The sequence below is a fragment of the Actibacterium pelagium genome (assembly GCF_002285415.1).
Taxonomy (GTDB): domain Bacteria; phylum Pseudomonadota; class Alphaproteobacteria; order Rhodobacterales; family Rhodobacteraceae; genus Actibacterium_B; species Actibacterium_B pelagium.
Window position 1 is genome coordinate 1295625 of the sequence record NZ_NSBU01000007.1, and the last position, 327762, is coordinate 1623386.

Below are 327762 nucleotides of genomic sequence, written 5' to 3' on the forward strand. Positions count from 1 at the left end.
CCACGTCAGTCATCACGATCTGGCCGCTGTCACCGACGACATAGTTGGTGCCATTGCCAAGCGTCAGACCATCGTTCCCGCCCCCAAGAACAACGGCGTGGTTGCCGTTGCCAGAGCTGACCGTGTCATTGCCATCGTCGGCATGGGTCCGGCTGGTCATTGTGACCGCCAGATCCGCCGTTGTCGCGTCTCGATTGATGGAACCACTGTCGCCAAGGATCAGGTTGTCGCCCTGACCCGCCATGATGCTGTCGCCACCTTCGCCGCCAATCAGGATCGACAGACCGTCTGCCGCCGTGATTGTGTCAGAGTTGCTGGTGGCTAGGCTTTCAGCCGTGACCATATCGATCAGCAGGCCCGAATAGTCGTCATTCGGAGTGATCGTGATCTTGCCGTCATCGCCCAGCACATAATTGTCGCCATTGGCCAGCGTCGCGGTGTCACCGCCGCCACCCAGAACCATGACATTGTCACCACCCGTGGTGGTTACGCTGTCACCGCCATCACTGGCGTTGGAGGTGCTCTCTACCGCCTGCGCAATGGTCGCGATCAGGTTCAGGGCGTTCTGGTCTGCCGCCTGCTCTTCTTCCGTGGCACCAGTGGCCAGCGGCGTGTAGCTGCGCAATGTGGCCAGAGCGATCGGGTTCAGCGTGATCACCCCGCCATCGCCGATGAACACCAGCCCACCGGCCTGGGTCGAGACCGTATCGCCGCCCATGCCGCCGATCACGATGTCTTTCAGGTCCGGCGTTGCCGGAGACCCGTATTCGGCAGGACGGTCCACACCAGTGGTGATCTGATCATCGCCATCGGTCGCGCTGGAAAGGCCAGTTACCGTGCCCGCAGTGATATCCAGCGTACCAAGGTCGCCAAGGATCAGGTCGGCACCAAGACCGGAATCGATCACATCGTTGCCTTCGCCACCGATGATCAGGTCATTGCCGCGCCCGGTCACGACCGAGTCCGCGCCCCCGGCGGCTGCCGCGATCGAAATCACTTGCGTTGCCGCCTCTAGCACTCGGGTCCCGCGGATCTCGCCGAAATCGCCCAGGATGATGTTGTCACCATAAAGGTCGACCATCGTCTCGCTTTGTCCGGCCAAGGCCGCGCCCGCGATCAGGATGTCGTTGCCGAAACCACCTTCCAGATCATCGGTGCCTGCGTTGGCGCTGGTCATCAGCGTGGTGATGACCCCTTCGGCAATCAGGTTCGACGACAGGGTGATCCGACCGAAGTCGCCCATCAGAACGTCATTGCCATCGCCGCCGCGCATCGTGTCCGATCCGCCGCCGCCCAGCAAGACATCCGCCCCGGTGCCACCAAGGATCGAGTCATTACCATCCGCAAGATCCTGCGTCTCGATGGTGATGCCCTCGCGCAAAGGTGCATCCACGTCGAAGGTTGTGATGTCGATGACAGCCCCAGACGTGGCGTATTTCATCAGGAAGGTGCCACCGGTGATAAAGTCACCGCCGATACCGCCGGCGATCGTATCGTTGCCCAGACGACCCTCGGTAATCTCGTTGCCGATCTGGCCATAGATGGCGTCATTGCCCGTACCACCAATAATGATGTCAGAGCCGTCCTTGATCGCCAGAGCGTCAATCGCGGCGTCGCCAGAATTCAGACCATCAATACCTGCGGCTTTACCCCAGCCCCAGACCTCGGTGTTGGTACCTTCGACCTGGATCAGATCGCGGCCAGCGCCACCTTCGATAAAGACGTTGCTGCCACCTGCGGTGATCTTGTCATTGCCCGCGCCCGACAGGATGTTGACGGTGCCTGTGCCATTCAACGCAACGGTGATCGTATCGGAACCTTTGCCGGTAAGGACCGTATGGTTCCCACCACCCAACGTAATAGTTTCATTGACACTTTCAGCCGTCAACTGCGAGATCTCGGTGTATTTCGCCAACAGGCCCGCAAGGTTATAGGTGACGCCACCGGCCTCATAATTCGCCGCTGCGGACGCGTTGACCGTCCCGTTGGCGTTGATGCCGATCAGGTTCAAAATGGCGCTGATTGACACATTCGTGCTCGCGAATTGCGTCATGAACTGGTCGCGCATCTTGTAATCGGTATCACCGATGTAGATCACGTTGCCGCCGTCGATATTGACGGTGTCCTGCCCATCTTCGCCAAAGATAATGTAGGTGCCGGTCGCCCCGGCAGCCGCGGTAATCGTATCGTTGCCACCGCCAGCAAAGACCACGTGTACACCAGCGCGCGGCAGGGTGATCACGTCGCGCCCGTTACCGGTATAGGTGATCGTCGGCAGCGTGGTCGAAGTCGAGGTGACCGCCGCCAGGTTGATGTTGTTGTTGCCCTCGCCCGCCTGCACGACCAGCGCGCCTGCGGTGTCATCAATGGTTCCCGTCTGGGTTTGGCCATTCACCGAATAGCTGACCGCGATGGGCGAATTCGGACCCGAAATCGTGACGCTGTCGTTTCCGTCTTCAGACATCGTCGTCATGTTCGCACCAGCGCGCGCGCCGATGTTCAGATAAGAAGTGTCACCAGCGTTCTCGACCTCGGTCGCAATACGGGCCGGAATGGCATTGCCGCCAAAGTCGATGCTGTCCGAAATATCGAACACTGTAGTCGACCATTTAAGATCGGGCAGCGGCCACGGTAGGTTAATCCCCGCCCAGAAGCGAAGATAGAACCCGTAACTGGCCGTACCGGCAAAGATATAGCCCAATGCATCCAGTGGATCGTCGCCCGCAGCCTCATAAGCCGTTTCGAGCACAGCGATCAGTTCCGGAATGCGTAGCTTGCCGTCCCCATTGGGGTCGTTGAAGGTCAGCTGCACGCCCGCATAGCCGCTGGCATCGATCCCGGCAATCCCGGCATTCAGCGACATTGAGGCCCCGATATAGACATCGACAAGCGATCCCGGAGCCGCGTCGATAAAGACGCCGTCCAGCAGACGTTCGGCATCCAGCGTATTGGCAAAGTTCACCAGCCCGCTGAGGTCGTAGCCCACTTCAAACTTCGACTTCAGCCGCGCCTCGATCGTGGCAGAGAAGGCCGACTTGATAATGCTGCTGACCCAGCCCGGAGCGCCGAAGCTGGACAGAATTTCATCGGCGATATCGATGACGCCGGTATCAAGGTTGAACAGGGTGAACCGGGCGCGGACAAGATCGACCTCGTCATAGTTGCCGGTCAGGATATTGATGGCCGAGAACGGATCCTGCAGCAGCGGAATCGTCAGCGAGAATCCTTTGTTGATATTGCCGAAGGTCCCAAATTCGGTGCCGGCGCTTTGCGCCGTGGTGGCGCCGCTGCGCTGGATATCGCGCTTGTCGACATTCTTCATCGTTGTTTGGCCGGACTGCATCTCATCGGCTTGTTCCGTGAAGACAAAGTCACCAAACAGAACCCAACCGCCGGTCTCGTGCAGGGTAACGACAAAATCCAGAACATCGTCGATTACATCAGCAACCGATTTGGCGATGCCAATAATCGGGAAGACGTTGCCCAACAGGTCCAGAATGATGCCAACGGGCGGATCAGTCAGGAAGTCAAAGAAGTCCGACAGCGGGTTGATGAACTGCATGATCGGATCAAGGATTGGCTTGATCAGAGCTTCATACAGGACATTGGCGTCCAGACGGACATTGCGGAACGCCAGTTCGGTGATGTTCAGCCCGTCAGTGACCGAATACAGACCGTTGAAAACAAGTTCGGTGTTGACCGATGGGATAACATCTTTGCCTGCAACCTGAACCGGTTCGCCGGTGCTTGGATCCAGAATGTTGCCTTCCAGACCAATCTGAATGTCGACTTCGGCGATGAAATCAAAGGCAATCAAGTTCCCGGTGTCCAACTGCGCGGTGTAGACAACCGTTTCAAAGGACAGAACGTTGTCATCCGCATCCAGCGGGGTCACACCAGAGAAATCGCGATAAGCCCCATCTTCCCCAACGGCGGCATTGCTGCCCTGATCGTCGGGGTTCAGAATTTCCAGCCCGGTTTCCCCGTAAAGGTCACCCTCAAGCGTCGCCGTCAGCAAAGCGGTGCCGGTCTGACCAGCAGCGCTGGCGCGGCTGACAACTTGCGTGGAATCGCTTGGGTTCAGCGTGATCGCCTCTGCCGTGATGCCCAGCACATCGAAGACCGACATAGAGCCCTCGAACGTACCAGCGTCCACTGTGAACTTGATCTGGGTTTCTGCGACATCGGTGTCGTTCAGCAAGAAGAAACCGTTGCGGTCATAGCCAAAGCCGATGTTCACCAGATAATCCAGCTGCATCAGGATCTGGCTGCCCTCTTCGACCTCAAGGCTGAAACCGGGGATGCCGAAGTCGAAATCGATGTCCATCATCTCTTGGAAGATGATGCCGTCGAAGTTCAGGACACCGTAGATATAGGACTCTTCTGTCGAGCCATCGGTGTTCAGGTAGGCCTGCAGATAGACCACGTCAGACGTGCCCAGCACTTCGTTCAGCTTTTCGTTCACGAAGCCGGTAATCAGATCGACCGTGGTCGGCAGCGTGCCGTCTTCCAGCGGTGTTTCGGCATAGGCCAGCGCGGGTTCCAGAACCTTGTAGCGGAATTCGTCAAAGAAGGTGACGCCAGCCCCGATCGCGTCACCGACGATGGGCAGGTCGATACCGCCAAGGAAACGATCAAAGGTTTCCTGCATCTGGCGCAGCATCGCGTCCAGACCGTTCAGCACCAGCCGCGGATCGTTCAGCAGCGAAAGAACGTTCATGTTCGACAGGAATTCGTCGAGCGACGGGATCGTCAGCTCGAAGTTATCCATATCGATGCCATTGCCCAGATAAAGCGAGATAAGATCGCCTTCGAAGGTCGCGCCAATGTCGCTTAGATCAAGATCCTGCCAGTTCGCACCGTCAACAACAGACAGCAGGTTCGACTGCCAGATTAGCTTGTTCACCGCCGGGTCGAACAGACCCAAAGAGTCGCTAAGCGGCAATTCGATATCCAGACCCATTTTGACGTCGAAGCCAAACAGGTCGGCCCACTCTAGCGCTGGATCATCCGAAATTTCGAACAGGTGCGTCAGGTCGTACTGATCGTCATTGGCGTCGCCATCAATGTCGTTGATCAGGAAGGCCAGATAGGCGGGGTCGATTATCCCGTCGTTATCTTCGTCGATCGGATTGCCGTCGGCATCCAGACCCGCATTCAGCATCGCGCGGCCATTCTGGACATCCAGCGTCAGCGGGCCTAGGCCAAGCTGCAGGTTCAAACCATCCTCAACCCCGGCCACGAAAGACGCGCGGATGCCGCTCTTGGCGGTGTCCAGATAGACCCGCGGCGCACCTGCGACGACGCTTTCAAACAGCTCCTCGGAAATCAGATCGCCTTCGACCGTGGCGTCATCGGCATCAAAGCCCATCAGGCTTCCGATGTTCGAACCACCCAGCTCTGCCAGACGGAACTCAATCGCTTTTGAGACATCCTCACCCGAGACAGAGAAGCTGATCGGGTCATAGCCGTTGGCCTCGGCAAAGTTGGTGGCCTGCAGCTTCAGCGTACCGGCATCGTCAACCAGAACCACAAGCTGTGACAGGGCGATGTCCAGAAGCGGCGCAGCAATCTCGGTCAGCGCACCACGCGGGATAGCGGCGTCCTGCAACGCGGTGGTTACCGCTGCCTCAAAGCCAACTTGATCGCGCGACGCCTCGGCCGGAACAGATATCCCGACGGCTTCGCCATTGATGGTCAGGGTGAAATTGTGCTCGGCCGCGAAATCAATCCCCGCCTCAAGCGAGATCGACTGGGTGCCGCCGTCATCAGCACTATCAACCGCGTCGCCACCAAACAGGGCGTTGACACCGGTGTTGTCAATCAGATGGCTGTTGCTGTCGCTAAGCGTCAACAGGCCAGTCACCTCGTCATAGGTGAAGGAAACCGTCGACGGATCGCTCGCGCCCACTTTGAAGGTCGAGGACACAGCCGTGTTGATCGCTGTCACAAGCTCGTCCAGCGAGGTGTAGGCAGACAGGTCAAGCTCGACCTGTTTCTGGGTGCCGCTTTCCACGTCTTTCCAGATGATCCGAATGTCATTCCCACCACCGGGGCGGAAGTTGACCGAGGACACGGTCGCAAGCTCTGCCAAGGCAATATCAGCCGCTGCGATCACCGTAGGCTCGACCAGTGTCGGGGTCAGGTCGATCCCGAAAGAGAAGTCCAGCGACAGCAGGGGATCGAATGTCAGCTCCCCGTCGCCGCTGACATCGACGAGGCCGGAAACCACGTCGGCCAGATCCTCACCCAGATAATCGACCAACTGGTCGCCAAGGATCTGGGCCAGATCGATGTTGAAAGGAACGGACTCTTGATAATCTTCAAGGAAGGCGAAAGACAGGTCGAACAGGATGGTCGTATTTTCCGCGTCCCATGTAAGCGTGACATTGCCTTCGCCAAAGACCTCTTCCAGATAGCCCTGCATCACGTCCAGACCCTGTTGCGGGTTATTCCGCAGCTCTTGCAGGGCCTCAAGGAAGTCAGCCGCGAAATTCAGTTGATCCAGGATCGAGAAGTTCAGAAGCGGGATGTCCTGAGCAAGGAAAGGCAGCCTGTCGGACAGCGTTTCGCCAACGACCACCAGCATGTTGGCAATCGCGCTTAGCGTATCAAGGATGTCGCCGTTTTCGAGGTTGGTCAGACCATCCAATGCCGCTTGGGCCGAGGCGCTTTCGGCGATCAGCTTGACGTCAAACGTGCCTTGAATATCGGCAAGGTCAACAATCGTGACCCCAACCGCATCAATGATGCCTTCATTGATGCCCGGAATACCGGCGACGGTCACTTTCACGTCGCCCAGACGCGCCATAAGCTGCGCCAGCTCGTCACTGCCAGTATAGTCAAAGGCATCCACGATCTGCGCATTGGCGGCCGCGGTTACAGGGTCGCCGCTGGTATCCAGCCCCTGCCCGTCACCATCAACAACGATCCCACCCTGAAGCTCGTACCGGCCCAGCAAGGACCCAAGTCCAGGTGCTGGTGTGCGAACCACATTGCCGCCGCCATCCAGCGTAAACTTGTCGGCAACCGCATCATGCAGATTTCGGAAGGTCAGTTGATCGTTGAACCCGTCGGTCAGGTTGCTGCCGATCAGCGTGGCTTCCAACTGCGCGTTCACCACGACAAAGTTGGACGAGGCATCATCGGCCCCGATGGCCACCGAAACCAACCCGACATCTGCAGAACCGGTGATGTTGTCGGCGGTGCCCGTGACCTCGGCCCGCAATTCCAGATCCGTCAGGAAGACATTGTCCAGAAGCGCATCCGCCAGATCACCCGAGAAAGAGGATTTCTCTTCCAAGGCACTGCCAGAGCCGCCACCGATCAGGTCAGAGCCAAAGCCCACAAGATCGATCCCAATCGCGGAATCAAACGACGCCAGCAGGGTCGCTTCAAGTTCTGCAGACAGTTGCACGTCACCCAAGGCACCAAGGCCCAGATCAGAGGCCTGGAAATACAGCCCATCGCCGGAATCGACACTTAGCGAGGCGCTGATCTCGGGGAAGTGGAAGATCAATTCCCCGTCTTCGGTCAGTTCCAGTTCTGCCCCGGTGAAAGTGGTCGCCAGTTCGGCATTCACCCAACCGATCAGCCCTTCGACATCCAGCGCCCGCAAGAGCTGTGACGGATCGACAGAAATCGCGACGGTGCGCGCCTCGTCCGCGTCAAGCGCAAACGAGAACCCGCCGCCCGAGGCGGAAACCGTGACGCCAATGTCCACGTTATCCAGCGCCGTATTGAAATCGGTGATCAAGCTGGCCAGATCGGCCCACCCCGCCGCGTTGGTCACATCCACGAACTGGTCGCGACCATCTACCGTCACCTGAAAGCGCAGGGCTTTCACGCCGCTTAATTCGGTCATGTCGACCGCGCCAAGCGTGGCGGTCGAGGTTTCGATGACATAGCGCAGGACGTCCTCGACCGTATCGTCACCAAAGCTGTCGAGAACCGTGTTCAAAGCGCCGATGTCAAAGCCAAGGTTGGCCAGGCTGAAGTCGTCATCCTGCGAGGCATCCGTTCGCCGCGCCGAGGTCACTGCGAAGGTGTTGTAGGTCGGATCACCACCTCCGGTTCCCGGCTTCTGAGTGCTGACGATCCGCAACCCGTGCGCATTGGTCAGCGAGACCGTGAACCCATAGGTGCTAAGCGCCGCTTGCAGCAGCGCCGCCAAGCTGGTCATCCGGTCCTCGACGCTGAGGCTGTCGTCCACTGCATCCGTCCCGGTCAGGTCAATGGTGACCACCTTCGGGGTCGCCGTTCCATCCAGAACGCTGAGCGTCAGTTGGTTATAGCCTTCCAGCGCTGTGAATTGCCCCGCATTCAGCGCCTCGCCGTCCTGCGTGTCAGTCAGTTTTGTCAACGCCACATTGCCTGCGGCTTCAGTGTAGCCAAGGCTGGTTTTGTCGATGGTGAAAGTCTCTGCAAGACCAGTAAAGAAGGACGACAGATCGGTCAGAAGATCGCTGAAACCCAGATCGGTCAGCGGAATATCCACGTCAAAGGCGCTGTTCTGCAGGGTGCCTGCAATGGTGCTGCCGATATCCTGCAGGAACTGGATCACTTGATCGGTGCCCATGGCCGCCAGCGTGCCAAGCGCCTCTTCCAGCGCGGCCTCAAGGGCCGGGTCCAACGTGCCGTCGGTCAAATCAATGCTGAAACCGAAGGCTGCGTTGTTCAGAAACTCTTGAATCCGGCCCTCGGGGCCAGTGCTGTCCAGCACTGAGGACAAGGTGATCGCGCCGGTAAAGGCCTGATCAACAACACCGAATGCGACCTCTCCGTCAAAGTCCAGCGCTGCCAGCTGATAGGTCGTGTCGGCGACGATATCGGTGTAAGAACCCGCGCCAACTTCTTGAATTCGCGCATCAATACCGAGACTAAACGCATCACCGTAGAAGTCGATCGGGTCAGACAGAGCCGTGAAGTCAAACTCAAACCCAAGATCCATCAGCGGATCGACTTCCGCAAACAGGCCAATCTGGGCGGTCTCGAACCCGGCCACCCCGAGTTCCAGCAAGCCAAGGCTGATCGAGGGGGGCGTCGCAAAAGAAAACACGCCGCCAACTTCCATCAGCGGGGCAAAGTTGAATTCGTGGATGTTCAGACCGATGGTCTCGATCACACCGCCGGTTTCTTCGACGAGTCCCAGCAACTCGAACTCGATGGCAGAACTGTCGCTGCCAGTGGCCAAAGCGTCGAAAGGCAGCGTAATGCCCGGTACGGCGGCACGGATCATGTCACCGAAATCGGCCACGGCTTGCGGCAGGTTCACGCTGACATCAACGCCACCTGAAAGGGTGTCTTCGGTAAAGGAAACAACGGTTTCGCCGCCCAGCTGAATATCGTTCAACTGCACCGACAGTGCGCCCGATGGCAGACCAAGCGCGGTGGTGAAGGCTTCGTCAAACCACGTTTCAACCAGATCAAGGTCTGACACCGAACCATAATCAAGACCGGCAGTATTCACCAAATCGGTCAACGACGTGGCGACATCGCCGTTGGTGAAATTGTCGATATTATAGACGGCTAAAACCTGCGTCGCCGTGAACGGACCACTATAGGTTTCGGTACCAGTATAGGCCGCTTCCAACTGGCCATTCACGTCATCGGCGACCGCCTGTGCAAATGTTGTGGTCAGAAGACCTTCGATGGTCGTAAAGGTCGCGTCGCGCATATCGGTCAGGGCGTCGCGAATACGCTCTACCGCTTCGGTCACCGCGTTCAGGTCGGACGAACTGACGGCCCCCGCAGTATCCACCACGGCTTCGACCACATCAAAGGCGGTATTTGCGTCGGTTTCCAGCTGGTCAAGGAAGCTGGTAATCGCACCGAATTCTTCGTCAAACTGCTGTTCGAACGCCTGCGCGATTCCGGTCAGGGCCGAGGACAGGACCGTGGTCGAAGACAGGTCCCATTCAAGGTTGGCGTCCAGAAGGATCCGTGGCTCCAGCGGCAGGGCCCGCTCGATACGTCGGTTGTCCCGGGTCGGCTTTGCCATGGCCAAAGGCAGCGAGTTGTCAGCTGACAAAACCTTATACTGTCCCATGTTTTAGTTCCCCCAGACTCGTAACATTACCGTTCGCAGGCCCCGAAAACAGGCGGGACCCTTGTCGCCACAAACGGGCACAGATATCTGCGCCCCTACAAATCAGAACACCGCGTTCAAGCTAAGCGAGAAAGTCTGCGTCTCGTCGCCATCACGTGTGTTCATGGGTTCCGCGACCGAGGCCCGAAGGCGCCCGAACCCGGCATCCCAATTCAAAGAAATCCCCGCGCTGCTGCGCAAGTGATAGTCGTTGCTGCTGACCGATGCGGTTGCACCGGGCAAATCCCAGACCGACCCAAAATCGGTGAAGACACCGATACTTAGGTCACGGCGCGGAAGCGGTGTCAGCACTTCCAAAGTGCCGAATACATAACGCGTGCCGCCCAAAGCCTCGCCCGTGTCCACGTCGCGCGGACCAAGGCCGCCGTAGGAAAATCCGCGCGGGCTGGTGCCGCCAAGGAACGCACGGTCAATGACCGACACATGCTCCCCATCGCGACCTTCGATCACACCGGTTTCGGCCATCACGTTCAGCACAGATTTTCCGAACAGCGGAAGCATATTGTTGGTCCCCACAGCCACCTGCGAGAACTTGCGTGCGCCGCCCAGACCGGACAGGCGAACACTGGCATAAGCAGAATTTCCAGGAGCAAGGATGTCATCCGTGTCACGCGTTGACCATCTCAACGAGGCGCCAATGCCCGCCGCGTGGGATTTACCTTCGTCGATGGTGATGAAATCCGACACGTCATCGCCGAACCCGTCCAGCTCGGTTTCGGTCCAAAACAACTCTGTGCTGTAAGATAGGCTGTCTGTCAGGTCCACTGACAGGCCAAGCGCTGCTCCCCAAGAGGTCTCGTCATACGATTGGAAATCCCAATCCGATCCAGATCCTTTGACGGACAGCTTCACCTGAGCATTGTTGCCCAACGACGTGGTATCCAGCCCCCAGACCTTAGAGGCGCGCAGGTTGGCGCCAAAGCCTTCTTCCCCGGCACGATAGGTCAAGCCAACGTCGATGCCCTTGGACAGGATGTCTTCGACATCCAACGACACGAACGCAGTCGCCCCGTATTTGGTCGAATAGCTTAGCCCAGTGGACAGCTCGCCAACGGCCTGAGCTTGTCCCAGCCCCGGAGCGGTCATCAGAAGAATAGCGGCGAGTGCGCGCGTCTTAGTCACGTTACATAGTCCCTTGCATCGGCATCAGGCATTTGCTGCCCGGCAGCACGTCTGGCGCGTCAAGTTTGAAGAACACGCTGACCGTGTTCGACGCCAGATCGGCAAGCTGCGCCACGTAGTCCAGTTGGACCGGCTGAGGCGCGCCGTCGTTGATGAAAATTTCGAAAGTCTCGCGCTGCAAAAGCGCCGAAAGCTGCGCCGAGGGGACGAAGGTCTCGACCCGCAGCGGCTGGTTCACATAGATGGTGGCGACGGGGCGACCTGCGGTCCCCTCGCCCGGATCAACCAGATCTTCCCCCACAACGCCCGCGACTTGCGCACGTATGGTCGAGAGCTCGATCAGGGTTCGGGCGCGTTCGACCTCGACCGCGGCCAGATCAAGACGCTCGCGTTCCTGCTGAATGTTGTCCTTGGTGATCGAAAGTTCCAGAAGCGCATCTTCGTGGTCGGCTACGGACACCGCCTTGCGCTTAACCCCTTCAGCCAGACGCGCCTCGCGCTTCTTGGCCCCTTGGAAACGGGTTTCGGCGGCGGCCAACCCTCCCTGAGATGATGCCGTAAGCTCTGCGATCCGCAGTTCAGCCCGGGCCAGAGCGCTGTTCAATTCGACCAGCGGGTCTCCCGGGGCAACACGTGCCCCCGGTTCGACGAACACTTTGTCCACCACGCCATCAAGGATCGAATTCACCTCGACCACGCGCAGGGGTTTGATGGTGCAGTTCATCATTGGTCTGGCTTTGTTACCCTGACGGGCATTGAAGTCCTCGATGGATGTAACAGACTGGGCTGCCGCGATATGCGGCAGCACCAAAGCCAGTACTCCGGTCGAGAAAGCCTTCATCAGAAGGCCGCCTTGGCCAGATCTTCACCCATCAGATATTGCAGGCGAGCCCAGGCACGCAGGTATTCCGCCTGGTAATAAGACACACGCTCACGCGCTAGGTTCAGGCGCAATTGGCGGGCCGCTACGGCCAGATCGACCGACTCACCCGCTTCAACCCGTTGACGTTCCGAGCTTAGCGCACGACCTGCCTGCGATGCCGCTGAGCGCGCGCTGCTGACGGCTTTGCTAAGCTGCCCCATGCGTGCGTGGGTGGCGCGGATTTCGGTTTCCAGCTGACGTCGGCTGGCGTGGTATTCCAGCACCTCGGCCCGCGCATCTACGGTGGCCGGCAGACGGGCATAACCGTTGCCCCGCGCGTTGAAGATTGGAATTGTCAGGCGAAGGCCGACAGTCGTGTCTTCGGTTTCGGACCCGCCACCAAAACGGCTGGCCTCGCGGGTTTCAGCCTCAAGCGTGGCATAGGCGTTCAGGACAGGCGCGAAGTCTTCCGAAAGCGCCCTCTTCCGGTTGATTTCTGCCCCAACAGCACGCAGCGCGGATGCCATAACGGCCGGGTTGTTGGTCAGGCCAGCCTCGACCGCGTCATCTGCGGACACTCGGCGCTCCGCCCCGAAAATAGAGCTGGGCAGTTGAACATCACTGATATCGCGCACAACAGCGCCGGTCAGGAAGGACAGATCGCCGATGGCGTTAGCGTAACGGGCGGATTCGTTGGCCTCTTCGGCGGCAAGGTTCGCGCGTTCGCTGCGAAGCGAGCTTTCTTCCACCACATTGCCAAGACCGATTTCTTCCAGCGCGTTACGGCTGTTGATTTGACGACCAATCAGGTTTTGGCGCTGCCGCAGAGATGCCGACTGTCGTTTGGCCTGAACGGCGACGACATAAGCGTCGAAGACCTCATAGGACACGTCGCGAACGGTGCCGATATAGTCAACCTCGGCAAGGCTGCGGGCGTTCTTGGCGTATTGAATGCCAAAGATGCGACCCAAATCCAGAATCGGTTGCTGGAGCATCAGCGTTGTGGTGGTGACCGGGTATTGCGCTTCGCCCAACTCAAAGACTTCGTTGTCGGTCGAGATCACGGCCTGATCGACCTCGCTTTGATCGTAAACAAAGCTTACCTGAGGAAGATAGCCGAAGATCGCGTTCAGACGCAGCGCATCGGCTTTGTTGATCGATTGAGCGGCGGCACCGATGCGGGTGTTACGCTCCAGCGCCGAGGCCAGAAGCTGGGGCAACTGTGCGCGGTCAGCGACTTCCACCTGCGAGCCATAAGGGCCAGCCAGCGCGCCTGTCGCATTCTCTTTGCCCAGCAACTTGGCCAAGCGTTCATCCGACTTGGCTTTGTGATCGGAATCGATCCCGTTTTCAAGAAGGCCTGCCAGACGCTCATCTGTTGCTTTGGTCGTCGCGCCCTCGCCACATCCGATCAGACCGCCAGCCATCGCCAGCGCAGCAACGTGCTTCGCGTATTTAAAAGACATCTGCTCTCCCCATCGCGCCGATTTTAAATAATCGGGCAGTTACTCGTCACAACAGCACTTTGGCTTCCCATCCAAAGCTTTGATTTTTCCACCAGAAGTAGAAGATTGGTAGCCGCTCATGCAATCTGCGATTTCACCTAGATCTTCGGTTTGTGTCACCTATCGGACAATTGCCAACGATCTTCAGGAAAAACCTCACACTGAGACTACGCCACCCTCCTTAACGCCTTGCTAGTTACGACCTTTGTAAGGGTGATTATGTCCTAAATGTGGCAAGCCAAATCCTATCTTGCGCAACATTGAACAACGGCTCTCGAAAGTCGGCTGACGGACATTCAAAGTCGACAAAAAAATCGAACGAGATGATCAAGGCGGTTAATCTTTAGGCACCTAAAAGCGAGAGAAGGCGGCGCGTTCAGGACATCCCTATGGATTCTTCGTTGCGTGAATCGCCATTTGATCCACCACTATCAGACGCGGCACCGCATAACCTTTTGGCTATTAAAATGCGAAATTCAGAACGACAGCAGTGCTATCGGTAGCATTGTCGCCCTCAACAGATCATTCAACTCGTGAAAATCAGGGTCGACATTAAGGAGGGAAAATCGCCGCATCCCTGCTTAAGAGCACCAACCCCGCTGGACCTTTGTTGCGCAATGGTTCATATGAGGGGGAACAAGGACCGGAGGGTTTTATGGGTATTGTCAACACGTTCATGCATCTTGTCACTTGGTGGAACGGCCAAACTCTTGGCACACGTATTTTCACCTCGCGCAATGGCGTAAAAGTCGGCGAAGACGAGCAGGGCAATATCTATTACCAGTCCAAGGACGGCAAACGTCGTTGGGTGATCTATAACGGTCTGGTCGAAGCGTCGCGCGTGTCGCCTGACTGGCATGGTTGGCTGCACCACACATTTGACGAACATCCCGGTGAAGAGCCCCTGTGGCACAAGTCGTGGGAAAAGCCGCACCAAGAGAATCTGACCGGAACGGCCGAGGCCTATGCCCCGGCAGGCTCGTTGCGCCAGGCACAGCCTGCAGAACGCCGCGACTATGAGGCCTGGCAGCCGGAGTAACCGCCTGATGGGTGAAAATACGACAGAAGTTATGGTTGGCGGCGCCGTTCTGGCGGCCGCCATTGGTTTTTTGGTCTATGCCAGTGACGCCACCGGCACCGGCCAGTCTACTGCAGGCCAATATGACCTGACGGCCAGCTTCCGCTCGGCCCAAGGGGTAAACGTGGGTACGGATGTACGCCTTGCGGGCGTGAAGGTTGGTACTGTGACTTCTCTGGATCTGAACCCCACCACGTTCCGTGCGGATGCGACCTTCTCGGTCAACAACGACATTGAACTGCCTGACGACAGCGCCGCCTTGGTAGCGGCCGAAGGTTTGCTGGGCGGGTATTACGTGGAACTGGTTCCCGGCGGCTCTCCGTTCAATCTGGAACCGGGGGCCGAGATCGAAGACACGCAGGGCTCTGTCAGCCTGATATCGCTGCTGCTGAAATTCGTCTCGGGTGAGGGCGAATGATCCGTTTGGCCGTTCTGGCCAGCTTGTTGGCCACCTCTGCCCTTGCGCAGACGCTGGAAACCGTTCCGGGCAATGCCTCGGGTGCGACCTTGGAATCTACGCCCCAAGGTGTGATCAGCCTACAGTCGCTGGTCGACGGTGAAGCCACGATCGAAGATCTGACCGGCAGCGGCGCAAGCTTGGGAACCGTAACCGGCAGCGGTGCGACCCTAGAGACCGTCACCGAGGAAAATGGGATTACGCTGGAAAACGCCCCGCCCAACGCCGCGACTGCGCCGGGTGCGGTATTGCGTATGGCGGACCGGGTTGACGGCACGCTGATCGACCTGACCATGGAAAACAACAGCACCCGCGTCGCGGGTGCCCTGACCATCGGTCTGGGTGAGTGTCGCTATCCCATCGCCAACCCGGCCAGCGACGCCTTCGCCTATGTCACTGTGGCCGAGGCCGAGGATCAGCTGTTCTCAGGCTGGATGATCGCCTCTAGCCCGGCGCTGTCAGCGATGGACCACCGTCGCTATGACGTCTGGGTGCTGCGCTGTATCAACGTCGAGGCCGCGGGCAACGACGGCTGAGTGAAATCGGCCGGGACATTAAGGGCCTTGGTCAAACGCTCTCGATAGTCCTTTCGGGAAATCTCTACCCCACCAAGCGACGCCAGATGGTCCGTCAGGAACTGGGTGTCGCACAGGACAAACCCAGCTTCACGCAGGTGATCGACCAGATAGGCCAGCGCAATCTTAGAGCCATTGGTTCGGCGCGAGAACATGCTCTCTCCGAAAAAGGCGCCCGCTAGGGCCACGCCATAGGTGCCGCCGATCAGGGTGTCATCATCCCAGACCTCTAGCGAATGGGCAAAGCCAATACGGTGCAGTTCGGCATATAGGTCAAAGATCGTATCGTTGATCCAGGTTTCTTCCCGATCCGCGCAGGCGCGCACCACGCCCGCAAAGTCGCGGTTCAGAGTGACCTGATAGTCTTCTTTCAGGATCGCTTTGCGCAAGGAACGCGAGATATGAAACCCATCAAGAGGCAGCACACCGCGTTTGTCGGGGTCGACCCAGAAGACCTCTGGATCGTCCCGTGATTCTGCCATGGGGAAGACCCCGCCCGCATAGGCCTGCAGCAGCAGTTCAGGGGTCAGCTTGGTCATTTAGGCCGACAGGTTGGTTTCCAACCACTTTTCCAGCCAGTGGATGTCGTAGTCGCCGGTCAGCACGGCCTCTTCCTGCAGAAGCGCATGGAAAAGTGGAACCGTGGTGTCGACACCATCGACGATCAACTCGGCCAAAGCACGGCTGAGACGCGCCAGCGCCTCTGGCCGGTCGCGACCGTGAACGATCAGCTTGGCGATCAGGCTGTCGTAGTATGGCGGGATTGAATAGCCATCATAAAGGGCCGAATCCATCCGGACACCCAGACCACCGGGTGCATGGTACTGCGTGATCTTACCGGGGCACGGCGAGAAATTCGGCAGTTTTTCCGCGTTGATCCGAACCTCGATCGCGTGACCGTTGATTTCCAGATCGTCTTGGCTAAAGGACATATCCATGCCAGCCGCCACGCGGATTTGTTCACGCACCAGATCGACACCAAAGATACCTTCGGTAACCGGGTGTTCCACCTGCAGACGGGTGTTCATTTCGATGAAATAGAACTCTCCATCCTCATACAGGAATTCGATCGTGCCAGCGCCGATATAGTTGATCTGCGCAACCGCATCGGCACAGACTTTACCAATCCGCGCGCGGGTTTCGGCGTCAATCGCAGGGCCCGGGGCCTCTTCGAAAACCTTCTGGTGACGACGCTGCAACGAGCAGTCGCGTTCGCCCAGATGCACGGCTTTGCCTTTACCGTCGCCAAAGACCTGAATCTCGATGTGGCGCGGCTTGCCGAGGTATTTCTCGATATAGACTTCGGGGTTGCCGAACGCGGCCTTGCCTTCTGCGCGTGCAGTGCGGAATGCCTCTTCCAGTTCACCCGCGGACTTGGCCAGCTTCATCCCGCGGCCACCGCCACCTGCGGTCGCCTTGATGATGACAGGGTACCCGATTTCTTCGGCCACTTTCTGCGCGGTCTCATAGTCGGGAACGCCGCCATCAGAGCCGGGAACGCAAGGTACGCCCAGCTTTTTCATGGTGTCTTTGGCGGTTATCTTATCGCCCATGATGCGGATGTGATCCGCGGTTGGGCCGATAAAGGTGATGTCGTGGTCCTGTACGATCTGCACGAAATTCGCGTTCTCAGACAGGAAGCCATAACCGGGGTGAATGGCCTCTGCCCCGGTGATCTCACAGGCCGAGATAATGGCCGGGATCGACAAGTAGCTTTCCGAGCCGGGGTTCGGACCGATACAGACGCTTTCATCCGCCATGCGTACGTGCATCGCGTCGGCATCGGCGGTCGAATGTACCGCGACCGACTTGATGCCCATCTCGCGGCAGGCACGGATCACACGAAGGGCGATCTCTCCACGGTTGGCGATCAGGATTTTATCGAACATGGGCTCAGCCTTATTCGATGATCATCAGGGGGGCGCCGAATTCGACAGGGCTGCCGTCTTCGATCAGGATCCGCTTTACGGTGCCGGCTTTGGGCGCCGGGATCTGGTTCATGGTTTTCATCGCTTCGATGATCATGACCGTCTGGCCCTCGGCGACCGTTGCGCCAACAGTCACGAACGACGGTGCTCCCGGCTCTGGCTGCAGATAGGCGGTGCCTACCATCGGCGAGGTCAACGCGCCCGGGTGCTGGGCAGGATCATCTTCTGCCGGTGCGGCAGCAGGGGCAGCGGCAGGCGCGGCAGGTGCTGCCGCAACAGGGGCCGGAGCGGCGGCAACCGGAGCTGCAACAGCAACAGGTGCGGCTTGCACGGTGCGCGCTACACGAACGTCAAGGACTTGGTCCTCGCCATAGCTGCGGGTAACCTCGATCTCGGTCAGATCATTGGCGCTGAGCATTTCTGCCAAAGCCTGAATGAAGGCGACATCTGCATCTTTGGTCTGATCGGTCATGCGTTCCTCGACTGCTTTTGTTTTTGTCCATTCTTCTGGCATCTCAACCAGCGGTGCCGCGCTTATAATCCAGCAATTCTACTGTGAAAAGCGACGACCGCATATGTTTCGCTATGCTTCAATGGATTTATGGCATCAGTTGGGAATTGTAAGAGCGGAAATTGACGCCGAACAAAGTCCGCGCAATTTTCCTTATAAACTTGAAGAAATCGCGCAAGGGAATTGCGCGATGCCTTGTCATGTTCCGTGGGGATTCGGTCAGTCTTGGATCACACGAGCTGTCAGCTCGATCTCGATTTTCATGGCCGGGTCGATCAAACCCGCCTGAATCATCGTCGCCGCTGGGGGCGTTTCCTTGAAAAGCTTGCCCAAAACCGGCCAGCAGGCCTCGAAATCCTTGGCGTCGGGCAGGATGTAACGCACACGCAGGGTCTGGTCGAAACTGGACCCTGCTTTTTCCAAGGCAGCGCCGATCACCGCCATCGCGTTGCGGCACTGGTCGGCAACCTTCTTTGGCATCTCGCCGGTTTCAGGGTCCGCCCCGGTGGTGCCGGAAACATAAACGATCCCGTCCGCAACGACTGCACGGCAATAGCCGATCCTGGGCTCATAGGGAGAGCCCGAAGATATCCGCATAATGGGGGTCATCAGCTTGCGCTTACGCCTTCGGCTTGGGCGTCGGCATGGATCATCAGCGGCGCGGCACCAGCGGTCACGGCCTCTTCATTCACGACGACCTCTTCAACGCTATCCAGACCTGGCAGGTCGAACATGGTGTCCAGCAGGATGTCTTCCATGATGGAACGCAAACCACGCGCACCGGTCTTCCGCTCGATCGCGCGTTTGGCGATGGCGGCCAGTGCATCGTCGGTGAAGGTCAGCTTGGCATCTTCCAGTTCGAACAGACGCTGGTACTGTTTGACCAACGCGTTCTTTGGCTTGGTCAGGATGGTCACCAGCGCGTCTTCATCCAGATCGGTCAGTGTCGCGATCACAGGCAGACGACCGACGAATTCCGGGATCAGACCGAATTTCAGCAGATCTTCTGGTTCCAGCTCGGTGAAAAGCTCGCCCACGCCACGGTCGTCATTCTCTTTCACATCGGCCCCAAAGCCAATGGCAGAGCCCTTACCACGTTGTGCGATGATCTTGTCCAAGCCCGCAAAGGCACCGCCACAGATGAACAGGATGTTCGTGGTGTCGACCTGCAGGAATTCTTGTTGCGGATGCTTGCGGCCACCTTGCGGCGGAACACTGGCAACCGTGCCTTCCATAATCTTCAGCAGCGCTTGCTGCACACCCTCACCCGAAACGTCGCGGGTGATCGAGGGGTTGTCGGACTTGCGCGTAATCTTGTCGACCTCGTCGATATAGACGATACCGCGCTGCGCACGCTCGACGTTGTATTCGGACGCCTGAAGCAGTTTCAGGATGATGTTCTCGACATCCTCACCCACGTAACCGGCCTCGGTCAGTGTGGTGGCGTCGGCCATGGTGAAGGGCACATCCAGAATGCGCGCCAGTGTCTGCGCCAGAAGCGTCTTACCGCATCCGGTGGGACCGATCAGCATGATGTTCGACTTCGCCAGCTCGATGTCGCCGGACTTCTGCGCGTGGTTCAGACGTTTGTAGTGGTTGTGCACCGCTACCGACAGAACCCGTTTCGCATGAGCCTGCCCGATGACGTAATCATCCAGAACGTCGCAGATTTCCTGTGGCGTCGGCACCCCGTCAGAGGTCTTCAGGCCAGAGCCCTTGGTCTCTTCCCGGATAATGTCCATGCAAAGCTCGACACATTCATCGCAGATGAAGACGGTCGGGCCGGCGATCAGCTTGCGAACCTCGTGCTGGCTTTTGCCACAGAACGAGCAGTAAAGCGTGTTCTTCGAGTCGCTGCTGGAATTCGTCGCCATGCGTTTCCCCTAAGGTTTGGGCCCGGACTTTCCGGACCCGTCGGAGTTTCAGTGTCTCTAAGGCTACAGCCTAAGTCAGACGATTTTCGGGCACAATCGCAAAATCGTGCTAGCCGATGAGCGTTGCAGAGTGGTTACTCTGCCTCTTCACCGGATTTCGAGCGGTTTTCAACGATTTCATCGATCAAACCCCAGTCTTTCGCCTGTTCGGGATCCATGAAGTTGTCGCGCTCCAACGCGTCCACCACGGCCTCGAACTTCTGACCGGTGTGTTTAACGTAGATCTGGTTCAGACGATCTTTCAGCTTCTGGGTTTCCTGCGCGTGGATCATGATGTCGGTTGCCTGACCCTGATAGCCACCCGAAGGCTGATGCACCATAATGCGTGAGTTCGGCAGCGAGAAGCGCATGCCCGGCGAACCCGCCGCCAGCAGCAGCGAACCCATCGACGCCGCCTGACCCACAACAAGGGTCGACACCTTCGGCTTGATGTATTGCATCGTGTCGTAGATCGACAGGCCCGAGGTCACCACGCCACCCGGCGAGTTGATGTACATCGAAATCTCTTTGGTCGGGTTCTCGGCCTCAAGGTGCAGCAGCTGCGCCACGATCAGCGAGGACATCCCATCATGCACCGGACCGGTGACGAAGATGATGCGCTCTTTCAGCAGGCGCGAGAAAATATCATAGGCCCGTTCACCGCGAGAGGTCTGTTCAACCACCATGGGAACAAGGTTCATGTAGGTTTCGATGGGATCGTGCATATGTACCTGCCTGCGTTATGGGGCCTAGCCTGCCCGCGTAAATCTTTGAAGAGTCTTAGTAGCGCGTCCTGACCCCTGCAAGGGGCAGACGGTTTTTTCATTTCCATCCGTCCAAGCGCCCGCAACATTCCACACGGAAGTTTTATGACACGTGGCTTCCCCTTCAAGGGGTTGGCTTGGCATAAGATGGTTAAAAGTTCGACAGGAGTTACAAAAATGATCAAACAGCTTGTCTGCGCGGCCGCCTGCGCATTGGCCTTACCCGCCATGGCAGAGCCCGACCCCAAGGATTGGGATGCCGTGTTGGCAGAGGCCAAGGGCCAGACCGTCTATTGGCACGCATGGGGCGGATCAACCGCGACGAACGACTTCATCGCATGGGCGGGCAAGCGGATCAGCGAAGATCACGGCGTAACGCTGGAACATGTGAAACTGGTTGATACGGCAGATGCTGTCGGTCAGGTCGTGTTCGAGAAAAGCGCCGGCAAAGACGCAGGCGGCGCGGTTGACCTCATCTGGATCAATGGCGCGAACTTCGCATCCATGAAGGAAAACGACCTGCTGTTTGGTCCCTTCGCCGAAGACCTGCCAAACTGGGAACTGGTGGATTACGAGAACAAATCCGCCGTTCGCAACGACTTCACCATCCCGACCGACGGTATGGAAAGCCCGTGGGCCATGGCTCAGGTCGTCTTTTATTACGACACGGCGCGCCTGCCAGAGCCGCCAAAGTCAATGGGTGCTCTCGCCGAATGGGCCGCAAACAACCCCGGCCGATACACCTATCCGCAGCCACCCGACTTTCTGGGCACAACCTTTCTGAAGCAAGCACTGCATGGGCTGCTGGACGACCCTTCAATCCTGCAAAAGCCCGCGTCAGATACCACCTATGACACCGTCGCCGCGCCTTTGTGGGCGTATCTGGACGGCCTGACCCCATCTCTCTGGCGTCAAGGCCGCGCCTATCCCACCAGCGGTCCGCAGCAGATTCAGCTGATGGCAGACGGAGAGATCGACCTTGCGATCTCTTTCAGCCCGGGTGAGGCCTCGACCGCGATAGCCAACGACCAGCTGCCCGATACCGTCCGCACTTTTGTGATGGATGGCGGCACGATCGGCAACGCCAGCTTCGTAGCGATCCCCTATAACGCCAACGCCAAAGCAGGCGCGATGGTTTTGGCCAACTTCCTGCTGTCAGCAGAGGCGCAGGCCAACGCACAAGACCCGAATGTACTTGGCTATGGCACAGTTCTGTCGATGGACAAGATCGGCGAAGAGGGTCGCGCCAAGTTCGACGCGCTTGATCTGGGCATCGCAACAATAACCCCGGCCGAGCTGGGTGCCGCTCTGCCCGAACCCCATCCAAGCTGGATGACCCGTATCGCTGAAGATTGGGTCAGCCGTTATGGGGTCACCCAATAACCCTTCTTAGGTACGCACCTTGGCTGGCCCTAGCCGTCTTGCTGGGGCCGGTATTTGCGGGGCTGGCGGGAACGCTGGCCCCGGCTTTTGGTCATATGCCCGCTATTGGGCGCGAGGATTGGGATCTGTCCGCATTCCGCGCCTTGTTCACATGGCCCGGACTGCCCGAGGCCGCGCGCCTTAGCCTATTCACGGGCCTCATCGCCACAGTGCTGTCGCTGGCAATCACTACGCTGATTTTGGCAAGCTGGCATGGCACTCGTATCGCCCACTGGGTCGAAGCTGCGCTTTCGCCGCTTCTGGCCGTACCCCATGCCGCTGCTGCCTTTGGGTTGGCCTTCCTGATCGCACCGTCTGGTTGGATTTCCCGGGCCCTGTCCCCTTGGCTGACCGGTTGGGAAAGGCCACCGGACCTGTTGATCACCAATGACCCCAATGGCCTTGCCCTGATCGCCGGGCTGGTCGCCAAAGAGGTCCCGTTCCTGTTGCTGATGTCTCTTGCCGCCCTGCCCCAAATCCACCCGCGGCGCTGCATGATCGTGGCGCAAACTTTGGGGTATGGGCGCGTCACGGGTTGGATGAAAACCATCTTCCCCCAGCTCTACAAACGCATCCGGCTTCCGGTTTACGCGGTGCTGGCGTATTCCATGTCGGTGGTCGATATGGCGATGATCCTTGGCCCGAACACACCGCCGACCCTGTCGGTGCAGATCGTGCGCTGGTCTTCGGCGCCCGATCTTGCCCAACTGTTGACTGCCTCTGCCGGGGCGCTTTTGCAGGCCGCTCTGGTCGTCGCCGCACTCGCCCTGTGGCGTCTGGCAGAGCACCTTGCCCGCGCACCTGCCCGACGCTGGATTGGCACCGGCGTCAGATCCAAACATGACCTTTCCCTGCGCGTATTTGCCCTGATACTGGCTGCTGCCATCGCCATCGCCCTGTTCGGGGGCTTGTTAGGCCAACTTATCTGGTCGCTTTCGGGTTTTTGGAGCTTTCCAGAGGTCTTACCAGACCAGCTTTCCCTAAAAACCTGGTCGAAACAGGCGCCGGGCATGGCCAACCCTGCACTGACAGCTGTGATAATCGCGGGAACAGCAACGGCCATGGCTGTTTTGCTAACCATTGCCTGTCTAGAGGCAGAAACGCGCCTTGGGCTGTACCCGGGTCGCAAAGCGATGTTGCTTTTGTACCTTCCGCTTCTGATCCCGCAGGTCTCTTTCCTGCCCGGACTGCGCGTTCTGTTGGTTCAGGTCGGGATTGGCGTTCATCTGTGGCCCGTTGTACTGGCGCATCTGGTTTTTGTGCTGCCCTATGTCTTCCTGTCACTCAGCGATCCATATCGCGCTTGGGACACCCGATACACCCGCGCAGCTGCGACGCTTGGTGCTTCTCCATCCCGGATCTTCTGGCAGGTACGGTTGCCCATGTTGCTGGCTCCGATCCTGACCGCAGCAGCCATTGGGTTTGCCGTATCGGTTGCTCAATACCTGCCGACCCTGCTGGTAGGTGGCGGCCGTATCACAACGCTGACGACCGAGGCGCTGGCCCTGTCTTCTGGCGGCAACAGACGCATCATCGGGGCCTATGCTTTGGCGCAAACCGCGCTTGTGGTCGTCGGATTTGCCCTTGCCATTCTGGTGCCGCGCTTGGTTTGGTCAAACCGTCGAGGCATGAAGGGATTGGCATGACAGGTCTGGAACTGGACAACCTGCAAATTTGGCACAACGACACGCTGGTTGTTGGGCTGACCGCCTCTGTTGCACCCGGCGAGGCACTGACCGTCATGGGCCCTTCTGGGGTCGGAAAATCAACAATTCTTGCTGCGATTACAGGAACTTTGCCGCCAAACTTCACCCAAGTCGGCACGATCCGCTTGGATGGAAAAACGCTTAACGGCCTACCTCCGCAAGACCGCCACACCGGCATCCTTATGCAAGAGGAACTGCTGTTCCCCCACATGTCCGTTGCGGCCAACCTTGCTTTCGGCCTGCCCGCGGCAATCAAGGGAAAAGCGGCCCGTATGGAACGGATCTGCGCCGCCCTGTCCGAGATTGACCTTGACGGGTTTGAGCATCGAGACCCCGCAACCTTGTCTGGCGGGCAAAAAGCCCGTGTCGCCCTGATGCGGGTTTTACTGTCAGAACCGAGGGTGCTTTTGCTGGATGAACCCTTCTCGCGACTCGACGCGGCGTTGCGTGATCAAATGCGAAGTCTGGTGTTTGACCGGGCCCACGCGCTTGGTCTGCCTGTGCTGCTGGTCACCCATGATCAGGCCGACGCGGATGCAGCTGGCGGCGAGGTTGTCACCCTAGCTTAAATGTTACGCTGCTCTGTCCGGGCGCGACGCAGAACTTCGACCATCATCGCCGCGAACAACCCGATGTTCAGCAGGCCATTCAATGCTGTCATGCCACCAAGGATGCGCCACTCGGTCGGGAGGATGATGTCGCCAAACCCTAGTGTCGTAAAGGACACGATCGTGAAATAGACCGCGGGCTCCAACTGATCGAAAACCCCCAACCCCAAGAAACCGAACGCCCAGATCCAGATGGACATGAAAGTGACCGCCAAAACGATCAGCGCGGTTTTCAGAAGGAGCATGGTCATCTTAAACGCATGCGGCGGGCGGCGGACCCAAGGCATCAGGGTGTCGCTGAACTTTTCCGTCAGCCAGAAACCGGCAGAGGCAAGCACCAGCGTGGTCAGCAACAGCACGGTTCCACAGAATAGCTGAAAGATCATGTCCGCCCTCAAATCCCAATGGACCCGACTTTGCCGCAAAGCTGCAATAGCCGCAACACTCAGCCCATGAGACGGTAGAACAGTTTGCGGGGCAAGAAGCGTCCCAGAGTGAACACCCAGGCGAATGGCCGAGGGAACGCCGTTGAAAACCGGCCCGACCGCATGGCGCGGATCACATGGTCCGCAGCTTCCTCGGGCGTCATGATCTGTGGCATGTCAAAACTGTTCTTCTCGGTAAGACGTGTCTTTATGAAGCCCGGGTTGATCACCTGAACCTTAACTCCGGTCTTGCGAAGATCCGCGTAAAGCGTTTCTCCAAGATGCATCAGCGCAGCCTTGCTTGCGCCATACCCGATTGCGCCGGGCAGACCGCGATACCCGGCCAACGACCCGATCAGAACGATGTGCCCTATATCCCTTTCGACGAAATCAGGAAGCGCCTGCCCCACGACCTCGGCCCCACCCGAGAAATTTGTGGCGATCATCTGGCGGACGGGCTCTGATTTCCATTCCTGAGCGGTCATGGGATCATATGAACCCGCGCAATAGATAACGCCGTCCAGCGGTGGGCATTCAGCGTAGGCATGTGAGACATCAGCAGGGTCAGTCACGTCGAAGGGCAAGGCCACGGCGTCGGGTAACTCGTCCACCAGCGCCTTCAGCTTGTCCGCACTGCGCGCCGACAGAATGACGCGCGCGCCGTCTTTGGACAGCGCGACAGCCAAAGCGCGGCCCAAGCCCTCGCTTGCGCCGACGAGCCAAAAGGTCTTGCCAGCGAACATAGATCAGGCAGCCTCGGGGCGGATGGTCGCCACAAGTTCCGCGACCTTAAGGCCGTACTTGCGCATCTCGGACCGGTTCATGATCACGCCGTTGTCGGTCAGGTACATCCAGTCTGTGACGTTAAGGACATGCCCCCCTGCATCCTCGGCCAGCTTGATGCGATACTTCATTTGAACCGCGCTACCGGACTGTTTGCCTGTGCCTGTACCGATGATGTCTTCGGCCTTGGCACGGATTTCGCCGTCATTGCCAATTTCCAATTCCCAAGCCCGGTTCTGCGTATCGCCACTGGAATAGGTAAACTCTTCGGTCAGACGTCCCCGGTTGCCTTCCCACGTGCCGTGCATCTTGGCCACGAACCGCGACACGACCTTACCGGTCGGCCCATAAATCACGCCTTCTGACAGCAATGGGCCGTTCAGGTGCGTGCGCACGTCAAAGGCGGGAAGCGTCTCGGCATAATCCGAAGGACGCTGCGAGCTAAAGCTAAGGTACCGTCGCCAGCCCAGATAGGCCAAAGCCAGCAAGAAGATCAGAACAAGTGTCGTCATTTTGTCGTCGCCAAAGGCGTCTCCGGCAAGCGCACCACCATCCAGATGGCGCAGAGTTTCAGTATACAGGGCACTACAGCATAGGCCCAGGTCAGAGTGGTCAGCGCTTGCGCGCTATTGGTTTGGCCCGGTTCGAACCCGGCGAAGTCCAGCAGTGGGAGCGTAATCCCTGCTGCCATCGCCAAAGCCAATTTGGCCACGAAAGCCCAAATCCCGAAGGCCACACCAGTAGATACGTTGCCTCGTTCCAATTGGACTGAAAAAAGTGCAGGCAATATGACCATATCCGCACCAAGTGCGGCCCCAGAGGCCGCTGAGATGACGGCAAAGGCCATTGCAGAGCCCGGTGCCAGCGATGCCGCACCAATGAAGGACACGATGGCCAAGACCATCGCGGGCAATAATACGCGTTTTGCCCCGAACCGTTGGCTAAGGCGCGACCAGATCGGGGCAGAGAGGCCCGCGCAGAGAAAAAAGAGCAGCAGAAAGTGCCCCGCATAGTCCGGCAACTGCAACTTGTCTTCGACAAAAAACAGAAACAGGGTCGACGTGATTGCGACAGGCAAAGCATTCACCAATGCCAGTATCAGCACCGGCGTCGCATCCGCGTCGCGCAGGTCGGACAACTTGAATCGAGCCTCATTTGTCTTGACCTGAGGTGGCCAAAGACCCCTGTTCGCAACAAGCATTACGACACCGAGCCCGGCCAAGGTGAGGCCAAGGATTGCATAGCCATCCATCCCCGCGCCGCTGCCAACTTGTGGCAGGCTGACCGCCACCAAGATGCCAACAAGGGTGCCCGTCTCGCGAAAGCCTGCAAGACGGTAGTGACGGTCAGGACCACCACCAGAGGCAAGCTCTACCCCCCGGCCATAGAACAGGATCGTCGCAAAACTGTAGGCGGTGAACACAAGGACCAGAACAGCCAAAAGCCACGCCCCTGTTGGAGTGTCCGGACGCAGGGTGAAAAGAAGAAGGAACCCCAGTGACAGCCCCAAGACCGCGACTGCAGCCAGTAAAGGCCGATTGGCCCCAAACCGGTCAGCAAGACGGCCCAGCAAAGGGTCCTGCACCGTATCAATCAAACGAATGACAACCAGAACAATCGCGAGCGTCGACAGGCTTAGCCCCAGAACGTCGGTCGCATAAAGCGGCAGATGCACATACAGGGGGATCCCTCCACCCGCGAGGAAGGCCGCAAACAAGCTGACCCGGAAATAGCTCATACCACACTCCGGGCCACGACTTTTGCGTCAGGCATGGCGCAGTTCAACCTGCACCACGTTGGTTTGCCCGACCTCGAACGAGGCGGCGCAGATGGCCAGATAGAACTCCCAGTTTCTAAGGAAGCTGTCGCCATATCCAAGCTTTGCGATCTTGTCGCGTTTGGCTTGCAGACGCTCTCCCCACATGCGGCAGGTTTGAGCATAATCGCGGCCGAAGGCGAAGTTGTCCGTCACCTTAAGTCCCGCCCGTCGCGCTTGGTCTGAAATCACGGCATCCGACAGAAGCATTCCACCCGGGAAGGTATATTGGCGGATATAATCTGATCCCCGCCGATAGATGTCGAAATAAGCGTCCGGCACAGTGATCGCCTGTACCACGGCACGCCCCCCTTCGGCCAGCCGGTCGCGCAGTGTGCCGAAGTAATTCGGCCAATAGCGCTCGCCGACCGCCTCGATCATCTCGATCGAGACGATGTTGTCGAACTTGCCCTTCACATCGCGGTAATCCTGCAGTTGGATTTCTGCGCGCCCGTCCAGTCGGGCGTCGGCATAGCCTTTCTGGCTTGGGGAAATCGTCACCCCGGTTACATGGCGGCCCTCATCTGCGGCACGCTCGGCAAACCCGCCCCAGCCACAGCCGATTTCCAAGACCCGCTCACCCTCTTCCAAACGGCCCAGAATACGGTCGTACTTGCGATACTGGCCAAGCTGCAAATCGGTCTCTCCCTGATCGAAAAGGGCCGAGGAATAGGTCATCGAGGGGTCCAGCCACAGCTGGTAGAATTCGTTGCCCACATCGTAATGCGCCTGGATATTTTTCGCGGACCCGCGCTTGGAATTCGCCCGCAGGATGACGTCGATCATGCGGTGCTTAAACAGCGACCACCATGTGCCGTACACATAGGCCTGCAGGTGATCCATGTTGCGCAACGCCACGGTGGTCAGCGTCTCGATCGAAGGCGTATCCCACAGCCCGGCGACATAGGCCTCTCCCATCCCGATATCGCCGCGGGCGGCAATCGCCGTGACAGCGCCCCAGTCGTTGATCTTCATCTCGGCCTGCGGTTCACCCGCGCCGAAGTCATGAATTGTCCCTTCGGGCGTGATCAAGCGCAGACTGCCGATCTTGATGCCTTCGCAGGTCTCTAGGAATTCGTGTTTGATACGGTTGCTGACAAAGCCCATCAGCTGACCTCCTTCGTCGGTGGCAGGGGTCGGGTGCGATAGGGCGCACCTTTGAGTTTCAGGACAATCGCCTGCCAGTAAATCAATGCGATAACGCGCAGTGGCCCAAAGGGTCGGCGTATCGCGGCACCAAGTATAGCACGGTTTGTCAGATCACGCCGGGGCCCGTGCAGGGTCGCGATCACGCCCTCATCCCCGTTCTCGTGCAGGATACGGATCGCAATGTGATCCGGCGTGACCGAGAAGTTGAACGCGTATGTTCCGGCGATCTGCTGAAACGGCGAAACATGAAACAGCTTTTCCGACCGCATCTGCCGGCTTGGCGTGATCGGACCCCAGTTCTCGGTCCGGCACAAATAGCTGTGACGATCCCCAAAAGTGTTATTCACCTCGGCAATTACGGCGACCAGATCATTGCCTTCAAACAGCATCCAGAAGCTGACCGGGTTGAACAAATAGCCAAGAAATCGGGGCTGTGTCAGCAGGCGCAGACGAGTGCTCGCTTGGCGAACATATCCGTGCTCTGCCAACACAGACCACGCCCATGCCGCCCCCTGCCCGCCTGAACGCGGGCCTCCGTGGTTGCGGTCATGGACCGAGGTCAGGTTCATCCTATTGCGTGAGAACAGTCTGGGACCTTGTTTTTCTTCCGGGTCGATCAACACGTAATCGACCCCATACCGAAAGGCGTTCTTCACCGCGCCGCGACGGGCGTGGGTGGTCGTGCCTTTCAGGTGTTGCGGCCAACTCATGCGCAAACCTTGTCAAGCTGGCGGGTGACGCGCACGGCGCTGGCGAACCCGTCTTCGTGGAACCCGTGACGCAAGTAGGCGCCCGCAAACCACGTGTTCCGGTTGCCCTGCATCTCGGCCAGCGTCTTTTGCGCTTTCAGCGCGGCCCGGTCGAAGACCGGATGGCGGAAGGTTTTCTGGTCGTAGATCAGTTCGTCCTGCACCGGGGCGCAGGGGTTCAGTGACACAAATAGCGGATCGCTTTCGGGGATCTGCTGCAACCGGTTCATCCAATAGGTCACGCCAATGGCGGTCTCTTCTTTTGAAGTCTCAGCCTTGTAGACCCAAGAGGCCCAACAGGCCCGCCTGCGCGGCATCTGGGTGACGTCGCGATGCAGGATCATATCATTGTCCTGATAGCGGATTGCCGACAAAGCAGCGGTTTCTTCCAGCGACGCATCGGTCAGCAGGCGCAGACTGTCGTCCGAGTGGCAGGCCATGATGACCTGATCGAATACTTCGGGTTCAGACCCCTCGCAGCGGACCGACGTTTCCACCCCGTTGCGCGTGACAGAGCACACATCCGCACCAGTCCGAACATCCACTTTCATGGTCCGCAGCCAATTTTCCAGACGGCTGACGTATTCGATGCTGCCACCCTCGACTGTCCACCATTGGTGCTGCCCGCGAGCACTTAGCAGCGCGTGGTTGCGGAAAAAGCTGACCAGTGATTTCGCCGGGAACGCGGCGATTTCTTTTGGTGGAGTTGACCAGATCGCCCCGCAAATCGGCATGAGGTAATAGCGCTGGAACCAGTCTCCCAGGTCCAGTTCTTTGACCAACTCGCCAATCGTCACGCTGTCGCATTGCGCGGCGGCCTCGGCCCTTGCGTTGAAGCGGAAGATGTCGCGCACCATGCGAGCGAACCCGGGGCGCATCAGGTTGCGGCGCTGACCGTATAGCGAGACAAGATCAAGCAGGCCGTACTCGACGGAACCGTTATCAATCGTGGCTCCGAAGCTCATATCACTTTTGATGACCGGAACCTCGAGGTCCTGAAACATCCGCGTCAGATGCGGATAATTGACGTAGTTGAATACGATAAACCCGGTGTCCACTGGCTGGTCACCGTTAAGCCCCGCCATGACGGTTCTGGCATGTCCTCCAAGCCGCTTAGCACTCTCGAACAGGGTCACATTGTGATGAGGCGCCAGACGATAGGCGGCCGCCATCCCGGATATACCTCCACCAACAACTGCGATGCGTTGCGGGCGAAGTGGGCGGGCATCAAACGACATGTAGTCTCCTTGTATTTGGAGAGGATACGCGAATTTTTTACAGTTGGATCAATCTCTGTCGAATTTATTTTTGATCCAATTCTAGACCGGCTGCGTAGAGACGATATGCTGGATAGAAATGCAGAAACGATGATCGAAAACTCCGCGGCCTCTGCTGCGGTCGCTTCGCCCATCGTGTCACGCAAATCGACCGGAGGCTCTGTGGACACCATCGAGCTAAGTGAACAGACGCAATGGATGCTGGCGATCCGTGACCAGAGGGACAAGCGTGCCTTCGCGAAACTGTTCGACTTTTACGGCCCGCGTCTGAAGGCCATGGCTATTCGAGGCGGGGCGAGATCGGATCAAGCAGAAGACATCGTGCAAGAGGTCATGTTGTCGATCTGGAACAAGGCGGATCAGTTCGATCCGCACCGCGCACAGGTGTCCGCTTGGGTCTATCGGATCGCGCGGAACCGGCAGGTGGATGTGTTCCGCAAGGAAAGCCGCCCCCTGCCCGAAGCGTTGAAGTGTGAGGAACCGCCGGAAGAAGATGCAGGGCAAATTCTGGCGCTAGAACAAGAAGTTAACCAGTTGAAGAGCGCTTTGGAACGGCTCAAGCCCGACCAAAGGGAAATGATAGAAAAGGCCTACCTGGGTGAGCTAAGTCACAGCGAAATCAGCCGCGAAAGTGGCGTTGCCCTAGGGACCATAAAATCGCGTATCCGTCTGGGGCTGGATCGGCTGCGCCATGAGATGCAAGAGCTACGGTAAGGAATGGAAAACATTAAACACCATATCGACGACCAGTTGTTGGCAGCCTATTCGTCGGGCGCGTTGCCCGCGCCCTATGGCCTTGTCGTATCCGCACATGTGTCGATGTGCGACGAGTGCAGGGCCCGCCTGGGGGCCCATGACACTGCCGGGGGCGCTGTGATGGATGATCTTCCACCAATCGAAGTCTCGGGCGACCTGAAGGCTAAGCTGTTGGAAATGCTGGATGAACCAGCCCAAGACGTTCCGACTTATGAACGTTCGGGCATCTTCCCCGGACCAGTGATGGAGGCGCTGAAAGGCAAGCCGCCGAAGTGGAAACACCTTGGGTTTGGCACCCGCCAGTGCATCCTTTCGCATGGGAAAGAGGGATCGGTCCGTCTACTGTATATCCCACCCGGTCAGGCTGTTCCGGATCATAGCCACAACGGTCTGGAGCTGACTTTGGTCCTTCAGGGCAGCTTTAGCGACGAGGGCGGTCAGTTTGGTGTGGGTGACGTGGAAATCGCGGATGAAAGCGACGAGCACACCCCGATCGCCGGTCCCGAATGCGCCTGTATCTGCCTTGCAGCGACCGACGCGCCACTGCGCTTCAGCAGCTTCGTGCCGCGCATGTTACAGCCGATTTTCCGGATATGACCTGCATATGACTTACATATGAGTTGCATATGACTGTTTTGCAGTAATCAAAGGGGGCCGCGCGGCCCCTTTTTCCTTGCCTTTTGGTTGGCGGTTTCCGAACCCTTCGTGTAAATTAAACGCGTTCCAGGAGATATCTAGAACTTGTTTGATACTCCTACGGAGGCATTTCACTTCGAAGGAACTAAGAACTATTAATTTTTGGAGATTTGTTTGAACTCTTCTGTCGAAAAAACCTACCAGCTTGCCAAGTCCCAAGAAGCGAAAGGTGAAATCGAAAGAGCAATAATTCTATACAAGAGGGCTTTGCGTACCGCACCAAACGACAAACGGGTGAAGAAAGCTCTTAACAGGTTGGATCGGCTTCGACGCGAAAAGGCAGCACTTCATCCTCCGCAATCTTCGATTGATCAATTGTTAAAGCTGTTAAGAGCCGGTCAGTTTGAGGCCGTGTTGAAGCACGCGGTAAAACTTTTGTCGATTTACCCCAAATCGTTTTTTGTCTGGAACATACGTGGAGCCGCAGAAAACGCGCTTGGGAACCTGTCGCAAGCAGAGAAATCATTTGGGAAAGCTTGCTCAATTAATCCGAACTATGCGGAAGGGCTGAGCAATTTTGCCTCTGTTCTTCACCTTCAGGAAAGAACGGAAGACGCGATCAAAGCTTGCTCCAAGGCCGTTGCACTAAAGCCAGATTTATTTGAAGCGCAGAACCGTCTTGGTGCACTTTATCTGAAAATTGGGGAACTGGAGAAAGCAGCGCACCACCTCTCGCAAGCTGTCAATCTCAAGCCAGAAAGTGCAATTGCTCAAAATGATCTGGGTGCAGCATTGAGATCTCTGAAGAAGTACTCTGAAGCAGAAAACTGTTTCTCGGAAGCTATCAGAATAGATGAAAACGACCCGATCCCCCACATTAACCTTGGTAAAGTTCAGTTCAGGCAAGGCGAAACAGAGAAATCTATTGCCAGTTTTGAAAGGGCGCGTGATCTGAACCCAAGAATTGCTACGGTTCACAGATCTCTAGGTGCCTCGCTTTTCGAGTTAGGTCGAATTGACGAAGCAGTTGATTGCTTTAGGCAAGCGCTTGAATGCAATCCTCGATCCATTTCATCCCTGATAAATCTTGCAAGCATGCCAACAGGAAGTCTGGGAAAAGATATCCTGAATTTGCTTTCGGAAGTGGCCCATTCAAACAAAGAAAGACTTTCAGACACAGATGAAAAATTCCTTTTGGCACACATGTTGCGGCACAAGGGCAAAGCCGTTGAAAGCTTTGAAGCACTAAAGCTGGCCAATGCGAGCAAACTCGATAGAAACGAACTTGAGAGTTGGCGGCAGGAATGCCGGGCTATTTCGGAGGTGGTCGCAAATTGGCTACCGTCGGAATTCAACGAACCACTTCCCAACCGTGTCAAGTTTCTGTTTGTATTGGGTCCCTCACGTTCCGGAAAGTCCACGCTCGAGGCACTCCTCGGCCTATCCAAAGAGGTCTCGCTTGGATTTGAGGCCTGGAAGGATTCTGAGGCAAAGAAGTATCTAAAACAATTAGCCTCTAACGAGCTTGAGGTGATGGGGACAACAGCCGAAGCCAATATCGAAGAGGTTTTATTCACAAACCGACAAGCCTTGGAGGCGGAAAAGAAAAGCCTCCGAATATGCACCAACCCGATGATCATTGAAGTTGCGCATCTCCTTTTTGGCGCTTTTGACAACGCGTATTTTCTATTTGTACGGCGAGATGAAACCGAGAACGCATCTGAAGTCTTTGCAACAGACTACAAATCAAAACGCCTTCCATTTTCCTACGATGCTGAAGCGTCGATGGAGTATGTTCAGTGGTACAATTCTTTGACGACTGACCTTTGCGGAAAGATGGGTTCAAGAGCCCGAATGATACGATTTGAGGAACGCATAGCAGATCCGGGCAAACTAGAAGATGAGTTTGCGGATTGGCTGGGTGTCAAATTTGAAGCATCCGGTGGTTTCGCCTCAGGCTTGGAAAAGAGAAGAGCTGGCGATTACATTCAGCAATTCAGAGAATTACTCAGCGCTGATCGTGCTTTATGAGAATGGCCTAAGGGGTCAAACCTTGCAAACGTGAGCGGGGATAAACGCGATCGAACCCATACCTATTGAATTCAATTGAAACGGTGCATGTCCAACCCCGGATGCGCACCCATTAGGCATCTACGCTTTTTGAAACTGCATCTCTCGGTTCAGTCTGCCTTAAAGGTATCAGCGCGCCCATTGGGCGCGCTGACTATCGTTACATTTTCCGTTGCTCGGATCGAAGTGCCAGCCAGAGGCAATAGCACATGATCAGCACAACGATGGTGAACGGTATGCCGGTCGAAACTGCGGCGCCCTGCAATGCGGCCAGACCGCCCCCAAGCAGCAATGCGATCGCAACCAGACCTTCCAAGGTGCACCAGAACACGCGCTGGATAACGGGTGCATCCATCTTGCCACCGGCCGTGATCGTGTCGATCACAAGACTGCCACTGTCAGACGAGGTCACGAAGAAGACGATGATCAAGACCAGCGAGATTGGCGCCACGATGCCATAGAAAGGCAGTTCCTTGAGGAACCCGAACAAGGCACCTTCCGGGGCATAGCTGTCGATGACGGTCGCCCGAACACCTTCCGCGCCACCTGCATTCAGCAGATCAATCGCAGCACCACCGAAGGTGGACATCCAAAGTGCGCAAACTGCGGTTGGGGCCAGCAAGCAGCACACGACGAACTCGCGCACCGTGCGGCCCTTTGAGATGCGCGCGATGAACATGCCGACGAACGGGGACCATGCGATCCACCAAGCCCAATAGAAGGTCGTCCAGCCATGGAAGAAGCTTGTGTCCTCTCGACCGAACGGGTTCGAAAGGGCTGGCAACATGACGATATAGTCGACCATTACGTTGAAATAACGCGAGATCGCGGTGCCGATCCCGGTGACCAGCATAACGAAGACGAACAATGCAACGGCCATTATCATGTTGATCTCTGACAGGCGTTTCACCCCAGCATCCATGCCAAGAAGGACAGAGCCAAGGGCGATGATGGTGATGCCGATGATCAGAAGGACGACAACCGTTGGTGTCGGCTCGATGCCAAAGACTTCGCTAAGACCCGCCGCAACTTGCTGCGCGCCTAGTCCAAGCGATGTGGTCAGGCCGAACAACGTGGCAAAGACGGCCAGCGTGTCGATCAGATGGCCCCACCATCCCCAAATGCGCTCTCCCAACAGGGGAAAGAATGCCGAACGCAGGGTCAAAGGCAGGTTCAGATTGTAACAGAAGATCGCCAGTGACAGGCCGACGGCCGCGTAGACGGCCCAAGCCTCGAGCCCCCAGTGGTGAATGGTGCCAACGACACCAACATATTCGTTCCCCGGCGTGTTGATATCCAAGTTCAACGGACGGGCGCCGCCGCCTTCTGAAAAGTTGTAGTAGACGGGCTCTAGAACGCCGAAGAACAACAGTCCGATACCAATGCCGGCTGCAAACATCATCGCGATCCAACCTGCATAGCTGTAATCGGGTTTGGCATCCTTGCCGCCAATGCGCACTTTCCCGACTGGCAAAACGATCAGGGCCAAGCAGAAGAGCGTGATGACGTTGACCGAGAGCACTAGGAACCAGTCAAAGGTGCTGGTCAGCCATGGCCGAAGCCAGCCAAACAAAGCCGCTGCTCCTTCTTGGTTTGCCAAAGCAATCAAAACGAAGGCACAAATTAAAATCGCTGAAATTAGAAAAACAGGGTTGTGGATATCCAGCCCCAAGGGCCGCACATTGTCTTGTCCCAGCTCATATTCTGTCTCGAAATCCCAGACTCTGGGGTCAGGATCGAGCATCTTTTTTTTAGATTCCGACATATTCCCTCCCTACGTTACCGACGTGGTTTCGTACTTCGAGGATGCCTGAATCCGGCGAAAAATCAAATTTCGCCCGTTTTTCAGGCACTTCCAGAGGCACGGGAAAGCGCCCATCTCTGCATCGCAGCAGACGAGGGATGTCGTCTTAACCGATGGTCTTTCAAGCCTGAGGTTCGTCGCAAATCAGAATGTGATCGGCCTTAAGAAAGAAAATCAAATATCTGTATTACAAGGAAACTTCGACTTTGATTCATCATTTCCGCCCGAACCAAGTCTGTCTAAAAGTCCTTGAGCGCAGAGAAAAGGCTACGGGTTTCGATGCGGTACGTCACTGGGTGACCCGGGGCCTTAGCGGGTATTCGCTGCGATTGCAGCCTGGGTGGTGAGCTCCAGCCTGCGTGCCTTTCTAAGAGCACTTAAATCGCCAATCTCAATCGCTCCGTTGTTGGGCAAATGTGGTGGTCAGGCCCCGCCCCACTCTTGCAGTCGGGCGACGTAGCGGGCCAGCGTGTCGATCTCAAGGTTGATCCGGTCCCCGACCTGCGCGCGACCCCATGTGGTCTCGGCCTTGGTGTGGGGGATGATGTTGACGCCGAAATCGCAGCCGTCGACCTCATTCACGGTCAGGGACGTTCCGTTCAGCGCGACCGATCCCTTGGGGGCGATAAAGCGGGCCAATGCCTCGGGGGCGCGGAAGGTGAAACGAGTGCTGTCGCCTTCGTCGGTCATCGCAACGATCTCGGCCACGCCATCAACATGGCCTGACACGATGTGACCACCCAGTTCGTCGCCGACCTTCAAGGCGCGCTCTAGGTTCAACGGGGTGCCGACACCCCAATCGCCGATATTGGTTTTGGAAACACTTTCAGCCGAGATATCGACTTGGAACCAGTGGCCCTGATCGTCAGTGCCCAGATCGGTGACAGTCAGGCAGCAGCCATTGCAGGCAATCGAGGCCCCAAGATCGATCCCGGAAGGGTCATAGGCCGTGCCGATCCGCGCAGTCAGGTCGCCGCGTTGTTCAAGGCTGCGGACAGCGCCGACATCGGTGATGATTCCGGTAAACATGGGCTAGCTCCTCTTTGTGCTCAGAGGTAGCTGTTGCATGACCGAAGGGCAAGCGCAGCACCAGCCTTTGAATGGACACAAAACTCTGCTAATGGCTTTTCAGCGTATCTGTTAATCATTTATTCGCCCTGTTTCTGGCACCTATATTCCATGAGCTCGATCGAAAAACGCTTTCTCTTTCTGCAAGGCCCGCACGGGCCCTTTTTCTGTCAGCTGGCCCGAAACTTGCGAAAGGCCGGTCACAAGACTTGGCGCGTGGCGTTCAACAGTGGGGATCAACTTTTCTGGGCGCAGCGGAGAAACCTGATCCGCTTTACCGATACCGCCGAGAACTGGCCCAAGACCTGTCAGGACTTGCTGGATAAGCATCAGATCACCGATATTGTTCTCTACGGGGAAGCACGGGCGCATCACGCCGAGGCCGCTCGGATCGCCAAGGAACGCGGTCTGCGTGTGCATTTCTTTGAAGAAGGTTACATGCGGCCCTATTGGGTCACCTATGAGCGCGGCGGGACAAACGGTAATTCGCGTTTGATGGAAATCCCGGTGTCCGAAATGGCGCGTCAGCTTGGAAAGTGCGATCTGCGCCCACCACCCGCGCCTGCCCATTGGGGTGAGATGCGACAGCACGTGTTTTACGGGGCGCTCTACCATTATTTCGTGCTGGGATTGAATTGGCGCTTTCGCAAGTTTCTGCCGCACCGAGGCATCTCGGTCGGGGCAGAGTTCCGCCACTATATTCGCAGACTGTTTTTGATGCCTGCCCAAGCGGTGCATCGGGCAATCATGACCCGCAAAGCATTGCGCGGCGGGTTCCCCTACCATCTTGTGCTGCTGCAACTGGAACATGACGCAAGTTTCCGCGCGCATAGCCCGTTCAAATCCGGTGCCGAGTTCATGGAAATCTGCGTGCGCGGTTTTGCCAAAGGGGCGCCACCGCACCACCGACTGGTCTTTAAGGCGCATCCATTGGAAGACGGGCGCGCGCGACAGCGGGTCAAGCTGCGCAAATTAGCCAAGAAATACGGCGTCGCTGATCGGGTGTTTTACATTCGTGGTGGCAAGCTGGCATACCTGCTTCGCACTGCGACATCCGCGATCACCGTGAATTCTACTGCCGCGCAGCAGGTCCTATGGCGTGGTCTGCCACTGAAAAGCTTTGGCAAAGCGGTGTATACCAAGCCGGAGTTTGTATCGCCGCAGGGGATAGAGGCATTCTTTCGCAACCCCATGGTGCCGGACCTGGATGCCTATCACACCTATCGTCGGTTCCTGATGGAGACGTCGCAAATCACCGGCGGCTACTACTCTCGTGCGGGGCGCGAAGCCCTGTTACGCCGGGCAACAGATCTGGTCCTGCAGGACAGCGACACCTATTCCAGACTGGCCCGGCCGGACGCGGCCCCGCAGCAACACTTGGCTGCGGTGCAATGATACAACCAGTGATAGCTGTAGCGCGGAGAGCGACAGTTCGCTAAGAAACTCAAAACACTAATAGTACGACCGACAGGAGCGCACGCATGCCGCTGACCCCACGAACCCTTGCCAACAAGGCCCTTCTGGGCTGTGCCGTGCTAATTCTAGCCGGCTGTGCATTGCCGCGCTCTGGCCCGAACAAGGCCGAGATTGCCGCCGGTTCCGTCGAGAAACAGGGCGATATCTTCATCGTCGATGTTGATCCGAACGTTGTCAGCGCGACATATCGCGAGGTTGAATCTGGCTTCCCTGCCAGCTTTATCAACGCGCGCAAGGTTGGTCCGGATGTGATCTTCCCGGGCGACACGATCACGCTCAACATCTATGAAAACGTCGATGACGGTTTGCTCAGCTCAACCGGGGCGTCTGCGAGCACGCTTAGCCTGCAGGTCGATGGCTCGGGCTTTATCTTCATTCCCTATGCGGGCCGTATCCTTGCTGCGGGCAATTCGCCCGAACAACTGCGCCGCATCGTGACCGAAAAACTGTCGGCCCAGACCCCGGATCCTCAGATCATCGTCACCCGCGCGGCAGGCGAAGGTGGCACCGTGACCATCTCGGGCAATGCAGGTGCGCAAGGGATTTTCCCGATCGGCACCTCGTCGCGCACCCTGTCGGGTATGCTGGCGTCTTCTGGCGGGATCAGCGAAGACCCGAAAGCCGCGCGCATCACCGTGGTTCGCAACGGCAAGCGCGGGGCAATCTGGTATCAAGACATGTTCACCAACCCGAAGCTGGACATCGCGCTGCGCTCTGGTGACCAGATCTTTATCGAAGCCGATCCGCGCACCTTTACCTCGGCCGGGGCCACCGGCAACGGCGTGGTCGCCTTCCCCGAGGCAGAGCTGTCAGCGATGGAGGCCCTGCTGCTGGTCGGCGGTTTGCAGTCGTCGTCGTCCGACCCGACGGGCATCTTTGTGTTCCGCGACGAACCGGCTGCCATTGCCAACCGCGTTCTGGGCCGCAGTGACCTGACCGGTACGGCCCGCATGGCCTATATTCTGAACATGACCGAACCCATGGGCGTCTTCGAGGCGCGTGACTTCCAAATTCGCGACGGCGACACGGTCTACGTGACCGAGGCCCCGTTCGTTCAATGGTCGAAGTCGATCGCCGCAATCACCGGCACCCTTGGCGTGGCGAACACCTTCACCACGGCCACCGGCGGTTAACGTGACCAACGACGGGCGCCAAACGCTCTATGTCTATAACGGTGGTTTTCTGACCCAAAAACGCACCCGCCGGATCCTTGATCTGGCGGGTTTTGACATTCGGGTCGGCAAGCCCGGTGACGGCGACATGATCGGGGTCTGGGGGCAATCGCCGACCTCTGGCCGGGGCGAGGCTGTTGCCCGCGCCACCGAAGCCCCGGTTCTGCGGGTCGAGGACGCTTTTCTGCGCTCTGTCTTGCCGGGGCGGTTTGGCGAACCAGCGCTTGGGCTGATCCTGGACCACAAGGGGGTGCATTTCGATGCCTCTACCCCGTCCGAGATCGAACATCTTCTGGCTACCCACCCGCTAGATGACACCGGCCTTCTGGACCGTGCGCGGGCCGGGATCGACCGGATGAAAGAGCTACATCTTTCAAAATACACCGCCTTCGACCCCGCCCAGCCCGCGCCAGAGCCGGGCTATGTCGTGGTGATCGACCAGACAGAGGGGGATGCCTCGGTCCGAGCCAGCGGCGGCGATCGGGCCCGGTTCCTAGAGATGCTGGCCACTGCCCGGATCGAGAACCCCGGTTGTCGGATCTATATAAAGGCGCACCCAGAGACAGCGGCAGGCCAGCGGCCGGGCCATTTTAAAGAGGGCGACCTACAGTGGATGGCCGAATGGGCGCCCGAAGGCCTGTCGCCTTGGCACCTGTTCGAGGGGGCAGTGGCGGTTTACACCCTGTCGTCCCAACTGGGGTTCGAGGCGATTTTGGCGGGCCATAAGCCCCGTGTTTTCGGGCGGCCTTTTTATGCTGGCTGGGGGCTGACGCAGGATGAGCAGGACTTGCCGCAGCGCGGGCGCAACCTGACCCGTGCCCAACTTTTTGCCGTGGCGATGATCCTTGCGCCGACGTGGTACTGCCCCTATCGCGACCGACTGGCGAGTTTCGAGGAAACGCTGGAAACTCTTGGCGCGCTGACGCGTGCGTGGCGCGAAGATCATCAGGGCTGGCGCGCCGAGGGCATGCGCCTTTGGAAGCGCCGACACCTGCAACACTTCTTTGGTCGACAAACCGCGGTGCGCTTTTCTGGCGCCGTCAAAGACGCGCGGCAGATGGTCTGGGCCAGCAAGGCCGCGCCTGACAGCGCTGCCGTGCGTGTCGAGGATGGGTTCCTGCGGTCCAAGGGGCTTGGCGCCTCGCTCGTGCCGCCGCTGTCGCTGGTGGCCGATGATCTGGGCATCTACTATGACCCGACCCGCGAAAGCCGGTTGGAGCAGTTGATCAACGCCTCTGACAGCCTGTCAGAGGCACAGCACTGGCGGGCGGAACGGCTGATTGGCAAGCTGACTGCGGCGGGGCTGACAAAGTACAATCTGGACGGGGACGACCTGCCGGAATTGCCCGAGGGACGGCGCTTACTTGTGGTCGGGCAAGTCGAGGATGACGCCTCTATCCAGTTTGGCTGCCCGGCAGAGGCGACCAATCAAGCGCTGTTGGACCGATGCCGCGCGGAAAACCCTGATGCAGTTTTGATCTATAAACCTCACCCCGATGTCGAGGCGGGCTTGCGGAAAGGCGCGATCACCGGCGGGGCAGATGTCACCTTGTCGAACGTCGATGCGGGTGCCGCGATCGAGGCGGTGGATGAGGTTTGGACCCTGACATCGGCCTTGGGGTTCGAAGCTTTGCTGCGTGGCAAACCGGTCACCTGCCTTGGCCTGCCATTCTATGCCGGGTGGGGCCTGACCCGCGATTTGGCAGCCCCCCCTGCCCGACGGACCGCCCGGGTGGACCTGCCCGCCTTGGCCCACGCCGCGCTGATTTCCTATCCCCGCTATCTGGACCCGGTCACGCGCCTGCCCTGCCCGGTTGAGGTCGCTGTGGAAAGGCTTGCGTCTGGCGAGATGCCCGGACCCTCGGCCAGATTGCGGATACTGTCGAAACTGCAGGGGCTGTTCAGTAGTTACGCCCACCTGTGGCGCTAGCCTAGCTGCGCACCCAGTGATGCATCACATCGGCCCCGATTTGGCGTAGCTCGTGCAAACGGAACCGCGTAGCCTCTGGCAGTTCGTCCAGCCCCATGGCGCCGATTGACGGCGTGCCTTCTGCCCCGATCGCCAAACCCGCTGTAAAGCCCACCAGATGGTCGACCAGCCCCGCTTGCAGAAGCGATGCAGCCATGGTCCCGCCGCCCTCGCTGAAAACACGGGTGATGCCGCGTTCGGCCAAGGATTGCAGAACCAAGCCCGGGTTCAGCTGCCCCCCGGGGATCACGGGGACTTCGATCAGCTCTGCACCCGCTTCGGTCCATGCTTCAACGTTTTGCGGTTTCGGATTGGGACCGTGGCACAGCCACACCGGCACGTCGCGCGCGGTGGCGAAAAGCTTGCTTTGCGTTGGCAGGGTCAAACGGCTGGAGCAGACCACGCGCACGGGCTGTGGAACATCGCCCAGCCCCCGTACGGTCAAGGACGGGTCGTCGGCCCGAGCTGTGCCGCCGCCCACCAGTACCGCGTCATGTCGGGCACGCATCGCATGCACGTGGTGGCGCGCCTCTGGTCCGGTGATCCACTGGCTTTCTCCGGTGGCGGTCGCGATCCGACCATCAAAAGAGCTTGCCAGTTTCAGTGTCACCATCGGACGCCCTTCGGTCCGGTTCAGCAAAAAGCCCTGATGGTCGTGTGCGGCTTGTGCTTCGCATAACCCGGTTTCGACAGCGATCCCTGCGGCCTGTAGTCGTCTCAGCCCTTCGCCGGCGACGCGCTTGTCCGGGTCGCCAAGCGCGACCACCACCCGGGACACGCCCGCTGCGATCAAAGCGTCGCAACAGGGTCCGGTTTTGCCGGTGTGTGCGCAAGGTTCCAGCGTCACGTAGGCCGTCGCCCCTTGTGCGCTATCGCCTGCCTGCGCCAGCGCCACGACCTCGGCATGGGGCCGTCCGCCGTCTTGCGTCCAACCACGTCCGACGATCCTGCCATCCCGCACCAGCACGCAGCCTACGGCCGGATTCGGCCAGACACGGCCCATCCCCCGTCGCCCAAGCGACAGGGCCAGCGCCATGTAGCGGTGATCGCTGTCAGTAAAGGTCACTTGTCCTTGGTGGGTTCGGGCGGACGCAATTCGTGCACGAACTCTTCAAAGTCGTCAGCCGCCTGGAAGTTCTTGTAAACACTGGCAAATCGGACGTACGCTACGGTGTCGATCCGGGCTAAAGTCTCCATCACGATCTCGCCGATTGTCTTCGACGGGATATCCGTGTCGCCCATGCTTTCCAACCGGCGCACTATACCCGAGATCATCTGATCGACGCGTTCGGGGTCAAGCGGGCGTTTTTGCAGTGCGATGCGGATCGAACGTTCCAGCTTGTCACGGTCGAAATCTTCGCGTTTGCCGTTGGATTTCACGACCACAAGGTCGCGCAACTGCACCCTTTCATAGGTGGTAAACCGACCGCCGCAGGCCGGGCACAGGCGGCGCCTGCGGATGGCCACGTGGTCTTCGGCAGGGCGAGAATCTTTTACCTGAGTATCGACATTTCCGCAAAACGGGCAGCGCATGTCCCCTCCATTGAGATGCAACGGCAGTTATCCACAGCCACTATAGGGGAGCCTCTGCAGGTTGGGTAGAGGGGATTTCGCCCCACAAGATGAAGTGGTCGCTTTTAGGGTGGCGACTGCCGGATTTTTCCCCCTAATTTCACCACTTTTTAAGATTAGATTGATTGTATTAGACCCGGGCCGCGCTGGCCCTCTTTCCCCAATGGTCTAAGATGCGCCCGAACCCCGTTCGCGGCGCATCTTTTTTATCCCGCCATGAACTGGGCCGCGACACGTCGCATATGCGGGGCGTCGCGGTGTTCAAAAAGGTAAATCCCTTGCCACGTGCCCAGAACCGGGCGACCGGCCTGCACGGGGATCGACAGGCTGACCGGCATCATTGCCGCCTTGATATGCGCAGGCATATCGTCGGGCCCTTCATAGGTATGGGTCAGGTAGGACATCGACGGGTCCGTCGTCGGCGGCACCAGCCTCGCGAAGAAATTGCGCAAGTCGGTTTTGACCTCGGGGTCAGCGTTTTCCTGAATCAACAGGCTGCAAGAGGTGTGACGCACAAAGAGTGTCAGCAAGCCATCACCCTGCCCCGCGCACCAGTCCCGCACGTCGGGCGTGAATTCATACAGGCCTTGGCCACGGGTGCTGATGAAAAACTCCGTCAGCATCGATCAGCGCAAAAGCCATTCGAACAATGGAAACCGGGGCTTCAATTGACGACACATGAAGCTGGCGGCCCCGATTGTCATGCTTTCACCGGGTCTGGAGACGGTGGTGCTGAAGTCATTCGGGGGCCGTGTCGGTTCCGGCAGATCGGCTGTAGGTCGAACGGTAAAAACCACGCTTTTTACGCCCGGCCGTCGCACGCTTGGCGACAGCGGTTTCACAACATAGATGCGTTCTGCCACGGGCTGCCTTAAGGCGCGATCTGCATACTCCCCCGCCGCGCACCACAGGTTCGGGGCTGCATCGCCGGGGCGGGTCAGGACCTCGAACTGGCCCGGGGCGGTGGCTTCGCCCAGCACACGGTTGTCACGCTCTGTGATGTAGTTGGGCGCGTGCGGGGGCAATTCGGCCGGCCCGGGCGCCTGACAAGCGGCCAGCAACAGGGGCAGGAACAGGAAACGTCGGAACTGCATGAAACAAGTCTGGCCTGTGTTCACACCCTTAGGAAGGGCTTCAGGTAAACGGCTTGGAATCAAGCAACCGTTCGCCCATCTGGTCGATCAACATCTTTGCCTTGGTCACAGCGGCATCGGATGCGGTTTCGGCGTTCTGGAACGTGTCAGCGCGGATCAGCATGTGCGATCTGACCTCTCCGTCGATCTCTTTCTCGATCCGGGCGGTCAGGCGAAATGAACCGTCTTCCTTCACAGGTTCAGCATAGATTTTGAATCCTTCGTAAAGCTCAGGTTCCGAGGCCGAAGAAGAGCCATTCCCGCCGAAGAGTTTTTTGAAGAAGGACATGAAGGGGCCTTTCGTTGGTGTCGGCTTATTTGAACTGCCTACGGCCAAAGACACAACCCCGCCGACGAAAATGAAAACGGCGCCCGAAGGCGCCGCTTGATCACTGATCCAAGAAGCTTCGCAGCTTCCGGCTGCGGCTTGGGTGCTTCAGCTTGCGCAGCGCCTTTGCCTCGATCTGACGGATCCGTTCGCGGGTCACGCTGAACTGCTGGCCGACCTCTTCCAGGGTATGGTCGGTGTTCATGCCGATGCCAAAGCGCATCCGCAGGACACGTTCTTCGCGCGGCGTCAGCGAGGCCAGCACGCGGGTGGTGGTCTCTTTCAGGTTTTCCTGAATGGCCGAGTCCAGCGGCAGAACGGCGTTCTTGTCTTCGATGAAATCGCCCAGTTGGCTGTCTTCTTCGTCGCCAATCGGAGTTTCCAGAGAGATCGGTTCCTTGGCGATCTTCATCACCTTGCGAACCTTCTCCAAAGGCATCTGCAGCTTGGCGGCCAGTTCTTCCGGGGTCGCCTCGCGGCCGATCTCGTGCAGCATCTGGCGGCCGGTACGGACCAGCTTGTTGATGGTCTCGATCATATGGACCGGGATACGGATGGTGCGCGCCTGGTCCGCGATCGAGCGGGTGATCGCCTGACGGATCCACCATGTCGCATAGGTCGAGAACTTGTAGCCACGGCGGTATTCGAACTTGTCCACGGCCTTCATCAGGCCGATGTTGCCTTCCTGAATCAGGTCAAGGAACTGCAGGCCGCGGTTGGTGTATTTCTTGGCGATCGAGATCACCAGACGCAGGTTCGCCTCGACCATTTCTTTCTTGGCTTGGCGGGCTTCTTTCTCGCCCTTTTGAACCTGCTGAACGATGCGGCGGAATTCGCTGATATCAACACCGACGTACTGGCCAACCTGCGCCATCTCGGCGCGCAGCTCTTCGACCTTCGCTCCAGAGCGTTCGATCAGCGCCTGCCAGCCACGGCCGGGCTTTTCGCTGATCTGGTCCATCCAGGACGGATCCAGTTCGTGGCCACGGTATTCTTCGATGAACTCACGGCGGTTGATGCGGGCTTGGTCAGCCAGCTTCACCATGCCGCTGTCGATCGACATGATCTTGCGGTTGATGCCGTACAACTGGTCGATCAGCGCTTCGATGCGGTTGTTGTGCAGGTGCAGTTCGTTCACCAGATCAACGATGGTCTGGCGCAGCTTCTGGTAGGCGGCCTCTTCCTTGTCCGAGAAACTGTCGTCCTCGTTCAGGGTTGCCGCCATCCGCAAGTCCTGCATTTCGGCCAACGTCTCATAGTCGTGCGCGATGACTTCCAGCGTCTCAAGCACCTGCGGCTTCAGCGCTGCTTCCATCGCGGCCAGCGACATGTTCGCCTGCTCGTCTTCATCATCGTCGTCGTCGGTCTTCAGCGGATTGCCGTCAGCGTCGAGCTCTTGCTTCTCTTCCTTCTTGGCGGGTGCCACGTCGACATTGGCGACAACGGGTTCTTCTTCCTCGTCATCTTCCAGCGTGTTGCCGAAGGTCGCATCAAGGTCGATCACGTCGCGCAGCAAAATATCTTCGTTCAGAAGTTCGTCGCGCCAGATGGTGATCGCCTGGAAGGTCAGCGGGCTTTCGCAGAGGCCCGCGATCATGGTGTTACGGCCGGCTTCGATGCGCTTCGCAATCGCGATTTCGCCCTCGCGGGACAACAGCTCGACGGAACCCATCTCGCGCAGGTACATCCGGACCGGGTCGTCGGTGCGATCCAGCTTCTCGGTTTCTTGCGTCGCGACGGTGACTTCGCGCGAAGTCGACGCTTCCACCACGGCGGTGGATTGCTGCTGCTCTTCCTCGGCTTCTTCGTCTTCGATGATATTGATGCCCATTTCGGACAGCATCGACATCACGTCTTCGATTTGCTCGGAAGAGACCTGATCGGGGGGCAGAACCTGATTCAGCTGATCGTAAGTGATGAAGCCACGTTCCTTGGCTTCAGCGATCATCTTTTTGACAGCGGCCTGGCTCATGTCCATCGAGACATCGTCAGCCTGTACATCGGTTTTGCGGTCGTCAGTGTCTTTAGCGGCCATTCTTTGCTCCTAGAAGGGGGCGCGTGATTCGCTTTGCAGCTTGATTCGTAGAGATAGCGCGAATCAACGGCGGGCACACCCAATTAGCGGCGATTTCTTTCCTGAATTCTGAATCAAACGTCACGGCTGACCCTTCGAGTTGTCGTTTGAAACCAATGATTCATACAGTTTTTTGAAAGCTTCGCGTTCATCCCGGTTCATTTTGGCCCCGTTGGGACCGAATTCATATTCATTCTTATCTTCCGAATCACCTTGGGTCGCAGCGTTGACTGCCTTAGCGGCCTCGCCCAACCGCCAGGTCAGGCCCTCGTCCACAAGGCCGGTCATATCGCGCATTGCGTCCTGCAATTCCTGAGCTGCCCCACGGGTTGCCGAAAGCTTCGCCAGTTCTTCGCTGAGGCACATCTCAGCCTTCTCGGTGTCTTGGCGGTCGGTCAATGCGGGACAAATCTGGACATGGCGAAGTGAGAACAGGTTTTCAAGAGGCGCCGGGCCGGTTCTGTCCTCGACCGCGCGACGCAGATCGTCTGGGTCCGTCAGATCGGCGTGCGACAGAAGGGCAAGCTGCAATGCGCGGTGGTCATCACTGCGGAATTCGACGCGTTCCAACTGGCTTTCGTACCGATCCAACAGGATCGGGTGGGTCAGCACAGTGGCAAGGATCACCGCCTCGCGCAGGAACTGGTCGAAATCAGCAGAGGCCACCAGCGCGCTTTGTTTGGTGCCCGGCAGCACTTGCGGTTCGGCCTGACGCGGCTTCCAACCGCCCTGCCCCTTCGGTTGGCGTTGCGGGCGGAACAGGTCCCACCGCATCTGCTTGAGATCATCGCCATAATGATGACGGATCGACGGGTCCTGAATCTTGGAAATCGCATCCCGCAGGGATTTGTCCAGCGCGGCCTTGCGTTCCGGGCTGTCAAAGACCTTGCCTTCGGTCTCGCGCTGCCACAGCAGGTTGACCATCGGTTGTGCGGCGTCCAGCAGCGCCTGCATTGCGTCTGGGCCGTCCTGTTTGATCACATCGTCCGGGTCTTTTCCCCCGGGCATCAAGGCAAAACGCAGGGACTTGCCAGCCTCTAGCAATGGCATAGCCAGATCTATCAGGCGCATGGCAGCGCGCAGTCCGGCGGTGTCGCCGTCCAGTGCAATGATCGGTTCAGGATGGATCCGCCAAAGCAGACGAAGCTGATCCTCGGTGATTGCGGTGCCAAGCGGGGCGACAGTGGCGCCAAACCCCGCCTCGGAAAGCGCGATCACATCCATATAGCCTTCGGCCACCACAAGCGGTTGGCCCTTGCCTGCGGCCTCGCGCGCGGGGCCGTGGTTGTACAGGCTGCGGCCCTTGTCGAAGAGGTCCGTCTCGGGCGAGTTCAGGTATTTCGCATTGTCGCTTGGGTCCATGGCGCGACCGCCAAAGGCAATCGCCCTGCCCCGAGCGTCACGGATGGGAAAAATGATCCGGTTACGGAACGTGTCGTACGGCTTGCCACCCTTGGTCGAGGGTTTGGCCAGCCCGGCCCCAAGGATCAGGTCTTCAGCCACGTCCTTACCACGCAGGTGGTCCCACATGGCCTGCCACGCGTTTGGAGCAAAGCCAATTTCCCATCGATCCTGCTGTTCGGGCGACAGCCCGCGCCGTGTCAGGTAATCGCGCGCCTCGGCCGCAGCACCAGTTTTCAGTTGCAGGCGGAAGAACTGCACCGCCTGCTCCATCACATCGGCCAGTAGTGTGCGGTGGTCGGCCTTTTCCTGCGCGCGGGGATCACGGGCGGGCATTTGCATTCCAGCCTCGCCTGCAAGAATCTCGATCGCCTCCATGAAGCCCACGTTTTCCGTCTCGCGGACAAAAGAAATCGCGTCTCCCTTCGCGTGACACCCGAAGCAGTAGTAATACCCCTTGCGGTCATCGACGTGAAAACTGGCCGTCTTTTCCTGATGAAACGGGCACGGTGCCCACATGTCACCCTTGGCTTGGTTGGACTTGCGGTTGTCCCATATAACCTTACGCCCCACGACCTGTGACAGGCTGAGGCGCGTACGCAGTTCATCCAGAAATCCGGGGGGCAGAGACATGACGGAGATTTAACAAAGGCCGGGTGAAAAAGTCGAGAGCCAACGCGTCAAAGAAAAAGCCCGGGCAGTCGGCCCGGGCTGTTTGGTTTCGTTACATGACCATGCGGATGTAACGCAGATCGAAGAGGTCGTCTGGGCTTTTCCCGCAGAACCCAAAGGTGCCGTTCGAGGTAATATCAATATCCCCATTCACATAGAGGTTGATACCCCCACCACCGTCCGGATTCGCGGCAATGTTATCGACGTCACCCAGAACAACCATGTTCACACCGTGTGTCTCAAACCCTGAGGCGAAATGAACACTACCGGCCGAGGCTACGACAGTCTCCATTTCCTTGCCGGCCGCTGCATCGCAATACCCTGTGTCGCCAAAGCGAGACCCCGAAGGACCTTCAATCGCGCGGCCAGAATCTGTTACACCCGAAGTGCTCGTCGTCACAACGGCCCCGTGTGCGAAGGAAGATCCGTTGCCAAAGATAACGTCACAGTTGGTAACAATCACAAGGTCTGTAATTACCGCATCAGTCGCGAAGGTGATCGCCGATGAGTTCCCACCGTTTTCATGAGAACAGGTTATTTTATTAATTTTGTTCTTCACCAAAGAGCCTTCGGCAATCGAAACTACGTTGCTGAATTCACTTTCACTACTTACGTTGTGGGTCACCACCACTGAAGTTTCTGTGTCGAATATCAAAGTGTCAGGTATGAGCGGCGAAGACGTACTAGGGCTATCATACAAAGCTTTCATAGCCTCCCCGGAAGCTTTGAAATAGTCGAGCATTTCTGATTCATAATCGTAAGTGCCGTGCGAAAATTTGAGGCCCGGATTCTTTTCATACAGTTTTTCGTACTCTGCCTTCACCGCGTCAAAATATTCGTCGAGGGTATCAAAACTGTTTGGATCTAACTTCTGAGCGCCGGCGCTTGTTGGGCCAGTTAGATCAGAATAATTCGGCATCGTGACGTAAGCATGCGTTACGTCATTATCGGTCGAAACTTTGACACCCAGTTCACCGTGCAAGCAAAACTCATCACTAAAAGTGTTCCCCGACTGCATATCGATTTCACCCATCGCGAAGAAACCTTGGTTGCCGTTCGGGCACAAACCCCCGCCGAAGGCCCAAACAGACTGTGTGTTCATCTGCAGCGTGTCTTGGCCAACCAGCCGAAGAAGGAATGTTGCCAGAGCGTTACCACGATTATCCAGCCGCCGAGTGACCACTCTGACAGCATCTGCCCCGGCTCCTACGGAAAAGGTCCGGGACCCACTATTCCAAGATCCGACTTCGACATCCGTGGAGGCAAGCACTTCTTTAAAAACAGATTTCGGCATATTCAGTTCTGCGACCTGAATCGCTTGCTTCGTGACTTCACCGGTGTTGCCATTCTTGAAAAGCTCAACAATGCCAGCATGACCAGCCGCGTCTGCGGTTCCTTGCAACTGTACTTCTGACTGAACCGCGTTGTTCACGTCGATCGCAAGGCCCGCAGCAAGCAAAATGGCGATGGTCAGAAACACGGCCAAAACGGTCATGGACCCACCTTCGTCGTGAAAGAACGTGTTTACTCTCGATTTTGCTTCGGTCATCAGTCTGGGCTTTCCATGGGCAAGATCAGTCATTTGAGCACCGTTTTTTTTTAAAGTTTCTGGTTTACGACCACGACTTGGATATTGAAATTCATAAGCGCGTCGAAGAGCCCGGTAATATCGGTATCCGAGGCTGGATAAACGACCTCGGTGTACACCCGGTTGTTTCCATCGACTTTTGAGCTCGACTTAGCCTTAGGCGAAAGGCCGGATAGTCGAGCTTGGATCCAAGCATCCAAGTCTTTCAGTTCAGTTGTTGAACCATCAAACGCGCCGCGCACATACATCCGGCTTCCGTCCTGCACGATCCGACGAACCTGCGTATTGTTCATGAACATGATAGCCGCATCCAGAATGAAGACGACCAGGGTCATGAAGAACATGATCCAAATAAGGCCATCAACGCTCGCCGTTCCGTCCTGCTCTTTCCAGAACTTGGAAAGTCGGTTTTTGCTTGACGATAAATACGATTTAAAAGGGGTCATTAACTCGTTCCTTGACTATCATCAGCTGCATTATCGGGGTGTTCGATTACCTGAATTCCGCTTGTCTGGACGGACACACCGTCTACGAAGAAAGTCCACATCCCAAGACCCAGTTCACGACCGATCAGGGTCATGGTTACCTGGCTAATTCTCAGGTCTGTCTCTGCATGTGGAATTTTTTCGCATTTGACCGTGGCGGACGGGGACAATAGCCGAACACGATCTCCAAGCTCGGCCTCCAATTTGCTGCAGCTTGTATACTCACCAACGATGTATTTGCGGTTTTCCTGATGAAGCGCCCTGATCGCCCAGCCGTGTTTCGTAAAGTAGACACAGATGTCCAAGATCGACACGAATACGGTGAAGAAGAACAGCACCCAGAGAATAGACTCTACGGTGACCGCGCCATCTTCCGAACGCAAAAAGGATTTTATTGAAGCGGAAATCATCAACTAAACCACGAATACAACTTTATTAATGGAGTCAGACTACCATCCGGACACAGCTCTCTCAACAAAAGCGCCAATTTTCGGCACATGAAGAGCCAGATTTCGCCACATTGTGAACGCAATTCGCCCAATCGGCCCATTTTGTTTCGCTAAAAACAGGCAAATTTCTATTTTAGGCGATGCGATACGATTCGTTCCGTGCCATAGAATCGGTTCCCAACCACAGTTTTCAGTAGTGTTCGGAAATAATTAAAGCCGCGTTTAGCGGGCCTCGAGTCGACCAATCCGCACAAAAAAGGCCAGATCCCGAAAGATCTGGCCTCAGAAACACCCAGCGCCAAGCGCTTGGCGATTTGGTTGTGATTAACCAACCATGCGGAAGAAGGGTTCGATATCGACTTCGGGAGCGCCCTCCCCGCAGAAACCGAAGTCACTTTGCGACGTCACATCGATATTGCCCTTGGCCATGACATTGATACCGCCCAGCCCATTGGCGTTTGCCGCAATTTTGTGGATCGTTCCGAGACTCATCAAGTTTAGCCCATAAGCTTCGAAATCCGACGCGAAAGTTATATCGCCCATGCTCATCATAAAGGTTTCTCGCCCATCACTATTGCCGCCATTGGTGCCACAATAGCCAGTGCTGCCGATCGAGGTGCCGTTCGGCGCCGATATCGAAGTGTTCTTGGTTGTGCTCGTGGTGATCAGGCTGCCATTTTCAAAACTGGACCCTTCCAGAAACTTCACGTCGCAATTGGTCAGCAACACAAGGTCGCTGACCTTGGTATTCTTGTCGAGTTGGATCGTGTTGCTGCCTTTGGTGCAGGTCACGATATTGATGGCGTTTTTGACCAATCTTACCTTGGTGGTATCGGGATCCAAACTTTCCTCGGTAGTAACAACTGGAATCAGGAGTTCACCATTTTTACCCTTACCATTTGCGACCGAAAAGTCGATCACCCCGTTAGTTCCCTTAGCTGTGTTGATTTTTAAGCTGTCGGGGATCAGATCTGAAGTCGCGGTTGGGTTTGCAGCGAAAGCGGTGATCTTGGCTTCCATTGTGTTGAAATAAGCCGTCAAAGAGTCGTGGTAGCTCTGCTCGAAATGAGCTTTATCCAAATCGGTGTTGTAGTCATAAACCTCCAGGTAATCTCCAGGCTTCTTTTCAGTGTCGTCACCCGGCCCCTGCAGATTCAGATACTCCGCCATAGACACGTGGGCGTCCGTGAAGATGTTCTTGGTCGAAACCTTTACGCCCTGCTCGCCGTGAATACAGAACCCGTCCTCGTAGCTGTTCGCGGACTGCATATCGACGGCCCCCAACGAGAAGAAGCCCTCGCCCCGTGATTTGCCGGGGGAGCGTGGTGGGCAGAAACCACCATCCATCGACCAGACGGAAGTCGCTTGAAGCTCTAGGGTGTCATACCCAACCAGCCCCAGAAGGAAGGTCGCCATCGCGTTGGACCGGGCGTCCGCGCGCTGCGTGGTTACGCGGACAGATTTGTTGGTTGTGCCGCCGGTATTGAACGTGCGGGTGCCAAAATCCCAAGTGCCATATTCGACATCCGTCGAAATCAGGACATCACCGTAAAGCGATTTTGGCATGTTCAGCTGAGCAACTTCGATTGCCTTCTTCGTGGCCTCGGTCTGGCCAGTCTTATACAGGTGGTAAAGCGCTGCGTGGCCTGCGGCGTCGGCTGCGCCCTGCAGCTGCACCTCGGACTGGACGGCGTTATTCACGTCAATAGCAACGCCGGCGGTCAACAAGGTGCCCATGCAAAGGAAAATGGACCAGACGGTCATCGCCCCGTCTTCGTCACGGGTGAATTTTTTGAAACGGTTCGTTTTAGAAATATGCTGAGTCATTTAGAGTACCGCCTTTTGATTGACGACAAGAACTTCAATGTTGAAGTTAGAAAGAACGTTTACGAGCCCTGTCAGATCGGTGTCAGACGCGGGATAGGTCACAACCGTCGAAAGTTGGTTGCTTGCGTTTAGTGAAGAGGTCGCGTTCACGTTCGGCGACAAATCACTGAGGTTGTTTTCAACCCAAAGATCCAGTGCGGCAATCGGATCGGCTTCCCCATCGAACCCTCCCCGAACATACAGCCGGCTGCCGTCCTGAGTGACACGCCGGACCTCGACGTTGTTCATGAACATGATGCTGGCGTCCAGAATGAACACAAGCAGCGTGGTAAAGAACATAACCCAGATCAGGCCATCGACGCTGGCAGTCCCATCTTCTTCCCGCCAGAACTTTTTCAGCGTTCTTCGCGCGGAGGCATCAGGCAATCGCACGATTACGCCTCCTCGGTTACGTCGCTTACGATGGTAGTGCTGCCGTCCGAAGTGGTCGTTGCGCTGTCGTCGGTGACCGTCTCGGTCGTAGTGGTCTCATCCGTTTCGACCACGGGCGGTTTTACAGTGGTGGCCGCGGTCGGCACCTCAATCGTCTGGAAGCCGGTGCTCGAGATATTGATGTCTTTCAGGAAGTAGGTAACGATCCCAAGCCCCATCTCGCTGCTGGCAAGGGTGACGGTTACCGTGCTGAAGGTGCTGCCGCGTTCCGGGTAGGTATCACAGGCAGATGCGCCAGAAGGCGAAATTGCCTGAATGCGCTGGTTCAGCGCTGTTTCCAGTGCATTACAGTCCGAATACGCACCGACGATGAATTCACGGTTTTCCTGATGCATCGCGCGAACGGCCCAGCCGTGATTCAGGAAGTAGACGCAGATATCCAGAATGGAGAGTACGAAGAAGAACATGAAGCCCAGCCACATCACGCTTTCGACGGTCACGGCTCCGCTCTCGTCTTTCCAAAATGACATAAAACGCTGTTGCATCGCACTTCTCTCCGAATAGGGGGTGGTTCCCCGCCGAGGGAGACTCCCCCTTTGGCCTTCCGAATTACCGTCAGAAAGCCGCAGAAAAGGGGCGGAAGTGGGGCAAAGGCGCGGAAATTAAGAGTGCATTAGTATAGTCGGCACCATTGTTTCCAGATCGTGATCAAAGACCCTTCGCGCGGTAGCTGCGTGCAACACGCTCAATTCCTACGATATAAGCGGCGGTTCTCAGGTCTTCGACGTCATCCCGTGAATTCCAAACCTCGCTCATGGTCTGGTAGGCAATGCGCATGGTGTCATCAAGGCCCGAGCGCACCAGTTCCAGCTCGTCCGCGCCGCGCAGATACTTTTCCTTGAAGTCAGGCTTGATCGACCACGCGTCGCCCAAATGGCGGTCCAAACGTTCTAGCTCGTCTACGATCAGTTGGTGCCGGGCCTCTTCCTGTCGGCGCTGCATCCGGCCAAAGCGGATGTGCGACAGGTTTTTCACCCATTCGAAATAGGACACGGTTACACCGCCCGCATTGGCATAAAGATCGGGGATGATCACGACGCCCTTCTTTCGAAGTATATCGTCGGCTCCGGCCGTAATTGGGCCGTTCGCGGCCTCGATAATCAACGGGGCCTTGATACGGTCGGCATTCTGCAGGTTGATGACACCTTCCAGAGCCGCTGGCAGAAGGATGTCACAATCTTCTTCCAGCACTTTGACGCCGTCTTCGACATAAGTTGCGCCCGGGTACCCCGAGACCCCACCGTGTTTGGTAATCCAGGCGCGGACAGCCTCGACATCAAGGCCGTTGGTATCCACCAAGGCGCCGTCGCGCTCGATGACGCCTACGACCACACTGCCATCTTCTTCCTGAAGGAACTTGGCCGCGTGATAGCCCACGTTCCCCAACCCCTGCACGATGACGCGCTTACCCTCCAGCTTGCCGGTCATCCCGGTCTGAGCGACATCTTGCGGATGACGAAAGAACTCTCGCAAGGCGAATTGGACGCCACGGCCCGTGGCCTCGACCCGACCCGCGATCCCGCCCGCATGGGGCGGCTTGCCCGTGACACAGGCATTCGCATTGATATCGGTGGTGTTCATGCGTCGGTATTGGTCGGCAATCCAGGCCATCTCGCGCTCTCCAGTCCCCATGTCCGGGGCTGGAACGTTTTGGGATGGGTGTATCAGGTCGCGCTTGGCAAGCTCATATGCAAAACGGCGAGTTATCTGCTCTAGCTCATGCTCCTCATATTCCCACGGGTTGATGCAAAGCCCACCCTTGGAGCCGCCAAACGGTGCTTCGACCAAGGCGCATTTATAGGTCATCAGCGCGGCAAGCGCCTCTACCTCGTCCTGATTCACGGACCCGGCATAACGAATACCGCCTTTTACCGGCTCCATGTGTTCCGAGTGCACCGACCGATAACCCGTGAAGGTGTGCATATGGCCCCGCAGTCGAACGCCGAAACGGACTGTGTAAGTGGCATTGCAAACACGTATTTTCTCTTCAAGGCCGGGTGGCAGGTCCATCAGGGCAACCGCCCGATTGAACATCAGATCCACGGACTCGCGGAATGTTGGCTCTGCTATAGGGGCCATGAAAAATTCCTCCCTGAAATATAACGGCGCCCATTTTTTGGGCGACTCGTTGATTTCAGGTTAGACCAACATGGGATTTTGAGAAGGAAAACCTGCGTCAGTGGCCTTGCAGGCGTAGGGTTAGAATTTCTGCCATGGCCTTGCACTGCGCCGCCGAAGTGACGCCGCCCACCCCCAATCGATCACCGCTTCGCCACCAAAGGCCCGGCGCCCAAGCGCGCGTGCCGTTCGAAGACAAGCGGATGACAAACCCGTTTGATGGTTTGAACGCCAAATGTCCCCGATCCAGACCGGTGATGTCTTCAATAGGCGCCAATAGGCGACCATCCTGATCAAAGATGCCTTCGTCGCGCAACTCAAGCCAACCCAGTGTCGCCCGCCGCATCCAATCACTCATGTAAAGTGTAGCCAGACCCAGCGCCGTCAGCAGCAAACGCTCCCAAATCGCGATATCAGCGGTCGCAGCCGAATAGATCATGAGGCCTCCAAGCGACACCAGAACGATCATGGCAATGATCCGGCGTGTATTCGAGGCTTGGATTTTTGGCGGTGTGCGGGTCATGTCGGTTCCTTTTAAGTGAACTCTATTTAGGACCATGGCCTCAAAAGATCAAAACGGTTTAACGATGTGCGATTGCGCACCAATTCAGTCCGAAAGGGCGCAAAAACTTCCGTTGTCGCGCGGGAAAACCCGACTACATTGGAGCCAAGAAAAGGAGATCCCCATGTCGATCAGACCTGTCACCTCTACCACGCAAGCCGTCCCCACCATGGAGGGAGCCGGCGTCAAACTGCACCGCGCCTTCGGGTTTCGCGATCCGTCCGAGTTGGACCCGTTCCTGTTGTTTGATGATTTCCGCAATGAGCGGCCCGAAGATTTCCTTCGCGGATTCCCGTGGCACCCGCATCGCGGGATTGAGACGATCACCTATGTTCTAAGCGGTTCGGTAGACCATGGCGACAGCCTTGGCAATACCGGAACACTTGGAGCGGGTGATGTGCAGTGGATGACCGCAGGATCGGGGATCATGCATCAGGAAATGCCGCTTGGAAACGCCAAGGGCCAGATGCACGGATTTCAGCTGTGGGCCAACTTGCCCTCGCATCTGAAGATGACCGACCCGCGCTATCAAGACGTAAAATCTGCCGACATCCCCGAGATCATCGACGATGACGGAACCCGTGTGAAGATCATCATCGGGGAATTCTGGGGCAAGACCGGTCCTGTCGATGGGATCGCTGCGGACCCTCAGTATCTGGATATCTTCGTTCCTGCAGGTGTGAAGAAGACCTTCAAGGTCGACACATACCGTCAGACCTTTGCCTATATCTTCGAGGGCAGCGCCGCTTTTGCAGATGCCTCGGATCCGACGGGTGTACTGCTAGAGAAAGAGGTCATGGGTGAAGAACTGAACATTCGCGACATGTCCGGCAACCGTACCCTTGTGAAATTCGGCACCGGTGACGAGATCACGGTTCAAGCAGGTGAGGAAGGTGTGCGTTTCCTTCTGGTCTCTGGTGCGCCGATCCAAGAACCAGTGGCCTGGCACGGTCCCATCGTGATGAACACGCAACAAGAAATCCTTCAGGCGATGCAGGACCTGCGTAACGGGACCTTCATCAAGCCCGCACATTAATTACAGACGGCCCGCCCAGTGCGGGCCGTTTTGCGATCTCTTGCGCTTTTAGGTTACCGCGGTGGGTGACCCAACTGAGTCCAGTTCATATTCTGTCAGGAAGTGTGTCGGCGCTTGAGCGCAAGCCCTATCAGCTTGCCCCTGCCCCCACGGCACTGCGCACCATTTCCCAGTGGATGCGTTCGACCTCTTCCAACGGCAGACGGCCGCCTTCGCGGTACCAGTTGGCCACGCCGGTTAGCAGGGCCAAGACTGCCATCGTGGCAAGACGCACGTCAGTGATGCGAAACAGGCCACCCTCTTGCCCCTCTTGTAATATGGCTTCCAGCGCGCCTTCATACCGGCGGCGAAGACCTTCGACGGCCTCAAAGTTTTCTGGCGTCAGGTTCCGAAGCTCCATCTGTGCGATGAACATCGTGTCCGGGCGCGTCACGTGAAAGCGAACGTGGAACCGGCTGAATGCTTCCAGCTGGCCAATCGGGTCATCTGGTTTGGGCTCTGCCTGCCACGCTTCGAACAACTCGTTCAGGTGGCGATTCATGATGTCCAGCAGCAGGCCCTGCTTATCAGGCGTATAATTATAAAGCGCGCCCACCTGCACGCCCACCTGCGCCGCGATCTGGCGCATGGACACTGCCGCATAACCGTGTCTCGCGAACAGTTCGACCGCCGCTGCCTGAACCCGAGGGCCCGTGATTTCGGAATGAGAGCCTGCTTTGCGTGCCATAGGCCTTGCATATCTGAACAAGTGTTCATGTGAAAGCCCGCTCTCTTGCAGGCTGCGCCCTGCCCTGACTATGGTGGCGCAGTTGCAACCGATTCCGGACCTGACCTCACCATGACGCGTGCCCTCCTTGCCGTTGCCCTGCTTTGCGCTGCGGGCTGCACTCAGATCCCCGAGGTCGAACAGGCTGTTGGCGCTGGCGCTATAGATCAGCCTTACCCAAAACTCGCCCCTCAGTCCGAGATCAATGCCGCGCTGGCTGGCGGTCGACTGAACGAGCAATCGGTCGAAAGTTTCGAGGCCGAGGTCGAGGCCCTGAAGCGCCGTGGTCAATGGTTGCGCAATCAAGAGATTCAATAAACGTCTCTACACGCGAAGGCGCGTTGCAGACCGGCGCTCAACGGGGTAACAAAACCGCCAAATAGTCCTTAGTGGTTGGAGACCCCTATGTCCGCTCCCCTGCGCCTTGGCATTGCCGGGCTTGGCACCGTTGGTGTCGGCGTCGTGAAAATCATTCAGCAGCACGCAGAGCTGCTGGAAATGCGCAGCGGACGCGAAATCACGATCACAGCGGTCTCGGCCCGCAGCAAAGACAAAGATCGCGGTGTCGATCTGTCGGGCTACGACTGGGAAGATGATGCTGTGGCGCTAGCCAAGCGTGACGACGTAGATGTCTTCGTCGAATTGATGGGCGGCAGCGAAGGCACCGCCAAGGACGCGACAGAGGCCGCTCTGGCTGCTGGCAAAGACGTTGTCACCGCCAACAAGGCGCTGCTGGCCCTGCATGGTCAGGCCCTTGCCGAAGCGGCAGAGGCCAAGGGCCATGTCATTCGGTTCGAAGCTGCCGTGGCCGGTGGGATCCCCGTTGTCAAAGCGCTGACCGAGGGCCTCGCAGGCAACACCATCACCCGCGTCATGGGTGTGATGAACGGCACCTGCAACTATATCCTGACCCGCATGGAAAGCGCGGGCCTGCCCTATGACGAGGTCTTCGCTGAAGCCGACGCGCTTGGCTATCTGGAAGCCGACCCCAATCTGGATGTCGGTGGCATCGACGCGGGCCACAAACTGGCTCTGCTGTCGTCGATCGCCTATGGCACCCAAGTCAACTTCGACGGGGTAGAGCTTGAAGGTATCGGATCGATCACCATAGAGGATATTCACCAAGCCGCTGACATGGGCTTCCGCATCAAGCTGTTGGGCGTGGCCCAGATGTCTGGTCGCGGGCTTGAACAGCGGATGACACCTTGTCTGGTTCCCGCCAGCAGCCCACTGGGTCAGCTGGAAGGCGGCACAAACATGGTGCTTTTGGAAGGCGACAGCGTTGGTCAGATTGTTCTGCGCGGTGCCGGCGCGGGTGAAGGCCCGACCGCAAGTGCCGTGATGTCTGATATCATGGACATAGCACGCGGGATCCGCGTGTCGACCTTCAGCCTGCCGGCCAAAGCGCTGAAACAGGTGCAAGCCGCCCGCGGTACGGCTGCGGCCCCCTATTACCTTCGGTTCGAACTGGAAGACAAACCGGGCGCGCTGGCCAAAGTGGCCGCTGTGCTGGGCGACGCTGGCATTTCGATCGACCGGATGCGCCAATACCAGCACGAAGACGCCTCTGCGCCTGTTCTGATCGTTACGCACAAAACCACCCGCGACGCGTTGGATCATGCCCGCAAAGGCTTTGCCGATACCGGTGTCGTGGTTGGCGATCCTGTGGCCATTCGTATCGAAGAAGTTTGACCGGCTTGTGTCACACCCAGTTAACCAGCTAGGTGTAGGCGTCAGGCGGACTTAAACAATAGGACACACACATGACCAACAAAGTCGACTTCAACGACCGAATGCTGTCGCTTGGACTGGCGCGCGTTTCTGAAGCCGCCGCTATGGCCTCGGCTAATCTTGTTGGACGTGGTGATGAAAAGGCCGCTGACCAGGCAGCTGTTAACGCAATGCGTGACCAGTTGAACCTGCTGGAAATCGAAGGCGTCGTTGTAATCGGCGAAGGCGAACGTGACGAAGCGCCGATGCTTTATATCGGCGAAGAGGTTGGCACCGGCACCGGTCCCGCCGTGGACATCGCGCTGGACCCGCTGGAAGGCACGACGCTGACAGCCAAGGACATGCCCAACGCCCTGACCGTGATCGCGATGGCCCCACGCGGCACCCTTCTGCATGCGCCTGACGTCTATATGGACAAGCTGGCGATTGGACCGGGCTATCCCAAGGACGTGGTCTCGCTGGACATGAGCCCCAAAGAACGCGTTGAGGCGCTGGCAAAGGCGCAAGGCTGCGACCCGGATGATATCACCGTCTGCATTCTGGAGCGTCCGCGCCACGAAGAGATGCTGGAACAAGTCCGTTCGACCGGTGCGGCTGTCCGCCTGATCACAGACGGCGACGTCGCTGGTGTGATCCACTGCGCCGAAGCAGACATCACCGGTATCGACATGTACATGGGCCAAGGCGGCGCACCCGAGGGTGTTCTGGCGGCTTCGGCACTGAAATGCATGGGTGGTCAGATGTGGGGGCGTCTTGTCTTCCGCAATGATGACGAGCGTGGCCGCGCTGCAAAGGCAGGCATCACCGATCTGGACCGCATCTATTCGCGCGATGATCTTGTGACTGCGGACGTGATTTTTGCCGCCACTGGTGTGACGGATGGATCGGTTGTTTCAGGCATCAAACGCGAACCCACCCACCTGACAACCGAGACCATCTTGATGCGCTCGAAAACCGGGTCGGTGCGGCGCATGATTTACCGCAACCCGGTGAAGTAACCCGGCATGGCAGGTGCCCTGTTGTTGATCGACTTTCAGACCGGTTTCGAAGATCCGGTCTGGGGCGTGCGTAACAACCCAACCGCCGAGGAAAACGCGGCGCGCCTGCTTGCGAATTGGCGCGAGGCGAACCTGCCTGTTGTCCATGTGCGTCACCTTAGTACGACGCCGGGCAGCCCCCTGAACCCAGTTTCCGGCAGCATAGATTTCCTGCCCGCTTTGGCTCCTGACGCGCCTGAAGCGGTGTTCGAAAAATCTGTGAACTCCGCCTTCATCGGCACAGAGCTAGAGCAGCACCTTCGCGACAAAGGGATAACGCAGTTGACCATCTGCGGCCTGACAACGCCACATTGTGTGTCGACCTCTTGTCGGATGGCCGCGAACCTTGGGTTCAAGGTCACCTTGGCCCATGACGCCTGTGCGGCGTTTACGGGAAACGCGGATACGTCCTGGGACAATGGTGCCCCCATGACGGCAGAGGACATTCATCGCAGTGCGGTGTCTCACCTGCACGGCGAATTCGTTCAGGCCCGCGCTGTGCACCAAATTCTGGCGGACCTGCAATGAGCTTTCTAGGCGTCGAATCCTCTGCCACTGGCCGCCGATGGGTCGGCCCCGATGTAGAAACCAACCGTCAGGCCGAAGCGTTGGCCCAAAGCGCTGACATTCCGCCCGCAGTCGCCCAGATTCTGGCGCGACGCGGGGTGACTGCACCCGATGTTCCGGGCTTCCTTGCCCCTGCCCTGCGCGACCTTCTGCCCGATCCGCTGACCCTGCGCGATATGGGCAAGGCGGCCGAACGTTTTGTCGAAGCGCTGCAGGCGCGGGAGAAGATCGCTGTCTTCGCCGATTATGACGTGGACGGAGGCTCTTCTGCCGCGCAGTTGCTGGTCTGGCTTCGTCAGATGGGCCATAACGCGACACTCTATATCCCTGACCGGATCGACGAGGGCTATGGTCCCAATGTGCCTGCCATGCAGGCCCTTGCCGCCGACCACGACCTGATCATCTGCGTCGATTGCGGAACGTTATCGCACGAACCGATTGCTGCGGCGGCCGACGCAGATGTGATCGTTCTGGACCACCACTTGGGTGGCGAAACCCTGCCCCCGGCGCTGGCGGTCGTGAACCCGAACCGGCAGGACGAGACCGGAGACCTTGCTCATCTTTGCGCGGCAGCGGTCGTCTTTCTGATGTTGGTCGAGGTGAACCGTCAGTTGCGCGCCAAAGGAATTAAAGGTCCCGACCTGATGGCGCTTTTGGATCTGGTCGCATTGGCCACTGTTGCCGATGTCGCGCCGCTGATTGGCGTGAATCGGGCACTTGTCCGCCAAGGGCTGAAGGTCATGGCCGGACGGCAACGCGCAGGGCTTGTCGCGCTTGCGGATGTCGCGCGGCTCGACACGGCCCCGACCCCCTACACGCTTGGGTTCGTTTTTGGCCCGCGGGTCAACGCCGGCGGTCGCATTGGCGCGGCGGATCTTGGTGCCCGGTTGCTGTCTACCGATGACCCGTCCGAGGCCGCGGCCTTGGCAGAACGGCTGGACGGTTTGAACAAGGAACGCCGCGAAATTGAAAATGCTGTCCGCGCAGCCGCAATGGATCAGGCCGAAGCCCGCGGGCTGGACGCACCACTGGTCTGGGCCGCTGGTGAAGGGTGGCACCCCGGTGTCGTTGGCATCGTCGCCGCGCGTCTGAAAGAGGCCACCAACCGCCCCGCCGTGGTTATCGGGCTGGACGGGGACGAGGGCAAAGGCTCTGGCCGCTCGATAGCGGGGGTGGACCTAGGCGCCTCGATTCAGAAGGTTGCCGCAGAAGAGCTACTAATCAAAGGCGGCGGCCACAAGATGGCCGCAGGTTTGACCGTGGCCCGCGGCAAACTGGACGCCGCCATGGACCGTTTGTCAGAGCTTCTTGCCAAACAAGGCGCGGGCGAAGCTGGCCCTGCCGACCTGCGGCTTGACGGGTTGCTTATGCCCGGAGCCGCCACGATCGAGTTAATCCAGCAGCTGGAATCCGCCGGACCTTTTGGTGCAGGCGCCCCTGCCCCGCGATTTGCCTTTCCAGACTGCGCGATCTCTTTTGCGAAGCGCGTCGGAGAAACCCACCTAAAGCTGACAATCAGCGACGGGCTTCAGGCCCGTATGGATGCAATTTGCTTCGGCGCCTTCGATACAGCGCTTGGCCAAATGCTGCTGCAACATGGGGGCGCGCGCTTTCATGTTGCGGGTAAACTAGAGGTAAATTCATGGGGTGGTCGCCAGCGTGTGCAGCTGCGTTTGGACGACGCTGCGCCTGCATGAATTTTTTCGTGAAAAAATCTCAAAAAGCTCTTGCGCCCCCCCGCGGCTTTACATAAATACCCCCTCACAGCACAGGCTGCTCCGTTCGTCTATCGGTTAGGACGCCAGGTTTTCAACCTGGAAAGAGGGGTTCGATTCCCCTACGGAGTACCACCTTCCCCCACTTAAAATATGGCTTAAGAACCCTTCAGTAGGCCAAGTGCGCTTGATGCTCGCCTAGTCGACTGCGTAAATTCAATCCGAGGGTTCAAGCCAAATTGCGACATTCCGAATAGGCCGGATTCTCAGCTTACCGAAGCCACTCGCGCGCCCGCCCATTTACCGTTGGCCATCAGATCGGCGACGACATCCTGCAAAACCTCTGTCACCGCTGATTGCGCGCGGGTGACCGGGCGATTGGTGGGTTGGATCAGATGCGCCCTACGCCAAAGGCCCGGATCGGCGATCTGGCTGGTGCGAATAGTCCCGGAAAGGGTTTCAGCCTGAACCGCATAGGTCGGTAGGATCGACGGACCGAACCCCTCGGCCACAAGGCTTTTGATATTGGCATAAGAGTCGATCTCGATCGCAACTTCGGGCGCGAACCCAAGTCTGCGCATTTGATCCTCGATCAACTCGCGCAAGCCATGCCCCCGGCTTGGCAGAACCATCGCCACACCCTTTAACGCTTTCAGGGCAACCTTGGCAGGGTTGTCGGCCTCTTGCCCCCACAGGACCACCAACTCCTCTTCCAGCAAGACATCCGACCGGAACCCTTTCTCATCCAGTGCGTGGTACAGGATCGACAGGTCGATCCGATCCTCGACCATCCAACCTGCGATGAACCCGCTCATCGCCTCGGCGATATTGATGGTAATGTTCGGGTACCTTTCCCGAACCGCATGGATCAGCGGCAAAGAAACCAGAGAGCTGACCGTTCCCGGCAAACCGACCCGCACCACCCCTGAGGGATCCGATTCCAACGTGCGAATGTCATCCTCTGTTCTGGCCATCTCGTCCAGAATTCGCCTGGCGCGTTCGACCAACAACCGCCCCGCTTCGGTCGGAACCACGCCGGTCCGGTTGCGCAGCATCAATTGCGTTCCAAGGTTTTCTTCCAGCGTGCGCAGGTGCATCGACAACGCCGGTTGTGCCACGTTAAGCACCTGCGATGCCCGCGTGATCGAACCTTGTTCGGCGATCTCCAAGAAATAGCGCAGCTGTCTGGTATCGAGTGTCATGGCATATAATCCCTGTATGGGAACTATCAGAAACATATATTTGTCAAATGGCAAGCCACACCACTAGGATTGGTGGAATTCGCAAACCGAAAGCCTGCCCTATGAACTTTCTGACCGATGACTATCGGGATATCCGCGACGGCGTGAAAGCGCTGTGCGCACAGTTTCCTGCCGAATATCACCGCAAGGTGGATGAAGAAAAAGCCTACCCCGATGCTTTCGTCGATGCGCTGACCCAAGAGGGCTGGATGGCCGCGCTGATCCCCGAAGAATACGGCGGATCTGGTCTTGGTCTGATCGAAGCCAGTGTCATCATGGAAGAGATCAACCGGGCGGGCGGTAACTCTGGCGCGTGCCACGGGCAGATGTACAACATGAACACGCTGGTGCGGCATGGCTCGGAAGAGCAGCGGCAGAAATTCCTGCCCAAAATCGCGGCCGGCGAACTGCGCATTCAGTCGATGGGCGTGACAGAGCCCACCACTGGCACCGATACAACCAAGATCAAGACCACCGCTGTCAAGAAAGACGGGCGCTATGTAATCAACGGTCAAAAGGTCTGGATCAGCCGGGTCCAACACTCGGATTACATGATCCTTTTGGCGCGGACCACGCCGCTGGCAGAGGTAAAGAAGAAATCCGAAGGGCTGTCGATCTTCCTTGTCGATATCAAAGAGGCCATGAAATCGGGCATGACGGTGCAACCGATCCCGAACATGGTCAACCACGAAACCAACGAGCTGTTCTTCGACAACCTTGAAATCCCGGAAGAGAACCTGATCGGGGAAGAGGGCAAGGGCTTCACATACATCCTGACCGGCCTGAATGCCGAACGCGCGCTGATCGCTGCGGAATGTATCGGCGACGGTTATTGGTTCACCGACAAGGTCACCGCCTATGTCAGCGAACGTCAGGTCTTTGGCCGCCCCATCGGCATGAACCAAGGCGTGCAATTCCCAATCGCCGAGGCCTTTATCGAGGTCGAGGCCGCCAACCTGATGCGCTATAAGGCCTGCGCCCTATACGACGCGGGCCAGCCCTGCGGGGCCGAGGCGAATATGGCAAAATATCTTGCTGCGAAAGCAAGCTGGGAAGCCGCCAACGCCTGTATTCAGTTCCACGGCGGGTTTGGGTTTGCCAATGAATACGACGTGGAACGCAAGTTCCGAGAAACGCGCCTGTATCAGGTCGCGCCGATTTCGACCAACCTGATCCTGTCCTTTGTCGCCGAGCATGTGCTTGGCATGCCGAGGTCGTTCTGATGCGCCCGCTCGAAGGACTGGAAGTCGTCGCCATTGAACAAGCCGTGGCAGGGCCAATTGCCTCGTGCCGGTTGGCGGATGCCGGGGCGCATGTCACCAAGGTCGAACGACCCGAAGGCGACTTTGCCAGAGGCTATGACGACGTGGCCAAGGGGCAGGCCAGCTATTTCGTCTGGCTGAACCGGGGTAAAGAAACCGTGACGCTGGACCTGACATCAGACGCAGGCAAGGCGGCGCTGGCTGATCTGATCGCCAAGGCGGACGTACTGATCCAGAACCTGAAACCCGGCTCGCTGGCGCGGCTAGGGTTTGATCTTGACCGATTGCACGCCGAGAACCCGCGCCTGATTTCCTGCTCTATTTCGGGTTATGGCGAGGGCGGGCCTTTGGCGAACCGCAAGGCTTATGACCTATTGATACAGGCCGAAAGCGGGCTGTGTTCAGTCACGGGCGGCCCCACCGAACCTGCGCGCGTGGGCACTTCGGTCGTGGATATCGCCACCGGCTCGACCGCTTACGAGGCGATCTTGGAGGCAATCATCGGACGCGGTGTGTCGGGCAAGGGCGCGCGAATTTCTGTTTCGATGTTCGACGTAATGGCCGAGTGGCTGACCGTACCGCTTTTGAACCACGAAGGCGGCAAAAGCCCCAAACGTGTGGGTCTCGCCCACCCGTCCATCGCCCCATACGGTGTGTTCCAGCCGAAATCTGGCGCGCCGATCCTGATCTCGATCCAATCGGACCGCGAATGGCGCATGCTGGCCAAGCACTTTCTCGAAGATGAAAGCCTTGCTACCGAGCCACGATTTGCCACCAACGTGGCGCGGGTACAGAACCGGGCTGAGACCGACGCCCTTGTCGGCGCCGCCTTTGCCAAACATGCCTCGGAAGAGGCTGTCGCGCGTCTTGATGCCGCCAATATCGCGTTGGCCCAGGTCAACGATATGGCGGGCCTGTCTGCCCACCCGCACCTGCGCCGCATCACCGTTGACAGCCCCAATGGCTCGGTCAGCTTCCCTGCCCCCGGCGCGCAATTCGAGGGCCAGCCGCGTAGCTATGGCCCTGTCCCAGCCCTTAAACCACTGGAACCCTAATCCATGGATATTGATATCGAGCACCTGCGCTCTTGGATCGGCAACACCGAGTCCGACAGCGAAATCCTAAGCCAAACCACCGTGCGCCAGTTCGCGGCAACCTTTGACCGCGACTGGCCCAGCGCTCCGGGGGACGAGGCCCCACTTCTGATCCATTTGTGCCTTGCCCAACCCATCGCCCCCATGTCGGCGCTTGGCCGCGATGGTCACCCCGCGCTTGGAGGATTTCTTCCACCTGTGCCCCTACCCAGACGGATGTGGGCGGGGGGAGCGTTTGAGTTTCACGGCCCGATCCGGGTTGGTGAGACCGTGACGCGCAACTCTACCATCAAGGACGTGACGCTGAAGCAGGGGCGCACCGGCGCATTGTGTTTCGTCACCGTAGAGCACCAAGTGGCCAGCAACGGACGCGCCGTTCTGACGGAACGACAGGACATCGTCTATCGTGACATGACCCCGGCACCCAAACCCAAGGCGGAACCAGTGGCCGCCGCCGAAGGGGGCCATCGCAAGGTAATCGACCCGACGCCAACGCTTCTGTTCCGCTACTCTGCGCTGACCTTCAACGGGCACCGTATCCACTATGACAAGGCCTTCTGCACCGGAACCGAAGGCTATCCCGGCCTCGTGGTGCATGGTCCGATGCAGGCGACAATGCTTTGCCAACTGGCGGCTGATATCGGGGGCAAATCCCCAGCCAAATTTAGCTTCCGCAGCCTGTCTCCGCTTTTCGATAATACCGAAATGACACTGAATGCCCGCGAGGACGGCGACGCGCTGATCCTTTGGACTGCGCGTCCCGGTGGCCCCATCGCGATGGAAGCCCGCGCAGAGTGGTAGCGTCCACCGAGCCAAACACGTTTGAACAATCATCGACGAGGGCCAGAAAAGGTCCTCGTCGCTAATTAGACCTGCATAGGCAGGGAGCCACTAGATTGGTTTCGGTCAGGCCATCGACTTCACCCCACTGAAACACCTCGAATTGCAGCTTTCTGTCGTGTTAACCTGTTCGCACTCGCTACGGAGGTCGAACATGTCAAACTTCGCTTTCTGGCTCATCCAAGTTCCGGGCTGGTTGCTTTTTGCCTATCTGGCGGCGGCACAATGTACGGCGGCAGTGAACTACTCATTGGGCGTGCGGATGGGAACGCAAGAGCCAGCCGATCAGATCACCGAAGTCGGCGTTGCGTTCTTCAAAGGCTATGCTGGCGCTGATCTCGTTTTCTATACACCGTTGCTTGGCATCGGACTTGCCGGGCACTTGTTTGCATCATCTTGGGCTGGGGTCGCTCTGGGCGCCGCGCTTGGGGTGACCGTCTACTGGCCGATAGCCTGTTTATGGACGGTCAAGGTCGCGCGGGGTGCCGAAGGCTGGGATCTGCCCAAGGAAGGGCAATATTGGATCGTGCTGCCGCTAATTGCAGGCTGGGGTGCTCTTGGCCTTATCCTTCTTTTGATTGGACAGTGAAAGATGACCAGCGAAACGATGAAGGCTGTCATCTGCGAGCGCTACGGCTCTCCGGACGTTCTTGAAATTCGGACCGTCCCGCGCCCCGTTCCGGCGAAAGGAGAAGTTCGCGTGAAGGTTTGCGCCTCTACGGTGAACCGCACCGACACTGCGACACTTCGGGCCCATCCGTTTTTCGCGCGCGCGATGACCGGCTTGATACGACCGAAGATGCAGATTTTGGGAATGGATTTCGCCGGTGAGATTGACATGCTGGGTGACGGTGTGACCACCTTCGCCATAGGGGATCGGGTGTTCGGAATGTCGCCCGACATGTTCGGGGCCCATGCCGAATACCTGTGTTTGCCAGCAAATGGCGCAATCGCGAAGATTCCAGAAAACTTACCATTCCATCAGGCCGTGGTCGGGGAAGGCGCGTGGTACGCCAACGGAACCACGCAGGTCCTTTCCGAGGGCCAGCGTTGCCTGATTTACGGCGCATCCGGGGCAATTGGTACGGCGGCAGTACAACTTGCCAAGGCGCAAGGCGCCTACGTGGTCACCGTTGTCGGCACTCGGCACATGGATTTGGCGGCAGCGCTCGGTGCCGATCGTGTGGTGAACTATGAAACTCAGGATTTCACTGCATTGGGAGAAACCTTTGACCTTGTTTTCGATGCGGTTGGTAAAACGTCGTTCTTCGAATGCCGCCCCTTGTTGGCTAAGGATGGAATATTCTCAGCCACGGACTTGGGCCCCGGCTGGTCCAACATAATTCTTGGTTCATTCTATGGAGCAACCGGAAGCAAGCGTGTCCGCGTGCCTTTCCCTGAAGGCGCACCCGGGTTCATTCAAAAGCTTGCCAATCTGATGTCCCAAGGCAAGTTCCAAGGCGTCTTCGATCGGCGGTATCCGATGGACAAGATCACCGACGCCTTCCGCTATGTCGAAAAGGGACAGAAGACCGGCATCGTCGTGGTGGACGTTTGTTGAGAGACACCCAGGGGCACCATAATATCTAACGGTCGCCTTCGGAACCGTTGGATAGGGGTCGCGATTGCCCCCGCAGTTCAGACCTGTCGCGCCTTACGGCTTGATTACAATTTTACCCTTAACTTCGCCCAACCCAGTCCGACGCAGCGCATCCGGGACCGAAGACAGCGGCAGGACTGCCTCGAGATGCGGCGCTATCTTACCGTCAACCGCCGCTTGCGCAACGCGCTGTGTCAGGTCCCGACCGCTTGGTACCAAGAGCATGCCGATTGATTTCTTGGCGGGACGAAAAAGCCTCCCTCCGAGCACCAATGACAGCAGCACACTGACCGGTCCACCCAACGCCCGGTAGACACCTCCCGGCGCTAGGCAACCTGCTATCCGAAACGGGCCGCGTGTCGCGACCATGTCCAGAATTCGGGTCCACTTACGGCCCGATCTTGCGAAATCCTGCACCCGGTAGTCGATGATCTCGTCTGCACCCAGCTCTTTCAACCAAGCAATCTTGCCCGCGTTGTCTACCACAGTGACATGGGCGCCTGCGGCCTTGGCCAGTTGCAGCGCCATCGTGCCTGATCCCCCGCCCGCACCGTTGATCAAAAGCGTGTCGTCGGGCGACAGCCCTTCGGTGCCGGTCAAAGCAATTCCACCGGCCTGAGGCAAACACGCAGCGATATCATCTGACAGGCCTTCGGGTACTTTGATCATCTCGGCCTCGGCAACACAGGCGAATTCGGCAAATCCGCCCCGCACCATCACAAGATCACCCATGACCCTGTCGCCGATCTGAAAGTCAGACGCCCCCGCGCCAAGCTTGTCGACGATCCCGACGATGTCAGATCCGAGAATGGGGTTCTTGGGGCGGAAAAATCCGCCGACAAGCCGCGCATATAGAGGGGCGCCAACAAGGTATTCCCAGTCAGACAGGTTGACCCCACAGGCCAGGACCTTCACGCGGATCTGGGATGCATCTGGTTCAGGTATCGGTACGTCTGCAAGACGCAGGTTTTCCGGTCCTCCGTAACTGTCTTGAACAATTGCCTTCATTGAAACGCCTCACTTCGTACGGGCGACTGTGGCGGGACCTAGTCTGCAGAGTCCTATTCGGTTCAGGTTACTATACTTCGTTTGAAGCTACGCGACTTACTGAACTTTCCCGCCCAAAACTCCTAGAAAGCTACAATATCTGTCTTCAGCATAAATTGATCTCGGTCAGCGCGAGGCTTGATAATCTTTGCTACGAACCTGTCATTGAAGTCATCCATTTAAAGGATTGAACTATGGCACAGGAAGAAATTTACGAGAAAGCCAGACAGCGAGCCGAAGCAAAATACGGCTTCTTCGTTCATGCAGTGGTCTATGTCGCCGTGATGTTGCTGCTACTGATCATCAACTTGCTCACATCGTCTGGATACCTCTGGTTCATTTGGCCTTTGCTGGGTTGGGGCCTTGCACTCACAATACACGGGGCACGCGTGTTCCTGTTGGGTGACAGAAACGCAATCGTCGACGCATTGACGGAACGAGAGTTGCGGCACACCAAAACTGACCAGCAGCAATAGTGAAAGAGGCCGCTGGAATGCCAAATCGTGATTTCGACATCGTGCTCTGGGGCGCGACCGGGGCAACCGGCCGCCGCGCGGCGCACCATCTTGCAAGGCGGTGCGGGGAAAGCGGGCTTCGTCTAGCCATTGGCGGTCGAAACCGTCAGAAATTGGAAGACGTTCGAACGAACCTTCCCGGTGCGGATGGCAAGATCGGTATCCTTGTCGGTGACAGCCTTGATCCCGCGTCCATGCAGGACGTCGCCGCTAAGGCTCGTGTTGTGGTATCCACGGTCGGCCCGTTTGCCCTTTATGGAAGTAATCTTGTCGAAGCCTGTGCGCAGAATGGCACCCATTACTGCGACTTGACGGCAGAGCCGCAATGGATGCGGGCGATGATAGATGCCCACGACAAGCGTGCCCGGGAGACCGGGGCTCGGATCGTCCACTCTTGCGGACATGACTCAATCCCTTCGGATTTGGGCGTTCAGTTCCTTCAAGAGGCTGCGGCTGAGCGTTACGGAGTGCCCTGCAACCGCATAGCCACCCGCGTGACGCGGATGAAAGGTGGCTTTAGCGGAGGCACCGCCGCAAGCTTTCTGAACGCGATGCGGCTTCGCGACACGGATCCTGATTTCTCTGCACTCTCGCTTGATCCCTATGCGCTTTGCCCCGAAGACGAGCGAGATGGTCCAGATGGCCCAGACCGGATGATGCCGATCCAGATCACATGGGATGCAGACCTTAAGGCCTGGACCAAACCCTATTTCATGGGGCCGATGAACTCCAAAGTCGTTCGGCGGACCAATGCGATCATGGCGTACCCTTATGGCCGGGACTTCCGATACGAGGAAACAGGCCTGACCCGTGGCGGTATCGGTGGCTGGTTTTCGGCGATGGGTAGCACCCTGTTTGGTCGGTTGTTCCTGATCGCAATGGCCAACCCTGCGACCCGCGGTTTTCTTAAGCGCAAAGTCCTGCCAAAATCCGGCGAAGGACCCAGCAAAGAAGTTCGCGAATCCGGATCATATGAAATCGTTCTTGTTGGAGAAGTGCCCGATGGGAACATCTTGAAGGCGCGCATTACCGGGAAAGGCGACCCCGGAGTACGCTCGACCACGATGATGCTGACCGAAGCGGCCCTGTGCCTTGCCGAAGACGCCGATAAGATCGCGGTAGCAGGTGGTTTCTGGACCCCGGCTTCTGCGATGGGAGCCCTACTGCGTGACCGGATCACCACCCATGCTGGGATGAGTTTTGAGCTGATCGACAGCCAGTAAGGACGACATCTAGGCGCGAAACTTGAAGCTTATCCTTGGAATTGGCGGAACACTTTAGGGTCGATGCTGGCAGCGGCTAACATACCACCCCAAAGCGCCCCCGGGACACCGGGGCTCGCAACATCCTGACCGGCTAGATAAAGCCCCGGAACCGGCGTCTTGGCCCTTAGCGCATCGCACATCATACGCTCTGGTGTGACATCCAACCCGTAAAAGGCCCCTTCGCGATGCCCTGTGAAACTGACGGTCGATAACGGTGTCGCCAAGTCCTTGTACACCACAAGCTTTGCAAGGTCAGGGAAGTGTCGTTCGAACTCGGCCATCAAGGTTTTCTCTGCCCGGCGCTTGAAGTCAGCATAGTCATCACCTCGTGTCCCCGCAGGCTGATCTGCCCAACCGGCAACCGTCGACCAGTCCGCCCAGACAAGCAATTGCGCCGTGTGTTTCTGGCGTGGGCCGGGGTCATACGATGGGTCCTTCAGCGACCCGAACGACACCGTCATGTGTGGGGGCCTGCCATCGGGCACATCTGTCCAGATGACGTCGACGTCTCCGGTCGGATAAATCCAGTGGTTCGCTTTGGTCGCTCCGGCAGCCTCGACATCGCCTTCAAGACCAAGGAACATCGTAAAGTGGGCAATGCTTGACGGTAAGGCACGGATTTCTGAGGCCCAGTCTTCGTGGCCGATGTCGTCGTTCAGCAAATTGTCGAGCGTCTCCCGCGCACCGATGTCAGAAACAACGACCTTTGAACGGATCTCCTCGCCATCGCTGGTTCGAACACCTACGACCCGCCCCTCTTCAAGAAGCAAGCCGCTCACACGGACACCGCCTCGTGTTTCTCCGCCGTTTTTGGTGACCGTGGGTAGGATGTGTTTGGCGAAGGCCCCACTTCCCCCCACAGGGTACCAAGACCCACTGTAAAGATAGTACCCGGCGATCAGGGCGTGCATCGCGAAGCTGGCCTTGCTTGGGCGCCCGCCGTGGTCGCCCCACTGGGACGCCAAGACCGCTGCAAGCTCTGGGTCGTCGGTGATCTCGTCAATCACCTCGCGTGTCGTCCTTGCCATCCACTTAGAGATCGCCCTGCGGTTCCACCAGTCCATCACATCGCCGGCAATCTCTGGCATCGCACGGGTGGGGAACATCTTCATTGCGGCGTCCCGCCCCTCACGCATTGCGTGGGTCCAAGCTTCAATCGCTTTGGCCTGATCCGGGAAGCGATCCTTCAGGTCCATCTCTTGTGCTTCATAGGGTCGTGAAAGCGACAAAGGTTTCGAGGATCCAATATGCACCGTGTCATAAATGGACCCCAAGGAAACGAACTCCATCGGCGTATCGCACAACCAATCCACCAATGCGCGCTCGCGGTCGCCCGGCGCCATGTGCCCCAAGTAGTGAAGGCCGACATCCCAGGTAAATCCATCCCGAAAGAAACTGTGTGTAAGCCCGCCTAAGGTTTGGTGCTGTTCAAGAAGTAAAACCTTGTGCCCGACCTGGCTAAGCGCCGCAGCGGCTGCCATGCCACCAATACCTGATCCAACGACAATGGCATCCCAGTGATTGGTTTCTGTATTGGTCATTCTACAAAGCCCCCTAGACCTGATGGTTTGCCCGTCCACAATTCAGCGCTTGGACAGATGTAATCAATTCATCCAATTCGAAATCCGACTGTGCCGTCGCAATCAAAACGTAGCCGGAGAGAAACCTCTTCTCGGCTTTTTCGGTAGCACGCTAGGACATGAGTGTAATTGATGTGCCTCAACGCATTCCTGAATTCTGCAGGAAGGCCGCCGCCATTGAAGAGTCGCGGCAAGCAATCGGCACCGATAAGATTGCCGTGGGCGAGGTGGCGCCCACTGGGCTGTTTTACAGGCTTTGGTCAGTTAACGATCGCAAAGCCGCTTCATACGCGCAGGGTTAGGATGTTCGTCAGCGACCCAAGCGATACGCGCCCATACACAGGCCAACAGCGTGTCGATGGTTTGCTGCATGAACCCATGCGCAAGGATCGAAGCGTCTGGCGCCTCTTGCAATTGCTGGCGCGAGGCCTTCCACTCCGTCAAAGCGTTCTCGATCCGCGTACCTGGGTGGCTGGCAAGTTCTGCTTCCACAAACGCGGCAAACGCATCCCCCGGATGACCCGGCGCCAAACGTGTTGCCAGTACTCTTTCATGAATACCATTCGCGCCTTCGTAGATCGCCGTAATACGGCAGTCGCGATAGGTCTGCTCCAGCCGGTATTCCTTTAGGTACCCGTAGCCGCCAAGAACCTGCATCCCCAGCTCTGCACCGCGCATTCCGGCTTCGGTGCAAAAAACCTTGGCCACCGGCGTCAGGAAGTCCACCAGTTCGCTGTTTCCCCCCTGCTCCATCAGAACGAACGCAAGGTGAGAGATCGCGCGACCTCCGACCGCCAGCCGATCAATCTCGGTCAGCATACGGCGCACGTCGGCGTGTCCGTCCAAGGTGATTGGTGCGCCGTCCGGTCCGCGTCCCTGCGTGCGCTCGGCGGCATAGGCGCTGGCGATGTCGCAGGCGCGGGCCGCATGGGCCACACCTTGCAACGCTACATCGGCGCGCGCGTGGTTCATCATGGTGAACATGGCGGCGAGGCCTTTGCCTTCCTCGCCGATCAACTCGGCCTCGGCACCGTCAAATGCCATCTGGCAGGTCGGCGAGGCGTGAAGGCCCATTTTCTCTTCGATCCGAGTAATGGTCACCGAATTGCGGCTGCCATCAGTCCGGGTGCAAGGGCACAGAAACAAGGACAAGCCTTTGATCCCGTCGTCCGAGGTGCGGGCCAGAACCAAATGCAGGATCCGCTCGCTCAAATCCTGGTCACCGCCCGAGATGAAAATCTTCTCGCCAGTGATAGACCAGCCCTTTTTCGAGGGTTCCGCCTTACAGCGCACGCGGCTTAGATCAGACCCCGCTCCGGGTTCTGTCAGACACATGGTGGCCAGCGTTTCACCCGAGGTCAAAGGCGGGATGTAACGTGCTTTCTGGTCGTCTGTTCCGAAGCGCAAGATGGTTCGCACCGCCCCCGGCACCAGCCCGGTCACCATCTGCAGGCTATGGTTGGCCCCTGAAAAGACCTCGGACGTGATCGCATGAATCAGCCCACCCATTCCCTGCCCACCGTACTCTTCGGGCACGGTAAGCGACGGCCACCCCTGTTCAGCATAGGCGCGATACACTTCGGCGAACCCATCCGGCATCGACACGCGTCCGTTTTCCAGCCGGCACCCCTGCAAGTCACCCGGCTCGTCCAACGGGGCGATTTCCCCTTCCGCAAAGGCAGCGAAATGGCCGCCGATCTCTGCCGCAAACTCGGCATCCCAAGTGGCAAGCCCATTGGCGCCAGCCACATGGTTCAAGGAAAAGAGGATGTCCTCTATCGGAGCCTGAAACGGTTTCATGATCAGTCCACTTTGTAGAAGGCGACCTCAACGGCCGAGGCGCGGCGAATACCGGCGCTGACAAAAATGGTGTGGTTCACCCAGTCATAGCGCGGGTCGCCGGTTTCCAGGCGCGCAGCCGTTCGCATGTAATATTGCGACGGGTCGACGTCTTCGCCTTTGGCAAGTCGCGCGATGACGTCTGGCGGCCCGTGTCGCGTACCGGCGTTGACGATCTCGATCACTGCGCCGTCCTCGGTTTCAACCGCATAGCGCGTGTCCAGATGCGCAGCACCATCGGCATGAATCGTCTGCCAGTCGGCGCCAAGGTCCAGAACCTCGCCGACAAGATCAGGCCCCAAAGCCCGACCACCGATAATCGGGATAATCCGACGCAGACCCGCCCTGCCCTTTCCCAGTTCGATCGGCGCCGAAAGCTCGATCGACAAGGTGAAGGAATGCGTTAGTGATGGAACTGGAACCTGCATCTTATGCGAACCCCAGCAGACGGGCAGCATTACCCTTGATGATGTCTTCACGCAGCTCGTCCTTGATGTCGATCTTCTCGAAATCCGACAGCCAGCGTTCGGGGGAGATCATCGGCCAGTCCGACCCGAACAGGACCTTCTTTTTCAGGATCGAGTTGCAGTACCGGACAAGGATCGGCGGGAAGTACTTCGGCGACCAACCCGACAGGTCGATATAAACGTTGGGCTTGTGCTGAGCGACTGCCAAGGCCTCTTCCTGCCACGGGAACGACGGGTGGGCGAGGACGATGTTCATCTCGGGGAAGTCCACGGCAACATCATCCATATACATCGGGTTAGAGTACTTCAGGCGCATCCCATTGCCACCCGGCATGCCCGACCCGACGCCTGTCTGACCTGTGTGGAACAAGGCGATACAACCATGTTCGGCAAGCACCTCGTAGAACGGGTAAGCCATCCGGTCATTGGCAAAGAAACCCTGCATTGTCGGGTGAAACTTGAACCCTTTAATACCGTAATCTTCGATCAGTCTGCGCGCTTCGCGGACCGCCATCTTGCCCTTCCATGGGTCGATCGAAGCAAACGGGATCAGGATGTCATCATTGCGTTTGACCTGCTCGATCACTTCGTCGTTCGAGAAACGGCGATAGCCGGTCTCGCGCTCGGCATCGACGGGGAAGATCACAGCGGCAACATTCTGTTCCCGGAAGTGCGCAGCGGTCTGGTCAATCGTCGGCTGGACCACCTTGGCGCCGAAGTATTTCGCCATATGGGCCTGCAGGTCGTCATAGCCATCGTCACTATGACAGCCGCAGGGCTCTTCAGCGTGGGTATGGATGTCGATCGCACGGACCTTTGAGATATCTACCATGTCTTGGTTTCCTTTTAGATCGTCACAACTGCAGGGTCGGCGTCGTCATACAACCGATCCAACAGGTCTTTGCGGCGCGTCAGCACCTTGCGGAAGTTCAGGTTGCCCTTGGCGGTGATTTCGCCCTCGGGCAGAGAGGCGGGCTCGCTCAGCACAATGGCGCGAGAGATCTTTGTCGAACTGCCCGAGATTTCACGGGCACGTTCGGCGAGACGGCGGTGAATTTCGCCATGCAACAGCTTGCAGCGGAACGCACCGTTGTCGTCGGTCAGCTCGAAACCTTCGCGCTCCAGTTCCCCCTTATCCGGGAAAACCATGACGCCAATCTGGTTGCGGTCGGCCCCGGTAATGACAAGGTCCGAGGCAAGCGGCGCAAGACATGCCAACATGTCCAGACGCAACTGCGCCGCGCGAACCCAGGTTCCGGTGAGCAGCTTGAAGTCCTCAGAGATACGTCCGTCGAACTTCAATCCCTTGCTCACGTCATCAGGGTCGACAAACACCATCGCATCGCCGGTGATGAAATAGCCCTCTTCGTCAAAGGCTTCCTTGGTCTTTTCCGGCTCTTCGAAGTAGCCCGGAGTGATATTCGGACCTTTCACCCGAACCTCGCAGCGCATTTCGTCATCCGGGATCAGCTTGGCGGTGACCCCGTTCAGCGGCACGCCCACGACACCGGATCGGTCAATCGGTTCCTGCTGCATCATCGTAGCGGGGGCGGTCTCGGTCAGGCCCCAAGACGAGGTCATCAGGGGGACCTCGCCTTTCACATCCATCGCCATCTGCTGGAAACCCTGCCAGACATCCTGCGGCAGCGATGCGCCCGCGTAGAAAATCAGATCAAGATCCGCGAAGAACCGCTGTCGCAGCTCTGCGTCTGACTTCAGCGCGCCCAAGAGCATGCCAAAACCAACGGGAACGTTGAAACACAGCGTGCCGGTGATCATCGACAAGTTTTCCACTGTCCGATCAAACAGGCCTTTCACGGGCTTGCCATCGTCAATGTAGAAGCTTCCACCGTTGGCGAGCATCATGTTGAAATTATGCGACCCCCCGAAAACGTGGTTCCACGGCAGCCAGTCGACAAGCCGAGGCGGACGGGTTCGCAGGAACGGCATGGCGTCAGCCAATTGTGTCTGGTTCACGCACATCATGCGTTGCGTGGTCAGAACACCTTTGGGCGCCGATGTAGAGCCACTGGTCATCAGGATCTTTGCGACCGTGTCAGGGGTGACTTGCGCATGGTCAGTGTCCAGGTCAACGCTGGCATCCCCTTTCAACAGATCGTCAAACGGAGTGACACATTGGTTTTGGCCGGGACGGCTTGCGACGACTTCGATCCCGCTCAAGGCGTCAAGCGCCAAGGCCTCAGCATATTGGTTGGCATCCACAACATAGGCCATCTTTGGGCGTACCAGCTCTATCGCATGCTGCAACCGTCCATGCGCGCCGTGGATCAATGAATACTGCTCGGCCACGGGGACGGTCGGAACCCCGACATATTGCGCGGCCAGCGACAGAAGCCCGTGGTCGACGCCGTTGCCTGACATGATGATAATCGGTGTGTCCGGGCCCATTCCCCTTCCAAGAAGTGACGACGCAATGGCCCGCACCTTCTGCAACGTGGCCTGATAGGATTCTTCGCGCCACCCGGCCCCACTGCGTTCAGCAATGAAAACCCGTTCAGGGGCCTCTTCCGCCCAACGATGCAACCACTCTCCGGTGTTCTTTGCAACCGGCCCAAGGGCATGGTTCGACCGCAGCAGGATGGTCCCATCCGCGCGGTCCTCTCGCGAGACGGAATGCGGGCAAAACTCAGAGGTCTGTTTCATGATCTATCCCTCACCAAAGCTTCGCTCGACGATTTTCATCGCCGCGATCACGATTGCGCGCGTGTCTTGATCCAGCCCGGTCAAAAGACGCTCTTCATGGGCTGTCACGGCTGCGACGGCCCTGTCGTATAGCTGCCGACCGGCCAACGTCGCCTTGAGAGCGTAGGCCCGCCGGTCGGTCGGCACGCGGTCACGAACGATCAGCTCGCGCCGTTCCAACTCGTCGATGATCACGACAAGATTGGGTCGTTCGATGTCCATCGCCTCGGCAAGCTGTGATTGGCGCAGGCCGGGGTTGTCCACGATCAGGACCAGCGCGGTGTAGGTCAGCATGCGCAGGTCGAAGGGCTTCAGCGTTTGCGTCAGATCCGACTGGATCACATTGAAGGCACGCTTCATGTGGTAGCCTAGGAAATTGCGCAGCGTCGCATCGCTGACATGGGCAACGTCAGAGGGTGACGATCTTTTGGGTGCCGGCTTTTTCATTGGATCACCGGAACACTGGGGCACGTTTTTCAAGGAAAGCTTTCAAGCCCTCCTCGGCATCGGGCGTGGTTTGTGACAGGGCGGCTGCAAGCGACTCTGTAAACAAGCCATCGGCCTGCGACATGTCATTGATCCGGGCAATCGACTGCACCATCAGATAGTTCGACATTGGCGCATTACGCGAAATCTTACCTGCCAGTTTCTGGGCAAGATCTTGTGCCTCTCCTTCGCCTACCGAGTAATGCGTCAGGCCAAGCGAAAGCCCTTCGTCGGCGGAATATTTACGGCCAGTCAGCATCATCTCTGTCATCCGGTCCGCACCAAGAAGTCGGCCCACGCGCGCTGTGGCACCGCCGCCGACAAAAATTCCACGACGCCCTTCGGGAAGCTGGAAGATGGTCGAAGGCTCTGCAATCCGCACATGGGTCGACGCCGCAAGCTCTAGTCCGCCGCCAATGACCGCGCCGAACATGGCTGAGACGGTGATCAATCCACCGAACTGGATTTGCTCCATCACCCGGTGCCAATGGCGCGAGTGATACAGGTTTTCCTCGGCCGAGCGGTGGACGTGCTCTGATAGATCAAGGCCCGAGCAAAAATGCCCCTCGATCCCGGTCAGAATGACAACCCGGACGTCCTTTGGCGGATTGAAATAAAACGTCTCCAGCGCTTCCAGAAGCTCTTCGCACATGGCGTTGCGCTTACCCGGGCGGTTCATGGTCAGGGTGGCGATGCTGCCAGCGACTTGAATGTCGAGAATGGAGTCGGTCATTTGTCAGCTCCTTATTAGCGTGGGGGCAGGCGCACTGCGCCGTCCAGCCGGATGGTTGTACCGTTCAGGAATGGGTTCGCGACGATTTGCTCGGCCAGCAGGGCGTATTCCTGCGGCTCGCCCAATCTGGCAGGGAACGGGATATTGGCCGTGATCTTGGCGGCTACCTCTTCGGGCAGACCTTCCATCATCGGGGTGTGGAACAAGCCGGGTGCGATCGCCATGACGCGGATACCAAGCTGTGCAAACTCTCGGGCTGCGGGCAAGCACATAGAGGCGATAGCACCTTTTGAGGCCGCATAAGCCGCCTGCCCCAGCTGGCCATCCTGCCATGCAACAGACGCTGTGTTGATGATCACACCGCGCTCGCCATCGGTCTGGGGCTCCAACTCGGCCATGCGCTTGGCCGCATGGCTCATGACGTTGTACGTGCCGTACAGGTTAACCTTCAGGGTCTTGTCGAAAACATCGAAAGACAGTTTGCCTTCTCGGCCCACGATGCGCGCGGCCATGCCGACACCTGCGCAACTGATGGCGATGCGCGGGGCACTGCCAAACTGGCTTTCAGCCTCGTCAAAGGCCGCGCTTACGGCGGCTTCGTCGCTGACGTCCGCCTGAACCGCCACGGCACCAATGTCTGAGGCGACCGCCTTTGCGCGGTCAATATCGAAGTCCAGAATGGCCACCTTGGCACCAGCCGAGGCAAGGTGCCGGGCGGTCGCGGCGCCAAGGCCACTGCCGCCACCGGTCACAAGGGCTGTGTTTCCAGCTATCTGCATGTCGCGCCTTTCATTCTGTTTTGCTCAATCATTGTTATACTTCATATCTATTTAGCCGTGCGCCGCCGAAGTATGTCTCGGCGACAGTTCCTATCCGGGGATCAGGAACAGTGTGATTGCGGGGAACAGGACCAGGATGACCACGCGGACGAGGTCAGATGTGACGAACCACATCACGGCCTTGTAGGTTTGAACCATGGGGGTCGACCGGTCCATCGCGTTGATGATGAACAGGTTCATCCCGACAGGTGGGGTAATAAGGCCGACCTCGACCACGATCAGTACAAGGATACCAAACCAGATCGCCACATGTTCGGGCGACATGCCAAAGTCCAGCGCACTGATCACCGGGAAGAAGATCGGAATGGTCAGCAGGATCATTGACAGGCTGTCCATCAGGCACCCGAAGATCAGGTAGAACACAAGGATCAACGTCAGGACCGTCCACGGGCTGAGGCCCTGGCCGACAACCCAACCGGACAATTCCTGTGGGACCTGCGTCAACGCAAGGAAGCCGTTGTACATCCCGGCACCAAGCACGATGAAAAAGATCATGGCGGTGCTGGTCGCGGTAGCGATGATGCTTTCAACGAACACCTTCCAGTTCAGGTTGCCAGAGACCAAGGCGATCAGCCCGGTGCCTGCGGCACCTACGGCCGCACCTTCGGTCGGCGTGAACCAACCCAGATAGATACCGCCCACCACAAGGCCAAAGACCAGCAGCACCGGCCACACGTCCAGCAGCGCGCGCACGCGTTCCGGGTAAGGCACAGGTTCGCGCGTTCCGGCCGCGTCGGGGTACATGCGGACATAGATAGAGATCGTGATGACATAGCCAATCGCGGCAAGAATGCCTGGCACAAAGGCTGCAAGGAACAGCTTGGCGATGTTCTGCTCTGTCAGGATGGCATAGATCACAAGGATCACCGACGGCGGGATCAGGATGCCAAGAGTGCCCCCCGCGGCCAAGGTTGCCGTCGAGAACCCGCCAGAATAACCGTAGCGGCGTAGTTCAGGCAGTGCGACGCGGCTCATTGTTGCGGCGGTCGCCAGCGAAGATCCGCAAATCGCACCGAAGCCGGCGCAAGCCCCAACAGAGGCCATGGCGACACCACCCTTGCGGTGCCCCAGCCAGCTTTCAGCGGCTTTGAAGAGGGCTGACGACATGCCCGAAAGCGTCGCGAACTGGCCCATCAGCAGGAACATCGGAATGATGGTCAGCGAATAGCTGGAAAACGTCGTGTAAGTCTCTGTCTTCAGCTTGGCCATGAACATGTTGGTTCCGCCCATGGCGAAATACAAGCCTCCGATCCCGCAAAGCAGCATGGCAAGGCCAATCGGCGCGCGCAGAAAGATCATCAGCAAAAGAATGGGAAAGGACGCATAGCCCATTTCTAGCATCGTCAATGGACTGCCTCCCCGTGGTTCGGCAGGACACGCCGACCGGTAAACATTTCAACAACGCGCCCATAGGCGCAGTAGACACCAACCAGCGAGGCAACGACGGCGGCGACAAAGCTGGCGCCAAAGGCCCACCAGACAGGAAACTGCAGAAGGAAGGTCGTTTCGCCATAGGACATCTTGCTTTGCATGCCCTCGTACAGGCGCCAAGTGATCAACAGGATCGCAGCGGACAGGACGACCTCCCAGAAAGCTGCGATGACCTTGTTCGTCTTGGACGGCAAAGCGTTGGTAAAGACATCAACTGTGGCGTGGCTTCCGAACAGTTGGCAGATGGGAAGAAATGCGAAGATCGCAAAGGCGACACCAGCCTCGACTAATTCAAAGTCACCCGTAATCGGGCCAACCCCGGTGGCGATCAGCGCCTCGGCAAGACCGTCGGGCAGCAAGCCCGAATGACCCAGAGTGTTCAGACCGCGGCCCAGGACACTGAAACCAGTCAGCATCACCAGCCCCGTCAGCACCAGCCCCCCGGCAATCGCCATGAAGCGCGCAATGCGTTCCACAACCTTCAACATTCTAATTCTCCCCAATGAGTGCTTCCCCGGGGATGCAGCACCCCCGGGGAAACGTCGTACTTAGTTGGCCGAGTGCTTCTCGATCAACTCAAGAGCGCGAGCACGCAGGCCGGAGCCATCTTTGCCTGCATCGTCCATCTCTTTGATCCAAGTGTCGGTGGTCGACTGCGCTGCGGCTTTCCACTCTGCTACTTGGTCGGGCGAAAGCGTGATGATGTTGTTGCCACGTTCCATTGCCTGCTTCATCGACGGTTCGTCGTCGGCCTGCATCTGCTTGCCGGCGAAGGCAGAGAATTCAACACCAGAGTTTGCGTCGATAACGGCTTTCAGATCTTCGGGCAGCGCATCCCAGCGATCCTTGTTCATCGCGAAGATGAAGGTCGTGGTGTAGAGCGCGTCATCACCGAAGGAGGTGTGGTTGTCGACCAGTTCATTCACTTTCAACGCGCCGGTAACTTCCCACGGGATAACGGTTGCGTCGATCACGCCTTTAGAAAGGGCCTCAGGCACTGCCGGAACCGGCATGCCAACCGGGGTCGCACCAAGCGAGCTGAACATCCCGTTGGTCACACGGGTCGGCGCACGCAGTTTAACACCATTCAGGTCGCTAACGCTTTCGATCGGCTTTTTCGAGTGGATCAGACCAGGGCCGTGTACCCACAGAGCAAGCACTTTGAACTGCTTGAAGTCGTCGTCCATCATGGTTTCTTCGGCCAGTTCCCAGTAGGCGCGGGATACGGCTTCGGCGTTTGTCATGGTGAACGGCAATTCGAACACCTCGGCGCGCGAGAAGCGGCCCGGAGTATAGCCCGAAACGGTCCAAACGATGTCTGCTACGCCATCAATTACCTGATCGATCAGCTGCGGCGGGGTGCCGCCAAGCTGCATCGCCGGGAAACGCTGAATTTCGATCCGACCATCGGATTCGGCTTCGATCTTGTCCGCCCAGACATCCAGGATGTTCTTCGGTACGTTGGCCTGCGCCGGCAGGAATTGGTGCATACGCAGGGTGACGTCGGCGGCCAGAGCACTGGTGGTTGCTGCGCCGAACGACAGTGCGGAAACTGCGGCCGCCCCTGCTAGTTTGAGTAGATTTCTGCGAGTATTGATCATTCGTTCCTCCCTGATTGATCTTTTTTCATAGGCGCACGAAGCGCTTTTCTGATCCCCTCAATAATTATGAATCATAACTATTAGGTTCCAAGTTTGTTTCCTGTGCTTTCGATATTTCCCAAATCATTTCCGTGAATTGGTGCCAGATCGCGCAAGATTCCCCCCGCCGACCGACCTTGCGCCAACAATTTTCGAAAGTAAATTGAGTTTTGATCTGTTTTAGTTTCCTTTTTGAAAAACTAAGAACTTATTCACAGAAATCGCGAATGCGACCTTATTCCGAAGCGGCAGGCAACAAAATCTGGTCAAAGAATTCGCTAAGCTCTTGGTAGGCATCTAACGGCAAAACGTTGGCGATGTACTGATCCGGCCGCACAATGATCATGCAGCCCTTCTCTCGATCAATTCCACGCATATCAAAAATGTCCCCCACCCCTTTGTGGTCGACACAAAAGACCTTTTCATAGTCTTGCAGGCCAAGCTTGCCTTTCAGCGGCTTCAGCAAGGAGGGCATCTCCTCATAAGCAAGGTCTTCGAAGGTTTGCTGAAATACGGCTCGCAGGTCGAGCACAGCGTCGATATCCGCGCTCGGCGGCGTGTATTTCACAACAGGTGAAGCCGCGTCATTCTCAAGCCAATCCGACAGTTTGTGAATCGCCGATCCCGGCTTGGAACTGTCGCCGCTTCCGGCAAAGGCATAGATCCTCCAGCGGCCGTCGGCCTCTGCGGCATGCCCCAGTTGCATCTGCATCGCATCCGACAAACGCACGACCGGGGCGGAATGGAAACGTCGTCCGATCTCTTGCCCGGTCGCCAGCGCTTGATGAACAGGTGCCGCGACGAGCGCCGACTCTTCATATTTCACTGCGAGACCACCGGTGAATTCAAGATTCTCTTTGAATTGCCGGACGAAACGCGGTTCATCCCCTTTATCAAGCTCGGACTCTCCCGGAGGTGCCGACATGATGCGCGCCCACTGGTGGTCGGTTTCGACCAGCCGTTTCGCCTCGGCCAGACGTTCTGCCGAATAGCTGCGCAGAAGATTTGCATCAGCACGCCCCTGAAGAACATGCGCAAGCTTCCAACCAAGGTTGAACGTGTCCTGCATCGAGACATTCATCCCCTGCCCCGCTTTAGGGCTGTGCGTATGGCACGCGTCTCCAGCCGTGAAGACACGAGGGTTCCGGTCCTCTCCGGCTGGCACATCGTCGAACCTGTTGGTCATACGATGACCGATTTCGTAGATCGACCACCACACGACTTCTTTCACATCAATCGTGTATGGATTCATGATCCGGTTCGCCGCGGCGATCATGTCATCCTTAGTGAAGTTACGACTAGAGACCCGCTCGTCCGCGTTCAGCTTGTCCAATTCCACATACATGCGGAACAGGTAGCCCCCTTCGCGCGGCAGGATCAGAACGTTTCCCTCTTTGGCCGAGGCAATCAGACATTTCTGCCGCACATCCGGAAAGTCGGTATTGGCAAGGATATCCATCACCCCCCAAGCTTGGTGGGCAGCGTCCCCTTCCAATTTGCCACCGATCGCCTCTCGCACGTTGGAACGCGCGCCGTCGCATCCCACCACATAGTTGGCCCGAACCGTAAAGGTTTCCCCCCAGTTCACCCCGGTGTCCTCTAGGGTCACGGTGACCGGGTATTCTTCGGCGGTCGGATCTATGGTTACGTCACGCACTGACAAGTTATAGTCGGGCTCCAACCGAGACGGAGAGTTTTTCATCACATCCAAAAACAACTGATGCAGGCGCGCCTGGTTGATCAGGATGTGAGGCATTTCAGAGGAGTCGTCAGAGACATCCTGAACCCGACCAATACGTTTGATATGGGCCGGATTTTTCGGATCAGGCATCCAGAAACTGGTCTGGTTCACCCAATAAGTTTCCCGTTTGACTTTGTCCGCAAACCCAAAGGCCTGAAACATCTCCATGGTGCGGGTGTTGATGCCGTCCGCCTTGCCCTTTTCGATATTCGCCGGGCTTCTTTCGACAATCATCGTTTCGATCTCGGGGAACTGCGATAACTGCGCGGCCAGACACAGGCCGGCAGGACCCGACCCGGCAATCAGAACATCGACTTTTTCTGGCAAAGGCGCATGAGCACTGCGATCACGCCGACACGGTGCCGCGTTTTTGATATCGGGATCGCCCCCGCGAAAACCGTCTACGTAAAATTGCATAGCCACTCCTCCCCTTTGCGCCAGACATTGAATAAGTCCGCGCCAAAATTAGTAGCTATACTTACTATATTTCGTCAACAATAAAATAAGTATACAAACTAAATGAAAATATGTTATTGTTATTCAGTGTGTTAGAGGTCTTACATCAGCGCAGGAGAATAAAGTTGAAAGCACAGGTAATGGCCGGTCACTTGATTCGACGGCTAAATCAGATCTCGACCCACACCTTTGCCCAGCACATGCAAAAGTCCGGCTTCGAACTGACCCCGGTCCAGTTCGCCGCACTGGACGCAATCGCGGCGTCCCCCGGAATTGATCAGGCCGGCGTGGCCAACAAAATCGCCTATGACCGTGCCACCATTGGCGGCGTAATCGATAGGCTTGAACAAAAAGGCTATGTTACCCGCAGCATCAGCAAGCAGGACCGCCGCGCACGAGAGGTACGCCTTAGCGAAAAAGGCAGTTCGGTCCTTGAAGAAATACTACCCATCGTGACCGCCCTTCAGAACGATATCCTGTCAAAGCTGGATGAAGATGAGCGTTCAGAGTTCTTAAGGCTGGCAAAAAAGGCAGTTTATTAGCGCCCCCCCAGCCTTACGGCCCTCTCATCTCCCGTGCCTCACTGGTCATAGACCAAGCGAAAGCCCTGATGAGAGGTCGAGCTATCTGGCGAAATGCCGGTGCGGGCTGCTATCCTGTATCTGTAGCAGTAACTGGCATGACACAGGAACGAACCGCCTTTCGCCAGCTTGTACCCCTCTTTCCCAGCATGCGCTTGCTTCACGCTCTTCTTTAGAGATTTCACCTTGAAAGGCTGCGCTGTGTACTGCCAGACATTGCCGACCATGTGATAAAGGCCATACCCATTGGGCTCGAACGACTTTGCGGGCGCCGCGCCAAAGAACCCGTCCAGTTCAAGGTTCGTTCGCGGGAAGTCACCCTGCCAGATGTTGCAGGGGAAATAGTCATGGTCATTGGGCTCTTGATCGCCCCAGGGGAAACGGACATCGCCAAGACCGCCTCGGGCCGCGTGTTCCCATTCTGCCTCTGTCGGCAGTCGCCCCCCGGCCCATTTCGCGAAGGCCTGAGCATCGTTCCATGTGACCTGCACAACCGGATGATCACGCAGACAGGCCTCTTCCGTTCCGGGGCCCATTGGCGCGCGCCAATTCGCCCCCTCAACCATGCGCCACCAAGGAGCCGCTGCAACAGCCTTCGAGGGTGGCGCGTCTTCAGGCAACAACATCTGAAAGACAAAAGAGTTCCCGAACTTTTCCGCCTCGGTCACATATCCCGACGCCTCTACGAAGGTCGCAAATCGAGCGTTCGTTACGGTGGTTTCATCCATCAAGAACGGCTTGATACGGGTCTTGCGCAAGGGGCCCTCGGCATCGACAGGAAGTTCTTGCCGATTTGTTCCTATCAGCCCCTGACAACCCGGAATTTTTAACCGGACCGGTGGGTTGGCTTCTTTGTCGGTCGAACTGGTCGACTTAGACAGCTCTGCGGCCCCTACGCGGGCGGGCACACAACAGCTGGATGTCTTGGCCTTATCCATTCGTAATGGTGTATTTGCGAATACTGGTAAGAGCAACCCGCGCCCTCGGACAGCTTTTGCGCCCGCAACTTTATCTAGAAACTGAAAGAAGCGGCGCGGCTTGATATAAGGAACCGCCCTTGCCACCGGGTGCTATGCGATGATCAACTTCGCGTTGTGAAAACCACCTTGAAAGCGGCCGTCGGCACCGCGCTGTCGCGAAGCAAGTCCTCATAGGGCCAACCCAGAAGATTACTGAACATGGCTTCGACCGCGTCATTGATCATCTCGAAGTACCGTGGATAAAACACGATACCAGCCGGGTCGCAGTGTTTGAACAGAACCTTCTGGTGCAGGGTAAAGTGCATCTTTGGTTAGAACGCTTTGTAGGTTTGCGTCGTGTATGTTCGCTCAATCCCGTCGATGTTGAGGACCTTGTCATTGATGAACTTGCCGATGTCTTCTCCATCCGGAACATAAAGCTTCATCAGCAGATCATATTCGCCGCTGACGGAATACAATTCGGAATGGATCTCGCGAAGCGCGATCTCATCAGCAACTTTGTAGGCTGTTCCCGGTCGGCACCGGATTTGCACGAATAGACAGGTCATTTCTTACTTCCCTTTAGTCAGGTGACACGCGATTTGATTTGATATTTCGGGTCGCGCCAAAGATCGTTGTTCACCACATCCTCAATGATCTTGGCGGCGCTGACAACGTCGTCAGCATCGATATAAAGCGGCGTGAACCCAAAGCGCATGATGTCGGGCGCGCGGAAGTCTCCGATCACGCCCCGGTCGATCAAAGCCTGCATCGCCGCATAGCCATGTTCGAAAGCAAAAGACACCTGCGAGCCGCGCGAGGCCGCGTCGCGAGGCGAGGCCAATTGCAGCTGCGGGCAGCGGGTTTCGACCTCGGCGATGAACAGATCACATAAGGCAATCGAGGCCGCGCGGATATCCCGCATCGAGACGCCTTCCCACGCCGTCAGAGCCTGCTCCAATATTGACAGTTGCACGATTGGTGGGGTTCCGACCCGCATTCGTTCGGTCGACATGGCCGGACGGTACCCCAACTCCATCGCGAAGGGCGCGTCATGGCCCATCCAGCCCGCCAGTGCAGGTTCCACGGTTTCAACAATATCCGGACGCACATAGATGAAGGCTGGCGCACCGGGGCCGCCATTTAGGTACTTGTAGGTGCAGCCAACCGCGAATTCTGCGTTTGATCCGGCCATATCGACCGGAACCGCCCCCGCGCTGTGCGCAAGATCCCAGATCATCACTGCCCCCATGGTATGCGCTTTGTCTGTGATGGCCTGCATGTCGTGCATCCGGCCGGAGCGATAGTCGACCTGCGTCAGCATCACGACGGCGACTTCTTCGGTTATGGCCTGCGTGACGTCTTCCGATGCAGGCGTGCGCAGTTCATACCCTTTGTCGATGGTCCCCATCAGACCCTGCGCCATATACAGGTCAGTCGGGAAATTTCCGCTGTCCGACAAGATCACCTTGCGGTCCGGGCGCATTTTCAAAGCTGCTGCCAGAGCCTGATAGACCTTGATGGACAAGGTGTCGCCCGTCGCCACCGACCCCTCTGGTGCACCAATTAATTGGCCGATCTTATCCCCGACCCGCTTGGGCAAGGAAATCCAGTCCGCGGTATTCCAGGCGCGGATCAGCTCTGATCCCCATTCCTGTTCAATCACTTCAGCAGCCCGAGCGGCCGCCCCTTTGGGCAACGGTCCCAGAGAGTTGCCATCCAGATAGATGACACCCTCGGGCATCTCGAACAGTTCCTTGCGCGGCAATACGGCTGTCATTCTCAAAGCTCTCCGCGCAAGTGCCAAAGTTCGGGGAAGAGCTCAACGCTTAGCATCCGGCGCAGGTATTGAACCCCAGAGGTGCCGCCCGTGCCACGCTTGAACCCGATCACACGTTCCACGGTGGTTACGTGATTGAAACGCCAGCGGCGGAAGTAATCCTCTAGATCGACCAGCTTTTCGCCCAGCTCATAAAGCGTCCAGTAATCGTCGATGTTTTCATAAACGATCTTCCAGCGGTCCTGAATTTCCGGCACGGCCTCGTGCGGGGCATCCAGTTTCGGTTCAGGCAGGTTCTGTTCGTGGCCGTCAACCGTACGGAACAGAAGACGGACCACCTCGTCATAAAAACTTGGACGCGCCAACTCGTCAGACAGGGCCTGATGGACCTCGGGCAGATGCTCGTGCGGCTTCAGCATGTTGGGGTTCCGGTTGCCCAGAACGTATTCGATCATTCGATATTGATAGGACTGAAACCCAGAAGACAGGCCAAGCGCCTCGCGGAACCGGGTATAATCCGCTGGCGTCATCGTGCGCAGCACGTCCCACGCACTGTTCAATTGTTCGAAAATCCGGCTGACCCGCGCCAGCATTTTAAACATGGTCGCGGTATCGCCCTCCTGCAGGGCGACCCGCGCGGCCCCCATTTCATGAAGGGCCAGCTTCATCCAAAGTTCGCTGGTCTGGTGCTGGATGACGAAAAGCATCTCGTCATGCGCGTCACTCTGCGGCTTTTGATGGGACAGAATATCTTCAAGATGCAGGTAGTCGCCATAAGACATTGCGTCCGTGAAGCGCATCTTCGCACCTTCGGTTCCAGGATTATAGGCTTCAGAGGTCATGACTGGCCCCATTTTCGAAATGAGTTTCATTGCGTCGCATGTTTGCTCACTCCTCCAAAGATGTTGTTAGATGATCCAAGCGCCGGATCATGCCCTCGATGTCATCGGCGTTCAGACCGCTTAAAAGCTCGTCTACCCAAGCTTCGTGCACGGCCGCGTGTTCCGCGAAAACTGTTTGGCCTTCGGGGGTCAACCGGATGAGGTTGGCGCGCCGGTCGTCGGGAACCGCAACGCGCAGGGCCAGCCCCTCTTCCACCAGCTTGTCGACCACCACCGTCACGTTGCCGTTCGAAACCCGAAGCTTCTTTGATATCTCGCTCATCTTCAGACCTTCGTCAGAGCGCGACAGGGCGGACATCACGTCAAAGCGTGGCAGAGTCCAGTTGCACTCTGCCCGCAAACGGCGACGCAGCTCGTCTTCGATCAGGCTGCTGGCCTTGAGCAACCGCAGCCAAAGCCGAAGCCGCTCTTTCGAAAGCGGGGGCTCCTGCGGGCCTGTCTGTGCGGTCATGTCTCGCCTCCGGACGTTTTGAAGCGGGTCAGCTTCGACTAATTGTTAAAGCGTAAGTGAGTCGCTAATTTACTTCAAGCTTGAAATATTAAAGCTTCAATCTTACAAGTTGAGATGTTTCTGATTCCTTAGTGGAGACCCCTGAATGAACCCGAGCGAAGCCCCCGAAATGCACCCGGCCACACCGGAATCCGCACGCGCGAAGCCCGCGCAATTCGTCTGGGAAGACCCGTTTCTGCTGGAGTCACTGCTGACAGAAGAAGAACGGATGATCCGCGATACGGCGCATGCCTATTGTCAGGACAAGCTGAAGCCGCGCGCAATCGAAGGGAACCGCCACGAGATCTTCCACCGTGAAATCATGACGGAAATGGGAGAGCTGGGACTTCTGGGCACGACAATCCCCGAGCAGTATGGTTGCGTCGGTGCGAACTATGTCTCTTACGGCCTCGTTGCGCGCGAAGTAGAGCGGGTCGACAGCGGGTACCGCTCGGCCATGTCCGTGCAAAGCTCTCTGGTGATGCACCCGATCTTTGCTTACGGCACCGAGGAACAGCGTCAAAAGTACCTGCCTAAGCTGGCAACGGGTGAATGGGTTGGGAGTTTCGGCCTGACCGAACCCGATCACGGCTCTGACCCCGGTTCGATGATCACCCGGGCTAAGAAAGTCGACGGTGGCTATCTGGTGTCAGGCGCGAAGAACTGGATCACGAACAGCCCGATCGCCGATGTTTTTGTCGTCTGGGCCAAGTCCGACGCGCATGATGGCAAGATCAAAGGCTTCGTCCTTGAAAAAGGCATGAAAGGCCTGAATGCCCCCAAGATCGAGGGCAAGTTCAGCCTGCGCGCCTCTGTAACTGGCATGATTCAGATGGACGAGGTCTTTGTCCCCGACGAAAATCTGCTGCCGAACGCCCAGGGCCTTGCCGGGCCGTTTGGTTGCCTGAATCGCGCGCGCTATGGGATCAGTTGGGGCGCGATGGGCGCCGCCGAAGCATGTTGGCACGCGGCCCGGAACTATACGATGGACCGCAAGCAATTCGGCAAACCGCTGGCGGCCATGCAGTTGGTCCAGAAGAAACTGGCCGACATGCAGACCGAGATTTCTCTTGGCCTGCTAGGCGCCCTGCGTCTGGGCCGTATGATGGACGAGCACAACAACTCGGCAGAATTGATCAGCCTTATGAAACGCAACAACTGTGGCAAGGCGCTCACCATCGCCCGAGAAGCCCGTGACATGCATGGCGGCAACGGAGTGTCCGACGAATACGGTGTCATCCAGCACGTGATGAACCTTGAAGCCGTCAACACCTATGAAGGCACCCACGACGTTCACGCCCTGATCCTTGGCCGTGGCCAAACCGGCCTGCAGGCGTTCCAGTGATCGACGGCGCGGGCATCGACTGGGAAGACGCGTTTCTAAACGCGCCGTATATTCCGGACGGCATGACCTTCCCCGAGCTTTGGCGCACCCGCGCCGAAGCGTTCCGCCAACAGGCCAAATGCGAGCTTGATGTCCCATACGGCGATCACCCGCGCGAACGGCTGGACCTGTTTTTTCCCGAAGGTCCATCAAAAGGGCTGGCCGTTATTGTTCATGGCGGCTTTTGGTTGAAGTTCGACAAATCCAGCTGGTCGGATTTGGCAGAAGGCGCGCTTGCCCACGGCTGGACCGTGGCGATGCCCAGCTATGTTCTGGCGCCCGAGGCAACGCTGCCAGAAATCACCGAACAGGTGGCCCAAGCAATCTCGGTCGCGGCCAGCCGCGTCGAGGGCCCCATCCGCTTGTCAGGCCATTCAGCTGGCGGGCATCTTGTCACCAGAATGGTCTGCAACGACACGCCTTTAACCACCAAAACCGCAGGCCGTATCGAACGCGTTGTTTCCATCAGTGGCCTGCACGATCTGCGCCCCTTGCTGCTGCATTCCATGAACGAAAACCTTCGCTTGGATGCCAACAGCGCGGCCGCTGAAAGCGCCGCCTTGTGTACCGCCCTGCCCGATGTGAAAGTCACAGCCTGGGTCGGCGCTTGCGAACGCCCAGAGTTCCTGCGCCAATCTGCCCTGCTGGTCGCAGCTTGGGGACGGCAGGGTGTTCCCATTGATCTGGTCACCGACCCCAAGCGGCACCATTTCGACGTAATCGAGGGTCTGAAATCCGCCGACCATCCACTAACGACCGCCTTTGCAGGTGACTGACTTGATTGTAAGACTGCCCAAAGCAGGCGGCATCGTAATGTCTGGCACGTGACATCAATGCTGAAGCAGCGAGAATACCGCTTTAGAAGCCTTTGTTAACGAACATAAACTTCTGCTGGCAACAGGGCGATTTCCCGGCTTGCCGCGCAATCGAATTTAACGCAGGCTCTGCAAGATCAGCCACCGGAGGCGCGTTATGCAAAGCACCCTGTCCTACGCCATAATCATGCTTGCAGCAGGTATCGGAGTTCCGATCCTGGCCGCTCTGAACGCGGCCCTTGGGCAAAGACTGGGCTCTCCGGTTGCGGCGGCGGTCGTCTTGTTCTCGGTCGCGCTGACGATTGCTGCGGTGATTTTGATGATCTCCGGGCCATCGAAACTTGCCGGTGTCGTGTCAGCCCCGAAACACCTTTTCTTGGCGGGAGGGCTGATCGCGTTTTATGTCCTCACAATCACATGGATTGCTCCAAAGTTCGGGGTCGGCAACGCGGTGTTTTTCGTCTTGCTAGGGCAATTGATCAGCGCTGCAATCATCGACCACTTTGGCCTGATGGGCGCCCTGCCCCAGCCGATTTCCGTGATCAGGGCAGCGGGTATCGCTGTGATGGGGCTGGGCGTGTTCATCACCCAGCTTGCATAGGACTTTAGGCCGCGCTGACGGGGCTAAGCGTCACGTCGCCAATGGCAAGCGGGGCACTGCCGGTCGAAAGGACTTCGTCGAACAGAATGTCCACGACAGTTCCATCGTCGTAAGTGACCTTCAGGACCCAATCAGTACCGCTGTTGTCCAAGGCAAGGCTCGGCGCTGGCTCTGTCTCGTCATACTCGACTGTCAGGCTGTCATTGGAACCGCTAAAGTCCCCGATGGCCGCGGTCCCGGCTTCGGTGAATACCGACAGAACGAACTCGTCCTGACCACCATCGCCATAGCCGGTATCGTCTGCGCGAAGGCGCAGAACGTCGTTCTCGAGGCCACCATAGAGGGTGTCAAAGCCCTTGCCGCCAGCCAGAGTGTCCTTGCCGTCTTCACCATCGATAAAGTCGTTACCCTCGTTACCAACGATGTCATCATCGCCTGCACCGCCGAAGATCGTATCATCCTCGAACTCGCCTCGGATAAAGTCGTTACCGTCGCCGCCAAAGATTAGGTCCTGATGGCCACCGCCATAGATGGTATCTTCACCCGCGCCACCGAAGATCGTGTCATCTTGAACACCTCCTTCGATATAATCGTTGCCCGGGTCTGTATCCAAGCCACCCAGTTCGGCAGACGCGGTCCGAAGCGGGTTGATATCCGCTGTACCAGCCGAGTTGATTGCATCGCGTAAATCAGTCGTAATGTCGGTGTTAATGTCTGGGGAGTCGCCACCGACGATCCAATCCTCGTCGTCTCCGCCATAAAGCGAGTCGTCGCCCTCACCACCATACAGTTGGTCCGCATCGTCGTTGCCGCGGATCTCGTCGTTTTCCGCACCCCCACGCAGGATGTCGAACCCTTCAAGACCCTGAATGGTGTCAGCGCCGTCACCGCCCAAAATCGAGTCAATGCCAGTGCCGCCAAACAGCTGGTCATCCCCGCCTAGACCGTTAAGGATGTCGTTTCCGCCCTGCCCATAGATGCCATCAGCACCTTCAGTCCCGTCGAGCGAGTCATTCCCATCAGTGCCAGAAATTTCGTTGAGGTTATTTCCTCCGCTGCTCCCGCCGCCACCTGCAGCAAGTCCAACCACACCCAAAAGCATCAGCAGAAGAAGATCCATTACCCAAACACCTACACTAAAATTGTTCCTGTTCCGAGGCGACGTTAAATAATGCGTGGGCGGAGTAAAGCCTTTTTAACCAACATGCTCGCGCAAAACGCGAAAAATTGCCCTGATACTATCTTTTCACCAGATTGCCGTCGCGCAACTCAATTACCCGATCCATCCGCTCCGCCAATTCAAGGTTATGCGTCGCGACCAATGCGGACAGGCCCGTCTCACGGACAAGGGTCATCAGGGCGCTGAAGACCACGTCAGAAGTACCCGGATCAAGGTTGCCGGTTGGCTCATCCGCCAACAACAACCCCGGCTGGTTGGCCAGTGCGCGGCAAAAGGCTGTGCGCTGCTGCTCCCCACCGGACATGGCGGCAGGACGGTGATCGGCGCGGTCCTTCAGGCCAACTGTGTCCAAAAGCTGCCGCGCCCGCGCGCTGGCCTCTGCTGCTGAGATGCCATTGGCCAGTTGCGGCAGCACGATGTTTTCTTCTGCCGTGAATTCCGGCAACAGGTGGTGGAACTGGTAGATGAAACCGATCTGACGCCGCCGGATTGCTGTACGGCGGCGATCCGATAGGGCCCCCGTATCGGCCCCGTCGACCAGAACACGGCCCTTGTCCGCTCCGTCCAAGAGCCCGGCGATATGCAGCAGTGTCGACTTGCCGGCACCGGAGGGTGCGACCAGCGCCACGACCTCTCCGCGCTCGATTGTGAGCGAGGCGCCACGAAGTACATGCACCGCACCCGGTGTACCCGGTTTGTAAGTCTTGTGGACGTTTTCAAGTTGAAGAACGGGATTATTCATAACGCAACGCCTCTACCGGGTTCATCCGCGCGGCACGGCGCGCAGGGAAGATGGTCACGACGAATGACAGACCCAGTGACAGTACCACTGCCGATATCACATCCTTCGCCTGAAGAAGCGCCGGAAGCCGGTACACACCCCGGATCGAGGCATCCCATGCATCCCCGCCCGAGGCCCCATTCACAAAGGCAAAAATCGGGTCGAAATAAATGGCGAACAAGCAACCAAGGATCACCCCGAACAGCGTGCCCAACATGCCCACCATGGCCCCGCACAGAAAGAATACGCGCAGGACGGATCCCTCGCTCAGGCCCATGGTCCTCAGAATGCCGATGTCGCGCCCCTTGTTCTTTACCAGCATCACAAGGCCGGAAATGATGTTCATCGCCGCGATCAACACAAGGATAGCCATTAGGACAAACATCACCGTGTCTTCGATATCCAACGCCTTCAGGAATGCGCCAGAGGCATCGCGCCAGGTCCACAGCAAGGTCTCGCCGCCCGCAGCCCGCAGGATTGGCAAGGCAAGGTCATCGATCCCTTCAGGAACCTCGACCATGACCTCAAGTTCATCCGCCACTCCTTCGCGGTTGAAATAACTCTGCGCTTCCGTGAAAGGCATGTAGACGCGCGTCTTGTCGATATCATAGCGACCTGCAGTGAAGACATAGACGACCTCATAGGCGACCACCCGTGGGCTGGTGCCAAATGGCGTCTTCACCCCGTTCGGAGAGATCAGCTTGATCTTATCACCGGCCGTTACGCCCAGTTCTCGGGCCACGCCTGACCCGATCGCAATACCACTTTCAAAGCGCTCTATATCCCCTTGAAAATTCTCAGGGTTTGCAATGCGGGGGATCGTTTTCAGGTCATCAAACCTGATGCCGTAAATCTCTACCCCTGCGTTGCGGTCCAGCAGATTGGCCAGTACCTGCCCTTTGATCAGAGGGGCGACACGGGTGACGCCTTCTACATTGCGGACCCGATCGGCCATCGTGTCAAAATCCTGCAAGGCCCGGCTAAACGCCCCGCTTTCATTCACGTAGGTCGCGGAATAGACCGTCACATGGGCATTAGAGCCCAGAATGGTGTCCACGAATTCGGCACGAAAGCCCGCCCGTACCGCCATGGTGATGATCAACGCGGCCACCGCCAAAGTGATCCCTATCAAAGAGATCCAAGTCATGACGCTGACGCCGCCTTCGGCCCGCCGGGCCCGCAAGTAGCGCCACGCAATCATCCATTCAAATCGAGCAAAAGGGGCAGTTCGATTGGCCACGTCAGGCTCCGTTCATTCCGTCGCGGCGACACTGCTTGTTATCCGGGGAAGGGTCAAGCCAAAGCCCATCGTTGCACATGTCAGGCGGCAAACTGCCTTGTGTCTCCAAGTGGGTGACAATCAGCCCTTTCCCGCGCCCCGCCATCCGGGTAATCACACCTCATGGGACAGTTTCTAATCCTCCAGCTTCGCCCCGAGACAGATGCCTCGGATGATGAATACCTCGCGATCCGCAAGAAAACCGGATTGTCGGAAAGCGACTGCCACCGGATCCGTCTGGATTGTGAAGACCTGCCAGAAGGCTTGGACCCACGAGATTTTGCCGGCGTGATCGTTGGCGGCGGCCCCGGCTGCGTCAGCGATCCGGTGGAAAAGAAAACACCCGTTGAGGCCAAGATTGAGACGGCCGTGCTGTCGCTGATGCCCGCGATCACCGAAGCTGATCACCCGTTCATGGGATGCTGTTACGGCATCGGCATCCTTGGCGCACATTTGCAGGGTGATGTCTCCAAGCGCCAATACGGAGAGCCCGTCGGGCCAACCCATTGCGCACTGACCGAGGACGGCCGTGAAGACCCTCTGTTGCAGGGTCTGCCTGAAGAATTCGAGGCCTTCGTCGGCCACAAGGAAGCACTGCAGGCATTGCCGGATGGTTGCACACATCTTGTCCGCTCTGCACCGTGCCCCTTCCAGATGGTTCGTTACCAACAGAACGTCTATGCCACCCAGTTCCACCCCGAAGCGGATTCCCACGATTTTGAGCGCCGGATCAATATCTACAAGAACCACGGGTATTTCCCGCCCGAAGAGGCCGGGAAACTGATCGACATCTGCCACGCCGCGGACGTGCGATATCCGGAACAAGTTCTACGTCGGTTTGTAGAGCGCTACGGCTGACGGTCAGTCGTCATCCTCGGGCAGTTCGGGGGGCGAGTTGAAGGCGACAATGCGACCATCAGGCCGGATGACCTCTACTTTCGCAATGGGTGCGAAAAGTTCTTCGCCGCCAAGCGCCTTGACCCCTTCCACCAGAATGTAACGAACCGGGTTGTTCCCGGGCAGCAGCGTGACCTGATAGTCGTAGGTCTGCGGGCATCCTTGCAGTTGCCCCTTCCAGCCGGTTTCGGTCTGAAGCGCCTCTGCTTTCGCACCCGTACAGATATACCCGTTGCCAAAGTCAATCTTAACCACATCACGGGTCAGGCTCGCGCTTTGCGGGACTGTGGATGGGACCGAACAGGCGGTCAGAGTGGCCAAGCCAGCCACGGCAATAAACGGGCGCAGCATCAAAGAACCTTTCTCAAATCTCCTCCCAGATCATAGGGGCCAGATCAGAGGGATCAAGGCAGAGGCCAGAAGCCCAACGGTCAGGTTCAGCGGAATACCAATGCGCATAAAGTCGGTGAACTTATACCCGCCCGGACCGTAAACCAGCATGTTGGTCTGATAGCCAATGGGCGTTGCGAAACTGGCTGAAGCCGCGACCATTACGGCGATGACCAAGGGGCGCGCGTCGATCCCCATGGCACTGGCCAGACCAATGGCAATCGGGGTCACAACAACGGCGACCGCATTGTTGGACACCAGCTCTGTCAGAATGGATGTCAGCAGGTAGATAGCCCACACAATCAGGAAGGGCGGCAGGCCTTGAAGATGCGGCGCGATGGCCTCGACGATCAGACGCACTGCGCCCGAAGACTCTAGCGCGGCCCCGACGGCCAGCATCGAGAAGATCAACGCCAGCAATCGCCCATCGATAAAGGAAAATGCCTCTTCCGCGTCGATACACCGGGTCAAAAGCACCAAGGCCACCGCAACCACGGATAACAGGAAGATCGGTGCCACGCCCAAGGCTGCCAGAAGGACGATCGAGACAAGAGCAATCACAGCCAGCGGCGCGTGACGGCGTCGATATGCGCGCTCTCTTGGATGAGTGATATCCACCATGTCCATATCCGCTGCGAGGCGCTGAATGTCCTCTGGCGAGCCTTCCAGCAGCAGCGTATCCCCGACCCGAACGACAAGGTCATCCAACTGCCGTCCGATATTCTGGTTCCGACGGTGCACGGCCAGTGGATAGACACCATAACGACGGCGCAGACGTAGGTTGCCAAGGCTGCGCCCGATCATCTTACAGCCCGGAGAGATCAGAACTTCAACAGTCGAGGTCTCGACAGAGCGAAGCTTGTCGACCATCCGCAGCTCTTTGTTCTGTTGCAGGCCAAGGATTTCCGACATGCCAGAACGCAGGACCACGCGGTCACCCGCTTCCAGCGTTACCCCGCTGAGGTCGCGCCTCAACGAGGCATCCCCGCGCAGAACGTCAATCAGCCGCACACCGCCGCGCCGAAACTCGTCGATCTGGGAGGGGTCACGACCAATAAGTGAGCTGCCCTCGGGGATCGCGACCTCGGTAAAGAACTTCATCTTGGACCGGCCACCGCCCAGCAATGAGGCCATAGAGGACCGTTCTGGCAACAGGTACGGACCGATGAACCGCAGATAGATCATTCCCCAGATCACAAGGATCACCGCCAATGGCGTGACCTCAAAGATAGAGAACGCTTCCAACCCATTGGCACGGGCCACACCATCAACCAAAAGGTTGGTCGAGGTCCCGATCAGGGTCATCGTGCCCCCAAGGATCGCCGCGTAACTAAGTGGGATCAAAAGCTTTGAAGCCGGCATGTCCATGGTGCGGGCCAGCTGGACAAAAACCGGGATCATCACGACGACCACCGGTGTGTTCGAGACAACGGCAGAGGCCAGAATCACGAACAACATCAACCCACCGACCGCAAGGACCGGATTGGTCTTGGCGTTGCGTTCTGCCATCTTGGTGAACGCGTCCAATGCGCCGGTGCGCACCAAGGCCCCCATCACGATGAACATCGCCGCGATCGTCCACGGCGCGGGGTTCGACAATACGTCAAGCGCTGAGGAATAAGGCAAAACGCCCGTCATCAACAGCACAGCTGCGCCGCCAAGCGCCACGACTTCGGTCGGATATACCTCGCGGACAAACAGCAGGAACATCGCCCCGACTACGCAAAGAGCCAGTACAGCTTCAGCTGTGGAAGAAAGTGCCAGATCGATCATTCAAATCGCCCAATTCCGCGTCATTTTCTGCATCATGTGCAATGGCGTCGGCGACAGCAAGATAGGAATCTCGCAGTGCTGATCTGGCCTTCAATATCCCCTGAACCGGTTGGTCAGGCCTGCAACCAGAAATAGCGGCCGATGCCGTATACATAGAGAACCGAAAACAGCATGTTGATGTACTTCAACTGCGGCTCTGTCCGTAGCCAACCGCTGTACATCCAGATCAGGCAGAACGGCAGGCTGAACAACATCGCCGCCAGTTGCCACCCCTGAACAACACAAACCGTACTGCACACCCCCAAACCAAGGGCGAACCACTTCAACGGTTGCTCATACACAGCAAGCGCTTCTAACTTCATGATTTTGGAACTCTCAGGTAATCAGCGCCGTGGACCCGGCGATCTGATGCTTCCTGACTACACAAAACCCGCTTTTCGAACAAGCTTGCGTACCGGGGGGCACGGCGGGCTGTCTTTGCTGAATGTTTCCTGCCGAACCCAATTAGCTTCAGGGTGTCGAGGTCTGAAGCCGACCACCTTCACGGATCATCTCGACCCGCGTGGCTTTACCGGTGCGGTCGTCTGTCTCGACATAAAGGCCCGATAGGGTTGCCTCGCCCCGTGCAGGGGTAAAGCGATCCTTGGCCATGCCAGTGATGAACCGACGCAAAGGCTCTGCCTTTTCCATGCCGATAACAGAGTTATAGTCACCGCACATCCCGGCATCGGACTGGAACGCTGTCCCACCAGGCAGAATTTGGGCGTCACCGGTCGGGACATGGGTATGCGTTCCGACAACGACGCTTGCCTTGCCGTCGCACCAATGGCCCATCGCCATCTTCTCGGATGTTGCCTCGCAATGAACATCCACAAGGATTGCCTGAGGCAGGCCTCCCAAAGGATGGGCCTTCAGAACCTGTTCGACGGCCGAAAACGGGTCGTCAAAGGGCCTTTTCATAAAGACCTGACCCAGCACCTGAGTGACAAGGATCTTCCGTCCACCGGGCGCATTGAACAGACGATACCCCTTGCCCGGCGCCGCTTTGGAGAAATTCAACGGTCGGATGATCCGGGGTTCTTTTTCGATGTAGGACAGCATTTCCTTCTGGTCGAAGGCATGGTCGCCAAGGGTGATGCAATCGGCCCCGGCCTCTAGCAAGGTCTTTGCATGAGCGGCGCTCAGCCCATGGCCAGAAGTGGCGTTTTCACCATTCACAACAACGAAATCGAGGCCCCAATCCGCCCGAAGGCGGGGCAGACGCTCTGTCACGGCGGCCCGTCCGGCCCGCCCCATGACATCCCCTAGAAACAATATCTTCATGCCCCAAGCCCTAGGCCCTATCCCGCCAAAGGGCAAGACCTGCCAATTCGTGCTATACTGAGGCCATCCCATATAGCGACAGAAAGGAGGCACCATGAAACCGGTCGTACTTCTGGTTGGTAAATTGCCCTATGTTCTGGGCGGTGTTGCGAGGGACCTTAGCCACCTGCCCGTCGAGTGGCTTGGCGCCCATAATATGGACGAAGTGATCCAGCAGCTGGACAGTGAACCACGCATTTCCACCGTGATCATCGGCGGCAGTCTGGACGACCGCCTGCGCGGCGATCTGGTCTGCGTGATCCTGCGCAAACGTCCGGACCTTCGCATTCACGTCAAAGACCGTGCATCTGGCCCGGGCGCGATGCTGGGCTTCGTCCGTCAGATTGTAGAAAGCGAAACCCTTCCCCGCATCGAAGCGGCTTAGTCGAACCGTCGAACACCGTCTTCGGTGACGATCATGTCCAGCGCAATATCGGTCTTTTCGCGGGGAAGTTTAGCGCATTCCTGCGCGGCATAGGCAAAGCCGATGGCCACGGGCGTGCCCGTTTGCCCCAGTGCTTCGAGTGAGCGGTCATAGAACCCGCCCCCGTATCCCAAACGGCCGCCCTTAGCGTCAAAGGCGACCAACGGAACAACCAGAACCTCGGGCTGTAAAAACGCGCCCTCGGCAGGCACCAAGGCCCCGAACGGGCCGTCCAGCATGGGGCAACCTGGGGTCCATTCCCGAAATAACAGTGGCAGACCGTCGCCCTGAATGACCGGCACAACCACCGGGCCATGGGCGCTGAGCTCCTCCATCGCGGGCAAGGGATCAACCTCGGTCCGGATGGGCATATAGCCTGCGATAATCTTACCCTTGTAGGGCTCCAACGCGGTCAGAAGATGCGCAGAGGCCTGTGCAGATCGGGCCGGATCATGGGCCTCTTTCCGGCGGGCATAAGCAGCTTTGCGCGCCTCGGCCTTTTTCTTTGCGATCCGGCTCACAGCAGGACGGCCCCGGCCAGCGCGAGGAAGGCAAAGAAGCCCACCACATCCGTCACGGTTGTCACAAAGGCGCCAGAGGCCAGCGCGGGATCAATTCCGAACCGCTCCAGCGCCACGGGAATCAAAATCCCCGCCAAACCGGCGACAACCAGATTGACCACCATCGCGACGCCAATCACCACGCCCAGCATCGGTGTGCCGAACCACAGGACACCGATGACGCCCATGACCACGGCAAAGATCACCCCGTTTGTCAGGCCGACGAGCGCCTCACGTCGGACAACCCGCCAGACGTTGGATGGCGACAAGTCCTTGGTCGCAATCGCACGTACCGCAACCGTCAGGCTTTGCGTCCCCGCATTGCCGCCCATCGAGGCGACAATCGGCATCAGAACCGCCAGCGCCACGAACTGGGCAATTGTTTCTTCGAACTGCGCGATTACCAACGAGGCCAGGATCGCTGTCACAAGGTTTACCGCCAGCCACGGGAAACGCTGCTTGGTGGTCTCGATCACCCGGTCGCTAAGGCTGCTTTCCCCAACACCCGCCAGACGCAGGATGTCTTCTTCGTGCTCTTCGTCCAGAACCCCCATCGCGTCATCGATGGTGATCATCCCGATCAGACGCCCCCCATCATCGACAACCGGGGCCGAAATCAGGTGGTACTGGTTGAACGCATAGGCCACGTCTTCCTCGTCCTGCAGGACGGGAATTGTACGGAAACTGTCTTCGAACAAATCGCTTAGAGGTGTCGAGCGTTTTGCAGACAAGAGCTTGCCCAAGGTAACATAGCCCAGCGGGGCCATTTTGGGGTCAACCACAAAGACATGGTAGAACTGCTCTGGCAGGTCTTCTTCGGTCTCGCGCAGGTAATCAATCGCATCACCCACAAGCCAGTGCTCGGGCGCGGCGACGACTTCGCGCTGCATCAAGCGGCCAGCCGAGAATTCGGGATAGGTCAGCGCCTGTTCGACCGCGACCCTGTCCGCGTCTTCCAAGGCATCAAGAATCGCTTCCTGCTGTTCGTCTTCAAGATCTTCGACAAGGTCGACGACGTCATCGGTCTCAAGTTCCCGGACCGCCTCGTCCAGAACTTCCTTGGGCAGGAACTCGATAACTTCTTCGCGCAGGACCTCGTCCAATTCCGACAGGACATCACCGTCGATCTTGTTTCCGGCCAAAAACAGGATCTCGCGCCGATGGGCGCTGTCGACCTGTTCCAGAAAGTCAGCAATGTCGGCAGAGTGCAGCGGCTCCAGCAGCTCGCCTAGCCGCTCCTTGTCACCCGCGGCAACGGCGATACGGACCGCAGTGAACAACGTACTGTCCAGCGCGTAGTCGTCTTCTTCCAAAACGACGGTCTCTAGCTCATCTTCTGCCATGGGGACCCTCTTGACTTGAGTGCCCTAGTCAAACCGGGTTTCGCGCCGGGGTGCAAGATGCGCAATTTACCTTACGCTCGTCGGCGCCTATCTTATCCACCGAAATCAGACCGGAGATCCCATGTCCCAGCCCACCCTTTTATTGGGTCAAACCCTTGGCTTTCATTCCAACCCGTTCCATTCGGAACCGACCGAAGCCGCCAATTACAATCGGACCGGGGCTATTCTGGTGGTTGATGGGATGATTCAGGACCTTGGGGATGCCAAAGCGCTGAAGGCCAAGTACCCACAGGCGCAGGTGGTGGACTATGGCAATGCATTAATCTCTGCCGGCTTCATCGATTCTCATGTGCATTTCCCGCAAACGGCCATGATCGCAAGCTGGGCGCACAGGTTGGTGGATTGGCTGAACATTCACACCTTCCCCGAAGAGATGCGGTTCAGCGACCCCGATTACGCCCGCCAGATCGCCAAGCGCTATTTCGACCTGACATTGGCGCAGGGTACAACAACGGTTTGCTCTTACGCCACGATCCACCCCGAAAGTGTGGAGGCCTTCTTTACCGAGGCACAATCCCGCGGCCTGCGGGCCCTGACCGGTAAGACCTGCATGGACCGAAACGCCCCCGAAGGTCTGCAAGATACCCCGCAATCGGCCTATGATGACAGCAAGGCCCTGCTTCAGCGCTGGCATGGCGTTGACCGACTGTCTTACGTCATCACCCCGCGGTTCTCGCCCACCTCAACCCCAGAACAACTGGAAGCAGTCGGTGCGCTTTGGTCTGAAAACCCGCTCTGCCTGATGCAGACCCACCTCAGTGAACAAACGGACGAGATCGAATGGGTCCGCTCGCTTTTCCCAGAGGCGCGGGACTATCTGGACACCTACGAACGTTACGGACTGCTTGGTGATCGCGCCGTCTATGGCCACGCCATCCACCTGGAGGGCCGCGAACGCGCGCGTCTGAAAGAGGTCGGTGCCGGGCTGGTCCATTGCCCGACGTCGAACACCTTTATCGGCTCTGGCCTGTTTGACATGAACAGCCTGATGGCTGAAGGCCAGCGGATTGGGCTTGCCACCGATACGGGTGGCGGCTCGTCCTTCTCGATGCTGCGCACCATGGCCGCCGCTTACGAGATTTCCCAGCTACGCCAGCGCACCCTGCACCCAGCAGAGCTGTACTGGCTGGCCACCCAAGGGTCTGCGAATGTCCTGCATATCGGCGACAAGGTCGGCAACTTGGCCGTTGGAATGGAGGCTGATCTGGTGGTCCTAGATCTAGCCTCGACCCCTGCGATCGCGCAACGGCATGCTGAAGCGGATGACTTCTGGGAAGCGCTATTCCCGACGATCATGATGGGCGATGACCGGGCCATCAAAACCGTATGGATTGGCGGTAGAGAAGCGCCTTAAGCCCGTCGCCCCGCAAAAAATTCCTTTAGCAACGCTTCGCTTTCCGGCGCGCCAATCCCGTCATAGACCTCGGGTACATGATGGCATTGTGCGTGGCTGAAAATGCGGGGGCCCTGAGCGACACCGCCAGATTTCGGGTCCGCCGCCCCATAATAGACGCGCGCAATCCGGGCATTCGCGATGGCCGCGGCACACATCGGGCATGGTTCCAGCGTCACATAAAGATCGAACCCCGGCAGGCGCTCTGATCCGGCCGCTGCGCAGCCCGCGCGCAGAACCTGCACCTCGGCATGTGCAGTCGGATCGCTCAACTCTCGGGTCCGGTTGCCGTCGCGGGCAACCACGCGCCCCTCGGCGTCGACCAGCACCGCCCCAACAGGGACTTCGCCGCGCTTGGCAGCAGCGCGGGCCTCATCCATTGCAAGGTCCATATAAGAGGTAAACGGGCTCATCCCCTTTGCATGCCCCCTGCCCGCCTATTCCGCAAGAGGCTTTCCCTTGCGCCGCCAAAGGCGTATGGGGATCGGCATGACAGATAAGACACCTCCCGGCGACCGGATCGCCAAAGTACTGGCACGCGCAGGCGTGGCCTCTCGTCGTGAAGCCGAGCGGATGATCGAGGCTGGCCGGGTGACGGTGAATGGCAAGATCATCGACAGTCCCGCGCTGAACGTGACATCAGCGCATGTGATCACCGTGGATGGCAAGCCCTTGGCCGAGCCAGAACCGCCGCGCATCTGGATGTATCACAAGCCCACCGGGCTGGTGACGACCAACCGCGACGAAAAAGGGCGCGAGACGGTGTTTGATCATCTGCCCAAAGAGTTGCCGCGCGTCATGACGGTCGGACGGCTTGACCTGAATTCGGAAGGGTTGCTGCTGCTGACCAATGACGGTGAGGTGAAGCGTAAACTAGAGCTGCCGGCGACCGGTTGGCTGCGTCGTTATCGGGTGCGCGTGAACGGCAAACCGACAGACGACATGCTGGTGCCACTGCGCGAAGGCATTACGCTGGACCGCGAGACGTTCCAGCCCATGGAAGTGTCCATCGACCGCCAACAAGGTGCGAATGCATGGCTGACCGTGTCCCTTCGCGAAGGCAAGAACCGCGAGATTCGCCGCGCGATGGAGGCTGTAGGTCTGACCGTGAACCGGCTGATCCGGGTCAGCTACGGGCCCTTCCAGCTTGGCCAGCTCAAGTCTGGCGAGGTCGAGGAAATTAGAGGCCGCGTGGTCCGCGACCAGCTTGGTTTGGACAAGGAATTCAAGCCCGCAACCACACCTAGACCCAAGGTCAACCGACGCAGAAAGCCGCCGGGGGGAAAACCTCGTCGTCAGTAACCTTGTCGCGCCCTTGGCAATGTGCATTCTTGCCAAAGACTTGAAACAACTAAGGGCTGAAGGGCGATGGCAGACCTTTTCACAATCGAAAACCTTGGCAACTTGCTGATGCTGTGCTTCCTGCAAGCAGTGCTGGGCTTTGATAACCTTCTATATATCAGCATCGAAAGCCAGCGGGCCCCCGTTGCACAGCAAAAAGCCGTGCGATTCTGGGGCATCATCATGGCCGTGACGCTGCGCGTCGTTTTGCTGTTCGTGATGATCAACCTGATCGAATCTCTTAGCGATCCGTTCTTCACCTTCGCCTGGAGTGGCGTTCTGGAAGGTGCCGTGAACTTCGCGACAATCATCTTCATCGTTGGTGGCGTCTTCATCATCTATACCGCTGTGAAAGAAATCTCGCACATGCTGTCAGTTGACCATCTCGACCACGATATCGAAGGGAAGTCCGGCAAGTCCGGCCTTCAGGTGGTAATGTTGATCGTCATGATGAACCTGATCTTCAGCTTCGACTCGATCCTGTCGGCATTGGCAATCACGGATGTCTTCCCGATCCTTGCGGCAGCGATCCTGATTTCAGGCGCTGCGATGCTGGTTCTGGCCGATGGCGTTACCGCGTTTCTTGAAAAGAACCGGATGTACGAGGTTCTGGGCCTTTTCATCCTGCTGATCGTTGGCGTGGTCCTGCTTGGAGAGGCCGGCGTAGCCGCCGCCCATGCGATGCATGATGACACGTTAGGCCTAAAAATCTTCGGCTACCCCTTGATACCGATGTCGAAGACCACCTTCTATTTTGCAGTTATCGTGTTGTTCGCGGTGGAAATTCTGCAATCGGGCTATGCCAAAAAGCTGGACGCCGAGCGCCGCGCAGAGCAATCTCATCACGGCTGACCGCCTGAGACGTCACGCAAACGTCGCACCCACCGTTAGGAACGGGTGCGACCATCAAGGGAGAAGATCATGTCGGATACAGGATTGCAGAAGGTCGCCTTCTTCATTCTGCTTGCGCTGATCCTCTATGTGTCGGCCTCGGCAGGAGGGGCGTAATGGCTCAGCGATACGGTGGAAAATTCAGCCCCGACGGCAGCCCGGACAACGCGCCGACCCCGTCGTCGCCGTTTAAAGGCAAGCGCCGCTCGCGCATTGGCGGTCGGGTGAACATGTTGTTCTTCGCGCCAATCCCGCTGGTGTTTCAGGCCTTCGGGTCGGAACCGGTGGTCATGGCAACCTATTTGGCCGCCTTCGGCACGTTGATGCTGGCAGCTTGGCTGACCCGCGAAGGGCTTCTGGCGCAAGAATCCTATGACAGTCGCAAGGTCGCCAAACGCCCGGCCATCCCGCGCAAGCTGTTCGGCTCTATTCTGACCGGCGCTGGTCTGGCGATTGCGGGCTTTGCCGGGCATGGGCCGATCGAAGCGATGATCTTTGCCGCACTGGGGGCGATCCTGCACGGGCTCGCCTTTGGGTTGGACCCGATGAAGGACAAAGGTGCCGAAGGCATCGACAGCTTTCAACAGGACCGTGTTGCGCGCGCCGTGGACGAGGCGGAAAAGCATCTGTCCACAATGTTCAGCGCGATCCAGAAGACTGCAGACCGTGGCCTTGTGCGCCGTGTCGAAGAATTTCAGGCCACCGCCCGTGACCTGTTTCGCACCGTCGAAGAAGACCCGCGCGACCTGACCGCAGCCCGTAAATATATGGGCGTCTACCTAATGGGAGCGAAAGACGCGACCGTCAAATTCGCCGATCTCTATTCCCGAAATCGCGACGCCAACGCGCGTCGCGACTACGAAGACCTACTGACCGATCTCGAGCAGAATTTCGCTGCCAGAACTCAGGCTCTCTTGCTGGATGATCGCTCAGACCTGACAGTAGAAATTGAAGTTTTGCGCGAGCGACTGCAGCGCGAAGGGGTCCGGCTGGAAACCGCCCCATCTAGTGAGGAGTAATACCCATGTCTGATACCGTCCGCCAAAAAGCAGAGGCCGCCTTGGCCGAAGTGGAAGAGGTGACCGCCTCGATCCTGCCCGAAATCAAACCCGCCAATGCGCTTGTTCCGCTGGCAGAGGCAGAGCCCGCAGTCGCAGACGACATCCGGAAGCGGATGGATGAAATCGACATGACCGATACCGGGTCGATTATCGCCTTCGGCTCTACCGCTCAGGCAGAGCTGCAGACCATCAGCCAGGACATGCTGGCAGGCGTCCGCAACAAGGACGTGGGTCCGGCAGGCGGCAGCCTGCGCGAGATGGTCACCACCATTCGCGGTTTTTCGGTTTCGGAACTGGACGTACGCCGCGAACGCAGCTGGTGGGAAAAGCTTCTGGGCCGCACCGCACCTTTCGCCAACTGGGTGGCCAAATTTGAAACCGTTCAGGGCCAGATCGACAAGATCACTGACGAGCTTCTGAACCATGAGCACCTGCTTCTGAAGGACATCAAGTCCCTGGACTTGCTGTATGAAAAGACGCTCGATTTCTATGACGAGCTGGCTCTGTACATCACCGCCGGTCAGGAAAAGCTGAATGAGCTGGATGAGACCGTCATCCCCGCGAAAGAAGCCGATGTCGAAGCTGCGGAAGAGAACGATAAGGTTCTGGTCGCCCAAGAGCTGCGCGACCTGCGCGCTGCGCGCGACGACCTTGAACGCCGCGTTCACGACCTGAAACTGACCCGTCAGGTCACCATGCAGTCCCTGCCCTCGATCCGTCTGGTTCAGGAAAACGACAAGTCGCTGGTGACCAAAATCAACTCGACGTTGGTGAACACTGTTCCGCTGTGGGAGACACAGTTGGCACAGGCCGTCACCATCCAGCGTTCGAAAGAAGCGGCAGTGTCTGTTAAGGAAGCCACGGATCTGACCAATGAGCTGCTGACCGCCAACGCGGAAAACCTCAAGGAAGCCAACAAGGTTGTCCGCGAGGAAATGGAGCGCGGCGTCTTCGACATCGAAGCGGTCAAGTCGGCCAACGCAACCTTGATCGCTACGATCGAGGAAAGCCTGCAGATCGCCGACGAAGGCAAGGCCAAGCGCGCCGCTGCCGAAGAAGAGCTGAAGAAGATGGAAGTCGAACTGCGCGAGACCCTCGCAGCAGCCAAGGCACGCGGCGACAAGGCCGGCGTCACCATCGGCGGCTCTGTTTAAGGAGGCCGCTATCCCGCGCCTACTGAAACACCTAACCCTGCCAGCCCTTCTTTTGGGGCTGGCAGGGTGCGAAATGCCCAGCCCCGGCCCAACCGAGCCGGAGCCAGCTACGCCTGAACCTTCGGCAGCCAGTGTGTCGATGCAGCGCTACTACGCGCGGGTCGAGGACTCGTTGGTCTCTCGTGGGCTTTTGCGGACGGACGACGGGCAAGTTGATGCCAAGTACACAAGCCGAGAGCTGGTGGATAACTTCGTCCAGATCGCCCTTTACGATGAATATGTGACCTCGGGCAGCACCATCATTGCACGCCCCACCAAAAGCCGTTTGCGCCGTTGGGAAAGCCCAATCCGTCTTGGTGTGACCTTCGGTGCGCACGTCACTGAGGCACAGCAAAGCCAAGACATGGAGATGATCCGTGATGTGTCCCGTCAATTGGAGCGGGCCAGCCAGCATCCTGTGAGCCTGACCTCGGCGGATCGGGCAAATTATCATCTGCTTGTACTGAACGAAGATGATCGCCGCGGCATCGAACCGACGCTGCGCAAACTGATCCCCGGTATCGACGACAATATGATCCGGTTTCTAACCGGCCTGTCGCGCTCTACCTATTGCCTTGTCCTTGCGTTTTCGACCGGCGACAACCCCGTCTACAACCAAGCTTTGGCCTTGGTGCGGTCCGAACATCCCGACCTGCTACGCCAATCCTGCTATCACGAAGAGCTGGCCCAAGGTATGGGTCTGGCCAACGACAGCCCGCGCGCGCGTCCCTCTGTCTTTAACGACGACGAGGAATTCGCGCTTCTGACATCACATGACGAGCTTTTGCTACGAATTCTCTATGACCCCCGCCTGCGCCCCGGTATGACACCCGAACAGGCGCGCCCGGTGGTGGTCGAGATCGTGGAAGAGCTGACCGGGGGCAGCGTCTAGCCCCGCATAACCGGAGACTTACTATGGGTATTTTCGACTTTCTGTCCGGCGAGTTCATCGACGTCATCCACTGGGTGGATGACACGCGCGACACGATGGTGTGGCGCTTCGAACGTGAAGGCCACGAGATCAAGTACGGCGCTAAGCTGACGGTCCGCGAAGGCCAATCGGCAGTGTTCGTGCACGAAGGCCAGTTGGCGGATGTGTTCACCCCCGGCCTTTACATGCTGGAAACCAACAACATGCCGGTGATGACCACGCTGCAGCACTGGCATCACGGGTTCAAATCGCCGTTCAAATCAGAGATCTACTTCGTCAACACCACGCGGTTTAACGACCTGAAGTGGGGCACGAAAAACCCGATCATGCTGCGCGACCCGGAATTCGGACCGACCCGCCTGCGTGCTTTCGGCACCTACTCGATCAAGGTCACAGACCCGGCCAAGTTCCTGATCGAGATCGTTGGCACCGATGGCGAATTCACGATGGATGAGATCAGCTTCCAGATCCGCAACATCATCGTGCAGGAATTCAGCCGTGTGATTGCTGGCTCGGGAATTCCGGTTTTGGACATGGCCGCCAACACGGCCGATCTGGGCAAGCTGATCGCGACGGAAGTGTCAAAGACCCTAGCGGAATACGGCCTGACCCTGCCGGAGTTCTACATCGAGAACATCTCGCTGCCGCCAGCAGTGGAACAAGCCTTGGACAAGCGCACCTCTATGGGGCTGGCTGGCGACCTTGGCAAATTCACCCAATACTCTGCGGCTGAGGCAATGACAGAGGCAGCCCGCAACCCCGCCGGTGGTGGTGGCATGGGCGCTGGTCTTGGCATGGGTATGGGCATGGCGATGGCCAACCAGATGGCCGCAGGCCCTTGGGGCGCGGTCCCGGTTCAGCAAACCGCTCCGGTGGCACCCCCGCCGCCGCCCGTCGAGCATGTTTGGCACATTGCCGAAAACGGGAAGACCAAAGGCCCCTTCTCGAAAGCCGACATGGGCAAGATGGCTGCCGAAGGTGGCCTGACGCGGGAAACTTTTGTCTGGACCCCCGGTCAAGATGGCTGGATGAAGGCCGAAGACGTGACCGAGCTGGCTCAGCTGTTCACCATCCTGCCCCCACCCCCTCCGCCCGGCGTTTAAATTTGACTTAGGTTCCACCCATGGCTCAGGCCGAACACCGTTTTCCCTGCGATCAATGCGGAGCTGACCTCCGCTTTGATCCGCAGGAAGAACAACTGATCTGCGACCACTGCGGCAATGCCCGAGATGTGGCTGACGCTGGCCCTTGGGGCGGCGTCATTGCCGAGCTTGATTTCGATCGGGCTGTCTCTGACCAACTACCCGCGCAGGAGATGAAAGAGTCTCGCACCATCACCTGCCCCAACTGCGGTGCGCATGTTGAATTCGACGCCGATGTGCATTCCCACGAATGCCCGTTCTGTGCGACGCCGGTTGTCACGGACACGGGCGTCGAGAGGCAGATCAAACCCAAAGGTGTTCTGCCATTCGCGCTGGACGAGACAGCCGCCAGACGTGCGATGAATGATTGGCTGGGGCGCTTGTGGTTTGCCCCAAACGGCCTTCAGGAATATGCCCGGAACGGTCGTCGGATGCAGGGCATCTATGTCCCCTACTGGACGTTTGACGCGGATACGAAATCGCGCTATCGCGGCGAGCGCGGGATCGTTTATTACGAAACCAAACGTGTCATCCGCGACGGAAAAACCCAGACAATTCAGGTGCCAAAGGTTCGCTGGACGCCAGCCTCGGGCCGGGTGGCGCGGTTCTTTGATGACATCCTGATCTTGGCCTCTCGCAGCCTGCCAAAGCGGTACACCGACAACCTGCAGCCATGGGATCTTGAAGCAATGGAGCCCTATCAACCGGAATACCTCGCCGGGTTCCGCGCCGAGGGTTACACCGTTGATCTGCAGGACGGGTTTACCGAGGCGCGCGCGATCATGGATCGCCGTATTGAACGGGACGTCCGCTTTGACATTGGTGGGGATCGGCAACGTATCCACAACATTCAGACACAGATCAGCGACGTAACCTTCAAGCACGTCCTGCTTCCTGTCTGGTTGGCTGCCTATAAATACCGGGGCAAGACCTATCGCTTTGTGGTCAATGGCCGCTCTGGCCGCGTACAGGGCGAGCGTCCTTGGTCGGCCTGGAAGATCGCAATCGCGGTGGTGCTTGGTCTGATCGTGGCTGGCGCGGTTGGATATATCGTGGCGCAGAATCAATAAGGGGTCCGGGCGCCCCCGGACCCCTCATTTGTGTCAGCCTCTCTGGATCGGCACCTCGGTACCGCCGTCCCCAGATTTCTTGGCCTTCTTGCCAATCGAAAGGGTCAGAACACCACCTTTCAATCTGGCAGCCACGTTTTCTGGGTCGGCCTCTGGTGGAAGCCGAAAACTGCGCGAGAAAGACCCGAACTGGCGTTCGCTGAAATACCAGCTATCGCCCTTTTCTTCCCTCTCAGACCGCTTTTCACCTTTCACCGTCACCACACCATCATCCACCGAAACCTTGATGTCTTCCTCCTCGACACCCGGCAATTCGATCGCGATGTTGTATCCGTCCTCACCTACCGACGCTTCGGAAGCAGGGGCGAACCATTCGGCCACACGGGATCCTACCTGACGGAAAGGATCGTACAGCGAAGGCCAGAACCCGCTGGCATGCGACTTTTCAACCATCTCAAAACCTCCATTCCGTGGGATTGTCCCACACCGGGTAATTACCGCGCGAGGGGGCTGAGTCGCTTTGACCCAAGTCAATCTAGGCTGTAGGTCGATCTAGAGAATATGAGGAGACAAGAATGCGGGCACTTCTACAGCGCGTGACCGAAGCAAACGTCAAAGTCGACGGGAAGGTTATCGGTCAAATCGGCCCCGGCCTTCTGATCCTTGTCTGCGCCATGCAGGGCGACGATGAAGAGAGCTGTCAGAAGATGGCAGCCAAGATTTCGAAGCTACGGATTTTCAAGGACGACGAGGGGAAGATGAACCGCTCGTTGCTGGATACGGAAGGGGCGGCGCTTGTGGTCAGCCAGTTCACCCTTGCAGGCGATACCTCACGTGGAAACCGTCCGGGGTTCTCGACCGCCGCGCGACCAGATGAAGGTAATCGGCTTTACGAACACTTCAGCGACTGCCTGCGCGAAACAGGCGTTCACGTGGAGAACGGGAAGTTCGGCGCCGATATGGCCGTGTCGCTGGTCAATGACGGCCCTGTAACTCTTTGGGTCGATCTGTAAACCGCCAAAAGAAAACCCGGACGCCATGGTCCGGGTTCTCAGAATATCTGGTCTGAAATCTTATGCGGCTGTCGCTTGGTTTGCCTCGACCAGCCAGTTCATCACAGTCTCGGGCGAGGACACACCATAGGGGTCTTCGCCGTGGTTGTCAGACAGGCCAGGCTCTTCGAACCAAGCCTCGATCACACCATCGTTGACGATGGCAGCATAGCGCCAGGAACGCAGCCCAAAGCCCAAGTTATCCTTACGCACCAGCATACCCATGCGGCGGGTAAATTCACCCGAGCCGTCGGGGATGACTTTGACATTCTCAAGCTTCTGGTCGGTCGCCCATTTGTTCATGACGAAGCTGTCGTTAACCGACATGCAGAAGATCTCGTCGATGCCTTGCGCGGCGAAATCGGCAAATCCGTTTTCAAAACCCGGCAATTGGTAGGTGGAACAGGTCGGGGTGAAAGCACCCGGCAACGAGAACAGCACAACGCGCTTACCTTTGAAATAGTCCTCGGTGGACATGTCCTGCCAGCGGAAGGGGTTCGAACCTTCGATGCTTTCGTCACGGACACGGGTGTGGAAAACGACGTTGGGAAGCTTGGTTCCAGCTTTCATTGGGTGCTCCTGAAATTTGATTTGGGAGCGCGGAGTTAGTGTGATTCTAAGTCACCCTCAATGCTATTTTGCTGCGACGCAGCGAAATCTTTATGTGCCGCTTAGATGCTGCGGAAACAGACCATCTCAGACTTACAATCGAAGGAAATGGTGCTGCTGGAGAGAATTGAACTCTCGACCTCTCCCTTACCAAGGGAGTGCTCTACCTCTGAGCTACAGCAGCAGCGTGGGGCGCTGATTAGACCCTAAAGCGGAATGGTGCAAGCGCAAATTCGCGGTTTTTTGCGCGAAGATGCCGAAAGCCTTTTTTCCAAGGGCCACGGCATCTGGACCGGGCTCGCTTGCTGGGTTAGATGAGGGCATGGACAAGAAAACCGCCCCCACAAAACTGTCGAAGAAGGACGCAGAGCGCGAGACCCGCCTCAAAGCGGCCCTCAAAGCGAATATGGCCAAGCGCAAGGCGCAGGCCCGGGCGCGCGCGGATAAAGAGACATAAGGCGAGCAGATGGATTCGATTCTGGTGAAAGGCGGCGCAGAGCTGCACGGTGAAATCCCGATTGCAGGTGCCAAGAACGCCTGCCTGACGCTGATGCCGGCAACCCTGTTAAGTGACGAGCCGCTTACACTGACCAACGCGCCACGCCTGTCGGACATTCGTACGATGACCGAATTGCTGGCCTCTTTGGGTGCCGAGGTGACCTCACTGCAAGACGGTCAGGTGCTGGCCATGTCCAGCCACGATCTGAACAACCACGTCGCTGACTATGACATCGTGCGCAAGATGCGGGCCTCGATTCTTGTGCTGGGCCCAATGCTGGCGCGTCACGGTCACGCAGTGGTCTCGCTGCCAGGCGGCTGCGCGATTGGCGCCCGTCCGGTGGATCTGCACCTCAGGGCGCTGGAAGCCATGGGTGCGGAGCTGGAACTGAAAGAAGGCTACGTTCACGCCACTGCCAAAGGCGGTCTGAAGGGCGGCACGTTTGAATTCCCATTTGTGTCTGTCGGGGCGACAGAAAACGCGCTGATGGCGGCCACTCTGGCCAAAGGCACAACCGTTCTGAAGAACGCTGCGCGCGAGCCAGAGATCGTTGATCTTGCGCACTGCCTGCAAAAGATGGGTGCGCAGATCGAGGGCGAAGGCACTTCGACTATCACCATTCAGGGTGTCGACCGCCTGCATGGCGCGACCCACCCCGTCGTGACCGACCGGATTGAGCTAGGCACCTACATGCTTGCCCCGGCAATCGCTGGTGGCGAGGTCGAATGCCTTGGCGGCCGCATGGATCTTGTTGCTGCCTTTGCCGAAAAGCTGGACGAGGCCGGGGTTTCGGTCGAGGAAACCAAACGCGGGTTGAAAGTAAGCCGCAAAAACGGCCGTGTGGATGCTGTGAACGTCGCGACAGAGCCCTTCCCCGGTTTCCCCACCGACCTTCAAGCCCAATTCATGGCACTGATGTGCACCGCCAGCGGCACCAGCATTCTGGAAGAGAAAATTTTTGAAAACCGCTTCATGCACGCCCCCGAACTGATGCGCATGGGCGCTCAGATCGACGTGCATGGGGGCCACGCCACTGTCACCGGCGTCGAACGCCTGAAAGGCGCGCCGGTCATGGCGACCGACCTGCGGGCTTCGGTGTCGTTGATCCTTGCCGGTCTGGCTGCAGAAGGTGAAACCGTGGTCAGCCGCGTCTATCACCTTGATCGCGGTTACGAGCGGGTCGAAGAAAAGCTGGGCGCTTGTGGTGCCTCGATCGAAAGGATCAAGGGCGAATGATGGAAGACGCAAAGTTCGAAGATGGCGGCGAACACCCGCTGTATCTTGGGGCAGAAAGCTCCGAAGATCTGCAGGTTCTTGCTTCTCTGACTCAAGACGCCGTTTTCCCGGTTACCGAAATGACCTACCGTGCGTCCGAGCGCCGCTTTGCCATACTTCTGAACCGCTTCCGTTGGGAAGACGTAGGTGCCGCCAAGGCACGTGGTCGCGATTTTGAGCGGGTACAATCGGTTCTGGACTTCGGGGACGTGCTGAAAGTGTCGTCTCAGGGCGTTGACCGTTCTGACAGTGACATGATCCTGTCCCTGCTTTCGATCGATTTTGAGGCCGGCGAAGACGGCGCAGGCCGCGTCATCCTGACCTTGGCAGGTGACGGCGCAATTGCGTTGGACGTGGAATGCATCAACGTCACCCTGCGGGATGTGACGCGCCCCTATATCGCCCCGTCGCGCAAGGCCCCCAGCCACGACTGAGGGCCTTGGTTTCTATTCCTGAATAGACTCCAGGTAATACGCGATCGAAAGAACCCGACCTCGGATGATCGTTTCGGCCCCATAGGGCCCTGCCATCCCGGCCAGCTCACTTTTGAAAACGTCGCCCCAGATTGGCATTTCGCCCCCTGCCATGGGCGGCCTGTCGCCGTGGCCTCGCACACCGGTCCGTCCATCGACGATGTGGATCACGTCGAGCATTGGGAACTCGTCGTTGTTTCTTGACTTGATGGTCGTCAGATCAGGCAAGGGGACATTCAGGTATTGGGCGAGATAGCCGTCCCCTTTACCTGCTTCTCCGTGACAAACCGCGCAATTCTCTTGGAATGCGGCTTTTCCAGCTTCATCTGCCAGCGCAGGCCCGCTGAGGGCAGCAAACATGCATGGCAGGACGTAGTGAAACAACTTGTGTTTCATTTTCTCCTCCTCAGTTGCTTGTTCGCGCATTTGGGCTTTTGCCAGCTTCAGGATTCCATTGATCAAAATTCCGAAGCAATGATCTTGATCAACTTCCCCAAACTTAACCCCCTATTCTTCAACGCAAGGGTTCAATCCGGCGAAGAAACCGACTAGAGGGAATGAAACTATTCTAAGAGTCATCCATGCCGGTTTTCTTAAATACCCAAGATGCGGGATTTGAAGAGGCGTTCCTCTTGCTTCTCTCTGCGAAACGCGAAGACAGCCCAGATGTCGATGAGACCGTTGCTGGGATCATCGCGGACGTGCGCGCACGGGGAGATGAGGCTGTTCTGGAACTGACCGCGAAGTTTGACCGGCTGGAATTGACCGCCGACCAGATGGCCTTCACGCCCGAAGAAGTTGACCGGTACTGCGCGCAGGTTTCTGACGAAGAGCGCAGCGCGCTGGAATTGGCCGCCGACCGCATCCGCGCCTACCACGAACGCCAGCTGCCCAAGGACGACAGCTGGACAGACGATGCTGGCGCGACACTTGGCTGGCGCTGGACGCCGGTGTCGGCTGCGGGGCTTTATGTGCCGGGCGGACTGGCCTCTTACCCGTCTTCTGTCTTGATGAACGCGATACCGGCCAAGGTGGCCGGCGTGGGCCGGTTAGCGATCACGGTGCCGACACCCGATGGCGTGGTGAACCCCTTGGTGCTGCTGGCCGCAAAGCTGGCAGGCGTAGACGAGATCTATCGCATTGGTGGGGCACAAGCTGTGGCCGCTTTGGCCTATGGTACAAAAACAATCGCGCCAGTGGACAAGATCACCGGACCGGGGAATGCCTTTGTGGCTGCAGCAAAGCGCAGGGTTTTCGGCAAGGTCGGCATCGACATGATCGCAGGCCCGTCCGAGATTCTTGTGATCGCGGACAAGGACAACAACCCCGATTGGATCGCGTTGGACCTGCTAAGCCAGGCAGAACATGACGAGAGTGCGCAGTCGATCCTGATCACTGATGACGCCGCCTTTGGCCAGTCGGTCGCAGAGGCCGTGGAAAAACGCCTTGAGACACTGGACCGCCGCGCCATCGCGGGTGCCAGCTGGCGCGACTTTGGTGCAATCATCACCGTGGACTCGCTGGATCAGGCCGCAACCCTGTCTGATCGCATCGCACCAGAGCACCTAGAGCTTTGCGTGGCTGACCCCGACGCCCTTTCTGATAAAATCACACATGCTGGTGCGATCTTCCTTGGGCAATATACGCCCGAAGCCATTGGTGACTATGTCGGCGGCCCGAACCACGTTCTGCCCACCGCGCGCTCTGCCCGGTTCTCGTCGGGCCTTAGCGTGATGGACTTTGTGAAGCGGACGACGCTTGCCCGAATGACACCCGCTGCGTTGCGCGCGATCGGCCCTGCGGCAGAATGCCTTGCTGACTCTGAAAGTCTTCAGGCGCACGGTTTGTCCGTCACTGCCCGCCTTAAATCATTGAACGAGAGAGACGCATGAGCACCTCTGTCCTGACCAAGGTTGCCATCGACGACAGCAACCTGCCCGCCCCGACACCCGAAGTCGAACAGGAACGCCGCGTTGCGATCTTCGATCTTCTGGAAGACAACAGCTTTGACCTGCCCGAACGGGATGGCGTGAAGGTTGACGGCCCTTTTCACCTGCTACTGGCTGTTCGTCAAAAGCGTCTTGTCTTTGAAATTTCGCTGGAAAGCGGCGATCTGGTCCGCGAATTCCAGTTGGGACTAGGCCCCTTCCGGCAGGTCGTGAAAGACTATTTTCAGATTTTCCAAAGCTATGTCGAAGCGGTCAAGAAATTGCCCCCCGCCCAGATCGAGGCGATCGATATGGCCCGCCGTGGCATCCACAACGAAGGCGCACGCCTTTTGCAGGAACGCCTAGAGGGCAAGGCCGAGATTGACATCGACACCGCCCGCCGATTGTTCACCCTGATCTGCGTCCTGCACTTCGGAGGCTGATAGTGGCGACAGGTCTTCCCTCTTCGGTTTTGTTTTGCTGCGACCACAATGCCATTCGGTCGCCGATGGCCGAAGGCATCATGAAGAAACTGTATGGCACAGAGTGCTATATCCAGTCTGCTGGCGTGACGAACGACCTTGAAATCGACGGGTTTGCCATCGCCGTTTGCAAGGAAATCGACGTCGAACTGTCCCGCCACCGCTCGCGTTCGTTCGAGGAAATGCAGGACTGGGGCGACGACCTATCGGGTTATGATCTGGTGGTGGCCCTGTCTCCCGCCAGTCAGCGCGCCGCGCTAGAGCTGACACGCTATTTCCATCTCGAAGTCGAATATTGGCCGATCATGGACCCCACCGGCTTTGGTGAAACACGCGAGGCCAAGCTGCAGGCGTACCGAAACACGCGCGACCAGATCAAGGAAAAGCTGATCGCCCGCTTCGGCCCGCCCGCATAGTCGTCCAAAACGCCGCGATATGCGCCATTTTGGCCGCGCATGGGCAGCATTTACCTGAATTAGACCTTGAAAAACCCTGTTTCGGGGCGCATTTAGGGGCAGCCCGCAAAGGGGCGAATGAAACGTATCACAGGAGTGACCATGGCCAAGGAAGAAATGCTCGAATTCCCCGGCGTCGTAAAGGAACTCCTGCCGAATGCGACTTTCCGGGTCGAGCTTGAGAACGGCCATGAGATCATCGCACACACGGCAGGCAAGATGCGCAAGAACCGCATCCGCGTTCTGGCAGGCGACAAAGTGCAGGTCGAAATGACCCCCTACGATCTGACCAAGGGTCGGATCAACTATCGCTTTAAATAAGCGCTGCTGACATGAAACTGATCCTCGGGTCAGGCAGTCCGCGCCGCAAGGAATTGTTGGCGCAAATTGGCGTTATGGCCGACGAGATCCGTCCACCCGAGATCGATGAAACCCCGCATAAGGGCGAACTGCCTCGCCCTTATTGCGCGCGCATGGCCATCGAAAAGGTTCAGGCCGTTCCGGCGGCGCCTGACGAACTGGTTCTATGCGCCGATACCACGGTCGCCTTGGGCCGCCGCATTCTTGGCAAACCCGAAAACGAAAAAGAGGCCGCAGCGTTCCTGATGGCCCTTTCCGGCCGCCGCCACCGTGTCATCACCGCGGTCGCCCTCAAGTTGGGGGATCGACTGTGGGAGCGTGACGTGGTCACCGCGGTGAAAATGAAGTCACTGTCAGACGACGAGCTGAATACATACCTGCAGACCGAAGACTGGCGCGGCAAGGCCGGCGCCTATGGAATTCAAGGGGCGGCAGGGGCTTTCATACCTTGGATCAGCGGCTCTTTTACCGGGGTTGTCGGTCTACCCGTGGCGGAAACCGCAAACCTGCTGCGCGCTGCCGGATACCCGCTTGGAAAGGATGCCTCATGAAGGGTCGTATCGTCATTCTGGACCAGTTGGGCGGCCATCCCGCTGCCGCCTTGATGGAAGACGGCGTTTTGCAAGACCTTCTGGTCGACAGCAATGAGGTCGCCCCGGGCGCGATTTTCCGCGCCACCGTTGATCGTCAGATCAAAGGCCAAGGCGGCGTGTTCCTGAAACTGCCCGACGGGCGCGCGTTCTTGCGCCAATCCAAAGGTCTGGCCCCAGGTCAAACGCTGCTGGTACAGGTGACTGGCTACGCAGAACCGGGCAAGGCAACACCTGTTACCACACGCCTTCTGTTCAAAAGCCGCTACGCGATCATTACCCCCGGCGCGCCCGGTCAAAACATCTCGCGGTCAATCCGCGACGACGACCTGCGTGATGAACTGACCGTCATTGCCCACGAACAAATGGAAGGCGCAGATGAAAATCTGGGCCTCATCCTGCGCTCTGCCTGCGCGAATGCCCCAGCAGATGAGATCGCCGAAGACATCGCAAATATGCGTGGTCTGGCCGAGGATATCCTACCAGAGACCGCCGGCGCCCCTGAGTGCCTTCTGGACGCGCCAGACGCCCATATGGCCGCCTGGCGCGACTGGTCTGACGGCAAGGTGGACGAAATCATCGACACCGAAGGCAGCTTTGAAGATCTAGGCGTGCTGGACGCGGCCAATGAACTGTATTGGGGCACTCCTCTGGCCGGTGGCGGCAGCCTGTTCGTCGAACCGACCCGGGCGCTTGTCGCGGCAGACGTGAACACAGGGACCGACACATCGCCGGCAGCCGGGCTAAAGGCAAACATGGCCGCCGCGCGTGATTTGCCACGCATCCTGCGCGCTCGGGGACTTGGTGGACAGATCGTCGTCGACTTCGCGCCGATGCCCAAGAAAGATCGTCGCCAGTTGGAGCAAACGCTCAAAGCGGCTTTCCGCGCCGATCCCGTCGACACGATTCTCTCGGGCTGGACCAACCTTGGAAACTTCGAGCTGCAACGCAAACGCGAACGCCGCCCCCTGCCCCAAGGACTGTTTGAATGAGCTGTCCTATCTGCAACGAAAAGACCGTCCAGAAGTACCGCCCGTTCTGTTCGAAACGCTGCGCAGACATTGATCTGGGCCGCTGGATCAAGGGCGACTACGCGATCCCGGCAGACGATCCCGAGAGCTTGGAAGAGGCTGCTTCAAAGCTCCAATCAAATCCTCCGATAAGACACTGAATTTTTCTCAAAATGTCTCTGGACACTGCCCAGCGCTAAGTCTAGAACACCGCAACCCAAGCGCAACGCGCTTTCCCGTGCCCGGGTAGCTCAGGGGTAGAGCAGTGGATTGAAAATCCTCGTGTCGGTGGTTCGATTCCGCCCCCGGGCACCATTCCTTACTAAAATAGAGACGACGAATTCACGCTTAGTAGCTTAAGCAGAATTCTGAATTCACAACTGTTCAATTTAGGCAAAATCCCTGTATTTCCGCTTGTTCAAAGCGATCAAACGGATGCCTGCAATTGGTTGGAGAAGCTTCGGCTCATACAGAACAAATAGCGTCAGCAGCGACACCAGTAGGCCGCTGCTGAGATTCGTTTTGCCAGTGCTAACTAGGCCTCAAGTTCAGTTTTTTTGACCAAAGGGCGATCATTGTTATTGGTCTTTGACTTGGTGTGAATGATCACGAAAACCACCAAAACGGCGCCCGCAATATTTGCCATCAGATTGACCGGCCAGAATGCCAATGCTCCGCCCACAACTAGGGCAATCACATCAAGAACGCCAAGTGGTCCTTCACTGTACATTTTGATCAGCGCATTGGTGGCATAGATGCCGAACAATCCAAAGAACCCAACCTGCGCCACTTCTAGGAAATCACCCGAGATCAACGGGGTATAGGCGAACATTAACGGAACGATGTACAAGCCCTTGGCGATCTTCCAGCTTTCAAAGCCGGTTGCCATGGGGCGGGATCCGGCAATGCCTGCGGCTGTGAAGGACGCAAGGCAGACCGGTGGGGTCACGTTGCTGTCTTGGCTGAGCCAGAAGATGATCAGATGTGCGATCAGCAGGTAGGTCGTGGCGACCGTTGGGTCGACCAGCACGGGCCGGATGGTCACGGCAATTTCGAAAGGGATAGCCTTGATCAAGTCCCAAGCCTCTGGCCGCGTCATACCTTCGGCAATTTTTGCCACGTTCGGGTGATCCACCAAGAAAAAGAGCGCGGATTTTGCCGGGTCCGCAATGCCGGCAACCAATTGGTCGACAATCAAAGTGTCCGACATGATCCCGGCCAGCGCAGGCGCGGTCAGAATGGCCAGAATAATGTAAGCCGCCGTCACTGGCAGGCCCATGCCCAGCACCAGTGACACCAGCCCGATCAGCACAATTGCCAAGACCATCGAACCCTGCGACCACTGCGCAATCATCAAAGAGAACCCGTTACCCACACCGCTGGTGACGATGGCGTTGTTCATGATACCGATGGTGACCAGCAGAACAGCGGTCATGATCGAAGACCGGATACCCGTGCTAAACGCCTCTGCAATTCTAATCGGGCCCATCGAGACGGGTTTGAACATCCCTTCGGGCATGATTTTGGTCAGAAGGGTCGTGGCCCAAGAGGTCAAGACCAACGCGACAATCGCCCAACACGCCGCAAATGCAGGGGTTACACCGGACAAGAGCATCCAGATCATCACAGTCAGCGGGATCACGAAGACCAGACCGCCCGACAGCAGCTTGCCCTTGTCGACGGTCATGTCGATTTCGGAGCCGGCATCGTATTTGACGGCTTCGATCCGAACGATGAAGGCGACCGAGAGGAAATAAAGGATCGCAGGTACGATCGAGACGGTGACGATCGTGGCGTAGGGGATTGAGGTGTAGCTTGCCATGACAAAGGCCCCTGCCCCCATGATCGGCGGCATCAACTGCCCTCCGGTCGAGGCGGCGGCCTCCACCCCCGCGGCGAACTGCGGGCGGAAGCCGTTGGCCTTCATCAACGGGATGGTGATGACACCGGTCGAGGCCGTGTTGGCGATGGCAGAGCCAGAGATCGTGCCAGTCAGGGCCGAGGACAGGATTGCAACAAATGCCGCACCGCCCTTGATACGCCCTGCAACGACCTTGGCCAGTTCGATGACAAAATTGCTGGCTCCGGATACGACCAAGAACCCGCCGAAGATCATGAACAAGGTGATGTTGGTGGACGAAATGCTGGCCAGAATGCCGAACAGACCTTCGTCATTGTAAAGCGTGCGGAACATCACGTCGTTCAGCGGCAGACTGGCTGCCCTGAAGACACCCGGCAAATAGCCACCAAGGAAAAGGATATAAGACAGCGCCAAAACCACCAGAATGGGGATGACCCAGCCAGATACCCGACGCGAAAGATCAATACAGGCAAAGACAAGGATAAAACCTGCAGCCCAGTCAACAATGGTCAGCTGCCAACCCTGCCCGGTTACGGCCAACGAGCGGTCATAGACCGAGTTCTCGGCACCAGCGACCCAAAGCGCGGCGGCCGCAACGATAATTCCGTAGGAAAGATCGAAAATCCAAGCGCCCTTGCTTTCCGCGCGAGCGCCGAAGGGGCTGTACATGACCGAGGCCAGAAAGGCGAAACCTGCGAAATGGATCGCGTTCTGCCAGCGGCCGGGCTCGATCAGGGCAACGTTCGTTACGACGTGCCAGATGCCAAACGCCACGGTCAGGGCAATCAATAGGAACGATCTTGTATTCTTGTTGTTTATGTTCAGCACGTCGTCGCGGCTGTACTCTTCAGAAGCGTCCATCTTCATCCCCCTCCCATAGTCTAGGGGCGGCGCTATTTCGCGCCGCCCCTTTATTTTTGATTAGTTCTTCAGGTGATCAGGGATCGTCAGGCCAACTTCTTCATAGTAGCGCTGCGCACCGGGGTGCAGCGGTACCGGCAGGCCTGCCATGGATTTCTCGATCGCCATAGCTTTGGTGGCCGGGTGGATCGCCTGCAGGAACGGCAGGTTTTCGTACATGGTTTTGGTCAGCAGGTAGACGTGCTCTTCGTCAACGCTGTCATTCACAGCCAGGAAGTTCGGCTGCGCAATGGTGTTGATGTCTTTGTCCTGACCCGGGTAGGTGCCAGCAGCGATGGTGTAAGGCACCCAAAGGTTCCGGCCGCCGTCCATGGCTGCCAGTTGGTCAGCGGTTACGTCCAGTACGGTAAACTTGCCTTGGTTGGCTGCCATCAGCTTGGTGATCGCACCGGTGGGCGGGCCAGAGGGGATGCCAGCTGCCATCGCCTGACCGTTTGCCAAAGCGTCTGCGGTCGGGCCATAGCCTGCGTAAACAAGTTCAAAGTCCGCGTCGATGTCGATGCCAAGGCCAGACAGCAGAACACGGTTCGAGCCAATGGTGCCAGAGTTCTGGCTACCCATACCGGCCGACATGCCTTTCAGCGCGACAAGGTCTTCAACGGTGCCAGAGGCGGCCTTTTCGGTCGGAACGACAAACTGCTCAACGTTCTGCCATAGCATGGAGACCGAACGGATGTTCGGCTGAGGCTCGGTTACCGGGCCAGTGCCGGTCGCGGCGTAAGAACCGAACAGACCCTGCAGAATTGCGAAATCCGCGGTGCCCGCACCCAGTGCCTGAACGTTCGCGCCCGAACCTGCTGAGTTAACAGCGGTCAGAGAGAAGCCTTGCTTTGGCAGCAGTTTGACCTTCGACAAAGTCGAGATCGCCGTGCCAACCGGGTGATAGGTGCCACCGGTCGAAGCTGTGTTCAGGACATAGTCCTTGTTTTCGGCGTGCGCCAGGTTCGCGGTCACAGCAAGTGCCGCGCCCATTGTGAGCGCTTTGAAAAGTTTCATTGGTTTCCTCCCATGTGAATCGCCAATTGGTGATGCGAAGAGGATAAAAATGTCGGCTACTTGCGGATAGGAAAAAAAGCGCAGTGCCTGAAAAAACGCCCTGCGGAAACCCGCAGGGCGTGAAAATAGCCTATTCCGCGGCTAAAAGGCCCGACTTATCAATGCCAAGTTTCACGATCTTCTCGTTCAAAGTACGGCGACCGATTCCCAATTGGGCTGCTGCATCGTCCATCCGGCCTTCCTGCGCCATGATCGCCTGACTGATAATCTGCCTTTCAAAGGCCGCCACAGCCTCGCGAAGGGTCTGCGGAACACTGGGCCCATCATCTTCACCCTGAATGGCACGCTGGACCGAACTGCCACCACGTTTCGAGGCCAGCACAAAACGCTCGGCCACGCTTTGCAGCTCGCGTACGTTGCCCGGCCAGTCATGGGACAGCAACGCCTTATAGTCGCTGTTCGACAGTTCGGGCACGGGCACGTCATAGACCGACGACAGACGTTGCAAGTAGTGGCGGAAGACGAGCAAGGTGTCTTCACCCCGATCAACAAGGCTTGGCAGGTCAATCACCAGCGTATTCAGCCGGAAAACAAGGTCCTGCCGCATCCGCCCTTCAGCCACGGCAGCTTGCGGGTCTTCGGAAGCCGCGCTTATTATTCGCACATCGACCTCAACCGGGGTGTCTGCCCCTAAAGGTTCGCACAGTTTGGTTTCGATCACGCGCAGGAACTTTGACTGGGTCTCAACCGGCATCGAGGTCAATTCGTCCAGAAACAAGGTCCCGCCGTTTGCCCGCTGCATAAACCCACTTGGGCGGTCGGTAGAACCGAAGACGGTTTCCTCGAACCGATCGGGTGGGATCACAGCGCAATTGACAGCCACAAAGGGTGCCCCCGGCCCTTTTCCCAGATCATGCAAAGCGCGGGCAACCAGTTCTTTACCGGTACCGGTGCCACCGGTCACCAGAACGTTTGCGGGGCTTTCGGCGAAGTCATGAATCTTTTGTCGGATGGCCACGATACCCGGGCTGTCACCGATCAAAATCTGCTCCAGATCCGTCAGCGACGAGAGGCGTTTTTCCAGCCTGCTGGTGCTGTCCATCAGCCGCTTCAGTCGGGTCGCGTTGCCCACAAGGGTCAGCAACCTACGGGGATCAAAGGGCTTTTCCAGAAAGTTATAGGCCCCGTTCTGAATGGCCTCGACTGCCATGGGAATGTCGCCGTGGGCTGAAAACAAAACGATGGGAACCGACGACAACTCTGCCGCTTTACGTTGGAATTCCAACCCGTCCATGCCCGGCATTTGAACGTCGGACAGCACGACATCCACTGTACCTTCGCGCAGCAATTTCAGCGCCTCGTTGCCCTCGCCCGCACAAGTAACCCCGTAGCCCGCCTTGCCAAGCAGGTGCGACAGAGACACTCGCATCTCGCGGTCATCGTCAACGACCAGCACGTCCCCTTTGTTCATGAAAGACCCTTTCTTGCTGCGGGCAGTGAAATCGTAAAGCGCGCGCCGCCACCTGCGCAGTCTTGGGCGGAAAGGGTTCCGCCATGGGCGCGGATGATCTCGGCCGTAATTGCCAGCCCCAGCCCCATGCCGACACCCGAGGACTTGGTGCTGAAGAACGGCTCTTGCAGCTGTTCCAAAGTCATTCCGTTCAGTCCGGAACCACTGTCCGTGACATGAATCAGAACGTTGTCACCTTGTTTGTCACAGTTCAAAACAATCGAATTCGCACCGGTCCCAGACGAGGCATGCATGGCATTGCGCAACAGGTTCACCATCGCCTGTTCCAGTTGGAACTGGTCTGCTTCAACCACGCAAGGTGTTTCTGATGGCGTCCAACTGACTGTCATGTGGGCCGCATCCAGATCATGCTGAAGCAGCGCAAGCGTGCCTTTGAAGACCGTTTTCATGTCGATCGGGCGTTTCTCATCCCGATTTCCTTGCGAGAAAAAGCGCAGTTGCTTGGTGATGGCTTCCATGCGTTCGATCAGGCGCTTGAAGTTGTACAGCGTTTCCGGCGAGGTGATTTCATTGCCGATTTCAGCCGCCAGCAGATGGTTTTTCAGCGCCGATATCGGCTGGCCCAACTCATGCGTGACCGACGCCGCCAATTGCCCAAGTGCCGCCAATTTCGAGGTGCGCTCAAGTTCGTCCTTGGCCTCCAACAGGCGTTGGTTGGCTGCGGCCAGTTCTTCCCCGCGCCGTTGTGACACCAGAAATGCCGCAGCGATCCGTTGAGACCGCAGGAAAGCCGCAAAACCGATCAGCACCGCAATCAAAGAGCCCAAAAGCACTGTCGCACCAAGGGTTTGCCGCTGGATCATGGCTTCGGGTGTCAGATAATGGACCGTCCAGTCCAAGAACTCTGTCTGACCGGCAGTTCGAAGGAACGACTGCCCATCCAGATTGATACGACTGTCGCCGGACGCCTCCCAAGTCAGGCTCTCCAACGGTTCCGTTCCGAATTGGCGGCTGTTCACGATTTCTGTTTTACGGCTGTCATCCAGTGGGGAAATAGTTCGAAACAGCCAATCGGGGTTTGATGACAGCAACACGACACCGTCCGAATTCGTGGCAAGAACGTACTCTCCGCGCTCTTCCCAGGAAAACTGCAACTCACTGATGTCCAGCTTGATGGCAACCACCCCGACCAAACCACCAGATACTGATCGCAGTGGTTCAGCAACAAAATACCCGGGCCGACCCGTAGTTGCCCCAATCGCAAAGTAGTCGCTGCGTTCACCTGCAACGGCCCTCTGGAAATACGGGCGGAACCCATAGTTGTTGCCAAGGAAACTGTCGGGACTGTCAAAGTTCGAGGCCGCGAAAACCTGCCCGTCCAACGTCATGACATAGATCGCCTCCAGCCGGGAGGCGTCGGCGAATTTCTTCAGTGTTTCGTTTAGGCCGCGCTCTTCTCCGCGGGCGACCTGCTCGGCCAGTAAGGGGTTCTGAGACAAAACAAAGGGTAAGTGCTGATGCTGCTTGATCGCCTCGTTCAGCGATCGCAAGTACAGGCTGTGCTGGCTTTGGGCCACCGAGACCGCCTGATTTTCAAACAGGCGCAGAGCACCGAAATAGGTCGCGACCGTTGTCAGAATAACGGTGACCAAAAGCACCACGACAATGCCCGGCCGGATACGATCCGGGACGTCGATCTCGGGTGTCTGCAAGTCTTTGGTGATGGCCGGGTCAAGCTTCATGTTCCAAGCCTCTCAAAGAAAAGCCTGCACTGCAATCGTCTCGGCCATAACACAGAAGCGTGCCCTGCGGATTTCCGCAGAATAAATGATCGACTTCCTAACAAATCGGCACGGCCTGCTTCTGCTGCTCAAAAAGGCTTCAGCTCGATTCCGGCGGCCTTCAACCGCGCACGAACGACTTTCGCCATCTGCACCGCCTCGGGCGTGTCCCCGTGCAGGCAAATCGTGTCAATCCGCGTGGGAATATGTTTGCCGCTTTCGGTGATGATGGCACCGGCTTCGACCATCCTCAGAATGCGTTCCGCAGCGAGGTCCGGATCATGAAGCACGGCCCCGGGCTTTTTGCGATCCACCAGCGTCGCGTCATCCTCATAGGCGCGATCGGCGAAAATCTCTCCGGCCCAGTTGCATCCAAGCTCTTGTACAACTCGGGCCTGCGCAGTCTCTGCAAGGACCATGATGACAATGTCGGGGTCGACGGACAGCGCCGCCGTGTAACATGCCCGGGCGATCTCGGCATCTTCCGACGCCATATTGGACAGCGCACCGTGTAGCTTCAGGTGCCGGACCTGACCGCCAACCGATCGGGCCACTGCCTGTGCGGCCCCCAGTTGATAGGTCACAAGATTGGTCAGTTCCTCTGCGGTCAGATTGATGCGGCGACGCCCAAAACCCTGCAGGTCGGCAAAGCCCGGATGCGCGCCGATACCAACGCCCTTTTCAACCGCCATTCGCATCGTCCGCGCCATGACATTGGCGTCGCCCGCGTGCCAGCCACAGGCAATATTGGCAGATGTGACCACGTCCAGCAGCGCTGCGTCGTCGCCCATTGGCCAAGGGCCAAAGCCCTCACCCATATCGCTGTTCAGATCTACCTTGGTTGCCATTCTATCCCCCTTCGGGTTCATCCCCCGCAATCATCCCGTCAATCAGGTCATAGCGCAGCAAGTCGCGCATGTCTCGCGGGTCGCGCACCAAGGGCTGAACCTCTTTTCGATACTTGGCCAACCAACCGGTCTCTGGGTCTTGGTTGACCTCAACCCATTGAAACCGCAGCTCGGCGCCAGCCGGGGCTTGCGCCAACTTCGGCAGATCCGAAGGTACGACCGTCCCGATCCGGGGGTACCCGCCGACGGTCTGGCATTCAGCCATTAGCACGACTGGCAGGCCATCGCCGGTAATCTGTATATCGCCCGACAGGATAAAATCCGAAACCAACCCCTGCGCAGCGTCGGGAATGGGCAGCGCGCGTCCCTCTAAGCGAACACCCTGCCGGTTCGCCATAGGCGAGCGCCGATAGGCATTTCTGGCGAACCCCTGGCGCGTTTCCTTCGGGAACAACCCCGTCTGTGGACCGGGCAAAATTCCAATGGCTCCGCCTTTGAACCTGTCTTCTAGCGGCAGAAATTGGCTTGGCTCGCTAAAAGCGGGATCGTTGCCAACAGGCAATTTCTGACCGCTGCTAAGAAAGCTTCCCACACCTGCAGACAGATGGACTGATCGACTGCCTTGCCAAAGCGGTGTCTCTATCCCCCCGGCAAAGGTCAGATAACCGAAGCTGCCAGCCAACAGGCCCGAAATCGTCAGGGCCTGCCCCGGCTCCAATCGATGGCTTGCGTTCCAGACGATCTCTGCCCCGTCGATCGCGGCGCGCATCGGGGCACCGGTCAGGGCAAATCGGACGGGTTGGGTCACGGTGAACTCTCCGCCCGCACCGGCCAGTTCCAACGCAGCAACCGGGGCTGGCAGCGACAGCAGCGCCGCAGCTTCGTACAAGGCCCGCCGGTCCATCGCGCCCCCTTGCGAAAGCCCCTGCGCAACGAACCCGGGCCGACCAAGGTCCTGAACTGTCGCGCCCGGCGCGATGCGTTTGATCTGCAGGGTTGCGGTCATGACGCGCTTTCCACCCTTGCGCCACCCATTGGATCGCCTTGCCGTAACGCGTCAAATTCGGATGGGGACACCGCGTGAAAGCGCACCGCGTCCCCTGCCCTTAGGGGAAAGGACACCTCGGCTTCGGGCTGAAACGGGCGAAAGGCTGTTTGCCCGATTTGCCGCCAGCCGGTTGGGCTTTCATTTGCAAAGAGGACAAGCTGCCGGACCGCCGCCACCAAGGCCCCTGCGGGCACCTTGGGTGTCAGGGCCTCTTGTCGTGGAAACCCCCACCTTTCCGGTAACAGTCCCAGATATGGCTGACCCGGCGCAAAGCCGATCGCCAGAACGCGAATGTCTGTCTCCAGCACTTCTTTGACAGCTTTCACTGGGGTCAGACCGGCCAAGTTTGCAACCTCGGCCAGTTGCGGGGCATACTCCCCGGCGAAACAGGCTGGGATGTGCCAGATGCGGCTTGCCTTGGGTGAAGGGGCCGCGGCCCAGTCCCGCGACTGCAATAGCGACTGAACTGCCGTGTGTATCACCTTGGCGACGCCTGTATCAGGCTCGAACCGGATTAGGACAGAGGCTAGGGCTGGGGCAGTCTCTACCACGCCTTTGGGAAGAACGTCGGCCAATGCCGCTGTGAAGGCCTGCACCGCACCGCTTGCCTGCGGAGACGCCACACGTGCAAAGCGCACTAGCAGCGCGTCATCGCGAAATGGCCATAGTTCAGGGGTTAGCGGATCAGACATGCGCCCACTCTACCCCCCGGGCCGAAATCCACAATCCGAATGCCATCTGGAATTGGGAAAGGAGCCCGGGCGAACCCGGGACCCCACCTATTTTTCGGGGATCAATCCACGCGGGCTGAAACGCAGCACGATTAGCAGCACCAGACCCATGGTCAACAGACGCATATGCGCTGCCGAATCCAGCAGATGCGAACGCAGATCCGAATCCTCGGCCATGCCAGCGGTAATGGCCTGCATCAGCCATTGGCCCATCGGTTCAACCTGCACCCAGAAGAACCAAATCAGGATGCCACCCAGTACAGCGCCCCAGTTGTTGCCGGACCCGCCGACAATCACCATCACCCAGATCAGGAAGGTAAAGCGCAGCGGCTGGTAAGCGCCCGGCGTCAGCTGGCCGTCCAGCGTCACCATCATCGCGCCGGCCAAGCCACAGACGGCCGAACCCAGAACGAAGATTTGCAGGTGGCGGCGGGTGACGTCTTTGCCCATCGCCTCGGCTGCTTCCTCGTTGTCGCGAATGGCGCGCATCAGACGCCCCCAAGGCGACCGAAGTGCCATTTCAGCCATCCAGATCAGTGCCAGAAGCACCACAAGGAACAGCGCGGAATAGCATAGCTTCACGACCACGGCAGAGCCGACAACCGGGTCGAACCCCCAGTTCTGCATCCACTCGACAAAGCGCGTGCTGTTTTGCAGGTCGATCTCATACGGGACCGGGCGTGGGACGCCATAGACGTTCTTCACGCCGCGCGCCAACCAGTCTTCGTTTTTCAGAACGGCGACCACAATCTCGGCGATCCCCAAGGTGGCAATCGCCAGATAATCCGACCGCAGCCCAAGCGCGGTTTTGCCAACGATCCACGCAGCACCTGCCGCAAGAAGCGCGCCGAAGGGCCAGCCGAACAAGACCGGCAGGCCAAGCCCGCCAAGATAACCGGTAACCGATGGGTCTACGGCCTCAATCGCCTCGACCGCCGGATCAAACACGGCGCGATAGGCAAAGAACCCGACCAGCAATAGAACAACCAAAGCCGGTACGCGGTAGCGCGACAGCCGTTTCCACAAGGCAATCGCCCCAACCAGTGTGCCCAAGGCGATGACAAGCGCCAGCACAAGGCGTCCGCCGCCCGCGCTCCACGCTTCGCCAACAGGCGACATGGACATCAGGACGGCACCAAGCCCGCCAAGTGCCACGAAACCCGCGACACCGACGTTGAACAGACCAGCATAGCCCCACTGTAGGTTTACGCCCAAGGACATGATGGCCGAGATCAGCCCCATGTTCAGGATCGTCAGGGCAACGGTCCAACTGCTGAAAAGGCCCGTTCCCAGAAGGGCAAGCGCCACAAGGGCGAAATAGAGAGCGCCACGCATCGTCATACCGATTTCCCCTTGAACAGACCTGTTGGCTTGAACAGCAACACGATGATCAGGATCACGAAGCTAACCGCGTGTTTGTAGTCGGTGGACAGCAGCTGCGCCAAACCTTCGGGCGCAAAGCTTTCCGGCAGGCTATAGGTCAGCACCTTTTTCCACGCATAGGTCACGGCCACCTCGGAGTAGGCGATCAGGAAACCGCCCGCAATCGCCCCCAGCGGGTTCCCCAAACCACCAACAATCGCGCTGGCAAAGATGGGCAGGAGAAGCTGGAAATAGGTGAAAGGTTTGAACGATTTGTCCAAGCCGTAAAGTGTCCCGGCAATCGTGGCCAGTGCGGCAACGATCAGCCATGTGACCATGACGACCCGCTCTGGGTTGATGCCGGACAGCAATGCCAGATCTTCGTTGTCTGAATAGGCCCGCATCGACTTGCCTGTCCGGGTCTTGTTCAGGAACCAGAACAGTGCCGCCACGACGATTACCGCTGTAATGATCGTCAAACCAGCGCTGGTTTTGATGGCCAAACCTTCGCGCAGGCCTGTCATCTCTTTGAAGTCACGCGCCGAAATAATGAAGCGCGCGCCGTCGCCAAACCGCTGGTCGTCGACACCAATGATAAAGCGCACCAACCCGTTCATCACGAACATCACGCCCATTGAGACGATCACAAGCGTCACAGGCGCGGCCTTTTTCTCTCGATAGAACCGATAGACGGCCCTGTCCGTCCCGATCACCAAAGCAGCGGTCGCCGCTATGCCGAAGGGCAGCGCCAAAAGGGCCGTTGGAAGCGGTGCAATCGAGACGCCCATCTTCTGGAACGCCCACGTCACAAGGATCGTCACCATCGCCCCAAAGGCCATCGTGTCGCCATGCGCAAAGTTAGAGAACCGCAGGATCCCGTAGATCAACGTCACCCCAAGCGCCCCAAGCGCCAACTGGCTGCCATAAGCGGTAGCCGGGATGATTACGAAGTTTGTCAAAGCCACGAGGGCATTCAGGAAATCCATCTCTTACCCTCCCAAGAACGACTTGCGGACTTCTTCATCCGCCAGCAGCCCCTTGCCGGTGCCAGTGTGGGCATTGGCGCCCTGCACCAGAACGTAACCTTTGTCGGCGATCTCCAGCGCCTGACGGGCGTTCTGTTCGACCATCAGGATGGAAATCCCGGTGCGGGCAACCTCGATGATGCGGTCGAAAAGCTCGTCCATCACGATCGGGCTGACGCCCGCGGTGGGTTCGTCCAGCAGCAGAACCTTGGGCTGGGTCATCAAAGCGCGGCCCACGGCCACCTGCTGACGCTGACCACCGGACAGCTCACCGGCGGGCTGGTTGCGTTTGTCGCGCAGGATCGGGAACAGATCGAACACCTGCTCCATCGTGGTTTTGAAATTATCGGTGCGGATGAAGGCACCCATCTCTAGGTTTTCCTGCACCGACATCGAGGTGAAGATATTGTGGGTCTGCGGAACAAAGCCCATCCCCTTTACCACGCGCGCTTGAGGCGTCAGGCCGGTGATATCCTCGCCATCCAACCGGACTGAGCCCTGACGCAGGTTCAGCATCCCGAAGGTCGCCTTCATTGCGGTCGACTTGCCCGCCCCGTTGGGACCAACGATCACTGCGATCTCGCCCTTGTTCACGGCGACGGTGCAGTCATGCAGAATGTCGGGGCCGGATTTTCCGTAGCCACCGGTCATGCTGTCGCCGATCAGAAACGCCTCGGCTGTATGTGACCCATGACCTGTACCGGTCGAAACTTCGATCTCACCGCGCCCACTGGGATTGGTGATGGTGGCGTCCTTGTTGCCACGATCGTCCTGATATGGGTTGCCGCTCATGCGCCCACCTTGTCTTTGTTTTTCAATCCGGTGCCCAGATAGGCCTCGATCACCTGTTCGTTGGCCTTGATCTCGTCCAAGGTCCCTTCTGCCAGCACCTTGCCCTCGGCCATACAGATGACCGGGTCGCAGATGCGGCCAATGAATTCCATGTCGTGTTCAATGACGACGAATGTGTAACCACGCTCTTCGTTCAACTGCTTGATCGCGTCGGCGATGGTGTAAAGCAGGGTGCGGTTCACACCTGCGCCGACCTCATCAAGGAACACGATCTTGGCGTCGACCATCATGGTGCGGCCCAGTTCCAGCAGCTTCTTCTGGCCGCCCGAAACTTCACCCGCGCGCAGGTCGGCGATGTGGCTGATGGTCAGGAATTCTAGCACTTCATCGGCCTTGGCACGCAGGGCGCGCTCTTCATCGGCGATGCGCTTGCGGCCGAACCATGTGTTCCAAAGCTGTTCGCCCGATTGACCTGCGGGGACCATCATCAGGTTCTCGCGGCAGGTCATCGAGCCGAATTCATGTGCGATCTGGAAGGTGCGCAGCAGGCCTTTGTGGAACAACTCGTGCGGCGGCAGACCGGTGATGTCCTCGCCATCCATGACCACACGGCCAGAGGTCGGAGGCAGCACGCCCGCAATCACGTTGAACAAAGTGGACTTGCCCGCACCGTTCGGCCCGATCAGGCCGGTGATGCTGCCGGGAGCGATCTTCAGGCTGGCCCCATCTACCGCGCGGAACCCTCCGAAATGTCGGTGTAGTTCGTGGACTTCGATCATGTCCGTCCCTTCCTCGACGCGTCGGGCGCGTTCTTATTCGTCGTTAAAAGAAAGCCCCCGGCCCATACAGGCCGGGGGCAATCGTTTCAAGTAGGATTAACGGAAGCCGACTTCTTTGATTTCGCCGCCTTCGACGACGATCTCACGGTAGCTACCGGAGGCTTCGCCCGGGCCGATCAGGTTGACCGAGGACGCACCTTCATAGTCGATCGCGCCGCCTGCCGACAGGATCTCCATGGCTTTGCCAAGTTCACCGGGGTAGATTTTCTCACCCGGGCCGTTTGCCAGTTCCCAGACCTTCTCGGCCAGTACTTTGCCTTCGGTCGAACCGGTTGCGTGCATGGCCAGCATGATCAAAGCAGCCGAGTCATAGCCCTCTTTCGCGTAAGGCGAAGAACCGTCAAAACCAGCGGCTTCAGCCATTTGCTCGTAGGATGCAGCCGCATCGCCCGACGCGCTCGGGTTTTGGCCGAACGAGCCGTCAAGATCAGCACCGAAGCGATCTGTCAGAGCAGAAGTAACCATGCCGTCGGGCAGAACGAAGGTGTCAAACGCACCGCTGTCCAGAGCGGCCTGAATGACGCCTGCACCACCTTGGTCGGCATAACCCGCGACGACCAGTACTTCACCACCGGCGGATGCCAGCGCGCCAACTTCAGCCGAATAGTCGGACTTGCCGTCTTCATGCGCGGCGCTGATGGTCACGGTGCCACCTGCGGCTTCAAACGCAGACTGGAAGCTGTCGGCCAGGCCTTTGCCGTAGTCGTTGTTGGTATAGGTCAGAGCAACTTCCTTGAAGCCCTTGTCCATGATGACGTCGGTCATGACCTCACCCTGACGGGCATCCGAAGGCGCGAGGCGGAAGAACAGGTTGTCATCCTCAAGCGCGGTTAGGCCCGGCGAGGTTGCCGAAGGCGAAATCTGCAGGATGCCGTTCGGGCGCGAGACGTTGGTGAAGACCGCACCGGTCGCACCAGAGCACATTGCGCCCATGATCGCAGAAGCACCTTCAGCGGTGATCAGACGTTCAGCTGCAGCGGTCGCTGCACCTGCGTCAACACAGGTCGAGTCGCCGCGCACGGGGGTGATCACACCACCGTCGACGAACTTTCCGCTGTCGTTGACTTCCTTGATCGCCAGTTCAGCACCTTCCGCGATGGGCGGTGCCAGCGATTCAAGCGGGCCAGTGAAGGCCACCAGTACACCAATGGTCACATCTTTCATGTGGCCACCAGCCATTGCGGCACCCGCAGTCGTGATTGCTGCAGTTGTTGCCAGAAGAAGTTTACGCATGTTTCTACTCCCAAGTTGGAACATGGTCAGAGGGTGAAAGATTATCCGAAGGTTTGCAAAGCAAAAATCCCCAATCGACATGACCCTGCGGCAGTCACGGGGCGTTACCGGGTGGCAGGAAGGACCCACAACCTGAATTTCACCCAACAAGCCATTGATTTTGGACCTCGTTTTATGGCTAAGAGAGCCTAACCAAGGAAATAGCCCCATGTCGAAATTGATCTATATTCTCAACGGTCCAAATCTGAACCTTCTCGGCAAACGTCAGCCAGAGATCTATGGAACCGATACGCTGGACGATGTTCTTGCCAATTGCTCAGCCGTGGCAGAGGAATTCGGGCTATCCTGCAAATTGTTACAGTCGAACTTTGAAGGTGAGATTGTTGAACAGATCCACACCGCGCGGGAAGAAGCGGCAGGAATCATCATCAACCCCGCCGCCTATAGCCATACCTCGGTTGCCATTCTGGATGCGTTGAACACCTTCGAAGGGCCGGTATTGGAAGTGCACATCAGCAATATTCATCAGCGCGAATCCTTCCGTCACCACTCGTATGTGACACAACGTGCCGAGGGCGCGATCATGGGTTTTGGCGTTGAAGGTTATGCGCTTGCGATGCGGCGTATGGGCAGCCTGTTAGGCTAACCCCTACCCCAGTTTTTCCAGCAGTACTGCGTAATCTGCGCGCATTTGCTCTGTCCAGCCTGCACGGCGACCACGGAACAATGTCGCCTGACTTTTGTGGATCAAGCCGTCCGACAGAATCTTCAGGTGGTTCGCGCGCAGGGTCTCGCCGGTCGAGGTGATGTCGGCGATCGCCTCGGCAGTTAGGTTCTTGACCGTGCCTTCGGTTGCCCCCTGGCTGTCGACCAGCTGGTAATCGGCCACACCGCACTCGCGCAGGTACTCGCGCACCAAACGGTGGTATTTCGTGGCGATCCGCAGGCGGAACCCATGTTCGCGACGGAAAGCAGCCGCTGCCGCGTCCAGATCATCCATCGTATCCACGTCGATCCAGAACTTCGGCACGGCAATGATCAGGTCGGCATAACCAAACCCCATCGGCTCAAGCTCGATCAGCTTGTTGTCCCAGTCGGCGATCTTTTCGCGAACAAGGTCTGACCCGGTGACGCCCAGTTGAATGCGGCCAGCGGCCAGTTCACGTGGGATTTCCCCGGCGGACAAAAGCACCAGTTCAATTCCGTCGACACCATCAACGGCACCCGCGTATTCGCGGTCCGACCCGGTGCGACGCAGGCTGATCCCGCGATCTGCGAACCAGTCAAAAGTCTTTTCCATCAACCGTCCCTTGGACGGGACACCCAGCTTCAAAGTCATGCCTGACCTCCTGCCAGAAGTTCGACCAGCTCGGGGCGGATCACGCCACCCACAGCGGGGATAGAGCGCCCCTGCCCCAATACTTTGGTCAGTGCATCATAACGTCCGCCACTGGTCACAGGGGGCAGATCGGGGCGTAAAGGCGCGTGAAAACCAAACACGAATCCATCGTAATATTCCAAGGTGGTCCGGCCATAGCTGGCTTCGAAATCCAGAGAGGCCGCATCAATGCCACGCGCGGCCAACGCTTCCAGCCGCGCTTCCATCCGTTGCACAGCAGGCTGGATCGAAGGCATATCCACCGCAATATCCCGCAGGTTTTCCAGTGCGTTAGCACTGGTTTCGCGCAAAGACAGGATGGTTTCCAGAATGTCCAACTCGCCACCTGACAAGGCAGGTTCTTCCGCCTCGGCCTGCAATTTCCGGACGCGTGCTGCAACCTCATCGGCAGTGCGCAGACCATTGTCCGGACCCGCCGCTTCGATTGCGGCGTCTATCCCGCCTGCAACCATTTTCAGCATCGCGACACGGGTTTCCGGAACCGGCTTTCGCCCCCCGAAACGATCCATCAGCGCCCGGAACCGGCGCGGTCGCCAGAGGTGGCGCTTCAGCGCGATCTTGCGGGCGTCGCTGGTTTGCAGACCGTCAACGGCAGCGATCAGGATGCCAATGTCACCGGTCGAGGCACGTAAGCCAAGCGGAGCCAGAAGGTCAGAAAACAGCGCGAACACTTCGGCGTCGGCAGCCGCAGAGTCAGTGCCATCGAACAATTCATAGCCCACCTGCCAATATTCACTGGCGCGGCCATCGTCATGTTCCTGCTTCCGAAAGACCTTGCCGGAATAGGTGTAACGCGCCGGGGTCGCGCCGTTTTCCATGTGCTCGCGCACGACAGGCACGGTAAAGTCCGGACGCAGCATGCATTCGCCCTGCAGCGGGTCAGAAGTCACGTAAGCGCGGCCGCGGATATCTTCGCCATAGAGGTCCAGAAGGACCTCGGCCGGTTGCAGGATGTCGGCTTCGACCACCTGCGCGCCAGCCTCGACGAACGCCGCCTGAAGCTGGGCCGCACGGGCGCGGGATTGGGCCTTGGTCACCATCAGTTTTGATCCAGAATGCGGCGCACCTCGGCGACCAGTTGGTCGCGCGGGGCTTCGAACTGGCTGGGGCGCTCTTTCCATTCCTCAAGCGTGGCGCTTTCGGCGATCTTGGCGCCAAGGATCAGGTCCTTGATCTGAATCTTGCCCGCATCGAACTCGTCCCCGCCGGCGATTACCGCGATCGGAGAATTGCGTTTATCCGCGTATTTCAACTGGTTACCGAAGTTTTTCGGGTTACCCAGATAGACCTCGGCCCGGATACCGGCGTTGCGCAGCTCGGCCACCATTTCCTGATAGTCGGCCATGCGCGACTTATCCATGACAGTCACGACAACCGGCCCGAGGCTGGTGCCGCCCATGCGGCCCTTGGCACGCAGCGCGGCCAGCAGGCGGTCAACGCCGATGGAAACGCCCGTCGCAGGCACAGCCTGGCCTGTGAAGCGCTTGACCAGATCGTCGTAACGACCACCACCCGAGACAGAGCCGAACTGGCGCGGACGGCCTTTTTCGTCCTGAATTTCAAAGGTCAACTCGGCCTCGAAAACGGGGCCGGTGTAATAGCCCAGACCGCGGACGACCGAGGGGTCGATGTCGATCTGATCGGGTCCGTAACCTTGCGCATCCAGAAGTGAAGCAATGGTTTCCAGCTCGTTCACGCCCTCTTCGCCGACCTTGGACGCGCCGATTGCGCCCTTCAGATTGGCAAGCGTTTTCGCAGCCGTGTCCCCTTTCGAGGTCAGGAAGGCCAGCACCGGTTCGGCCTGATCGTCGCTAAGGCCCACACCGTCAATATAGGCGCCAGAGTCGTCCAGACGGCCCTTGCCCAACAGCTGGCGCACACCGCTTTCGCCGACCTTGTCGAACTTGTCGATGGTGCGCAGCACGTCGGCGCGCTGTTCTTCGTCGGTCAGGCCCATGGTTTCCAGAACGCCGTTCAAAACCTTGCGGTTATTGACCCGCACGACATAGTCGCCACGCGGGATGCCAACGACTTCCAACGCGTCCGACAGCATGGCGCAGATCTCGGCATCGGCGGCCACGGACGGCGCGCCCACGGTATCCGCATCACATTGATAAAACTGGCGAAAACGCCCCGGACCCGGCTTTTCGTTACGCCAAACCGGACCCATCGCATAACGGCGATAGGGGAACGGCAGATCGTTGCGGAACTGCGCCGCGACTCGCGCGAGGGGCGCGGTCAGGTCATAACGCAGGGCAACCCAGCCGCTGTCATCTTCTTCCCAAGCGAAAACACCTGCGTGCGGGCGATCGACGTCGGGAAGGTACTTGCCCAGCGCCTCTAACGTCTCGACACCCGAGGTTTCCAAGGGGTCAAACCCATAGCGATGATAGACCTCGGCAATCTGGTCCAGCATTGCTTTGCGTTCGGTCACATCCGCGCCGAAGTAGTCTCGGAAGCCTTTGGGCGTTTCCGCCTTGGGGCGTGGGGTCTTCTTCACCTTGGCCATTGTCGCCTTGATCCATCGTTTAGGGTTCGCGGGGGGGTCTAGCGGATGGGGGCCGAAGGAGCAAGCACGGCTGGCATTTGGCCCCAAAATCGCAGTATGACCGACATATGACCTGCATATGACTTGCATATGACCAAAATGCCGGAGCCCGACCCCATGACCGAAGAAAAGATCACCGCATTGGAAGAGCGTATCGCGCATCTTAGCGTGACGGTCGAGGAACTGTCAGACGTGGTCGCAGGTCAGGCGAACGAGATCGCGCTGCTGACCAACCGCGTCCGCATGTTGGTGGAACGCGAGGCAGAGCGGGAAGTGGCCGAAGGCAGCGGCGTTCCGCTGGCAGATCAGCGCCCACCGCATTGGTAAGTGGGTTCGCAGCGGACGCTGCTTCTGAACGTCGCTGTGCTTGTGCGGCGAATGGCCGTGTTAAGCCCTGCGCGGACGAGAGGGGCTATCTTCAATTCGGCCTCAGTAGCAACATCCCGGTTGCTTGAAGACTGAAGGCAATTGATTTTGATCAAAGTGCTTTGAGCAAACATGAGGCAAGGCTTTAGCGGCATTGCATACCGCAGACTGGGAGCCGGGCCTCGTGAATTTTCTCATTAATGAAATTTTCAAGGCGCTGACAAATGCTGGTGCCGATATTCTTCGCAGAACGACTCTCAAGGGAAAGAACTGGCGTCAGATACTCGCATACATTCTACCGATATTGATTGTGCTGGCCATCGCCTACGGAATCTTCTGGCCACAGGAATAGCAGTCTGGCTAACAAGCACTGCTAAACCTTCGTGTGGCCTTAAACTGGCTCGAAACAGGAACTGTGGTATGCTTTGACACCTCTTGGCGGCAACGGGTTGCCTACGTGACGATTTCTGCGTCGGTTGCTTTCAGCGAAGTTGTCGTGCAGCGAATGGTGCCCGAAGCTGAAGCCAAGACTTGGTATGGGATTGCACAGCTAAATGTTACCGAATCCCGATGGTGCAACGTCGCTCTGATTTCTGAGACTGAGGTACTAACAGAGGCACACTGATTGTTTCACCAAGCAACTCAGCATCTCGCTGAGGCCAAGGACATAAAGGTCGCAATGGGATAGAGGCGTAGCGAATACGCGGCGCTTCGCGGCGTCACTGATCGTGTTGTTTTGCCTGGTTTCTCGCCAAGAATTGGCGACAGCGCTGATTTGGATCGGTCGGCCTTCGATCTGGCGATATTGCAGTTGGATGCACCGGTTACGCTAGATGAGATACGACCATTCGAAGTCATTGACTGGCTCGCAAATCAAAGCATATCCGTAACTGGCCATGGCAGGGATCGCCCCTATCTCCCTTTGATCCGAAAGGACTTTGTATTGATGAGATTTCGACCCATGTGGCGAGGCTGGGCTGCACGGTTGTTCCGGGGCTGTCGGGGGCAGCTGTAGTTGGGAAAACAACCGGCAATGACCAGAGATCGCTAGTGGGCATTGTTTCAGCCAATTTGTTCGGCCCAACTGGAATGAAAGCAGGTATAGCATTGGCCGTTGGAATTGGCCGCGGATTGGAAGCACTGCGCGCACTCCAACAATGATGAAGAAGGAGCGAACGACTGCATCGTCCGCTATTCGGCCATTAAAAAGATTCGCGGCGAATGACCGCTCTCTGCCCGTCGCGACCAAGTTTGCTCTCGGCCCAGAGCCGATTTTGAACGATCTTTTAGCAAAAAGCGGCTTCGAGCCCAAATCAGCCAATTCGGCACATCGCACAGAATACCAAAATCCGTACAAACCTGCCGCGCAAAACCCAATCAGGTAAATCGTTGCGGAGCAAAATGTTCAATATTGCAACAGGGAGATCGACCCTGCGCGAGATCAGTTACGACTTTGCCGGTCAATCCACCCAAAGTAAGGCCGATATGTTGATGTCCAAAGGCAAGAGTGATGCGGTCAGAGGCCGGTGAAGCACCTATTACTGGAAGAGCATCCGGCATCGTAGGGCGATAACCCAGCCATGTATCGTCGGGTGAACCGATATCTCCAAACATTTCATGTGATTTGCGCTGAAGGTAGTCAGTGCATCTTGTATTGAACGCAGCATCCACAGCGTTGATTTCGACCGTACCGGCAATACGCAATCCGTGGGCCATCGGCGTGGCGTAGAAACCTGCTTCAGCCCAGCCAACCGGCCGCGATACGAGCCCCCCGTAGTTGCGATAAAGGATATGATAGCCGCGCTCGGCACCCAGTGGCAGATGTTCAGCGCCAGAGCCTTTTATCTCCTTCGAACGTGCGCCAGACGTTAGCGCCATGTGACCCGCGCGGATTTCAGTGCCGTCTTCGAGATACGTTGTCACCCCGGTGTTATCGGCATCACAGCGGCCAACACGGCAGGATATGTAGGTCCCGCCTAGTGCTTCAAATCGTTTGTGCATGCGCGTGACCAATTCTTGCGGATTGGTCACATGCCGGACGCCTTTGAAGTTCAGGCCACAGTGTATGGGTTGTTTCAGGTTTGGTTCCAGTTGGTGAACCTCACCCTTAGACAGTTCATCGAATTCCACGCCCTGCGCGCGTCGCATTGCATTATTGGCGCGCTCACCTTCATACCCCGCTTTGGTGGACCAGACATATAAGCAGTCGTTATTGACCATCAGGTCTTCAGCTCCGGCCTCGGCAATCAGCGGGTCGAGGCCAGCTTCAGCATGCAGCAAAAACTGGCCTAGCGCTTCGCTGATTTGTTTCACACGAGAAGGGCGGCAGTTCTTAAGGAATGCCAACATCCATCCAGGGTTTCGCAATCCGTGCAGAAGGTTAAAGGATAGTGGGCTTTCGCGGCTGGTCAGCAGATAAGGCAGAGATGTAAAAATCGACGGGCTGTTGACCGGAATGCAGGCATAAGTCGCGATGGTACAGGCTGACCCAGATGTCGTGCCCGACCCGGGAGGGTTGGGATCACAGATAAGCGTCTTCAGACCATCGCGTTGAGCATAAAACGCAGCTGACATACCAACGATACCGGCACCTACAACGATGAGGTCAAATTCGTTCTGCGGCATTGTTATGATCGCTCCGTCGGATAGGTGTTGCGGACACCTGTATGGGTGATGCGGGTTCACCGCAGTTTTCGAAGAAATATCGGATGCGTTTGGGAACATCGTCAAGCAATCAAAAAAGTCGAACTGCACCACGCCGCCAGAGGACAACATCTGCCTTGTTTGAATGATCCGAAAACAGTCACCTTCACGCGAAGAGCGAATGCTCAGCAAGTCCTGCGTTTGAGTTGTCGGATCAGGCTGCAGCGAATTTACAGGTTTAGCCTAGGCCTGACCTACAGTGTTGAACGGCTAGTTTCGTGACTTATGCCACTCCACGATAATGAACCTGCTGCACTTGCGAAGGGATACAGTGTCAGAAATCGCCGCGTGAGCAAACGGCAACTTTGTCCCGCTTGACAGAATCTAAGTCGCAGGAGGCCGCGCGGAAAAGATCCGACTCGGATCAGAAAAGGCGGTTGAGACAGACCCCTGTCACGTCCAACACCTACTCAAACGCAAAAGCGGCGGCTTGCGCCACCGCTTTGGTTCTCTATCAGGCTGCATTCGAGCGGCGTCTTGGGCCTTTGCCACGCGACCGCTGGCCGTTCCCGCGTTTTCCGGGGTTGCCATTGCCTCCCCGCGCTTGCGGTTTTTTGCCGGGGCGACGGCGGCGCGGTTTGTTGGGTGCTTTGGGGGTTTCCGCTTCTTCTGGCGGGGTCTTCCGAACCAGAACCTCGTCCAGCGGCGTGGCGCCCGGGATTTTGCGACCGATCAGCTTTTCGATGTCGCGCAGAAGCGGACGTTCATCGGACGAGCAGAAAGCGATTGCCTCGCCTTCGCGCCCGGCGCGGGCGGTACGACCGATCCGGTGGACATAGGATTCAGGGACGTTGGGCAGGTCATAGTTGATGACACGCGCCACGCCCGGCAGGTCGATCCCGCGCGCGGCCACATCTGTTGCGACCAAAACGGTCACAGTCCCATCGCGGACAGCTTGAATGGCGCGATCCCGTTGGCCCTGACTTTTGTTGCCATGCACCGAATCCGCGGCAAAGCCCTCGGCGACAAGCTGCTTCTTCATCCGCTCTGCACCGTGTTTCGTACGGGCAAAGACAAGGGTCAGGGCAGATTTGTCCTCGGACAGAATTTCACGCAGGCGGACGGGCTTTTCAGCCTTGGTCAGAAAGCACACCGACTGGGTGATCTTATCCGCCGTTTTACCCGGAGGCGCGACCTGCACCTTCTTCGGGTCGTTTTGATAGTCGCGGCTTAGCTGCTCGATCTGTTTTGGCATGGTTGCCGAGAACAGCATGGTCTGGCGAGACTTGCTTAGGTGAGGCTCGATCTGACGCAGGGCATGGATAAAGCCCATATCAAGCATCTGGTCAGCCTCGTCCAGCACCAGAAACTTCGCTGTCGACAGGTCAATTTCTTTCCGATCCAGCAGGTCAATAAGACGGCCCGGCGTGGCGACAAGAATATCAACGCCCCGTGCCAGCATGCGGATCTGCCGGTTGATGGATTGCCCGCCAACAACCGTGGCGACCTTCATCGGCGTCCCCTTCACCAGCGGGCGCAGGTTGTCGGCGATCTGGTTCACAAGCTCTCGGGTCGGGGCCAAGATCAAGGCTTTTGCCGATTTGGGTGCGGTCTTACCTTGCTTGGCGCGCAGCTGGTCGATCATCGGCAAGCCGAAGGCCAGCGTCTTCCCGGTGCCGGTTTGGGCCAGCCCCATGATGTCATGGCCCTTCAGGGCCAGCGGAATGGATTGCGCCTGAATCGGCGTGGGCTCTGTAAAGCCACTATCGGACAGGGTCTGCAGCAGCTTCGGCGACAGGCCCAAAGTTTCAAATTTCGACACGGGATGTGCCCTTTCCTAGCGCGCCAGCCATACGCTGCGCACGTCACGGGCCGCCCTTGGGGCGGCAGAGGGTTCGGCTGGTCTTCATACCCGCCGATAGAGCCCTGCGTGATGGGAACTGGGGTTTTTCGCTTGTGCCCTGAATTTCTTTGGCACGGCTTACTCACGCGGCAGCGCAGCGATTTGAGCCTACCTAAGCAGTTATAGGAATAAGTCAAGCATTAGAGAAAGATGTGACTGAGGGAAGCTTGGCTCTCTTGCCGGTTAGCGGCTGGCGCATTGGTAAGCCTACCAACAAGCGAGCAAAGCAATCTGTCTGTATTTTAAGAAAAGGCCTGAACAACTGTTCAGGCCTCCCGAGGAATTCTAAAGATTATTACTCGGATTCGCGACCAGCAATACTTGTTCCTATTTCGCCAGTCAGGGTAGAACCGATATTCCCCCAGCCGCCGTTTCCGCCACCTGACACGATGGCCGGAATTGCTGCGTTTTCATTCGGAGCCGGCCCAAATTCCCCCTCCAAGAACGCTTTTGTATCAGCATCCTGATTTCCAACGTTATTCAAAAAGTCTTTCATTCCTTGAGCTTCTGCTTGTTTGTGACCGCCCGCGATTGCAGCGGTTCCGAGTGCAAGAGATGCGGCGGCGGCAGCTAGGATGAGTTTCATGTTTCGTCTCCCTAAGGTTTGATTGGTTATTGCTGGAGATACGGGAGATGCGTGCGATTGGATCAAAATCTTGAACAATGCACCCCCTGAATGACGATAGACCCCATTGAACAACCCTATCGCCAGATTGCCGCCGTAAAAGGCAAGCCTGACGTACCTGCGTTCCGCAGGCAGAACCCAAGACTTGCTGCGGGCTGCCGCTCCGACTAGCCTCGCATCGACTTCCAAATGCTCGGGGGGGGAGCCATGCCGGACAACACATCCAATGAGACTCTGCGGGGTATCCTGGAAGAGACCAAAACCATCGCCGCGGTGGGGGTATCGACCAACCCGGTCCGCCCGTCATACTTCGTCGTCCGGTATTTGCATTACCGGGGGTACAACATGATCCCGGTCAACCCGGCCTATGCGGGACAGAAGGTTTTTGGCAAAGAGGTTCTGGCCAGCCTTGCCGACATTCCCAAGGACCAGACCGTGGATATGGTCGAGGTCTTCCGGCGGTCCGAAGCCATACCGGGCATTCTGGACGAGGCACTGGAACACCTGGCGGGGCTAAAGACCCTGTGGATGCAGTTTGGCATTTATAACGAGGATGCCGCCGAAACGGCCAGCGCCGCCGGGCTGCGTGTCGTGCAGGATCGCTGCCCCAAGATCGAATACCAACGCTTGTTCGGCGAGCTGCGCAAGGCCGGGATCAACACCGGTATCATTTCAGCGAAACTACCGGAGTTGCGGCCATGAGCGATGCTTTGAAGACTTATGGGTTTGAAACGCTGCAAGTTCACGCAGGCGCCCGGCCCGATCCCGCGACCGGGGCGCGGCAGACGCCGATCTACCAGTCGACGGCCTATGTGTTTCAGGGGGCTGATCATGCGGCGGCCCTGTTTGACCTTAAAGAGATCGGCTTCATCTATTCCCGCCTGACCAACCCGACGGTTGCCGTTCTGCAAGAGCGGATCGCGACGCTGGAGGGCGGGATTGGGGCGATCTGCTGTGCTTCGGGGCATGCGGCGCAGCTGATGGCGCTGTTCCCGCTGATGTCTCCGGGATGCAACGTGGTGGCGTCTAACCGGCTGTACGGTGGCACGGTCACCCAGTTCAGCCAGACCATCAAACGCCTTGGCTGGTCGGCGAAGTTCGTGGACTTCGATGATGAACAAGCGCTGCGGGACGCGATTGACGACAACACGCGGGCGATTTTCTGCGAAAGCATCTCGAACCCTGGGGGGTACGTAACCGACATTCCAGCGATTGCGAAGATCGCCGATGACGTCGGGCTGCCCTTGATCGTGGATAACACGGCGGCGACTCCGTTTCTGTGTCGTCCCATCGAACAGGGCGCGACACTGGTTGTCCATTCGACCACCAAGTACCTGACCGGCAATGGCACGGTCATGGGCGGCGCCGTGGTCGACAGCGGCAAGTTCGACTGGTCGGCCAGCGGCAAGTTCCCGTCCCTGTCGGACCCCGAACCGGCCTATCACGGGCTGAAGTTTCACGAGACCTTCGGCCCCTATGCCTTTACCCTGCATGGCATCGCGATCGGGCTGCGCGACCTTGGCACGACTTTGAACCCGCAGGCCGCGCATTACACGCTGATGGGGATAGAGACCCTTAGCCTGCGGATGCAGCGACATGTCGAAAACGCGATGACCATCGCCAAGTGGCTAGAAGGGCACCCCGAGGTGGCAGAGGTCACCTATACCGGGCTGGAAAGCTCGCCCTATCACGCGCGGCAGAAGCGGGTGTATCCCAAGGGGGCGGGAGCGTTATTCACGGTGCGACTGGCGGGCGGATATGAGGCCTGCGTCGATCTGGTAGACCGGCTGGAACTGTTCAGCCATGTCGCCAATCTGGGTGATGCGCGGTCACTGATCATCCATCCGGCCTCCACAACGCACCGGCAACTTACCGCAGACCAGCAAGAGGCCGCCGGGGCCGGATCCGACATCGTGCGACTGTCGATCGGGATCGAAACCGCAGACGATCTGATCGCAGATCTGAAACAAGCTTTGGAAGGCGGATCCACGTAGGGCGCGGGTCAGCATTCGCTGCAGTAGAGAGCGCCTAGTTCGTCGACCGAGGGCGCATATTGGCCCAGACTTTCTTGGCTCTTTTCGAAACAGGACCAAGCTTTCTGAACCGGGAGTTTCCGGAATCGCCCCAGTGGCAGGCATCTAGCTGGTAGTCCGGCAATGCGCTGATAAGGTCTTCAATATTGTCCGTATCGATATTGAATTCAAAATACTGTTCCGGCTTGTCGTCCATAAATTCACGAACGCCCTTCAACTGCTCATCCCAATCCTGACGCCAATGCGCAGCCAGATCGTCGAGATTATCCAGCCCAAGCGCCGACATGTACCGTTTTGCGAATTCTCCATGCCCGTGCCGTAATCTGGAACGGATCCAATCGTCTTGGTCGCGCAAGTTAAGGATGATCAGCGTATCCGAATAATCTTTCAAAATCTCTTTGTAGGCAGAGTTTCCTTCGAAAAACTCCTCTGGCGTCACATGAACAAGATCACAATAAAAGACATAGTCATCAAACCCTTCAAAGACCGGGCGATTGCCTTCGATATTCTCTTTCATACGCTTTGCCGCAGTCCGGGATGGCTGTAGCGGTTTTCGGATCTTGTGATGCAACGAGGCATGTCCAGCCCGTTCAAACAACTGGCTGAATGAGCGAGTTGCGCATTTGTTAAATCCCACAAGAACGACTTTGGGTAATTGCTTATGTGACACTGTTGCGCCCCCATATAAGCGTCCGATTCAGGGCACCCCCCGAAACGGCCTTGCAAGATAATCAGGGATCAAATCTCCTCTACCTGCAAAACGCCCGGCAGAGATTTGATCGCCCCTTTGATCTGTGGATTTATCGGGAAATCATCGTCCAGATCAACATCAACCTCTCCTGGCAGGTCCGGATGCATCAGGCAAAACTGAACCGGGCCACGGCCGCGCAGGTTGGTTTCGCTCTTGGCGCGGTCCAAAAGGCTGGCGACGGCATTGATCGCGGTGGGTTCGTCTAGATAGACCTTCAGACCCGCGCCACCAGCATCAGCGACCACCGTGTCGATGGGTTGCACCGCGCGGGCAAGCAGTTTGACCTGCTCGGCTTCAAAGGTAGCCTCGGCCGTCACGACGACATTCGCGCCGGTTTCCAGATGATCACGGCAAGCTTCCAGCGTGTCCGAGAAGATGGTGATCTCATAGAGGCCCGTGGGGTCCGAAAGCTGCGCAAAAGCGAAGCGGTTGCCCTTGGCGGATTTGCGTTCCTGTTTACCCGCGACAGAGCCCGCGAGTTTCGCAATCATCGGGCCGCCCTGAACCTTTTGGCTGACCTCTTCCAGCGTCATGACCTGCTTGCGTTTCAGCGCGGCCATGTAGTCGTCCAGCGGGTGGCCGGACAGGTAGAAGCCGATGGCCTTGTGTTCCTCGGCCAATTTTTCATTCGGCAGCCAGTCGCCCACGGGGGACAGGCGAGGTTCAGGCAGATCGTCGCCAGCCTCGCCAAACAACGAGACCTGATTGGAGGCTTTCTGGTCATGGATCGCGGCGGAATAGCTGACCAGAGCGTCCAGACTGTCAAAGACCTTGCGGCGGTTCTTATCCAGTTGGTCGAAAGCCCCGGCGCGGGCCAGCATTTCCAGCGGGCGCTTCCCGACGCGTTTCAAGTCAACCCGGCGGGCAAAGTCATAGAGCGTGGCAAAGGGTTTGCCGTCGCGACCTTCGGTGACCAGCTTCATCGCCTCGATGCCGACGTTCTTCAGCGCGCCAAGACCGTAGACCAACGCGCCTTCGTTCACGCTGAACCGGGCCTCGGAACGGTTCACGCAGGGCGGGATGATCTCGATGTCCAGCCCCCGGCGGACCTCTTCGGCATAGGTGTTCAGCTTATCGGTCAGGTGGATATCGCAATTCATGACCGAGGCCATGAATTCCACCGGGTGGTTCGCCTTCAGCCAACCGGTCTGATAGCTGACAACCGCATAGGCGGCCGCGTGGGATTTGTTGAAACCGTAGTTCGCGAATTTCTCAAGCAGGTCAAAAACTTCTGACGCTTTCTTCGCGTCCACGCCGTTCTCGCCCGCGCCCTTTTCGAACTTGGGGCGTTCGGCGTCCATCGCCTCTTTGATCTTCTTACCCATCGCCCGGCGCAACAGGTCCGCGCCGCCAAGGCTGTAGCCAGCCATGACCTGCGCGATCTGCATCACCTGCTCCTGATAGACGATGATGCCTTGGGTTTCCTCAAGGATATGGTCGATCAGCGGGTGGACGGATTCCAGATCCTTCTGGCCGTTCTTCACCTGACAATAGGTCGGAATATTCTCCATCGGGCCGGGACGGTAGAGGGCCACAAGCGCGACGATATCCTCGATACAGGTGGGCTTCATCTGGCGCAGAGCGTCCATCATGCCCGAGCTTTCCACCTGAAACACGGCGACCGTTTTCGCGCTGGCGTAAAGGTCGTAGGTCGGGCCGTCATCCAGCGGGATGGCGTTGATCTGGTTCTCGGCCCCTTCGGCAGGTTCGTAAAGCTGCCTGCCGTCGGCGGCGATATGCAGGTCACGGCCCTGCCCGTGGATCAGGTTGATTGCGCCTTGGATCACGGTCAGCGTCTTCAGGCCAAGGAAGTCGAACTTCACCAGACCGGCCTGCTCGACCCATTTCATGTTGAACTGGGTGGCGGGCATGTCGGACCGCGGATCTTGGTACAACGGCACCAACGCATCTAGCGGTCGGTCGCCGATCACGACACCCGCCGCGTGGGTCGAGGCGTTACGCAGCAGGCCTTCGACCTGTTGGCCGTAGGTCAGCAGGCGGTCGACGACCTCTTCGTTCCGCGCCTCTTCGCGCAGGCGGGGCTCATCCGTCAGAGCTTGGGCAATCGAGACGGGTTTGACGCCTTCGACCGGGATCAGCTTCGACAGGCGGTCCACCTGCCCGTAAGGCATCTGCAAGACGCGCCCCACGTCACGCACGGCGGCCTTGGACAAAAGCGCACCGAAGGTGATGATCTGCCCCACCTTGTCGCGGCCGTATTTCTCTTGCACGTAGCGGATCACCTCTTCCCGGCGATCCATGCAGAAGTCGATGTCGAAGTCGGGCATCGAAACCCGTTCTGGGTTCAAGAAGCGTTCGAACAGCAGACTGTAGCGCAGCGGGTCAAGGTCGGTAATCGTCAGCGCATAGGCCACCAAAGAGCCCGCACCCGAACCACGGCCCGGCCCAACAGGGATGTCGTGATCCTTGGACCATTTAATAAAGTCCGCAACGATCAGGAAGTAGCCGGGGAAACCCATGGATTCGATGATATCCAGCTCGAAATCCAGCCGTTCCTGATACTTCTCGGGGGTCACCGCGTGGGGAATGACCGCCAGACGCGCTTGTAGACCCTCATTCGCCTGACGGCGCAGTTCGACCACCTCGTCATCGGCAAATTTCGGCAGGATCGGGTCACGGCGATAGGCCATGAAGGCACAGCGTTTGGCGATCTCGACCGTGTTTTCCAGCGCCTCGGGCAGGTCCGCAAACAGGGTCGCCATTTCCTCGGGCGTTTTGAAATAGTGCTGCGGGGTCAGCTTGCGGCGGTCTTCCTGTTGGTCGACATAGGCACCCTCGGCAATACAGATCAGCGCGTCATGCGCCTCGTACATGTCCGATTTCGGGAAATAGACGTCGTTGGTGGCGACCAGCGGCAGGTTCATGGCATAGGCCATTTCCACGTGACCGCGTTCGGACAGGCGTTCCGCTTCGGGCAGGCCGTCTTCGCCGGGGTGACGTTGCAGTTCCACGTACAGGCGGTCGGGGTAGATCCCGGCAAGGCGCTGCATCAGCGCCTCGGCCTTGGGGCGCTGCCCGTTGCGCAACAGGCGGCCAATGGGGCCATCGGGGCCACCGGAAAGACAGATCAACCCGTCGGAATACTGCGCCAACTCCTCGACCGTGACATGCGGCAACGAGCCGTCACCGCGCAGGTAGAGGCAGGAGTTCAGCTTCATCAGATGCTCGTAGCCAAGCTCTGACTGGGCCAGCAGGACAATCGGCGCGGGGGGGAGTGTTTTCTCGCCCGGGGCGGGCGTGTCGTACCCGACGTCCACCTGACATCCGATGATCGGCTGAACGCCAGCGCCCGACGCACCCACCGAAAACTCTAGCGCGGCGAACATGTTGTTGGTGTCAGTGATCGCGACGGCGGGCATGCCCGTGCCCGCGACAAGGCCCGGCAATTTCTTCGCCCGCATCGCGCCTTCCAGCAGCGAGTATTCGGTGTGAACGCGCAGGTGAATGAATCGGGGATCTGTCGACATGGGCCAACACTAGCCCAGCCGTCGGGGGCGCGAAACGGCGGAATTGACGCTTTCGCAAATTGACAGGTTCCACAGGCGAAAATGCGCACCTTTTCTTTTTCGCCCGAACGGCAGCTGCGCCCGCTTTTCTTCGCCCTATCGCCCTTGCCACCCCACACCGGGCGGGTTGTCAAAAAACCAAGAATTTTAGAGGGAAAATCCGCGCCCTTCTCCCCCAGACAAGGTAAGGACTGCGCCCTATCTTCCGGATCATTCGTTTATTGAACTCGGGATTATCGCCATGTCATTGCTTCAGCTTCTTCAGAATGCCCAAGGGGGTCAGGGTATTGATACCCTTGCAAAACAATTTGGTCTGGAAGGGGGACAAGCTGGTCAACTGGCTGAGATGTTCGCTCCGGCCATTGGAACAGCGGCCAAGAAGAAAGCCTCGCAAGGTGGGTTGGAAGACCTGCTTGGCACGCTTGTCGGAGAGGCGCAGGGCGGAATGTTCGACGACCCCGCACAGGCCGCAGCACCAGCGGGTCAGATGCAGGGAATGGACTTCCTGAAGACCCTGATGGGCGGTGATGCAGCCCCTCAGGCCATGGCGGAAGAGGCCGCAGGCCGTACCGGAATAGATCCCAGCATCATCATGCAATTCCTGCCCGCACTGGCGGCGATGATGCAGGGCGGCATGCAAAAGACCGTTCCTGATACGGAAATCGCCTCGATGGAAGGCAACAACGTCAGCTCTTTGATCGGTGGGCTTTTGAACGGCCGTGGTGGCAAGCCCGACCTTGGGTCTCTGGGCGCACTGTTGGACGACGACGGTGACGGATCACCGCTGAACGACCTGATCGGTCGGTTCCTGCGCTAGGTTCAGAAAGTGGCTGGCAACAGCGTGATCTGGTCACGCAGCGCGTAACGCGCTGCGGGTGTCACATGACCGGTCTCGCGCAGCGATGGGATTGCGCTTTCCAGCTTGCGCAGAACCTCTGGGTGGATGCGGTCAAGTTTGCTTCGTTCCGTATGGAAACTTTCGACCGGTAGGCCGTTCACCATGAAGACCACATGCGAGTCGAACACCAGGTGAAAGAAGGTCACGCTGGAAAAAGACTTGTCGATCTTGGCCGTCTCGTCAGATTCCAACAGGTCTTTGGCGCGGACGAAGACGGGCGTATCGTCCGGTTGACCATCCACCCGGTAACCCGGAACCACGATTTGATGATCGCCCGCCAGCAACAGCGGCTTTTGCGGCATCATCGGGCCAACTCCGCGGGCATGAATGCGCACGGGCGCCTTGTCCGGAGATTTCAGGAACTCTTCACGGCTGACCTTGCGGCTTAGAATCATGCGAACCGGCTGCAACCCCTCACAACGCGTTACGACCATGTCGCCCGGGCGCATCGTTTCGATCCGGCGCGGCCCGCAAGGAGTGCGAAGCAACGCACCTTCGACAATTCCGCCGGCAAAATCCGAACCATGTCGTGCGTCAACCGTGACAGGTTGCTGAAAGCTCATGATGATGTGATCCCCAAAAGTGTGACGTGAGCATGCTCACAGAGCTGTTACCCATCAACGCTATTTTCGGAATCGGACCGAAATTCGGCAGATTTTCACCAATTTCACTAAAAAAGATGACCATTCGCCTCTCAAGAGGCATTCGGAACTATACGAAGGGGTAAAACTGTCCGGTTTTTCCCCCTTGCAAAGGATTACCGGCAAGAATCGATTCGCTCGGCGATGCCGAGGATCTAGACCATCTCTGGCAGGACCTGATCCGGCGGACGATGTCCGTCTTCGAATGTCTTGATGTTGACGATCACCTTTTCGCCCATCTCGATCCGGCCTTCGACGGTTGCCGACCCCATGTGGGGTAGCAGAACGACATTCGGCAACTCGCGCAGGCGCGGGTTGAACTGGGTGCCGTGTTCGAACACATCAAGACCTGCTCCGGCGATCTCTCCGGCGCGCAGCATCCTGGTCAGGGCGTTTTCGTCGATCACTTCCCCGCGCGAGGTGTTGATGATCACCGCTTCGGGTTTCATCAGCTTCAGGCGGCGCGCGTTCATCAGATGGAAGGTCGCCGGTGTGTGGGGGCAGTGGATCGAGATCACGTCCATCCGCGCCACCATCTGGTCAAAGCTTTCCCACCACGTGGCGTTCAACCCCTCTTCGGTCTGCGGATGCAGGCGGTGGCGGTTGTGATAGTGGATCTCCATCCCGAAGGCCTGCGCGCGACGCGCGACGGCCTGACCGATGCGGCCCATGCCAAGGATGCCCAACTTGCGCCCCCTGATCCGGCCACCAAGCATCGCAAGCGGAGACCAGCCGTCCCACTCTCCCGATTGCATCGTCGCCAGACCTTCCGGGATACGGCGGGTCACAGCCAAGATCAGGGCCATGGTCATATCGGCGGTGTCTTCGGTCACAACGCCGGGGGTGTTGGTGACCATGATGCCACGAGACCGGGCGGTCTCTACGTCGATATGGTCGACACCTGCGCCGTAGTTGGCGATCAGTTTCAGCCTTGGCCCCGCATCGACCAGCTCTAGCGGTCCGATTTTATCCGTGATCGAGGGCACCAGAACATCGGCGCGTTTCATCGCCTCGGTCAGCCACTCTCGGTCGGCGGGTTCATCGCGGTCAGACAGCTCTACATCGAACAATTCCTGCAATCGCTTTTCGACCGGCTCGGGCAGCCGTCGCGTGACAACAACACTTAGTCGCTGTTTGGACATGCGAATTGTTCCTCGTGCTTCCCATTGCGGAGCGTTAATGGCAAACTGTCCGAGAAGAGCAGAAGGCACAAGCCCAAACGGGCAAAAAATGACGTGCCAAAAATAGGCGGGTAGCAGTTCAATGCGGCAGTTTCTGGCGGGTCTTTTGTGTTGCGTGGTTTTGACCGCGGCGGCGCATGCGCAGGATCGCGGACCGGTTACCAATCTTCCCCTGCCCCGCTATGTCAGCATGAAAGCCGCCGAAGGCAATGTGCGCCGTGGCCCTAGCCTGAGCCACCGGATCGACTGGGTTTACAAACACCGCAACCTGCCGCTGCAGATTACCGCTGAATACGGTCATTGGCGCCGAGTAGTGGACCGTGACGGGCTGGGCGGCTGGATCCATTATTCGCTGCTATCGGGCGTGCGCACCGTGATCATCGAAGAAGAAATGCTGGCCTTGCGCCGCGCGCCGACCCTTGACGCGGAAGTCCGGGCACATGCCGAGATCAACGCGATCGCCCGTCTCGGTGCCTGCACCCGAGACTGGTGCGAGGTCCGCGCCGACCGTGTCAAAGGCTGGGTGCCGAAACAGGCCCTGTGGGGCGTCGACCCTGAAGAGATCCGCGAATAAGGGCTAGCCCCAAAGAACCTCGTGCAGCAGCTTCAGCGATACGAGGCCCAAAGCGATTTCGATCATCAGAAAGAAAGCTTTCTCCGGCATCACACGGGAAATGGACGCGCCGCTCCATGCGCCCAACAGCGCCATGGGCGACAGCCATGCGACTTGCTGAACACTTTCCCACGTCAATTGACCCGCAATGATATAGGGCGGCACTTTCATCAAATTGACGAAGGCAAAGAAGATGGTGACCGTCCCAAGGTAGACCATCTTGTCCAGCCGTTGCGGCAACACATAGGCTTGGAACGGCGGACCACCTGCGTGCGAGATGTAGCTGGTCAGCCCTGCAAGCGTGCTCCAGAAAATGCCGCGTGGTACATCGGCTGGCTTGATGGGGACTTCGCGCCGCGCAAACCGGTGCCGCATCGTGTTGAAGAGATAGGTTAGCCCGATGCCGGCCAGCAGCAGTTTCACCGCATCTGGGGGCACCACCGTCACCGTAGCAAACCCAGTCAGGATGCCCACTGTCGCCCCGGGCAGCATGATTTTGAGGTTCCGGACAGAGAACGCCTTGCGGAAGAGGTAGACAGCATAGACGTCGGCAAGGTTATACAGCGGCAAAAGCAACCCTGCTGCAATCGCCGGGTCCATGTACAAAGACAAAAGCGGGACCGCCAGCATGGCGATCATCGGCACCCCGCCCTTAGAAACCCCCAACAAAAAAGCCGCCAGACCGGCTACGATCCAAAAGTCCATACTGGTTCTCCGGGCGTCCGAAGCAGCTTAAGCTGCCAGACCCCGCCCCTTCAGCAAGGCCTCTGGCCCCGGCATCTTGCCGCGGAACTGCAGATACAGCTGCTCGGCGTCTTCCGATCCGCCCTTGGACAGGATGAACTGCTCTAGCCTTGAGGCCATGTTCGGATCGAAGGGGCCATCGGCCTCTTCAAAGGCGGCAAATGCGTCGGCGTCCATCACCTCGGACCACATGTAGCTGTAGTAGCCGCTGGAATAGCCGTCACCAGAAAAGACATGCGCGAAATGAGGGGTCGCGTGGCGCATGGAAATGGCATGGGGCATGCCAATGCCTGAAAGAACCTCGGCCTGTTTGGCCATCGGGTCGGCAGGCGCTGCGCCTTCGTGGAAGGACAGGTCCACCAGTGCCGAGGCCACGTATTCCACCGTCTGGAACCCCATATTGTAGGTGGCGGCTTTCAGCAGGCGATCCAGCATGTCCTTTGGCATGGGCTCGCCGGTCTCGGCGTGGGTGGCGTATTTCTGAAGGACCTCTGGGACCTCTAGCCAATGTTCGTAAAGCTGGCTTGGCAATTCCACGAAATCCCGGGCAACCGAGGTGCCCGAAATGGATTCATAGGTCACGTTCGACAGCATCTGGTGCAGCGCATGGCCGAATTCATGGAAAAGCGTCCGCGCGTCGTCATAGGACAGAAGCGCGGGCTTGCCCTTGGCCGGTTTGGCAAAGTTGCAGACGTTGTGGACGATCGGGCGCTCTTCGCCATCCAGACGGTTTTGAGACCGGCTGGCCGAACACCACGCACCGGACCGTTTCGACCCGCGCGCAAAGTAGTCCCCCATGAAGACCGCGATATGTTCGCCGCCGCGGGTTACTTCCCAGGCGCGGACGTCGGGATGGTAAAGGCTGGCCTCTAGCGGTGTGAACTCTAGCCCGAACAGGCGGTTCGCACAGTCGAACTGCGCCTCGATCATGCGATCGAGTTGCAGGTAAGGCTTCAGCTCTGCCTCATCCAGATCATGATCGGCCTTCCGGCGGGCCTCGGAGTAATAATGCCAGTCCCACGGCTCTAACCGCCCATTAATCCCATCAGCGTGCATACGCTCTTCCAGAACCTCTGCATCGCGATCAGCGGCGGCCTTGGCCGGTTCCCAAACTTGCATCAGCAACTCGCGCACGCGGTCTGGGTTCTTGGCCATTTCGGTTTCTAGCTTGAAGCTTGCGAAATCCTTGTAGCCCAGCAACTTGGCGCGTTCTTCTCGCAAGGCCAGCGTCTCGGCGGCGATGCCACGGTTGTCGGTGTCACCGCCATTGGCACCCCGCGCGACCCAGGCGCGATAGGCTTTCTCGCGCAGATCGCGGCGCGGAGAGAACTGCAGGAATGGCGTAATGATCGAGCGGGACAGGGTCACGACCGGGCCTTTTGCGCCCTTTTCTTCACCAGCTGCACGCGCGGCGGTCACCACGAAATCAGGCAGACCTTCCAGATCAGCCTCGGTCAGTTCCATGAACCATTCGCGTTCATCGGCCAGCAGGTTCTGCGTGAACTCGGTCCCCAGCACTGCGAGGCGGGATTTGACCTCTTTTAACCGGTCTGCCTCGGCCCCCTGTAACTTGGCGCCTGAACGTACAAAAGAGCGGTGAGTCAGGTACAGCACACGTTCCTGTTCGTCGGTCAGGTCTAGGGCGTCCTGACCCTCCCACAACGCGTCGATCCGCGCGAACAGTTTCTCGTTCATCGTAATTTCCGAAGAGTAAGCCGACAGCTTTGGCGCAAATTCACGCTGAAGCGCTTCGCGCGCAGAATTACTGTCGGCGCCAGCGACGGAATAGAAGGTGCCAAGGACCTTACCCAACAGCTTGTCTGCGCGTTCCAGCGCCTCGATCGTGTTGGCAAAGGTGGGCGCATCGCCACTGTCCGCGATCGCCGCGATATTGGCCCGCGCTTCATCCAATGCGGCCTCGAACGCCGGGGCAAAATCCTCATCAGAGATGTCCGCATAGGGGGCGATTTGGAACGGCGTGTCCCAGTCGGACAAAAGCGGGTTGGTCATGGCGATCTCCTTTGCGGATGAAGCTAGGAGCGCGGCCGGGAAAGGTCCAGAACCCTTGAAGATTTTGTTACGCGTCGCCGCTACAAACCGGGCAATCCGCGCGCGGTTTGAGGTTCATCTGGCGGTTCTCGCCGTAAAGCGCATCGTAAAACAGCATCCGGCCCCGCAGGCTTTCGCCCGCGCCGCCCAATTCCTTAATTGCCTCGACCGCCATCATGGACCCGACCACCCCCGGCAAGGCGCCTATGACGCCCACGGCGGCACAGGACGGGGCCAATTCCGGGGCGGGGGCTTTGGGGAAGACGCATTGGTAACAGGGCGCGCCCTTTGCTGGATCATACAGGCTGATCTGGCCTTCCCACTGGGTGATCGCCGCCGAGATCAATGGGGTTTTGGTTTCCACCGCGATGCGGTTGACCATGTAACGGGTGTCGAAATTATCGGTGCCGTCGAGGATCAGGTCATAATCTGCGAACAGCTCTCGCGCGTCGTCTTCTGTCAGGCGGCGGTGATAGGGGCGGACCTCTACATGCGGGTTGATGCCATGCATCGTGATCTCGGCGGAAAAGACCTTGGGTACGCCGACCCGGTCGTCGCTGTGGATCACCTGGCGTTGCAGGTTGGACAGATCGACCTCGTCATCGTCAATCACACCAATGGTCCCCACACCTGCCGCGGCCAGATACATCAGCGCGGGCGAGCCCAGCCCCCCTGCCCCGATCACCAGAACCTTCGCGTCTTTCAGGCGTTTTTGTCCGGGGCCGCCGATTTCGCGTAAGGTGATGTGGCGGGCGTAACGCTCCAACTCGCTGGCCGAGAACGGTCCGACGGGCACTTGCTTGGCGGGTTTGGGTTTGGCGCGGGCTTTGAGTTGGCGCAGGACCACGCGGTAGCCTGCGATCAGTGCGATCGCCCCGCCCAAAAGCAGCCACTCTCCCAGCGAGCCGCCTGTTGCCTGTTTCAGCGGGTTATCTCCGGGCAGGACATGCACCAGCAGGACGCCCAGATAAAGCATGCCGATCATCGCCCAGCGCATCCGGTACGGTGCTTTCATTGCCGCCCCGATGCCCCAAAGCACCGCCGCCATGACCAGTACAAACCCCATCAGCAGCGCCCCGTAGAGCCAAAACCGCCCTCGCCGCGGGTCGTATCGCCAAGAGCGTCGGCAACCGCAAACTGCGCCTGCACCACCGGCGCGATGATGGCCTGCGCGACCCGATCCCCGTGGTGGATCGTAAAGGCGTCGGCCCCGAGGTTGATCAGAAGGACCCCAAGCGGGCCACGATAGTCGCTGTCGATCGTGCCCGGCGTATTTGGCAGCGAAATCCCATGCTTCAGCGCGAGGCCAGAGCGGGGACGGATCTGCATCTCTAACCCTTCGGGGATTTCAACGCGCAGGCCGGTGGGAACGATGCGGCGTTCCATCGGGGCAAGGGTGAACCCCTCAGCGCGGATATCCTCGGGCAGGTTCGCGCGGATATCGGCCCCGGCGGCCCCGGCAGTTTCATAAGAGGGCAAGGCGATGGCGGGATCGGCCCAGTCTTCGCGCAGGACGCGGATAGTGGGGGTCATGCCAAAGCCTCGGCGATAGCGTTGGCAAGGCGTGCGGCGACCTGATCCTTGCTCATCCGGGGCCATTCCTCGGTCCCGTCGGTGCGGATCACGGTGACCGAATTCTCGGCCCCGCCCATGATCCCCGTTTCAGGAGAGACATCGTTGGCGACGATCCAGTCGCAGCCCTTGCGCTGTCGCTTGGCGGTTGCATGGGCGATGACGTCGTCTGTCTCAGCGGCAAACCCCACGACCAGTGATGGCCGGCCCTTGGTCATGCCGCTGACCGTGGCCAGAATGTCGGGGTTTTCGGCAAAGGACAGGTCCGGCGTGCCGCCCTTGGTTTTCTTCATCTTGCTGTCCGAGGCATTCTCGACGCGCCAATCGGCAACCGCAGCCGCGAAAATCGCGGCGTCGGCGGGCAAGCCCCGCTGCACCGCCTGCAACATCTGCTGCGCGGTTTCGACTTTGACCACTTTCACACCTTCGGGTGGCGCGACAGAGGCGGGTCCAGTGACAAAGGTTACCTGCGCTCCCAAGGCGGCCAAGGCCCGCGCGATGGCGGTTCCCTGCGCCCCGCTGGACCGGTTCGCGATATAGCGGACCGGGTCGATCGGTTCGTGTGTCGGGCCAGAGGTCACGACGATATGCTTCCCTTTGAGCGGGCCATCCATAAGGGCGGCTTCGACGGCTGCGACGATATCCGGCACCTCGGACATGCGGCCGGGGCCAAATTCGCCACAGGCCATGTCGCCCTCGGTCGGACCGACGAACAGGATGCCGTCGCCTTTCAGCGTTTCCAGATTGCGTTGCGTGGCGGGGTGTTCCCACATGCGAACGTTCATCGCAGGGGCCAGAAGCACGCGCTTGTCCGTCGCCATCAACAGGGTCGAGGCCAGATCATTTGCCAGACCACCCGCCATCTTTCCCATCAGGTCCGCCGTCGCAGGCGCGACAACCACCAGATCTGCGGCGCGAGACAGCTCGATATGGCCCATTTCGGCCTCATCGGTCAGGTCAAACAAGTCGCGATAGACCTTTTGCGCCGACAGCGCCGAGGCTGACAGGGGCGTTACGAATTCCTCTGCCGCCTTGGTCAAAACGGGCGTCACCGTGGCGCCGCGTTCCCGCAGTCGCCGGATCAGGTCCAAGGACTTGAACGCGGCAATTCCACCGCCAATGATCAGTAAGATACGCTTTCCTGCCAGCATCTTGGCCTCCGCCTAGGTCTTGGCCCGACCCTAGGGGCTGGGCGCGGAAGTGACAAGCATCGGCATGTCACTGAAATGCGGCACAGGGGTCTTCACGTTCGGTTGGGTCGGTCACCAGCCAAAGGTCAAAAGGTTCACCGGGATCAGGGGTTTCCTCGAACTGCCCGATGGACAGCAGGGTCAGGTCTGGCGCCGCAACACGCAGGTTGTGCGGCACGCCCCAATCTGACCGCGCGTGGCCATTGCCCGTGATCACGACCACCGGCCCGCCCGTCGCCTGAAACGCCTCGACGACCGCTTGGGCAATCGCCGCATCCCGAAGGCGCTGCGCCTCTACCATGCCCGGCAGCATTTCCGGTGGTAAGGCGTCACAATGGGCCGTCATCTGAGCCGCCTCTCGGGTTTCACGCTGGTCTTCGGGCAACGGTGTTGTCAGCCCGTATCGTTCAGCCCCATCCCCAAAGAGGGCGGCTGCCCCCTCGCTAATTGCGCGGCGTACGTTCTGGCGCGGCAAGGCTCCGCCGTAAATACGAGCAGAGGACGTCGTGAAAATGGGATAGTACATGTTAAAATCAGGCCAGCCCGTATCGGCCCAATTCAAAGCCTCGGCCAATTCACCAGCCGCAGCACCGACAAGGTCATTCGCGACTTCAGCCTGTTCCGGGGTCAGCATTTCAAACACGATTGCCGCCGGTTGAATAGCCTTCACAGCCCGAACCTGATGTGTGTGATGGGCGGCATTATCGTGCACCTCGCCCAGCAAAACGACATCGCTTTGCGGCAAGCCATCCAAGCCATCCGAGGATATCAGCTCTGCGAACGTCGGCGTTGCGACAAAGCAGAGCCCAAGGATCAGCCGAAGAATGCCTCTACCTCGCGGTTTTCGCTGACCAGACGTTTGCGCATTTTCTCGAAGGACGCGGCTTCCAGTTGGCGCACACGCTCTTTCGACAGACCCAGCTCTTCGCCTAGGCTTTCCAATGTCCGCGCCGGTTCGCGCAGCTTGCGTTCGCGAATAATGAACTGCTCGCGGGGTTTCAAAATCGACATCGCATCCAACAGCCAACCCCGCAGGGCTTCTGTGTCGTGAGCATGTTCGACCACCTCTTCTGCCTGAGCCGAGTCGTCTTCCAGCGCGTCGATCCATTCGCGTCCCTCGTCATCCACTGATTGCGTAGCATTCAGCGAAAAGTCAGAGCCCGCAAGGCGCCCTTGCATCATTTCGACATCGTGAAGCGGCACGCCAACTTCGGTCGCGATCAGCTGGCGCAGCTGATGTCCGTCCAGAGTGTCGCCACGCGCCTCGGCTTCACGCTCCAGACGCGCCTGAACGCGCTTCATGTTGAAGAAAAGCGATTTCTGGGAAGAGGTCGAACCGGTTCGCACCATGGACCAGTTGCGCATGACGTAATCCTGGATCGAGGCCTTGATCCACCAGACCGAATAAGTCGAAAAACGTACCCCACGGTCCGGGTCGAACTTGTCCGCAGCCTTCATCAAACCCAACCCGGCCTCTTGGATCAGGTCATTCATCGGGGCCCCGTAACGCCGGAACTTTGCCGCCATAGAGATTGCAAGACGCATGTACGCGGTGATCAGGCGATGCAGCGCCTCTTCGTCACGTTCATCACGCCAAGCATAGGCAAGGCGACGTTCCGTTTCAGCATCCAGCAGTTCTGCCTTCATTGCCACGCGAGACAAGGAAAAATCGTTGTTATCTAGGGGCATCGGACCTCCAACCGTACCAAGGAGCAGCGTTTTTTGCTTTTCTTCAATCTGGATACGTGGGGGGCGCGGTTCCGGATCAAAACAATAGAAAACAAATTTGGTCAGCTTTTCGATTTCGAGTTGATGCTAGCCAAATCGCCCTTTGTGCAGCAATCGCCAAAGACTCACATTAAATGTGCATTCAAACGCATAAATGCGCATCACATCTGCGCGATTAGTTCTTGTAATGGTCAGGCCCACAAATCGCGATTGGGGAAATTTGCATCGCACGGCTAGGCTGCGTGCCATGACTTATGATCTTTATATTGGCGCAAGAACCTATTCATCCTGGTCGCTGCGCGGCTGGCTGATGATTGCGAAATTCAACCTACCTGCGAAAGTGCACATGGTAGACCTGTACGGGTCCGATATGGCCCGTGATCTGGCCCACCTGGCCCCGGCGCGGTTAGTTCCGGTCCTGCGCACGCCCGAAGGCGACGCGGTACAGGATACCCTAGCCATCGCCGAAACACTGGCTGAACGGCACCCCAAGGCCGGTCTTTGGCCAGCCGACGCTTCTGCCCGCATGTTGGCGCGCTGGTTAGTGGCTGAGATGCATTCCGGCTTTGGCAATTTGCGGAATGATTGCCCAATGAACCTTGCGCATCGGTGGGTTGGATTTGAACCCTCTGTGGGTGTTCTGGACGACCTGAAGTGGATCGAAGAGCTTTGGGCCGCAGCGCGCAAGAAATTTGGCGGCGACGGCCCGTGGCTCTTTGGCGAGTACTCTCTGGCAGATGTGTTTTATGCCCCGGTGGCCGCTCGGATCGCCTGTTACGAGCTGCCGGTGTCCAAGGCCGCGCAGGCTTATGTGCAGGCGCATTTGAACGACCCAGCCTTCCGTGAATGGCGGGCCGAGGGCGCCAAGCAGATTATCCTGCCCAAGCCCTACCAGATGCCGCTTGAAACTGCCCCTTGGCCGGTCGCGGATTAACGCCCTGTAAACTCCTCTTTCGTAGCGGTTAACCATGAACCGCTACGAGAGGCCCCATGGTTACCCGCACCTACACTGTTGCCTTTGAGGGGGTCGAGGCCCGAATGGTCGAGGTGCAATGCGCTGTCACCGCGGGCCTGCCCGCTTTTTCCATCGTTGGCCTGCCCGACAAGGCTGTCAGCGAAGCCCGCGACCGGGTGCGCGCCGCCCTAAGCGCCATGGCCATCGCCCTGCCGTCGAAGCGGGTGACGATCAACCTGTCACCGGCTGATCTGCCGAAGGAAGGATCACACTTCGACCTGCCTATCGCCCTGTCGCTGTTGGCTGCATTGGAAATCTTGCCGCCCGACGCCGTCCAATCCACTGTTGTCTTGGGGGAAATGTCCTTGGACGGAGCCCTGATCCCGGTCTCGGGTGCTCTGCCTGCCGCCATGGCCGCGGCCGAAGAGAACCGCAACCTTCTGTGCCCCGCCGCCTGCGGACCCGAAGCGGCTTGGGTCGGGGCCACGCAGGTGATCGCCCCGGCCTCATTGGCAGAGGTGATCCGCCATTTCACCGGCCAGATGCCACTGGACCCCGCCGAACCGGGAGAAGTGGAAACGAATGTTGCGTCCAAAGACCTTCGTGACGTCAAAGGGCAAGAACGCGCCAAACGCGCCCTCGAAATTGCCGCGGCGGGACGGCACCACCTGTTGATGGTCGGCAGCCCCGGGTCCGGCAAATCCATGATGGCCTCACGCCTGCCCGGTATTCTGCCACCTTTGTCGCCGGTTGAGGCACTGGAAACCTCGATGATCCACTCTGTTGCGGGTCTTTTGAACGACGGGGGGATCTCACGTGAACGCCCGTTCCGAGAGCCCCACCATACAGCGTCGATGGCGGCCATCGTCGGTGGAGGGCGTGGCGCGAAACCGGGAGAGATTTCCTTGGCGCACAACGGGGTCCTGTTCATGGATGAGTTCCCCGAGTTCCCCCGAATGGTTCTGGAAACCCTACGCCAGCCTATCGAGGCAGGCGAAGTGATGGTCGCCCGCGCCAACGCTCATATTCGCTATCCAAGCCGCTTCCTTCTGGTGGCCGCCGCCAACCCTTGCAGATGCGGATATCTTGCCGATCCTTCACGCGCCTGCGCGCGGGTTCCGATGTGTGGCGAAGACTACATGGGTCGAATTTCCGGCCCGCTGATGGACCGGTTCGATCTGCGGGTTGAGGTGCCTCCGGTGACGTTTCAGGACCTTGAACTGCCCGCCACCGGTGACGGCTCGGACACAGTCGCATCACGTGTCGCCGCGGCGCGCGCAGTGCAGTCCCAACGGTTCGCAGATGACACAGAGACACACGTCAACGCCGAAGCGCAGGGCAAGGTTTTGGAAGAAATTGCGACACCCGACGCCGAGGGCCGCACCCTGTTGACCCAAGCCGCGGAACGGTTCGGCCTTTCAGCCCGTGGGTATCATCGTGTCCTGCGCGTCGCCCGCACCATTGCCGACTTGGATGGGTCTGTTGACGTCCGCCACCCCCATGTCGCCGAAGCCCTAAGCTATCGGCTGGCTTTCACCAAAGAGGCCTGAATGAACTGCCCGGCATCGGCAATCGCCTCGCGCGCTTCGGGCAACCACGCGTCGAAAAAGTGCCAGACATGGGGGCATTGATCAAAGGTACGCAGGGTGACATCCACCCCGGACTCACGCAGATGCGCTTCGATGCGATAGCTGTCGTCTTGCAGGATTTCCGTGCTGCCGACATGGATCAGGACCGGCGGGCAATCAGGGAAGGACGCATAAAGCGGGGACGCCCGCGGGTCGCGCGGATCGGCGCCGTCCAGATAGAAATCGCGGGCTTCCTCGACGCGCTCAACAGGCAGCAGAGTATCAGCGGATTTGTTGGCGCTTAGCGATGCACCCGTCAGTCCAAGGTCTGTCCACGGGCTGAACGCCACCAGCCCTGCGGGTCGTTGGCCGTCCTTTAGCAGGTCTGCAAGCAGGGCAAAGGCAAGGCCTCCTCCGGCGCTGTCACCAGCCAGAACAATGTCCGAAGGCGCGTATCCTTTGGCCAGCAAAGCGTCCCACGCGTGCAAGGCGTCGTCAAAAGCCGCCGGGAATGGCGCTTCTTGCAGCAGTCGATAGTTCGGGCTGCAAACCTCGATCCCGGCCTGCCCGGCCAAGGCTGCGGTAAGCCGCGCATGGGTGCGCCCGCTACCGGCCATGTAGGCACCGCCGTGAAGATAAAGGACGATCTTGCCATCAGCGGCCGCGCCGCGCCGGAACCAGTGAGAGTCCAGATTGCCCAGTTTTCTGGGCAGATGGCAGGTGCCCGATGGCAGCCAGAACAGTCGCGGAGCGATCCATTCGAACTCTGCCCGCGCCTTTTCCGGCGTCGCCACCCGCCGCAGATGCGGCTTTATGGACCGGCGAAACCAGAAGTTCAGAAGGCGCAGACGGAAGGACATGGGTTAGCTCCGCTTGGCCTCGATCGCTTGCCAAATCTTCTCGGCGATATTCTCACCGTTGAACCGTTCCAACTCTTGGATACCGGTTGGCGAGGTGACGTTGATCTCGGTCAGATAGTCGCCGATGACGTCGATGCCGACAAAGATCTGGCCGTGGTCACGCAGAATTGGGCCGATGGCCTTGCAGATTTCCATGTCACGATCGGACAGGCCGATCTTTTCGGGTCGTCCACCCACATGCATGTTCGATCGTGTCTCACCCGCTTGCGGTACGCGGTTGATCGCGCCCACGGGTTCGCCATCGACAAGGATCACGCGTTTGTCCCCGTTCGAGACATCGGGCAGGAATTTCTGTGCGATCAACGGCTCTCGGTTGATGCCGGTGAACAGCTCGTGAAGCGACGACAGGTTGCGGTCATTCGGGTCCAGACGGAACACGCCAGCCCCGCCATTGCCATAAAGCGGCTTGAGGATGATGTCCCCGTGTTCGTCTTTGAATTCCTTAATCGTGTCCAGATCGCGGGCGATCATGGTTGGCGGGATCAGGTCGGGGAACTGCAGCACCAACAGCTTTTCCGGGAAGTTTCGAACCCAGAACGGATCGTTCACAACCATGGTGTTTGGGTGGACACGTTCCAGAAGATGGGTCGTGGTAATATAGCCCATGTCGAACGGCGGGTCTTGCCGTAGCCAGACAACGTCGAAATCGGCCAGATCAACGTCGGCCTGCTCACCAAGTTCAAAATGGTCGCCTTTCACACGGCGCACCGTCAGAGGCCAACCGCGCGCCATGACCTTGCCTTCGCGCCACGACAGGTGGTCGGGGGTGTAGTAAAACAACTCGTGCCCACGCGCCTGCGCTTCTTCGGCGATGCGGAATGTGCTGTCTGCGTCGATATCAATCGGCGCGATCGGATCCATCTGAATGGCGACTTTCAAACCCATGCAAGGTCCTCCTTCTAGAGGCCATACTTGGGCCGAACCGGTCCGGGTTTCAATCCATCATTCGCGCTAGACGCTTAGTGCGTTCTCCAACAGGTCGATTTTTCCCTGTCCGTCCACCAATGCCACGTCGAATTGCGTCTCGGTCAATTGGCCCTTGGGTTCGCCCGCCAGAAACTCACTGGCCGCTGCAAAAATTCGGGCGATCTGGTTGGCGGAAAGGTGCGTCGCCGCCTCTGCATGGGTTTTGCTTTTCTTGACCTCGATGAAAATCACCTTGCCGCCCTCGCGCGCCACAAGGTCAATTTCACCGCCCTTGCCGCGCCAGCGGTCCGCCGCGATCACGGCGCCGCGTCTACGGTAATGCTCTGCAACGATGGCTTCGGCGGCAAGTCCTGCCCGATAAGAAACTTGTCCTGTCATTCCCCCAGCTTGAGGGCCAATTGGTAAACATCTCGTTTCTTCAGCCCAAGATCGGCGGCGACCTTGGCCGAGGCATCCTTGACCGACAGGGTTTCTAACGCGACGCGAAGGGCTGTTTCCACGTCCTGCTCTTCGGGGGCAGCAGCCTCGGCACGATCCAGAAGGATCACGATTTCACCCTTGATTGTTCGATCCGCAAATTCTGCGCGCACCTCTTCGGCGGTGCCTCGAACCACCTCTTCGAACTTCTTGGTCAGCTCTCGACAAACCACGACCTGCCGTGTCGGCCCAAGCACCTCGACCATTTCATCCAGCGTCTTTTTCAGTCGCTTGGGTGATTCATATAAAAGCGTCGTTGCCGGGATTGCAGCTAGTTCCTGCAGCGCTTTGACCCGCGCGCCCTTGGCCGACGGCAGGAAGCCGCCGAAGAGAAACCGGTCGCTTGGCAGGCCCGAAACGGTCAACGCGGCCAGCACTGCAGAAGGGCCCGGCGCGGCATAAACCTTATGCCCCTCTTCAATCGCAGCGCGCGACAACTGGTAGCCGGGATCTGCAACCAAAGGTGTCCCGGCTTCGCTGGCATAGATAACGGACTGACCGGCGGCCAAATGCTGTAAAACCTTGGCGCGTTGCTTATCTTGGCTGTGCTCATGATAGGCCAGCAAAGGTCGATCCCCGACCGAGATTCCGTGGATCTGCATCAGGTGTTTCAGGGTCCTTGTGTCCTCTGCCACAAGCACATCTCCGGCCTGCAGCAGATCCAGCGCGCGCAAGGTGATATCCCGCGCCGTCCCGATCGGTGTCGCGATAAAATAGAGCCCCGGCTCTGGCCGCTCATTCAAAATCTTCAAACTGTGACGCCCTGTCCTGCGTTTACTTGCTCAAGCGAAATGCGTAGTGTCCGGGCCAAGACCCGACCCATACGGATGCCGAGGATTACCACATGTTCGCCCTTTTGAAATCGCTTCGCAAGATCATGCGCCCCGTTGGCGCCCTGACCGCCGTCGCTTTGCTGGCCGCGTGTCAGACCGGAGGTGGTCCGACCATCAACACCGGACGCGCTGTACCCGTTGCTTTGTTGGTGCCCGGCGGCTCTGAAAAGCCCAGCGACACCCTATTGGCACGCAGCCTAGAAAATGCCGCACGCCTTGCGATCTCGGACCTGAACGGCGCAAAAATCGACCTTCGTATCTACAATACGGCCGGTGATGCAAGCCAAGCCGCTGTTGTTGCCCGAGAAGCGGTGAACGATGGGGCAAAGCTGATTCTCGGCCCGCTGTATTCGCATAGCTCCAGCGCGGCAGGTGTCGCCGTGGCAGGCCGCAACGTGAACGTGTTGAGTTTTTCGAACAACCCGGCGATTGCGGGCAACAACGTCTTTATTCTGGGGGCAACCTTCCAGAATGCGGCAGACCGCCTTGTCAGCTATTCGATGGCAACAGGCCGCACGGATGTGATGGTCGTTCATGACAGCGGCGTAGCCGGAGAGCTGGGGCGCGCATCGGTCGCCAATGCTGCCGCGAAATATGGCGCCAATTTCGTCGCGTCCGAGGTCTATGACCTGTCGCAGAACAGCATTGTTCAGGCGACGCCCAATATCACCAAGACAGCGCGCGAGTCCGGTGCCGACACGATCATTATGAACGCGACGGTTGACGGGGCGCTGCCGCTGTTGACCCAGCTGATGTCCGAAAACGGTCTGGACCCGCAAAAATTCCAATATGCAGGCCTGACCCGTTGGGACGCATTGCCCGGAACACTGGCACTGCCCGGCGTTCAGGGCGGGTGGTTCACGCTGCCTGATCCGGGTGTGAAAAACCAGTTTGAGGCCCGCTATCAGGCCGCCTTTGGCGAGGCGCCGCATGCGTTGGCCCATCTGTCTTATGACGGGATCGCAGCCGTGGGCGCGCTGATCGCCGCAGGTGACAAAGGTGCACTGACCGCTGCGTCGCTGACCCAGCCAAACGGGTTTGCCGGGGCGTCGGGCGTATTCCGCCTCAAGGCGGATGGCACCAACGAACGGGGCCTTGCGGTTGCACAGATCGTCAACAACGAGGTTCTGATCGTCTCCCCGGCCCCACGCTCATTCCTTGATGCCGGTCTCTGATCGGCCAAACGTCAGAAGAAGACCTTGAAAACACCAGAAGACCTGATTTGCCCTGCACAGGAAATCTTTGATGCAGAGGCGTTTCGCGCCGCGTTGGACGAATATGTTCAGGAAAACGGGCGCGAGGCAGCTCCCTTGCGCAAATGGACCGTAAAAACCTTGCTGGCCGCCAACAAGGCAGGTCGCGCGCGGATCGCAGAGGCGATTGCAGATAACCCGTTTCACACGCGGGGCATGGTACGGGCCTATGCCTATTTGACAGATGGGTTGGTGACCTCTGCCCTGACGGTTGCCGAACAACATCTGCACCCGTCCCCCACCCCGACCGCGGCAGAGCGCCTGACCGTTCTTGCGGTTGGCGGATATGGTCGCGCCGAAATGGCCCCGCAATCAGATGTGGACCTGCTATTTCTGACCCCGTGGAAAATCACGGCCTGGGCGGAAAGCGTCATCGAATCCACCCTGTATATCCTGTGGGACCTGCGCCTGAAGGTGGGTCACGCCAGCCGCACGATCCGCGACTGTATCAACCTTGGCCGCGAAGATTACACCATTCGCACAACCCTGCTGGAAACGCGCCACATCTTCGGCGAAGAAACTTTGGCAGAGGAATTGCGCGAAAAGCTGCGGTCTGAGCTGTTTCAGGGCACGGCTGGCGAGTTTGTCGAGGCCAAGCTGGCCGAACGCGCCGAGCGCCACACCAAACAGGGTGGCCAGCGCTATATGCTGGAGCCCAACGTCAAAGAAGGCAAGGGCGGGCTGCGCGACCTGCAATCGCTGTATTGGATCGCGAAATATGTCCACGGCGTCGACACGGTCGCCGAGCTTCTGGAGAAGGGTGTTTTCACCGAGGAAGAACTCGACTCGTTCCAGCGGGCCGAGGACTTTCTGTGGGCGGTGCGCTGCCAGCTTCATCTGGTGTCTGGTCGCGCCATGGACCAGCTGACCTTCGACATGCAGATCGAGGTCGCCCCGCGCCTTGGCTATACCGACCGTGACGGTCGGCGCGACGTCGAGCACTTCATGCAGGACTATTTCCGCCACGCAACCAAGGTGGGCGAGCTGACGCGCATCTTCCTCACCGCGCTGGAAGAAAGTCATGTGAAGTCGGAACCGATGTTGACACGCATCTTCCGGCGCAAACGCAAGGCCAAGCCCGGCTATAGGATTTTCCAGAACCGTCTGGATATCGAAGACGAAGATCAGTTTTTCGAAGATCGCCTGAACATCCTGCGCATCTTCGAAGAGGCCCTGCGCACAGGAACGCTGATCCACCCGAACGCGATGCGGATGATCTCGGCCCACCTTGACGAGATCGACGAGAACATGCGCGACGACCCCGAAGCGCAGCGGATCTTCATCGACCTATTGCTGAAGCACGGCAACCCCGAACGCGGCCTGCGCCGTATGAACGAACTGGGGGTTCTATCGGCGTTCATCCCAGAGTTTGAACCCATCGTGGCGATGATGCAGTTCAACGTCTACCACCAGTACACGGTGGACGAGCACACGATTCAGGTCATCTCGACCCTTGCCCAGATCGAGCGGGAAGAACTGATCGAAGAACTGCCGCTGAGCAGCAGTATCCTGAAGAAGGGCTTGAACCGTAAGGTTCTGTACGTGGCTCTCTTGCTGCATGACATCGGCAAGGGCCGGCCCGAGGACCATTCGGTTCTGGGGGCGCAAATTGCACGGAGGGTGGCACCGCGGCTTGGGTTGAAGAAAAGTGAGTGTGAGACTGTCGAATGGCTGGTCCGCTATCACCTTCTGATGTCCGACATCGCCCAGAAACGCGATATCTCTGACCCGCGCACCGCGCGCGACTTTGCCAAGCTGGTGAAGAACCGCAAGCGGCTGGACCTGTTGACCGTTCTCACCGTCTGCGACATTCGCGGCGTGGGTCCGGGCACGTGGAACAACTGGAAAGCGCAACTGATCCGCAACCTGTATCGCCAAACAACCGAAGCGCTGGAAAACGGGCTCGAGGCCATCAACACCGAAGCCCGCGAGAACGAGGCCCGCAAGGCGCTGCGCGAAGCGCTGTCCGATTGGGACAAGAAAGACCTGCGCATCGAAACCGGCCGTCACTACGGGCCCTATTGGCAAGGTCTTCCCACCGAAGCCCATCAGGTCTTTGCCCGGCTGCTGCAAGGCATCTCGGACGACGAAATCCGACTGGACCTGCAAGAGGACAAGGATCGCGATGCGACCCGGATCTGCTTTGCTCTGGCCGACCACCCCGGTATCTTTGCCCGTCTGTCGGGCGCGCTGGCACTGGCCGGGGCCAATGTCGTGGACGCGCGGACCTATACCTCGAAAGACGGCTATGCGACCGCCGTGTTCTGGGTTCAGGACGCCGATGGCCACCCCTACGAAGACAGCCGTATCCCGCGTATGCGACAGGTGATCGGCAAGATCCTGAAGGGCGAGGTCGTGGCACGCGACAAGCTGGCGGATCGCGACAAGATGAAGAAGCGCGAGCGTGGCTTCAGATTCCCGACTTCGATCTCTTTCGACAACGAAGGGTCCGAGATCTACACCATCATCGAGGTCGACACCCGCGATCGGCCCGGACTGTTGTTCGACGTGGCCCAGACCCTTGCACACAACAACATCTATATCGCCAGCGCGGTGATCGCGACCTATGGTGCTCAGGCGGTCGACAGCTTCTATGTGAAGGATATGTTCGGATTGAAACTCCACTCGCAGGCCAAGCGCGACGCGTTGGAAAAGCGCCTGCGCGAAGCGATTGAACGCAACGTTGAAAGGGCCGAAGCCTGATGCGCCCGATCCGGCTGATCCAGGGGTTCCTGACCGTCGGGGTCTGGACTTTGGCAAGCCGTATCTTGGGATTTGTACGCGATATCATGATCGCGGCCTTTCTGGGCTCTGGCCCGGTGGCCGAGGCCTTCCTGATCGCCTTTTCGTTACCCAACATGTTCCGCCGGTTCTTCGCCGAAGGGGCTTTCAACATGGCCTTTGTGCCGATGTTCTCGAAGAAACTGGAAGGCGGCGAAGACGCCGAAGGCTTCGCGCGCGAGGCCTTTACCGGACTGGCGACGGTTCTGATTGCGTTCACCGTGTTGGCCATGTTCGCAATGCCTTGGCTGGTTCTGGCCATGGCCGGCGGGTTCCTGAACGACAGCCGATATGATCTGGCAGTCGATTTCGGCCGGATCGCGTTTCCCTATATCCTTTTCATCTCTCTCGCTGCCCTGCTGTCGGGCGTTCTGAACGCAACGGGGCGGTTCGTGGCAGCCGCCGCGGCGCCCGTGTTGCTGAACGTTCTATTTATCAGTGCGATGGTTCTGGGGCGGGCCTTGGGCTGGCCAGTGGGGCAGACGCTGGCGTGGACCGTTCCGATTGCCGGCATTGCGCAGATGGCTTTGGTCTGGATCGCCGCCAAACGCGCGGGGTTCCGCATAACTCTGCAGCGCCCGCGCATGACGCCCGAGTTGAAACGCCTTGCCATCATCGCAGCCCCCGCTGCCCTTGCCGGAGGTGTCGTGCAGGTGAACCTGCTGATCGGGCGGCAAGTGGCCAGCTTCTTTGACGGCGCGATCGCGTGGCTGAACTATGCAGACCGCCTGTACCAGCTGCCCTTGGGCGTGGTCGGGATCGCCATTGGCGTAGTCTTGCTGCCCGACCTGTCGCGCAAGCTGCGTGCCGGGGATACCGCAGGCGGTCAGGCTGCCCTATCCCGCGCGGCTGAGCTGTCGCTTGCCCTGACCATTCCCGCCTCTGTCGCCTTGATTGCCATTCCCGGCGCCTTGGTTGGCGTGTTGTTCCAACGCGGCGCGTTCGGCCCGGAAGACACCGCCGCGACGGCTCTTGCGCTTGGCATCTATGGGCTTGGCCTGCCCGCTTTTGTGATCCAGAAAGTGCTTCAACCCCTTTACTTCGCACGCGAAGACACCCGCAGCCCGTTCCGCTATGCCCTCGTCGCCATGGTGGTGAATGCTGTGCTGGCCATCGGGCTGGCCCCGATGATCGGCTATCTGGCTGCGGCTTGGGGCACCACGCTGTCTGCCTGGGGCATGGTCATTCTTCTGTGGCGCGGATCGCGTAACATGGGCCAAGAGGCAGAGCTTGATGCCCGCTTCTGGCAGCGGATCGGGCGGATCGTTCTGGCGTCTGTTTTGATGGGCGCGTTGCTTTACGCCGCCTCACTCGCACTGACGGGCTGGCTAGAGGCGAATACCATCCGATACGCAGCACTTGCTGCGTTGGTCGGGTTGGGATTGATCAGCTACGGCGTAATCGGTCAGCTGATTGGCGCGTTCAGACTGTCAGATATGAAGGCCGAACTGCGTCGATCGAACTAAGCCCGAAAAGCAGCCGCACAGTAATCGTCAACGTTGCCGCAGCTTCCCCATCACGCGGTTCCAACCCCCCGGGCTGACCACGAACGACAGCAGAAACCCCGCGGCGAACCCTGCTATGTCGGCGATCCAATCATTCGCCCCACCAAAGAAGATGTTGAAGAACAGCTGGATGCCCATCAGGAAGGCGATGAAGGTAAAGGCGCTCATCTTGTTCTCTCCCATGTTGCCAAGCGCCACCCACAGGATGAACGTATAGGCGCCGATCAGCGCATAGGCGCCGGGAAACGCGCCAACCAACGGCACGTTGTCATCCAGAACCAGCCCATAGGCCACTGCTCCAGCCACGATCCCTGTCCAGAAGACCGCAAGGACTGCGGCAAAGCTGAAGATCTCTCCGACCATCTTGCCAAGCGCTAGGATAAAGACCACCACGAACAGGATGTGGGTGAAGCTGACATGCAGGAACGCATAGCTGACGAAGCGCAGCATATGTTCAGGTGGGAATACCCCATTGGCCAGCATCCAGTCGAAAATCCGGCCACTGAAGGCGAAATCCTGTAGTGCTTCAAGCCGCCAGCCAATGCCGCCGGGCCCGCCAATGATGCCGCGATCAGCAAGCTGGAACATCGCCTCGACGGCGATGATCGGCAGCGTCAGAAACCACACCACGGGCGGCAAAGGGTTCAGCGGAGGGGCATTCGGATCCTGATACATGTCGGGCCTTTGGTTGACGGGCGTTCCCCCCGTGGGTAAGCGAGCGAGAGGAAAAATTCCAGACGGAGCATTCGACATGGCCGATGTCACCCATACCCCCCGTGTCTTTTCCGGCATCAAGCCGTCGGGCGGGCTGACCCTTGGCAACTATCTTGGCGCGATCAAGAAGTTTGTCCAAACCCAAGACAGCGAGATGGAGACCATCTATTGCGTTGTGGACCTGCACGCTGTCACCGTCTGGCAAGACCCGGCTGATCTGACCCATGCGACCCGCGAAGTGGCGGCTGGCTATCTGGCCTCGGGTCTGGATCCGGCCAAGTCGATCCTGTTCAACCAGTCGCGCGTTTCTGGCCATGCAGAGCTTGGCTGGCTTTTCAACTGTGTCGCGCGGGTCGGTTGGATGAACCGCATGACCCAGTTCAAGGAAAAAGCCGGCAAGAACGCCGAGAAGCAGTCGCTTGGACTTTACGCCTATCCGTCGCTGATGGCGGCCGACATCCTGCTGTATCACGCGACGCACGTCCCCGTGGGCGAGGACCAGAAGCAGCACGTTGAACTGACCCGCGACATCGCATCGAAGTTCAACCACGACTTCAAGGCCGAAGGCTTCTTCCCCCTGCCGGAACCGGTGATTGAAGGCCCCGCCACCCGTGTCATGAACCTGCGCGACGGCACCAAGAAGATGTCGAAGTCCGGCGAAAGCGACATGGAACGTATCAACATGACCGATGACGCCGACAAGATCGCCAAGAAGTTCCGCAAGGCGCGCACCGACCCGGATGCCCTGCCCGATAACTATGAGGGTCTGAAGGACCGCCCCGAGGCACGCAACCTTGTCGACATCTACGCGGCCCTGTCCGATACCACGGCTGAAGCGGTCATCACCGAATACGCAGGCGCAGGCTGGGGTCAGTTCAAACCCGCCCTCGCAGATCTTGCCGTGGACAAGCTGGCACCGATTTCCGAGGAAATGGCCCGACTGATGGCCGACCCGGCCGAGATCGACCGGACGCTGGCGGCAGGCGCCGACCGCGCCCGCGAAATCGCCGAGCCTATCCTGTCGAAAACCTTCGACATCATGGGCTTTGTCCGCGGGTAAACTGTTTTAAAAGATCAAGGTCAAAGGGGTCCCATTTGGGACCCCTTTTCCGTCTGAAAAGGGGCAAACACGCTGTTGATGTGTATCAACGCCGTTATTCGCGTTGCATGGAATACTTTTGGAATGCCGTAAGCCAAACGGTGCAAAAGGGGGGAAATTTAAATGACTACTATTGGAACGAACGCCCTACGCGGAGCTGCCATCTGCCTTGTCGTCAGCGCTTGTGCTGCACCTGCTGAAAAAACCGCGATGGTGCCGACAGAGATCTCATTGGTCTCAGCGTCCAGCCCTTACCGGGCGAACGTCAAAAAGGTTGACACTTATGGGGGGCAGGAAACCAACCCGATGTTGATGTCGCAGATTTCAGCAGACGACTTCAAAGTCGCGCTGACTGATGCGCTCAAAGCTGCGGGTATCCTGAATCCATCCGGTCGATACGCGGTTCGCGCCGATATCCTTAGCCTTAAGCAACCCATGTTCGGGACCAGCCTGAAAGTGGAAATGACGGTACGCTACAACGTCATCGATTCAAACGACCGCATTCGTTTGGACCGCACGATCGAGTCTGTCTACACAGCGGCTTTCTCTGAATCTCTGATTGGTGTCGAACGCCTACGGAAAGCCAATGAAGGAGCGGCTCGCGACAATATTGCCCGCTTCCTGCGTGTTCTCGGCTCCGCTGCCACTGGCGGCGTCGCCGTCACGTCTTAATATTCTGAAGCAGTAAAAAGGGCCCCGGTCGGGGCCCTTTGTCTTTCGGTTTAAGCCGCTTTGGGGCGGTCGAAATCAGAAGCCGAATGTCGTTCGGGCAACTGTTCCTCTGGCGCGCCCCAAGACCGGTTGACCATCCGAGCACGGTACGCGGCTGGCCGCGCATCGATGGCTTTGGCCCAGCGCACGACATTCGTGTAGCTTTCGACGTCCAGGAACTCTGCTGCATCGTAAAGACGCCCCAGCACCAGACCACCATACCACGGCCAGATCGCCATATCCGCGATCGAATAGTCGTCACCGGCAATGAACTCTCGTTCGGCTAAAACCTTGTCCAGCACGTCCAACTGGCGCTTGGTCTCCATCGCATAACGGTCGATCGGGTATTCCATCTTTTCGGGCGCGTAGGAATAGAAATGGCCAAACCCACCCCCAAGGAACGGCGCACTGCCCATCTGCCAGAAGAGCCAGTTCATCACCTCTGTCCGCGCGGCCCCCTGTTTCGGAAGGAAGGCCCCGAACTTCTCGGCCAGATGCATCAGGATCGAGCCGCTTTCAAAGACGTTCAGCGGCGCATCGCCCGTGTGATCCACAAGCGCCGGAATTTTCGAGTTCGGATTGATTTCGACAAACCCCGACCCAAACTGGTCCCCGTCACCGATCTTGATCAGCCAAGCGTCGTATTCCGCGTCAAACCCTGCCTCTAGCAGTTCTTCGAACATCAAGGTGACCTTCACCCCATTTGGCGTTGCCATCGAATACAGTTGATAGGGATGATCACCCACGGGCAATTCTTTCTCCTCACGCGCGCCAGAAATGGGGCGATTGATCGAGGCGAATGTACCGCCGTTCTCGGCTTCCCAAGCCCATACGCGGGGTGGAGTGTACGATGGTTGATCAGTCATTAAAGTCGTCCTTGCAAATCTTCCCGGCACACTTAACTTCTGATCGCTGGCGATCAACTGGGCAGTCATGGACATGATTGTGTGCAAATTCGCGCAATCACATTTCTGCGCAGTCGGACAGCTAAATCGGCTCTGCCCCGGCCCGCGCTAAGCTCGCTCGGCCCCCGAATTTGGTTGCCTGTCCCCAACCCTTCCGTCATGATCTCGCGAAGGGAGAAAACTGATGCGCAAGTTTCTAGTGGTTCTTGATGAAAGCCGTGAATGCCTGAACGCGATGCGGTTCGCGGCAATGCGTGCCAGTCACACAGGTGGCGGCGTGACAGTCCTGTCGGTGATCCCCCCGGATGAATTCAACCACTGGATCGGCGTTGGCGACATCATGCGTGAAGAGGCGCGTGAACGGATCATCGTTCACTTTGAAGTCTTCGCAAAATGGATGCGCGACCGTCAGAACATCGAACCCGAGTTGGTGATCCGCGAAGGCGAGCCCGTCCAAGAAATCATCAAACAGGTCAATGAAGACCCAGAGATTGGCGTACTGGTTCTTGGCGCTGGCACAGATAAGCGCGGCCCGGGTCCACTGGTCACGCAATTGTCCAAGAATTCAGGCTCTTTGCCGGTGCCCATCACGATTGTGCCGGGCGACATGTCAAAGGACCGTCTGGAAGCGATTACCTGATCCCGGCACGTCCGACGAAGCGTAATCTCACCTGCCCAAAGCTTTTTAGAATCATTCCAATCATTGACACTTGGCCATCAAAGGCGCATATCAAAAACCTAATTATTGGAGGTCGCCATGTTCATTCAGACTGAATCCACGCCGAACCCGGCGACATTGAAATTCCTGCCCGGCCAAACCGTGCTTGAGGCGGGCACTGCCGACTTCCCAACTGCCGAGGCGGCCGAGGCCTCTCCGCTGGCGACGCGCCTGTTTGGCGTGGCGGGTGTGACCGGCGTTTTCTTCGGCAGCGATTTCGTCACAGTGACCAAAGCCGAAGACAGCGCGTGGGAGCATCTGAAGCCCGCCCTTCTTGGCGCGATCATGGAACACTTCCAGTCCGGCCAGCCGGTGATGGAAGGCGAGGCGACCGCTCCGGCAGGCCATGCCGATCACGACGGCCCGGATGCCGAGATCGTCAAGCAGATCAAAGAGCTTCTGGACACGCGCGTGCGTCCGGCTGTGGCACAGGACGGTGGCGACATCACTTTCCACGGCTTTGAACGCGGCGTCGTGTACCTGCACATGCAAGGAGCCTGCGCGGGCTGCCCGTCCTCGACCCTGACCCTGAAGATGGGCATCGAGAACCTGCTGCGCCACTACATCCCCGAAGTGACCGAGGTTCGCCCCGTTGCCGCCTAAGCCAACCGTTCTGGCCTTTGATACATCGGCGGCGCATTGCGCCGCCGCTTTGCTATGCGGGGACGACATTCTGGCCAGCCGCCACGAAGAGATGGGGCGCGGACAAGCCGAACGGCTGATGCCTCTTCTGGAAGAAGTGCTGGCCGAGGCAGGAAAGACGTGGGCGGACCTCGACAAGATCGGCGTCGGCATTGGCCCCGGCAATTTCACCGGTATCCGCATTTCTGTCAGCACTGCACGCGGGTTGGCCTTGGGGCTGAAGATCCCTGCGGTTGGCATCTCGCTGTTTGAGACCACAAGAAACCTGTCGAACTGGGCGCAAACCGCCGTCCCTGCCCCGCGCGATCAGGCTTATTTCCTTGATCCCGATAAGATGCTCGGCCCGGTTTTGTGCGATGCGGGCTCTTTGACCGCTGTTGCCCTGTCGACGGACCACACCCCAGAGGCGCATGTCCAGATGATTGCGCGCCTCGCCGCAGACGCCCCGGCCGATGCACCGCGTCCCGCGCCGCTTTATGTTCGTCCAGCAGACGCCAAGCCCCCCTCGGACCCGCCGCCAGTCATCCTGTCATGACCCCCGACAGCCTTGCCAAGTTGCACGCCCGCGCATTCACCATGCCGCGCCCTTGGACGACCAAGGAGTTCGCTGATCTTCTCGACAGTCCGCTAGTGTTCGTGACAGGCGATGAAACCTCTTTCGCCATGGGCCGCGTCATCGCGGATGAGGTCGAACTTTTGACCCTCGCGACCGACCCCGACCAACGCAGACAGGGGCTGGGAAAAGCCTGCCTTGAGGCGTTCGAAACCACTGCGCGGGACAGTGGTGCAAGGTCTGCCTTTCTGGAAGTTGCCGCGAACAATACCGCCGCCATCGCTCTTTATTCTGCGCAGGGGTATTCCCGGTCCGGCCTGCGTTCTGGATACTATCGATCCGGCACCGACCAACCGGTTGACGCAGTGATCATGATAAAGGCACTTTCCCCGCTCGTGCCGTAAGGTCACACGGGAATGCCCTCCTGAACTCTGCCCAAAACCCAAGAATCGGTTGACCACCTGCCCTCTGTAAGGCCTTAAATAGTTTATGATTTGACCTAATGGGCAAAAATGAGCCGGTTCACCGGCCGATTAAGCAAAACACCAACGGGAGCGTTTTCATGAAACTTACTCACTTCTTCGCCAGCGCGACAGCTGTCGTAGCCCTGACCGCGGGCGCCGCTGTGGCCGAACCTGCGATCATTTACGATCTGGGCGGCAAGTTTGACAAATCCTTCAACGAAGCCGCCTACACCGGCGCGCAGCGTTGGGCCAACGAAACTGGCGGCAAGTACCTGGAGATCGAGCTGTCTTCGGAAGCGCAGCGCGAACAGGCCCTGCGCCGTTTCGCCGAGCGTGGTGCAAACCCGATCATCACCACCGGCTTTGCAATGGCCGATCCGGTCAACGAAGTGTCGGCAGACTATCCTGACACCACCTTCGTCAACATCGACGGCTGGATTCCTGAAATCCCGTCGAACGTCGCGATGATCGCCTTCGAAGAGCACACCGGTTCCTATCTGGTCGGCATGATGGCCGCGATGAAATCGGAATCCGGCACCGTTGGCTTCATCGGCGGTATGGATGTTCCGCTGATCCGTCACTTCGGTTGCGGTTATGCCCAGGGCGTAAAAGCCGTGAACCCCGACGCCACTATCATCGCCAACATGACCGGCACCACGCCGACCGCATGGAACGACCCGGTGAAGGGCGGCGAGCTGGCCAAAGCACAAATCGCGCAAGGCGCTGACGTTGTTTATGCTGCTGCAGGCGGCACCGGCGTTGGTGTTCTGCAGGCCGCGGCTGACGAAGGCGTTTACTCGATCGGCGTCGACAAGAACCAGAACCACCTGCACCCTGGCAGCGTTCTGACCTCGATGCTGAAGCGCGTGGACGTAGCCGTCTATGACTCGCTGAAAGCAGGCGACGCCCTGACCGGCGGTTCGATGCAGGTTCTGGGTCTGGCCGAAGATGGCGTGGGCTATGCGATGGACGAAAACAACGCCTCGCTGGTTTCGGATGAAATGAAAGCCGCCGTCGAGGCCGCGAAGGCGAAAATCATTTCGGGCGAAATCGAAGTGACCGCCTACTACACCAACGACAGCTGCCCGGTTCTTGACTTCTAATCATGACCGCAGTTGAAAATCAGGGGCAGCCGTCTTCGGCTGCCCCCGCAATCGAGTTGAAGGGCATTTCCAAAGCCTTCGGCCCGGTTCAAGCCAATAAAGACATTTCGATCCGTGTGATGCCGGGAACGGTTCACGGGATCATCGGCGAAAACGGGGCGGGGAAATCCACCCTGATGTCGATCCTGTTCGGGTTCTACAAAGCCGATGCGGGTGAGATTTTTATCAACGGCAACCTGACCCAGATTCCAGACAGCCAAGCAGCGATCAGCGCGGGCATTGGCATGGTCTTCCAGCACTTCAAGCTGGTCCAGAACTTCACGGTTCTGGAAAACGTGATCCTTGGGACCGAAGACGGTGCGATGTTGCGCACCTCTTTGTCCAAGGCACGCACCGAGCTGGAACGCCTTTCCGAAGAGTACGAACTCCACGTGGACCCTGACGAGCTGATCGAAGAGCTCAGCGTCGGGCACCAGCAGCGTGTCGAGATCCTCAAGGCCCTGTATCGCAAGGCGGAAATCCTGATCCTTGATGAGCCTACCGGGGTGCTGACCCCGGCCGAGGCCGACCACCTGTTCCGCATCCTTGATAACCTGCGGGCAGAGGGGAAGACGATCATCCTGATCACGCACAAGCTGCGCGAGATCATGCATATCACCGACACGGTCAGCGTGATGCGGCGCGGCGAGATGACCGCCACCGTCAAAACCGCCGAGACCTCGCCCGAGGAGCTGGCCGAGCTGATGGTCGGCCGCAAGGTCCTGCTGCGGGTCGACAAAGCCCCTGCCAAACCCGGCAAACCAATCCTTGAGGTTTCAAACCTTCAGGTCACCGATGAAGACGGCGTCAAACGCCTGAAGGGCATTGATCTGCATGTCCGCGCAGGAGAGATCCTTGGCATCGCCGGGGTCTCTGGGAATGGCCAGTCCGCACTTCTGCATGTGCTGGGCGGCGTGACCCAAGCGACCGGTGAGGTGAAGATCAACGGCACCCCCCTGCCCCTGACCGGCCCCAAGGCCAACGGACGCACCCGCCGCGAGGCCGGGATTTCTCATGTGCCCGAAGACCGCCACCGCGAGGGGCTGATCCTTGAATTCTCGGCCTGGGAAAACATGGCTTTTGGCTACCATCACGATCCGGCGTACCAGTCGGGCCTTTTGATGAACAACAAGGCCATCCGCGAAGACACCGTTAAAAAGATGGAACTCTTCGACGTTCGCCCGCCGATCCCCACGATTTCCGCCAAAAGCTTTTCCGGCGGTAACCAGCAAAAGCTGGTTCTGGCACGCGAGATCGAGCGCGACCCTGATCTTCTTCTGGTCGGCCAGCCCACCCGGGGCGTTGACATTGGTGCGATCGAGTTTATCCACCAGCAACTCATCGAACTGCGTGACAGCGGCAAAGCGATCCTTTTGGTCTCGGTCGAACTGGACGAGATCATGTCGCTGTCGGACCGCATCGCGGTGATGTTCGATGGCAAGATCATGGGCGAACGCCTGCCAAGCGAAACCAATGAGACCGAACTTGGCCTGCTCATGGCCGGGATGAGCGGAGAGGCTGCGTAAGATGGACAGACTTCCCCAATGGGCGGACGTGTTCCTGATCCCCCTGATCAGCGTCCTAATCGCCTTTGCAATTTCGGGCCTTGTGATCGTCGGGATCGGCGAAGACCCGGTTGTTGCCGTGCAGACCATGATTTCGGGCGCGCTTGGCTCGACCTATGGCTGGGGCTACACGCTATATTACGCCACCAACTTCATCTTTACCGGGCTGGCCGTTTCGGTCGCCTTCCACGCGCGCCTGTTCAACATTGGCGGCGAGGGGCAGGCCCTTTTGGGCGGGCTTGGCGTTGCCCTAGTCTGTCTGGCAGTTGACTGGCCGCATTGGCTGGTCGCCCTGCCGGTGGCCATGATTGCAGGCGCCCTGTTTGGCGCGGCATGGGCTGCGGTTCCAGCCTATCTGCAGGCCAAGCGCGGCAGCCATATCGTTATCACCACGATCATGTTCAACTTCATCGCGGCCGCCCTGCTGAACTATGTGCTTGTGAACCACCTGAAACCGCCTCGGGCCCAAGACCCGTCCTCGGCGCGGTTCCCGTCTGGCACCAACCTGCCCACCTTCCAGGACATGTTCTCGACCGCAGAGACCACCCTTTTCCGGGGTGCCCCGGTCAATATCACCTTCTTCATCGCGCTCATCGCCTGCCTTCTTGTCTGGCTGCTGATCTGGCGCACGAAACTGGGGTATCAGATCCGGTCCTACGGCCAGTCCGAACCCGCCGCGATCTATGCCGGGATCAGCCCGGTGCGGATCACCATGATCGCCATGCTGATCTCTGGTGGTCTGGCCGGCATGATGGCGATCAACAACGTCATGGGAGAGGCCGAAAAGCTGGTCCTGAACGCAGTCGAAGGCGCGGGCTTTATCGGCATCGCGGTCGCCCTGATGGGCCGCAACCACCCCGTCGGTGTGATCCTTGCCGGGTTCCTGTTTGGCTTTCTTGTCCAAGGCGGGGCAGAGCTGCAATTCACCACCAGCATCCCGCGTGACCTGATCGTAGTCATTCAGGCGCTGGTCATTCTGTTCACCGGCGCACTGGACAACATGGTGCGTATCCCGCTGGCTAAACTGTTTACCCGGAAAGGAGGCGCGTGATGGATCTTGAAACGCTGCTTCAGGTGCTCGACAGCACCATCCGCCTTGCCACGCCGCTTCTGCTGGCCTGTCTGGCGGGGCTCTTTTCCGAACGCGCGGGCATCTTCGACATCGGCCTAGAGGGTAAGATGCTGGCTGCGGCCTTCTTCTCGGGCGCTGTCGCCTACACCACCGGCACGGTCTGGCTTGGCCTTCTGGCGGGCATCGCGGCCTCGCTGACCCTGTCAGGCATCCACGGGTTGGCCTCGATCACTTTCAGAGGGAACCAGCTGATTTCAGGTGTTGCGATCAACTTCCTTGCCTCGGGCATGACGGTGGTCATAGCCGAGGATTGGTTCAGGCAAGGCGGTCGTACGCCGTCGCTGGTCGGTGACGCCCGGTTCAAACCCATCGAACTGCCCCTGTCCGGCATCGACATCCCCCTGATCGGGCCGATTTATACGGACCTGATTTCTGGACATACAATTCTGGTCTATCTGGCCTTACTGCTGGTTCCGGCCAGCTGGTGGCTTCTGTACCGCACACGGTTCGGCCTGCGTCTGCGCGCCGTAGGTGAAAACCCCGCAGCGGTCGATACCGCAGGAATTAACGTCACCGGGCTGCGCTTTGCCGCGGTCGGCATCTGTGGCGTCCTTTGTGGTATCGCGGGCGCTTATCTGGCCACGGCCCTGCAAGCTGGCTTCGTCAAAGAAATGAGCGCAGGACGCGGATTTATCGCCCTTGCGGCCTTGATTTTCGCCAAGTGGCGGCCCTGGCACGCGCTGGTCGCCTGTTTGCTGTTCGGCCTGTTGCAGGCTCTGTCCCTACGTCCTGACGTTGTGACAGCGATGACCAGCTTCGACGTACCAGTGCAATTGCTGGACGCTCTGCCCTATATCCTGACCGTCGTGATCCTTGCGGGCTTTGTCGGCAAAGCCATCCCGCCGCGCGCCGGTGGCGAGCCCTACGTCAAAGAGCAGTAACCCCAAGCGCCCTCATTGCGCCTTGCAAGTCTCCCTACATCTGGCTAGGGAGACTCCATGCAGATATACCTCCCCATAGCCGAGGTTTCGGTGAACGCTTTCCTGCTTTTAGGGCTGGGCGGCATGGTTGGGATATTATCTGGTATGTTCGGTGTGGGCGGCGGTTTCTTGATGACGCCGCTTTTGTTTTTCATAGGCATCCCACCCGCCGTCGCCGTCGCAACTGAAGCTAACCAGATCGTAGCCTCGTCCTTTTCGGGCGTGCTGGCCCATTTGCGAAGACGCACCGTTGATTTCAAAATGGGTGGGGTCTTGATGGCGGGCGGCATCGTTGGTGCGGCGCTTGGTATTGTCCTATTCAACTTCCTCAAAAGCCTTGGCCAGGTCGAGCTTCTGATCAGCCTTTGCTACGTCGTCTTTCTGGGTGTCGTCGGCTCGCTGATGTTCATCGAAAGCGTGCGCGCGATCCGCCGGTCCCGCTCTTCCGGGGCAATGCCGCCGAAGCGGCGTCAACGGTCTTGGGTCCACGCCCTGCCGATGAAGATGAAATTCCGGACCTCGGGGCTGTACATCTCAGTCTTCCCGCCGCTTCTGGTGGGCTGTGTTGTTGGCGTTCTGGCCGCGATCATGGGGGTTGGCGGCGGATTCATCATGGTACCTGCCATGATCTATATCCTTGGGATGCCGACCAAAGTGGTTGTCGGCACCTCGCTTCTGCAGATCATCGCCGTAACCGCGTTTACCACGCTGATGCACGCGACCACGAACCAGACCGTCGACATGGCACTGGCACTTCTGCTGCTGATCGGCGGCGTTGTCGGTGCGCAGATTGGCACCCGGATCGGCGTCTATCTGAAGGCTGAACAACTGCGCGTCCTGCTGGCGATCATGGTTCTGGCAGTCTGTTTGAAACTGGCGCTAGACCTGCTGATTCAACCGTCCGAGCTGTATTCGCTTGGCGCAGGGGGTGGTCACTAATGATCCGTCGCCTGATCAGTCTGCTGATCTTGTGCCTGTTGGCCGCCCTGCCCGCCCGCGGGGAAGAGGTTGTCGCCGGCCTCAGCCAGACCGACGTGGCGATCACCACCACCTTCAAAGGGTCCGAGATCCTGATCTTCGGCGCCGTCAAACGCGACAAACCCGCGCCCGAAGACAAGCTGGACGTGATTATCACCGTCTCCAGCCACCTGACCCCGGTCTTGGTCCGCAAGAAAGAGCGGAAGCTTGGCATCTGGGTGAACGCTGAATCTGCCGAGATTGACTTTGCGCCGACCTTCTATGCGATCCGTTCGACCGCACCGCTGAACGAAATCCTGTCCCCGGCTGCGGACCTGCAACATTCCATCTCGGTCCCTCGCGCCATTCGCGCTCATGACGCGCAGCCCTCGGGGGGCACGCGGGACCCGTTTGTCGAGGCCGTGATCCGCATCCGTACCGATCAAGGGGCCTATCAGGTTCAAGAAGAAAGCATCGAGCTGACCGAGGACACGTTGTTCCGTGCCAATGTCGAACTGCCGTCGAACCTGACAGAGGGCGACTATCGCACCCGCATCTTCCTGTTACGCAATAATCAGGTGATCGACGCCTATGAGACCACACTAGACGTGCGCAAGGTGGGGCTGGAACGCTGGATCTACAACCTCGCCCACGAGCATTCCCTGATCTATGGGCTCTTGTCGCTGATCATCGCGATTGCCGCTGGCTGGGGCGCTTCGGCCTTCTTCCGCCTGCTGAAAAACTAGACCCGCCCGGGATAGGGCACCGTGGTCGCAATGACCGCCCTAGTCGTTGCTTTCCTCTGCCTTCAACTCCAACGGCGCTGCCGCAGGTCGCAGATCGGCCACACTTAGCGGCTCGGTCGGTTTTCCCAACCGGTTCCGTACCACCCAGCACAGCCGGTTTTCAGCCCGCGTAATCGCCACATAGGCCAGTCGTTTCCACAGGGGCTGGCCCGCCTCGACCCGGCCCATCCGCGCCGCCGCCCACAGGTCCGGCGCGAACACTTGCACCGTGTCCCATTGCGAGCCCTGCGCCTTGTGGATTGTCACCGCGGCCCCATGCAGGAACGCCGCCCCCATGCGGGCGGCATAGGGGATGAAGGGCTCTTCCTCGTCCGGCAGTTCGATCTTGATGATCGAGGCCGCCGACACCCGCGGGTCCTCTGCCCCCATCACATGCAGGCGCGAGAACCCAGGCCGCTTCCCCGGTCCCAGATAGACCACCTGAGCCCCCTTGATCAGCCCGCGCGCCTCTAGGTCCAGCCGCTTCTTGCGGTGTTTCAGCGGCAGCTCGATCCCGTCACAAATCAGGGGCTCTCCGGGCAGCAATTCATCCGCAGGCGCGCCATAGGCCGCGCGAAACGCATGGATCAACCGAATGCGGGTCGCATTGCGCCAGACCAGCACGGGCGACCGCGCCATCAGGCCGCTTTCCACCCGCTGCGCCATTACCACCCGCTCATCTTTACGCGCAGTATCCGCGATCATCTGTTCGAAATCCTCGAACCCCAGACTGTCGTCGGACAGGGCGTGGGCAAGGTCCAGAATGGGGTTGTCCTGCGTCTGGCGGTGGACGCGATGCAGGATCAGCTTGCGCGTCTCTGCCATGTCGTCAAAGACCATCTTCCCCGACTGGTTCACAGGCGCCAGCTGCGCCGGATCGCCAAAGACGATCAGCGTGCTGAAAATTTCCTGCAGGTCCTCGAACTGGCGCTCGTCCAGCATCGAGGCCTCGTCCACGAAACCGATATCCAGCGGCTCTTCGCGCCGCTTCCAGCCCGTGATGAAATCTGACCCGCGCAGTCCCGCAGCGGCCAAAGCTCCGGGGATCGACTTGTTCGACTGGTAGAAGGCAAAGGCGCGGTCCAGCGCCTCTTCGGTCAGCCCTTCGATCTCTGGCTTCTCGGCGTTGCCAGCAAGCCAATCGGCAATCTTCTCGTATTCGGGATCATAGACGGGCGTGTACAGGATGCGGTGGATCGTCGTGGCCGGAACCCCGCGATTGCGCAACACGCTCGCCGCCTTGTTGGTCGGGGCCAAGATCGCCAGCGTCCGCCGGTCCTTGCGGCGGCGGCCCTCATAATCGCCCGAGACGGTTTCAACCCCCGCCTCTTCCAATGCCTTGTAAAGCTCTGCCAAGAGCAGCGTCTTGCCCGACCCCGCCTTGCCGATCACAGCCAGAACCTTGCTTCCGCGCCCTTCGACACGTGGGGTCAAAAGCGCTTCTTCAAGGTCCACACCGACCGAGCGTAACATCTCTGTTACGCGGTCAAAGGCTTCGGCCTGATCGTCGGAAAACTGCACGGCATTCGTCATGCGCCGACCCTAGCGCCCCGCCCCGCCGGGGACCAGAGCGCATCGCCCGGACTGCGAAAAGACAAGCACTTGCCTCACCCGCCGTTTCGGCCAATTCTGATACCCAACGAGCATGGCAAAGATCGGAGACCTTGGTCCATGAAACAAACCATCAAAAAAGCCCAAAAACTCTTGCTACCCCTGTGGCTGATCCTAGCGGCCTCTACGGCGTTCGCGCAGCAACTTGGCGGCGGCGGAATGCATGGTCACGGGGCGGACGGAACGGGACATGACATGCGGAACATGCCCGGCCTTCAGGGCGAAAACGTCACCAAAGGCGAAACGGCCGATCTGGCGACCATGTTCCAGACCTTTCCGCAAATCGACCGCGAAGTCACCAACCTGCCCAACGGTATTCGGGCTGTCACCCGCTCTGACAACCCGCAGGTCAAAGACGCGATCGTGCGGCATGTCATCGACATGATCGCAAGGGTAGAGGCCGGTGATGACCCCAAGGTTTTCATCCAAAGTCCGACCTTGGATATCTTCTTTGAACGCTACGAAGCCCTGACTACGCAGGTCGAGGTCACCGAGGACGGTGTTATCGTAACCCAGACCTCCGATGACCCGGAGCTCGTTGAAGCCATGCATATTCACGCAGCAGAAGTCTCTGCCATGGCCGATCAGGGCATGCGCGCAGTCCACCAGATGATGATGGAACGCGCGCAGAACGCTCAGTAATCGGCCCAGTCGTTCAGGATACTGCCCTATGGACCTTGCCCCTATCCTTCTGACCATCGGCGCCCTGTTCATCGTTGGGCTCGCGGCCGACCAGATCGGGCAGCGAACGCGCCTGCCCCGGGTTACCTTGCTTTTGGCCTGCGGGATCGTCGCGGGGGGCGCGGGGCTAGACCTGATCCCGCCACAGGTAGAGGGCTGGTACGACTTCCTTGCGATCACGGCACTGACAATGGTGGCCTTCCTCTTGGGCGGTTCCCTGACAAAGGACAACCTGACAGCCCATGGCAAATCCATCCTGCTGATCTCTGTCGCGATCGTGGTTTGCACAGTGGTTCTGGTCAGCCTCGGGCTTTGGCTTCTGGGGTTCGGCCTTGGTCTGGCACTTGTTGTCGGGGCCATCGCAACCGCGACGGCCCCTGCCGCCACGCAGGACGCCATCAAGCAATCGGGCAAGGACAACGCCTTTACCGATACACTGAAAGGGATCGTCGCTATCGACGATGTCTGGGGGCTAATCACCTTCAGCGCGGTGGTGTTACTTGTGCAGCAGATGAACGGTCACACGGATACCGACTTGGTAAGTGGGATCGCCCGGGAACTTGGCGGTTCCGTGCTTTTGGGTTGCGCGATCGGCTTCCCGGCGGCCTTCCTGACCGGTCGCTTGACCGATGGTGAACCCCTTCAGATCGAGGCGCTGGCGCTGGTCTTCCTGACCTCGGGCCTGTCCCTGTGGCTAGAGCTTTCCTATCTAATCAGCGGCATGACCGTGGGGCTGATCATCGTCAACAAAGCCCGCCACCACACCCGCGCTTTCCACGAGATCGAACACATTCAGTGGCCCTTCATGATCCTGTTCTTCATCCTTGCGGGGGCTTCGCTAGAGACTGAATCCCTTCTGGCGATCGGTTGGATCGGCGCGGCCTATATGGTGCTGCGCACCGTATCCAGGATCATCGGCGGGTGGCTCGGGGCCGTTCTTGGCGGTGCCCCGAAGGCGCAACGACCGTGGTTCGGCGTCGCCCTTCTGCCGCAGGCGGGTGTTGCAATCGGGATGGCTCTGGTCGCTGGCAAACAGTTCCCAGACTGGTCGGAAACCATCCTTGCCTTGACCGTGGGCACGACCGTAGCCTTCGAAATCCTTGGGCCAGCCGGCACGCTATGGGCCATTCGCCAGGTCAAGGACCACGACTGACCCAAAAGAAAAACCCCGCCGCAAGCGACGGGGTTTTCATCTTTATTCACAAGTGCTTACTTGCCAGCCTCCAGAACTTCTTCCAGCGTGGTCAGGCCCAGCTTGGGCGACTGAACCAGAACCGACATGTTGCCCGGCAGGTGCTCGTTGCGCATCATCTTCATGTGTGCCGCCGGAATGTCATCCCAAGAGAATGTTTCCGACAGGAAAGGGTGGATGCGCTTTTCGATCATCATCTGGTTTGCGGCCGAAGCCTGTTTCAGGTGCGCAAAGTGCGAACCCTGCAGACGCTTCTGGTGCATCCAGGTGTAGCGAACGTCAAAGGTCAGGTTGTAGCCGGTGGTACCCGCGCAGATCACAACCATGCCGCCCTTTTTACAAACCAGGTTCGAAACCGGGAAAGTGGTCTCGCCGGGGTGTTCAAAGACGATATCAGGGTTGTTGCCTTTGCCGGTGATGTCCCAGATCGCCTTGCCGAAACGACGCGCCTCTTTGAACCAGGTGTTGTATTCCGGCGTGTTCACGGTCGGAAGCTGGCCCCAGCAGGTAAAGTCTTTACGGTTGATAACGCCCTTGGCGCCCAGACCCATAACGAAGTCACGCTTCGATTCGTCCGAGATCACACCGATCGCATTCGCGCCGGCCGCTTTACACAGCTGGATCGCATAGGTGCCCAGACCGCCCGAGGCGCCCCAAACCAGAACGTTCATGCCCGGCTTCAGCTCGTGCGGCGGGTGGCCGAACAGCATGCGGTAAGCGGTGGCCAGTGTCAGGGTGTAACAAGCTGCCTCTTCCCAAGTCAGGTGCTTGGGACGCGGCATCAGCTGCTGAGCCTGAACGTTGGTGAACTGTGCGAAGGACCCGTCGGGGGTCTCATAGCCCCAGATACGCTGCGTCGGAGAGTACATCGGATCGCCACCGTTACACTCGACATCGTCGCCGTCGTCCTGGTTACAGTGGATGACAACCTCGTCGCCCACTTTCCAGTTTTTCACTTTGGATCCAATGGCCCAAACGATGCCCGAGGCGTCGGAACCCGCGATGTGATAGGGCTGCCCGTGGCCGTCGAACGGAGAGATCGGAACACCCAGACCGGCCCAAACGCCGTTGTAGTTCACGCCAGCCGCCATAACCAGAACCAGAACCTCGTGGGCGTCCAGCTCAGGGACATCAACAACCTCTTGCTGGAACGACTTGTCAGGCTCGCCATGACGCTCACGGCGGATCGCCCATGCGTACATTTTCTTCGGCACATAACCCATCGGGGGCATTTCGCCGATTTCATAAAGATCTTTCTCGGGAGCGTCGTAAGTGAGAACGCCTTCGTTGCTGTCGAGAGCCATATCTGCCTCCTGTTCGTTAATCTGGTGCCGCATTGCAGAATCAATGCTGCGCTTGAACATGGAATAAATTTCCGCGCGCAATAATGCAATCACGAAATGGAGTTTTTTGTAATTTTATGTCCTTGCGAATGGACACCGGGTGGGGCAGATGACCTGAAACCCTTTATTTTCATGGAAGTTGGTCACAAGGTGACGTAGCGACACCGAATGTCGCAAATGCAGCATTTCCAGTTTTCGCGCGTTTCGGCAGCCTGAAAGGGCCAAAATCCGTCTTCGTGGCGAATTTTCTTAGTTAAACGCCAGTGCCGCGCACAGAAGAATGGCTGCCAGCAAGGTCAGGTTGATCTTGCTTACCATCTTGACCTTGGCCCCGGCTGCCGCATCTCCGGCGCGCGCTTTGGCCCCGGCCTTGTCTGCGGTGATGATTCCACCGATCAGGCACGCTACCAGCACAAGCTTGATCCAGTACCAGACAGATGCCTCGCCCCAAACGCCACCGGCAGTCGCCATGATTGCGCCGGTCAAGATTAGCAGGCCCATGCCCGCCTTGCCGATCATCTGCAACGGTTTGACCGCTGCACCAATCGACGGTCTGTGTTCAGGCGGCGCCTTCTCTGCTGCGAACCCAACCACGGGTAATCCCATCCCTGCGGCCCCGCCCATGGCAAGCCCTGCAAAGTGGATGGCAAGTATAAGATCTTCCATCGTCCCCTCCGATTTTGATTATGCGCCTATCCTGTCACCTTGAGTGGTTTTCTGGCAATAGGCTTGCCGAGAGGCACAAATTCGGCACCTTCGTTGGAAAAATTGCTGCAAATGCACTCGCCGCAACGCGGCGAATTGACATTGGCATAAAATTCCACGTATCACTCCCCTAACGTAACAATATTGCTGACCCACGATTCACGAGGCCCGCTATGACCGAGACCAAAAAAGACCGTCCCTGGCTGTTCCGCACCTATGCGGGTCACTCCACCGCCAAGGCCTCGAACGAGCTGTATCGCGGCAACCTTGCCAAGGGTCAGACCGGCCTGTCGGTGGCTTTCGACCTGCCGACCCAGACCGGCTATGACAGCGATCACGAACTGTCGCGCGGTGAGGTCGGCAAGGTGGGCGTTCCGGTTTCGCATCTGGGCGACATGCGCGCGCTGTTCGACCAGATCCCGCTGGAGCAGATGAACACTTCGATGACGATCAATGCGACTGCGCCTTGGCTTTTGTCGCTTTATATCGCCGTGGCCGAGGAACAGGGCGCTGACGTGTCCAAGCTGCAAGGCACCGTTCAGAACGACATCATTAAGGAATACCTGTCGCGCGGCACCTATATCTGCCCGCCGAAACCGTCGCTGCGCATGATCACCGACGTTGCTGCCTATACCCGCGCGAACCTGCCCAAATGGAACCCGATGAACGTCTGTTCCTATCACCTGCAAGAGGCCGGCGCGACGCCCGAGCAGGAACTGGCCTTTGCACTTGCAACCGCCATCGCGGTTCTGGACGACCTGAAGGGCAAAGTATCGGAAGAAGACTTCCCCGGCATGGTGGGCCGTATCTCGTTCTTCGTGAACGCGGGCATTCGCTTTGTCACCGAGATGTGCAAGATGCGCGCCTTCGTCGAATTGTGGGACGAAATCTGCCAAGAGCGTTACGGCATCACCGACCCGAAAATGCGCCGCTTCCGCTATGGCGTTCAGGTGAACTCGCTTGGCCTGACAGAGCCGCAGCCGGAAAACAACGTCTACCGCATCCTGATCGAGATGCTGGCCGTGACCCTGTCGAAAAACGCCCGCGCTCGCGCCGTGCAGCTGCCCGCGTGGAACGAGGCCCTTGGCCTGCCCCGCCCGTGGGACCAGCAGTGGTCGCTGCGGATGCAGCAGATCCTTGCTTATGAAACCGACCTTCTGGAATATGGCGACCTGTTCGACGGCAACCCGGCTGTGACCGGTAAGGTCGAGGCGCTGAAAGAGGGCGCTCGTTCCGAGTTAGCCCAGATCGACGCCATGGGTGGTGCCATTGAGAACATCGAATACATGAAGTCCCGTCTGGTCGAGGCCAACGCTGAACGTATCGGCAAGATTGAAGATGGCGATACCATCGTTGTCGGCGTGAACAGATGGACCGAGGGTGAGCCCTCGCCGCTGACCGCCGGGGAAGAGGCCATCATGGTCGCCGACCCAGCAGCCGAAGCCGACCAGATCGCACGCCTGAACACATGGAAAGCTGAACGTGACGAGGTCGCCGTGCAAGCCGCGCTTGCCAAGGTGCGCGAAGCCGCGCGCAGCGGTGCCAATATCATGCCGCCCTCGATCGAGGCCGCCAAAGCCGGTGCCACCACGGGTGAATGGGGTGACGTCGTGCGTTCGACCTTCGGGTTGTACCGCGGCCCGACCGGTGTGTCCAAAAACCCGTCGAACCGCACCGAGGGTCTGGAAGACATCCGCGGTCAGGTTGACGCCGTTTCCGACAAGCTGGGCCGCCGCCTGAAATTCCTTGTCGGCAAGCCGGGGTTGGATGGCCACTCGAACGGTGCCGAGCAAATCGCCGCCCGTGCCCGCGACTGCGGCATGGACATCTCTTATGAAGGTATCCGCCTGACCCCCGAGGAAATCGTCAAAGCCGCGCAGGAAGAAGACGCCCATGTCGTTGGCCTGTCGATCCTGTCAGGCAGCCACATCCCGCTGATCGAAGAGCTGATGAACCGTATGCGCGAGGCAGGTCTGGGCCACATCCCCGTAGTCGTCGGCGGCATCATCCCGGACGAGGACGCCACCCGCCTGTTGGCAATGGGCGTGGCCAAGGTCTACACCCCGAAAGATTTTGAGTTGAACCGCATCATGTTCGACATCGTCGGTCTGGTGGACGCAGCCCCGATCGCTGCGGAATAACCTTTCCGAAACCAGATCAACGCACTAGCTTCAGGGCCATCTGACAATCAGGTGGCCCTTATGCGTTCCAAACCCATCGTGTATCACATCCCCGTCTGCCCCTTCTCTCAGCGGCTGAAGATCCTGCTGACTCTCAAGGGCATCCCAGACGCCGTGGATTTCGAAGTTGTCGATATCACTGTTCCCCGCAGCGCAGAACTTCTGGCGAAAACCCGGGGTATCTCTGCCCTGCCCATCATCGAGACAGAGGACGGCGCGATCATCAACGAAAGCCTCGTTATCCTGCGCTATCTGGAACAGCGGTTTGCCCCACGGATCGGTCGCGACGATCCGCTGGAACATGCCATCGAAAACATGCTGATCGCAAAGGAAGGCCCCTTCACGACACAGGGCTACCTGTACGTCATGAACCGCGATCCCAACGCCTGTGACACGTTCCGCGACAAGCTGCTGTCCCTCTACAAGGATATCAACGACTTCCTGCAGCACTATGCGTCGGACGGCCCCTTCCTGTTTGACGATTTCGGGCTGGCAGAGGCCGTCTTCACCCCGGTCTTCATGCGCTTCTGGTTCCTCGACTACTACGAAGGTTTCGCCCTGCCCGACACGGCTGACTTTGCCCGCGTCCGCGAATGGCGCGCGGCTTGCCTTGCGCATCCAGCCGCGCAACAGGTGACCGAGGAAGAGATCATCAAACTCTACTACGACTATGCCATGGGCGCCGGGAACGGCGCGCTGGTCGAGGGCAGACAGGTCTCCAGCTTCACCTTTACGCCCGATTGGCCGGGCCGCCCCATGCCGCCTCGCGATAAGTGGGTTCCGGCAACCGATGCCCAGCTTGGCCTGATCTGACTTGCCCAAAAGTGCGGATCAGGGGCAAGATGGGCCCATGCCCCAATATGCCGTCAAAGCCCGCATCACAGGCCGCGTCCAAGGCGTGGCCTTCCGTGCTTGGACGCGGGCCCGCGCACGGTCGTTGGGGCTGACGGGCTGGGTGCGCAATGAAAACGACAATGCCGTCTCCGCCCTCCTCCAAGGCGAACGCGAGGTCGTGCGCACCATGCTGAAGGACCTCTGGTCCGGCCCCGGCGCAGCTGCGGTTGCCAATGTCCAAAGAATTGAAACCGAGGTGGACCTTCAGATCGACAGCTTCGAAATTCGGTACTGAAGAGGCACATCTTGCCGACTGACAAAACCCAACAACGCACTTCCCAGGCCATACGGCCATGCTCGCTGCAATTGGGCTGAATATCCATACTGGCGAAAACGCCCCCCCAAGCCTATCCTAACCACAACTGCTGCGGCCTCGGGATTCGGGCGACATCTCGGACCACCACTGGTCGGCCGCCACGGTTCATGCACTGCTTTCAGGAGGGTTAAGACATGTCGCGCATACTGGCTGTCCTTTTGGCATCCCTCGGCTTGTCCCTTCTAGGGCCAGTACAGGTCAAAGCCGAAGGCGCCGAGGTCAAAACTGATATCCCAGAGAATATCGAGGCATGCCTGACAACCAGCCTCACCGAATTGTTCGGCATCAATCGCAGCGACCGCGCCTCGTTGTTTAATCACTTATTGAACAACATCGATGCAGAGCTCTTTGGCAGATACAATTACAAGCGCGCCTGGGTGGATTGGGGGGACAACTCTGAAATCAAACGCCTGGCGATCTACGAGTACTTCCAGCTGATGGCGAGCCGTCGCGGCGAACATGAAGGCGACACGACCTCCTTCGACGCCCGCTTGGCCGACCGCCCGCTTGTAAAGGGCGAGAACATTTATCACATCGTCGCAAGCGTCAACTTCGAGGGCGGCAGCAGCACGACAATCGTGGTGTTTTCGTCTGGCTGTAAGGCTTTCGGTTTCATGTACGGCGGCGCAAACCTGCGGTCCTTCGTCGATGCCAACCTGATCGAGAGGCTATACAAGGACGGAAAGCGAGCCCCGTTCTAGAAGTTTCATCACGCCAGAACGCGCTGCGTGCATTCCAACCATCGACCTACGTTTGGCTACCCCAGAGGATAAGCCGCCAGCACATCGTGTCGTGCCCCCCCGGGTGACAAGTGCGATTCATATAGCGCAAATTGCGTGATACGGACTGCAGTTGCCCGGTAGGACATCGCGCCAGAGATGAACCCATGCAGTCGCGGATCGGTAGGCTCTTCCCCTTTGAAACGGGCGATGGTCACGTGGGGGCGGAAACGCCGCTTTTCGAACTTCAAGCCCGCACGGCGCAGGGCCTTGGTCACGTCCGATTGCAGGTCCGTCAGGGCACTGTCGGCATCGGCCTCGACCCCCATCGCGAGGCGGTTCGGATTGCCATACATCCCGACCCCAGCCATATGTAGATCAAACGCGGAGTGCCGGATTTGGGAGAGCTCTTCGTGCAAAGCCACCAGCGCTTCATCTGGCTGCTCGCCCAGAAATGCCAGCGTCAGGTGCAGTGTCTCGCGCGTCATTCTGCGCCCAAGCGGAATCTGCCCCTGAAGGGCTTCCAGCTGATCCAAAGCGGGATCGGGTAAGGTCAGGGCGACAAAGCTGCGTGTCATCTGAATGTCAGTTTCTCACGTTTTTCGCTCGAAAACGGGCAATGGTTGTGGCTCAATGTGTGTGTACGCAATATGTACGGGGTCTGCACGCATTCCACATCACGGAATCTGCCCCAAAACCAACAAAACGGAGCCCTCCAATGACCGTCCACATTGGCGCCAAACCCGGCGATATCGCTGAAACCGTCCTGCTACCCGGCGATCCCTATCGCGCCAAATGGGCTGCCGAAAACTTTCTGGACAACCCGGTTCTAGTGAACGAAGTGCGCGGTATGCTGGGCTTTACCGGGACGTGGAACGGGCACAAGGTGACCATTCACGGATCGGGTATGGGGATGCCTTCGCTGTCTATCTACGCGAACGAACTGATCCGCGACTACGGCGCTAAGACATTGATTCGCATAGGATCTTGCGGCGCCATGCAGAAACATGTGGGGGTTCGTGACGTGGTTATTGCGATGACGTCTTCGACGCTCGGCTCCCCCTCACGCGGTATCTTCCGCGATATGAATTTTGCCCCCTGCGCGGATTACAAACTGCTGCAAGCCGCAGTCGAGGCCACCAAAGGGATGGACGTACCGGTCCACGTCGGCGGCATCTATTCATCGGACACCTTCTATGACGAACGCGACGATCTGGTTGATCAACTGACCCGCCACGGCACTCTCGCCGTCGAAATGGAAGCCGCCGAACTTTACACGCTCGCCAACCGCCATAGTGTCCGCGCCCTTGCGGTTCTGACGGTGAGCGACCACCTGCAAACCGGCGAGGCTCTGCCCTCAGACCAACGGGAGCGCAGCTTTGGCGACATGGTTGAAATCGCTCTGAAAGCGGCCTTCACAGATTAAATGTAAGACAGGCTGTCAGTCAGCTGCGCGACAATATAGGCGGCGTCCACCGTAGTGCGGTCGCCGCTTTCGAACTGCAGCAAGATCATAAGATCATTGGCCTTTTCGAATTCTGCGACCAGCCAGTCATGATCATCTGGGATCGTTTCGACGTCCATCAACTCGTCAAGAAAATCGCTGACAAGCTCCTGCGCGGCCTGAACAAAATCGGAGTCGTTATCGATTTCTTCGGTGCTAACCTGATTTTGTAAATCGGCAAGCTTCGCGACCCATTCCTCAAACAACACTGCGCCGCCACTTGTCGCGGCTGACGCCTCTTCTACAGGCGCAGCAACCGGTTCTTCGGGCGTCGGCTGCGCCGGAACCGCGACCGGTTCGGGTACTGGCTCGGGTGTGGGCTCTACCGCGGCCGCTTCCACCGGCTCAGTGATCACAGGTTCCGGCGCGGTTTCCTCGGGCGGCATCGGAACGTCGTTCAAGAAGGGTACAACCTGCCGCGCGATACTGCGCTGAATCTTCTCAACTTCTTTCTTGCGGGTCTTCACCGCAACTTCCAGCAAGTCGGCCAAAACATCCGGCGCGCCACTTTGCTCCCACATGGCAGCCGGGTCGTTGCCCTCTCCGTGAAAGCCTGCCCAGGCCTGCGGGGTGGCGATGTAAGAAACGTACAAGAAATCCTTGCCATTACCGCGTTCAACCTCGGCGGCGGCAGCTTCAGCCTGTTCACGCGACAGTTCGTCGGCATGGGTCAGAACCACAAGGCTATTCTTGGTCAGACGCTTGGGAAGCATCTTAACCAGCGCCGCCTGATCGTCGCCCAGCTTGTCCGAAATCGTGCTGCACCAAATCAGAACGTCTGCAAGCTGTGTCAGCGCCAGAACGGCGTCCTTATCATGGCCTGGCCGATCCAGACCCGAAACATCGATCAGTTGCAATGTTTTCAGGATCGGGCTGTCGACACCGATCGAGATCAGATCAGGCTGTTCCTTCAGAGCGGCCTTGATCACATGGCCTGCGGTCTCTTTGCTGGGACGGTCCCACCATCCGACCGTGGTCTTCTCATTCTCGGAATGCTCAAACAGCAAGGTGGGCAGCACCCGCCCCTCTCCAGTCGGGGCCAACGGGGCCCCAAGCAGAAGGTTCACCAAGCTGGATTTGCCCGCGCCACTAGGTCCTGCAACGGCGATCCGGACCGGTGTTTCCAACCGGCGCAGCAAGATCTCGGCGTGATTCTGAGCAACCTCAACCATCGCCGAGGGCTGTGTAGGCAGGTCTTCCACTGCGCGGATAAACCGCTTCAGCAAAGAGACATCGTTCGAGACGTCAGGCAGTTTCGCCATGGATCAGCCCTCGTCCTTTTGGCAGCTTTGCTGCCAGCGTTCCACCAGTGCCGTCGGGTCGGCCTTATTGATTACCGAAATCACCTCTCCTTCGGGCGAGGTCACAATGCTGACAATTCCTGCGCCATCGTGGCCCATCAGGATCGCCTGCTCGCCGCAAAGATCTTGGATGGCGTCGCGCAGGACACTGATTTCAGAAAGAAGCTGGCCCATATCTTCGTCGGTCTCGGGCAGGATATCGCCGCCCGCGATTTCGATCTCTTCCCAGTTGGGCAACAGGAAAGCCTGACCCACAGCGACCGCATCCAGCCCGTCGTAGAAACCGCGCAGACCTGTGCCGAGGTCTGCGGTCTCTGGCATCGCACTTGCTGTTTCAGCGGCGTCTTCTTCCGGAGCAGCCTCTAACCCCTCACGCAGTTCAGAGGCCGAAAACCCGACCTCTTCAGCGGCAACATCTTCAGACAGGTGTTCTGACAGAACAGTTTGGCCCGTATCAGCAGGGAACTGCCTCAGCAATTGCGCCAGTTTAGCCAGCTGCGCCTTTCGATCATCCTCGGCCGGAACCGATGGATTGACCATCCGCAACAGACGGCCGCTGCCGGCTAATATCACCAACTTGGCTTCACCACTGGTGAAGGTCAGGCGGCGCGGCAGGACGGTTGCGTCAATCTCTGACAGAACGGCGTCTATACCCGGCTGCAAGTTGCGTTCGGCCTCTGACCGGCGCGCAGCCCCTTCAAGAGCGGAGGACAGAACAGAAATGGCCTGGGTGTCGATCGTCACGGCGCCACCTCATCCATCCGGTTCAGATCAATAGAAACCCTGTCAAAATGCATTGCTAATTGCCTTGATCGCCGGCTTTGCGGCCTTAAAAAGTTCTGCGGCTTTAATGTCCGTTCCGCAACGAAAACAAATCGCATGCTCTTCATGCTTCGGCGACTGCGCAAACAAATAGGTCTGGCGAGGTGCCGCCAAAAGAAAAAGCCCGTCCGAAGGTTCGGACAGCTTCAATTGCTCTGCGACAAAACCCGGCAACTGTGTCCCTTGCCAAAGGGCCGACGCAACAGAGGCAATCCGATCCAGAATTTCCTGTGCAACCGGGGTTTCCACCGCCTTGCGCAGAACCAACCCGGAAGAAATGTCGATGTATCCAACCACTTTGCAGTCCGGAACAGACTCCAGCGCCGCGTCTAGTGCATCCTGCAATGACATCTGATCCCCCCTGATGGCTCATTTGAAAAAGGACGCACCCGCGGGGATGCGTCTTTTCAATAAAATTCAGGCTAAGTTTAGACGGGCGAGGTCAGACGTACAATCGCCAACCAGCTTCTCTACCTTCGTCTGTGTCGCTTTGGTCATCGACGGCGGCGGAAGTATGCTGTTCGAGGAAGGATTTGACCAAAGCATCAAGGTCTTCGACCGTCTCGGGTGCGTGTTCGTCGCGATAAGCCTCCCAGGCCTCAACAACGGTTCGCGGCGCCTCTTCAGTGGTTTCGGCCTCTTCTTCTGCGACTGGTGCGGCCTCTTCCAGAGGCTCGACCTCTTCCTCTGCACCGTCTGTCGGCTCGTCGAGAACGCGACCCGCAATCGACGCAATCAGAGCCTCTGAAATTTCGACGGGATCTTCCGTTGCGGCAACAGGAGGTTCATCTTCTTCCACGGTTTCTTCTTGCGGGGCAAGATCCGCCTCGACCAACTCCAAAGTGTCCAAATTCTCTTGGACCTCTGCCTCGTCAAGTTCTTCAGGGGCCGCGTCTGCCGCATCATTGTCGGTCAAGACTAGCGTCAATTCGACCGGGTCTTTGCGCGCGGGCTCAACGGCATTCTCGATAGGTTCAGGATTGACCTCTGCAACGGGCTCTTCGACCGGGGCCCCTGCAGGCACTTCCGGAGTCTCAGTCACTTCGCCCTTGTGCAGTGGGCGGGATACTTCCTTCCGGCGCACGCGACGGGGCAGAACCACGCCACCTGCTGCGGGTTTTCGCGCAGGGGTTGGTGCGGCTGCCGGAGTACCAAGCACTAGAACATCCTCCAGCGAACCGGCCGCTTCGGGCGGCTGCGCAACTTGCTCCAGCGGGACCGCGGGCGCAAACATACCCAACTCCATTCGCTCTGAATACGGGTCAGCGATCGCCGTGGACAGGTGATGAAGCGTCTTAAGCAGCTCTTCCCCACCGCTTTTGGCCCACAGCTCACCTTCAGATTCCTGTTCGCAGGCCGAAATCGCTTCGACGGCCGAGAACATGATGATGTTGGCAAAGCGGCCATCGGTCTCGCGGATAAGTCGGTCGCGAACGCGGATACGTTCAGGCACGCCCAGCTTGTCAGAGCGAGTGGCCAATAGAACACTGTGTTTCAACAGCTCTTTCGGCATGGAATCCAACGCACTACGTTCACTTTCGCGCCAAGCCTGTGTCGCATGCGTGCACCACAGAATGGCGTCGGCTGTTTCGGCGACGAATGACCGGAAATGAAGCGGAATATTGGGGTCCGAGATACCCGGTGTGTCGATGACATCAAGCTCTGCTAGAACGCCGGAATCCGCGAAGAGGCGGATATAACGTACGCCTTCGACACCAACGGTGGCCAATTCCTCAATCTCGACCGGGGTTTCATTGCCTTCGCCGTCGACGAAATACGCCGCTCGCTCGCCATAGCTGATCCAGACTGGGGGCAATTGGGTTGCCGTGACACGGGTCGGCAGGACGTCAGCGCCCAGAAGAAAATTGATCAGCGTGGTCTTGCCAGCGCTGAACTCACCCATCAGGGCGATGGTCGGCCGCTGCTTTTCCTGCGCGTCGTTCGTATCGCTCAAACCTAGTGTCATGCCGTTACTTTCTGCTTCAGGCGGCCTCTTCGCCTAGTTCTTTAAGGATTTCCCCAAATAGGTTGCTAGAGATCTGGTTGGCGTCCGAGATTTGCCCGTCGCCTGCTTCTTGCTCGGCACAGATCTTTGTAATCGTCTCCAGATGCTCGGACATAAAAGTGTCGAGCGTCGCGCGAATGTTCTCAAGAACGGCGGAAACCTGCGTTTCCTCAAGGTCCTTCGTGATGGATTCCGCTTCGGTCCGGATCAGATGTGCATAGTCATTGGCATAGGCCTGATAGCCGCGGCGTTTCTGCCACCAGCGGCGCCACCACGTGCTTTGCAGGTCTAGCGCGATCGTTTTACCCAAGCCAACCGGCGGCGGGACAATCGGGGTCTGCGGCGGCTCAATTTGGAAATCACCCAGATGATCGCCAACAGAGGCACGATAGACCGCTTCGACGTTCACAGATGCCTCGGCATACAGCTTGCCGACTTTCGACCGCACTGCGCGCGAGAAGCTGAAATAGGCGGCCCGCTGCAAAACACGCAACCCGGCAGGGTCATATTGCCACTTGCCCTGTTCGCCATAGCGCTCGAGGTGGTCGATCAGCGAGTCCGTTGCCCGTTTGACAAAGTTGGTCTGCGCCGCCTCCATCCGCTTCATCAAATCGCTACGCAGATTCCGAGTAAGCTCGTCAATCTTGACCTGATTTTCCTTGGCCAGCTTTTCCATCGCTTCAAGTGGGGTTTTGCCCCCCAAATCGACGTTAACACCCGCCGCCACCTTATTGCGGCTGGCAATCATGGTCGCACGCGCCTCGTTGGTCAGGTTGCGCGCGTTGCGACGAACCCGATCCAAAAGGCGCTTGCCGCTGCCCTCGGACACACGGTCCCACATGGCATTCAGAAGCTCAGGCAAGCCAGATGCGGCCCAGACACCATCTACGGCGTGTTTTCCGGCAAACTCGGGATGAGACTCGATATACTTCGCCAGAGATTCAGCGGACGCATCCGACAGCGTCGACAAATCGCCAAGCAGCGCTGCCTCTGCCCATTTGGCCGAGCCAAAAATCACTTCCGCCGAGTCGTCGATATTGTGCGACTTCAGCGTATGCAGAATTCCTTCGCGAATTTCCGGGATCTGGTTTTCCGGGTCTTGCAGTTCGTCGACTCGGTTGACGAACAGGATCACCTGACGTTTGTCCAGCGTCGCAATAATCCGCATCAGCGCCATGTCGACCGTGGTCAGCGCCTGGTGGGCCGACAGTACAACCACACAGATTTCCGAACCACGCAGGCTGCGGATCGTGATCTGCTCGCGCATCATGAATGTATCGTTGACGCCCGGCGTGTCGCACAGCTGGATCGCGGTGCCGTATTCGGGAATGTCCAGATACAGGTCGGCCGATTTGGTGATGTCGGCGAAGCGTCCGGTCTTGGTACTGATGTCGTTCGTGGCCACGCCATCGCCCATACAGACATAACGCTCCATCAATTCGGTATCGACATAGCCGTAAGAGTGGTTCTGACCCAGCAGAAGCTCAAAGTGCTTACCCAGACGTTGCTGCGTATTCTTGCGCATCTCTTCGATCTGGCGCTGGATGTCTTCCATCTCGTCCTGAGCACCGGCGCGATCCGCCAACTCACCCAGACGGCCACCGCCAACCACGAGGTTGTCCCATTCATCCTGATCAAAGAAGGTGAACCGTGCGCGGGTCGTGTCATCGTCCCCGGTGGACGGAGCTTTGGTATTGATCGCGATGGTGGTCACCACCGAAGTCCACGGGTTCACGTCCGATGGCAAAAGACCGGGGTGGCCCGCGAGAATGTTGGTCAGCGCAGATTTACCTGCTTTAACCTGACCGACCAGCGTCACTTTCGCTGCAAATTCTTCAAGACGGCTGCGCAATGTTGCAGCCCGTGCGGCGGTTCGGGCATCCGCAATGCCGGCCAATTGTCCCAGCTTTTCCGACAGCTTGGACATGGACTCGGCCTGCTCTTTAATCGCCTCGTTCTCAACAGCCAGCAAATGAGTATTCTGAACCATTTTTGTCTTTCACCTATTTCACAAAGTCAGGCAGCAGCTGGAACCGATACCTCCTGATCAAGATAGTCCAGAACCTGCAAGGCCGCCATTACCAAATCGCCGCGTTTGGACTGCAATTCGGACATTGGGCTGTGGATCAGGATCGAGACCTGCAGCTTCAATTCGTCAATTCTAAGATGTGCCAGAGTTTCCACATTGGCAACACTGCCGTCTTCTTCAATCGGCATCGACAAGTTGGCAAAAAGAACAGGTTCTTGACCCTCAAGGTCAAGGTTCAGCGCTAGACCAACACCCGGCACCAATCCCTCCAGCTTTGCCAGACGCGATTTCAGCGCGGCAGCCGACAGAAGGCCGGTAAGTTGCTCTGTTGTTTCAAGTGCCATGACGTCCCCCATCGCAGCAGATGCTTGTATTTTCACTTAGCAGCACTAGGAAAATATGGGTTAAAACTAAGTATTCACCCCTTCTCGCTATCGCGGCTTTGTGGCGAAAAGGTGTTGAAAGGGTGCCACGGCTGGTGTCTTTCTCAGGCACTTGCATGTGCAGGCGCCGCTTCTTTCCCGACACCTACTTCAAAAGGATAGCTGAGCGCCCAACAAAGCAGGGGATCGAATCGGGACGGCAAGCACCTCACACCTGCGTGAACACGTAATAAACAACGGACATCGGCACAAAAAACCGCCCCCAGCAGAGTCGCGATGATTCTGGCGACGGAAGCCAGCAAAAACGCTGATTTACTTGTCATCGGCTGCATTCCGAGGCCCGGCCATTTGAACTGCGCGCAGCACATCGGCGCGAAAAACGAAACAATTGCAGGAATTGCCCCGGAAAATCCGCGAATCCTTTCTTGGGCCATTCACACGCCCAACTATCGCCTTTTTTACTGCGGCAAATCGAAGGTGAGCAGGGAGACATGTGCCGGTATTCGGCATTTGAGAAAAATTTTCCCACGAAGAACAAATCGGAACGCAGTCAGGGGTGACGGCTATGCAACAGCAGAAGATGGACGGCGCAGAAACCGAGAAGGAATATGTTGATGAACTGAAGCCTGGCACTCAGCTGCTTCAGGGTCAGTATACGATCGACAGCTTCCTCAACAGCGGCGGTTTCGGCATCACGTACCTGGCGAAGGACAGCCTTGATCGTAGAATCGTGATCAAGGAGTGTTTCCCGGGGTCTTTCTGCCGTCGCAGCAAAGCGATCGTTGCCGCGCGGTCCCGCGCACACCAGAACGAGTTCCGTTCGGTCGTAAAGCTGTTCATGCAAGAGGCTCGCAGTCTGGCGAAACTGGTTCATCCGAATATTGTCGGCGTGCACCAAGTCTTCGAAGACAACGAGACCGCTTATATGGCGATCGACTATGTCGATGGTCGTGACCTTCTTGATCTGATCGAAGACCCCGCGTTCAGCATCAAGCCTGAAGAGGTTGTAAACATCACCAAGAAGCTTCTGTCGGCTGTGGCATTCGTTCATGACAACGACGTTCTTCACCGTGATATCTCGCCCGACAACATCCTGATGCAAAAAGATGGCGAGCCGATCCTGATCGACTTTGGCGCCGCCCGCGAGCAGGCCACCAAAGCCAGCCGCGCGCTGTCGGCGCTGCGCGTCGTCAAGGACGGGTACTCGCCACAGGAATTTTACGTCGCAGGCAGCCAGCAAGGTCCGTGGAGCGACCTCTACGCTTTGGCCGCATCGTTGTATCACGTGATCAAGAACGAAGCGCCGATCAACAGCCAGGTACGTTTGGCTGCTGTCGCTGAAGGTCGTGGCGACCCCTATGTTCCGCTTGCAGGATCGATCAACGGCTATCCCGATGGTTTCCTGGAAGCGATCGATAAGGCGATGCAGACCGTTCCGGCACAGCGCTTGCAGAATGCCCAGGAATGGCTGGACATGTTCCAAGGCGCGTCGACCGAAAAGGTTGTCCCGCTGAAAACCGAAAAAGCCGCAGCGCCCAAAGCAAAATCCGCGGCAAAAGAAGCTGCCCCAACACCGACAGCGACCAAACAAAGTGCGCAAGCAGCCTCGGCCCCGAAAGCGGCCAAAAGTTCTGGCGGCGGCTCCAAGGTTGCTCTTTTGGGAACGGCTGCGGCTGTTGCAATTGCGGCAGGTGTCGGTTTCTTCCTGATGTCCAGCAGCTCGGAAGAGGTGACCGTTACTGCTGAGCCGACAGTAATTTCCAAGCCAGCACCCAAACCCGTCGAGACAGCAACCGCGACGACTGCAACCACTCCGAAACCGGCAGAAACTTCTCAAGAGGCGCCGGCCCAGGAACCAGTGGCAACCGCTGCCGCGAAACCGGAAACAGCTCCGGCTGCGAAACCCACTCCGGTTACGCAGCGCGCGCCAACCACAAGCGCGTCAAGCCCAAGCACGACACGGCCCGCCACAAACACGCAAGCATCGAGCTCGGCCAGCCGACCAAGCGCGACTTCGTTTGCTGACATTATTGCGACCACCCCGGGCACGTCGACGACACGTTCGCAACCAACCGCGCGCGTCACCACGTCACCGACAACAACAGCGTCGAGTCCAACAACTGCGTCGCGCCCGGCAACAACTGCCCGCGCGACCACGACGCCCGCACGTCCGGCGCCCACACCTACGACCACGAATTCACAGGCGTCGAGCACCACCTCAAGCACTTCGTCCTTCTCTTCGGGTGGGGCTAACAGCTTTACCGACTTCCTCGCCTCGCAATCGCGGAGCCAAACACCCAGCACCACAACGTCGCGTTCGAACGTTCAGGCCCGGACCAGTTCTACGTCCAGCTTTAGCCTGACCACCCGCGCCCCGTCTGTTGCGCCCCGGGCCGAAACGCAGGACAGCAATGCGCTGTTCGCGAACATCGTCGGAAATGGTTCGACCGGGTTCGCACGCCCTGCAACCAGATCTTCGGACCAAGGTTCGACGCCGGTTCAGGTGACCGAGGCAAGCTGGGCTGTCGATCTTCCGTTCAATGTGACCGTCACCCGGCGTCAGGGCAACGTTGTTGCACTGATCACCTCGATCTCTGACAGCTCCGCTGCAGGTGCGGCCGGATCGTGGGTCGAAGAGGGGATCGAAATCCATAAAGTGAACGGTGAAGCGGTCACCGCCGCAACGTCGATCGCATCGATGGTGCTCGAGAACCGCAGTGTCGACCCCTCGGGCATCGTGCGCACGCCGGTAACGATCAAAAAAGTCGGCGCGCAGAATACGGCCATTGACGCTTTGACACTGTCGGCCAAACGCAACGTGGTTCTGGACAACGGGATCGAGCTGGAATCCAGCCTTGTCTCGGGCAAGTGGACCACCAAGGTGACCAGAACCGGACCGGGCTCTACCGGTCTGCAGTTCGGCGACGTTCTTCTGAACGAGCGCACCACGGGCACAGCGTTGACTGGCGCTCGTTCGCTTGAGCAGGCCCTGGGTGATCTCGTCACCAATGGTGCCAGCACAGCACAATTCGACGTCCAGCGCGGCACCAGCCGTGCGGTCGCAAACATGGCATTGAAGTAATTTATGACCCGGTGGCGCTGCCGCGCAGTACCACCAGGTTTGTTAAGGAGTAAGGCTAGTGATCAGACGTAAAAGCACATCCGACACCGGGACATCCCGAGGGTTTTCCTTCGACCTCGTTTCGCGCCGCAAGGCAGCCCAAGACGAAGGCGAGGCCAAAGTCCGTTCGCCTCTGGAGTTGCTGGCTGAGACGGCCCCTGCAAAGGAGACCCCGGAGGTTCAGGACATCGCCGATATGATCAAAACGGAAGATGCGCAGGAGGCCTCGGCCGCAGAAAGCGCTTTTGCGCCCGTCCCAAGGCCCAAACCGCAGGTACATTCCGAACCTGTCGCCGAGGAACCGAAAGACGAGAGCCCTCTGTTCCTATCCGAACCCATCGCGGCACAGCCTGACCCCGCCCCTGTTCCAGAGGCTCCGGCAGCACCGGCAGTCGCGGCAGAGCCCGAGATTTCGCCGGCACCGCGTCGTCGAAACGCACGCGTCAAGACCACTTTCCTTGGCTTCGAACGTTCGGACGGACGGATTGAGGACATTTTTGCGGGTGGCCAGACCGACCAAGAAGCCTCGACCAAAAACGACGTGGAATTCCCCGTTGGTTGGCTGGTGATCTCCAAAGGCCCCGGCCGTGGTGCCCAAGTCAGCCTGCAAGCAGGCGTGTCCCAGATCGGGCGCGGCGATGACCAGTCGGTACAGCTGGATTTTGGCGACAACGGTATCTCGCGCGCGAACCACGCGGCGATCGCCTTTGACGACGAAGAGCGCAAGTTCTTCCTTGGCCACGGCGGCAAAGCCAACATCGTACGCCTTAATGGCAAGCCGGTCCTAAGCACCGAAGAGCTTTCAAACGGCGACGAAATCCGTATCAGCGAAACCACGCTGCACTTTGTCGCCCTGTGCGGCGAAGACTTCACCTGGGCAGAAGACGAATAAACAAACAAGAGCAGTCCAATGAGCAATTTGACCTTTGATGTGGCCGCAGCAATTGATCGCGGTCGACGAGAATACCAGGAAGATGCAGTCACTGTAGATTTCTCTGCAGAGTCCGGTGTCGGGTATGTCGTGCTTGCCGATGGCATGGGCGGGCATGCCGCAGGGGACATTGCCAGCGAAATTGTCGTAACCGAAATGGCCAACAGTCTGCGCAAGCACCTTTCCAGCGGAGGAATTGGCGAGATCCCTCAGCTTCTGAAGGACTCGGCAGAGGCAGCGAATGCCTCGATCGCAGAATATGTGTCCAAGAACCGCGACACACAGGGCATGGGCGCCACGCTTGTTGCACCGGTGGTACAGGACGGCGCGCTTTACTGGGTCTCTGTCGGAGATTCGCCGCTTTATCTGTTTGATGGCGAAGAACTGGAACAGCTGAACGAGGACCATTCGATGGCCCCTCAGATCGACCTTATGGCCAAGGCCGGGATGATCGACGCGGAAACCGCCCGCACCCACCCGGACCGCAACTGCCTGACATCAGTTCTGATGGGCGCGCAAATCCCCAAGATCGATTGCCGGAAATCTCCGATGAGCCTTGCGGCTGGCAATATCCTGATCGTCTCCAGCGACGGACTGCAGTTCCTTGAGCATGACACCATCAAGGCCATTGTCGCCAAGCACAAATCCGAAAGCAGCGAGCGCCTGGCCTCGGCTCTTCTGGATGGCCTTCAGCAGCTGGATGATCCTGACCAAGACAACATCTCATTCGCCGTCATCAAGGTGAGCTAAGTATCGCGCCCTGCAGGGCCTCAACTTCAAAAGTCGACCCACAAGGATAACGACAAAGATGAAAAAACTTGCCTCGACCTGTTTGGCACTGTCATTCGCTCCGATCGCAGTTTATGCGCAAGAGGCCTGCTCCATATACGAAGTTCGCCCAAACGACGGCCTTCGCAAGATTGCACGCGCGGCCTACGGTTCGCCGAATTACCAGCTGATCTGGGACGCCAACCGAAGCGTCATCGGGAATGACCCCAACCTGATCAGGCTGGGTGCAAAGCTCGAGCTGCCTTGTGAAGACGGCACCCTGCCCTCGCTGAAATCGGCTCAAAGCAGCGAAGCCGCAAAGGCCGCAGCTGAAGCCGCAGAGGCGCTGGCAAAGGCCGAGGCTGACGCCAAAGCCGCTGCTGACGCAGCTGCCCGTGCCACGACCCAAGCTGAGCAGGCTCGGGCCGATGCCGAAGCAGACGCCAAAGCTGCTGCCGCTGAAGCCGCCCGTGCCCGTGCCGACGCCGAAGCCGCACGTTCCAAAGCAGAACAGGCCCGTGTGACCGCCGAAGCCGAAGCCAAGGCCGCCGAAGAGGCCGTGCAGGCTGCGACCACCGAAGCAGAGATCGCCCGCGCCAAGGCTGAATCCGAAGCCCGTGCTGCTGAACTAGCCCAGGCTCGGTTGGAAGAAGAAACTGCTGCCCGCGCCCGTGCCGAAGCCGACATGAAAGCTGCGCAGGCGGAAACCGCGGCAGCACTTGCAGAAGCCAAGACCGCCGCTGAAGCCGAAGCCCGGATGGAGCAGATGGCCAAGGCTGCGCAGGCCGAAGCAGCACAGGCTAAAGCCGACGCCGCACGTGCGATTGCTCAGGCAGAACGTCGCGCCGCAGAGCTTGAATCCGCGGCCATCGCCGCTGCGCGTTCGGAAGAGATCGCCCAAAAGACCCGCGAAGATGTCATGGACCTGCCGCCGATGACCCTTGTCACCGGCAATGATTTCGCCCCCTACACTGACGAAAGCCTGCCCGGCGGCGGCCTGTTTACCCAACTGGTTGAAACAGCCATCGCCCGCGCCGCGCCTGACATGGAATATCGACTGTTCGTGATCAACGACTGGGGTTCGCATGTCGAAGACCTGCTGCCGGCGAATATCTTTGACGCGGGCTTCCCGTGGACCCGTCCGAATTGCGAGGTCGAAGTCACCCTGTCCGAGACCGACAAGTTCCGTTGTGAGAACTTCGTCTTCTCTGATCCCTACTACGAGGTCGTGAACGGCTATTACACGCTGAACGACAGCAGCTATAGCAACGCGTTCAAATACACCCAGTTCGACGGAGCTCGCATCTGCCGCCCGGCGTCTTACTCGCTGGCGCCACTGACCACCGCCGGCCTGACAGAACCGACCATCACACTAAGCCGCCCCGAAATGGCGCTGGATTGCTTCCGCGAGCTTGCTGCGGGCAATGTCGACGTGGTTTCGATGGGGTCGAAGGCTGCATGGGAAGCCATCGAAAAGCTGGAACTGACCAGCGAGATTGTCGAGAACCCGAACCTTGCTCACATCGACACGTTGAACGTGATGATCCACAAATCCAACCCCGAAGTGACCAACTATATGCGGATGCTGAATGCGGGTCTGCAGATCATGCGTGACAGCGGCGAGTGGTATCACATCGTCTCGACCGGGCTGAAGGCGCAAGCGGCCCGACACTCGAACTAGGAATAGGCACAGAAAGATCAACAAACCCGGGATTTGCCGCGAGCTATTCCCAGAATTGCCACAATCAACCGCTCAATTGATTGCCAGGAAAAACCAAATCCCCGAACGACCGTGGTGAAGGGATCTTTAACAGAGACCACGGTCGCGCGGCCCAAGACGGACCCGACAAGCGGCCAAAGAAACGAGAATGAGGAGTTTCGTAGAGATGACCATCAAGACTATGACCAAATCCATCCTCGCAGGTGTCGGCCTTGCAGCCGCTCTGCCGGTGGCTGCAGCAGCGCAACAGGCCTGCGGCGACTATACTGTTCAGGCCGGCGACTCGCTTGGCTCCATCGCAGCGGCGGCCTACGGTTCGTTCGACTATCAGGCGATCTTCAACGCCAACCGCGATGTCCTTGGTGGCAACCCCAACAACCTGGCCCCCGGTATGGTTCTGGCTATGCCCTGTGCGGACGACCTGAATGGTGCTTCGCTGGCAATCAACGTCGTGCCCGAGAACTCTGGTTCTTCGGCTGCGGGCTACAACCCTCCGATCAAGCTTCTGACCGGTTCGGGCTGGGCGCCCTTCTCGGAAGAAAAGCTGACCGGCGGTGGCTTCCTGCCGCGTCTGGCAACCACCGCGCTGCGTCGTGGCGGTAATGATCGCGACTTCTCGCTGGCCTATGTCGAAGATCTGGGTGCACACTTGGACGTTCTGCTGCCCTCGGGCGCCTTTGACATCAGCCTTGGCTGGTACATGCCTGATTGCAACAAGATGAACGTTCTGTCGCCCACCAGTAAGCGCCAGTGTAACGAGTTCGACGCATCGGTTCCGGTTTACGAGACCGTTATGGGCTACTACACCAAAGTTGGCTCGGCCTATGAAGAAGCTGTTGAATTCCGTGACTTCACCGGTGCCCGCTTCTGCCGCGTTGAATCGCAGCTGACCTTCGATCTGGAAGAAGAAGGCTTGCAGCCGCCGCTGGTAACTCTGGTACGTCCGAAAACCGCGGAAGACTGCTTTGAAGAGCTGATGCGCGGTGGCGTGGACGTTGTCGGCATCGAAGTTCAGTCGGCCGCTGCCGTTATCAACGAACTGCAGATCGAAGACGAAGTCATCGACAACCCGAACCTGTCGAAAGTTCTGTCGATGTCCTTCCTGGCACACAAGTCGAACCCCTTCGGCCGTCAGTACATCCTGATGATGAACCGTGGTCTGAACGAGATGCGTGAAACCGGCGAGTGGTTCCAGATCATCTCTTCGTCGCTGGCAGAGTACAACCAGCAGCTGGTCACCAACTAAGACCGCTATGATCGACCTTCGTGAACGGCCCGCCTTGTGCGGGCCGTTTTCTTTTGCGGGGACGCCAAACGGAAAAGGCCCCGCTGTTGTGACAGCAGGGCCTTCAATTCATTTGGAAAAAATTCTCAGGCGTGCGGTGACTGCAATGCCGCGACCGCGTCAGCCAGATGTACCTGACCCGTCACCTGCCCTGCCTTGTTGCTGACAGGCAGGATATGCCCTTCGGCCTCGGTAAGTTTCTGCAGGGCTACTTCCAGAACGGTGCTGTCGGGCATCGGCTCGCCTGTTGGGGCCTCGCCGCTGATCGGCTGCGCAATCGCACGCAAGCGAACAACCTTGGCCCGGTTGATCTCTTTGGTGAAGTCCGCGATGTAGTCGTCTGCCGGATGCAGGACGATGTCCTGCCCGTCACCACTTTGCACCAGTTCGCCATCGCGCAAGATCGCGATGTTGTCCCCGATGCGCAGGGCCTCATCAAGGTCGTGCGTGATGAAGACGATGGTCTTGTGCAACTCTTCCTGAAGCTCCAGCAGGATCGACTGCATGTCGGTTCTGATCAGCGGGTCGAGGGCCGAGAAGGCCTCGTCCATCAGCAGGATCTCTGCATCGGTGGCCAAAGCTCGGGCTAGGCCCACACGCTGCTGCATGCCGCCGGAAAGTTGCACAGGATAGTTCGCCTCGAACCCTGACAGGCCAACCCGGTCGATCCAGTGAGCCGCCCTTTTCGAAGCTTCGTCCTGATCTACCCCTTGGATTTCCAACCCGTAAGAGACGTTCTCTTGCACGGTCCGGTGCGGCAACAGTCCGAACCGCTGGAACACCATGGACATCTTGAAACGCCGCAGATCTCGCAGACGCTTTTCTCCATAGGCCATGACGTCGTCGCCATCGATCTCGATACTGCCTTCGGTAGGCTCGATCAGCCGGTTGAAATGGCGGATCAGGGTCGATTTACCGGAACCCGAAAGGCCCATAATCACCTGAAGCTCACGCGCTTTGATATCAAGCGTGATGTCCTTCAAGCCCAAGACATGTTTGTGCTTTTCCAACAGCTCTGCCTTGGTCAAACCGCCGTGCACGTGCTTCATGGCCCGCTTCGGGTTCGATCCGAAAACCTTGTACAGGTTCCGGATTTTGATCTTGGTTTCAGCCTCACTCATGGCCACTCTCCCGGTAGCTTTGCAGGCGCTTACCATAGCTCTGGCTGACGCGGTCAAAGATGATGGCCAAGGCCACGATCGCCAAACCGTTCATCAGGCCAAGCGCGAGATACTGGTTCGAGATCGCCCTTAGAACGGGCACCCCAAGTCCCTTCACACCGATCATCGAGGCAATCACAACCATCGACAGCGCCATCATGATCGTCTGGTTCACGCCAGCGAAAATGTTGGGCAGGGCCAGCGGGATCTGCACCCCGAACAGCTTTTGCCGGTGCGAGGCACCAAAGGCCTCTGCCGCTTCCAGAACCTCGCGGTCGACCAAGCGGATACCAAGGTTGGTCAGGCGCACAATCGGCGGGATCGCGTAGATACAGACGGCGATAAGGCCCGGCACCTTTCCGATCCCCAGAAGCATCACAACCGGGATCAGGTATACAAAGCTTGGGATCGTCTGCATGACGTCCAGAATGGGCGTAATCAAAGCCTGCATCCGATCAGACCGCGCCATCATGATACCAATGGGAATTCCCAGCGCGATACACAGAATCGTGGCAACAGAGATGATGGCCAACGTCGCCATCGTGTCTTCCCACATCCCGAAATAGCCGATTGCAAGAAAGGCCAAAACGCCACCTGTGGTGACTTTCCAAGACCGAGACCCGGCCCATGCCAGCGCCCCAATGATCAGGATGATGATCGGCCAAGGTGCCGCCAGCAGAAGCTTTTCAAACCAGACCATGAATTTCAGCAGTGGAGAGAAAAACGCTTCCAATTGCTCGCCATATGTACGCGAAAACGTCTTGAAGCCCTCGTCTATCCCCTGCCGCAGTTGCGACAAGTCCCGACGCCCCATTTCAGGGAACTCTGTCAGAAATTCCATACTGCCCTCCTGTCATATTATAGGGGCGGCAATGCACTGCAATGCCGCCCCTTTTTTAACGTTTGATCTCTTAGAGACCCTTTTTGACCTTTTCAGCGACGTCTGCGGGGACCCATGCGGTCCAGACATCTTCCATGGTCGCAAGGAACTCATACGCGGCATCTTCACCCGACGCTTGATTGTCGGTCATGTAGACCAGCATCGCGTTCATGGCTTCACCGGGGAAGACGCGCTTCTGGAAATAGCCAAGTGCCGGGCTGCCCGACTTGCTTAGCTTGTCGGTGACGACGGTGTGAACTTCGGATTCAGTGTAAGACGTCGGCTGGGGATCCAGGCAATCCTGCTCTGGTTTTACAATGCAGGCATCCCAGTTTTCCGAACCACCCCACGGGGTTTCCCATTCCAGCAATTTCAGGCTGTATTTGCCGATGACGGCGGTGGGTGCCCAATAGTAACCGAACCAAGGTTCACCACGCTCGGACGCTTTGGCAATCGCGCCATCCAGACCGGCAGCCGAACCCGGATCAACCAGAACCCAGCCTTTGTTTTCCATGTCATAGGCGCGGAACAGGTTGGCATTCGACAACTGACAACCCCAGCCCGCCGGACAGCCCATGAAGGCGCCTTTGGATTCGTCTTCGACATAGGGGAAGAGCTCTGGATGCTCTAGAAGCTTCTCGACGGTGTTCAGCTCTGGATGTGCCTCTGCAAACGCAGCTGTCACCCACCAGCCTTCACCCAGACCCGTGATCGGACCTTCGATGGCAGACTGCATACGACCTTCTTCGATGGCTTTGGTCAGCGGGTCACGTACCGCGTTGATCCAAAGTTCAGGCGCGACATCAGGCTGCGCTTTTTCGTTCATCGATGCAAAAGTGGTTTGCGTTGCACCCGGAATTAGCTCGACCTCGCAGCCGAAACCCTCTTCCAGAATGATGGCGTCGACATTGGCCATAAGCTCGGCCGAGGCCCAGTTCATTTCCGCAATTGAAATCTCACCGCACTCATCCGCGGCCGCCATGCTTGCAGCAGACGCAATTAGACCGGCCACACCCAAGGTGCGATAAAACGACTTTTTCATGGAATACTCTCCCCAAATCATTGGCTCAACGGGCCGTGTTCTTTCGGCTTCACACCCCGTCACCAGCCCTCCCGGCTGATTTCCCGACCTCAGGACCTTGCGTGAGTGGTGTCACTGGATCGGGCGCGCCCCATCCGAACATATTTCAAGCCAAGCTGTAAACAGCCAACCTGTCACAATTTTGCAAAGACTGGCGTTTCACCTGAAAACAGGGGAAAAATCTGTTAAATTAAGAGTTTACAAGCTCTGTTTCACAGAAATTTATCAACTCACTCCGGGTACTTGCCCAAAGTGACTTAAGGTCATCTTTTCTAGAAAGCGCCTCGTCACCGCAGCCTGCCCGGAAAAGAGATTCCATATCGAGGAACGCTTCTCGCAGCACCAATGCCCCGAACATGGCCGAGGAACCGGCCAATCGATGCAGAACCTCGGCGCATTCCTCTTCGGTACCGGTGCTTTCTGCATCACGACAGAGCGCATCCAGCACTTGGTCCGTTTCCCGAACATAGGCGCGGGTCAGTTGTTCTGCCCGAGCACGGCCCAAATCGCCTTCCATTTCTTTCAACGTCGTCCATTCGACAAGAGTGTCCCCGGACTTGCTGACGCCCAGTTTTGGCAATGGCGATCCTGCAAGAACCCCCCGCAAAACGGCGCGGGTGGCTGGTTTCACGACGACCTGCGACATGCCCGCCTTCAAGAACCGTGCGACCTCTTCTTCCATCGCATGCGCGGTTAGCGCGACGATCCTCGTCTTTTCGTTGGGTCCCTTGCGTGCACGAATGGCGCGTGTCGCCTCTACCCCATCCATTCCGGGCATGCTGATGTCCATGAGGATCAAATCGAAACCTCGCTGCTTCGCCAGATCTACGGCCGTTTGTCCATCAGGTGCTTCAGTTACGATGCAGCCCTCAAGTTGAAGGAACTCGCGGGCAACCAGACGATTGATCTCGTTGTCTTCAACAAGAAGCACTTTCATCGCCTCGGGCACCTCTGCCAGAGTTTCTTCAGAAGAAGGTTCTTCTGGCGCTTCTTCAGAACGCTGCGCTTTGGTGGCCACAGGTAGGCGGAACCAGAACAAGCTGCCCTCACCAAGCTCACTTTCGACACCAATTTGCCCGCCCATCGCTTCGACAAGCCGGCGCGTGATGCCCAGCCCAAGTCCGGTTCCACCGGTCTGGCGGCCGTAGCTTGCATCAAGCGTCACGAAATCGTCGAAAATCCGCGGCAGGTCTTCTTCTGCAATCCCACGCCCGGTGTCGATGACCCGAAACTCGACCCACCGGCTGTCCGGTAACCGCTCTGACTCGATCGTGACAGATCCATTAAGCGTGAATTTCACGGCGTTGCCCACAAGGTTCAGCAGCACTTGACGCAGACTGCGCGGGTCGCCCCGCATGCCACGAAGGTCTTTCTTGATGCACTTGTTTTCCAGTACGGTACCGCGAGCAGCAGCAAAACCACTTTGGATATCTAAAACCTCTTCCATAATCTCAACACCATCAAAGGTGGTGATTGGAACTTCATCACCTTCTGCATCCAACCGCGAAACATCCAGAACGTCGTTCACGTGTTGCAAAAGCAGGCCGCTGGAAACATGCATATTTGCAATGTGCTTGCACTGTTTTTCATCCAGCTCAGAGTTTTCAAGAAGCTCCAAAGTCCCGATAAGACCATTTAGCGGCGTTCGCATCTCGTGGCTCATGACCGCAAGTAATCGAGCCTTGGCCTTTTCACCTGCAACCGCGTGGTCGCGCGCCTCAACCAAGGCCTTTTCGGCAGAAAGGCGTCCCGAGATATCGCGCGCATAGGCAATGAAGATCAGGCCACCTTCGCTTTGGGCCTTGTTGACCGAAATCTCGATCGGGAAAATGCGCCCATTGGCGTCCATCGCTTCAAGATTTCGGGTCCCGCCCCCAACGAACTCGCTTACACCGGTTTTCAGAAACCGCTTCATACCTTCCCGGTGGGCTTCTCGCAGGTGCGGTGGAACGATCAGGTCAGACATTTCACGCCCCAGAACATCCTCGCGCTTATAACCAAATACGCGTTCGGCCGCGCCGTTGTAGTTTTGAATCTTCCCGTCATGGCCGACCACGAGGATCGCATCGATTGCGGTACTGACCATCACTTCCAGACGCTCACGGGATAGGGCTTGCTCGCGCGCTTGCCGGTCTCCGACCTGCAACATCCGCAACAAAGCAAGGATCAGCATCATAAGGATCGCGACCTGAGCCGTCGTCAGCATACCAAGCCGCGACAACGCGTCTGACATCTCGTTTCGGTTGGCATCCGCCTTTGCCGCAAAAGCCTCCAACCCGGTAGAGGTAATCGCCAACATATAGGCGTGAGCGTCTTGTGTTTGGCTCAAGAGCTCGGGCAGGTTTGCGATCAATTGATCATCAGGCCCTTCGATGAAGGCCATTGTGTCTTCAAAAAACCGTGTCAGCCGTGCCGCGTCTTTTTCAAACCCGTTCGAAAAATGCAGCATCTGGAAATCGTTGGATTTCTTCAGCACATCCACCCGGTCGTAGAAATCGCTATAGCGCTGTCGCAGATTTTCCAGATCTGGCGACGTGTTTTCCAGCGCGTGATGGATGGCAAGTTCCAGTTCCAGAATTTGGATATCCGCCTGTGCAAGGATCCAATAACTGTTGTCGGTGATCCGGGAATTGATATCTCGCGATTTTGCCCAGACCTCAAAGTACAACAAGACAATCGTGCCAACACAGATCACGAGCGCAAACATCACGGTTACCAGTCGGAACCAGCTCAGGATGCGCACAAAAGGTTTGGGCCGAAGGTTCATCAGGGGCCTCCTTGGTTGAGCCGCATGATCACTGCTGGACCTCGGTTCGGTCAAGCCAGCAATTGCCAACACCGAAACAGCCTGAACCAAATGGCCACGAGTGCCAGATTGGCTCATTTCCGCTCATCGATGCTGTATGACGATGACATGCCCGACGAAGCGACGATTTCCCCTGTTCACAGCTTCGCAGCCGATGTTAAACTGTCGCCGTAAATTACCTGAAGGGAAGAGTATGCGCGTTCTTGTGGCGGATGATCACGATCTTGTCCGCGATGCCTTGGTCGAATACCTGCAATCCAGCGGCTTTGACGATGTGCGCGCCGCAGCCAGTCTGACCGACGCTATGCGCGTCGTAGAAGACAGCGGCTCTTTCGACCTTGTGCTTCTGGACTACAACATGCCGGGCATGGACGGTCTTCAAGGTCTGCACCGGATGATCGAGGCCAATGAAAAGCGTCCTGTGGCGCTGCTGTCTGGCATCGCTCCGCGCAAGGTTATGAACGAAGCGATCGAGGCTGGGGCGGCTGGTTTTGTCCCGAAAACCTTGTCAGCCAAATCTTTGGTCAGCGCCGCGCGTTTCATGGCCGAAGGGGAAACCTTCATCCCGCTAGAGTACCACCAGACAGAGAACCACAACGCGCCAGAACTAAGCGAACGCGAAAAAGAGGTTCTGCGCGGCATCTGCAATGGCCAATCCAACAAGGAAATCGCCCGGGACCTAGAGCTTCAGGAAGTTACTGTGAAGCTGCACGTCAAGACGCTTAGCCGTAAACTGAATGCGCGCAACCGGACACATGCGGCGATGATCGCGCGCGACCGGAACATGATTTAGACGCGGCGCGTGCCGCTGATCGACTTGATGTCCTGAAACGCGCGGATACCCCATAGGCCCGCCTCTCGCCCCCAGCCAGACTGCCCCCTGCCCCCAAATGGCGCGCCGCTTTCGCGGCTGGTTCCGTTGACCTGCACCATACCAACGCGCAGCGCCTGCGCGACGCGATCGGCGCGGGCTGCGTCGGCTGTCTGGATATAGGCAGCCAACCCGTATGGCGTTGCATTGGCCAAAGCGACGGCGTCGCTTTCGGTGTCAAAAGGGGTCATGGTCAGCACCGGGCCGAAGACTTCTTCCCGGAACAGCGTCATCTCGGGGCGCACGTCAGCGAATACCGTAGGCCGTGCAAAATAACCTGTCTCAAACCCCGGCATGCGCCCCGGCCCACCTGTAATCAACCGTGCGCCTTCTGTCTGACCAGTCTCGATCAGGCCCTGCACCCGTTCAAACTGTGATGCATTTACAAGTGGTCCGATATGGGGTCCGGGCTGGTCAGGCAGTCCAACCTGCGTGGCTTCAGCCTCGGCCCGAGCCAGCTCCACAGCTTGGTCATAAATCTCACGTGCAACAAACATGCGCGAGGCCGCGTTGCAGGACTGACCTGCATTTCGGAAGCAATGAGCCATGCCCTGGCGAATGGCCAAGGGAAGATCACAATCCTTAAACAGAATATTCGGGGATTTACCCCCAAGTTCCAGCGTCGTCCGCACCAGCCCTTCGGCAGCCTCAGCTGCGATCTGGCGTCCCGCGCGGGTAGAGCCGGTAAAGGACACCACGTCGACACCCGGCTCTGTCACCAGCATACGCCCGGTATCACGGTCGCCGATCAGCAAATTGAATACCCCGGCAGGCACCCCCGCCTCATGCACGGCTTCAGTCAGCAACACAGCCGTTTTGGTGGAATATTCGGAAGGCTTCAGCACCATAGTGCACCCCGCTGCCAAAGCCGCGGCGAGTTTCAGCACCACTTGGCTTAAGGGCCAGTTCCAGGGGGTGATCAGTGCGGCAACACCCAATGGGTCATATCTTACGCGGTGATATGGGTCGCTGGTCAAAGGCTGATCAGACGGTGCCGTCTTCAAGGCCGAAATGGTCGCATCCAGATGAACCATTGCCGCATCGACCTGCCCGCTGCGGGCAAAGTCGATCGGTGTGCCGATCTCGGCGCTGATGGTCTGGGCGAACTGCTCTGCCCGGTTTTGCATCGCCTGTTTCAATCGCGTGAGAAGCGCCAGCCGCTCATCGCGCGAGACCATGTTCCATCCGCCGTCAAAGGCTGCGCGTGCGGCTTGAACCGCTTCCGTGACCTGAGCGGCTTGGGCCGAGACAAGTACGCCGCTTGGACGCTCTGTCGCAGGATCGAACGGGGTCAGCTCTGGCCCTGTCACGCGTTGCCACGCGCCGTTGATATAGATCTGGTCCAGCCTGCCCGACATCGGCCCCGTCCTTTTCGCTTACAGGGCATTTGCCGCAAAAGCAGAGGCAGTGACAAGCTCTTATCAGAAAGCGATCTGCTCGGGCGGCCTTAGGTGCCGTTGCGCTCTTTACTGGGGCCCTGCCGAGCCTCGTGCAAAATCGCCTCTACCATCTGGTCCGCCGCATCGACCGGAGAAATGGATTTCTGCTGCGCAAAGGCAAGTAAAGAGCTGAACTTCTCTGCCGCGGTGTCGAGCTTGCGCAAAGTCCAATCCAGATCCGTAACCTTCAACGCCTCGCGCGCCACGCTTAACAACCCTCCGGAATTCACAACGTAATCCGGGCAATACAGCATCCCACGCGCTGCCAGCCGGTCGGCATCCGCATCAACCGCCAGCTGGTTGTTGGCCGAGCCGCAGACAATCGCTGCGGAAATCTCTGGGATCGTTTCGGCGTTCAGCGTTCCCCCCAACGCGCACGGGGCAAAGATTTCGGCTTCGGCCCGATGGATTGCCTGTGGGTCTGCGATCTCTGCACCCAAAGTACCCGCGGCCCAGCCTGTGGCTTCGGCGTTGATATCGGCCACGATCAGTTGGGCCCCGGCCTGATGCAGCCTTTCGGCCAAAGAGCGTCCGACATGACCAAGCCCCTGAACCGCGACACGCCGTCCAATCAAATCCGAGGCCCCAAACACCTGAAGCAGTGCAGATTTCATGCAGCGAAACACCAGCTCTGCCGTGTAGGGGGACGGATCGCCACTGGCCAAAGGACCATCCGGCAAACCAGTCATATAAGAGGTTTCCTGCGCCGCGATCATCATATCCGCAGGCGACATCCCTACGTCTTCGGCAGAGATATACCGCCCGCCCAAAGCCTCGACGAAGCGCCCGAAGGCACGCATCTTCTCTGGTGTCTTTTCTGTATGCGGATCCCCCATGATCACCGCTTTACCGCCACCAAAGGGCACACCGACCAAGGCCGCTTTTGCGGTCATTCCTGCCGACAATCGCAACACATCTGCAAGGGCATCGGCGGCGCTGTCGTATTTCCACATCCGACAGCCGCCAAGCGAAGGACCAAGCGTCGTGTCATGGACAGCAATAAACGCCTGCAATCCACTTTCCGGATCGTTACAGGACATGACAGTTTCATGGGTCGGCGTCGAAATTTGCTCAATCTTCATGGGATCCTCCGCTCCTCAGGCCTCTTCCGATTGGGTAAATAACAAAGCGGGCGTCTCCAGCACCTGCTTCAGTCGCGCAATGAATTGCGCCGCGTCCCAGCCATCAATGATCCGGTGATCGAAACTGGCCGAGACATTCATGACCTCACGCGGGACGAACTGCTGACCATCCCAAAGCGGTCGCATCTGTTTGCGGTTCACCCCCAGAATGGCCACCTCTGGGTGGTTGATGATCGGCGTGGTCGCAATCGCCCCCAAGGGACCGAGCGAGGTGATCGTAATGGTAGATCCCGACAGGTCTTCGCGCGACAGCGTCCCATCCCTTGCACCATCTGCCAGCCGCTTGATCTCGGCAGCGATGGTCCAGACTGATGCCGCTTGCGCATTCCGCATCACTGGCACCAAAAGTCCGTTGTCGGTTTGGGTGGCGATACCGATGTGCATTCCGGCGTGCTGTTCCAGAACACCGGCGTCGTCATCGTAGCGCGAGTTGACCTCTGGCACGACCGCACGCGCCCGATCCATGGCACGGATTAAAAACGGCAGTAGCGTCAGCTTGGGGCGATCCTTTCGGTCACCGTTCATCTGGGCCCGCAGACGCTCTAACTCTGTGACGTCGACCTCTTCGACAATGGTGATCGCCGGGATCGAAGCATGGGACCGCGCCATCTGTTCTGCGATCTTGCGGCGCATACCGATGATCTTGGTTGTGGTCACCCGATCCTGCACAGGCGCTGGCCGGGACGTACCACCAGCCAGAAACCGATCTAGGTCATTGTGGCTGACCAGACCTTCGGGTCCGGTGCCTGCAACAGTCGACAGATCGACCCCCAGCTCTGCGGCGCGTTTGCGCACCGCTGGTGCGGCAAGCGCCTTGCCCTGATCGACCTTGGGCAAGGCGACCTCCGCAGTTGGTTGCGGCACCTCATTAACAGCGTCTTCTTCAGCTATCTCTTCAGGTTCGGGGGCCGAGGCCGTCTGTGCAGGCTCTTCCTGCGCATTATCCATCACGTCGATCTTCACCAGCGGAGCACCGACAGCCAGAACATCACCCTCTTCGCCCGCCAACCAGGTCACCTTGCCGGACACACTGGACGGTATCTCGACGGCGGCTTTGTCGGTCAGCACGGTTACAAGCGGGTCATCTTCGCGGATCATATCCCCAACCGAGACCATCCATTCCGAGATCTCGGATTCCGCAATGCCTTCACCGATATCGGGCAGCTTGATCGTTGTTTCTGCCATCTTATGCCTCCAGCGTTTCAAGCAATGCTTGTCCCAGCCGAGCAGGGCCGGGGAAATAGTACCACTCTTGCGCATGAGGATAGGGAACGTCCCAGCCCGCGACGCGGCGCACCGGTGCCTCAAGATGGTAAAAACACTCTTTCTGGATGCGCGCAGCGAGTTCGGCACCGAAGCCGCTGGTCAGCGTCGCTTCATGTGCAACCACGCAACGGCCTGTCTTGCGCACCGAGGCCTCGATGGTTTCCAGATCCAGCGGTAACAAAGACCGCAGGTCGATGATCTCGGCATCAACGCCCTGCTCTTCTGCGGCGGCCAAGGCCACATGCACCATCGTGCCGTAGGTCAGAACGGTCACGTCTGCGCCTTCGCGCCGGACGGCCGCCTTGCCAAGCGGCACGGTATAATACCCCTCGGGCACCTCACCCAAGGGGTGACCCTTCCAGGTCTTCGCCTCGGCCTCGTGGTGACCGTCAAAGGGTCCGTGATACAGGCGCTTGGGCTCTAAGAAGATCACCGGATCAGGATCTTCGATCGCGGCGATCAGCATGCCCTTCACGTCATACGGGTTCGAAGGCAAAACCGTCTTCAACCCGGACACATGGGTGAACAGCGCCTCAGGGCTTTGGCTATGGGTCTCACCACCGAAAATACCACCGCCCGTTGGCATTCGGATCACCATCGGACAGGTGAAATCCCCGTTCGAACGATACCGGATGCGCGACGCCTCTTGCGATATCTGGTCAAAGGCGGGGTACATATAGTCAGCGAACTGAATTTCGATACAGGGACGCAGGCCATAGGCCGCCATCCCAATCGCCGTACCAACGATCCCGCTTTCATTGATCGGCGTATCGAAGCACCGTAGTTTACCGTGCTTTTCCTGCAGGCCTTGCGTACAGCGAAACACGCCACCGAAATAGCCAACATCCTCGCCAAAAACGATCACGCGGTCGTCCTTGGTCATCACCACATCCAGCGCGTCGCGGATGGCCTCTACCATCGACATGTTGGTCATAGGGACTGCTCCGCTGCTTCTTTCTGGCGCTTAAGGTGCGAGGGCATCTCTGCATAGAGCCCCTCGAATATGCTGCTGCGTTCAGCAAACGGGCCACTGTTCAAAGTGCCGTTTTTCTCGGCCGCCTTCTGGGCTGTCACGACCATGTCGGTGATTTCAGCTTCTGTCTGCTTGTGCCGCTCGTCCGACCAGATGCCGCGCTTGATCAGGTGCAGCTTCAGACGCTCAATCGGGTCCCCCAAGGGCCAGGCATCGGATTCTGCCTTTGGGCGATAGGCCTCGGGATTGTCCGAGGTCGAATGCCCGCCGGCACGATAGGTCACATGTTCCAGCAATGTTGGGCCAAGCCCCTGACGCGCCCGCTCGACCGCCCATTTCGACACCGCGTGCACTGCCAGAAAGTCATTGCCGTCCACCCGAAGCGAGGCCATTCCAAACCCCAATCCACGTGCCGCAAAGGTCCCGGACTCGCCCTTCGCTATGCCTTGGAAGGTCGAAATGGCCCATTGGTTGTTGACAATGTTCAGAACCACCGGCGGCTTATACGTTGAGGCAAAAACCATCGCCGAATGGAAATCGGACTCGGCTGTCGAACCATCGCCAATCCACCCCGCCGCGATCTTGTCAGAGCCATCAATCGCCGCCGCCATAGCCCAGCCGACCGCCTGTACAAACTGCGTGCCAAGGTTGCCCGAGACTGTGAAGAACCCATAGTCTTTCGCCGAATAGAGAACCGGAAGCTGCCGTCCGGCCAGCGGGTCTTTCTGGTTCGAGAAGATCTGGTTCATCATCGTTTCCAGCGGGTAGTCCTGCGCGACCAACAGCCCTGCATTCCGATAGGTCGGGAAGTTCATGTCACCGGGCGACAGGGCGCGCTGAAACGCGGTGGTGACCGCCTCTTCGCCGGTTTGAGCGATATAGAACGATGTCTTGCCTTGCCGCTGCGCCGCGGTCATCCGTTTGTCCAGCACGCGCAGCGTCATCATGTGGCGCAGACCGGCGATCATCTCGTCCTCGGTCAAAAGATTGGCCCAGGGGCCCACAGCTTCGCCATCGCGGGTAAGAATGCGGATGATCGAGAAGGCATGATTGCGCAGCAAGCGCGGCTCGACATCCAAAGGCGGCAGGGACACGGCCCCGGCCTCGGGTATTTTCACGTTTGAATAATCTGGAACGTCACCGGGGCGAAATTCTGGCTCGGGAATTGTTATTCGCGCCTTGGCGGGGTTAGGCATCTTATTCCTCCCAAAGAAAACCTATTCCCTTCAGAATAGCGCGATATCCGGAGTGATATTTCCCAAAGACTCTTCCGAATTCCCCCAATACATTCTAAATTGACTACAGATGGTTTCATTTGAAGCGAGATTGACCATGGACGACATCGACCGCCGCATTCTGAGCGTTCTGATCCGAGACGGGCGAATCCCGATCGTAGAGCTGGCGGAAGAGGTTGGCCTGTCCCCCACACCCTGCCGCAAGCGCATCGCCCAGATGGAAGACGCAGGTGTCATTTCTCGCTACAGCGCGATCATCGATCCCGAACAGGCTGGTTATCCGATCACAACCTTCGTGTCGGTCGAACTCGAACGGCAGCAGGCCGAAGGGCTGGCCGAATTCGAACGCAAAGTGATGGATTTCGAAGAGGTCGTGCAGGGGTTCCTGATGACCGGCAGTCAGGACTTCCTGCTGCGGGTCGTGGTCGAAGACCTGCACGCCTATGAGCGGTTTTTGCAGGACAAACTGACACGCGTTCCGGGCATCCGTTCCGTCAGATCCCGGTTTGCTCTGCGCCAGTTCGTGTCGCGCAACCGCCTGCCCGCCAGCCAAGGCTGACGGACGGCAGGTTTAGGCAGCGGAAATCGAAAGACCGCCAATCTCGGAAATCAGATCGACCACTTTATCGACGCCCTTACGGTGGCGCAGGCTGGCGAAAACAAAGGGGCGGTGCTGGCGCATACGGGTGGCGTCGCGTTCCATCACCTCTAGGCTGGCACCGACATAAGGCGCAAGGTCAGTTTTGTTGATCACAAGAATGTCGGACTTGGTGATCGCAGGGCCACCCTTGCGCGGGATCTCTTCACCTGCTGCCGTGTCAATCACATAGATCGTCAAATCCGCCAATTCAGGGCTAAAGGTAGCGGACAGGTTGTCGCCACCGCTTTCGATCAAGACAACCTCAACATCGGGGTGGCGCTGGCGCATCTCGGCGACGGCGGCCAGATTGATAGAGGCATCCTCGCGAATGGCGGTATGCGGGCAGCCACCGGTTTCGACGCCAATGATCCGGTCCAGCGGAAGGACCTGCTGGCGCATCAGTTCTTCGGCGTCCTCTTGCGTGTAGATGTCGTTGGTGATGACACCGACGGACAGCTTGTCACGCAAAGCCTCGCACAGGCTGGCCGTGAGGGTGGTTTTACCCGCACCAACGGGGCCACCGATGCCAATACGAAGCGGGCCATTCGTGCTCGTCATGTTCGGAATATCCTTGAGTATTGCAGTTCGTGTTTCATCGAGGCGATATCGGCCAGAAAGGCGGTAGAGCTCAGATCATCCAGTGTTGCTCCCATCGCTTTCTTCGCGATTTCGCTGCACATCGGGGTCAGGTCGCGGATCAGGCGCTGCCCGTCCGTTTGCCCTAATGGAACCAGCCGCATGGCCACCGCCGCAAGGTTCGCCAGAAAAGCCTGCAGATACATCTGCATGGTCAGTTGCACGGGCAAATCCGCCAGCCTTGCGGCACGCCCAACGGCGACTGGATAGGAAAGGCCCTTCAGACGCGCGCCAAGAAGCTCTCCGGTAATCTCGCAGAAAGCCGCCCCCTGCAGGTCGGCCTCTTTCAACCGTTCGCGCGAGGGGGCAAAGGCGCGGCATTCTTCGTCCAACTCGGCCAATGCGTCGCCATCAGCTTCGAAAGCGGCCGACATAAACAAGGCATCGTTCCAACCCGTTCCGTGACTTAGAACATCCGCGACCCATTGCTTGGCAGTTGAAAAATCGCGAACATCACCCGCCTCGATGCCCCATTCCAGCCCGTGCGAATACGCATAGGCCCCGACCGGATACCCCGGAGAGAACCATTGAGTCAGGGTCAGGATTTGCGCGTCAGTGGGCATGGCTGTGTGTCCGTCCATGACCATAGGCCCCACCTTCGGGCGTGAAGGGTTCTTCGACCTCTCGAACCGTAGCACCGATCTTGCCCAGCATGTCGCGGATGACATGATCGCGCTGGATCAACAGTCGCCCGCCTTCGATTTGGCAGGGGGTGTGCCGGTTGCCGATATGCCAGGCAATCCGGGTCAGATCATCGCCGGTCACCTCTAGCAAAGGTTCCGGCGCGGCGACCACTTCGACTTCACCACCGCCCTCAAGGATCAGGACACCGCCATGATCTAGAGAGGTGGTATTGGGCAGGTCGACAAGCAGTGACTGCCCATCATCCAGCCGAAGAACTTTGCGCCGCAGGAAACGCCCGTCATAGTCCAGCGAAACCTTGGCTGTCGGCTGCGCCTGATGGGCGTGGCCGTGATATCTGCTTGCCTTAAGAGAAGGGAGGCTCATTGGCATCCCCCCTCTTGGGCAAGAAAGCTCTGGTTCAGACCCAGTAGCGGTCTGCGAAAACGTAGCGGACGATATCGTCGCGCTTCAGGCCACGCTCTGCCAGCTGTTCGTCGCTGAGTGCCTGAAGTGCTTTCACTTTCTCCATGCGCGAGCTGGCTTGGGACCAGTTGTCCATGAAAGCGATAAATCCACGTCCGAACGCCGCCAATGCGCGGGTCAGTCCGAAGCCATGAGTTGTGTTGGTTTGTGCAAGTGCCATTTCGACCCTCAATTCTAAAATCGTTGGGCCCCCCTTGGTTTGCAGTCTGTTTCAAATTTCCGGGCATTTGTAGATGGTTTCCATACATATCCGCTTTGCTGTTTCTGCAATGCAGTGACATCAAAACAGGAAATAACGCTGTGCCATCGGCAGAACCTCTGCGGGCTGGCAGGTCAGCAGTTCTCCGTCCGCACGCACTTCATAGGTCTCGGGGTTTACCTCGACCTTTGGCGTTGCATTGTTCAGCAGTAGGTCCTTCTTACCGATGTTGCGGGTATTGGTGACGGGGACGGTTTTCTTGGCCAGACCAAGCTGATCTCCGATCCCCGCGTCCTGCGCGGCGGCAGAGACGAAGGTCACGGCAGAGTTCTCGACCGACCGACCATAGGCGCCGAACATTGGGCGGGTATAGACCGGTTGCGGCGTCGGGATAGAGGCGTTGGGGTCCCCCATCTGGGCGCAGACAATGGTACCAGACATCAGGACCATCTCGGGCTTCACACCAAAGAAGGCAGGGTTCCACAGGACAAGGTCCGCGCGTTTGCCTTCTTCGATCGAGCCTATTTCGTGGCTCAGCCCATGTGCCACCGCTGGGTTGATCGTGTATTTCGCAATATAGCGGCGGACACGGAAGTTATCGTTGTCGCCGGTCTCTTCGGCCAGACGACCGCGTTGTTTCTTCATCTTGTCGGCGGTCTGCCATGTCCGGATCAGCACCTCACCCACGCGACCCATGGCCTGACTGTCGGACGCGATGATAGAGAACGCGCCCATGTCGTGCAGGATATCCTCGGCCGCAATGGTTTCGCGGCGGATGCGGCTTTCGGCGAAGGCCACGTCCTCGGGGATGGACTTGTCCAGATGATGGCAGACCATCAGCATGTCCAGATGCTCTTCCAACGTGTTCACGGTGAAAGGTCGCGTCGGGTTGGTCGAGGACGGCAGAACATGCTCTTCGCCGCAAATCTTGATGATATCCGGGGCGTGGCCACCGCCCGCGCCCTCGGTATGGAAAGCATGGATGGTGCGGCCCTTCATGGCCTTCACGGTGTTCTCGACAAAGCCGGACTCATTCAGCGTGTCGGTGTGGATCATCACCTGCACATCCATTGCGTCGGCCACAGACAGACAGCAGTCGATCGCCGCCGGCGTCGTGCCCCAGTCTTCATGCAGCTTCAGTGAACAGGCCCCGGCCAGCACCTGCTCCTCTAAAGCAGCAGGAAGCGAGGCGTTGCCTTTCCCCGCAAAAGCTAGGTTCATCGGAAAGGCATCCGCCGCTTGCAACATCCGTCCGATATGCCACGGACCCGGCGTACAGGTGGTGGCCAGCGTGCCGTGTGCGGGGCCAGTTCCGCCGCCCAGCATGGTGGTCAGGCCAGAGTGCAGTGCGTCTTCGATCTGTTGCGGGCAGATAAAGTGGATGTGGCTGTCGAACCCGCCCGCGGTCAGGATACGACCCTCACCCGCAATCGCCTCGGTCCCTGGACCAACGATGATGTCGACACCCGGCTGCGTATCAGGGTTACCCGCCTTGCCGATCTTGTGGATACGCCCGTCCTTAAGGCCAACGTCAGCCTTGTAGATCCCGGTGTGGTCGATGATCAAAGCATTGGTGATCACCGTATCCACTGCGCCCTCGGCCCGCGTGGTCTGAGCCTGCCCCATCCCATCGCGGATCACCTTTCCGCCGCCGAACTTGACCTCTTCCCCATAGGTGGTCAGGTCCTTTTCGACCTCGATAATCAGGTCGGTGTCAGCAAGGCGCATCTTGTCCCCGGTGGTGGGACCGAACATGGCGGCATAGTCAGAGCGGGAAATCGTGGCAGGCATGGTGTCTCTCTGCTTTGTGGTCGGGGGAACGCGCCTTACAGGGCGCCCATGACTTTCTGGTTGAACCCATAGATGGTGCGCGCGCCCGAGATCGGGATCAGCGTGACCTCTCGGCGCTGGCCCGGCTCGAACCGGACGGCAGTGCCCGCGGCGATATCAAGGCGCATGCCCATCGCGGCATCCCGGTCAAAATCGAGCGCCGCGTTGGATTCCGCGAAGTGATAATGCGACCCCACCTGAACCGGACGGTCCCCGGTGTTGGCGACCATCAAAGAGATGGGCTTGCTTCCTTCGTTCAATATCAGGGAGCCTTCGGCCGGAAAGACCTCTCCGGGGATCATTTGCGCACCTTCGCGGCGATAGCGGCGCCAACTGCGGCAAGGCTGATCAGCGACAGGCCGATCGCTAGCGCGGTGTAGTCGGTTGCGTGCGCGTGGAAACCGCCATCTGTGTGGGCGAAAACCGGGGTGGCAGCAAAGGTGGCAATGGCAAGTACGATACGTTTCATCGAGGGCTCCTTAGCGAATGGGGTGGTGAACGGTGACAAGCTTGGTGCCATCCGGGAAGGTGGCTTCGACCTGAACCTCGTGGATCATCTCGGCCACGCCTTCCATGCATTGATCGCGGGTGATGACCTGCGCGCCGGCCTGCATCATGTCAGCAACAGAGCGCCCGTCGCGCGCGCCTTCGACCACCGCGTCGGTAATCAGCGCGATCGCTTCGGGGTGGTTCAGCTTCACACCGCGGGCAAGGCGCTTGCGGGCGACCTCGGCGGCCATGGCGACCAGCAGTTTGTCTTTTTCTCTTGGGGTCAATTGCATGTCAGATCATCCAGGGTCTGGGCAGGGTATTGTCGGAAAGAAAGGTCAGGATCGGCACCAGAGAGGTGCGAAGGTCATGGCTGTCAGCAGCCAGAATGCGCAACGCCAGCAGGCCATCCTGAATCAGGCTGGCCCCGGCGGTGTCAGGCAGATGTGCACGCACAGCGTCCAAACGCGCCACGGCATCCGGGGCAGCGTAGACGACAGTAACCATCGCCCCGGCCCCATTCGCGATATTGGGACGCGCAAGGTGGGCGGCTACATCGCCTGTAAGAGACAACGCATCCAGATAAAGCGGCTTGCCCTCGCGGCGAATCTCGATCCGGTCTTGGAACGTCGCGTTGGTCAACACCTCGCCCATCGCGGCACGGCCAAAGACCAGCGGTTCCGCCAGACACAGTCGAGCGTCCGCGGCCATATCCACGTTCAAACGGCGGCGGACAGAGCTGCCTTGAAACAGAATGGTCTCTTGCGGCAACCAATTAACCTGTGCGCCCGGGTCCAACGTCAGGCGGTTGGTGATCTGACCCATCTCACCGGGCTGCGCGCGGTAGGTACGCTCTGCCGCTTGTGTGGTCAGCGTCAGGTGGGTGCCCTGCCCCGCTCGCGCCTCAAAAGCAAATTGGTCGCCACCGGTGACGCCCCCCGCCGTATTCACAAGAACGGCCGTCATAGACCCCTTAGATGCGCGCGGGAAAACAACCTTCATCGAGCCCGCCTGACGCAGATCATCCAATCGCGTCTGACCGTCCACCCGCTTCACCGAAACGCGGGCATCGCCGCGAGCGCGAGGCTGCGAAACGGCCGGTTTCAGAGGTGTTATGACAGTCTGTAAAGTGATGCTCGCCCCCAATGGCAAAACCTGAAGTTGCCACTGTTTTCATCACAACGGACTGAAAGAAGTCAGCGATTCTGCGGAGCGTTAACCCGCAAAAGAAGCTTTCGCGGTTTTTTTAGGCTAAGCTTTGGGCATGTGATCAATTTTTGTGCGATTGCTCTGGTTCGAAAGGTTTTCGGAACCAATTGGATTGCCTCAAGCCCGCCGATAACCCCCACATGCATCTGCCCGCTGGGGACAAACCTCCCTAAGCGAAGGGGGTGTGTGACGACCGTTCGAATTGGAGCTCGGATCGGCCGCCACACGGATGCAACACAATGTTGCGGGGCGTATCTAGGATATTTGTACCCTTTGGTGCAAGTTTTCCAGTGCAGCTCCGCGAGGAGACACATGATGAACTTCGTGAAAACCACACTGGCCGCCACCACGGCGCTGGCTTCGATGGCAGGCGCTGCCGCTGCTGCAGACTGTACAATCAAGGTCGGTGTTCTGCACTCGCTGTCCGGCACAATGGCAATCTCGGAAACCACTCTGAAAGACACCATGCTGATGCTGGTGGATGGTCAGAACGAAAAAGGCGGCGTCTTGGGCTGCGAACTGGAAGCGGTCGTTGTTGACCCCGCCTCCGACTGGCCGCTGTTCGCGGAAAAAGCGCGTGAACTTCTGACCGTCCACGAAGTTGACGTGATCTTCGGCAACTGGACGTCGGTTTCGCGCAAGTCGGTTCTTCCAGTCATCGAAGAGCTGAACGGCCTGCTGTTCTACCCGGTTCAGTATGAAGGTGAAGAGTCGTCCAAGAACGTCTTCTACACCGGTGCGGCCCCGAACCAGCAAGCCATCCCGGCGACCGACTACTTCCTGGATGAACTGGGCGTAGAGAAGTTCGCTCTGCTTGGCACCGACTATGTTTACCCGCGTACCACCAACAACATTCTGGAAAGCTACCTAAAGGGTAAGGGCATCGCGGAAGAAGACATCTTCGTGAACTACACCCCGTTCGGTCACTCGGACTGGTCAAAAATCGTTGCTGACGTTGTTGCGCTTGGCGCAGACGGTAAAAAAGTTGGGGTGATCTCGACCATCAACGGCGACGCAAACATCGGCTTCTACAAAGAACTGGCCGCGGCCGGTATCTCGGCAGACGATATCCCGGTTGTCGCCTTCTCGGTTGGCGAAGAAGAACTGTCCGGTCTGGACACCTCGAACCTGGTTGGTCATCTGGCGGCATGGAACTACTTCCAGTCGGCTGAATCGGAAGCCAACGACGAATTCATCGCCACCTGGAAAGCCAAGATGGGCGAAGAGCGCGTCACCAACGACCCGATGGAAGCGCACTACATCGGCTTCAACATGTGGGTGAACGCCGTTGAAGCAGCCGGTTCCGCGGACGTCGACGCTGTTCGTACTGCAATGTACGGCCAAGAGTTCCCGAACCTGACCGGCGGCACCGCAGTTATGCTGCCGAACCACCACTTGGCGAAACCGGTCCTGATCGGCGAGATCCTGGAAGACGGTCAATTCGACATCATCAGCCAGACCACCGAGGTACCGGGCGACGCCTGGACCGACTACCTGCCGGAATCGGCGGTTCTGAAGTCGGATTGGAAAGATCTGGGTTGCGGTATGTACAACACCGAAACCTCGACCTGCGTCCAGCTGAAGTCGAACTACTAATTCGAACCTCTCCGAGAGGGGCCGCTTTGGCCCCTCTCCTCCTCCCGGGGCACTCCACCTATGCTACGACTACTTATGGCCAGCCTTGTTCTGGTCCTTGGCACCGCTGTTGCCCGCGCCCAAGACGCGCCGATGCAGACCCTTCTGCAAGACCACAGCGCGACAATCGTCAAAAGCTCTCGTAAGACCATCGGCCCAGCGATTGACGCCGTTGCTGGCAGCGGGCTGCCCCAAGCGCAGGTCGTTCTGCAAAGCTGGCAGGCCAAGGACATGTGGCTACGCAAAGAGGATGGCCTGTTCTTCCGCGCAGAGAAAATCGACAGCAAAACCTATCGCCTGTTCGATTTCGACACAGATGCCGATCTGGGTGCGTTTGCCAAATCCGATCTGAAACAGATCAAACCCAACAGTGGAATCCGCGCGCTTCTGGGCTCTGCCCTAGTACGGTTCCAACTGCTGGACCCCGACCCTGCGAAACGCGCAGATGCGCTGCTGTCCTTGGAACGTGATCCAAGCGCAGATGCGCTGGAACCCCTGCGGGCCTCGATCGACGACGAGCCAGATGATGAACTGAGGGCCAAGAAGGTCCGGCTAGAGCGTCTTTTGACTATCGGCTATGACCCCGATGAACCCGCCCGCATCGCCGCGATTCAAGAGATGTCCACCGATCTGGGTGTTGATGTCCGCGCGACGCTGAACCCGCTGGTGGCAACCAGCCTGAAAGTCTACGCAGGCGAAGCCCCTGCCGCTTGGAACATCGCAACTTCGCTGACCCCGGGCTCTGACCAGTTACCCCGGGCAGAGGCATATGACCTTTTGGTCGCCGAAAAGCTGGCACCGCCCCGCGTCTCGGGCGATGACATTCGCAATGCGCTGATTGAAAACATCCAGGACGGCCAGGTGGCCGAGGTGCCAATCCACCGCTTCAGCGACCCCGCTATCCGTGAGATTGCATATGCAAACCTTGCCAACGCGGGCACCGTCCCACCGCTGGTGACAGAGACGGACATCGACGCGGCCTTGGCGGCGCACACGTTCGTACAGGTCTTCGCAGACCCCTCGCCGGCTGTGACCACCGCGGCCTCGGCCGCACTGGAAAGCATTTCCTACCGCGTGGGCATCAACCAAACCATCGACCTGACGCTCGACGCGCTGTCGCTGGCCTCGATCTATTTCCTTGCGGCCATCGGCCTTGCCATCACCTTTGGCGTAATGGGCGTCATCAACATGGCGCATGGAGAGTTCATCATGATGGGCGCCTACACGGGCTATGTCGTGCAGCAGTTCATCCCCGATCACACCCTGTCGATCATCGTCGCGATCCCGCTGGCCTTTGCCGTGACCTTCGCCGCGGGTGTCGCGATGGAGCGGTTGGTGATCCGTTGGCTCTATAACCGCCCGCTGGAAACCCTGCTGGCGACCTTCGGTATCTCGATCGCGCTGCAGCAGTTGGCCAAGAACATATTCGGCACGCAGGCGCGTCCGCTGACCTCTCCGGGTTGGTTGGATGGGGCGCTGGAGCTGAACGATGTGGTTTCGATCAGCTACATCCGGATCGCGATCTTCGTGCTGGCCCTGATCTTCCTTGCGCTCTTCCTGTTCATCATGAAGCGCACCCGTCTGGGTCTGGAGATCCGCGCCGTGACCCAAAACCCGCGGATGGCGTCCAGCATGGGGATCAACCCGAACCGGGTGAATATGCTGACCTTCGGCCTTGGCTCTGGCATCGCGGGCATTGCGGGGGTGGCCATTGGCCTCTTCGCGAAAGTGACTTCGGAACTTGGGTCAGACTACATCGTGCAAAGCTTCATGACGGTCGTTGTCGGCGGTGTCGGCAACATCTGGGGCACGCTTGCGGGCGCCACGATGATTGGCTTCCTGCAGAAAGGGATCGAGTGGTTCAACCCATCGAACACCCTTGCTGCACAGACCTATATGATCGTCTTCATCATCATCTTCATTCAATTCCGGCCGCGGGGCATCATCGCCCTGAAAGGCCGCGCGGCGGGGGACTAAGCCATGCGGAAATCATTCTTCGCCCAGAACCCCTCGGTCCTGATCTTTCTGGCGATCCTTGGCCTGTTCACCCTTGGCGTGACCGTCATGTCCGAGGCCTATGGCAACGGCGCGATCTCGACCTCTTTCGTCAAGACGCTTGGTAAAACCCTGTGCCTAGCCATGATCGCTATCGCGATGGATCTGGTCTGGGGCTACACCGGCATCCTGTCGCTTGGTCACTTCGCCTTCTTCGGGATCGGTGGCTATATGATCGGCATGTGGCTGATGTATGCGCGGACCTATGACATCGTCGTGGCGTCCTTGGCAGAGGCCCCTATCCCGCCAACCGAACAGGAACTGGTCGACGCCGTTGGCAACCAGATTTTCGGTGTCGTCGGATCGTCCGAGTTCCCGCTGATCTGGACCTTCGCCGACAGCCTGACCATCCAACTGGCCTTGGTCGTTCTGGTGCCGGGCATCATTGCAGGTGTCTTCGGCTGGCTGGCTTTCCGCTCGCGCGTCACCGGCGTGTACCTGTCGATCCTGACCCAAGCTATGACGCTGGCGCTGGCCTTCTACCTCTTCCAGAACGACAGCGGCCTACGCGGCAACAACGGGTTGTCCGGCTTGCAGAACTTGCCCGGCATGGATGACGTGCCCCAAGCGCTGATCTCTGTCTGGTTCCTTTGGGCCTCTGCCGGAGCCTTGGCGCTGACCTACCTGTTCGGGGCGTTCGTGGTGTCGGGCAAGTTCGGGTCGGTCATCCGTGGTATCCGCGATAACGAGGCGCGCGTGCGCTTCCTTGGCTATTCGGTCGAGACCTACAAGCTGTTCATCTTCACCGCCACCGCGATGCTGGCAGGCATTGCAGGCGCGCTGTACTACCCGCAGGCTGGCATCGTGAACCCGGCAGAAATTGCGCCCATCGCCTCGATCTATCTGGCGGTCTGGGTCGCCATCGGCGGGCGTGGCCGTCTGTACGGCGCGGTGATCGGCGCGATCTTTGTCAGCCTTGTGTCCTCTTGGTTCACCGGCGGACAGGCGCCCGATATCAACCTTGGTTTCTACACCGTCAAATGGGTCGACTGGTGGCTGATCGTCTTGGGCCTTAGCTTTGTCGGCGTTACCCTGTTCGCCCCCGCAGGCATCGGCGGCTTGGTTGATCTGGTCACCAACCGCAAATCCCCTGACCGCCATGGCGCCGATCTGGGCCCGGACGCAGGCGCCCTGCAAGAGAAGGAGGCGCTGGAATGAGCACGCTATTAGAAGTCTCGGGCGTTTCGGTCACCTTCGACGGGTTCCGCGCGATCAACAACCTCTCGTTCCGGATTGGCGATGCAGAGCTGCGGGCGATCATTGGTCCCAATGGCGCAGGCAAGACCACCTTCATGGACATCGTTACCGGCAAAACCCGCCCCGACGAGGGTCGCATCCTGTGGGGCGAGAAAAGCCAATCCCTTCTGGGCATGAACGAGGCCAAGATCGCCCAAGCGGGCATCGGTCGGAAATTCCAGAAACCCACCGTTTTCGAGGAACAGACAGTTTTCGAGAACCTGCAAATGGCGCTGAAAAACGACCGCGGTCCGTTCTCGGTTCTGTTTTACAAAACCAATCCACGAGATCAGGAACGCATCGGCGAGTTGGCCGAAGAAATTGGCCTTTCCGATCAGCTTTACCGCAAATCTGGCGAGCTTTCGCACGGCCAGAAACAGTGGTTGGAGATCGGGATGCTTCTGGCACAGGAGCCACGCCTTCTGCTGGTCGACGAACCCGCTGCAGGCATGACCCCGGCCGAACGCGAACATACCACCACCATTCTGGTCGAGGCTGCCAAGACCCGCGCCGTGGTTGTGGTGGAACACGACATGGAATTCATCCGCCGCCTGAACTGCAAGGTGACCGTTCTGCACGAGGGCTCTGTCCTGGCAGAGGGCAGCTTGGATCACGTGACTTCGAACCAAGAAGTCATCGACGTTTACCTGGGACGCTAAGACATGCTGAAGATCGACGACCTGACCCTGCACTATGGGCATTCGCAAATCCTCAACGGCATCTCGATGGAGGCCGTCAAAGGCGAGGTCACCTGTGTCATGGGCACCAATGGTGTGGGCAAGACCAGCCTGATCAAGGCGATCTCGGGCACGCATCCCCGCTCTGGCGGTGGTGTGTCGCTGGATGGCGAGGCCCTTGGCAAGCTGCCCGCCCATGTGTTGGCGCGCAAAGGGATCGGATACGTGCCACAGGGCCGCGAGATCTTCCCATTGATGACCGTGACCGAAAATTTGGAAACCGGCTATGGCTGTATCCCGTCCGACGAACACATGGTTCCCGACGAGATTTACGAATTATTTCCTGTGCTGAAAGAGATGCAGAACCGTCGCGGCGGCGACCTGTCGGGCGGTCAGCAGCAACAGCTTGCCATCGCCCGCGCGCTGATCACCAAGCCGAAGCTGTTGCTGCTGGATGAACCCACCGAGGGCATTCAGCCCAACATCATCCAGCAAATCGGCCGCGTGATCGAGCTGCTGCGGGACAAAGGGGAAATGGCAATCGTACTGGTCGAGCAATATTTCGACTTTGCTTTCGATCTGGCCGACCAATTCGTCGTCCTGCGGCGCGGAGAGGTCATCCTGCAAGGCCGCAAAGGTGAAGTAGAGCGCGACGTTTTACTGTCGAAAGTCTCTGTCTGACCTGCTGAAAAGACATTCGACAAAACGAAATAGTGCCGCTTGATGCCAGTCATTTGAACTCAATGGTGCATATGAGTTTCACGAAGCCTCGAAGCGCGATGGCCGCTTCGAGCCCAAAGCAGACCATGGTATTTGCAGTCACTACTCACCGCCTTTTAGTGCTCGTTTACAGCGCACAGCGTCACCCTCCACTTCGATTTCGCTCAGGCTGAGAAGTCAAATCTGTTATGATCCAGATCAAGGGTCGCCTCCCTAAAGGAGGCTACGGTTGCCCAAGACCTGTTGGGCGAGCGCGGGCGATAATGCGTAACGCCCAATTGCTATTCGAACCAAAACGTTTGAGGAGATTTAACATGAAGAAATTCATCATATTCACATCGCTTAGCTCCATGTTTGGGCTTGCTGCATGTGTAGGGACTGATTCGGATTTAGAGAGTGCTGTCGTGGGTGCCGCAATCGGTTGCGCTGCCGGTGAAGTACTTGTCGACGGGCGTTGCGTCGAGGGAGCCATTATCGGCGCAGGTGTTGGAGTACTAACCAACTAAAGCGCAATCTCAGCCTGGGTGCTTATTCACCATAAAAGCTCGGAGCACTCTTTCGTAATGTGCTGATTAGAGCGCCTATTCTAGTTATGTGATTGGCGGCTTATTTCACATAGCTGACATCTGCCTTGGGCCGACCAGAGATAGCTAACGGGTCCGTATGCCGCCCCACGGACCGTGGTTCCGTCTAATCCTGCAACAATTATGCGCGCAAACCGCGCAATTTTTGGTCGTTTTCGGCTGTCATCAATCCCTCAGCTCTCAAAAATTTTTTACCAGTTGATAAAAAATTTAACCGGGGTACAGTTGAAGGCAGACAACAGGAGACCCAAACGCATGTCGCAATCCCACCAAGCGGCCGGTATCGCCGCAGGCAGGAAAACTCGTGACGCCATCGCCGAGAGTTTTTCAGACCTTCACCCACCCCTAAGCGCCCACGAAGCACTTGTCGCTGCGGACCGCTGTTATTTCTGCCATGACGCGCCCTGCATGACAGCCTGTCCGACCTCGATCGACATCCCGCTGTTCATCCGTCAGATCGCCACAGGCACCGAAGAGGCGGCGGCCAAGACAATCTTTGATCAGAACATCCTTGGTGGCATGTGCGCTCGCGTTTGCCCGACCGAGACCCTGTGCGAGCAGGTCTGCGTCCGCGAAGTCGCGGAAGGCAAGCCGGTTGAGATCGGTCGTTTGCAGCGCTTTGCAACCGACAGCGTGATGGACCGCCCACAGCCCTACTCCCGCGCCGCAGAGACTGGCAAAACCGTCGCCGTTGTCGGGGCCGGACCTGCCGGTTTGGCCTGTGCGCACCGGTTGGCGATGCATGGCCACTCCGTCACCCTGCTAGACGCCCGCGCCAAGGCGGGCGGGCTGAACGAATTCGGCATTGCGGCATACAAATCCACCGATGATTTTGCTCAGAACGAGCTGAACTGGCTACTGTCGATCGGCGGCATCACGGTCGAAACAGGCAAGGCCCTGGGCGCTGATCTGTCTCTGGGCCAGTTGCAGCAGGACTATGACGCTGTGTTCCTAAGCATCGGTCTGGCTGGCGTGAACGCTTTGACGCTGGACGGCAATCACGACGGCGCCATCGACGCGGTCGACTGGATTGCCGAGATGCGTCAGTCGAAGGACAAGACCGATATCGCAGTGGGCCGCAACGTTGTGGTCATCGGCGGCGGCATGACCGCCGTGGACGCCGCGGTTCAGTCGAAACTGTTGGGCGCTGAGACGGTCACCATTGCCTATCGCAAGGGCAAGGAAAACATGTCTGCGTCCGAGTATGAACAGGACCTCGCGACCTCGAAAGGGGTGCACATCCTGTTCAACGCGACTCCGAAATCGCTGTCTGACGGCGCGATCACCTTCACCCGCACCGGGACAGATGAAGAGATCACCTTGGCCGCCGATCAGGTGATGCGGGCCATCGGTCAAACGCTGGAAGCGGCCCCAGAAGCGATTGCACTGGAGCATGGTAAAATCAAAATCGACGAAGTTGGCCGCACCTCGGTTACTGGCGTTTGGGCGGGCGGCGACTGTGCCACCGGCGGGGAAGACCTGACCGTGACCGCCGTCGCCGAAGGCCGCGATGCCGCCGAAGATATTCACGCAACACTGATGAAGGGAGAATGACCCATGGCTGATCTGACGAGCAATTTCATCGGGATCAAATCCCCAAATCCGTTTTGGCTGGCCTCGGCCCCTCCCACGGACAAGGAATACAACGTCCGCCGCGCCTTCGAGGCCGGTTGGGGCGGTGTCGTCTGGAAAACTCTGGGCGAAGATGGCCCGCCGGTCGTCAACGTCAACGGACCGCGCTACGGCGCCATCCACGGCGCTGACCGTCGCCTGTTGGGCCTGAACAACATCGAGTTGATCACGGACCGGCCGCTGGAAGTGAACCTGGAAGAGATCACCCGCGTCAAAAAGGACTATCCGGACCGCGCAGTCGTCGTCAGCCTGATGGTGCCTTGCGAAGAAGGCCCGTGGCGCGACATCCTGCGTCGTGTCGAAGACACCGGGGCCGACGGGGTCGAGCTGAACTTCGGCTGCCCGCACGGGATGGCCGAACGGGGTATGGGCTCTGCCGTTGGGCAGGTGCCGGAATACATCCAGATGGTGACAGAGTGGGTGAAGAAGCACTCTGACTACCCCTGCATCGTGAAACTGACGCCGAATATCACCAACATCCTTCATCCGGCCAAAGCAGCTTTGGCTGGCGGCGCGGATGCGGTGTCGCTGATCAACACAATCAACTCGATCACCTCGGTCAACCTCGACACCTTTGCGCCAGAGCCGACGATTGACGGTTGGGGCGCCCATGGTGGCTATTGCGGACCGGCAGTGAAGCCGATTGCGCTGAACATGGTGGCCGAGATCGCGCGTAACCCCGAGACCGCCAACCTGCCCATCAGCGGCATCGGCGGCGTCACCACTTGGCGCGATGCGGTCGAGTTCATGGCGCTTGGTGCGGGCAACGTTCAGGTTTGTACCGCCGCAATGACCTATGGCTTCAAAGTCGTGCAAGAGATGATCTCGGGCCTCAGCCAGTACATGGACGAGAAGGGCATCACCTCGGTTGACGAGATCGTTGGCCGGGCTGTTCCGAAAGCGAAGGACTGGCAGGATCTGAACCTGAACTTTGTCACCAAGGCAGAGATCAATCAGGACCTGTGTATCCAGTGTGGCCGCTGCTATGCGTCCTGTGAGGATACCTCGCACCAGGCGATCGCAATGTCCGAAGATCGTGTCTTCACCGTCAAAGACGACGAATGCGTCGCCTGTAACCTGTGCGTAAACGTTTGCCCGGTCGAAGACTGTATCACCATGCGGGAAATCCCCTTGGGAGAGGTAGACGAACGCACCGGAAAACCGGTCGAGACCTACGCCAACTGGACCACCCACCCCAACAACCCAAGCGTTGTTGCTGGCGAATAAGGAGCAGACCATGGCTGTATACGCGATTGTTCAGGTCGATGTGACCGATCCCGAGGCCTACGGCGAATATGCCAAGCTGGCCGGCCCCGCCGTTGAAAAATACGGTGGGGAGTTTCTGGCCCGCGGTGGCGAGGTCGAAGTAATGGAGGGCACGACCCGCGCCCGTTGCGTCATTATCCGGTTCAAGGACATGGAAACCGCAAAGACCTTCTATAACGGTCCGGAATATCAAGAGGCTTTATCACACGCTCTTCCGGCCTCTATCCGGGACTACAAGTTCATAGAAGGGGTCTAAGGCCCTAAGCCATAGACAGAAAAGCCCCGCTCTGATCGCTCAGAGCGGGGCTTTTTTCTTAAGTAGTTGGCAGCTGAATTAGCCGAAGACCTCGGTCAGCGCCACGTCCACTGCATTGGTGATCTGATCGATATCATCCGCAGTCGAGATCAGCGGCGGGCTGAAGCAAAGCGTGTTGTTCATCCCCGGCAATGACCGGTTGGTTGCACCGATGATCACTCCCTGCGCCCCACAGGCGGCCACAACGGCCTGTACCATCTTCTCGGGCGCTGGTTCCTTGCTGGTGCGGTCCATCACAAGCTCTGCACCGCAGAACAGGCCCTTGCCCCGCACATCGCCGATGGCGCGATGCTTGTTCTGCAACTCGTTCAGGTTGGCAATCAGGCGTGCGCCCATTGCCGTGGTGTTGTCCAGAAGCTCTTCCTCTTCGATGATCGCCATGTTTTCCAACGCAGCGGCGGGACCAGCGGCACAGCCCCCAAAGGTAGAGATATCGCGGAAATAGTTCAGCGGGTCAGAGGCATCATCCTTGAACATCTCAAAGACTTCCTCGGTCGTGACCATACAGGCAATCGCGGCATAGCCAGAGGCCACCCCTTTGGCCATCGTTACGAAATCCGGCTGGATGCCGTAATGCTGATAGCCGAACCATGTGCCCGTACGACCCACGCCGCAGACGACCTCGTCGATATGCAGCAATACGTCGTATTTCTTGCAGATCTCAGCCACGCGCGGCCAATACCCTTCGGGCGGCACAATCACACCGCCACCGGCAGTCACCGGCTCAAGGCACAGCGCGCCAACCGTGTCCGGCCCTTCGCGCAGGATCACCTGTTCGATCTGGTCCGCAGCCCATTCGCCATAATTCTCTGTCTCGACCTGTGCGCGGTATTCCAGACAGTGGGGAACCTCGACGAAGCCCGGTGTATAGGGGCCGTATTGCGCGTTGCGTTCCGGCTGACCACCTGCCGACAGGCAAGTAATGCTGGTGCCGTGATAGTCGCGATCGCGGTACAGGATCTTGTGTTTCTTGCCGCCGTATTTCTTGTGGGCAATCTGGCGCACCATCTTAAAGGCTTTTTCGTTCGCCTCGGTTCCGGTGCTGCAATAATAGATACGGCTCAGGCCGGGCATCTTCTCTTGCAGACGCTCAGCGAATTGAGCGCCGGGAATGTTGCCAACGACATTGCCGAAGAACGGGATCTTCATCACCTGATCATAGATCGCCTTGGCGATGCGCTCGCGGCCGTAACCAACGTTTACGGTCCACACGCCACCCGACACGGCATCAAGGTGCTCTTTGCCATTGGCATCCCAGACGCGGCAGCCTTTGCCCTCGATCATGACCCGGGGGTCGGATGTCTCGAACGGTTTGTGCTGGGTCAGGTGGTGCCAAACATGGGCTTTGTCCGCTTGGACGATGTCGTCAATATTGTTCGGAACGACGTTCATGGAAGTGCTCCCGTCTGGGTCTTTTATAAGTGCAAAGCGGAGGCCCAAAGGCCCCCGCCCGCGTGTTTCAGAGGATGGCTTAGTTCAAAGCCTTGTCGGTGATCGCGTGGGTCCAAGCACCTTCGGGCTGCTTGGTGATCACCGGATCGGAGCCACCGGCCAGCAGCGAGTCCACCGTACGCTGGAAATCCGCCTCGAGCAGCGCGCCGTTCGAGCCTGCGGTCAGCTTGGCAACCTCACCCATCATGCGGATCTGGTGCTCTTCGGTCTGGGCGCCGGTTTCGTCGTATTCCAGAACGATCATCGCCGCTTCTTCGGGGTTCTCTTCAGCCCATTTCCAGCCCTGCATAGAGGCCTTAACGAAGCGGACCATCTTGTCTTCGAACGCCGGGTCAGACAGATTCTCTTCCAGAACGTACAGACCATCTTCCAGCGTCGCGACGCCCTGATCTTCATACTTGAAGGTCACCAGATCATCGGCGGTCAGGCCCGCGTCGATTACCTGCCAGTATTCGTTGTAGGTCATGGTCGACACACATGCCGCCTGCCCGTTCAGGATCGGGTCAACGTTGAAGCCCTGCTTCAGAACCTCAACACCTGCATCGCCGCCATCGGTCGACAGGCCAAGCTGCGACATCCAGCTGAGGAAGGGGAACTCGTTGCCGAAGAACCATACGCCCAGAGTCTTGCCGGCGAAGTCATCGGTGGTCGAAACGCCAGAGTCCTTGCGGCAGGTCAGCATCATGCCCGACGATTTGAACGGCTGTGCGATGTTGACCATCGGCAGGCCTTTTTCACGCGCGGCCAGAGCGGCAGGCATCCATTCGACGGTTACATCTGCACCGCCACCGGCCAGAACCTGCGTCGGCGCGATATCCGGGCCACCCGGCTTGATGGTCACGTTCAGGTCGGCATCGTTGTAATAGCCGTTTTCCAGCGCGACGTAGTAGCCTGCGAACTGGGCCTGCGTGACCCATTTCAGCTGCAGCGTCACATCGTCGGCTGCCAGAGCACCCCCGGCGCAAAGCGCCATCGCCGAAGCGGCGAGCGTAGTTGTAAATGTCTTCATGACTTTTCCTCTCTGTGGTTCAGTTTTTGCGTAAGGCTGTACTCAGCTTCTTCTTGAAGGGTGCCAGAAGGTCACCCTTAATTCCAACAATGCGACCAGCCCGTAAAAGGCAGAGCCCACAAGGGCCGAGACCGCGATTTCCGCCCAGACCAGATCAATGTCCAGACTGCCGACCCCGGTCGAAATCCGGAACCCCATGCCCCGCGTTGGCGAACCGAAATACTCGGCCACGATCGCACCAATCAGCGCCAGTGTGGTCGCAATTTTGAGTCCATTAAAGACAAAAGGCATCGCAGCGGGCAGTCGCAGCTTCAGAAGCGTCTGAAAATAGCCCGCAGCATAAGTGCGCATCAGGTCACGTTGCATCGCGTCGGTCTCGCGCAGGCCCTGAACCGTGTTCACCAGAATGGGGAAGAACACCATCACGACGACCACGGCGGCTTTGGACTGCCAGTCGAAACCAAACCAGTTCACCAGAATGGGGGCGATCCCCACGATCGGCAGGGCCGCAACAAAGTTCCCGATGGGCAGCAAGCCCCGTGTCAGGAAGGCAGACCGGTCGATCAGGATCGCCACGGCAAAGGCCGCCAAGGCACCGATGGCAAAGCCGCGCAAAGCGCCTTTGAACACGGTTTGAACCACGTCGACCCAAAGGATGTCGGTCGAACCGACAAAGGTCTTCGCGATCAGGCTTGGGGCCGGCAGGATCACCTGCGACACACCTAGGCCGCGTACCAGACCTTCCCACAGAACAAGCAGGGTCAGACCGAACAGAACCGGAATGAAGGTCCGAACCGCTAAGGTCGTAGACAGTCGGCTGTTGGCCAGACGCGTGTTCAGCGCCCATGCGGCAAGCCAGAAGAAGAGTGCTCCGATCAACCAGGTCATGCGCGGAACCCCATCTTGCGCAGCGTGACGCGCTGCATCGTGTCAACAAAGGTCACGAGAAGTCCGGCCAGAATGGCCGCAAGGAACAGCGCCGACCAAATGGCAAGTGGCGTTCCGAACTGATCGCCAATCAGGATACGCGCACCCAGACCGCTGATCGCTCCTGTCGGCAGCTCGCCAACAATCGTCCCCACAAGCGCCGCCGCGACACCGACCTTCAGCGAGGTGAAGAAATACGGCAGGCTGGCCGGCAGACGCAGCTTCCAGAAGCTTTGTGTCCCGCTGGCATTGTAGGTTTTCAGAAGGTCCAACTCTGCCGGCTTCGGAGAGTTCAGACCCTTCACCATACTGACCAGTACCGGGAAGTAGCACAAATAGGCAGAGATAATGGCCTTGGGCACTCCGCGCCCTTCGACCCCGACTTGGTTTGCGACCACGATGATCATCGGCGCCAGCGCCACAATCGGAATGGTCTGCGAGATGATCGCCCACGGCATCAGGCTCATGCTGGTCACGCGGCTATAGGTGATCGCCACCGCCCCCAGAATGCCAAGAGAGGTACCAAGCAAGAAGCCCCAAAGCGTCGATTGCAAGGTAATCCAGCTGTGGTAAATCAAAGACCGCTTGGACCACGTGCGCCCCTTCAGGACCATCGCGCCCGTGGTCTTCCAGATCTCTTGCCCCACCTGCGCAGGCGTTGGAAGGCGCGGCCGCTTCAGATCATAGCCCGCCGACACATGCGACGAGTTCTTCAGCATCAAGGTCCAGACAGAGACCTCTCTCCGCTGCACTGACCCTTCGGGTACGATGACCGCGCCACCACGTTCTGCAAGGTCAAGCGCCGGACGAATGTTCATTGGTGCGACGGCGGCCCACCAAAGGCCAACAAGCACCACCAATACGGTCAGGACGGGGATCGCGTTACGCATTTGCGTACCCTCCCCGGATGGAACGCGCCTTAATCATAGCTGTGCCCCGCGCGCAGACCTTCACGAACCCGGTGAGCGATTTCCAGAAATTCTGGCGTGTCGCGAATATCAAGAGGGCGCTCTTTGGGGAGCGGGCTTTCGATCACATCGGTCACACGGCCCGGGCGCGGTGACATGACCACGATCTTGGTCGACAGATAGACCGCCTCGGGAATGGAGTGGGTGACAAATCCGATGGTTTTGCCCGTGTCCGCCCAAAGCTTCAGCAACTGCTCGTTCAGGTGATCGCGCACGATCTCGTCCAGCGCGCCAAAGGGTTCGTCCATCAGCAGGATATCAGCGTCGAACGCCAGCGCCCGCGCGATAGAGGCACGCTGCTGCATCCCCCCTGAAAGCTGCCACGGGTATTTCTTCTCAAACCCGGCAAGATCGACCAATTCCAAAACGCGGCTGACACGCTCGGCCTGATCGGCCTTGCTGTAGCCCATGATTTCCAGCGGCAGTCGGATATTACCGCCGATGGTGCGCCACGGGTAAAGCCCCGCCGCCTGAAACACATAGCCATAGGCCCGAGCAAGGCGTGCCTCGCGGGGACTGACGCCGTTGACGGTAATCTCGCCGCCCGTTGGCTGTTCCAGGTCTGCCATGACCCGCAGAAAGGTGGTCTTGCCGCAGCCGGAAGGCCCGATAAAGCTGACAAAGTCACCCTTCTCGATGTCCAGATTTACGTCTGACAACGCATGTACAGGCCCGTCATTGGTCTGGAATGTCAGAGACAAATCCTTGGCAGAAACGATAGTGTTATTGGTCATATTTCGGTCTCGATAGGTCTTTCTGGCGGCCCCGGGTCACACACCGGTCGTGGGGATGCCACTGCGTTTAACCGGTTGCGGAGCGGTCAGCTCTTTCCACTGGCTCAGCGCCTTGTTCACAGTCGCATTTGGCGCACGTTCAACGAATTTACCGTGCCCTTCCTGCGTGCGGATCTCGCCGTCATGCACAGCGACATGCCCGCGGGTCAGGGTGAATCGCGGCAGGCCTTTGACCTTGTGCCCCTCAAACACGTTGTAGTCGATAGCAGATTGCTGGCTGGAGGCCGCGATGGTCTTTTCCTTCTCGGGGTCCCAAACCACAAGGTCGGCGTCGGCGCCAACCAGAACGGCACCTTTGCGCGGGTAGCAGTTCAAAATCTTGGCAATGTTGGTCGAGGTGACCGCGACGAACTCGTTCGGGGTCAGGCGCCCGGTGCCCACGCCGTGGGTCCACAGCATTGGCATCCGGTCTTCCAAGCCACCTGTTCCGTTCGGGATCTGCGAGAAATCTCCGATCCCAGTGCGCTTTTGTTCGGTTGTGAAGGCACAGTGATCGGTCGCAACGCAAGACAGGCTGCCCGACATCAGGCCGGACCACAGGCTGTCCTGATGCTGCTTGTTCCGGAACGGAGGCGACATTACGCGACGCGCTGCATGGTCCCAATCGGGGTTGAAATACTCGCTTTCGTCCAGCGTCAGGTGCTGGATCAGCGGCTCACCCCAGACGCGCTTGCCGTTCTGGCGTGCGCGGCGAATGGCTTCGTGCGCTTCTTCGCAAGACACGTGCACCACATACAGGGGCACGCCCGCCATATCGGCGATCATGATCGCGCGGTTCGTGGCCTCGCCCTCGACTTGGCTGGGGCGCGAATAGGCATGAGCTTCCGGACCGGTGTTGCCTTCGGCCAGTAGCTTGGCGGTCATCTCGGCCACCACATCGCCGTTTTCGGCGTGGACCAACGCAGTTGCGCCAAGCTCGGACAAACGGCGGAAGCTGGCGAACAGCTCATCGTCATTGACCATCAGCGCGCCCTTGTAGGCAAGGAAGTGCTTGAAGGTGTTGATACCTTTCTGCTGCACGATCTGCTGCATGTCGTTGAAGACCTGTTCGCCCCACCATGTCACGGCCATGTGGAAGGAATAGTCACAGTTCGCGCGGGTTGATTTGTTGTCCCATCGCTTGACCGCATCCAGCAGGCTTTCGCCTTGGTTCGGCAGGCAGAAGTCCACCACCATCGTGGTTCCCCCGGCCAGACCCGCCCGCGTGCCGCTTTCGAAATCGTCGCTAGAGTAGGTCCCCATAAACGGCATTTCCAAATGCACATGCGGGTCGATCCCGCCCGGCATCACATAGCAGCCAGTTGCGTCCAACTCTTCATCGCCGCTCAGGTTCTTGCCAATCTCGGTGATGACCCCGTTTTCGATAAGGACATCTGCCTCATAGCTCAGGTCGGCGGTGACAATAGTCCCGTTCTTGATGACTTTGCTCATTTTCACTCTCCCTGCCAAATGAAGCGGATTTGAACCCGCCTCTTTGGACTATAATTGTCTGCACCCGCTTGGGGCGCGGTCAGGTCATTCGACCACTTCTGCCGTCTCAAGCACCGCATGTAGCAGCACGTCCGTGCCTGCCTGCGCCCATTCCTTGCTGATCTCTTCCGCCTCGTTGTGGCTAAGCCCGTCAACGCAGGGGCACATGATCATCGCGGTTGGGGCGACGTCATTGATCCAACAGGCATCATGGCCCGCGCCCGAAACGATATTCATGTGGCTGTAGCCCATGGTTTCGGCCGCGTTGCGCACCGCGTTCACGCAGTTTTCGTCAAACGCGGGCGGATCGAAGGTGCCCACCATTTCCCAGCTCATCTCGACGCCGATATCGGCGCAAAGCTTCGGCGCGCGCTCGTCGAACTCGGCGATCATGGCGTCGATCACCTCTTGCAGGTGCGAACGGAAGTCGACCGTGCAAACGACCTTGCCGGGAATGATGTTGCGGCTGTTCGGGTAGACATCGATATGGCCAATCGCGCCAACCGCATTGGGTTGATGCTTCATCGCAATCTCGTGCACCAACTCGGTGATCAGGGCCAACCCACGGCCCGCGTTGATCCGCATCGACATCGGGGTCGACCCCGTGTGGCTTTCCTTGCCGGTGATGGTGACTTCCAGCCAGTTCAGCCCCTGACCATGGGTGACGACACCAATGTCCTTGCCCTCGGCCTCAAGGATCGGGCCTTGCTCAATGTGAAGCTCGAACATCGCGTGCATTTTGCGCGAACCAACGGGTTCCTCCCCGCGCCAACCGATCCGGTCCAGCTCGTCCCCAAAGCGTTTGCCTTCGGCGTCAGCGCGATCTTCGGCCCACTCCTGCGTGTGTTTGCCCGCAAAAACGCCCGATGCCAGCATCGCCGGGGCAAAACGCGTGCCCTCTTCGTTGGTCCAGTTGGTCAGGACAATCGGGTGCTTGGTCTTGATGTTCATGTCGTTCAGCGTGCGGATCGCTTCCAGCCCGCCAAGAACGCCCAAAACACCATCATACTTCCCACCGGTCGGCTGTGTATCAAGGTGAGAGCCCATATAGACCGGCAGCGCGTCCGGATCTTCGCCGGCACGCGTCGCAAACATATTGCCCATGGTATCCAGACCCATGGTCATCCCGGCCTCTTCGCACCACCGCTGAAACAGGGCGCGGCCCTCGGCATCTTCATCCGTCAGAGTTTGGCGGTTGTTCCCGCCAGCGATGCCCGGGCCAATCTTGGCCATCTCCATCAAAGAGTCCCAAAGACGATCAGGATCAATCCGCAAATTCTTGCCAAAAGACATCGATTTCCCCGCTTGTTGATTTCTTATTTGAAGTCAGCCTGAAAAACTTTGTCCGCTCGGTCAATAATTTTTTTTGACCGATCGTGCGGATTTTTGTTGGCATTGAACTATTCAGCGTCCATTTTATGAAGCCAAAACAAGATTGCACGAATTTTTGGCAGAGTATTGATGAACAAGCCGGAGCGCGGCCCTCAGGCCCGAAACAGAGAGGAAACACGCGAGCGTATCCTTGCTGCCGCGGAACGGGTCTTTGCGGAATACGGATTCGAAGGGGCTTCTCTCAGCCGGATCGCGGCCGAGGCCAATCTGCCCAAATCCAACATCGTCTATTACTTTGAGACCAAGAAGAAACTCTATCGTCTTGTGGTCGAGAATATCTTTAATGTCTGGCGCGAGGCTGCGGATGCGATCCAGCCGGACAATGATCCGGAACAGGCCTTGGGCGACTATATCGACACCAAGCTAGAGCTGGCGCGGCAACGCCCCTATGGCTCTAAGGTCTGGGCGAACGAGATCATCCAGCGCGCGCCGATTGTGCAGGATTATCTCGAAGGAGAGTTGCGCAGCTGGACCGATGATCGCATTCGGGTCATGAACCATTGGATCGCCGAAGGGCGAATCCGACCGATTAATCCGCGTAACCTTCTGTACGCCATTTGGGCGACCACACAGCATTACGCGGACTTCAAACACCAGATTCAGACGCTGAACGAAGACAAGGAATTGTCCGAAGCGCAGTGGCAAGACACCAAGCGCGCCGTGAAGGACATTCTGATCCAAGGTGTTGCCCTGCGGTCGGAATAAACCCAGTGCAGCTCCTTCAAAATATACTTTCTTAACAGTCAGTTGACCCAACCAGCCTTAATTAAAAAGGGCTTGGCAGGCCTTAGTCCTGCTGCCCCTTGAGGGCGAAACAATACATAAGCCTTAAACAAAATCTGGTTGGCAGAAACTGTGGTTTGCAATGCAATCCCTCCTGCGGCATTGTCCCGGCCATGGAATTTCTCGAGTTTGGGCATAACCCCTGGCTGGTCGCGATCTCGTTGATCGTTGCATTGATCGCAGGCGCGACAGGCTTGTCGCTAACAAAGGACCTGTCCAACAAGACACTGCCCCAGCGCAGACTGGCGGTAGCTTTGGCATCGGTCGCGTTGGGGGGCGGTATCTGGTCTATGCACTTTGTTGCAATGCTTGGGCTGCAACTGCCGATTCTGTTTTACTACGACGCCGCGATCACGCTTGTATCCGCGCTGATCGCGATTCTGATGGTGGCGCTGGCTCTGGTACTTCTGCATTTCACCGTGCGCACCAAGTCCGTGATTGTTCTGGCGGGGACGATTGTCGGCGCGGGAATTCTGGCGATGCACTATGTCGGTATGGCCGGCATGCAGCTGTGCCGTCCGGTCTATTCTGCCTTGGGAATTGTCGGCTCGTCTATTCTGGCGATCGCACTTTGTATCGTGGCCTTCTGGGTCGCCTATGGTGTGCGCTCTAACCGGACGATTATGGCTGGCACCGTCTTCTTTGGCGTCGCGGTCTTCGCGGTGCACTTTCTGGCGATGGCGGGGACTCAGTTCATTGCCTTGGACAATATCCGCGAATTCGGCCCCGTGATCAGCAATGAGGTCATGGCGATTGGCGTCATCCTGTCCAGCTTCGTGATCTTCGGCGCATTCCTTTGGGTGGGGACCACCTATCTGGTTCCGGCCGAAGACCTTGACCAAACCGCGCTGGCCTCCGAACCTCAACCCACGGCCAAGCCCGCACAGTCCGACCTGCGCATCCCGTGCGAGCGGGACGGCGGAAAAGTCTTCGTCGCGGCCAGTGACGTGGCTTTCGTGCGGGCCGACGGGCACTATACCCAAGTCTACACGATGACAGATCGCTACTTCTGCGTCTGGCCGATCACGCAGGCGGTGCAGCGGTTGATTCCAGCAGGATTCCTGAAAGTTCATCGCAGCTATATCGTGAACCCGAACAAGGTTGCCCGGTTTGAGCGCAGCAAGGACAAGGGCCAGTGCAATTTCGGCGTCGAAGGCCTTCCACCGGTTCCGGTCAGCCGCTCTCACCTGAAGGAAGCGGGCGCCGCCTTCGGCTAGACGCCCGCGCAATTCGTGCGACCTAAGGCGCATTTCGTGCAAATCAGTCGATATTCAAGGGAATCTTGAAGCCCTCCTTCGTGCGGGCGTTAAACCTCTCTGCAGCGAGAAGAAATTGCACAAGGGAGGAGAGGCAATGATTCCAGCGGCCTTTGAATACTATCGTCCAAAGGACATGGCGGGGGTTCTATCCGTATTGGTGGAACATGGTGATGATGCGCGCGTTTTGGCGGGCGGACACAGCCTTATACCGATGATGAAACTGCGTATGGCCGAGGTGCCACACCTGATCGATCTGCAAGACGTCGAAGGACTGCGTGGCATTTCGGTCGATGGCAACACCGTCCGTATCGGCGCGATGACCACGCAGAACGAGATCATCAATGATGACCAACTGGTCGCAGCGGCACCAATCATGCGCGAAGCTGCCCTGCAGATTGCAGACCCACAGGTCCGTTACATGGGCACAGTTGGTGGTAATGTCGCCAACGGGGACCCGGGCAACGACATGCCTGGCCTGATGCAGTGCCTTGATGCGACGTTCCATCTGGTCGGTCCCGATGGCGAACGCGAGGTCGCAGCACGCGACTTCTATGAAGCGGCCTATATGACGGATCGCGACGACGATGAGGTCCTGACTGCGGTCTCGTTCTCGTCGACCGTTGGCGGCTACGCCTATGAAAAGCAGAAGCGGAAGATCGGTGACTATGCCACCGCGGCTGCCGCTGTGCTTTTGGTGAAAGACGGGGACACCTGTACCTCTGCTTCGATCGCCATGACGAACCTGAGCGATACGCCGATCTATTCAGAAGCAGCCGGTGCTGCGCTGGTCGGCACATCCCTGGATGACGCGGCCGTCTCGGCTGCGATCGACGCCATGCTGGGCGACATCGACCCGACGCAAGACAACCGGGGTCCGATCGAATTCAAACGCCACGCGGCCTCGACCATCCTGCGCCGCGCGATCACCAATGCTTGGTCGCGGACCTGAGGGAGAACACAATGTCTAACAAGAAAGTTTTCAAACTTACCGTCAACGGCGAAGAACAGGAGTTTCTCGCAGAACCGCGTGAACTGCTGATCCACACCCTGCGCGAGCGTCTTGGCAAGACCGGCCCTCACATCGGGTGCGAAACCTCGCACTGCGGGGCCTGCACGGTCACTCTGAACGGCAAATCCGTGAAGTCCTGCACCGTGTTCGTGGCTCAGGCCGATGGCGCCGAGATCACCACGATCGAGGGCCTTGGAAACCCGGACAACCTGCATGTTCTGCAAGAGTCCTTCAAAGAGCATCACGGTCTTCAGTGCGGCTTTTGTACGCCGGGCATGATCACCCGTGCCTCTAAGCTGCTAGAAGAGAACCCCAACCCAACAGAGCAGGAAGTACGCTTTGGTATGGCTGGGAACATCTGCCGCTGCACCGGCTACCAGAACATCGTGAAATCCATCCTCGCCGCTGCGGCCGAGATGAATGCTGCAAAGGAGGCCGCAGAATGAACAAGGAACTTTCCCGCGAGGAACGCACCGACGCATTGGGCGGCATGGGCTGTAAGCGCAAGCGCGTAGAAGATGCCCGTTTCACCCAAGGCAAGGGCAACTATGTCGATGACATCAAGTTGCCGGGCATGCTGCACGGCGATTTCGTGCGCTCGCCCTATGCCCACGCGCGTGTTGTGTCGATCAACACCGACGCGGCCATGGCTCTGGATGGCGTGATCGCCGTTCTGACCGCCGCTGATCTGGCCCCGCTTGGATTGCACTGGATGCCCACGCTGGCAGGCGACAAGCAAATGGTCTTGGCTGACGGCAAAGTGCTGTTCCAAGGCCAAGAGGTCGCCTTTGTCGTCGCCAAAGACCGCTACATCGCAGCCGACGCGGTGGAACTGGTCGAGGTCGAGTACGAAGAACTGCCGGTTCTGACCGATCCGTTCGCCGCGCTGGAATCCGATGTGGTTCTGCGCGAAGATCTGGACCCGACCGCTGATGGCGCGCATGGCCCTCGCAAGCACCACAACCACATCTTCACTTGGGAAGTTGGCGAGAAAGACGCTACCGAACAGGTGCTGGATGAGGCCGACGTGGTCGCCGAAGAGATGGTCTATTACCACCGCACCCATCCCTGCCCGCTGGAAACCTGCGGCTGTGTGGCGTCGATGGACAAGGTCAACGGCAAGCTGACCCTGCACGGCACCTTCCAGGCACCGCACGCAATCCGGACCGTTGTCAGCCTGATCTCGGGGATTGAAGAGCACAACATCCGTGTGATCTCGCCCGATATCGGTGGTGGCTTCGGCAACAAGGTTGGCGCTTATCCGGGTTATGTCTGCTCGGTCGTCGCCTCGATTGTCACCGGGGTTCCGGTGAAATGGGTCGAGGATCGGATGGAAAACCTGATGACCACCGCCTTCGCCCGCGACTATTGGATGAAGGGCAAGATCAGCGCCACGAAAGAGGGCAAGATCACCGGCCTGTGGTGCCACACCACGGCGGACCACGGTGGCTTTGACGCCTGTGCTGACCCGACCAAATTCCCGGCGGGCTTCATGAACATCTGCACCGGCTCTTATGACATCCCGACTGCCTATCTGGCGGTGGATGGTGTCTACACCAACAAGGCGCCGGGTGGCGTGTCCTACCGTTGCTCGTTCCGGGTAACCGAGGCCGCGTATTTCATCGAGCGCATGATCGAGGTTCTGGCGATCGAGTTGAACATGGACGCGGCAGAGCTGCGCCGGATCAACTTCATCCGCAAAGACCAGTTCCCGTATCAGTCTGCATTGGGCTGGGAATATGACTCGGGCGACTACCATACCGCTTGGGACAAGGCCCTGAAGGCCGTGGACTATGACGGTCTGCGCGCCGAGCAGGCACAGCGGGTCGAGGACTTCAAAGCTGGCAAGACACGCAAGCTGATGGGGATCGGTCTGACGCATTTCACCGAAATCGTCGGCGCGGGCCCGGTCAAGAACTGCGATATTCTTGGCCTTGGCATGTTCGACAGCTGTGAAATCCGCATCCACCCGACCGGCTCTGCCATCGCGCGGCTTGGTACGATCTCTCAGGGTCAGGGTCACGCGACAACCTTCGCACAGATCCTTGCCACCGAGATTGGCCTGCCAGCCGACAGCATCACGATCGAGGAAGGCGACACTGACACCGCCCCTTACGGTCTGGGCACCTATGGCTCGCGCTCGACCCCGGTCGCCGGGGCGGCAACCGCCATGGCAGGTCGCAAAATCCGCGCCAAGGCGCAGATGATCGCGGCTTACCTGCTAGAGGTCCACGACGACGACGTCGAATTCGACGTGGATCGTTTTGTGGTCAAAGGCGCGCCTGAGAAGTTCAAGACGATGAAGGAAATCGCCTTCGCCGCCTACAATCAGGCAATCCCCGGCATCGAGCCCGGTCTGGAAGCGGTCAGCTACTATGATCCGCCCAACATGACCTACCCGTTCGGGGCCTATATCTGCGTCATGGATATCGACGTTGACACGGGCGAAACCGACATCCGCCGCTTCTATGCGCTGGATGACTGCGGAACCCGGATCAACCCGATGATCATCGAGGGTCAGGTTCACGGTGGTCTGACAGAGGCACTTGCCGTCGCCTTGGGTCAGGAAATCGCCTATGATGACATGGGCAACGTGAAGACCGGGACGTTGATGGACTTCTTCCTACCAACCGCGTGGGAAGTTCCAAATTACGAGACCGACCACACGGTCACCCCAAGCCCGCATCATCCGATCGGGGCCAAGGGTGTCGGCGAAAGCCCCCATGTTGGCGGTGTTCCGTGCTTCTCGAATGCGGTGAACGACGCGTTCCGCGCCTTTGGCCTGCGTCACACGCATATGCCCCACGATCACTGGCGGATCTGGAAGACCGCCAACGATCTGGGCCTGCACGGCTGATCACGCGGCGCGCGCAGGAGGTTTCCTGCGCGCGCCACGACTAACCCGAGGCACCAATGACCTGGAACGAATTACAAACGGATCTGGCGGCCCAGAACTATGTCGCCCCGGACGACCTTGCCGTTGCGCTGCATCTGGCATTGTCGCTAGAGCGCCCTTTGCTGCTGGAAGGGGCTGCTGGCGTCGGTAAAACCGAAGTCGCGCGCGTTCTGGCAGCGGCCCGCGACACCAAGCTGATCCGCCTTCAATGCTATGAAGGGCTGGACGCCGCTCAGGCGATCTATGAATGGAACTACCAGCGGCAATTGCTGGCGATCCGCGCCGCGTCCGAGGCTGGCGAGACCGGCAAAGCGGTCGAAGACCGTATCTTTTCTCGCGATTACCTGCTGGAACGCCCTCTACTGGCCGCGATCACACAATCGAAGCCCCCTGTCCTGCTGATCGACGAGATCGACCGGGCGGATGAAGAGTTCGAGGCCTTCCTTCTGGAAATCCTTGCAGACTATCAGATCACCATTCCCGAACTGGGCACGATCTCTGCCACCACGAAACCCATCGTGATCCTGACCTCGAACGGAACGCGCGACTTGTCAGACGCCCTGCGCCGGCGCTGCCTGTTTGCCTATGTCGACTACCCCGACCGCGAGACCGAACTGGCGATCCTGAACGCGCGTTGCGCCGGGATCGAAAGCACATTGGCCGCGCAGATCATCGGATTTGTCCAAAACCTACGTAAAGAAGAGCTGGAAAAAGTTCCCGGTATTGCCGAAACGCTTGATTTCGCAGCAGCCATCATGGGGCTGGGAATTGCCGATCTGACCGCTGATCCCGCGGCCCTGCAAGCCACGCTTACCACCCTTCTGAAAACTCAAAGCGACCGCGCTCATATCACGACCGAAGTAGCCCAGCGCATCGCGGGGAAGGCTGCATGACACGCGTCACCCGTTTCGCTGGCAGAGACCCCGGAGCCACCGCACGCATGGCCGGTTTTCTGTCCCACTTGCGCGAAAACGGGTGGCGCCTTGGGGTGCAAGAGACCGACGCGGCCCTGACCTCGCTGACCTTTGTCGAGGCCGCGAAACCAGAAGAGGCGCGACGCGCGCTCAAGGCCGTTTGCACCGGCTGCAAGGACGAAGCGCTGCGGTTTGATGCGCTTTTCGACAGCTATTGGATGGATGCCGGACGGGTTCGGCAGAAAGTGATCCCCAAACTCTCGGCTCCTCAAATAGGGGACGACAGCGTTCACTCTTCCCGCGATGCGATGGGACAGGATGGCAGCGGCGCTGGTCAGTCCACTGCGCCAGATGGCGGTCAGGGAGAGGCCGAAAGCGACGGCGAAGGTAAACTGATCGCGACCGAGGTCCGCAATCTGTCTCGTCGCGACCTGCGCGATCTGGTCCGCCCCGAAGAGATTGCCGAAGCCGAACAGGTCGCACGCCGCTTGGGTCAGGCCCTTCGGGATCGGCGCTCTCGCCGCCGGATCGCGGCGCGCTCTGGGGACCGGCTGCACTTTCGCAAAACCATTCGCAAAAGCCTGGCCACCGGGGGAGAGCCGATCCGGCTTGTGCAAAAGAAACGCCCCGATCGCAGTCGCAAGATCGTCGCCCTGTGTGACGTGTCCGGATCCATGAGCGTCTACGCGCAGGTCTTTCTGGCCTTTCTGGCCGGACTGATGCGCGGCGATCCGACTGCAGACGCCTACCTGTTTCACACCCGCCTTGTCCGCATCACCGAGGCGCTGCGCGACAAGGACGCGATGCGCGCGATAGGCCGGATGTCTTTGATGGCCGACGGGTTTGGCGGCGGATCCAAAATCGGGGAAAGCCTTGAACGCTTTGCCGATACATATGCGAAACGCTTCGTCGATGGGCGCTCGGTCGTTATGATCCTGTCGGATGGCTATGACACCTCGTCGCCGGAAACGCTGGACAAGGCGATGGCCAAACTGCGCAAACGCGGCTGCCGGATCATCTGGCTGAACCCGCTGAAGGGCTGGCGCGACTATGCGCCGGTTGCCGCAGGCATGGCCGCCGCCCTGCCCCATCTTGACCGGTTTGCAGCCGCAAATACGCTGGACGACCTTGCCGCGCTGGAGAAAGAGTTGGTCACACTATGACACCTGCTGAACTCATGCCCCCCGATCTGGCCGAAACGGCGCAGACCCTGCGCGACAGGGAAGAGCCCTTCGCCTTTGCCACCATCGTGCGCACCGCCGGAACGACTGCCGCCAAGCCCGGCGCCAAGGCGATCATCGGGGCCGATGGGAACTTCCTTCGCGGATTTCTGGGCGGCGGCTGCACCCGCGGTGCCGTCAAACGGGCCGCCCTCCTGGCCATCGAAAGCGGTGCGCCGCAGCTGATATCCGTCGCGCCGGAAGAGTTGCTGAGCGAACTCGGCGTCAGCCCGGGAACAGTGGTCGATGGCGTCACCTATTCGCGAAACGGATGCCCGTCGCGCGGAACGGTCGACATCTTTATCGAACCCTGCCTGCCCATGCCGCAGCTTGTCGTTCTGGGCCAATCCCCGGTGGCAGAGGCGCTGGCCCAACTGGCCCCGCAGTTCCATTGGTCGGTGGACCGCAGCGTCGATCCCGCCGCGTTGACAGCCAAGATGCGCGCCGTCGTCGTCGCGACCCAAGGCGCAGGCGATCTGGATGCGCTGCAGTCGGCCATGAAGACCGATACCTCTTATATCGCCTTCGTCGGCAGCCAGAAGAAATTCGCGGCCCTGTCGCAAAAACTCTCTGCGGCTGGGGCCTCTGACGAACAAATCGCTAAGGTCTCGGCCCCCGCTGGCCTGAACATCGGCGCCGTGACCCCCGAAGAAATTGCCCTTTCGATCCTGGGCGAGCTGATCCAGCTTCGCCGTCAAAAGATCGAACGCGGTACCGACACACCCCCAGAAGAAAGGACATCGTGATGCGCAAGCTTCTCACACGTCTGAAACGGCGCTACGGGCTGTCGTCCGAGCAGGCCGAAATTCTGGCCACAATCAAGTTTCCCTGTTGCTGAATATCGAAAGGAAGAGCCATGGAATTGGCAGATGAAATCCGGATCAACGCGCCCAAAGACGTTGTCTATGCGGCCCTGAACGACCCAGAGGTGCTGAAACAGTGCATCCCCGGATGCGAAGAGTTGATCAAGCATTCCGACACCCAGCTGGAAGCAAAAGTCGTGCTGAAGGTCGGCCCAGTCAAAGCAAAGTTCAGCGGCGACGTTGAACTGAACACCGAAGGCGCCCCGGACGCGTTTTCGCTGTCGGGCCAAGGCAACGGCGGTGCGGCTGGACACGCAAAAGGCGGCGCAGACGTTACCCTGACCGCTGATGGTGACGAAACCATCTTGCGCTACGAGGCGAAAGCCGTAATCGGCGGGAAACTTGCCCAGCTTGGCAGCCGCTTGATCCAAAGCACGGCCAAGAAACTGGCCGCGAAGTTCTTCAAGTCCTTCGCAACCGTGGTCTCTGAAGAAAGCGTCTCCTGACGCGCGACCGCCAATCTTACCCCATTAAGATCTGTCACGATGGCGCGCCCCGTTCGCGCCATCGTTTGTTTTTGTCGAACCTCTTTTGATATTCCGACCAGGGCGAAACCGGTACCTTCGCCACAGGCAACGCGTGATTTTGTCGACAAATCAAGCTCATATAGTAAGAAGGTAAGGAAGAGGAGTGCACGCTGGGTGGAAATCGTTCTTACAGTCGAGATGATGGTCGTCCTAGCCATACTGGGCGTCACGGTTCTGATGTTCATAACCGAGATCTTCCGAATAGATTTCTCTGCCCTCCTGATCATGATCGCACTTGGCGTTCTTTCGCAGGTGCCGGGTCTGGAAAATCTGGCCGACCCAACGCGTCTTTTCGAAGGTTTCAGCTCTAATGCGGTGATTTCCATCATCGCAGTGATGATCATTGGCGCCGGGTTGGATCGCACCGGTCTGATGAGTCAGGTCGCTGCGGTCATCCTGAAATACGGTGGCAAAACCGAAGCGCGGATCATACCCATCATCTCAGGTACAGTCGGCGTGATCTCCAGCTTCATGCAGAATGTCGGGGCCGCGGCCCTGTTTTTGCCCGTGGTCAGCCGCATCTCGACACGCACGGAATTGCCGCTCAGCCGCCTGCTGATGCCGATGGGTTTCTGCGCAATTCTGGGGGGCACCATAACCTTGGTGGGGTCCTCGCCCCTGATCCTGTTGAACGACCTGCTGATCACTTCGAACCAAATGTTGCCCGCAAGCGAGAAGATGCAGCCGTTTTCGCTGTTCTCGGTGACCCCGGTTGGGCTGAGCCTTGTTGCCACTGGTATTCTCTACTTCATGCTACTGGGGCGTTGGGTCCTGCCTGATCGCGGCACAAAGGATGAAGGCAGCAGCGGCCAGTCCGTTCGCGAATACCTCAAGAAGATCTATGGCTTGAAATCCGATCTGGTCGAGGTCGTGGTCCCCGAAGGCTCGCTTCTGCGGGGCCAGACTTTTGCCGATATCATGTTGGCCCATAACCTTTACATTGTTGGGTCCTACCATCGTGGCCAACGCTGGTTCACACCCCTCTTGTCCACCAAGGTCGAGGATCCCTGTCGGCTGGCCATCATGGGTCGACGGAAGGTGATCGAAGATATCGCCTTCGCCTATGGGCTTGAGGTCCTGCCAGAGCTCGACATCTTTGCCGAGGCCTATGCCCCAACCGTTGCCGGTGTTGCCGAAGTGGTTATTCCGCCCGACAGCGACCTGATCGGAAAATCTGCCCGCGATGTCTTGATGCGCAAGACCTACGGCCTTGGACTGCTGGCCATTCACCGCGGCGGCGAGACGTTAAGCCTTGTCGAGACCGAAGAACACGAGGCCACAAACATCAGCGCCGAGCCCCTTCGCGCTGGCGACACGCTTGTCGCCTTCACCGCATGGGACAGCTTGGCACGGCTGACCCGGGATCGCGACTTTGTGGTGGTGACCAGTGACTTCCCGATGGAAGAAATGCGCCCGAACAAAGTGCTTTGGGCGCTTTTGTTCTTCGCCCTGTCCGTTTCCCTGATCCTATTCACCGATCTCCGCCTGTCGCTTGCGCTTTTGGTCGGCGCGGGCGGCATGATCGCGACCAATGTTCTGCGCATCGACGAAGCCTATGAGGCGGTCAGCTGGCCAACGGTTTTCCTCCTGGCCAGCCTGATCCCGCTTGGACAGGCGGTTCAGAACACCGGAACGGCGGGATGGATCGCGCAAGAGATCCTCAACTTGCTGGATGGCTGGCCGATTTGGGGACTGCAAGCAGGCGTGGCGGTTCTGGCGACGGCCTTCACACTTGTGATGTCGAATGTTGGTGCCACGGTTCTTCTGGTGCCCTTGGCGGTGTCCATCGCCGTGGCCGCAGGCGGCGACCCGGCGGTCTTTGCGCTGACAGTGGCAATCTCCACCTCGAATTCCTTCCTGATACCGACGCATCAGGTGAATGCCCTTATCATGGGCCCAGCGGGCTATAAGGTGACGGATTTCGTCAAGAGCGGCGGCATCATGACCGTGCTGTTCCTGGTCGTTTCACTGACCATGATGAACATCGTTTTCTAAGCCCAGCGCCGCCAGAACCGCTGCTGCGCTTTGCAAATATGCGGTCTTCTTCTCCTCCGCCATTTTGTCCCACGTCCGATAGACCTGACCAAGCCGAGCGTTCCCGCGCAGCTTGTCCTCGTTGCGGACAAGAAAATCCCAATAAAGCGGGTTGAACGGGCACGCGTCTGGCCCTGTCTTCTGCTTGACGTCATAACGACAGCCTCCACAGTGATCCGACATCTTGTTGATGTAGTTCCCGCTAGCCGCATAGGGTTTAGACCCAAGCAACCCGCCATCCGCAAATTGGCTCATACCGATCACATTCGGCGCCTCGACCCACTCATAGGCATCCGCATAGACCGCAAGATACCATTCATGCACCTCATGCGGATCGACGCCAGCTAGCATCGCGAAGTTGCCCGTGACCATCAGGCGTTGGATATGATGGGCGTATGCTTCATCCCGGGTCTGCCCGATCGCGGCGGCCATGCAGGCCATATCCGTGTCGGCGGTCCAGTAGAACTCTGGCAGTGGACGGTCCGCGCCAAAGAAGTTCTCTGACGTGTAACCGGGCATCTTCAGCCAATAGATCCCGCGCACGAACTCGCGCCAGCCGATGATCTGGCGAATGTATCCTTCGACAGCATTCAACGGCGCATGGCCGTCATAATACGCCCGCTCGACCCGGCGACAGACCTCAAGAGGGCGCAGCAGCCCACAATTGATGTATTGGGCAAGGACCGAATGATAAAGGAAGCACTCCCCCTCTAACATCGCGTCCTGAAAGTCGCCGAACTGGGGCAAGGCGGTGCTGACGAAATGCTCCAAAGCCTCCAGCGCGCCCGCCCGCGTGACCGCGTACCAGAACGGGGTCAACTTGCCGAAATTGGTGCCAAAGCGGGTTTCCACCAAGTCCAGCACCTCTTGTGTGATCTCATCAGGTGCGGTGCGTTGCGGGCGCGGCATGAACAAGTCACTTTTGGCAGGCTTCCGGTTTTCAGCATCGAAATTCCATTTCCCGCCTTCCGGCTTGTTCCCCGCCATCAACAACCCGGTTTTCCGGCGCATCTCGCGGTAAAAATACTCCATCCGCAATTGCTTTCGGTCACTGGCCCAAGCTTGAAACTCTTCATGACTGGCAAGGAAGCGGTCATCGTCCAGCATCGTCAGCGAATAACCGGCGCCGACCGCCAAGCTTTGGAAGGCTGCCTTCAGGCGGTATTCCCCGGGCTCGGTCACGATGGCCCGCCCGGCCGAGCAATCCCTGCATGCGCGGTCGAGCTCCCCAACAAGTGAGCCAGAGTTCTGCGGATCATCCAGCCTGACATAACGAACCTTCCACCCCGCCGCTTCAAGCTGCTGCGCAAAGTGGCGCATCGCGGAAAACAGAAAGGCGATTTTCTTCTTGTGATGGGGCACATAGCTGGCCTCATCCGCGACCTCTGCCATCAGGATCAGGTCGGATGTCTTGTTCGCCTGCCGAAGTGAGCTCATGTCCAATGACAGTTGGTCTGCCAAAAGCAGAATGACCTTGGGGGTATGTGGTGCCGCTGAAATATCCATCAGTGGACAAGTAGCTGTCGCCAAAACGAATTCTAGGTGTCCCTGCCAGGAATTGCGGCTCTGGCTTGATGCCAGCCAGACAGCTTTGATGTTGTTTACTGGGCAGAAAACGAGAACGTAAAGGCCAACGACCTAGATCGTCCGACCTAAGAAATAGTCTTATTTACGATTTAAGAGAGAAATGGCGCGCCCAACAAGTGCCATTATTAGTTCCAAACTATTCCCATACCCCGCTCGAGCGATGAAGTGTGCGATGGGCAAGCGCTACCACCACTCTAACCCGCGTGACCTGCAAACCCGCAGACTGCAATCCAAGCGCGGAATTGCCGGGCCTAGCGCCCGCGTGATTGCTGAGCTTTTCTAAGGAGCCAAGCGAAATGGGTAAACTCTACCGGCATGGAAAAAGGGGGCTGAGCGTCATGTCCAGCTTCCCGAATGGCACAAGCATCTGAAGAATGGGTAACGATGAACATAGCCCGACGGCGCTCTATGTCGAAGTCAAGCGTCGCTATAAAGGTGGGAACAATGGCCAAATGTTTCTAAGCCACCGGGAAGCGGCAGTTTTACTTAACGTCGGGAGGTACACGGTTGGTCATGCGGATTCGGGCCCCTGTTCTCACTTGAGCCAGCGTCGTCTGACTAGTCCATTGCCAATTTCAGTCGGGCCACTCTCATAAGTTACGTGGGTGGGTTTGCTGCATCGACGGTCGTTTGGAAAATTCTGCAAACCAGCGCTGCAGTTTGGGGTGACTTTCGCGCCACTGATATTTGGGTATGCGGAATTCAAGATAAGATAATGCACACGCAGTGGCGATCAGCGCAGCGTCGACACCGCCGAACTCTGTTGCTTCGCGCTCCATTTGCTCCAACGAACTGCCAATCTTGTCCATCTGCCCTTGCAGCCATTCAGACCAGACGAGGTTCGGCGGCCGACTTGCTGTTTCGTACCGAATAAGAAGCGCCGCGTCTATTAGCCCCTCAGCAAGCGCCTCACGGCGTAGAACAGTCCAGAGGTCCGGTTCGTTAGGATAAAGTTTCGGCCCTTTATGTTGTGTGTCCAGCCAGCGGGTAATTACACGGCTGTCGTAAAGCGCGGACCCGTCCTCCAGAATGGCTGTGGGCACCTTGCCGGTCGGATTAAAGGAAACAATCGACTGATCTCGGTTGACAGGGCTTGGGGCGCAGGACAGCACTTCGATCGTTTGTCCGGTCTCCAGTGCGGCGACCATGACTTTCCGACCATAGGGCGAAGCGGGCGTGTGAAAAAGCTTCATTCAGGGCTCCTGAAAGTCTCAATCCGGAATGTAGCCGACGGGGCCGAACATGGGGCTTCAAGGGGCAATTTTTTGTTTCGGTTCATGAGTCACAACTATTGTCAACGTGTATCTAATTCGATTCGTCTGGGCATCCCGTAAAAGGGCAGCGAAACGATAAAAGCCGTGAACGAGTTTCGAATAGGGCAAAGTTAAAAATAGAGCCAACACGGTGCCAAGATGGACCGCCAGTAGCAGGCCAACTGCGCCTTTTCCGGTTGCGGCATAAAGAACCAGCCCCGCTAACCCTGCCAAGCCGAAGATCAGCACGAAAGCCATTTCTCCCCCTCTGACCCGGGCATTGCCCAGATATTTCTCGGCCCGGGTCTTGAGATAGGCAAGGGCGCCCGCGCCGAAGGTCAACAGAATTCCTCCCGGGACGCCGAGCAGCTTTGGCAACGAGACGAAATCGTAAGGCGCCTGCAGGTTGAACTGATAGTGCATGACAGTCCCCGATACCGTCGACATGAAACACAGGACGAAGCCCAAAAAAACCGCTTGGTGGGCATAGCGCCTTGCACCCGGCTTCCGCAGCCTCGATTGCGGCGCAAAGCGCCGCATTGCCACCGCCAACGACGGTGACGTCCCAAGTCGTTCGATCAAGTTTACACATCGGGTCACAGTGGTTGGTTGTTCAGTCCTGCCATGATGTTTCCGTTACACCATGCCGCCATTCGGCTGAACGATTTGGCCATGCACCCAAGAGGCGCGATCGGAAACCAAAAAGCGCACCACCTCGGCAACTTCCTCCGGCTGGCCGACCCGGTTGAACGGGCTGATCGCCGCAGACCGCTGGATCGCCGCCTCGTCCTTGCCAGAACGGAACAGATCGGTGTCTACAGGACCCGGTGCCACGCCATTGACGCGGATGCCGCGCGGGGCAAGTTCCTTCGACATTGAGCGCAGAAGGCATTCCACTGCCCCCTTGGTCGCTGAATAAGGACCAACTCCGGGGATGGCTACCCGCACCATCGAAGTGGTCAACCCGATGATCGTGCCGCCATCAGCCACCCGCGCTGCCGCTTCGTGCAACACATTGAAGGCACCGACGATATTGACCTCCACCAGATCGCGGAACCGCTCGAGAGGGAAATCCGCTATGGGTGCCGGCGGCACGTTGATGCCGGCATTGGCCACCACACAGGACACCTCTCCCGCTTTGTCGAACACTGCCGCTACCTGCGCGGGTTCGCGGATATCTGCCTGCACCGCGGTGACGCCCTCGGGCAGGTCCGACGGGGCACTACGGGTATAGGTCAGGGTCACGGCATAGCCGTCTTCGGAAAGTGCTTTCACGATGGCGGCGCCGATCCCGCGCGAGCCGCCGAAGACGATGGCTGATTTACTGGTCATGTCATTTTCCTTCTTATTCCATTGGTTGCATCACAGGTCCCGCTCAGGCGGTGAAGGTGATGATCCTGTCCTCAGTCATCTCATGCACCGCGTAATACGGTCCCTCGCGCCCGAACCCGCTATCCTTGGACCCACCATAGGGCATCAGGTCGACGCGCGAACTGGAGGTTTCGTTGATATGCACGCCACCCACTTCCAGTTTGCGCGCGAAACCAAAGGCGCGGTCCAGGCTGTTGGTGAACACGCCGGTTGCCAGCCCGAAGGGAGTAGAATTGACCCGTTCGATGGCTTCTTCCTCTGTTTCAAAGGGCTGCAGGCAGAGCACCGGGCCAAAGATTTCCTCGCTGCATACCTTCATCTCGGGCGTCACGTTGGTCAGCAGCGTCGGCGGCACCACCGCGCCTTCGCGCGGGCCGCCGACCAGCCGGGCCGCGCCCATTGCGATGGCCTCATCGATCCAGTCCGCAACCCGCTTGGCTTCATCTTCGTTGATCAGCGGGCCGGTATAGGTGTCGGGATTGGCGGGATCACCATAGGGCACCGCACGCACCCGCTCGGCCAACTTTTCCGCGGCTTCGTCGAAGCGCGACGCATGGATCAGCGCCATCTGCACCGAGGTGCAAACCTGCCCCGCCTTGCGATAGGACGCGCCGACGATCTTGGGCAGCGCGAGATTAAAATCTGCATCGTCGCAAACCACCGTGAATGCGATCGATCCCAGCTCCATCTGGGTGCGACGCAACCCTGCGGCCTGCTGGATCTTGCGCCCCACGCCGGTCGACCCGGTGAAAGCGATAAACCGCACCCGTTCGTCTTCGATTGCCGCCTGTGCAATCGCGCCGCCTCCCAAAAGGACCGACAGGAAGCCCGCGGGCATACCCGCCTCGATCAGGATCTCGGCCAGCTTGACGGTGGTCATAGGCGTGGCGCTGGACGGCTTGGCAATCACAGCGTTTCCAGCGGCGAAAGCCGGGGCAAGCTTGTGCGCCACAGTGTTGAGCGGTGAATTGAACGGGGTGATGGCCAGAACCACACCCAGGGGAACGCGCATGGTAAAGGCCACCCGCCCGTCCTGTCCCGGCGCACCTGAAAGCGGCACCACCTCGCCGCGCAGACGGCGGGCTTCTTCCGCCGACAGTTTCATCGTCTGAATACAGCGCGATACTTCGCCGTGCGCATCGTTCGCTGTGAAACCAGATTCCGCCTGCACAACCCTTGCGACCTCTTCGGCCTTTTCCTCGATGATCCGCGCCGCGCGGTCGAGGATCGCGCCGCGTTCATAGGGAGACGGAGCGCCTGCTTTGAACGCCGCATGCGCGGCGTCGATCATCGCTGCGACCTGTTGCGGGGTGGCGCCGCGCGCCTCGGCAATGGGTTCCAGCCGGAATTTATCGAGAACGACGGATTTCCCCCCCTCGCCTTCGATCCATCTCCCCCCAGATAGCAAGGTGAGACCATTCTGCAAGAGCCCCTTCGTAGTCATCGCCTGTACATCCATCGCAAAACAATCCTTCTCTTTTTCAGAGCCACAGAATTTCTTTTCGGTAGTCAAGGTCATGCAGCAGGTCTGCCGCCTCTCCTTCATGGAACACGGCACCGTGTTCCATCGCGTAGATCCTGTCGGAAAGCGCCAGCACGAGATCGAGGTTGTGTTCCACTATCAGCACCGGCACTTCGGACCTGAGCTTGTCGAGAACTCGAAATAGGTCCTCGATCACCGCGGGTGCCAGCCCTTCGAAGGGTTCGTCCAGCAGCAGCAGTTTCACATCCGCCGAAAGCGCGCGGGCAATGGCCAGCATCTGCTGTTCGCCGCCCGATAGGAAATCGGCATGGCTGGTGATCCGTTCCTTCAGACGCGGGAAGAACTCGAAAATCCGTTCCTCGGTCCAATAGGTACCACCCTGCCCCGTCGGACGGGCCAGACGGCCCAGTTCGAGGTTGTCGCGCACGGTCATGCCGGAAAAAAGCCCGCGCCCCTGCGGCACGTAACCGATCCCGGCCCGCGCAATATCGGGCGCTGACATGCCGACCAATTCGACACCGTCGAACTGCGCCGACCCGTCGCGCGGCGTAACAAGGCCCGAGATCGATTTCATAAAGGTCGATTTTCCGGCCCCGTTGCGGCCCAGAAGCGCCACGATTTCACCTTCTCGGATTTCCAGCGCCGCACCGTTCAGGATGTGGCTCTTACCGTAATAGGTGTGCAGGTTTTCGACCTTAAGAACGGTTTTACCATCACCCTCCGCCTTGGCGCGGCGACCTTCCACCGCCGGGGTGCCAGTACCCGTATAGATTTCCTGAACCTTCTGGTCATTGCGGATTGTTTCCGGTTTGCCCTCCAGCAGGACCGCGCCATCGTTCATCACGGTGACCGTGTCCGAGAAGCCGAGGATCCGGTCGATGTCGTGTTCGACGATCAGCACCGGGACATGTTCGGCCACCGACTTGATTAGGTTCGACACCCGTTCGCGTTCCGCCGCCGCCAGACCGGCCAGCGGTTCGTCCAACAGCAGCATCTTGGGACCCGTGGCCAATGCGATGCCCAGATCGACCAGACGTTGGCCACCATAGGACAGGTCTGCGCCGAGCGTCGCTTCGATCCCTTCCAGCCCGAGGAACCGAATTAGCTCGGCGGTTTCGGAATTGATATCGTCAAAACTGTCGATATCCCGCCAGAAATTATACCGAGAACCGTGCTTGGCCTGAACTGACAGGCGCAGGTTTTCTTCGATCGAAATTCCGTCGAAGACGCTGGTGATCTGGAATGACCGTGCCAGTCCCGACTGGGCGATCTGGGCGGGGGACAGCGACTGAATTTCTTCGCCCATCAGTTTAACTGTCCCGCCGCTCGGGGTGTACTTGCCCGAAATCAGGTTGAAGAAGGTGGTTTTGCCTGCGCCGTTCGGACCGATCAGCGCGTGGATTTCGCCACGCGACACTTTCAGGTCCGCGTCGCGCACCGCCTGGATGCCGCCGAAATTCTTCGACACGCTGGTGGCTTCCAGCACGGTGCCGATATCCAGAGCTTCAGGGCGCAGACGTTCGGGCAGTTCCAGACCTTCATAGATCTTGCGGTTGGACATCGCCGCGCCTTCTTCGGGCGGCGGGTTCAGCTTGCGGCGAATCTTGTCAACAATGCCGATGATGCCGCCGGGCAGGTACATAACGAAGGCGACAAAGATCAGCCCGAACCAGAATAGCCAGTCCGACGTCATCCCCGACAGAACTTCGCGGAACAGCACGAAGAACAGAACGCCCACAGCCGGACCGAGGATCGACCCATGCATGCCGCCGATGACCACCATGGCCAGAATTTCACCGGAAAATTCAATCGCCGTGCTTTCTGCGGTCACGATGTAGTGTTGGAACCCGGCAAGGATACCGCCTAGGCCGGTGACCATCGCCGACAGGGTGAAGACGCCCAGTTTGTAGCGGTTGACGTCATAGCCCTGGAATTCGGCGCGTTCTTGGTTTTCGCGGATCGCCACCAAAACGTGGCCAAAGGGGGACCGCACAACGCGGACGAGGAAGTACAAAACCCCCATTCCGATGGCCGCGACGAAATAGTAGTAGGTCAGGTTGTTGGACAGATCGATCGGCAGCAAGGTCGACCGGTCGAACCCGCCCAGCCCGTCTTCGCCGCCCGTGACGGCCGTCCAGCGGAAAGCGATGGAGAAGGTCAGCGCCGACAAGGCCAGCGTCATCAGCGCGAAATAGACCCCCCGCCGGCGCAGCATCAGCGCACCGATGCAGAAGGCCAGCACGCCCACGAGGATCACGCCGAACAGGATCGGCAGGATGATCTGCCCGTGGAAGATATGTTTCTGCGACAGCGCTGCGGCATAGGCCGCAATGCCAAACCAGGCCGCGTGGCCGAAGGACACAAGGCCCGTGTAGCCGATCATCAAGTTAAGACCGAGAGCAGCCAGCATCAGGACGACGATCTGGGTCGCGGTCGACGCGGTCTGGCCGAAAAGCGGCATTATGAAGGGCAGCGCCAGCAAAAAAAGACCCGAGGTCAGCAGGATTTGAAGCTTGTTTTTCATCGATCAGCTCTCGAATTTTTCAATCGACTCGCCCAGCAGACCGCGCGGGCGCAGCAGTAGGACAAGGAACATCAGCACGTACATCGACGCCTCAGAGGCGGCGGGAACGAAATGCACGGTCGCGCCGCGCACGACGCCCACCAGCAATGCCGCAGCGACAACGCCCCAGAAGCTGCCCAATCCACCAATGATGACGACGACAAAGGCGATAGTCAGGATTTCCGACCCCATCGCCGGGTGAACCGTGGTGATCGGCGCGAACATCGCGCCACCTAGCGCGGCCAAACCGACGCCCAGCATCACCACGGCGGTCATGTAGGGCTGCAGCCGGATGCCAAGCGCCGCGACCATGTCGGGGTTTTGAATACCGGCGCGAACGACGCGTCCGAAGGAGGTCTTGTTGAGCAGTATCCAGATCCCGGCCAGCACGACCGCGATGACAACCAGCATCAACAGGCGGTATTTCGAAAAGATCATGTCGCCGACAAAGATCGGGCCGCGGATCGCCTGCGGCAGTGAGGCGGGAAGCGGCGCCGCGCCCCAGATCATCCGGATCGCCTGTTCCATCACCAGAGCCAGGCCGAAGGTCACCAGCAGGCTGAGGATCGGGTCTTCACGATAGAACTGGCGCAGCACGAAACGTTCGAAGGCGATGCCGATGAACGCGACGATGATAGGCGAAATCACCACTGCGGCGCCAAAGCCCAGCGTGTCCACCATTTGTACGAAGAAATAGGCACCCAATGCGTAGAAAGCGCCGTGTGAAAGGTTCACGATACCGCCGACGCTGAAGATCAGCGACAGTCCAAGCGCAATAAGCAGGTAATAGCCGCCAAGAACGAGGCCGTTCACGACCTGTTCAAACAGAAATACGATTTCCATGTCGATATACCGTCAGATGAGTGTCGCGGCCGGACATTCCGGCCGCGCTTTATTGTTATTGCCTCACAGCGTGCATTCGCTGCCCGACGGGAAGATCGCTTCGAGCGGCTGACCTTCGCCAGGAACGGCAGGACCGAGGTCCAACATGTTTAGCACGTCGTCATAACTCCCGTCCGGCTTCATCGAGAAGGAGAACGCTTCCTGGATCAGCTGATGATCGTCGGCTCGGAAATAGCCCTTGCGGTGCTTCATCAGGTCGAATTCAGCCCCGGATTCGAGGTATTCGATCAGCGCCGGGGTTTCGGCAGTGCCGGTTTCGGCGATGGCCTGAGCGACGATCTTGACCGCGTTGTAGGAAATCCACGAATGGTTTTCCGGGGTCTGGCCGTCATAGGCCGCCCGGAACCGTTCGACATAGCCGCGGGTGGCGTCGGTATCGACGGTGTCCAGCCACGGGGTCGGCCAGGTGCCCGACAGGTTGCCGACACCTGCAGCCCATGCATCCGCAGTGTTCAGGTTGAACCCGATCATCGGGAAGGGTGCACCGAATTCGGCATATTGCTTGACGAAGTTGGTGACCTGATTCCCGGCCAGGTTCAGTGCAAGAACGTCCGGCTTGGCCTGACGGATCTTCAGGATAAACGAACTAAAGTCGGTCACATCGGTGGCGACCAGTTCATCCCCGATCAGCTCGGCATTGTTGGCGTCGAAGAAGTTCTTCGCGGCCTTCAGCAGGTCGTGACCGAACACGTAGTCGGCGGTCAGCGTGAAGAATTTCTTGCCGTCGACCATGCCCTGGTTCTTCATCGCGGTGCCGACCGCGTTGACCATAACCGTGTTCGGAATATCGGTGCAGAACATGTAGGGCGAACACCGTCCACCGCGCAGGACGTCCGAACGCGGCCCCACCGCCATAAACAGTTTCTCGTTGCGGGTGGCAACTTCGGAAATCGCCAGCGCAGTGGCAGAACTGATTTCACCCAGAATCAGATCCACGCCGTCGCGTTCCAGCATCCGTTGCGCCTTGGTGGCGCCGTTTTCGGGGTTGATCGAATCCTCGCTCATCATTTCGATCATGCGGCCGTTGACACCGCCAGCGGCATTGATTTCCGCCGCCGCAAGCTGTGCGCCCTTAGACGCGAAAACACCCAGTGTCCCCAGGAATCCGGTCATTGGCGTCAGGTTGCCGATGCGGATCGGGCCGGTCTGCGCACGCACGAGCGCGGGTGCCCCGATCATCGTCGCAGCTGCAGCCCCGGCGCTGAGTTTCAGTGCCGAACGGCGCGACATTCCGCCGTTCACGCCGGAAGTGTATTTATTTTTCTGGAATTTCATATCATCCTCCCTTGCCAGAGGCCTTCAAGCGGCCTCATGCACGCAGAAATTAACAAGCGGCTGAAATCTGGAAAAATACCGATTATTAAACGGGGCATAAGGTGGACTTATAGCACGCTCGGGCGCTATGGTTTCGCATGGATATCAGGCAACTACGCTACTACGTTCGCATCGTCGAAGAGGGAAGCTTATCAAAAGCGTCCCATATGCTTCATGTTGCCCAACCGGCGCTGAGCCAGCAATTGGCCAAGCTTGAAGAAGAGGTTGGAAAGCCACTTCTAGTACGGTCTTCCAAAGGGGTGACACCAAATGAGGCGGGCCAGGCCCTGTATCATCACGCTCGGTTGATTTTGCGTCAAATCGACCAAGCGATGACCATCGCTCGGTCAGAAGACGGCAATATCAACGGGGTTGTATCGATAGGGCTGCCCGCGACAACGGTAGCGGCAATCGGTCTGGAGCTTGTCCGGCGCGTGCGCGAGCGTTTTCCCAAGGTCTCGATCAACGTTGTCGAAGCCATGAGCGGCCATCTTGAACATCTCATTCGACAAAACCAGTTGGACCTTGCCGTACTTTTTTCACGCGACTTAGCGTCGGACCTGGCGATTGAACCGTTGCTGGTCGAAGAGCTGTTCCTGATCTTGGCCGATGACAGTGATCACCTGCCTGGGCGCAAGACGGTCACCATGGCCGAAGCGGCGGAACTGCCGCTGATCCTACCTACATCGACACATGGGTTGCGTCGCCGGATTGAGGTCGAATTCGAAGCCCGCGCGCTAAGCCCGAAAGTAGTAGCCGAGATCGATTCCCTGTCGTTGGTGATGCGCAGCGTCAACGACCATATCGGTGCGACGATTAAACCGATGGGGGCGATCCTGCAGGAAAACGACCGAGGCCACAAATTTCGCTGTCTGCGGTTCGAAGATGCAAAGCTGCGCCGGTCGAACTATCTGTATTCACTGCCACCGGAATCTCTGAGTTCAGCGGCGACCGTGGTCGCTGGTGAATTGCGCACCGTGGTGGATGAACTGGTCGCGGGCGCTGGCGTCGAAGGGTTCTTCCCCCGCCCCGGAGAAGCCGCCGCCGAGCAAACAGCCCCGGCGACGGAACCGGCCGAATAATCAGCCGTCGGTCACCGGCGTAGTGACCACGATGAAAGTCAGGTCGCCCAGACCGCTGTTCTGGATCGAATGCCAGGTGCCCGGCGCAATGAAGATCACGTCGTTCTTGCGTACAACACGGGTTTCATCGCCGATTTCCATCAATCCTTCGCCATCGAGGATGTGGTAAACTTGTTCCTGCACCTCGTGCACGTGGCGTTCGACGTAGGCCATCGGCTGATAGGTCGAAATCCGGTAGTCCATCAGCTGCGATCCGGTCGTTTCGGGTGCGACCAGCGCCTTGGATAGCGCCGAACCGAAATGGCCGGGATATTGCTGCCAGGGTTCTTCGGCGATGTTGCGGATGACGCTTTTGCGTTCGGTCATGACTTATTCTCCTTTTCTCAGGGGCACCACGGCTTGCCGTAAACGGGTTCCTTGGGCTGCAGCGGCGGCAGTTCCCAGCTGCCGGTCGCGGGCGGACGCACGTCAGCATCGACATGCACGTCGATCAGCGCGGGGCGCCTGTTGGCGATCGCAGTTTCCAAGGCCTGGCCGAAATCTTCGCTTCGGGTGACAGTGTAGCCATCAACTCCCGAAGCGCGCGCCCAGGCGGCGAAATCGGGGTTGTAGGGTTCCTTGTTTTTACCGTGGTAGAAGGCGGTGCCGTATTCGCGACCTTGGAAGTACCCGTATTGCAGGTCGCGGATCGCGCCCCAAGCGAAGTTGTTCCAGACGACCCAGACCACCGGCAGGTTATATTCCACAGCGGTGCACAACACATGCGGCACCATGGTGAAACCACCATCGCCGCAGACCGACACGCAGACCCGGTCAGGCGCGGCCAGCTGGGCCCCCATGATCGCGGAGGGGCCGAAGCCCATGCCTGAATAGCCCCAGGTGTTCAGCATCGATTGCGGCCGGCGCGCTTTCCAAAACTGCATGTACCAGTTGTGATGCACACCGGAATCGAGCGACAGGATCGCGTTTTCGGGCAGGACCTTCTGACAATCTGCGACCACGCGTTCGGGACGGATCGGCTTGGTGTGCATCTCGAAACCGGGGGCCACGAAGCGTTCCCATTCCGCACGCCAGCCTGCGATTTCGCCGAGCCATCCCTGACGGGACGCACCACTGGCGCCGCGCCGGTCCAGCTCCGCCAGCAATTGACGCAGGAACGCCTTGGCATCGGCCAGGATCGGCAGGTCCGGCGGATAGTTCCGGCCCAGTTCTCCGTGGTCGAGATCGACATGCACCAGCTTTGTCTGTGGGAAATTCCACGAATAGCCCGGCTTCCACGACGAGGCCGAGCGGTCATCGAACCGTGCGCCGATGGCCAGCACCAGGTCGGCATGACGCCCGGCCTGATTGGCCTGATACGCGCCGTTGCGACCGATGAAACCGAGGCTCAGCGGGTCTTCCATGTCGATGCAGCCCATGCCGTTGGGCGAGGAAATCACCGGCACGTTCATCTTATGCGCCAGCGCGGTCAGTTCTTCGCCCGCTTCCGACAGGGTCACGCCGTGGCCGATGAACAGCACAGGGCGTTCCGATGCGACCAGCCAATCGGCGACCTGTTGCACGTCATCCATGCTGGCGCCACTGCGGCGCTGACCAAAGGCGCTGCCGGTGGGTTCGTCGGCGACTTCCGCTTCTTCCTGGAAGAGGTTGTAGGGGATATCGAGGTTGACCGGACCGGGCCGCCCGGTGGTCATGGTCTGCGCCGCCTGGCGCATCGCCAGTGGCAGCATTTCCACCCGGGTCGGTTGGAAGCTGCGTTTCACCACCGGCTTGATCACGTTGTTAAAATCAGCGTGGTGATGCATGTACAGTTCCTGGAACGGACCGCGGTTGAACTGCTGCGTCGGCACGTTGGCGGTGATCGAATAGACCGCGGAACTGTCGGTCTGAGCCACCGCAAGCGCCATGATCTGGTTCGCAGATCCCGGTCCCGTCGATGTCAGCGTCGCCGCCGGTTTGTGCGACACGCGGAAGAACCCGTCGGCCATATGCACTGCGGTCTGTTCGTGGCGGGGCGACACCAGCTTGAGTTCATCGCGCCGTTCATTCATGCAATCAAGCAGGCCAACATTGCCATGCCCGCAAATGCCGAACACGTGGTCGATCCCTTCCTTGATAAGCGTATCGGTGATGATCTCACCGCCCTTTTTCATGGCCATTTTCTGCTACTCCCCTCATCAGGTCATGTTTCGGCCAGCGGCGTGTCGCGCCGCGATCCAGCCAAATGTCATCGCTTGGGCAAGCTGTCCGCCCGCACCAGGATATTCGCCGGCGAATGCCGACTGCATGTCGTTGCCGCAGACATAAAGCCCAGGCAAAACCTCTCCGTCTTCCTTCAGTACCCGCGCCTGCGTGTCTGCGGCTAGCCCCCGGCTGGTCCCCAGCGGGGTGGGTTCTAGACGCACCGCATAGTATGGCCCCTCTTCCAACGTCCCAAGGCAGGGATTGGGCCCATGCCCGGCATCGCCGCCCGCACGGTCATAGATCGTTTCACCGCGCCCGAAATCTTCGTCCCTGCCGGTGGCGGCGAAGGCGTTGAACCGCGCGACGGTCTGCACCAGCGCTTCGGCGGGCAGGCCGATCTTTCCGGCCAGCCCGGCCAGCGTCGCGGCTTCGGTCAAGTACCCGTTGCGGATATAGCGGCGCAGGCTGGGTGTACGCGGACGGATCAGCCCCAGCCCGTAACGCGCGATGAACCCCCGCGAGCAGATCATCCAGCACGGCACCGCCTGTTCCGCCTCGTACATGGCGCGGACGAATTGGTGATAGGACTCCGCTTCGTTGGTAAAGCGCCGCCCATTTTGATCGACGCACAGCGATCCGGGTTTGGCACGGTCCAGAACGATATGCGGATAAACAGCGGTAGACCCGTCGGCACGCCGCATGATCGAGCTGGGAAACCACTGCGCATTATCGCACCCTGAAGGTCCAAGCGTCGCGCCCGCATCGAGCCCCAACTCGATACTACGCCCGATGCAGCCCGGCGCGGCGGGGGTGTGTTCGGCTACGGGCGTGGGCAGTTCGCGGGCGCGCCAGTCCGGGCTGGCCGGATATCCGCCGCCTGCCAGCACGACGCCACGGGTGGCCATGATCCGCTGCCCGGTAGACAGTTCGACCCCTATAATTCGCCCATTCTCGGAAATCAGCCGACTAGTTTCGACCCCGGAAAACAGCCTGACCCCAGCATCCCGCGCCGCCTTCATCAGCCGCGCGACCAGGGCATTGCCCAGCACTAGCCGCGTCCCGCGTCGCCCCTTAAGGCGGTCCAGCAGGAAACGCATGGTCAGGCGCAGCCCCAGCAGTGCGGCCGAAAGCGACCGGTCGGCGCGCAGCAACTTCGCCGCCTCGGCCCGGGTCACCATCATGCCACCGAACACCATCAGTTCCGGCAATGGGGGTGCCAGCCGGGCGAAATCATCGCCCAGTTCGCGCCCGTCGAAGGGCGCGGGTTCCAGCGACCGCCATCCGGGTGCTGCGCCAGGCTTGTCCTGCCGGTAATCGGGGGCGGTGGGAAAGGGACGGAACCCGATCCCAGCGCGGTCTTCCAGGTCGGACTGCATCAAGGGCGCGGCGTCCAAAAACTTGCGCCAAATCTCTTCCGGCCCCTTCCCGTCGATCAACTCGGAGAGATAGCGTTCGGCATGGATCCGGTCGGCATCCGCATCCGCGATCATCCGGTTGCCCGGCACCCAAACCGTGCCCGAAGACCGCGCCGAAGTGCCGCCGAAAACCAGCATATGTTCCAGCACCACGCAGGACAGCCCTTCCAGCGCTCCGGTCAGCGCCGCAGTCAGACCGCCCGCACCACTACCAATAACCACTAGGTCGACAGTGTCGGGCAGCGGGTGCGAAGATGCCGGATATGCGGCATTGTTATTCAACATTCGCCCTCCGACGCCGCCGCGTGTTTCCACGATCCCGGTTGTCAGAGGTCACGAAGTAATCCGGCACGACATTTTCCGACCGACTGACGAAAGACACAACGGGAATACCGCGCGCCTTGGCTTCGTTCAGCGTGTCGTCCAACGCGCTCGAATATGCCCATGCCACCCGCCGAGCTCCGATGCGCGCGCCTTCAAAAGCGGGATTATTGCCGTTTTTGGTCAGGCAGGCGCTGGTTTTCTGCGTTCCCGATAAGGGCATGGCTGTACTCGTTTGAACCCGGTCCGATACCGAACGCATTCACCATAGATGAAGCCACCGAATGACCGCAAAAACGGAATTTCAATAACGCTATAAGAAAGCGTTATATCCACTCGTCTATCATTGAGCCTGCATCGGTGGTGTCGGACAAATTCGAACCCGTCTCTACTGGAATAGTGAAGCTGTCCCTTATGCTGTGTCGAGTTTACGCCTCTCGGCCAGTGCCGCGGTTCGGTTCAGCTTGAAATTATCGCGTGAGTAGAATTGGCGTTCCTGATTGAAGTGGTTGAAAACGGAAGAGTGGACGGCGGTGAATTTCTGCAAACTTCGCGTCGACGGAACCTTTGCATGGCTCGTTCTAGTCGTCGAAATGGAAATGGACCACTTAGATGGGCTGATTACCTAGCCCGGTGAAGATCTGTCGCAGCAACTACTTCTCCGAACGAGACCTAAAATATATAAGCCAATACTAAGGCTCATTGGGGATGATTTGAAGCTCGTGAGACCTTTTAGCCTACCGCCCGCAGGTATGTCAGTGCGGTGTTGGAAGGGTTCCCATTGATACCGCTCTCGAAAAATAGGAGTGACACGCTTTGAGCGGGTACACTCGCTGTGAAAGCCTGGTGGAAGCCAAATTTTCTCGGCGCCCGAGCTATATTTCTAAGGTTTTGAGAGAAATGGCGCGCTGGGGAGGATTCGAACCCCCGACCCCTTGATTCGTAGTCAAGTACTCTATCCAGCTGAGCTACCAGCGCGCGAGGCCCTCCATGTATCCGGGGGGTTCGGGGGTTGCAAGAGGGGATTTGAAGTTTTTTTGCTTTGCAGCGATTAAATTGCGTCCAGCCCTTTTGGCAGCGTGATCTGGAAGCGGGTTCCGGCCTCGTCGCTTTGCAAAAGATCCAAACGACCGCCGTGACCACGGACCAGTTCGGCGGCAATCGCCAGCCCCAGACCTGAACCACCTTTGCGAACACCGCCCTGAAACGGGGTGAACAGGTTCTCTCGAGCTTTGGGCGGCAGGCCGGGTCCGGTATCGGTGACGGTGATCATCCATGACGCGGCATCCTCGCCTGCACTGATCGTCACCGATCCTTCCTTGCCCGATGCCTCGATCGCCTGACGGGCATTGCGGGTCAGGTTCGACAGCACGCGGTGGATTTGCTCGACATCCGCGCGCAGGGTCAGACCATTTGGAACATCTGCCAGCAGTTGGACCTTGCCGTCGCGCACGGCCAGCCGCTCTCCGTCCAGCACGTCATCCACCAGTTCGCACAAGGCAACCTGGCTGAGGCGTGGCGCGGGTTCTTCGGCCTTACCGAAAGCCAGTGTGGATTCGCACAGGTTCACCGCGCGCCCGATCGAGTTCACCATCTTCGGGGCCACACGCGCCACCAGCGGGTCGTCGCTGCCTTCGATGCGGTCGGCGAACAACTGCGCCGAGGTCAGGATATTGCGCAGGTCATGGCTGATCTTGGCGACCGCGCCACCAACCTGTGCCAGTCGATCCTTCTGGCGCAGGGCCGAGGTCAGCTCGGTCTCCATCCCGTACAAGGCTTCTTCGGCTTCGCGTAACTCTTTAACGCGCGAGGTCGGCGTGATGATCCGGCGCGCATCTTCCGGCGCCGAGGCATAGTTTTGCATCGCGCCCACAACGCCACGGATCGGCCCCACCAGAAGCCGCTGCACCGCAAAGAACAACAAGCTGGCCGTGATACCAGAGATCACGGCGGACAGGACAAGAATGTTCAGCCCGTATTCGATCATGGCAGTCCGCAGCGGGCCGCTGTTCATCGTCACCTCGATCTGCTCACCGGCACCGCGCAAGGGCGTGCCGATCACACGGATGACCCATTCCTCTTTTGTCAGCAGGCATTCCATCGCATCCCGGATCAACGTAAAGGCCGACGCGTCGCGTAGGTCGTACACCGCCCTCACCTCTTTCGGCACGGGCGAGGACAGCACCAGCTGGCTCATCTCGTCGCGACGCAGGATGACGTTATAGACGCCGGCGTTCAGCAACAGCTCTGCCTCGACCGCTTCGTCAATCATGTCGGGCGAGGCCAGCACCGCAAGCGAGGCGATCTGGGCCCGTTCCAGACGCGCCATCAGGAAATCCTCGCGGAAGCGCGCGATGGACGGGACAAAGATGAACACCTCGGCCAGCATCACGAATGCGACCGTCAGCATCAGGAATCGACCTGACAGGGTGTTCAGCACGTTCTGCCCTCCAACTAAACTGCTCTTACGGCAGGGTTTTCTGCACGAAGCCTACAATACGCTTCACCAGACTGCTATCAAATAGCTTGGGCGAGAAATACGCCCCAGCGGCCCGCTTGTTCACTTCCATCAGGGTCGGATACGGCACGACGGTGTTCGATATCGCGCTCATCTTCAGACCGTTGGCAATCGCCATCGCCCACATCGAAATCAGCTCTCCGGCCTGCGCCCCCACGATAGAGGCCCCCACAGGGCGCCCCTTGACCACCATCACCTTGATCAGACCCTTGGTCTGACCCGTGGCAATCGCCCTGTCGTTGCCCGCATAGTCAAACCGGGCCACGGTCAGCCTGTCGCCATGCGCCTCGCGTGCCTGCGCCTCGGTCAGGCCGACCTGCGTGATTTCGGGGTCGGTATAGGTGACCCACGGAATATGATCGGTGCGCTGTTTCGACGGCATCCCCAGCAGGATCGAGCGGATCACAACCCCTGCATGATAGCCCGCCACATGGGTGAACTGCAGCCCACCCGCCACGTCGCCAATAGCATACACTTTCTTGTTCGAAGACCGCAGGTCCTGCCCCACCTTGATGCCCGTCCGGTCATGATCGACCCCGGCCGCATCAAGGTTCAGCTTGTTGATATTCACCTTGCGACCAACCGCCAACAACAGGTGGCTCCCCTGCGTGACAGATCCGTCCTTGGAATGAACCCTGATGTCGCCAGCTGTACCAGAGACACTGTCGACCATATGGTCCTCTAGAATCTCGACCCCTTCGGCGCGCAGGTTTTCCAGCGCGATAGCAGCCAGTTCCGGGTCGTCCTTGCCAAGGGCCTTCAGACCCTCCAGCACGGTGACCTTGCTGCCCAGACGTCGGTGCGCCTGTGCCATCTCCAGCCCAATGGGTCCGCCACCGATAACGATCAGATGGTCGGGACGCTCGCGCAGGTCAAAAATCGTTTCATTCGTCTCAAAAGGAACCACATCTAGACCGGGGATCGGCGGCACAAAGGGCGACGACCCGGTCGCAACCACGAAGCGGCGCGCCTGAATGATCGTGTCGCCTGCCTGCAATTCTGTCGGTGAGACAAAGCTGCCGTACTCCTGAATGACCTTCACACCCAGCCCCTCGAACCGCTCGACACTGTCGTGGGGTTCAATGGTGGCTATTGTGTGCGCCACGTGATCCTTAGCCACGGCATAATCCACCTGCGGGGTGACCGGCGTCACGCCAAAGGCGCGTCCGGTTTCCATCGCATGGGCCTTATGCGCCGCCGCCAGCAGCGCCTTCGAGGGCACACACCCATAGTTCAGACAGTCCCCGCCCATCTTGTGGCCTTCGACCAGCACCACGTCAGCGCCCATCTGCACGGCCCCGGCCGCCAAGGACAGCCCTCCAGAACCTCCACCAATAATACAGAGGTCCGTTTTAACCCGGTTCGTCATGGATCAGATTCCCTTCTTACCGGTCACAGACTTGATCAGCATCGGCAGCGCGGCAAGCGCACATAGACCAAGAATGGGCAAAAGGATGTGGGGCTCGAAGATAACCCCAAGATTCGGGGTCTCTCCTTGGGCAAAAACCTCGCCCAGCCCTGCCCCGACAGAAGTATAGACCACCGCCCCCGGGATAATGCCAACAAAGGTCGAGATTACATAGCGGCGCAACGGCACCTCTAGAAAGGCAGGCAGCAGGTTCGCCACGAAGAAAGGCACCACCGGCACCAACCGCATCAGGAACAGCATCGACCACTGGTTCTCGTCGATCCCATCCTTGATCGCTTTGATCTTCCCGTCAGAGCTTTCAAGCTTGGCCCCCAGATAGTCGCCCAGCCCCCAACGCGCGGCCAGAAAGATGCCCGTGGCCCCGACGGTGGCGCCAATCACGTTGAAAAGGGCCCCCGGGAAGGTCGCGAACAGAAAGCCGCCCGTCAGGGTCAGAATCGTCGCCCCGGGCAGCGAAAAGGCCACGGCCAACGCATAGATCAGGACAAAGGCCGCGACCGACAGCCCATAGTTGGCGTCCCGAAAGGCAATCAGCGCCTCGCGGTTAGCGGCCAGCGCCTGAAACGACAGATGATCCCGCAACGCGATGATTCCAATGACCGTCACCGCAGCAAACAGCGCCAGCGGCAATAGGTGCGTGCTTTTCTTCTGATCTTGGGTGGGCTGGTCCGTCATCATGTCGCTTTCATCTTCCCGCTTGGGCTCATTGCGCTTAAGATGCGGTGTTCGGGCGGTTTGCAACAGCCCCCTCACGCTGCGTTGATCTCGGGTGATCCGAAAGGTGCGTTTTTGGTCCGTATGTTACGAAAGCGCGGCCTGACCGAAACTTTTCCCCCGAAATTGTTGCAGAAACCGCCGCGGATCAATTGACAGGGCGGCGCGGACCCCCTAAAGGACGGGCTTCGAACATATCGGCCTTCGAATCCGTTCCGCGGGTTTGGGCCAGAAGACTGGAGCCAACGCGATGAAACGCACTTATCAACCGAGCAACCTGGTTCGCAAGCGCCGCCACGGCTTCCGTGCGCGCATGGCAACCAAAGCCGGCCGCAAAATCCTGAACGCACGCCGCGCACGTGGCCGCAAGTCGCTGAGCGCATAAGCGCCAGCTACAGGTTAGCGACATGACACCGCCGGAGGCGACCGCAGAAGGGAAGGTATCCCGGACCGCGGCACCGCGTCCGGCGGTTTCGCTTGTTCAAATGACAAAACGGTCGCAATTCCTTGCGGCCGCCAAGGCCCGCCGTCAGGCGACCAAAGGCTTCATCCTGCAAGCCCGCAAACGCCCCGAAGGCGACGCCCCGGACGAGATTCGCATCGGCTTTACCTGTTCCAAGAAGGTCGGCAACGCCGTGGCCCGCAACCGTGCCAAACGCCGCCTGCGTGAAATCGCCCGCGCCATCCTGCCCGAAATGGGCCGCCCGGGCTGGGACTATGTCCTGATCGGCCGCGCGACCGAAACCGCCCAGCGCCCGTTCGAAACCCTGCAGGGCGATCTGAAATACGCGCTGAAGAAGGTGCACGCATGACATTTCTTGCGCGCCTCTTCGCCCTGCCCGTCAAAGCCTATCGGATCGTGTTTTCCCCGTGGGTCGGCCACAACTGCCGCTATCAGCCCACCTGCTCTGCCTATGCGCTGGACGCCTTGGAAAAACATGGCGCGATCAAGGGCGGCTGGCTGACCCTACTCCGGATCGGCCGCTGCCACCCTTGGGGCGGCACAGGCTATGACCCAGTGCCCGGCTCTGACCCGGCCGACGAAAAAGACGGCGACCTCTGACGCAGATCAAAGTGCGGCACCGCCGGACCTGCAACACTTCCCCCATGTCTTTGCGAAACAAGAAACGAGAACTCCACGGAGTCGTCGGCGCCTTGGGTGTCGTGGTCGCCCTGTTCGGATTTGTCGGCGGAGTGATCAGCGTCCCGATCACCATTGCCCTGACGTTCAGCGTCTGGATTCTGGGTGCCGTACTGGTCGACCTTTACTGCGCGCCGCCCGACGACTGATCCGCAACCGCCCTCCCGGACGCCTTGACCAAGATCAACGTCAAACAGCCCGCCAAGCGCCATACTGCTCACAGTTTGTCAGACCGAATTAAGGGAGGATCGGAATGACTGTGATGATTGCATATGGCTCGATCGAGGGCCAAACCGGCAAAATTGCGCGTTATGTCGACAAGCTTGTCAAAGCCGCAGGGTTCGAAACCCAACTAATCGACACGGCCGACCCGATGGTTGCCGCGCCACTGGACAAGGCGAGCCACGTCATCCTTGCCGCCCCCGTGCACGAGCGTCGCCACCCCAAACCGTTCGAGGTGTTTGTCGAGGCGCAACGCAAGGACCTTGCCGCCCCCAAGACGCTGGTGCTGTCGGTCAGCCTGAAAGCCGCGTTTGAAGATGGGCAGGAAGAGGCGCAAGACTACCTGACCGAAATGCTGATGCGTACCGACTTCGAACCCGACGAAACCCTACTGGTCGCAGGGGCCGTCCGCCCCGAGGCCTATGGCTATTTCGAAACCGAAGTTGTCCGCCACGTCGTTCTGCGCGACCAACAGGTCGACCCCAGCGATGGCGTGCGGGAATTTACGGATTGGGACGCGCTGAAAGACAAGGTGACTGCCTTTTTGAAAGAGTAAACAGACGTACAAAAGGCAACAAAAGCCGCCTTTAAAATACCGGGCTTCCAACCCGCGCCTCCCACAGAACTGAAACCGGCCAAGCCTGCCCGATCAGGGCATCTGGCTCGGCCCAAAGGGAGGGCAAAGGTTATGAAACAGAAACCCCATTGGGTAACGCTGCCAAAGCGGATCGCAGCATTCTCTTTAGCAATGCTGCTTTCCGCCTGTATTTTTTCAGTCGAACCCGTTCTGGATGAAACCAACAGCGTGGCAGGAAAGGACTCGACTGAATTTCAAGCATTCCTAGAGGCCTGGCGCCTTGTATACAGCGAAGCAGACGGATCGTTGATGGAGGGCTTCGTGTTCGAGGCCAACGGAGACTTTGTGGAGGCCGAAGCCTTTCGTGTAACGCCACTTTCCGACACCAGCCTACTCGTCCAACAGCAACTTGAACCTCCTTTGGATAACCAACTTGCCCCTCAAAAAGGTGAATGCATAGCCGACCACTGTTTCATCTATTACACGGTTAAACTGACCGAGCCTTGGTGGCCAAGTTATTGTATTGGTGACTCGGATGAAGAGTTCACGGAACCGCTCGTTGCAATCGCAGCACAACACGGTGTCACCTTGACCATAATAAACGACGGTGAGAAAACGAGCCGCGACTACGGGATTTCAGGGCCAAAGGAAAACCTTCTGCCTTACCTACTGGCTCAGTTCGCAGACGGCCCGATGATCTGCACCGACGACCACGGCAAAACCCCGCTGCACGAAGCTTATCTCTTCGACGATGTTCCGGGGCGGATTACAGAGTTGGTCGAATTGGGTGCTGCCCCAAACGCACGAATGGGTGGCGAAGGGTGCGAGGGTAGCACACCTCTCCACGAGATCGTCGATTCAGGGATAAGCTTCGAAACCATTTCAGAGCTTGTCTCGGTAGGTGCAGACCTGAACGCAACAATGTGCGATGGCCAGTCCCCCCTCCATCTTGCCGCTGCGTCTGGACTAAGCCCCTACATAATTGAAGCATTTTTGGATTTAGGAGCGGACGGGGGTCTAAAAACGAAAGACGGAAAAACACCGTTCGAACTTATGCCCCCGCCCAGCGCAGACGACCCAGCTTCAAGTAGCACTGAATACAAGAAAGCCTACAAGCGGCTTGAACAGGCTCAGAACGACTAACACTCAAAGACAGGAATGGTCTGGAACCAGACCAGTGCTCACATGCAGGAGTTTATGAGGCGAGAAGCGAGTTCTAGCATTCTTGATAAGTAAGCAACTGCATTGATGGGACGGGCCGCCTGCGTAGCTCACAAAGCCTCCACCGGCCCTGCTACGCGAACTAAAACCGGTCAAAATCGGACCATTCTGGCATTTTGGTCAACCTTAAGGGAAGGCAACCGACATGAAACAGAAACCCTATTGGATCACGCTGCCAAAGCGGATCGCCGCATTCTCTTTAGCAATGCTGCTTTCCGCCTGCATTTATTCGGTCGATCCCGTTCTGGATGAAACCAACAGCACGGCGGGAAAGGATTCAGCAGAATATAAAGCCTTCCTAGACGCATGGTACCTTGTCTATAGCGAAGCAGACGGGACCCTGTCGTCCGAGGGGACATTTTTCGTGGACGACGATGGAACTTTCGTAGATTTCAAGTACATACGCGTAACGGCACTTGGCGAAAACAACTTACTGGTTCAGCAACGGGAACAGCGACAAAGCGATTGCGTGGAAGACCACTGTTTCCTCTACTATTCGGTGCAATTACCAGAGCCTTGGTGGCCGAGTTATTGCCTTGCCAAACATGACGAAGAATTCCAAGAAGCGATGATCTCATTCGCCTCGAGCCACGGGGTTACCTTAGTCGTGTTAGAAGGAGGCAATCTGTACGGGATCTCCGGACCGAAGGAAAACTTTCTACCTTACCTTAAGGCACAATTTTCTCGCGGTCCGATGTTCTGCAATAACGAGCAAGGCAGGACTCCATTGCACGAAGCCGAAATCTTCGAAGATGTCCCGGGGCGAATTACCAAGTTGGTCGAAATGGGTGCTGATCCAAACGCACGAATGGTCTACGAAGGATGCGAAGGTGTCACGCCACTACACGTGTTAGCCTCTTCTAGTTTAGACTCCGAAACGATCGAAGAACTTGTCTCAACGGGTGCAGACGTCAACGCGACAATGTGTGATGGCTGGACCCCGCTCCATCTTGCTGCTTCGAGCCCGGACCCGCAGATAATCGAAACATTTTTAGACTTAGGGGCAGATGGAAGCCTCAGAACGAAAGATGGAAAAACACCGTTCGAACTTATGCCCCCGCCGAGCGCAGACGACCCATTTCCAAATAGCCCTGAATACGAGAAAGCCTACACGAAAGCCTACAAGCGGCTTGAACAGGCTCAGAAAAAATAGCCGCCAACGGGGGTTGCGCAGTATATGCAAATGCGGCGATCACAGCCTTCAAATAGCATTTCAATATGCATACCCATCTTAATATGAAGGTTTAAATCATCCTGAAGCCCGCTGATGACCCGGATGTCCTATCCAGGGCGACAGGCACCCGGATATCAAAGGACAACGCGGCTTCAGGATGACACATGCCCAAAAAGCAGGGGGCCTTTGGGCATGCTGGGCTTTACGGCAACAGGACCTTGTCGATGACGTGGATCACGCCGTTGGTCGCAATGATATCGGCCGCCGTGACGTTGGCGTCATTGACGCGCACGGCTGCGCCGTACTTTCCGCCGGTGCCATCAACGCGGACGGTGTCGCCCTGTACGGTCGCCACATCCAGACGCTGCCCCACAACCTGATCCGAGGTCACGTTGCCCGGCACCACATGGTACGTCAGGATTGAAACCAGCTGATCTTTGTTTTCGGGCAAGAGCAGGCTGTCAACAGTGCCAGCGGGCAGCGCCGCGAAGGCCGCATTGGTGGGTGCGAAGACGGTGAACGGGCCATCGCCCTTCAGCGTGTCGACCAGCCCAGCCGCCGACACGGCCGCAACAAGGGTCGAGAAATCAGGGTTAGAGGCCGCGATATCGACGATATCATCGCCATCTTCCATCTGGGCACAGGCGCTCACGGTTGCGGCCAGACCAAGGGCCATTACGGATTTCAAAACAGTCCGACGTTTCATGATAACTCCCATTTAAAATTTGGTTTGAACCAGCTCGTTCCCCGCGCTGGTTTGAAAGAGTTACGAAACGGTTGGGCTGCCGGATCACTCTGAGGTCGGTCAAAAGGTCATATGCAACTCATATGCAGGTCATATGTAGCTCATATCCTTGGTTTCGGACGTTGAGGCGAACAGAGCTTAACGCGCCGCACGGCCCTTGCCTGAAAGGCGCAACGGGGGTAAAGCCCGCCCATGCTCGATGAAAACGACGATATCCATCCGCTCTTTGCAGGCGCGCCCTCGACCACGCAGTTCAAGAAACTGCGCAAACGGATCGTGCGCTATACCCGCGAAGCGATCGAGCAATACGGCATGATTGAACGCGATGCCCGCTGGCTGGTTTGCCTGTCGGGCGGCAAAGACAGCTATACCCTGCTGGCAGTGTTGTACGAACTGAAATGGCGCGGGCTTCTGCCGGTCGACCTGCTGGCGTGCAACCTTGATCAGGGCCAGCCGAATTTCCCGGCGACGGTTCTGCCGAAGTTCCTTGAAGAGATGGGCGTTCCGCACCGGATCGAATATCAGGACACCTATTCCATCGTCAAAGACAAGGTGCCCCAAGGGCGCACCTATTGCGCGCTGTGTTCGCGCCTAAGACGTGGAAATCTTTACAGAATTGCACGTGAAGAAGGCTGTTCCGCCGTGGTGCTGGGTCACCATCGCGACGACATTCTGGAAACCTTCTTCATGAACCTCTTCCACGGCGGGCGGCTGGCGACGATGCCGCCGAAACTGGTCAACGAAGAGGGCGACCTGTTCGTCTATCGCCCCCTCGCCCATGTCGCGGAAGAGGATTGCGAAAAGTTCGCCAAGTCGATGAATTACCCGATCATTCCCTGCGATCTTTGTGGCTCGCAGGACGGGTTGCAGCGCCAGCAGGTGAAGCAGATTCTGGACGGGTGGGAAAAGAACTCTCCGGGCCGTCGTCAGGTGATGTTCCGCGCGCTGATGAATGCGCGCCCCTCGCACCTTCTGGACCCGAAACTCTTCGACTTCGCGGGGCTAGAACGGAAAGAGAACACAATTTTAGATAAAAAGCCGGATATTCCCCTGATCCGTTAACCCTCTGACCAGAATCAGCCGCTACCGTCCAAAGCGTTACCTGCTTAAAGGACGATTACATGCCCCGGCCTTTGCCATCAGATGCGACCCCGTTTTTAAAGTTTTTTTCCGTCGTTTTCGGCCTGCCTCAGGCCCTTGCCCTGATCCCCATCGTTGTTCTCTCTGCCTATTGGCTTGGGGGGGAAGGTGCGCTGATCGCCACAACACTCTTGGTGCCGTTGGTGATCGGGATGGGCCAGTTTCTGGCGAATGGTGCCCGACGATATCGGCGCCACAGTATTGATGGCATCACGGGCCTGCCCCTTAGGACCTCTGCCATAGACGCTTTGGATGACGCGCTCTCGGGCGAGGAAAATGTCGGAAAAACAACGTCTTGCATTGCTCTAACCCTTGAAGGGCTCAGCGATTTGTCTGGGCGCCATGGCTCTCCCGCGGCGGACAAGGCTATCAAGCTTGTCGGGGAAAGACTGTCGGCCGCGCTGCGGGATAATGACACGCTTGTCCGCTTGGGCGGTGCGGGGTTTGCCGTTGCACTGGCCCCTCTTCACCGGGCGGATCTCGAATCCCTTCTGCAAATCTGCGCGCGCCTTCAGGACACAGTGAGAGAGCCCATTCCTGTTGACGCAAGCGCCGCCTACCTCAGTTGCTCGGTAGGGTTCTGCCTGCCTCACCGCAGTCCTGCGCAAACCGGGGACGCCATGTTGGCCGCCGCCGAAACCGCCATGCGAGAAGCTCAGGCCAACGGCCCCGGCGCAATCCGCGCCTTTTCCAGCGAAATGCAAACCGCTGTTCGGAAACGCCACAATTTGGAAGACGAGGTCGCGCGGGCCCTAGAGCAAGGGGAGATTCGACCATGGTTTCAGCCGCAAATTTCGACTGATACTGGAAAGATCACGGGACTTGAGGCCTTGGCCCGTTGGCCGCATATCGACTACGGTATGATCCCTCCCAGTGATTTTCTGCCAGCCATCGAACAAGCTGGACTCTCAACGCGTTTGACCGAAGAAATTTTGCGCAAATCCTTCTGGGCACTACGTGGCTGGGACGATGCGGGCCTGTCGGTTCCCACTGTGGGCGTCAATTTTTCCAGCGAGGAGCTGAACAACCCTAAACTTCTCGACCACATCAAATGGGAGCTGGATCGGTTTGATCTGGCCCCGGAACGGTTAACGATCGAAGTTCTTGAAACAGTGGTCTCCGACAACAATTCTGACATGATCAGCCGCAATATTTCGGCTCTTTCGGACCTTGGCTGCAAGATTGATCTGGATGACTTCGGAACCGGCCATGCCTCTATCGCCTCGATTCGCCGCTTTGCCATCAATCGACTTAAAATCGACCGTTCTTTCGTTTCAAGGCTGGATCAGGACCGTGAGCAACAGAACATGATTGCGGCCATTTTGACCATGTCAGAACGACTTGGGCTGGAGACTTTGGCAGAAGGTGTCGAAACCCATGGAGAGCACACTATGCTGGCGCAATTGGGCTGTGCTCACGTTCAGGGATTTGGGATCGCACGCCCCATGCCCTTTGACGAAGCCACGAAATGGATTCGCGAACATGAAGCAAATCTTGAACAAACAGCCTGCATCGGGCGTCAGGCGGTCTGATCTGGCGTAAAACAGGCGAAAACCGCTTGACCTCTTAGCGCTGAGTCTGTTGAACCACCGTGACCTTCTTTCATGGACCGGTGGCAAGCGCGATGAACAACGAAGACAACAAGAACCTAATCCTCGCGACGGTTCTAAGTGGCCTGGTGATCTTGGTTTGGATGGTGTTCTTTCCACCACAAGAGCAGGTCGTTGATCCCAATGCAACAGAGGCGTCCGGTGAGAGCTTGTTGCCCCCCGTCGCAACTGAGGCACCCGTCACGCCTTTGGCAACCGCAACCCCAACGGCCCCTTCTACGCCATCTGAAGGCCCTGCGCCTCGAGTGAAAATCGACACCCCGCGTCTTGGCGGATCGATCTCTTTGCAAGGCGGCCGGATCGATGACCTCGTTCTGCGCGGCTACAAGGAAGACCTTAGCGACGACAGCCCGAACGTTACACTGCTGCGCCCCGAAGGCCAGGTCGGCGCATATTACTCGGTCTTCGGATGGGTCCCCGGTGGCGATCTGGGCTTTGAGGACGTTCCCGGTCCTAACACGGTTTGGCAACAGGTCGGCGAAGGCAGCCTGAGCCCGGAAACACCTGTTGTGCTGGCATGGAGCAACACCAAAGGCCAGACATTTAATCGCACCTACAGCGTCGACGAGGACTTCCTGTTCACTGTCGAGCAGACCGTCGAAAACACTTCAGGCGCTGATATCCGTCTTGCGCCCTATTCCGAAATCGTCCGGGTTGGCGAGCCGACTGACCTGAAGGGCTTCTTCGTCATTCAAGAAGGCCCCATTCGCCAGACAGGCGAAGAGATGAATGAATTCAGTTACGACGACCTGACCGATCTGGACAGCGATCCCCTGTGGGGCGCGTCTACAGAGGTGGTCGAGGTTCAGCAAAACGGTTGGATCGGCTTCACAGATCACTATTGGATGACAACGCTGATCCCTGCGAAAGATCAGCCGTTCTCGTCCGTCCTGCGGTATGAAGCCGGCGGCGACCGCTATAAGACCATTGCACGTCTTGGCACGGTTTCCGTTGCTTCGGGTTCTCAGCAATCTGTTTCGACCCAACTTTTCGCCGGTGCGAAGGAATGGGAAACCATTCGCAACTATGAAAAAGAGGACGGCATCTACAGGTTCGTCGACAGCATTGACTGGGGCTGGTTCTTCTTCCTGACCAAGCCGATCTTCTCTGTTCTGCACAAACTGAACGAACTGATCGGCAACATGGGCTGGTCGATCATTGCTCTGACCCTTCTGATCAAGGGCATCCTGTTCCCACTGGCTTATAAGTCCTACGTCTCGATGGCGAAGATGAAAGAGCTTCAGCCGCAGATGGAGAAGCTGAAGGAAAAAGCGGGCGACGACCGTCAAAAACTGCAGCAGTCCATGATGGAGTTGTACAAGAAGGAAAAGGTAAACCCGGCCTCGGGCTGCCTGCCGATCCTCTTGCAGATCCCGATCTTCTTCTCGCTCTACAAGGTGATCTTTGTCACCATCGAGCTTCGCCACGCGCCTTGGATTGGTTGGATCAAAGACCTTTCCGCGCCTGACCCCAGCTCGATCCTGAACCTGTTCGGCCTGCTGCCGTGGTCGACACCGGAACCCAGCTCGATCTTCTTTATCGTTTCGCTAGGCATCCTTCCGATCCTGCTTGGTATCTCGATGTGGCTTCAGCAAAAGCTGAACCCGGCGCCCACCGACCCGACGCAAAAAATGATCTTCGCCTGGATGCCATGGGTATTCATGTTCATGCTGGGCAGCTTTGCCTCGGGTCTGGTCGTGTACTGGATCGCGAACAACGTGATCACCTTCACGCAGCAGTATCTGATCATGCGCAGCCAAGGGTATAAACCCGACGTGCTTGGCAACATTTTCTCGGGCTTCAAGCGCGGTTCCAAGGACAAGGGATGACAACTCTGGCCCAAATCTGGCGCCACCCCGTCAAAGGGGTGGGGGCAGAGCGGCTGGAAAAGGTCACATTGGCCGAGAACCGGCCGCTTCCGTTTGACCGGGCATGGGCGATCCTTACGGGTGAAGCTGAAGACACGGGTGCATGGCAGCGCTGTGTGAACTTTGCGCGGGGCTGTTATGGTCCTGAACTTATGGCTGTGACCTCTGCAACGGACCAAGATCGCCTGACATTTTCGCACCCTAAGCTGCCCGATCTCTCTATTGCTCCTGCGACCGAAGGCGACAAGCTGGTGGAATGGATCACCCCGATCTACCCGCCAGAGCGCCCTGCCCCGCACACGCTGGTCAACGCCCCGGCCGAAGGCATGGCAGATGCAAGCTTCGCTTCGGTGTCGATCTTGGGCATGGCATCTTTGGACGCGCTAGGTGAGAGGCTGCAGGCCCAAATGGATCCGCGCCGTTTCCGCGGCAACCTTTGGCTTGCGGGTCTTGCTCCCTTCGCGGAGCTGGACATGGTCGGTGAGACTGTCCGCATCGGAACTGCCGAACTTGAAATTCGCGAACGGATCGAGCGGTGCCGCGCGACAGAGGCTAACCCCGATACCGGCATCCGTGACGCCAACACGCTCCAAGCCTTGCGCCAGGGCTGGGGACACGTGGACTTTGGCGTGAAAGCCGTTGTAACTAAGGGCGGCACAATCCAAAAAGGCGATAAGGTCGAGGTCCTGTCATGATGCTACCCTTCCCCCTAGCTGAAGAACCCGATGAGGCCACGCGCGAGAAAGGTCGCAAGCTTTTCGCGGGCGATACCGACTTCCTCAAAGGGGTTGTCGCGATGTCAGGCCTACCACCGGCTGATCGGTTGGAGGTCTGCTTTGCCGGACGCTCAAACGTTGGTAAATCCAGCCTGATTAACGCGCTGACCGGCCGCAAAGGCCTTGCCCGTGCGTCGAACACGCCCGGCCGCACCCAAGAGATCAACTATTTCACCTGCGGACCCGAGCTGTTTCTCGTCGACTTGCCCGGCTATGGCTTTGCCGAAGCCCCTGTCGCCGTGGTCGAAAAATGGCAGCGCCTGTTGAAGTCCTATCTGCAAGGCCGCCAAACCCTGCGCCGTGCCTTCGTGCTGATCGACCACCGTCACGGTGTAAAAAAGGTCGACGAAGAGATTATGACCCTTCTCGATCAAGCCGCTGTGACCTTTCAGGTAGTCCTGACAAAGGAAGACAAGGTCAAACCCAAGGACCGAGAAAAGATTTTGCAGCAGGTGCGTAAGGCCCTGTCGACCCACCCCGCGGCCTATCCGGAACTGATCGTCACCTCCTCTGATAAGGGTGATGGCATCCCGACCCTGCGCGCCACGATCGCCACGCTGGAATAACCAGCGTCGCTGGCAATTGATCCCTTCCCCAAAGGGGAAGGTCAGGATGGGGGTCATGGTATCTCTTGCCGCGACAGCGGCACCGGTTTACCAAGGGCGTCCAGAGGACGTTAGAATGAAGAAGCAAGCCATGAACCGCGATTGGATCGCCACCGCCCGGACCCTGTCCGAGGCGCTTCCTTACCTACAACGCTATGACGGCGCCGTCGTCGTCATCAAGCTAGGCGGACACGCCATGGGAAGCGACGAGGCGATGGAAAGCTTTGCCCGCGATATCGTCCTGATGCAGCAGGTCGGCTTGAACCCGGTGATCGTCCATGGCGGCGGCCCGATGATCAATGAGATGCTTGATCAGCTCAATATCAAATCCGAGTTTGTGAACGGCAAACGCGTGACCGACGAGGCCACCGTCCGCGTCGTTGAAATGGTGCTTTCAGGTACCGTGAACAAGCGGATCGTTCAGGCGATCAACGATCAGGGCGGCAAGGCTGTAGGTCTGTCCGGTAAGGACGCCAAGCTGATCACCTGCACTCAGACAAACCCTGATCTTGGCTTTGTGGGAACGCCCGACGAGGTCAACCCTGCCGTCCTGCGCCAGTTGTTTGAAGCCGAGATGATCCCCGTTGTGGCCCCTCTTGGTGCTGGCCGCAACGGAGAGACCTTCAATATCAACGGCGACACCGCTGCAGGTGCTGTAGCAGCCGCGCTGAAAGCTGATCGCCTGCTTCTGCTGACCGATGTAGCCGGCGTCAAGAATGCAGATGGTGAGGTAATTACCGAACTGACCGTTGATCATATTGAGCAGCTGACCGAAGAGGGCGTGATCGCGGGCGGCATGATCCCGAAGACCGAAACCGCGGTTCAGGCGATCAAGGGCGGTGTCCGCGCTGCTGTGATCCTTGATGGTCGTGCGCCTAACGCCTGCCTGCTGGAGCTCTTTACCGCGCATGGTGCGGGCAGCATCATCCGCGCGAACTAACGACCCAAGCGGCACTCAACTTCGCACTGCGATCCTGCTTCAAAATGCTTCTACCCGGTTTGGCATCGCTTTTCTTGCCGAACAACTAAGGGCTGTGGCAGGGTATTCCCATTGTTACCCAATTGGATTCCCGCGCTATGGCCCTGACGCTAATTCTGACCCGACATGCCAAGTCCAGCTGGTCGGATTTGGGCTTAAGCGACCATGATCGCCCCTTAAACAAACGGGGCCGGAAATCGGCAGAGGCGCTAGGTGCTTGGCTAAAGGAGCAGGGATACCTTCCAACAGAGGTTATCAGCTCGTCCGCCCGTCGCACGATTGAGACTTGGGAAGGCATGTCGACGTCATTGCCTGACGGGGTGCTGATCCGACGTGAACCGCGCCTGTATCACGCCAATGCCCATACGATGCTGGACTGCCTTCAGGGCGCAGCGTCAGAGGTCGTATTGATGCTGGGCCACAATCCGGGCATCGCGGAATTTGCCGAGAAGATCGTCGTAGATCGCCCTGATCATGACCGCTTCTGGGACTACCCCACCGGGGCCACTCTGATCGCACAATTTGACGGTGATGACTGGTCGCAGATCCGCTTTGGTCAAGCCAAAGCAATCGATTTCACCGTCCCGCGCGAATTGATCCCTGCCCAATAAAAAACCCCGGCGCTTTGGCCGGGGTTCTTCGTGATTTCAGTGGTCTTAGTGACCAAGGATCTGGCTTAGGAACAGCTTGGTCCGTTCGGACTTCGGATTGTTGAAGAACTCTTCCGGTTCGTTCTGTTCCACAATCTGGCCTTGGTCCATGAAGATCACGCGGTTCGCAACCTGACGGGCAAAGCCCATCTCGTGGGTCACGCAGAGCATGGTCATGCCCTCTTCCGCGAGCTCGATCATGGTGTCCAGCACCTCTTTGATCATCTCTGGGTCAAGCGCCGAGGTCGGTTCGTCAAACAACATGATCCGCGGCTTCATGCACAGCGAGCGTGCAATCGCCACACGCTGCTGCTGACCGCCCGAAAGTTGGCCGGGGTACTTGTTGGCCTGATCGGGGATCTTCACCTTCTCAAGGAAGTGCATCGCTGTTTCGATGGCTTCTTTCTTCGGGGTCTTACGAACCCAGATCGGCGCCAGCGTGCAGTTTTCCAGAATGGTAAGATGCGGGAACAGGTTGAAGTGCTGGAAGCACATGCCAACCTCGGACCGGATCTTGTCGATGTTCTTCAAGTCGTTGGTCAGCTCGATCCCGTCCACGATGATATCGCCCGCCTGGTGTTCTTCCAGTCGGTTGATACAGCGGATCATGGTCGATTTACCCGAACCCGACGGGCCCGCGATAACAATCCGCTCGCCTTTGTTGACGGTCAGGTTGATGTCGCGCAGCACGTGGAAGGTCCCGTACCACTTGTTCATATCGTTGATTTGAATGGCGACCTCATCCGAGACTTCCATCTTGGAACGGTCGATTTTGCGTTCAATGGCTAGGTCAGACATCATAGCCTCCTTTAACGGTGCCCGGTTTGAAGCTGACGCTCCAACCACAGGGAATAGCGGGACATAGAGAAACAGAAGATCCAGAAGACGAGAGCGATAAATCCATACAGCTCCCATACGATGCCGTTCCAGTCAGAGTTGGAGCGGATCGCGCCAGAAATCCCAAGCGGGTCGTTCAGGGCCACAATCGACACCAGTGTGGTGTCTTTGAAGACCGAGATAAAGTTCGACACGATGCCAGGGATAGAGATCTTCAGCGCTTGCGGCAGAATGATCAGACGTTGCGCCTGCCAGTAGGTCAGACCAAGCGCATCAGCGGCTTCGTACTGGCCTTTGGGCAGCGCTGCCAGACCACCACGGATAACTTCCGCGATATAGGCAGCGGTAAACAGCGTCACCAGGATCATAACCGCAACAACCGGATCAAGATCGATATGCGACGGCAGGAAGTACTTCATCAGTACAGTCGCCACAAAGATCAGGGTAATCAGCGGAACACCCCGGATGATCTCGATGAAACCGGTCGACAGCTTGTTCACGATGAACAGGTCCGATTGACGGCCAAGCGCAAGCATGATCGCGATCGGCAGCGAGGCAACAATGGCCACAATCCCGATGGTGATCGACAGGACGAAGCCTGAAACCTCACGCGAGGGTACCGGCTGCAGCTCCAGCGCCGCGACGCTTGCCAGACCGTTCGAAAGCGGTCCCATCACAACCATAATAAGGACGGCTGTGACAACAATGGCCACTGGCAAGGCAAATGCAGTGATCATCACCTGCGATGCGAAGCGGAACGCCACGATGCCACCGATGATGCACATTGCAAGGGTCAGCGGGCCCCAGATCGAGCCGCCCCAGATCAGCCACGGATACAGGAACAGCGTGGCAGCAGTCGCGACATACATGATGCGCGGCACATTGGGGTAAAGGATCGGAGACAAGGCAACAAGGATCAGCGCCAAGCCCAGAAGCGGACGCCAATACAGACCCTCGTTCAGGTTCCCGAAGGAATAACCGAACATGATCTGGTCCCAACGATCAGCGATAACAGCCCAACAGGCATAGGTGCGACCGTCCGCGTACATTTCTGCAAACTGCGCACGGCAGTCAGCCAACGACTCGGCGTCCCAAATCCCCAGGAACACCCAAGGCAGGATGGCAGACAGCAGCATCAACAGCAGTGCACCGGTCACAACGGTCAGGGCAGAGTTGCCTACAGACGAGAACAGGTTCTCACGCAGCCACCCAACGACACCGACGGACGTAGCCGGCGGTGCCTTTTGCGGCAGCATTTCGGTGCGGACATAAGACAGATCAGACATATTACCGCTCCACCAATTTTACGCGATTGTTGTACCAGTTCATCGTGCCCGAAATGGTCAGAGAGATCGTCAGATAGATCGCCATCAACATAAGGATCGCTTCCATCTCACGGCCAGTCTGGTTCAGGGTGACGCCGCCAAGAGTGGACACAAGGTCCATGTAGCCGATGGCCACCGCCAGCGACGAGTTCTTGGTCAGGTTCAGGTACTGAGAGATCAGCTGAGGAATAATCACGCGCAGGGCCTGCGGCAGGATTACCAAGCTCATCGTGCGTCCGGGACGAAGGCCAAGCGCAAAGGCCGCTTCAGACTGACCTTTGCTGACCGCCTGAATACCGGAACGAACCGCCTCGATGATATAGGTGGTCGTATACAGCGTCAGACCCAGCCAAAGACCAATCAAGGGCGCGCTCATATTGATGCCGCCTTTGAAGTTGAAGCCTTTCAGCTCTGGTTTGCCGATGTGGAAGCCAAGTGCGATCAGCACCAGCAGGAACGGGATGATGACGATGGCGATGTTCATCCACATAGTGTTTGGACGATCACCGGTTTCGGTCTGAATCCGATTGGCGCGCGCGTTGTTCCACTTCATGGCAAACAGGCTGCCTGCAAGCACCGCCAGCAGAACGATCAGTTCGATGCTGACATTAAACACACCAAGGTTCAGATCCCCCAAGGGGCGACTGAAAAGCGGCTCGGGGATATAAATACCACGGTTTGTGACCGCCATAGAATCCCAAAGCAGCATCGAAGCTTCGGGGGTGTCTCCGCGGAAGGCCCGAGGTGCCGGGGCAATCGCAGTCAGCGTGAACATGCAGACGAAGATCCACAGCAGGACCGGCACGTTCCGGAAGATTTCAACGTAAAGAGCCACAAGGCGCGACACGAGCCAGTTGGAGGACAGGCGCAGAACGCCGCCGATGACACCCAGAATAGTCGCCGCGGCGCAACCCATGAAGGCTACAAGCAGCGTATTCAGCAGGCCCACCAGAACGGCGCGGCCATGGCTGTCGGTCGAGGTGTACTCGATCAGGCGTTGGTTGATGTCATAGCTTGCAGTATCGCCCAGAAAGTCAAAGCGCAGGGGCTTGCCAAGGGCTGCAAGGTTCACGGCTGCATTGCGAGCCAGCCACCCGAGGGCCAGCAACACAAGAACCAGAACGACGAATTGGATGGTGATGCCGCGATAGCGAGAATCATAAAGCAGCATGCTGAGACGGAACGTCTCTTTCGGTGGTGCGACAGAGTCGGACATATAGTTTCCCCGTTTACCCGATAAGGGTGGCGCGGTTGGCCGCGTCTAATTTCGTGGAAGGTATAGAAATGAGAAGGGGCGCAGTTTCCTACGCCCCTTCAAACTTGATCTTACCGGAACGGCGGCGAGTATTGCAGACCACCTTCGGTCCACAGCGCGTTCAGGCCGCGCGCCAGACCGATCGGGGTGCTTTCACCGATCGTACGCTCGAAGATTTCTCCGTAGTTACCGGTTGCAGCAATCGCCTGAACGAAGCAGTCAGACTCCAGGTTCAGCATGCTGCACAGGCTGCCTTCGGAACCCAGCATACGGTTGATCGACGGGTTGTCGGTACCTTTTGCCAGCTCTGCAACGTTGGCTTGGGTCACGCCCAGCTCTTCAGCTGCGACCAGAGCGTTCTGGGTCCAGCGAACGACGTCTTCCCAGTCGTTGTCGCCGTGGCGAACGGTCGGGCCCAGCGGCTCTTTCGAGACGATTTCCGGCAGAATGATGTATGCCGAAGGATCTTTCAGCGATGCACGAACGCCAGCCAGAGCCGAAGCGTCGGTGGTGTAAACGTCACAGGCGCCTTCTTCGTACAGAGCTTTCGCTTCCGAGGTACCACCAACCGGCAGCGGCTCGTAGCTCATGCCGTTTACGCGGAAGTAGTCGGCCAGGTTCAGCTCGGTCGTGGTGCCGGTCTCGATGCAGACAGTCGCGCCTTCCAGCTCGGTCGCCGAGGTTACACCCAGGTCTTTCGGAACCATGAAGCCCTGACCGTCGTAGTAGTTGATACCTACGAACGAGGTCTTCAGGTCAACGTCACGCGAGAAAGTCCAGGTGGTGGTACGGTACAGCAGGTCAGCTTGACCAGCCGACAGCGCGGTGAAGCGGTTCTTCGACGAAAGCTCGATGTATTCGACAGCATCGGCGTCGTCAAAGATCGCTGCGGCCAGAGCGCGGCAGAATTCTACATCGAAGCCTTCGTGCTTGCCTTCGGAGTTACGCGAAGAAAAGCCCAAAGTACCTTCGGTCACGCCGCAGTTTACCTTGCCGCGCGCTTTAACATCGTCCAGCGTACCCGCTGCCGAAATACCAGCGGCCAGGCCTGCTACAGCCAGAGTGCCGAGAAATACAGATTTTTTCATTTTATCCTCTTCCTGTTGATTAATTTCAGCCGGTGACTTTATTCGCACCAATCTGAAACCCGGGACCTTTGTTCTGAGTGAAGGCCCCGGCAGCGACTAAACTTTGGGCGCAAACATCCAAGATCGTCAAGAGCGACGTAGGGAAAAGCCATTCGATTGGTAAAAAAAATTGCTCACTCCACCCGCTGAACAACTTTTGGGCTGCCCAAAAGCAGAGTGATCTCGTTTTAGTCGTCGCTGCAAAGAGTCAGGAAACGCTTGGCATGTAGGAACGCCTGCCGTTTCTTTTCAGCAACCTCTTGGGCCTCTTCGTCTGGGCCCCATTGGCTTTCCTGCCAAGCCTCATCAACACGCGAAACCGACCAGATTTCGTCTGCTTCCGCTACGTCATTGGCTGCCGCCAGACCGAGAATCAGTGACCCGGACAGGCTGACCAGATCGTGCAAAGCGGTAAGTTCGAAGGGGGTCGTATTATGAACCTTTCGCTTCAAAACCGCGACACTTTCCGCGTCCTGAGGTACCGGCATCATACCGGCCGTGGTCACTAGTTTTGCGCCGTACTCATTCGCGGCCCAAGTCAGATATGGGTCCCATGCCTTGGCCTGCATCTCGCAAAGGCCGTCTGGCCCGTCTGCGCGATAGCAAAGCAGATCGCTTTCCCCGTAGGCACCGATCAGATCGGCCACTTCCTGATGCTGGGCGCTGACCTTGTCGAGCGCGGCATTGGCCGACCGAGTCACCGGCATCGTCAGCGGCTGGATCTCTTTCTCTTGCGCGTCCCACTCTTCCGCGGCCGCCTGCGCCATGGCTTTCGAGGGCAGGACGAAGGCCGTCTTGGCAGGCGTCTTCACGCTGCGCCCGTCCAGATGCACGGTCCATCCGCCATCAACCTCGACCGCCTCCGCTGTTTTCCAGAAGCGTTTCGACTTCCATTCGCTCATCGTCTATCCCCAGAAGTTTTCCAGCGCCGGATTTAGCGCAGCAAAGTCATCAATGACAATATCCGCACCCGCATTTCGCAGCTTTTCCGGTGCGTGATAGCCCCAACTGACACCCACAGTCCGAAACCCGGCGGCGACGCCCATCTCAATGTCGTATGTCGTATCGCCGACCATCACGGCCTGATGCGCGTCGACCCCGGTATCGCGCAATGTTTGATGCAGCATCGCAGGGTGCGGCTTGGACGGATGGTCATCTGCGGTCTGCGCTGTTTGAAAGTAATGGCGCAGGTTGTGCCCCGCAAAGACATGGTCCAGCCCGCGGCGGGATTTGCCTGTGGCAACGCCCATCAATGTCTCGTCCTGCGCTGCAAGAAGGTTCAGCGCCTCCATTGCGCCCGCATATAGCGGGGAAGGTGTACCCCCGCTTACCTTGCGCGTTTCGACGAACGAATGCTTGTAGCGTGCAACCGCCTCATCCAGATCGGCGCCATTCATATCGGGCGCTAATTGCGCCAGCGCTTGCGGCAACGACAAACCGACAATCGACAGGATTTTCGGGCGCGAGGGCGCTGGCCGCCCCATCTGCGCGAAGGCCGTTTCGACCGACTGGACGATCACGTCCTGACTGTCGATCAGGGTGCCGTCCATATCGAAGACCACAAGACGCAGATCGGTCATTCAGATCCCCTCGAACGGATCGTCGGCAGCCAAGTCTTCGGTCCAACCGAAGGTCTCGAAGGTGTTGGCCATGTGCTCTGGTAGCGGGGCGGTAATCGTCGTGAGTTTGCCCGTCACCGGGTGCTCAAATGTCATCGAACGCGCGTGAAGATGCAGCTTGTTCGAAATGATCCCGCCAATCTTCGCGCCCCAGCCATCACCAAGGTTTTCCTGCTTGGACCCGCCGTATTTGCCGTCACCAGCGATCGGGTGGCCAATCTCGGCCATATGGGCGCGCAACTGGTGGGTGCGGCCGGTGATCGGCTCCATCGCAACCCAAGCGGCACGGCTGGCAACACGGTAAAGCGTGGCATAGAGCGTATGGGCCCGTTTGGCATCAGGGTGGCTGTCCATCTCGCGCGGATGAACACAGATCATCTTTTCCGCCTCACCCTTGCGACCGCGACCCGGTGCTTTCATCAGGCCAAAGCGAATTTCGCCCAAGTATGGCGTAGGGACGCCCGCAACGACGGCCCAGTAAATCTTGCGTGTTTCCTTATGGCGGATCGCGCCGGTCAGATCCGAGGCGATCTTGCGCGTCCGCGCCAGCAGCAACACGCCCGATGTGTCTTTGTCGAGACGATGCACCAGACGAGGCTTCTCTTCATAACCAAACTTCAGCGCCTCGGCCAAACCATCCACGTGCTTGGTCTGCTTACTGCCCCCTTGCGTCGGCAGACCGGGTGGTTTGTTGATCGCGATGATGTAGTCGTCCTTGTACAAGACACAGGACCGTAACATCTCGGCGTCTTTGTCGCTGACCGTTGGCTTCGGACGCGAAACCACCTGTCCCGGATCGGGCAGCGGCGGGATGCGGACCTGTTGTCCAGCCTCGACGCGGGTAGAGGATTTCACCCGACCACCATCGACGCGAATTTCGCCTTTGCGGCACATTTTCTCGATCCGCCCTTGGGCGATATGCGGGAAGATACGGCGGAACCAACGATCCAGCCGTTGGCCCTCGTCATCCTCGGATACGGTCAGGGTTTGTACACCACTCATGCGACGGCTCCTTTCGCCACCATTAGGCCTAGGGCCAGCGCCAGAATCGACACCACTACCGAGGCCAGAACATAGACCAAAGCCAGCCCCACCTGCCCCTTCTGGAACAGGGTCATCGCATCCAGCGAAAAGGCCGAGAAGGTCGTAAAGCCCCCCAGAACACCGGTCAGCAGAAACGGCATCGCGCCCTGCTGGCCGCGTTCGGTCAGCACAACGAACAACAGCCCCATAAGGAAAGAGCCCACCACATTCACGATCAACGTGCCAAAGGGAAAGCCCTGCCCCAGAAGTCGCACAGCGGCGACGCCTGTCAGATAGCGGCTAGACGCCCCCAAGGCCCCGCCAAGGGCCACCTGTAATACTGTCCAGATCATGCCAAGCCCTTCCCCCGCCCACGCGGAAAAGTCAAGCGATCCTAGCTGTCGCGCTTGGCGCGCAGCTTGGCGAAATAGTCAACGCGGCGCTTCAGCTCGCGTTCGAACCCGCGCTCGACGGGCAGGTAATAGACGCCGCGCTTCATGCTTTCGGGAAAATAGTTCTGACCCGAGAACCCGTCTTCGGCGTCATGGTCATATTGATAGCCGTCGCCATAGCCCTGCTCTTCCATCAGTTTGGTCGGTGCATTCAGGATGTGTTTGGGCGGCGGTTCTGACCCGGTTTTCTTCGCAGCCTTCCGCGCGGCCTTATAAGCGGCGTAGCCCGCGTTCGATTTTGGGGCGAGCGCCAGATAGGCCACGGCCTGCGACAGGGCAAGCTCCCCTTCCGGAGAGCCTAAGCGCTCATAGGTTTCCCACGCGTGCAGGCAGATGGTCTGGGCCTGCAGGTCGGCAAGGCCGATGTCCTCTACCGCCATACGCGTGATGCGACGGGCAAGGAAACGCGGGTCCTCTCCACCCTCTAGCATCCGGGCGAACCAGTATAGCGCGGCATCGGGGTCGGACCCTCGCACCGATTTATGCAGGGCCGAGATCAGGTTGTAATGCTCATCCCCCGACTTGTCGTACTTGGCCGCGCGCTTCATCAGGCGGGTCGAGAGTTCATCTACGGTCAGTGACTTTTCGGTCTTCCACGCGGCCACCTGTTCGACAAGGTTCAGCGCGGCGCGACCGTCACCATCGGCCATCTCGATCAGCGCCTCACGGGCTTCTCCGGTCAGGGGCAGCGCTTTGCCCAGTTCTTTCTCAGCCCGCTGCAACATCAGTTCTAGCGCCACCGGGTTCAGCCGGTTCAGCACCAGCACTTGCGAGCGGCTTAGAAGCGCTGCGTTCAGTTCGAACGAGGGGTTCTCGGTAGTCGCACCCACCAAAAGGATCGTGCCGTCTTCCATATGCGGCAGGAACCCGTCTTGCTGTGCTTTGTTGAAGCGGTGGATCTCATCCACAAACAACAAGGTGCCCTTGCCGTTCCGGCGGCGTAGCTTGGCGGCCTCGAACACCTTTCGTAACTCGGGAACACCGGTAAAAATCGCGCTGATCTGGACGAAGGCCAGATCAGTCTCATCCGCCAGCAACCGTGCGATCGTGGTTTTCCCAACGCCGGGCGGTCCCCAAAGGATCAGCGAACCAAGGCTGCCTGCTTCCAGCATCACCCGCAATGGCGCCTCGGGGCCCAGAACCTGTTCCTGCCCGATCACCTCGTCCAGATGTCTGGGCCGCAATCGGTCAGCCAAAGGACGCGGAGCCGTGTCTTCGCGCGAAGGGGTATCAAACAGGTCAGCCATAGGCGCAGACTAGGGCAGCCGGATCAGATGCGAAAGCGCAAGACGCTACGCCGGTTACCCCGAAGGTATTCGATCGACCAGTTTCGCGTTCTTTCCCGCATCGCTTTGCGCAGATCGTCGGGTCTGTTGATCCGTTTTCCATTAACCTGAAGCACGATATCCCCCGCGCGCAGACCCGCACGATTTCCAAGGCGCCCCGGATCTGTGACCAAGACACCGTTCGCAGAGAAAGGAAGATTGTATTCACCAATGACAGCCGGGTTGATCCGCACGGCCTTTAGCCCTTCGAACGGGCTTTTGTCTGTTAGCACAACCGGGTCACGAGACGGCTTTTCAGGGGCGAGCATCATCACGACCTTCGCGGTCCGTGTTTTCCCGTCCCGAAGGTATTCCACTTCTACTTTTTCGCCCATCGGCGTGATCGACATGTAGAAATAGACCTCTTGCGGTGTTGCCACCTCTTCGGCGCCAAAGCTTAGGATCACATCACCTTGGCGCAGACCCGCTGCCGCGAAGGGGCTGTCTTCGTGCAACTCGCTAAGAAGCAAGCCCGTTGGCACGTCTAGGCCAAGCGCTTCCGCCATGTCTGCGTCCAGCGCCTGCCCGATCACCCCCGCCCAAGGGCGCGCAAAGGCATCATTGCCACTTTGCGCCTGGTCCAAAAAGCTACGTACAAGAGACGCGGGGATCGCGAAACCGATCCCGACAGAGCCACCGCCACGCGACAGGATCGCAGTGTTGATCCCCACCAACTGCCCACGCATATCCACCAGCGCCCCACCGGAATTGCCCGGGTTGATGGCTGCATCGGTCTGGATAAAGAAACCCTTCCCGCTTCCAACACGCATGCCCGAACGTGACAGGGCCGAGACGATACCCGCCGACACGGTCTGCCCCACGCCAAAGGGGTTGCCGATGGCCAGCACCAATTCGCCCACCTCAAGATTGTCCAGATCGCGGAAGTCCAATGACGGCAGATCGGACGCGCCGTCCAGCTTCAGGATCGCAAGGTCAGAGCCTTCGTCGCCCAGAACGACGGTCGCATCAAACTCTCGCCGGTCCTGAAGCACCACGCGGATCTCATCCGCCTGCCCCACGACGTGATAGTTGGAAACGACATATCCATCGTCGGTCAGGATCACGCCGGACCCCAGAGAGTTCTGAAGTCGCGGTCGTGTGTCCTGAAATCCTCGGAAGAATTCGCGGAAGAAAGGGTCGTTGGCAAACGGGGTACGCCGTTGCTCGACCACACGCTTTACGAAGATGTTGACCACGGCAGGCGCTGCCTGCCGGACCACTGGCGCAAAGCTTAATGTGATTTCCTGCTGCGTTCCAGGAACCCGCGTCTCGGTCAATCCCACGCTCGGGACTAGGGCTAGGATCAGCGCAGCAAGAACTCGTCTCATATTTACCTCCGGTCTGGCTCTGCCCGTGATATGAGCAGAGCCGAGACTTTGTTCAAGCTACCTTCGCACCCAAGGCAACATGATTGGAGGCCGTCTGCGAACTTAGTGCAGGTTCGAGGCGAAGTTCATCGACACGACCTGATTGTTCACACCTTCGATTTCCATCACCGGCCCCATGGCGGTCATGTCGACACCGACACGGCCCGCCCAGCGCGGCCAGTTGGCATTCAGCAAGGTCAGACACTGGCTGGCGCCAAGGTTCCGCGCAGCGCTGGCCAAAGCCAGAACCAGTTGAGCATGCACACGACGACGGCGATTCGCAGGGACATCATGCGACACGAACAAGCGCGAGCTTTCCCAGACGTTTTCACAAACCGGCGCTTCTTCGTACAAAAGATGCGACGGGATGGTGTCCAGAAGACCCTTCTGAGCGTCACGGATCATGTAGGTATAGATGCCGCATTTCGCGGTGGTCGGGGTCAGACGGTTGCCGGCCAACACACGGCCAAGATCGTCGTGGACAACGACCCAACGGCTGGCCGGGGTGTCATACTGGTCGTATTCCATCCCCATGGCCTCTGGGAGGTCCCATTTGTTGTGACCGATAAACAGTTCGCGGCGCGCGCGCAGCATGTTAGCGAACAGTTCACCGTGGTGGTGCATGTTTTCGAAGGAAAGAGTGGTAGTTTGCATTTGTGCCTCCAGCAGCAAAGGTTGATACGATTTCTCGCATGCGGAGGCGGTACATAAACAAACCACTCATTATATCAGACCATAGTCTTTGGCCCGCTGGATCGCTTCGGCAGTGGTACGCGACATAAGGCGCTGACGTGCTGATGTCAGTCGCGCTTTGAGCGCACTTTCCGAAATGCCCAGCTTTGCAGCCGCAGCTGCATACCTGTCGCCTTCCGCAATGCACTTCAGCGCTTCGATCTGTGCCTTGGTCAACTTTTGCGGAGGCTCGGTAATATCATGGAGACGAAATACCAGATGCTCGATCTGCTCGATCTCTTCGTCCAGGAATTCCCGATCTGCTCGTGCCAAACTCGCAATCGTTCTAGAGCTTATGGGCCCACAGGAGATCGTTACGCCATACCTCAATCCGTAACTCGCGGCTTCTTTGAAGATGCCAAACGGGTCCGGGATTTTTTTATTACTCCACCGGGTCGAGCCAGTAGTGCAAAAGCCCCACGCGGTCATAGGATCGCGTAGAACGTACCCATTATTTGTATAGTGTTCAGTCCAAGCGGGATCATAAGTCGTAAACGACATCAGCGGAGAGGTGAATCGGATATGCAGGCCAAGGAAGTACCCGGCCGGCGCCAATTCACCGAGCGTCTGTAGCTCGCGGTCAAAGACTAGCTTATTGAACATGTCTTTTTAGACAAGTTGCGCCAGCCATAGTCAACTTTAAATTGACGATTGCCGGGGTAGTAAACCTAGAGAGAAGTATGTCAAAAACGATCAGACCTGATTTATTTGCCAAGGTCATGGCCCTTCCCAAAAATTTACGCGAGGATCTTTTAGATCTTCTGGGCGGGTCTTCCATCGAGGATGCCCACCTGAGCGAGATTATCAGCAATCTCTCTCATCCGTTAAGCCGACCCCCGCTGCCAGCCGAACAGCAGAATGTTACCCGTTAATATTTGACCAAACAAACAAAAAGCCCCGCGAGATTCGCGGGGCTTTTGTATGTCTTGCGAAATATCGCTTATTCTTCGGCGGCGTCTTCGGCCTCAAGGCGGGCACGGTCGGCAGCGCCTTTTGCGTCGATGTCACGGTCAACGAATTCGATGATCGCCATCGGTGCCATGTCACCATAGCGGAAGCCAGCTTTCATGACGCGGATGTAGCCACCCTGACGGTCTTTGTAGCGCGGGCCCAGTACTTCGAACAGTTTCTCGACATAGGCATCCTGCTTCAACTTGGACGCGGCCTGACGACGAGCGTGCAGGTCACCGCGCTTTGCGAGGGTGATCAGCTTCTCTACGATCGGGCGCAGTTCTTTTGCCTTGGGCAAGGTGGTTTTGATCTGTTCGTGTTCGATCAGCGAACCGGCCATGTTTGCGAACAGCGCTTTGCGGTGCTCGTGGGTACGGTTCAGGCGGCGGTAGCCTCTAGCGTGACGCATGTTAATCTCCGTTCTTGCGTTTTACTTTGTCTGGCAGCCTCTGGTCCTGAGGCCACTCTCCTTGGGGCGTTTGCCCATATTTTCCCCGGCACTCCCGGGCATTTGATGAGGGGGCGTTTAGTACCGCCCCCTCGAATTGTCAATCTTAGAACTGGTCTTCGAATTTCTTCGCCAGGTCTTCGATGTTTTCCGGCGGCCATTCCTCGACATCCATGCCAAGGTGCAGACCCATGCCAGACAGAACTTCTTTGATCTCGTTCAGCGACTTGCGGCCGAAGTTCGGCGTGCGCAGCATTTCTGCTTCGGTCTTCTGGATCAGATCCCCGATGTAAACGATGTTGTCGTTCTTCAGGCAGTTTGCCGAACGGACCGAAAGCTCCAGCTCGTCGACCTTCTTCAGCAGCAGCGGGTTGAACTCCAGACCGTCGTCTTCTTCCTGGCGACCAGCCGCTTCGGGCTCGTCGAAGTTGACGAAGGTGGACAGCTGGTCCTGCAGGATACGCGCAGCAAAAGCTACGGCGTCGTCCGGCGAAACCGAACCGTCGGTTTCGATTTTCAGGGTCAGCTTATCATAGTCCAGAACCTGACCTTCACGGGTCGGCTGCACGTCGTAAGCAACTTTCTTGACCGGCGAATAGATCGCATCAACCGGGATCAGGCCGATCGGCGCATCTTCCGGGCGGTTCTTGTCAGCAGCAACGTAGCCTTTGCCGGTGTTGACGGTCAGTTCCATGAACAGGTCGGCACCATCATCCAGGTGGCAGATGACGTGGTCTTTGTTCAGGACTTCAATGCCAGCGGTTTCCGAGATGTCACCAGCAGTGACAACGCCCGGGCCTTTGGCCGAAATGGACAGGCGCTTGGGGCCTTCGACGTCCATACGCAGGGCTACGCCCTTCAAGTTCAGCACAACGTCGGTAACGTCTTCGCGTACACCCGAGATACTGGAGAATTCGTGCAGAACGTTGTCGATCTGAACGCTGGTGATCGCTGCACCTTGCAGCGAGCTCAGCAGAACGCGGCGCAGCGCGTTGCCAAGGGTCAGACCAAAGCCACGCTCCAGCGGCTCTGCGATAACGCTAGCCTGACGTGCGGGGTCGTTACCCGGCTTGATCTCCAGCTGTGTGGGCTTGATCAGTTCCTGCCAGTTCTTGTGGATCATGTATGTCTCCTCAATTCCTGCTTGCGGCTCATGTCCAGCGCCGAAAGCGCCCGAGGTTTAAAATGACGGACTCGGGCCATGCGACACCGCAGGCCCGAGCACTAAATTTTTGATTAGACGCGGCGGCGCTTCGGAGGGCGGCAGCCGTTGTGTGCGATCGGGGTCACATCACGGATCGAGGTGATGTTGAAACCGATAGCGGCCAGTGCGCGCAGAGCCGATTCACGACCCGAGCCCGGACCCTGAACTTCAACTTCAAGGGTCTTAACACCGTGCTCCTGGGCTTTCTTGCCCGCGTCCTCTGCAGCCATCTGAGCAGCATACGGGGTCGACTTGCGCGAACCCTTGAAGCCCATGGTGCCGGCCGACGACCACGAGATCGCGTTGCCTTGAACGTCCGAGATCAGGATCTTGGTGTTGTTGAACGAGCTGTTTACGTGAGCAACGCCTGCGGCGATGTTCTTACGCTCTTTACGCTTGGTGCGTGTCTTATCACGTGCCATTGGTCAGACCTCCCCTTACTTCTTCTTGCCAGCGATCGGTTTCGCCGGGCCTTTGCGGGTGCGCGCGTTGGTGTGCGTGCGCTGACCACGTACGGGCAGGTTGCGACGATGGCGCAGACCGCGGTAGCAGCCAAGGTCCATCAGGCGCTTGATGTTCATCTGAACTTCACGACGCAGGTCACCTTCAACGGTGAAGTTCGCGTCGATGTGCTCGCGGATCGCCAGTACTTCGGCGTCCGACAGTTCGTTCACACGACGGGTGGATTCGATACCAACAGCTTCACAGATCTTAGCTGCCGAGTGATGACCAATACCAGTGATATAAGTCAGTGCGATGGGGACGCGTTTCCCGGTAGGGATGTTTACGCCAGCAATACGTGCCACGTTTGTCTTCCTTCGGTTGCGGTTCCGTAGCTCCAGAACCTTTTTTCACAACATAAGCCCGAAAGCTTCCTGCCTTCGGGCCTTCTGCTTATTTGCCTCACACTGTTTACTGGAATCAGCGAACGTTGGTGAAACGATTCATTATTGAGGGGCCTGCTTTAGGCCTTTTCCATAAACTCGTCAAGGCCAGAAACCGGCCTTGTCAAGAACTTTCTAATACGGACGCTTAGCGCCGTGCCGGACCCTTACGGCGCCCTTTGCGTTTGCCGCGCAGTTGCGACTTCTCGATAACGCTTTCGTACTGGTGAGCCATCAAGTGCGACTGCACTTGCTGGATGGTGTCCATGGTCACCGAAACAACGATCAGAACCGAGGTGCCGCCGAAGTAGAACGGGATCGCCAACTGAGCACGCAGGATTTCAGGCAACAGGCAGACGAGTGCCAGATAACCAGAGCCCAGCACCAAGATACGCGTCACAACGTATTCCAGATATTCCGAGGTCCGCTTACCCGGGCGAATACCCGGTACAAAGCCATTCTGGTTCTTCAGGTTGTCCGCCACATCGTCGGTCTTGAACGAGACGTTGTAGGTATAGAAATAGGTGAAGAACACAATCATGCCTGCAAAGAACAGCAGGTACAGCGGCTGGCCCGGACCAAAGTAGGCCAGAAGGATCGACATCACGGGGCCGGTTTGGCTGCCCGAGAAGGTCGAGACCGTGGTCGGCAGCAGCAACAGCGAGCTTGCGAAGATCGCCGGGATCACGCCTGCCGGGTTCACTTTGATCGGAAGGTGCGACGACCCACCGTCGTAGACTTTCATACCAACCTGACGGCGCGGGTATTGGATGTGGATCTTGCGCAATGCACGCTCCATGAAGACCACGAAGGCAATCACGCCCACCACCATTGCTATCACGCTGATGATCACGAGCGGGCTGATCGCGCCGGAACGGCCCGAAGCAAAGAACTGCGCCAAAGCGGCAGGAACCTCGGCAATAATGCCGACGAAGATGATCAGAGAGATACCGTTACCAACGCCGCGTGCAGTGATCTGCTCACCCAGCCACATTAGGAACATGGTGCCGCCAACCAGTGTAATCACGGTCGCAGCACGGAAATACCAACCAGGCTCGGTGACAAGATCACCTGCTTCAAGCGAAACGGCCAGACCATAGGCCTGGAATGTCGCCAGGAACACGGTGCCGTAGCGCGTGAACTGGTTGATTTTCTTGCGGCCCTGTTCGCCCTCTTTCTTCAGCTGTTCCAGCTGAGGAACCATCGCCGTCATCAGCTGAACGATGATCGAGGCCGAGATATACGGCATGATGCCCAGAGCAAAGATACCCATCCGGCCAAGCGCACCACCTGTAAACATCGACAGAATACCGCCAACGCCTGTGGACACTTGCTCCATGAAGTCGCGAAGCGCGTTTCCGTCGATCCCCGGCACGGGGATGAACGTGCCCAACCGGTAAACGATCAGAAGCCCGAGGGTGAAAAGAATCCGCTGACGCAGCTCTGTCGCCTTACCAAAGGCGCTCCAGCTGATGTTTGCGGCCATTTGCTCTGCTGCAGATGCCATGCCCTGTCTCTTTCATGACAGCGCCGCCTGAACCGTTTTCCGGTCCGGCGGCGCTTGGAAAACTATACTTGGGATGTAAGCGGCTAAAGCGCCGCCCACAACCTCTTATTCGGCCGCCGACGCTGTTGTGAGCGATCCGCCGGCTTTCGCGACGGCTTCAACTGCCGATTTCGATGCGCCGGTGACGTTCAGCTCGACCTTTGCGGTCAGTTCGCCTTTGGCCAGAACACGCACACCGTCCAGCTTGCGACGGACCAGACCAGACGCAACCAGCGCGTCTTCGGTGATCGCTGCTTTGCTGTCCAGCTTGCCTTCGTCGATGAACTTCTGGATCAGGCCCAGGTTGATAACGGCGAATTTCTTGCGGTTCGGCTTGTTGAAACCACGCTTCGGCAGGCGCTGGTACAGCGGCATCTGGCCACCTTCGTAGCCTTTGATCGCCACACCCGAGCGGGACTTCTGACCCTTGATACCACGGCCACCGGTTTTACCAGTGCCCGAACCCGGACCACGGCCAATGCGTTTGCGAGGTTTGGTTGCGCCTTCGTTATCGCGCAGTTCATGCAATTTCATGTCGCTTCTCCTTGCCGGAACTGACCCCTGAAGCGTAAGCGGGCCAAACACGGCTTTTCTTGATGTTGATTCTGTGGCGGAAGGCCACCGGGGGCGTATACGCTCAAAGCCCCCCGTTGATCAAGCCCGTTTGCTGATCAGTTGCCGTAGACCAGCTTGCGCGCTTCGCTTTCGACGTTCAGCGAGTTCAGGCCCAGATCGTCCAGTTCGCGCGCGGTCAGCTTGCTCAGGACTTTAACAGTGCGGTGATAGTCATAGTACTGGCGGACAGAGGTCGCCAGAGCGTCGATCGCAATGAAGACACGATCTACGATGTTCAGCCCGCGCGAGGCCGAAGAGAATTGCGAGGTAGCCATATCGGTTTCCTTTGAGATTGCCATTGGCATGGCGCGAAAAAACAGGGGGTATTTTCCGCCCTATTACGCGCGCGCAAGCACTGCGACCACAGACAAGAAAGCAAAGGCGGGTTGCGCTGACTGCATAGATTTTAGGCGGAAAAAGAACGCGTCTCCGATGGCAGAAACGCAAAACGCCCCAGAGGGATCCCCAGGGCGTCAAACGTACTGATAATCTGCTTCGGCGTTTAGGCGCCGTAAGCGTGCGCGCGTGCGATGTCTTCGATCTGTCCGCGCGAGATGCCGATGTCGGCAAGATCACGGTCATCAAGGCTTTGAAGCTCATTGATGGTATCCAGGTAAAGCTTGCGGGTTGCCAAATTCTCGCGGAAGTTCGCGATCGCTTGGCTGATGTAACCGGCAATGCTTAGGCCGGAGTAGGCGGTTTGGGCTGCATGTGCCATGTCTATTCCTTTCAACGTCCCGGGAAGTTCCGGGTTTGGGTGTTTCTCCCGTGCCCGCTATCTAGGGCCATTGTCCGGCGCTAACAATTTACAATACGGTCTTCCCGCCATGCATTTTCTGCAACGCAGCAAAAGCTTCTCGCCGCAAAAGAAAAACGCCCCGGCGTTTCCACCGGGGCGTTTTCAAACTGTTTCAAAGATCGCTTAGTCGCGCTCTTCGATGATCTCGACCATGTGCGGGATCTTGGCGATCATGCCACGAACCGAAGGGGTGTCTTCCAGTTCGCGGGTCTTGTGCATCTTGTTCAGACCCAGACCGATCAGAGTTGCGCGCTGGTCCTGCGGACGGCGGATCGGGGAACCGATCTGCTTTACGACGATGGTTTTAGCCATGCTTCAGGTCTCCTTACGCTTCAGCTGCTTCAGCTTCGGCCGCGGCCGGTGCTGCATCAGGCTTGCTGAGGATGTCTGCCACTTTCTTACCACGACGCTGAGCGACCTGGCGCGGCGAGCTTTCTTTCTTCAGCCCGTCGATGGTGGCGCGGATCATGTTGTAGGGGTTCTGCGAACCGGTCGACTTAGCGACAACGTCCTGAACACCCAGCATTTCGAACACGGCACGCATCGGACCACCGGCGATGATACCGGTACCGACAGGCGCGGTGCGCATGATGATCTTGCCGGCACCGTGACGACCTTCGATGTCGTGGTGCAGGGTGCGGCCCTCTTTCAGAGGTACGCGGATCATTTGGCGCTTGGCTTGCTCGGTGGCTTTGCGAATGGCCTCGGGGACCTCTTTCGCTTTACCTTTACCAAAGCCAACGCGGCCTTTCTGGTCGCCTACAACGACAAGCGCTGCGAAGCCAAAGTTCTTACCACCTTTGGTGGTTTTTGATACGCGGTTAATCGCAACTAGACGATCCGCGAATTCCGGGGTTTCTTCTTCGCGGTTACGACCACGACCCCGACGGTTTTCACGTTCAGCCATCAGGCTATCCTTTCACGTTGGCGCTTGGCGCCAGTTTAACTCGACCCTGGTGAGCGCCCGGAAGGCGCCCCCTGATCATCGGGAGGGCGTTGCCGCCCTCCTCAGTTTTTTAGAACTTCAGACCACCTTCACGCGCAGCGTCGGCCAGAGCCTTCACTTTGCCGTGGAACAGGAAGCCGCCACGGTCGAAGTAGCACTCTTCCACACCGGCTTTCTTTGCGCGTTCTGCGATCGCTGCACCCACTTTGGTGGCTGCTTCGATGTTGTTTTTGCCAACCACGCCCAGATCCTTCTCGAGAGAAGAAGCCGAAGCCAGGGTGGTGCCTGCAACATCGTCGATCAGCTGTGCGCTGATGTTCTTGTTCGAGCGGTGAACCGACAGGCGAAGCTTGCCGACGTTTACTTTCCGCTGTTTGTTCCGAACGCGCAGGCGGCGCTTCAAGAACAGGTCTCGTTTGCTGTTTGCCATTTTTAGCGTCCTTACTTCTTCTTACCTTCCTTGCGGAAGATGTACTCGTCTTTGTACTTGATACCTTTGCCTTTATAGGGCTCGGGCTTACGCCATTCGCGGATGTTGGCCGCGACTTGGCCGACGAGTTGTGCGTCATCACCTTCGATGATGATTTCGGTGGGCTTCGGCGCGGTGACAGTGACACCAGCCGGAACTTCGAAATTCACCTCGTGCGAAAGGCCCAGAGACAGCTTCAGGGTGTTGCCCTGCATCTGTGCACGGTAACCAACACCGTTGATCTCAAGCTCTTTCTTGAAACCATCGGTTACGCCGGTAACCATGTTCTGAACCATGGTGCGGGACATGCCCCACTGCTGCTTGGCACGTTTGGACGAGCCGCGCGGAGCAACGGTAACAGCATTGTCTTCAACGGCAATGGTGACATCGTCGGTTGCGGTGAAGGTCTGGGCGCCTTTCGGGCCTTTCACTTCGACGGTCTGGCCAGACACGGATGCGGTGACACCCGAGGGCAGCTCGACCGGTTTTTTACCAATACGAGACATTCAGACCTCCTTAGAAGACGGTGCAAAGCACTTCGCCGCCAACATTCTGGCTGCGAGCGTTTGCGTCCGACATCACGCCGCGAGACGTGGAGACAATCGACACACCCAGGCCCTGACGGACAGTCGGGATGTCATTGACGCTCATGTAAACACGACGGCCGGGCTTCGATACGCGCTTCAGTTCGCGGATCACAGGCTCGCCTTCGTAGTACTTGAGGCCGATTTCCAGTTCAGGCAGCCCACGGGCGCCTTCAACTTTGTCGTAACCGCGGATGTAGCCTTCGTCCTGCAGCACGTCCAGAACCCAAGCGCGCAGCTTGGAGGCCGGGGTGCGAACGGTGGACTTGCCACGCATTTGCGAGTTACGGATGCGGGTCAGCATATCGCCGATAGGATCGTTTACAGACATCTAAAACCCTCCTTACCAGCTAGATTTGACCATACCGGGGATCTGGCCTTTAGAGCCCAGTTCCCGCAGCATAATACGGCTGACCTTCAGCTTACGGTAGTAAGCGTGGGGACGACCGGTCAGCTGACAACGGTTGTGCAGACGGGTAGCCGAGCTGTTGCGCGGCAATTTGGCCAGTTTCAGACGCGCTTTGAAACGCTCTTCCATCGGCTTGCTTTCGTCATTCGCGATTTCTTTCAGCGCGGCACGCTTGGCGGCATATTTCTCAACCAGCTTTTGGCGCTTCACTTCGCGGGCGACCATAGATTTCTTAGCCATGTTCTCTCTCTCCCGCGATTAGCTGTTGAAAGGCATGTTGAAAGCTTTCAACAGCGCCTTTGCTTCCGCGTCAGTTTCCGCGGTGGTGGCAATCACGATGTCCATACCCAGCATGTCGACAACTTTGTCGAAGTCGATTTCCGGGAAGACGATGTGTTCTTTCAGGCCCATGGCATAGTTGCCACGACCGTCGAACGATTTACCCGATACGCCGCGGAAGTCGCGGATACGGGGCATTGCGATGGTGATCAGACGATCCAGAAATTCGTACATCCGGTCGCCACGCAAGGTCACCTTGGTACCAAGCGGCATCTCTTCACGAACGCGGAAAGTCGCGATGGACTTTTTCGCCTTGGTGATGACAGCGTTTTGACCAGCAATTAGGGTCAGCGCTTCTTGAGCGTGCTTCACCTTCTTGGTGTCCTTGACAGCGTCACCGATACCCATGTTCAGGACGATTTTGTCCAGACGCGGGATCTGCATGTCGTTCTTGTAGCCGAACTCTTCCTTCAGAGCTGCGCGGATGGAATCCTTGTACAGCGACTTCAGGCGCGGGGTGTAGTTTGCAGTATCAAGCATTATACAGTCTCCCCGGTGGTTTTGGCATAGCGGACCTTCTTGCCGTCTTCCTCGCGGAAGCCAACGCGGGTTGCTTTACCGTTGCTGTCCAGCAGGGCCAGGTTCGACAGGTCGATCGGCATCGCGGTAGGTACGCGGCCGCCCTGAGAAGTCTGGGTCTGGCGGGTGTGACGGACAGCGATGTTTACGCCATCTACGATTGCCTTGCCGGCTTTCGGGTTCACGGACGAGATTTCGCCCTCTTTACCCTTGTCCTTGCCTGCAAGAACGACGACCTTGTCGCCTTTTTTCAGCTTAGCAGCCATCTTACAGCACCTCCGGCGCGAGCGAGATGATCTTCATGAAGTTCTTGGCGCGCAGCTCACGAACAACCGGGCCGAAGATACGTGTGCCAACAGGCTCACCGGCGTTGTTCAGGATTACAGCTGCGTTGCGATCGAAACGGATCGCGGTGCCATCTTCACGACGGACTTCTTTGGCGGTGCGTACGACGACGGCCTTACGGACGTCACCTTTCTTCACGCGGCCGCGCGGGATGGCTTCCTTGACCGAGACAACAATGATGTCGCCTACGGATGCGTATTTACGCTTGGAACCACCCAGGACCTTGATGCACTGAACTCGGCGTGCGCCGGAGTTGTCAGCAACATCCAGATTGGTCTGCATCTGGATCATGTGGTTTCTCCCGACCTTTGAGGACTTAAATGCCTCAGGGTTTCGATTAACCGGTCAGTTAACGCTTATTAGGCGATAACTTCCCAGCGTTTGGTCTTCGAAATCGGCGCGCATTCCTGGATACGGACTTTGTCACCGACTTTGAATTGGTTGTTCGCATCGTGAGCCCGGTACTTCTTGGACTTACGGATGGTCTTTTGAAGCACGGGGTGCTTGAAGCGACGCTCGACCGAAACGGTTACAGTCTGTTCGTTTTGATCGCTGGTCACGGTGCCTTGCAGGATACGTTTGGGCATGTCTCAGGCTCCTCTTATTCAGCCGCTGCTTCTGCAGCTTTTTCGTTCAGAACGGTTGCAACGCGGGCGATGTCACGACGGACAGTGCGCACACGGGCGGTGTTCTCCAGAGCGCCAGAGGCCTGCTGGAAACGCAGGTTGAAGGCTTCTTTTTTCAGGTTGGTCAGCTCTTCACGAAGCTGATCCGGCGTTTTATCACGCAGTTCTTGGGCGTTCATGCGCCTTTTCCTTTTTCCATTCACCAGAAGGCCCCCTTTTTCGGGTCACCTTAGGTCTGGTGGGTCAATAGATAACCCACGAATCCGGAGGTCCGGAGCCGCGAGATGCCGCTCTATAAGGTAGGGGGTGGGATAGGGCAAGGAAAACTTGGAAATTTCTTGTGCTTTCACCCCGTCAGCCCAAACGCTCTGGGAAGGGCCCTCCGCCGAAACGGGCGGCGGAGGGGCGCACTTGGGAATGAAGAGCATTTCCGCCCCGTGCGCTTAACAGAAACAATACGCCGACCAGCTTGTGATTGAACTACCAGCAATCTAAGCTCGTCCAACGACCACTCGTTAACGAACTTACAAGTATTTTAAGTACCTGAATGCCTAAACTAGAATGTCACGAATTTCGTGTTTTACTCACCAATGGTAGTGTTTTGCAGTTCACGTCACATGAACTGTTCACACTGATTCACAGTCCACGCGTCAGAGTCCTGCTCTTCGTTTCTCTGTTGCTTATCGCCATGGGAAACCCGACGCTTTTTCCAACTATGCCCGTATATACGTCTCGCACGTTTTACTGGGGCATTAGTCTTGTCCTCTATATTCTTATCCTTCCCTATTGGGGCTTCGCCTTTTCGTCGGTTTGGCAAAAATACACATCACGTCCCCTGCCCGTTCTTTTATCAACTGCTCCGTTGATATGTATTTTGAGCGGCTTCGCTGCTTATTTGCCGAATGTTTTGGGAGATTGGGCGCCAGACCGCGGGGATCCTGTTACTTGGGGAACCTACGTGAAGAATGTGATCTTCGCGCACGCCATCGAAATGACGGCCCTGGTCTGGCTGTTCCCCTTGCAGCGTAGCGAGCTCGAAGCCACGGTCGAAGAAAAGGCAGACACTCAGACAAACCGCTTCATAATTTTGAACGGGAAATCGATCCCGTTGGAGATTATTCGCAGTGTAAAAAGCGCTGAACACTATCTTGTTGTCACGACCCATGCCCGCACCTCAGAATATCGCGCTCGCATGAAGGACTTTCTGGGTCAGGTTACCCATGAAGATGGGATACAAATCCACCGGTCTTTTTGGGTCGCAAAGGAAGAGGCTCTGGAATTGGCAGGGGCGGTTGTTCACACACAATCTGGCGAAGCCCTTCCGGTGTCCCGTGGACGACATCCAGAGGTAAAGGAATGGTTCGGCGACAATAGAAAACCCCACTAGTTTCAGTGGGGCTATCTTCACTTCCGGCATTGGTCGGAACTCACGCTCATTCGCTCAACTTGGGCCATGCCCATCGGCACGTTAATGCGTATGCAGCATTGACCTCATTTGATGGCGGCTCACTACGCTCAACTTCCCGCACACCAGTCGCGAGATACCGCGTCAGTTTCAGCCGGCCCACCCCGATAGGGACAATCCTGTATTCCGCCGCAGCCATTCTCGATCCTTCGCAAATAACGATGCAAGGTTGGCACGTGTTTGAGGATGCATCGGTTGGATCGGTGACGTCTCGCAAACGAAGAAACTGCTCATTTGGCTGCGTAGCCTGCTTGGAAGGTGCGACTTGGCCCATCGCTGAATCTGCCCGGGATGCCGAACGGCGCGCTCTATCCATTGGTATCGCTTCAGGCTTGGCAGGTTCGACGCCGGATCGGCGATGTCCAGCTCTGGCATCGGGAATGGTGCAACGTTGATGTGGTGACAAATCTTTTCCCAGCAGACCTCGGCCTCGGATCGCAGCTGCGCGTAGTCAAGGAACAAGATCTGCGACGGATGAAAAAGATTAAGGTAATGCTCTACCTTGGAAGCATACCGGCCCGCTGTGGTATAGGCGTGACCCCAACTCCACCCGCTTTGAATCCGCTCCCTTTCGGCCAAAAGAGCGCACTCAAAAGTTTCGCAAGGCTCTAGCCCGTCGCGTCGGTGGTGAAGGTATTGCGAGTAAGCCCGATCGACCGGGTCGCGCAGCAAAATGATGATGCGTGCGTCAGGTCGACGCCAAGCGATGCGGAACGACGCGCGTACATCATTCAGGTAGATCGGAGAGACATCCCCGGTGACCTTATCACCCGCCTCTTGAAACAACGCTTTATACTCTGACGGGCTGGTCGAGAGGCTTCGAACGTGGTCCTTGTCATAAGGACCATTGACTGGAACGGCATTCGGACCGTCACATGCAAAAAAGCCCGGTTCCTTAACATCCGTCATGAACACGTCTGGATGTTGGCGTAACCAGGACCATACCGCTGTTGAACCTGCCTTGGCAGCACCGATCACAAAAAAGTCTGGAGCCGCGTTTTTAAAATCAAAGGCCATAATAATTACCTCTCGTTCCGATAAAGAAACAATACAGGAGCTAAGAGGTGGCCTTAACTTCGACTACGGCTAGGTTTTGGGACATTCGGATAGGGTCAGGCCAAGTTTTGCCGTAATTCGGAGACCAAAAGCCGTAAAACTTGGTAAATCAAACCGGCTTAGTCAGACCACTCGCTTAGATGCAGGTCCGTATTCTTACGCAACCAATCCCGATCCGAAGCGAATTGTACCGCAAGTTTGTCCCGCGTTTGAGGCGCCATCGGCTCTACCGCCGCAGTCCATCTGGACAACAAGGAACGCGTTCGTCTGCGAAGCGTTTCGGGGATCAAAGCCTTGAGACGTTGCTGCACCCGTCCCGGATGCCGGATAATCCGCTCAATCAGTTGAAAGCGAGGGACGCCTCGCAAGTTAGCCGTCTGATTAACGCGATCATTCTGAGGCATCGGAAGCTGGGAGACACGGAAATGCCGGCAGATTTGCTGCCAGCATAAGACTGGATCTTCCTGTAGCTGAGCGTAGTCCAGGATCAAAATCTGTGAAGGTTCAAACAACTTTAGGTAAGTCGCGACCTGACTCGCGTATTGGCCGCCCTTCAAATAGCCGTGTCCCCAACTCCATCCGTCCTCAATCCGGCTGGCTTCGGCCTTCAAAGCAGCTTCAAAAGTGGCGCAGGGTTCAAGACCGTCACGGCGATGATGCATGTACTGGGAATAGGCCCGATCCACTGGATCACGCAACAGGATCAAAATGCGTGCATCCGGTCGCGCCCGCGCGATCCGATTGGGCGCACGCTCATCGCTTAGATACACGGGGGAAACGTCACCGCTGACCTTGCCGTCTGCCTCGGCAAAAAGCGCTGCGTACTGTTCGCGGCTGTTAAAGAGACGCCGAACATAGTCTTTGTCATAGGGCCCATTCCGAGGAGTCGTCGACCTTCCCTCGAAAGCAAAGAAGCTAGGCTCTTTTATGTCAGGCAGAAACACACCCGGATGCTGCCGCAACCAGGACCAGACCGCCGTCGTTCCGGCTTTTGCTGCGCCGACAACAAAAAAATCGGGGGCCGCGTTCTTCGCGTCAAAGGCCATTCTTTCTCTCCGTCTTTCGAGGAAAAGATACCAGAGACATCAATTTAAAGGAGGGTCGGCTACGGCTAGGTCCCGGGGCATTCGGATAGGTTTACCCACTACTCCCAACGATAATTAAAGCTTACCGAAACTCGCTCATCCTCGGCCATGTTCATTGGCACTTCGTGGCGCAGCCAGCTTTCCCAGAGCAGCACATCACCCACTGCGGGTTTCATGTAGATGAAGGGCTGAAGTTCTCTGCGTCCATCCTTCTTGCGCACAGGGGCCGCCATCATTCGGGCGGATCTCGGATCTTCCAGCTTAAGCGCGCTGGCGCCATCAGGCATAGAGACATAGGTTGTGCCGCTGATCACTGAATGGGGGTGGATGTGGCTGGCGTGCATTCCGCCCTCGGGCAGAATGTTGATCCACAGGTCTTCCAGCACCAGTTTGCGGCCGTCCAGATCGAACTCTAGATCTTCGGCAAAGGCGGCGACGTGAGCGTCCAGCGATTTCACCAGATCGCCAAAGATCGGAAAGCGCCATGGCAAGTCAGTCAGCGAGGCATAGCTGGTGTAGCCGGGATATCCGTTCTCTTCGCACCATTCCTGCCCTGCCTCGTCATCCTCGGCGATCGAAAAGCACGAGGCTTCCATTTCAACAGGGTCAATCTTGGGGCCGTGCTCGGACAGGGCCGCGCGGTAGAGACGGGTCACGAAAAGCGATTCAATGTCAGCCATAGGGGTGCCTTGGGTGCAGTGGGCGGGCCTGAAACCAGCCCGAATTCGGTGTACAGAATGCGTACAGATCTTATGCAGAACCTGTACATACGAATGCAACACGCAAAGAACGTTTTCTCCCCTGCCCCGCCACGTTACTTACCTCACCCAAACGTCAACACGGTTACACTTGGGTTGGGTTATACCGGGACTAAAGCACGGGAGGTCACCAATGCGTCGCATCATCACTTGGCTGTTTACCCACGGCGTGGCCTTGGCCATCGGGTTCGCCTTGGGCATCTACCTGCTGCCGATCCTAACCGCCCCAGACGGGCCGGATCAGGCCGTTCTGGAAGAAATGGCACAGGGTGCAACCTATGAAGCCGAATTCACCCGCGACCTGAAGGGCAGCGATTTCCTTCACTGGGGGGAAGGCACAATAAGCGTGTCAGCCAGCACCATCGTCCATCAGGGCAAACTGGCCCCCGGCCCCGACTATAAGCTGTATCTGGTGCCCAGTTTCGTCGAGGACGAAGAAAGCTTTCTGGCTGTCAAAGAGACCTCGATCCAAGTCGGCGACGTGAAGACCTTTGACGGTCTTGTTCTGGATGTCCCGGCCTCAATCGACATCGACGCCTATAACACCGTCCTGATATGGTGCGAGGCTTTCGGAGAGTTTATCACCTCCGCAAAGTACCGGTAAAGGAACCCCCACAAGGTTTCACGGGCAGGAGTTCTTAACTTTCTGGGGAAGAAACCACGGGGGCCCTCACCCATTGGCACCTCATCTACAGTGTTTTATTCGGTGTACCGATAGGTACCCGTCTCGCAGACATTCACCCGCTTGCGGATCAACTCGTCGCCATCCTCGAACACGGCTTTGAAATCGAACATGCAATAGCCAGACCCATCGTCGAAATTGATTATGATGGCGTCCCCTGCCCCGAGGATATCACTGCCAAGAATATCTTCTTCCCAATCCTCGCGCCCGATGTTCGATCCATAAAATCGGACCATGTCATAGGTTGTTTCGTTGATAATCTTAACTTTGCGATCCAGTGCTTGCGCGGGGGCTGCAACTGACAAGGTGATGGCAGCGGACAATGCTGTTAAGGCTAAACGTTTCATACAAATACTCCCAAGTTCCCAAGGCGAGTATAACGAACATTTGCATTTTCAATAGGGTTTAAAAGAAACGCCATCGGCGACGCCGCCTATCATTCCAAAGAAAAACCCCCGCCGATCGCTCGGCGGGGGTCTTAATTTCTTCGATCCGGGGATCTCTTACCAGTCTTCGCGAACGACGACGCGGGTCTTGACCGGAAGCTTCATCGCGGCCAGGCGCAGAGCCTCGCGAGCGATATCTTCCGGAACACCGTCGATCTCGAACATGACGCGGCCAGGCTTAACCTTGCACGCCCAGTAATCAACCGAACCTTTACCTTTACCCATACGAACTTCGACAGGCTTCGAGGTGACCGGGGTATCGGGGAAGATACGGATCCAGACACGGCCCTGACGTTTCATCTGACGGGTCATTGCACGACGAGCTGCCTCGATCTGGCGGGCGGTTACACGCTCGGGCGTGGTCGCCTTCAGACCAAAGGAACCGAAGTTCAGATCAGAGCCGCCTTTGGCTTCGCCCTTGATCCGGCCTTTGTGCATCTTGCGGAATTTTGTGCGCTTTGGTTGCAGCATCTAATCTACTCCTTAACGCTCGCGGCGCTGCGGACGTCCGCCCGGTGCACCACCCGATTGCAGTTCTTCAGAGCGACGGTCACGAGCCTGAGGATCGTGTTCCATGATCTCGCCTTTGAAGATCCAGGTTTTGATGCCGATGATGCCGTAAGGCGTTTCAGCTTCAGCGTGAGCATAGTCGATGTCAGCACGCAGAGTGTGCAGCGGAACGCGACCTTCACGGTACCATTCGGTGCGCGCGATCTCGGCGCCACCCAGACGGCCAGCGACGTTTACGCGGATACCCTGGGCACCCATGCGCATTGCGTTCTGAACCGCACGCTTCATTGCGCGACGGAACGAAACACGACGCTCTAGCTGCTGAGCGATCGACTCTGCAACAAGCTGAGCGTCCAGCTCGGGCTTGCGTACTTCGACGATGTTCAGGTGCAGCTCGCTGTCGGTCATCTTCGCCAGCTTCTTGCGCAGAGTTTCGATGTCTGCACCTTTCTTGCCGATGATGACGCCCGGGCGTGCGGTGTGAACGGTCACGCGGCACTTCTTGTGCGGACGCTCGATGATCACACGGGCCACGCCGGCCTGTTTGCACTCTTCGTGAATGAACTCACGGATTTTGATGTCTTCCAGCAGAAGATCACCATAGTCCTTGGTATCTGCGTACCAGCGGCTGTCCCAGGTGCGGTTCACCTGCAGGCGCATGCCGATCGGATTTACCTTATGACCCATTAGGCTTGCTCCTCAACTTGACGCACCTTGATGGTGAGTTCCGCGAACGGCTTCATGATCTTGCCGAAACGACCACGGGCACGCGGGCGACCGCGCTTCATGGTCAGGTTCTTGCCAACATAGGCTTCCGCCACGATCAGCTCGTCCACATCCAGGTTGTGGTTGTTTTCCGCGTTGGCGATCGCCGACTGAAGGCATTTCTTCACGTCAACTGCGATACGCTTCTTCGAGAACGTCAGATCGGCCAGAGCCTGATCAACCTTCTTGCCGCGGATCATTTGGGCAACCAGGTTCAGTTTCTGCGGCGAGGTGCGAAGCATTTTGGACTTTGCCATTGCTTCGTTGTCTGCCACGCGGCGGGGGTTTTTATCCTTACCCATGGCTTACTTCCTCTTCGCTTTCTTGTCCGCCGCGTGACCATAGTAGGTACGGGTCGGAGCGTATTCACCGAACTTCTGACCGATCATGTCTTCCGACACGTTGACCGGAATGTGCTTCTGGCCGTTGTAAACGCCAAAAGTCAGACCGACGAATTGCGGCAGAATAGTCGAGCGACGCGACCAGATTTTGATTACGTCATTGCGGCCGGATTCCCGTGCTTTCTCAGCTTTCTTGAGAACGTAGGAATCAACAAAAGGGCCTTTCCAAACAGAACGTGCCATGTGTTACCGGCCCTTCTTCTTGGCGTGCCGCGAGCGAATGATAAGCTTCTGCGACGCCTTGTTCTTGTTGCGGGTACGCGCACCTTTGGTCGGCTTGCCCCACGGCGAAACCGGGTGACGACCACCAGAGGTCCGGCCTTCACCACCACCGTGCGGGTGGTCGATCGGGTTCATAACAACACCACGGACCGACGGGCGGATACCTTTGTGGCGGTTACGACCGGCTTTACCGAAGTTCTGGTTCGAGTTGTCGGGGTTCGACACGGCACCGATGGTGGCCATGCATTCCTGACGGACCATGCGCAGTTCGCCCGAGCTCAGGCGGATCTGGGCGTAGCCACCGTCACGACCAACGAACTGAGCGTAAGTACCAGCTGCACGAGCGATCTGGCCGCCCTTGCCCGGTTTCAGTTCGATGTTGTGAACAATGGTACCGATCGGCATGCCCGAGAACGGCATTGCGTTACCCGGCTTGATGTCTGCTTTCGCGGACGCGATCACCTGATCGCCAACACCAAGACGCTGCGGGGCGATGATATACGCCTGCTCGCCGTCTTCGTATTTGATCAGAGCGATGAATGCGGTGCGGTTCGGGTCATATTCGATCCGTTCCACGGTTGCCGCGACGTCAAACTTGTTCCGTTTGAAATCGACGATGCGATAAAGACGCTTTGCGCCACCACCGCGACGACGCTGAGTGATACGTCCGGTGTTGTTCCGGCCGCCCTTCTTGGTCAAACCCTCTGTCAGGGATTTGACCGGACGTCCTTTGAACAGTTCCGAACGGTCGATCAGCACCAGCCCGCGCTGGCCCGGCGTCGTCGGCTTATACGACTTGAGTGCCATGCTTTCTGTCTTCCGTTGTTGTAGGGCCCCGAAGGTCCCATGGATTTTTCAAACGATAAGCGGCCCCAGAACGAATCTGAGGCCGAAACCGTCCGCGCGTACTAACAGAGGGGGGGAGAGGTGTCTATAGTGGGGCGCAGTTTTTCAAGCTGCACTGCAGACTACTGCTGAGCCGATGTGTTTTGGCGCGCTTGGGCAAAGGAAAGAAGCCGTTTGCTCTTCTCGTCCCACAGGTGCAGGCGTGCGTTGGCGAAGCTTTCGACAATGGTCATACGGTTGCCTTCGGCCAATGCGGTGTGGTCGCGCAGGACTTCCGGCAGTCGATAGAACGGGATGCGGCTGTACAGGTGATGTACGTGATGGATGCCGATATTGGCGCTGAACCACTGCAGTACCTTCGGCATCACATAGTGAGAGCTGCCGTGCAGCGCGGCCTCGTGCAGGTCCCAGTCTTCGCCCTCTTCCCAATGCGTCTGCTCGAACTGGTGCTGGACGTAGAACAACCAGACGCCGATGGTCGCGGCGACCAACGTTGTGGGGATGAAGATCGTCAGCAAAGGCATCGCCCCGCCGAAGTAGTAAATCGTCAGCAAGGCCACCAGGATCGCGGCATTCGTCGACATAGAGCTGACCCAGAACTTGGCCTTGTTCATGAACCCGAACGGCAGACGGTTCTCTAGGAAGAACGTATAGCTTGGCCCGATGCCAAACAGCACGACCGGGTTACGGTACAGACGGTAAGTCAGGCGCTTGAAAAGTGAACGGCCCTGATATTCGGCAACGGTCAGCGTATTGATATCGCCGATCCCGCGACGGGCAAGATTACCGGCCGCACTGTGATGGATCGAATGCGAGTGTCGCCAGACGTCATACGAGGTCAGCGTCAGAACACCAATCACGCGGCCCACCCAATCGCTGGTCGTCCGGTTTTTGAAGAAAGAGCCATGGCCGCAGTCATGCTGAATCGCGAAAAGCCGCAGCAGGAAGCCCGCGTTCAAAACCGACACCAGAACGGCCAACGCCGGGTGGATATGAATCATCCACCATGCAACAGCCCACAGCCCCAGAAACGGACCAGCTGTCACAGCGATCTCAAACCAACTACGGGCAGAGCTTGGATCACGGTAATTGGCAAGAACCGACACCCAGTCACGGGCACGGATGGCGGTGGCGTCTTGATTGGGAATCCCGGAGGAGTGCTGCATGTCGACTTCTTTTATTTTTTGCTCCCCACTTTGATAGACGAAACCACTGACCGAGCAATGCTAAAGACAAGAAACGGGTCCAATTGTCCCATTTGCCTTGGGGCAAAAAAGAAAGCCCCCCGCTTTCGCGAGGGGCTTTGCAATGTCTATCGGCGTTCGATCAAAGACCGGTCGATACGTCGATCGTGTTACCCTCTTCGAGAGTCACATATGCTTTTTTGACGTCTTTACGCTTACCCAGCTGACCGCGGAAGCGCTTGGTTTTGCCTTTGGTGATGGTGGTGTTAACCGCCTTCACCTTGACACCAAACAGTTCTTCAACAGCTTGCTTGATCTGCGGTTTGTTCGCGTCGATCGAAACTTCGAAAACAACGGCGCCATTCTCGGATGCCATGGTTGCTTTCTCGGTGATGATCGGCTTACGGATTACGTCGTACAGTTCTGCCTTCGCGCTCATTTCAGTCGAGCCTCCAGTGCTTCGACACCTGCTTTGGTGATCACCAGGGTGTCACGCTTCAGGATGTCATAGACGTTTGCGCCCATGGTCGGCAGGATATCCAGACCCTGGATGTTTGCCGCCGCCTTGGCGAAGTCTTCGTTAACAGCCGCACCGTCGATGATCAGAGCACGTTTCCAGCCCAGGTTTGCAACCTGTTTGGCCAGAGCAGAGGTCTTACCTTCGGATTCAGCCGCTTCGATCACGACCAGTTCGCCTGCTTTCGCTTTGGCGGACAGAGCGTGCTTCAGACCCAGCTTGCGGAATTTCTTCGGCAGGTCGTGGGCGTGGCTGCGCGGGGTCGGGCCTTTGTAGATACCACCTTTGCGGAAGATCGGCGCGTTACGGTCACCGTGGCGTGCGCCGCCGGTGCCTTTTTGGCGATAGATCTTCTTGGTGGAGTACGAAGTTTCCGACCGTGTTTTCACCTTGTGCGTACCAGCTTGCGCTTTGTTACGCTGCCAGCGAACGACGCGGTGCAGGATGTCAGCGCGGGGCTCCAGGCCGAACAGATCTTCGTTCAGCTCGATTGCACCGGCGTTGCCACCGTCCAGTTTGATCACGTCAAGTTTCATTCTGCTTCTCCTTCTGCCGGAGCTTCAGCAGGTGCTTCAACCTGAGCCGATTTCAGAGCTGCCGGATAGGCCAGACCTTCAGGTGCGGCTTTCTTGACAGCGTCCTTAACGGTAACCCAGCCACCTTTGGCGCCCGGTACGGCACCTTTGATGAAGACCAGGCCGCGTTCGGCGTCGGTTTTAACAACTTGCAGGTTCTGGGTGGTTACACGGGCAGCACCCATGTGACCGGCCATCTTCTTACCTTTGAAGACGCGACCCGGATCCTGACACTGACCGGTCGAACCGTGCGAACGGTGGCTGATCGAGACACCGTGTGTCGCGCGCAGACCGCCGAAGTTGTGGCGTTTCATTGCACCGGCAAAACCTTTACCGATCGAGGTGCCCGAAACGTCGACATACTGACCTTCAAGGTAGTGGTCAGCCGAGATCTCTTCACCAACGGCAATCAGGTTCTCAGGAGCAACGCGGAACTCTGCCAGCTTACGCTTGGGGGCAACGTTCGCTTTTGCGAAGTAGCCGCGCATCGGGGCAGAGGTACGTTTTGCTTTGGCCGAGCCAGCACCCAGCTGAACCGCGGTGTAGCCGTCGGTTTCAGCGGTACGCTGAGCGACCACCTGCAGGTTATCCAGTTGAAGAACGGTTACAGGGATCTGCTTGCCGTCTTCCATGAACAGGCGGGTCATGCCCACCTTTTTAGCGATTACACCAGAGCGCATCAGACGTGCCCTCCTTAAACCGAAATCTGGACGTCAACGCCGGCCGCCAGGTCGAGCTTCATCAGAGCATCGACGGTCTGGGGGGTCGGGTCAACAATGTCCAGAAGACGCTTGTGTGTACGGATTTCCCACTGGTCGCGCGACTTCTTGTCGACGTGCGGACCACGGAGAACCGTGAATTTTTCGATCTTGTTCGGCAGCGGAATCGGGCCACGAACTTGGGCACCGGTGCGCTTGGCAGTGTTGACGATCTCTTGTGTGGACGCGTCCAGCACACGATAGTCAAACGCCTTCAGCCGAATGCGAATGTTTTGGCTTTGCATGTCATTCGCCCTTTCAGGCTTATTGGAGTTGATAGGACGACCAGCGGCTCATTCCACCGGCCCTCATCGAACCCGAAGGGCGGGGTTTGAAGCCCGCCCAAAGGTCTGTTCTTTTTGGGAACCGGCGCCGTTTACAGGGCACCGGGTCCACAATCAAGCGAAAAAGATCACTCGATGATTTTCGAGACGACGCCCGAACCGACGGTGCGGCCACCTTCGCGGATCGCGAAGCGCAGACCTTCTTCCATCGCGATCGGCGCGATCAGCTCGGCGGTGAACTTCAGGTTGTCGCCGGGCATGACCATCTCGGTGCCGGCAGGCAGTTCAACGGTGCCGGTGACGTCGGTGGTACGGAAGTAGAACTGCGGACGGTAGTTCGCGAAGAACGGAGTGTGACGGCCGCCTTCTTCCTTGGTCAGGATGTAAACCTCACACTCGAACTTGGTGTGCGGGTTAACCGAACCCGGCTTACACAGAACCTGGCCACGCTCAACGCCTTCACGGTCCACACCACGCAGCAGCGCGCCGATGTTGTCGCCTGCTTCACCACGGTCCAGCAGCTTGCGGAACATTTCAACACCGGTACAGGTGGTTTTCGAGGTGTCGCGGATACCAACGATTTCGATCTCGTCGCCAACGTTGATCACGCCACGCTCAACACGGCCGGTTACAACGGTACCACGACCAGAGATCGAGAACACGTCTTCGATCGGCATCAGGAACGGCTCGTCGATCGCGCGCGGCGGCTCGGGGATGTAGCTGTCAACAGCTTCCATCAGTTCCTTGATCTTGTTTTCGCCGATCTCAGGGTCACGGCCTTCCATTGCGGCCAGAGCCGAACCTGCGATGATCGGAATATCGTCGCCCGGGAAGTCGTACTCGGACAGAAGCTCACGAACTTCCATCTCAACCAGTTCCAGCAGCTCTTCGTCGTCAACCTGGTCAACTTTGTTCAGGAAGACTACCAGAGCAGGAACGCCAACCTGGCGCGCCAGCAGGATGTGCTCACGAGTCTGCGGCATGGGGCCGTCAGCTGCGTTCACAACCAGGATGCCGCCGTCCATCTGCGCCGCACCGGTGATCATGTTCTTAACATAGTCAGCGTGGCCGGGGCAGTCGACGTGCGCGTAGTGGCGGTTCTCGGTCTCGTACTCAACGTGTGCGGTCGAGATGGTGATGCCGCGGGCTTTTTCTTCGGGCGCGCCGTCGATCTGGTCGTAGGCTTTGAAGTCACCAAAATACTTGGTGATCGCTGCGGTCAGGGTGGTCTTACCGTGGTCAACGTGGCCAATGGTGCCAATGTTCACGTGCGGTTTATTACGCTCAAACTTTTCCTTAGCCAT

Annotated in this window: 327 protein-coding genes, 4 tRNA genes and 1 pseudogene (1 of these 332 cut by a window edge); 128 read left to right on the forward strand and 204 right to left on the reverse strand. The window is 58.3% G+C overall.

Features of this window, described 5'->3' with window-relative positions:
* The 4 genes from CLM58_RS15310 to CLM58_RS15325 form a co-directional block, all read right to left on the reverse strand.
* Positions 1-10048: the 5' portion of a hypothetical protein gene (locus CLM58_RS15310; protein WP_143226590.1), read on the reverse strand. It extends 3662 nt beyond the left edge of the window; only the first 10048 of its 13710 coding nucleotides appear in the window; its start codon is at positions 10046-10048; its stop codon lies beyond the left edge, outside the window.
* Between the two features lie 102 nt (positions 10049-10150).
* Positions 10151-11230: a BamA/TamA family outer membrane protein gene (locus CLM58_RS15315; protein ID WP_143226591.1), complete on the reverse strand. Its 1080-nt coding sequence runs from the start codon at positions 11228-11230 to the stop codon at positions 10151-10153.
* A 1-nt stretch (position 11231) separates the two neighbouring features.
* Complete coding sequence (locus CLM58_RS15320; RefSeq protein WP_095596738.1) at positions 11232-12071, reverse strand: efflux RND transporter periplasmic adaptor subunit; 840 nt, start codon at positions 12069-12071, stop codon at positions 11232-11234.
* A complete protein-coding gene (locus tag CLM58_RS15325; RefSeq protein ID WP_095596739.1) occupies positions 12071-13558 on the reverse strand; it encodes a TolC family protein in 1488 nt (495 codons plus the stop codon). The genes CLM58_RS15320 and CLM58_RS15325 overlap by 1 nt, the downstream gene beginning before the upstream one ends.
* Before the next feature lie 694 nt (positions 13559-14252).
* Here CLM58_RS15325 and CLM58_RS15330 point away from each other — a divergent pair.
* From CLM58_RS15330 to CLM58_RS17375, 3 genes are read left to right on the forward strand one after another with little or no spacing between them, the layout of a single operon-like run.
* Positions 14253-14636 carry an NADH:ubiquinone oxidoreductase subunit NDUFA12 gene (locus CLM58_RS15330; RefSeq protein ID WP_095596740.1) on the forward strand — a complete coding sequence of 128 codons (384 nt, stop codon included), beginning with the start codon at positions 14253-14255 and terminating at the stop codon, positions 14634-14636.
* Positions 14637-14643: 7 nt separating this feature from the next.
* Positions 14644-15093: an outer membrane lipid asymmetry maintenance protein MlaD gene (gene mlaD, locus CLM58_RS15335; RefSeq protein WP_095596741.1), complete on the forward strand. Its 450-nt coding sequence runs from the start codon at positions 14644-14646 to the stop codon at positions 15091-15093.
* On the forward strand, positions 15090-15668 hold the full coding sequence (locus CLM58_RS17375; protein ID WP_229666084.1) for a DUF2155 domain-containing protein: 579 nt from the start codon (positions 15090-15092) through the stop codon (positions 15666-15668). The genes mlaD and CLM58_RS17375 overlap by 4 nt, the downstream gene beginning before the upstream one ends.
* Here the strand turns inward: CLM58_RS17375 and aat are convergent.
* From aat to CLM58_RS15370, 6 genes are all read right to left on the reverse strand, one after another.
* A complete protein-coding gene (gene aat / locus CLM58_RS15345) occupies positions 15611-16246 on the reverse strand; it encodes a leucyl/phenylalanyl-tRNA--protein transferase (RefSeq protein ID WP_095596742.1) in 636 nt (211 codons plus the stop codon). The genes CLM58_RS17375 and aat overlap by 58 nt on opposite strands.
* Positions 16247-17596 carry an acetyl-CoA carboxylase biotin carboxylase subunit gene (gene accC, locus CLM58_RS15350; RefSeq protein WP_095596743.1) on the reverse strand — a complete coding sequence of 450 codons (1350 nt, stop codon included), beginning with the start codon at positions 17594-17596 and terminating at the stop codon, positions 16247-16249.
* 10 nt (positions 17597-17606) lie between these two features.
* Positions 17607-18107 carry an acetyl-CoA carboxylase biotin carboxyl carrier protein gene (gene accB, locus CLM58_RS15355; protein WP_095597148.1) on the reverse strand — a complete coding sequence of 167 codons (501 nt, stop codon included), beginning with the start codon at positions 18105-18107 and terminating at the stop codon, positions 17607-17609.
* Positions 18108-18365: 258 nt separating this feature from the next.
* Positions 18366-18755: a RidA family protein gene (locus CLM58_RS15360; RefSeq protein ID WP_095596744.1), complete on the reverse strand. Its 390-nt coding sequence runs from the start codon at positions 18753-18755 to the stop codon at positions 18366-18368.
* Entirely contained in the window at positions 18755-20020 is a 1266-nt protein-coding gene (gene clpX, locus CLM58_RS15365; RefSeq protein ID WP_095596745.1) for an ATP-dependent Clp protease ATP-binding subunit ClpX, read from the reverse strand. The genes CLM58_RS15360 and clpX overlap by 1 nt, the downstream gene beginning before the upstream one ends.
* Before the next feature lie 134 nt (positions 20021-20154).
* Positions 20155-20784, reverse strand: a complete 630-nt coding sequence (locus CLM58_RS15370) for an ATP-dependent Clp protease proteolytic subunit (protein ID WP_095596746.1) — start codon at positions 20782-20784, stop codon at positions 20155-20157.
* Positions 20785-21003: 219 nt separating this feature from the next.
* Between CLM58_RS15370 and CLM58_RS15375 the strand changes: the two genes are divergently transcribed.
* From CLM58_RS15375 to CLM58_RS15385, 3 genes are read left to right on the forward strand one after another with little or no spacing between them, the layout of a single operon-like run.
* A complete protein-coding gene (locus CLM58_RS15375) occupies positions 21004-22206 on the forward strand; it encodes an ABC transporter substrate-binding protein (protein WP_373286794.1) in 1203 nt (400 codons plus the stop codon).
* Between the two features lie 38 nt (positions 22207-22244).
* Entirely contained in the window at positions 22245-23891 is a 1647-nt protein-coding gene (locus CLM58_RS15380) for an ABC transporter permease (protein ID WP_308422181.1), read from the forward strand.
* Positions 23888-24520: an ATP-binding cassette domain-containing protein gene (locus tag CLM58_RS15385; protein ID WP_095596747.1), complete on the forward strand. Its 633-nt coding sequence runs from the start codon at positions 23888-23890 to the stop codon at positions 24518-24520. The genes CLM58_RS15380 and CLM58_RS15385 overlap by 4 nt, the downstream gene beginning before the upstream one ends.
* Here the strand turns inward: CLM58_RS15385 and CLM58_RS15390 are convergent.
* From CLM58_RS15390 to CLM58_RS15420, 7 genes are read right to left on the reverse strand one after another with little or no spacing between them, the layout of a single operon-like run.
* The gene (locus tag CLM58_RS15390; protein ID WP_229666083.1) at positions 24517-24945 is read right to left on the reverse strand and encodes an ion channel; all 429 of its coding nucleotides are present in this window, start codon (positions 24943-24945) and stop codon (positions 24517-24519) included. The genes CLM58_RS15385 and CLM58_RS15390 overlap by 4 nt on opposite strands.
* 59 nt (positions 24946-25004) lie before the next feature.
* Positions 25005-25727, reverse strand: coding sequence for an SDR family NAD(P)-dependent oxidoreductase (locus CLM58_RS15395; protein WP_095596748.1), 723 nt, complete (start codon positions 25725-25727; stop codon positions 25005-25007).
* A gap of 3 nt (positions 25728-25730) precedes the next feature.
* The gene (locus CLM58_RS15400; RefSeq protein ID WP_095596749.1) at positions 25731-26279 is read right to left on the reverse strand and encodes a DUF3833 domain-containing protein; all 549 of its coding nucleotides are present in this window, start codon (positions 26277-26279) and stop codon (positions 25731-25733) included.
* The gene (locus CLM58_RS15405) at positions 26276-27505 is read right to left on the reverse strand and encodes an MFS transporter (RefSeq protein ID WP_095596750.1); all 1230 of its coding nucleotides are present in this window, start codon (positions 27503-27505) and stop codon (positions 26276-26278) included. Before CLM58_RS15405 ends, CLM58_RS15400 begins: the two co-directional genes overlap by 4 nt.
* A 27-nt stretch (positions 27506-27532) precedes the next feature.
* Positions 27533-28690: an SAM-dependent methyltransferase gene (locus CLM58_RS15410; RefSeq protein ID WP_095596751.1), complete on the reverse strand. Its 1158-nt coding sequence runs from the start codon at positions 28688-28690 to the stop codon at positions 27533-27535.
* A complete protein-coding gene (locus tag CLM58_RS15415) occupies positions 28690-29442 on the reverse strand; it encodes a DUF1365 domain-containing protein (protein ID WP_095596752.1) in 753 nt (250 codons plus the stop codon). Before CLM58_RS15415 ends, CLM58_RS15410 begins: the two co-directional genes overlap by 1 nt.
* Positions 29439-30719 carry an NAD(P)/FAD-dependent oxidoreductase gene (locus CLM58_RS15420; RefSeq protein ID WP_095596753.1) on the reverse strand — a complete coding sequence of 427 codons (1281 nt, stop codon included), beginning with the start codon at positions 30717-30719 and terminating at the stop codon, positions 29439-29441. Before CLM58_RS15420 ends, CLM58_RS15415 begins: the two co-directional genes overlap by 4 nt.
* 129 nt (positions 30720-30848) lie before the next feature.
* On the opposite strand from CLM58_RS15420, the gene CLM58_RS15425 reads away from it, so the two are divergent.
* The 3 genes from CLM58_RS15425 (at position 30849) to CLM58_RS15435 (ending at position 34181) form a co-directional block, all read left to right on the forward strand.
* On the forward strand, positions 30849-31472 hold the full coding sequence (locus CLM58_RS15425) for a sigma-70 family RNA polymerase sigma factor (RefSeq protein WP_408608216.1): 624 nt from the start codon (positions 30849-30851) through the stop codon (positions 31470-31472).
* Positions 31473-31475: 3 nt separating this feature from the next.
* Positions 31476-32111, forward strand: coding sequence for a ChrR family anti-sigma-E factor (locus CLM58_RS15430; protein ID WP_095596754.1), 636 nt, complete (start codon positions 31476-31478; stop codon positions 32109-32111).
* A 213-nt stretch (positions 32112-32324) separates the two neighbouring features.
* Complete coding sequence (locus tag CLM58_RS15435) at positions 32325-34181, forward strand: tetratricopeptide repeat protein (protein WP_158221928.1); 1857 nt, start codon at positions 32325-32327, stop codon at positions 34179-34181.
* A 199-nt stretch (positions 34182-34380) separates the two neighbouring features.
* Here the strand turns inward: CLM58_RS15435 and CLM58_RS15440 are convergent, their stop codons facing one another.
* Entirely contained in the window at positions 34381-35985 is a 1605-nt protein-coding gene (locus tag CLM58_RS15440; RefSeq protein ID WP_095596756.1) for a BCCT family transporter, read from the reverse strand.
* A 462-nt stretch (positions 35986-36447) separates the two neighbouring features.
* The gene (locus CLM58_RS15445) at positions 36448-37053 is read right to left on the reverse strand and encodes a riboflavin synthase (protein ID WP_095596757.1); all 606 of its coding nucleotides are present in this window, start codon (positions 37051-37053) and stop codon (positions 36448-36450) included.
* A gap of 150 nt (positions 37054-37203) precedes the next feature.
* Between CLM58_RS15445 and CLM58_RS15450 the strand changes: the two genes are divergently transcribed.
* From CLM58_RS15450 to CLM58_RS15460, 3 genes are all read left to right on the forward strand, one after another.
* Positions 37204-38487: a capsule biosynthesis protein gene (locus CLM58_RS15450; RefSeq protein ID WP_095596758.1), complete on the forward strand. Its 1284-nt coding sequence runs from the start codon at positions 37204-37206 to the stop codon at positions 38485-38487.
* 86 nt (positions 38488-38573) lie between these two features.
* A complete protein-coding gene (locus tag CLM58_RS15455; protein WP_095596759.1) occupies positions 38574-39701 on the forward strand; it encodes a polysaccharide biosynthesis/export family protein in 1128 nt (375 codons plus the stop codon).
* A gap of 1 nt (position 39702) precedes the next feature.
* Positions 39703-41670, forward strand: a complete 1968-nt coding sequence (locus CLM58_RS15460; protein WP_095596760.1) for a capsular polysaccharide biosynthesis protein — start codon at positions 39703-39705, stop codon at positions 41668-41670.
* Position 41671: 1 nt separating this feature from the next.
* On the opposite strand, the gene ribD is transcribed toward CLM58_RS15460, so the two are convergent.
* The 15 genes from ribD to CLM58_RS15535 all read right to left on the reverse strand — a co-directional run bounded on the left by ribD (position 41672) and on the right by CLM58_RS15535 (position 56371).
* Entirely contained in the window at positions 41672-42775 is a 1104-nt protein-coding gene (gene ribD, locus CLM58_RS15465; RefSeq protein WP_268236366.1) for a bifunctional diaminohydroxyphosphoribosylaminopyrimidine deaminase/5-amino-6-(5-phosphoribosylamino)uracil reductase RibD, read from the reverse strand.
* Complete coding sequence (nrdR, locus tag CLM58_RS15470; protein WP_095596761.1) at positions 42772-43242, reverse strand: transcriptional regulator NrdR; 471 nt, start codon at positions 43240-43242, stop codon at positions 42772-42774. The genes ribD and nrdR overlap by 4 nt, the downstream gene beginning before the upstream one ends.
* A 245-nt stretch (positions 43243-43487) precedes the next feature.
* Positions 43488-43904 (reverse strand): secondary thiamine-phosphate synthase enzyme YjbQ, encoded by a 417-nt coding sequence (locus CLM58_RS15475; protein ID WP_095596762.1) that lies wholly within the window; start codon positions 43902-43904, stop codon positions 43488-43490.
* Between the two features lie 3 nt (positions 43905-43907).
* Positions 43908-44375, reverse strand: a complete 468-nt coding sequence (locus CLM58_RS15480) for a hypothetical protein (protein ID WP_095596763.1) — start codon at positions 44373-44375, stop codon at positions 43908-43910.
* A gap of 40 nt (positions 44376-44415) precedes the next feature.
* A complete protein-coding gene (locus tag CLM58_RS15485; RefSeq protein ID WP_095596764.1) occupies positions 44416-44703 on the reverse strand; it encodes an HlyU family transcriptional regulator in 288 nt (95 codons plus the stop codon).
* Between the two features lie 100 nt (positions 44704-44803).
* Positions 44804-46777 (reverse strand): RNA polymerase sigma factor RpoD, encoded by a 1974-nt coding sequence (rpoD, locus tag CLM58_RS15490; protein WP_095596765.1) that lies wholly within the window; start codon positions 46775-46777, stop codon positions 44804-44806.
* 120 nt (positions 46778-46897) lie between these two features.
* Complete coding sequence (gene dnaG / locus CLM58_RS15495) at positions 46898-48850, reverse strand: DNA primase (protein ID WP_095596766.1); 1953 nt, start codon at positions 48848-48850, stop codon at positions 46898-46900.
* A gap of 91 nt (positions 48851-48941) precedes the next feature.
* The gene (locus CLM58_RS15500) at positions 48942-50438 is read right to left on the reverse strand and encodes a TadE/TadG family type IV pilus assembly protein (RefSeq protein WP_158221929.1); all 1497 of its coding nucleotides are present in this window, start codon (positions 50436-50438) and stop codon (positions 48942-48944) included.
* A 50-nt stretch (positions 50439-50488) separates the two neighbouring features.
* Positions 50489-50923 carry a TadE/TadG family type IV pilus assembly protein gene (locus tag CLM58_RS15505; protein WP_095596768.1) on the reverse strand — a complete coding sequence of 145 codons (435 nt, stop codon included), beginning with the start codon at positions 50921-50923 and terminating at the stop codon, positions 50489-50491.
* Positions 50923-51375, reverse strand: a complete 453-nt coding sequence (locus CLM58_RS15510) for a TadE/TadG family type IV pilus assembly protein (protein ID WP_158221930.1) — start codon at positions 51373-51375, stop codon at positions 50923-50925. Before CLM58_RS15510 ends, CLM58_RS15505 begins: the two co-directional genes overlap by 1 nt.
* Before the next feature lie 360 nt (positions 51376-51735).
* Complete coding sequence (locus tag CLM58_RS15515; protein ID WP_095596770.1) at positions 51736-53238, reverse strand: TadG family pilus assembly protein; 1503 nt, start codon at positions 53236-53238, stop codon at positions 51736-51738.
* Positions 53239-53670 (reverse strand): TadE/TadG family type IV pilus assembly protein, encoded by a 432-nt coding sequence (locus tag CLM58_RS15520; protein WP_095596771.1) that lies wholly within the window; start codon positions 53668-53670, stop codon positions 53239-53241.
* Positions 53671-53672: 2 nt separating this feature from the next.
* Positions 53673-54200, reverse strand: coding sequence for a TadE/TadG family type IV pilus assembly protein (locus CLM58_RS15525; RefSeq protein ID WP_143226592.1), 528 nt, complete (start codon positions 54198-54200; stop codon positions 53673-53675).
* Positions 54201-54378: 178 nt separating this feature from the next.
* On the reverse strand, positions 54379-55809 hold the full coding sequence (locus tag CLM58_RS15530; RefSeq protein WP_095596773.1) for a Glu/Leu/Phe/Val family dehydrogenase: 1431 nt from the start codon (positions 55807-55809) through the stop codon (positions 54379-54381).
* Positions 55810-55906: 97 nt separating this feature from the next.
* Positions 55907-56371, reverse strand: a complete 465-nt coding sequence (locus tag CLM58_RS15535) for a hypothetical protein (protein WP_095596774.1) — start codon at positions 56369-56371, stop codon at positions 55907-55909.
* 163 nt (positions 56372-56534) lie between these two features.
* Here CLM58_RS15535 and CLM58_RS15540 point away from each other — a divergent pair, with 163 nt between their 5' ends.
* Positions 56535-57446, forward strand: coding sequence for a pirin family protein (locus tag CLM58_RS15540; RefSeq protein WP_095596775.1), 912 nt, complete (start codon positions 56535-56537; stop codon positions 57444-57446).
* A 130-nt stretch (positions 57447-57576) separates the two neighbouring features.
* On the opposite strand, the gene CLM58_RS15545 is transcribed toward CLM58_RS15540, so the two are convergent.
* On the reverse strand, positions 57577-58173 hold the full coding sequence (locus tag CLM58_RS15545) for a TetR/AcrR family transcriptional regulator (protein ID WP_095596776.1): 597 nt from the start codon (positions 58171-58173) through the stop codon (positions 57577-57579).
* Positions 58174-58284: 111 nt separating this feature from the next.
* Here CLM58_RS15545 and CLM58_RS15550 point away from each other — a divergent pair, with 111 nt between their 5' ends.
* From CLM58_RS15550 to CLM58_RS15575, 6 genes are all read left to right on the forward strand, one after another.
* Positions 58285-58530: a hypothetical protein gene (locus tag CLM58_RS15550; protein ID WP_095596777.1), complete on the forward strand. Its 246-nt coding sequence runs from the start codon at positions 58285-58287 to the stop codon at positions 58528-58530.
* An 87-nt stretch (positions 58531-58617) separates the two neighbouring features.
* Positions 58618-59904 carry a homoserine dehydrogenase gene (locus CLM58_RS15555; RefSeq protein WP_095596778.1) on the forward strand — a complete coding sequence of 429 codons (1287 nt, stop codon included), beginning with the start codon at positions 58618-58620 and terminating at the stop codon, positions 59902-59904.
* A gap of 71 nt (positions 59905-59975) precedes the next feature.
* Positions 59976-60941, forward strand: a complete 966-nt coding sequence (gene glpX, locus CLM58_RS15560; RefSeq protein WP_095596779.1) for a class II fructose-bisphosphatase — start codon at positions 59976-59978, stop codon at positions 60939-60941.
* A 6-nt stretch (positions 60942-60947) separates the two neighbouring features.
* Complete coding sequence (locus CLM58_RS15565; protein WP_095596780.1) at positions 60948-61508, forward strand: cysteine hydrolase family protein; 561 nt, start codon at positions 60948-60950, stop codon at positions 61506-61508.
* A complete protein-coding gene (recJ, locus tag CLM58_RS15570; protein ID WP_095596781.1) occupies positions 61505-63244 on the forward strand; it encodes a single-stranded-DNA-specific exonuclease RecJ in 1740 nt (579 codons plus the stop codon). Before CLM58_RS15565 ends, recJ begins: the two co-directional genes overlap by 4 nt.
* A 78-nt stretch (positions 63245-63322) precedes the next feature.
* Positions 63323-63397, forward strand: a tRNA-Glu gene (locus CLM58_RS15575).
* 131 nt (positions 63398-63528) lie between these two features.
* Here CLM58_RS15575 and CLM58_RS15580 read toward each other — a convergent pair.
* Entirely contained in the window at positions 63529-64464 is a 936-nt protein-coding gene (locus CLM58_RS15580; protein ID WP_158221931.1) for a LysR family transcriptional regulator, read from the reverse strand.
* 101 nt (positions 64465-64565) lie between these two features.
* Between CLM58_RS15580 and CLM58_RS15585 the strand changes: the two genes are divergently transcribed.
* The 5 genes from CLM58_RS15585 to CLM58_RS15605 all read left to right on the forward strand — a co-directional run bounded on the left by CLM58_RS15585 (position 64566) and on the right by CLM58_RS15605 (position 69260).
* Positions 64566-65726: an acyl-CoA dehydrogenase family protein gene (locus CLM58_RS15585; protein WP_095596783.1), complete on the forward strand. Its 1161-nt coding sequence runs from the start codon at positions 64566-64568 to the stop codon at positions 65724-65726.
* Entirely contained in the window at positions 65726-66820 is a 1095-nt protein-coding gene (locus CLM58_RS15590; protein WP_095596784.1) for a CaiB/BaiF CoA transferase family protein, read from the forward strand. The genes CLM58_RS15585 and CLM58_RS15590 overlap by 1 nt, the downstream gene beginning before the upstream one ends.
* Positions 66821-66823: 3 nt before the next feature.
* Positions 66824-67660 carry an FAS1-like dehydratase domain-containing protein gene (locus CLM58_RS15595; RefSeq protein ID WP_095596785.1) on the forward strand — a complete coding sequence of 279 codons (837 nt, stop codon included), beginning with the start codon at positions 66824-66826 and terminating at the stop codon, positions 67658-67660.
* A gap of 193 nt (positions 67661-67853) precedes the next feature.
* The gene (locus CLM58_RS15600) at positions 67854-68288 is read left to right on the forward strand and encodes a hypothetical protein (RefSeq protein ID WP_095596786.1); all 435 of its coding nucleotides are present in this window, start codon (positions 67854-67856) and stop codon (positions 68286-68288) included.
* A 3-nt stretch (positions 68289-68291) separates the two neighbouring features.
* Complete coding sequence (locus tag CLM58_RS15605) at positions 68292-69260, forward strand: NAD(P)-dependent alcohol dehydrogenase (protein ID WP_229666082.1); 969 nt, start codon at positions 68292-68294, stop codon at positions 69258-69260.
* A 93-nt stretch (positions 69261-69353) separates the two neighbouring features.
* Here CLM58_RS15605 and CLM58_RS15610 read toward each other — a convergent pair whose 3' ends face one another.
* Positions 69354-70307, reverse strand: a complete 954-nt coding sequence (locus CLM58_RS15610; protein WP_095596787.1) for an NAD(P)-dependent alcohol dehydrogenase — start codon at positions 70305-70307, stop codon at positions 69354-69356.
* Positions 70308-70540: 233 nt separating this feature from the next.
* Here CLM58_RS15610 and CLM58_RS15615 point away from each other — a divergent pair, with 233 nt between their 5' ends.
* Positions 70541-70822: a 2TM domain-containing protein gene (locus tag CLM58_RS15615; protein WP_095596788.1), complete on the forward strand. Its 282-nt coding sequence runs from the start codon at positions 70541-70543 to the stop codon at positions 70820-70822.
* Between the two features lie 17 nt (positions 70823-70839).
* Entirely contained in the window at positions 70840-72084 is a 1245-nt protein-coding gene (locus tag CLM58_RS15620) for a saccharopine dehydrogenase family protein (protein ID WP_143226593.1), read from the forward strand.
* A gap of 29 nt (positions 72085-72113) precedes the next feature.
* Here CLM58_RS15620 and CLM58_RS15625 read toward each other — a convergent pair whose 3' ends face one another.
* The 12 genes from CLM58_RS15625 to CLM58_RS15680 all read right to left on the reverse strand — a co-directional run bounded on the left by CLM58_RS15625 (position 72114) and on the right by CLM58_RS15680 (position 86002).
* Positions 72114-73667, reverse strand: a complete 1554-nt coding sequence (locus CLM58_RS15625) for a phytoene desaturase family protein (protein ID WP_095596790.1) — start codon at positions 73665-73667, stop codon at positions 72114-72116.
* Between the two features lie 303 nt (positions 73668-73970).
* Positions 73971-75506 carry an acyl-CoA dehydrogenase family protein gene (locus CLM58_RS15630; protein ID WP_095596791.1) on the reverse strand — a complete coding sequence of 512 codons (1536 nt, stop codon included), beginning with the start codon at positions 75504-75506 and terminating at the stop codon, positions 73971-73973.
* 2 nt (positions 75507-75508) lie between these two features.
* On the reverse strand, positions 75509-75973 hold the full coding sequence (locus tag CLM58_RS15635; protein ID WP_095596792.1) for a DUF3237 domain-containing protein: 465 nt from the start codon (positions 75971-75973) through the stop codon (positions 75509-75511).
* A 1-nt stretch (position 75974) separates the two neighbouring features.
* Positions 75975-76844, reverse strand: a complete 870-nt coding sequence (locus CLM58_RS15640; protein WP_095596793.1) for an amidohydrolase family protein — start codon at positions 76842-76844, stop codon at positions 75975-75977.
* A gap of 14 nt (positions 76845-76858) precedes the next feature.
* Positions 76859-78676 carry a feruloyl-CoA synthase gene (locus CLM58_RS15645; RefSeq protein WP_095596794.1) on the reverse strand — a complete coding sequence of 606 codons (1818 nt, stop codon included), beginning with the start codon at positions 78674-78676 and terminating at the stop codon, positions 76859-76861.
* Positions 78677-78679: 3 nt separating this feature from the next.
* The gene (locus CLM58_RS15650) at positions 78680-79162 is read right to left on the reverse strand and encodes a MarR family winged helix-turn-helix transcriptional regulator (RefSeq protein WP_095596795.1); all 483 of its coding nucleotides are present in this window, start codon (positions 79160-79162) and stop codon (positions 78680-78682) included.
* A gap of 4 nt (positions 79163-79166) precedes the next feature.
* Positions 79167-79934, reverse strand: coding sequence for a crotonase/enoyl-CoA hydratase family protein (locus CLM58_RS15655; protein WP_095596796.1), 768 nt, complete (start codon positions 79932-79934; stop codon positions 79167-79169).
* Between the two features lie 14 nt (positions 79935-79948).
* A complete protein-coding gene (locus CLM58_RS15660) occupies positions 79949-80713 on the reverse strand; it encodes an SDR family NAD(P)-dependent oxidoreductase (RefSeq protein ID WP_095596797.1) in 765 nt (254 codons plus the stop codon).
* A 90-nt stretch (positions 80714-80803) separates the two neighbouring features.
* Entirely contained in the window at positions 80804-82120 is a 1317-nt protein-coding gene (locus CLM58_RS15665; RefSeq protein WP_095596798.1) for a TRAP transporter large permease, read from the reverse strand.
* The gene (locus CLM58_RS15670) at positions 82117-82692 is read right to left on the reverse strand and encodes a TRAP transporter small permease (RefSeq protein WP_095596799.1); all 576 of its coding nucleotides are present in this window, start codon (positions 82690-82692) and stop codon (positions 82117-82119) included. The genes CLM58_RS15665 and CLM58_RS15670 overlap by 4 nt, the downstream gene beginning before the upstream one ends.
* A 60-nt stretch (positions 82693-82752) precedes the next feature.
* The gene (locus CLM58_RS15675) at positions 82753-83805 is read right to left on the reverse strand and encodes a TRAP transporter substrate-binding protein (protein ID WP_095596800.1); all 1053 of its coding nucleotides are present in this window, start codon (positions 83803-83805) and stop codon (positions 82753-82755) included.
* Between the two features lie 274 nt (positions 83806-84079).
* Positions 84080-86002 (reverse strand): FAD-dependent monooxygenase, encoded by a 1923-nt coding sequence (locus CLM58_RS15680; RefSeq protein ID WP_095596801.1) that lies wholly within the window; start codon positions 86000-86002, stop codon positions 84080-84082.
* A 179-nt stretch (positions 86003-86181) separates the two neighbouring features.
* Here CLM58_RS15680 and CLM58_RS15685 point away from each other — a divergent pair, with 179 nt between their 5' ends.
* On the forward strand, positions 86182-86583 hold the full coding sequence (locus CLM58_RS15685) for a MarR family winged helix-turn-helix transcriptional regulator (RefSeq protein WP_233133120.1): 402 nt from the start codon (positions 86182-86184) through the stop codon (positions 86581-86583).
* A gap of 38 nt (positions 86584-86621) precedes the next feature.
* Here the strand turns inward: CLM58_RS15685 and CLM58_RS15690 are convergent, their stop codons facing one another.
* The 6 genes from CLM58_RS15690 to CLM58_RS15715 form a co-directional block, all read right to left on the reverse strand.
* The gene (locus CLM58_RS15690) at positions 86622-87560 is read right to left on the reverse strand and encodes a formylglycine-generating enzyme family protein (protein WP_095596803.1); all 939 of its coding nucleotides are present in this window, start codon (positions 87558-87560) and stop codon (positions 86622-86624) included.
* Positions 87561-87703: 143 nt separating this feature from the next.
* Entirely contained in the window at positions 87704-87907 is a 204-nt protein-coding gene (locus tag CLM58_RS17480) for a hotdog family protein (RefSeq protein ID WP_373286757.1), read from the reverse strand.
* A gap of 6 nt (positions 87908-87913) precedes the next feature.
* On the reverse strand, positions 87914-88150 hold the full coding sequence (locus CLM58_RS15700) for an Lrp/AsnC ligand binding domain-containing protein (RefSeq protein ID WP_095596804.1): 237 nt from the start codon (positions 88148-88150) through the stop codon (positions 87914-87916).
* Between the two features lie 17 nt (positions 88151-88167).
* Positions 88168-89361 (reverse strand): kynureninase, encoded by a 1194-nt coding sequence (gene kynU / locus CLM58_RS15705; RefSeq protein WP_095596805.1) that lies wholly within the window; start codon positions 89359-89361, stop codon positions 88168-88170.
* A 2-nt stretch (positions 89362-89363) separates the two neighbouring features.
* Positions 89364-90203: a tryptophan 2,3-dioxygenase gene (locus CLM58_RS15710; RefSeq protein ID WP_095596806.1), complete on the reverse strand. Its 840-nt coding sequence runs from the start codon at positions 90201-90203 to the stop codon at positions 89364-89366.
* 46 nt (positions 90204-90249) lie between these two features.
* Positions 90250-90714 carry a MarR family winged helix-turn-helix transcriptional regulator gene (locus tag CLM58_RS15715; protein WP_095596807.1) on the reverse strand — a complete coding sequence of 155 codons (465 nt, stop codon included), beginning with the start codon at positions 90712-90714 and terminating at the stop codon, positions 90250-90252.
* Between the two features lie 145 nt (positions 90715-90859).
* Here CLM58_RS15715 and CLM58_RS15720 point away from each other — a divergent pair, with 145 nt between their 5' ends.
* From CLM58_RS15720 to CLM58_RS15730, 3 genes are all read left to right on the forward strand, one after another.
* Positions 90860-92098 (forward strand): acyl-CoA dehydrogenase, encoded by a 1239-nt coding sequence (locus tag CLM58_RS15720; RefSeq protein ID WP_373286756.1) that lies wholly within the window; start codon positions 90860-90862, stop codon positions 92096-92098.
* Positions 92095-92913 (forward strand): alpha/beta hydrolase, encoded by an 819-nt coding sequence (locus CLM58_RS15725; protein WP_229666081.1) that lies wholly within the window; start codon positions 92095-92097, stop codon positions 92911-92913. Before CLM58_RS15720 ends, CLM58_RS15725 begins: the two co-directional genes overlap by 4 nt.
* A 196-nt stretch (positions 92914-93109) precedes the next feature.
* Positions 93110-93553 (forward strand): DMT family transporter, encoded by a 444-nt coding sequence (locus tag CLM58_RS15730; protein ID WP_095596808.1) that lies wholly within the window; start codon positions 93110-93112, stop codon positions 93551-93553.
* 4 nt (positions 93554-93557) lie between these two features.
* Here CLM58_RS15730 and CLM58_RS15735 read toward each other — a convergent pair whose 3' ends face one another.
* From CLM58_RS15735 to CLM58_RS15745, 3 genes are all read right to left on the reverse strand, one after another.
* Positions 93558-94673 (reverse strand): calcium-binding protein, encoded by a 1116-nt coding sequence (locus CLM58_RS15735; RefSeq protein ID WP_095596809.1) that lies wholly within the window; start codon positions 94671-94673, stop codon positions 93558-93560.
* A gap of 118 nt (positions 94674-94791) precedes the next feature.
* Positions 94792-95475, reverse strand: coding sequence for an ABC transporter ATP-binding protein (locus CLM58_RS15740; protein WP_095596810.1), 684 nt, complete (start codon positions 95473-95475; stop codon positions 94792-94794).
* Positions 95468-96754: a lipoprotein-releasing ABC transporter permease subunit gene (locus CLM58_RS15745; protein WP_373286755.1), complete on the reverse strand. Its 1287-nt coding sequence runs from the start codon at positions 96752-96754 to the stop codon at positions 95468-95470. The genes CLM58_RS15740 and CLM58_RS15745 overlap by 8 nt, the downstream gene beginning before the upstream one ends.
* A gap of 162 nt (positions 96755-96916) precedes the next feature.
* On the opposite strand from CLM58_RS15745, the gene CLM58_RS15750 reads away from it, so the two are divergent.
* The gene (locus tag CLM58_RS15750) at positions 96917-97651 is read left to right on the forward strand and encodes a glutamine amidotransferase (RefSeq protein WP_095596812.1); all 735 of its coding nucleotides are present in this window, start codon (positions 96917-96919) and stop codon (positions 97649-97651) included.
* 3 nt (positions 97652-97654) lie between these two features.
* Here the strand turns inward: CLM58_RS15750 and CLM58_RS15755 are convergent, their stop codons facing one another.
* From CLM58_RS15755 to CLM58_RS15770, 4 genes are all read right to left on the reverse strand, one after another.
* The gene (locus CLM58_RS15755) at positions 97655-98041 is read right to left on the reverse strand and encodes a hypothetical protein (protein WP_095596813.1); all 387 of its coding nucleotides are present in this window, start codon (positions 98039-98041) and stop codon (positions 97655-97657) included.
* 30 nt (positions 98042-98071) lie between these two features.
* A complete protein-coding gene (locus CLM58_RS15760) occupies positions 98072-99853 on the reverse strand; it encodes an SLC13 family permease (RefSeq protein ID WP_095596814.1) in 1782 nt (593 codons plus the stop codon).
* A gap of 113 nt (positions 99854-99966) precedes the next feature.
* Positions 99967-100215, reverse strand: coding sequence for a peptidase (locus CLM58_RS15765; RefSeq protein WP_095596815.1), 249 nt, complete (start codon positions 100213-100215; stop codon positions 99967-99969).
* A 148-nt stretch (positions 100216-100363) separates the two neighbouring features.
* The gene (locus CLM58_RS15770; protein ID WP_095596816.1) at positions 100364-101176 is read right to left on the reverse strand and encodes a TIGR00282 family metallophosphoesterase; all 813 of its coding nucleotides are present in this window, start codon (positions 101174-101176) and stop codon (positions 100364-100366) included.
* A gap of 94 nt (positions 101177-101270) precedes the next feature.
* On the opposite strand from CLM58_RS15770, the gene CLM58_RS15775 reads away from it, so the two are divergent.
* Positions 101271-101600, forward strand: a complete 330-nt coding sequence (locus CLM58_RS15775; protein ID WP_095596817.1) for a hypothetical protein — start codon at positions 101271-101273, stop codon at positions 101598-101600.
* Here CLM58_RS15775 and CLM58_RS15780 read toward each other — a convergent pair.
* Both CLM58_RS15780 and mgtE read right to left on the reverse strand, forming a co-directional pair.
* A complete protein-coding gene (locus CLM58_RS15780) occupies positions 101597-102160 on the reverse strand; it encodes a 5-formyltetrahydrofolate cyclo-ligase (RefSeq protein ID WP_095596818.1) in 564 nt (187 codons plus the stop codon). The two genes, CLM58_RS15775 and CLM58_RS15780, sit on opposite strands and share 4 nt — an antisense overlap.
* The gene (gene mgtE / locus CLM58_RS15785) at positions 102157-103542 is read right to left on the reverse strand and encodes a magnesium transporter (RefSeq protein WP_095596819.1); all 1386 of its coding nucleotides are present in this window, start codon (positions 103540-103542) and stop codon (positions 102157-102159) included. The genes CLM58_RS15780 and mgtE overlap by 4 nt, the downstream gene beginning before the upstream one ends.
* 121 nt (positions 103543-103663) lie before the next feature.
* On the opposite strand from mgtE, the gene guaD reads away from it, so the two are divergent.
* Positions 103664-104956, forward strand: a complete 1293-nt coding sequence (guaD, locus tag CLM58_RS15790) for a guanine deaminase (protein ID WP_095596820.1) — start codon at positions 103664-103666, stop codon at positions 104954-104956.
* Here the strand turns inward: guaD and CLM58_RS15795 are convergent.
* Entirely contained in the window at positions 104953-105408 is a 456-nt protein-coding gene (locus CLM58_RS15795) for a nucleoside deaminase (RefSeq protein WP_095596821.1), read from the reverse strand. The genes guaD and CLM58_RS15795 overlap by 4 nt on opposite strands.
* Positions 105409-105484: 76 nt before the next feature.
* Between CLM58_RS15795 and CLM58_RS15800 the strand changes: the two genes are divergently transcribed.
* The 7 genes from CLM58_RS15800 (at position 105485) to CLM58_RS15830 (ending at position 112624) form a co-directional block, all read left to right on the forward strand.
* On the forward strand, positions 105485-106297 hold the full coding sequence (locus CLM58_RS15800) for a pseudouridine synthase (RefSeq protein ID WP_188720394.1): 813 nt from the start codon (positions 105485-105487) through the stop codon (positions 106295-106297).
* Between the two features lie 66 nt (positions 106298-106363).
* On the forward strand, positions 106364-107188 hold the full coding sequence (locus tag CLM58_RS15805; protein WP_095596823.1) for a TerC family protein: 825 nt from the start codon (positions 106364-106366) through the stop codon (positions 107186-107188).
* 155 nt (positions 107189-107343) lie between these two features.
* Positions 107344-108246 carry a 5-bromo-4-chloroindolyl phosphate hydrolysis family protein gene (locus CLM58_RS15810; RefSeq protein WP_095596824.1) on the forward strand — a complete coding sequence of 301 codons (903 nt, stop codon included), beginning with the start codon at positions 107344-107346 and terminating at the stop codon, positions 108244-108246.
* A 5-nt stretch (positions 108247-108251) separates the two neighbouring features.
* Positions 108252-109442 carry a toxic anion resistance protein gene (locus CLM58_RS15815; RefSeq protein WP_095596825.1) on the forward strand — a complete coding sequence of 397 codons (1191 nt, stop codon included), beginning with the start codon at positions 108252-108254 and terminating at the stop codon, positions 109440-109442.
* A gap of 139 nt (positions 109443-109581) precedes the next feature.
* On the forward strand, positions 109582-110373 hold the full coding sequence (locus CLM58_RS15820; protein WP_233133123.1) for a DUF2927 domain-containing protein: 792 nt from the start codon (positions 109582-109584) through the stop codon (positions 110371-110373).
* Between the two features lie 23 nt (positions 110374-110396).
* Positions 110397-111515, forward strand: coding sequence for an SPFH domain-containing protein (locus CLM58_RS15825; protein ID WP_095596827.1), 1119 nt, complete (start codon positions 110397-110399; stop codon positions 111513-111515).
* A 20-nt stretch (positions 111516-111535) separates the two neighbouring features.
* Entirely contained in the window at positions 111536-112624 is a 1089-nt protein-coding gene (locus CLM58_RS15830) for a primosomal protein N' (replication factor Y) - superfamily II helicase (protein WP_095596828.1), read from the forward strand.
* A 33-nt stretch (positions 112625-112657) separates the two neighbouring features.
* Here CLM58_RS15830 and CLM58_RS15835 read toward each other — a convergent pair whose 3' ends face one another.
* Positions 112658-113077, reverse strand: a complete 420-nt coding sequence (locus CLM58_RS15835) for an Hsp20/alpha crystallin family protein (protein WP_095596829.1) — start codon at positions 113075-113077, stop codon at positions 112658-112660.
* Between the two features lie 122 nt (positions 113078-113199).
* On the opposite strand from CLM58_RS15835, the gene dtd reads away from it, so the two are divergent.
* Positions 113200-113637, forward strand: coding sequence for a D-aminoacyl-tRNA deacylase (gene dtd, locus CLM58_RS15840; protein ID WP_095596830.1), 438 nt, complete (start codon positions 113200-113202; stop codon positions 113635-113637).
* A gap of 60 nt (positions 113638-113697) precedes the next feature.
* On the opposite strand, the gene CLM58_RS15845 is transcribed toward dtd, so the two are convergent.
* Together CLM58_RS15845 and CLM58_RS15850 are read right to left on the reverse strand one after the other, a co-directional pair.
* Positions 113698-114246, reverse strand: coding sequence for a peroxiredoxin (locus CLM58_RS15845; RefSeq protein WP_095596831.1), 549 nt, complete (start codon positions 114244-114246; stop codon positions 113698-113700).
* Positions 114247-114394: 148 nt separating this feature from the next.
* A tRNA-Thr gene (locus tag CLM58_RS15850) sits at positions 114395-114469 on the reverse strand.
* Positions 114470-114607: 138 nt separating this feature from the next.
* Between CLM58_RS15850 and CLM58_RS17445 the strand changes: the two genes are divergently transcribed.
* Genes CLM58_RS17445 through CLM58_RS15860 form a run of 3 tightly spaced genes read left to right on the forward strand, consistent with a single transcriptional unit; the run spans position 114608 to position 116493 of the window.
* Complete coding sequence (locus CLM58_RS17445; protein ID WP_268236363.1) at positions 114608-114742, forward strand: hypothetical protein; 135 nt, start codon at positions 114608-114610, stop codon at positions 114740-114742.
* A gap of 9 nt (positions 114743-114751) precedes the next feature.
* Positions 114752-116020 carry a UDP-N-acetylglucosamine 1-carboxyvinyltransferase gene (gene murA, locus CLM58_RS15855; RefSeq protein ID WP_095596832.1) on the forward strand — a complete coding sequence of 423 codons (1269 nt, stop codon included), beginning with the start codon at positions 114752-114754 and terminating at the stop codon, positions 116018-116020.
* Positions 116020-116493 (forward strand): DUF2948 family protein, encoded by a 474-nt coding sequence (locus CLM58_RS15860; protein WP_095596833.1) that lies wholly within the window; start codon positions 116020-116022, stop codon positions 116491-116493. The genes murA and CLM58_RS15860 overlap by 1 nt, the downstream gene beginning before the upstream one ends.
* Positions 116494-116505: 12 nt before the next feature.
* Here the strand turns inward: CLM58_RS15860 and CLM58_RS15865 are convergent, their stop codons facing one another.
* Positions 116506-116958, reverse strand: a complete 453-nt coding sequence (locus tag CLM58_RS15865; protein ID WP_233133126.1) for a c-type cytochrome — start codon at positions 116956-116958, stop codon at positions 116506-116508.
* Between the two features lie 155 nt (positions 116959-117113).
* On the opposite strand from CLM58_RS15865, the gene hisD reads away from it, so the two are divergent.
* The 8 genes from hisD to CLM58_RS15905 all read left to right on the forward strand — a co-directional run bounded on the left by hisD (position 117114) and on the right by CLM58_RS15905 (position 121672).
* Complete coding sequence (hisD, locus tag CLM58_RS15870) at positions 117114-118424, forward strand: histidinol dehydrogenase (protein ID WP_095596834.1); 1311 nt, start codon at positions 117114-117116, stop codon at positions 118422-118424.
* Complete coding sequence (locus tag CLM58_RS15875) at positions 118421-118903, forward strand: UPF0262 family protein (RefSeq protein ID WP_095596835.1); 483 nt, start codon at positions 118421-118423, stop codon at positions 118901-118903. The genes hisD and CLM58_RS15875 overlap by 4 nt, the downstream gene beginning before the upstream one ends.
* A gap of 2 nt (positions 118904-118905) precedes the next feature.
* Entirely contained in the window at positions 118906-119358 is a 453-nt protein-coding gene (locus tag CLM58_RS15880) for an arsenate-mycothiol transferase ArsC (protein ID WP_095596836.1), read from the forward strand.
* A gap of 141 nt (positions 119359-119499) precedes the next feature.
* Positions 119500-119718 (forward strand): translation initiation factor IF-1, encoded by a 219-nt coding sequence (gene infA, locus CLM58_RS15885; RefSeq protein WP_011455993.1) that lies wholly within the window; start codon positions 119500-119502, stop codon positions 119716-119718.
* An 11-nt stretch (positions 119719-119729) separates the two neighbouring features.
* Positions 119730-120308 carry a Maf family protein gene (locus tag CLM58_RS15890; protein ID WP_095596837.1) on the forward strand — a complete coding sequence of 193 codons (579 nt, stop codon included), beginning with the start codon at positions 119730-119732 and terminating at the stop codon, positions 120306-120308.
* Positions 120305-121339 (forward strand): ribonuclease E/G, encoded by a 1035-nt coding sequence (locus CLM58_RS15895; RefSeq protein ID WP_095596838.1) that lies wholly within the window; start codon positions 120305-120307, stop codon positions 121337-121339. Before CLM58_RS15890 ends, CLM58_RS15895 begins: the two co-directional genes overlap by 4 nt.
* Complete coding sequence (locus CLM58_RS15900) at positions 121336-121518, forward strand: DNA gyrase inhibitor YacG (protein WP_095596839.1); 183 nt, start codon at positions 121336-121338, stop codon at positions 121516-121518. The genes CLM58_RS15895 and CLM58_RS15900 overlap by 4 nt, the downstream gene beginning before the upstream one ends.
* A 79-nt stretch (positions 121519-121597) precedes the next feature.
* A tRNA-Phe gene (locus tag CLM58_RS15905) sits at positions 121598-121672 on the forward strand.
* Between the two features lie 220 nt (positions 121673-121892).
* Here the strand turns inward: CLM58_RS15905 and CLM58_RS15910 are convergent.
* The 12 genes from CLM58_RS15910 to CLM58_RS15965 all read right to left on the reverse strand — a co-directional run bounded on the left by CLM58_RS15910 (position 121893) and on the right by CLM58_RS15965 (position 136265).
* A complete protein-coding gene (locus CLM58_RS15910) occupies positions 121893-124079 on the reverse strand; it encodes a TRAP transporter permease (protein ID WP_229666080.1) in 2187 nt (728 codons plus the stop codon).
* Positions 124080-124139: 60 nt separating this feature from the next.
* Positions 124140-125135 carry a TAXI family TRAP transporter solute-binding subunit gene (locus CLM58_RS15915; protein ID WP_095596841.1) on the reverse strand — a complete coding sequence of 332 codons (996 nt, stop codon included), beginning with the start codon at positions 125133-125135 and terminating at the stop codon, positions 124140-124142.
* A 130-nt stretch (positions 125136-125265) separates the two neighbouring features.
* Positions 125266-126606, reverse strand: coding sequence for a sigma-54-dependent transcriptional regulator (locus tag CLM58_RS15920; RefSeq protein WP_095596842.1), 1341 nt, complete (start codon positions 126604-126606; stop codon positions 125266-125268).
* Entirely contained in the window at positions 126603-128348 is a 1746-nt protein-coding gene (locus tag CLM58_RS15925) for a sensor histidine kinase (RefSeq protein WP_095596843.1), read from the reverse strand. Before CLM58_RS15925 ends, CLM58_RS15920 begins: the two co-directional genes overlap by 4 nt.
* 128 nt (positions 128349-128476) lie before the next feature.
* Complete coding sequence (locus tag CLM58_RS15930) at positions 128477-129235, reverse strand: LamB/YcsF family protein (protein WP_095596844.1); 759 nt, start codon at positions 129233-129235, stop codon at positions 128477-128479.
* 1 nt (position 129236) lies between these two features.
* Positions 129237-130241, reverse strand: coding sequence for a 5-oxoprolinase subunit C family protein (locus CLM58_RS15935; protein WP_095596845.1), 1005 nt, complete (start codon positions 130239-130241; stop codon positions 129237-129239).
* Complete coding sequence (locus tag CLM58_RS15940; protein ID WP_095596846.1) at positions 130238-130975, reverse strand: 5-oxoprolinase subunit B family protein; 738 nt, start codon at positions 130973-130975, stop codon at positions 130238-130240. The genes CLM58_RS15935 and CLM58_RS15940 overlap by 4 nt, the downstream gene beginning before the upstream one ends.
* An 87-nt stretch (positions 130976-131062) precedes the next feature.
* Positions 131063-132355, reverse strand: a complete 1293-nt coding sequence (locus CLM58_RS15945) for a branched-chain amino acid ABC transporter permease (protein WP_095596847.1) — start codon at positions 132353-132355, stop codon at positions 131063-131065.
* Positions 132352-133362 (reverse strand): branched-chain amino acid ABC transporter permease, encoded by a 1011-nt coding sequence (locus CLM58_RS15950; RefSeq protein ID WP_095596848.1) that lies wholly within the window; start codon positions 133360-133362, stop codon positions 132352-132354. The genes CLM58_RS15945 and CLM58_RS15950 overlap by 4 nt, the downstream gene beginning before the upstream one ends.
* A gap of 3 nt (positions 133363-133365) precedes the next feature.
* Entirely contained in the window at positions 133366-134193 is an 828-nt protein-coding gene (locus tag CLM58_RS15955; protein ID WP_095596849.1) for an ABC transporter ATP-binding protein, read from the reverse strand.
* Positions 134190-134972 (reverse strand): ABC transporter ATP-binding protein, encoded by a 783-nt coding sequence (locus tag CLM58_RS15960; RefSeq protein ID WP_095596850.1) that lies wholly within the window; start codon positions 134970-134972, stop codon positions 134190-134192. The genes CLM58_RS15955 and CLM58_RS15960 overlap by 4 nt, the downstream gene beginning before the upstream one ends.
* A 96-nt stretch (positions 134973-135068) precedes the next feature.
* Complete coding sequence (locus CLM58_RS15965) at positions 135069-136265, reverse strand: ABC transporter substrate-binding protein (protein ID WP_095596851.1); 1197 nt, start codon at positions 136263-136265, stop codon at positions 135069-135071.
* A gap of 208 nt (positions 136266-136473) precedes the next feature.
* Between CLM58_RS15965 and aroQ the strand changes: the two genes are divergently transcribed.
* A complete protein-coding gene (gene aroQ, locus CLM58_RS15970) occupies positions 136474-136911 on the forward strand; it encodes a type II 3-dehydroquinate dehydratase (RefSeq protein ID WP_095596852.1) in 438 nt (145 codons plus the stop codon).
* A 3-nt stretch (positions 136912-136914) separates the two neighbouring features.
* On the opposite strand, the gene hisG is transcribed toward aroQ, so the two are convergent.
* From hisG to hisS, 3 genes are read right to left on the reverse strand one after another with little or no spacing between them, the layout of a single operon-like run.
* On the reverse strand, positions 136915-137604 hold the full coding sequence (gene hisG / locus CLM58_RS15975) for an ATP phosphoribosyltransferase (protein WP_095596853.1): 690 nt from the start codon (positions 137602-137604) through the stop codon (positions 136915-136917).
* Positions 137601-138704, reverse strand: coding sequence for an ATP phosphoribosyltransferase regulatory subunit (locus CLM58_RS15980; protein ID WP_095596854.1), 1104 nt, complete (start codon positions 138702-138704; stop codon positions 137601-137603). Before CLM58_RS15980 ends, hisG begins: the two co-directional genes overlap by 4 nt.
* The gene (gene hisS / locus CLM58_RS15985; RefSeq protein ID WP_095596855.1) at positions 138704-140173 is read right to left on the reverse strand and encodes a histidine--tRNA ligase; all 1470 of its coding nucleotides are present in this window, start codon (positions 140171-140173) and stop codon (positions 138704-138706) included. Before hisS ends, CLM58_RS15980 begins: the two co-directional genes overlap by 1 nt.
* 129 nt (positions 140174-140302) lie before the next feature.
* On the opposite strand from hisS, the gene CLM58_RS15990 reads away from it, so the two are divergent.
* Positions 140303-140539 carry a SlyX family protein gene (locus CLM58_RS15990; RefSeq protein ID WP_229666079.1) on the forward strand — a complete coding sequence of 79 codons (237 nt, stop codon included), beginning with the start codon at positions 140303-140305 and terminating at the stop codon, positions 140537-140539.
* A gap of 1196 nt (positions 140540-141735) precedes the next feature.
* A complete protein-coding gene (locus CLM58_RS17210; protein WP_158221932.1) occupies positions 141736-141963 on the forward strand; it encodes a hypothetical protein in 228 nt (75 codons plus the stop codon).
* Here CLM58_RS17210 and CLM58_RS16000 read toward each other — a convergent pair.
* From CLM58_RS16000 to CLM58_RS16010, 3 genes are all read right to left on the reverse strand, one after another.
* The gene (locus CLM58_RS16000; protein WP_229666078.1) at positions 141956-143203 is read right to left on the reverse strand and encodes an NAD(P)/FAD-dependent oxidoreductase; all 1248 of its coding nucleotides are present in this window, start codon (positions 143201-143203) and stop codon (positions 141956-141958) included. The genes CLM58_RS17210 and CLM58_RS16000 overlap by 8 nt on opposite strands.
* A gap of 532 nt (positions 143204-143735) precedes the next feature.
* On the reverse strand, positions 143736-145043 hold the full coding sequence (locus tag CLM58_RS16005) for a DEAD/DEAH box helicase (protein ID WP_095596857.1): 1308 nt from the start codon (positions 145041-145043) through the stop codon (positions 143736-143738).
* A 376-nt stretch (positions 145044-145419) separates the two neighbouring features.
* Positions 145420-145710 (reverse strand): hypothetical protein, encoded by a 291-nt coding sequence (locus tag CLM58_RS16010; protein ID WP_095596858.1) that lies wholly within the window; start codon positions 145708-145710, stop codon positions 145420-145422.
* A 246-nt stretch (positions 145711-145956) separates the two neighbouring features.
* Here CLM58_RS16010 and CLM58_RS16015 point away from each other — a divergent pair, with 246 nt between their 5' ends.
* A complete protein-coding gene (locus CLM58_RS16015) occupies positions 145957-146451 on the forward strand; it encodes a CoA-binding protein (RefSeq protein WP_095596859.1) in 495 nt (164 codons plus the stop codon).
* Complete coding sequence (locus CLM58_RS16020; protein WP_095596860.1) at positions 146448-147743, forward strand: O-acetylhomoserine aminocarboxypropyltransferase/cysteine synthase family protein; 1296 nt, start codon at positions 146448-146450, stop codon at positions 147741-147743. The genes CLM58_RS16015 and CLM58_RS16020 overlap by 4 nt, the downstream gene beginning before the upstream one ends.
* A 34-nt stretch (positions 147744-147777) precedes the next feature.
* Here the strand turns inward: CLM58_RS16020 and CLM58_RS16025 are convergent, their stop codons facing one another.
* Positions 147778-148452, reverse strand: coding sequence for a sulfotransferase (locus CLM58_RS16025; protein ID WP_158221933.1), 675 nt, complete (start codon positions 148450-148452; stop codon positions 147778-147780).
* Between the two features lie 68 nt (positions 148453-148520).
* A complete protein-coding gene (dnaE, locus tag CLM58_RS16030; protein WP_095596862.1) occupies positions 148521-152021 on the reverse strand; it encodes a DNA polymerase III subunit alpha in 3501 nt (1166 codons plus the stop codon).
* Positions 152022-152301: 280 nt separating this feature from the next.
* On the opposite strand from dnaE, the gene CLM58_RS16035 reads away from it, so the two are divergent.
* Entirely contained in the window at positions 152302-152877 is a 576-nt protein-coding gene (locus CLM58_RS16035; RefSeq protein ID WP_095596863.1) for a DUF937 domain-containing protein, read from the forward strand.
* A gap of 2 nt (positions 152878-152879) precedes the next feature.
* On the opposite strand, the gene CLM58_RS16040 is transcribed toward CLM58_RS16035, so the two are convergent.
* Together CLM58_RS16040 and CLM58_RS16045 are read right to left on the reverse strand one after the other, a co-directional pair.
* Positions 152880-153521, reverse strand: coding sequence for a Hint domain-containing protein (locus tag CLM58_RS16040; RefSeq protein WP_095596864.1), 642 nt, complete (start codon positions 153519-153521; stop codon positions 152880-152882).
* A 233-nt stretch (positions 153522-153754) separates the two neighbouring features.
* Positions 153755-154741, reverse strand: a complete 987-nt coding sequence (locus tag CLM58_RS16045) for a 2-hydroxyacid dehydrogenase (RefSeq protein WP_095596865.1) — start codon at positions 154739-154741, stop codon at positions 153755-153757.
* A gap of 121 nt (positions 154742-154862) precedes the next feature.
* Here CLM58_RS16045 and CLM58_RS16050 point away from each other — a divergent pair, with 121 nt between their 5' ends.
* Complete coding sequence (locus CLM58_RS16050; RefSeq protein WP_095596866.1) at positions 154863-155354, forward strand: SH3 domain-containing protein; 492 nt, start codon at positions 154863-154865, stop codon at positions 155352-155354.
* A gap of 3 nt (positions 155355-155357) precedes the next feature.
* Here CLM58_RS16050 and CLM58_RS16055 read toward each other — a convergent pair whose 3' ends face one another.
* The 7 genes from CLM58_RS16055 to CLM58_RS16085 all read right to left on the reverse strand — a co-directional run bounded on the left by CLM58_RS16055 (position 155358) and on the right by CLM58_RS16085 (position 162637).
* Entirely contained in the window at positions 155358-156098 is a 741-nt protein-coding gene (locus CLM58_RS16055) for a sulfite exporter TauE/SafE family protein (RefSeq protein ID WP_095596867.1), read from the reverse strand.
* 27 nt (positions 156099-156125) lie between these two features.
* The gene (locus CLM58_RS16060) at positions 156126-158147 is read right to left on the reverse strand and encodes a M3 family metallopeptidase (protein ID WP_095596868.1); all 2022 of its coding nucleotides are present in this window, start codon (positions 158145-158147) and stop codon (positions 156126-156128) included.
* A 67-nt stretch (positions 158148-158214) separates the two neighbouring features.
* Complete coding sequence (locus CLM58_RS16065) at positions 158215-159252, reverse strand: HesA/MoeB/ThiF family protein (RefSeq protein ID WP_095596869.1); 1038 nt, start codon at positions 159250-159252, stop codon at positions 158215-158217.
* Positions 159252-159719, reverse strand: a complete 468-nt coding sequence (dut, locus tag CLM58_RS16070) for a dUTP diphosphatase (RefSeq protein ID WP_095596870.1) — start codon at positions 159717-159719, stop codon at positions 159252-159254. Before dut ends, CLM58_RS16065 begins: the two co-directional genes overlap by 1 nt.
* Positions 159716-160909 carry a bifunctional phosphopantothenoylcysteine decarboxylase/phosphopantothenate--cysteine ligase CoaBC gene (gene coaBC / locus CLM58_RS16075; RefSeq protein WP_095596871.1) on the reverse strand — a complete coding sequence of 398 codons (1194 nt, stop codon included), beginning with the start codon at positions 160907-160909 and terminating at the stop codon, positions 159716-159718. The genes dut and coaBC overlap by 4 nt, the downstream gene beginning before the upstream one ends.
* Before the next feature lie 67 nt (positions 160910-160976).
* Complete coding sequence (locus CLM58_RS16080) at positions 160977-161693, reverse strand: ChaN family lipoprotein (RefSeq protein WP_229666077.1); 717 nt, start codon at positions 161691-161693, stop codon at positions 160977-160979.
* 68 nt (positions 161694-161761) lie between these two features.
* Positions 161762-162637: an RNA polymerase factor sigma-32 gene (locus CLM58_RS16085; RefSeq protein WP_095596872.1), complete on the reverse strand. Its 876-nt coding sequence runs from the start codon at positions 162635-162637 to the stop codon at positions 161762-161764.
* Between the two features lie 286 nt (positions 162638-162923).
* On the opposite strand from CLM58_RS16085, the gene CLM58_RS16090 reads away from it, so the two are divergent.
* Both CLM58_RS16090 and CLM58_RS16095 read left to right on the forward strand, forming a co-directional pair.
* Complete coding sequence (locus CLM58_RS16090) at positions 162924-163610, forward strand: glutathione S-transferase (RefSeq protein WP_095596873.1); 687 nt, start codon at positions 162924-162926, stop codon at positions 163608-163610.
* Between the two features lie 56 nt (positions 163611-163666).
* Entirely contained in the window at positions 163667-165181 is a 1515-nt protein-coding gene (locus CLM58_RS16095) for a YifB family Mg chelatase-like AAA ATPase (RefSeq protein WP_095596874.1), read from the forward strand.
* Here the strand turns inward: CLM58_RS16095 and CLM58_RS16100 are convergent.
* From CLM58_RS16100 to rsmI, 4 genes are all read right to left on the reverse strand, one after another.
* A complete protein-coding gene (locus CLM58_RS16100) occupies positions 165151-166059 on the reverse strand; it encodes an alpha/beta hydrolase (protein ID WP_095596875.1) in 909 nt (302 codons plus the stop codon). The genes CLM58_RS16095 and CLM58_RS16100 overlap by 31 nt on opposite strands.
* Before the next feature lie 3 nt (positions 166060-166062).
* Positions 166063-167004 carry a glutathione synthase gene (gene gshB / locus CLM58_RS16105; protein WP_095596876.1) on the reverse strand — a complete coding sequence of 314 codons (942 nt, stop codon included), beginning with the start codon at positions 167002-167004 and terminating at the stop codon, positions 166063-166065.
* Positions 167005-167070: 66 nt separating this feature from the next.
* On the reverse strand, positions 167071-167424 hold the full coding sequence (locus CLM58_RS16110; RefSeq protein WP_095596877.1) for a YraN family protein: 354 nt from the start codon (positions 167422-167424) through the stop codon (positions 167071-167073).
* Positions 167421-168275, reverse strand: a complete 855-nt coding sequence (rsmI, locus tag CLM58_RS16115; protein ID WP_095596878.1) for a 16S rRNA (cytidine(1402)-2'-O)-methyltransferase — start codon at positions 168273-168275, stop codon at positions 167421-167423. Before rsmI ends, CLM58_RS16110 begins: the two co-directional genes overlap by 4 nt.
* A 92-nt stretch (positions 168276-168367) precedes the next feature.
* Here rsmI and CLM58_RS16120 point away from each other — a divergent pair, with 92 nt between their 5' ends.
* Genes CLM58_RS16120 through murJ form a run of 3 tightly spaced genes read left to right on the forward strand, consistent with a single transcriptional unit; the run spans position 168368 to position 173856 of the window.
* Positions 168368-169531, forward strand: a complete 1164-nt coding sequence (locus CLM58_RS16120) for a penicillin-binding protein activator (RefSeq protein WP_095596879.1) — start codon at positions 168368-168370, stop codon at positions 169529-169531.
* Between the two features lie 24 nt (positions 169532-169555).
* Entirely contained in the window at positions 169556-172312 is a 2757-nt protein-coding gene (locus CLM58_RS16125; RefSeq protein WP_095596880.1) for a [protein-PII] uridylyltransferase, read from the forward strand.
* Entirely contained in the window at positions 172312-173856 is a 1545-nt protein-coding gene (murJ, locus tag CLM58_RS16130; RefSeq protein ID WP_095596881.1) for a murein biosynthesis integral membrane protein MurJ, read from the forward strand. The genes CLM58_RS16125 and murJ overlap by 1 nt, the downstream gene beginning before the upstream one ends.
* A 27-nt stretch (positions 173857-173883) precedes the next feature.
* Here murJ and CLM58_RS16135 read toward each other — a convergent pair whose 3' ends face one another.
* On the reverse strand, positions 173884-174570 hold the full coding sequence (locus CLM58_RS16135; RefSeq protein WP_095596882.1) for a rhomboid family intramembrane serine protease: 687 nt from the start codon (positions 174568-174570) through the stop codon (positions 173884-173886).
* Positions 174571-174646: 76 nt separating this feature from the next.
* Here CLM58_RS16135 and trpS point away from each other — a divergent pair, with 76 nt between their 5' ends.
* Together trpS and CLM58_RS16145 are read left to right on the forward strand one after the other, a co-directional pair.
* Positions 174647-175669 carry a tryptophan--tRNA ligase gene (gene trpS / locus CLM58_RS16140; RefSeq protein ID WP_095596883.1) on the forward strand — a complete coding sequence of 341 codons (1023 nt, stop codon included), beginning with the start codon at positions 174647-174649 and terminating at the stop codon, positions 175667-175669.
* Between the two features lie 162 nt (positions 175670-175831).
* Positions 175832-176380, forward strand: coding sequence for a hypothetical protein (locus tag CLM58_RS16145; RefSeq protein ID WP_095596884.1), 549 nt, complete (start codon positions 175832-175834; stop codon positions 176378-176380).
* A gap of 50 nt (positions 176381-176430) precedes the next feature.
* On the opposite strand, the gene yghU is transcribed toward CLM58_RS16145, so the two are convergent.
* Positions 176431-177285, reverse strand: coding sequence for a glutathione-dependent disulfide-bond oxidoreductase (gene yghU, locus CLM58_RS16150; RefSeq protein ID WP_095596885.1), 855 nt, complete (start codon positions 177283-177285; stop codon positions 176431-176433).
* Between the two features lie 223 nt (positions 177286-177508).
* Between yghU and CLM58_RS16155 the strand changes: the two genes are divergently transcribed.
* The 10 genes from CLM58_RS16155 to CLM58_RS16200 all read left to right on the forward strand — a co-directional run bounded on the left by CLM58_RS16155 (position 177509) and on the right by CLM58_RS16200 (position 186163).
* Entirely contained in the window at positions 177509-177964 is a 456-nt protein-coding gene (locus CLM58_RS16155; RefSeq protein ID WP_095596886.1) for a universal stress protein, read from the forward strand.
* Positions 177965-178081: 117 nt separating this feature from the next.
* Positions 178082-178645, forward strand: coding sequence for a NifU family protein (locus tag CLM58_RS16160; RefSeq protein WP_095596887.1), 564 nt, complete (start codon positions 178082-178084; stop codon positions 178643-178645).
* Positions 178635-179219 (forward strand): tRNA (adenosine(37)-N6)-threonylcarbamoyltransferase complex dimerization subunit type 1 TsaB, encoded by a 585-nt coding sequence (gene tsaB / locus CLM58_RS16165; RefSeq protein WP_095596888.1) that lies wholly within the window; start codon positions 178635-178637, stop codon positions 179217-179219. Before CLM58_RS16160 ends, tsaB begins: the two co-directional genes overlap by 11 nt.
* Complete coding sequence (locus tag CLM58_RS16170; RefSeq protein ID WP_095596889.1) at positions 179216-179641, forward strand: GNAT family N-acetyltransferase; 426 nt, start codon at positions 179216-179218, stop codon at positions 179639-179641. Before tsaB ends, CLM58_RS16170 begins: the two co-directional genes overlap by 4 nt.
* Positions 179642-179799: 158 nt before the next feature.
* A complete protein-coding gene (locus tag CLM58_RS16175; protein ID WP_095597161.1) occupies positions 179800-180804 on the forward strand; it encodes a BMP family lipoprotein in 1005 nt (334 codons plus the stop codon).
* A 2-nt stretch (positions 180805-180806) separates the two neighbouring features.
* The gene (locus CLM58_RS16180) at positions 180807-182369 is read left to right on the forward strand and encodes an ABC transporter ATP-binding protein (protein ID WP_095596890.1); all 1563 of its coding nucleotides are present in this window, start codon (positions 180807-180809) and stop codon (positions 182367-182369) included.
* Position 182370: 1 nt separating this feature from the next.
* Positions 182371-183459 carry an ABC transporter permease gene (locus tag CLM58_RS16185; protein ID WP_095596891.1) on the forward strand — a complete coding sequence of 363 codons (1089 nt, stop codon included), beginning with the start codon at positions 182371-182373 and terminating at the stop codon, positions 183457-183459.
* Complete coding sequence (locus CLM58_RS16190) at positions 183459-184421, forward strand: ABC transporter permease (protein ID WP_095596892.1); 963 nt, start codon at positions 183459-183461, stop codon at positions 184419-184421. The genes CLM58_RS16185 and CLM58_RS16190 overlap by 1 nt, the downstream gene beginning before the upstream one ends.
* Positions 184422-184478: 57 nt before the next feature.
* On the forward strand, positions 184479-185399 hold the full coding sequence (locus CLM58_RS16195) for a sulfite exporter TauE/SafE family protein (RefSeq protein WP_095596893.1): 921 nt from the start codon (positions 184479-184481) through the stop codon (positions 185397-185399).
* The gene (locus tag CLM58_RS16200) at positions 185399-186163 is read left to right on the forward strand and encodes a TIGR02186 family protein (protein WP_095596894.1); all 765 of its coding nucleotides are present in this window, start codon (positions 185399-185401) and stop codon (positions 186161-186163) included. Before CLM58_RS16195 ends, CLM58_RS16200 begins: the two co-directional genes overlap by 1 nt.
* 39 nt (positions 186164-186202) lie before the next feature.
* Here CLM58_RS16200 and CLM58_RS16205 read toward each other — a convergent pair whose 3' ends face one another.
* Complete coding sequence (locus CLM58_RS16205; RefSeq protein WP_095596895.1) at positions 186203-187735, reverse strand: ATP-dependent DNA helicase; 1533 nt, start codon at positions 187733-187735, stop codon at positions 186203-186205.
* Between the two features lie 138 nt (positions 187736-187873).
* Between CLM58_RS16205 and CLM58_RS16210 the strand changes: the two genes are divergently transcribed.
* Positions 187874-188455, forward strand: a complete 582-nt coding sequence (locus CLM58_RS16210; protein WP_229666076.1) for a hypothetical protein — start codon at positions 187874-187876, stop codon at positions 188453-188455.
* Positions 188456-188483: 28 nt separating this feature from the next.
* The gene (locus CLM58_RS16215; RefSeq protein WP_095596896.1) at positions 188484-189647 is read left to right on the forward strand and encodes a cation:proton antiporter; all 1164 of its coding nucleotides are present in this window, start codon (positions 188484-188486) and stop codon (positions 189645-189647) included.
* A gap of 56 nt (positions 189648-189703) precedes the next feature.
* On the opposite strand, the gene ccrA is transcribed toward CLM58_RS16215, so the two are convergent.
* Together ccrA and CLM58_RS16225 are read right to left on the reverse strand one after the other, a co-directional pair.
* Complete coding sequence (gene ccrA / locus CLM58_RS16220) at positions 189704-190990, reverse strand: crotonyl-CoA carboxylase/reductase (protein WP_095597163.1); 1287 nt, start codon at positions 190988-190990, stop codon at positions 189704-189706.
* 288 nt (positions 190991-191278) lie between these two features.
* Positions 191279-191695, reverse strand: a complete 417-nt coding sequence (locus tag CLM58_RS16225; protein ID WP_095596897.1) for a hypothetical protein — start codon at positions 191693-191695, stop codon at positions 191279-191281.
* Between the two features lie 182 nt (positions 191696-191877).
* On the opposite strand from CLM58_RS16225, the gene CLM58_RS16230 reads away from it, so the two are divergent.
* The 4 genes from CLM58_RS16230 (at position 191878) to CLM58_RS16245 (ending at position 195825) form a co-directional block, all read left to right on the forward strand.
* On the forward strand, positions 191878-193875 hold the full coding sequence (locus tag CLM58_RS16230; protein WP_268236411.1) for a protein meaA: 1998 nt from the start codon (positions 191878-191880) through the stop codon (positions 193873-193875).
* A gap of 60 nt (positions 193876-193935) precedes the next feature.
* Positions 193936-194727, forward strand: a complete 792-nt coding sequence (locus CLM58_RS16235) for a glutathione S-transferase family protein (RefSeq protein WP_095596899.1) — start codon at positions 193936-193938, stop codon at positions 194725-194727.
* 37 nt (positions 194728-194764) lie between these two features.
* Positions 194765-195043, forward strand: a complete 279-nt coding sequence (locus tag CLM58_RS16240; protein WP_095596900.1) for an acylphosphatase — start codon at positions 194765-194767, stop codon at positions 195041-195043.
* 215 nt (positions 195044-195258) lie between these two features.
* Complete coding sequence (locus tag CLM58_RS16245) at positions 195259-195825, forward strand: hypothetical protein (protein ID WP_095596901.1); 567 nt, start codon at positions 195259-195261, stop codon at positions 195823-195825.
* A 56-nt stretch (positions 195826-195881) separates the two neighbouring features.
* Here the strand turns inward: CLM58_RS16245 and thpR are convergent, their stop codons facing one another.
* A complete protein-coding gene (gene thpR / locus CLM58_RS16250) occupies positions 195882-196421 on the reverse strand; it encodes an RNA 2',3'-cyclic phosphodiesterase (RefSeq protein WP_095596902.1) in 540 nt (179 codons plus the stop codon).
* Between the two features lie 140 nt (positions 196422-196561).
* Between thpR and deoD the strand changes: the two genes are divergently transcribed.
* Positions 196562-197269 carry a purine-nucleoside phosphorylase gene (gene deoD, locus CLM58_RS16255; RefSeq protein WP_095596903.1) on the forward strand — a complete coding sequence of 236 codons (708 nt, stop codon included), beginning with the start codon at positions 196562-196564 and terminating at the stop codon, positions 197267-197269.
* Here the strand turns inward: deoD and CLM58_RS16260 are convergent.
* From CLM58_RS16260 to CLM58_RS17055, 7 genes are all read right to left on the reverse strand, one after another.
* Complete coding sequence (locus CLM58_RS16260; protein ID WP_095596904.1) at positions 197266-198609, reverse strand: dynamin family protein; 1344 nt, start codon at positions 198607-198609, stop codon at positions 197266-197268. The two genes, deoD and CLM58_RS16260, sit on opposite strands and share 4 nt — an antisense overlap.
* 3 nt (positions 198610-198612) lie before the next feature.
* On the reverse strand, positions 198613-199392 hold the full coding sequence (locus CLM58_RS16265; RefSeq protein WP_095596905.1) for a hypothetical protein: 780 nt from the start codon (positions 199390-199392) through the stop codon (positions 198613-198615).
* Between the two features lie 42 nt (positions 199393-199434).
* Positions 199435-199821, reverse strand: coding sequence for a hypothetical protein (locus CLM58_RS16270; protein ID WP_095596906.1), 387 nt, complete (start codon positions 199819-199821; stop codon positions 199435-199437).
* Positions 199822-199912: 91 nt separating this feature from the next.
* Positions 199913-201424, reverse strand: coding sequence for a dynamin family protein (locus tag CLM58_RS16275; RefSeq protein WP_158221934.1), 1512 nt, complete (start codon positions 201422-201424; stop codon positions 199913-199915).
* A gap of 28 nt (positions 201425-201452) precedes the next feature.
* Positions 201453-203465, reverse strand: coding sequence for a dynamin family protein (locus CLM58_RS16280; RefSeq protein ID WP_095596908.1), 2013 nt, complete (start codon positions 203463-203465; stop codon positions 201453-201455).
* A 26-nt stretch (positions 203466-203491) separates the two neighbouring features.
* Positions 203492-203848 carry a hypothetical protein gene (locus tag CLM58_RS16285; protein WP_143226594.1) on the reverse strand — a complete coding sequence of 119 codons (357 nt, stop codon included), beginning with the start codon at positions 203846-203848 and terminating at the stop codon, positions 203492-203494.
* A 143-nt stretch (positions 203849-203991) separates the two neighbouring features.
* Entirely contained in the window at positions 203992-204321 is a 330-nt protein-coding gene (locus CLM58_RS17055; RefSeq protein ID WP_143226595.1) for a hypothetical protein, read from the reverse strand.
* A 131-nt stretch (positions 204322-204452) separates the two neighbouring features.
* On the opposite strand from CLM58_RS17055, the gene CLM58_RS16290 reads away from it, so the two are divergent.
* The 5 genes from CLM58_RS16290 (at position 204453) to CLM58_RS16310 (ending at position 211673) form a co-directional block, all read left to right on the forward strand.
* Positions 204453-206969 (forward strand): protein kinase domain-containing protein, encoded by a 2517-nt coding sequence (locus CLM58_RS16290; RefSeq protein WP_095596910.1) that lies wholly within the window; start codon positions 204453-204455, stop codon positions 206967-206969.
* A 58-nt stretch (positions 206970-207027) separates the two neighbouring features.
* Positions 207028-207900 carry an FHA domain-containing protein gene (locus CLM58_RS16295; RefSeq protein ID WP_229666075.1) on the forward strand — a complete coding sequence of 291 codons (873 nt, stop codon included), beginning with the start codon at positions 207028-207030 and terminating at the stop codon, positions 207898-207900.
* An 18-nt stretch (positions 207901-207918) separates the two neighbouring features.
* Complete coding sequence (locus tag CLM58_RS16300) at positions 207919-208689, forward strand: PP2C family protein-serine/threonine phosphatase (RefSeq protein ID WP_095596911.1); 771 nt, start codon at positions 207919-207921, stop codon at positions 208687-208689.
* 58 nt (positions 208690-208747) lie between these two features.
* The gene (locus CLM58_RS16305) at positions 208748-210388 is read left to right on the forward strand and encodes a hypothetical protein (protein ID WP_095596912.1); all 1641 of its coding nucleotides are present in this window, start codon (positions 208748-208750) and stop codon (positions 210386-210388) included.
* Between the two features lie 205 nt (positions 210389-210593).
* Positions 210594-211673 carry a LysM peptidoglycan-binding domain-containing protein gene (locus CLM58_RS16310; RefSeq protein ID WP_158221935.1) on the forward strand — a complete coding sequence of 360 codons (1080 nt, stop codon included), beginning with the start codon at positions 210594-210596 and terminating at the stop codon, positions 211671-211673.
* A 125-nt stretch (positions 211674-211798) separates the two neighbouring features.
* On the opposite strand, the gene CLM58_RS16315 is transcribed toward CLM58_RS16310, so the two are convergent.
* The 4 genes from CLM58_RS16315 to CLM58_RS16330 all read right to left on the reverse strand — a co-directional run bounded on the left by CLM58_RS16315 (position 211799) and on the right by CLM58_RS16330 (position 217600).
* A complete protein-coding gene (locus tag CLM58_RS16315; protein ID WP_095596914.1) occupies positions 211799-212833 on the reverse strand; it encodes a quaternary amine ABC transporter ATP-binding protein in 1035 nt (344 codons plus the stop codon).
* On the reverse strand, positions 212826-213713 hold the full coding sequence (locus CLM58_RS16320) for an ABC transporter permease (protein WP_095596915.1): 888 nt from the start codon (positions 213711-213713) through the stop codon (positions 212826-212828). Before CLM58_RS16320 ends, CLM58_RS16315 begins: the two co-directional genes overlap by 8 nt.
* A gap of 70 nt (positions 213714-213783) precedes the next feature.
* Positions 213784-214794 (reverse strand): glycine betaine ABC transporter substrate-binding protein, encoded by a 1011-nt coding sequence (locus CLM58_RS16325; protein WP_095596916.1) that lies wholly within the window; start codon positions 214792-214794, stop codon positions 213784-213786.
* Between the two features lie 229 nt (positions 214795-215023).
* Positions 215024-217600, reverse strand: coding sequence for a hybrid sensor histidine kinase/response regulator (locus CLM58_RS16330; protein WP_158221936.1), 2577 nt, complete (start codon positions 217598-217600; stop codon positions 215024-215026).
* A gap of 90 nt (positions 217601-217690) precedes the next feature.
* Between CLM58_RS16330 and CLM58_RS17450 the strand changes: the two genes are divergently transcribed.
* Positions 217691-217813 (forward strand): hypothetical protein, encoded by a 123-nt coding sequence (locus CLM58_RS17450; RefSeq protein ID WP_269843649.1) that lies wholly within the window; start codon positions 217691-217693, stop codon positions 217811-217813.
* A gap of 19 nt (positions 217814-217832) precedes the next feature.
* Entirely contained in the window at positions 217833-218432 is a 600-nt protein-coding gene (locus tag CLM58_RS16335) for a response regulator transcription factor (protein WP_095596918.1), read from the forward strand.
* On the opposite strand, the gene CLM58_RS16340 is transcribed toward CLM58_RS16335, so the two are convergent.
* From CLM58_RS16340 to CLM58_RS16360, 5 genes are all read right to left on the reverse strand, one after another.
* The gene (locus CLM58_RS16340) at positions 218429-219868 is read right to left on the reverse strand and encodes an aldehyde dehydrogenase family protein (RefSeq protein ID WP_095596919.1); all 1440 of its coding nucleotides are present in this window, start codon (positions 219866-219868) and stop codon (positions 218429-218431) included. The two genes, CLM58_RS16335 and CLM58_RS16340, sit on opposite strands and share 4 nt — an antisense overlap.
* 89 nt (positions 219869-219957) lie before the next feature.
* Positions 219958-221031, reverse strand: a complete 1074-nt coding sequence (locus CLM58_RS16345) for a Glu/Leu/Phe/Val dehydrogenase dimerization domain-containing protein (RefSeq protein WP_095596920.1) — start codon at positions 221029-221031, stop codon at positions 219958-219960.
* Between the two features lie 15 nt (positions 221032-221046).
* Complete coding sequence (locus CLM58_RS16350; RefSeq protein ID WP_095596921.1) at positions 221047-222276, reverse strand: dihydrolipoamide acetyltransferase family protein; 1230 nt, start codon at positions 222274-222276, stop codon at positions 221047-221049.
* 1 nt (position 222277) lies between these two features.
* Positions 222278-223291 (reverse strand): alpha-ketoacid dehydrogenase subunit beta, encoded by a 1014-nt coding sequence (locus tag CLM58_RS16355; RefSeq protein ID WP_095596922.1) that lies wholly within the window; start codon positions 223289-223291, stop codon positions 222278-222280.
* Positions 223288-224526 carry a thiamine pyrophosphate-dependent enzyme gene (locus CLM58_RS16360; RefSeq protein ID WP_095596923.1) on the reverse strand — a complete coding sequence of 413 codons (1239 nt, stop codon included), beginning with the start codon at positions 224524-224526 and terminating at the stop codon, positions 223288-223290. The genes CLM58_RS16355 and CLM58_RS16360 overlap by 4 nt, the downstream gene beginning before the upstream one ends.
* Before the next feature lie 136 nt (positions 224527-224662).
* On the opposite strand from CLM58_RS16360, the gene CLM58_RS16365 reads away from it, so the two are divergent.
* Positions 224663-225124 carry an Lrp/AsnC family transcriptional regulator gene (locus CLM58_RS16365; RefSeq protein WP_095596924.1) on the forward strand — a complete coding sequence of 154 codons (462 nt, stop codon included), beginning with the start codon at positions 224663-224665 and terminating at the stop codon, positions 225122-225124.
* 12 nt (positions 225125-225136) lie between these two features.
* Here CLM58_RS16365 and ureG read toward each other — a convergent pair whose 3' ends face one another.
* The 9 genes from ureG to CLM58_RS16405 all read right to left on the reverse strand — a co-directional run bounded on the left by ureG (position 225137) and on the right by CLM58_RS16405 (position 230513).
* The gene (ureG, locus tag CLM58_RS16370) at positions 225137-225763 is read right to left on the reverse strand and encodes an urease accessory protein UreG (protein ID WP_095596925.1); all 627 of its coding nucleotides are present in this window, start codon (positions 225761-225763) and stop codon (positions 225137-225139) included.
* A complete protein-coding gene (locus CLM58_RS16375) occupies positions 225760-226422 on the reverse strand; it encodes an urease accessory protein UreF (protein WP_373286753.1) in 663 nt (220 codons plus the stop codon). Before CLM58_RS16375 ends, ureG begins: the two co-directional genes overlap by 4 nt.
* The gene (ureE, locus tag CLM58_RS16380; protein ID WP_095596927.1) at positions 226394-226849 is read right to left on the reverse strand and encodes an urease accessory protein UreE; all 456 of its coding nucleotides are present in this window, start codon (positions 226847-226849) and stop codon (positions 226394-226396) included. The genes CLM58_RS16375 and ureE overlap by 29 nt, the downstream gene beginning before the upstream one ends.
* Before the next feature lie 34 nt (positions 226850-226883).
* Positions 226884-227108 carry a DUF1127 domain-containing protein gene (locus tag CLM58_RS16385; RefSeq protein WP_095596928.1) on the reverse strand — a complete coding sequence of 75 codons (225 nt, stop codon included), beginning with the start codon at positions 227106-227108 and terminating at the stop codon, positions 226884-226886.
* 120 nt (positions 227109-227228) lie between these two features.
* Positions 227229-228938 (reverse strand): urease subunit alpha, encoded by a 1710-nt coding sequence (gene ureC, locus CLM58_RS16390; RefSeq protein WP_095596929.1) that lies wholly within the window; start codon positions 228936-228938, stop codon positions 227229-227231.
* 35 nt (positions 228939-228973) lie between these two features.
* Positions 228974-229279: an urease subunit beta gene (locus CLM58_RS16395; protein ID WP_095596930.1), complete on the reverse strand. Its 306-nt coding sequence runs from the start codon at positions 229277-229279 to the stop codon at positions 228974-228976.
* Positions 229276-229446 (reverse strand): hypothetical protein, encoded by a 171-nt coding sequence (locus CLM58_RS17215; protein ID WP_158221937.1) that lies wholly within the window; start codon positions 229444-229446, stop codon positions 229276-229278. The genes CLM58_RS16395 and CLM58_RS17215 overlap by 4 nt, the downstream gene beginning before the upstream one ends.
* A gap of 10 nt (positions 229447-229456) precedes the next feature.
* A complete protein-coding gene (locus CLM58_RS16400; RefSeq protein WP_095596931.1) occupies positions 229457-229759 on the reverse strand; it encodes an urease subunit gamma in 303 nt (100 codons plus the stop codon).
* Between the two features lies 1 nt (position 229760).
* Entirely contained in the window at positions 229761-230513 is a 753-nt protein-coding gene (locus CLM58_RS16405; RefSeq protein WP_229666074.1) for an urease accessory protein UreD, read from the reverse strand.
* Between the two features lie 477 nt (positions 230514-230990).
* On the opposite strand from CLM58_RS16405, the gene urtA reads away from it, so the two are divergent.
* The 9 genes from urtA (at position 230991) to CLM58_RS16450 (ending at position 240736) form a co-directional block, all read left to right on the forward strand.
* The gene (gene urtA / locus CLM58_RS16410; protein ID WP_095597165.1) at positions 230991-232271 is read left to right on the forward strand and encodes an urea ABC transporter substrate-binding protein; all 1281 of its coding nucleotides are present in this window, start codon (positions 230991-230993) and stop codon (positions 232269-232271) included.
* A gap of 60 nt (positions 232272-232331) precedes the next feature.
* Complete coding sequence (gene urtB, locus CLM58_RS16415) at positions 232332-234287, forward strand: urea ABC transporter permease subunit UrtB (protein ID WP_095596933.1); 1956 nt, start codon at positions 232332-232334, stop codon at positions 234285-234287.
* A gap of 3 nt (positions 234288-234290) precedes the next feature.
* The gene (gene urtC / locus CLM58_RS16420) at positions 234291-235523 is read left to right on the forward strand and encodes an urea ABC transporter permease subunit UrtC (protein ID WP_095596934.1); all 1233 of its coding nucleotides are present in this window, start codon (positions 234291-234293) and stop codon (positions 235521-235523) included.
* The gene (gene urtD / locus CLM58_RS16425; protein ID WP_095596935.1) at positions 235520-236260 is read left to right on the forward strand and encodes an urea ABC transporter ATP-binding protein UrtD; all 741 of its coding nucleotides are present in this window, start codon (positions 235520-235522) and stop codon (positions 236258-236260) included. Before urtC ends, urtD begins: the two co-directional genes overlap by 4 nt.
* 3 nt (positions 236261-236263) lie before the next feature.
* Entirely contained in the window at positions 236264-236959 is a 696-nt protein-coding gene (urtE, locus tag CLM58_RS16430; RefSeq protein ID WP_095596936.1) for an urea ABC transporter ATP-binding subunit UrtE, read from the forward strand.
* Positions 236960-237312: 353 nt separating this feature from the next.
* The gene (locus CLM58_RS17060; RefSeq protein WP_143226596.1) at positions 237313-237504 is read left to right on the forward strand and encodes a hypothetical protein; all 192 of its coding nucleotides are present in this window, start codon (positions 237313-237315) and stop codon (positions 237502-237504) included.
* A 333-nt stretch (positions 237505-237837) separates the two neighbouring features.
* Positions 237838-239136: an NAD(P)-dependent oxidoreductase gene (locus CLM58_RS16440; RefSeq protein ID WP_095596938.1), complete on the forward strand. Its 1299-nt coding sequence runs from the start codon at positions 237838-237840 to the stop codon at positions 239134-239136.
* A 3-nt stretch (positions 239137-239139) separates the two neighbouring features.
* Positions 239140-240441, forward strand: coding sequence for an NAD-dependent dihydropyrimidine dehydrogenase subunit PreA (gene preA / locus CLM58_RS16445; RefSeq protein ID WP_095596939.1), 1302 nt, complete (start codon positions 239140-239142; stop codon positions 240439-240441).
* Between the two features lie 10 nt (positions 240442-240451).
* Positions 240452-240736 (forward strand): DUF1330 domain-containing protein, encoded by a 285-nt coding sequence (locus tag CLM58_RS16450; RefSeq protein ID WP_095597166.1) that lies wholly within the window; start codon positions 240452-240454, stop codon positions 240734-240736.
* 78 nt (positions 240737-240814) lie between these two features.
* Here CLM58_RS16450 and CLM58_RS16455 read toward each other — a convergent pair whose 3' ends face one another.
* The 7 genes from CLM58_RS16455 to CLM58_RS16485 form a co-directional block, all read right to left on the reverse strand.
* A complete protein-coding gene (locus CLM58_RS16455) occupies positions 240815-242188 on the reverse strand; it encodes an aminotransferase family protein (RefSeq protein WP_095596940.1) in 1374 nt (457 codons plus the stop codon).
* Positions 242189-242267: 79 nt separating this feature from the next.
* A complete protein-coding gene (locus CLM58_RS16460) occupies positions 242268-243257 on the reverse strand; it encodes an ABC transporter substrate-binding protein (RefSeq protein WP_095596941.1) in 990 nt (329 codons plus the stop codon).
* 42 nt (positions 243258-243299) lie between these two features.
* Positions 243300-244145 carry an ABC transporter permease gene (locus tag CLM58_RS16465; RefSeq protein ID WP_095596942.1) on the reverse strand — a complete coding sequence of 282 codons (846 nt, stop codon included), beginning with the start codon at positions 244143-244145 and terminating at the stop codon, positions 243300-243302.
* The gene (locus CLM58_RS16470; protein WP_095596943.1) at positions 244142-245074 is read right to left on the reverse strand and encodes an ABC transporter permease; all 933 of its coding nucleotides are present in this window, start codon (positions 245072-245074) and stop codon (positions 244142-244144) included. The genes CLM58_RS16465 and CLM58_RS16470 overlap by 4 nt, the downstream gene beginning before the upstream one ends.
* A gap of 29 nt (positions 245075-245103) precedes the next feature.
* Entirely contained in the window at positions 245104-245886 is a 783-nt protein-coding gene (locus tag CLM58_RS16475; RefSeq protein WP_095596944.1) for an ABC transporter ATP-binding protein, read from the reverse strand.
* Between the two features lie 36 nt (positions 245887-245922).
* Positions 245923-247377, reverse strand: coding sequence for a dihydropyrimidinase (gene hydA / locus CLM58_RS16480; RefSeq protein ID WP_095596945.1), 1455 nt, complete (start codon positions 247375-247377; stop codon positions 245923-245925).
* 84 nt (positions 247378-247461) lie between these two features.
* A complete protein-coding gene (locus tag CLM58_RS16485; protein WP_095596946.1) occupies positions 247462-248709 on the reverse strand; it encodes a Zn-dependent hydrolase in 1248 nt (415 codons plus the stop codon).
* A 168-nt stretch (positions 248710-248877) separates the two neighbouring features.
* On the opposite strand from CLM58_RS16485, the gene CLM58_RS16490 reads away from it, so the two are divergent.
* The 10 genes from CLM58_RS16490 (at position 248878) to CLM58_RS16535 (ending at position 260274) form a co-directional block, all read left to right on the forward strand.
* Positions 248878-249513, forward strand: coding sequence for a TetR family transcriptional regulator C-terminal domain-containing protein (locus CLM58_RS16490; RefSeq protein ID WP_095596947.1), 636 nt, complete (start codon positions 248878-248880; stop codon positions 249511-249513).
* A 191-nt stretch (positions 249514-249704) separates the two neighbouring features.
* Positions 249705-250808, forward strand: a complete 1104-nt coding sequence (locus CLM58_RS16495) for an MHYT domain-containing protein (RefSeq protein WP_095596948.1) — start codon at positions 249705-249707, stop codon at positions 250806-250808.
* 136 nt (positions 250809-250944) lie between these two features.
* The gene (locus CLM58_RS16500; protein WP_095596949.1) at positions 250945-251799 is read left to right on the forward strand and encodes an FAD binding domain-containing protein; all 855 of its coding nucleotides are present in this window, start codon (positions 250945-250947) and stop codon (positions 251797-251799) included.
* Positions 251800-251810: 11 nt separating this feature from the next.
* Positions 251811-252305 (forward strand): (2Fe-2S)-binding protein, encoded by a 495-nt coding sequence (locus tag CLM58_RS16505; RefSeq protein WP_095596950.1) that lies wholly within the window; start codon positions 251811-251813, stop codon positions 252303-252305.
* Positions 252302-254716: an aerobic carbon-monoxide dehydrogenase large subunit gene (locus tag CLM58_RS16510; protein ID WP_095596951.1), complete on the forward strand. Its 2415-nt coding sequence runs from the start codon at positions 252302-252304 to the stop codon at positions 254714-254716. Before CLM58_RS16505 ends, CLM58_RS16510 begins: the two co-directional genes overlap by 4 nt.
* Before the next feature lie 56 nt (positions 254717-254772).
* Positions 254773-255648: an AAA family ATPase gene (locus tag CLM58_RS16515; RefSeq protein WP_095596952.1), complete on the forward strand. Its 876-nt coding sequence runs from the start codon at positions 254773-254775 to the stop codon at positions 255646-255648.
* Positions 255645-256832: a vWA domain-containing protein gene (locus tag CLM58_RS16520; protein WP_095596953.1), complete on the forward strand. Its 1188-nt coding sequence runs from the start codon at positions 255645-255647 to the stop codon at positions 256830-256832. The genes CLM58_RS16515 and CLM58_RS16520 overlap by 4 nt, the downstream gene beginning before the upstream one ends.
* On the forward strand, positions 256829-257635 hold the full coding sequence (locus CLM58_RS16525; RefSeq protein WP_095596954.1) for an XdhC family protein: 807 nt from the start codon (positions 256829-256831) through the stop codon (positions 257633-257635). Before CLM58_RS16520 ends, CLM58_RS16525 begins: the two co-directional genes overlap by 4 nt.
* Before the next feature lie 110 nt (positions 257636-257745).
* On the forward strand, positions 257746-258198 hold the full coding sequence (locus tag CLM58_RS16530; protein WP_095596955.1) for a CoxG family protein: 453 nt from the start codon (positions 257746-257748) through the stop codon (positions 258196-258198).
* Between the two features lie 219 nt (positions 258199-258417).
* Positions 258418-260274 carry an SLC13 family permease gene (locus tag CLM58_RS16535; RefSeq protein WP_095596956.1) on the forward strand — a complete coding sequence of 619 codons (1857 nt, stop codon included), beginning with the start codon at positions 258418-258420 and terminating at the stop codon, positions 260272-260274.
* Here CLM58_RS16535 and CLM58_RS16540 read toward each other — a convergent pair.
* The 8 genes from CLM58_RS16540 to CLM58_RS16575 all read right to left on the reverse strand — a co-directional run bounded on the left by CLM58_RS16540 (position 260245) and on the right by CLM58_RS16575 (position 270748).
* A complete protein-coding gene (locus CLM58_RS16540; RefSeq protein WP_095596957.1) occupies positions 260245-261819 on the reverse strand; it encodes a cryptochrome/photolyase family protein in 1575 nt (524 codons plus the stop codon). The two genes, CLM58_RS16535 and CLM58_RS16540, sit on opposite strands and share 30 nt — an antisense overlap.
* Positions 261820-262490: 671 nt before the next feature.
* Positions 262491-263093 (reverse strand): glutathione S-transferase, encoded by a 603-nt coding sequence (locus CLM58_RS16545; protein WP_095596958.1) that lies wholly within the window; start codon positions 263091-263093, stop codon positions 262491-262493.
* A 57-nt stretch (positions 263094-263150) separates the two neighbouring features.
* Positions 263151-263735: a hypothetical protein gene (locus CLM58_RS16550; RefSeq protein ID WP_158221938.1), complete on the reverse strand. Its 585-nt coding sequence runs from the start codon at positions 263733-263735 to the stop codon at positions 263151-263153.
* 54 nt (positions 263736-263789) lie between these two features.
* Complete coding sequence (locus CLM58_RS16555; RefSeq protein WP_095596960.1) at positions 263790-264485, reverse strand: SDR family oxidoreductase; 696 nt, start codon at positions 264483-264485, stop codon at positions 263790-263792.
* Between the two features lie 43 nt (positions 264486-264528).
* Positions 264529-266043, reverse strand: a complete 1515-nt coding sequence (locus CLM58_RS16560; RefSeq protein WP_198950969.1) for an aldehyde dehydrogenase family protein — start codon at positions 266041-266043, stop codon at positions 264529-264531.
* Complete coding sequence (locus tag CLM58_RS16565) at positions 266006-268531, reverse strand: branched-chain amino acid ABC transporter ATP-binding protein/permease (RefSeq protein WP_095596961.1); 2526 nt, start codon at positions 268529-268531, stop codon at positions 266006-266008. Before CLM58_RS16565 ends, CLM58_RS16560 begins: the two co-directional genes overlap by 38 nt.
* A 3-nt stretch (positions 268532-268534) precedes the next feature.
* Positions 268535-269413 carry a branched-chain amino acid ABC transporter permease gene (locus CLM58_RS16570; protein WP_095596962.1) on the reverse strand — a complete coding sequence of 293 codons (879 nt, stop codon included), beginning with the start codon at positions 269411-269413 and terminating at the stop codon, positions 268535-268537.
* 63 nt (positions 269414-269476) lie between these two features.
* Positions 269477-270748: an ABC transporter substrate-binding protein gene (locus CLM58_RS16575; RefSeq protein ID WP_198950970.1), complete on the reverse strand. Its 1272-nt coding sequence runs from the start codon at positions 270746-270748 to the stop codon at positions 269477-269479.
* Positions 270749-270885: 137 nt separating this feature from the next.
* Between CLM58_RS16575 and CLM58_RS16580 the strand changes: the two genes are divergently transcribed.
* On the forward strand, positions 270886-271869 hold the full coding sequence (locus CLM58_RS16580) for a LysR substrate-binding domain-containing protein (RefSeq protein WP_095596963.1): 984 nt from the start codon (positions 270886-270888) through the stop codon (positions 271867-271869).
* Here the strand turns inward: CLM58_RS16580 and CLM58_RS16585 are convergent, their stop codons facing one another.
* From CLM58_RS16585 to CLM58_RS16625, 9 genes and pseudogenes are all read right to left on the reverse strand, one after another.
* Entirely contained in the window at positions 271870-272235 is a 366-nt protein-coding gene (locus tag CLM58_RS16585) for a cupin domain-containing protein (RefSeq protein ID WP_095596964.1), read from the reverse strand. It lies immediately after the preceding gene.
* Between the two features lie 17 nt (positions 272236-272252).
* The gene (locus CLM58_RS16590; protein ID WP_095596965.1) at positions 272253-274028 is read right to left on the reverse strand and encodes a thiamine pyrophosphate-binding protein; all 1776 of its coding nucleotides are present in this window, start codon (positions 274026-274028) and stop codon (positions 272253-272255) included.
* An 18-nt stretch (positions 274029-274046) separates the two neighbouring features.
* Positions 274047-275753 carry an FAD-dependent oxidoreductase gene (locus tag CLM58_RS16595; RefSeq protein ID WP_095596966.1) on the reverse strand — a complete coding sequence of 569 codons (1707 nt, stop codon included), beginning with the start codon at positions 275751-275753 and terminating at the stop codon, positions 274047-274049.
* On the reverse strand, positions 275743-276012 hold the full coding sequence (locus CLM58_RS16600) for a hypothetical protein (protein ID WP_095596967.1): 270 nt from the start codon (positions 276010-276012) through the stop codon (positions 275743-275745). Before CLM58_RS16600 ends, CLM58_RS16595 begins: the two co-directional genes overlap by 11 nt.
* A gap of 189 nt (positions 276013-276201) precedes the next feature.
* Positions 276202-276386, reverse strand: a pseudogene (locus CLM58_RS17380) (IS6 family transposase); the annotation flags it as partial.
* 304 nt (positions 276387-276690) lie between these two features.
* Positions 276691-276767 (reverse strand) — tRNA-Arg (locus tag CLM58_RS16610).
* Between the two features lie 73 nt (positions 276768-276840).
* Positions 276841-278226, reverse strand: a complete 1386-nt coding sequence (locus CLM58_RS16615; protein ID WP_095597169.1) for a sensor histidine kinase — start codon at positions 278224-278226, stop codon at positions 276841-276843.
* Positions 278227-278254: 28 nt separating this feature from the next.
* Positions 278255-279676, reverse strand: coding sequence for a dihydrolipoyl dehydrogenase family protein (locus tag CLM58_RS16620; protein ID WP_095596968.1), 1422 nt, complete (start codon positions 279674-279676; stop codon positions 278255-278257).
* A gap of 3 nt (positions 279677-279679) precedes the next feature.
* A complete protein-coding gene (locus CLM58_RS16625; protein ID WP_095597170.1) occupies positions 279680-280411 on the reverse strand; it encodes a TVP38/TMEM64 family protein in 732 nt (243 codons plus the stop codon).
* A 289-nt stretch (positions 280412-280700) separates the two neighbouring features.
* Here CLM58_RS16625 and rpmH point away from each other — a divergent pair, with 289 nt between their 5' ends.
* From rpmH to CLM58_RS16660, 7 genes are all read left to right on the forward strand, one after another.
* Positions 280701-280835 (forward strand): 50S ribosomal protein L34, encoded by a 135-nt coding sequence (gene rpmH, locus CLM58_RS16630; protein ID WP_005980833.1) that lies wholly within the window; start codon positions 280701-280703, stop codon positions 280833-280835.
* 22 nt (positions 280836-280857) lie between these two features.
* Positions 280858-281262 carry a ribonuclease P protein component gene (gene rnpA / locus CLM58_RS16635; RefSeq protein WP_095596969.1) on the forward strand — a complete coding sequence of 135 codons (405 nt, stop codon included), beginning with the start codon at positions 280858-280860 and terminating at the stop codon, positions 281260-281262.
* Complete coding sequence (gene yidD, locus CLM58_RS16640; RefSeq protein WP_095596970.1) at positions 281259-281513, forward strand: membrane protein insertion efficiency factor YidD; 255 nt, start codon at positions 281259-281261, stop codon at positions 281511-281513. Before rnpA ends, yidD begins: the two co-directional genes overlap by 4 nt.
* A gap of 44 nt (positions 281514-281557) precedes the next feature.
* Positions 281558-281740, forward strand: coding sequence for a hypothetical protein (locus tag CLM58_RS16645; protein WP_095596971.1), 183 nt, complete (start codon positions 281558-281560; stop codon positions 281738-281740).
* Between the two features lie 104 nt (positions 281741-281844).
* Positions 281845-282369 carry a flavodoxin domain-containing protein gene (locus CLM58_RS16650; protein WP_095596972.1) on the forward strand — a complete coding sequence of 175 codons (525 nt, stop codon included), beginning with the start codon at positions 281845-281847 and terminating at the stop codon, positions 282367-282369.
* 132 nt (positions 282370-282501) lie between these two features.
* On the forward strand, positions 282502-283533 hold the full coding sequence (locus tag CLM58_RS16655) for an ankyrin repeat domain-containing protein (RefSeq protein WP_143226597.1): 1032 nt from the start codon (positions 282502-282504) through the stop codon (positions 283531-283533).
* Positions 283534-283756: 223 nt separating this feature from the next.
* Positions 283757-284764: an ankyrin repeat domain-containing protein gene (locus tag CLM58_RS16660; protein WP_095596974.1), complete on the forward strand. Its 1008-nt coding sequence runs from the start codon at positions 283757-283759 to the stop codon at positions 284762-284764.
* Positions 284765-284987: 223 nt separating this feature from the next.
* Here the strand turns inward: CLM58_RS16660 and CLM58_RS16665 are convergent, their stop codons facing one another.
* A complete protein-coding gene (locus CLM58_RS16665; protein ID WP_095596975.1) occupies positions 284988-285491 on the reverse strand; it encodes a fasciclin domain-containing protein in 504 nt (167 codons plus the stop codon).
* Positions 285492-285722: 231 nt separating this feature from the next.
* Between CLM58_RS16665 and ttcA the strand changes: the two genes are divergently transcribed.
* The 7 genes from ttcA to CLM58_RS16700 all read left to right on the forward strand — a co-directional run bounded on the left by ttcA (position 285723) and on the right by CLM58_RS16700 (position 293119).
* Positions 285723-286592, forward strand: coding sequence for a tRNA 2-thiocytidine(32) synthetase TtcA (ttcA, locus tag CLM58_RS16670; protein ID WP_095596976.1), 870 nt, complete (start codon positions 285723-285725; stop codon positions 286590-286592).
* Between the two features lie 59 nt (positions 286593-286651).
* A complete protein-coding gene (locus CLM58_RS16675; protein WP_095596977.1) occupies positions 286652-288202 on the forward strand; it encodes a putative bifunctional diguanylate cyclase/phosphodiesterase in 1551 nt (516 codons plus the stop codon).
* Positions 288203-288294: 92 nt separating this feature from the next.
* Positions 288295-290109 (forward strand): membrane protein insertase YidC, encoded by a 1815-nt coding sequence (gene yidC / locus CLM58_RS16680; protein WP_095596978.1) that lies wholly within the window; start codon positions 288295-288297, stop codon positions 290107-290109.
* Positions 290106-290843 carry an MOSC domain-containing protein gene (locus CLM58_RS16685; RefSeq protein ID WP_095596979.1) on the forward strand — a complete coding sequence of 246 codons (738 nt, stop codon included), beginning with the start codon at positions 290106-290108 and terminating at the stop codon, positions 290841-290843. Before yidC ends, CLM58_RS16685 begins: the two co-directional genes overlap by 4 nt.
* A complete protein-coding gene (yihA, locus tag CLM58_RS16690; RefSeq protein ID WP_095596980.1) occupies positions 290840-291490 on the forward strand; it encodes a ribosome biogenesis GTP-binding protein YihA/YsxC in 651 nt (216 codons plus the stop codon). The genes CLM58_RS16685 and yihA overlap by 4 nt, the downstream gene beginning before the upstream one ends.
* A gap of 115 nt (positions 291491-291605) precedes the next feature.
* Positions 291606-292469: an acetylglutamate kinase gene (argB, locus tag CLM58_RS16695; protein ID WP_095596981.1), complete on the forward strand. Its 864-nt coding sequence runs from the start codon at positions 291606-291608 to the stop codon at positions 292467-292469.
* A gap of 137 nt (positions 292470-292606) precedes the next feature.
* Positions 292607-293119: a SixA phosphatase family protein gene (locus CLM58_RS16700; RefSeq protein WP_095596982.1), complete on the forward strand. Its 513-nt coding sequence runs from the start codon at positions 292607-292609 to the stop codon at positions 293117-293119.
* 45 nt (positions 293120-293164) lie between these two features.
* Here CLM58_RS16700 and CLM58_RS16705 read toward each other — a convergent pair whose 3' ends face one another.
* The 12 genes from CLM58_RS16705 to CLM58_RS16760 all read right to left on the reverse strand — a co-directional run bounded on the left by CLM58_RS16705 (position 293165) and on the right by CLM58_RS16760 (position 304823).
* Positions 293165-293956, reverse strand: coding sequence for an amino acid ABC transporter ATP-binding protein (locus CLM58_RS16705; RefSeq protein ID WP_095597171.1), 792 nt, complete (start codon positions 293954-293956; stop codon positions 293165-293167).
* Between the two features lie 11 nt (positions 293957-293967).
* On the reverse strand, positions 293968-295281 hold the full coding sequence (locus tag CLM58_RS16710; RefSeq protein WP_095596983.1) for an amino acid ABC transporter permease: 1314 nt from the start codon (positions 295279-295281) through the stop codon (positions 293968-293970).
* Position 295282: 1 nt separating this feature from the next.
* Complete coding sequence (locus tag CLM58_RS16715) at positions 295283-296536, reverse strand: amino acid ABC transporter permease (RefSeq protein WP_095596984.1); 1254 nt, start codon at positions 296534-296536, stop codon at positions 295283-295285.
* 110 nt (positions 296537-296646) lie between these two features.
* Positions 296647-297663, reverse strand: coding sequence for an amino acid ABC transporter substrate-binding protein (locus CLM58_RS16720; protein WP_095596985.1), 1017 nt, complete (start codon positions 297661-297663; stop codon positions 296647-296649).
* A gap of 227 nt (positions 297664-297890) precedes the next feature.
* Complete coding sequence (locus CLM58_RS16725; RefSeq protein ID WP_095596986.1) at positions 297891-298604, reverse strand: ATP12 family chaperone protein; 714 nt, start codon at positions 298602-298604, stop codon at positions 297891-297893.
* A gap of 3 nt (positions 298605-298607) precedes the next feature.
* Positions 298608-299282: an HAD-IA family hydrolase gene (locus CLM58_RS16730; RefSeq protein ID WP_095596987.1), complete on the reverse strand. Its 675-nt coding sequence runs from the start codon at positions 299280-299282 to the stop codon at positions 298608-298610.
* A complete protein-coding gene (locus CLM58_RS16735; protein ID WP_095596988.1) occupies positions 299283-300323 on the reverse strand; it encodes an RluA family pseudouridine synthase in 1041 nt (346 codons plus the stop codon). It lies immediately after the preceding gene.
* Entirely contained in the window at positions 300320-300697 is a 378-nt protein-coding gene (crcB, locus tag CLM58_RS16740) for a fluoride efflux transporter CrcB (protein WP_095596989.1), read from the reverse strand. The genes CLM58_RS16735 and crcB overlap by 4 nt, the downstream gene beginning before the upstream one ends.
* 41 nt (positions 300698-300738) lie before the next feature.
* A complete protein-coding gene (locus tag CLM58_RS16745) occupies positions 300739-302043 on the reverse strand; it encodes a replication-associated recombination protein A (protein ID WP_095596990.1) in 1305 nt (434 codons plus the stop codon).
* A 23-nt stretch (positions 302044-302066) separates the two neighbouring features.
* Positions 302067-303449, reverse strand: coding sequence for a Do family serine endopeptidase (locus tag CLM58_RS16750; protein WP_095596991.1), 1383 nt, complete (start codon positions 303447-303449; stop codon positions 302067-302069).
* A 102-nt stretch (positions 303450-303551) separates the two neighbouring features.
* Positions 303552-304142: an acyl-homoserine-lactone synthase gene (locus tag CLM58_RS16755; RefSeq protein ID WP_095596992.1), complete on the reverse strand. Its 591-nt coding sequence runs from the start codon at positions 304140-304142 to the stop codon at positions 303552-303554.
* A gap of 69 nt (positions 304143-304211) precedes the next feature.
* The gene (locus CLM58_RS16760) at positions 304212-304823 is read right to left on the reverse strand and encodes a helix-turn-helix transcriptional regulator (protein ID WP_095596993.1); all 612 of its coding nucleotides are present in this window, start codon (positions 304821-304823) and stop codon (positions 304212-304214) included.
* Between the two features lie 77 nt (positions 304824-304900).
* Here CLM58_RS16760 and CLM58_RS16765 point away from each other — a divergent pair, with 77 nt between their 5' ends.
* Positions 304901-305092 carry a hypothetical protein gene (locus CLM58_RS16765; RefSeq protein WP_095596994.1) on the forward strand — a complete coding sequence of 64 codons (192 nt, stop codon included), beginning with the start codon at positions 304901-304903 and terminating at the stop codon, positions 305090-305092.
* A gap of 68 nt (positions 305093-305160) precedes the next feature.
* Here CLM58_RS16765 and rplQ read toward each other — a convergent pair whose 3' ends face one another.
* The 19 genes from rplQ to rpmC all read right to left on the reverse strand — a co-directional run bounded on the left by rplQ (position 305161) and on the right by rpmC (position 315083).
* Entirely contained in the window at positions 305161-305580 is a 420-nt protein-coding gene (rplQ, locus tag CLM58_RS16770) for a 50S ribosomal protein L17 (RefSeq protein WP_095596995.1), read from the reverse strand.
* 145 nt (positions 305581-305725) lie between these two features.
* Positions 305726-306742 (reverse strand): DNA-directed RNA polymerase subunit alpha, encoded by a 1017-nt coding sequence (locus CLM58_RS16775; protein ID WP_095596996.1) that lies wholly within the window; start codon positions 306740-306742, stop codon positions 305726-305728.
* A gap of 113 nt (positions 306743-306855) precedes the next feature.
* Positions 306856-307245: a 30S ribosomal protein S11 gene (rpsK, locus tag CLM58_RS16780; RefSeq protein WP_035261034.1), complete on the reverse strand. Its 390-nt coding sequence runs from the start codon at positions 307243-307245 to the stop codon at positions 306856-306858.
* Positions 307246-307260: 15 nt separating this feature from the next.
* A complete protein-coding gene (rpsM, locus tag CLM58_RS16785) occupies positions 307261-307629 on the reverse strand; it encodes a 30S ribosomal protein S13 (protein ID WP_095596997.1) in 369 nt (122 codons plus the stop codon).
* Positions 307630-307855: 226 nt separating this feature from the next.
* Positions 307856-309214 carry a preprotein translocase subunit SecY gene (gene secY, locus CLM58_RS16790; protein WP_095596998.1) on the reverse strand — a complete coding sequence of 453 codons (1359 nt, stop codon included), beginning with the start codon at positions 309212-309214 and terminating at the stop codon, positions 307856-307858.
* A gap of 105 nt (positions 309215-309319) precedes the next feature.
* On the reverse strand, positions 309320-309787 hold the full coding sequence (gene rplO / locus CLM58_RS16795; protein ID WP_095596999.1) for a 50S ribosomal protein L15: 468 nt from the start codon (positions 309785-309787) through the stop codon (positions 309320-309322).
* Positions 309788-309924: 137 nt separating this feature from the next.
* Positions 309925-310143: a DUF1127 domain-containing protein gene (locus CLM58_RS16800; RefSeq protein ID WP_099098754.1), complete on the reverse strand. Its 219-nt coding sequence runs from the start codon at positions 310141-310143 to the stop codon at positions 309925-309927.
* 227 nt (positions 310144-310370) lie between these two features.
* On the reverse strand, positions 310371-310586 hold the full coding sequence (locus tag CLM58_RS16805) for a DUF1127 domain-containing protein (protein WP_095597001.1): 216 nt from the start codon (positions 310584-310586) through the stop codon (positions 310371-310373).
* Positions 310587-310790: 204 nt separating this feature from the next.
* Positions 310791-310979, reverse strand: a complete 189-nt coding sequence (gene rpmD / locus CLM58_RS16810; protein WP_095597002.1) for a 50S ribosomal protein L30 — start codon at positions 310977-310979, stop codon at positions 310791-310793.
* 13 nt (positions 310980-310992) lie between these two features.
* Positions 310993-311574 (reverse strand): 30S ribosomal protein S5, encoded by a 582-nt coding sequence (gene rpsE / locus CLM58_RS16815; RefSeq protein ID WP_095597003.1) that lies wholly within the window; start codon positions 311572-311574, stop codon positions 310993-310995.
* 109 nt (positions 311575-311683) lie between these two features.
* A complete protein-coding gene (rplR, locus tag CLM58_RS16820; protein ID WP_095597004.1) occupies positions 311684-312043 on the reverse strand; it encodes a 50S ribosomal protein L18 in 360 nt (119 codons plus the stop codon).
* A gap of 11 nt (positions 312044-312054) precedes the next feature.
* Positions 312055-312588, reverse strand: a complete 534-nt coding sequence (gene rplF / locus CLM58_RS16825; RefSeq protein WP_095597005.1) for a 50S ribosomal protein L6 — start codon at positions 312586-312588, stop codon at positions 312055-312057.
* Between the two features lie 10 nt (positions 312589-312598).
* A complete protein-coding gene (rpsH, locus tag CLM58_RS16830) occupies positions 312599-312997 on the reverse strand; it encodes a 30S ribosomal protein S8 (protein WP_095597006.1) in 399 nt (132 codons plus the stop codon).
* Between the two features lie 12 nt (positions 312998-313009).
* Entirely contained in the window at positions 313010-313315 is a 306-nt protein-coding gene (gene rpsN, locus CLM58_RS16835; RefSeq protein WP_095597007.1) for a 30S ribosomal protein S14, read from the reverse strand.
* Between the two features lie 18 nt (positions 313316-313333).
* Entirely contained in the window at positions 313334-313894 is a 561-nt protein-coding gene (gene rplE / locus CLM58_RS16840; protein ID WP_095597008.1) for a 50S ribosomal protein L5, read from the reverse strand.
* Positions 313894-314199, reverse strand: a complete 306-nt coding sequence (rplX, locus tag CLM58_RS16845; protein WP_095597009.1) for a 50S ribosomal protein L24 — start codon at positions 314197-314199, stop codon at positions 313894-313896. The genes rplE and rplX overlap by 1 nt, the downstream gene beginning before the upstream one ends.
* A 1-nt stretch (position 314200) precedes the next feature.
* Positions 314201-314569, reverse strand: coding sequence for a 50S ribosomal protein L14 (gene rplN / locus CLM58_RS16850; protein WP_007427594.1), 369 nt, complete (start codon positions 314567-314569; stop codon positions 314201-314203).
* Positions 314570-314637: 68 nt separating this feature from the next.
* Positions 314638-314865, reverse strand: a complete 228-nt coding sequence (gene rpsQ / locus CLM58_RS16855) for a 30S ribosomal protein S17 (RefSeq protein WP_095597010.1) — start codon at positions 314863-314865, stop codon at positions 314638-314640.
* 14 nt (positions 314866-314879) lie between these two features.
* Positions 314880-315083, reverse strand: a complete 204-nt coding sequence (gene rpmC / locus CLM58_RS16860; RefSeq protein ID WP_095597011.1) for a 50S ribosomal protein L29 — start codon at positions 315081-315083, stop codon at positions 314880-314882.
* Between the two features lie 368 nt (positions 315084-315451).
* On the opposite strand from rpmC, the gene CLM58_RS16865 reads away from it, so the two are divergent.
* The gene (locus tag CLM58_RS16865) at positions 315452-316291 is read left to right on the forward strand and encodes a LytTR family DNA-binding domain-containing protein (RefSeq protein WP_095597012.1); all 840 of its coding nucleotides are present in this window, start codon (positions 315452-315454) and stop codon (positions 316289-316291) included.
* Positions 316292-316459: 168 nt separating this feature from the next.
* Here the strand turns inward: CLM58_RS16865 and CLM58_RS16870 are convergent, their stop codons facing one another.
* The 3 genes from CLM58_RS16870 to CLM58_RS16880 all read right to left on the reverse strand — a co-directional run bounded on the left by CLM58_RS16870 (position 316460) and on the right by CLM58_RS16880 (position 319190).
* Positions 316460-317386 carry a sulfotransferase domain-containing protein gene (locus CLM58_RS16870; protein ID WP_095597013.1) on the reverse strand — a complete coding sequence of 309 codons (927 nt, stop codon included), beginning with the start codon at positions 317384-317386 and terminating at the stop codon, positions 316460-316462.
* A gap of 158 nt (positions 317387-317544) precedes the next feature.
* Positions 317545-318471: a sulfotransferase domain-containing protein gene (locus CLM58_RS16875; protein ID WP_095597014.1), complete on the reverse strand. Its 927-nt coding sequence runs from the start codon at positions 318469-318471 to the stop codon at positions 317545-317547.
* Positions 318472-318569: 98 nt separating this feature from the next.
* Positions 318570-319190, reverse strand: coding sequence for a 2OG-Fe(II) oxygenase family protein (locus CLM58_RS16880; protein WP_095597015.1), 621 nt, complete (start codon positions 319188-319190; stop codon positions 318570-318572).
* 211 nt (positions 319191-319401) lie between these two features.
* Here CLM58_RS16880 and CLM58_RS16885 point away from each other — a divergent pair, with 211 nt between their 5' ends.
* Positions 319402-319872 carry a DM13 domain-containing protein gene (locus CLM58_RS16885; protein WP_095597016.1) on the forward strand — a complete coding sequence of 157 codons (471 nt, stop codon included), beginning with the start codon at positions 319402-319404 and terminating at the stop codon, positions 319870-319872.
* A 95-nt stretch (positions 319873-319967) separates the two neighbouring features.
* Here CLM58_RS16885 and CLM58_RS16890 read toward each other — a convergent pair whose 3' ends face one another.
* The 12 genes from CLM58_RS16890 to tuf form a co-directional block, all read right to left on the reverse strand.
* Positions 319968-320297 (reverse strand): hypothetical protein, encoded by a 330-nt coding sequence (locus CLM58_RS16890; protein WP_095597017.1) that lies wholly within the window; start codon positions 320295-320297, stop codon positions 319968-319970.
* A gap of 156 nt (positions 320298-320453) precedes the next feature.
* On the reverse strand, positions 320454-320867 hold the full coding sequence (gene rplP, locus CLM58_RS16895; RefSeq protein ID WP_095597018.1) for a 50S ribosomal protein L16: 414 nt from the start codon (positions 320865-320867) through the stop codon (positions 320454-320456).
* Between the two features lie 12 nt (positions 320868-320879).
* Positions 320880-321593: a 30S ribosomal protein S3 gene (gene rpsC, locus CLM58_RS16900; protein ID WP_095597019.1), complete on the reverse strand. Its 714-nt coding sequence runs from the start codon at positions 321591-321593 to the stop codon at positions 320880-320882.
* Positions 321593-321973 (reverse strand): 50S ribosomal protein L22, encoded by a 381-nt coding sequence (rplV, locus tag CLM58_RS16905; protein ID WP_095597020.1) that lies wholly within the window; start codon positions 321971-321973, stop codon positions 321593-321595. Before rplV ends, rpsC begins: the two co-directional genes overlap by 1 nt.
* Before the next feature lie 3 nt (positions 321974-321976).
* Positions 321977-322255: a 30S ribosomal protein S19 gene (gene rpsS / locus CLM58_RS16910; RefSeq protein ID WP_095597021.1), complete on the reverse strand. Its 279-nt coding sequence runs from the start codon at positions 322253-322255 to the stop codon at positions 321977-321979.
* A 3-nt stretch (positions 322256-322258) separates the two neighbouring features.
* Positions 322259-323101, reverse strand: a complete 843-nt coding sequence (gene rplB, locus CLM58_RS16915; RefSeq protein ID WP_095597022.1) for a 50S ribosomal protein L2 — start codon at positions 323099-323101, stop codon at positions 322259-322261.
* 161 nt (positions 323102-323262) lie between these two features.
* On the reverse strand, positions 323263-324306 hold the full coding sequence (locus CLM58_RS16920; RefSeq protein WP_095597023.1) for a fatty acid desaturase: 1044 nt from the start codon (positions 324304-324306) through the stop codon (positions 323263-323265).
* A 160-nt stretch (positions 324307-324466) separates the two neighbouring features.
* Complete coding sequence (locus CLM58_RS16925) at positions 324467-324763, reverse strand: 50S ribosomal protein L23 (protein ID WP_095597024.1); 297 nt, start codon at positions 324761-324763, stop codon at positions 324467-324469.
* Positions 324760-325377, reverse strand: coding sequence for a 50S ribosomal protein L4 (rplD, locus tag CLM58_RS16930; RefSeq protein WP_095597025.1), 618 nt, complete (start codon positions 325375-325377; stop codon positions 324760-324762). The genes CLM58_RS16925 and rplD overlap by 4 nt, the downstream gene beginning before the upstream one ends.
* Positions 325374-326096, reverse strand: coding sequence for a 50S ribosomal protein L3 (gene rplC, locus CLM58_RS16935; protein WP_095597026.1), 723 nt, complete (start codon positions 326094-326096; stop codon positions 325374-325376). The genes rplD and rplC overlap by 4 nt, the downstream gene beginning before the upstream one ends.
* A gap of 14 nt (positions 326097-326110) precedes the next feature.
* The gene (rpsJ, locus tag CLM58_RS16940) at positions 326111-326419 is read right to left on the reverse strand and encodes a 30S ribosomal protein S10 (RefSeq protein WP_035248435.1); all 309 of its coding nucleotides are present in this window, start codon (positions 326417-326419) and stop codon (positions 326111-326113) included.
* Positions 326420-326586: 167 nt separating this feature from the next.
* The gene (gene tuf / locus CLM58_RS16945; RefSeq protein ID WP_095593906.1) at positions 326587-327762 is read right to left on the reverse strand and encodes an elongation factor Tu; all 1176 of its coding nucleotides are present in this window, start codon (positions 327760-327762) and stop codon (positions 326587-326589) included.

Bases quoted from the DNA above. Each gene is read 5' to 3' on its own strand.
- CLM58_RS15320 (WP_095596738.1), bottom strand. From the start codon at position 12,071: ATGAAGGCTTTCTCGACCGGAGTACTGGCTTTGGTGCTGCCGCATATC.
- CLM58_RS15325 (WP_095596739.1), bottom strand. From the start codon at position 13,558: ATGTCTTTTAAATACGCGAAGCACGTTGCTGCGCTGGCGATGGCTGGC.
- CLM58_RS15330 (WP_095596740.1), top strand. From the start codon at position 14,253: ATGGGTATTGTCAACACGTTCATGCATCTTGTCACTTGGTGGAACGGC.
- mlaD (WP_095596741.1), top strand. From the start codon at position 14,644: ATGGGTGAAAATACGACAGAAGTTATGGTTGGCGGCGCCGTTCTGGCG.
- CLM58_RS17375 (WP_229666084.1), top strand. From the start codon at position 15,090: ATGATCCGTTTGGCCGTTCTGGCCAGCTTGTTGGCCACCTCTGCCCTT.
- aat (WP_095596742.1), bottom strand. From the start codon at position 16,246: ATGACCAAGCTGACCCCTGAACTGCTGCTGCAGGCCTATGCGGGCGGG.
- accC (WP_095596743.1), bottom strand. From the start codon at position 17,596: ATGTTCGATAAAATCCTGATCGCCAACCGTGGAGAGATCGCCCTTCGT.
- accB (WP_095597148.1), bottom strand. From the start codon at position 18,107: ATGACCGATCAGACCAAAGATGCAGATGTCGCCTTCATTCAGGCTTTG.
- CLM58_RS15360 (WP_095596744.1), bottom strand. From the start codon at position 18,755: ATGACCCCCATTATGCGGATATCTTCGGGCTCTCCCTATGAGCCCAGG.
- clpX (WP_095596745.1), bottom strand. From the start codon at position 20,020: ATGGCGACGAATTCCAGCAGCGACTCGAAGAACACGCTTTACTGCTCG.
- CLM58_RS15370 (WP_095596746.1), bottom strand. From the start codon at position 20,784: ATGCACGATCCCATCGAAACCTACATGAACCTTGTTCCCATGGTGGTT.
- CLM58_RS15385 (WP_095596747.1), top strand. From the start codon at position 23,888: ATGACAGGTCTGGAACTGGACAACCTGCAAATTTGGCACAACGACACG.
- CLM58_RS15390 (WP_229666083.1), bottom strand. From the start codon at position 24,945: ATGATCTTTCAGCTATTCTGTGGAACCGTGCTGTTGCTGACCACGCTG.
- CLM58_RS15395 (WP_095596748.1), bottom strand. From the start codon at position 25,727: ATGTTCGCTGGCAAGACCTTTTGGCTCGTCGGCGCAAGCGAGGGCTTG.
- CLM58_RS15400 (WP_095596749.1), bottom strand. From the start codon at position 26,279: ATGACGACACTTGTTCTGATCTTCTTGCTGGCTTTGGCCTATCTGGGC.
- CLM58_RS15405 (WP_095596750.1), bottom strand. From the start codon at position 27,505: ATGAGCTATTTCCGGGTCAGCTTGTTTGCGGCCTTCCTCGCGGGTGGA.
- CLM58_RS15410 (WP_095596751.1), bottom strand. From the start codon at position 28,690: ATGGGCTTTGTCAGCAACCGTATCAAACACGAATTCCTAGAGACCTGC.
- CLM58_RS15415 (WP_095596752.1), bottom strand. From the start codon at position 29,442: ATGAGTTGGCCGCAACACCTGAAAGGCACGACCACCCACGCCCGTCGC.
- CLM58_RS15420 (WP_095596753.1), bottom strand. From the start codon at position 30,719: ATGTCGTTTGATGCCCGCCCACTTCGCCCGCAACGCATCGCAGTTGTT.
- CLM58_RS15425 (WP_408608216.1), top strand. From the start codon at position 30,849: ATGATCGAAAACTCCGCGGCCTCTGCTGCGGTCGCTTCGCCCATCGTG.
- CLM58_RS15430 (WP_095596754.1), top strand. From the start codon at position 31,476: ATGGAAAACATTAAACACCATATCGACGACCAGTTGTTGGCAGCCTAT.
- CLM58_RS15440 (WP_095596756.1), bottom strand. From the start codon at position 35,985: ATGTCGGAATCTAAAAAAAAGATGCTCGATCCTGACCCCAGAGTCTGG.
- CLM58_RS15445 (WP_095596757.1), bottom strand. From the start codon at position 37,053: ATGTTTACCGGAATCATCACCGATGTCGGCGCTGTCCGCAGCCTTGAA.
- CLM58_RS15450 (WP_095596758.1), top strand. From the start codon at position 37,204: ATGAGCTCGATCGAAAAACGCTTTCTCTTTCTGCAAGGCCCGCACGGG.
- CLM58_RS15455 (WP_095596759.1), top strand. From the start codon at position 38,574: ATGCCGCTGACCCCACGAACCCTTGCCAACAAGGCCCTTCTGGGCTGT.
- nrdR (WP_095596761.1), bottom strand. From the start codon at position 43,242: ATGCGCTGCCCGTTTTGCGGAAATGTCGATACTCAGGTAAAAGATTCT.
- CLM58_RS15475 (WP_095596762.1), bottom strand. From the start codon at position 43,904: ATGCTGACGGAGTTTTTCATCAGCACCCGTGGCCAAGGCCTGTATGAA.
- CLM58_RS15480 (WP_095596763.1), bottom strand. From the start codon at position 44,375: ATGCAGTTCCGACGTTTCCTGTTCCTGCCCCTGTTGCTGGCCGCTTGT.
- CLM58_RS15485 (WP_095596764.1), bottom strand. From the start codon at position 44,703: ATGTCCTTCTTCAAAAAACTCTTCGGCGGGAATGGCTCTTCTTCGGCC.
- rpoD (WP_095596765.1), bottom strand. From the start codon at position 46,777: ATGGCCGCTAAAGACACTGACGACCGCAAAACCGATGTACAGGCTGAC.
- dnaG (WP_095596766.1), bottom strand. From the start codon at position 48,850: ATGTCTCTGCCCCCCGGATTTCTGGATGAACTGCGTACGCGCCTCAGC.
- CLM58_RS15500 (WP_158221929.1), bottom strand. From the start codon at position 50,438: ATGACCGAAGCAAAATCGAGAGTAAACACGTTCTTTCACGACGAAGGT.
- CLM58_RS15505 (WP_095596768.1), bottom strand. From the start codon at position 50,923: ATGACCCCTTTTAAATCGTATTTATCGTCAAGCAAAAACCGACTTTCC.
- CLM58_RS15515 (WP_095596770.1), bottom strand. From the start codon at position 53,238: ATGACTCAGCATATTTCTAAAACGAACCGTTTCAAAAAATTCACCCGT.
- CLM58_RS15525 (WP_143226592.1), bottom strand. From the start codon at position 54,200: ATGTCATTTTGGAAAGACGAGAGCGGAGCCGTGACCGTCGAAAGCGTG.
- CLM58_RS15530 (WP_095596773.1), bottom strand. From the start codon at position 55,809: ATGGCCCCTATAGCAGAGCCAACATTCCGCGAGTCCGTGGATCTGATG.
- CLM58_RS15535 (WP_095596774.1), bottom strand. From the start codon at position 56,371: ATGACCCGCACACCGCCAAAAATCCAAGCCTCGAATACACGCCGGATC.
- CLM58_RS15540 (WP_095596775.1), top strand. From the start codon at position 56,535: ATGTCGATCAGACCTGTCACCTCTACCACGCAAGCCGTCCCCACCATG.
- CLM58_RS15545 (WP_095596776.1), bottom strand. From the start codon at position 58,173: ATGGCACGCAAAGCAGGCTCTCATTCCGAAATCACGGGCCCTCGGGTT.
- CLM58_RS15550 (WP_095596777.1), top strand. From the start codon at position 58,285: ATGACGCGTGCCCTCCTTGCCGTTGCCCTGCTTTGCGCTGCGGGCTGC.
- CLM58_RS15555 (WP_095596778.1), top strand. From the start codon at position 58,618: ATGTCCGCTCCCCTGCGCCTTGGCATTGCCGGGCTTGGCACCGTTGGT.
- glpX (WP_095596779.1), top strand. From the start codon at position 59,976: ATGACCAACAAAGTCGACTTCAACGACCGAATGCTGTCGCTTGGACTG.
- CLM58_RS15565 (WP_095596780.1), top strand. From the start codon at position 60,948: ATGGCAGGTGCCCTGTTGTTGATCGACTTTCAGACCGGTTTCGAAGAT.
- recJ (WP_095596781.1), top strand. From the start codon at position 61,505: ATGAGCTTTCTAGGCGTCGAATCCTCTGCCACTGGCCGCCGATGGGTC.
- CLM58_RS15580 (WP_158221931.1), bottom strand. From the start codon at position 64,464: ATGACACTCGATACCAGACAGCTGCGCTATTTCTTGGAGATCGCCGAA.
- CLM58_RS15585 (WP_095596783.1), top strand. From the start codon at position 64,566: ATGAACTTTCTGACCGATGACTATCGGGATATCCGCGACGGCGTGAAA.
- CLM58_RS15590 (WP_095596784.1), top strand. From the start codon at position 65,726: ATGCGCCCGCTCGAAGGACTGGAAGTCGTCGCCATTGAACAAGCCGTG.
- CLM58_RS15595 (WP_095596785.1), top strand. From the start codon at position 66,824: ATGGATATTGATATCGAGCACCTGCGCTCTTGGATCGGCAACACCGAG.
- CLM58_RS15600 (WP_095596786.1), top strand. From the start codon at position 67,854: ATGTCAAACTTCGCTTTCTGGCTCATCCAAGTTCCGGGCTGGTTGCTT.
- CLM58_RS15605 (WP_229666082.1), top strand. From the start codon at position 68,292: ATGACCAGCGAAACGATGAAGGCTGTCATCTGCGAGCGCTACGGCTCT.
- CLM58_RS15610 (WP_095596787.1), bottom strand. From the start codon at position 70,307: ATGAAGGCAATTGTTCAAGACAGTTACGGAGGACCGGAAAACCTGCGT.
- CLM58_RS15615 (WP_095596788.1), top strand. From the start codon at position 70,541: ATGGCACAGGAAGAAATTTACGAGAAAGCCAGACAGCGAGCCGAAGCA.
- CLM58_RS15620 (WP_143226593.1), top strand. From the start codon at position 70,840: ATGCCAAATCGTGATTTCGACATCGTGCTCTGGGGCGCGACCGGGGCA.
- CLM58_RS15625 (WP_095596790.1), bottom strand. From the start codon at position 73,667: ATGACCAATACAGAAACCAATCACTGGGATGCCATTGTCGTTGGATCA.
- CLM58_RS15630 (WP_095596791.1), bottom strand. From the start codon at position 75,506: ATGAAACCGTTTCAGGCTCCGATAGAGGACATCCTCTTTTCCTTGAAC.
- CLM58_RS15635 (WP_095596792.1), bottom strand. From the start codon at position 75,973: ATGCAGGTTCCAGTTCCATCACTAACGCATTCCTTCACCTTGTCGATC.
- CLM58_RS15640 (WP_095596793.1), bottom strand. From the start codon at position 76,844: ATGGTAGATATCTCAAAGGTCCGTGCGATCGACATCCATACCCACGCT.
- CLM58_RS15645 (WP_095596794.1), bottom strand. From the start codon at position 78,676: ATGAAACAGACCTCTGAGTTTTGCCCGCATTCCGTCTCGCGAGAGGAC.
- CLM58_RS15650 (WP_095596795.1), bottom strand. From the start codon at position 79,162: ATGAAAAAGCCGGCACCCAAAAGATCGTCACCCTCTGACGTTGCCCAT.
- CLM58_RS15655 (WP_095596796.1), bottom strand. From the start codon at position 79,934: ATGACCGACTCCATTCTCGACATTCAAGTCGCTGGCAGCATCGCCACC.
- CLM58_RS15660 (WP_095596797.1), bottom strand. From the start codon at position 80,713: ATGCAGATAGCTGGAAACACAGCCCTTGTGACCGGTGGCGGCAGTGGC.
- CLM58_RS15670 (WP_095596799.1), bottom strand. From the start codon at position 82,692: ATGTTGAAGGTTGTGGAACGCATTGCGCGCTTCATGGCGATTGCCGGG.
- CLM58_RS15675 (WP_095596800.1), bottom strand. From the start codon at position 83,805: ATGATCAATACTCGCAGAAATCTACTCAAACTAGCAGGGGCGGCCGCA.
- CLM58_RS15680 (WP_095596801.1), bottom strand. From the start codon at position 86,002: ATGCAATTTTACGTAGACGGTTTTCGCGGGGGCGATCCCGATATCAAA.
- CLM58_RS15685 (WP_233133120.1), top strand. From the start codon at position 86,182: ATGGCCGGTCACTTGATTCGACGGCTAAATCAGATCTCGACCCACACC.
- CLM58_RS15690 (WP_095596803.1), bottom strand. From the start codon at position 87,560: ATGGATAAGGCCAAGACATCCAGCTGTTGTGTGCCCGCCCGCGTAGGG.
- CLM58_RS17480 (WP_373286757.1), bottom strand. From the start codon at position 87,907: ATGCACTTTACCCTGCACCAGAAGGTTCTGTTCAAACACTGCGACCCG.
- CLM58_RS15700 (WP_095596804.1), bottom strand. From the start codon at position 88,150: ATGACCTGTCTATTCGTGCAAATCCGGTGCCGACCGGGAACAGCCTAC.
- kynU (WP_095596805.1), bottom strand. From the start codon at position 89,361: ATGACAGCCGTATTGCCGCGCAAGGAACTGTTCGAGATGCCCGAGGGT.
- CLM58_RS15710 (WP_095596806.1), bottom strand. From the start codon at position 90,203: ATGACCTCTGAAGCCTATAATCCTGGAACCGAAGGTGCGAAGATGCGC.
- CLM58_RS15715 (WP_095596807.1), bottom strand. From the start codon at position 90,714: ATGACCGCACAGACAGGCCCGCAGGAGCCCCCGCTTTCGAAAGAGCGG.
- CLM58_RS15720 (WP_373286756.1), top strand. From the start codon at position 90,860: ATGAACCCGAGCGAAGCCCCCGAAATGCACCCGGCCACACCGGAATCC.
- CLM58_RS15730 (WP_095596808.1), top strand. From the start codon at position 93,110: ATGCAAAGCACCCTGTCCTACGCCATAATCATGCTTGCAGCAGGTATC.
- CLM58_RS15735 (WP_095596809.1), bottom strand. From the start codon at position 94,673: ATGGATCTTCTTCTGCTGATGCTTTTGGGTGTGGTTGGACTTGCTGCA.
- CLM58_RS15740 (WP_095596810.1), bottom strand. From the start codon at position 95,475: ATGAATAATCCCGTTCTTCAACTTGAAAACGTCCACAAGACTTACAAA.
- CLM58_RS15750 (WP_095596812.1), top strand. From the start codon at position 96,917: ATGGGACAGTTTCTAATCCTCCAGCTTCGCCCCGAGACAGATGCCTCG.
- CLM58_RS15755 (WP_095596813.1), bottom strand. From the start codon at position 98,041: ATGCTGCGCCCGTTTATTGCCGTGGCTGGCTTGGCCACTCTGACCGCC.
- CLM58_RS15760 (WP_095596814.1), bottom strand. From the start codon at position 99,853: ATGATCGATCTGGCACTTTCTTCCACAGCTGAAGCTGTACTGGCTCTT.
- CLM58_RS15765 (WP_095596815.1), bottom strand. From the start codon at position 100,215: ATGAAGTTAGAAGCGCTTGCTGTGTATGAGCAACCGTTGAAGTGGTTC.
- CLM58_RS15770 (WP_095596816.1), bottom strand. From the start codon at position 101,176: ATGAAGATATTGTTTCTAGGGGATGTCATGGGGCGGGCCGGACGGGCC.
- CLM58_RS15775 (WP_095596817.1), top strand. From the start codon at position 101,271: ATGAAACCGGTCGTACTTCTGGTTGGTAAATTGCCCTATGTTCTGGGC.
- mgtE (WP_095596819.1), bottom strand. From the start codon at position 103,542: ATGGCAGAAGATGAGCTAGAGACCGTCGTTTTGGAAGAAGACGACTAC.
- guaD (WP_095596820.1), top strand. From the start codon at position 103,664: ATGTCCCAGCCCACCCTTTTATTGGGTCAAACCCTTGGCTTTCATTCC.
- CLM58_RS15795 (WP_095596821.1), bottom strand. From the start codon at position 105,408: ATGAGCCCGTTTACCTCTTATATGGACCTTGCAATGGATGAGGCCCGC.
- CLM58_RS15800 (WP_188720394.1), top strand. From the start codon at position 105,485: ATGACAGATAAGACACCTCCCGGCGACCGGATCGCCAAAGTACTGGCA.
- CLM58_RS15805 (WP_095596823.1), top strand. From the start codon at position 106,364: ATGGCAGACCTTTTCACAATCGAAAACCTTGGCAACTTGCTGATGCTG.
- CLM58_RS15810 (WP_095596824.1), top strand. From the start codon at position 107,344: ATGGCTCAGCGATACGGTGGAAAATTCAGCCCCGACGGCAGCCCGGAC.
- CLM58_RS15815 (WP_095596825.1), top strand. From the start codon at position 108,252: ATGTCTGATACCGTCCGCCAAAAAGCAGAGGCCGCCTTGGCCGAAGTG.
- CLM58_RS15820 (WP_233133123.1), top strand. From the start codon at position 109,582: ATGCAGCGCTACTACGCGCGGGTCGAGGACTCGTTGGTCTCTCGTGGG.
- CLM58_RS15825 (WP_095596827.1), top strand. From the start codon at position 110,397: ATGGGTATTTTCGACTTTCTGTCCGGCGAGTTCATCGACGTCATCCAC.
- CLM58_RS15830 (WP_095596828.1), top strand. From the start codon at position 111,536: ATGGCTCAGGCCGAACACCGTTTTCCCTGCGATCAATGCGGAGCTGAC.
- CLM58_RS15835 (WP_095596829.1), bottom strand. From the start codon at position 113,077: ATGGTTGAAAAGTCGCATGCCAGCGGGTTCTGGCCTTCGCTGTACGAT.
- dtd (WP_095596830.1), top strand. From the start codon at position 113,200: ATGCGGGCACTTCTACAGCGCGTGACCGAAGCAAACGTCAAAGTCGAC.
- CLM58_RS15845 (WP_095596831.1), bottom strand. From the start codon at position 114,246: ATGAAAGCTGGAACCAAGCTTCCCAACGTCGTTTTCCACACCCGTGTC.
- CLM58_RS17445 (WP_268236363.1), top strand. From the start codon at position 114,608: ATGGACAAGAAAACCGCCCCCACAAAACTGTCGAAGAAGGACGCAGAG.
- murA (WP_095596832.1), top strand. From the start codon at position 114,752: ATGGATTCGATTCTGGTGAAAGGCGGCGCAGAGCTGCACGGTGAAATC.
- CLM58_RS15860 (WP_095596833.1), top strand. From the start codon at position 116,020: ATGGAAGACGCAAAGTTCGAAGATGGCGGCGAACACCCGCTGTATCTT.
- CLM58_RS15865 (WP_233133126.1), bottom strand. From the start codon at position 116,958: ATGCGCGAACAAGCAACTGAGGAGGAGAAAATGAAACACAAGTTGTTT.
- hisD (WP_095596834.1), top strand. From the start codon at position 117,114: ATGCCGGTTTTCTTAAATACCCAAGATGCGGGATTTGAAGAGGCGTTC.
- CLM58_RS15875 (WP_095596835.1), top strand. From the start codon at position 118,421: ATGAGCACCTCTGTCCTGACCAAGGTTGCCATCGACGACAGCAACCTG.
- infA (WP_011455993.1), top strand. From the start codon at position 119,500: ATGGCCAAGGAAGAAATGCTCGAATTCCCCGGCGTCGTAAAGGAACTC.
- CLM58_RS15890 (WP_095596837.1), top strand. From the start codon at position 119,730: ATGAAACTGATCCTCGGGTCAGGCAGTCCGCGCCGCAAGGAATTGTTG.
- CLM58_RS15895 (WP_095596838.1), top strand. From the start codon at position 120,305: ATGAAGGGTCGTATCGTCATTCTGGACCAGTTGGGCGGCCATCCCGCT.
- CLM58_RS15900 (WP_095596839.1), top strand. From the start codon at position 121,336: ATGAGCTGTCCTATCTGCAACGAAAAGACCGTCCAGAAGTACCGCCCG.
- CLM58_RS15910 (WP_229666080.1), bottom strand. From the start codon at position 124,079: ATGGACGCTTCTGAAGAGTACAGCCGCGACGACGTGCTGAACATAAAC.
- CLM58_RS15915 (WP_095596841.1), bottom strand. From the start codon at position 125,135: ATGAAACTTTTCAAAGCGCTCACAATGGGCGCGGCACTTGCTGTGACC.
- CLM58_RS15920 (WP_095596842.1), bottom strand. From the start codon at position 126,606: ATGAACAAAGGGGACGTGCTGGTCGTTGACGATGACCGCGAGATGCGA.
- CLM58_RS15925 (WP_095596843.1), bottom strand. From the start codon at position 128,348: ATGAAGCTTGACCCGGCCATCACCAAAGACTTGCAGACACCCGAGATC.
- CLM58_RS15930 (WP_095596844.1), bottom strand. From the start codon at position 129,235: ATGGCAACCAAGGTAGATCTGAACAGCGATATGGGTGAGGGCTTTGGC.
- CLM58_RS15935 (WP_095596845.1), bottom strand. From the start codon at position 130,241: ATGACCGCAACCCTGCAGATCAAACGCATCGCGCCGGGCGCGACAGTT.
- CLM58_RS15940 (WP_095596846.1), bottom strand. From the start codon at position 130,975: ATGTCTGATCCGCTAACCCCTGAACTATGGCCATTTCGCGATGACGCG.
- CLM58_RS15945 (WP_095596847.1), bottom strand. From the start codon at position 132,355: ATGACGATGCGTGGCGCTCTCTATTTCGCCCTTGTGGCGCTTGCCCTT.
- CLM58_RS15950 (WP_095596848.1), bottom strand. From the start codon at position 133,362: ATGGATTTCCTGAATGCCCTCGTGGCTTTGACAAACTTCGTAATCATC.
- CLM58_RS15955 (WP_095596849.1), bottom strand. From the start codon at position 134,193: ATGAGCGGCAACCCATATCAGGACGATCGTGGCAACAAGGACGCCACC.
- CLM58_RS15960 (WP_095596850.1), bottom strand. From the start codon at position 134,972: ATGATCGAAGTCCACGAACTACACCGACATTTCGGAGGGTTCCGCGCG.
- CLM58_RS15965 (WP_095596851.1), bottom strand. From the start codon at position 136,265: ATGCGTAAACTTCTTCTGGCAACAACTGCAGCAATCACGACTGCGGGT.
- aroQ (WP_095596852.1), top strand. From the start codon at position 136,474: ATGTCGAAATTGATCTATATTCTCAACGGTCCAAATCTGAACCTTCTC.
- hisG (WP_095596853.1), bottom strand. From the start codon at position 137,604: ATGACTTTGAAGCTGGGTGTCCCGTCCAAGGGACGGTTGATGGAAAAG.
- CLM58_RS15980 (WP_095596854.1), bottom strand. From the start codon at position 138,704: ATGGTGACCAAGGCCCAATCCCGCGCCCGTGCGGCCCAGCTTCAGGCG.
- hisS (WP_095596855.1), bottom strand. From the start codon at position 140,173: ATGGCCAAGGTGAAGAAGACCCCACGCCCCAAGGCGGAAACGCCCAAA.
- CLM58_RS15990 (WP_229666079.1), top strand. From the start codon at position 140,303: ATGACCAAAATGCCGGAGCCCGACCCCATGACCGAAGAAAAGATCACC.
- CLM58_RS17210 (WP_158221932.1), top strand. From the start codon at position 141,736: ATGATGAAGAAGGAGCGAACGACTGCATCGTCCGCTATTCGGCCATTA.
- CLM58_RS16000 (WP_229666078.1), bottom strand. From the start codon at position 143,203: ATGCCGCAGAACGAATTTGACCTCATCGTTGTAGGTGCCGGTATCGTT.
- CLM58_RS16010 (WP_095596858.1), bottom strand. From the start codon at position 145,710: ATGAAACTCATCCTAGCTGCCGCCGCCGCATCTCTTGCACTCGGAACC.
- CLM58_RS16015 (WP_095596859.1), top strand. From the start codon at position 145,957: ATGCCGGACAACACATCCAATGAGACTCTGCGGGGTATCCTGGAAGAG.
- CLM58_RS16020 (WP_095596860.1), top strand. From the start codon at position 146,448: ATGAGCGATGCTTTGAAGACTTATGGGTTTGAAACGCTGCAAGTTCAC.
- dnaE (WP_095596862.1), bottom strand. From the start codon at position 152,021: ATGTCGACAGATCCCCGATTCATTCACCTGCGCGTTCACACCGAATAC.
- CLM58_RS16035 (WP_095596863.1), top strand. From the start codon at position 152,302: ATGTCATTGCTTCAGCTTCTTCAGAATGCCCAAGGGGGTCAGGGTATT.
- CLM58_RS16040 (WP_095596864.1), bottom strand. From the start codon at position 153,521: ATGAGCTTTCAGCAACCTGTCACGGTTGACGCACGACATGGTTCGGAT.
- CLM58_RS16045 (WP_095596865.1), bottom strand. From the start codon at position 154,741: ATGTCCAAACAGCGACTAAGTGTTGTTGTCACGCGACGGCTGCCCGAG.
- CLM58_RS16050 (WP_095596866.1), top strand. From the start codon at position 154,863: ATGCGGCAGTTTCTGGCGGGTCTTTTGTGTTGCGTGGTTTTGACCGCG.
- CLM58_RS16055 (WP_095596867.1), bottom strand. From the start codon at position 156,098: ATGGACTTTTGGATCGTAGCCGGTCTGGCGGCTTTTTTGTTGGGGGTT.
- CLM58_RS16060 (WP_095596868.1), bottom strand. From the start codon at position 158,147: ATGACCAACCCGCTTTTGTCCGACTGGGACACGCCGTTCCAAATCGCC.
- CLM58_RS16065 (WP_095596869.1), bottom strand. From the start codon at position 159,252: ATGGGGTTTGTACTGGTCATGGCGGCGGTGCTTTGGGGCATCGGGGCG.
- dut (WP_095596870.1), bottom strand. From the start codon at position 159,719: ATGACCCCCACTATCCGCGTCCTGCGCGAAGACTGGGCCGATCCCGCC.
- coaBC (WP_095596871.1), bottom strand. From the start codon at position 160,909: ATGCTGGCAGGAAAGCGTATCTTACTGATCATTGGCGGTGGAATTGCC.
- CLM58_RS16085 (WP_095596872.1), bottom strand. From the start codon at position 162,637: ATGCCCCTAGATAACAACGATTTTTCCTTGTCTCGCGTGGCAATGAAG.
- CLM58_RS16090 (WP_095596873.1), top strand. From the start codon at position 162,924: ATGACTTATGATCTTTATATTGGCGCAAGAACCTATTCATCCTGGTCG.
- CLM58_RS16095 (WP_095596874.1), top strand. From the start codon at position 163,667: ATGGTTACCCGCACCTACACTGTTGCCTTTGAGGGGGTCGAGGCCCGA.
- CLM58_RS16100 (WP_095596875.1), bottom strand. From the start codon at position 166,059: ATGTCCTTCCGTCTGCGCCTTCTGAACTTCTGGTTTCGCCGGTCCATA.
- gshB (WP_095596876.1), bottom strand. From the start codon at position 167,004: ATGGGTTTGAAAGTCGCCATTCAGATGGATCCGATCGCGCCGATTGAT.
- CLM58_RS16110 (WP_095596877.1), bottom strand. From the start codon at position 167,424: ATGACAGGACAAGTTTCTTATCGGGCAGGACTTGCCGCCGAAGCCATC.
- CLM58_RS16120 (WP_095596879.1), top strand. From the start codon at position 168,368: ATGTTCGCCCTTTTGAAATCGCTTCGCAAGATCATGCGCCCCGTTGGC.
- murJ (WP_095596881.1), top strand. From the start codon at position 172,312: ATGCGCCCGATCCGGCTGATCCAGGGGTTCCTGACCGTCGGGGTCTGG.
- CLM58_RS16135 (WP_095596882.1), bottom strand. From the start codon at position 174,570: ATGTATCAGGATCCGAATGCCCCTCCGCTGAACCCTTTGCCGCCCGTG.
- trpS (WP_095596883.1), top strand. From the start codon at position 174,647: ATGGCCGATGTCACCCATACCCCCCGTGTCTTTTCCGGCATCAAGCCG.
- CLM58_RS16145 (WP_095596884.1), top strand. From the start codon at position 175,832: ATGACTACTATTGGAACGAACGCCCTACGCGGAGCTGCCATCTGCCTT.
- yghU (WP_095596885.1), bottom strand. From the start codon at position 177,285: ATGACTGATCAACCATCGTACACTCCACCCCGCGTATGGGCTTGGGAA.
- CLM58_RS16155 (WP_095596886.1), top strand. From the start codon at position 177,509: ATGCGCAAGTTTCTAGTGGTTCTTGATGAAAGCCGTGAATGCCTGAAC.
- CLM58_RS16160 (WP_095596887.1), top strand. From the start codon at position 178,082: ATGTTCATTCAGACTGAATCCACGCCGAACCCGGCGACATTGAAATTC.
- CLM58_RS16170 (WP_095596889.1), top strand. From the start codon at position 179,216: ATGACCCCCGACAGCCTTGCCAAGTTGCACGCCCGCGCATTCACCATG.
- CLM58_RS16175 (WP_095597161.1), top strand. From the start codon at position 179,800: ATGAAACTTACTCACTTCTTCGCCAGCGCGACAGCTGTCGTAGCCCTG.
- CLM58_RS16180 (WP_095596890.1), top strand. From the start codon at position 180,807: ATGACCGCAGTTGAAAATCAGGGGCAGCCGTCTTCGGCTGCCCCCGCA.
- CLM58_RS16185 (WP_095596891.1), top strand. From the start codon at position 182,371: ATGGACAGACTTCCCCAATGGGCGGACGTGTTCCTGATCCCCCTGATC.
- CLM58_RS16190 (WP_095596892.1), top strand. From the start codon at position 183,459: ATGGATCTTGAAACGCTGCTTCAGGTGCTCGACAGCACCATCCGCCTT.
- CLM58_RS16195 (WP_095596893.1), top strand. From the start codon at position 184,479: ATGCAGATATACCTCCCCATAGCCGAGGTTTCGGTGAACGCTTTCCTG.
- CLM58_RS16200 (WP_095596894.1), top strand. From the start codon at position 185,399: ATGATCCGTCGCCTGATCAGTCTGCTGATCTTGTGCCTGTTGGCCGCC.
- CLM58_RS16205 (WP_095596895.1), bottom strand. From the start codon at position 187,735: ATGACGAATGCCGTGCAGTTTTCCGACGATCAGGCCGAAGCCTTTGAC.
- CLM58_RS16210 (WP_229666076.1), top strand. From the start codon at position 187,874: ATGAAACAAACCATCAAAAAAGCCCAAAAACTCTTGCTACCCCTGTGG.
- CLM58_RS16215 (WP_095596896.1), top strand. From the start codon at position 188,484: ATGGACCTTGCCCCTATCCTTCTGACCATCGGCGCCCTGTTCATCGTT.
- ccrA (WP_095597163.1), bottom strand. From the start codon at position 190,990: ATGGCTCTCGACAGCAACGAAGGCGTTCTCACTTACGACGCTCCCGAG.
- CLM58_RS16225 (WP_095596897.1), bottom strand. From the start codon at position 191,695: ATGGAAGATCTTATACTTGCCATCCACTTTGCAGGGCTTGCCATGGGC.
- CLM58_RS16235 (WP_095596899.1), top strand. From the start codon at position 193,936: ATGCGTTCCAAACCCATCGTGTATCACATCCCCGTCTGCCCCTTCTCT.
- CLM58_RS16240 (WP_095596900.1), top strand. From the start codon at position 194,765: ATGCCCCAATATGCCGTCAAAGCCCGCATCACAGGCCGCGTCCAAGGC.
- CLM58_RS16245 (WP_095596901.1), top strand. From the start codon at position 195,259: ATGTCGCGCATACTGGCTGTCCTTTTGGCATCCCTCGGCTTGTCCCTT.
- thpR (WP_095596902.1), bottom strand. From the start codon at position 196,421: ATGACACGCAGCTTTGTCGCCCTGACCTTACCCGATCCCGCTTTGGAT.
- deoD (WP_095596903.1), top strand. From the start codon at position 196,562: ATGACCGTCCACATTGGCGCCAAACCCGGCGATATCGCTGAAACCGTC.
- CLM58_RS16260 (WP_095596904.1), bottom strand. From the start codon at position 198,609: ATGGCGAAACTGCCTGACGTCTCGAACGATGTCTCTTTGCTGAAGCGG.
- CLM58_RS16270 (WP_095596906.1), bottom strand. From the start codon at position 199,821: ATGTCATTGCAGGATGCACTAGACGCGGCGCTGGAGTCTGTTCCGGAC.
- CLM58_RS16280 (WP_095596908.1), bottom strand. From the start codon at position 203,465: ATGGTTCAGAATACTCATTTGCTGGCTGTTGAGAACGAGGCGATTAAA.
- CLM58_RS16285 (WP_143226594.1), bottom strand. From the start codon at position 203,848: ATGGCACTTGAAACAACAGAGCAACTTACCGGCCTTCTGTCGGCTGCC.
- CLM58_RS17055 (WP_143226595.1), bottom strand. From the start codon at position 204,321: ATGGCCCAAGAAAGGATTCGCGGATTTTCCGGGGCAATTCCTGCAATT.
- CLM58_RS16290 (WP_095596910.1), top strand. From the start codon at position 204,453: ATGCAACAGCAGAAGATGGACGGCGCAGAAACCGAGAAGGAATATGTT.
- CLM58_RS16300 (WP_095596911.1), top strand. From the start codon at position 207,919: ATGAGCAATTTGACCTTTGATGTGGCCGCAGCAATTGATCGCGGTCGA.
- CLM58_RS16305 (WP_095596912.1), top strand. From the start codon at position 208,748: ATGAAAAAACTTGCCTCGACCTGTTTGGCACTGTCATTCGCTCCGATC.
- CLM58_RS16310 (WP_158221935.1), top strand. From the start codon at position 210,594: ATGACCATCAAGACTATGACCAAATCCATCCTCGCAGGTGTCGGCCTT.
- CLM58_RS16315 (WP_095596914.1), bottom strand. From the start codon at position 212,833: ATGAGTGAGGCTGAAACCAAGATCAAAATCCGGAACCTGTACAAGGTT.
- CLM58_RS16320 (WP_095596915.1), bottom strand. From the start codon at position 213,713: ATGGAATTTCTGACAGAGTTCCCTGAAATGGGGCGTCGGGACTTGTCG.
- CLM58_RS16325 (WP_095596916.1), bottom strand. From the start codon at position 214,794: ATGAAAAAGTCGTTTTATCGCACCTTGGGTGTGGCCGGTCTAATTGCG.
- CLM58_RS16330 (WP_158221936.1), bottom strand. From the start codon at position 217,600: ATGAACCTTCGGCCCAAACCTTTTGTGCGCATCCTGAGCTGGTTCCGA.
- CLM58_RS17450 (WP_269843649.1), top strand. From the start codon at position 217,691: ATGGCCACGAGTGCCAGATTGGCTCATTTCCGCTCATCGATGCTGTAT.
- CLM58_RS16335 (WP_095596918.1), top strand. From the start codon at position 217,833: ATGCGCGTTCTTGTGGCGGATGATCACGATCTTGTCCGCGATGCCTTG.
- CLM58_RS16340 (WP_095596919.1), bottom strand. From the start codon at position 219,868: ATGTCGGGCAGGCTGGACCAGATCTATATCAACGGCGCGTGGCAACGC.
- CLM58_RS16345 (WP_095596920.1), bottom strand. From the start codon at position 221,031: ATGAAGATTGAGCAAATTTCGACGCCGACCCATGAAACTGTCATGTCC.
- CLM58_RS16350 (WP_095596921.1), bottom strand. From the start codon at position 222,276: ATGGCAGAAACAACGATCAAGCTGCCCGATATCGGTGAAGGCATTGCG.
- CLM58_RS16355 (WP_095596922.1), bottom strand. From the start codon at position 223,291: ATGACCAACATGTCGATGGTAGAGGCCATCCGCGACGCGCTGGATGTG.
- CLM58_RS16360 (WP_095596923.1), bottom strand. From the start codon at position 224,526: ATGCCTAACCCCGCCAAGGCGCGAATAACAATTCCCGAGCCAGAATTT.
- CLM58_RS16365 (WP_095596924.1), top strand. From the start codon at position 224,663: ATGGACGACATCGACCGCCGCATTCTGAGCGTTCTGATCCGAGACGGG.
- ureG (WP_095596925.1), bottom strand. From the start codon at position 225,763: ATGACGAGCACGAATGGCCCGCTTCGTATTGGCATCGGTGGCCCCGTT.
- CLM58_RS16375 (WP_373286753.1), bottom strand. From the start codon at position 226,422: ATGGACGGACACACAGCCATGCCCACTGACGCGCAAATCCTGACCCTG.
- ureE (WP_095596927.1), bottom strand. From the start codon at position 226,849: ATGAGCCTCCCTTCTCTTAAGGCAAGCAGATATCACGGCCACGCCCAT.
- CLM58_RS16385 (WP_095596928.1), bottom strand. From the start codon at position 227,108: ATGGCACTTGCACAAACCAACACAACTCATGGCTTCGGACTGACCCGC.
- ureC (WP_095596929.1), bottom strand. From the start codon at position 228,938: ATGCCTGCCACGATTTCCCGCTCTGACTATGCCGCCATGTTCGGTCCC.
- CLM58_RS16395 (WP_095596930.1), bottom strand. From the start codon at position 229,279: ATGATCCCCGGAGAGGTCTTTCCGGCCGAAGGCTCCCTGATATTGAAC.
- CLM58_RS17215 (WP_158221937.1), bottom strand. From the start codon at position 229,446: ATGAAACGTATCGTACTTGCCATTGCCACCTTTGCTGCCACCCCGGTT.
- CLM58_RS16400 (WP_095596931.1), bottom strand. From the start codon at position 229,759: ATGCAATTGACCCCAAGAGAAAAAGACAAACTGCTGGTCGCCATGGCC.
- urtA (WP_095597165.1), top strand. From the start codon at position 230,991: ATGAACTTCGTGAAAACCACACTGGCCGCCACCACGGCGCTGGCTTCG.
- urtB (WP_095596933.1), top strand. From the start codon at position 232,332: ATGCTACGACTACTTATGGCCAGCCTTGTTCTGGTCCTTGGCACCGCT.
- urtC (WP_095596934.1), top strand. From the start codon at position 234,291: ATGCGGAAATCATTCTTCGCCCAGAACCCCTCGGTCCTGATCTTTCTG.
- urtD (WP_095596935.1), top strand. From the start codon at position 235,520: ATGAGCACGCTATTAGAAGTCTCGGGCGTTTCGGTCACCTTCGACGGG.
- urtE (WP_095596936.1), top strand. From the start codon at position 236,264: ATGCTGAAGATCGACGACCTGACCCTGCACTATGGGCATTCGCAAATC.
- CLM58_RS17060 (WP_143226596.1), top strand. From the start codon at position 237,313: ATGAAGAAATTCATCATATTCACATCGCTTAGCTCCATGTTTGGGCTT.
- CLM58_RS16440 (WP_095596938.1), top strand. From the start codon at position 237,838: ATGTCGCAATCCCACCAAGCGGCCGGTATCGCCGCAGGCAGGAAAACT.
- preA (WP_095596939.1), top strand. From the start codon at position 239,140: ATGGCTGATCTGACGAGCAATTTCATCGGGATCAAATCCCCAAATCCG.
- CLM58_RS16450 (WP_095597166.1), top strand. From the start codon at position 240,452: ATGGCTGTATACGCGATTGTTCAGGTCGATGTGACCGATCCCGAGGCC.
- CLM58_RS16455 (WP_095596940.1), bottom strand. From the start codon at position 242,188: ATGAACGTCGTTCCGAACAATATTGACGACATCGTCCAAGCGGACAAA.
- CLM58_RS16460 (WP_095596941.1), bottom strand. From the start codon at position 243,257: ATGAAGACATTTACAACTACGCTCGCCGCTTCGGCGATGGCGCTTTGC.
- CLM58_RS16465 (WP_095596942.1), bottom strand. From the start codon at position 244,145: ATGACCTGGTTGATCGGAGCACTCTTCTTCTGGCTTGCCGCATGGGCG.
- CLM58_RS16470 (WP_095596943.1), bottom strand. From the start codon at position 245,074: ATGCGTAACGCGATCCCCGTCCTGACCGTATTGGTGGTGCTTGTTGGC.
- CLM58_RS16475 (WP_095596944.1), bottom strand. From the start codon at position 245,886: ATGACCAATAACACTATCGTTTCTGCCAAGGATTTGTCTCTGACATTC.
- hydA (WP_095596945.1), bottom strand. From the start codon at position 247,377: ATGAGCAAAGTCATCAAGAACGGGACTATTGTCACCGCCGACCTGAGC.
- CLM58_RS16485 (WP_095596946.1), bottom strand. From the start codon at position 248,709: ATGTCTTTTGGCAAGAATTTGCGGATTGATCCTGATCGTCTTTGGGAC.
- CLM58_RS16490 (WP_095596947.1), top strand. From the start codon at position 248,878: ATGAACAAGCCGGAGCGCGGCCCTCAGGCCCGAAACAGAGAGGAAACA.
- CLM58_RS16495 (WP_095596948.1), top strand. From the start codon at position 249,705: ATGGAATTTCTCGAGTTTGGGCATAACCCCTGGCTGGTCGCGATCTCG.
- CLM58_RS16500 (WP_095596949.1), top strand. From the start codon at position 250,945: ATGATTCCAGCGGCCTTTGAATACTATCGTCCAAAGGACATGGCGGGG.
- CLM58_RS16505 (WP_095596950.1), top strand. From the start codon at position 251,811: ATGTCTAACAAGAAAGTTTTCAAACTTACCGTCAACGGCGAAGAACAG.
- CLM58_RS16510 (WP_095596951.1), top strand. From the start codon at position 252,302: ATGAACAAGGAACTTTCCCGCGAGGAACGCACCGACGCATTGGGCGGC.
- CLM58_RS16515 (WP_095596952.1), top strand. From the start codon at position 254,773: ATGACCTGGAACGAATTACAAACGGATCTGGCGGCCCAGAACTATGTC.
- CLM58_RS16520 (WP_095596953.1), top strand. From the start codon at position 255,645: ATGACACGCGTCACCCGTTTCGCTGGCAGAGACCCCGGAGCCACCGCA.
- CLM58_RS16525 (WP_095596954.1), top strand. From the start codon at position 256,829: ATGACACCTGCTGAACTCATGCCCCCCGATCTGGCCGAAACGGCGCAG.
- CLM58_RS16530 (WP_095596955.1), top strand. From the start codon at position 257,746: ATGGAATTGGCAGATGAAATCCGGATCAACGCGCCCAAAGACGTTGTC.
- CLM58_RS16535 (WP_095596956.1), top strand. From the start codon at position 258,418: ATGATGGTCGTCCTAGCCATACTGGGCGTCACGGTTCTGATGTTCATA.
- CLM58_RS16540 (WP_095596957.1), bottom strand. From the start codon at position 261,819: ATGGATATTTCAGCGGCACCACATACCCCCAAGGTCATTCTGCTTTTG.
- CLM58_RS16545 (WP_095596958.1), bottom strand. From the start codon at position 263,093: ATGAAGCTTTTTCACACGCCCGCTTCGCCCTATGGTCGGAAAGTCATG.
- CLM58_RS16555 (WP_095596960.1), bottom strand. From the start codon at position 264,485: ATGACCAGTAAATCAGCCATCGTCTTCGGCGGCTCGCGCGGGATCGGC.
- CLM58_RS16560 (WP_198950969.1), bottom strand. From the start codon at position 266,043: ATGACCTTGACTACCGAAAAGAAATTCTGTGGCTCTGAAAAAGAGAAG.
- CLM58_RS16565 (WP_095596961.1), bottom strand. From the start codon at position 268,531: ATGAAAAACAAGCTTCAAATCCTGCTGACCTCGGGTCTTTTTTTGCTG.
- CLM58_RS16570 (WP_095596962.1), bottom strand. From the start codon at position 269,413: ATGGAAATCGTATTTCTGTTTGAACAGGTCGTGAACGGCCTCGTTCTT.
- CLM58_RS16575 (WP_198950970.1), bottom strand. From the start codon at position 270,748: ATGAAATTCCAGAAAAATAAATACACTTCCGGCGTGAACGGCGGAATG.
- CLM58_RS16580 (WP_095596963.1), top strand. From the start codon at position 270,886: ATGGATATCAGGCAACTACGCTACTACGTTCGCATCGTCGAAGAGGGA.
- CLM58_RS16585 (WP_095596964.1), bottom strand. From the start codon at position 272,235: ATGACCGAACGCAAAAGCGTCATCCGCAACATCGCCGAAGAACCCTGG.
- CLM58_RS16590 (WP_095596965.1), bottom strand. From the start codon at position 274,028: ATGGCCATGAAAAAGGGCGGTGAGATCATCACCGATACGCTTATCAAG.
- CLM58_RS16595 (WP_095596966.1), bottom strand. From the start codon at position 275,753: ATGTTGAATAACAATGCCGCATATCCGGCATCTTCGCACCCGCTGCCC.
- CLM58_RS16600 (WP_095596967.1), bottom strand. From the start codon at position 276,012: ATGCCCTTATCGGGAACGCAGAAAACCAGCGCCTGCCTGACCAAAAAC.
- CLM58_RS16620 (WP_095596968.1), bottom strand. From the start codon at position 279,676: ATGACGAACCGGGTTAAAACGGACCTCTGTATTATTGGTGGAGGTTCT.
- CLM58_RS16625 (WP_095597170.1), bottom strand. From the start codon at position 280,411: ATGACGGACCAGCCCACCCAAGATCAGAAGAAAAGCACGCACCTATTG.
- rpmH (WP_005980833.1), top strand. From the start codon at position 280,701: ATGAAACGCACTTATCAACCGAGCAACCTGGTTCGCAAGCGCCGCCAC.
- rnpA (WP_095596969.1), top strand. From the start codon at position 280,858: ATGACACCGCCGGAGGCGACCGCAGAAGGGAAGGTATCCCGGACCGCG.
- yidD (WP_095596970.1), top strand. From the start codon at position 281,259: ATGACATTTCTTGCGCGCCTCTTCGCCCTGCCCGTCAAAGCCTATCGG.
- CLM58_RS16645 (WP_095596971.1), top strand. From the start codon at position 281,558: ATGTCTTTGCGAAACAAGAAACGAGAACTCCACGGAGTCGTCGGCGCC.
- CLM58_RS16650 (WP_095596972.1), top strand. From the start codon at position 281,845: ATGACTGTGATGATTGCATATGGCTCGATCGAGGGCCAAACCGGCAAA.
- CLM58_RS16655 (WP_143226597.1), top strand. From the start codon at position 282,502: ATGAAACAGAAACCCCATTGGGTAACGCTGCCAAAGCGGATCGCAGCA.
- CLM58_RS16660 (WP_095596974.1), top strand. From the start codon at position 283,757: ATGAAACAGAAACCCTATTGGATCACGCTGCCAAAGCGGATCGCCGCA.
- CLM58_RS16665 (WP_095596975.1), bottom strand. From the start codon at position 285,491: ATGAAACGTCGGACTGTTTTGAAATCCGTAATGGCCCTTGGTCTGGCC.
- ttcA (WP_095596976.1), top strand. From the start codon at position 285,723: ATGCTCGATGAAAACGACGATATCCATCCGCTCTTTGCAGGCGCGCCC.
- CLM58_RS16675 (WP_095596977.1), top strand. From the start codon at position 286,652: ATGCCCCGGCCTTTGCCATCAGATGCGACCCCGTTTTTAAAGTTTTTT.
- yidC (WP_095596978.1), top strand. From the start codon at position 288,295: ATGAACAACGAAGACAACAAGAACCTAATCCTCGCGACGGTTCTAAGT.
- CLM58_RS16685 (WP_095596979.1), top strand. From the start codon at position 290,106: ATGACAACTCTGGCCCAAATCTGGCGCCACCCCGTCAAAGGGGTGGGG.
- yihA (WP_095596980.1), top strand. From the start codon at position 290,840: ATGATGCTACCCTTCCCCCTAGCTGAAGAACCCGATGAGGCCACGCGC.
- argB (WP_095596981.1), top strand. From the start codon at position 291,606: ATGAAGAAGCAAGCCATGAACCGCGATTGGATCGCCACCGCCCGGACC.
- CLM58_RS16700 (WP_095596982.1), top strand. From the start codon at position 292,607: ATGGCCCTGACGCTAATTCTGACCCGACATGCCAAGTCCAGCTGGTCG.
- CLM58_RS16705 (WP_095597171.1), bottom strand. From the start codon at position 293,956: ATGTCTGACCTAGCCATTGAACGCAAAATCGACCGTTCCAAGATGGAA.
- CLM58_RS16710 (WP_095596983.1), bottom strand. From the start codon at position 295,281: ATGTCTGATCTGTCTTATGTCCGCACCGAAATGCTGCCGCAAAAGGCA.
- CLM58_RS16715 (WP_095596984.1), bottom strand. From the start codon at position 296,536: ATGTCCGACTCTGTCGCACCACCGAAAGAGACGTTCCGTCTCAGCATG.
- CLM58_RS16720 (WP_095596985.1), bottom strand. From the start codon at position 297,663: ATGAAAAAATCTGTATTTCTCGGCACTCTGGCTGTAGCAGGCCTGGCC.
- CLM58_RS16725 (WP_095596986.1), bottom strand. From the start codon at position 298,604: ATGAGCGAATGGAAGTCGAAACGCTTCTGGAAAACAGCGGAGGCGGTC.
- CLM58_RS16730 (WP_095596987.1), bottom strand. From the start codon at position 299,282: ATGACCGATCTGCGTCTTGTGGTCTTCGATATGGACGGCACCCTGATC.
- CLM58_RS16735 (WP_095596988.1), bottom strand. From the start codon at position 300,323: ATGAGTGGTGTACAAACCCTGACCGTATCCGAGGATGACGAGGGCCAA.
- crcB (WP_095596989.1), bottom strand. From the start codon at position 300,697: ATGATCTGGACAGTATTACAGGTGGCCCTTGGCGGGGCCTTGGGGGCG.
- CLM58_RS16745 (WP_095596990.1), bottom strand. From the start codon at position 302,043: ATGGCTGACCTGTTTGATACCCCTTCGCGCGAAGACACGGCTCCGCGT.
- CLM58_RS16750 (WP_095596991.1), bottom strand. From the start codon at position 303,449: ATGAGACGAGTTCTTGCTGCGCTGATCCTAGCCCTAGTCCCGAGCGTG.
- CLM58_RS16755 (WP_095596992.1), bottom strand. From the start codon at position 304,142: ATGCAAACTACCACTCTTTCCTTCGAAAACATGCACCACCACGGTGAA.
- CLM58_RS16760 (WP_095596993.1), bottom strand. From the start codon at position 304,823: ATGTTCAATAAGCTAGTCTTTGACCGCGAGCTACAGACGCTCGGTGAA.
- CLM58_RS16765 (WP_095596994.1), top strand. From the start codon at position 304,901: ATGTCAAAAACGATCAGACCTGATTTATTTGCCAAGGTCATGGCCCTT.
- rplQ (WP_095596995.1), bottom strand. From the start codon at position 305,580: ATGCGTCACGCTAGAGGCTACCGCCGCCTGAACCGTACCCACGAGCAC.
- CLM58_RS16775 (WP_095596996.1), bottom strand. From the start codon at position 306,742: ATGATCCACAAGAACTGGCAGGAACTGATCAAGCCCACACAGCTGGAG.
- rpsK (WP_035261034.1), bottom strand. From the start codon at position 307,245: ATGGCACGTGATAAGACACGCACCAAGCGTAAAGAGCGTAAGAACATC.
- secY (WP_095596998.1), bottom strand. From the start codon at position 309,214: ATGGCATCTGCAGCAGAGCAAATGGCCGCAAACATCAGCTGGAGCGCC.
- rplO (WP_095596999.1), bottom strand. From the start codon at position 309,787: ATGAAATTGCATGAACTGCGCGATAACGAAGGCGCAACCAAACCTCGC.
- CLM58_RS16800 (WP_099098754.1), bottom strand. From the start codon at position 310,143: ATGGCTACCTCGCAATTCTCTTCGGCCTCGCGCGGGCTGAACATCGTA.
- CLM58_RS16805 (WP_095597001.1), bottom strand. From the start codon at position 310,586: ATGGCACATGCAGCCCAAACCGCCTACTCCGGCCTAAGCATTGCCGGT.
- rpmD (WP_095597002.1), bottom strand. From the start codon at position 310,979: ATGGCTAAAACCATCGTCGTAAAGCAGATCGGTTCCCCGATCCGCCGT.
- rpsE (WP_095597003.1), bottom strand. From the start codon at position 311,574: ATGGCTGAACGTGAAAACCGTCGGGGTCGTGGTCGTAACCGCGAAGAA.
- rplR (WP_095597004.1), bottom strand. From the start codon at position 312,043: ATGGCAAACAGCAAACGAGACCTGTTCTTGAAGCGCCGCCTGCGCGTT.
- rplF (WP_095597005.1), bottom strand. From the start codon at position 312,588: ATGTCTCGTATTGGTAAAAAACCGGTCGAGCTGCCCTCGGGTGTCACC.
- rpsH (WP_095597006.1), bottom strand. From the start codon at position 312,997: ATGTCTGTAAACGATCCTATCGGCGATATGCTGACCCGCATCCGTAAC.
- rpsN (WP_095597007.1), bottom strand. From the start codon at position 313,315: ATGGCTAAGAAATCTATGGTCGCCCGCGAAGTGAAGCGCCAAAAGCTG.
- rplE (WP_095597008.1), bottom strand. From the start codon at position 313,894: ATGCTTGATACTGCAAACTACACCCCGCGCCTGAAGTCGCTGTACAAG.
- rplX (WP_095597009.1), bottom strand. From the start codon at position 314,199: ATGGCTGCTAAGCTGAAAAAAGGCGACAAGGTCGTCGTTCTTGCAGGC.
- rplN (WP_007427594.1), bottom strand. From the start codon at position 314,569: ATGATCCAGATGCAGACCAATCTGGATGTTGCTGACAACTCCGGCGCA.
- rpsQ (WP_095597010.1), bottom strand. From the start codon at position 314,865: ATGCCCAAACGTATCCTGCAAGGCACCGTGACCAGCGATCAAAACGAA.
- rpmC (WP_095597011.1), bottom strand. From the start codon at position 315,083: ATGAACGCCCAAGAACTGCGTGATAAAACGCCGGATCAGCTTCGTGAA.
- CLM58_RS16865 (WP_095597012.1), top strand. From the start codon at position 315,452: ATGCCTAAACTAGAATGTCACGAATTTCGTGTTTTACTCACCAATGGT.
- CLM58_RS16870 (WP_095597013.1), bottom strand. From the start codon at position 317,386: ATGGCCTTTGATTTTAAAAACGCGGCTCCAGACTTTTTTGTGATCGGT.
- CLM58_RS16875 (WP_095597014.1), bottom strand. From the start codon at position 318,471: ATGGCCTTTGACGCGAAGAACGCGGCCCCCGATTTTTTTGTTGTCGGC.
- CLM58_RS16880 (WP_095597015.1), bottom strand. From the start codon at position 319,190: ATGGCTGACATTGAATCGCTTTTCGTGACCCGTCTCTACCGCGCGGCC.
- CLM58_RS16885 (WP_095597016.1), top strand. From the start codon at position 319,402: ATGCGTCGCATCATCACTTGGCTGTTTACCCACGGCGTGGCCTTGGCC.
- CLM58_RS16890 (WP_095597017.1), bottom strand. From the start codon at position 320,297: ATGAAACGTTTAGCCTTAACAGCATTGTCCGCTGCCATCACCTTGTCA.
- rplP (WP_095597018.1), bottom strand. From the start codon at position 320,867: ATGCTGCAACCAAAGCGCACAAAATTCCGCAAGATGCACAAAGGCCGG.
- rpsC (WP_095597019.1), bottom strand. From the start codon at position 321,593: ATGGGTCATAAGGTAAATCCGATCGGCATGCGCCTGCAGGTGAACCGC.
- rplV (WP_095597020.1), bottom strand. From the start codon at position 321,973: ATGGGTAAGGATAAAAACCCCCGCCGCGTGGCAGACAACGAAGCAATG.
- rpsS (WP_095597021.1), bottom strand. From the start codon at position 322,255: ATGGCACGTTCTGTTTGGAAAGGCCCTTTTGTTGATTCCTACGTTCTC.
- rplB (WP_095597022.1), bottom strand. From the start codon at position 323,101: ATGGCACTCAAGTCGTATAAGCCGACGACGCCGGGCCAGCGCGGGCTG.
- CLM58_RS16920 (WP_095597023.1), bottom strand. From the start codon at position 324,306: ATGCAGCACTCCTCCGGGATTCCCAATCAAGACGCCACCGCCATCCGT.
- CLM58_RS16925 (WP_095597024.1), bottom strand. From the start codon at position 324,763: ATGAGCGCGAAGGCAGAACTGTACGACGTAATCCGTAAGCCGATCATC.
- rplD (WP_095597025.1), bottom strand. From the start codon at position 325,377: ATGAAACTTGACGTGATCAAACTGGACGGTGGCAACGCCGGTGCAATC.
- rplC (WP_095597026.1), bottom strand. From the start codon at position 326,096: ATGCGCTCTGGTGTAATCGCTAAAAAGGTGGGCATGACCCGCCTGTTC.
- rpsJ (WP_035248435.1), bottom strand. From the start codon at position 326,419: ATGCAAAGCCAAAACATTCGCATTCGGCTGAAGGCGTTTGACTATCGT.
- tuf (WP_095593906.1), bottom strand. From the start codon at position 327,762: ATGGCTAAGGAAAAGTTTGAGCGTAATAAACCGCACGTGAACATTGGC.